The 461373-nt window shown below is 58.7% G+C and carries 409 protein-coding genes, 2 tRNA genes and 7 pseudogenes (2 of these 418 cut by a window edge); 250 read left to right on the top strand and 168 right to left on the bottom strand.

The annotated features are described in order from the left end of the window. The 5 genes from BMZ32_RS03745 to BMZ32_RS03725 all read right to left on the bottom strand — a co-directional run. Positions 1-416, bottom strand: partial view of a methyl-accepting chemotaxis protein gene (locus BMZ32_RS03745; protein WP_090239760.1) — the start only. It extends 1210 nt beyond the left edge of the window; only the first 416 of its 1626 coding nucleotides appear in the window; it begins with the start codon at positions 414-416; its stop codon lies off the left edge, out of view. Positions 417-704: 288 nt separating this feature from the next. Continuing rightward, entirely contained in the window at positions 705-1814 is a 1110-nt protein-coding gene (locus tag BMZ32_RS03740; protein WP_090241534.1) for a DUF1513 domain-containing protein, read from the bottom strand. 9 nt (positions 1815-1823) lie between these two features. Further along, positions 1824-2885, bottom strand: coding sequence for an imelysin family protein (locus BMZ32_RS03735; RefSeq protein WP_090239757.1), 1062 nt, complete (start codon positions 2883-2885; stop codon positions 1824-1826). Positions 2886-2895: 10 nt separating this feature from the next. After that, positions 2896-4311, bottom strand: a complete 1416-nt coding sequence (locus BMZ32_RS03730) for a di-heme oxidoreductase family protein (protein ID WP_090239755.1) — start codon at positions 4309-4311, stop codon at positions 2896-2898. Positions 4312-4569: 258 nt separating this feature from the next. Further along, entirely contained in the window at positions 4570-5904 is a 1335-nt protein-coding gene (locus BMZ32_RS03725; protein WP_090239753.1) for an imelysin family protein, read from the bottom strand. A 199-nt stretch (positions 5905-6103) separates the two neighbouring features. On the opposite strand from BMZ32_RS03725, the gene BMZ32_RS03720 reads away from it, so the two are divergent. Further along, positions 6104-6676 carry a LemA family protein gene (locus tag BMZ32_RS03720; protein ID WP_090239751.1) on the top strand — a complete coding sequence of 191 codons (573 nt, stop codon included), beginning with the start codon at positions 6104-6106 and terminating at the stop codon, positions 6674-6676. A gap of 3 nt (positions 6677-6679) precedes the next feature. Continuing rightward, on the top strand, positions 6680-7576 hold the full coding sequence (locus BMZ32_RS03715) for a GIDE domain-containing protein (protein ID WP_090239747.1): 897 nt from the start codon (positions 6680-6682) through the stop codon (positions 7574-7576). 62 nt (positions 7577-7638) lie between these two features. Here BMZ32_RS03715 and BMZ32_RS03710 read toward each other — a convergent pair whose 3' ends face one another. The 4 genes from BMZ32_RS03710 to BMZ32_RS03695 all read right to left on the bottom strand — a co-directional run bounded on the left by BMZ32_RS03710 (position 7639) and on the right by BMZ32_RS03695 (position 11853). Then, on the bottom strand, positions 7639-9708 hold the full coding sequence (locus tag BMZ32_RS03710; protein WP_090239740.1) for a putative bifunctional diguanylate cyclase/phosphodiesterase: 2070 nt from the start codon (positions 9706-9708) through the stop codon (positions 7639-7641). Between the two features lie 356 nt (positions 9709-10064). Further along, positions 10065-10646 carry a superoxide dismutase gene (locus BMZ32_RS03705; RefSeq protein ID WP_090239738.1) on the bottom strand — a complete coding sequence of 194 codons (582 nt, stop codon included), beginning with the start codon at positions 10644-10646 and terminating at the stop codon, positions 10065-10067. Between the two features lie 188 nt (positions 10647-10834). Beyond that, positions 10835-11446, bottom strand: coding sequence for a LysE/ArgO family amino acid transporter (locus BMZ32_RS03700; protein WP_090239735.1), 612 nt, complete (start codon positions 11444-11446; stop codon positions 10835-10837). Between the two features lie 5 nt (positions 11447-11451). Continuing rightward, complete coding sequence (locus tag BMZ32_RS03695; RefSeq protein ID WP_090239732.1) at positions 11452-11853, bottom strand: ACT domain-containing protein; 402 nt, start codon at positions 11851-11853, stop codon at positions 11452-11454. 98 nt (positions 11854-11951) lie between these two features. On the opposite strand from BMZ32_RS03695, the gene BMZ32_RS03690 reads away from it, so the two are divergent. Beyond that, entirely contained in the window at positions 11952-12848 is an 897-nt protein-coding gene (locus BMZ32_RS03690) for a LysR family transcriptional regulator ArgP (RefSeq protein WP_090239729.1), read from the top strand. Between the two features lie 40 nt (positions 12849-12888). Here BMZ32_RS03690 and BMZ32_RS03685 read toward each other — a convergent pair whose 3' ends face one another. Continuing rightward, a complete protein-coding gene (locus tag BMZ32_RS03685) occupies positions 12889-13944 on the bottom strand; it encodes a saccharopine dehydrogenase family protein (RefSeq protein WP_090239726.1) in 1056 nt (351 codons plus the stop codon). A gap of 167 nt (positions 13945-14111) precedes the next feature. Between BMZ32_RS03685 and BMZ32_RS03680 the strand changes: the two genes are divergently transcribed. After that, complete coding sequence (locus tag BMZ32_RS03680; RefSeq protein ID WP_090239724.1) at positions 14112-15104, top strand: NAD-dependent epimerase/dehydratase family protein; 993 nt, start codon at positions 14112-14114, stop codon at positions 15102-15104. 1 nt (position 15105) lies between these two features. Here BMZ32_RS03680 and BMZ32_RS03675 read toward each other — a convergent pair whose 3' ends face one another. Next, entirely contained in the window at positions 15106-15417 is a 312-nt protein-coding gene (locus BMZ32_RS03675; protein ID WP_090239722.1) for a hypothetical protein, read from the bottom strand. 248 nt (positions 15418-15665) lie between these two features. On the opposite strand from BMZ32_RS03675, the gene BMZ32_RS03670 reads away from it, so the two are divergent. Continuing rightward, the gene (locus tag BMZ32_RS03670; protein ID WP_090239720.1) at positions 15666-16511 is read left to right on the top strand and encodes an ATPase; all 846 of its coding nucleotides are present in this window, start codon (positions 15666-15668) and stop codon (positions 16509-16511) included. Positions 16512-16595: 84 nt separating this feature from the next. Continuing rightward, positions 16596-16973, top strand: a pseudogene (locus tag BMZ32_RS03665) (HlyD family secretion protein); the annotation flags it as partial. Between the two features lie 3 nt (positions 16974-16976). Here BMZ32_RS03665 and codA read toward each other — a convergent pair. The 6 genes from codA to BMZ32_RS03635 form a co-directional block, all read right to left on the bottom strand. Next, positions 16977-18215, bottom strand: a complete 1239-nt coding sequence (codA, locus tag BMZ32_RS03660) for a cytosine deaminase (RefSeq protein WP_090239717.1) — start codon at positions 18213-18215, stop codon at positions 16977-16979. Beyond that, positions 18212-19453: a PucR family transcriptional regulator gene (locus tag BMZ32_RS03655; protein ID WP_090239714.1), complete on the bottom strand. Its 1242-nt coding sequence runs from the start codon at positions 19451-19453 to the stop codon at positions 18212-18214. Before BMZ32_RS03655 ends, codA begins: the two co-directional genes overlap by 4 nt. After that, complete coding sequence (codB, locus tag BMZ32_RS03650; protein WP_090239711.1) at positions 19450-20724, bottom strand: cytosine permease; 1275 nt, start codon at positions 20722-20724, stop codon at positions 19450-19452. The genes BMZ32_RS03655 and codB overlap by 4 nt, the downstream gene beginning before the upstream one ends. Positions 20725-21174: 450 nt before the next feature. Beyond that, on the bottom strand, positions 21175-22224 hold the full coding sequence (locus tag BMZ32_RS03645; protein WP_090239709.1) for an alkene reductase: 1050 nt from the start codon (positions 22222-22224) through the stop codon (positions 21175-21177). A 17-nt stretch (positions 22225-22241) separates the two neighbouring features. Beyond that, entirely contained in the window at positions 22242-23408 is a 1167-nt protein-coding gene (locus BMZ32_RS03640; protein WP_090239707.1) for an MFS transporter, read from the bottom strand. Positions 23409-23450: 42 nt separating this feature from the next. Continuing rightward, a complete protein-coding gene (locus tag BMZ32_RS03635) occupies positions 23451-23753 on the bottom strand; it encodes an ArsR/SmtB family transcription factor (RefSeq protein WP_090239705.1) in 303 nt (100 codons plus the stop codon). A gap of 128 nt (positions 23754-23881) precedes the next feature. On the opposite strand from BMZ32_RS03635, the gene BMZ32_RS03630 reads away from it, so the two are divergent. Beyond that, the gene (locus BMZ32_RS03630; RefSeq protein WP_090239703.1) at positions 23882-24466 is read left to right on the top strand and encodes an acyl carrier protein phosphodiesterase; all 585 of its coding nucleotides are present in this window, start codon (positions 23882-23884) and stop codon (positions 24464-24466) included. Here BMZ32_RS03630 and BMZ32_RS03625 read toward each other — a convergent pair. Both BMZ32_RS03625 and olsB read right to left on the bottom strand, forming a co-directional pair. Beyond that, positions 24463-25251, bottom strand: a complete 789-nt coding sequence (locus BMZ32_RS03625) for a lysophospholipid acyltransferase family protein (protein ID WP_090239700.1) — start codon at positions 25249-25251, stop codon at positions 24463-24465. The two genes, BMZ32_RS03630 and BMZ32_RS03625, sit on opposite strands and share 4 nt — an antisense overlap. 71 nt (positions 25252-25322) lie before the next feature. After that, complete coding sequence (gene olsB, locus BMZ32_RS03620; RefSeq protein ID WP_090241533.1) at positions 25323-26081, bottom strand: L-ornithine N(alpha)-acyltransferase; 759 nt, start codon at positions 26079-26081, stop codon at positions 25323-25325. Between the two features lie 150 nt (positions 26082-26231). On the opposite strand from olsB, the gene BMZ32_RS03615 reads away from it, so the two are divergent. From BMZ32_RS03615 to BMZ32_RS03595, 5 genes are all read left to right on the top strand, one after another. Then, positions 26232-27119, top strand: a complete 888-nt coding sequence (locus tag BMZ32_RS03615; RefSeq protein WP_090239697.1) for an acyl-CoA dehydrogenase middle domain-containing protein — start codon at positions 26232-26234, stop codon at positions 27117-27119. Positions 27120-27266: 147 nt separating this feature from the next. Beyond that, on the top strand, positions 27267-28052 hold the full coding sequence (locus tag BMZ32_RS03610; RefSeq protein WP_090239695.1) for an oxygen-binding di-iron domain-containing protein: 786 nt from the start codon (positions 27267-27269) through the stop codon (positions 28050-28052). A 111-nt stretch (positions 28053-28163) separates the two neighbouring features. Then, positions 28164-29285 carry a serine hydrolase domain-containing protein gene (locus tag BMZ32_RS03605; RefSeq protein ID WP_090239692.1) on the top strand — a complete coding sequence of 374 codons (1122 nt, stop codon included), beginning with the start codon at positions 28164-28166 and terminating at the stop codon, positions 29283-29285. Beyond that, a complete protein-coding gene (locus tag BMZ32_RS03600; protein ID WP_090239690.1) occupies positions 29282-29620 on the top strand; it encodes an amidase in 339 nt (112 codons plus the stop codon). Before BMZ32_RS03605 ends, BMZ32_RS03600 begins: the two co-directional genes overlap by 4 nt. A 109-nt stretch (positions 29621-29729) precedes the next feature. Continuing rightward, entirely contained in the window at positions 29730-30887 is a 1158-nt protein-coding gene (locus BMZ32_RS03595) for a phospholipase D-like domain-containing protein (protein WP_090239687.1), read from the top strand. 64 nt (positions 30888-30951) lie between these two features. Here the strand turns inward: BMZ32_RS03595 and BMZ32_RS03590 are convergent, their stop codons facing one another. Beyond that, the gene (locus BMZ32_RS03590; protein ID WP_090239686.1) at positions 30952-32127 is read right to left on the bottom strand and encodes a thiolase family protein; all 1176 of its coding nucleotides are present in this window, start codon (positions 32125-32127) and stop codon (positions 30952-30954) included. Positions 32128-32299: 172 nt separating this feature from the next. Here BMZ32_RS03590 and BMZ32_RS03585 point away from each other — a divergent pair, with 172 nt between their 5' ends. The 8 genes from BMZ32_RS03585 to BMZ32_RS03550 all read left to right on the top strand — a co-directional run bounded on the left by BMZ32_RS03585 (position 32300) and on the right by BMZ32_RS03550 (position 48419). After that, positions 32300-33982 (top strand): fatty acid--CoA ligase, encoded by a 1683-nt coding sequence (locus tag BMZ32_RS03585; protein WP_090239683.1) that lies wholly within the window; start codon positions 32300-32302, stop codon positions 33980-33982. Positions 33983-34353: 371 nt separating this feature from the next. Further along, positions 34354-36267 carry a DUF1302 domain-containing protein gene (locus BMZ32_RS03580; RefSeq protein ID WP_090239680.1) on the top strand — a complete coding sequence of 638 codons (1914 nt, stop codon included), beginning with the start codon at positions 34354-34356 and terminating at the stop codon, positions 36265-36267. 31 nt (positions 36268-36298) lie between these two features. Beyond that, entirely contained in the window at positions 36299-37666 is a 1368-nt protein-coding gene (locus BMZ32_RS03575; RefSeq protein WP_090241531.1) for a DUF1329 domain-containing protein, read from the top strand. 277 nt (positions 37667-37943) lie between these two features. Continuing rightward, entirely contained in the window at positions 37944-40667 is a 2724-nt protein-coding gene (locus tag BMZ32_RS03570) for a winged helix-turn-helix domain-containing protein (protein ID WP_090239677.1), read from the top strand. 168 nt (positions 40668-40835) lie between these two features. After that, on the top strand, positions 40836-41483 hold the full coding sequence (locus tag BMZ32_RS03565) for an MBL fold metallo-hydrolase (RefSeq protein WP_090239674.1): 648 nt from the start codon (positions 40836-40838) through the stop codon (positions 41481-41483). 100 nt (positions 41484-41583) lie between these two features. After that, positions 41584-42240, top strand: coding sequence for a YiaD family glycine zipper/OmpA-like lipoprotein (locus tag BMZ32_RS03560; protein ID WP_090239672.1), 657 nt, complete (start codon positions 41584-41586; stop codon positions 42238-42240). Positions 42241-42438: 198 nt separating this feature from the next. Beyond that, entirely contained in the window at positions 42439-46200 is a 3762-nt protein-coding gene (locus tag BMZ32_RS03555) for a response regulator (protein WP_090239669.1), read from the top strand. A 71-nt stretch (positions 46201-46271) separates the two neighbouring features. Then, positions 46272-48419, top strand: coding sequence for a putative bifunctional diguanylate cyclase/phosphodiesterase (locus tag BMZ32_RS03550; protein ID WP_090239667.1), 2148 nt, complete (start codon positions 46272-46274; stop codon positions 48417-48419). A gap of 28 nt (positions 48420-48447) precedes the next feature. Here the strand turns inward: BMZ32_RS03550 and BMZ32_RS03545 are convergent, their stop codons facing one another. The 4 genes from BMZ32_RS03545 to BMZ32_RS03530 all read right to left on the bottom strand — a co-directional run bounded on the left by BMZ32_RS03545 (position 48448) and on the right by BMZ32_RS03530 (position 53218). Then, a complete protein-coding gene (locus BMZ32_RS03545) occupies positions 48448-49353 on the bottom strand; it encodes an acyltransferase (RefSeq protein WP_090239664.1) in 906 nt (301 codons plus the stop codon). A gap of 203 nt (positions 49354-49556) precedes the next feature. Then, entirely contained in the window at positions 49557-51647 is a 2091-nt protein-coding gene (gene pta, locus BMZ32_RS03540) for a phosphate acetyltransferase (RefSeq protein ID WP_090239661.1), read from the bottom strand. Positions 51648-51658: 11 nt separating this feature from the next. Beyond that, on the bottom strand, positions 51659-52846 hold the full coding sequence (locus tag BMZ32_RS03535) for an acetate kinase (protein ID WP_090239658.1): 1188 nt from the start codon (positions 52844-52846) through the stop codon (positions 51659-51661). Next, complete coding sequence (locus BMZ32_RS03530; protein WP_090239655.1) at positions 52847-53218, bottom strand: DUF3565 domain-containing protein; 372 nt, start codon at positions 53216-53218, stop codon at positions 52847-52849. It lies immediately after the preceding gene. Here BMZ32_RS03530 and BMZ32_RS03525 point away from each other — a divergent pair. The 3 genes from BMZ32_RS03525 (at position 53187) to BMZ32_RS03515 (ending at position 55211) form a co-directional block, all read left to right on the top strand. Further along, positions 53187-53672, top strand: coding sequence for an FKBP-type peptidyl-prolyl cis-trans isomerase (locus BMZ32_RS03525; RefSeq protein ID WP_090239653.1), 486 nt, complete (start codon positions 53187-53189; stop codon positions 53670-53672). The genes BMZ32_RS03530 and BMZ32_RS03525 overlap by 32 nt on opposite strands. A gap of 221 nt (positions 53673-53893) precedes the next feature. Continuing rightward, complete coding sequence (locus BMZ32_RS03520) at positions 53894-54376, top strand: glutathione peroxidase (RefSeq protein WP_090239651.1); 483 nt, start codon at positions 53894-53896, stop codon at positions 54374-54376. Between the two features lie 97 nt (positions 54377-54473). Then, entirely contained in the window at positions 54474-55211 is a 738-nt protein-coding gene (locus tag BMZ32_RS03515) for a nitroreductase family protein (RefSeq protein WP_090239648.1), read from the top strand. Between the two features lie 8 nt (positions 55212-55219). On the opposite strand, the gene BMZ32_RS03510 is transcribed toward BMZ32_RS03515, so the two are convergent. From BMZ32_RS03510 to BMZ32_RS03500, 3 genes are all read right to left on the bottom strand, one after another. Continuing rightward, the gene (locus BMZ32_RS03510; protein ID WP_090239646.1) at positions 55220-56551 is read right to left on the bottom strand and encodes a DUF58 domain-containing protein; all 1332 of its coding nucleotides are present in this window, start codon (positions 56549-56551) and stop codon (positions 55220-55222) included. 25 nt (positions 56552-56576) lie between these two features. Further along, positions 56577-57602: an AAA family ATPase gene (locus tag BMZ32_RS03505; protein ID WP_090241530.1), complete on the bottom strand. Its 1026-nt coding sequence runs from the start codon at positions 57600-57602 to the stop codon at positions 56577-56579. A 205-nt stretch (positions 57603-57807) separates the two neighbouring features. After that, entirely contained in the window at positions 57808-58092 is a 285-nt protein-coding gene (locus tag BMZ32_RS03500) for a hypothetical protein (RefSeq protein WP_208598679.1), read from the bottom strand. A 29-nt stretch (positions 58093-58121) separates the two neighbouring features. On the opposite strand from BMZ32_RS03500, the gene BMZ32_RS19730 reads away from it, so the two are divergent. Next, positions 58122-58559, top strand: a complete 438-nt coding sequence (locus tag BMZ32_RS19730) for a transposase (RefSeq protein ID WP_090239643.1) — start codon at positions 58122-58124, stop codon at positions 58557-58559. Here BMZ32_RS19730 and BMZ32_RS03490 read toward each other — a convergent pair. Together BMZ32_RS03490 and BMZ32_RS03485 are read right to left on the bottom strand one after the other, a co-directional pair. Then, positions 58473-59309 (bottom strand): EamA family transporter, encoded by an 837-nt coding sequence (locus BMZ32_RS03490; RefSeq protein WP_090239640.1) that lies wholly within the window; start codon positions 59307-59309, stop codon positions 58473-58475. The two genes, BMZ32_RS19730 and BMZ32_RS03490, sit on opposite strands and share 87 nt — an antisense overlap. Positions 59310-59902: 593 nt before the next feature. Continuing rightward, positions 59903-60778 carry a LysR substrate-binding domain-containing protein gene (locus BMZ32_RS03485; RefSeq protein ID WP_090239638.1) on the bottom strand — a complete coding sequence of 292 codons (876 nt, stop codon included), beginning with the start codon at positions 60776-60778 and terminating at the stop codon, positions 59903-59905. 127 nt (positions 60779-60905) lie between these two features. On the opposite strand from BMZ32_RS03485, the gene BMZ32_RS03480 reads away from it, so the two are divergent. The 8 genes from BMZ32_RS03480 (at position 60906) to BMZ32_RS03440 (ending at position 71364) form a co-directional block, all read left to right on the top strand. Next, a complete protein-coding gene (locus BMZ32_RS03480) occupies positions 60906-62075 on the top strand; it encodes a 2-aminoethylphosphonate--pyruvate transaminase (RefSeq protein ID WP_090239635.1) in 1170 nt (389 codons plus the stop codon). Positions 62076-62328: 253 nt separating this feature from the next. Continuing rightward, a complete protein-coding gene (locus tag BMZ32_RS03475; protein WP_090239632.1) occupies positions 62329-63666 on the top strand; it encodes an MFS transporter in 1338 nt (445 codons plus the stop codon). A gap of 48 nt (positions 63667-63714) precedes the next feature. Next, a complete protein-coding gene (gene phnX / locus BMZ32_RS03470; protein ID WP_090239630.1) occupies positions 63715-64542 on the top strand; it encodes a phosphonoacetaldehyde hydrolase in 828 nt (275 codons plus the stop codon). 122 nt (positions 64543-64664) lie between these two features. Then, positions 64665-66185: an acetaldehyde dehydrogenase ExaC gene (gene exaC, locus BMZ32_RS03465; RefSeq protein WP_090239627.1), complete on the top strand. Its 1521-nt coding sequence runs from the start codon at positions 64665-64667 to the stop codon at positions 66183-66185. 345 nt (positions 66186-66530) lie between these two features. Next, the gene (gene acs, locus BMZ32_RS03460) at positions 66531-68486 is read left to right on the top strand and encodes an acetate--CoA ligase (RefSeq protein ID WP_090239625.1); all 1956 of its coding nucleotides are present in this window, start codon (positions 66531-66533) and stop codon (positions 68484-68486) included. Between the two features lie 360 nt (positions 68487-68846). Then, the gene (locus tag BMZ32_RS03450; protein ID WP_090239620.1) at positions 68847-69194 is read left to right on the top strand and encodes a RidA family protein; all 348 of its coding nucleotides are present in this window, start codon (positions 68847-68849) and stop codon (positions 69192-69194) included. 46 nt (positions 69195-69240) lie between these two features. Next, a complete protein-coding gene (locus BMZ32_RS03445) occupies positions 69241-70632 on the top strand; it encodes an FAD-dependent oxidoreductase (protein ID WP_090239617.1) in 1392 nt (463 codons plus the stop codon). 378 nt (positions 70633-71010) lie between these two features. Then, positions 71011-71364 carry a RidA family protein gene (locus BMZ32_RS03440; RefSeq protein ID WP_090239615.1) on the top strand — a complete coding sequence of 118 codons (354 nt, stop codon included), beginning with the start codon at positions 71011-71013 and terminating at the stop codon, positions 71362-71364. Between the two features lie 190 nt (positions 71365-71554). On the opposite strand, the gene BMZ32_RS03435 is transcribed toward BMZ32_RS03440, so the two are convergent. The 4 genes from BMZ32_RS03435 to BMZ32_RS03420 are packed head-to-tail and all read right to left on the bottom strand — an operon-like array spanning position 71555 to position 76062. Further along, on the bottom strand, positions 71555-72808 hold the full coding sequence (locus BMZ32_RS03435) for a DUF4350 domain-containing protein (protein ID WP_090239612.1): 1254 nt from the start codon (positions 72806-72808) through the stop codon (positions 71555-71557). Beyond that, positions 72805-74376, bottom strand: coding sequence for a DUF4129 domain-containing protein (locus tag BMZ32_RS03430; RefSeq protein WP_090239609.1), 1572 nt, complete (start codon positions 74374-74376; stop codon positions 72805-72807). The genes BMZ32_RS03435 and BMZ32_RS03430 overlap by 4 nt, the downstream gene beginning before the upstream one ends. Continuing rightward, entirely contained in the window at positions 74363-75343 is a 981-nt protein-coding gene (locus BMZ32_RS03425; RefSeq protein WP_090239606.1) for a stage II sporulation protein M, read from the bottom strand. The genes BMZ32_RS03430 and BMZ32_RS03425 overlap by 14 nt, the downstream gene beginning before the upstream one ends. Then, complete coding sequence (locus tag BMZ32_RS03420) at positions 75340-76062, bottom strand: RDD family protein (protein WP_090239604.1); 723 nt, start codon at positions 76060-76062, stop codon at positions 75340-75342. Before BMZ32_RS03420 ends, BMZ32_RS03425 begins: the two co-directional genes overlap by 4 nt. A 202-nt stretch (positions 76063-76264) precedes the next feature. On the opposite strand from BMZ32_RS03420, the gene sbcB reads away from it, so the two are divergent. Then, the gene (gene sbcB / locus BMZ32_RS03415) at positions 76265-77695 is read left to right on the top strand and encodes an exodeoxyribonuclease I (RefSeq protein WP_090241529.1); all 1431 of its coding nucleotides are present in this window, start codon (positions 76265-76267) and stop codon (positions 77693-77695) included. Between the two features lie 172 nt (positions 77696-77867). On the opposite strand, the gene mvaT is transcribed toward sbcB, so the two are convergent. Further along, a complete protein-coding gene (gene mvaT, locus BMZ32_RS03410; protein WP_090239601.1) occupies positions 77868-78242 on the bottom strand; it encodes a histone-like nucleoid-structuring protein MvaT in 375 nt (124 codons plus the stop codon). Between the two features lie 302 nt (positions 78243-78544). Here mvaT and purU point away from each other — a divergent pair, with 302 nt between their 5' ends. From purU to BMZ32_RS03395, 3 genes are read left to right on the top strand one after another with little or no spacing between them, the layout of a single operon-like run. Further along, a complete protein-coding gene (gene purU, locus BMZ32_RS03405) occupies positions 78545-79396 on the top strand; it encodes a formyltetrahydrofolate deformylase (protein ID WP_090239600.1) in 852 nt (283 codons plus the stop codon). 45 nt (positions 79397-79441) lie between these two features. Further along, the gene (locus tag BMZ32_RS03400; protein ID WP_090239597.1) at positions 79442-79867 is read left to right on the top strand and encodes a CBS domain-containing protein; all 426 of its coding nucleotides are present in this window, start codon (positions 79442-79444) and stop codon (positions 79865-79867) included. 26 nt (positions 79868-79893) lie between these two features. Next, positions 79894-80073, top strand: coding sequence for a hypothetical protein (locus BMZ32_RS03395; RefSeq protein WP_090239595.1), 180 nt, complete (start codon positions 79894-79896; stop codon positions 80071-80073). Positions 80074-80148: 75 nt separating this feature from the next. Here the strand turns inward: BMZ32_RS03395 and BMZ32_RS03390 are convergent, their stop codons facing one another. Then, on the bottom strand, positions 80149-82026 hold the full coding sequence (locus tag BMZ32_RS03390; protein ID WP_090239592.1) for a methyl-accepting chemotaxis protein: 1878 nt from the start codon (positions 82024-82026) through the stop codon (positions 80149-80151). Positions 82027-82155: 129 nt separating this feature from the next. Between BMZ32_RS03390 and BMZ32_RS03385 the strand changes: the two genes are divergently transcribed. Next, a complete protein-coding gene (locus tag BMZ32_RS03385) occupies positions 82156-83658 on the top strand; it encodes a helicase HerA-like domain-containing protein (protein ID WP_090239589.1) in 1503 nt (500 codons plus the stop codon). Between the two features lie 57 nt (positions 83659-83715). Here BMZ32_RS03385 and BMZ32_RS03380 read toward each other — a convergent pair whose 3' ends face one another. Beyond that, the gene (locus tag BMZ32_RS03380) at positions 83716-83928 is read right to left on the bottom strand and encodes a hypothetical protein (RefSeq protein ID WP_090239587.1); all 213 of its coding nucleotides are present in this window, start codon (positions 83926-83928) and stop codon (positions 83716-83718) included. Between the two features lie 615 nt (positions 83929-84543). Between BMZ32_RS03380 and BMZ32_RS03375 the strand changes: the two genes are divergently transcribed. Both BMZ32_RS03375 and BMZ32_RS03370 read left to right on the top strand, forming a co-directional pair. Further along, a complete protein-coding gene (locus tag BMZ32_RS03375) occupies positions 84544-85539 on the top strand; it encodes a TerC family protein (RefSeq protein ID WP_090239585.1) in 996 nt (331 codons plus the stop codon). A gap of 70 nt (positions 85540-85609) precedes the next feature. Beyond that, complete coding sequence (locus BMZ32_RS03370) at positions 85610-85915, top strand: hypothetical protein (protein WP_090239581.1); 306 nt, start codon at positions 85610-85612, stop codon at positions 85913-85915. An 8-nt stretch (positions 85916-85923) separates the two neighbouring features. On the opposite strand, the gene BMZ32_RS03365 is transcribed toward BMZ32_RS03370, so the two are convergent. Beyond that, positions 85924-86454 (bottom strand): tetratricopeptide repeat protein, encoded by a 531-nt coding sequence (locus BMZ32_RS03365; protein WP_090239578.1) that lies wholly within the window; start codon positions 86452-86454, stop codon positions 85924-85926. 193 nt (positions 86455-86647) lie between these two features. Here BMZ32_RS03365 and BMZ32_RS03360 point away from each other — a divergent pair, with 193 nt between their 5' ends. Then, on the top strand, positions 86648-87778 hold the full coding sequence (locus BMZ32_RS03360) for a M14 family metallopeptidase (RefSeq protein ID WP_090239575.1): 1131 nt from the start codon (positions 86648-86650) through the stop codon (positions 87776-87778). A gap of 63 nt (positions 87779-87841) precedes the next feature. Here BMZ32_RS03360 and gcvT read toward each other — a convergent pair whose 3' ends face one another. From gcvT to gcvH, 5 genes are all read right to left on the bottom strand, one after another. Continuing rightward, positions 87842-88966: a glycine cleavage system aminomethyltransferase GcvT gene (gene gcvT / locus BMZ32_RS03355; protein ID WP_090239573.1), complete on the bottom strand. Its 1125-nt coding sequence runs from the start codon at positions 88964-88966 to the stop codon at positions 87842-87844. 69 nt (positions 88967-89035) lie between these two features. Beyond that, entirely contained in the window at positions 89036-90412 is a 1377-nt protein-coding gene (locus tag BMZ32_RS03350) for an L-serine ammonia-lyase (RefSeq protein ID WP_090239569.1), read from the bottom strand. 84 nt (positions 90413-90496) lie between these two features. Further along, positions 90497-91750: a serine hydroxymethyltransferase gene (gene glyA, locus BMZ32_RS03345; protein WP_090239566.1), complete on the bottom strand. Its 1254-nt coding sequence runs from the start codon at positions 91748-91750 to the stop codon at positions 90497-90499. 217 nt (positions 91751-91967) lie between these two features. Continuing rightward, the gene (gene gcvP, locus BMZ32_RS03340) at positions 91968-94820 is read right to left on the bottom strand and encodes an aminomethyl-transferring glycine dehydrogenase (RefSeq protein ID WP_090239564.1); all 2853 of its coding nucleotides are present in this window, start codon (positions 94818-94820) and stop codon (positions 91968-91970) included. Between the two features lie 9 nt (positions 94821-94829). Continuing rightward, the gene (gene gcvH, locus BMZ32_RS03335; RefSeq protein WP_090239561.1) at positions 94830-95213 is read right to left on the bottom strand and encodes a glycine cleavage system protein GcvH; all 384 of its coding nucleotides are present in this window, start codon (positions 95211-95213) and stop codon (positions 94830-94832) included. Positions 95214-95783: 570 nt separating this feature from the next. Here gcvH and BMZ32_RS03330 point away from each other — a divergent pair. The 4 genes from BMZ32_RS03330 (at position 95784) to BMZ32_RS03315 (ending at position 102800) form a co-directional block, all read left to right on the top strand. Further along, positions 95784-97556, top strand: coding sequence for a DUF1302 domain-containing protein (locus tag BMZ32_RS03330; RefSeq protein WP_090239550.1), 1773 nt, complete (start codon positions 95784-95786; stop codon positions 97554-97556). A 29-nt stretch (positions 97557-97585) separates the two neighbouring features. After that, a complete protein-coding gene (locus tag BMZ32_RS03325) occupies positions 97586-98956 on the top strand; it encodes a DUF1329 domain-containing protein (RefSeq protein WP_090239547.1) in 1371 nt (456 codons plus the stop codon). A 155-nt stretch (positions 98957-99111) separates the two neighbouring features. Beyond that, entirely contained in the window at positions 99112-101649 is a 2538-nt protein-coding gene (locus BMZ32_RS03320; protein ID WP_090239541.1) for a helix-turn-helix transcriptional regulator, read from the top strand. 131 nt (positions 101650-101780) lie between these two features. Next, positions 101781-102800 carry a Leu/Phe/Val dehydrogenase gene (locus BMZ32_RS03315; RefSeq protein WP_090239539.1) on the top strand — a complete coding sequence of 340 codons (1020 nt, stop codon included), beginning with the start codon at positions 101781-101783 and terminating at the stop codon, positions 102798-102800. Positions 102801-102964: 164 nt separating this feature from the next. Here the strand turns inward: BMZ32_RS03315 and BMZ32_RS03310 are convergent, their stop codons facing one another. Then, positions 102965-103225: a YebG family protein gene (locus BMZ32_RS03310; protein ID WP_090239536.1), complete on the bottom strand. Its 261-nt coding sequence runs from the start codon at positions 103223-103225 to the stop codon at positions 102965-102967. Positions 103226-103419: 194 nt separating this feature from the next. Then, positions 103420-104421, bottom strand: coding sequence for an MBL fold metallo-hydrolase (locus tag BMZ32_RS03305; protein ID WP_090239533.1), 1002 nt, complete (start codon positions 104419-104421; stop codon positions 103420-103422). 296 nt (positions 104422-104717) lie between these two features. On the opposite strand from BMZ32_RS03305, the gene BMZ32_RS03300 reads away from it, so the two are divergent. Beyond that, positions 104718-105224, top strand: a complete 507-nt coding sequence (locus tag BMZ32_RS03300; RefSeq protein ID WP_090239531.1) for a phosphate-starvation-inducible protein PsiE — start codon at positions 104718-104720, stop codon at positions 105222-105224. 10 nt (positions 105225-105234) lie between these two features. Here BMZ32_RS03300 and BMZ32_RS03295 read toward each other — a convergent pair whose 3' ends face one another. From BMZ32_RS03295 to BMZ32_RS03280, 4 genes are all read right to left on the bottom strand, one after another. Beyond that, entirely contained in the window at positions 105235-107871 is a 2637-nt protein-coding gene (locus BMZ32_RS03295; protein ID WP_090241527.1) for a DEAD/DEAH box helicase, read from the bottom strand. 186 nt (positions 107872-108057) lie between these two features. Next, complete coding sequence (locus BMZ32_RS03290; RefSeq protein ID WP_090239528.1) at positions 108058-108936, bottom strand: helix-turn-helix domain-containing protein; 879 nt, start codon at positions 108934-108936, stop codon at positions 108058-108060. A gap of 91 nt (positions 108937-109027) precedes the next feature. Continuing rightward, positions 109028-109261 carry a thioredoxin family protein gene (locus BMZ32_RS03285; protein WP_090239525.1) on the bottom strand — a complete coding sequence of 78 codons (234 nt, stop codon included), beginning with the start codon at positions 109259-109261 and terminating at the stop codon, positions 109028-109030. Between the two features lie 15 nt (positions 109262-109276). Next, the gene (locus tag BMZ32_RS03280; protein WP_090239523.1) at positions 109277-110281 is read right to left on the bottom strand and encodes a permease; all 1005 of its coding nucleotides are present in this window, start codon (positions 110279-110281) and stop codon (positions 109277-109279) included. 213 nt (positions 110282-110494) lie between these two features. On the opposite strand from BMZ32_RS03280, the gene BMZ32_RS03275 reads away from it, so the two are divergent. The 6 genes from BMZ32_RS03275 to BMZ32_RS03250 all read left to right on the top strand — a co-directional run bounded on the left by BMZ32_RS03275 (position 110495) and on the right by BMZ32_RS03250 (position 115529). Further along, entirely contained in the window at positions 110495-110851 is a 357-nt protein-coding gene (locus BMZ32_RS03275; protein ID WP_090239520.1) for a metalloregulator ArsR/SmtB family transcription factor, read from the top strand. A 24-nt stretch (positions 110852-110875) separates the two neighbouring features. After that, positions 110876-111586, top strand: coding sequence for an arsenical resistance protein ArsH (arsH, locus tag BMZ32_RS03270; protein WP_090239519.1), 711 nt, complete (start codon positions 110876-110878; stop codon positions 111584-111586). A 68-nt stretch (positions 111587-111654) separates the two neighbouring features. Then, positions 111655-111987, top strand: coding sequence for a YnfA family protein (locus BMZ32_RS03265; protein ID WP_208598678.1), 333 nt, complete (start codon positions 111655-111657; stop codon positions 111985-111987). 22 nt (positions 111988-112009) lie between these two features. Further along, entirely contained in the window at positions 112010-113014 is a 1005-nt protein-coding gene (locus BMZ32_RS03260; RefSeq protein ID WP_090239515.1) for an ArsJ-associated glyceraldehyde-3-phosphate dehydrogenase, read from the top strand. A gap of 123 nt (positions 113015-113137) precedes the next feature. Beyond that, positions 113138-114364, top strand: a complete 1227-nt coding sequence (gene arsJ, locus BMZ32_RS03255) for an organoarsenical effux MFS transporter ArsJ (RefSeq protein WP_090239513.1) — start codon at positions 113138-113140, stop codon at positions 114362-114364. Positions 114365-114626: 262 nt separating this feature from the next. Next, a complete protein-coding gene (locus tag BMZ32_RS03250) occupies positions 114627-115529 on the top strand; it encodes a DMT family transporter (RefSeq protein WP_090239511.1) in 903 nt (300 codons plus the stop codon). A gap of 134 nt (positions 115530-115663) precedes the next feature. On the opposite strand, the gene BMZ32_RS03245 is transcribed toward BMZ32_RS03250, so the two are convergent. Further along, positions 115664-118027: a DNA polymerase II gene (locus tag BMZ32_RS03245; protein ID WP_167376708.1), complete on the bottom strand. Its 2364-nt coding sequence runs from the start codon at positions 118025-118027 to the stop codon at positions 115664-115666. Between the two features lie 153 nt (positions 118028-118180). Between BMZ32_RS03245 and BMZ32_RS03240 the strand changes: the two genes are divergently transcribed. Continuing rightward, the gene (locus tag BMZ32_RS03240) at positions 118181-120178 is read left to right on the top strand and encodes a peptidase U32 family protein (RefSeq protein WP_090241526.1); all 1998 of its coding nucleotides are present in this window, start codon (positions 118181-118183) and stop codon (positions 120176-120178) included. Positions 120179-120347: 169 nt separating this feature from the next. Here the strand turns inward: BMZ32_RS03240 and BMZ32_RS03235 are convergent, their stop codons facing one another. The 4 genes from BMZ32_RS03235 to yaaA are packed head-to-tail and all read right to left on the bottom strand — an operon-like array spanning position 120348 to position 122858. After that, positions 120348-120728: a hypothetical protein gene (locus tag BMZ32_RS03235; protein WP_090239508.1), complete on the bottom strand. Its 381-nt coding sequence runs from the start codon at positions 120726-120728 to the stop codon at positions 120348-120350. Positions 120729-120738: 10 nt separating this feature from the next. Continuing rightward, a complete protein-coding gene (locus BMZ32_RS03230) occupies positions 120739-121569 on the bottom strand; it encodes an SDR family oxidoreductase (protein WP_090239507.1) in 831 nt (276 codons plus the stop codon). Between the two features lie 41 nt (positions 121570-121610). Next, positions 121611-122075, bottom strand: a complete 465-nt coding sequence (locus tag BMZ32_RS03225; protein ID WP_090239504.1) for a multidrug transporter — start codon at positions 122073-122075, stop codon at positions 121611-121613. Between the two features lie 3 nt (positions 122076-122078). Next, the gene (gene yaaA / locus BMZ32_RS03220; RefSeq protein WP_090239501.1) at positions 122079-122858 is read right to left on the bottom strand and encodes a peroxide stress protein YaaA; all 780 of its coding nucleotides are present in this window, start codon (positions 122856-122858) and stop codon (positions 122079-122081) included. Between the two features lie 154 nt (positions 122859-123012). Here yaaA and dmeF point away from each other — a divergent pair, with 154 nt between their 5' ends. From dmeF to moaE, 5 genes are all read left to right on the top strand, one after another. Further along, entirely contained in the window at positions 123013-124020 is a 1008-nt protein-coding gene (gene dmeF, locus BMZ32_RS03215; RefSeq protein WP_090239498.1) for a CDF family Co(II)/Ni(II) efflux transporter DmeF, read from the top strand. A 295-nt stretch (positions 124021-124315) separates the two neighbouring features. Continuing rightward, complete coding sequence (locus tag BMZ32_RS03210; RefSeq protein WP_090239496.1) at positions 124316-125707, top strand: PhoH family protein; 1392 nt, start codon at positions 124316-124318, stop codon at positions 125705-125707. A gap of 144 nt (positions 125708-125851) precedes the next feature. Next, complete coding sequence (moaC, locus tag BMZ32_RS03205) at positions 125852-126328, top strand: cyclic pyranopterin monophosphate synthase MoaC (protein ID WP_090239493.1); 477 nt, start codon at positions 125852-125854, stop codon at positions 126326-126328. Beyond that, positions 126325-126567 (top strand): MoaD/ThiS family protein, encoded by a 243-nt coding sequence (locus BMZ32_RS03200; protein ID WP_090239490.1) that lies wholly within the window; start codon positions 126325-126327, stop codon positions 126565-126567. The genes moaC and BMZ32_RS03200 overlap by 4 nt, the downstream gene beginning before the upstream one ends. A gap of 224 nt (positions 126568-126791) precedes the next feature. Then, on the top strand, positions 126792-127247 hold the full coding sequence (moaE, locus tag BMZ32_RS03195; RefSeq protein ID WP_090239488.1) for a molybdopterin synthase catalytic subunit MoaE: 456 nt from the start codon (positions 126792-126794) through the stop codon (positions 127245-127247). Between the two features lie 81 nt (positions 127248-127328). Here the strand turns inward: moaE and BMZ32_RS03190 are convergent, their stop codons facing one another. Continuing rightward, positions 127329-127760 carry a group II truncated hemoglobin gene (locus BMZ32_RS03190; protein ID WP_090239485.1) on the bottom strand — a complete coding sequence of 144 codons (432 nt, stop codon included), beginning with the start codon at positions 127758-127760 and terminating at the stop codon, positions 127329-127331. Positions 127761-128115: 355 nt separating this feature from the next. On the opposite strand from BMZ32_RS03190, the gene BMZ32_RS03185 reads away from it, so the two are divergent. The 8 genes from BMZ32_RS03185 to BMZ32_RS03150 all read left to right on the top strand — a co-directional run bounded on the left by BMZ32_RS03185 (position 128116) and on the right by BMZ32_RS03150 (position 135140). Continuing rightward, complete coding sequence (locus BMZ32_RS03185) at positions 128116-128907, top strand: ABC transporter substrate-binding protein (protein ID WP_090239483.1); 792 nt, start codon at positions 128116-128118, stop codon at positions 128905-128907. A 41-nt stretch (positions 128908-128948) separates the two neighbouring features. After that, positions 128949-129674 carry an ABC transporter permease gene (locus BMZ32_RS03180; RefSeq protein ID WP_090239480.1) on the top strand — a complete coding sequence of 242 codons (726 nt, stop codon included), beginning with the start codon at positions 128949-128951 and terminating at the stop codon, positions 129672-129674. After that, positions 129671-130414: an ABC transporter permease gene (locus BMZ32_RS03175; RefSeq protein WP_090239477.1), complete on the top strand. Its 744-nt coding sequence runs from the start codon at positions 129671-129673 to the stop codon at positions 130412-130414. Before BMZ32_RS03180 ends, BMZ32_RS03175 begins: the two co-directional genes overlap by 4 nt. Continuing rightward, positions 130411-131178: an ATP-binding cassette domain-containing protein gene (locus BMZ32_RS03170; protein ID WP_090239475.1), complete on the top strand. Its 768-nt coding sequence runs from the start codon at positions 130411-130413 to the stop codon at positions 131176-131178. Before BMZ32_RS03175 ends, BMZ32_RS03170 begins: the two co-directional genes overlap by 4 nt. A gap of 31 nt (positions 131179-131209) precedes the next feature. Next, on the top strand, positions 131210-132661 hold the full coding sequence (gene lysA, locus BMZ32_RS03165) for a diaminopimelate decarboxylase (RefSeq protein ID WP_090239472.1): 1452 nt from the start codon (positions 131210-131212) through the stop codon (positions 132659-132661). A 71-nt stretch (positions 132662-132732) separates the two neighbouring features. Then, on the top strand, positions 132733-133716 hold the full coding sequence (locus BMZ32_RS03160) for a LysR family transcriptional regulator (protein ID WP_208598677.1): 984 nt from the start codon (positions 132733-132735) through the stop codon (positions 133714-133716). Positions 133717-133816: 100 nt separating this feature from the next. Then, entirely contained in the window at positions 133817-134137 is a 321-nt protein-coding gene (locus tag BMZ32_RS03155; protein WP_208598676.1) for a GIY-YIG nuclease family protein, read from the top strand. 67 nt (positions 134138-134204) lie between these two features. Then, a complete protein-coding gene (locus BMZ32_RS03150) occupies positions 134205-135140 on the top strand; it encodes a glutathione S-transferase family protein (RefSeq protein ID WP_090239469.1) in 936 nt (311 codons plus the stop codon). Positions 135141-135185: 45 nt separating this feature from the next. Here BMZ32_RS03150 and BMZ32_RS03145 read toward each other — a convergent pair whose 3' ends face one another. The 6 genes from BMZ32_RS03145 to yjeH form a co-directional block, all read right to left on the bottom strand. Continuing rightward, positions 135186-135503 (bottom strand): glutaredoxin family protein, encoded by a 318-nt coding sequence (locus tag BMZ32_RS03145; RefSeq protein ID WP_090239466.1) that lies wholly within the window; start codon positions 135501-135503, stop codon positions 135186-135188. A gap of 124 nt (positions 135504-135627) precedes the next feature. Continuing rightward, positions 135628-136434, bottom strand: coding sequence for a DUF4344 domain-containing metallopeptidase (locus BMZ32_RS03140; RefSeq protein ID WP_244153938.1), 807 nt, complete (start codon positions 136432-136434; stop codon positions 135628-135630). A gap of 38 nt (positions 136435-136472) precedes the next feature. Beyond that, a complete protein-coding gene (locus tag BMZ32_RS03135; protein WP_090239460.1) occupies positions 136473-137291 on the bottom strand; it encodes a polyphosphate kinase 2 family protein in 819 nt (272 codons plus the stop codon). A 2-nt stretch (positions 137292-137293) separates the two neighbouring features. Then, a complete protein-coding gene (yejK, locus tag BMZ32_RS03130; RefSeq protein ID WP_090239459.1) occupies positions 137294-138301 on the bottom strand; it encodes a nucleoid-associated protein YejK in 1008 nt (335 codons plus the stop codon). A gap of 36 nt (positions 138302-138337) precedes the next feature. After that, complete coding sequence (locus BMZ32_RS03125; protein WP_090239457.1) at positions 138338-139672, bottom strand: TAXI family TRAP transporter solute-binding subunit; 1335 nt, start codon at positions 139670-139672, stop codon at positions 138338-138340. Positions 139673-139747: 75 nt separating this feature from the next. Further along, a complete protein-coding gene (yjeH, locus tag BMZ32_RS03120; protein ID WP_090239456.1) occupies positions 139748-141016 on the bottom strand; it encodes an L-methionine/branched-chain amino acid transporter in 1269 nt (422 codons plus the stop codon). 125 nt (positions 141017-141141) lie between these two features. Here yjeH and BMZ32_RS03115 point away from each other — a divergent pair, with 125 nt between their 5' ends. From BMZ32_RS03115 to BMZ32_RS03095, 5 genes are all read left to right on the top strand, one after another. Continuing rightward, positions 141142-141561 carry an Lrp/AsnC family transcriptional regulator gene (locus tag BMZ32_RS03115; RefSeq protein WP_090239454.1) on the top strand — a complete coding sequence of 140 codons (420 nt, stop codon included), beginning with the start codon at positions 141142-141144 and terminating at the stop codon, positions 141559-141561. A gap of 8 nt (positions 141562-141569) precedes the next feature. After that, entirely contained in the window at positions 141570-142790 is a 1221-nt protein-coding gene (sbcD, locus tag BMZ32_RS03110; protein ID WP_090241523.1) for an exonuclease subunit SbcD, read from the top strand. After that, positions 142787-146224, top strand: coding sequence for an AAA family ATPase (locus BMZ32_RS03105; RefSeq protein ID WP_090239453.1), 3438 nt, complete (start codon positions 142787-142789; stop codon positions 146222-146224). The genes sbcD and BMZ32_RS03105 overlap by 4 nt, the downstream gene beginning before the upstream one ends. Positions 146225-146411: 187 nt before the next feature. Then, positions 146412-146837, top strand: a complete 426-nt coding sequence (locus tag BMZ32_RS03100) for a potassium channel family protein (RefSeq protein ID WP_090239452.1) — start codon at positions 146412-146414, stop codon at positions 146835-146837. A 122-nt stretch (positions 146838-146959) separates the two neighbouring features. Further along, positions 146960-148246 (top strand): ABC1 kinase family protein, encoded by a 1287-nt coding sequence (locus tag BMZ32_RS03095; protein ID WP_090241522.1) that lies wholly within the window; start codon positions 146960-146962, stop codon positions 148244-148246. Positions 148247-148329: 83 nt separating this feature from the next. On the opposite strand, the gene BMZ32_RS03090 is transcribed toward BMZ32_RS03095, so the two are convergent. Then, a complete protein-coding gene (locus BMZ32_RS03090) occupies positions 148330-149127 on the bottom strand; it encodes a substrate-binding periplasmic protein (RefSeq protein ID WP_090239450.1) in 798 nt (265 codons plus the stop codon). A gap of 211 nt (positions 149128-149338) precedes the next feature. Between BMZ32_RS03090 and BMZ32_RS03085 the strand changes: the two genes are divergently transcribed. After that, positions 149339-150706 carry a choice-of-anchor I domain-containing protein gene (locus BMZ32_RS03085; protein ID WP_090239447.1) on the top strand — a complete coding sequence of 456 codons (1368 nt, stop codon included), beginning with the start codon at positions 149339-149341 and terminating at the stop codon, positions 150704-150706. 132 nt (positions 150707-150838) lie between these two features. On the opposite strand, the gene rlmF is transcribed toward BMZ32_RS03085, so the two are convergent. From rlmF to BMZ32_RS03040, 9 genes are all read right to left on the bottom strand, one after another. After that, entirely contained in the window at positions 150839-151867 is a 1029-nt protein-coding gene (rlmF, locus tag BMZ32_RS03080; RefSeq protein ID WP_090239444.1) for a 23S rRNA (adenine(1618)-N(6))-methyltransferase RlmF, read from the bottom strand. Between the two features lie 92 nt (positions 151868-151959). Further along, the gene (locus BMZ32_RS03075) at positions 151960-152523 is read right to left on the bottom strand and encodes a VTT domain-containing protein (RefSeq protein WP_090239440.1); all 564 of its coding nucleotides are present in this window, start codon (positions 152521-152523) and stop codon (positions 151960-151962) included. A 15-nt stretch (positions 152524-152538) separates the two neighbouring features. After that, positions 152539-152835, bottom strand: coding sequence for a winged helix-turn-helix domain-containing protein (locus BMZ32_RS03070; RefSeq protein WP_090239438.1), 297 nt, complete (start codon positions 152833-152835; stop codon positions 152539-152541). Between the two features lie 69 nt (positions 152836-152904). Beyond that, on the bottom strand, positions 152905-154281 hold the full coding sequence (nhaD, locus tag BMZ32_RS03065; RefSeq protein ID WP_090239435.1) for a sodium:proton antiporter NhaD: 1377 nt from the start codon (positions 154279-154281) through the stop codon (positions 152905-152907). A 212-nt stretch (positions 154282-154493) separates the two neighbouring features. Continuing rightward, positions 154494-155969: a Na+/H+ antiporter NhaC gene (nhaC, locus tag BMZ32_RS03060; RefSeq protein ID WP_090239433.1), complete on the bottom strand. Its 1476-nt coding sequence runs from the start codon at positions 155967-155969 to the stop codon at positions 154494-154496. A 130-nt stretch (positions 155970-156099) separates the two neighbouring features. Beyond that, positions 156100-158946, bottom strand: coding sequence for a valine--tRNA ligase (locus tag BMZ32_RS03055; RefSeq protein WP_090239430.1), 2847 nt, complete (start codon positions 158944-158946; stop codon positions 156100-156102). A gap of 168 nt (positions 158947-159114) precedes the next feature. Beyond that, positions 159115-159513 (bottom strand): DNA polymerase III subunit chi, encoded by a 399-nt coding sequence (locus BMZ32_RS03050; RefSeq protein WP_090239427.1) that lies wholly within the window; start codon positions 159511-159513, stop codon positions 159115-159117. A 9-nt stretch (positions 159514-159522) separates the two neighbouring features. Continuing rightward, positions 159523-159942, bottom strand: coding sequence for a DNA polymerase III subunit chi (locus BMZ32_RS03045; RefSeq protein ID WP_090239425.1), 420 nt, complete (start codon positions 159940-159942; stop codon positions 159523-159525). Between the two features lie 187 nt (positions 159943-160129). After that, the gene (locus BMZ32_RS03040; RefSeq protein WP_090239422.1) at positions 160130-161620 is read right to left on the bottom strand and encodes a leucyl aminopeptidase; all 1491 of its coding nucleotides are present in this window, start codon (positions 161618-161620) and stop codon (positions 160130-160132) included. Between the two features lie 143 nt (positions 161621-161763). On the opposite strand from BMZ32_RS03040, the gene lptF reads away from it, so the two are divergent. Both lptF and lptG read left to right on the top strand, forming a co-directional pair. Continuing rightward, the gene (lptF, locus tag BMZ32_RS03035; RefSeq protein ID WP_090239420.1) at positions 161764-162885 is read left to right on the top strand and encodes an LPS export ABC transporter permease LptF; all 1122 of its coding nucleotides are present in this window, start codon (positions 161764-161766) and stop codon (positions 162883-162885) included. Then, positions 162878-163939 (top strand): LPS export ABC transporter permease LptG, encoded by a 1062-nt coding sequence (gene lptG, locus BMZ32_RS03030; RefSeq protein WP_090239417.1) that lies wholly within the window; start codon positions 162878-162880, stop codon positions 163937-163939. The genes lptF and lptG overlap by 8 nt, the downstream gene beginning before the upstream one ends. A gap of 136 nt (positions 163940-164075) precedes the next feature. Here lptG and BMZ32_RS03025 read toward each other — a convergent pair whose 3' ends face one another. After that, entirely contained in the window at positions 164076-164570 is a 495-nt protein-coding gene (locus BMZ32_RS03025; RefSeq protein ID WP_090239415.1) for an RDD family protein, read from the bottom strand. A 107-nt stretch (positions 164571-164677) separates the two neighbouring features. Next, on the bottom strand, positions 164678-164890 hold the full coding sequence (locus tag BMZ32_RS03020) for a cold-shock protein (protein ID WP_090239411.1): 213 nt from the start codon (positions 164888-164890) through the stop codon (positions 164678-164680). Positions 164891-166503: 1613 nt separating this feature from the next. Between BMZ32_RS03020 and BMZ32_RS03015 the strand changes: the two genes are divergently transcribed. Then, on the top strand, positions 166504-168096 hold the full coding sequence (locus BMZ32_RS03015) for an autotransporter outer membrane beta-barrel domain-containing protein (protein ID WP_167376707.1): 1593 nt from the start codon (positions 166504-166506) through the stop codon (positions 168094-168096). Between the two features lie 1381 nt (positions 168097-169477). Here the strand turns inward: BMZ32_RS03015 and BMZ32_RS03010 are convergent. Together BMZ32_RS03010 and BMZ32_RS03005 are read right to left on the bottom strand one after the other, a co-directional pair. Then, positions 169478-169939, bottom strand: coding sequence for a hypothetical protein (locus BMZ32_RS03010; protein ID WP_090239406.1), 462 nt, complete (start codon positions 169937-169939; stop codon positions 169478-169480). A gap of 1057 nt (positions 169940-170996) precedes the next feature. Next, a tRNA-Leu gene (locus tag BMZ32_RS03005) sits at positions 170997-171081 on the bottom strand. A 111-nt stretch (positions 171082-171192) separates the two neighbouring features. On the opposite strand from BMZ32_RS03005, the gene queA reads away from it, so the two are divergent. The 6 genes from queA (at position 171193) to BMZ32_RS02975 (ending at position 177245) form a co-directional block, all read left to right on the top strand. Then, complete coding sequence (gene queA / locus BMZ32_RS03000) at positions 171193-172242, top strand: tRNA preQ1(34) S-adenosylmethionine ribosyltransferase-isomerase QueA (protein ID WP_090239403.1); 1050 nt, start codon at positions 171193-171195, stop codon at positions 172240-172242. A 14-nt stretch (positions 172243-172256) separates the two neighbouring features. Further along, positions 172257-173372, top strand: coding sequence for a tRNA guanosine(34) transglycosylase Tgt (gene tgt / locus BMZ32_RS02995; RefSeq protein WP_167376737.1), 1116 nt, complete (start codon positions 172257-172259; stop codon positions 173370-173372). A 39-nt stretch (positions 173373-173411) separates the two neighbouring features. Then, entirely contained in the window at positions 173412-173747 is a 336-nt protein-coding gene (yajC, locus tag BMZ32_RS02990) for a preprotein translocase subunit YajC (protein WP_090239398.1), read from the top strand. Positions 173748-173809: 62 nt separating this feature from the next. Next, positions 173810-175678 carry a protein translocase subunit SecD gene (gene secD, locus BMZ32_RS02985; protein ID WP_090239395.1) on the top strand — a complete coding sequence of 623 codons (1869 nt, stop codon included), beginning with the start codon at positions 173810-173812 and terminating at the stop codon, positions 175676-175678. Between the two features lie 9 nt (positions 175679-175687). After that, positions 175688-176593 (top strand): protein translocase subunit SecF, encoded by a 906-nt coding sequence (secF, locus tag BMZ32_RS02980; protein WP_090239393.1) that lies wholly within the window; start codon positions 175688-175690, stop codon positions 176591-176593. Positions 176594-176717: 124 nt separating this feature from the next. After that, a complete protein-coding gene (locus BMZ32_RS02975) occupies positions 176718-177245 on the top strand; it encodes a glycine zipper 2TM domain-containing protein (RefSeq protein ID WP_090239390.1) in 528 nt (175 codons plus the stop codon). 52 nt (positions 177246-177297) lie between these two features. Here the strand turns inward: BMZ32_RS02975 and suhB are convergent, their stop codons facing one another. Further along, the gene (suhB, locus tag BMZ32_RS02970; protein ID WP_090239386.1) at positions 177298-178113 is read right to left on the bottom strand and encodes a type III secretion system regulator SuhB; all 816 of its coding nucleotides are present in this window, start codon (positions 178111-178113) and stop codon (positions 177298-177300) included. 144 nt (positions 178114-178257) lie between these two features. Here suhB and trmJ point away from each other — a divergent pair, with 144 nt between their 5' ends. The 21 genes from trmJ to BMZ32_RS02865 all read left to right on the top strand — a co-directional run bounded on the left by trmJ (position 178258) and on the right by BMZ32_RS02865 (position 196974). Beyond that, positions 178258-179037, top strand: coding sequence for a tRNA (cytosine(32)/uridine(32)-2'-O)-methyltransferase TrmJ (gene trmJ / locus BMZ32_RS02965; protein ID WP_090239384.1), 780 nt, complete (start codon positions 178258-178260; stop codon positions 179035-179037). Next, the gene (cysE, locus tag BMZ32_RS02960; protein ID WP_090239381.1) at positions 179030-179806 is read left to right on the top strand and encodes a serine O-acetyltransferase; all 777 of its coding nucleotides are present in this window, start codon (positions 179030-179032) and stop codon (positions 179804-179806) included. Before trmJ ends, cysE begins: the two co-directional genes overlap by 8 nt. A 139-nt stretch (positions 179807-179945) precedes the next feature. Continuing rightward, complete coding sequence (gene iscR / locus BMZ32_RS02955; protein ID WP_090239378.1) at positions 179946-180437, top strand: Fe-S cluster assembly transcriptional regulator IscR; 492 nt, start codon at positions 179946-179948, stop codon at positions 180435-180437. A 48-nt stretch (positions 180438-180485) separates the two neighbouring features. Continuing rightward, positions 180486-181700, top strand: coding sequence for an IscS subfamily cysteine desulfurase (locus tag BMZ32_RS02950; protein WP_090239375.1), 1215 nt, complete (start codon positions 180486-180488; stop codon positions 181698-181700). A 47-nt stretch (positions 181701-181747) separates the two neighbouring features. Further along, complete coding sequence (iscU, locus tag BMZ32_RS02945; RefSeq protein ID WP_090239371.1) at positions 181748-182134, top strand: Fe-S cluster assembly scaffold IscU; 387 nt, start codon at positions 181748-181750, stop codon at positions 182132-182134. 12 nt (positions 182135-182146) lie between these two features. Then, positions 182147-182470, top strand: coding sequence for an iron-sulfur cluster assembly protein IscA (gene iscA, locus BMZ32_RS02940; protein WP_090239368.1), 324 nt, complete (start codon positions 182147-182149; stop codon positions 182468-182470). A 7-nt stretch (positions 182471-182477) separates the two neighbouring features. Then, positions 182478-182999 (top strand): co-chaperone HscB, encoded by a 522-nt coding sequence (hscB, locus tag BMZ32_RS02935; protein WP_090239365.1) that lies wholly within the window; start codon positions 182478-182480, stop codon positions 182997-182999. Between the two features lie 49 nt (positions 183000-183048). Continuing rightward, positions 183049-184914 carry a Fe-S protein assembly chaperone HscA gene (gene hscA, locus BMZ32_RS02930; RefSeq protein ID WP_090239362.1) on the top strand — a complete coding sequence of 622 codons (1866 nt, stop codon included), beginning with the start codon at positions 183049-183051 and terminating at the stop codon, positions 184912-184914. Positions 184915-184916: 2 nt separating this feature from the next. Next, positions 184917-185258, top strand: a complete 342-nt coding sequence (gene fdx, locus BMZ32_RS02925) for an ISC system 2Fe-2S type ferredoxin (protein ID WP_090239359.1) — start codon at positions 184917-184919, stop codon at positions 185256-185258. Between the two features lie 14 nt (positions 185259-185272). Then, a complete protein-coding gene (iscX, locus tag BMZ32_RS02920) occupies positions 185273-185473 on the top strand; it encodes a Fe-S cluster assembly protein IscX (protein WP_090239356.1) in 201 nt (66 codons plus the stop codon). A gap of 92 nt (positions 185474-185565) precedes the next feature. Next, entirely contained in the window at positions 185566-185997 is a 432-nt protein-coding gene (gene ndk, locus BMZ32_RS02915; protein ID WP_090239354.1) for a nucleoside-diphosphate kinase, read from the top strand. A gap of 23 nt (positions 185998-186020) precedes the next feature. After that, positions 186021-187169, top strand: coding sequence for a dual-specificity RNA methyltransferase RlmN (gene rlmN, locus BMZ32_RS02910; RefSeq protein WP_090239352.1), 1149 nt, complete (start codon positions 186021-186023; stop codon positions 187167-187169). Between the two features lie 13 nt (positions 187170-187182). Next, a complete protein-coding gene (gene pilW, locus BMZ32_RS02905) occupies positions 187183-187941 on the top strand; it encodes a type IV pilus biogenesis/stability protein PilW (RefSeq protein ID WP_090239350.1) in 759 nt (252 codons plus the stop codon). Further along, on the top strand, positions 187941-188915 hold the full coding sequence (locus BMZ32_RS02900; RefSeq protein WP_090239348.1) for a RodZ domain-containing protein: 975 nt from the start codon (positions 187941-187943) through the stop codon (positions 188913-188915). The genes pilW and BMZ32_RS02900 overlap by 1 nt, the downstream gene beginning before the upstream one ends. Position 188916: 1 nt before the next feature. Further along, positions 188917-190026, top strand: a complete 1110-nt coding sequence (ispG, locus tag BMZ32_RS02895) for a flavodoxin-dependent (E)-4-hydroxy-3-methylbut-2-enyl-diphosphate synthase (RefSeq protein WP_090239345.1) — start codon at positions 188917-188919, stop codon at positions 190024-190026. 18 nt (positions 190027-190044) lie between these two features. After that, on the top strand, positions 190045-191334 hold the full coding sequence (gene hisS, locus BMZ32_RS02890) for a histidine--tRNA ligase (protein WP_090239341.1): 1290 nt from the start codon (positions 190045-190047) through the stop codon (positions 191332-191334). Positions 191335-191434: 100 nt separating this feature from the next. After that, positions 191435-192016 carry a tetratricopeptide repeat protein gene (locus BMZ32_RS02885; RefSeq protein WP_244153937.1) on the top strand — a complete coding sequence of 194 codons (582 nt, stop codon included), beginning with the start codon at positions 191435-191437 and terminating at the stop codon, positions 192014-192016. Further along, the gene (gene bamB, locus BMZ32_RS02880; RefSeq protein ID WP_090241520.1) at positions 192009-193160 is read left to right on the top strand and encodes an outer membrane protein assembly factor BamB; all 1152 of its coding nucleotides are present in this window, start codon (positions 192009-192011) and stop codon (positions 193158-193160) included. The genes BMZ32_RS02885 and bamB overlap by 8 nt, the downstream gene beginning before the upstream one ends. A gap of 124 nt (positions 193161-193284) precedes the next feature. Then, positions 193285-194757, top strand: coding sequence for a ribosome biogenesis GTPase Der (der, locus tag BMZ32_RS02875; RefSeq protein ID WP_090239336.1), 1473 nt, complete (start codon positions 193285-193287; stop codon positions 194755-194757). 289 nt (positions 194758-195046) lie between these two features. Continuing rightward, positions 195047-196195, top strand: coding sequence for a pyridoxal phosphate-dependent aminotransferase (locus tag BMZ32_RS02870; RefSeq protein ID WP_090239333.1), 1149 nt, complete (start codon positions 195047-195049; stop codon positions 196193-196195). Then, on the top strand, positions 196183-196974 hold the full coding sequence (locus BMZ32_RS02865; RefSeq protein ID WP_090239330.1) for an amidohydrolase: 792 nt from the start codon (positions 196183-196185) through the stop codon (positions 196972-196974). The genes BMZ32_RS02870 and BMZ32_RS02865 overlap by 13 nt, the downstream gene beginning before the upstream one ends. Positions 196975-197029: 55 nt before the next feature. Here BMZ32_RS02865 and BMZ32_RS02860 read toward each other — a convergent pair whose 3' ends face one another. Next, on the bottom strand, positions 197030-198130 hold the full coding sequence (locus BMZ32_RS02860; protein WP_090239329.1) for an alkene reductase: 1101 nt from the start codon (positions 198128-198130) through the stop codon (positions 197030-197032). 117 nt (positions 198131-198247) lie between these two features. On the opposite strand from BMZ32_RS02860, the gene BMZ32_RS02855 reads away from it, so the two are divergent. Continuing rightward, a complete protein-coding gene (locus BMZ32_RS02855; RefSeq protein ID WP_279626723.1) occupies positions 198248-198619 on the top strand; it encodes a winged helix-turn-helix transcriptional regulator in 372 nt (123 codons plus the stop codon). A 62-nt stretch (positions 198620-198681) separates the two neighbouring features. Here BMZ32_RS02855 and leuA read toward each other — a convergent pair whose 3' ends face one another. From leuA to xseA, 4 genes are all read right to left on the bottom strand, one after another. Next, positions 198682-200352, bottom strand: coding sequence for a 2-isopropylmalate synthase (gene leuA / locus BMZ32_RS02850; RefSeq protein ID WP_090239327.1), 1671 nt, complete (start codon positions 200350-200352; stop codon positions 198682-198684). A gap of 334 nt (positions 200353-200686) precedes the next feature. Next, a complete protein-coding gene (locus BMZ32_RS02845) occupies positions 200687-201943 on the bottom strand; it encodes a mechanosensitive ion channel family protein (protein ID WP_090239325.1) in 1257 nt (418 codons plus the stop codon). Between the two features lie 103 nt (positions 201944-202046). Next, complete coding sequence (locus BMZ32_RS02840) at positions 202047-202871, bottom strand: peptidoglycan DD-metalloendopeptidase family protein (protein WP_090239324.1); 825 nt, start codon at positions 202869-202871, stop codon at positions 202047-202049. A 44-nt stretch (positions 202872-202915) separates the two neighbouring features. After that, on the bottom strand, positions 202916-204295 hold the full coding sequence (gene xseA, locus BMZ32_RS02835) for an exodeoxyribonuclease VII large subunit (RefSeq protein ID WP_167376736.1): 1380 nt from the start codon (positions 204293-204295) through the stop codon (positions 202916-202918). Positions 204296-204410: 115 nt separating this feature from the next. On the opposite strand from xseA, the gene BMZ32_RS02830 reads away from it, so the two are divergent. The 5 genes from BMZ32_RS02830 (at position 204411) to tadA (ending at position 210392) form a co-directional block, all read left to right on the top strand. After that, complete coding sequence (locus BMZ32_RS02830) at positions 204411-204962, top strand: sugar ABC transporter ATPase (protein WP_090239322.1); 552 nt, start codon at positions 204411-204413, stop codon at positions 204960-204962. A 117-nt stretch (positions 204963-205079) separates the two neighbouring features. Continuing rightward, positions 205080-206549, top strand: coding sequence for an IMP dehydrogenase (guaB, locus tag BMZ32_RS02825; RefSeq protein WP_090239320.1), 1470 nt, complete (start codon positions 205080-205082; stop codon positions 206547-206549). A gap of 226 nt (positions 206550-206775) precedes the next feature. Then, complete coding sequence (guaA, locus tag BMZ32_RS02820) at positions 206776-208356, top strand: glutamine-hydrolyzing GMP synthase (RefSeq protein ID WP_090239318.1); 1581 nt, start codon at positions 206776-206778, stop codon at positions 208354-208356. Between the two features lie 186 nt (positions 208357-208542). Further along, positions 208543-209910 (top strand): multicopper oxidase family protein, encoded by a 1368-nt coding sequence (locus BMZ32_RS02815; RefSeq protein ID WP_090239317.1) that lies wholly within the window; start codon positions 208543-208545, stop codon positions 209908-209910. Further along, positions 209910-210392, top strand: a complete 483-nt coding sequence (gene tadA, locus BMZ32_RS02810) for a tRNA adenosine(34) deaminase TadA (RefSeq protein ID WP_090239314.1) — start codon at positions 209910-209912, stop codon at positions 210390-210392. Before BMZ32_RS02815 ends, tadA begins: the two co-directional genes overlap by 1 nt. Here tadA and mltF read toward each other — a convergent pair. Continuing rightward, positions 210389-211849 carry a membrane-bound lytic murein transglycosylase MltF gene (gene mltF / locus BMZ32_RS02805; RefSeq protein ID WP_090239311.1) on the bottom strand — a complete coding sequence of 487 codons (1461 nt, stop codon included), beginning with the start codon at positions 211847-211849 and terminating at the stop codon, positions 210389-210391. The two genes, tadA and mltF, sit on opposite strands and share 4 nt — an antisense overlap. Positions 211850-212072: 223 nt before the next feature. Here mltF and purL point away from each other — a divergent pair, with 223 nt between their 5' ends. The 3 genes from purL to BMZ32_RS02790 all read left to right on the top strand — a co-directional run bounded on the left by purL (position 212073) and on the right by BMZ32_RS02790 (position 216732). Then, positions 212073-215969 (top strand): phosphoribosylformylglycinamidine synthase, encoded by a 3897-nt coding sequence (gene purL, locus BMZ32_RS02800; RefSeq protein ID WP_090239308.1) that lies wholly within the window; start codon positions 212073-212075, stop codon positions 215967-215969. Between the two features lie 18 nt (positions 215970-215987). Beyond that, complete coding sequence (locus BMZ32_RS02795; RefSeq protein WP_090239307.1) at positions 215988-216257, top strand: CDGSH iron-sulfur domain-containing protein; 270 nt, start codon at positions 215988-215990, stop codon at positions 216255-216257. A gap of 157 nt (positions 216258-216414) precedes the next feature. After that, the gene (locus BMZ32_RS02790; protein ID WP_090239304.1) at positions 216415-216732 is read left to right on the top strand and encodes a YqfO family protein; all 318 of its coding nucleotides are present in this window, start codon (positions 216415-216417) and stop codon (positions 216730-216732) included. A 43-nt stretch (positions 216733-216775) separates the two neighbouring features. On the opposite strand, the gene BMZ32_RS02785 is transcribed toward BMZ32_RS02790, so the two are convergent. Together BMZ32_RS02785 and BMZ32_RS02780 are read right to left on the bottom strand one after the other, a co-directional pair. Next, entirely contained in the window at positions 216776-217279 is a 504-nt protein-coding gene (locus BMZ32_RS02785) for a L,D-transpeptidase family protein (RefSeq protein WP_090239302.1), read from the bottom strand. 15 nt (positions 217280-217294) lie between these two features. Continuing rightward, positions 217295-217852, bottom strand: coding sequence for an NUDIX hydrolase (locus BMZ32_RS02780; RefSeq protein ID WP_090239299.1), 558 nt, complete (start codon positions 217850-217852; stop codon positions 217295-217297). Positions 217853-218022: 170 nt separating this feature from the next. Between BMZ32_RS02780 and BMZ32_RS02775 the strand changes: the two genes are divergently transcribed. Genes BMZ32_RS02775 through BMZ32_RS02755 form a run of 5 tightly spaced genes read left to right on the top strand, consistent with a single transcriptional unit; the run spans position 218023 to position 221315 of the window. Beyond that, positions 218023-218628 carry a CoA pyrophosphatase gene (locus BMZ32_RS02775; protein WP_090239296.1) on the top strand — a complete coding sequence of 202 codons (606 nt, stop codon included), beginning with the start codon at positions 218023-218025 and terminating at the stop codon, positions 218626-218628. Between the two features lie 21 nt (positions 218629-218649). Then, a complete protein-coding gene (locus BMZ32_RS02770; RefSeq protein ID WP_090239294.1) occupies positions 218650-219174 on the top strand; it encodes a gamma carbonic anhydrase family protein in 525 nt (174 codons plus the stop codon). Further along, the gene (locus tag BMZ32_RS02765) at positions 219174-219362 is read left to right on the top strand and encodes a DUF1289 domain-containing protein (protein ID WP_090239292.1); all 189 of its coding nucleotides are present in this window, start codon (positions 219174-219176) and stop codon (positions 219360-219362) included. Before BMZ32_RS02770 ends, BMZ32_RS02765 begins: the two co-directional genes overlap by 1 nt. Before the next feature lie 34 nt (positions 219363-219396). After that, positions 219397-220578, top strand: a complete 1182-nt coding sequence (gene purT, locus BMZ32_RS02760; protein ID WP_090239289.1) for a formate-dependent phosphoribosylglycinamide formyltransferase — start codon at positions 219397-219399, stop codon at positions 220576-220578. After that, positions 220575-221315, top strand: coding sequence for an SGNH/GDSL hydrolase family protein (locus tag BMZ32_RS02755; protein WP_244153912.1), 741 nt, complete (start codon positions 220575-220577; stop codon positions 221313-221315). The genes purT and BMZ32_RS02755 overlap by 4 nt, the downstream gene beginning before the upstream one ends. Here BMZ32_RS02755 and BMZ32_RS02750 read toward each other — a convergent pair. Together BMZ32_RS02750 and BMZ32_RS02745 are read right to left on the bottom strand one after the other, a co-directional pair. Next, positions 221281-222570, bottom strand: a complete 1290-nt coding sequence (locus tag BMZ32_RS02750; protein WP_090239285.1) for an HlyC/CorC family transporter — start codon at positions 222568-222570, stop codon at positions 221281-221283. The genes BMZ32_RS02755 and BMZ32_RS02750 overlap by 35 nt on opposite strands. Before the next feature lie 10 nt (positions 222571-222580). Further along, positions 222581-223381 (bottom strand): cytochrome C assembly family protein, encoded by an 801-nt coding sequence (locus BMZ32_RS02745; RefSeq protein WP_090239283.1) that lies wholly within the window; start codon positions 223379-223381, stop codon positions 222581-222583. A 156-nt stretch (positions 223382-223537) separates the two neighbouring features. Between BMZ32_RS02745 and ffh the strand changes: the two genes are divergently transcribed. The 6 genes from ffh (at position 223538) to BMZ32_RS02715 (ending at position 227678) form a co-directional block, all read left to right on the top strand. Next, positions 223538-224911 (top strand): signal recognition particle protein, encoded by a 1374-nt coding sequence (ffh, locus tag BMZ32_RS02740; protein ID WP_090239280.1) that lies wholly within the window; start codon positions 223538-223540, stop codon positions 224909-224911. Positions 224912-225161: 250 nt separating this feature from the next. After that, positions 225162-225413, top strand: coding sequence for a 30S ribosomal protein S16 (gene rpsP, locus BMZ32_RS02735; protein ID WP_090239277.1), 252 nt, complete (start codon positions 225162-225164; stop codon positions 225411-225413). 5 nt (positions 225414-225418) lie between these two features. Further along, the gene (gene rimM / locus BMZ32_RS02730; RefSeq protein ID WP_090239271.1) at positions 225419-225955 is read left to right on the top strand and encodes a ribosome maturation factor RimM; all 537 of its coding nucleotides are present in this window, start codon (positions 225419-225421) and stop codon (positions 225953-225955) included. Between the two features lie 5 nt (positions 225956-225960). Continuing rightward, complete coding sequence (trmD, locus tag BMZ32_RS02725) at positions 225961-226713, top strand: tRNA (guanosine(37)-N1)-methyltransferase TrmD (RefSeq protein WP_090239269.1); 753 nt, start codon at positions 225961-225963, stop codon at positions 226711-226713. Positions 226714-226753: 40 nt separating this feature from the next. Then, a complete protein-coding gene (rplS, locus tag BMZ32_RS02720; protein ID WP_090239267.1) occupies positions 226754-227104 on the top strand; it encodes a 50S ribosomal protein L19 in 351 nt (116 codons plus the stop codon). Positions 227105-227273: 169 nt separating this feature from the next. Further along, a complete protein-coding gene (locus BMZ32_RS02715; protein ID WP_090239264.1) occupies positions 227274-227678 on the top strand; it encodes an acyl-CoA thioesterase in 405 nt (134 codons plus the stop codon). Positions 227679-227891: 213 nt separating this feature from the next. On the opposite strand, the gene BMZ32_RS02710 is transcribed toward BMZ32_RS02715, so the two are convergent. Further along, positions 227892-229703 carry a cation:proton antiporter gene (locus BMZ32_RS02710; protein WP_090239262.1) on the bottom strand — a complete coding sequence of 604 codons (1812 nt, stop codon included), beginning with the start codon at positions 229701-229703 and terminating at the stop codon, positions 227892-227894. Positions 229704-229788: 85 nt separating this feature from the next. On the opposite strand from BMZ32_RS02710, the gene xerD reads away from it, so the two are divergent. The 4 genes from xerD (at position 229789) to thrC (ending at position 234398) form a co-directional block, all read left to right on the top strand. Beyond that, positions 229789-230685, top strand: a complete 897-nt coding sequence (gene xerD, locus BMZ32_RS02705; protein ID WP_090239259.1) for a site-specific tyrosine recombinase XerD — start codon at positions 229789-229791, stop codon at positions 230683-230685. Positions 230686-230779: 94 nt separating this feature from the next. After that, complete coding sequence (dsbC, locus tag BMZ32_RS02700; RefSeq protein WP_090239257.1) at positions 230780-231505, top strand: bifunctional protein-disulfide isomerase/oxidoreductase DsbC; 726 nt, start codon at positions 230780-230782, stop codon at positions 231503-231505. Positions 231506-231616: 111 nt separating this feature from the next. Further along, a complete protein-coding gene (locus BMZ32_RS02695) occupies positions 231617-232921 on the top strand; it encodes a homoserine dehydrogenase (RefSeq protein WP_090241514.1) in 1305 nt (434 codons plus the stop codon). A gap of 67 nt (positions 232922-232988) precedes the next feature. Continuing rightward, the gene (gene thrC / locus BMZ32_RS02690) at positions 232989-234398 is read left to right on the top strand and encodes a threonine synthase (protein ID WP_090239254.1); all 1410 of its coding nucleotides are present in this window, start codon (positions 232989-232991) and stop codon (positions 234396-234398) included. A gap of 66 nt (positions 234399-234464) precedes the next feature. Here the strand turns inward: thrC and BMZ32_RS02685 are convergent, their stop codons facing one another. After that, on the bottom strand, positions 234465-235103 hold the full coding sequence (locus tag BMZ32_RS02685; RefSeq protein ID WP_090239252.1) for a 2'-5' RNA ligase family protein: 639 nt from the start codon (positions 235101-235103) through the stop codon (positions 234465-234467). 4 nt (positions 235104-235107) lie between these two features. Next, positions 235108-236307 carry a CaiB/BaiF CoA transferase family protein gene (locus BMZ32_RS02680; protein ID WP_090239250.1) on the bottom strand — a complete coding sequence of 400 codons (1200 nt, stop codon included), beginning with the start codon at positions 236305-236307 and terminating at the stop codon, positions 235108-235110. A 338-nt stretch (positions 236308-236645) separates the two neighbouring features. Here BMZ32_RS02680 and bacA point away from each other — a divergent pair, with 338 nt between their 5' ends. The 10 genes from bacA to recJ all read left to right on the top strand — a co-directional run bounded on the left by bacA (position 236646) and on the right by recJ (position 251448). Then, entirely contained in the window at positions 236646-237269 is a 624-nt protein-coding gene (bacA, locus tag BMZ32_RS02675; protein WP_090239247.1) for a biofilm formation regulator BacA, read from the top strand. An 11-nt stretch (positions 237270-237280) separates the two neighbouring features. Next, complete coding sequence (locus BMZ32_RS02670) at positions 237281-237982, top strand: PspA/IM30 family protein (RefSeq protein ID WP_090239245.1); 702 nt, start codon at positions 237281-237283, stop codon at positions 237980-237982. 56 nt (positions 237983-238038) lie between these two features. Next, entirely contained in the window at positions 238039-238683 is a 645-nt protein-coding gene (locus BMZ32_RS02665; protein ID WP_090239242.1) for an OB-fold-containig protein, read from the top strand. A 27-nt stretch (positions 238684-238710) separates the two neighbouring features. Beyond that, positions 238711-240762 (top strand): flotillin family protein, encoded by a 2052-nt coding sequence (locus tag BMZ32_RS02660; RefSeq protein ID WP_090239239.1) that lies wholly within the window; start codon positions 238711-238713, stop codon positions 240760-240762. A gap of 109 nt (positions 240763-240871) precedes the next feature. After that, positions 240872-246130, top strand: coding sequence for a DNA repair ATPase (locus BMZ32_RS02655; protein WP_090239235.1), 5259 nt, complete (start codon positions 240872-240874; stop codon positions 246128-246130). After that, positions 246127-246687 carry a rhomboid family intramembrane serine protease gene (locus BMZ32_RS02650; RefSeq protein WP_090239231.1) on the top strand — a complete coding sequence of 187 codons (561 nt, stop codon included), beginning with the start codon at positions 246127-246129 and terminating at the stop codon, positions 246685-246687. Before BMZ32_RS02655 ends, BMZ32_RS02650 begins: the two co-directional genes overlap by 4 nt. Continuing rightward, complete coding sequence (locus BMZ32_RS02645; protein ID WP_090239228.1) at positions 246688-247377, top strand: phospholipase D-like domain-containing protein; 690 nt, start codon at positions 246688-246690, stop codon at positions 247375-247377. A gap of 102 nt (positions 247378-247479) precedes the next feature. Continuing rightward, positions 247480-248922, top strand: a complete 1443-nt coding sequence (gtfA, locus tag BMZ32_RS02640; RefSeq protein WP_090239225.1) for a sucrose phosphorylase — start codon at positions 247480-247482, stop codon at positions 248920-248922. A gap of 73 nt (positions 248923-248995) precedes the next feature. After that, positions 248996-249535, top strand: a complete 540-nt coding sequence (locus tag BMZ32_RS02635; protein ID WP_090239221.1) for a YaeQ family protein — start codon at positions 248996-248998, stop codon at positions 249533-249535. Between the two features lie 200 nt (positions 249536-249735). Further along, positions 249736-251448, top strand: coding sequence for a single-stranded-DNA-specific exonuclease RecJ (gene recJ / locus BMZ32_RS02630; RefSeq protein ID WP_090239218.1), 1713 nt, complete (start codon positions 249736-249738; stop codon positions 251446-251448). On the opposite strand, the gene BMZ32_RS02625 is transcribed toward recJ, so the two are convergent. Then, entirely contained in the window at positions 251445-252116 is a 672-nt protein-coding gene (locus BMZ32_RS02625) for a transglutaminase-like cysteine peptidase (protein WP_090239215.1), read from the bottom strand. The two genes, recJ and BMZ32_RS02625, sit on opposite strands and share 4 nt — an antisense overlap. A gap of 349 nt (positions 252117-252465) precedes the next feature. Here BMZ32_RS02625 and BMZ32_RS02620 point away from each other — a divergent pair, with 349 nt between their 5' ends. Next, positions 252466-253215 carry a tellurite resistance TerB family protein gene (locus tag BMZ32_RS02620; protein ID WP_090239212.1) on the top strand — a complete coding sequence of 250 codons (750 nt, stop codon included), beginning with the start codon at positions 252466-252468 and terminating at the stop codon, positions 253213-253215. A gap of 87 nt (positions 253216-253302) precedes the next feature. On the opposite strand, the gene BMZ32_RS02615 is transcribed toward BMZ32_RS02620, so the two are convergent. Beyond that, entirely contained in the window at positions 253303-254931 is a 1629-nt protein-coding gene (locus BMZ32_RS02615) for a sensor domain-containing diguanylate cyclase (protein ID WP_090239209.1), read from the bottom strand. 248 nt (positions 254932-255179) lie between these two features. On the opposite strand from BMZ32_RS02615, the gene BMZ32_RS02610 reads away from it, so the two are divergent. From BMZ32_RS02610 to BMZ32_RS02545, 14 genes are all read left to right on the top strand, one after another. Next, positions 255180-256814, top strand: a complete 1635-nt coding sequence (locus BMZ32_RS02610) for a methyl-accepting chemotaxis protein (protein ID WP_090239206.1) — start codon at positions 255180-255182, stop codon at positions 256812-256814. A gap of 2 nt (positions 256815-256816) precedes the next feature. After that, complete coding sequence (locus BMZ32_RS02605; protein ID WP_090239203.1) at positions 256817-257320, top strand: chemotaxis protein CheW; 504 nt, start codon at positions 256817-256819, stop codon at positions 257318-257320. Further along, entirely contained in the window at positions 257317-258558 is a 1242-nt protein-coding gene (locus BMZ32_RS02600) for a CheR family methyltransferase (protein WP_090239200.1), read from the top strand. Before BMZ32_RS02605 ends, BMZ32_RS02600 begins: the two co-directional genes overlap by 4 nt. Further along, the gene (locus BMZ32_RS02595) at positions 258548-259216 is read left to right on the top strand and encodes a chemotaxis protein CheW (protein WP_090239197.1); all 669 of its coding nucleotides are present in this window, start codon (positions 258548-258550) and stop codon (positions 259214-259216) included. The genes BMZ32_RS02600 and BMZ32_RS02595 overlap by 11 nt, the downstream gene beginning before the upstream one ends. Beyond that, a complete protein-coding gene (locus BMZ32_RS02590) occupies positions 259213-261465 on the top strand; it encodes a hybrid sensor histidine kinase/response regulator (RefSeq protein WP_090239195.1) in 2253 nt (750 codons plus the stop codon). The genes BMZ32_RS02595 and BMZ32_RS02590 overlap by 4 nt, the downstream gene beginning before the upstream one ends. Next, positions 261462-262466: a chemotaxis response regulator protein-glutamate methylesterase gene (gene cheB, locus BMZ32_RS02585; RefSeq protein ID WP_090239192.1), complete on the top strand. Its 1005-nt coding sequence runs from the start codon at positions 261462-261464 to the stop codon at positions 262464-262466. The genes BMZ32_RS02590 and cheB overlap by 4 nt, the downstream gene beginning before the upstream one ends. A gap of 77 nt (positions 262467-262543) precedes the next feature. After that, positions 262544-263566, top strand: coding sequence for a diguanylate cyclase (locus tag BMZ32_RS02580; RefSeq protein ID WP_244153911.1), 1023 nt, complete (start codon positions 262544-262546; stop codon positions 263564-263566). Between the two features lie 212 nt (positions 263567-263778). Then, positions 263779-264874, top strand: a protein-coding gene (prfB, locus tag BMZ32_RS02575) for a peptide chain release factor 2 (RefSeq protein ID WP_139213946.1) whose coding sequence is annotated in 2 segments (ribosomal slippage) — positions 263779-263850 and positions 263852-264874 — 1095 coding nt in all. Because the reading frame shifts where the segments join, the coding sequence is not laid out codon by codon here. A gap of 88 nt (positions 264875-264962) precedes the next feature. Beyond that, on the top strand, positions 264963-266465 hold the full coding sequence (gene lysS / locus BMZ32_RS02570; RefSeq protein WP_090239189.1) for a lysine--tRNA ligase: 1503 nt from the start codon (positions 264963-264965) through the stop codon (positions 266463-266465). A gap of 128 nt (positions 266466-266593) precedes the next feature. After that, the gene (locus BMZ32_RS02565; RefSeq protein ID WP_090239186.1) at positions 266594-267307 is read left to right on the top strand and encodes a TetR/AcrR family transcriptional regulator; all 714 of its coding nucleotides are present in this window, start codon (positions 266594-266596) and stop codon (positions 267305-267307) included. A gap of 30 nt (positions 267308-267337) precedes the next feature. Beyond that, entirely contained in the window at positions 267338-267889 is a 552-nt protein-coding gene (locus BMZ32_RS02560) for a hypothetical protein (protein WP_090239182.1), read from the top strand. A 17-nt stretch (positions 267890-267906) separates the two neighbouring features. Then, complete coding sequence (locus BMZ32_RS02555; RefSeq protein ID WP_208598675.1) at positions 267907-269202, top strand: flavohemoglobin expression-modulating QEGLA motif protein; 1296 nt, start codon at positions 267907-267909, stop codon at positions 269200-269202. 201 nt (positions 269203-269403) lie between these two features. Further along, positions 269404-270150, top strand: a complete 747-nt coding sequence (locus BMZ32_RS02550) for a TIGR00266 family protein (RefSeq protein ID WP_090239179.1) — start codon at positions 269404-269406, stop codon at positions 270148-270150. A 93-nt stretch (positions 270151-270243) separates the two neighbouring features. Beyond that, positions 270244-270549: a PA3694 family proteiin gene (locus BMZ32_RS02545; RefSeq protein WP_090239176.1), complete on the top strand. Its 306-nt coding sequence runs from the start codon at positions 270244-270246 to the stop codon at positions 270547-270549. Positions 270550-270552: 3 nt separating this feature from the next. Here the strand turns inward: BMZ32_RS02545 and BMZ32_RS02540 are convergent, their stop codons facing one another. Beyond that, positions 270553-270894 carry a pilin assembly protein gene (locus BMZ32_RS02540; RefSeq protein WP_090239174.1) on the bottom strand — a complete coding sequence of 114 codons (342 nt, stop codon included), beginning with the start codon at positions 270892-270894 and terminating at the stop codon, positions 270553-270555. A 156-nt stretch (positions 270895-271050) separates the two neighbouring features. On the opposite strand from BMZ32_RS02540, the gene ppc reads away from it, so the two are divergent. The 8 genes from ppc (at position 271051) to BMZ32_RS02500 (ending at position 279434) form a co-directional block, all read left to right on the top strand. Continuing rightward, positions 271051-273687 (top strand): phosphoenolpyruvate carboxylase, encoded by a 2637-nt coding sequence (gene ppc / locus BMZ32_RS02535; protein WP_090239172.1) that lies wholly within the window; start codon positions 271051-271053, stop codon positions 273685-273687. A 247-nt stretch (positions 273688-273934) separates the two neighbouring features. Beyond that, positions 273935-274582 carry an adenylate kinase gene (gene adk / locus BMZ32_RS02530; protein ID WP_090239169.1) on the top strand — a complete coding sequence of 216 codons (648 nt, stop codon included), beginning with the start codon at positions 273935-273937 and terminating at the stop codon, positions 274580-274582. 213 nt (positions 274583-274795) lie between these two features. Beyond that, positions 274796-275581 carry a 5'-nucleotidase, lipoprotein e(P4) family gene (locus BMZ32_RS02525; RefSeq protein ID WP_090239166.1) on the top strand — a complete coding sequence of 262 codons (786 nt, stop codon included), beginning with the start codon at positions 274796-274798 and terminating at the stop codon, positions 275579-275581. Positions 275582-275741: 160 nt separating this feature from the next. After that, on the top strand, positions 275742-276422 hold the full coding sequence (gene tsaB, locus BMZ32_RS02520; RefSeq protein ID WP_090241509.1) for a tRNA (adenosine(37)-N6)-threonylcarbamoyltransferase complex dimerization subunit type 1 TsaB: 681 nt from the start codon (positions 275742-275744) through the stop codon (positions 276420-276422). Between the two features lie 143 nt (positions 276423-276565). Continuing rightward, on the top strand, positions 276566-276907 hold the full coding sequence (locus BMZ32_RS02515) for a hypothetical protein (protein ID WP_090239163.1): 342 nt from the start codon (positions 276566-276568) through the stop codon (positions 276905-276907). A 1-nt stretch (position 276908) separates the two neighbouring features. Then, the gene (locus BMZ32_RS02510) at positions 276909-277769 is read left to right on the top strand and encodes a DUF72 domain-containing protein (RefSeq protein ID WP_090239160.1); all 861 of its coding nucleotides are present in this window, start codon (positions 276909-276911) and stop codon (positions 277767-277769) included. Between the two features lie 13 nt (positions 277770-277782). Continuing rightward, entirely contained in the window at positions 277783-278475 is a 693-nt protein-coding gene (locus BMZ32_RS02505; RefSeq protein WP_090239158.1) for an extensin-like domain-containing protein, read from the top strand. Between the two features lie 170 nt (positions 278476-278645). Beyond that, positions 278646-279434 (top strand): class I SAM-dependent methyltransferase, encoded by a 789-nt coding sequence (locus BMZ32_RS02500; RefSeq protein WP_090239156.1) that lies wholly within the window; start codon positions 278646-278648, stop codon positions 279432-279434. A gap of 45 nt (positions 279435-279479) precedes the next feature. Here BMZ32_RS02500 and BMZ32_RS02495 read toward each other — a convergent pair whose 3' ends face one another. Beyond that, positions 279480-280127: a TetR/AcrR family transcriptional regulator gene (locus tag BMZ32_RS02495; protein WP_090239154.1), complete on the bottom strand. Its 648-nt coding sequence runs from the start codon at positions 280125-280127 to the stop codon at positions 279480-279482. Between the two features lie 89 nt (positions 280128-280216). Here BMZ32_RS02495 and BMZ32_RS02490 point away from each other — a divergent pair, with 89 nt between their 5' ends. From BMZ32_RS02490 to BMZ32_RS02480, 3 genes are all read left to right on the top strand, one after another. After that, the gene (locus BMZ32_RS02490) at positions 280217-281338 is read left to right on the top strand and encodes an efflux RND transporter periplasmic adaptor subunit (protein WP_090239152.1); all 1122 of its coding nucleotides are present in this window, start codon (positions 280217-280219) and stop codon (positions 281336-281338) included. A gap of 5 nt (positions 281339-281343) precedes the next feature. Then, a complete protein-coding gene (locus tag BMZ32_RS02485) occupies positions 281344-284424 on the top strand; it encodes an efflux RND transporter permease subunit (protein WP_090239150.1) in 3081 nt (1026 codons plus the stop codon). Between the two features lie 369 nt (positions 284425-284793). Then, complete coding sequence (locus BMZ32_RS02480) at positions 284794-286233, top strand: high affinity choline transporter 1 (RefSeq protein WP_090239148.1); 1440 nt, start codon at positions 284794-284796, stop codon at positions 286231-286233. 390 nt (positions 286234-286623) lie between these two features. On the opposite strand, the gene BMZ32_RS02475 is transcribed toward BMZ32_RS02480, so the two are convergent. Then, positions 286624-287301 carry a DUF4197 domain-containing protein gene (locus tag BMZ32_RS02475; RefSeq protein ID WP_090239146.1) on the bottom strand — a complete coding sequence of 226 codons (678 nt, stop codon included), beginning with the start codon at positions 287299-287301 and terminating at the stop codon, positions 286624-286626. A gap of 367 nt (positions 287302-287668) precedes the next feature. On the opposite strand from BMZ32_RS02475, the pseudogene BMZ32_RS19725 reads away from it, so the two are divergent. Together BMZ32_RS19725 and BMZ32_RS19720 are read left to right on the top strand one after the other, a co-directional pair. Then, a pseudogene (locus BMZ32_RS19725) lies at positions 287669-288559 on the top strand (cache domain-containing protein); the annotation flags it as partial. Then, a complete protein-coding gene (locus tag BMZ32_RS19720; RefSeq protein WP_425272860.1) occupies positions 288545-289675 on the top strand; it encodes a methyl-accepting chemotaxis protein in 1131 nt (376 codons plus the stop codon). The pseudogene BMZ32_RS19725 and the gene BMZ32_RS19720, both read left to right, overlap by 15 nt. On the opposite strand, the gene BMZ32_RS02465 is transcribed toward BMZ32_RS19720, so the two are convergent. Next, on the bottom strand, positions 289672-289887 hold the full coding sequence (locus tag BMZ32_RS02465; RefSeq protein WP_090241508.1) for a hypothetical protein: 216 nt from the start codon (positions 289885-289887) through the stop codon (positions 289672-289674). The genes BMZ32_RS19720 and BMZ32_RS02465 overlap by 4 nt on opposite strands. Before the next feature lie 19 nt (positions 289888-289906). Then, positions 289907-292390, bottom strand: a complete 2484-nt coding sequence (gene plsB, locus BMZ32_RS02460) for a glycerol-3-phosphate 1-O-acyltransferase PlsB (RefSeq protein ID WP_090239142.1) — start codon at positions 292388-292390, stop codon at positions 289907-289909. A 284-nt stretch (positions 292391-292674) separates the two neighbouring features. Between plsB and BMZ32_RS02455 the strand changes: the two genes are divergently transcribed. Further along, entirely contained in the window at positions 292675-294006 is a 1332-nt protein-coding gene (locus BMZ32_RS02455; RefSeq protein ID WP_090239138.1) for an OprO/OprP family phosphate-selective porin, read from the top strand. Positions 294007-294199: 193 nt separating this feature from the next. Next, complete coding sequence (locus tag BMZ32_RS02450) at positions 294200-295327, top strand: GNAT family N-acetyltransferase (protein ID WP_090239134.1); 1128 nt, start codon at positions 294200-294202, stop codon at positions 295325-295327. A 23-nt stretch (positions 295328-295350) separates the two neighbouring features. Here the strand turns inward: BMZ32_RS02450 and BMZ32_RS02445 are convergent, their stop codons facing one another. The 3 genes from BMZ32_RS02445 to BMZ32_RS02435 are packed head-to-tail and all read right to left on the bottom strand — an operon-like array spanning position 295351 to position 297663. Next, a complete protein-coding gene (locus BMZ32_RS02445; protein ID WP_090239131.1) occupies positions 295351-295905 on the bottom strand; it encodes a peptidylprolyl isomerase in 555 nt (184 codons plus the stop codon). After that, positions 295899-296723 carry an alpha/beta fold hydrolase gene (locus tag BMZ32_RS02440; protein WP_090239128.1) on the bottom strand — a complete coding sequence of 275 codons (825 nt, stop codon included), beginning with the start codon at positions 296721-296723 and terminating at the stop codon, positions 295899-295901. Before BMZ32_RS02440 ends, BMZ32_RS02445 begins: the two co-directional genes overlap by 7 nt. 13 nt (positions 296724-296736) lie before the next feature. After that, positions 296737-297663: a PA3225 family LysR-type transcriptional regulator gene (locus tag BMZ32_RS02435; RefSeq protein WP_090239125.1), complete on the bottom strand. Its 927-nt coding sequence runs from the start codon at positions 297661-297663 to the stop codon at positions 296737-296739. Positions 297664-297751: 88 nt separating this feature from the next. Here BMZ32_RS02435 and BMZ32_RS02430 point away from each other — a divergent pair, with 88 nt between their 5' ends. The 3 genes from BMZ32_RS02430 (at position 297752) to rarD (ending at position 299970) form a co-directional block, all read left to right on the top strand. Next, positions 297752-298066: a 3-phosphoglycerate kinase gene (locus BMZ32_RS02430; protein WP_090239121.1), complete on the top strand. Its 315-nt coding sequence runs from the start codon at positions 297752-297754 to the stop codon at positions 298064-298066. Between the two features lie 149 nt (positions 298067-298215). Beyond that, entirely contained in the window at positions 298216-298815 is a 600-nt protein-coding gene (locus tag BMZ32_RS02425; protein ID WP_090239118.1) for an FMN-dependent NADH-azoreductase, read from the top strand. Between the two features lie 246 nt (positions 298816-299061). After that, positions 299062-299970 (top strand): EamA family transporter RarD, encoded by a 909-nt coding sequence (rarD, locus tag BMZ32_RS02420; protein ID WP_090239114.1) that lies wholly within the window; start codon positions 299062-299064, stop codon positions 299968-299970. Positions 299971-299976: 6 nt separating this feature from the next. Here the strand turns inward: rarD and BMZ32_RS02415 are convergent, their stop codons facing one another. Then, the gene (locus BMZ32_RS02415; protein ID WP_090239111.1) at positions 299977-300393 is read right to left on the bottom strand and encodes an anti-virulence regulator CigR family protein; all 417 of its coding nucleotides are present in this window, start codon (positions 300391-300393) and stop codon (positions 299977-299979) included. A 173-nt stretch (positions 300394-300566) separates the two neighbouring features. On the opposite strand from BMZ32_RS02415, the gene BMZ32_RS02410 reads away from it, so the two are divergent. Then, on the top strand, positions 300567-301919 hold the full coding sequence (locus BMZ32_RS02410; protein WP_090239108.1) for a DEAD/DEAH box helicase: 1353 nt from the start codon (positions 300567-300569) through the stop codon (positions 301917-301919). Between the two features lie 238 nt (positions 301920-302157). Further along, positions 302158-302439, top strand: a pseudogene (locus BMZ32_RS19545) (DUF1294 domain-containing protein); the annotation flags it as partial. A gap of 42 nt (positions 302440-302481) precedes the next feature. On the opposite strand, the gene BMZ32_RS02400 reads toward BMZ32_RS19545, so the two are convergent. Further along, positions 302482-303462: a zinc-dependent alcohol dehydrogenase family protein gene (locus tag BMZ32_RS02400; RefSeq protein WP_090239102.1), complete on the bottom strand. Its 981-nt coding sequence runs from the start codon at positions 303460-303462 to the stop codon at positions 302482-302484. A 157-nt stretch (positions 303463-303619) separates the two neighbouring features. Between BMZ32_RS02400 and BMZ32_RS02395 the strand changes: the two genes are divergently transcribed. Beyond that, positions 303620-304342, top strand: a complete 723-nt coding sequence (locus tag BMZ32_RS02395; RefSeq protein ID WP_090239099.1) for a substrate-binding periplasmic protein — start codon at positions 303620-303622, stop codon at positions 304340-304342. Between the two features lie 28 nt (positions 304343-304370). Here the strand turns inward: BMZ32_RS02395 and BMZ32_RS02390 are convergent, their stop codons facing one another. Then, positions 304371-306593 carry an LTA synthase family protein gene (locus tag BMZ32_RS02390; RefSeq protein WP_090239096.1) on the bottom strand — a complete coding sequence of 741 codons (2223 nt, stop codon included), beginning with the start codon at positions 306591-306593 and terminating at the stop codon, positions 304371-304373. A 205-nt stretch (positions 306594-306798) separates the two neighbouring features. Next, positions 306799-306987 carry a hypothetical protein gene (locus BMZ32_RS02385; RefSeq protein WP_208598674.1) on the bottom strand — a complete coding sequence of 63 codons (189 nt, stop codon included), beginning with the start codon at positions 306985-306987 and terminating at the stop codon, positions 306799-306801. A gap of 322 nt (positions 306988-307309) precedes the next feature. Between BMZ32_RS02385 and BMZ32_RS02380 the strand changes: the two genes are divergently transcribed. From BMZ32_RS02380 to cynR, 3 genes are all read left to right on the top strand, one after another. Beyond that, positions 307310-308152, top strand: coding sequence for a CvfB family protein (locus BMZ32_RS02380; RefSeq protein WP_090239093.1), 843 nt, complete (start codon positions 307310-307312; stop codon positions 308150-308152). A gap of 150 nt (positions 308153-308302) precedes the next feature. After that, positions 308303-308378 (top strand) — tRNA-Thr (locus BMZ32_RS02375). 167 nt (positions 308379-308545) lie between these two features. Then, positions 308546-309448, top strand: coding sequence for a transcriptional regulator CynR (gene cynR, locus BMZ32_RS02370; protein ID WP_090241505.1), 903 nt, complete (start codon positions 308546-308548; stop codon positions 309446-309448). 122 nt (positions 309449-309570) lie between these two features. Here the strand turns inward: cynR and BMZ32_RS02365 are convergent, their stop codons facing one another. The 4 genes from BMZ32_RS02365 to BMZ32_RS02350 form a co-directional block, all read right to left on the bottom strand. Next, positions 309571-310230 carry a carbonic anhydrase gene (locus tag BMZ32_RS02365; RefSeq protein WP_090239090.1) on the bottom strand — a complete coding sequence of 220 codons (660 nt, stop codon included), beginning with the start codon at positions 310228-310230 and terminating at the stop codon, positions 309571-309573. A 37-nt stretch (positions 310231-310267) separates the two neighbouring features. After that, positions 310268-310519 carry a DUF2790 domain-containing protein gene (locus BMZ32_RS02360; RefSeq protein WP_090239088.1) on the bottom strand — a complete coding sequence of 84 codons (252 nt, stop codon included), beginning with the start codon at positions 310517-310519 and terminating at the stop codon, positions 310268-310270. Positions 310520-310615: 96 nt separating this feature from the next. Then, a complete protein-coding gene (gene cynS, locus BMZ32_RS02355; protein ID WP_090239085.1) occupies positions 310616-311083 on the bottom strand; it encodes a cyanase in 468 nt (155 codons plus the stop codon). Between the two features lie 195 nt (positions 311084-311278). Beyond that, the gene (locus tag BMZ32_RS02350) at positions 311279-311815 is read right to left on the bottom strand and encodes a thermonuclease family protein (protein ID WP_090241504.1); all 537 of its coding nucleotides are present in this window, start codon (positions 311813-311815) and stop codon (positions 311279-311281) included. Positions 311816-311916: 101 nt separating this feature from the next. Here BMZ32_RS02350 and BMZ32_RS02345 point away from each other — a divergent pair, with 101 nt between their 5' ends. Beyond that, on the top strand, positions 311917-312357 hold the full coding sequence (locus BMZ32_RS02345) for a hypothetical protein (protein ID WP_244153910.1): 441 nt from the start codon (positions 311917-311919) through the stop codon (positions 312355-312357). A gap of 1 nt (position 312358) precedes the next feature. Here BMZ32_RS02345 and BMZ32_RS02340 read toward each other — a convergent pair whose 3' ends face one another. From BMZ32_RS02340 to BMZ32_RS19625, 6 genes are all read right to left on the bottom strand, one after another. Beyond that, the gene (locus tag BMZ32_RS02340; RefSeq protein WP_090239079.1) at positions 312359-312796 is read right to left on the bottom strand and encodes an ABA4-like family protein; all 438 of its coding nucleotides are present in this window, start codon (positions 312794-312796) and stop codon (positions 312359-312361) included. 124 nt (positions 312797-312920) lie between these two features. Beyond that, complete coding sequence (gene msrA / locus BMZ32_RS02335) at positions 312921-313586, bottom strand: peptide-methionine (S)-S-oxide reductase MsrA (protein ID WP_090239076.1); 666 nt, start codon at positions 313584-313586, stop codon at positions 312921-312923. A 2-nt stretch (positions 313587-313588) separates the two neighbouring features. Beyond that, complete coding sequence (gene msrB / locus BMZ32_RS02330) at positions 313589-314104, bottom strand: peptide-methionine (R)-S-oxide reductase MsrB (protein WP_090239073.1); 516 nt, start codon at positions 314102-314104, stop codon at positions 313589-313591. Positions 314105-314223: 119 nt separating this feature from the next. Next, positions 314224-315261 (bottom strand): GGDEF domain-containing protein, encoded by a 1038-nt coding sequence (locus BMZ32_RS02325; RefSeq protein WP_090239068.1) that lies wholly within the window; start codon positions 315259-315261, stop codon positions 314224-314226. Between the two features lie 143 nt (positions 315262-315404). Next, a complete protein-coding gene (locus BMZ32_RS02320) occupies positions 315405-315824 on the bottom strand; it encodes a GNAT family N-acetyltransferase (RefSeq protein WP_090239065.1) in 420 nt (139 codons plus the stop codon). Positions 315825-315891: 67 nt separating this feature from the next. After that, entirely contained in the window at positions 315892-316023 is a 132-nt protein-coding gene (locus tag BMZ32_RS19625; RefSeq protein ID WP_279626722.1) for a hypothetical protein, read from the bottom strand. 275 nt (positions 316024-316298) lie between these two features. Between BMZ32_RS19625 and BMZ32_RS02315 the strand changes: the two genes are divergently transcribed. The 4 genes from BMZ32_RS02315 to BMZ32_RS02300 all read left to right on the top strand — a co-directional run bounded on the left by BMZ32_RS02315 (position 316299) and on the right by BMZ32_RS02300 (position 321068). Then, positions 316299-317072: a PP2C family protein-serine/threonine phosphatase gene (locus tag BMZ32_RS02315; protein ID WP_090239062.1), complete on the top strand. Its 774-nt coding sequence runs from the start codon at positions 316299-316301 to the stop codon at positions 317070-317072. Positions 317073-317093: 21 nt separating this feature from the next. Continuing rightward, a complete protein-coding gene (locus tag BMZ32_RS02310; protein WP_090239058.1) occupies positions 317094-318596 on the top strand; it encodes a serine/threonine-protein kinase in 1503 nt (500 codons plus the stop codon). Positions 318597-318752: 156 nt separating this feature from the next. After that, a complete protein-coding gene (locus BMZ32_RS02305; RefSeq protein ID WP_090239055.1) occupies positions 318753-319610 on the top strand; it encodes an FHA domain-containing protein in 858 nt (285 codons plus the stop codon). A 135-nt stretch (positions 319611-319745) separates the two neighbouring features. Continuing rightward, positions 319746-321068: a phospholipase C/P1 nuclease family protein gene (locus tag BMZ32_RS02300; protein WP_090239052.1), complete on the top strand. Its 1323-nt coding sequence runs from the start codon at positions 319746-319748 to the stop codon at positions 321066-321068. On the opposite strand, the gene BMZ32_RS02295 is transcribed toward BMZ32_RS02300, so the two are convergent. From BMZ32_RS02295 to BMZ32_RS02270, 6 genes are all read right to left on the bottom strand, one after another. Further along, positions 321043-321930 (bottom strand): hypothetical protein, encoded by an 888-nt coding sequence (locus BMZ32_RS02295; RefSeq protein WP_208598673.1) that lies wholly within the window; start codon positions 321928-321930, stop codon positions 321043-321045. The two genes, BMZ32_RS02300 and BMZ32_RS02295, sit on opposite strands and share 26 nt — an antisense overlap. A 346-nt stretch (positions 321931-322276) precedes the next feature. Beyond that, positions 322277-322603 carry a DUF2025 family protein gene (locus tag BMZ32_RS02290; protein ID WP_090239048.1) on the bottom strand — a complete coding sequence of 109 codons (327 nt, stop codon included), beginning with the start codon at positions 322601-322603 and terminating at the stop codon, positions 322277-322279. Positions 322604-322777: 174 nt separating this feature from the next. Beyond that, positions 322778-323398 carry a hypothetical protein gene (locus BMZ32_RS02285; RefSeq protein ID WP_090239045.1) on the bottom strand — a complete coding sequence of 207 codons (621 nt, stop codon included), beginning with the start codon at positions 323396-323398 and terminating at the stop codon, positions 322778-322780. 191 nt (positions 323399-323589) lie between these two features. Further along, positions 323590-324291 (bottom strand): YebC/PmpR family DNA-binding transcriptional regulator, encoded by a 702-nt coding sequence (locus BMZ32_RS02280; RefSeq protein ID WP_090239042.1) that lies wholly within the window; start codon positions 324289-324291, stop codon positions 323590-323592. A 188-nt stretch (positions 324292-324479) separates the two neighbouring features. Continuing rightward, on the bottom strand, positions 324480-325781 hold the full coding sequence (locus tag BMZ32_RS02275; RefSeq protein WP_090239039.1) for a Glu/Leu/Phe/Val family dehydrogenase: 1302 nt from the start codon (positions 325779-325781) through the stop codon (positions 324480-324482). Between the two features lie 99 nt (positions 325782-325880). Next, positions 325881-327191 carry an MFS transporter gene (locus BMZ32_RS02270; RefSeq protein WP_090239036.1) on the bottom strand — a complete coding sequence of 437 codons (1311 nt, stop codon included), beginning with the start codon at positions 327189-327191 and terminating at the stop codon, positions 325881-325883. Between the two features lie 230 nt (positions 327192-327421). Between BMZ32_RS02270 and BMZ32_RS02265 the strand changes: the two genes are divergently transcribed. Both BMZ32_RS02265 and BMZ32_RS02260 read left to right on the top strand, forming a co-directional pair. Beyond that, complete coding sequence (locus tag BMZ32_RS02265; protein ID WP_090239032.1) at positions 327422-327853, top strand: universal stress protein; 432 nt, start codon at positions 327422-327424, stop codon at positions 327851-327853. A 194-nt stretch (positions 327854-328047) separates the two neighbouring features. Further along, on the top strand, positions 328048-328932 hold the full coding sequence (locus tag BMZ32_RS02260) for an EamA family transporter (protein ID WP_090239030.1): 885 nt from the start codon (positions 328048-328050) through the stop codon (positions 328930-328932). A gap of 15 nt (positions 328933-328947) precedes the next feature. Here the strand turns inward: BMZ32_RS02260 and BMZ32_RS02255 are convergent, their stop codons facing one another. From BMZ32_RS02255 to sstT, 3 genes are all read right to left on the bottom strand, one after another. Beyond that, positions 328948-329193: a hypothetical protein gene (locus BMZ32_RS02255; protein WP_090239027.1), complete on the bottom strand. Its 246-nt coding sequence runs from the start codon at positions 329191-329193 to the stop codon at positions 328948-328950. A gap of 152 nt (positions 329194-329345) precedes the next feature. Beyond that, positions 329346-329627 (bottom strand): peptidylprolyl isomerase, encoded by a 282-nt coding sequence (locus tag BMZ32_RS02250; RefSeq protein WP_090239024.1) that lies wholly within the window; start codon positions 329625-329627, stop codon positions 329346-329348. A 211-nt stretch (positions 329628-329838) separates the two neighbouring features. Further along, positions 329839-331059: a serine/threonine transporter SstT gene (sstT, locus tag BMZ32_RS02245; RefSeq protein ID WP_090239020.1), complete on the bottom strand. Its 1221-nt coding sequence runs from the start codon at positions 331057-331059 to the stop codon at positions 329839-329841. Between the two features lie 270 nt (positions 331060-331329). On the opposite strand from sstT, the gene BMZ32_RS02240 reads away from it, so the two are divergent. Beyond that, entirely contained in the window at positions 331330-331992 is a 663-nt protein-coding gene (locus BMZ32_RS02240) for a YceH family protein (RefSeq protein WP_090239017.1), read from the top strand. 40 nt (positions 331993-332032) lie between these two features. Here the strand turns inward: BMZ32_RS02240 and BMZ32_RS19405 are convergent, their stop codons facing one another. After that, positions 332033-332401 carry a hypothetical protein gene (locus BMZ32_RS19405; RefSeq protein WP_090239014.1) on the bottom strand — a complete coding sequence of 123 codons (369 nt, stop codon included), beginning with the start codon at positions 332399-332401 and terminating at the stop codon, positions 332033-332035. A 448-nt stretch (positions 332402-332849) separates the two neighbouring features. On the opposite strand from BMZ32_RS19405, the gene BMZ32_RS02230 reads away from it, so the two are divergent. From BMZ32_RS02230 to BMZ32_RS02215, 4 genes are read left to right on the top strand one after another with little or no spacing between them, the layout of a single operon-like run. Next, a complete protein-coding gene (locus tag BMZ32_RS02230; RefSeq protein WP_167376734.1) occupies positions 332850-334091 on the top strand; it encodes a glutamine synthetase family protein in 1242 nt (413 codons plus the stop codon). Positions 334092-334146: 55 nt separating this feature from the next. Beyond that, entirely contained in the window at positions 334147-335463 is a 1317-nt protein-coding gene (locus BMZ32_RS02225; protein WP_090239008.1) for an MFS transporter, read from the top strand. Next, positions 335460-336152 (top strand): TIGR04283 family arsenosugar biosynthesis glycosyltransferase, encoded by a 693-nt coding sequence (locus tag BMZ32_RS02220; protein WP_090239005.1) that lies wholly within the window; start codon positions 335460-335462, stop codon positions 336150-336152. The genes BMZ32_RS02225 and BMZ32_RS02220 overlap by 4 nt, the downstream gene beginning before the upstream one ends. Further along, on the top strand, positions 336149-336760 hold the full coding sequence (locus BMZ32_RS02215; RefSeq protein ID WP_090239002.1) for a TIGR04282 family arsenosugar biosynthesis glycosyltransferase: 612 nt from the start codon (positions 336149-336151) through the stop codon (positions 336758-336760). Before BMZ32_RS02220 ends, BMZ32_RS02215 begins: the two co-directional genes overlap by 4 nt. 5 nt (positions 336761-336765) lie before the next feature. Here the strand turns inward: BMZ32_RS02215 and BMZ32_RS02210 are convergent, their stop codons facing one another. From BMZ32_RS02210 to flgA, 4 genes are all read right to left on the bottom strand, one after another. Then, entirely contained in the window at positions 336766-337515 is a 750-nt protein-coding gene (locus tag BMZ32_RS02210) for a flagellar brake protein (RefSeq protein WP_090238999.1), read from the bottom strand. 81 nt (positions 337516-337596) lie between these two features. Continuing rightward, positions 337597-338064 (bottom strand): flagella synthesis protein FlgN, encoded by a 468-nt coding sequence (locus tag BMZ32_RS02205; RefSeq protein WP_090238996.1) that lies wholly within the window; start codon positions 338062-338064, stop codon positions 337597-337599. A gap of 85 nt (positions 338065-338149) precedes the next feature. After that, positions 338150-338491, bottom strand: a complete 342-nt coding sequence (gene flgM, locus BMZ32_RS02200) for a flagellar biosynthesis anti-sigma factor FlgM (protein WP_090238993.1) — start codon at positions 338489-338491, stop codon at positions 338150-338152. Positions 338492-338647: 156 nt separating this feature from the next. Continuing rightward, on the bottom strand, positions 338648-339406 hold the full coding sequence (gene flgA, locus BMZ32_RS02195; protein WP_090238989.1) for a flagellar basal body P-ring formation chaperone FlgA: 759 nt from the start codon (positions 339404-339406) through the stop codon (positions 338648-338650). A 72-nt stretch (positions 339407-339478) separates the two neighbouring features. On the opposite strand from flgA, the gene BMZ32_RS02190 reads away from it, so the two are divergent. Then, positions 339479-340411: a chemotaxis protein CheV gene (locus BMZ32_RS02190; protein ID WP_090238986.1), complete on the top strand. Its 933-nt coding sequence runs from the start codon at positions 339479-339481 to the stop codon at positions 340409-340411. 44 nt (positions 340412-340455) lie between these two features. Then, the gene (cheR, locus tag BMZ32_RS02185) at positions 340456-341283 is read left to right on the top strand and encodes a protein-glutamate O-methyltransferase CheR (protein WP_167376706.1); all 828 of its coding nucleotides are present in this window, start codon (positions 340456-340458) and stop codon (positions 341281-341283) included. A gap of 78 nt (positions 341284-341361) precedes the next feature. Here the strand turns inward: cheR and BMZ32_RS02180 are convergent, their stop codons facing one another. The 5 genes from BMZ32_RS02180 to BMZ32_RS02160 all read right to left on the bottom strand — a co-directional run bounded on the left by BMZ32_RS02180 (position 341362) and on the right by BMZ32_RS02160 (position 350353). Next, positions 341362-344445 carry a transglycosylase domain-containing protein gene (locus BMZ32_RS02180; protein ID WP_090241501.1) on the bottom strand — a complete coding sequence of 1028 codons (3084 nt, stop codon included), beginning with the start codon at positions 344443-344445 and terminating at the stop codon, positions 341362-341364. A gap of 144 nt (positions 344446-344589) precedes the next feature. Next, positions 344590-345330 (bottom strand): glutathione S-transferase family protein, encoded by a 741-nt coding sequence (locus tag BMZ32_RS02175; protein WP_090238980.1) that lies wholly within the window; start codon positions 345328-345330, stop codon positions 344590-344592. 126 nt (positions 345331-345456) lie between these two features. Then, positions 345457-348606 carry an efflux RND transporter permease subunit gene (locus tag BMZ32_RS02170; protein ID WP_090238977.1) on the bottom strand — a complete coding sequence of 1050 codons (3150 nt, stop codon included), beginning with the start codon at positions 348604-348606 and terminating at the stop codon, positions 345457-345459. A gap of 1 nt (position 348607) precedes the next feature. Then, positions 348608-349690 (bottom strand): efflux RND transporter periplasmic adaptor subunit, encoded by a 1083-nt coding sequence (locus tag BMZ32_RS02165; protein ID WP_090238974.1) that lies wholly within the window; start codon positions 349688-349690, stop codon positions 348608-348610. Between the two features lie 6 nt (positions 349691-349696). Further along, entirely contained in the window at positions 349697-350353 is a 657-nt protein-coding gene (locus BMZ32_RS02160) for a TetR/AcrR family transcriptional regulator (RefSeq protein WP_090238970.1), read from the bottom strand. Between the two features lie 203 nt (positions 350354-350556). On the opposite strand from BMZ32_RS02160, the gene BMZ32_RS02155 reads away from it, so the two are divergent. From BMZ32_RS02155 to BMZ32_RS02140, 4 genes are all read left to right on the top strand, one after another. Then, positions 350557-350886, top strand: coding sequence for a hypothetical protein (locus BMZ32_RS02155; RefSeq protein ID WP_090238966.1), 330 nt, complete (start codon positions 350557-350559; stop codon positions 350884-350886). A 95-nt stretch (positions 350887-350981) separates the two neighbouring features. Next, positions 350982-352229 (top strand): TolC family protein, encoded by a 1248-nt coding sequence (locus BMZ32_RS02150; protein WP_090238963.1) that lies wholly within the window; start codon positions 350982-350984, stop codon positions 352227-352229. Next, a complete protein-coding gene (locus tag BMZ32_RS02145; protein ID WP_090238960.1) occupies positions 352226-353740 on the top strand; it encodes an efflux RND transporter periplasmic adaptor subunit in 1515 nt (504 codons plus the stop codon). Before BMZ32_RS02150 ends, BMZ32_RS02145 begins: the two co-directional genes overlap by 4 nt. Then, positions 353737-356874: an efflux RND transporter permease subunit gene (locus BMZ32_RS02140; protein ID WP_090238957.1), complete on the top strand. Its 3138-nt coding sequence runs from the start codon at positions 353737-353739 to the stop codon at positions 356872-356874. The genes BMZ32_RS02145 and BMZ32_RS02140 overlap by 4 nt, the downstream gene beginning before the upstream one ends. A 134-nt stretch (positions 356875-357008) precedes the next feature. Here the strand turns inward: BMZ32_RS02140 and metR are convergent, their stop codons facing one another. Further along, positions 357009-357926, bottom strand: coding sequence for a transcriptional regulator MetR (gene metR, locus BMZ32_RS02135; protein ID WP_090238954.1), 918 nt, complete (start codon positions 357924-357926; stop codon positions 357009-357011). 218 nt (positions 357927-358144) lie between these two features. Here metR and metE point away from each other — a divergent pair, with 218 nt between their 5' ends. Further along, positions 358145-360451: a 5-methyltetrahydropteroyltriglutamate--homocysteine S-methyltransferase gene (gene metE / locus BMZ32_RS02130; RefSeq protein ID WP_090238951.1), complete on the top strand. Its 2307-nt coding sequence runs from the start codon at positions 358145-358147 to the stop codon at positions 360449-360451. 170 nt (positions 360452-360621) lie between these two features. Then, on the top strand, positions 360622-361611 hold the full coding sequence (locus BMZ32_RS02125) for an alpha/beta fold hydrolase (protein ID WP_090238948.1): 990 nt from the start codon (positions 360622-360624) through the stop codon (positions 361609-361611). A 53-nt stretch (positions 361612-361664) separates the two neighbouring features. Here BMZ32_RS02125 and BMZ32_RS02120 read toward each other — a convergent pair whose 3' ends face one another. The 4 genes from BMZ32_RS02120 to BMZ32_RS02105 all read right to left on the bottom strand — a co-directional run bounded on the left by BMZ32_RS02120 (position 361665) and on the right by BMZ32_RS02105 (position 364678). Next, the gene (locus BMZ32_RS02120; RefSeq protein ID WP_090238945.1) at positions 361665-362171 is read right to left on the bottom strand and encodes a DUF1993 domain-containing protein; all 507 of its coding nucleotides are present in this window, start codon (positions 362169-362171) and stop codon (positions 361665-361667) included. A gap of 276 nt (positions 362172-362447) precedes the next feature. Next, positions 362448-362918, bottom strand: coding sequence for a MaoC family dehydratase (locus BMZ32_RS02115; RefSeq protein WP_090238944.1), 471 nt, complete (start codon positions 362916-362918; stop codon positions 362448-362450). Further along, positions 362915-363877, bottom strand: a complete 963-nt coding sequence (locus BMZ32_RS02110; RefSeq protein WP_090238941.1) for an alpha/beta hydrolase — start codon at positions 363875-363877, stop codon at positions 362915-362917. Before BMZ32_RS02110 ends, BMZ32_RS02115 begins: the two co-directional genes overlap by 4 nt. 72 nt (positions 363878-363949) lie before the next feature. Beyond that, positions 363950-364678 carry a substrate-binding periplasmic protein gene (locus BMZ32_RS02105; RefSeq protein WP_090238938.1) on the bottom strand — a complete coding sequence of 243 codons (729 nt, stop codon included), beginning with the start codon at positions 364676-364678 and terminating at the stop codon, positions 363950-363952. A 185-nt stretch (positions 364679-364863) separates the two neighbouring features. Between BMZ32_RS02105 and fadD2 the strand changes: the two genes are divergently transcribed. From fadD2 to BMZ32_RS19710, 4 genes and pseudogenes are all read left to right on the top strand, one after another. Then, a complete protein-coding gene (gene fadD2 / locus BMZ32_RS02100; RefSeq protein WP_090238935.1) occupies positions 364864-366552 on the top strand; it encodes a long-chain-fatty-acid--CoA ligase FadD2 in 1689 nt (562 codons plus the stop codon). 340 nt (positions 366553-366892) lie between these two features. Beyond that, positions 366893-368575, top strand: coding sequence for a long-chain-fatty-acid--CoA ligase FadD1 (gene fadD1 / locus BMZ32_RS02095; protein WP_090241499.1), 1683 nt, complete (start codon positions 366893-366895; stop codon positions 368573-368575). A gap of 172 nt (positions 368576-368747) precedes the next feature. Next, positions 368748-369575 (top strand): annotated as a pseudogene (locus BMZ32_RS19715) (cache domain-containing protein); the annotation flags it as partial. Between the two features lie 102 nt (positions 369576-369677). Continuing rightward, complete coding sequence (locus tag BMZ32_RS19710; RefSeq protein ID WP_423815438.1) at positions 369678-370433, top strand: methyl-accepting chemotaxis protein; 756 nt, start codon at positions 369678-369680, stop codon at positions 370431-370433. Positions 370434-370544: 111 nt separating this feature from the next. Here BMZ32_RS19710 and BMZ32_RS02085 read toward each other — a convergent pair whose 3' ends face one another. From BMZ32_RS02085 to BMZ32_RS02070, 4 genes are all read right to left on the bottom strand, one after another. Beyond that, a complete protein-coding gene (locus tag BMZ32_RS02085; RefSeq protein ID WP_090241498.1) occupies positions 370545-370916 on the bottom strand; it encodes a hypothetical protein in 372 nt (123 codons plus the stop codon). Between the two features lie 2 nt (positions 370917-370918). Then, positions 370919-371725 (bottom strand): putative RNA methyltransferase, encoded by an 807-nt coding sequence (locus BMZ32_RS02080; protein ID WP_090238929.1) that lies wholly within the window; start codon positions 371723-371725, stop codon positions 370919-370921. After that, positions 371722-372876, bottom strand: coding sequence for a succinyl-diaminopimelate desuccinylase (gene dapE, locus BMZ32_RS02075; RefSeq protein ID WP_090238925.1), 1155 nt, complete (start codon positions 372874-372876; stop codon positions 371722-371724). The genes BMZ32_RS02080 and dapE overlap by 4 nt, the downstream gene beginning before the upstream one ends. Before the next feature lie 93 nt (positions 372877-372969). Beyond that, positions 372970-375564 carry a glycosyltransferase gene (locus BMZ32_RS02070; RefSeq protein WP_090241496.1) on the bottom strand — a complete coding sequence of 865 codons (2595 nt, stop codon included), beginning with the start codon at positions 375562-375564 and terminating at the stop codon, positions 372970-372972. Positions 375565-375815: 251 nt separating this feature from the next. Here BMZ32_RS02070 and tcdA point away from each other — a divergent pair, with 251 nt between their 5' ends. Further along, positions 375816-376625 (top strand): tRNA cyclic N6-threonylcarbamoyladenosine(37) synthase TcdA, encoded by an 810-nt coding sequence (gene tcdA / locus BMZ32_RS02065; protein ID WP_090238921.1) that lies wholly within the window; start codon positions 375816-375818, stop codon positions 376623-376625. Between the two features lie 85 nt (positions 376626-376710). After that, positions 376711-377514, top strand: a complete 804-nt coding sequence (locus tag BMZ32_RS02060) for a substrate-binding periplasmic protein (RefSeq protein ID WP_244153908.1) — start codon at positions 376711-376713, stop codon at positions 377512-377514. Here the strand turns inward: BMZ32_RS02060 and BMZ32_RS02055 are convergent. The 5 genes from BMZ32_RS02055 to dapC form a co-directional block, all read right to left on the bottom strand. Next, positions 377511-377924 carry a SufE family protein gene (locus BMZ32_RS02055; RefSeq protein ID WP_090238913.1) on the bottom strand — a complete coding sequence of 138 codons (414 nt, stop codon included), beginning with the start codon at positions 377922-377924 and terminating at the stop codon, positions 377511-377513. The genes BMZ32_RS02060 and BMZ32_RS02055 overlap by 4 nt on opposite strands. After that, the gene (locus BMZ32_RS02050; protein WP_090238910.1) at positions 377921-379126 is read right to left on the bottom strand and encodes an aminotransferase class V-fold PLP-dependent enzyme; all 1206 of its coding nucleotides are present in this window, start codon (positions 379124-379126) and stop codon (positions 377921-377923) included. Before BMZ32_RS02050 ends, BMZ32_RS02055 begins: the two co-directional genes overlap by 4 nt. 167 nt (positions 379127-379293) lie before the next feature. After that, on the bottom strand, positions 379294-380328 hold the full coding sequence (dapD, locus tag BMZ32_RS02045; protein WP_090238904.1) for a 2,3,4,5-tetrahydropyridine-2,6-dicarboxylate N-succinyltransferase: 1035 nt from the start codon (positions 380326-380328) through the stop codon (positions 379294-379296). Positions 380329-380366: 38 nt separating this feature from the next. Next, the gene (locus BMZ32_RS02040; protein WP_090238901.1) at positions 380367-380714 is read right to left on the bottom strand and encodes an ArsC family reductase; all 348 of its coding nucleotides are present in this window, start codon (positions 380712-380714) and stop codon (positions 380367-380369) included. Beyond that, positions 380711-381913 (bottom strand): succinyldiaminopimelate transaminase, encoded by a 1203-nt coding sequence (gene dapC, locus BMZ32_RS02035; protein WP_090238898.1) that lies wholly within the window; start codon positions 381911-381913, stop codon positions 380711-380713. The genes BMZ32_RS02040 and dapC overlap by 4 nt, the downstream gene beginning before the upstream one ends. Before the next feature lie 277 nt (positions 381914-382190). Between dapC and BMZ32_RS19705 the strand changes: the two are divergent. Both BMZ32_RS19705 and BMZ32_RS19700 read left to right on the top strand, forming a co-directional pair. Next, positions 382191-383228 (top strand): annotated as a pseudogene (locus BMZ32_RS19705) (HAMP domain-containing protein); the annotation flags it as partial. A gap of 90 nt (positions 383229-383318) precedes the next feature. Continuing rightward, complete coding sequence (locus tag BMZ32_RS19700) at positions 383319-384083, top strand: methyl-accepting chemotaxis protein (RefSeq protein WP_425272859.1); 765 nt, start codon at positions 383319-383321, stop codon at positions 384081-384083. 51 nt (positions 384084-384134) lie between these two features. On the opposite strand, the gene BMZ32_RS02025 is transcribed toward BMZ32_RS19700, so the two are convergent. Next, on the bottom strand, positions 384135-386837 hold the full coding sequence (locus BMZ32_RS02025) for a [protein-PII] uridylyltransferase (protein ID WP_090238892.1): 2703 nt from the start codon (positions 386835-386837) through the stop codon (positions 384135-384137). Positions 386838-386878: 41 nt separating this feature from the next. After that, positions 386879-387661, bottom strand: a complete 783-nt coding sequence (gene map, locus BMZ32_RS02020) for a type I methionyl aminopeptidase (RefSeq protein ID WP_090238889.1) — start codon at positions 387659-387661, stop codon at positions 386879-386881. A gap of 275 nt (positions 387662-387936) precedes the next feature. On the opposite strand from map, the gene rpsB reads away from it, so the two are divergent. From rpsB to ispD, 23 genes are all read left to right on the top strand, one after another. Beyond that, positions 387937-388680, top strand: coding sequence for a 30S ribosomal protein S2 (gene rpsB / locus BMZ32_RS02015; protein ID WP_090238886.1), 744 nt, complete (start codon positions 387937-387939; stop codon positions 388678-388680). Positions 388681-388863: 183 nt separating this feature from the next. Continuing rightward, positions 388864-389733, top strand: coding sequence for a translation elongation factor Ts (tsf, locus tag BMZ32_RS02010; protein WP_090238883.1), 870 nt, complete (start codon positions 388864-388866; stop codon positions 389731-389733). 189 nt (positions 389734-389922) lie between these two features. Continuing rightward, positions 389923-390672 carry a UMP kinase gene (gene pyrH, locus BMZ32_RS02005; RefSeq protein WP_090238880.1) on the top strand — a complete coding sequence of 250 codons (750 nt, stop codon included), beginning with the start codon at positions 389923-389925 and terminating at the stop codon, positions 390670-390672. Then, complete coding sequence (gene frr / locus BMZ32_RS02000) at positions 390662-391219, top strand: ribosome recycling factor (protein WP_090238877.1); 558 nt, start codon at positions 390662-390664, stop codon at positions 391217-391219. Before pyrH ends, frr begins: the two co-directional genes overlap by 11 nt. 22 nt (positions 391220-391241) lie before the next feature. Continuing rightward, positions 391242-391991: a polyprenyl diphosphate synthase gene (uppS, locus tag BMZ32_RS01995; RefSeq protein WP_167376733.1), complete on the top strand. Its 750-nt coding sequence runs from the start codon at positions 391242-391244 to the stop codon at positions 391989-391991. Next, a complete protein-coding gene (locus tag BMZ32_RS01990) occupies positions 391991-392806 on the top strand; it encodes a phosphatidate cytidylyltransferase (RefSeq protein WP_090238871.1) in 816 nt (271 codons plus the stop codon). Before uppS ends, BMZ32_RS01990 begins: the two co-directional genes overlap by 1 nt. Further along, positions 392803-393987: a 1-deoxy-D-xylulose-5-phosphate reductoisomerase gene (gene ispC, locus BMZ32_RS01985; protein WP_090238868.1), complete on the top strand. Its 1185-nt coding sequence runs from the start codon at positions 392803-392805 to the stop codon at positions 393985-393987. The genes BMZ32_RS01990 and ispC overlap by 4 nt, the downstream gene beginning before the upstream one ends. A 21-nt stretch (positions 393988-394008) precedes the next feature. After that, positions 394009-395361 carry a sigma E protease regulator RseP gene (rseP, locus tag BMZ32_RS01980; protein WP_090238866.1) on the top strand — a complete coding sequence of 451 codons (1353 nt, stop codon included), beginning with the start codon at positions 394009-394011 and terminating at the stop codon, positions 395359-395361. Positions 395362-395450: 89 nt separating this feature from the next. Then, a complete protein-coding gene (bamA, locus tag BMZ32_RS01975; RefSeq protein ID WP_090238863.1) occupies positions 395451-397838 on the top strand; it encodes an outer membrane protein assembly factor BamA in 2388 nt (795 codons plus the stop codon). Between the two features lie 43 nt (positions 397839-397881). Further along, the gene (locus tag BMZ32_RS01970) at positions 397882-398385 is read left to right on the top strand and encodes an OmpH/Skp family outer membrane protein (protein ID WP_090238860.1); all 504 of its coding nucleotides are present in this window, start codon (positions 397882-397884) and stop codon (positions 398383-398385) included. Further along, positions 398385-399446 (top strand): UDP-3-O-(3-hydroxymyristoyl)glucosamine N-acyltransferase, encoded by a 1062-nt coding sequence (gene lpxD / locus BMZ32_RS01965; RefSeq protein WP_090238858.1) that lies wholly within the window; start codon positions 398385-398387, stop codon positions 399444-399446. Before BMZ32_RS01970 ends, lpxD begins: the two co-directional genes overlap by 1 nt. A 48-nt stretch (positions 399447-399494) precedes the next feature. Continuing rightward, complete coding sequence (fabZ, locus tag BMZ32_RS01960) at positions 399495-399935, top strand: 3-hydroxyacyl-ACP dehydratase FabZ (RefSeq protein ID WP_090238855.1); 441 nt, start codon at positions 399495-399497, stop codon at positions 399933-399935. Further along, a complete protein-coding gene (gene lpxA / locus BMZ32_RS01955; protein ID WP_090238852.1) occupies positions 399932-400708 on the top strand; it encodes an acyl-ACP--UDP-N-acetylglucosamine O-acyltransferase in 777 nt (258 codons plus the stop codon). Before fabZ ends, lpxA begins: the two co-directional genes overlap by 4 nt. Before the next feature lie 3 nt (positions 400709-400711). After that, positions 400712-401845, top strand: coding sequence for a lipid-A-disaccharide synthase (gene lpxB / locus BMZ32_RS01950; protein WP_090238849.1), 1134 nt, complete (start codon positions 400712-400714; stop codon positions 401843-401845). Then, positions 401845-402441: a ribonuclease HII gene (gene rnhB / locus BMZ32_RS01945; RefSeq protein ID WP_090238846.1), complete on the top strand. Its 597-nt coding sequence runs from the start codon at positions 401845-401847 to the stop codon at positions 402439-402441. The genes lpxB and rnhB overlap by 1 nt, the downstream gene beginning before the upstream one ends. A 157-nt stretch (positions 402442-402598) precedes the next feature. Beyond that, positions 402599-406120 (top strand): DNA polymerase III subunit alpha, encoded by a 3522-nt coding sequence (gene dnaE, locus BMZ32_RS01940; RefSeq protein WP_090238843.1) that lies wholly within the window; start codon positions 402599-402601, stop codon positions 406118-406120. A gap of 168 nt (positions 406121-406288) precedes the next feature. After that, a complete protein-coding gene (locus BMZ32_RS01935; protein WP_090238840.1) occupies positions 406289-407239 on the top strand; it encodes an acetyl-CoA carboxylase carboxyltransferase subunit alpha in 951 nt (316 codons plus the stop codon). Continuing rightward, on the top strand, positions 407240-408553 hold the full coding sequence (tilS, locus tag BMZ32_RS01930; RefSeq protein WP_090238836.1) for a tRNA lysidine(34) synthetase TilS: 1314 nt from the start codon (positions 407240-407242) through the stop codon (positions 408551-408553). It begins immediately after the preceding gene. Positions 408554-408720: 167 nt separating this feature from the next. Further along, complete coding sequence (locus BMZ32_RS01925) at positions 408721-410352, top strand: CTP synthase (protein ID WP_090238833.1); 1632 nt, start codon at positions 408721-408723, stop codon at positions 410350-410352. Positions 410353-410356: 4 nt separating this feature from the next. Beyond that, the gene (kdsA, locus tag BMZ32_RS01920) at positions 410357-411202 is read left to right on the top strand and encodes a 3-deoxy-8-phosphooctulonate synthase (protein WP_090238829.1); all 846 of its coding nucleotides are present in this window, start codon (positions 410357-410359) and stop codon (positions 411200-411202) included. Between the two features lie 145 nt (positions 411203-411347). Continuing rightward, positions 411348-412637, top strand: a complete 1290-nt coding sequence (gene eno, locus BMZ32_RS01915) for a phosphopyruvate hydratase (protein WP_090238826.1) — start codon at positions 411348-411350, stop codon at positions 412635-412637. Between the two features lie 184 nt (positions 412638-412821). Next, complete coding sequence (gene ftsB, locus BMZ32_RS01910) at positions 412822-413103, top strand: cell division protein FtsB (RefSeq protein WP_090238823.1); 282 nt, start codon at positions 412822-412824, stop codon at positions 413101-413103. Then, on the top strand, positions 413100-413810 hold the full coding sequence (ispD, locus tag BMZ32_RS01905; protein ID WP_090238820.1) for a 2-C-methyl-D-erythritol 4-phosphate cytidylyltransferase: 711 nt from the start codon (positions 413100-413102) through the stop codon (positions 413808-413810). Before ftsB ends, ispD begins: the two co-directional genes overlap by 4 nt. A gap of 353 nt (positions 413811-414163) precedes the next feature. On the opposite strand, the gene BMZ32_RS19540 is transcribed toward ispD, so the two are convergent. From BMZ32_RS19540 to BMZ32_RS01895, 3 genes and pseudogenes are all read right to left on the bottom strand, one after another. Then, the gene (locus tag BMZ32_RS19540) at positions 414164-416071 is read right to left on the bottom strand and encodes an autotransporter family protein (protein ID WP_244153907.1); all 1908 of its coding nucleotides are present in this window, start codon (positions 416069-416071) and stop codon (positions 414164-414166) included. Between the two features lie 417 nt (positions 416072-416488). Further along, positions 416489-417472: pseudogene (locus BMZ32_RS19695) on the bottom strand (ESPR domain-containing protein); the annotation flags it as partial. Positions 417473-418266: 794 nt separating this feature from the next. Further along, positions 418267-419160, bottom strand: a complete 894-nt coding sequence (locus BMZ32_RS01895) for a LysR family transcriptional regulator (protein ID WP_090238813.1) — start codon at positions 419158-419160, stop codon at positions 418267-418269. A 131-nt stretch (positions 419161-419291) separates the two neighbouring features. Here BMZ32_RS01895 and BMZ32_RS01890 point away from each other — a divergent pair, with 131 nt between their 5' ends. From BMZ32_RS01890 to rpoS, 9 genes are all read left to right on the top strand, one after another. Then, positions 419292-420404 (top strand): S-(hydroxymethyl)glutathione dehydrogenase/class III alcohol dehydrogenase, encoded by a 1113-nt coding sequence (locus BMZ32_RS01890; RefSeq protein WP_090238810.1) that lies wholly within the window; start codon positions 419292-419294, stop codon positions 420402-420404. Positions 420405-420444: 40 nt separating this feature from the next. Beyond that, positions 420445-421290 (top strand): S-formylglutathione hydrolase, encoded by an 846-nt coding sequence (gene fghA, locus BMZ32_RS01885; protein ID WP_090238807.1) that lies wholly within the window; start codon positions 420445-420447, stop codon positions 421288-421290. A gap of 100 nt (positions 421291-421390) precedes the next feature. Continuing rightward, the gene (ispF, locus tag BMZ32_RS01880; RefSeq protein ID WP_090238804.1) at positions 421391-421864 is read left to right on the top strand and encodes a 2-C-methyl-D-erythritol 2,4-cyclodiphosphate synthase; all 474 of its coding nucleotides are present in this window, start codon (positions 421391-421393) and stop codon (positions 421862-421864) included. Further along, positions 421861-422919 (top strand): tRNA pseudouridine(13) synthase TruD, encoded by a 1059-nt coding sequence (truD, locus tag BMZ32_RS01875; protein WP_090238801.1) that lies wholly within the window; start codon positions 421861-421863, stop codon positions 422917-422919. The genes ispF and truD overlap by 4 nt, the downstream gene beginning before the upstream one ends. Next, on the top strand, positions 422907-423656 hold the full coding sequence (gene surE / locus BMZ32_RS01870; protein ID WP_090238796.1) for a 5'/3'-nucleotidase SurE: 750 nt from the start codon (positions 422907-422909) through the stop codon (positions 423654-423656). Before truD ends, surE begins: the two co-directional genes overlap by 13 nt. Before the next feature lie 41 nt (positions 423657-423697). Next, on the top strand, positions 423698-424333 hold the full coding sequence (locus BMZ32_RS01865; RefSeq protein WP_090241495.1) for a protein-L-isoaspartate(D-aspartate) O-methyltransferase: 636 nt from the start codon (positions 423698-423700) through the stop codon (positions 424331-424333). Positions 424334-424358: 25 nt separating this feature from the next. Continuing rightward, entirely contained in the window at positions 424359-425297 is a 939-nt protein-coding gene (locus tag BMZ32_RS01860; protein ID WP_090238793.1) for a polyprenyl-phosphate transporter, read from the top strand. A gap of 77 nt (positions 425298-425374) precedes the next feature. Next, on the top strand, positions 425375-426208 hold the full coding sequence (locus BMZ32_RS01855) for a peptidoglycan DD-metalloendopeptidase family protein (protein WP_425272858.1): 834 nt from the start codon (positions 425375-425377) through the stop codon (positions 426206-426208). A 101-nt stretch (positions 426209-426309) separates the two neighbouring features. Continuing rightward, the gene (gene rpoS, locus BMZ32_RS01850) at positions 426310-427320 is read left to right on the top strand and encodes an RNA polymerase sigma factor RpoS (RefSeq protein WP_090238787.1); all 1011 of its coding nucleotides are present in this window, start codon (positions 426310-426312) and stop codon (positions 427318-427320) included. A gap of 500 nt (positions 427321-427820) precedes the next feature. Here rpoS and fdxA read toward each other — a convergent pair whose 3' ends face one another. Next, a complete protein-coding gene (fdxA, locus tag BMZ32_RS01845; protein WP_090238784.1) occupies positions 427821-428144 on the bottom strand; it encodes a ferredoxin FdxA in 324 nt (107 codons plus the stop codon). A 138-nt stretch (positions 428145-428282) separates the two neighbouring features. Beyond that, complete coding sequence (gene mutS, locus BMZ32_RS01840; RefSeq protein WP_090238780.1) at positions 428283-430856, bottom strand: DNA mismatch repair protein MutS; 2574 nt, start codon at positions 430854-430856, stop codon at positions 428283-428285. 78 nt (positions 430857-430934) lie between these two features. Between mutS and BMZ32_RS01835 the strand changes: the two genes are divergently transcribed. The 3 genes from BMZ32_RS01835 to recX all read left to right on the top strand — a co-directional run bounded on the left by BMZ32_RS01835 (position 430935) and on the right by recX (position 433057). Further along, on the top strand, positions 430935-431447 hold the full coding sequence (locus BMZ32_RS01835; protein ID WP_090241493.1) for a CinA family protein: 513 nt from the start codon (positions 430935-430937) through the stop codon (positions 431445-431447). Between the two features lie 90 nt (positions 431448-431537). Beyond that, positions 431538-432581: a recombinase RecA gene (gene recA / locus BMZ32_RS01830; RefSeq protein ID WP_090238776.1), complete on the top strand. Its 1044-nt coding sequence runs from the start codon at positions 431538-431540 to the stop codon at positions 432579-432581. Between the two features lie 11 nt (positions 432582-432592). Further along, a complete protein-coding gene (gene recX / locus BMZ32_RS01825) occupies positions 432593-433057 on the top strand; it encodes a recombination regulator RecX (RefSeq protein ID WP_090238773.1) in 465 nt (154 codons plus the stop codon). A 194-nt stretch (positions 433058-433251) separates the two neighbouring features. On the opposite strand, the gene BMZ32_RS01820 is transcribed toward recX, so the two are convergent. Then, positions 433252-434352, bottom strand: a complete 1101-nt coding sequence (locus BMZ32_RS01820) for an LOG family protein (protein ID WP_090238771.1) — start codon at positions 434350-434352, stop codon at positions 433252-433254. Between the two features lie 123 nt (positions 434353-434475). Continuing rightward, positions 434476-435879: an MBL fold metallo-hydrolase RNA specificity domain-containing protein gene (locus tag BMZ32_RS01815; protein ID WP_090238768.1), complete on the bottom strand. Its 1404-nt coding sequence runs from the start codon at positions 435877-435879 to the stop codon at positions 434476-434478. A gap of 175 nt (positions 435880-436054) precedes the next feature. Between BMZ32_RS01815 and BMZ32_RS01810 the strand changes: the two genes are divergently transcribed. Then, complete coding sequence (locus tag BMZ32_RS01810; protein ID WP_090238765.1) at positions 436055-438457, top strand: phosphoketolase family protein; 2403 nt, start codon at positions 436055-436057, stop codon at positions 438455-438457. Between the two features lie 75 nt (positions 438458-438532). Here the strand turns inward: BMZ32_RS01810 and BMZ32_RS01805 are convergent, their stop codons facing one another. Continuing rightward, positions 438533-438931: a quorum-sensing-regulated virulence factor family protein gene (locus BMZ32_RS01805; RefSeq protein WP_090238762.1), complete on the bottom strand. Its 399-nt coding sequence runs from the start codon at positions 438929-438931 to the stop codon at positions 438533-438535. A gap of 218 nt (positions 438932-439149) precedes the next feature. Between BMZ32_RS01805 and BMZ32_RS01800 the strand changes: the two genes are divergently transcribed. Next, positions 439150-439860, top strand: a complete 711-nt coding sequence (locus BMZ32_RS01800; protein WP_090238759.1) for a tRNA-uridine aminocarboxypropyltransferase — start codon at positions 439150-439152, stop codon at positions 439858-439860. A gap of 66 nt (positions 439861-439926) precedes the next feature. Here the strand turns inward: BMZ32_RS01800 and BMZ32_RS01795 are convergent, their stop codons facing one another. Further along, positions 439927-440829, bottom strand: coding sequence for a DMT family transporter (locus tag BMZ32_RS01795; protein ID WP_090238756.1), 903 nt, complete (start codon positions 440827-440829; stop codon positions 439927-439929). A gap of 200 nt (positions 440830-441029) precedes the next feature. Between BMZ32_RS01795 and erdR the strand changes: the two genes are divergently transcribed. Further along, entirely contained in the window at positions 441030-441680 is a 651-nt protein-coding gene (erdR, locus tag BMZ32_RS01790; RefSeq protein ID WP_090238754.1) for a response regulator transcription factor ErdR, read from the top strand. 53 nt (positions 441681-441733) lie between these two features. Further along, on the top strand, positions 441734-442105 hold the full coding sequence (locus tag BMZ32_RS01785) for a diacylglycerol kinase (protein WP_208598692.1): 372 nt from the start codon (positions 441734-441736) through the stop codon (positions 442103-442105). Between the two features lie 9 nt (positions 442106-442114). Here the strand turns inward: BMZ32_RS01785 and BMZ32_RS01780 are convergent, their stop codons facing one another. Beyond that, complete coding sequence (locus BMZ32_RS01780; RefSeq protein ID WP_090238750.1) at positions 442115-443041, bottom strand: LysR family transcriptional regulator; 927 nt, start codon at positions 443039-443041, stop codon at positions 442115-442117. Between the two features lie 122 nt (positions 443042-443163). Here BMZ32_RS01780 and fpr point away from each other — a divergent pair, with 122 nt between their 5' ends. After that, positions 443164-443943, top strand: coding sequence for a ferredoxin-NADP reductase (gene fpr, locus BMZ32_RS01775; RefSeq protein WP_090238746.1), 780 nt, complete (start codon positions 443164-443166; stop codon positions 443941-443943). A gap of 61 nt (positions 443944-444004) precedes the next feature. Here the strand turns inward: fpr and BMZ32_RS01770 are convergent, their stop codons facing one another. The 6 genes and pseudogenes from BMZ32_RS01770 to BMZ32_RS01745 all read right to left on the bottom strand — a co-directional run bounded on the left by BMZ32_RS01770 (position 444005) and on the right by BMZ32_RS01745 (position 448922). Continuing rightward, positions 444005-445339, bottom strand: coding sequence for a diguanylate cyclase domain-containing protein (locus tag BMZ32_RS01770; protein WP_090238744.1), 1335 nt, complete (start codon positions 445337-445339; stop codon positions 444005-444007). Between the two features lie 217 nt (positions 445340-445556). Next, a pseudogene (locus BMZ32_RS01765) lies at positions 445557-445970 on the bottom strand (VOC family protein). Between the two features lie 109 nt (positions 445971-446079). Further along, a complete protein-coding gene (gene tsaA / locus BMZ32_RS01760) occupies positions 446080-446775 on the bottom strand; it encodes a tRNA (N6-threonylcarbamoyladenosine(37)-N6)-methyltransferase TrmO (protein ID WP_090238741.1) in 696 nt (231 codons plus the stop codon). A gap of 39 nt (positions 446776-446814) precedes the next feature. Then, on the bottom strand, positions 446815-447585 hold the full coding sequence (locus tag BMZ32_RS01755) for an SDR family oxidoreductase (RefSeq protein WP_090238738.1): 771 nt from the start codon (positions 447583-447585) through the stop codon (positions 446815-446817). Between the two features lie 113 nt (positions 447586-447698). Further along, complete coding sequence (locus BMZ32_RS01750) at positions 447699-448163, bottom strand: YehS family protein (RefSeq protein ID WP_090238735.1); 465 nt, start codon at positions 448161-448163, stop codon at positions 447699-447701. 48 nt (positions 448164-448211) lie between these two features. Beyond that, positions 448212-448922: an rRNA pseudouridine synthase gene (locus BMZ32_RS01745; protein ID WP_090238732.1), complete on the bottom strand. Its 711-nt coding sequence runs from the start codon at positions 448920-448922 to the stop codon at positions 448212-448214. A 224-nt stretch (positions 448923-449146) separates the two neighbouring features. Between BMZ32_RS01745 and BMZ32_RS01740 the strand changes: the two genes are divergently transcribed. From BMZ32_RS01740 to gltS, 3 genes are all read left to right on the top strand, one after another. Further along, on the top strand, positions 449147-449872 hold the full coding sequence (locus tag BMZ32_RS01740; protein WP_090238729.1) for an IclR family transcriptional regulator: 726 nt from the start codon (positions 449147-449149) through the stop codon (positions 449870-449872). Positions 449873-449890: 18 nt separating this feature from the next. After that, positions 449891-450829, top strand: a complete 939-nt coding sequence (hutG, locus tag BMZ32_RS01735; protein WP_090238726.1) for a formimidoylglutamase — start codon at positions 449891-449893, stop codon at positions 450827-450829. Between the two features lie 62 nt (positions 450830-450891). After that, the gene (gene gltS, locus BMZ32_RS01730; RefSeq protein ID WP_090238723.1) at positions 450892-452106 is read left to right on the top strand and encodes a sodium/glutamate symporter; all 1215 of its coding nucleotides are present in this window, start codon (positions 450892-450894) and stop codon (positions 452104-452106) included. A gap of 105 nt (positions 452107-452211) precedes the next feature. Here gltS and BMZ32_RS01725 read toward each other — a convergent pair whose 3' ends face one another. The 5 genes from BMZ32_RS01725 to BMZ32_RS01705 form a co-directional block, all read right to left on the bottom strand. Then, on the bottom strand, positions 452212-452913 hold the full coding sequence (locus BMZ32_RS01725) for an ABC transporter ATP-binding protein (RefSeq protein ID WP_090238720.1): 702 nt from the start codon (positions 452911-452913) through the stop codon (positions 452212-452214). Further along, positions 452913-453680, bottom strand: coding sequence for a high-affinity branched-chain amino acid ABC transporter ATP-binding protein LivG (livG, locus tag BMZ32_RS01720; RefSeq protein ID WP_090238717.1), 768 nt, complete (start codon positions 453678-453680; stop codon positions 452913-452915). The genes BMZ32_RS01725 and livG overlap by 1 nt, the downstream gene beginning before the upstream one ends. Then, entirely contained in the window at positions 453677-454945 is a 1269-nt protein-coding gene (locus tag BMZ32_RS01715) for a high-affinity branched-chain amino acid ABC transporter permease LivM (RefSeq protein ID WP_423815399.1), read from the bottom strand. Before BMZ32_RS01715 ends, livG begins: the two co-directional genes overlap by 4 nt. Next, entirely contained in the window at positions 454942-455865 is a 924-nt protein-coding gene (gene livH, locus BMZ32_RS01710; protein WP_090238714.1) for a high-affinity branched-chain amino acid ABC transporter permease LivH, read from the bottom strand. The genes BMZ32_RS01715 and livH overlap by 4 nt, the downstream gene beginning before the upstream one ends. Before the next feature lie 117 nt (positions 455866-455982). Further along, positions 455983-457104: a branched-chain amino acid ABC transporter substrate-binding protein gene (locus tag BMZ32_RS01705; protein WP_090238712.1), complete on the bottom strand. Its 1122-nt coding sequence runs from the start codon at positions 457102-457104 to the stop codon at positions 455983-455985. 309 nt (positions 457105-457413) lie between these two features. Here BMZ32_RS01705 and BMZ32_RS01700 point away from each other — a divergent pair, with 309 nt between their 5' ends. From BMZ32_RS01700 to BMZ32_RS01680, 5 genes are all read left to right on the top strand, one after another. Continuing rightward, positions 457414-457731, top strand: a complete 318-nt coding sequence (locus BMZ32_RS01700) for a DUF2288 domain-containing protein (RefSeq protein WP_090238709.1) — start codon at positions 457414-457416, stop codon at positions 457729-457731. A gap of 74 nt (positions 457732-457805) precedes the next feature. After that, positions 457806-458174, top strand: coding sequence for a DUF5064 family protein (locus tag BMZ32_RS01695; RefSeq protein WP_090238706.1), 369 nt, complete (start codon positions 457806-457808; stop codon positions 458172-458174). 165 nt (positions 458175-458339) lie between these two features. Beyond that, a complete protein-coding gene (locus BMZ32_RS01690; RefSeq protein WP_090238703.1) occupies positions 458340-459245 on the top strand; it encodes an NAD(P)-dependent oxidoreductase in 906 nt (301 codons plus the stop codon). After that, positions 459242-460036 (top strand): hydroxypyruvate isomerase family protein, encoded by a 795-nt coding sequence (locus BMZ32_RS01685; RefSeq protein WP_090238700.1) that lies wholly within the window; start codon positions 459242-459244, stop codon positions 460034-460036. Before BMZ32_RS01690 ends, BMZ32_RS01685 begins: the two co-directional genes overlap by 4 nt. A 243-nt stretch (positions 460037-460279) precedes the next feature. Beyond that, a protein-coding gene (locus BMZ32_RS01680) for a spinster family MFS transporter (protein WP_090238697.1) crosses the window boundary here: on the top strand, positions 460280-461373 show its 5' portion. The gene runs 235 nt beyond the window's last position; 1094 of the gene's 1329 nt are visible here — the first part of the coding sequence; it begins with the start codon at positions 460280-460282; its stop codon lies beyond the right edge, outside the window.

The following is a 461373-nucleotide window of genomic DNA, read 5'->3' as shown; positions in this document are numbered from 1 at the left end:
GCGATGAAGGCATCGCGGCCTGAACGATATTGGCCGCCTAGGTTTTGATGCTCGCTGCGCAAATTGTCGATCTTGCGCTTGAGTGCAGGGTCGTTGCTGGCCAGCAGGCTCAGTTTGCCCAGGGTGTCTTGAACCTTGCGTTCCTGTGCCTCAAATTGGCTCCAGTACTTATTCAGTTGAGCGCTGTCCTTGCCGCGTAGGAGGACGTTCTTCCACTCCTGTATCTGGGTTTTGAAGTCGAGGTTGGCGACGTCGATTAATGTTGATTCTTCCAGCGGGCCTTCGAGTAGCCCGCGGTAGTCGCGAATACCATTGGAGAGGAGGCTGAAGCAGGCCAGTGCGGTGACCAAAATGAGCGCCAGACTACCGCCAAGCAGGGCGAGAATTTGTGCGCGCAAGGATTTTTGCAGAAACATAGGGATACCTCTGAATGTGGGAAGCAGGATGCCGGTGACGCTGACTGCGGCCTAACTGCGAAGATCCCTGTCGACTGGTATCGGCTGCGCCGGGCTGCCTAGAGGCAGCGGCTGACTGAAAGTATAGATCGGCGTGGCGGCAGCATTCTTTAGCGTACCGCAAGCGTGTGACAGATTTAAAAGCGCTGTGCGCTGCCTATTCTGTGTCAGATAGGTCAGAAACAGTTACGCACCCGTTCTCTTAGGTTCGTGCTCCGGGCTGGCGCACAGCAAATAGTAAACCGCTTGTCAGGCCATGCGCAGGTGGTTGTCCCACAGCCCGGTGGGCAGTTGCAGGGGCTGGCTGATGATGCGTTTGCCCCGGCAGTCGTACAGGCGGCAGCGGCCGACACCGCTGCTGACGACAAAACCATCGGCTACCGCGCCGACACCGGCACAGTCGGCCAGGTGCGCATCCAGGCGCAGCTCGGCGCTGTCCAGGTCCCAGATAAACACCCGGTTACCGCGTGGCGCGGTCAGGGCTAGCAGGCGCAGTTCGCTGTGGATCGCCACGCTGGCGGTGTACTGACTCATCAGCTGGCGCTGCGCTTCAGCCACGTGGAAGTGCTGGAAGGGCTGGCCAGGGCGTTTAATCGCCAGCAGTGGCACCAGGTCGCTGAGCGCGCCCATATATTGCTGACCACTGACCACGGTGCCATCGCTGGACACGGCCAGGTGGCGCACGCTGTTCATCTGCTCGGGCAGCTGTTCCTTGCTCAGCAGGCGACCATCACGGTGCATCAGCACCAGGCTCGACTGCATGCTGTTGAGGTTCATCTCCACGCGGCTGTCGGCTTCGGTGCGGATGCCGCCGTTGGCCACCACCAGGGTTTCGCCATCGGGTTGCCAGAGCAGCTGATGCGGGCCGACGCCATGGCTCGATAACTCGGTGCTGCGATGCAGCTGCTCTCCCTCTAGGCGATAGACACCCAGCACGCCGCGACCAGGGTCGGAGGTATCGTTCTCGGTGGCGTACAACCACTCGCCGTCCTTGTGGAATATCGCATGGCCGTAAAAATGGCGCTGCGCAGGCGAGTGCAGGGTTTGCAGCAGACGGCCATCGCGAGTGTCGATCAGGTAGCTCTTGGTGCTCGGGCGTCGCCCGACAAACAGCGCCATGGGCAGAAACGGATGGCCAACCACATCGTGGCAGCGCTCACTGACGGGGGTGGCAAATACCTGACTGCCATCCAGGCGGTAGCCGACGGCGAAGTGCCGGCCGGCGGCATCATTGCGCGCCGACAGCAGCAGCGGCTGTACGCCACTGCGTGTCAGCGTCCAACCACCGAAGGTGCTGGCCGCCACTGCTGTGGCGGCCAAGGTGGCTGCACCCAGGCCGAGAAAGACGCGGCGGTTGATTTGCATCGATTAATCACCGTCATGGGCGTTGAAGCCCAGTTGAATGCCCAGGGTCTTGGCCAAATCGGCTTCGTGCAGGCGGTGCAGGGTATTCAGGCTGTCATACAGGGCGTTCAGCTCGGCGCGGCCGGCTTCGTCACCAAGCAGCTCGCCGAGTGGGCGCGGGGCAGCGGCCAGGCGTTGGCGGGTGTCGCTGAACGCGGCATTGATACGCTGCTTAAGCTCGGCCTGATCTGCGCTAAGCAGTGCTTGGATACCATTCTGTTCGGCGCCTAACCAGATGCGCTCGGCACTGGCCAGGCTGGCGGCGAGGTTAGTTAGGCTGGCCTTGCTGCGCCAGGCTTCGGCCTGATAAGGCTGTGGCTGGCCTTTGCTTTGGCGACCCATAGGCGTGCCGAGTTTCTTTTTCAGCCCGTCGATGGCGCTGACCTGGGTACGCAGCAATTCCGCCACCGCTTCCGGGGCTTCGGCATAGCGCGCGTTGGGGAAGGTTTTTAGCTGCGCGGCCATGCCGTCGTCACTCTGCCAGCTGGCCAGTACATCCGCAGCGAGGTCCTGCTGATGTTCGCCGATGGCGACGAGCAGCGGGCAATAGCGAGCTTTCTGTTCGGTGTTGCTGAGGTCAAGCGTCGCGTCGAACAGCAGGTATTCGTAGGCGGTTAAGCCTTGCACCACGACGCTGGATTTCTCCAGGTCAGCAGCGGACAGTACCGATTTTTTGTTGAGCAGCGCCTCAACCTGGCGCGCGACCAGGTTTTTTTTGTCGGGCCAGAATTGCACCTGCCAGGCACGGTTGCCTTCCGCCAGCGGACCGAGCAGAACGGGTTGCACGGCCGCCCAGGCGCTCTGCGCAGTGGCGAAGGCCTGGCGCGCTTCGGCCAGATTCTGCTGATCGGCGCAGAAGGCCTGGGCGCTGACCGCCAGTTGCCGGTCAGCTTCATTCCAGGCGCTATAAATAGGCAGGATTACGCCATCGGTTAGGGCCTGGCTGACCTGCTGTTGCGGGTCGGCAGGGCTGCACGCAGTGAGGGTCAAGCTGAGTAGGGCCAGGCCTAGGGGGGAGCGGATCATGAGTGACTCCTTACAGCGAATTCAGAAAAGCCAACAGCGCATTGCGCTCATCAGCGTTGAAAGACAGAACCTGTTGTTTGGCCGCTTCGGCTTCACCGCCGTGCCACAGAATGGCCTCCAGCAGATTGCGGGCGCGGCCGTCATGCAGAAATTGGCTGTGGCCATTGACCGCTTCAGTCAGGCCGACACCCCAGAGAGGCGGGGTGCGCCATTCTTGGCCGCTGGCGAGGAATTCCGGGCGATTGTCGGCCAAGCCTGGGCCCATGTCATGCAGTAACAGGTCCGTATAGGGGCGAATGCTTTGGTTGGCTAACTCCGGCTCAGCTGCGTTAGCGGCGGTGCTGAATTGCACAGCGTGACAGCCCTGGCAGCCTGCCTGGTAAAACAGGTTTTTACCCGCCAGTACCGCTGGCGTATCAACGTCTCGACGTGCAGGAACTCCGAGATTGCGGGTGTAAAACAGTACGCTGGCAAGAATATTGTCGCTGACTTCGGGCTCGCCGCCATGGGGCGCGCTGCGGCAGTCCAGCTGCGCCTCGCGGCAGTTGTCCTGGGGGATCAGCGTGCTGGTCAGGCCCATGTCGTTAGCAAAAGCCTCGGCATTTTGCTGGTTAAGTGTGGGCTGGCCGGCTTTCCAGCCAAAGCGGCCGAGTACCGTACGCTGTTGTACGCGGTCCCAGACCCGGTTTGCACGCCCGGAGATACCATCGCCATTGAGATCCTCGGGGTCGGCATTGGCCAGAATGGCGCTCTCGGGTATGGCTTCCAGCAGGCCGAGGCCGATCATCGGCGGGGCGATACGGGCGGACAGCTGCGTATCGGGATGCAGTGCGCCGTAATTGAGTTGGCTGATGGTCAGGCTGGGCTTGCGCAGTTCGACCTGCAGACCATCAGCAAAATTGACCAGCTGCGTGCTGTAACTGATGCGTACTTTACCTTCAGGCGCGGTGCCGGGATTGGCCATGTCCTGCAATTGGCTGCCGTAGGTGGGTTCGGCTAACACGCCAAGGCGCTGAATGATCGCCGCATGCTCAATGCCTGCTGGGATCGACAGACGCACTAGCATCGATACTGTGCTTTGCGCATCAGGCGCTGGCGGGTGGCCACGACCGTCCTTGATGTGGCAGTTCTGACACGCATTAGTGTTTAACAGCGGGCCAAGTCCATCGCGCGCCGTAGTGGTGGCCGGCGAGGTGACCCAGGGATTACGGAAGAAGCTGTTGCCGACACTGAAGTCCAGGCGGCGTAATGGCGACAGGTTGGCTGACGGTAAGGAAAAGGCGTTCTGATCTGTTCTGCGCACGGTAGCGCTGCCGGCAGATAGAGCTTCGCCGGGCTCTGCTTGGGTGAAACGTGGGGCTTGGTCGCAAGCCGTCAGGCTCAGCCCTAGGGCCAGTAGCAACGCGATGCGATGCAGCACAAACATGGAAGGGCATCCACAGCAGAAAACAGGGTGCCGATATTAACAGCCTGACAGAGTTTAAATAAGACGGATTTGCATTATCACTGATGACTAAACGCCGCAGCCGGTAAAAATCTCACGGTGTTATTTCGTTATTTCGTGATGACGCCAAACAGATGAATCTCAGCGATTACGCGCAAAAAAGCCGCGACGCCGTTAAGCGTCGCGGCTTTCTCATCACTAAAAATTACAACGCTACGAGTTGCAGTGAGTACTGAGTGCTTAGAAGCTGTGGTCAGCGGTATCCGGGTTCAGATCGCTGATACCCAGTTTGCCTGCAGCCTGTTCAATGGAGCCGGTCTGTTTAATCAGTGCGGCGATGGCGTCGCGCACAATTTGCTGGCCAGCCGAGTTGTCGGCAGCAATCAGCTGGTCGAAGTGCTGGCCGTTGTTGGCGCTGTCGACCAGTGCCTGCAGTTTGCCTTCGGTCGCTTCTAGGTCAGCCTTGAGGGTGCTGTCAGCAGCGCTGTCAACTTTAGCAATTAGGGAGGACAAGCTCGGGCCGGTCAGGGTGGTGCCATCAACCTTCTTGTATTCGCCGAGGTAAATGTTGCGGATACCTTTGCCGTCATAGAAGTGTGAATTGTGGGTGTTGTCGCTGAAGCAGTCCTGCTCGTCTTCGGTGGAGTTGGCTTCCAGCGCGACTTTCATGCGCTCGCCCGCCAGTTCGCCAAGGGACAGACTGCCCATGCCAAACATCATCTTGCGCAGACCATTCTCAGCCGATTCGGCTTCCAGTGTGGCGCGGTAGTTGTCGGCATCGCCGGCTTGCCACTGCGCGACCATTGTGTCGAGATCGCTGACCAGCAGGTCGGTAGCGGCCTTTAGGAACGCGCGACGGCGCTCAGTGTTGCCGCCGGTCGCACCGTCACCCACTACGAAATCTGTCGCTGGGCGCTCGCCGGCGCCTGGGTTAGTGCCGTTCAGGTCCTGGCCCCACAGCAGGAATTCGATGGCGTGGTAGCCGGTGGCAACGTTGGCCTCAGAGCCGCCCAGTTCATTAAGACTGGCCAGCAGTTCTGGGGTGAGGGTGCTGACATCGAGCGTGTCTTCGCCGATCTGGATTTCGCTATTAGCGATGATGTTGGCACTGGAGCCTGGGTTGCCCAGCGCGTGCTGGTAGTCCTTGGCGACGTAGTCGATAAGGCCTTCATCCAGCGGCCAGGCATTCATCTGACCTTCCCAATCGTCAACCACAGCGTTGCCGAAACGGAATACTTCACTTTGCATGTAGGGCGCGCGCGCAACTATCCAAGCGTCGCGGGCGGCTTTCAAGGTGTCGGCATTCGGTGTGGCAAGCAGGACGTCGACGGCGTTTTGCAAGGCTTTGCCAGTGCTGGCGGCGTCGCTGAAGACGGCTAGGGCCAGGTCTGCGTAGTGACTGACTACAGCTTTGCCAGCGGCTTCATCGATTGGGCTGATGGCCACTGCCGGTGCGCTGGTGCTGCTAGCAGCAGGTGCAGCGACTTGGTTGGCGGGGGCTTTATCTTCACTGCAACCGGCGAGTGAGATGGCGATGGCAAGCAGGCTGGCTGAGGCCAGAGGCATACGGAACATGGGCGATCCTTTACAAGTGGGGTGAAACACTCATGCGTCTGAGTGCAAAAGCCAAAACATAATGCGAAAGATTTGCATTATTCGCAAAGGGTTCGTGCAGTTTTTTGCCATAAGCTGTGGCCGAGGTCTGCGTTGGGGCAAGTTGATAGGGCTAAAATGCTCGGCCTAATTGTCTTTTGATAACCGCTCGGAGTAACGCATGAGCCTTACCAGTGTCGTCATTATTGTGTTGTTGATCCTGCTCGCGGCCTACGCCGTGGTGCTCTACAACGCGCTGGTACGCTTGAAGCACGGCGTGAGCAAGGCTTGGTCGAATATCGAGGTGATGCTCAAGCAGCGCCATGAGGAGTTGCCCAAGTTGGTCGAGACCTGCAAGCAGTACATGCAACACGAGCGCAGTACGCTGGAAGCGGTGATTACCGCGCGTCAGGCGGTTGCCAATGCGCAGGTCAAGGGCGACATGAATGCGCTGGGCAAGGCTGAAACCGGTTTGCGTGCGGGGCTTGGCCAGCTGTTTGCGCTGGCTGAGAACTACCCAGAGTTGAAAGCCAATGAAAGCTTCCAGCACTTGCAACAACGCATCAGCGGTCTGGAGAATGGCATTGCCGACCGCCGCGAGCTGTACAACGAGGCGGTCAACCTGAATAACGTGCGTATTGAGCAGTTCCCTGATGTGCTGATTGCTCGCGCTTTTGCCTTCAAGGAAGCGGTGTTGCTGCAGTTCAGCGAGTCGGAAAAAGCCGATGTCGACCTCAAGTCGCTGTTTGGTTAAACCGTGGATATTCAAGGACAGGTTGTCGGCTTGGCCTGCAGCTTGGCGGTTAGCGCAGGCGGCGCCTGGTGGTTCTTGCAGCGGTTATCGCAAGCGCGGCACCTGCTCGATACGCCGACCTCGAAGATTCGTTCGGCGGCCCAAGGCTATGTTGAGTTCTATGGCGTACTGCAGCAGAACGTCGAGGCGCAGTTACTCGGGCCGCTGACCAACACCCCTTGTCTGTGGTGGCGTTACAAGATTGAGGAATACACCTCAAGTGGCAAGAAGCGCAGCTGGCGTACTCTGGAAAGCGGCAGCAGCGAAGCTCTGCTGCAACTTGATGACAGCACCGGCAGCTGCCTGATTGATCCGCGCGGGGCGCAGGTGCGACCACTGACGCGCGAGGTCTGGAGGGGCGGTCTGCGCCACCCCCTTGGGGCAGCAAAAACTGGTTGGCGGGCGCTTTTCAGTAATGCTGAGCGCTATCGCTATACCGAAGAGCGCTTGCATGTCGGCCAACCGCTGTATGCCATTGGTGATTTCTGCAGCCGTGGTGGCGGTCGTCAGGGGCTGGATCTGGCGGCAGCCTCCGGCGCGGTGATTCGTCAGTGGAAGGGCGACTTCGCGGGCTTGCTGCAGCGCTTCGACAGTGACGGCAATGGCCAGCTGGATGAGCGCGAATGGCAGCGTGTGCAGCTCGCCGCGACGCTGGAGGCCGAAGACCGGCATCGCCAGCAAAGCACTCAGCTGGTGCAGCACTATCTGGGTAAACCCCGCGAAGCACAGCCGTTCATCCTCTCCTGCGCCGGTGAGGATGAGCTGGTGCGTCAGTTCTATTGGCAGGCGGCCGGCGGAGTGTTGCTGTGCGTATCCGGAGCACTAGCGGCGGCTTGGTTGCTGGGTATCAACAGTTTTTAAGCGAACAGAACGGCGCAACAAGAAGCCCGCCAATTGGCGGGCTTCTGCGTGTATCCCTGGGGTTAGAGCGTTGCGGGATTGGTCGCGTTGTTTAGGCGTCGGGCTTGCTTCAAGTAAGCCGTCAGCTCGCGGGCCGGCAGTGGTTTGCTATACAAGTAGCCCTGACCCTCGTTGCAGCCTTGGGCGATGATGTAGGCCTCTTGCTCAACGGTCTCAACGCCCTCGGCGATAACCTGCATGCCGAGGCTCTTACCCAATTGGATGATGGCGCGCACGATGGTCGCATCATCTTCATCTTCCAGCAGATCCTGAACAAAGCTCTTGTCGATCTTGATCTTGTCCAGCGGCAAGCTTTTTAAATAGCTCAGCGAAGAGTAGCCGGTACCGAAGTCATCAATCGCAATCAGCGCACCGGAGCGGCGCAGGCTAAGCAGGTGCTGGGCAGCAGTATTGATGTCTTCCATCAGGCCGGTTTCGGTGACTTCCAACTCTAGGCTACGCAGCGGCAGGCGATAAACCTGCATCAGGTTATTGACCACCCGCGGCAACTCGGCATGGTGCAGCTGGACGGTGGATAGATTGACCGCCATGCGCAGCTCATTAAAGCCCTGGTCATGCCATTCGCGTAGCTGGCGGCAGGTCTGATCGAGGATCCATTCGCCAATCGGGATAATGGTGCCGTTTTGTTCGGCCAGCGGGATAAACAAATCTGGCGGCACCAAACCGTGTTGCGGATGTTGCCAACGCAGCAGGGCCTCGACGCCGACCACGCGGTGATCGCGGTAATCTATCTGTGGCTGATAGACGAGGTGCAGTTGGTTTAAGGCCAGGGCGTCGCGCAGGTCTTTTTCCAGCTCACGGCGGCGGCGCATTTCACTGTCGACACTGGCGATATAGAACTGGTAACGGTTGCGTGAGCGGCTCTTGGCCAGGGTCATGGTTTGTTCGGCTTTCTGCAGCAGCTTCTCCGTGCTGTCGCCATCTTCCGGGAACAGGGTGATGCCGATAGTGGCGCGCAGACGCACTTGCTGCTGGTCGAGCATAAACGGATTGTCGAGGTCGTCGAGCACGCTTTGCGCCAGCTCGGCGGCTTCGTAAGGCTGCTCGATATCGGCCTGAACCAGAGCGAACTGGTCGCCGCCGAGGCGTGCCAGAGCACCGAGACGGCCGCTATGGCTGCGCAGGCGGTCGGACAGGGCGAGCAATAGTTGGTCGCCGGTCTGATAGCTGAATTGTTCGTTGATCCCTTTGAAGTCATCCAGGCCAACGCACAGAACCGCCACGCGACGGTTTAAGCGGCCGGCGTCTTCGAGAATTTTGTCGAGTTGCAATTGCAATTGCAGTTGCAGGCGGTTCGGCAGGCCGGTGAGGAAGTCGTACTGGGCCATGCGCAGCAGGCTGTTTTCCGCCTCACGACGCAGGCTGGTATTGCGCTCGATGGAGGAGAGCAGCTGATTGGCCGTGTTGATCCATAACCCCAGCTCGTTTTTCTCGTTGCCCTTGAGCATCGGCAACTTGTGCTCGCTGGGTCGATCCGGGTTGATGTTGGTTAGGTGCTCGATGATTTTCGACAGTGGCTTGGTTAGCAGCCAGTGGTAGACCAAATACAGCACCAGGCCCATGGCCAGGGCGCGCAGCACGCCGGAGATAAAGATGATCACCGAGTTGGTAACAAAGCTCTCGCCATAGGGGGCGGTGTCGAGGGTAATACTGAGGTCGCCGTAGTACTCACTGTAAGGGCCACGGCCGACCAGTTTAGTGGTGAAATTTTGCTCTTTGCCAAGGATTGGATCTGTCATCCAGCGCGTGGGGTTGTCGACCTGCTTACGGGACTTCTCCGCCAGCATTGGCTCATTAGGGTGGCCGATGGAGGCCATGCGCACTGACTCATGCTGGAACAGGCCTTCGATGACCTGCATGCCCATTTCCCGGTCCAGGCTGTAGACCGCCTGAGTGGAGGGGTCACGGAACATGCCAAGGATTCGATGTGCGTCGTTCTCAACTGCCTGGCGTGTCTTGTAGGCGTCGAAAACGATTTGAGCAGCGCTCAAGACCACTCCAACGATCAGCGCTGAGAGCAGCACCACGCGGAGCAATTTAAGTGAAAGGCTGTTTTTGAGTTCCAGCTTCAAGTGGCGGTTCCTTGTTCGAAGCCGTTGGCATCAGACGCACTGAGTATTGGCAAAGTCGCGCTTGCAGTCAAAGGGCCATTATCAAAGTGGGTCGAATGCATTTTGTTGCGCTGCAAGGGCACTGATCCTGGCGAGCATGCGGGCTGTTTATAGCGTATCGGTACGAGTGGCGCCTAGCTTGAGCGTAGTTGGGCAGTTTATTGCGTGTGTCTGTTTAGTTTGCAATATCCGGGTGTCAGAACATGCATGTCAGCCTTAGTCTGGCTACGTATTCGGCAGCGCCGGCTGAATGAGACATTATGTGTAAACAAGAAACCCGGCACATGGCCGGGTTTCTTATTGACTAACGCGGGTGCTTAGGCGGCGAAGTTTTTCGCGACGAAGTCCCAGTTAACCAGGTTCCAGAACGCCTCAACATACTTCGGACGTACGTTGCGGTAGTCGATGTAGTAGGCGTGCTCCCAAACGTCGCAGGTCAGCAGCGGGGTGTCGCCGCTGGTCAGCGGGCAGCCGGCGCCGATGGTGCTGGCCAGAGCCAGGGAACCGTCAGCCTTCTTCACCAGCCAGCCCCAGCCGGAACCGAAGGTACCGATGGAGGTTTTGCTGAACTCTTCCTTGAACTTGTCGAAGGAACCGAAGGCTGCGTTAATCGCGTCAGCCAGGGCGCCAGTCGGTTGGCCGCCGGCGTTTGGTGCCAGGCAGTTCCAGTAGAAGGTGTGGTTCCACACTTGAGCAGCGTTGTTGAAGATGCCACCCGAGGAGGTCTTAACGATCTCTTCCAGGGTTTTGCCTTCGAACTCGGTGCCAGGTACCAGGTTGTTCAGGTTCACGACATAGGTGTTGTGGTGCTTGTCGTGGTGGAATTCCAAGGTTTCCTTGGAAATGTGCGGCTGCAGGGCGTCATGTGCGTAGGGCAGCGGCGGCAATTCGAAAGCCATGGTTTATCTCCTAATCAGGTCAGGTGCGGTGTGCGCGAGGCCGATCACGGGCGGCCACTTCAGCGGCGTGAGTTATCTCTTTGCGCCGCAAGCCAAAGATCATAGCACTGGCCCTGCGCCTTAAACACGCGGCAACTGTGTGGGAACCCAACTTGGCAGAGTGTGCGCGGGCTTATTGCAGCGCTGTTTCAGGCCATGCTGGTGTCGCGCAGTAACTGCCAGGCAATGCTGAACATCATCAATGCCACGCCCAGATCGATAAAGCGCCAGGTGCTTGGGCGGGCTAACCAGGGGGCGAGCCAAGCTGCGCCTAGTGCCAGGAATAAGAACCACATTAATGAGGCGCTGGCCGCGCCCAGTGCGTAAGCCCCTGGCACTGTTTGCTGTGCGCCGAGCGAGCCGATCAGCAACACGGTATCCAGATAAACGTGCGGGTTGAGCAAGGTGACGGCCAGTGCCGCCAGCAGTACCGCGCGGCGTGAGCGTGGGCCCGTCTCGCCAGCGTGATTGAGTGCTTGCGGGCGTGCGGCGCGCAGCAGGGCTTGGGCGCCGTACCAGAGCAGAAACGCTGCACCGCCCCAGCGGGCGACTCCCAGCAAAATCGGGTTCTGTGCCAGCACGGCCGCCAAACCGAACACGCCGGCTGTCACCAGCAGGGCATCGCACACCACGCACAGCATGGCCACGGGCAGGTGATGTTCGCGGCGCAGGCTTTGCGCCAAGACGAAGGCGTTTTGTGCGCCCAGTGCAATGATCAGTCCGGCGGCGATCAGCAGGCCGTTGCTATAGCTTTGCCACATGCTGATTACTCCGTGCCATCGGCCAGTTGCTGCAGCACGGCGAGGGCACGCGGGCCGTCGGCATGGGCGACAAACAGGTGGTCGTGGTAATAGCCGGCGATCACATTGCAGCTGATCGCTGCGCCCGCCAGCGCGCCCGCCACGGCCGCCGTCAGCCCCACTGCCGCTAGCGCTGAGTGAACTTCGAGGGTCAGCCAGGCCGCTACATAGTCGATTTCAAGATGCAGCTGTTCGGCCTGCTGGCGCTGCACAATCACGCTCAGGCCTTCGCGTTCCTGAAAGCTGCCCAGCGGCTGTACACCTTGCAGTTGAGTGGCATCAGTCAGGCTGCAAAAAACGTAGGCACCCTCGTTCAGCACGGGCGTCATGCTGCGTAACAAGGTTGTTAGTGAGGTTTCGCCGGCCATATGGAGTGCTCTGATTGTGGTGGGGAATGTGGCGAGTCTGTTGCGCGCGGATGTATAAGAGAAACAAATATTGGTGATTACTCATTAGGAGAACTGATTTGCTCGACTACAAATTACTCGCCGCCCTGGCTGCTGTTGTGGAGCAGGCCGGCTTCGAACGCGCCGCTCAGGTGCTGGGTTTGTCGCAGTCGGCGGTGTCCCAGCGCATCAAACTGCTGGAAGCGCGGGTGGGGCAGCCGGTGTTAGTGCGCGCGCTGCCGCCGGTGCCAACGGAAATCGGCCGGCGGTTGCTTAACCATGTGCAGCAGGTGCGACTGCTAGAGCGCGATATTCAGGCACAGGTGCCTGGGCTGGATGAGGGCGGGCCGCCCGAGCGGCTGCGCATCGCATTAAATGCCGATAGCCTGGCCACCTGGTGGGCGCAGGCCGTGGGCGGCTTCTGTACGGAGCAGGGCTTGCTGCTGGAGTTACTGGTGGAAGATCAGGATGTGGGCCTCAAGCGTATGCGGGCCGGTGAGGTCGCGGCCTGTGTGTGTGGCAGCGAACGTCCGGTGGCCGGCGCACGGGCACTGTTGCTGGGCAGCATGCGTTACCGCGCCTTGGCCAGCCCTGGGTTTATTGCGCGGTATTTTCCCCGGGGCGTAACGGCCGCGGAGTTGGCGCAGGCGCCGGCGATTGTCTTTGGTCCGGATGATCTCTTGCAGCATCGCTACCTGTCGGCGCTGGGCGTAGAGGGCGGATTTGCCTACCACCTGTGTCCGTCGTCCGAAGGCTTTGTGCGGCTGGCCGAAGCTGGTTTGGGCTGGGGCTTGATGCCTGAGCTGCAGGTGCAGGAGGAACTGGCGGCGGGCCGGTTATGCGAGTTACTGCCTGAGCGGCCGCTGGATGTGCCGCTGTACTGGCATCACTGGCGCAGCGGCGGTGAACTGTTGGGCGCATTGACCCAGCATTTGCAGCGCCATGCCGCTGCCGGGTTAGTGGCTGCGAAGCGCTAAGTCGTTAGCGCTAAGCACCGTGGCGCAGCCGTTAGTTGGTTTAGTCGAAGCGGATGGCCTTCGAGCCCGGCAATTGCTCCACACAGCGTGCGCCGAGGAGTTTTGATGGGGTGAAGTAGCCGCCAGGGCCGTTGTAATCAAGCAGGTGCCTTACTGCCAGCAAGGCCCCGTGCACGGTCACGTCATAGCCGTTGGCGGTTTCCAAGCGAGCGGTTTTCACCACGCCGGCGGCATTGCGCGCCTCGCCCCAGAGCCAGGTGCGCTGGCGCGCACGGGTGGCTTCGTCGGGGCCACTGACGCGTTTTTCAATCAGCCGCTTGAGCCAGTTCTGCACGGCATCCAGACCCAGCAGGGGCCGCAGTGGGTCGATCAGGCGCATGACAATCGCCGCGGCTGTTGGCGTCGGCAGATACACCTCGATATTGTCGATGCCCGTGGAGTGGTAGGCGGTGGAGACATCGCCCCAGGGAATCGTCACCGCGGGTTTTTCACCGCGGCCAAAGTTGATGGCGCGGCGTTTATAGCCCAGCGGCACATCGGTGATGACGCCTGCGCGGCGCACTTTGCCGCCCAGCTTGAGGCCTTCCACTGAAGTTTTGGCGGTGCCTGGCGACAGCCTGCTGCCCGAGTCGAAGCCCAGCGCCAGGTGCGTGGCATCGGGCAGCGCTTGATGCAGGCAGGCGGCCAGGCAATCGCTGGGGATTACATCGAAGCCTACCCCTGGGCACACCACCACGGCCTGTTCACGCGCCTGCTGATCACGCCGATGCGCCGCCTCAAACACGCTGATCTCGCCCGTAATATCGACATAGTGGGTGGCGCTGGCCAGGCAGGCATCGATCATCGGCGCACTGGTGGCAGAAAATGGCCCGGCGCAGTGGGCGACCACCGCAATATCGGCGAGGGCCTCCTTGGCGCGGTCCGGCTGGTGAATATCGAAAATCCGGCATTCCAGGCCCAGCAGGCTGCCAAGGGCGTGCACCGCCGCCGGGTTGCGCCCCGCCAGAATCGGTGTGAGGCCCTGGCGCTTGGCTTCGCTGGCCAGCAGGTGGCCGGTGTAACCGTTCGCGCCGTAGATCATCCAGTGCGTGGCCATTCAGTAACTCCTTTGTCATACGGTGTGGGGCACAGCTTAGCTGCTACCGCGTTGGTTGCTGGCCTATTAGAGGGTAGGCGCAGTCGTTGTTCTGGCCTGCAATGCCACGGCGGACGCTGCTGGGCGCTGCTAAAGTGGCGCATCGAGTATGTTCAGCGGGGGCGGCAATGAAGATTCTGGTAACCGGGGCCAGCGGTTTTATTGGCGGACGTTTTGCCCGCCATGCCCTTGAGCAGGGTATGGATGTGCGGGTCAACGGTCGCCGCGCCGAGGGTGTTGAGCACCTGTGTGCACGTGGTGCGGAGTTTATCCAAGGCGACCTGGCCGATCCGGCGCTGGTGCAGCAGCTGTGCCGGGGCATCGATGCAGTGGTGCACTGTGCCGGCGCGGTCGGGGTGTGGGGGCGCTACGAGCACTTTTATCAGGCCAACGTCAGCGTCACTGAAAACGTGGTGGATGCCTGCCTGAAGCAGAAGGTGCGGCGGCTGGTGCACCTGTCTTCACCCTCGGTGTACTTCGACGGCCAGGCACATATCGCTTTAAAGGAAGAGCAACTGCCCAAGCGTTTTTCCGATCATTACGGCAAGACCAAGTTTCTCGCCGAGCAGCACGTGTTTGCGGCCCAGGAGTTTGGCCTGGAAGTGCTGGCGCTGCGTCCGCGGTTTGTCACCGGCGCAGGCGATACCAGTATTTTCCCGCGCTTGATCAATATGCAGCGCAAGGGCCGCTTATCGATCATCGGCAACGGTTTGAATAAGGTCGACTTCACCAGCGTGCACAACCTCAATGAAGCCTTAATGAGTTGCCTGCTGGCAGCGGGGCCGGCACTTGGCCAGGTGTACAACATCAGCAATGGCGCGCCAGTGCCGCTGTGGGATGTGGTCAATTATGTGCTGCGTAAACTCGAACTGCCGCCCGTCACGCGCCATCTGCCTTATGGCCTGGCCTACAGCGCCGCAGGGTTGAACGAAGGGCTGTGCAAGCTCTTGCCGGGCCGTCCGGAGCCGACGCTATTTCGCTTGGGCGTGGCTGTGATGGCCAAGGACTTCTCCCTCGATATCAGCCGCGCGCAGCAGTACCTGGGGTACGACCCCAAGGTCAGTCTGTGGAGTGCGTTGGATGAATTCTGCGCCTGGTGGCAGGCGCAGCACCCGCGCTGACTCAGGCGTAGACGCGTTGGCCGCGGTACATGCGCACCGAGTCACTGGTCGGCCGAGGCGCATGCTCTTCCACCAATAGTGGGTGCCCGGCCTGCATGCGCGGTGCGGCGCCGGCCGGCGCGAAAGGGCGGTCGCTGTACTGGGCGAGCAGCTGCCCCAGTCGGCGGGTTTCCTCGTTGCTTGAGGTGAGACAGGCGCTGAGCATGCTGTTGATCGCGTCTGGCTGGCTCAGGCGAATGTCCAGCGCCAGCTCTTCTCGCAGCCGACGGCGCAGGCTCTTCATACAGTCCAATACTTCTCTGTTTAGCTCCATCAACCTTTCCCCCGTTATTGCCGCTGGACTGCATGCCCTGATGTTGCGCCGATGTCGCCAGTCTGTGACTGCAAAGCGCATACCAGTCCAGCGTCTGCGGAACTGCGCAGGTTGCAGCGTGTCGATGACCTGTGCCGTGCCCTTGGTCAGTGCGTTTCGCCCCGACTTGGCGCGACACTGAAGCGTTGCGCGCGAACCGTTATACTGCGCCGCATTTGTGACCCCCGCGCTTTCTTGAAGGTTGACCCATGCGTAACGATGCCCACGACGAACTCGATCACGTGCCTAGCCTGCGGGCAGAACAGCGCGATCACGATGAGTATGCGACCGATCACCCAGACTCCCCACGCGGCAGTGGCTATGGCCGTACTGCCACGGCTGCACCGATCAAGCCGGCCAGCACGGGCCCGCTGTGGGCGCTGGTTGGCGCGTTGATGATTGCCTTGGGCGGGCTCGGCTGGTGGAGCTTTCAGCAGATCAGCCTGATGGAGCAGCAACTGGTGGCCACCCAGGAGAGCTTCGCGCGGATCAGCGAGGAAGCGGCGGGGCGGATTCAGGATATTTCCGGCAAAGTGGTGGCCACTGAGTCTTCGGTGACCAGCGGCAGCGAAGCGCTGAAGCTGCGCGTTAAGCAGCTGGAAAGCCAACTGGTAGAGTTGGGCAAGCGCGAGCAAGGTGCGAGCAGTCAGCAGAGCGAGCAAAGCAAACGCCTTGAGCAACTGGCTGTGCAACTTAAGGGCCAGGAAGGGGGTGGCGCAAAGCTGGAAGCCACGCTCAACAAACTCAGTAGCGAGCAGGCAGCGCTGACAAAAGAACAGGCCAGCCTGAAAAGCGCCTTGGCGGCTCAAGCCAAGCTCGATGAGAAGGTGGCCGGGTTGAGCGCTGATGTAGCGGCATTGAAGAAACTCGGTAACCCTAACCAGGCTATCGCTCGTCTGGAGCAGGATCTGCTGGTGGTTAAAGGTGACCTGGAAACCCGTTCCGCCGGTAACAGCACGGCTGAGTTTGACGCCTTCCGCGCGCAGATGACCCGCAATATCAACACCCTGCAGGCCCAGGTGCAGAACCTGCAACAGCAGATCGACGCCCGCTGAGGCGCTTTGCGAATTGGCTGAGCGCGGGTCGTCTGTTGCAGTGGCGCCCGCTGTAGCGCGCGAATAATTGCGCGCTTTCAGTATCTGCAGCGCAGCGAAGTTCGTGCCCCGCGTGACGGCCAGGTCACCAACTTGCAATTGGCTCAGGGCAACTATGTGCAGGCCTATTTTGAGGAAACCAAATTACCCGGCATTCAAGTCGGTGCGGCGGCCGAGGTGATCTTGATGAGCAGCAACGAGCCGCTGCAGGGCAAGGTGCAAAGCATCAGCTGCAGCATCACCGACCGTAACTCAGTGGTGGATGCGCAGCTGTTGGCCAACGTTGAGCCCACCTTCAACTGGGTGCGTTTGGCTCAACGGATTCCGGTGCGTATCGAGCTGCAGAGCCTGCCGCAGAATGTACCCCTGAGTGCGGGGATGTCGGCCCGCGTTAGGGTTGACCCGCCAGCCCCGCGTGATTAAGGCCTAGCCGAGGCGGTTGATCTGCGCCGGTGTGCGCTGCATCAGTACCTTGCCGGCACGGATCGAAACCAGCGCGTGGCCTTGGCTACGGAGCATTTCGTAGTCGTCAGGCGCGGACAGCACCAGCAAATTCGCTGGGCGTCCTACCGCCAATCCATAGCGCTCGCCCAGGTTCAGGGTTTTCGCGCTGTGGTCGGTGATGAAGTCCAGGCAGCGCTGCAGGTCGTCGTAACCGAGCATGTGGCAGATGTGCAGGCCGGCTTCGAGAATACGCAGAATGTTGCCGTTACCCAGTGGGTACCAAGGGTCGACGATGGAGTCCTGCGCCAGGCAGACGTTCATCCCCGCCCGGTCAAGCTCCGCCACGCGAGTCAGACCGCGGCGCTTGGGGAAGCTGTCGAAGCGACCCTGCAGGTGGATGCTCTCGGTGGGGCAGGAGATAAAGTTGATCTTCGATTGCTTGAGCAGGCGAAACAGCTTCGAGCAATAAGCGTTGTCGTAAGAGCCCATGGCCGTGGTGTGGCTGGCGGTAACGCGCTCACCCATGCCGCGCACGCGTGCTTCCTCGGCCAGCACTTCGAGAAAGCGCGAGTGCGGATCATCGGTTTCGTCGCAATGCACATCCACCAGGCAGCCGGTGCGTTCGGCCAGGTCCATCAGGAATTTGATCGAGCTGACGCCCTGCTCACGGGTGTTCTCAAAGTGCGGAATACCGCCCACCACATCGGCGCCGAGGGCTATCGCCTGCTCCATCAACGCGCGGCCGTTGGCGAACGACTCGATGCCTTCTTGGGGGAAGGCAACAATCTGCAAGTCGATCAGGTGACGCACTTCGTCGCGCACCTCGACCATTGCCTTGAGCGCGGCGAGCGTCGGGTCGGTCACGTCGACGTGGGTGCGCACGTGCTGAATGCCATGGTCGACCAGCATGTCGATGGTCTTGCGCGCACGCTGCTTGGTGTCTTCATGGGTGACTAACGCCTTGCGCTCACCCCACAGCTCAATCCCTTCAAACAGCGTACCGCTCATATTCCAGGCCGGCTCGCCGGCGGTGAGGGTAGCGTCGAGGTGAATGTGCGGCTCGATAAAGGGCGCCGTCACCAGATTACCGGCAGCGTCCAGGTCGTTGGCATTCGCCGCGACGAGGGCTGGTTGTTCGATGATCGCGGCAATGCGCTCACCGTCCAGTTCGATGCGGTACAGGCCGGGTTGTTTGCGTAGGCGGGCGTTGACGATGTTCATCCACTATTCCTTGTACTTCGCGGCGGTGAGAGTCGCCAGATTTGCAGGGCTACGGCGATGTTCAGGCGATCATGCGGATCGTCGAATGAACAGCCGGTCAGGGCTTCGATACGTTGTAATCGATGGCTCAGGGTATTGCGGTGTACCGCCAGACGTTGGGCGGCTAGGGCCAAGTTGCCATTCTCATGGAACCAGGCTTCCAGGGTTGGCATTAGCACGGGCTCGTGGCGCGAATCATCGCCAATCAGGGCGCCGAGTATGTTTTCGACGAAGCGGTCGAGCAGGGTGCGATCACGAATTGCGCCGAGCAATTCAAGCACGCCCAGTTCGTTGAAGCTGCACAGCCCCAGGCGCTCGGGGAACGATTGCGCCGCGACTAAGGCTTGGCGCGCTTCACTTAGGCCGTGGGCATAGCGTTCAGGGCGGTGATCGCCGTCGCTTAGGCCGAGAAACAGGCGCAGCGGCGCCAGTTGCTGATTGAGCTGCTCCAGTAGTTTCATCATGGTGCGTCGGTTGCGTTGCTCGTGTTGGCTGTCGCGGGCGGGTAGCAAGGCGATCCAGTGCTCGCCTTGGCAGATTGGTGCCAGGGCGTCACCGAGTTCACTCAGGCTCTGTTCTAACTGGCGTTGCAGTTGCTGGCGGTGGCTTTGCAGCTGACGTTCAGCTTGATCTGGCGGTTCGGTGCTGAATAAACGCTCGCCACCGTCGAGCTTGAACAGGGCAACCTGCCGCGGCACCGCCAGGGGTAGACGCAGGTTATCGGCGCGCTGCAGCAGCACATCCAGCGAGCGATAGTCGCCCTCCAATAGCTGTTCCAGCACATGCTGGCGCGAGCGGCCGAGCACTTGCTCCTCGACCAAGGCCGTACCGATGGCCTGGGTGACGATGACCATTTTTAACTGGTAGGGCTGCTCCAGTAGAGGGAGGCCGAGGTGCTCGGCCTCGTCGATCACCGAGCGGGGGATGTGCTGGATAAACTCCTCACCGGTCAGAATGACCAGGCCGGCGACCACCCGCTGGTGGCCTTCACGCACCAGCTGCAGCAGGTTGGCTTCGTTACGCGGATGGTTGATGCCGGTCACGAAAATCAGCTCGCCGCCCATCACCCAATCGGCAATACCTTCGTTCTCGGCCACGTATGGCCAGCGTACCGGGTTGTCCAGCCCGGCAGCGCCGGCCCGCAATTGCAGACTTTGCAGGCCGGGGAGGGCGAGTACGTCAGCCACGCGTAGGCTCATGGGTTGGCTTTGGCCTGCAGTTGACCGCTCAACGCACGTTGCACTTCAAACAGCACGATATGAGCAAGCGCGCCGACCACAATGCCAACGATGGGGGCCACCCAGGGCGATAGGTACGCGCACACTGCACCGATTAGGTAGGCGCCAAGCCCTGTCCAGTTGAAGGCCGGTAATTGCGCCTCGGCCAGTTTCGGGTAGTGCTGTTTATGGCAGTAAAAATAGTTAGCCATGATCACCCCGCCGATGGGCGGAATGATCGAGCCAAGCAGGATCAGGAACGGAATCAGCATTTCGTACATGCCGCCGATGGCCAGCAGGGTGCCGATGCCTGCGCCGACCATGGTCACGGTTTTGCGGCGGTCTGTGCGCAGCATGTTGCAGCCGGCAGCGGCGAAGTTGTAGATGGTGTTGTCCTGAGTGGTCCACAGATTAAGGAACAGCATCACCACGGCGGCCATGGATAAGCCTTGCAGTACCAGCACTTCAACCACATCAGGCTGTTGGTAAACGATGGCCCCATAGGCACCGGCGATGATCATCAAACCGTTGCCGATAAAGAAGCCGATCAGGCTCGAAAACACCGCCACGCGGCCGCTTTTGGCGAAGCGGGTCCAGTTGGTGGCCTGGGTCGCGCCGCTGACGAAGGTGCCGAAGACCAGGGTGATGGCCATGCTCAGCGTCATGCTGTCCTTGGGCTCGATGGCCAGCAATGCTGTCCAGCCACCTGCATCACGCGTAGCAATCCACAGCGATGAAACCAGCAGAACCAGCATCGCCGGCACCGCCACACGTGACAGCAGGTCAAGGCCACGGTAGCCAATAAAGGCGGTGATGCAGAAGCCGAAGCCAAACAGCACCATTAGCGGAATAGTCAGCCCCTCGGGCAGGCCGAGTAGGCGTACCAGCACCAGAGCAATGGTCGCAGTACCCCAGGCATACCAGCCAATTTGCGTGAAGCCGAGGAGGAAGTCTGACAGTTTGCTGCCCATCTCGCCGAAGCAGAAACGCCCCATTAGCACCGAGTTGAGACCGCTACGGCAGGCGATCAGGCCCAGTGCGGCCGCATAAAGCCCAAGCAGCAAGTTACCGAGCACGGCGGCCCATATGAGGGTTTTGAAGTCGAAGGCCATGCCAATCTTGCCGCCGGCAAACATAGTGGCGGTAAAGAAGGTGAAGCCGAACAGCAGAACGGAGGTTGATAGCAGTCCTTTGCGCGCGCCACTTGGCACTTCACTCAGGGGGTAGTCGCTGTCTTGCGGGGCTTGGCTCATGTCCATCTCTCCAGAGTGGGTAAGAACCTGGCGATTGCAGGCAACGTGCCACTTTATACAGGGGCATATGCCTGGGCGAGAAGGACAAGGATAGCTGTGCAATCTGCACAATGAAGTGCGGGTTTATCTATTTTTTCAGACAAATTTTTGTGACAAGTGAACAGGGTGGTCTGCAACGGGGCAGATCATGACTGGTTTGCACGCATTTGGTTCGGGTCATGAGCGGAGGCAAGCGAGCAACTAAGCTGGCAAGCGTCTTGCTGTCACTGATCACCACGTCGTAGCGCCAGTCAGTGTCGTACTGACCCGCAATAGGGGGCTTTGCGCAGCAAGTTTTTCGTGTAGATGACGGCGGAGCATGGGGCATTTGAAACGCCCGATGCAATGCACCGGGCGTTTTCAGGCCTGGAACCTATTCGATTCCAGGCTTGAGGCGGCTAGTCACTTGGCTTACAGCGTTGGGTAGTCGAGGTAGCCGACTGGGCCGGAGCCGTAGAAGGTTTCTGGGTGCGGGGTGTTCAGTTCGGCGTCTTGCGCCAGGCGTGCTGGCAGGTCTGGATTGGCGATAAACGGAATACCGAAGGCCACGGCATCGGCTTTGCCGCTTTGCAGCCAGGCGTTGGCCTGATCTTTTGTAAAACGCTCGTTAGCGATAAACACGCCGCCGAAAGCTTCCTTCAAGCTTGGCGACAGGCTGTCGTCGGCTTCTTTCTCCCGGGCGCAGATAAAGGCAATGCCACGTTTGCCCAGCTCGCGCGCGACGTAGGTGAAGGTTTCGGCACGATTGGCGTCACCCATGTCATGCGCGTCGGCACGCGGAGCCAGGTGCATGCCTACACGACCAGCGCCCCAGACTTCAATCGCCGCATCAGTGACTTCCAGCAGCAAGCGTGCGCGGTTTTCTAAGCTGCCGCCGTAGCGGTCACTGCGCTGGTTGGTGCTGCTCTGCAGGAACTGGTCGAGCAGGTAACCATTGGCACCGTGGATTTCCACGCCATCGAAACCTGCGGCTTTGGCGTTTTCAGCACCCAGGCGATAGGCGTCGACGATGTCGGCGATTTCTTCTGTTTCCAGCGCGCGCGGGGTGACGTAGTCCTTCATCGGGCGAATCAGGCTGACGTGGCCAGCCGGCTGGATGGCACTTGGCGCTACCGGCAGCTGGCCATTCAGGTAAACCGGGTCGGAAACACGGCCGACGTGCCACAGTTGCAAGACGATCTTACTGCCAGCGGCATGCACAGCCTTGGTGATATTGCTCCAGCCGCGCACTTGTTCGTCCGACCAGATGCCGGGGGTGTCCGGGTAGCCGACGCCCATCGGCGTGACCGCAGTGGCTTCGCTGATGATCAGGCCGGCGCTGGCGCGTTGCACGTAGTACTCGGCCATCAAGGCGTTGGGTACGCGGCCTTCGTCGGCGCGGCAGCGGGTCAGCGGGGCCATGATGATGCGGTTGTTCAGCTCAAGGTCGCCGATTTTGATGGGGTCGAAAAGTGTGGTCATGGGACGGTCCTCTCAGGTTATTCGGTGAGTGCAAGTTCGGTTTTAGGGGCGCGGGTGTTGAAAGTCAGTAGGGTGGCGACTAACGCCAGCACAGCCAGGATGGCGGCAGCCAAGGGCACGCTTGTGAGGCCGAAACCTTCGGCTATCACTAGGCCGCCAACCCATGCACCCAATGCGTTGCCGAGGTTGAAGGCACCAATATTCAGGGTCGATACCAGGTTCGGTGCGCCGCTGCCAAAGGCCACTACGTTGACCTGCAAGGCCGGCACGGCAGCAAAGGCAGCGATGGCCCAGAGGAACAGGGTGATTTCGGCCGGGATCAGCGCTTGGCTGGTCCAGCTAAAAACAGTGGAGACCACGACCATGGTGACGAACACGCCGAGCAAGGTGGCTTTTAGGTTGCGGTCGGCCAGGCGACCGCCGAGTACGTTGCCCACTGTCAGGCCGAGGCCGATCAGCAGCAGGGTCCAAGTCACGCCGTTCGGTGTTACGCCGGTGACCTCGCCCAGTAGCGGCGCAATGTAGGTGAATAGGGCAAACATCGAGGCCGAGAACAACGCGGTAGTGCTCAGTGCCAGCCACAGGCCGGCACCGCGCAGGGCGCGCACTTCGCTGGCAAAATCCGCCTTAACTTCATCGGTTTTGTTGGGCAGTACGCGCCACAGGCCGATTAACGCGATCACGCCGATCACCGTGACCGCCCAAAAGGTCGAGCGCCAGCCGGCGTATTGTCCCAAGGCGGTACCCAGCGGTACGCCGAGCACATTGGCCAGCGTCAGGCCGGTAAACATCAGCGCCACGGCAGAGGCGCGGCGGTTCGCCGGTACTAGGCTGGCAGCCACCACCGAGCCGATACCAAAGAACGCACCGTGGCAGAGCGCGGTGATCACCCGAGCGAGCATCAGCATCTGGTAGTCACTGGCCAGCGCGCAGAACAGGTTGCCGCCGATAAAAATACTCATCAGTGTTAGCAGTGCGGCTTTGCGCGGCCAGCTGGAGGTGACCAGCGCCATAAAGGGTGCACCGATGGCCACGCCGAGGGCGTAACCGGTGACCAGCCAGCCGGCGCCGGGAATCGATACACCAAGGTCGCCGGCGACTTCGGGCAGCAGGCCCATGATGACGAATTCCGTGGTGCCAATGGCGAACGCGGACAACGCGAGAACGATAAGCGCTGCAGGCATGCAGTCAGCTCCTAAAGCAAAGGGTGGGTGAGAACGCTCGGTTTATAGCGTTTGGCTGATATGCCCGAGGAAGGCCTGGATGGCCGCTTCATTGCGTTTAAAGAAGTGCCACTGGCCGACCTTTTTACTGCTGATCAGCCCCGCGCGCTGCAGGGTTGCCAGGTGCGCGGAAACGGTCGACTGCGACAGCCCGGTGCGTTGGTCGATCTTGCCGGCGCAAACGCCGATTTCCAGCGGGTGGTCCTGGTCAGCGAAGTAAGCCTGAGGGTCTTTCAGCCAGTGCAGGATGTCGCGCCGCACTGGGTGGGCCAGGGCCTTGATCACTTCATCGATGTCGATTTGCATATGAGTGGTTCCGTTGGCTGCTGTAACGCCATATCGCGATGGAGCGAACCTTATATTGGCTGCCGGCGATATGCAGATCGTTCATAGCGATAGTCTTCATTGGCAGCGCTGATGTGTAAGCTGTGTGCATGAATTACCTCGCGCATTTACACCTCGGCGGCGACGCGCCGTCTCAGCTGCTGGGCAGCCTGTATGGCGATTTCGTCAAAGGGCCGCTGGCGGGCCAATGGCCGGCCGATATCGAGGCCGCTATCCGTTTGCACCGACGCATCGATGTGTTTACCGACAGCCATCCGCTGCAATTGCAGGCGCGGGCGCGCTTCCCTATCGAGCGCAGGCGCTACAGCGGCATCTTGCTGGATGTTTTCTTCGACCACTGCCTAGCGCTGCATTGGGCCGACTATGCCAGCGAGCCCTTGCCAAGCTTTACCGGTCGGGTTTATCAGGTGTTGGCTAATGAGCCGCGTTTGCCTGAGCGCTTGGCGTGGATTGCGCCACGCATGGCGGCGCAGGACTGGTTGGGCAGTTACCGCGAGTTTGCCGTGTTGGCGCAGGTGGTCGGCGGTATTCAGCGGCGCTTGTCCCGTCCGCAGGGTTTAGATGGCGCGATGCCTGAGCTGGAGCGGCTGTATCAACCACTGCTGGAGGATTTTAAGCAGTTCTATCCCGAGCTACAGGCCTTTGTTGCCCGTGAACGTGGTTTAGCGGATTAGGCCGCTTGGCCGTGAATGTCTGCGGGTTGCTCGGCCTCTGCGGCGCCGAACAATGCATCACGGATCGCTTGCTGCGCCGCGCGCGCCAACGCATTGCGATTTAACTCAGCGCTGGCAATTGGCCTAAGCAACTGGATATGCACCTCGGCCAGATCAAAGCTGAGCAGGCGCAGCAGATGCGAGAGCATGTCGTCATCACCAATAAACGGCGCCACACTGCACGGCTGACCGTTGCGCAGGTAGCGGATGGCGACCGGTTGTACGGCTACGCCGCAGTCGATGGCGCTGCTCAGCAGGCGGCCGTGAAAGGTGCGCAGGCCGAGGCCATCGGTGGTGGTGCCTTCGGGGAATATCAGCAGGTTGCGCCCTTGCTGCAAGTGCGTGCCGAGTTGTTGGTTGAGCAGGGCGCTATCAGCCGAGCCGCGGCGGATAAACAGGGTGCCGGCCTTGAGTGCGAGCCAGCCGGCGACGGGCCAACTGCGCACCTCAGCCTTGGACAGAAAGGACAGCGGGGTGAGCATGCCCAGCAGTGGAATATCAGTCCAGGACACATGATTGCTGACCCACAGCATGGGTTGGCGCGGCAGTTCACCTTCAACGGTTAGGCGAAACGGCAGTGCTGCCGTGAGGCGCGCAAGAAACCAGCGGGTCAGACGCTGGCGCGTTGGCATCAGGTCATGCCGTGTCAGTCGCTCCAGTAAAGTGATGCCCGCAGCCAGCAGCGTGCCGAGGCTGATCACTGCCAAAAGGCGCAACAGGCGCACATATAAACGCAGCTTCTTCATCGACGACTCCCGCATGCAAAGACAAAACGCTGGCACGGTTTACAGCGTGCCAGTGGCTTGTGCAACTGTGCTCAGACGGCAGCTTTGAAGTGCCGGGCATAGCGCGGGCAGAGTTCGTCGCGCTTGAGCAGGATAAATACATCGGCTACCTGGAAGTCTTGATCCCAGCACGGCTCGCCGCAGATCTTCGCCCCTAGGCGCATATAGGCCTTGAGCAGCGGCGGCATTTCGGCGATCACGTTGCTCGGCACCTCCAGTGCTGGCAGCGGGGTCTTGGGTTCGGCGCGCAGGTGTTCGGTGCACAGGTAGCGTTCACGTAAGCGCTGCATGATCGCCTGGGCCTGGATGCCGCCGTCTTGCATGGAGATGCTGGCGCAACCCATCAGGTAACGGTAACCGCCTTCATTCAGCATTTCGGCCAGTTCGCCCCAGAGCACGGCGATGGTTGCCCCATTGCGGTAGGCGGGATCGACGCAAGTGCGGCCGATTTCTAACACCGGGCCTTCGAGATGAACCAGGCCGTGCAGGCTAAATTCTTCTTCGCTGTAAAAGCGTCCCAGGCTGGCAGCTGCTTGATGGTCGAGCAGGCGTGTGGTCGCGACCAGCTTGCCGCTGTTCATGTCACGCACGCCGATGTGTTGGCAGTGAATGTCATAGTCATCCATGTCCAGGCCCAACTCGGCGCCTTTTAGCTTGGCATCAAACTCGACGCTAAATACGCGGTAGCGCAGCGCCTGGGCTTCGCACAGGGCAGCTGCGCCCAGTAATCGCTCGGCTTGCAAGCGACGTGCTGGGGTAGTGCGGTCGCGGGTGATTGCTATTTGGGTCATGCCGTCATCTCCGTTAGCCGATTTTTTGCCTTGCAGCCGGTCGATCTTGTTGGGCAAGCTCAGGCTAGGTAGCGGCGGTGTCACCTCCATGAAACTTTGGTGATGCTTGTGTGACAGTGACTTCAACAATCCCCAGTAAGGAGCAAACACATGCCCTGGCAACAGCTGTTGAGCCCGCAGACACGGCTGCCGGTCGCGGGTTTGGAGGCGTGGTACGCCAGCCTGCTCGAACGCACTAGCCAGCCAGCCCCGTTGCAGTTGGCCGTGTCTGGCGGGCGCTTGGCGGCGACGCCGGGGCTGGCGTTTCTTGCCGGATACCAGGGCGCGTTGCGCGCATTGTGGCCGGCTGCGCCCTGGACGCTGGGTGCGCTGTGCGTGACTGAAAACCGCAGCACCCGACCGGCGGACATGGGCACACGGCTCAGCGCACTGACGCTCACTGGGCGCAAGGATTTCGTTACCGCTGCGCAAGCCGCCGATTGGCTGCTGGTGGCTGCGCGTGAGGAGGAGGTGGGGCAGCCGCTGCGGCTCGCCTTGGGCGTTGTGCACAATGGCGCGCCGGGCGTGCGTATCGAGGCCTTGCCGGCGTTACCGCTGATGCCCGATGTCAGCCACGGCCGCCTGCATCTGCACGGCGCGCATTGTGAGCGGCTGCCGGGGGATGGCTGGGATGATTACGTGAAACCCTTTCGCACCCTGGAAGACACCCATGTGCTGGCGGCGCTGACGGCCTGGCTGTTTGGCGTGGGGCAGGACTCGGCCTGGCCACAGGCCTTGCAGTTACGCTTACTTGGTTTGCTGGCCGGCTGCGCAGAAGTGGCGCGGCAATGTCCGAGTAAGGCTGACAGTCATCTGATGCTGGCCGGCTTGTTCGCCCAGTTCGACAGCCTGTGCGGCGAGCTGGACAGCGCCTTTGCCGCCGGTGATGCGCATTGGGCGCAGTTGTGGCGGCGCGACCGGGGCTTGCTGTCGATGGCCGGCAGTGCGCGCGGTAAACGCTTGCAGAAGGCTCAGGCGCTGCTTGGCATCACTCTTTAAGTCCTCGCGCGTGCAGGCGCCATAAATTGCCCGAATTGCATCCGGGCTACAGCCGGTAACGCGGGTACGCCATGCCCGCTTGATCCAGATCAGTAAGGCATGCTCGCTGCGCCATTAAGCTCGCCGGCTTTCGAGAGAGAGCCTGCCATGCGACGCGAGCCTATAGTGCTGTTCGATAACGGCGAGCATCAGTGCATGATGTTCGATGACTTGGTCAGCGGGGAGGGCGTGCAGTCCAACCAGTTTCTGATCACCGATAATGAGCAGTACCTGCTGCTCGATCCGGGCGGCGACCTGACCTACACGCCGCTGTCGCTAGAACTGTCCAAGCACATCCCGGTGCAAGACCTGACCTATATCTTCGCCTCGCACCAAGACCCGGACATCATCGCCTCGCTGGACAAATGGCTGCTGCACACCCGTGCACAGGTGATTTGCTCCAAGCTGTGGGCGCGCTTCCTACCGCATCTGACTGCTAACTACCTGGCGCTCAGCCGTGGCATCAACACCTTTGACCGGATTATCGCGCTGCCCGATCGCGGCCAATCGTTTGCCCTGGGCAAATGCACGCTCAAAGCGGTGCCGGCACACTTCCTCCATTCGGTGGGTAACTTCCAGCTGTATGACCCGACAAGCAAAATCCTCTTCTCTGGCGATATGGGCGCATCCCTCGTCGATGACGCGCACCCTGTGAGCGACTTCGTTAACCATGTACCGAATATGCTCGGTTTTCACCGGCGTTATATGGCCAGTAACAAGGTCTGCCGGTTGTGGGCAGCGATGGTGCGCGAGATGGATGTAGCGATGATTGTGCCGCAGCACGGCCGTCCGTTTGTGGGGGCGGAAATGATCAACGCTTTCCTCTACTGGATCGAGAACCTTGAGTGCGGCATGGACCTGATGGGGCCGGAGGATTACCGCCTGCCCAAATAGGAGCACTGACTTTTTGCGCCGAATTGCCCGTGAATGCGGCGCGTTCGACGCTTTTTGTCGTCATCGGGCCCATGCTAGGGTGCCGCCTTTGATCTCAGCAAAGGCAGCGTCATGTCCATTACCCTCTTTCCTTCGCGGCTGCTGCTGGCATGCGTGTTCAATCTAGGCTGCGCGACTGCGCAGGCCGAAAATTGGCCCGGTGAAGACTGGAGCAGCCAGCTGACGCCACCCAGTGCTGCGCTTAGTGAGCTGGAACATTACGCTTTCCCCGCCCGCGACGATGCAACCCGTAAGGGCGTGCGCACCGATGCCTTGCTGGTGATTCGCGATGGCCAAGTGGTCTATGAGCGCTACGCGGCACCGACCAGCGCCGCCACGCCGCACCTGACCTGGTCGATGGCCAAAAGCATACTCGCCACCACTATGGGCGTGGCCTATGGCCAAGGGCGTTTCCGCCTGGATGCTCCAGTGGCCGATTACTACCCGCCATTCGCCGCGCATCCCCAGGTAAAAGTAGGGCACCTGCTCAACTGGGCGTCGGGCCTGGACTGGCAGGAAGACTATGAATATGCACCGCTGAAATCCTCAGTGGTGGCGATGCTCTACACCCGTGGTCGAAGTGATATGGCAGCCTTCACTGCCGCACACAGCGCTGACGCCGAGCCGGGTCAACGCTTTCGCTATTCCAGTGGCGACAGCAACGTGTTGGCGGCGGCGTTGAAGAATATGGTCGGCGCCGAGGCCTATGCCGATTACCCCTGGGCCGCGCTATTTGACCCGCTGGGCATCAAGACGGCGGTGTGGGAGCGCGATGCGGCGGGCACCTTTGTCGGCTCGTCTTACGTCTATATGAGTGCCCGTGATTTGGCGCGTGTGGGACTGTTGATGCAGCGCGATGGCCGTTGGGGCGAGCAGCAACTGTTGCCCAAAGCCTGGGTCGAGTTCAACCGCACGCCGTTTGCTAATTATCAGCCGCAAGCCGATAAGCCTAATGAGCCTGTACCGGGCGGCCAGTGGTGGCTCAACGCAGCGGTAGCTGGGGCGCGCCAGCCTTGGCCGGATGCGCCGAGCAATATGCTGGTCGCGTCAGGCCACTGGGGACAAGGCTTGTATGTGCTGCCTGATGAAAAGCTGGTGATCGTGCGTTACGCCGATGATCGTGATGCCAGTTTTGACCGCAATTACTTCCTCAAACTGGTTCTCGCGGCCATGGCCACTGAGGTGCAGCCATGATCCGTCGTCGCCCGTTCAGCACGGTGTTGTTGCTTATCTTATTGTTGCTCGCCGCCTTGATCTGGCAAAACCGCAGCCATCTGCATGCCTTTCCCGACATCATCGGCGCGTACTCGGCCAAGGAATATTGTTCATGCCGCTACGTGGCGAGCAATCCGGCGGATTATTGCGAGGCTTACGTGGCGCAGTACGTGCCGCTTTCAGATTTTTGGGACGATGCAGCGCATAAGCGCGTTACGGCTCGCGGTCTGGGTCGCACTCAAAGTGCGCAGTGGCTGAGCTCGCGCGAGGGTTGCCAGCTGTTGCCAGCGCCAGCTGCGCTGCCCACGCCCTGAAGCCGCCGCCATTGAGCGGGCTTGCAATGCATGGCTGGGCGGCTATGGTGGCGTCTTCGTTTCTGTCTGTGGCCTGTCATGCCTGAAACTCAGTGTTGTTTGGAGCTCCATGGCCTATAGCGTATTCCCTTGGCGGCGCGGCAATGCGGTGAGCCTGCTGGTCGATGGTCCGTGTTTCTTTGAGCAAATGCTCAAGCGTATTAATACGGCTCAGCGCCATGTTGAGTTGGAACTGTATCTGCTGGAGAGTAGCGCTTGCGCAACGGCGTTGCTGGATGCCTTGTGTGCCGCCGCGGAGCGCGGCGTTGCGGTGCGTTGCCTGTTCGATGGTTATGGTGCGCAAGGCTTGCTGTTGGCGGATCGTCAACGCCTGGAGGCCGCGGGTATCCAAGTGCGCTGGTACAACCCGGTGCGCTGGCGCCATGGCGTGCGTAACTTTCACCGTGACCACCGCAAAGTGTTGGTGGTCGATGAGCAGTTCGCTTTTGTCGGCGGCACTGGCGCCACGGATGCTTTCTGGCAACCTGGCGAAGCCGAGAGTCGCTGGCATGAGGTGATGGTGGAAATCATCGGGCCTTTGGTGGCCGACTGGTTGCAGCTGTTTGAGCGCCAGTGGCAGGTGGATCAAAGCTGGATCGTCTGGCGACCGCGCTTGCCACTGCGCGTAAAAACCTTGTTGGCTATACCTGCTGTGGGTGATGGCTTGGGCCGTGTCGCATTTGCCGATGCGGTTCAGCATCGCGATATTCTTTACTCGTTGGTGCGCATGTTACGCAGCTCCAAGCGGCGTATCTGGCTGGCCACGCCTTACTTTTTACCGACCTGGCGGGTGCGCCGGGTGCTGCGCCAAGCAGCTGCGCGAGGTGTCGATGTGCGCCTGTTGTTGGCCGGTAACAATACCGATCACCCGCCTATCCGTTTTGCCGGGCAGCGTTATTACGCCAGTTTGCTCAAAGCCGGTGTGCAGATATTCGAATACCAGCCGCGTTTTCTGCACCTGAAGATGGTCTTGGCGGACGACTGGGTCAGCATAGGTTCCTGCAATTTCGACCATTGGAACCTGCGGTTTAACCTGGACGCCAACCTTGAGGCGCTCGACCCTTCGTTTACCGCCAGTGTCGCGGCATGCTTTGAGCGTGACTTTGCCGACAGCCAGTTGATTGATGGCAAGGCCTGGTTGGCCAGGCCTTGGTATATCCGCGTGCAGCAAAAAGTTTGGGGCGTTTTGGATCAGCTGATGTTCAAGCTGCTGAATCGACGCCGCTAAATACGTCTGTTTGAACGAGCGCTACGCAGAGTGACACGCGCCACTCTGCTGCCTGGCTGGCGCCTTAGATCAGCTCGATTGCCACGGCTGTGGCTTCACCACCACCGATGCACAGCGAGGCGATACCACGCTTACCGCCGGTGTTTTTCAGCGCGTTGATCAGGGTCAGAATAATCCGCGAGCCCGTCGAGCCAACGGGGTGACCCTGGGCGCAGGCGCCGCCATAGATATTGACCTTGGCGTGATCCAGGCCGTGCTCGCGCATGGCCAGCATGGTGACCATGGCAAAGGCTTCGTTAATCTCGAACAGGTCAACTTCGGCCTTGTCCCAACCGGTTTTCTTCAGCAGGTTAGTGATCGAACCCACCGGCGCGAGGGTGAACTCGCTTGGGTCCTGGCTTTGGGTGGCGTGCGCGACGATTTTTGCCAGTGGCTTTAGGCCACGCTTTGCAGCTTCTTCAGCGGTCATCAGCAGCAGCGCCGAGGCACCGTCGGATATCGAGCTGGCGTTGGCGGCGGTGATCGTACCGTCCTTGCGGAAGGCCGGCTTGAGGCCGGGGATCTTCTCCAGGTTAGCGTTCAAGGGCTGCTCATCGTCTTTGACCAACACATCGCCTTTACGGCCGCTGACAGTGACCGGCACGATCTCCGCATCCAGCGCACCACTGGCGATGGCCGCCTGGGCGCGTTTCAGCGACTCGATGGCGTAGGCATCCATTTGCTCACGGGTGAAGCCGTATTGGTCGGCGGTGTCTTGGGCAAAGGAACCCATTAAACGGCCGGTGCGCGCGTCTTCCAGGCCGTCGAGGAACATGTGATCCTTGACCTCGCCATGCCCCATGCGCAGACCGGCGCGGGCTTTGGTCATAAGGTAGGGGGCGTTGGACATGCTTTCCATACCACCGGCGATCATCACATTGTTGCTACCGGCCCTGAGCGAATCAAAAGCCTGCATCACCGCCTTCATGCCCGAACCGCAGAGCTTATTGATGGTGGTGCAGCCAGTGGCGGCCGGTAGCCCGGCATTCAGCGACGCTTGGCGCGCCGGGCCTTGCTTAAGGCCGGCGGGCAATACGCAGCCCATGATCACTTCTTGCACGTCGGCCGGCGCAATACCAGCGCGCTCAACAGCGGCGGCAATAGCGGCGGCACCGAGATCAACGGCGGCAACGCTCGACAGGCTGCCTTGAAAACCACCCATTGGCGTACGTGCGCCGCTGACGATGACAATATCGGACATCGGAAAACTCCCTATATGAAGCAAATGAACGCAATGGCTAGCCGTTGATTCTACTGCGTGACTAAAAATGCCCAAAGAGTCATACGGAAAATCATTCTTTGGGCTGATTTGGCTAAGCGCCGAGGGCTCTAGATTGGCCTCACTGATAAAACTCGTGAATTAAGGTACCGCCATGCTGCAGACCCGTCTGATTGCTCCCGCTGCGAATGCGCACCAAGCGCCTCTGTTGATTAAGCGTCTGCTGCTGTCGGGCGTGCGCTATGAGAAAAGTCGTGAGATCGTTTATCGCGACCAGATGCGCTACAGCTACGCCACTCTGAATGAGCGGATTGCCCGGCTGGCTAACGTGCTGACTGAGGCGGGCGTCAAGGCGGGGGATACCGTAGCGGTGATGGATTGGGACAGCCACCGTTACCTGGAATGCATGTTTGCCATCCCGATGATCGGTGCGGTGCTGCATACCATCAATATTCGCCTGTCGGCCGATCAGATTCTCTACACCATGAACCATGCCGACGATAAGTTCGTGCTGGTCAACAGTGAGTTCGTCCCGCTGTATAAAGGCATCGAGAGTCAGCTGACCACGGTGGAGAAAACCATCCTGCTGACCGATGCCGCGGACAAATCCGCAGACCTGGGTAATTTGGTTGGCGAGTACGAAGCCCTGCTAGCTGCGGCTAGCGCGCATTACGACTTCCAAGATTTCGACGAAAACTCAGTCGCCACCACCTTCTACACCACCGGCACCACCGGTAATCCCAAAGGCGTCTACTTCAGCCACCGTCAGCTGGTGCTGCATACCTTGGCCGAGGCCAGCGTGCTGGGCAGCCTCGACAGCATTCGTCTGTTGGGCACCAACGATGTGTACATGCCGATCACCCCGATGTTCCACGTGCACGCTTGGGGCATCCCATATGTGGCAACCATGCTCGGGGTTAAGCAGGTGTACCCCGGGCGCTACGAGCCGGACATGCTCTGCCGGCTGATGAAGGAGGAGAAAGTGACCTTCTCTCATTGCGTGCCGACCATTTTACAAATGGTGATGAATGCGCCCTCCGCCCAAGATCAGGATTTTGCCGGCCTGAAAATGATCATTGGTGGCAGTGCACTTAACCGCTCGTTGTATGACGCTGCCAAGGCCCGTGGTATCCAGCTGACCGCCGCCTACGGCATGTCAGAAACCTGCCCGCTGATCTCTTGCGGTCACATCAATGATGAGTTGATGGCGGGCAGTGAAGATGAGCGCACGGCATACCGGATCAAGGCTGGGGTGCCGGTACCGCTGGTAGAAGCGGCGATCATGTCTGCCGATGGATCCTTCTTACCGGCTGATGGTGAAACCCAGGGCGAGCTTGTGCTGCGTGCGCCATGGCTAACTCAAGGGTATTACCGCGAGCCGGAAAAGGGCGCTGAGCTCTGGGAACACGGCTGGCTGCACACCGGTGATGTGGCGACCATCGATGATTTCGGTTTTATCGACATTCGTGACCGTATAAAGGACGTGATTAAAACGGGCGGCGAGTGGATTTCCTCTTTGGCACTGGAAGACCTGATCAGTCGTCACCCTGCGGTACTGGAAGTGGCAGTGGTCGGCGTGGTCGATCCACAGTGGGGCGAGCGGCCGTTTGCCTTGCTGGTGTTGCGCGATGGCCACAGCCTGGACGCCAAGGGCTTGAAGGATCACCTCAAACCTTTTGTCGATCAGGGCAGCATCAACAAGTGGGCGATACCGTCGCAAATCGCCCTTGTTACCGAAGTTCCCAAGACCAGTGTTGGCAAGCTGGATAAGAAACGTATTCGTCTGGATATCGTTCAGTGGCAGGCCGCCGGTAGTCCATTTCTCTCCACTGTTTAAGCATCTTTGTAACGGACGCAGTCTTGGGATGCGTCCGTTGCCGGCTACTGTTGAGTGTCATTTAGATCATGCAAATCAAGCGCTTAAGTTGGTTTCTGAGACGGCTTTTAGAGTTGCTTGTGTGGCGTTGTGCGCTGTTCTAGTGACTGCAAGCAAGATTGATTTTAGTGACTGCTCAGTCAAACAAGCGTTTGGCTTGCTAATTGCTCCCCTCAAACCACTCTTGGCTCTGCCGGTCGTGGTGAGTACGCCGAAACCAGCGAGCCAGAGTGCCTGGGAGCTAAAAATCACCCTTTCGAGGGATCAAGCAGAAGTACCCGGTGGCTATAGTCCGCACCATCAATAACAAAAAAGCACATGGAGTAGCGTCGATGACAAAAACAAAACAAACCTGGCGCCTGGCAAAATTGCCACTGGCCGTCAGCCTCGCATCCACCCTCGCCGCACCTGCATTCGGCGTTACTTTTAATATTGGTGAAATCGAAGGTCAGTTCGACTCCTCGTTGTCTGTTGGCGCGAGCTGGTCGGTACGTGGCGCGGATCCAGATCTGATTGGTTCCAACAATGGCGGTGACGGTCTTTCCCAGACTACCGACGACTCGCGTCAGAACTTCAAGCGCGGTGAAACCTTCTCGAAGATCTTCAAGGGCATTCACGACCTTGAATTGAAGTACGGCGATACCGGTGTGTTTGTTCGGGGTAAGTACTGGTACGACTTCGAACTAAAAGATGAAAGCCGCATTTTTAAAGACATCAGCGACAGCAACCGTAAAGAGGGGGCGCAAGCCTCAGGCGCGCAAATTCTCGATGCGTTTGTTTACCACAACTACGATATTGCTGGTCAGCCCGGCTCTGTTCGTTTGGGTAAGCAGGTTGTGAGTTGGGGTGAAAGCACCTTTATCCGTAACAGCATCAACGAGATTAATCCGGTCGATGTGTCCGCATTCCGTCGCCCTGGTGCCGAAATCAAGGAAGGCTTGATTCCGGTCAATATGTTCTATGTGTCGCAGAGCTTGACTGAAAACCTTTCTGCTGAGGCGTTCTATCAGCTGGAGTGGGATCAGACCGTAGTTGATAACTGTGGCACCTTCTTTGCTCAGCCAGATATTATCGCAGATGGTTGTACTGATAATCTGAGGGTGTTGAGTAATAACCCTCTGGCTGGCGCGGGTGTGAATAATGCCCTGCGGAATCTTAATCTTCTGAGCGGTGGGTTGCTGCAAAACAGACCAGATTTGGTAATTGACCAAAATAGTGAAGGTGTCTTGGTTCGTCGTACAGGCGATCGAGACGCACGTGATAGTGGCCAGTTTGGTACTGCTCTACGTTATTTCTCTCCAGAACTCGATACGGAGTTTGGTGCGTACTTCATGAATTATCATAGTCGCACCCCCGCATTCAGTGCCGCTGGTCCTGCTGCAAATGTCTATTCGACAGCTAAAGCTGCGCTTACAGGCACAAATGCACAGCTTCAGCCTTTGGTTGTAGCAGGTAACTCGAATTATTTCCTTGAGTATCCTGAGGATATCCAACTTTATGGCTTGAGCTTCTCGACAACTCTGCCCACTGGCACAGCCATGAGCGGTGAGCTGAGCTATCGTCCGAATGCGCCGGTTCTGCTCAATACCACGGATATTTTGTTCGCAGGTGTTAACCCGTTAGGTGGTCTATTCGGTAACGCATCGTTAATCGACGGGCAGCCAGGCCAGGAAGTTAACGGCTACAAGCGCAAAGAAATCACCCAGTTCCAGACGACCTTTACTCACTTTCTCGATCGGGTGATGGGCGCTAGTCGTCTAACCTTGGTTGGTGAAATCGGTATCGTCCATGTGGGTGGCTTGGAAAGCTCTGATCAGGTTCGTTACGGCCGTGATCCGATTTATGGCCCAGGCCCCCTCCCAGCTACCGGCACTATTAATACCTGTAGCGCGCTTAATGGCAGCACCCTCGGTACTGCAAGCAAAGAGAACCAAACCAAGTACTGTGAGGACGATGGCTTCGTTACCAACACTGCTTGGGGCTATCGTGCTCGTGCGATCTGGGACTACCCGGACGTATTTGCCGGTGTAAACCTCAAGCCAAGCGTATCTTGGTCACATGACGTAGACGGTTATGGTCCAAATGGCCTGTTCACTGAAGGCGCCAAGGCTGTGAGCCTAGGCCTGGATGCTGAATACCAGAACACCTATACCGCAAGCTTGGCTTACACCGACTTTTTTGGTGGCAAGTACAACACGTCGATTGACCGTGATTTCGTAGCACTCAGCTTCGGCATGAACTTCTAAGCAGACGAGATTTTTGAGGACGACTATGACTATGAAAATAACAAAAAGTCTGCTGCAAACCGGCGCGCTGACACTCACGCTGCTGGCTAGTAGCGTGATGGCGGCAGTATCGCCAGATGAAGCGGCCAAGCTGGGTACTACACTTACGCCTGTTGGTGCGGAAATGGCAGGTAACGCTGACGGTTCGATCCCAGCCTGGACCGGTGGTTTGCCCGTTAACGCAGGTGTCGTCGATTCGGCCGGCTTTCTTGCAGACCCGTTCCCGACTGAGCAGCCGCTGTTCACTATCACTGCGCAAAACGTGGACCAGTACAAAGACAAGCTGACGCCAGGCCAGCTGGCGATGTTCAAGCGTTATCCGGAAAGTTACAAAATGCCGGTATTCGCCACTCATCGTTCAGCCACCATGCCGGATTTTGTCTTGGATGCAGTTAAGAAAAACGCTGTGAACACCAAGATGGTCGAGGGCGGTAACGGTCTCGAGAACTTCGAACAGGCCATTCCATTCCCGATTCCGAAGGACGGTTTGGAAGCCATCTGGAACCACATCACCCGTTACCGTGGTGGTAGCGTGAAGCGTCTAGTTACTCAGGCGACTCCGCAAGCCAATGGTTCCTACAGCCTGGTTTACTTCCAAGATGAGTTCACCTTCCGTGGTGCTCTGAAGGATGCCGACACCAGCAAGCCAAGCAACGTACTGTTTTACTTCAAACAACGGGTAACTGCACCGTCGCGTCTGGCCGGTAACGTACTGCTGGTTCATGAAACACTGAACCAAGTGAAAGAGCCGCGTCTGGCGTGGCTGTACAACGCCGGTCAGCGTCGCGTACGTCGCGCGCCACAGGTGTCGTATGACGGTCCGGGCACTGCGTCCGATGGCCTGCGTACCTCTGATAACTTCGACCTCTTTAACGGTGCTCCTGACCGTTACGAGTGGAAGCTCAACGGTAAGAAGGACATTTACATTGCTTACAACAGCTACCGCTTAGATTCGCCGAAGCTGAAGTATGACGAGATCATCAAAGCTGGTCACATCAACCAAGATTTGACTCGTTACGAGCTCCACCGCGTATGGAATGTGACCGCAACGCTGAAGTCGGGTGAGCGTCACATCTATGCTAAGCGTGACTTCTACCTCGACGAAGACACTTGGCAGGCAGCTGTCATTGACCACTACGACGGTCGCGGTACTCTTTGGCGTGTGGCTGAAGCCCATGCTGAGTACTACTACGACAAGAAAGTGCCGTGGTACAGCGTAGAGACCCTGTACGACCTGCTGTCGGGCCGTTACCTGGCTCTGGGCATGAAGAACGAAGAGAAGAGCTCTTACGAGTTCGATTACCCAGCGAAGGAAAGTGATTACACCCCAGCGGCCCTGCGCCAGGCGGGCGTTCGCTAAACCTGAGTAAAGCGACATGAAGAACCGGTCCGAGAGGGCCGGTTTTTTTATGCCTTGTAATCCATGCAGCCGACCTAGGAGTCATCGTCTGGAAATGTAAAAAATCGTCCCCAACATTCTCTATGTCTGCACGATGCCGATAAAAATGCAGCCTATGTATGATCAATCATTACCATTTACCGCCTGATAGCCGCGAGGGCTTCAAATGCAAGCATCAAGCCGCTAGGCTGAAGGGCATTGGTAGTGCCTCTGCCTGACTACTACAAGAAACCCACTAATGACTGATCTGTCGCCCATTCCTCACTTAGTTGCTGCGCCCAATGTATTGGGCGGGCATTTCTATCGGCCGCCGTTACCCGCCAGTTATGTGCCGCGCCCAGCCTTGTGTGGGCGTTTGCTGAGTGGCTTAGCAGGGCGGCTGCTGTTGGTCAGCGCGCCTGCCGGGTTTGGTAAAAGCTCCCTGGCAATCGAGTTTTGTGAGCATTTGCCTGAGCAGTGGCAAAGTCTGTGGTTGGGCTTGAGCGCGCGCGACAGTGACCCGGGGCGTTTTCTTGAGCGTTTACTCAGCGGGCTGCAACCGTTCTTCCCCGGTGTCGGCCAGGAAGCAATGGGGCTGCTGCGTTTGCGACAACGGCATCAGCCGTTTGCTTTCGAGGAGTGGCTCGATGGTCTGCTCGATGAGTTGACGCTGCGCCTTGACCCACAGCAGCCGCTGTTGCTGGTGCTAGATGATTACCACTTGGCTCAAGGTGCGGTGCTCGACCGTTGCCTACAGTTTTTTCTAAATCATCTCCCGCCAGGACTAGCATTGCTGGTGACCAGTCGCCAGCGCCCGGATTGGCATCTATCGCGCTTGCGTCTGTCGCGCCAGTTACTGGAATTGCACGAGCAGGATTTGCGCCTGAGCGACAGCGAAAGTACCGAACTGCTCGCCCTGCAGGGCTCTATGTTGTCTGCTGAGGCCCTAGCAGTCCTGTTGCAGCGCAGCGAGGGTTGGGTGGCGGGCTTGCGTTTGTGGTCACTGGCTGCGATGGAGGCGCAGGAGTCAGGCGTGCTGTCGACCTTGGCTCAGGGTAGCGATGAGCTGATTCATGATTACCTGCTGGAAGAGGTAATTGAGCGCCAGCCCTTGGAAGTTCAGGCTTTTCTTTATCAGACGGCCAGCCAAGAACGCTTCTGCGCTGAACTGTGTGATGCCTTGCGCGATGCCCATGATAGCGCCGCAATTCTTCGCCACCTGCAGGCACATCAGGTGTTTCTGGTGCCGCTGGATGAGCAGGGTAAATGGTTTCGCTATCATCACTTGTTTTCTGACCTGCTGCGTAGCCGTCCGCTGCCATCGACCGGTTTGCATTTGCGTGCCTGTCGCTGGTTCAGCGGCGAAGGCCTGCTGGATGAGGCCATTGAGCAAGCGCTGCGGGCTGGTCAGCCGGATGTGGCGGCCAACCTCGTACAGAACCTCTCCGAAGAGCAACTACTGGCTGAGCAGAACGTCGCTACCTTGCTGCGCTGGAAGATGGATCTGCCCGACAGCCTGCTGACCAGTACCCCGCGCTTGATTCTGCTCTATGGCTGGGCACTGGCGTTGGCCTGCCAGTTGGATGCGGCCGAAGAGCTGCTCGTTCAACTTGAGCGCTATCTACCGGCTCGAGACAGAGCTGAGCAGGAAGGTTTGTTGGCGCAATGGTTGGCCCTGAGCGGCGTGATTGCCCGCGGTCGCGGCGACAGTGCTAAGGCGCAGGCCTATTGCAGTGAAGCGCTGAGCTGCCTGCCGCTGGAGCGTTATGGTCAGCGGCTGATGTGCCTATCCAGCCTGGCTAATTTGGCGATTGTGCAGGGCGATTTGTGGCGCGCCCGCGGGCTGAACCGCGAGGCGTTGGAGTTGGCTCAGCGGGTCGGTAATCCGCTGTTTGAAGCCCTGGCTCATTACGACCGGGCGCGGGTTCTGCAAGCTCGGGGCGAAGTATTACGAGCACTGGATGAAGTCCATCAGGGCCTGCAACGCCTTGAGAGTCTGCCGACACGGCGGCAATACGCGGTGCGCGGGCGTCTGACCCTCTATGAAGGTTACTTGCTGAGTCTGCGTCTGCAGCCGCAGCAAGCGCGGCAGAAGTTACTGGCCGGGATTGCCGAGGCGCGCGGTTGCCGTGATATCAGCGTGCTGATCGGTTATTGCGTGCTGGCCAGTCTGGAGGGACGCAGTGGCAACCTTCCTGAGGCTTTTGCCCAGTTGGCCGAGGCCGAGCGGCTGATGCATATTTGGGACATTCCGCCGATCTATTACCTGGCAATGATCACCCTGATTAAATGCGAGTTGTGGTTACGTCGGGATCAGCGTGAATTAGCCGGTGTTTGGCTGAACCGTCTACTGGATGCCTATGGCGGCGAGCAGGCGGCTGCTGCTCCGGAGTTTCACCCGCAACTTCCGTTGCATATTCAGCTGCACCTTGCTACTTACGAGCGCCTGCAGGGCGAAGATGAGCAGGCCGAGCGGCGCCTGCGGGGGCTGAGTCAGCTTGCGCAAAACGCCGGCGGTCAGCTACTGGGTGCGATTGCGCAGATGCAGCTGACGGCCATGCTGCGTCAAGGCGGGCGTGAGCGTGAAGCTCAGCAACAGTTATGCAGTGCCTTGCAGGCCGCCGCAGGGGGGGGGCTGTTACCCTTCTATGATTTGCTGAGTGGGCAACCTGAATGGCTGCGCGCGCAGTTGCTGGCGCAGGAAGCAAGCTCTTTAATTGATGCTTTGCTGCAACATCTGCCGTGCACTGCGCAGGCGTTCAGCCCGCAGGACGGACCTATGCTGGTCGATGCGTTAAGTGCGCGTGAGCTAGGTGTATTGGAGCTGATCGCTCAGGGCTGTTCCAACCAGCAAATCAGTGAGCGTTTGTTTATCTCGTTGCACACGGTAAAAACCCACGCTCGGCATATCAACAGCAAGCTCGGCGTTGAGCGACGTACTCAAGCTGTGGCGCGCGCCAAGAGTCTGGGTTTACTGGATTGATTGCGCAGTTACCGATAAATAAAGACCGCGCCAAGGCGCATATCCCTATTTAAATGAATGAACAGATCCAGTTACTGCAGGGGCGGGCCTAGAAAATTGGAAGCTGGCATCGCTGTTACCGCCGCGCATTCAATAAACTGCAAACGATTAAAGCGTTGAGTATTAGTGATGAATCCTACCGCTACACCGGCATTGATCCGTGAAACTTTCCCAGTCGGGCCTTTGCAGTGCAACTGCACGATCATTGGTGACCCACTGACCAAGAAGGCCATTGTGGTCGACCCTGGCGGCAATCCTGAGCTGATCATGGCGCGTCTTGAGGTCCATGGTCTCAAGGTGGTGAGTATCATCCATACCCACGCGCACCTGGACCACTTTCTCGCCTCCGGGCAAATGAAGGAACTGACGGGGGCTACTCTGCACCTGCATAAAGAGGATCAGTTCCTTTGGGATAATCTAGAAATGCAGTGCGGTATGTTTGGTGTGCCCTATATGCCGGTGCCCGCGCCGGATCAATGGCTGAGCGACGATCAGGCGCTGGACTGCGGTTACGGCGTGGCGCTGCATACCCCAGGGCACACGCCCGGCTCGATGAGTTTCTGGTTTCCACAGGACAAGCTGTTGATTGCAGGCGACACGCTGTTCAAGCGTGGTATCGGTCGTACCGACCTGTGGGGCGGGGATTACGCGACCATCGAACGCTCGATTAAACAGCGTTTGTATTGCTTAGATGAAGACGCCACGGTAGTGACGGGTCATGGTGCCGATACACGCTTGGGCGATGAAATGCGGGATAATCCGTTTGTCCGCGCCTAGACTCAGCGGTAAGCGTGGTCTGAAAGTGAACTTTACAGGCTATTTCGGCTCAAAAACCCAGGCGAAAGCTCGTATCCAATTGAAATATAAGGAAGCACGCATGAACCTATGGCGAAATCTTGCAGTGGTCACCCTCGGTCTTGGCGTGCTCGCCGGCTGTACGACCAACCCCTATACCGGTGAGCGTGAAGCAGGCAAGGCGGGTATTTATGGTGGCGTTGGTGCCGTTACCGGTGCAGTGATAGGCGCAGCCACGTCCAGCAAAAAGGATCGCGGCAAGGGTGCTTTGATTGGTGCGGCAGTCGGTGGTGCGGCGGGTGGTGGTTACGGCTATTACGTCGACACTCAAGAAGCCAAGCTGCGTCAGACTCTGCAAGGTACTGGCGTGCAGGTCCAGCGCAATGGCGATGACCTGAAACTTATCATGCCGGGCAATATTACCTTTGCCAGCAACTCGTCTGATATTTCCAGCAGCTTTTACCCAACCCTTAACTCCCTGGTAACGGTGTTCAAGGAATTCAACAAGAACGGCGTCGATATCGTCGGTCATACCGACAGCACCGGTTCGCTTGAGTTGAACCAGAACCTGTCCAATCGCCGTGCGCAGAGTGTTGCTTCTTACCTGAGTGCCAATGGTGTTCCGGCTTCGCGGTTGACTTCCTATGGCGCCGGCCCGAACCAGCCGATTGCCAGTAATGCCAATGAAGCAGGCCGCGCGCAGAACCGCCGGGTTGAAATCAATCTGCGTCCGCTGTAACCGCTGCGCTTCTAAAAAAGCCGCGCATTCTCCCGAATGCGCGGCTTTTTTATGCCTGCCTGTTGTGCGCCTGATGTTTTAGCCGGGATGTCATGGGGCGAGCATTTAATACAGGGCTAGACTGCTGGCAGGGGTCGCCTGACCCTGCTGATGCAGTGCAACATTTTGCGCCTTACATGGATGAAGATTGGAGATCACATGGACGACCGACTCGCCGTTACCGCTCGTAAACCCTGGTTGCCCATTTGGGTCACCCTGATCCTGTTAGTGGGTCTGGGCGGCCTGTCACTCGCGCAATGGCGTGCCCTTGAGCAGCGAGAGCACGAGCAGCGCCAGCTGCGCTTCGAACTTGACGCGCAGGACGTTAGCCAGCGGGTACTCAGTCGTATGCAGGCCTATGAAATGGTGCTGCGCGGGACGTCAGGGCTGATGACAGGTAGCGAGCACGTCTCCTTGGATGAGTGGGAGCGGGCCATGGATCAGCTGCAGTTACAAGATCGCTACCCGGGTATTCAGGCGCTAGCGTGGTCGCGCTATTTGCTGGCGGATCAGCTTGAGATGCTTGTGGCGCAAGATCAGGGGAAAGAGCGTGGCAGGCCATTGTTCTTTCCGTCTGGACAGCGAGAGCAGTATTTACTCATCGACTACATCAGCCCGCTGGATTGGCGTAACCGGCGGGTGCTGGGTTACGACATGCTCAGTGAGGCAGTGCGTAAGACGGCTATTGAACAGGCCATTGACAGTGGCGTGGCAACCCTTAGTGCGCCGGTCACGCTACGCCAGGAAACGAGGGAAAATATTCAAGCGGGCGTATTGCTGTATTTACCGGTGTATAAGCCGGGTAGCCCATTGAGCACGGTTGAAGAACGCCGCGCGGCACTATTGGGCCTGGTGCATGCGGCGTTTCGCAGCCAGGATTTGATGTCCGGCATTTTGGGGGCGCAGGCCAGTCGTTTCGCTATCGTCCTTAAAGATAAGCAAGCCCCAGAGATGCTCTTGCTCAGCGGTGAGACCTCCAGCGCAATAGCGCCCCCGGTTTTTGGCCATGTGCTGGAATTACCACTTTACGGCCGAAACTGGGTGCTGGAGGTCAGTAGTACCGCTGTTTATGACGCAGAGCAGCTCAACCAATCGAGCAGCCTGCGCCTGTGGCTGGGCTTGGCGGCGGCCATACTGCTGGCGCTGATGATCGGCGGGTATCTGTATTTACGTGAGCGTGAGTTAGTGGCCAGTCAGTTGGCTACTGAGCAATTGCGTGAGCGCGAAGAGCGTTTTCGTCTGCTGGTTGAACTCTTGCCGGTGGCCACCTTGTTATGCGATGCCGAGGGGCGCATCGAGATGGCGAATCGCAGCGCTGCCGAACTGCTCGACGCTACGCCGGCGAGCTTGCTCGGTGAGCGCGTAAGGCGTTTTCTACCAGCGGTCGGGCAACTCAGCGCGTTGGCGATTGATCATGACACGCCCGAGTTGGCTCATGAGTATCAGGTTCGTCCTGAGCGCGGGGGCGAGTTGCCAGTTGCTCTGAGTGTCAGTGTGCTGGGGGATTCTGCTGGTGTGAACTACCTGATCAACCTCGTCGATTTACGTGCCCGCAAAGGTGCCGAGGAGCGCTTTCGTCTCGTGGTCGAAGCCTCGCCCAACGCTATTGTGTTGGTGGATAGCCAGGGCTGTATTGCCATGGTCAACCGCCAGACCGAGCAACTTTTTGGCTATGAGCGTGAGACCTTGCTGTCACAGCCGGTTGAAATGCTCTTGCCGGCTGATTTGTGCAATAGCCATGTGCCGCAGCGTAAGGCTTACCAAGACAATCCAGAGCCGCGACGCATGGGCAATAACCGTGAATTATTTGGCCAGCACCGCGACGGCCATCTGATCCCTCTTGAGGTGGGGCTGTCGCCCATACGCAGTGGCGAAGAGGCGTTGGTGCAAGCGGTGATTATCGACATCAGCGAACGTAAGGCCGCCGAGCAGCGCCTGCGCGATCAGGCCGATCAGCTGATGCTGGCCAACCGTTACAAGTCAGAGTTTCTCGCTAATATGTCCCATGAGCTGCGCACGCCGCTCAACAGTATTCTGATACTCAGCGATCAATTGCGCCTCAACAGTGCGGGCAATCTCACCGAGAAACAGGTCAAACATGCTGACATCGTGCACCGAGCGGGCAGCGACCTGCTGCAATTGATCAACGACGTACTTGATCTGGCCAAGGTTGAATCCGGGCGCATGCAGCTGAAAATAGAACTCTTAAATATGCAGGATATTCTGGTCGAACTGGATGCCGGCTTGCGGCCCATGGCGGAGATTAAAGGTCTGCGCCTGCACACCCAGCTGGAGGCCGGAGTGCCGCGGGTGATTCACAGTGACCGCATACGCTTGCATCAGATTCTGCGTAATTTGCTCTCCAATGCCCTGAAGTTTACCGAGCAGGGTGAGGTCAGCCTGACGGTGTCCTGTGCCGTCGGTGAGCCGGAGGATGGGTATGAGTTGCTGAATTTCAGTGTGCGCGACAGCGGCGTGGGTATCGCCACCGAGCAGCATGAACAAATCTTCCAAGCCTTCCAGCAGATCGACGGCTCCACCAGTCGGCGTTTCGGTGGTACCGGGCTGGGGTTGGCAATTACGCGGCAGTTGGTGCTGGCAATGGGCGGTGAGATCAGCCTGCACAGTGCGCCGGGCGAGGGCTCCTGCTTTACCGTACGGCTGCCGGTCAGGGTGGTCGCGCAGGAGCAGGTGCAAGCAGTAGTAGGCGCGCCAGAGCGCAGTGGTGCGGGCCCATCTGTGCTGATTGTTGAGGACGATGTGGATTTTGCCATGGTGCTGGCAGAGGAGGCGCACGCGCATGGTTTCACCAGCGTGCATTGCCGTTCAGGTAAGCAGGCGCTTGGTCTGCTGCAAAGCGAGCGTTTTAGTGCGGTCATTCTAGATATTCTGTTGCCTGATATCAGTGGCTGGCAGTTGTTCCGCAACCTGCGCAGCCATGCCAATCATCGGGATACGCCGGTGCATATCATCTCTTGCGTACCGCAACCGGTAGATTGGAGCGATGACGGCACACGTTATCTGGTCAAGCCGATCCAACTCGCAGACTTGGAGCAGGTGTTTATCGACCTGCAGCTGCTCGGTCAGCAGCCGGCGCAGCACTTGCTGCTGGTGGAGGATGTTGAAGTTGAGCGCGAGCATTACCGTGAGCACCTGCAGCAACTGGGCTTTATCGTGCAGGCCTGCGCGCGGGCTGATGAAGCGCAGCAGGCTTATGCGGCGGGGACCTTTAGCGCATTAGTGATCGACCTTGATCTACCTGATCAGGACGGTTTTGAGCTGCTGGAAACACTCAATCGGCAGCGCCCACTTAATGATGCGCGGGTGGTGATCAATACCGGTATTGATGTCACCCGCCAGGCCCTGCAGCGCCTACGCCGATTCAGCGCGGTGGTGGTGCACAAGCATGGCGAGGATATGCAGGCGCTGAGTGAGGCTGTGCAGGGTTTTCTTGGCGAAGTGCGAGCCCCCATAGGGTTAGGTTCATTGAACGCGAAAAATTCGCTGCAAGGCCGGCGGGTACTGTTGGTGGACGATGATGTGCGCAATGTTTATGCCCTGACGGCCTTGCTCGATGAGGTGGGGTTGATCGTCAGTACGGCTAAGGATGGTCAGGAAGCCATCAAGTGTTATGAACGTGAGCCGTTCGACCTGATCTTGATGGACATGGCCATGCCGATCATGGACGGCTACACCGCCACTCGACTGCTTAAAACCGAACATGCCTGCCGTATTCCAATTATCGCGCTTACGGCTCATGCCATGAAAGGCGATCGTGAGAAGTGTATCAGCGCCGGCGCAGACGATTATGTGGCCAAGCCGGTAAGTCGTGAGGCCTTGCTGGAGTCGTTGACGCGCTGGCTGACAACGAGCAACTCATCAAGAGGTTCATCCGATGCACCTGTGGCTCCATTTCATTAGTTTTGCCGCAGCCTGCTAACCTGAACCGCAATACAAGCCGCAAGACACTAGCCAGGGATAAGGAGAGGTTTATGGCTCATGTGCAACTCAAGGTCGTATCCAATGCGCAGGTTTTACTGGTGGTGGATGATCGCCCGGAAAATCTAGAAGCCATGGAAGCCCTGTTGGACGACGGCGATTGGCAATTGCGTTGCGTAGACTCAGGCGAAGCCGCCTTACAGTGCCTGCTCGAAGAGGACGTCGGCCTGGTCCTGCTGGACGTGCAGATGCCGTTTATGGATGGTTTCGAAGTCGCCCGCCTGATGCGTGGCAATCCGCTTACGCGCTACACCCCGATCATCTTTATCTCTGCCATCGCCCACACTCAGGATTCGGTACTTAAGGGCTATGCCACCGGTGCGGTGGATTTCATGCTCAAGCCGTTCGATCCCAGTGTATTGCGCCACAAAATCCAAGCCCTGCTGGAGCGCGAACGCAATCGCAGCGAATTGCTGCAGCTGACCCAGCAGCTGGATACGGCTCGGGCTTTTAATGCCTCGGTACTGGACAACGCTGCCGAAGGCATCATGGTGGTGGGTGAAGATGGCCGCATCAGTTTTGCCAACCCGGCTATGGCGCGCATGCTTGAATGCCAGGTCAGCGATTTGCAAGGTAAGGAGATGCTTTCTTATCTGGTCACCCCACACGTGGTATGCGAGTGGCGCATGTCTGAGTTTTATCGGCAGTGGCGGCGCGGTGAAACCTACCGCCTGCATGACGCTTATTTACGCACCATAAGCGGAGGCGAGGTGCCGGTGGCGCTGTCCTGTTCGCCGTTGCCGCGCCTGCAGCATGCGATGGTGATCATGGCGTTGGACATGTCGGTTGTGCGTCATTTGCATCGGCAATTGGAATCCCAAGCGATTACCGACAGCTTGACCGGCCTACTTAACCGGCGTGGCTTTTATCAGGCGCTAGAGTCGGCGCTGTCGCGTATTGATCGTTGTGGACATCGTATGGCCGTGCTCTACCTCGACCTGGATGGTTTCAAGCGGATCAATGACTCACTCGGTCACGATGTTGGTGACCTCCTTTTAAAGCGGGTTGGCGAACAGCTCAAGGCCAGCCTGCGCTCCTATGACAGCCTGGCACGGATCGGCGGTGATGAATTCACCGCCTTACTTGATAGCCTGGACCATCCGGAAGATGCCGCACGGATTGCCGAGAAGCTGATTGAGCAAGTTTCGGTACGACATACGCTCGACGGTATTGATGTAACCCTGGGCGCGAGCGTAGGTATTGCTTGCTTCCCTGAGTGTGGGCAAAGCGTCGAAACCTTGCTACGCGCAGCAGATATGGCCATGTACGAGGCCAAACGTGCGGGTCGCCAGCAATATCGTTTCTTCTCCCCTGAGATGAATGGCCGCGCGCGTTCACGGTTGATGCTCGAGGAAAGCTTGCGTTCGGCCATCGAAAATGACGACTTTATACTGGTCTATCAGCCGCAAATTCACCTTGAAAGCGGTCGTCTACGCGGTTTCGAGGCCCTGCTGCGTTGGCAGCATCGGGTAGCGGGGACCATTGCCCCCGGAGTATTTATCCCACTGCTTGAGGAAACGCGACTGATTAACCGCCTGGGCAGCTGGATATTCCGTGCTGGGGTTGAGCAGTGTCGGCAAATGAGCCGGCGTTATGGCAACGAGTTGGTGATCAGCCTGAATGTCAGCCCTGTGCAGTTTGGCATGCCGCAGCTGGTCGATGATCTACGCTGGGTATTGGACGAGCATCAGCTGACCCCGCAGCAGCTGGAGGTGGAGGTGACTGAAAGTGCGTTGATGCAAAATCTGGAAACCAGCCAGGAGCAGCTGCGTCAGCTACGACAGCTCGGGGTGAAAATTGCCATTGATGACTTTGGTACGGGCTACTCGTCATTGGCCTACTTGCGCCATTTTGAGCTGGATACGCTGAAGATCGACCGGCTGTTCATCAGCAGCATGCTCGAGTCGCCCCGCGATGCAGCGGTGGTCAGTACCATCATCGATCTAGGGCGGCATCTTGGGCTGGAAGTGATCGCCGAAGGCGTGGAAACCATGGCTCAGCGCGATTGGCTGGTGCAGCACGACTGCGCGATTATGCAGGGCTTTCTGGTTGCACCGGGGCTGAGCGTCGAGCAGGCCATGGCTTTCCCCGCACAGGTGGATTGGCACAACCTACCACTCAATGAAAAGCCCGTCGGGTAGGCAGGTTTGAGTTAACGGTGCACAGTCCTCAGCGAGCTGGATAACGCTGCTTCAGCTCATCCAGTTGCGCGTCCTTATCTACCCACAGCTGATTGACCCACTGCTGAAATTGCAGGCGGTAGGCGTCGTCCTGATCGTAGTTGCCACCAATAAACTCCTTGGGGATTTGTACCTCTTCGAAGCGCACCACCACCTGATCAATCCGCCCACAGAGCAGGTCCCAGAAACCAGGGGCGCCCTGTGGGTAATGAATCGTGACGTTGACCAGGCTGTGCAGTTGCTCGCCCATGGCATCGAGTACAAAGGCAATGCCGCCGGCCTTAGGTTTGAGCAGGTGCTTAAAAGGCGATTGCTGCTGCGCGTGCTTGGCTGGGGACAGGCGTGTGCCTTCGAGGAAGTTGAACACCGACACCGGGTTAGTTTTGTAGCGCTCACATGCCTTTCGCGTGGTGGCCAGGTCCTGACCGCGTTTTTCCGGATGCTTCGCCAGGTACTCCTTGCTGAAGCGCTTCATAAAGGGAAACTCCAGCGCCCACCAGCACAGACCGATCACCGGCACCCAGATCAACTGCTGTTTGAGGAAGAACTTGAGGAATGGGATGCGGCGGTTGAGCTGGTATTGCAGCACCAAAATATCAACCCAGCTTTGGTGGTTGCTGGTCACCAGGTAAGAGTGCTGCTTGTCGAAGCCCTTCAGCCCTTCGACCTGCCATTCGATATTACCCACCAAGTGCATCCAGAACTTGTTGGTGGAAATCCAGAACTCGGCAGTTGCATGCATGGCCGCACGCAGCAGGCGATGAACCTGTGGAATCGGCAGGAGAAACTTGAGCAGGGCACCAACGAATAGCGGCCAGCAGCAAATCAGAGTGTTTAGGGCGAGTAGCAGGCCTGCAATCAGGCCGCGCAGTGGCGCTGGGAGAAAGTGCAGCATGGGGGCCGGTGTCTCCAAAAACAGGGCGTGTGCCCCGATGTGTTTAAGTCTGTGGTTTTGCACCGCAGATCGGTCGGCGCACAGATTAACGCCTGTTTACCGAACTGCAAACCACACGAGGCGCTGTTTATCCCCGCAGTTCGTGGCTTTTCAGTGCTATTACCCGGCCAGGGCGGTGTTTTGTCGGCCCTGGCCACGCTTTATTAGGGCAAGTTGGCGGCCTGAATCACGGTCAGGGCAATGGTGTAGACGATGTCGTCAACCAGTGCACCGCGGGACAGGTCGTTCACCGGTTTGCGCAGACCCTGCAACATGGGGCCGACACTGACGCAGTCGGCGCTGCGCTGCACCGCCTTGTAGGTGGTGTTGCCGGTATTCAGGTCGGGGAAGATAAATACCGTGGCACGACCGGCTACCGGGCTGTTAGGCGCCTTTTGCCGGCCGACACTTTCGATGGCGGCAGCGTCGTATTGCAGTGGGCCGTCGAGCAGCAGTTGGGGGTCGATGGCTCGCGCCAGGCGAGTGGCCTCGCGGACTTTCTCAACTTCCTCGCCCGTGCCAGAGTCGCCGGTGGAGTAACTGAGCATCGCCACGCGCGGGGTGATGCCGAACGCGCTGGCTGAGGCTGCACTTTGCACGGCGATTTCTGCTAGCTCAGCGGCTGTCGGGTCGGGGTTTACGGCGCAGTCGCCGTAGACCAACACCTGATCGGGCAACAGCATAAAGAACACCGATGACACCAGCTGGTAACCGGGGGCAGTTTTGATCAGCTGCAGGGCCGGGCGAATGGTGTTGGCGGTGGTGTTGATCGCTCCGGAAACCAGGCCATCGACCTCATCCAAAGCGAGCATCATGGTGCCCAGCACCACGGTGTCTTCCAGTTGCGCGGCGGCCATTGGCGCGTTTAGCCCTTTACCCTTACGCAGCTCAACCATGGGTTCGACATAGCGTTCACGGATCAGGTCAGGGTCGAGAATTTCCAGCCCTTCCGGCAGGACGATACCGTGGGCGTGGGCGACCGCGTGAACGTCCTCCGGCTTGGCCAGCAGCACGCAGCGGGCGATACCGCGCGCCTGGCAAATAGCGGCAGCCTGCACGGTACGAGGCTCGCTGCCTTCCGGCAGGACAATACGCTTGTTTGCCGCCTTGGCCCGTTGCACCAGCTGGTAACGAAACGCCGGTGGCGACATGTGCAGCTCGCGCGGGGTGCCACAGCGGGTAAATAACCACTCGTGATCGATATGGCCCGCGACGAAGTCAGCGACCGTTTCGGCGCGCTCCTTATCGTCGACTGGGATTTCTTTGTTTAATCGGTTGAGGTTGGTTGCGGTGTCGTAGGAGCCGGTGCTCACCGTCATCACCGGTAAACCGCTCTGCAACGCGCCGCGGCACAGCTCCATGATGCGCGGGTCAGGAGCAAAGTCGCTGCACAACAGCAAGCCGGCCAGGGGCATGCCGTTCATGGCTGCCAGGCTGGCGGCGAGGATGATGTCGTCACGGTCGCCGGGTGTTACCACCAGTGTGCCGGGCTTGAGCAGCTGCACGGTATTGGCCACCGCACGGGCGCAAAGCACAATTTTAAGCATGCGCCGTTGTTCGTAATCGCCGGCATTGAGGACGCGCGCGCCGAGCAGGTCGGCAATGTCGCGAGTGCGTGGGGCGTTCAACTCGTCCTGCCAGGGGATGCAGCCAAGCAGGCGGAAGTCATCGCTCTTGAACAGTGACGAGAGTTCTTTCAGGCGACTGGCGAAGGCCTCAATGCCATCTTCGCTGCGTACCTTGTTAAGGATCACGCCTAATACTTTGCTGTCTTTTGGGCCGCCAAATAGCTGGGCCTGGATTTCCACCCGATCAATCAGTTCAGTAAGGTTTTCCTGCTCTGGGGCGGAAACCAGAATCACCTCGGCATCCATACTCTTGGCCAGATGAAAGTTAACCCGCGCGGCATAGCTGGCCTGGCGCGTCGGCACCATGCCTTCGACGATGATCACGTCTTTGCCGGCAGACGCCTCTTGATAGAGGCTGATGATTTCCTCAAGCAGTTCATCCAGCTGGCCATCGCCGAGCATGCGTTCGACATGCGCCAGGGCCAGTGGTTTGGGTGAGTGCAGGCCGTGGGTGCGGGCGATCAGCTCACTGGAGCGTTCCGGGCCCATGTCACCCTGATGCGGCTGGGCGATGGGCTTGAAGAAGCCGACCTTGAGTCCAGCGCGCTCTAGGGCACCGACCAGGCCCAGACTGATCGAGGTCAGGCCGACACCGAAACCGGTGGGGGCAATAAAAAAGGTGTGCATAAGGGCTCCGTTCAGGCGTCGAGTAACGCCAGGGTATCGAGGGCGATCTGTCGTTCTTCGTTGGTCGGCACCACCAGCACGCGCGGGTGACCATGGGCCTGGATCGGACCGGCCGCGCCGCGCACGGTGCTGGCGTTGGCCTGATCGTCGAGGCTCAGGTTGAGTAGCTTGAGGTGGGCGACGGTCTTGCGGCGAATGAGCGCGGAGTTCTCGCCGATGCCGCCGGTAAAAATCAGCCCGTCGAGCTGTGGCAGTGCGCAGCTCATGGCGGCCAGGGATTTGGCCAGGCGGTAGCAAAACACCTCAATGGCCAGCGTCGCGCCGGTATGGCCTTGTTCGCGAGCTTGCTCCAATGTGCGCATGTCATTGGACAGGCCAGACAGACCCAGTAGACCGCTTTCCTTGTTTAGCAGGGTTTCGATCTGCTCCAGGCTCCAGCCCAGAGTCCGTGCCAGATGGCTGTGCAGGTTAGGGTCGACATCGCCGCTGCGCGTGCCCATTACCACACCTTCCAGTGGCGTCAGGCCCATGCTGGTGTCGCGGCTTTGGCCGTCGACAATGGCACAGGTTGAACAACCGTTGCCCAGGTGTGCGACCAGCCAGCTGCTGGCCGTAAACGCCAGCCCGGTCATCTCGGCAGCGCGCTGGCTGACAAAACGGTAGCTGGTGCCGTGAAAGCCATACCGGCGCACGCCGTGTTCGCGGTACAGCGGCTCGGGCAGGGCATAGCGATAGGCGTGTTCGGGTAGGGTTTGGTGGAATGCGGTATCGAATACGGCCACTTGCGGCAGGCTCGGGAACAGCTTAATGGCGGCGTCTATACCGAGTAGGTTGGCCGGGTTATGCAGCGGAGCTAAAGTGGCGGTGGCACGAATCGCGGCGATGCTCGCGTTATCCAGTAAGCAGGCGGCAGTGAAGTGCTCGCCACCATGCACTACGCGATGGCCAATCCCCTGCAGCTGGTCGCCAGCGGCTGCCTGAATCAGCGGTAACACTTGGGCGAGGGCGGCGCGATGGTCGGCGTGCGGCAGCAGCAGGCTCTGCTTGTTGCCATCCTGTTGCCAGTGCACCTGTGCATCGGTGCTGCCAAGCCGCTCGGCTATACCGCTCAGGGCGAATGGCTCGTGGTCTTCGTGAACTAATGCAAACTTGATCGACGAACTGCCGCAGTTAATCACCAGAATGTTGCGTGCGGGCATTTACCGCTCCTTGTTTAAATCATCCTGCGAGCGTTCTGTGCTCGCCTCGTTGGCGTCATGTTCGGTCTCACACCAGCCGCAGCGAAAGGGTTTACCCCGCTGTGCGTTGCGCTGTGTGGCATCCAGCACCCAGGCGCGGTTTTGCCAAGGCGGTTGATGGCGCAAGTGCTGGGTATGGCCGCAGGACAATACTGCCAGCCAATCGCCGTGCTCATCCTGACGAAAATCAAGCACGCGCGCTAATGTCATGCACGGCCGTCCGTCTGTGTCCGGTTCGCTTTCATGCGCGCCCTTCGGTAAACTTGCCCGCTCTTTATTTTCAAGCAAAAGGTCCTGCCCCATGCTGATCGCCGCCAACAAGGCCGTCTCCATCGACTATACCCTGACTAACGATGCCGGTGAGGTGATCGATAGTTCCGCAGGCGGCGCGCCGCTGGTTTATCTGCACGGTGCTGGCAACATCATCGGCGGCCTGGAAAAAGCCCTGCTGGGTAAGCAGGTTGGCGACGAGCTGGACGTTGCAGTCGAGCCTGAAGACGCCTACGGCGAATACAGCGCTGAGCTGGTCGCGACCCTCAACCGTTCGATGTTCGAAGGTGTCGATGAGTTGGAAGTCGGTATGCAGTTCCACGCTTCCGGTCCGGACGGCGGCATGCAGATTGTCACCATCCGTGACCTCGACGGCGATGATGTAATCGTTGACGGCAACCATCCTTTGGCTGGTCAGCGTCTGCACTTCAAGGTCAAGATTGTTGAAATACGTGATGCCAGTGAAGAAGAAGTTGCCCATGGCCATGTCCATGGCGAAGGCGGTCACCAGCACTAAGTTTCAGCCCTATGTCGGCGCTGGTATTCGACTTATGGTCGTAACAACTGCCGCCTCGACTGCTAAGCTGAAATAGAACAAAGGCACCTTCGACAGGTGCCTTTTTTATGGCCTGCCATCTATTGGGCCAAACTGCGGGGCGTCGCTGGGCGACGTTAAAAATGGCGCTTAGCCGTTTTTTCTCCATCACGCCTAACCTGTGTGTTCTCAAGGAGTTAACCATGAGTGCCTTTCACGACCTCAACCTGCGCGCACTGGATGGTCAAGAGTTGCCGCTGGCACCCTTTAAGGGGCAGGTGGTGTTGGTGGTTAATGTGGCCTCCAAGTGCGGCCTGACGCCGCAATACGCGGGGTTAGAAACGCTCTATCAGCACTACAAAGACCAAGGGTTCAGTGTGCTGGGCCTGCCCTGCAACCAGTTTGCCGAGCAGGAACCGGACAGTGAGAGCGCCATCCGTGAGTTCTGCAGCCTCAACTACGGCGTCAGCTTTCCTATGGCCAGCAAACTGGAGGTGAACGGCGCAGAGCGCCATCCGTTGTATCGCTTGCTGGCGGGCGAGGGGGCCGAATTTCCCGGTGATATCACCTGGAATTTCGAGAAATTTTTGGTCGGCCATGACGGTCGCGTGCTGGCGCGTTTTTCGCCGCGCACCAACCCCGATGATCCGAGCATCATTCAGGCTATCGAAAAGGCATTGGCCTAACAGGCCATTTGCGCCAGGCTGCGGACTTAGCCAGCACATGGCTTGTCCATAGCCACGCATCACGGCTTAATTGGGGCGATCTGCTAAGGATGCCCTGATGAGTCTTTTCCCTGTCGACCCTGTCACTCCCCCCGCCACTCCCGCCGCGCTGCGTGAGCTGATCGAGAATCGCCGCTCGGTACGCCGATTTACCGCCGAAGCAGTACCTGATGATGTGGTGCGCGACTGCCTGGAGCTGGCGGTTCTGGCGCCCAATTCCTGTAACCTGCAACCCTGGAGTTTTCAGGTGATTCGCGATCCCGCGCTGCTGGCGCGCTTACACCCGATTTGTATGAGCCAGAACGCTGCCAAGGCACCCTTGATCATCGCCGTGCTGGCGCGGCCGGATACCTGGAAACAGGCCTGCCAGAACATCATCGACTACTGGCCTGAGCCCGAAGTGCCCGCGCGGATTCGCAACTTCTATAACAAAACCGCACCCTTTCAATACAACCAAGGGCCGTTCGGCCTGCTGGGGCTGTTCAAACGACAGCTGTTGCGTGTTGCCGCCTGGCGCAAGCCGCTGATGCGGGCGCCCAATAGTCGTGCACAGATGCGTATCTGGGCGGTGAAATCCACGGCCTTGGCGGCGCAGAACCTAATGCTGGCCTTCCAGAGCCATGGCTACGCCACGTGCCCGATGGAAGGCTTCGATGAAGTGCGTTTGCGCAAAACCCTGGATATTCCGCGCGAGGCCTTGCCGATTATGTTGTTGGCGGTGGGCAGGCAGGATGCGAAGGGCGTGTACAACCCGCGTCTGCGCTTTCCCTTGGAGCAGCACGTTACCTGGCTCTAGGTAAGTTCTTAGAGTACGCCGGCTTTCTTCCAAGCCAGATAGCTGCTCACGAGTTGCGGCCCTAACTCACTGGGGCGTGCATCCAGCACCGGTACTTTGTTGGCAAGCAGGCGTTCGTGCAGGCTGGCGCGGGCATTCAGGTAATCCAGAGTGCCGCAGTAATCCAGTGCGCTGGATACATCTTGCACGGGAGCTTGCCGCAGGGTATCCAGCACTTCTTCACGCAAGCTGGCGACCAATACGCGATGCTGGCGGCCCAGGCGTTTGACAGCACCGAGCAGGGCCTGATCATCCTCATCGCGCAAGTTGGTCACCAGCACCACCAGGGCGCGACGGCGCTGACGGCTAAGAAAATTCTCCACCGCTGCACTGAAATCGGCCGGCTGCTGGGTGCTGTGGAGGTCGTACAGGGCATTGAGCAGTACATTGAGCTGCGCTTGCCCTTTGACCGGTGCAATAAAGCGTTGCGGGTCGCTGGCAAAGGTTGAGAGCCCAACGGCATCGCCCTGGCGCAGCGCCACGTAACTGAGCAGCAGGCAGGCGTTGAGGGCGTGATCAAAGTGCGAGAGCTCGCCGTCTTGGCTGCGCATGCGCCGACCGCAATCGAGCAGGAAGATAATCTGCTGGTCGCGCTCATCCTGATATTCGCGAGCAATCGGCGTGCGTTTACGTGCGGTGGCCTTCCAGTCAATCTGCCGCAGGGTGTCACCGTCGCGAAATTCGCGCAGCTGATGAAACTCCTGGCCGAGGCCGCGGCGTTGTTGCTGACGCACGCCGAGCTGGCTGATCCAGTCATCTACGGCCATCAACTGCGCGCCATACAACCGAGCGAAGTCCGGGTAAACACGGGTTTCCCCGGCCAGCGGTAAATAGCGCCGAGAACGCCACAGGCCCATAGGGCTGGGCAAGCTGACTTCGCACTGGGGGAAGTGCAAGTGCCCACGTGACAACGGCCGCACGCGGTAGCTGACTTGGGTTTGCTCTCCAGGGTGTAGATCAACCTTGAGCGGCAGGTGCTCGAAGGCCATATCGCCGGGCAGGTGGTCAAATACCTCCACCTGCAATGAATGACTGTAGTTATGGTGCAGCGTCAGGCGCACCTCGCTCCAGCGGCCCAAAGGCAGATTGCCGGGCAGCTGGCGCTCGATGCGTGGCGAAGCCACCTGGCGCACGCGCAGGGCGTCGATCAAAACAAGGCCGAGCAGCACCAGCAGCAGGCCCCAGTAGATCGGGCTAAAACTGCGTGGCACAGCAATACCCAAGGCGCTGCAGATACCCAGTAACGTACCGAGGATAAACAAGCCGATCAGTAACCTGAGCAGCGTGCGCGATGGTTTCATGCCGTAGCGCCTTTCAATGCGAGCTTCATAGGCGCGGTGCCGGAACCTGGCTGAGCAGCTGTTGCAGCACCTGATCGACCGACAGGCCTTCGATATCCAGCTCCGGCGACAGGCGTACACGGTGACGCAGTACGGCCAGGGCGCAGCCTTTAATGTCATCCGGCAGAACGAAATCACCGCCGCGCAGCAGGGCACGGGCACGTCCGCAACGTACTAAGGCAATCGAGGCGCGTGGCCCTGCGCCGATCGCCAGGCCTGGCCAGCTGCGGGTGGCGCGGGCAATGCGCACGGCGTAGTCGAGCACCTGCTCATCAATCGGTAAGTCGCTGGCTATTTTCTGCAGCGCCAGTACGTCGCGGGCTTGCAGCAGGGTGCGTAGCGGCGTGACTTCGAGCATGTCGGCTTTGCTTGAGCGCGCCACCTGGCGAACCATGTTCAGCTCTTCGTTCTGCTCGGGGTAGTCCATGCGCAGCTTGAGCATAAAGCGGTCGAGCTCGGCTTCTGGCAGCGGGTAGGTGCCTTCCTGCTCGATGGGGTTCTGCGTGGCCAGCACCATAAACGGCAGCGGCACATTCAGGGCGCGCCCTTCCAAGGTCACCTGGTGCTCCTGCATCACCTCCAGCAGTGCTGCCTGGGTTTTAGCGGGCGCGCGGTTGATCTCATCGGCCAGCAGCAGGTTGGTGAACACCGGACCCTTGCGCAGCTTGAACTGCTCGCTCTGCAGGTCATACACGGCGTGACCGGTGACGTCGCTGGGCATCAAGTCTGGGGTGAACTGAATGCGTGAGAACTCGCCGCCAAAGCAGCGCGCGAGCGCACGCACCAACAAGGTTTTACCCAAGCCGGGCACGCCCTCGACCAACACGTGACCGCCGGCGATTAAGGCGCTGAGGACGTCATCGATCACTGCTGTCTGGCCGATCAGGGCTTTCTGCAGTTCGGCACGCAGTACCTGCGCCAACTGGCTGGCACGTTGGCGCTGGGTGTTGGGGGGCGTCACTGCGGCAGCCGCTTTGCTCGGCGCTATTGGCTCGGGTGCGGCAGCCGGCATTTCAGTGGCGTCTGGCTCGGCGGCTACGGCTGTCGGTTCCATTTCGCTGTCTGGCTGTTCGGGGGTGTGTTCGCTAAATGGATCTGGAGTCTTAACTGTTAGATACGTTTTATCTTCCATAAATCAACAATTTACCTAATCTAACGGTTTTAACGTTTCTGCTTAGCAGAACGAGTGAGTGGCTGCCACCCGGTGCCGAATAAATCTAACTATTTGGTTTTCTTGCAGCCAGGGTTACCACCTTACGGTCGCTTATCTTAGCCTTAAGCACACGGTTCTCGTCCAATATGACTTCGTTGATTGATGCGAGATTTGCGACCTTGGCCCTCAACTCTTTTCTATCTGGGCGGTAGGTTTTAGATTTCTTGCGCTCAGCTATCAAGTCCTGTTGCTTCACCGCACGCATTACGCGACTGGAACGGCCCATAATCTCGCGGGCAGCTTCGGCAATTTTTGGGTAGTAATGTTGTGGCTCAATGATTCTGGACATCCCGATAGGGCGTTAAGCTTCGCCCAGTAATGAGGTGTTTACATGATCAGGAGATATTCAGTACAGATTTCAAGCTTGAAGCAGTAGGCCTGGTTTTGGACCAAGGCTATTCCACATCAAAAGCTTGTAAATCGATGGGCTTAGGCCCGACAGCGTTACGTCGATGGGCAGAGCAACTGCGCAGTGAGCATGGCGACACACCGACACTCTTTTTTATGGCTGTTCTGCACTCGACTAGATGCTTTCAGTTAGGTTGGCAGACATTGCTGAAGTGCGGCTGCAACCAAGCGAACTTGCTTGATAAAGTTATATATCGCCTCAAAGAGCATCGCGGTGCGTGTTTGATCGATGAACCTTGCTTCTGGCACAGTAGTGTTTGGTTAAGCCGCGCACTTGATCAGAATAATGCCCAGCGTCACGGTTACAGCGGCGATCAGGCGGCGGTGACCGAAGGGTTCCTTAAATAGCAGCGTGGCAATCACCGCGCCGATAATGACGCTGCTTTCGCGCAGAGCGGCGATTTTTGCCACGTTCTCCAGCGTCATGGCCCATAACACCAGGGCGTACGCCGCGCAGTAGGTCAACCCGCCAAACACCGACATGCGCCAGTGTCGGCGAACGTGTTGGCCCAGTGCCGGGCCTCGTCGCCATGCGGCGAAAAGGGGTATTGGCATGCTCAGCAGCAGAGTGAAGTACACCAGGTACTGCAGCACGCTTTCTGAGTTGCGCACGCCATGTGCGTCGATCACTGTGTACAAGGCTACGCACACGCCCGCTGCCAGTGCGTTGCGCGGTGCCTGCCAGTTCTGGGTTACGTGCAGCAAGCTGAGCACCCCGAGCGACAACACCACTACGCCGAGTATGCCAAGGGCCGGCAGCGACTCCCCCAGCCACGCGGCTGCAAATACCACTACCAGCAATGGCGGTAAGCCGCGAACAAGTGGATACACCTGACCGAAGTCGCCGAAAGCGTAAGCGCGGATTAGGAAGTAGCGATAGAAAAGGTTGACCACGATCGATAAGCCAATCACGACCCACACCTCTAATGAAGGCAGGTCCACGAAAGGTAGCAATGCCAAGGCAAGCACAAACGCTACGGCATCGACCATTGCCATCGAAGATAAGCGGTCACTGCTGGACTTGACCACCGCGTTCCAGCTGGCATGCATAAACGCCGAAATCAAAACCAATAGTGTGGCCAGGTTGGCATCTGACATGGGATTACTCGCTGAAAAGGCCAGCCCAGCATGCCCAGCATGAAGGCATCAATCTAATCGATTAAAGTTTTTTCTGTTATTGGTTTTGCTTATTAGTTGCCAGTGCCTTGGGCTGAAGAATTAGCGCACTGCGACGAATATTCCCCCACGATGTTAAGCAACATGCCTATAGGCTCATGGCGCATTTTGCGCAGTGAGTGACGAGTTCTGTTGGATCGCTCGCGGCGGGTCAATATGGCCAGTACATCCCCTCCGACTCTATACCTTGCACCACTGGCCGCAGTAGGGGAGTACTAGCTCAGCATCTCGCTGGACTTTCGCACGGTCATGCTCAAGCGTCAGGCGGCACGACTTGAAATCGCCCTGGCGCCGGAAGGTTTGTGGTTGGATCTCAACTCGGTTGCGCTCATGACGGACAGCAAAGGCCTTGAGTCGCGAAAAATTAGGAGAATTTATAAGGCGTAGGAGGGCTGCTTTACCCGAATGCCGCCATTTTCAGGTCATGGGTCTGTATAGCCAGCACCTATAGATGGCCGGACTGGTCAGTTATGTGCACTTCGCCGTCCCGTGAGGCGAAGTGCAAAGATGGCGCCTTAATCAGTGAGGCTCGATCGGACCATGTCCATAAAGGTCTCAATGATTCGTCGCGCGCCTTGAGTGCGCAGGCATACCAATGTTTCGGTCATATAACGCTGGCAATCATCGATTGGCAAAACACGCATGCTGCGGCTGCTGCCGAACTCTGCAGCAGAGACGATGCCTACCCCCAATCCAGCGGCGACCATCTCGAACACTGCCTCGCGCCCCTCTACCTCGATGGCTGGGCGCAATCTTGCGCCGACGCGCAGCATCTCGTCTTCGATGCTTTGCCGGGTCATTGAGCCACGTTCGCGTAACACCAGCGGTGTGTCGTCGAGGTCGGCCAGAACGATAGATTCGCGCTCGGACCAGGGATGCCCTGGGCCGACAAAAGCCACCAACGGTGCCGTACTGAGTACTTGGGTCAACAGGCTTGGGTCTTCGATCGGTCGGCCTAGTACGGCGAAGTCGGCCTTGAACTCGAACAGCCGGGCCAACGCCTCGTCGGTATTGCCGGTCACCACGCTGAAGCGAATGCCCGGGTAACGTTCGTTGAACCGGGCGATAAATGGCAGCACATGCACCGGCGAGTCGACCGCCAAGGTCAGGCTGCCAGTTTGTAAGGCCTGTGAGCTGGACAGCAGTTCTTGCGCCTCGGCCGCTACGGCATACAGGCGCTGGGTAATGCCCAGCAACTGCTCGCCCAGGTCAGTCAGTTGCACCGAACGCTTAGTGCGGTTGAACAGCAGCACACCGAACTGCTCTTCCAACTTGCGCACTTGGTCGGAGACCGCCGGCTGGCTGAGAAATAGGCGCTCCGCTGCGCGGGTGAAGCTGCCTTGCTGGGCCACCGCATGAAAGGCCCTTAGCTGCGCGTGTGATACCGCCATGAATACTCCATTAATAGCCTTGGCTTATTTTAGAAATACTATAAATCGATTTTATTTATTAGCTATAACTTGTTTTTATCTGTTCCAGCACGGCGTACCGCCGCCTCAATACCCGCTGGAGACGATCATGAGCAAAGCTGAATTTCCCATCGCCCGCCCTGCCCTTAACGCACCTGCCCTAGGCGAACCGTACCTGCTCACCCCAGGTCCACTGACCACCTCGCTGGCCACCAAGCAAGCCATGCTAAGTGACTGGGGCTCTTGGGACGCCGATTTCAACCGCATCACTGCTGAAATCCGCCAGGGCTTGCTCGCGATGGCCGGTGTGCATGACGACAGCTACGCCTGCGTGCCGCTGCAAGGCAGCGGCACCTTCGCCGTGGAAGCTGCGCTGGCCACCGCAATCGCGCGTGATGGCAAAGCTCTGGTGTTGATGAACGGCGCCTACGGTAAACGCGCCACGCAAATTCTCGACTATTTGGGCCGCGACTATATTGCCCTGGACAAGGGCGACTACCTGCCGCCGCAGCCGGAAGAAGTGGCCGAATTACTTGCTGCCAACCCCGACGTCACCGACGTGTTCTTGGTTCACTGCGAAACCAGCTCGGGCATTCTCAACCCGCTGCGCGAGATCGCCGACGTGGTCAAGGCGCATGGTAAGGGGCTGATCGTCGACGCCATGAGTTCCTTCGGAGCGGTTCCGCTGACCGTCGATGAGATCCCCTTCGACGTCATGGTGTCCTCGGCCAACAAATGCATCGAGGGCATCCCCGGCTTCGGCTTCGTCATCATCCGCCGTACGTTGCTAGAGCAGTCAAAGGGCCGTGCCCACTCGCTGAGCCTGGACCTGCTAGAGCAGTGGCAGTACATGGAGCGCACCGGCCAGTGGCGCTTCACACCACCGACCCATAGCGTCGTGGCCTTCCGCAAAGCGCTCGAACAGCACGTGGCTGAAGGTGGGGTTACCGGCCGGCAGATGCGTTACACCAACAATCGCAATGTCCTGGTCAGTGGCATGCGCGACCTCGGCTTCCAGACCCTGCTGGAAGATCGCTGGTTGTCGCCGATCATCACCACCTTCTTCAGCCCGGCCCACCCAAACTTTGAGTTCAAGCGTTTTTACGACGAGCTCAAAGCCCGCCAGTTCCTGATCTACCCCGGCAAGTTGACCACCGCCGAGAGCTTTCGCATCGGCTGTATTGGCCAGATCGACGAACGCATTGTCGCTCAGTTACTGCGCGCCATCGCTGATGCCCTCGCGGTTATGGGCGTAGATACGTGCCAACCCGCTGCCTGAGAAACGCGCTCGCCATACACCTTGAGTACCTGTAATACGGAGCCGACTCGCAGCGTTCGATCCAGCTTAGTGACACCGCACTTCGTCGAGCGGTGTCACTAAGCCACGCAGCAGCGTAGGAAAGAAACTGTGATTCGTTGGTCCCGATTCATCTGGATATACCCGTTCGCGAGAACGGCGAAAGAAGTGCTTTTAACAACAACAAATTGCACGTCATCGAACTGCAAGCACATTAAATTCAGAGGACCGCAGCATGAATCATTCGACAAGCCCCTCACCCTTTAACCTCGGCAGCCTTAAGCGCTGGCGACTACAGATATTTGCCATCACCTGGTTGGCTTACGCCGCGTTCTACTTCACCCGTAAGGCCTTCTCAGTGGCCAAGCTGGGCATCGGCGATGACCCGGATTTTATGATGGAAAAATCCGTCATGGCCAACCTAGACGCCCTGTACTTGGGCGCCTACGCCATCGGTCAATTCACCTGGGGCATTCTCGCCGACCGCTTTGGTCCAAGGGTCGTGGTACTCGGCGGCCTGCTGATTTCGGCCGCCGCCGCGGCGATCATGGGCACCTTCGCCACACTGCCGATCTTCGCCACCATGATGGTGGTTCAAGGCTTGGCCCAGTCTACGGGTTGGTCCGGGCTGTGCAAAAACATTGGCAGCTTCTTTTCCACTGAGGAGCGCGGTCGCGTACTTGGCTGGTGGTGCACCTGCTATGCCTTCGGCGGTCTCGTGGCTTCGCCCTTCGCCGGTTGGATGGCCTATGAGGTCTATGGTGATTGGCGCGCGGCGTTTATCGCCACCGCCGCAGTAGTCGCCTCAGTCGCCGTATTGTTTTTCATCTTCCAGCGCAACACACCACAGGACGTTGGTCTGCCCCCAATCGAACCTTTGGCCGAAACGGCCGACGGCACTGTCCTGGCGCATCCCAGCTTCCTTTCCTGCCTGAAAACCATCCTCAAGAACCGCACGGTGCTGGTGCTTGGCCTGGCCTACTTCATGCTCAAGCCGGCGCGTTACGCCATTCTGCTGTGGGGCCCGGTGATGGTTTACGAGCGTATGCCGGAGATCGGCAAAATCGCTGCCGCCGTGGTGCCGACCGCCTTCGAGGTCGCAGGCCTGGCCGGGCCGATCCTGATCGGCGTGATTTCAGACAAGGTGTTTGGCGCCCGCCGCTTCCCTGCCTGCGTAATCAGTCTGCTGGCATTGACCGTGAGTCTGGTGCTCTTCGTCCCGGCCATGAACACAGGCAGCGTGCTGGTAGTGGTTGCCTTGCTGTTCATGATGGGCCTAACCCTGTATGGACCGGACTCGATGATCAGCGGCGCCGCTGCTATCGACTTCGGCAAGGAAACCTCCGGTACCGCCGCGGGCTTCGTCAACGGTTGCGGCTCGATCGGCGCAGTGCTCGGCGGCCTGCTGCCCGGCTACTTCGACACCGAGACGGTATTCCTTTGCTTCACCGCCTCCGCTGTGGTTGCCATCGTAATCATGCTGCCGTTCTGGAACAGCCGACCAAGTGCCAAGCCAAACAGCGAACCCTTTATCCCCAGCCGTGACATTAGCAACGCACCGGTCAAGGCCTGAACCCACTAACCACTCGCCCTCTTTCGGCAATTAATTGGAGTTACTCACATGAACTACCAAACCCCCGACCAACTGCAAGCCATCATCCTCGACTGGGCCGGTACGGTCGTCGACTTCGGCTCCTTCGCGCCGACCCAGATTTTCGTTGAGGCCTTCGCCGAATTCGGCGTCGAGGTCAGCCTGGCTGAAGCCCGCGGCCCGATGGGCATGGGTAAGTGGGACCATATTCGCACCCTGTGCAATGAGCCGCAGATCGCCGAGCGTTACCGCGCCGCTTTCGGCCGACTGCCTACCGACGAAGATGTCACAGCCCTCTACGAGCGCTTTATGCCGCTGCAAATCGAGAAAATCGCCGTGCATTCGGCTCTGATTCCCGGCGCCCTGGAGACCATCACTGCTCTGCGTAAAACAGGCCTGAAAGTTGGCTCCTGCTCTGGCTACCCGGCCGTGGTCATGGAGAAGGTGGTGCAGTTGGCCGAGCGTAATGGCTATGTTGCCGACCACGTTGTCGCGACCGATGAAGTCCCCAACGGCCGTCCGCACCCGGCTCAGGCCCTGGCTAACGTGATCGCCCTAGGCATCAGCGACGTCGCCGCTTGCGTCAAGGTCGACGACACCTGGCCAGGCATTCTTGAAGGCCGTAGCGCCGGCATGTGGACCGTAGCCCTGACCTGCTCCGGCAACGCACTTGGCCTCACGTACGAACAGTTCCGCGCCCTACCGGAAGAGAAACTGGCACAGGAGCGCGCCCGCATCGGCCAGATGTTCGAGCCCTCACGCCCGCATTACCTGATCGACACCATCAATGATCTCCCGGCAGTACTTGAAGACATCAACGCTCGCCTCAAGCGCGGTGAAACTCCGCAGGGCGCCTAACCCAGGCGCGCGGGAGCCGCAGAGGCCACTCGCGCCGCCTGTTTTGCACATCTTCTCTAGCGCGGTCGCGACCATCAAAATGGCCGGCCAGCGCCCCCGATTACTCCGAGAGGTCGTCCACCATGATTTACCCCAAACCCGGTACACCAGGCGCACTTATTAACCTAAAGCCGCGCTACGGTAATTTTATAGGTGGCGAGTTTGTCGCCCCAGTCAATGGCCTGTACTTCACCAACACCAGCCCGGTGGATGCCTCGGTGATCGGCGAATTCCCCCGCTCCAGTGCTGAAGATATCGAGCTGGCGCTGGACGCTGCCCACGCCGCGGCCGATGCCTGGGGCAAGACCTCGGTGCAGGATCGTTCGCTGGCATTGTTGAAAATTGCCGACCGCATCGAGGCTAACCTTGAACTGCTGGCCGTCGCTGAAACCTGGGACAACGGTAAGGCTGTGCGCGAGACGCTGAACGCCGACGTACCGCTGGCCGTTGACCACTTCCGCTATTACGCCGGTTGCATCCGCGCCCAAGAAGGCAGCGCCGCCGAAATCAACGAGCACACCGCCGCTTACCACTTCCACGAGCCGCTGGGCGTGGTTGGGCAGATCATTCCGTGGAACTTCCCACTGCTGATGGCCTCCTGGAAACTTGCCCCGGCCCTGGCCGCCGGTAACTGCGTGATCCTCAAGCCGGCCGAGCAGACGCCGCTGTCGATTACGTTGTTCGCCGAATTGGTTGGCGACCTGCTGCCACCGGGCGTACTGAATATCGTCCAGGGTTATGGCCGCGAAGCCGGCGAAGCCCTGGCCACCAGCAAGCGCATCGCCAAAATCGCGTTCACCGGTTCCACCCCGGTGGGTTCGCACATCTTGAAATGCGCGGCCGAAAACATCATCCCGAGCACCGTCGAGCTGGGCGGTAAATCGCCGAACATCTTCTTCGAAGACATCATGAGCGCCGAGCCTCAGTTCATCGAGAAGGCCGCCGAAGGTTTGGTCCTGGCCTTCTTCAACCAAGGTGAAGTGTGTACCTGCCCGTCGCGGGCGCTGGTGCAGGAGTCCATCTACCCGGCGTTCATGGCTGAGGTCATGAAGAAGATCAAGCAGATCAAACGTGGCGACCCACTGGACACCGAAACCATGGTCGGCGCCCAGGCGTCCGAGCAGCAGTTCGACAAAATCTTGAGCTACCTAGAAATCGCCCAGCAGGAAGGCGCCGAGCTGCTCACCGGCGGCGCCGTGGAGCGCTTGGAGGGTAACCTGGCCAGTGGTTATTACATCCAGCCGACCCTGCTCAAGGGCAACAATAAAATGCGCGTATTCCAGGAAGAGATCTTCGGCCCAGTGGTCAGCGTGACGACCTTCAAGGACGAAGCCGAAGCCCTGGCCATCGCTAACGACACCGAGTTCGGCCTTGGCGCTGGCCTGTGGACCCGCGACATCAACCGTGCCTACCGCATGGGTCGGGCGATCAAGGCAGGTCGGGTGTGGACCAACTGCTATCACCTGTACCCGGCGCACGCCGCGTTCGGCGGGTACAAGAAGTCTGGTGTTGGTCGCGAGACCCACAAGATGATGCTCGACCATTATCAGCAAACTAAAAACCTGCTGGTCAGCTACGACATCAACCCGCTGGGCTTCTTCTAAGAACTAGCCCGACGGCAGGCGTCGTCGGCGTCAGTGGCTTCTCTGGATTGCCGCCAGCCATGAACCCGCGTCGCTCTCGAAGCGGCGCGCGGGTATGTCAGGTCGCGGTATCGTTTGGGGTGCTGGTGAGGTACGCGCTTTGCCTCGCGGACCTCATCCGCCACTCACTCAGTAAGGTGTTTTCTCGGCCGTTTCAGGCGTTGACCTCGCTGTTGCGTACTGGCCGTTGCAAACACCGCTATCGGCGGTTTGCACGACGTGGTTCTGACAATGCCAGGTTGCCTAAGCGCCACGACAGTTTGGTCCAGCGCATACAAAAACAATTATTCCAGCTAGGTATTAAAGATGAGTGCGACTTCTCCGTATTCCGTTCGCCCCGAGGTTTTGCTCAATACGCTGACTGACGAGGCGACGTATAAAACCATGTACCAGCAGTCGATCGTCAACCCGGACGGTTTCTGGCGTGAGCAGGCTCAGCGCCTCGACTGGATCAAACCGTTCACCAAGGTCAAGCAGACCTCATTTGACGATCACCACGTCGATATAAAGTGGTTCGCCGACGGCACGTTGAACGTTTCCTACAACTGCCTGGATCGGCACTTGGAAGCGCGTGGCGACCAGCTGGCGATCATCTGGGAGGGTGATGATCCGTCCGAGCACCAGAACATCACCTACCGCGAACTGCACGAGCACGTGTGTAAGTTCGCCAATGCCCTGCGCGGCCAAGATGTGCACCGTGGCGACGTAGTGACCATTTACATGCCGATGATTCCGCAAGCGGTAGTGGCGATGCTCGCCTGTGCCCGCATCGGCGCGATCCACTCAGTGGTATTCGGTGGTTTCTCGCCGGAAGCTTTGGCGGGCCGAATTATCGACTGCAAATCCAAAGTGGTGATCACTGCCGACGAGGGCATTCGTGCGGGCAAGAAAATCCCGCTCAAAACCAACGTCGATGACGCACTGACCAACCCGGAAACCAGCAGTGTCCAGAAAGTCATCGTGTGCCAGCGCACCGGTGGTGAGATCAAGTGGAACCCGCATCGCGACATTTGGTACGAGGACTTGATGAACGTGGCCGGTAGCGTTTGCGCTCCGAAAGAGATGGGGGCCGAGGAAGCGTTGTTCATCCTGTACACCTCCGGCTCCACCGGCAAGCCCAAAGGCGTGCAGCACACCAGCGCCGGCTACCTGCTGTATGCCGCGCTAACCCATGAGCGGGTATTCGACTACCAGCCGGGTGAGGTGTATTGGTGCACCGCTGACGTCGGCTGGGTCACGGGGCACAGTTACATCGTCTATGGCCCGCTGGCTAACGGCGCGACTACGTTGCTGTTCGAGGGCGTGCCCAACTACCCGGATATCACCCGCGTCGCCAAGGTCGTCGACAAGCACAAGGTCAACATCCTCTACACCGCCCCAACGGCAATCCGCGCCATGATGGCGTCGGGCACCGCCGCCGTTGATGGTGCCGACGGCAGCAGCCTGCGCCTGTTGGGTTCGGTGGGTGAACCGATCAACCCGCAAGCCTGGGACTGGTATTACAAGAACGTCGGCCAATCCCGCTGCCCGATCGTTGACACCTGGTGGCAGACCGAAACCGGCGGCATCATGATCAGCCCGCTCCCGGGCGCGACCGCGCTCAAGCCAGGCTCGGCAACCCGTCCATTTTTCGGCGTGCAGCCCGCGCTAGTGGACAACATGGGCAACCTGTTGGAAGGGGCCGCCGAAGGCAACCTGGTGATCATCGACTCCTGGCCGGGCCAGGCGCGCACTCTCTATCGCGATCACGATCGCTTCGTCGACACCTACTTCAAAACCTTCAAGGGCATGTACTTCAGCGGCGACGGTGCGCGCCGCGACGAGGATGGCTATTACTGGATTACCGGGCGTGTCGACGACGTGCTCAACGTGTCTGGGCACCGCATGGGCACCGCCGAGATCGAAAACGCAATGGTGGCCCATCCGAAGGTCGCCGAAGCGGCGGTGGTGGGTGTACCGCATGACATCAAAGGGCAGGGCATCTATGTCTACGTCACCCTGATTGGTGGCGAGGCGCCGAGTGAGCAATTACGCCTAGAACTGAAAAACTGGGTACGCAAAGAGATTGGGCCGATTGCCTCGCCAGATGTTATCCAGTGGGCACCGGGCTTGCCGAAGACCCGCTCGGGCAAAATCATGCGGCGCATCCTGCGCAAGATAGCCGCGGCGGAATACGACGGGTTGGGGGACATCTCCACCTTGGCGGATCCAGAGGTGGTTATTCATTTGATTGATACGCACAGAACCATGAACGTCGCCTGACCGACGTTAGGGCCAACCAGACCCCGCCCAGCAACTTGCGAGCGGGGTCTTTTTGTTTCTCATTTAATCAGCTGTGGAGTCGCCCAGCGTGTTGCCGGGCAGGTGCTCCAAGCTCAGAGACCAAGCGGGTGCAAGCTCGAGGGCTGCTAGGGACGCTGCGTTCGCCAGGCATCGGCGGAAACCCGTAAGACTTTTTTCACCCCTCCGAGAAGCGTCAGCTCGGCAACCTGCCAGGCCGCAATAAACAGCCTCAGCTTATTTATGAAATACGATAAATCGATTTTTCTTATTCGCTTCAACTTGCTTCTATAACTGTGCGCCTCACGCCTCGCCGGCCACCTGACAGCACTGGAAGAAATCATGAATATCGAACGCTTTGAAACCTCTGCGCGCCGCTCCGATATGGTGCTGCACGACAACACCCTGTACATCGGGGGCCAGGTCGCCGCAAACACCCAGGGCGACATCGAAGCCCAGACCCGCGAGATCCTCGGCAATATTGAGGCGATGCTGCTCAGTGTCGGCAGCAACCTCAGCCGGGTGCTCTCGGTACGCATTCTGCTGGCTGACAGGGCTGACTATGCAGGACTTAACCGGGCCTGGGACGGCTTCTTCCCAGAAGGCCATGCGCCGACTCGCGCCTGCACGTTGGCCGAACTGATCAACCCGGACTGGCGAGTGGAAATGATCGTGGTTGCCGGGCGCTGATCAAGCTCACGACACGCTTACAACCTAACCATTCGGAGGCCTCGCGATGAGACCCTACTGGCTCGACCGAGCACTGCAAGAAGACACCTCTGCCCCTTGCGCACCACTGCAGCAGGACACCCAGGCCGATGTCTGCATCGTCGGTGGCGGTTATACCGGCTTGTGGACGGCGATCATGCTCAAGGAGCAGAACCCCGAACTCGATGTGGTCATCATCGAGGCCGACATTTGCGGGGCCGGTGCCAGCGGCCGGAACGGCGGCTGCGCGCTGTCCTGGTCGGCCAAGTACTTCACCCTAGAGCGTCTGTTCGGGGTGGAGGAAGCCATCCGCCTAGTCAAAGCCTCGGAACAGAGCATCTATGCCATCGGTGATTTCTGCCAGAAGTACGGCGTGGATGCTGACTACCGCCTCGACGGCACGCTCTATACCGCGACCAACCTCGCTCAGGTCGGCGCCACCGACGGAGTTATCGCTGCGCTGGAGCGCAACGGCATCAACTCGTTCAGCAGGCGCCCACTGGCCGATGTGCAGCGCTTGGCCGGATCCAATAAACACCTGGAAGGTTGGTTCTCGCCGGCGGCGGCCAGTGTGCAACCCGGTAAGCTGGTACGCGGCCTGCGCCGAGTGGCCCTAGCTCTAGGCGTGCGCCTGTATGAAGGCACGCCCATGATCAAGCTCAACGAGGGTCAGCCGGCCACTGTGGTCACCGCCAATGGGCAGGTCAAGGCGGGTCGCGTTGTGCTGGCGATTAACGCCTGGATGGCGAGCACCTTCCCGCAGTTCGAACGCAGCGTGGCGATCGTTTCCAGTGACATGATCATCACCGAGCCACGCCCGGATCTACTGAAGAAGATCGGCCTGACCAGCGGCGTGACGGTCCTCGACTCACGGATCTTCGTGCACTACTACCACAACACCCCGGATGGCCGAATCATGCTCGGCAAAGGAGGCAATACCTTCGCCTATGGCGGGCGCATGCTGCCGGTATTTGACCAGCCGTCGCCCTACGAGGGCTTGCTACGCAAGACCCTGATCGATTTCTTCCCGGCTTTCGAGGGCGTCGGCATCGAGTCAACCTGGAACGGACCCTCGGATCGTTCGGTCACTGGCTTACCGTTCTTTGGTCGGTTGGAGCAGGCCAGCAATATTTTCTATGGCTTTGGCTACTCGGGAAGCGGCGTCGGCCCCTGCCACATGGGCGGGCAGATTCTTTCTTCGATGGTGCTGGGTCTGGACAACGAGTGGACACGCTCGCCCTTGCTTAATGGCCCGCTCGGTTATTTTCCGCCAGAACCCATTCGCTATCTCGGCTCGCTGATGGTGCGTAACGCTGTTCGCCGCAAGGAACAGGCCGAAGACCACGGCAGACGGCCACGCTTGCTGGACATCAACTTGGCGAAATTTGCCGCGGCGGCCGGCAAAGCGGATAAGGGTTAGCAGTCTCGGTTGCAGACGATTCGTGCCATCACTTTCCGCGCAACTCAGCGGCATAGCCATGGTTCGTTTAGAGTTAGCCGAAGCGCGCTCATCACTGGCGTGTAATCTCATCGAAATCTAGCGATCATCAGGATGAATATCTGCTTTGTGCGATTTCCTGCTTTTGATCTAACTCTGCCAGCTACAACAGGCGAAAGTCGGTCCTCACGGTCAGCTCAGCTGATCATTGCGGAACGGCAAGCCGACTTCGATGAGGTGGGCTATTACAGTGTTCGCTCACCCATTAAACCAGCGATCACTGGGGGAGCTGGCTTCGCTAGTTGAGGGCACTTAGAAACAATAACTTTCCACATCACGCTGATTTAGCAAAGGAATCTCATGAGCATCAAACGATATGAAACAGCCGCGCGGATGAGCCGAGTCGTCGTACATAACCAGACCGCCTATTTATGCGGCCAGGTCGCAGAAGATCGTAGCGCCGGTATTGATGAGCAAACACGCACCATGCTGGCCAAGGTCGACGCACTGCTGGAGTCGGTCGGTAGCAGTCGCGAGCACATCCTTTCCGCAACCATCTATCTCAAAGATATGAGCCTGTTCGCCGAAATGAATAGCGTCTGGGATAGCTGGGTTCCGTCAGGCTTCGCCCCTGCGCGTGCCTGTGTCGAGGCCAAGATGGCCAGTCCAGAGTTGCTTGTAGAGATCTCGGTGATCGCAGCCATTTCTCCGTAATTTAATTTGCGGCGCGCAGGTTCTTATTCACTTTCTGACCTGCTCAACTTTCAGAGCAAGATAGCGACGGTCTCATCAAGCTCAGAGAAATTACGAATGTGTTGTAGCAATTGGCTGTGTTTTCCTTGGCGACCCATGTGAAACGGGAACAGCACCTAGCATATTGATCTAACTCTTTTAGGGTGCCTGATCATAGGGCATTCCTGAGGGCTTGCAGGTTGGCGACCTGGCGGGTGAATTCGACGGCGCCCAGGCGCTGCTTGGGCGACGGCCGCATGGCTTGACTGATAACGCTGGATGGCTGGCGCGTCAGACGGCTGAGCACCTGCCATTGTTCGGCGACTGCGAGGCGTTCAAAGCCGGGGTGGCGATGGCGGGCGCGGCGCTTTATGTCCTGTTGTAAGCCTTGCAGTAGGCTTTGTTGACCGTTGTGGCGCAGCAGGAAGTCGGCGCTGCCGCGCAGGTGTTCCTGCAGCTGCCGGCGATGTCGGCTGGCGGGTAACAGCAGCGGGCCCTGGCGCATGCCCAGGTGCCACAACCCAAATGTCAGCAACAGCCCCAAGGCAACCAGCGCCTGCGGGAAGTGTTCAAACAATAGGCTCAGTAGGTCATCGCGGTCGGCGCGGTAGAGCAGCGTGACCTGGCTGTCTTGGGTCATGTACCAGAGCAGCCAGGCGTTGTCGTATTCGCCGATGCTTTGGTTCTGCCAGATCCAGCTGTCGCTGACCACGCTGACCAGGCCTTCGCCATGGTAGAGCTGCAGCAAATGCGTGGCCGCATCGCTGTTGGCCCAAGCGTGGGCGCGGTTCTCGGCATCATAGAGGTGGAAGTCGGTGTCGAAGTTGAAGTAGGCAGGCGCGTCTTCATTTTCTAGATAAAGCTGGGTCAGCTCTGGGTACCTGCTCTTTTCGTCTGTCGCGGCCTGGGCTTCATCGTCAGCGATGGCCACAGGTTGCGGCTCGTCGTCGCGCGGACTGTCGGTGGGTTCTTGCTTTTCTGCCGCATCGTGTTCTTCGTCGTCGAGTTGTTCAGCCTGATACTGCTGGATACCCAAGCTGTCGAGCAGCAGGTCGCCGCTCTTGCCTTGTTTTTCATCCCACAGCCGTTCGGCCACGAACAACAGATGCCCACCGTTACCCGCCCAGGCCAGTAGACGTTCGGCCTGCTTGGGCGTCATGCGGTTACGGTCACCGAGCAGCAACAAGGTTTGCCCCACGCTAGGCAGGTCGTTGATGATGCTCAGGCCATCGGCACGCTGTACCTGCAGGCCCTGTTTGCGCAAAAACGTTTCGGCGGCCAGGTAAGGGTTCGCCTGCGCCTCGGGTGAGGGGCCGTGCTCGAGGGTTTCCGGATAAGGCGTGAGTTTGCCCAGCAGGAAGATGCCAAGCACGCCAAACAGCAGGAGCAGGCCGGCGCCAAGTGCAAATTGCAAGCGCCGACTCATACCTGCACCCCTTGCTCAAACAGGCGGCGCCAAGCGCTGCACAGGCTTTGTTTGAGCGCCGCTGGTGGTAACCGATGACCGTAGGCGAGGTTCTGCCAGTGATGGGTCAGGCCCTGACTGAATTGGCTCAGCTCCTTGCGCTCAAGTGCTTGTACTAACTGCAACACCTCGGCTTCGGTGTGCGCGCTCTGCAGCGGTAAGCGTTGTTCGTGCAGCAGGCGGCTGAGTAAGGCCCGGTAGAGCAGGCCGAGAGCCGCGCGTGGTTGTTCATCCCACAACCGTTCAACTTCGCCGGGGATATCCGCTGGCAAACTCTGTGGTGCTAGCTCCAGGCCGAATAGCTGTTCTGGCGGCTGGTAGTGCTGCCGTTGCGGCAAGCGTATGCGCCCAGCAAAGGTGCTCAGCCAGTCGCGATAGCGCCACAACAGCCAAGCTATCAGGCCGAACAGCATCGCCCACAGCAGCACTTCGAAAAATAACGCCACGGCATCGATGCTTTTCCACAGTTCGGCGAGTGTGAAAAAATTCTTCAATAGCTCACTTAGGGCCTTGGCGTCTGCTGCGCTGGGCTCCTTGGCTTCGTCACCGAAACGCCAGCGGGTGACTGTTTCGCGGTGTTCGAAGGGCGGTTGATCGAGTAGTTGAGTGATGCTCTGCTGTGCTTCGCGACTGCTCAGTGGTTGTTTGAGTAGGCGTTCAGCCTGTGGCCCTATGGGGTCTTCAATCGGCAGCGAGCTGCTGCTGGCGGCTGCCATAGCATTGCTTGGCAGCTGCGCCAACAGCAGGAAGCAACTGAGCAGCAGGGTATAGGCCACGCCAGTCAGGCGCTGGCGTAATCGGCGGAATACCAGCTCGATATCCCAGGCTTCCAGGGCAGTACGACGATTCAGGTACAGGGTGAAACCGCAGGCCACGTAAATCGGTTCCCAGAGAATCAGCAGCAGGACATAAAGCAGGTTGGACAGGTGCTCCAGCCATAACCACTCGCCGGCCGCGGCTTTGATCAAGCTGTCCCAGCTCCAGTTCAGCTCAACCTGCGCAGGCAGCAGCATGTAAAACAGGCTGATGATGCCGAACCACAGGGCCATCTCCAGGTGCATGCCGACGATGGTCAGCCAGTTTGCGCCTTTCGCGCCGCGCTGGCCGAGAGCAATCAGGCGTTGGCTGCGGGCCTTGCCAGACAGGCCTTCAAGCTGCATGACTGGCATGTCGAAGCTGCGTGTGGGGCTTAACCTACGCCAGGTCAGGCTGGCCAGTAACTGCGGTTTGAGCAGGCCGGGCAGGGCTTTAAGCGCCTGCTTGAGGCTCGGCTTGGCACCAAACAAAGCGTGCGAAAGGATATACAGCGGCAGGCGCTCATAGGCCGGCTTGAGCCACCAGAAAATCAGCAGGGCGATGCTAGGGTAATCCCATAGCAGTAGACACAGCAGGGCAAAGATCGGCAGGGTCACCAGCGCCCAGCTGAGCATCAACAGGCCAGCGTGTTGCTTGGCCAGCAGCACGCCAAGATCAATGGCTTCCCAGGCGCTGCGTGGACGAATCACCACACTGGCGTCAGTCAGGCGCATGTGCACCTCGACCGGCTAGCAGTAGATAAGCCAGCACCAGCAACCACAACGCGCCGCCGACGGCGTATTTGATGGCCGGCCTGGCTAGGCTCATGGATGACCAGTACGCCTCAATAAAGGCAGCCAGCAGTAGAAATATGATGACGCCACCAACCAGTCGAACGCTACTGCCGGCGGCTACGCGCAAGGCTTCACCGCGTGGCAGTCGGCCGGGTACGAGCAGTGCCCAGCCGATTTTTAGTCCGGCGGCCCCGGCCAGGGCAATGGCAGTGAGCTCGAAGGCGCCATGGCCGACGACGAACGACCAGAAGGTTTCGCCATAGCCGATCTGGGTTAAATGGCCGGCTACCGCGCCAATCATCAGGCCGTTGAATAGCAAAAAGAACAGGCTGCCCAGGCCAAACAGCAGGCCGCTGGCAAAGGTCTGAAAGGCAATGCCGATGTTGTTCATGATGTAGTAGCCGAACATCATCCAGTCATCGCCGGAATCGCGCTCGCTGAAACGGCCGATGCGTCGGGCGTCGGGGTCGTACATTTTCTCCATGTCGGCGACCTGGTCGGGGCCCATCACGCCGTAGACCAAATCGGGGAAGTGGTACACCAGTGTCCCCATCAACAATAGACTGCCGAAGAACAGCAGACAACCTGCGACGACGAAGCGCCATTCGGCCCTGACCAGGCGCGGAAAGCCGGCCAGGATAAAGCCGAGCAACTGACCGCCGAGTGGGCTGCGATGACGATAGAACTGCTGATGGCCACGCATAGCCAGTTGTTGCAGTTGCTCAACGAGGAGGCTGCTGTAACCACGGCTCTGCGCCAACGCGAGTTGCTGGCAAAGGCGCCGATAAGCCGCCGCAAAGTTGTTGCACTGCTGGCTGTCGGCTTTGCCGCGCTCAAGCGCCTCAAGTTGGGTGCTGAACGCCTGCCAGTCGGCTTGGTGCTGGTTTTCAAACAAGCTCTGTTTCATGTCGGGCCTAAAAGTCCACGGGCAATGCCGTGGATCTGTTGTTCAGCCTGAGCGGCGGGCACCTGCAACGTCTCGGCAAGAATACTCGCCAGTTCTTCCCTGCGCGCACCGGAAAGGCTCTGTGCGCGCTCGGCAAAGCTGAGCAGGGCGCGTTGTTCGTCCAAGCTCATGCTGAACGGCGCACGCAGGGCTTCGGCTTGCGGTAGCTCGGGGCTGGCTGGGGCGTTATCGCGATAAACCACCAAGGTGCCGGCGGCGATGTCGCCCAAGCGCTTGAAGGCTGGGTGATTAAGGCAACTCAGAATGCCCAATGTGTAGCCGAACGGCAGGATATCGACAAAACGCAGCAGGTTACGGGTCAGCGAGGCGGCCCAGCCAATCGGTGTGCCGTCATCATGAATCACTCGCAGCCCCATCAATTGCTTGCCGGGTGATCGGCCTTGGTTGAGCACTTCAAACAACACCATGTACCACCAGGTCACGAGGAACAGCAGGATAGTACCCAGGCCCATGCCGAACTGGCCGAGCAGCGCCAGCGCGGCAAACAATGCACCGAGCAGCGCACCGCGAATCAGCAGGTCAATACTGAACGCCAACGCGCGCGGCACTAAACCCGCTGGGCGCAGGATCAGGTCAATACCTTCCGGCGTTTCCACTTTATAGCGGGTATCCAGTAGCGGGCGGGCGGCGGCTGAAGCAGAGGGAGGCGTGGGCGACATTGGCAGACTGCGTCGAGGAAAGCCCGATGCTAGCCAGCAGCAGGCAGTGACGCAACCGACTCCGCCACAAGAGTCCGTGCAGCAGGGCATTTATCGGCAATTAGTGGGCTATGCGGCAGTTCAGGTGGCGGATAAGTGGTCAGGGGATGCGCCTGGCATCAGGGTGCTAGACTTGCCAGCGCCTCAGCATCAGGACGTTATTGTGACCGCCAGCCTCTTTTGGTACGACTACGAAACCACCGGGATTGACCCGCGCCGCGACCGACCGTTGCAGGTGGCCGGGATTCGCACCGATGAACAGCTCAATGAAATCGATGAGCCGCTGAATATCTACTGCCAGCCCAGCGACGACATCCTGCCGCATCCAGCGGCGTGCCTGGTGACCGGGATTACGCCCAGCACGTTGGCGCAGCATGGTCTGGATGAAGCCGAGTTTATGCACCGCGTGCATGCCGAGCTATCGCAACCAGGCACCTGCGGAGTGGGTTACAACAGTTTGCGTTTCGATGATGAAGTGACGCGCTATAGCTTGTACCGCAACTTCTATGACCCCTATGGCCGTGAGTGGCAGGGCGGTAATAGCCGTTGGGATCTGATCGACGTGGTACGTACGGCTTATGCCTTGCGGCCGGACGGTATCGTCTGGCCGGAAGAGGGCGGGCAGGTAACGCTGAAATTGGAGCGTCTGACTGCCGCTAATGGCATTGAGCATGGTCAGGCCCATGATGCCTTGTCCGATGTGCGCGCCACTATTGCCTTGGCGCGGTTACTGCGTAGCAAGCAGCCCAAACTGTATGACTATCTCTATCAACTGCGCAGCAAACAACGGGTGCAAGAGCAAGTACGTTTATTACAACCCTTGGTGCATATTTCCGGCCGTTACGCCGGCGCGCGGCATTATCTGGCAGTGGTATTGCCCTTGGCCTGGCACCCGCGTAATCGTAACGCGTTGATCGTGTGTGACCTGCAGGCGGATATTACGCCGCTCCTCAATGAGACCGCTGAGACATTACGCACGCGTCTTTATACCCGTCGTGATCAATTAGCCGAGGGTGAGCTGCCGGTACCGCTGAAGTTGCTGCATATCAACCGTTGCCCGGTGGTTGCGCCGATGAACGTATTGCGAGCGCAGGATATTCAACGTCTGCAACTCGATATTCCGGCGTATCAGGCGCAAGCCGAGCAATTAAAGGCTAAGTCTGCTCTTTGGCAGGACAAGCTGGTGCAGATTTATGCTGAAGAGTCATTCGCGGCCAATCAAGATCCAGAACAACAGCTCTACGATGGTTTTATGGGTGACCGTGATCGTCGTTTGTGCGAACAGATACGCCGTGCTGATCCGCAGCATTTGGGTGAGGCGATTTGGCCCTTTGATGATGCGCGGTTACCCGAGTTGCTGTTTCGTTACCGGGCGCGCAATTTTGCAGCAACTCTGAATACTGAAGAGCAGCAGCGCTGGCGTTTGTTTTGCCAACAACGTCTGAGTCGTTCCGAATACGGCGCACCCAATACCCTTGAGCAGTTCGAGCAGGCAGTTGCGGAGGTGTTTGCCAGCGCGGCTGCTGGGCAGCAAGCGGTGCTGCTGGAGTGGCAGGCGCATGCAGAGCGTCTGCGTCAGTTATATGCCTTGTAATCAATAAGGCTAAATGCTGCATTGTCAGAAGACATAGCGCCCATAAATGTATCGGCAGTAATTATTATGGGCGTGTAGCGAAGGACCGCGAGCTGGCTGGTGCGGATGACCAGCCATAAAAAACGCCAGCAATGCTGGCGTTTTTATTTCATGTTGCTGCTTATGCGTTGGCTTAGTCCAGCAGAGTGACCCAGCTTTCTACGACGTCGCCGCCCCACTTGGCCTTCCACTCTTTCAGCGTTTTGTGGTTGCCACCTTTGGTTTCAATCACATCGCCAGTGTTGGGGTTTTTGTACTGCTTAACTTTACGGGCACGTTTGGTACCAGTGGTTTTGCCTGTGCGGATAACTTTGCTGCTTTTGGCGTCTGGGTCGAGCATTGCAATGATGTCGCGCAACGACTTCTGGTATTCACCCATCAATGCACGCAGCTTGCCTTCAAATTCCAATTCTTTTTGCAGCTTGTCGTCCTGCGACATGTTCTTCAGGCGATCTTGCAGTTCTTTGATGGCTTCTTCGGTTGCGCGGTATTCGTTGATGAGCGACATGTAGGGCGAGCCTGTATTAGGGAATTACGATTAAGTGAGATCAATAGTAGTCAGGCACTTTTCACAAGTAAACCGCTTTGTGAGTATTTTTTATGAATTGTATTGTTAAGTAACTTTTTGGGTATTTTGCTTGTTGTGCGTCTGGCTATATTGGGTGAGGTGTTTTTACCGTGTGTGTTCTAGTTTGGTTGCCGCTACGGACAGGTTCGCCGCACGTTAGCCTCGGGCGGGCTGTTTGAGTACTGCAGTTTTCGCGTGCAGTGACTAGAATGGCCGACTTTATTTGAGTGCTGGAGCCGTTGATGCGTACTTTTCGATTAGTTATTGCCTGCCCAGACCGGGTAGGGATCGTGGCCAAGGTCAGTAACTTTCTGGCCACCTATAACGGTTGGATTACCGAAGCGAGTCATCACTCGGATAACCAGAGCGGTTGGTTCTTTATGCGTCACGAGATTCGCGCCGACTCGCTGCCGTTTGATTTGGATGGTTTCCGCCAAGCTTTTTCGCCAATTGCCCGCGAGTTCTCCATGGAGTGGCGGGTTACCGATTCGGCGCAGAAGAAACGTGTGGTGTTGATGGCCAGCCGTGAATCCCACTGCCTAGCTGATTTGTTGCACCGCTGGCATAGCAATGAACTGGATTGCGAGATTCCGTGTGTGATTTCTAATCACAATGACTTGCGCAGCATGGTCGAGTGGCATGGCATTCCGTTCTTCCACGTACCGGTTAACCCGGAAGACAAACAGCCAGCCTTCGATGAAGTCGAGCGCTTGGTAAAGGCCCATGAGGCTGACGTGATTGTGCTGGCGCGCTATATGCAAATTCTCCCTGCGCAACTGTGTGCGGAGTTCTCGCAGCGTGTCATCAACATTCACCACAGCTTTCTGCCGTCGTTTGTCGGGGCTAAGCCTTATCACCAGGCGTCGTTGCGTGGGGTCAAGCTGATCGGTGCGACCTCGCACTATGTCACCGAGGAACTGGACGCGGGGCCGATCATCGAGCAAGACGTGGTGCGCGTCAGCCACCGCGACAGCATCGAAGAGATGGTGCGCTTGGGCAAGGATGTCGAGAAGATGGTGCTGTCGCGTGGTCTACGCTATCACTTAGAAGATCGAGTGCTGGTGCACGACAACAAGACGGTAGTGTTCGACTGACGTGCATGCGGCGCTTCGGTTCAGCGCAGACCAAGGAGTTTACAGATGCTTAAGTCAATCAAAGTTCGTGACTACATGACCCGCCATTTGGTGACTTTTCGTCCTGAAATGAACTTGTTCACTGCGATCAATCGGTTACTTGAGCACCGTATATCCGGCGCTCCGGTGGTTGATGGGCAAGGCCATCTGGTGGGGTTGCTGTCGGAGGGTGATTGTTTGCGCGGCATCCTTTCCGGCGCTTATTACGAAGCGACGGGGGGCAATGTCAGCGCTTATATGACGACCGAGGTCGAAGTGATCTCGCCTGAGGCGGATATAATTGAAATCTCCGAGCGCTTCTTGCGCGGTCGGCGTCGTCGCTTACCTGTAGTTGAAAATGGTCACCTGATCGGCCAAGTCAGCCGTAGCGATGTGCTGCGTGCGGTTAAAGAGTTCGCCCAGCATGACGAAGGTCACCAGGCGGTAAACTGAGTGCGAGCATAACCGTTGGAGGTTTTATGAGCGATCCACTCACACGTGGAACATCCAGCGCGCCGCCTGTGTTGGGAGAGGGTTGTACGCAGCGTTATGACCCGCAGGCACTGACCCCTGAGGACGGTACTGACTTTGCTGACGCAGCCGAGTTGTGGCGAAAATTGCAGCAAGATGAACAGTCGCCAACAGACAGCGATAAGTAGAAATAAAAACGGGGCGCTCATTGAGCGCCCCGTTTGTTTTAACGCTGAAGGGCCGACGCGATCGCAGCAAGCATCTTAAATGCGGAAACTATCGACCAAGTGCTTGAGACGGCTGGCTTGTTGCTCCAAATCTCCGCAGGCGCGTAGGGTGGCGTTGAGGTTTTCCACGCCTTCCTGGTTGAGGGTGTTGATTTCGGTGATGTCGACGTTGAGTGATTCGATTACTGACGTCTGCTCCTCGGTCGCGGTGGCCACCGACTGGTTCATGCCATCGATCTCGCCGATGCGTTCGGTCACGCTGCTTAGGCGCGCGCCGGCCTGGTTGGCAATCTCAACGCTCTCTTCGCTGTAGCGCTGGCTTTCGGTCATGGTGGTGACCGACTCACGGGAGCCGACTTGCAGCTCTTCGATCATCTTCTCGATTTCCTGCGCGGACTCCTGGGTGCGGTGAGCCAGGTTGCGGACTTCGTCGGCTACCACGGCGAAGCCACGGCCGGCCTCGCCTGCGCGCGCCGCTTCAATGGCGGCGTTAAGAGCGAGCAGGTTGGTTTGCTGGGAGATGCTTTTGATCACCTCAAGAATCTGCCCGATATTTACGGTCTTGCTGTTGAGGGTTTCGATGTTGCTGCAAGACGCACTGATCTTGCCCGACAGCTCATTCATTGCGCGTATGGTTTTTTCAACGACCTGGCGACCGTCTTCGGCCAGATGACGCGCGTCGGAGGCTTGATTGGAGGCATCGGCCGCATTGCGCGCGATCTCCTGGGCGGCGGCGCCCAGTTCGTTGATCGCCGCCGCGACGCTGTTGGTACGGCTGGCCTGTTCGTCGGAGTTGATCATCGACGAGTTGGAGGCGCCGACCACCAGTTTGGCCACTTCGTTGACCTGGCTGGTGGCCGACGACACTTCGCGGATTGAACTATGGATGCGTTCAACAAATTGGTTGAACGCGCTGGCCAAACGACCAAATTCGTCATTGGATTGGATGCTTAGGCGCTTAGTCAGGTCGCCTTCGCCCTGGGCAATGTCCTCCATGGCTTTACCCATGACGTTCAGTGGTTGCATCAGCACGCTAATCAGCATGCTCAGCAGCAGCATGATCAGCACCACCGCGATGACAGTTGCAATGATTGCAGAAGTACGGAATTCACTGAGCATTGCATAGGCTTTGGCCTTGTCGATGGACAGGCCAATATGCCAGTTCACTGAAGGCAGGCCTTTTACCGGTGCAAACGTCAGGATGCGCTGACTGCCATCGAGTTGTGCCTCGCTGAAGTCGCTGCTGATGCGCGGGGTGTTTTTCGGGTAGACGTCACTCAGGTTCTTCATCACCAGTGACTTGTCCGGGTGGACCAGGATCTTGCCGTCTGAGCTGACCAGAAACGCGTAGCCCATACCGTCGAAGCTCAGCGAGTTGATGATGTCTGTCAGTGTCTGCAGGCTCAGATCGCCGCCGACTACGCCAGCGGACTTGGCCGGGGTGGCGATGGTGATGATCAGTCCGCCCGTGGCAGCGTCAATGTAGGGTTCCGTGAGCGTAGTACCACCGGTTGCTTCAGCGCCCTTGTACCAAGGCCTGACGCGCGGATCGAAATCGGCGGGCATGGGTACATCGGGCCTGATGACAAAGCTGCCGTTTTCACTGCCTAAGTAGGTCGTACTAAAAGTCGAACTCAGTGCGCGCTGCTCCAATAAGCCTGCCACTTGATCGGGCGAGTCATCGCGGGCAACCGATTGTGCTGCGCTTTCCACTAGCAGGATGCGGCCCGACAGCCAGTTGGAAATATTGCTTGCAGTGACATCACCCATCTCTTGCAGATAGTTCTCTAGATCGTTCTGGATGGCGTTGCGCTGCAGGTAATCGTTGTACAGGGTGAATAGCGAGAATGCCGCGATCACCACCAGTGAGGCAGCAAGCAGAATCTTGTGGCTAAACTTCAGGTTATTAGTCATGGCTTCTTGCGTCCGGTAATGTCGGGCATCAGTCTGGTGCTGACTTGATGGAAAAGCGGAGCCGTCGGTGCGGCAATGATCATTGTGTCGGTCTTATTGCAGTAAAGCTTTAACCACGGGGATGGCAAGATGGCGGAATCCGGGCAGTTTGTTGTGGGGGCGGGTTTGGATGGGCAGCCGGTTGGTCAGGCGCTGCGCTTGGCAAACCGGCATGGGCTGATTGCCGGTGCCACGGGGACCGGTAAAACGGTGACGCTGCAACGACTGATTGAGACCTTCAGTGATGCCGGGATTGCCGTGTTCGCCGCTGATGTCAAAGGTGATCTCTGCGGCCTGGGCGCTGCGGGTGCGCCGCAAGGCAAGGTGGCTGAACGAATTGCCAGCATGCCCTGGCTCAATCATCAGCCAATGGCCTACCCAGTCACCCTGTGGGATGTGCACGGCCAAAGCGGTCACCCGCTGCGCACCACGCTCAGTGAGATGGGGCCTTTGTTGCTGGGCGCGCTGCTGGAACTGACTGCTAGCCAGCAGGCCGCGCTCTATGCCGCGTTCAAGGTGGCGGATCGCGAAGGGCTGCTGTTGCTTGACCTGAAAGACCTCAAAGCATTGCTGGCGCACCTAAAGAGCCACCCCGAGGTGCTCGGCGACGATAGCGCGCTGTTTACCTCGGCCTCATCACAAGCCCTACTGCGCAAATTAGCGGGCCTGGAACAGCAAGGCGCTGAAGCACTGTTTGGCGAGCCAGCGCTGCAACTTGAAGATATTTTGCAGCCTGATGGCGATGGTCGTGGGCGCATCCATCTGCTCGATGCCAGCCGTTTGGTGCATGAAGCCCCTAAGGTCTACGCGACCTTCTTGCTCTGGTTGCTGGCCGAGTTATTTGAGCAGCTGCCGGAGCGCGGCGATGCCGACAAGCCGCTACTGGCGTTGTTCTTCGATGAGGCGCACTTGTTGTTTGCCGATACGCCGAAGGCGTTGCAGGAGCGTCTTGAGCAGGTGGTGCGGCTGATTCGTTCGAAAGGGGTGGGTGTGTACTTCGTGACCCAGTCGCCGGGTGATTTACCGGATGATGTATTGGCGCAGCTGGGCCTGCGTATTCAGCACGGCTTGCGCGCCTTTACCACCAAAGAGCAGAAGTCGCTGCGCGCGGTAGCTGATGGCTTTCGCCCTAACCCTGCGATCGACACGTTAGCGGTACTGACTGAGCTGGGTATTGGAGAGGCGCTGGTCGGCACGATGGAAGCTAAAGGCACGCCGGCCATGGTGCAGCGTGTGGCGGTTGCGCCACCGCAGTCACGGATTGGGCCGTTGAGTGAGGCTGAGCGCGCGGCCTTGATTGCCCAGTCGCCATTGCGAGGGCGCTACGATAAACCCATTGATCGTGAGTCGGCGTATGAGCTGTTGAGCGCACGCGCCGAGCAGGCGGCTGCGCAACAGGTTGAGCAAAGTAAAGCAGCTTCAGGCGGTAAGAAAGCCGAGGCGGAAGGTGGTATCGCGGGCGCAGCCGGTGAGTTGTTTGGCGGCCTGGCCAGCCAAGTAATGAAAGCGACCCTACGTCAAGCGGCCAATCAGATCGGCCGGCAGCTGGTGCGTGGGCTGTTGGGGTCGTTAATGGGCGGTAAGCGGCGTTGAGGCAGAGGCCATCTCGATGAGGGATGGCCGCGTGGTTTGCTGCCAGGACGACGGGCGTCAGCCAGACGCTTCGTCGGCCTTGGCTTGCAGTTCTTTTTCGATCTTTGCCAGCTCTTTATCAAACGCTTGGTCGAGAAGGTTAGCCTTCTTGCGCCACGGCTTGCGCTCGGGATCCGGTTGAGCGGCGTAGGTAATCACTTCCCCGCCGTATACATCCTTGTAACGCTGCGCCTGGCGCTCGAGTTCGGCGCGCAGTTCGTCTTTCGTCACGTAATTACCTTTGGTCTTGAGCGGAATGTTGGCTGAATGTCAGGCAAGTGCCTGAACATTTGATGCGGCCAAACAGTTTCAATGTGCGCGCTTATTTAAACGGCTTGAATAGGTTCAAGGACTATTACCGATTTATATCAACTCGCTAGCGCTGTCTATATTGACCCGCTTTAGCACGGTTAGTGCGCACCCTGTAATTATGGCGAAGCCAAGCTAAATGTCTACTCTGCATGGCTTTAGCGCGGCCTCGGCCGATAGGAGCGTCTAATCCTATAGCCCTACAAATAAGCTGATACTTGATAGTCTAAGTTATGCATGGTGGCTCTGTGGGGGTTCTGCACGGCCTTATGGTTTGGACTTCGAATACCCCGCAGGTAGGCAATAATCTATTGCACGCTTACTGTGCGCCTATTCTCGGCCCACAGCTAGGTTACTTACTCAAACAGCAGGTCAGTTGCCGCTCGGGGCTTTGAAATACCTTGCAACCGCTGGCTTGTTGAGGAAAACCTCGCGCCTCTCTACATTTGCGCCCGCAACGCCGGGCCCCTCTGACAGCTACCCGCTGCCATGTCGGAGTTGCAGTTTGTACAACTTCGACACTAAGAGGAGGGGCTCATGACTGCCCTAGAACCGTTTTTCATGGCCGAGTTTCTCGGTACAGCCACCTGGTTGTGGCTTGTTTTCATCAGCATCGTTATCAGCCTGTTGGTCTTCGATCTCGGGGTGTTGCACCGTGAGCACCGTGAAATCGGCGTGCGCGAAAGCCTGTTGTTGTCAGCCGGTTATATTAGCGCCGGTTTGCTGTTCGGCCTTTGGGTCTGGCAGGTCAAAGGCGGTGATGCCGGGATGGACTTCTACACCGGCTTTCTGATCGAAAAATCGTTGTCGATGGACAACGTCTTCCTGATGGCGATGATCTTCAGCTTCCTCGCCATCCCGCGTAAGTACCAACATGAAGTGCTGTTCTGGGGCATCCTCGGAGTGATCGTGCTGCGCGCGATTATGATCGGCTTAGGCGCCGCATTGATCGCTGAGTTCAGTTGGATTCTCTACCTGTTTGGCGCCTTTCTGTTGCTGACCGGCGTGAAGATGCTCTTCAGTAAGGTCGATGACCACCCGGACTTAAGCGATAACGTGCTGGTGAAGTTCCTGCGTAAACGCATGCGGGTGACTGACGGCCTGCATGAAGGACGCTTCTTTGTGCGTCAGCCGGATGCCACTGGCCAGTCCGTAATCTGGGCGACACCCTTGTTTCTGGCACTGGTACTGATCGAGTGTGCCGACCTGGTATTCGCGGTGGACAGTGTGCCGGCGATTTTCGCCATCACCCAAGATCCGTTCATTGTCTACACCTCGAACATCTTCGCCATTCTCGGCCTGCGCGCCCTGTATTTTGCGCTGGCGGCGATGATCCATCGCTTTGCCTACCTCAAATACGCCCTGGCGCTGGTGCTGGTATTTATCGGCAGCAAGATTTTCCTAGTGGGCATTATCGGCAAGATACCGGCTGTAATTTCGCTAAGCGTGACGCTGGGGCTGTTGCTGGGTGGCGTGCTGCTGTCGTTGTGGAAAACCCGCAACGATCGACCAGAGGCTGACCAGCAGGTATGAGTTATCAAGGCAGTGGCCACTGGGCCGCTGCCACAGATCAGGCCGGTAGCGGCTGTTAAGGGAGACCGTGATGCGTAAATCGATGCAAGTAGGTGTGCTGGGTCTTGTACTGATTGGTTTGGTGGGTTGTGACGCTGCTGAGCAATCGGCGCAGAAACTGGCCGAGAAGGCTGAGCAGGCGGTGCAGGATGTCGCGCGCGAGGCGGTCGATGGCACCCTGAAGGAGTTCAATAAACAGGTGGACGAGGTGCAGCAGTCAGCCAATAAGTGGCTGGGCAAACCTGTTGAAGACGAACCGCAGGACGACCTGCAACAACCGTTGCAGCCGCCTGACGAGTCGGCGGTGCCTATTGATGAGGCGGCGATCGAAACCTAAAACCTGCTTCAGGGGTTCTGATTAAGAGCCTCGCAACTGGCCGTATAATTCTGTTGGCAGGCACTGAGGAATAATGCCCTGGCTTGGCGTGGGTCATGCGGCACACCCTGTTCGCCTTTGAGGTAGAGGTTGCCGAGAATGTGCTGGGCCATCGGGTTGCCCCCTGCAGCGGACTGATTCAGATACTTGAGCATCAGTGGTGGATTGTTTAGCTCCGGGTTATCGCGGCCGGTATACAAAAAGGCCAGGCTGACCGCTGCCAGCGCATGGCCCTTATCGGCGGCCAGTTTCCACCAGTGCTCGGCTTGTTTGAGGTCTTTTGGTTGCCTGACAAAATACAGGCTACCCAGTTGGAACTGGCTATCGAGATCGCCGCGGTTGGCCTGGCGCTGAAGATCCGCGGGTATGGCACGGGTTTCGGCTTGAGCCGACTCCACTTTGTCGGGTGCGCTGGGTGAGTTGTCGTGGGGCGAGCTGGCGCAGCCGCCGAGCATCAACAGTAAGCCAAGCCATGCCGCGTGAGGGTAACCAATAGCCATGCGTGCGCATCTCCTGTTTTGGGGTGTCCGATGAGCAGACTCTGCGTGAGACAGTAAGTTGCTCCGGCCGGGTTTGCAGTCTGTGATGCGGCAGAGTCGAATCCGTATCAGTTTGTCGCCTTCAGCGTTTCGCTTGTCAGGCAGAGCTGCGATTCTTCAATGCAGCGGTCAATCACCAGCCTTCGAGGTAGCCATGCAGATCAGTTCCAACTTCGACAGCGGCAATATCGAGGTCATCGACGCCAGTAATCCGCAAAAGGTTGTGCTGGCGATTCGTCCTGACCTTAACAGCGACCACTTCCAGTGGTTCCACTTTAAGGTCGATGGCCTGCAACCAGGCCAGCGTTGCGGGTTCAGCCTGAACAATGCCGGGCAATCGTCTTATAAAAACGCCTGGGCGGGTTATCACACGATGGCATCCTACGACCAGCGTAACTGGTTTCGTGTGCCCAGTCGCTTTGAAGGCGGCGCGCTCAATTTTGAGCTCTCGCCTGAGCAGCCGCAGGTCTGGTTTGCCTACTTCGAGCCTTACAGCCGTGCCCGCCATACGCAACTGGTTGACGACGCGCAGCGTCTTGCGGGGGCTGAGATATTCGCTACCGGGCGAAGCCTTGAAGGCCGCGCCATCGAGTTGCTGCGCATCAGCCGCAACCCGCAGGCGTCGCGCAAGATCTGGCTGATCGCCCAACAGCATCCTGGCGAGCACATGGCTGAATGGTTTATGGAAGGGTTGCTGGAGCGCTTGCAGCAGCATGATGATACCGAGCTGAACGCCTTGCTGGCGCAGGCTGAACTGTACCTGGTGCCGAACATGAACCCAGACGGAGCCTTCCGCGGTCACCTGCGTACCAACCTCGCTGGCCGCGATCTCAACCGTGCCTGGCAGTCAGCCAGTGATGCAGACAGCCCCGAGGTGTACTTCGTCCAGCAGCAGATGCGCGCGGTGGGGGTTGATCTGTTTCTCGATATCCATGGTGATGAGGAAATACCCCATGTGTTTGCCGCCGGCTGTGAGGGGAACCCTGGATTTAGTCCGCGCTTGGCCACGCTGGATAAGCAGTTTCGTGATCAGTTGATGGCGATCGGCGCTGAGTTCCAGACGGCTTACGGTTACCCGCTGGATGCGCCCGGGCAGGCCAATACCACCCTGGCTTGTAATGCGGTAGGGCTGGAGTTTGATTGCCTGGCCTTCACCATCGAAATGCCGTTCAAGGATCACGATGATCGGCCTAACCCGCAAACGGGCTGGAACGGCGAGCGATCCAAGCAGCTGGGCAAGGATGTGTTGAGCGCTGCCGCGGCGATGGTCGGGCAGTTGCGTTAGTCGTTTGGGGTGATGCCGCAGTCCCTCTGCGCCGCCGGGATGGCGGGCGCAGTGGGGCAGGCGTTAGCCGCGGTAGTAGCGTTGTGGCACGAACGGGGTTTTAGCGACTTTCATGGCCACGCGTTTGCCGCGCACCATGGCCCATAGCTCGGTATCCAGGGCGATATGGCTGTTCTGCACATAACCCATGGCCACCGGTGCGCCAAGGCTCGGGCCGAAGCCACCGCTGCTGACGGTGCCGATCACAGTGCCTTCAGCGTCGACAATTTCTGCGCCTTCACGCACTGGCACCCGCTCCTGCGGTAGCAGACCTACGCGCTTGCTGGCGACGCCTTCCTGTTGCTGGGCGAAGATGCGCGCGGCCCCTGGGAAGCCACCGGCACGTGCGCCGTCGGCGCGGCGCGGCTTGGACATGGCCCACAGCAGGCTGGCTTCGATCGGCGTGACGCTGGTGCTCATGTCGTGGCCATACAGGCACAGGCCGGCTTCCAGGCGTAGCGAGTCGCGTGCACCCAGGCCGATGGCCTCGACTTCGGGCTCGGCGAGCAGGCTGCGAGCCAGCATTTCAGTGTGCTCAGCAGGTACCGAAATCTCGAAACCGTCTTCACCGGTGTAGCCGGAACGGCTGACGTAGCAATCCACACCCAGCAAGCGCACAGGGGCGAATTGCATAAAAGTCATTTGCGCCACTTCCGGCGCCAGGCGCGCGAGGACGTCGACGGCTTTCGGGCCTTGCAGGGCGAGCAGGGCACGCTCTTCGAACAGGTTTTCGATCTCGCACTGGTCGCCGATGTGCTGCTGCAGGTGCGCCAGGTCCTGGTGCTTGCACCCGGCGTTGACCACCAAGAACAGGGTGTCGTCACCCAGATTGGCGACCATCAGATCGTCGAGGATGCCGCCGTTTTCATCGGTGAACATGGCGTAGCGCTGCATGCCTACCGGCAGATCAATGATGTCCACTGGCACCAAGGTTTCCAGTGCTTTGGCGGAATTGGCACCGCGCAGCACGATCTGGCCCATGTGCGACACGTCGAACAGGCCCGCCTGCTCGCGGGTGTGCAGGTGTTCTTTCATCACGCCCAGTGGGTACTGCACCGGCATGTCATAACCGGCGAAAGGCACCATGCGGGCGCCGAGTTCGATGTGCAGGGCATGTAGCGGGGTTTTCGCCAAGGTTTCGCTGGTCATGCAATTTCTCCGTCAGGGTGCGTGTGGGGCACCGGTAATGATGTAAGGGTGTTGCGGACTGCGCCCGACTTAGCACTCGATAATATTGACTGCTAGGCCGCCGCGGGCGGTTTCCTTGTACTTGTTGTTCATGTCTGCACCGGTCTGGCGCATGGTGCGAATGACTTTATCCAGTGACACAAAGTGCTGGCCGTCGCCGCGTAGGGCCATGCGTGCGGCGTTGATTGCCTTCACCGAGCCCATGGCGTTGCGTTCGATACAGGGTACCTGTACCAGTCCGCCGATGGGATCGCAGGTCAGACCTAGATTGTGTTCCATGCCAATTTCGGCGGCGTTTTCCACCTGGTTGACGCTGCCGCCGAGCACTTCGCAGAGTGCGCCAGCCGCCATCGAACAGGCCACGCCGACTTCACCCTGACAGCCGACTTCAGCGCCGGAGATCGAGGCGTTTTCCTTGTAGAGGATGCCAATAGCTGCGGCGGTGAGCAGAAAGCGCACGATGCCGTCATCATTGGAGCTGGGGATAAAGCGGCTGTAGTAGTGCAGCACTGCCGGCACGATACCGGCTGCGCCATTGGTCGGCGCAGTGACCACGCGACCGCCGCTGGCGTTTTCTTCGTTGACCGCCAGGGCATAGAGGTTGACCCAATCGAGCACGCTCAGGGCATCACGCAGAGCCGCTTCTGGGTGCTTGCACAGTTGCCGGTGTAAGTCTGCCGCGCGGCGTTTGACCTTGAGGCCGCCGGGCATGATGCCTTCGTTGCGACATCCGGCCTCGACGCAATCCTGCATCACCTGCCAGATATGCAGCAGGCGCGTGCGGGTTTCCGCTTCCGGTCGCCAGGCGGCTTCATTAGCGAGCATCACCTGGCTGATCGACAGGTTGTGCTCGGCGCAATGCGCCAACAGCTGCTTGCCGGTGGTAAAGGGGTATTGCAACGGGGTGGTGTCTTCGACGATGCGGTCGGCGCCGGCGGCTTGTTCATCCACCACAAAACCGCCGCCCACCGAGTAATACTCACGCGAGCGAATCTGCAAACCGGCGGCGTCGAAGGCACGAAAGATCATGCCGTTGGGGTGAAAGGCCAGCGGCTTGCGGATCATCGCCAGGTGTTGTTTTTCGACAAAACGGATTGGCTTTTCGCCGAGCAGATTGAGCTCGGCGTTGCTGCGGATTGCCGCTAGGCGGGCGTCGACGCTAGTGGTGTCTACCGTGTCTGGCTGCTCGCCCTCAAGCCCGAGCAGCACCGCCTTATCGCTGCCATGGCCTTTGCCGGTGGCGCCGAGGGAGCCGTACAGCTCGACCTTGATGCTATCGGTGTTGGTGAGTAAATCGTCGCGGCGCAGGCCTTCGGCAAAGCGCAAGGCGGCGAGCATCGGGCCCACGGTGTGCGAGCTGGATGGGCCGATACCGATCTTGAATAAATCAAAAACGCTGAGTGACATGTTTTCTCCGGCGCTGAGCCAGCCTCGTGGGTTGGCGTGGATGCGGCGCGGCGGATAGCCACGCCTACATAGTTCAACGGCTTGTTAGTCAGCGTAGACCGGGAAGGTGGCGCACAGTTTGGCGACCTGACCACGGACGCGCTCGATCACGGCTGGGTTGTCCAGCTCATCGAGAATGTCGCAGATCCAGCCGGCCAGTTCGCGGCACTCGGTTTGTTTAAAGCCGCGGCTGGTGACCGCTGGGGTACCGATGCGAATGCCAGAGGTGACGAAGGGCGATTGCGGGTCATTCGGCACAGCGTTCTTGTTCACCGTGATATGCGCATCACCCAGGGCCGCGTCGGCGGCTTTACCGGTCAGGCCCTGCTTGACCAGGCTGATCAGCATCAGGTGGTTGTCGGTGCCGCCGGAGACCACGTCATAGCCGCGGCCAACGAACACTTCAGCCATCGCCTGAGCGTTGTGAATCACCTGCTGCTGGTAAACCGTGAAGCTCGGCTCCAGCGCTTCCTTGAAACACACGGCCTTGGCCGCGATCACGTGCATCAGTGGGCCACCTTGGCTGCCAGGGAATACTGCGGAGTTGAGCTTTTTCTCGATCTCGGCATTGGCGCGGGCCAGGATCAAACCGCCACGCGGGCCACGCAGGGTTTTGTGGGTGGTGGTGGTGACCACATCAGCGAAGGGAATTGGGTTGGGGTACAGGCCGGCGGCGACTAAACCGGCGACGTGGGCCATATCAACAAACAACAGGGCACCGACCTTGTCGGCGATGTCGCGGAAACGGGCGAAATCCAGGGTGCGCGAATAAGCGGAGAAACCGGCGACGATCATCTTCGGCTTATGTTCGATGGCCAGGCGCTCGACCTCGGCGTAGTCGATCAGGCCTTGCTCGTCGATGCCGTACTGCACGGCGTTGTAAAGCTTGCCGGAGGACGACACCTTGGCGCCGTGAGTCAGGTGGCCGCCGTGGGCCAAGCTCATGCCGAGAATGGTGTCGCCGGCATTGATCAGCGCCAGGTACACCGCACTGTTGGCGGATGAGCCGGAGTGCGGCTGCACGTTGGCGTAGTCGGCACCGAACAACTGCTTGGCGCGCTCGATCGCGAGGGCCTCGACCTTGTCTACGTGCTCACAGCCGCCGTAGTAACGTTTGCCCGGATAGCCTTCGGCGTACTTGTTGGTCAGGCCACTGCCTTGTGCTTGCATGACGCGTTGGCTGCAATAGTTTTCCGAGGCGATCAGCTCGATGTGGTCTTCCTGACGTTGCTCTTCGGCGTTGATCGCGGCGAGCAGGGCGTCGTCATAGCCTTGCAGTTGATCGTGTTTGCTGAACATGCTGAGGTCCCTCGCTTGTTGTTGTTTTGGGTGCAACTGACCCGCCCCGGGTAGGGGTGAGTCAAAATTCTTGGGTAAGCAAAACCGTAGGATGGGCGGCGCATCGCACTGGACATGCTGACAACGCTGCTATTGAGCGCCGCGTAACCCATCGATGATGACTGTTGCGGCGTGATGGGTATCGCTGCGCTCAACCCATCCTACGGTTTTTATCGCCTTAAGCGTCCTGATAGGCCTCGATGGACGGGCAGGCGCAGATCAGGTTGCGATCGCCGAAGACGTTGTCGACGCGGCCGACCGGTGGCCAGTACTTGCCGTCGATCAGCGTAGCGGTTGGGTACACCGCCTGTTCGCGGCTGTAGCCGTGCGTCCATTCACCGACCAATTCCAGTGCGGTATGCGGCGCGTTTTTCAGCGGGTTGTCGTTGGCGTCTAGATGACCTGCCTCCACTGCACGAATCTCTTCGCGGATGGCGATCATGGCGTCGCAGAAGCGGTCCAGTTCTTCCTTGGATTCGCTTTCGGTCGGCTCAATCATCAGCGTGCCCGCTACCGGGAAGGACATGGTCGGGGCGTGGAAGCCGAAGTCGATCAGGCGCTTGGCTACGTCGTCAACGCTGATGCCGCTGCTGTCCTTGATCGGTCGGATGTCCAAAATACACTCGTGCGCCACCAGGCCGTTGCTGCCCGAATACAGCACAGGGTAGTGCTCTTCGAGGCGGCGGGCGATGTAGTTAGCGTTGAGAATAGCGATCTGCGAAGCGCGCTTGAGGCCATCGCCGCCCATCATGCTGATGTACATCCAGGTGATCGGCAGAATGCTGGCGCTGCCAAACGGTGCGGCGCTGACGGCACCTTCTTTACGCGCCATGCTGGCGTGGCCGGGCAGGAACGGTATCAGGTGCGACTTAACACCAATCGGGCCAACACCTGGGCCGCCACCGCCGTGCGGAATGCAGAAGGTTTTGTGCAGGTTCAGGTGCGAGACGTCACCGCCGAACTGACCTGGGGCGCAGAGGCCGACCATGGCGTTCATGTTGGCGCCGTCGATGTACACCTGGCCGCCGTTGTCATGAATGATCTGGCAGATTTCGCGGATGCCTTCCTCAAACACACCGTGGGTCGACGGGTAGGTGATCATCAGCGCGGCCAGACGCTCTTTGTGCTCTTCGGCCTTGGCCTTGAGGTCAATGATGTCGACGTTACCGTTGCTGTCGCACGCCGTCACCACCACGCGCATGCCGACCATGCTGGCGGTCGCTGGGTTGGTGCCATGGGCCGATTGCGGGATCAGGCAGATATCGCGCTGGTCATCGCCGCGACTCAGGTGGTAAGCACGAATGGCCAGCAGGCCGGCGTACTCGCCCTGGGAGCCAGCATTCGGCTGCAGGGAGATACCGTCATAACCGGTGGCCGCGCAGAGCATGGCCTCCAGTTCGGTGGTCAACTGGCTGTAACCCTGGCTTTGCTCAGCGGGCGCGAAGGGGTGCAGGTTGCCGAACTCGGCCCAGGTCACCGGGATCATCTCGCTGGCAGCGTTGAGCTTCATGGTGCAGGACCCCAGCGGAATCATGCTGCGGTCCAGCGCCAGGTCCTTGTCAGCCAGCTTGCGCAGGTAGCGCATCAACTCGGTTTCCGAGTGATAACGGTTGAACACCGGGTGGCTTAGCACTGCTGATTCACGCAGCAGGCCGTGCGGCAGTTGTGCGCTTACGCCAGTTGCCAGTTCCGCGAATGCCGGAACGGCTTTGCCGTCAGCGAACACTGCCAGTAGTGCTTCAACAGAGGCTTGGTCGGTGGTTTCATCCAGCGACAGGCCGAGACGCTCGCTATCGATTTCGCGCAGATTGATGCCTGCTTTACGAGCAGCGGTATGCAGCGCGGCGGTTTTGCTAGCGGTGGCCAGGCTTAGGGTATCGAAGAAGAATGTCTGCTCGACGCTATAACCCAGGGCGCGCAGGCCCTTGGCCAGGATCGCGGTGAACTGGTGAGTACGCTGGGCGATCTGGGTCAGGCCTTTCGGGCCGTGGTACACGGCGTACATGCTGGCGATGTTGGCCAGCAGCACCTGAGCGGTACAGATGTTACTGGTGGCCTTCTCACGGCGGATGTGTTGCTCGCGCGTCTGCATGGCCAGGCGCAGGGCCGGCTTGCCGAAGCGGTCAATCGACATGCCGACCAAGCGGCCCGGCATGTCGCGCTTGAATGCATCGCGGGTGGCGAAGTAGGCCGCGTGCGGGCCACCAAAGCCCAGCGGCACACCGAAGCGCTGCGCACTACCCAGGGCCACGTCGGCACCAAACTCGCCCGGCGGGGTAAGCAGGGTCAGGGCCAGCAGGTCGGCGGCTACCGCGACTAATGCATTGGCGGTGTGGAAGCGCGCAACCAGCTCGCGGTAATCGAAAATGTCGCCATTGCTCGCCGGGTACTGCAGCAACGCGCCGAAGTAGGCGCTGGCGTCGGTGATGCTGGCTTCGTCGCCCACTACAACTTCAATGCCCAGCGGCTCGGCACGGGTGCGCAGCACGTCGAGGGTTTGTGGGTGGCAATGCTGCGAGGCGAAGAAGGCATTGCTGGCCTTGTTCTTCGACAGGCGCTTGCAGAAGGTCATGGCTTCGGCGGCTGCGGTGGCTTCATCGAGCAAGGACGCGTTAGCGATCTGCATGCCGGTGAGGTCGGTGATCAGGGTCTGGAAGTTCAGCAAGGACTCCAGGCGGCCCTGGGAAATCTCTGGCTGATACGGGGTGTAAGCGGTGTACCAGGCCGGATTTTCCAGCAGGTTACGCAGGATCGGACTAGGCGTGTGGGTACCGTAGTAACCCTGGCCGATGAAGGTCTTGAGCTGCTGGTTTTTGCTGGCGATGGTCTTGATTTTGGCCAGGGCGTCGGCTTCCGACAGGCCCGGCTGCGAGCCGAGAATGCTCGAGCCCTTGATGCTTTCGGGAATGACGTTATCGGTCAGCGCGTCGATGCTGGCGTAGCCGAGCAGCTCGAGCATGGCCGCTGTATCAGCGTCGCGTGGGCCGATATGCCGGGCGATAAATTCGTTCTGGGTGGTCAGCTTGGTCATTGCAATCTCTCAGGCGTCAGCGTTGGCGTTGAGCAGGCGCTCGTAGGCGGCCTGATCGAGCAGGCCTGCTACCGCGCTGGCATTGGCCGGCCGGAAGCGGAAGAACCAGCCTTTGCCCAGGGGATCTTCGTTAACCAGCTCAGGGCTGGATTCTAGCTCGGCATTGATCTCAACAACCTCACCGTCCAGCGGCATGGCGATATTGCTTGCGGCTTTTACCGATTCCAACACAGCCACTTCGTCGTTCTCGGCATAGCTCTGGACTTCGGGCAACTGCACGAACACCACGTCACCCAAGGCTTCCTGGGCAAAGGCGGTGATGCCTACGGTAACCAGACCATCGGCATCCTGACGCAGCCATTCGTGCTCAACGGTAAAACGCAATTCGCTCATGTGAACTCCTCAAGGGTGATGACTCGCCCTTTCTGTTGGGGGCGATGTACTGGACGTTCGTGCGGAGCAACGAACGTAAGATGAAAAGACCTTAGCAAAGTAGGTGCCATTGTTATTTTTATCAATAAAAACAATAACTTAGATTATTTTAATGAATATATTTTTCTACCGGGTGTGGCGTTTTCGATACAGGTAGGCGGGGGATTTCGCTCATGCCTGCAGCAAAGGCACTGATTGCGTGGCTTTAATGATTCGTGTTGATTTCACTACGGCGTACCTAATTCGATACGACTCTCAGGTGGGCGCTGTTGGCGGCTGCCGTTCTCGCGGTAGCGCGGCTCGGAATTAATCGGCAGCAGTGGCCATTACCCCTGGCGAGCGGCCATGACTATTCATCCAGCCTATGCAGCGCCATTGAAATGCGCCATAGGCTGCTCGAGGGCTGCCTTTTAGACGGCTATTCACTCTTTCGGTTGACAGGGCAAATACCTCTTTCGGGCGCTTATCCCGTTCAAGGTGGCTGGGTAGCGTGAGGCTTCAACACGAAACCCTCGCTTTTCGGAGAGCCGCATGAGAACAACAACAAGACATGCCATCTTCCAGCCCAGCATTTTGGCGGTTGCCATCGCTGTAGGCTGCGTCGCGCCTGTCCAGGCCTTAACATTTAATATCGGGGAGGTCGAAGGGCAGTTCGATTCATCCCTTTCGGTGGGTGCCAGCTGGAGCGTGCGCGGTGCTGACCCTGACTTCATAGGCACTCGCAATGGCGGCAAGGCGTCATCGCAAACCAACGATGACGGCCGCCTGAACTTTAAGAAGGGCGAAACCTTCTCGAAGATCTTCAAGGGTATTCACGACCTTGAGCTGAAGTACGGCGATACCGGCGTATTTATCCGCGGCAAGTATTGGTACGACTTCGAAACCAAGGACGAAAGCCGCCTGCTGTACGACATTGATGACAGCAACCGCAAAACAGCGGCGCAGGCCTCCGGTGCGGAAATTCTTGATGCCTTTATCTACCACAACTACAGCCTGGGCAGCATGCCGGGCAGTATGCGCGTGGGTAAGCAAGTGGTCAGCTGGGGCGAAAGTACCTTTATCCAGAACTCGATCAACTCGATCAACCCGGTGGATGCCGCTGCCTTCCGTCGACCTGGGGCAGAGATCAAGGAGGGGTTGATTCCGGTCAACATGCTCTACGTATCACAGAGCCTGACTGACAGCCTGAGCATGGAGGCCTTTTACCAGCTGGAGTGGGACCAGACGGTCATCGATAACTGCGGCACGTTCTTCGCGCCCAGTGATACGGCGGCGGATGGCTGTAACGACCGCCTGGCGGTGTTTGGTTCCGATGTGGCGCCAGGTGCCTCGAACAACACCGGTGCTCCAGGCAATCCCATTTATGTCCCGCGTGGCGGTGATCGGGATGCGCGCGACAGTGGCCAGTTCGGGGTTGCGCTGCGCTGGTTCGCGGAATCGCTGAATGACACCGAGTTCGGCTTGTATGCCATGAACTATCACAGCCGTACTCCCAGCGGCAGTTTCGTGCGCACCACCACGCCGTCTGCGACCCTTATTCCGGGCGCGCCGAATGCGCGTTACTTTCTTGAGTACCCCGAGGATATCCGCCTCTATGGCGTCAGCTTCCAGACCAACGTCAACGGAACTGCATTATCTGGAGAGCTGAGTTACCGGCCGAACATGCCGATTTCGATTAACTCCACTGATCTGACCTTTGCCTCGCTTGCACTGCCCAATTCGCCAGTGTTCACCAGTGGCCATGCGCGCAATGTAGCTGGCGAAGAGATTCCCGGCTATGTACGCAAGCCGGTGACACAGGCTCAGATTACCGCGGTGCAGTTCTTCGATCGGGTACTCGGTGCCAGCCGCCTGACCCTGCTCGGTGAGGTGGGTTACAACCATGTCAGCGGTATCAGTAATGATGTCGGCGACCTGCGCTTCGGTCGCGATCCGGTCTATGGCATTGGTGAATTAACCCCTAATGCAGCCTGTACCGGCTCGCTGAATACCGCCAACCCAGATGAGTGCAATGACGATGGTTTCGTCACCAGCAGCTCCTGGGGTTATCGCCTGCGCGCCAGTGCTGATTACAGCAACGTCTTCGCCGGCATCAACCTGACGCCGAGCATCGCTTGGTCGCATGACGTCGATGGTTATGGACCCAACTTCAGTGAGGGTACCAAAGCCGTCAGTCTCGGTCTGAGTGCCGATTACCAGAACACCTACAACGCTAGCCTCAGTTACACCGACTTCTTTGGCGGTGATTACAACACCAATGTCGACCGTGACTTTGTCGCCCTGAGTTTTGGTGTGAACTTCTGATCAACGCAGTGCAAAAGGATCCGTACACAATGAAAAGCACAAGAATCCTGCAAGCGGGCGCGCTGGCCCTGACGATGTTAGCCAGCAGTGTGATGGCTGCAGTCTCCGAGCAAGAAGCCGCCAAACTGGGCGCCAGCCTGACGCCACTGGGTGGGGAAATGGCCGGTAATGCCGACGGCAGTATCCCTGCCTGGGATGGTGGTCTTTCCACCAGTGCCGCCGCTGTTGATGGCAAAGGCTTTCTCGCTGACCCCTATGCCAGCGAGCAACCGTTGTTCACCATCACCGCCGCCAATGCTGAGCAGTACAAAGACAAGCTGTCAGCCGGTCAAATGGCCATGTTCAAGCGCTACGCGGACAGCTACAAAATCCCGGTTTATCCCACCCATCGCACCACCGCCGTACCTACTGCTATTGGTGATGCAGCCAAGGTCAGTGCGCTCAACACCACGCCGGTAGATGGTGGCAACGGTTTGCAGAACTTCAATGCTAGCCGCTACTACGCTTTCCCGATTCCCAAAAGCGGTGTCGAGGTGGTGTGGAACCACATCACCCGTTACCGCGGCGGGAATACTCGTCGTGTGGTCACGCAGGCTACGCCACAGACCAGTGGCTCCTATAGCTTGGTGAAGTTCGAGGATGAGGTGGCGTTCCCGGCGGACATGCCTGACCTTGATCCGGCCAAGGGCAGCAACATACTGCTGTATTTCAAGCAGCGGGTGACGGCGCCCTCGCGCCTGGCCGGTAACGTGTTGCTGGTGCACGAGACCATTGACCAGGTCAAGGAGCCGCGCCTGGCGTGGATCTATAACGCCGGCCAGCGCCGGGTACGCCGCGCGCCGCAGGTCGCCTACGACGGCCCAGGCACCGCCGCTGATGGCATGCGCACGGCGGATAACTTCGACTTGTTCTCCGGGGCACCGGATCGCTACGACTGGCAGTTGGTCGGCAAGAAGGAAATGTACATTCCCTACAACAGTTACAAGCTCGACTCACCGTCGCTGAAGTATGACGACGTGATCAAGGCCGGGCATATCAATCAGGACCTGACCCGCTACGAGTTGCACCGGGTCTGGGAGGTGGTGGCCACCCTGAAGAGTGGCGAACGGCATATCTATGCCAAGCGCCATATGTATGTGGATGAGGACAGCTGGCAGATTGCCCTGGTCGATCATTACGATGGTCGCGGTCAGCTCTGGCGTGTGGCCGAGGGCCATGCGCAGCAGTACTTCAACCACCAGGTGCCGGGCTACACCCTTGAAGCGCTGTATGACTTGGTGGCCGGTCGCTATTTGGCGCTGGGCATGAAAAACGAAGAAAAGTCAGCGTACAACTTCGGCTTCAAGGCCTCGGCGGCGGACTACACACCGGCTGCTTTGCGCAGCTCCGGCGTGCGCTAAACCGTCAGGCAACAACAGCTACTCCGTGATTGGGCGGCCTGCGGGCCGCTTTTTTTATCGCCCACCATCACCTGCTGTTATAGAACTGTAAGCCTCGGGCCTTGGCGTTTAGCCTGCGATGACCCGGTTACGCTAGAACAATAAAACGAGCCGCCATGAACGCATTAGCGCCTTTCTCGCTGAGCGTCGCTGCGTCTTCTTGCGGCAGCGTCAAGCGCCCACCTCCAGGCCATATTCGCCGATTGGCCCTGCAGCAACGCCTACTCGCGCAAGACTGTCGGTTGCGATTGCTGATCGCCCCAGCAGGCTTCGGCAAAACCGTATTGCTCGCCGACTGTGCCCGTGAGTGTCCGCCGGGCTGTCAGCTGCTTTGGCTCAACTGTGGCGCTGATGGCATGCCGGTCGAGCACCTCGCCCAGCAACTGGGCAAACTGCTTGATTACCCCGCGCAGCTGAACGCTGACGACGTGCTTGCGGCGCTCGCGCAGGAGTCGCGGCGGCTGTGGATCATGCTCAATGATTACCCCGCACGACCTGACAGCGCCCTGGATGATTTCCTCAATCAATTACTCACGGTGACACCTGCTGGTGTTTGTTGGTGGCTGGGCAGTCGTCGTCGCCCGGCCTGCAACCTGTCGCGTTTGTTGTTGGAGGGCGAGCTGCTCGAGCTGGGCACGACGGATCTGTCGTTTACCGAGGCCGAGGTTGCAGCTTGGCTGCTGCAGTTGGACCCGGCCCGCAGCGCCTGGGCGCCTGAACTGCACGGGCTGACCCAGGGCTGGCCAGCGGCCTTGCGCCTGCGCTTGTTGGCCGCTCAGGCCGAGCATGCTGAGGCGGATGCGCCGCTGGATGCCGAGCATGATCACCTGCTGGCTGAGTACGTCGAGCGCGAGGTCCTGCACGATTTACCGCATGAGCTGCTGCAGATGCTCTACCAGTTGGCCCAGCTGCCCTGCTTCAACCTGGCGCTGTGTGATCATCTCTTCGGTGTGGGCGAGGGGGCGAACTGGCTGCGCCAGCTGATTGAGCGTGGCCTGTTTATTCAGGAGCTTGAGGCAGCCAAGGGCTGGTGTGTGCTGTTCACGCCTTTGGCCACGCTATTGCAGCGGCAGACAGCGGGCGTGCCCTATGGCGCGCTGCATGTGCATGCGAGTCAGTGGTTTGCCAGCCAGGGTGATATTCGTGCAGCGGTAGAGCATGCGCTGCTGGCCGGTCAGCCGGAGGTGGCCAGTAGTTTTCTTGAGCGTTTTACCGAGGAGCAGGTGCTGCAAGGTCAGGATTTGGCGCTGATTTTGCGCTGGCGCAGCGAGTTGCCGGAGAGCCTGTTGAGCAGCACGCCGCGACTTATTCTGCTGAATGCCTGGGTCTTGCTGCTGGTGGGGCGCCTGGATGAGGCGCAGCTCTGTATCGATCAACTGACCAAGTTTCAGCCTCGCAGCGACGGCCCGCGTACCCGTGAGTTGTTTGCCCACTGGCAGGCGATCCAGGGGATCATCGCCTACGGTCGGGTGTGTGCGGTGACTGCGCGCAGCCATTTGCTTGAGGCCTTGCAGGGGTTACCGGAAAGCGCCTGGTCACAGTCGTTGCTGTGCCGCTCGGCATTGACCCTGGTGGCGATTGGCCGGGGCGATTTGGAGCTGGCGCAAAAGCTCAGTTTCGAGGCGCTGAAGCAGGCACGCTTGCACGACAATGCCGTGTTCGAAGCGTTGCTGGAGCTGGACCATGCCTTGTTGTTGGAAGCCCGCGGCGAGTTTGCCCGTGCTGAAACGCTGCTCCAGCGGGTACTGACGGCAACCCATCCAGCGGCACTGCAAAAGACCCCCGTGCTGGCGCGATTGCAGCTGCGTTTGGCTCGGGTGCAGTTACGCCAGGGGCGGCCTTGCGAGGCCGCGGCAGGGTTTGCCAGTGGCCTGGAGCAGGCGCTTAATTGCGGTGACCCAGGAGCGTTTCACGGTTATCTCGGCTTGGCTGAGTTAGCCATGGGGCAGGGTGATTTTGCCGGCGCCTTTGCGCATTTAGGCGAGGCTGAGCGCCTGATGCAACGCCAACATGTCAGTGAAACCCTCTACCGCGGCACCCTGCTGTTAGCTAGCAGTCATTTATGGGTTGCCCAGGGCCACCATGAGCGGGCGCGTATGGCGGTGTGCAGGGTTTTGGCTTATGAGCAGAAGGTTAAGGAGATTCTGCCAACGCCAAACTTTCCTGAACTGATTCCGCGTTTGCAGCTGTTATTGCTGCACTTGGATCTGCAGCAGGGCAAGGATGTGCGTGATGCGCTGCAACAGTTGTTGGCGCAAAGTCTGGGGCAGGGGCGGCAGGCTCTCGCCAGTGAAATTTGGCTGGGTTATGCCCAGGTCTGTGAACTTTTTGATGATAAAACGGCGGCCGAGCAGGCGCGTGAAAGCGCACAGGCGCTGCGCCGGCGCCTGGATTATCACTGCCTCTGGTTCACGGTAGCCACGCCGACAGGTGACCCGCAAAACGCGCCGCCGACAGCGGCCAATGCCCTGAGCCTGCGTGAGTTGGCCGTGCTGCGCTTGATCGCGCAGGGCTGTTCGAATCAAGAGGTGGCCGAGCAACTGTTCATCTCGCTGCATACGGTTAAAACCCATGCGCGGCGGATCAACGGCAAATTGGGCGTGTCGCGGCGTACGCAAGCGGTAGCCAAGGCTAAAGCACTGGGTCTGTTCTAGAGCAGAGCCCGGCGGCTTATCGCCCCTTGGATACCTGTTGCGCGACCGAGTGCTTGAGCAACTGACCGCCGGGAGGGTGTCGGCAGAGCAGGTGCCTATACTGATTTGCAAATCAGTTCGGGAGCCACAGCATGTTCGCCCTAATGGAAACCGCCCGGCTGGAGTCGTTGCACTTCGCCGTGGACCCGCTGACCGGTCTGCAGGCTATTATTGCCATTCACAACAGCCGTCTGGGCCCTGCGCTCGGCGGTTGTCGTTACCTGCCCTATGCCGATACCCGCAGCGCCATCGATGATGTGCTGCGGTTGGCTAAAGGCATGAGCTACAAAGCGGCGTTGGCTGGCCTGCAGCAGGGCGGCGGCAAGGCGGTGATCATCCGCCCTGCGCATGTCGAGAATCGAGGTGCGCTATTCGAAGCTTTTGGTCGGTTTATCGAAACCCTCAACGGCCACTACATCACCGCCATGGACAGCGGTACCTCCAGCGTCGATATGGATTGCATCGCGCAGCACACTCAGCACGTTACCAGCACCACGGCTGAAGGCGACCCCTCGCCGCACACGGCCATGGGCGTGTTCGCCGGTATTCGCGCGACCGCACTGGCGCGCCTGGGTAGCGACAACCTGGAAGGCTTGCGGGTGGCAATTCAGGGGCTGGGCAATGTTGGCTATGCCTTGGCCGAGCAGCTACATGCTGCCGGTGCCGAGTTGCTGGTCAGTGATTTGGATCACAACCGCGTACAGCGAGCGGTTGTGCAGTTGGGCGCGCGTCCTGTGGCCAATGAGGCGTTGCTGGCAATTCCCTGCGACATTCTTGCGCCGTGCGGGCTGGGCGGCGTATTGAGCGCTACAACAGTCAGTCAACTGCGCTGCTCGGCGGTAGCGGGGGCGGCGAACAACCAGCTGGCCAGTGCCGATATCTCCGATAACCTGCAGGCGCGGGGAATACTTTATGCGCCGGATTATGTGATCAATGCCGGTGGGCTGATCTACGTGGCGCTGAAGCATCGAGGCAAAAGCCTGGTGGCGATCACCGCGCACCTGACGCAAATCAGTCGGCGGCTGACGGAAATCTTCGGCCATGCCCAGGCCGACAAACGCTCGCCCGCACGGGTCGCCGATGCCATCGCCGAGCGGCTACTTTACGGCTGAGTGGGCCAAGCCGTCTGCTTGGGAGGGGCCGGGCGGCGATCCTTTTTAGCCGCGATCCTGCGATAGAACGCTCGCTGCTAAAGCGCCTCCCACGGTGCAGTTAGTATTTGCTTAAAACACAAAACCCCAGTGATTAGCTGGGGTTTTGTTTACCAGGTTGCGCGTTACTCGACAGCGGGTTGGTTCAGCTCACTCAAGGCGTCAGGCTGGTTCTTGAAGGCCTTGGCGAAAACATCGCGGTTCTTCGCCATGTAAATCCCTAGCTCTTCGCCCTGGGCTTCATTCAGCGACGGTACGGCTTTCTGCAGCACCTCGGTGAGCAGTTCAGCCAGCTCAAGCATTTTGTCATGACGGTCGGCTTCGGCTTTATCCATGAACAAACGCTCCAAATCCCGGCTGCTGCGGTACACCACTTCGACGGCCATTCATCACCTCTACGCCTTCACGCTGATAAGTTGCAATAGACTGTTTATGCATACAGTGTTGCGAGCATAAAGAACTCGCCGGCATTTGAACAGCGACAATTTCGCGGACGCACAAGTGGGTGCGTGCTGGACGGCTGCGTAACTGCGTCCCAGCCTAGCCGTTCTGTAAACAGTTAGGTTGGGCGTGAGTGAGCTTAGCGGTCGCTGCGAATCGGGCCAAACTCTACTGGCACCCAGGCATACGCGCTGCCTTCGGTGCGAACATGGCCAATACCCGGGAAGGGCATGTGCGCGCCAGCTACCCAGAGCTTGTCGCGGGCGGCATCAGCGAAGAGCTTTTTGCGGGTTGCCAAGGCTTTGGCGTTGTCTGAGTCAAACTCTATGACCACTTCTGGCTTGGCGAACTGCACGGCATGGCTGTGCACAATATCGCCCCATACCAGTAGGCTTTGGTCTTTAGAACTGAGCAGGTAGGAGCTGTGCCCGGGGGTGTGGCCATTACTCGGTACCACGCTGAGCCCTGCGAACAGATGGCTGTCGGGGCTGTAGCGTTTGAGGCGTTGCTGCGCTTCATATGGCGCAACCGCTTGCTGGGACATGCTGAACATGCCTCGGCGTGCTTCGGGCGCCTGGCCGGCAACTTCATCGCTAAGCCAGTAGTCTGCTTCGGCCTGTGGAACATACACCGTCGCATTGGGGTAGGCTGCCTTGCCGTCGGCGGTGAGTAGGCCACAGGAGTGGTCAGGGTGCAGGTGGGTGAGCAGCACACTGTCGACCTGCTCAAGGCTATAGCCTGAGGCTTTCAGGTTGCTCTGCACCACGCCCAGGGTTGGGCCGAAGCATTGTGCGGCGCCAGTATCGATCAGCAACAGATTGCTGCCGGTGTTGATTAAGTAGGCATTAACGGCGGTTTGCACGCCGTTGCTCGAATCGACAAACATTTTTGCCATCAGCGCTTGGATATCTTCAGCGCTGGCACCCTTGAGCAGTTTGTTGTCGAGGTCAATATACCCGTCGTACAGCGCGGTCACTTCGAAGTCACCCAGAGCCATACGGTAGTATCCCGGCACCTGGGTCTGCTGTTTGGCCACAGGGGCGGCGCTGGCACTAAGGGGGACCATCGCGGTGAGGGCGGTGCAGCCGAATACGGCAGCGGCGCACAGTGCCTGACGTGCATAAGAAAGCGATAAAGCCATGGGAGATCTCCTGAGTGGACAGCGCTTGAGCGACCGATTAAGTCGCACGCCATGTGCACAACGAGCGTGGGTAAGCCGGAGGTTATGGCCTGTATGGCGTGGCTTGTCCAATAGCTAAAGCGTGTCGCTGCAGTATGGGAAAACTATTTGTCCGGCCACCCAAGTCTTTAGCGGCGAATCTGTTACAAGTGCTTTTTGCTGGTCCCAACGCTTCTACTCATGCCGCCTCATCCGCTTGCACCAAAGCCTGGTCGTATGGGTGGCCAATTATCGTTCGCTGGATTCAAGGAGATTTTATGGGTAAGCCAAACTGGGCTGAGCAGCTGCGCGAGCGCCTGCATGGTCAGGCGGAGTCGTTGGGCAATCTGGTGATGGAGGCGTTCCATTACCTGGCACTGTTTGCTATTGGTGCAGTCACCGCCTGGGCAGCGGTGATGGCCTTTCTTGGCATGCTGGATAAGGGCCACATCACCGTCGATGACATTCTGCTGCTGTTTATCTACCTGGAATTGGCGGCGATGGTGGGGATCTATTTCAAGACCAACCACATGCCGATCCGCTTCATGATCTACGTGGCGATTACCGCGCTGACCCGCCTGATGATTTCCGATATTTCCCACAACCACAAACCAGATTGGGGCGTGGTGATGGTGTCTGGGGCGATTCTGCTGCTGGCGCTGGCGATTTTTGTGGTGCGTTTTGCCTCGTCGCGCTTTCCCTCGGTGCAAGCCAGTGGGGTGCGCAAAAAATCCAACCCCGCGGACGATGCTGCGGAAAAGGACGACACCCAGAGTGACGATTGACTGGCTTTGCTTAGGGGCTTAGTGGGGCAAATAGCGCCTGTAGATCGTCTTCGCTGAGCTTAAGTTGGCTCTGGCTTCCGCTTTCAAGCACGCCACGGGCCAGGCTGGCCTTGGCCTGCTGCAACTGCTGGATTTTTTCTTCCACGCTGCCCCGGGCAATCAGCTTGTAGACGAATACCGGCTTGTCCTGACCGATGCGGTAGGCGCGGTCACTGGCCTGGGCTTCAGCGGCCGGGTTCCACCAAGGGTCGAAGTGGATCACCGTGTCGGCGGCGGTAAGGTTTAGGCCCGCACCGCCGGCTTTCAGGCTGATCAGGAAGATCGGCAGCTCGCCGGCTTGGAACTGTTGCACTGGCGTACGCCGATCCTGGGTGCTGCCGGTGAGTTTGGCGTAGGCAATGCCGCGGGTCTTTAGCTCGGCTTCGATCAGCGCCAGCATCGAGGTGAACTGCGAGAACAGCAGCACCCGCCGGCCCTCGGCGAACAACTCTTCAAGCATGTCCAGCAGGCCACTGAGTTTGCCCGAGTCGGCACTGGTCAGGTTGCTGTCACCTTCATCACCGAGCAAACGCAGGTCGCAGCAGGCTTGGCGCAGGCGCAGCAGCGCTTCGAGAATCACGATCTGACTGCGCGCCAGACCCTGCCGGGCGATCTCATCACGGACCTTTTTATCCATGGCCAGGCGCAAGGTTTCGTAGCGGTCGCGTTGTGCTGCACTGAGTTCGACATAGTGGGTGATTTCAGTTTTCGGCGGCAGCTCGCTGGCCACCTGCTCCTTGGTGCGGCGCAGGATAAAAGGTTTGATCCGCCCAGTCAGGTGCGCCAAACGCAGTTCATTAGCGTTCTTCTCAATGGGTGTGCGGTAGTCGCGGGTAAAGCTTTTGCTGTCGCCGAGCCAGCCGGGCATGAGGAAGTTGAACAGCGACCACAGCTCGCCGAGGTGATTTTCCAGCGGTGTGCCGGTCAGGCACAGGCGTTGCCCGGCCTGCAGTTGCCCGGCGGCGATGGCGGCTTTGCTGCGCGGGTTTTTGATGTTCTGCGCTTCATCGAGGATCAACAGGCGGTAGCTGTAAGCAGAGAGTGCCTTGAGGTCGCGCGGCAGCAGGGCGTAGGTGGTGAGGATGATCTGGTGTTCGGCGATCTGCTTAAACAACGCCCGCCGTTTCGGCCCATAGAGTGCCAGCACCTTGAGCTGCGGGGTAAAGCGCGCCGCTTCGTCCTGCCAGTTAGGGATCAAGCTGGTGGGCATGACGATCAGCGCGGGTTGCTGCAAGCGCCCGGCTTGATGCTCACAGAGGATATGACCGAGGGTTTGCAGGGTTTTGCCCAAGCCCATGTCATCAGCCAGCAGGCCGCTCACGCCCAACTCGGCCAGTCCCTGCATCCAAGCCAGGCCCTGCAGTTGGTAAGTGCGCAGCTCTGCCTGCAGGCCGGGTGGTGGTTGCAACGTGGAACTGTCCAGCCGTTGTAAGCGCTCAGCGAAGTCGCGTACCTGGCTGCCGCCTTGCCAGCTCAGTGCGGGACCTTCTTGCAGGTGATTCAGCCGCGCGGCGTCCAGGCGTGACAAGCGCAGGCGTTGGTTGGACTCGCCAGGTTCGCGCACAAACAGCTCGCCGAGGGTGGCCAGCAACGGTTTCAACCGGGACAACGGTAAGGCTGCGCGCTTGTGGTTGTTGGGCAGGCTGACCAGCAGTACTTCATCATCGTCACGCTTATTCAGCGCCTCGCCATTGAGCAGCCAAGGCTTGTGGCGAATGGCTTGCAGCAGAATCGGTAGCAGGCTGATGCGTTGGCCTTCGACCTCAATGCCCAGCTCCAAGTCGAACCAGGTCTGCTCGGGGTCTTCCTCGACCTCGGCGTACCAGTCATCGACCTGCGCCAGGTTGAATTGGAAGTCCGGCTGCATGCGAATCTGCCAGCCTTCTTCGCGCAGCTGTGGCAGTTGCTCGCGCACAAACAGCAGCCAGGCGGCGTCGTTGCCTTGCTCATAGGCTTCGCCGGCGCTTTCCGGCAGGGCTTCGCTTTGCCTCAGTGACACCTGCATGCCGGCCTGTTGCAGGCGTTTGCGCAGCTGCGCTTCAGCGTCGAGATCACGCACGATACGCAGGCTCAGGCCTGGGTTCTGTTTGATCAGCAGGTCTTTGCCATGCTTGCCCGAGGCCAAGTGGCCTTGGTAGTCGAAGGCCAATGCCGCGCGGTGCTGGGTTTGCTCTTGCATACGGCCCTTGCGCGCATCGAAGTGCACCCGCACCAGGCTGCCCAGACTCAGCACGGGGCTCGGTTGCAGGCCCTCCAGGCGCTCTTCGCGGGCCTCGGGGCTGCTGATGATCAGCGGTGAAAGGTCAACGCCTTGCTCCTGCTGGCTTTGCAGGGTGAGCAGGGCGCTGGCCACATGTTTGCAATTGAAGCCCACCGGGCAGCTGCACTTGCCGCTGACGCTCCAGCCTTGGCCGTAGTGATTGAGGCTAATGCGTTGCTGATAGGTCTGGCTGCCTGAGCCCCGGCAGCTGGCCAGCAGGGTGCTGTCCTTGAGGCTGAGCAGGCGGCTGCGCCCTTGCGCGGCATAACCCTGGCCGCGCTGCAGATCGCCCACGCCGAATTCGGCGCGCCAGTCGTCCAGGCGTACATGCAGGATATCGATGGCCATCAGGAGTACCAGCTGAGTGCAAAGGCGAATCGTGACATGGGCAGCTTTCTCAAGGGCAGCCGATGATTCTTGCACAGCCAGCATGGGTTTAGCAGGCGCTTCTCGGTTGCTGGGCGCGAATCTATGCACCCTTTATGTCTGGAATTAAGCCGTAGCGCTGTCGTTTGGCGCGCAAAGGCGCGTGTGCTAGTGACGTTGCAGTGCCGCGCGGTACTGCCCCGGCGTAGCCTTAAACGCTTGGCGGAAGCGGTTGTTGAAATGGCTGGCGCTGGCAAAACCACAGGCCAGGGCGACCTCGACCAGCGGCTGGGCCGTGTGCTGCAGCAGCTGCTGACCATGGCGCAAGCGCTGAGCCTGCACATAGCGGTGGGGCGGCAAACCGAAGCTGAGCTGGAACATCCTGGCGAAGTGGTACTCGGAGAGGGCGCATAACCCGGCCAGCTGTCCCAGGCTCAGCGGCTCATTGAGGTTGGCCTGGATAAACTCGCGCAGCTGTCGACGCTGGCTGGGTGCAAGGCCGCCAGTCACACGCAGGCCTTCACGGCGGCCAACCTGTGACAGCAGTGCGTGGTGGATCAAGCCGTGGGCCAAGGTGCTGCTGAGTAGGCGGTCGGCCGGCTCGGCCCAGTCAAGCTGGCTGAGCTGGCGAAAACGCTTGGCCTGCTGCGCATCATCAAGGAAGGTACCCTCGCGCAGTTCTAGTTCGCGCGGTTCACGGTCCAGCAGATGAACGGCGGCGAGGGCGAACTGTTCTTGGCTGATGTACAGGTGCGCCAGTTGGATCTCACCATTGATCACCCAGGCCGACTGATGCCCGGCCGGTAGAACGCACAGTTTGTCCGGCGCGCCCTTGCTGTGCGGACGTTCGCGGCGGAAGGTGCCAGTGCCGCCGGCCAGGTAGCAGGACAGGGTGTGGTGGCTGGGGGCCTGATAGTCGCGGGCGTCATGGCGGTTGCTCCAAACCGCCGCAGCCAGCCCATCGCCCAACTCGGCGCTGCGGTGCAGGCGAGTGTGCGGTGAGCTGTGCATGCTCTGGAAAACCTGTAGATGTTCGAGTGGTGCCATACATCCTCCGTCGGCCCATGCTACGCCGGGCTTGGTCGCCTGCCAGCCCCGAACTCATAAAAAGCGCAAGATTGTGCAAGGCGCGCTCGGCTCAGGCGCAAAGTAGCTTTTCCACCTCTGCAGCGCTCAGCACCTTGCCGACCGACACCACGTTGTCGTCAATCACCAGCGCGGGCGTCGACATCACGCCGTGGGCGGCAATGTCGACGATGTCGGTCACCTTAAGTATCTGTGCCTCGCGGCCGAGATTATCTAACGCGGCTTGGGTGTTTTCGCTCAGGGTGATGCATTTCTTACAACCGGAACCGAGGATTTTGATGATCATGGCGTGCTCCATAGGTCAGACGAACAAATAGCTAAACGCATTGAATAGATAGCCAATCAGCACAATGCCAGCGGCAACGATGCCGAAGAAAAGTGCCAGCAAGGGTGCCTTGACCACTTTTTTGAGCATGATCAATGACGGCAGCGACAGCGCTGTCACCGCCATCATAAAGGCCAGTGCCGTACCCAGGCCGATGCCTTGGCCAACCAGCGCTTCGGCAATCGGCAGGGTGCCAAAAATATCCGCATACATCGGAATGCCCAGCAGCGTCGCCAGCGGCACCGACCACCAATTTTCCTGGCCTAGCAGCGCTTCGATCCAGCCTGTGGGAATCCAGTTATGGATGGCCGCGCCAATGCCGACACCGATCAAGACGTACAACCACACCCGGGTGAAAATATCGCTGACCTGCGCCCAGGCGAACTGGGCGCGGTCGCGGCGCGTCAGCTGCTCTTGTGGGATGTCGAGCACCGGGTTGTGCATGACAAAGGCTTCAACGTAGCGCTCCATCTTCGCCCGGCCGATCAGTGTGCCGCCAAGCACTGCCAGCACCAGGCCGATCAGTACGTAGGCGATGGCAATCGACCAATTGAAGATACTCGCCAGCAAAATCACCGATGCCAGGTCCACCAGCGGCGAGGAAATCAGAAAGGCAAAGGTCACGCCCAGCGGTAAGCCGGAACTGGTAAAACCGATAAACAGCGGGATCGACGAACAGGAGCAAAAGGGCGTGATGGTGCCCAGCAGCGCGCCTGTGAGTTTGGCCTTGAAGCCGCTCATGCTGCCGAGAATGCGTCGGGTGCGCTCTGGCGGGAAATAACTCTGCACCCAGGAAATGCTGAAAATCAGCACGGCGAGCAGGATGAAAATCTTGATCACATCGTAGATAAAGAAATGCAGGCTGGCACCTGTGCGGCTGGCCATGTCCATGCCAAAACCGTCTTCCACGAGCACGCGTACCAGCCAGGCCAGCCAGTCCATGCGTAGCAGTTGGTCATTCAGCCATTTGAACAGTTCCATGTGCAGTCCTTTTTATGTGCTCTACACGGGTATCGGCCCTTGTGGAGATTGAGCATACGCGCCCGGCAGAGCCTCTACGGTATCTGGGTCAACGAATGCTCATGTTCTTACTGATTGCAGAATATTCGTTTTACAGCATATGTATATTTTCATATATTCGCCGAATCGAATTTAAGCGGCACGATTTTCCCGCGCACAAACGATGAGGCTTGCATGCTCGAAATCTTGAGACCCACCGCGGTCTTCAAATGCTTGGCAGATGAAACCCGCGCACGTATGACGCAGTTGATCGCCCAAGAAGGTGAGTTATGCGTCTGCGAGCTGACCGTTGCCCTGCAAGAAAGCCAGCCGAAGATCTCCCGTCATCTGGCGCAGCTGCGCAGCTGCGGGTTACTGCAGGACCGGCGCGCCGGGCAGTGGGTGTATTACCGCTTGCACCCGCAGCTACCCGCCTGGATCAGCGAGGTTCTGACGCAGGTACTCAAGGCGGATGACCCACAGCTGGCGCAGGATCGCCTGCGCTTGCACAGCATGCGTGACCGTCCGGATCGCGCCTTACTGTGCAATTAAGGTCCCTTTCCTCGGAGTAAGAGCATGATCGCCGAACTGCCTAATATTGATGCCGCTGTGCTCGATTTGCTGACAGATGAGCAACCGGCCAAGCCTGTTGTGCTGCACAAACCGCGCATCCTGCTGCTGTATGGCTCGAACCGGGCGCGCTCCTTCAGCCGTTTGCTGACCGAAGAGGCCGCGCGTCTGCTTGAGCAATTCGGTGCTGAGACGCGCATCTTCAACCCTAGCGGCCTGCCACTGCCGGATGACGCCCCCGAGGGTCACCCCAAGGTTCAGGAGTTACGCGAACTGGTGCTGTGGAGTGAGGGCATGGTCTGGTGCTCGCCGGAACGTCATGGCGCGATGACCGGCGTATTCAAGGCGCAGATCGATTGGATCCCCCTGACCCTGGGTGCCGTGCGGCCGACCCAGGGTAAAACCTTGGCCTTGATGCAGGTCAGCGGCGGCTCGCAATCGTTCAATGCGCTGAACCAAATGCGCGTGCTAGGCCGTTGGATGCGCATGTTCACCATCCCCAACCAGTCCTCGGTGGCCAAGGCCTTTCTCGAGTTTGATGAGGCCGGGCGCATGAAGCCCTCGGTTTATTACGACCGTGTGGTGGATGTGATGGAGGAGCTGGTCAAATTCACCCGGCTGTTGCGCGAGCAGACGGACTATCTGGTGGACCGCTACTCCGAGCGCAAAGAGTCGGCTGAGCAGCTGTCCAACCGGGTCAACCAGACCGCCATTTAACAGGTAATCGCCATGTCGCAGTCCTTCGATATTCTTAGCATTCCCACTGACCCAGTTTGGACATTGAGATGAGCATGCTCAACACCCTCGGGTTGTTCGCGCTCACGGCTGTGGCTGAAATCGTGGGCTGTTATCTGCCTTACCTGTGGCTGAAACAGGGCAAGAGCATCTGGTTGCTGCTACCGGCAGCCGCTTCACTGGCGCTGTTTGTCTGGCTGCTGAGCCTGCACCCGACCGCGACTGGGCGCGTGTATGCGGCGTATGGCGGGGTGTATGTAGCGACGGCAATCGTTTGGTTGTGGCTGGTGGACGGTATTCGCCCAAGCCACTGGGATTTACTCGGGGCCGCTGTGGCCTTGTTCGGCATGGCGATCATCATGTTCGCCCCGCGTTCTGTTTAATTACTTAGTGAGATCATCCCCCATGACTATCAAAGTAGGTATCAACGGTTTTGGCCGCATCGGTCGTCTGGCACTGCGCGCCGCCTGGGGCTGGCCGGAGTTTGAGTTTGTACAGATCAATGATCCGGCGGGCGATGCGCCGACCCATGCACATTTGCTCAACTTTGATTCGGTGCATGGCCGTTGGCAGTTCGAGGCGAGCAGTGCCGGCGAGTGCCTGTTGATCGAGGGTAAGTCGATCAAAGTCAGCGCTAACAAGGCCATCGCCGATACCGACTGGTCCGGCTGCGACCTCGTGATTGAGGCCAGCGGCAAGATGAAAACCGTCGAGGTGCTGCAGGGCTATCTCGATCAGGGGGTGAAGCGTGTGGTGGTCAGTGCGCCGGTGAAAGAGGCCGGGGCGCTGAATATCGTCATGGGCGTTAACCAGCAGCTGTTCGATCCGGCTGTGCACCGCATCGTCACCGCCGCGTCCTGCACCACCAACTGCTTGGCTCCGGTGGTTAAAGTGATCCACGAAAACCTCGGCATCCGCCACGGCTCGATCACCACCATTCACGACCTGACCAACACCCAGAGCATTCTCGATCAGCCCCATAAAGACCTGCGCCGCGCGCGGGCCAGTGGCATGAGCCTGATCCCGACCAGCACCGGTTCGGCCACGGCGATTGCCGAAATATTCCCCGAGCTGCGCGGCAAGCTGAATGGCCACGCCGTGCGCGTACCGCTGGCTAACGCTTCATTGACCGATTGTGTATTTGAAGTGGAACGGGCGACCACGGTGGAGGAGGTTAACGCACTTTTTAAAGCCGCCGCTGCTGGCCCGTTGGTCGGGATTCTCGGCTATGAGGAGCGCCCGCTGGTGTCCATCGACTACCGCACCGACCCGCGTTCCTCGATCATCGATGCACTGTCGACCATGGTCATCAACGGCACCCAGGTGAAGCTCTATGCCTGGTACGACAACGAATGGGGCTACGCCAACCGTACGGTGGAGTTGGCGCGGATGGTCGGAGCGGCGGATTGATCTGTAGGGTGGATGGATAAAGCGCCATCCACCCTACAGTCTGGTTTGTAGGATGGGTCGGGCCGCGTAGGTTGAACACAGCGCTACCCATCGACTTTTGCCAATCGCCATAAGGTTTCCTCGATGTACGCCTTATCCCGCCTCGCCCCCGACGTGCGCCAATACCTGCTGATCACCGGCAACTATTGGGCATTTACCCTCACAGACGGCGCGCTGCGCATGCTGGTTGTGCTGCATTTCCATAGCCTCGGTTACTCACCGTTGGCGATCGCCGCGCTGTTTTTGTTCTATGAGATTTTCGGTGTGGTCACCAACCTGCTCGGCGGTTATCTGGGCGCGCGGCTGGGGCTGAATCGCACCATGAATATCGGCCTGGGTCTGCAGGTGGCGGCCTTGCTGATGCTGACGGTGCCAGCGGTCTGGCTGACCATCCCGTGGGTAATGGGCGCGCAGGCACTATCGGGAATCGCCAAAGACCTGAATAAAATGAGCGCGAAAAGCTCGATCAAATTGCTGGTGCCAAGCAGCCAGCAGGGCACTTTGTACAAATGGGTGGCAATCCTTACCGGTTCAAAGAATGCGCTCAAGGGCGTGGGCTTCTTTATGGGCGGCGCGCTGTTGGCGCTGCTCGGTTTCAGTGGTGCTGTTTTGTTGATGGCCGCCATGTTGGCGTTGATCTGGCTGGCCAGCTTGCTGCTGTTGAAAAAAGATCTGGGCAAGGCCAAGGCCAAGCCAAAGTTTCGCGACATGCTGTCTAAGAGCCGGGCGATCAACCTGCTCTCGGCGGCGCGGCTGTTCCTGTTCGGTGCCCGCGATGTGTGGTTTGTCGTCGCACTGCCGGTCTATCTATCCAGCGTATTGGGCTGGGACGTGTGGCAGGTGGGCAGCTTTCTCGCGGCCTGGGTGATCGGTTACGGCATCGTGCAGTCCTTCGCTCCTGCAATTACCGGTAAAGCCAGCGGCCAGTTACCGGATGGCCGCGCCGCGTTTATCTGGGCTGCGCTATTGGCCGGGTTGCCAGCGACGATTGCGCTGGGTTTGCACAGTGACTTATCAGCGCAGTGGGTGTTGCTCGGTGGGCTGATGCTGTTTGGCGTGCTGTTCGCTGTGAACTCCTCGCTGCACAGCTACCTGATTGTCAGCTACGCCAAGGAGGACGGCGTATCGCTGGACGTGGGCTTCTATTACATGTCCAACGCCCTCGGCCGGCTGCTCGGCACGCTACTGTCGGGCTGGTTGTATCAGGCCTATGGCCTGGAGGCCTGTCTGTGGATTTCCTCGGCTTTTGTCCTGCTGGCGGCGCTGATTTCCATTGGGCTGCCCAGGCATCGGCCTGCCCAGCTTTTGTAGGAGCGGTGGGGACGCCTAGTCCTTGCCCGCGAAGCGACGTCACCCCAAAAACATCGCGGACAAGTCCGCTCCTACAGGTATGTGGGCAACACTTTAACGAGGGGGGCTGGCGCATGAGTGCGAGCAATATGTTGATGCGCTGTCAATTGCGCTACTAACCCAACCTACAAAAGCGCGATGGGCAGTTAAAAAGCGCAAGTTTGTGCAAGAACATCCAGGCTGACCTGGCGCAGACTCCTGAGCATTCAAAGGGAGTTTGTTGATGAACCTGTCGCTCTATCTGTTGACCGTACTGATCTGGGGCACCACCTGGATCGCCCTCAAGATGCAATTAGGTGAAGTGGCGATTGCCGCGTCCATCGCTTATCGCTTCGCCCTGGCCTCGCTGGTGCTGTTTGCGGTGTTGCTGCTCAGTGGTCGTCTACAAGAAGTCGATAAGCGCGGCCAGTTAATCTGTCTGGTGCAGGGTTTGTGCTTGTTCTGCCTGAATTTCATGTGTTTCTACACCGCCAGTCAGTGGATACCCAGCGGTTTGGTCGCGGTGATTTTCTCCACCGCCACGCTGTGGAACGCAATCAACGCGCGGGTGTTTTTCAAGCAGAAGATCGCTGCCAATGTGCTGGCCGGTGGCGCGCTGGGCCTCGGTGGTCTGGCGTTGTTGTTCTGGCCGGAGCTGGCTGGGCATGAGGCCAGCCATGAAACCCTGTTGGGCATTGGCCTGGCGGTCGTGGGTACGTTGCTGTTCTCTGCTGGCAATATGCTCTCCAGCCTGCAGCAGAAGGCTGGGCTCAAACCGCTGACCACCAACGCCTGGGGCATGCTCTATGGCGCGCTGATGTTGGTGACTATCTGTCTGGTCAGCGGCACGCCGTTCAGTATCGAGTGGAATAGCCGCTATATCGGCAGCCTGTTGTACTTGGCGATTCCCGGCTCGGTGGTCGGCTTTACCGCGTATCTGACCCTGGTCGGGCGCATGGGTCCGGAGCGCGCGGCCTATTGCACCGTGCTGTTTCCGGTGGTGGCGCTGAATATCTCGGTGTTTGTCGAAGGCTATCAATGGACGGCCCCGGCGTTGTTCGGCCTGTTTCTGGTGATGCTGGGCAACGTGCTGGTGTTTCGTAAACCCAAGGCCGTGGCGCCAGTGGCTCCAGCCAGCGTGGCGTAAGCTGGGGGCGGTTGGAGATTGCTGTAGGAGGGGCTCTAGCCGCGATTCAGACGTAGGGTGGATGACGCTCTTTTCATCCACCATGTTGATCACAGTTGGTGGATGGGTGAAGCGTCATCCACCCTACGGTGCGTTTAAAACAAGCCCAGCTGCCCACCAATCAAGGTGGCAAAATCGTCGTCGACAAACGGCAGGATGGCGTCGGCCACCGGTTGCAGTTGTCGGGTCAGGTAGTGGTCGTAGTCGATGGCGGCGTTGCGCGCTTCCAGCGGTTGCGGGCCGGCGCTGGTGATCACGTAGCTGATCCAACCGCCGCGCTGGTATTGCAGCGGCCTACCGTGGGCGGCGTTGTACTCATCGGCCAGGCGCGCGGCGCGCACATGTGGCGGCACGTTGCGCTCATAGTCAGTAAGCAGGCGGCGTAAGCGTTTGCGGTAGACCAGCAGCTCATCCAGTTCGCCGTTCAAGGTGCGTTCGACATAGTCACGTACGTAGCTCTGGTAAGGCTGGTTGAGGAAGATTCGCTCATACAGCTCACGCTGGAACTGCTGAGCCAGTGGCGACCAGTCGCTGCGCACGGTTTCCAGGCCTTTGTAGACCATCTCGTGGCTACCGTCAGCGCGGCTGACTAGTCCGGCGTAGCGCTTCTTGCTGCCTTCCTCTGCGCCGCGAATGGTCGGCATCAAAAAGCGCTGGTAATGGGTTTCGTATTGCAGTTCCAGGGCGCTGCTCAGGCCGTACTCGCTCTGTAGATGTTCAGCCCACCAGGCATTGACCTTGGCCACCAGAGCGCGGCCGATTTGCGCCGCGTCGGCTTCGTCGTGCAGGCGTTGCAGCCAGACGAAGGTGGAGTCGGTATCACCGTAAATCACCCGATAACCCTCGGCCTCGATCAGGGCGCGGGTGCGGGCCATGATTTCGTGGCCGCGCAGGGTGATGGAGGAGGCCAGGCGCGTGTCGAAAAAGCGGCAGCCACTGGAGCCGAGCACACCGTAAAAGGCGTTCATGATGATCTTCAGCGCCTGCGACAGTGGCGCGTTGTGCTCGCGCTTGGCCGCCTCACGGCTCTGCCACACGCGCTCGACAATCGCCGGCAGGCAATGCTCGCTGCGCGAGAAGCGCGCACCACGAAAGCCCGGCACCGAATGCGCGTCATCCGGCTGGCGCAGCCCCTCGATCAACCCCACCGGGTCGATCAGAAAGCTGCGGATAATCGACGGATACAGGCTCTTGTAGTCGAGCACCAAGACCGACTCATACAGCCCCGGCTGCGACTCCATAACAAAGCCGCCAGGGCTGGCTTGCGGCGGGTTATCACCGAGGTTTGGCGCGACAAAACCACGGCGGTGCATCAGTGGCATATACAGGTGTTCAAACGCCGCCACCGAGCCGCCGCTGCGATCGGCGGGCAGCCCGGTAACGGTGGCGCGTTCGAGCAGGAAGCTGAGGATTTCGGTTTTCTCGAACACCCGCGTGACCAGCTCGCAGTCGCGCAGGTTGTAACGCGCCAGGGCGGGTTTGTCCTCGCGGAACATGCGGTCGATTTGGTCCATGCGCTGGTACGGCGTGGCGATGTCCTTGCCTTCGCCGAGCAGGGTTTGCGCGACGTTTTCCAGGCTGAACGAGGGGAAGCTCCAGGTCGCTGAGCGCAGCGCTTCGATGCCGTCGATGATCAGTCGGCCAGCGGCGTCGGCGAAGAAGTGACCGTTTGCGCTGCCGTGCTCGCGCCACTGCATCTCGCTGCCGCCACGCCCCAGTCGCAGCGGGATAGCCAGGCTGCGCGCGTGCTCGTGCAGCACGCGCAGGTCGAACTGCACCACATTCCAGCCGATGATTGCATCCGGGTCATGCTGCGCCATCCACTGATTCAGGCGTTCAAGTAACTGGCCACGGCTGTCGCAGTACTCCAGTTGAAAATCCACATCCGGCTGCTGCTCCGGCGGACGGCCGAGCATATACACGTTGCGCTGGCCGCAGCCTTCGATGGCGATGGAATACAGCTCGCCGAAGGCATTGGTTTCGATGTCCAGCGAGGCCAGCTTGAGGGTGGGGCGGTAGTCGCTACAGGGTTTGATCTGCGCATCCTGCAGCAGGCCGTTCGCATCAGCCGTGCCGGCAAACAGCACCGGCGCTGTGATAAAGCGCTCCATCAGGTAGCGCTCCGGCGGGCGCACATCGGCCTCGTACACGGTTATGCCAGCGCGGCGCAGGCGCTTGTCGAGGTCGATCAACTGGCGATGCTGCTGGCAATACAGGCCCAACACCGGGCGCTGCTGAAAATCCTTGAGGGCCAGCGGGCGCAGCTCAGCGCCGCTTTCATTGGCCAGTAGTGCCTCGGCCTGGGCGCGTTGCTCGGCTGGAATAAACGCCACCGAGGGTTGCAGCGGCAAGCGCAGCAGACGCGGGCCATTATCGGTGGCCAGCCAGAACTCCACCTGCGTCCCGGCCGGCGTATCACGCCAGTGGCGGGTGAGGATAAAGCCCTGCTGAAGGTCCACTGTGTTGTTCTCAGGTCGCATTGATCGGGCAATTCTACGCGGGCTTTTGTCTGTATGCCTATCCAGTGTTTAGGCCGCTGCCCGACGGCCACATATAAAGTCAGCTTTAAGGGTAAAATGCCCGGCTTGATTGACTGCCTCGATGCCCACGCCATGTCCCTGCCCAAGCACCACCTCGAACTGCTCAGCCCTGCGCGCGATACCACTATTGCCAAGGAGGCCATCCTGCATGGCGCCGACGCGGTGTACATCGGCGGCCCCGGCTTTGGTGCGCGGCACAACGCCAGCAACAGCGTGGCGGATATTGCCGAGTTGGTACAGTTCGCCCATCTGTTCCATGCACGGGTGTTCGTCACCCTCAACACCATCCTGCATGAGGACGAGCTGGAGCCGGCGCGGCAGATGATCTGGCAGCTGTACGAGGCCGGCATCGATGCGCTGATCGTGCAGGACATGGGCGTAATGGAGATGGACCTGCCGCCTATCGAGATCCACGCCAGCACCCAGTGCGACATCCGCACCTTGGAGAAAGCGCGCTTCCTCGATAACGCCGGTTTCTCGCAGCTGGTGCTGGCTCGCGAGCTGAACCTGGAAGAAATCAGCACTATCTGCAAGAACGTCGATTCGGCGGTCGAGTTCTTTATCCACGGCGCCCTGTGTGTGGCGTTCTCTGGGCAGTGCAACATCTCACACGCGCAGAATGGGCGCAGCGCCAACCGTGGCGACTGCTCGCAGGCTTGCCGCCTGCCCTACACCCTGAAAGATGATCAGGGCCGCGTGGTGGCGTTTGATAAGCACCTGCTGTCGATGAAGGACAACAACCAGACCGACAACCTGATCTACCTGGTGGATGCCGGCGTACGCTCGTTCAAGATCGAAGGGCGCTACAAAGACATGAGCTACGTGAAGAACATCACCGCGCACTATCGCCAGGAGCTGGATGCGATTCTCGAACAGCGCCCGCACCTGGCCCGCGCTGCCAGCGGTCGCACCGAGCACTTCTTCAGCCCCGATACCGACAAGACCTTTCACCGTGGCAGCACTGACTACTTTGTGACTGATCGCAAGGTAGACATCGGCGCGTTCGACTCGCCGACCTTTACCGGGCTGTCTGTGGGCTATGTCGAGAAAGTCGGCAAGCGTGACCTGATTGCCGTCACCGATACGCCGTTGTCCAACGGTGATGGCCTGAACGTGCTGATCAAGCGTGAAGTGGTGGGTTTTCGCAGCAACATCTGCGAGCTGAAAAACGAGTTTGAGGAAGACGGCGAGAAGCGCTATCGCTACCGCGTCGAGCCCAATGAAATGCCCGAGGCCATGCAGCGCGTGCGTCCGCAGCACCCGCTCAATCGCAACCTCGACCACAACTGGCAACAGGCTTTGCAGAAGACCTCGGCCGAGCGACGCATTGCAGTCAGCTGGCAGGTGGCGTTGCAGGGTGATCAGTTACAGCTGAGCGTAATCAGCGAAGAGGGCGTAGTCGCCAGCGTCAGCCTGAACGGCCCGTTCGCCGCCGCCAAGGATGCCGAACAGTCCCGCGAGCAGCTGGCCGACACCCTGAGCAAGCTGGGCACCACCATGTACTACAGCACCGCTGTGCAGATTGACTGTGAGGCCGTGCCGTTTATTCCCGGCTCGCAGCTCAAAGCCCTGCGCCGCGAAGCCATTGAAGCACTGACCCAGGCCCGTGTTGCCGTCCATCCGCGTGGCGGGCGCAAGCCGGTTAGCGTGCCAGCGCCGGTGTACCCGGAGTCGCACCTGACCTTCCTCGCTAACGTCTACAACGACAAGGCCCGCACTTTCTATAAGCGTTACGGCGTGCAGCTGATCGACGCGGCCTACGAGGCCCATGAAGAAGCCGGCGAAGTACCGGTGATGATCACCAAACACTGCCTGCGTTTCTCCTTCAACCTGTGCCCGAAGCAGGCCAAGGGCGTCACCGGCGTGCGCACCAAAGTCTCGGACATGCAGTTGATCCATCAGGACGAAGTGCTGACCCTGAAGTTCGACTGCAAGCCGTGCGAGATGCACATCATCGGCAAGATGAAGGGCCATATCCTCCATCAACCACAGCCGGGCAGCGCGGCGAGCAACAGTGGTGCGGTTGGCTATATCACCCCGGAAGATTTGCTCAAAACCATCAAGCGCTAAAGCCGAAAGACGACTTGTAGGATGGGTCGGGCCGCGCAGGTGGAGCGCAGCGGTACCCATCACGTTTTTCGTCTGGGCGACTGGCTGCATTGAACGCACAGTTGCCGATGGGTATCGCGCGGCTCAACCCATCCTACGGTTACGTACGCGGTGTCCGGTCGGCCAGCGCTTAAGGGTGGTGCAGTTTGGCGAGCGCCAGCCAGGCCAGCAGTGGATAGCTGAAGTAATGCAGGCCAAAGATAAACAGGCCCATAGGGCCGGGTTCGTCTTTGAGCCACATCAGGCCCAGCAGACCCAGGTAGAGCAGGGCGAGGATGCCGCCATACAGGGCGATTAGTCGGCGGCGTTCGCTAGGCTGGGTGCGGCGCTTATGCTGCAGGTGGAACCACAACGCCATGCCGCCGGCGACGACAGCGGCAACGATGAGTGTGTTGAGTACGCCTGGGAGTTTGGCGAAAGTGCGCAGCAGCAGGTTGAGCACGACGACTGCCGCGACCCCGCCGAGAGCCAGGTGAATGATCGGCGCGCGGTGGGTGCTGGCTTCGTGCATGGGGGGCTTCCTACAGGCTGCGATTAAGGCCGAAGCGTTTTTTCAGGATGGATTCCATCAGCCGCTTGGGCACCAGGGCCGCTAGCAGGGGCAGGGCACGGCTGCCGTTGCCTAAGCGGATCAAATTAGGTCGGTTGCTGCTTTGTACCGCCGCCAGCAGGTTACGGGCAAAGTGGCTGGCGGGCGTGGGATTGTCTTGGGAGGCGTTGGCGCGGGCGCGGATGCCCTCGCGGATTGGCCACCAAGGCGAGGCTTCATCGATCAGTAGTTCGGCTTGCTGGCTGGCGTTTGCGCCGAAACTGGATGCAATTGCGCCGGGCTGCACTTCCATCACCTCAATGGCAAAGGGTGCCAGCTCCAAACGCAGCGCGTCGCTCAAAGCATGCACGGCGGCTTTGGAGGCGCAGTAAGCACCGGCAAACGGAGTCACCAGCACGCCAGAGACGCTGCCGATGTTCACCACCAGGCCTTTGTTCTGGCGCAACAGCGGGAAGAGCGCGCGGGTGACGCCGATCAGCGAGAAGACGTTGGTTTCAAACTGTTTGCGCATGGCGCTCACGCCGCCGTCGAGCAGCGGGCCCATGGCACCGTAACCGGCATTGTTGATCAGCACATCGAGGCCGCCGATCTCGGCTTTCAGACGCTCGGCCAGCTGGCCTAGCGCCTGACCATCGTTAACGTCCAACTTCACAGTATGGAACCCAGCCTCGCGCAGGCTGGCTAGGTCCTCGGCTTTGCGTGCGGTGGCCCAGACCTGATAGCCGGCCTGCTGAAACACCTCAGCCAGGGCGCGGCCAATGCCGCTGGAACAGCCGGTGATCAGTACGCTGGGTTGGCTCATGCACAGCTCCTTATTGTTTTTATGCAGTCGTTATAACGCTATTAATAGACAAAGCTGCCTTGCAGGCGCTCGGCTTGAAAAACCAGGGTGCTTGCACGATAACCGCTGCGCAGAATTGGCAGCGGCAAGCAGGCTTGCCAGTCAGCGCCTGGTTGTAAGTCACCAGGGCCACTGTAGCGTGGTGTTTCATACAAGCGCTCGGCCAGGTTGGTGCTTTCGCCTGGTCGGTAAGCGGCGATCTGCCATTGCAGTTCAACCAACACCGCCTCACTAGCATTTTTAAGGTTCAATGCCAGCGGCCGATTCCCTGGGCAGCGGTCCGGTGCATAGTCGAGACGTAATTCGAGGTGAGCCAGGTGACGATTCTCGCGGCTTTCCTCCCAGAGCACCCAGCTGGATACCAACCCCAGGCCGATTAATGCGGCGAGAGAGATTGGTAGAGCCTTGCTCGGATAGCGGATGAGCAGGACCAGCCAGCTCAGTACTAGGATTGCGCCGAATAGCATTACTTAGGCCTCGGGATGGTCACGCAGGAACACCAGACTATCAGTCTTGGACTGCTGCGCCGAATAACGATAGCCCTGGTCGCTGAAGTCCTTGAGACCTGCCGGGTCGCTGATGCGCTCTTTGATCACGTAGCGCGCCATCATGCCGCGGGCTTTTTTGGCGTAGAAGCTGATGATCTTGTACTGGCCGTTTTTCTGATCCTTGAATTCGATGTTGATAACCCGCGCATTCAGCGCCTTAGGTTTCACCGCGCTGAAGTATTCGTTAGAAGCCAGGTTGAGCAGCACCTCGTCGCCCTGGGCTGCCAGCGCCTCATTGAGCCAGCCGCTGATGCGCTCGCCCCAGAAGTCATAGAGGTTATTGCCGCGTGAGTTAGCCAGCTTGGTGCCCATCTCTAGGCGATAGGGCTGCATCAAGTCCAGAGGGCGCAGGAGGCCATACAGGCCAGAAAGCATGCGCAGGTGGTTTTGCGCGAAGTCGAAATCGGCTTCGTTGAAGTCCTCGGCATTCAGCCCGGTGTAAACATCACCTTTGAAGGCTAACAACGCTTGTTTGGCGTTGGACGGGGTGAAGGGTTGTTCCCAGCCGCCGAAGCGCGCGGCATTGAGGCCGGCGAGTTTGTCCGAGAGGTGCATAAGCTCGGCGATTTGCGCGGGGCTAAAATCGCGTAGCTGCTCGATCAGCACCTGGGCGTGGGCGAGGTGTTCAGGCTGGGTAAAACGCGGGGTTACCGACGGCGTCTCGTAATCGAGGGTCTTGGCCGGGGAAATCACCATCAACATAAACTGTGCTCCTGAAAGTCTGTGCCGATTCTAGAAGCTGACGGCGGTTGAGACTACCTATAAGGGTGATTAGCGCAGTTTGCCTTGCGTGACTTGACCCAGGTGCCGCCACAAGGTTTTAGTCTGCCCAGGTCGAATCCATCAAGGAGCCACCATGACCGCCTGCAACCACTCACGCTGGGAGCCTTCCCACGACTATCGCCCGCTGGAAACCACCGCCGAGCGCCAAGCCTGGCGCGTCGCCGCGCTGACGGGGCTGACCATGCTGGTGGAAATTGTCGCCGGCTATGCCTTTAACTCCATGGCCTTGCTCGCCGATGGCTGGCATATGGCCTCGCACATGCTCGCCATTGGCCTGACCGCCTTGGCCTATTTGCTGGCGCGGCGTTATGCCCACGACCCACGCTTTGCCTTCGGCACCTGGAAGATTGAGGTGCTGGCCGGTTTCGCCAGTGCCTTGCTGCTGGTCGTAGTGGTGGTGATGCTGGCGTTCGAGTCGCTGTGGCGCTTATGGCAGCCGCAAGCCATTACCTTCGACATGGCCCTGTGGGTGGCGGTGGTTGGCTTGTTGGTGAATCTGGTTTCCGCTTGGTTGCTGCGCGACAGCCATGATCACGCCCATGGTGCCGGGCATGATCATCAGCCCGCCGCCGCGCACGCTCATACCGATCACGATCACGATCACGATCACGATCACGATCACGCCGCGGCGCCTGCCGGTAAAGATCTCAATCGTCATGCGGCCTTTGTGCATGTGCTGGCCGATGCGCTGACCTCGGTGGCGGCCATTCTCGCTTTGCTCGGTGGCATGCTGCTGGGCTGGGATTGGCTTGACCCGCTGATGGGCGTTATCGGCGCGGTGATCATTGCGGTGTGGGCCAAGGGCTTACTGATTGAAACTGCCAAGGTGTTGCTCGATCGCGAGATGGACAGCCCGGTGGTTGAGCGCGTGCGTAACGCTCTGGTGCAGGAAGCGGATACCGAGCTGACAGATTTGCATCTATGGCGCGTGGGCCGGGCGCAGTTTGCCTGCATTGTCAGCCTGGTGACCCATGGCGATCGCTCTGCAGATTGCTACAAGGCACGGTTGGCGGGGATTGCCGAGTTGGTGCATGTGACCGTGGAGGTCAATCGTTGCGCGGTTGCGCAGGGCGCTGATTAGGAAAATTGACCGGCTCGAGAGCCTGTCGGACTATCGACTGTAACGGTGCATTCCCGGTGCGCCAAGCGCTATTTGCTGCACTGAAAAATAAACCGCTAGATAATTAAATAAACGTTTTTCTGTCATCCAAATAGGAGTAATTAAAAGGCAAGACCGCCGAGCCCTGCAGACAGGTGGCGGCCATTGGCCCTCACCTTCATGCAGCCTGCTCAGCCTCGTCACTGAGCAGCCGGCGGCCCCTTCGCGGCGCAGTATCACTGCTGCGTTGCTTGGCTACTACAGAAGGTGACCGAGTATGGATGACCACGGACGCGCCAAATCCACCGCCCCAACCCTGTACGCCCTCGACACCAATGTGCTGATCCACGATCCCAACGCGCTGCTGAATTTTCAGGAGCACCACGTCGCCATCCCGATGACCGTACTGGAGGAGCTGGACAAGCTTAAAACCGGCAAGCAGGGCGTCGCTGCCGAGTGCCGCCAGGCCATTCGCCTGATCGACAAGATCCTCGGCAGTGCCAACCCGGATGAAGTGGAGCACGGCGTCCCTATCCAGCGCGATAAGAGCGGGCCGTGCGGCTTTCTGTCGATTCTAATGAGCAAAAGTGCCGCGCCGATCACCTGGCTGCCCGAAGACCTCAACGACAACAAGATTATCAACCAGCTGGTGGAGCTGAAGTCGCGTCGCCCAGGCCTCAACGTGGTGCTGGTGACCAAAGACATCAACATGCGCCTGAAAGCGCGCGCCTGCGGCATCGACTCAGAGGATTACCACACCGACCAGTTGGTCGACGATATATCGCTGTTGCCCAAGGGTTATCACAACGTCAGTGGCTCCTTTTGGGATCGCGTGGAGAAAGTCGAGACGCGTCAGGGCCACGGCCGCACCTGGCACCAAGTACAGCTCAGCGAAGACATGCCGGCGATGCATCTCAACGAGTTCATCATCGACGAGCAGGGCTTTGTCGGCTGGATCAAAGGCATCAAGCCGGGTGAGTTGCTGATCCTCGACATGCACCAAGAACCGCTGATGCATCAGGAGGCCTGGGGGCTGCGGCCGCGCGATGTGTACCAGTCACTGGCGCTGTTTGCCTTGCTTGATCCGGACATCCATCTGGTCAATCTGACAGGCGCGGCCGGTTCCGGCAAAACCATCCTGGCCTTGGCGGCGGCTATCGAGCAGACCATGGTCAGCAAGCGTTATCGGCGCATTATCGCCACCCGCAGCGTGCAGGGGCTGGATCAGGAAATCGGTTTTCTGCCCGGCACCGAGGCAGAAAAAATGGAACCCTGGCTCGGCGCGATCACCGACAACCTCGAAGCCCTGCATATGGAGGACGAGAACACCCACGGCAGCGTCGACTACATCCTGCAAAAGGTGCCGTTGCAGTTCAAATCCCTCAACTACATCCGCGGGCGCAGCTTCCAGCAAAGCCTGATCCTCATCGACGAATGCCAGAACCTCACCCCGCACCAGATGAAAACCATCATCACCCGTGCCGGCAGCGGCTCTAAAGTGGTGTGCCTGGGCAACCTGGCGCAGATTGATACGCCTTACCTGTCGGCGCCCAGTTCCGGGCTGACTTACCTGACGGAGCGTTTCAAAGACTTCGAGCATGGCGTGCACATCACCCTGCAAGGGGTGCCACGCTCGATCCTCGCCGAGTACGCCGAAACCCATCTGTAACTCACTAGCAGCACTCGCCCTGCACGCCTTATGGCTGCAGGGCTGGTGCTGCTTCCAGTATCTGGCTGAATCCATCGGCATTCACAGGTGCCGTAACCTGACCCCTGGGTTTACAATCGGTGGACACCTGTCTGGAGTCTGCCCGTGTTAACCCATCTCGATTCCCAAGGCCGCGCCAATATGGTCGATGTCAGCGATAAAGCCCTGACCGTCCGTGAGGCCGTGGCCGAAGCCCTGGTGCGCATGCGCCCTGAAACCCTGCAGATGATTAGCCAGGGCGAACACCCCAAGGGTGATGTGTTTGCCGTGGCGCGTATTGCCGGTATTCAGGCGGCTAAGAAAACCAGTGACCTGATCCCGTTGTGCCATCCGCTGATGCTCACCAGCGTCAAGGTCGAGCTACTCGCCGAGGGTATGGATGCCGTGCGCATTACCGCGCGCTGCAAGCTGACCGGGCAAACCGGGGTGGAAATGGAAGCCCTGACCGCCGCCAGCGTTGCCGCGCTGACCATCTACGACATGTGCAAGGCGGTGGATCGCGGCATGGTCATCGAAAACGTGCGCCTGCTGGAGAAAGTCGGCGGCAAGAGTGGCCACTTTGTGGAAGGGGAAGACGCATGATTCGCGTGCAGTATTTCGCCCGCTACCGCGAGACGCTGGGGCTGGACGGTGAGCAGTTGAGTGGTGCATTCGCCAGTCTCGATGAGCTGCGTCAGCATCTGTTAGCCCGTGGTGGCGTATGGGACGTGCTGGCCGAACAGAACCTGATGTGCGCGCGCAATCAGGAACTCTGCAGCCTGGACGAACCGCTACTGGCCGGCGATGAAGTGGCATTCTTCCCCACCGTGACCGGCGGTTAAAGGTGGTTTGTAGGATGGGTTGAGCGCAGCGACAAAACGGCAGGATGCCGTACTGCACCGCTTTAGCTGCCCGCAGGGTGAGGGACATGGATGTCCCTCATGCTACCCATGCCGCCAGTGAATACCGTGGTGGGTAACGCGACGCACGGCTTGCGCGGTAGTTTTGCCAGTTTTGTTTTGCGCCGCTAACTCACCCTACGCCCCTCCCACACGAGAGCATCTACATGAGTATTCGCGTCCAGTCGCAACCCTTTGATCCCGGCCATGAGCTCAATGCCTTGCATGCCGCCAATCTGGGCATCGGCGCGGTGGTCAGCTTTGTCGGCTATGTGCGCGATTTCAATGACGGACGCGAAGTCGCCGGCATGTTTCTCGAACATTTCCCCGGCATGACTGAGAAGGCTCTGGATAAGATCGCCGAGGAAGCCGAGCAGCGCTGGCCGCTGCTCGGCATCGAGGTTATCCACCGTGTTGGCCGTCTGGAGCCGGGCGAGCCGATTGTGTTTGTCGGCACTAGCAGCGCTCACCGTCAGGCGGCATTCGATGCCTGCAACTTTGTCATGGATTACCTGAAAACCCGCGCCCCGTTCTGGAAGAAGGAAGACACCGCCGAAGGCCCGCGCTGGGTCGAAGGACGTTGCTCAGATCAGGACGCGGTTGAGCGCTGGAAACAGCCTTAACGTCCTCACTTTCCGCTGTTGCTGATGACTTGTGGCATTTCTATAGATGCCACGCCAAAGGCCACGCTGCGTTTTATCGCGTTAGTTGTTAGCCGTGCCATGCCGGTTGCTACTGGCCTGGACAATGCGTTGCGCGGGCACGCGCAGCTGGGTCAGCAGGTAGTCAGCGAAGCCCGCAGGGTAGGGCTGCAAGGCAATTGCCTGGGCCATGCAGCTGAGCCAGCTTTGCGCCAGCTGTTCATCGATCGGCCATTGAGCGTGAAAAGCCGGCAGTGCGATGGAGCCATACTTCTCGCTGAACAGCCGGGGGCCGCCAAGCCAACCACTGAGAAAACAGGCCAATTTGTCGCTCGCCAGCTCCAGGCTCTCGCCATGCAGGCTGCGTAGCTGCGCGGCCTCGGGGCGCTCATCCATCAAACGGTAGAAGTCCGTGACCAGGCAGCGTAAGCCCTCAATACCGCCGGCGGCCTGATAGGACTCATCGCCTGTGCCGTAAACCGCTAGCTCTTGCATTGCCTGTGCTCCTTTACAAAGTGAGCAGTGTAACGGCGTCCGCGCATTTTCTGCAGGATGCTACTAGCTTGTCAGCAAGCGCCGGCATGGTGCCGGCGTTGTACTGACTGTTCAGTAAAATTTTCCTGGGTATGTTGGGTTTGCAGAAGCGGATTTTTGCCGGCTCACACATAGCTGAGGGTTATGCATAACATAATAAATATACATTTGATAAATGTCTGGGTGGGGCGGATTCTTGCGTTGCAGCGGTGACCCAATGGTCATCCAGTGCGATGTGAAGCGGGCGTGTGGGTGACAGTCGGCTTTACTACGCAACCTGATTTCACAGCGAAATCTGCTTCCAGAGGAAAATAATATGAATAAGACTCTCCGCTCATTGTTGCTCTGTGCCGGCATCGGCCTCCTGCCCTTGGGTGCCGCCCAGGCCTCCGAAGGCAAGACCCTGCGCATCGCCACTGAAGGTGCGTACCCCCCCTTTAACTACTACACCGCAGACGGCCAGTTGGCTGGCTTCGATGTCGAAATCGGTGAGGCGCTGTGCAAACGCATGCGGGTCAAGTGCAGTTTGGTGGCTCAGGACTGGGACGGCATCATCCCCGCGCTGCTGGGGCGCAAATATGATGTGGTGATCGCTTCCATGTTTATCACTGAGGAGCGCAAGCAGATGGTCGCCTTCAGTGATCCCTATCAGAAGTCGGCGATGACCTTTGTGGTGTCCAAAGACTCCAATCTCAAGGATTTCAGCCCGGCTGCCCTGGCCGGTAAGACCCTCGGCGCTCAGGGTGCCACCACCCAGGCCGACTTTCTGATGGCCATGTACCCCGACTCCGATGTACGCCTGTATCCGACCCAAGATGCGGTGAATCTGGACATGGTGTCCGGGCGTCTGGATGCCCAGGTCGGCGACATGATCCCGATGCTTGACTGGACCCTGAAGTCCGACGACGGCAGTTGCTGTCGCATAGTCGGCGAGCCGGTCAGTGATCCTAAATATGTCGGTGAGGGCGTCGGCATGGCCGTGCGCAAGGAAGACGAGCAGCTGCGTCAGCAACTCAATCAAGCCCTGGCCGCGATCATCGCCGACGGCACCTACAAGGCCATCAACGACAAATTCTTCTCGCTCAACCTGCTGACCTTGGAGCAGTGAGCCAAGCACGAGCCATCTGCTGAACGAGAAGAGGATTAGTTATGGACTGGCTCACTTACCTGAGTTTTGGTGACGCCGGTTGGGGTGACGAGTTGTTGCAGGGCCTTGGGGTAACCCTGGCCCTGGCACTGACTACCCTGCCGGTCGGGCTGCTGCTGGGCTTACTGGTGGCAGCATTGGCAATGTTTGGCGGTCGCCTGGCGCGCAGCCTGGCCTTGGCCTACAGCACCACCCTGCGCGGCCTGCCCGAGTTGCTCACCCTGTTTATCATCTATCACGGCGTCGGTATGGGGCTGAATAGCCTGCTGCGCTGGTACGACCCGCAAGTCGGTTATTTCGAACTGAGCCCCTTCGTTGCAGGGGTCGTGGCTCTGGCCATGGTCTTTGCCGCCTATTCCAGCGAAGTTTGGCGTGGCGCCTGGCAGGCTCTGGACGGCGGTCAGCGCGAGGCGGGCCAGTCCATGGGCCTGCGCCGGCTGACGATCTTCCGGGTGATCGAGCTGCCGCAACTGTTGCGTCTGGCGTTGCCGGGCTTGGGCAACCTGTGGATCAACCTGCTCAAGGACACCGCCCTGGTGTCGGTGATTGCCCTCAGTGACCTGATGCGGGTGGCTAATATTGCCGTGGGCACCACCAAGAAGCCGTTTCTGTTCTTCCTGGTGGTGTGTCTGGCCTATTGGGGCGTGTGCCTGCTCTGCGAGTTCCTGCTGGCACGCATGGAGCGCCGCGCCAACCGTGGCTACCGTAGCGGAGGTGCTGCGGCATGATGGATATCCTTACGCGCTTCTCCACTCAGTTGTTGTCCGGCGCCGGCCTGACCTTGCAGCTTACTGTCATCGCCGCGTTGCTGGCCTGCGCCCTGGCCTTACCTTTGGCCATCGCCCGCTGCAACGAGCACGGGCTGCTGCGCTGGCCGATTCGCCTGTTCGTCTCGTTCTTTCGCGGTACGCCGCTGTTGGCCCAGCTGTTTCTGGTCTATTACGGCTCCGGTCAGTTCCGCGCCGAGCTGAGCGAGCTGGGGCTGTGGTGGTTCTTCCGCGATCCGTACTACTGCGCGCTGCTGACCTTTGTCCTCAACTCCACGGCCTATCAGATCGAGATTCTTCGGGGTGGCCTGCGCGCTGTGCCTTACGGGCAGATTGAGGCAGGTGTGGCCATGGGCCTGTCGCGCTTCAACCAGTACCGCAAGATCATCCTGCCCAATGCCTACCGCATCGCGTTTCCGGCCCTGGGTAACGAGATCATTCTGCTGCTCAAGGGCAGTGCGGTGGTCAGCGTGATCACCCTGTTCGATGTGATGGGGCAGACCCGGCGCATCTTCTCGCAGACCTTCGACCTGTCCGTGTACCTGTGGGCGGCGGTGCTCTACCTGTTGATGACCAGTGTGTTCGTCTGGTTCTGGCGCCGCCTGGAGCTGTGCCTGACCCGTCACCAGCGGGTACGCCAGGCCCCAGCCATTGCTACTGCACCCGCCGCAGAGCGGGTCTCCACCGGAGTCTCGAGATGACCAACGCCGCCCTGCAAGTGGATGGACTGTACAAGAGCTTTGCCGGTATCGAGGTGCTCAAGGGCATCTCGCTGACCGCCGAGAGGCAAGACGTGATCAGCATCATCGGCTCCAGCGGTTCGGGCAAAAGCACCTTGCTGCGCTGCATGAACCTGCTGGAGTTCCCCGACAGCGGGCGCCTGAAAGTGAACGGCGAGGAGCTGGAGCTGACGCCGAACAGCCGTGGCGTGCGCTCGCGGCGCTTTCAGCGGCAGATCGAGCGGGTGCGTTCGCGCCTGGCCATGGTTTTCCAGTCGTTCAATCTGTGGTCGCACATGACCGTGCTGGAGAACGTCATGCTCGGCCCGTGTCTGGTGCTTAAACGCAATCGCATTGACGTAGAGGCCCAGGCGAAGAAGTTGCTGGCCCGGGTCGGCATGCTGGAGAAGTGCCAGATGTACCCCGACTGCCTGTCCGGCGGGCAAAAGCAGCGTGTGGCCATCGCCCGCGCCCTGGCCATGGACCCGGAAGTGATGCTGTTCGATGAGCCGACCTCGGCTCTGGACCCGGAGCTGGTCGGCGAGGTGTTGAAGGTGATCCGCGAGCTGGCCGAGGAGGGCCGCACCATGATTATGGTCACCCACGAGATGCGCTTTGCCCGCGAGGTTTCGTCCAAGTTGGTGTACCTGCACCAGGGCCGTATCGAGGAGCAGGGCTGCCCCGAGCAGCTATTCAATGCCCCGAAGTCGGACAACCTGCGCCGCCTGCTGGCCAGCCAATACTAATTTTAACTGCCTTGTTTGAGTGAGTACTGCCATGAGCGAAGTCGTCTCCCTGCACCCCTGGAAAAGAGCGCAGCACCTTGAGAGTGGCCACAACCAGTTACTGATCGATGGGGTCAACACCCGCGAATTGGTCGAGCGCTATGGTTCGCCACTGTTTGTTTATTCAGAAGCCAAGCTGCGGCATAACGCGCGGGATATTCTCGATAACTTCCGCCGTGTGCACGCCAAGACCCGAGTTTGCTTCGCCAGCAAGGCCTGCGCCAACCTGGCGGTGCTCAAGGTATTCAAGGACTGCGGCCTGGATCTGGAGGTCAACTCTGGCGGCGAGTTCTACAAGGCGCAAATCGCCGGGTTCGCCCCGTTGCAGCTGGTGTTCAACGGTGTTGCCAAGCAGGTGCATGAGCTGCGTGAGGTGATTGCCGCCGGAATCAAGGCGATCAACGTCGATTCGCTGTCGGAGCTGGCGCGTATTCTCACGGTGGCGGCGGAGCTGGGTCAGCAGGCCAGGGTCAGCCTGCGCATCATCCCGGAAATTCAGGGCGGCGCGGCGGCCGGTTGGCAGACCGGCACCTCGACCTCGAAATTCGGCATGACCACCGCCGAGCAGGCCGAGGCCATCGACCTGATTTTGGCGAATCCTGGCGCGCTGAAACTGGTAGGGGTGCATGCGCATATCGGCACCCAGATCACCGATATCAGCGTGTACCAGGCCGAGGCCAACTTCCTCATCGATTATGTGCGGCAGGTCAGCGCACGCCTGCCTTACCCGCTCGAGCACGTGAACCTGGGCGGTGGTTTCCCGAAAAATTACAGCAGCGCGCAGGAGAACTTCGATTCGGTGGCCGCGCATTATTCTGCCAACTACCGCACCGAGATCGACTTCGCCCAGCTCGCCGAGCACCTGATCAAACCCATGGCTCAGGCTCTCGGTGAGCAGATTGAGCTGATCGTCGAACCGGGGCGCAGCATGGTCAGCGACACCGCCATCCTGCTGACCCGCATCGAGGCCCGCAAAGAGCGCCAGGGTCGCCCGGTGTTTTACCTGGATGCCGGCTACAGCGTGCTGTTCGACCTGTACATCGGCTGGTACTTCCACATGCTCAACGCCTCGCGCGCCGATGATCGGGATACCCAGCACTGCCGTATAGCAGGGCCGCTGTGCGACAGCAGCGACACCTACTACGACATTGAGGGCGAGGGTGCCGTGGCCGACCTGATCGCCGAGCAGCCGGCGCTGGCCGAACATCGTGCGGTGCTGGAGAAGGTGCTGGTACATCAGCCCAACCTGCGTGAGTTGCCGGCCGCCACCGAGATGGGCGATGTGATTGCCCTACTGGACGTGGGGGCCTACGCCCTGGAAATGATGAGCCAGTACTGTGGCCGGCAATCGGCTGCCGCAGTGATGGTGGACGTGCAACAGGGCAGCCGGCTGATCCGCCGTCGTGGCGAATACCGCGACCTCCTGGCGCTTGATGTGGACTGAGCGATGACGCGGCCTGGCAGGCTTGCACTCGGAGGCTGGGGCAGTGCACTGTTGCCCCAGAATTGGCCAATATGACGGCCAGCCTGGGAGAGCCACCGATCATGCTGTCGCCCCGCGAGCGCTTGCTGCGCAATCTGGACTGGAACCTGCTGTACACCTTTCTGGTGATAGTCGAGGAAAGCAGCATCACCGGCGCGGCGCGCAAGCTGTCGCTCAGCCAGCCCAGCGTCAGCAATGCACTCAAACGTCTGGAAGAACACCTGGGCATGCGCCTGATTCAGCGCAAGAAGGGCATGTTCTCCCTGACCGAACAGGGCTTGCGGGTTTACGAGTACATTTCCTCGGCCGGCAGCATCATCGACAAGATGGCTGAGCAGTACGCCGGTGCCGCCGGTGCGGTGCTCGGCGAGCTGCATATCCAGGTGGCCAGCCACGTCAGCTGCCAGCCGTTTGACGACAGCCTGGCGCAGTTTCACCAGCTGTATCCCAATGTATTGATCAGCCTCAGCTCCCAGCCCAGCGCCGATATTGTCGACGCCGTGGCGCGGGGCAGCCTGCATATCGGTATCAGCAACAAGAAAACCGCGCAGACTGGCCTGCATTTCGACCTGATTGGCTACGAGCAGATGGCCTTCTACTGCGGCCCGCGCCACCCGCTGTTTGCTCGCGAGGGGCTGACGGCCGAGGATCTGCGTGGTCTGAGCTATGTGTCTTTCGAGAGCGATCAGCCGGGCGAAGGCCTTAGCGCCGTCAGCTCGGTACGCAGCGAACAGCAGTTCTGGGGTCGCCTGGTGGCCGTGTCGCCGAACGAGGAAGAGGTGCGCCGGCTGATTCTCGCCGGCCTCGGCTTTGGCGCCCTGACCGTGGAGGGGGCCAAACCCTATGTGGCGCAGAAGCTGCTGTTCCAGTTGCCGCCCTATGACCAGCTGCCGGTCAACGAAATCTACCTGGTGACTCCGGAAAACCAGCTGCTGACCGATGTCGAGCAGCTGTTTATCGGACTGCTACGCGAGGCCACGGTGACGGCGGTCAGGGCGCGGTATTTCAACGAATAGGACGCTGCCCGCTATTCGGCAGCAGGCGGGCAAAGGTTTGGCGGCGTTGCCGAAGAGACGTTAAGCTCGCTGCTTGAGCCTCAACCGATTGATTTTCCTGATGCCTGATTTGTCCCCTGCGATTGCCTCGCCCGTCAGCAAAGCCTGGTTTGTCTACCTGGTGCGGGCGGCCAATGGTGCGTTGTATTGCGGCATCAGCGACGACCCGCACAAACGCTTTGTCAAGCATCAGAGCGGCAAGGGCGCGCGCTTCTTCTATTCCAGCCCGGCGCAGGCCTTGGTGTATATCGAGGCCTGCGCGGCGAAAGGCGATGCGCTGCGCCGCGAGCGCGCCATCAAGGGTCTGACCAAGACGGCCAAGGAAGCGCTGGTCGCTACCCAGGCTGTTATCGCCGAGGCTGATAACGCGTCATTAGGCTAAGCGGGTAGGCCGATACTCTAGGCAGAGTTAAGCTGCTGGTTTACCCCAAAATCTTGCGGAGCCTGCCATGCATGAGTTGATCCTGCACCATTACCCGACTTCGCCCTTCGCCGAGAAGACGCGCTTGATGCTCGGTTTCAAACAGCTGTCCTGGCGCTCGGTAATGATCCCGCCAATCATGCCCAAACCGGACCTCACCGCGCTGACCGGTGGTTACCGCAAAACTCCGGTGCTGCAGATCGGTGCGGACATCTATTGCGACAGTGCCTTGATCGGCCAGCGTCTGGAAACGGAGAAAAGCACCCCGGCGCTGTTCCCCGAAGGCCAAGCGTTTAATGTCGCCAGTTTCGCCCAGTGGGCCGACTCCCAGGTGTTTCTGCACGCAGTAAGCTTGGTGTTTCAGCCGGAGTCCGTCGCCGCACGCTTCGGTAAGCTGCCGCCCGAGTTCCTCAAGGTATTTATTGCCGACCGTTCGACGCTGTTCAACGGTGGCCTGGCCACGCGAGTGCCGCTGGAGGTGGCCAAGCACCAATGGCCCACAATCATGGCGCGCTTGCAGCAGCAACTTGAGCGCGAGCCGGGGGACTTTCTGTTTGGTGAGGCCTCGTTGGCGGATATCGCCATGGCGCATTCGCTGTGGTTCCTGCGCGGTACGCCGGTAACAGCGCCGCTGGTGGACGGCTATCCGGCCGTCGCCACATGGCTGGCACGGGTGCTGGATTTCGGCCATGGCTCGTTCAGCGAGATGAGCGGCGAAGAGGCGATTAGCATTGCCCGTGATGCCACCCCGGCCGCGCTGCCGGAGGCGGTATTGGTTGATCCAAATGGTTTTGCCGTGGGTCAGCAGGTGGCGATTTCCGCCATCGATTATGGCGTTGATGCGGTCGAGGGTGAGCTGATCTTTAGCGGCACTGAAGAGCTGATCCTGCGCCGCGAAGACCCTCGCGCCGGCACTGTGCATGTGCACTTCCCACGACTGGGCTTTGCTATCAAGGCGCTGTAGGCCAGTAAAGCTCGGTACGCTCTGCTGGCGGAGTGCACCGGGCGTTCAATAAGCGGCGCGCATCGCTTGTGGGTTATAGCCATGAATCAGTGTGCCGTTGATATCGATCAACGGCACACCGCGGCCACCTAGGGATTTAAAGATGGCATTGCCCGCGGCATCCTTTTCGATATCCACCTCGCGATAGCTCACACCATCGGCTGCCAGTTGTTCACGGGTTTTAGCGCAGTAGCCGCACCACTGCGTGGCATACAGCACCACTTCGCTTTGGCGCGAGGCCTGCGTCGGTTGTAGCCAATTATTGAGTGTGTCCCAGTGTTGGTAGAGCGCCAGCGCACTCAGCAGCAAGATGACTTTCTTCATAGGGCGATTCCTTGCCTCGTTATTTTGATAGGGCAGTGTGCAAGGTTAACAGTGTGTTTGCAGCGCACCAATGCCCTTGCAGGCAGGCGTGCCGGCAGCGGCGCAGATGAGTTGTAGCGCGGATTTAGTGGCGGGATGGGGCGTCTTCCAAAGATTTCTGGCGCAGCCTGGGCAACTTTTTTGCCAGTTCGCGAAAGTAGAGGATGCGCTCATAGCACAGCGTTAGCTCGCCGCTGTTGCGGTTATACCAAGCGTCGGCTTCGCCGCACGAAGTGACAATCAGTTTTAGGTCGCGCGGCAGGGCGAATGTGCTACTGGTTCGTTCGGCAATGGCTTCCAGCTCGCCTGAAGCGCGAACTTTTTCGAGCAGCTCAGTGGCACCTTCAAGGTGATGGGGCGGCGGCTGATATTCCACCCGCAGCCGATGACCTTCAGGTTGGTTGCGCTTACGTGTGAAGTGCTGACGAATCCAATTCACTGCATATTCGACCTGCTGGTATTCCTCCGGGCAGTAGAACGCGCGCTCATCTGGCAGGCCGGTCATCTGGATGATCCACTCCAGGTTCTTGGGGTCGCTGCCATAGGCCAGGCAAGCCAAGTTGAAAAAGCGCTGAGCATCAAGGGCATGGCTATCCCATACATGGATTTCAGGCGCGTCGGGCGTTTGCCGCTGCCATTCCAATCGCCAATAGTCCGCCACATCAAGCAGCTTGGCATAGAAGTTGGCGTCGCTCTGGCGTTCATGCAGGAGGAACAGTCCCATAAACCCAAGCTGATCGGCGGCATCTTCTTCGCGGCCGAGCACTGGCAGCTTGAGCTCGCTGATCAGCAGATGCCCCATTTCGTGCATCAGGGTGAACTCGGCGTTAGCCGTGACAAAGCGCACTTCATCGGGGTGCAGGGCTTGCTCCGGCAGGGCGGCGTGGACCATGCCGCTCAAACTCAAAAGTAGAGCGGAAAGGGTGAGCTTCATGTTGCCTCAAGGTCGCTAAGGCTGAACGGCGCCGGGGTGTCTGGCCAGTCCAGCTGCAGGCGTTCTAATTCGCGGGCCAGCAAGCTGGCCACCAGCCAATCGCGTAACCAGCGATGATCGGCCGGAATCACGTACCAGGGTGCAGCGTTGCTGTGGCTTGCGCTCAGTTGCTCGGCCCAGCGTTGTTGGCGTAGGTCGAATTCACGGTAGGACTGCAGGTCGCTGCTGTGCAGCTTCCAGCGTTTATGGGGGCTTTCCAACCGTTCTTGCAGGCGGTTTTTTTGTTCGCCTTTTGACAGGTGCAAAAAGCATTTCAACGGCTGAATTTGCTGAGTGGTTAGCTGCGCTTCGAAGGCCTCAATGGCCTGTCGGCGAGCCGGCAGTTCGCTGAGGTTGCACAGACCATCCAACGGGTCGCTGATCAGCCCTTCGTAATAGCTGCGGTTGAATACGCCGAGCAGGCCTGGTCCTGGCAAGCGCCGCTGGTAGCGCCAGAGGAAATCGTGACGTTGTTCACAGGCATCGGGCTTTTGAAAGCCTTGGATGCGCACGCCCTGAGGGTCGAAGCTGTTGATCACCCGGCGGATCACACCGTCCTTACCGGAGCAGTCGGTGCCCTGCAGAATCAATAGCAGGGCGTTCTGGCGATTGGCCCAGAGCATGCGCTGCTGTTTATTTAGCCAGGGACGCAGTACCGCCAAGGCGTGCTTGGCTTGCTGTTTGTCCAAGCCGAAGTCGCCAGCCGGATTGTGCGCGAAGGGCGCTGCCGGGTTGCATAAGCAAGCATCCAGCAGCGTATCTGGCAGGCGCGCCATGCTTAGTTTTTGCGGCGCTTGAGTTGGTCGGTGAGCTGCGTCGGCAAGTTGCGGATGACCAGGGTGTCAGTGCTTTCGTCGTACTCGACCTTCGAGCCCAGCAGATGCGCCTCAAAGCTGATCGATAAGCCTTCGGCGCGGCCGGTAAAGCGCTGGAATTGATTGAGCGTGCGTTTGTCCGCCGGTATTTCCGGCGAAAGGCCGTAATCCTTGTTACGGATATGGTCGTAAAACGCCTTGGGCCGTTCTTCATCGATTAGCCCGGATAATTCAGTCAGGGTCATTGGCTCGCCCAGCTTGGCTTGGCTGCTGGCGTAGCCGACCAGGGTCTTGGTCTTTTCGCGGGCCTTATCCTCTGGCAGGTCTTCGCTTTCAACGAAGTCGCTGAAGGCTTTCAGCAGGGTGCGGGTCTCACCCGGGCCGTCGACGCCTTCCTGGCAGCCGATAAAGTCGCGGAAGTACTCTGAGACTTTCTTGCCGTTCTTACCCTTGATAAAGGAGATGTACTGCTTGGAGTTGGCGTTGTTTTGCCATTCGGAGATGTTGATCCGCGCCGCCAGGTGCAACTGGCTCAGGTCCAGGTGCTTGGCGGCGGTCACGTCCAGCGCATCGTTCACCGCCACGCCTTCGCTATGGTGCAGCAGGGCGATAGCCAGGTAGTCGGTCATGCCTTGCTGGTAATGAGCAAACAACACGTGGCCGCCGGTGGACAGGTTGGATTCCTCCATCAGCTTCTGCAGCTGTTCAACGGCCTGGCGGCTGAATGCGGCGAAGTCCTGGCCTTCACTCAGATAATTTTTCAGCCAACCGCTGAACGGGTAAGCGCCGGACTCCTCATGAAAGAAGCCCCAAGCCTTGCCCTGCTTGGCGTTATAGCTCTCGTTGAGGTCTGCGAGCATGTTTTCGATAGCCTGGGACACGCCCAGTTCAGTATCGCGGGCATGCAGCACGGCGGGCGTGCCATCAGGCTTCTTGTCGATCAGGTGGACGATGCAGTGGCGGATCGGCATAGCGGCCTCGTGGTGCGTAAACGGAAAGTGCGCATGTTACCCGACCTGCGCGTCGCCAGTCGTGCGCCGCTGGTAGGAGGTCAAGCGTTCGATCATGTAGCGCAGGTGCATGTGCAGCTCATACAGCTCATTTGAGTAGGACAGCGGCACTTCCACCTGCGCCAGTTCGTCTTCGAGTTTTTCCAGACGCTCGATTTCTGCGCCGATGTTGCTGCTCAGCTTGCCTTTGTAGAGCTGCTGGTCGATCTCGCGCAGGTGCTTGTACCAGCGGTAAATACGCGCACGGATGCGCCACTGGTAAATCGGCCCGATGGCCTTGAACAGTGGAAACAGCAGCACCAGCAGCGGGATGGCGAGGATGATGTAGCGGTCGGCCAGCGAGGCGATGCGGAACGGCAGGTAGCGCTGCAGGATCGGCAGGCCTTTGTCGTAGTAGTACTCGGCCTGATCGAGAATGGGCAGCGACAACGGTGGGCGAGCCGGGTAACTGCCGGCCGGGTCGAGCAGGCTGCCGTTCTTCAGCACGGTCTTAGCCGCTTCAAGGATCAACGGGGTCAGCGAGGGGTGAAAGTCCTCGCCGGCGGCCAAGGTAGCGACCGGACCGAGGGTGGTGATATTCGTGCTCGGCACGTTATGGGCTAGGTCGAGCATGCCTTCGCCAACCTGCAGACGGCTCAGATAAGGCAGACGGGCCAGGTAGGCATCAATGCGGCGCAAGCCGACCAGGCGGATCTTGGGCTCAGCAGCGAGGCGCTGAAGCAGCATATTTTCCGCCGGGCCGATAAAAAAGGCGGCGTCCAGCGTGCCCGCGATCAACTCATCGGCGGCGCGGCGTCCCCCCAGTGCTTGCCACTGCTGCGGATAGCCCTCGGGCTCTATACGGTTGGCACTCAGCAGCGCGGCGGTTACTGCTTGGGTGCCGCTGCCTTGCGAGCCAATGGCCAGACGCAGATTCATCAGGTCACCCAAGTGCACGAACGACACGTTTTCGCCAACGAACAACCACAGCGGCTCGCGGTACATCACGCCGAGTCCGGAGATTTTTTCGCGTTGCTCATCCCCCAAGGTCAGCTCCTGGCCGCTCTGTACCAGGGCCAGTTCGACCTCGCCAGCGGTGAGCTTGCTTAGGTTGTCCTGCGAGCCTGCACTCGGCACCAGCTCCAGGGTAAAACCGTGTTGCGCCAGCTCAGTTTGCAGGCGCACGCCGAAGGCATGGTAACCCCCGTTTTCACTGCCGGTGGCCAGGTGCGCGTGCATCGGCGGTGGCGGCGCCGCGAAGTAAAATAGCGCACCCACCAGGCCGGCGAGTACTGGCACGATCCACAGGTTGGTGAGGATGAGGATTTTCAGGTCATGGAGAATGCGGCGCATGGTCAGTCCTTGTCAGTACCTAGCTGGGCTGAGGGTAGCTGGAATGACTGACCCAGTTAAAGGTTACCGGTGCTTTTAGTGTGGCCCGGCAGCCAGGCGCATGCTGCGTTGCTCATTGAGGTGGTCGAGCAGTGCGAGCACGGCCAGCAAGGCCAGGGCATAGCCTGCATCCATCTCCAGCATCAGCAGCACCAAGGCGCACAGCAGTGCGCTGAATGCTGCCAGCCAGCGCCAAATACCGCGCAGCAACACCCAGCCAGCGGCCATGCTAAGCAGGTAGACCAGCACGAAGTTGCCGTTGGCATAGCGGATCAGGTCGTCCACCGTGAGGTTGAGCACGCTGGCCAAAACGGCGCATAACGCACAGGCCAACACCACTAGTAGCAGGGCGCGCGCAGGCACGCCATGGTGGTTGCGCTGGGCCAGGCTATTAGGCAGTTTGCCCTCGTCAGCCAGGCTCCAGATCAGCCGGGCAAAGCCCTGCATGTAGACATTCATCGAGGCGAAGCAGGCCAGGTAGCCGACCGTGGCTGCCAGCCAGCGGGCCTTCTCGCCCAGCAGTAGATCGAGCAAGCGTGGCAGCGAAGCGGCGTCGGTCTGCACATCACCGTAAGCATGGAAGCTCAGCACCGCCACCGAGCAGGCCCAGTACACCAGCCCCGCCAGCAGCACCCCAAACAGCAAGGCCAGCGGGAAGTCGCGCTCGGGGTTCTTGAACTCTTCGCCCATGTGGGTGAAGGCCTCAATGCCGACAAAACACCAGAACATCACGCCCAGCGCCGCCGGCAGTAAATGCCAGGAACCGCTGATGGGTGGCAGCAGTGGTTGGCTGCTGGTGGGCAAGTCACCGACCCACCAAATCAACGCGATGGTGCTGATAACCCCTACTGCGATAGCGCCTTGAAGCAAGCCGGAGGCCTTGGCCGGGCGTTGGCCGAGTACCAGGATAGCGGCCAACGTGGCGAGTTGGATGATCAAGGCTTGGTTTTGACTAAGGTCGAACAGCGCCTGCCAGAAACCGCTGGCGATATTCAGTGCAGCCGGTAAACCCACCGGCAGTACAGCGAGAAACAGCAGCGCGCTGAGGCGCTCCATGCGCGGACCAAACGCCCTACCAATCAGGTGCGGCGCGCCGCCGGCATGGGGGAAGCGACGGCCCAGTTGAGCAAAGGTAAAGGCCACCGGTAACACCAGGGCGATGAGGATCATCCAGGCCCATAGTGACGCCTCACCGGCAACTGTCGCCGCCAGGGCCGGAATTACGAAAATCCCGGTGCCGAGCAGTGATGTACTCAGCAGGCCAATCCCTTGTAGCAGGCCTATTTCCTGGTTCAGACGACTCATGTTGTATGCTCTGCGGTTTCGTTCGCCATGTTAATGCGCCCACCTGATTCAGGCAGCTGGCGAAGCGTCGGTTTTGCCCGGCGAAGTGGCGGCATTTTCCAGCACATTGCTTTTGAGAGCACCCCGTGGACAAGTTTGACCAGCAGATACTCGCCTTGCTGCGCGCCGATGCGCGCTTACCCGTCAGCCAGATCGCCCGCGAGGTCAGCCTGTCGCGCTCGGCGGTTAGCGAGCGAATACGCCAGTTAGAGCACAGCGGCATCATCAGCGGTTACCACGCTCATGTTGCGGTGCCAGGTGAGGCGGCGATCAAGGTCTATCTGGAACTGTTCTATAGCGGCGGGCGCTGCGAGCACTATGTCGAACTGATGCGCGTATTTCCTGAGGTGCGCCGCTGCAGCGGCATCAGTGGTGAGACCGATATGCTGGTGTACATCGAAGCGGCCTCGATGCTGCGCTTCAGCGAGGTGCGTGGCGAGATCGAAAACTTCCCCGGTATGCAGAAAGTGAAGACTCATATGATGGTTAAGGATTGGACCTTTTGACTCAGCCCATACGCATTCTGCACACCTCAGACTGGCACCTCGGCCAGCACTTTATGGGCAAGACTCGCCAGGCCGAACACCAGGCCTTCTGTGCCTGGTTGATTGAGCAGGTGCAAACTCATGCGGTGGATGCGCTGCTGATCGCCGGCGATATCTTCGACACCGGCGCGCCGCCCAGTTATGCCCGTGAGCAGTACAACCGTTTTATCGTTGAGCTGCGCGCCACCGGCTGCGAGCTGGTGGTGCTCGGCGGTAATCATGACTCGGTGGCCATGCTCGGCGAGAGTAAAACCCTGCTGGCGCAACTCGGTACGCGGGTGATTCCCGGCGTCTGTGAGCCGATTGATGAGCAGTTGCTGGCCCTGCATCGGCGCGACGGTTCAGTCGGTGCGTTGCTCTGCGGTATTCCCTTTATCCGTCCGCGCGATGTGTTGCTTAGCCAGGCCGGCCAGAGCGCCCAGGATAAACAGCAGTCCTTACAGCAGGCGATCCAGCAGCACTATCAACGCCTCTATGCCCTGGCTGAAACCCGGCGCGCAGAACTGGGCGGCGACCTGCCGATTATTGCCACCGGTCACCTGACCACCGTCGGCGCCAGCGCCAGTGATTCGGTGCGCGAGATTTATGTCGGTAGCCTGGAGGCTTTTCCCACCAGCGCCTTCCCGCCGGCTGCTTATATCGCGCTGGGGCATATTCACCGCCCGCAGAAGGTCGGCGGCCTGGAACATATCCGCTACTGCGGCTCGCCGATTGCCCTGAGTTTCGATGAGGCCAAGCAGCAAAAGGAAGTGCTGCTGGTAGAGCTGGATAGTAGCGGCCTGCGGCAGATTACAGCCTTGCCGGTGCCGCGCTTTCAGCCACTGCTGTCGCTGCGCGGCTCGCTCAAGGAGCTTGAAGTAGCCATCCAAGAAGCGGCCAAGCAGGGCAGTGCCGAGCAGCCGGTGTGGCTGGAAGTGCTGGTCGGCACCGACGACTACCTGAGTGATCTGCAGCTGCGCATCGCCGCGCTGTGCGAGGGCCTGCCGGTGGAGGTGCTGCGTATCCGCCGTGAGCGCGGCACTGCCAGCGCTAGCCTGCAAGGCCGAGCCAAAGAGACCCTGGACGAGTTGAGTGTTGAAGAGGTGTTCGCCCAACGTTTGAGTAGCGAAACCCTGGCTGACGATGAGCAAAAGCCCCTGCTGCAACTGTATCAACAAGTGGTGAGCGAGCTGCGCGAGGGCGACTTATGAAGATCCTTAGCTTGCGTCTGAAAAACCTTAATTCGCTGAAGGGCGAATGGAAGATTGATTTCACCGCCGAGCCGTTCAAAGACAACGGCTTGTTCGCCATTACTGGGCCGACCGGCGCCGGCAAGACCACGCTGCTGGATGCCATCTGCCTGGCGCTGTATCACCGCACCCCGCGCATGAGCACGGTGTCGGCCAGTGCCAACGAGCTGATGACCCGGCATACGGCGGATTGTTTGGCCGAGGTCGAGTTCGAGGTCAAGGGCGTTGCGTATCGCGCCTTCTGGAGCCAACGCCGCGCCCGCGATAAAGCCGATGGTGCGTTGCAAGCGCCTAAGGTCGAATTAGCGGCGGCTGACGGGCAGATCATCACCGACAAAATCAATGAAAAGCTGCGCGAAATCGAACGCCTCACTGGACTGGATTTCGAGCGCTTTACCAAGTCCATGTTGCTCGCTCAGGGTGGCTTTGCCGCGTTCCTTGAGGCTAACGCCAACCAGCGCGCCGAACTGCTGGAAGAACTGACCGGCACCGACATCTATGGGCAGATCTCCCAGCGGGTGTTCGAGCAGACCCGCGAGGTAAAAGTTAACCTCGACCAACTGCGTGCCCGCGCCGAGGGGGTTGAGCTGCTGAGCACCGAGCAGCGCAATCAGCTGGTTGCAGAGGTCGAGCAGCTGACCGCCGATGAGCAACGCTTGGCGCTTGAGCATGAGCGCGTGCAGGCCCAGCAGCAGTGGCGTAAGGCTATAACCGTCGCCCAGGCACAATTGCAGCAGGCGCATCAGCAGCTTGGTGAGGCCCAGCGGGCTCAGCAACAGGCGCAGCCGCAGTTGCAGCAATTGGCCGCCAGTGAGCCCGCCACCCAGCTACTCCCGCTGTACCGCGAGCTGCAACGGCACAATCGCCAGCTGCACGACAGTCAGGCGCAGGCGCAAGACCTGCAGGCTCAGCATGCGCAGGCGCTGCAGCAGATCAGCCAATACGCCTGGCAAGGCCAGCAATACAGCCAGCAGGCGTTACAGGCCGAACAACAGGCGTTGAAGCTGGTGCAGCAGCGCGTTGAGGAAACCGTCCAGCAGCTGGCGCAGCAACCCCAACGTGCGCAGCTCGGTGCCAACCTGCCCCTGTGGCAGGAACAGTTCGACGCGTTGCAGCAGGGTGAACAGGAGCAGGCGGCCGAGCGCGCCGCGCAGGCAAAAAACTGCCAGGCATTGAATGAGCTGACCGCCGAGTTGGCGCAGCAGCAGGTCGCTTTGAAAGCCGCCGAGACGGGTTATGAGCAAGCCGAGCAAGCGGTATGTCTCGCCCAGCAACAACTCGACGAGGTGCTGGGCGGGCAGGATGATGCCGCGCTGCGTGAGCAATCGCAGCAATTGACTGAGCGCGGGCGGCAGCTTGAGCAACTGCAAAACATCGAGGCACAACGCCAGCGCGATCGGGCGCAACAGGCGCAGAGCCAGCTGCAGTTGACTGAACAGCAGCTCAAACTGAACGAGTTAAACCGCCAGCGTGAGGTGTTGCGCAGCCAGTTCGTCGACCTCAAGCAGCAGATTGCCGATAAACAAAAGTTGCTAGAGCAGGAGCAACGCATCCAACAGCTGGAGCAGCATCGCGCCGCGCTGCAAGCTGATGAGGCGTGCCCCTTGTGTGGTTCGCGTGAGCATCCGGCGATTGCCGAGTATCAGGCCCTCGATCCCTCGCAAACCGTTCAAGCCTTAAAGGCCAAGCAGCAGGAACAGGATGCGGTGCGGGCGCAGGGCGAGGCATTAAATAAGCAGCTGGGTGTGGTCGAGGCGCAGGTGGTGCACAGCCAGGCTCAGCTCGTGGCTGCCGAGCAGGGTGTGGCTGAGTGCAGCCAGCGTTGGCAGCAGGCATGTCAGCAGCTGGGTATGACCTTAGTAGATGGCGCCGCGCTGCTGACGGCGCAGCAACAGCATGAGCAGCAGCAAGCGGCGCAACAGGCGCGGTTGAGCCAGATCGACCAGCTTAAACAGGCCCTGCAACGCTTCGCCGATGCGCGCTTGCAGGCTGAACGTGAACTGAGTCGCTGTCGTGCCCAGTTGGAGGCCCAGCTTACCCAGCAAAGCAACCTGCAACAGCGCGGGCTCGATAGTGAGGCGCACCTGCAACAGCTGGGGCGCAAACAGGCAGAACGTCAGGTGCGTTTAAGCAGCAGTGTGCAAGCACTCGGTTATGCCTGGCCTGAAGCTCCAGCGATTTGGTTTCAGGAGCAACAGCAGGCCTGGCAGCAGTGGCAGGCTGAGCAGGCACTGAGCCAGCGCTTGGCCAGCCAGCAGCAAACCCACGAGCGTGCTGTGCAAGTGGCTCAGGAGCAGGCGCAGGTATGGCAGCAGCGTTGGCTCGAACAAGCTGCGCCGGCGCCGGCGCTGCCGCTGCTTACTGCGGCTGCAGAGCCTCAGGAGCAGCTGCGCAGTTTGCAAAGCAGCTGGCCGGCAGCCCAGCAACAACGTGATCAACTCCAGGGCCAGTTGCACACCGTGCAGGTGCGTAGCGAGGCTGAACAAGCTGAGCAGCGTGCTCAGCATGAAGCTTGGCTAGTGGCCCTTGCGGCGAGCCCGTTTGCCGATGAGGCGCAGTTCCTTGCGGCCGTGCTGGAGGAGCCGCAGCGCCTGAGCCTGCGCGAGCTGCAACAACGCTTGGGTCATGCTATTGCAGCGGCGCAAGCCCTGGAAGCCGATGCCAGTCAGCGCTTGGCCGAAGTCCAGGCCGACAAGCCTGCTGGACTATTGGCTGAAACCCTTGATGAAGAGTTATTGAACCTTAACCAGCAGTTGGTGGCGCAGCTCAAAGGTTTAAGTCAGCGCCAAGGCGAAATCCGTGCCCAGTTGCACGGTGATGATGCGCGCAGGCAGGGCCAGCAAAGCGTATTCGCTGCAATTAGCAAAAAGCAGAGCGAATACGACCTCTGGCAGCAACTCAATAGCCTGATCGGCTCAGCCGATGGCGCCAAGTACCGCAAGTTCGCCCAAGGGTTAACGCTGGATCATCTGGTCTACTTGGCCAACCAGCAGCTCGAACGCTTGCACGGCCGCTACCAGTTGGCGCGCCGCAGCAGCGGCGAGTTGGAGCTGGAGGTGATCGACACCTGGCAAGCGGATGCGGCGCGTGACACCAAGACCCTGTCTGGCGGTGAGAGCTTCTTGGTCAGTCTGGCGCTGGCCTTGGCGCTGTCGGATTTGGTCAGTCACAAAACCAGTATCGACTCGCTGTTTCTTGATGAAGGCTTCGGTACCCTCGACGGCGAAACCCTGGAAGTGGCCCTGGATGCCCTGGATAACCTCAACGCCAGCGGCAAGATGATTGGCGTAATCAGCCACGTTGAGGCGCTTAAGGAACGTATTCCGGTGCAGTTGAAAGTGCATAAGGGTGTCGGCATGGGCTACAGCGGGTTGGATCGGTGCTTTGCCTGTTAGACGCAAGCGCCCATAGCTAGGCTCAGTGAGCTGCTGAGCACGGGCGCCGGGCGGTGCAGGGCCTGCCTGGCCTGTGCGGCGAAGCTGTTTGCAGTGGCCCGCAGATCGGCGCCGCGCCATACTAAATACCGTGTGCGGGGCCTTGTTCACGCCGCCTATCTTCTGTCCCTCGGTAAACGGAGCGTCCGTGTTCAGCGTATTTTTGGTCAACAGTCTGGTGGTCATAGTCGCGGTGGTGACGCATTACGAATTCCTGTTTCGCCTGACCCAACTGCTGCCGAAGATCAGTATTCGCCATCGGTTCCGCATCGTCCTCGGCGTTTGCGGGGCGCTGCTGGCCCATGCGGTTGAGGTTTGGGTGTTCGCCATCGCGTACTACTTCATGCACCGCACCAGCGGCTGGGGTCAGTTGACAGGCAACTTCGACGGCAGCCTGCTCGATTGCGTGTATTTTTCCTTCACAACCTTCACCACCCTGGGCTTCGGCGATATCGAACCGACCGGTTCGTTACGTTTTCTGACCGGAATCGAAGGGCTTACAGGTTTGGTGTTGATCACCTGGACCGCCTCCTTCCTGTTCGTCGAAATGCAGCGCTATTGGCAGCCTAAATAGCCCATGCCTTAACTCAAACTAGGTCTTGCCGCCCGAGCCTGTGTTGCATTGATCGTCCTTAATGCTTGGTACCTGTTAGCTGGCGGTGCATGATCCCGTTTCGCCTTGATGAGTGTTTGCGCATGGCCAAGCCTCCTGTTGCTCCACCTTCTGCCTCTGCACTGGGGCGCTTTCTTACTTTGGCGGGTACCGCCACGCGCATCGGCACCAGCGTACTGGGGCAGCGCTTGCGTCCAGGGCGCAGCAGCATTGACTGGCAGCCAGTGGCTGAGTTGTTGACGGATGTTTTGGGCGAGATGAAAGGGCCGGTGCTCAAGCTGGGCCAGATGGCTTCGCAGTGGCAGGGCGTGTTGCCCGAGCCGGTGGCCCGATCACTAGGCGCGTTACAAAACCGTGTTCCAGCCTTGCCCTTCAGCGCGCTGCGCGGGCATTTGCAGCAGGTCTATGGCAGCGACCTCGGCGCGTTTTTTCAGCAGATCGACGAGCAACCCTTCGCGGCGGCTTCGCTCGGCCAGGTTCATCGTGCTGTGGCGCTCGATGGCCGGGCGCTGGTGCTCAAGGTGCAATACCCGGGTATCGCCGAGATTTGCCAAGCTGACCTGCGCCAACTGCGCCGTTTGTTGCCGCTGGGGCGCTTGTTTCGCGCCCCAGCCGCGCAACTAGAAGGCCTGCATCGTGAGCTTGCGGCGGTGATTGAGGCCGAGTTGGATTACCCCGCAGAGATGCGTCGGTTGCAGCGTTTTCGAGCGCATTTCGCTGACTGGCCGGGTTTACGCCTGCCGCAACCGCAAGAAGACCTGTGTCGGCCCGGCGTGTTGGCGCTGAGTGAAGAGCCGGGCTTGCCGTTTGCCGAAGTCGCCCAAGCCAGTGCCGAGGTGCGTGAGCGTTTGGCCCTGACGCTGGTACGCTGGCTAAGCGCCCAGGCCTTCGAGCTGGGTTTGTTGCACGCTGACCCGCACCCAGGCAATTTTGCCTATACAGCCGCTGGTGAGTTGGTGGTGTATGACTTTGGCTGTGTGCAGGCCTTGCCCGCGCCGTTACTCGCGGCTTATGTGCAAACCTTCAGAGCCTTGCAGGCGCGCGATGGCGAACAGCTGGAACAGGCTTTTCAGGCGCTCGGTACGCGCCAGCCAAAATCGACCATTCCGTATGGCTTTTATCGTCAGCTGCATGGCTTGCTCGGGCCGTTGCTGCAGCCCGGCGTGCACTGGGACTTTGCCGCCACGCCGCTGCATGAGCAAGTGCAACGGCTGCTGCCAGATGTACTGGGCGCGCTTGGTAGCCTGCAACCGGCCCCGGCCACCTTGCTGGTTAACCGCACGCTGGAAGGGCACTACTGGAACCTCAGCCGTCTCGGCGTGGCAGTGCCGGTGGCGGACCTGCTGCAGACGCAGCTGGCCATGCCTTAACCAGCTGGAACGGTTAGGGGCTGTACGTTTCGACGATACTATTGGTTTGTCCGCACACTGGCCCGCCGTTAATTCGCGCGCGCTTATTCCTTGCTCGCGGGCGATGTGGGCGGTTCCGGTTGGTACTTGCCTTGCTTTAAATCATCGAAATAACGCTGGTAACGACCGCTGTCGCGATAGAGCTGCAGGCGTTTATTGAAGCGCTCAAGCAGTGCTGGGCTACCTGCCAGGCTTTTCGGCAGCATCAGGTAACTGCGGTTGATTAGCAGCGGCTTCGGGTGATGAGTAATACGCGCCTGCTCCGCCGCGCTGAAGTGGCTGCGTAATGACGCGTAGCCCACGTGCATTTCCTGCGGGTAGAGCACGACGCGCTCCTTGAGCAGCTTGTCGAAGTTTTGTTGGTCGCTGGAGACACGCTCGATCTTCACCTTGCCTTCGGCGAGAAAGGCGTCGAAATCCGGGCCATAACTGTATTTCAAACCGCCACCCAGCTTCATGCCGGTGAGATCGGCAAAGCTGCGCCAGCCGAAGGGCAGGCTTTTCAGGTGAAAGAATACGAATTGCTCATCGAGTAACGGTGCGCTGAAAAAAAAGTCAGCCTCGCGGTCATTCTTATGCATCCACACTGCGGTGGCGTCAAAGCGGCCTGCCGCGGCAGACGAATAAGCGCGTGGCCAGGGTAGGAACTGGAAGCTGACGCGGTAGCCTTCATCGGCCAGTAGATCGCTGATCAAGTGGGCGATAACGCCGTTGTGTTGCAGGTCTTCGGACAGATAGGGCGGCCAGTCACCGACGCTGATCTTCAATTCAGGCTGTTCGCTGGCCTGCGCGAAAACACCAAACAATAAGCACACTGCGACCAACAGGGGTTTGCACTTCATTAAGCGCCCTCTAGCGGCTGCGCGCGGGTATACGGCGTGCTCCGCGAGCATTAATAGCATTGTGCATGAGCGAGTGCATCCCATAGATGAGGGGCTGCTGCCTAAATAGCCAGCAGCCAGGGGTCGCCAATACTTCATCAAAGTGTCATCTGAGGCATGAAGACTGCTGCGAACTGGTTCAATCCCCTGTCTCTGCATAAGGATAATTGCTGTGCTGCGAATTCCTACACTCTGTGCGCTCTTTGCGCTGGCGCCACTGGCCTCGGCCCTTGAGTTGAAACCGCTGGGGCAGTACCAAAGCGGTTTTGCTGAAGGCACTGAAATTGTCAGCGTGCAGGCTTCAAGCCTACGCGTGGCTGTCTCCAATAGTGCCGAAGGCCTGGTGGATATTCTGCAGCTGGACCCGGCCAAGGGTCTTGATCGCCTGGCGCGCTATAACCTGGTGGCCGAGGCGGCTGGGGAAATCACATCGGTGGCCTTCCACCCCCGCGAAGACCTTTTTGCCGTATGCATCCGCAACCGCGATGCCCTGACAAACGGTCGTATAGAGTTTCGCAGTGCGGCTGATGGGAAGCTGCTGAATACCCTGGAGGTTGGCGTTTGGCCGGACAGCGTAGGGTTTTCGCCCACGGGTGATTTTGTTGTAGTGGCTAACGAGGGTGAGGGTTATGTGCGTGACGGTGCAGGCTTTCGCAGCGGTGAAGGTTCGATCAGCCTGATCGACCTGCGCGGTGGCGTGGTCGCGGCCAAACACAGCCTGATCAGCCTGCCGGACCTGGCCGGTGTCGAGGGTGTGACTCAATCCGAGCACAAGCGGTTGCTGGAGCGGGAAATCGACGGTGAAGAGCTGAAAATTCCGTTCGGCACCAGCCCCGAGCATATTGAGCCGGAATACGTGGCCTTCAGCCCGGACGGAGCGCGTGCCTACATCAGCCTGCAGGAAAACAACGCGGTTGCCGTGATTGATGTCATGCAGGGCAAGCTGGACAAGGTGTTTGGCCTGGGCACGGTGCGTCATGCGGCGGATATTGTGTATGACGGCAAGTACGACCCGAGTGCCGAGCTGTTTGCCCTGCGCGAGCCGGATGCCGTGGCCGTAAGCGCCGATGGCCGTTACCTGATCACGGCCGATGAAGGCGACAGCGATCCGAAAATCGCCAAAACCAAGGCCGGCTTGCCCAGCGGTGGTGGCCGTACGGTTAGTGTGTTTGATGCCATGAGCGGTAAATTACTCGGCGATACGGGCAGCCAGCTTGACGACAAGGCCGCCGCCGCCGGCGTTTATCCGGATGCGCGCAGCCCCAACAAAGGCAGCGAGCCGGAGGGTGTGGTGAGTTTCGATGCCTTCGGTAAACGTTTGGCGGTGGCTACTCTGGAACGTGCGGATTCTCTGGCCCTGATCGATCTCGATCAGCCGGATCAACCGCAGGTGCTGCAAGTCATTGGAGCGGCTGAGGGGGCGGGTTCTGGCCAACTGGCGCCTGAAGGTCTGGCACATGTGGAGCACAATGGCCGACATTTCCTGGTTACCGGGCTGGAGAAGAGCGGCAACGTCGCGCTATTCGAGCTGGTCAAATAACGCCTTGAAGCAAGCGTAGGATCGGTTAGCCGCAACATATATCCGGCGCGATGTCGCTATAGCGTTGCGGCGAAACCCATCATGCGGCGGTGGGCAGTATGGCTATCACGAGGGACATCCATGTCCCTTGCCCTACGACCAGCGTTCTTTGCGCCAAGCCTGTTGCTGCTCAGGCGTCTGGAACGTCCAGGCAACAAAGCGGCTCTGCTTCTGGCCTTGGGCCATTTCCACGGTCTGTATCTGCAGGGCGCCGGCCTGTTTCAGGGCGCTATAAACCCCTGGTAAGTTGCCGGCCTTGGAGATCAGGCTGCTAAACCACAGCACCTGCTGGCCGACTTCGGCACTTTCCTTGATCAAACGGCTGACAAACGCCGCCTCGCCACCCTTGCACCACAACTCCGCCGCCTGGCCGCCGAAGTTAAGCACCGGCAGTTTGCGCTTGGGATCGAGCTTGCCGAGGTTGCGCCACTTACGTTTGCTGCCGCTACTGGCTTCTTCGGCGCTGGCATGGAAGGGCGGGTTGCACAGCGTCAGGTCGAAGCGCTCATCGCTGTTCAGCAGGCCCTGAAAAATATGCGTGCTGTCGCGTTGCTGGCGCAGTTCGATGGCATCACGTAAACCGGGGTTGGCCTGCACGATGGCTTTGGCTGAGGCGATGGCCTCGGCGGCGATGTCTGAGCCGAGAAACTGCCAGGCGTACTCGCGGTTACCCAACAGCGGGTAGATGCAGTTGGCGCCCACGCCGACATCCAGCGCACGTACCTGGGCGCCGCGCGGGATCTCGCCAGCATTACTGGCGGCCAGCAGGTCGGCCAGGTAATGCAGATAGTCCGCGCGGCCAGGGATTGGTGGGCACAGGTAATCCGCCGGAATATCCCACTGATTGATGCCATAAAACTGCTTGAGCAGCGCCCGGTTGAAGACCTTGACCGCCGCCGGGTTGGCAAAGTCGATGCTCTCATTGCCATACGGGTTGATGATCACAAAGGCCGCCAGCTCGGGGCTGACCTTGATCAGTGCGGGAAAGTCATATCGCCCCTGATGGCGATTGCGTGGGTGCAGCAGCCCCTTGGCTGTATCGGGCTTGGCCGCAGCAGGCTTGCTGGGCGCAGGGCGCGGCGCGGCGGGTTTACGGCTGGGGCGTTTTGGCGGCAGGGACATGGCAGGCGGATCGCAGGCTTGGGGCGCGGGATTTTCCCACAGCTAGGCGCAGGTTGCTTGCCGACAGTCTGTAAACGCTATGTGCCGGGCGGCTAGTGGGCAATATTCAGCAATATCGCCAAGTAATCGAAGAACACGCAGTACAGGGCAATCGGCAGCGGCAGGCCCAGCAATGTGCCGAGCAGGTAGCTGCGAAAGCGCACGCCGGACAGCGCCAGTGTGTAGTTCAGCGCCGGCACAGTCTGAAACAGCATGCGCAAGATGATGATGCTGGTCAGTGGGCGGCGATCAAGCCCGTTCAGCAGGCGCTGCGCCAAGGGGCTGTTCAACTCGCGCAGGGCGTTACCGCCCAGATAACTGATGGTCACGTAGGTGGCGATGCAGGACACGCAAGCGGCTACGTAGGTGACGATGCCGCCATAGAACCGGCCCAGGGCAAGCACCGCTGCAGCGAGAAACACCCAGCCAGGAATCTGGATCAGGTTGCCGAGGGCGAATAGCAGGGTAAACAGCAGCAGGCCTGCGACCGGGTGCATAAGAATCAGCGCCTGCAGGGCCTGCAGATTGAATTGCGCGCGGATACCCAGGGCTTCGAACAAGACGAACAAGCCCAGGAGAAACACAATGACCAGTAACAGACGGTGCGAGCTGCGCATTCGGGGCTCGCGGGGTCAGGGGTAGCCGAGGGTGGCTTTGATCTGCCCCAGGTTCGCGGCAATCCATTGTGGGTTGATCGCGCCCCAGTTGCGAATTACATAGTGGCCAGCGTTGTTGCGCTCACCGGCGTCCTGCTCGAAGACGCAGTCAATGTCCAGTTCGGCTAGCGCTGCGAGGGTGTCCTGGGCGGTGCGGCGTGGCATGCCGGTGGCTTCCATCAGCGCTGGCACGCTGCAGGCCGTGCCGCTGTCGATCAGCCAGGCCACATAGAGGCGGCGGTAGAAGCTGGTTTTGGTTTTGCTGACATCCATCAGTGCTGTGCTCCTGCGTTTAATCCAGGCGCGCGGCCAGTTAAGCGCGCCTTATCAGAGTGAAGATGATCAGCCCAGGGTGGCAATGCCAATGTAGGTGGCTGCACCGGCGATATAACCGACAAAGGCCAGCAGGCTGATTTTCTTCAGATACCAGATGAAGTTGATCTTTTCCATGCCCATGGCGGCCACGCCGGCTGCCGAACCGATGATCAGGCAGCTGCCACCGGTGCCGGCGCAATAGGCGAGCATTTCCCAGAAGGTGCCGTCGACCTGGAAGTTGCTCAGCCAGGCGGCTTCGCTGCCGGCCAGTGCCAGCGCTTCTGGGCTTACCAGGGGGTACATCTTCATGGCACCGGCCACCAGCGGCACGTTATCGACTACAGATGACAGCAGGCCGATGGCGATGTTGATGGCGTAGACATCCCCCAGGCCTTCGCGCAGCAAGGTGGCGACCTGGGTCAGATGGCCCGCAGTGGCCAGGCTGGATACAGCCAGCAGGATACCGAGGAAGAACAACACGCTGGTGGTGTCGATGCGGCGCAGGACGCCGACCACCGAGAGTGGGTGTTTGTCTTCATCGTTTTTGCCGCGGTGGATGATTTCAGTCACCACCCAGAGCACGCCCAGGCCAAGCAGAATGCCCATGTAAGGCGGTAGATGGGTCACGGTCTTGAATACGGGTACGAAGACTAGCGCGCCAATCCCCAAGACAAACACCAAGTTACGTTCGAAGGGGGTGGTCGGGTCACGGCGTTCTTCGGCCAACGGCTTGACCTCGGCGCGCTGGATCTCACCTTTCATGGTCACGCTGAGAATCAACAACGGCACCAGCATGCAGACCAGGCTGGGGATAAACAGGTTGGCCACGATGCCGCTGGTGGTGACCTGATTGCCGATCCACAACATGGTGGTGGTTACGTCGCCAATCGGTGACCAGGCGCCGCCGGCGTTAGCCGCGATAACCACGATGCCGGCGTAGAACCAGCGCTCTTTCTGGTCGGAGACCAGCTTGCGCAGCAGCGAGACCATGACGATGGTGGTGGTCAGGTTATCCAGCGCGGCGGAAAGGAAGAAGGTGATCAGCGCGACGGTCCACAGCAGGGTGACGCGCTTGTTGGTGCGGATACGGTCGGTGATGACCTTGAACCCTTCATGGGCGTCGATCAGCTCGACGATGGTCATCGCGCCCATCAGGAAGAACAGAATCTCGGAAATCTCGCCCAAATGGTGGCGCAGTTCTTCGGTGACGTGCTGGCCATTGCTGCTGGCGCCGGCTGTGCCTGAGCCAATCAGCGGCAGAATGGTGTCGGCACCGAGCACCAATACGGTCCAGCAGATCACCGCGGTGAGGATTGCCGAGGCGGCCTTGTCGATTTTCAGTGGGTGTTCGAGGGCGATGCACAGGTAACCGAGGACAAAGATCAATGCCATCAACGCATACATGGTCAGACTTCCATTTGCAGGGCTTTCTTATTGAATTAGAGGTGCCAGGAGTTTTGAAGCGTCGACGAAGATGCCTGAATTGCTCAGGAAATGGCAGGCTATTTATTGCGCAGCCAGCCCGCCTGTGCCCTGCGTAGGTGATTTCTGACTGATCGGTTAGTGCTGCAGCGCCCCAGTCGCGCGGTGTTGCGCAACTGGGGCGGGCTTTTCGATTAAGCCTGCGGCAGTGCGTCGCGCATCGCTTCGGGGGGAGCAACGGGGGGCGCAACGGGTTGCGGCGGGAAGATAAACGCGAGGAACATCGCCAGCAGCGGCATCAGTAAATTAAAGAAGCAGTACGGCAGGTAGCTCAGGGTCGCGACACCGAGGGTGGCAGCCATGTAAGCCCCGCAGGTGTTCCACGGCACCAGCACCGAGGTCAGGGTGCCGCCGTCTTCCAGTGCGCGCGACAAGGTCACCGGGGCGAGGCCGCGCTTGGCGTACTCCTCACGGTACATGCGCCCGGGCAGCACGATGGCGATGTATTGGTCGGCGGTGATGATGTTGCTGCCAATGGTGGTGGCGATGGTGCTGGCGATCAGACTGCTGGTGCTTTTCGCCAGGTGCAGGGTGCTTTGCAGCAGCCGTTGCAGCAGGCCGAGTTTCTCCAGTACGCCGCCAAAGCACATGGCGCAGATTATCAGCCAGACGGTGGTGAGCATGCTGCCCATGCCACCCTTGGACAGCAGGCCATCCAGCGCCACGTTGCCGCTGTTGGACTCATAACCGGCAAACAGCGCGGTCCACACGGTTTTCAGGGGTGCCAGCGCGCCGGCAGCGGGGTCGGCCAGGCGTTGCATGACATCCGCCTGAAAGATCAGGGCAAACACCGCCCCCACCAGTGCGGCGAGAAATACCGCTGGGAAGGCCGCCCATTGGCGCACCGCCAGAAACAGCAAAAACGCAACCGGCAGCAGCAGGTGCCAGCCGAGGCTGAACTGGCTCTCAAGGGCCTGCAGCACCTCGGCGATACGCGCGGTGTCATGGCTGCCGCTGGCTTGCTGGCCGAGGATAAAGAAGATCACCAGGGTGATCAGCAGCACCGGCACGGTGGTTTGCAGCATGTAGCGAATGTGCGCGAATAGGTCGGCTCCGGCGGCGGCCGGGGCCAGGTTGGTGGTGTCCGACAAGGGTGAGAGTTTGTCGCCAAAGTAGGCGCCGGAAATGATCGCGCCGGCGGTGATGGCCGGGTCCAGGCCCAGGCCTGCCGCTACGCCCATCAGGCCAATACCCAGGGTGCCGGCTACGGTCCAGGAGCTGCCGATGGACAGCGCCGTGAGGGCGCAGATCAGGCAGCTGGTGACGTAGAAGTATTCGGCTGAAATCAGCTTGAGGCCGAACCAGATCATGGTCGGCACGGTGCCGGCGAGAATCCAGGTGCCGATCAGCGCGCCAACCGCCAGCAGAATCAGGTTGGCCTTCATGGCAATATGGATGCCAGCGAGGATGCCTTCCTCGATTTGCACCCATTGCAGGCCATTTTTCAGGCCGATCAGGCCGGCGACAAAGGCGGCGCTCATCAGTGCAATCTGGTTGGGCCCACTGGAGGAACTGTCGCCGTACAGGTAAACGGAAAGGGCCAGCAAGACCACCAGTACGCCGATGGGCAGTAGGGCGTCGAGCAGGGAAGGGGAGCGTGCATCAGTCATGGGTGTACCGATCAATCAATGGAAACAGGCAAAGGCGACCGCCTCGACGGGCCAGGCGTCGCGGGTAAATCCTTTCTATGAAAAAACAAAACCCGCGCCGGTAAGGGCGCGGGCTTGATGTGGTAGAGGCTTAGAGCGCGGCGATTTTGCCGCGCTGCTCGACCATTTTGCCCAGTGCTTGCTCGGCCTCTGCCAGCTTGGCGCGCTCTTTATCGAGCACTTCGGCTGGGGCCTTGGCGACGAAGCCTTCGTTGGCCAGTTTGCCGCCAACGCGCTTGACCTCGCCGTCCAGGCGGGCGATCTCTTTATCCAAGCGCGCCAGTTCGGCGTCCTTGTCGATCAGCCCGGCCATCGGTACCAGCACCTGCATGTCGCCAACCAGGGCGGTGGCAGACATCGGCGCTTCTTCGCCTGCTTCCAATACGCGTACCGACTCCAGCTTGGCCAGCTTGTTCAGCAGCGGCGCGTTATCGGCCAGGCGGCGCAGATCTTCCGCGCTGGCGTTCTGCAGGATGATGTCGATGCGCTTGGCCATGGAGATTTTCATCTCGCCACGGATCTGCCGCAGGCCGAGCATCAGCTGCTTGACCCACTCGATGTCGTCTTCGGCGGCGGCGTCGATGCGGCTGTCATTCGCCACTGGCCAGGCCTGCAGCATGATGGTTTCGCCCTGCTTTTCACCTTGGGAGACGCCGGCTTGCGCTTTGATGCGCTGCCAGATTTCTTCGGTGATAAACGGCATAAACGGATGCGCCAGGCGTAGCGCCACTTCCAGTACGCGGATCAGTGTGCGGCGGGTGCCACGTTGGCGCTCGATGGACGCGTTCTCGTCCCACAGCACGGGTTTGACCAGCTCCAGGTACCAGGCGCAGTACTCGTCCCAGATGAACTCGTACAGGGCGTGCGCAGCCAAGTCGAAGCGGAAGGCATCGAGCTGACGGGTCACTTCGGCTTCAGTGCGCTGCAGGGCGGAGATGATCCAGCGGTCTACCGAGGACAGCTCGACTTCCTCACCGTTAACGCCAGTGTCCTGGCCGTCGGTGTTTTCCAGTACGAAGTTGGCGGCGTTCCAGATCTTGTTGCAGAAGTTGCGGTAACCCTCGACCCGGCCCATGTCGAATTTGATGTCACGGCCGGTGGAGGCCAGCGCCAGGTTAGTGAAGCGCAGAGCGTCGGTGCCATAGGCGGCGATGCCGTCAGGGAACTCGGCTTTAGTCTGCTTGGCGATTTTCTCGGCCAGCTTAGGCTGCATCAAACCTGTGGTGCGCTTTTCCAGCAGAGCATCGAGGGTGATGCCATCGACGATATCCAGCGGGTCGAGCACGTTGCCCTTGGACTTGGACATCTTCTGGCCTTGGCCGTCGCGCACCAAGCCGTGTACGTACACAGTCTTGAACGGGATCTGCCCGGTCAGGTGGGTGGACAGCATGATCATCCGCGCGACCCAGAAGAAGATGATGTCGAAACCGGTGACCAGCACGTCGGTCGGGTGGAAGGTTTTCAGGGCATCGGTCTGCTCGGGCCAGCCGAGGGTGGAGAAGGTCCACAGGCCGGAGCTGAACCAGGTATCGAGGACGTCTTCGTCTTGGCGCAGGCTAGCGTCGCCCAGATTATGCGTGGCGCGTACTTCCGCTTCGTCACGGCCGACATAGACGTTGCCAGCATCGTCGTACCAGGCCGGAATACGGTGGCCCCACCACAGCTGACGGCTGATGCACCAATCCTGGATGTCACGCATCCAGCTGAAGTACATGTTTTCGTACTGCTTGGGCACAAACTGGATTTCACCGCTTTCGACCACGGCGATGGCTTTTTCGGCCAGCGGCTTGGTGCTGACGTACCACTGGTCGGTCAGCCACGGTTCGATGATGGTGCCGGAGCGGTCGCCTTTCGGCACCTTCAGGGCATGTGGCTCGATGCTTTCGAGCAGGCCGGCGGCTTCGAAAGCGGCCACGATCTGCTTGCGCGCTTCAAAACGGTCGAGGCCGGCGAATTGCGGCGGCAGGCTGCCGTCGAACGCGCTGTTGACGCTACCGTCGACATTGAACACTTGGGCGGTCGCCAGTACAGCGGCGTTTTTGTCGAAGATGTTGATCAGCGGCAGGTTGTGGCGCTTGCCGACTTCATAGTCGTTGAAGTCGTGGGCTGGAGTGATTTTAACGCAGCCGGTGCCGAATTCGGGGTCGCAATAATCGTCCGCGATGATCGGGATGCGTCGACCGAGCAGCGGCAGCTCAATAAAGGTGCCGATCAGCGCCTGGTAGCGCTCGTCACTCGGGTTTACCGCAACGGCGCTGTCGCCGAGCATGGTTTCCGGGCGGGTGGTGGCGACAATCAGGTAGTCCTTGCCGTCAGCAGTTTTGTTGCCGTCGGCCAACGGGTAACGCAGATTCCACAGGCTGCCTTTCTCGTCGTGGTTTTCCACTTCGAGGTCGGAGATGGCGGTGTGGAACTTGGTGTCCCAGTTGACCAGGCGCTTGCCGCGGTAGATCAAGCCGTCTTTATGCAGGCGTACGAAGGCTTCTTTAACCGACTCGGACAGGCCTTCGTCCATGGTGAAGCGTTCGCGCGACCAGTCTACCGAGCTGCCCAGGCGACGAATCTGCCGGGTGATGGTGCCGCCGGACTGTTCTTTCCATTCCCAGACTTTTTCCAGGAACTTCTCGCGACCCAGGTCGTGGCGGCCAATGCCGTCAGCGGCCAGCTGACGTTCAACCACCATCTGGGTGGCGATGCCGGCGTGGTCGGTGCCCGGTTGCCACAGCGTATTGCGGCCCTGCATGCGGCGGAAACGTATCAGGCAGTCCATGATCGAGTTGTTGAAGCCGTGGCCCATGTGCAGGCTGCCGGTGACGTTCGGCGGCGGGATCATGATGGTGTACGGCGCGCCTTTACCTTGCGGGGCGAAATAGTTATTCGCCTCCCAGTTCTGGTACAGGGCGGTTTCAATGGCGTGCGGCTGGTAGGTCTTGTCCATGCGCGGCGGGACCCTTATGACGGCTAGACGGAAAAGCCGGCAAGTATAGCGGGGATGGCCGGTGCGACGTAAGGGCAAGCGCGCCAGGGCTGACTGATGGGCGTGTGAGGGCTCATCTAGAGAGATGGCAAACCTGTGTAGCCTGTATGCAATTCGGGCTACACAGTGCTACTTACGTGGCGGCAATAGACGGGTCAGGCGGGCATCGAGGCGACGTGTGAGTTCAGCCTCGATCTGCGGCACGAAGTCGTCGATTACATCCTGCAATATCAATTGGGCTGCGGCGCGCAGTTCACTGTCGAGTCGGTTCAGCTCGCTGTCGCGACTGATGCTCAAGTTAACTGTCTCGCGCAGGGTTCGTGCCACCGGCGGTTCGGCTGGCTTGGGCGCAGGAGCCTCGATACCGGGTGGTGACGTTACGATTTCGGAGAGCAAGGGGATGCTGTCCGGGTCAATCGAGTCCATCAGCAAGGGTGGCTCGAGGTTTTCATCGCCCAGCAGTTGGCGGATCGACTCTAGGTCGTTCAGCAGGTGGGCAGGTTTGTTCGGTGTGTTCGGGTTGTCCATGGTGTGCAACTAGAGTTCGACTCGTTTGGGATCATAGCCGCGCTGCCGGTAACTGCGGAAATTCTCCCTGCAGGCGGTCAGTAGGTCAGGTTCTTGGTTGACGATTTCTATCACCCGGCTGAAACGTTCAACCTGAGGTGAAAGGGTGCTGCCGAGGTTAATCAGTATGCCTTGCGTGCTGGCGGGCTCTTGGTCCAGGCCGATCGCCACCGGAGCGTCGGCTTCGTCCTGATACAGGTTGTGCGGGACAAAGCTTTCCGCTTTGAAGCGCCACAGTAATTCGTCGAGCTCAGCACATTGCGCGTCATCATTGCCGCGCAGGAACACCGGTAGGCTGGCACGCCAGGCCTTCATCGCCAGCTGACACGCCGCACGCAGGCGATCGCCTGGCACAGCAGTGGAGAGTACGTAGAATTCTATTCGGGGCATGGCGGCACGCTTGGGCGTTGGTTGCAGGAGCGGCTTGCTGAAAGGCGGGCAGCTTACCAGCCAATCGCGGAGAAGACCGCACCTACAGTGCGCCTAGGGCTTTGGATTGGCTTTGGGCGGTTACAAAGCTGGCGCGAGATGCGGCGCTAAAGGTAGCGCCGCTGTGCAGCAGTTACTGTGGGGATTCTCAGGCGTTGCTGCGGTCCAGCAGATACTGCGTCAGCATCGGCACCGGACGACCGGTCGCGCCTTTGTCCTTACCGCCGCTGATCCACGCAGTGCCGGCGATATCCAAATGCGCCCAGTGGTACTTTTTAGCGAAGCGCGAGAGGAAGCAGCCGGCGGTGATGGTGCCGGCTTTTGGCCCGCCTATATTGGCGATGTCGGCGAACGGGCTGTCCAGTTGCTCTTGGTATTCGTCGTACAACGGTAGCTGCCAGGCGCGGTCATCGGCGGTCAAACCCGCACCGAGAATCTGTTGCACTAATTCGTCGTTGTTACCCATCAATCCCGACACATTGCTGCCCAAGGCGACGATGCAGGCGCCGGTTAGGGTGGCAATATCGATCACCGCTTGCGGCTTGAAGCGCTCGACGTAGGTCAGGGCGTCACACAGCACCAGGCGGCCTTCGGCGTCGGTGTTGAGGATTTCCACAGTCTGCCCACTCATGCTGGTGACAATGTCGCCGGGACGAGTTGCGCCGCCGCTCGGCATATTTTCGGCGCAGGCCAGCAGGCACACCAAGTTGATCGGCAGTTGCAGCTCCAGCACGGCTTTAAGGGTGCCGAACACGCTAGCGGCGCCGCACATGTCGTACTTCATTTCATCCATGCCGCCGGCAGGCTTGATGCTGATGCCACCGGTGTCGAAGGTGATGCCTTTGCCGACTAAAGCGAAGGGCTTCTCGGTCTTTTTACCACCTTGATAGTTGAGCACGATCATCCGTGGTGGCTGATCGCTGCCCTGAGCGACGGCAAGGAATGCGCCCATACCGAGTTCTTTGAGCTTCTTCTCATCAAGGACTTCAACCTTGAGGTTTTTATAGGTCTTGCCCAGTGACTTGGCTTCTTCTGCCAGGTAACTAGGGTGGCAAAGATTCGGCGGCAGGTTGCCGAGGTCTTTGGTGAAGGCCATGCCGGTGGCGATCGCCTGGGCATGGCTGCTGGCGCGTTGGGCGTCAGCCAGGCCAGCTTTGTCGCTGAGCAGGGTGATTTTCTTCAGGGCGCCGGCTTCGGCTTTTTGACTCTTGAAGCGATCAAAGCAGTAGCCGGCATCGGCCAGGCTTTCCACCATCAGGCGAGTTTTGCCGTAGGTGTCGCGGTTTTTCACCTGCAATTCGTCGAGGGCCAGGGCCGCGTCGCTGCCGCCAAGAGTTTTCAGGCTGCTGTAAACGCTGGTCACGATTTTACGTAGTTGACGGTCCGACAGTTCGTTGTCCTTACCGATGCCGACCAGCAGGACGCGCTCGGCTTTGAGGCCTGGCAGGTTGTGTGCCAGCAGGGTCTGGCCGAGCTTGCCAGTCAGGTCGCCACGCTTGAGCAGGTTGCTGATGGCTCCAGTGCTGGCAGTGTCGATGGCCGTGGCGATTTCGCCAAGTGTGCGGCCTTCGCCGATAGGGATAACCAGAGTGGCGGTTTTTAGAGTTTCTGGGCGTGTGCTTTTAACAATAAATTCCATTACGTGGTGTCCCCAAGACAACGAGTCGCTATTACAGGATAATGCCGGCTGAAATTTCGAGGTTCGCCCGTTGAGCGAGCCGGCAAGCAGTTTGGCTAGTGTGAGCTGAGCCAGCTGAGCCTGACAACCCTGGAGTGTCTGGTTTGATCGTCTTCCGTTATCTGTCCCGTGAAGTGCTGCTGACTTTGAGCGCGGTAAGTGCCGTGCTGCTGGTCATTATTATGAGTGGTCGCTTTATTCGTTATTTGGCCCAGGCGGCGCAAGGTGCGCTCGACCCTGGCGTGCTGCTGATGATCATGGCCTACCGGATTCCCGGCTTCCTGCAGCTAATCCTGCCGCTGGGGCTGTTTCTCGGCATCCTGCTGGCCTATGGCCGTATGTACCTGGACAGTGAAATGACCGTGCTCTCGGCCACTGGCATGAGCCCGCAGCGCTTGTTTGCCTACAGCCTGGCGCCGGCAGCCCTGGTGGCGTTGCTGGCCGGCTGGCTCAGCCTGGGCCTGGCCCCGCAAGGTGTTGAGCATGTGGCGCGGATTCTTAATCAGCAGAGTGCCCTGACTGAATTGGATACCCTGGAGCCAGGGCGTTTTCAGTCGATGCGCAATGGTTCACGAGTGACCTACACCGAAGAGTTGTCCGAGGATCGTGGCGCGTTGGCTGGGGTGTTTATCTCCGAGACGCAGCTGTCGAGCAAAGGTGACAAGGAGCGCGGTATCTCTGTATTGGTCGCAGAGTCTGGCCGCCAAGAGATTCAGCCTGACGGCAGCCGTTACCTGATTCTGGAAAATGGTTACCGTTATGACGGTAATCCGGGGCAGGCAGATTACCGCGCTATTAAATACGACACTTACGGCGTGCTGCTGCCCAAGCCAGAAGTGGCCACTGAGGTTACGGAGCGCGAAGCGATCCCGACGCGCGAGCTGATTGGTAGCGACAACCCACGTATGCAGTCCGAGTTGCAGTGGCGCTTGTCGATTCCCGTGCTGGTGTTTGTCGTTACCTTGCTGGCGGTGCCGTTGTCGCGGGTCAACCCACGGCAAGGGCGATTCCTCAAGCTGTTACCCGCGATCCTGCTTTACATGGCTTACCTGGCGCTACTGATTGGCGCACGTGGTGCGCTGGATAAGGCGAAAATCCCAACAGCTCTGGGCTTGTGGTGGGTGCACGGGTTGTTCGCACTGATCGGTCTGCTGTTGCTGTATTGGGAGCCGCTGCGCTTGCGCTGGGCGGCTCGTCGTGTGGCGCAGGAGGTGGCCCGTGGTTAAGTTGGATCGTTATATTGGTACCCAGGTGTTTATCGCCATCATTGCGGTGTTGGGCATCATTGTTGGCCTGGCCCTGTTGTTCGCCTTTATTGATGAGCTGGGCGATGTCGAGGACAGCTATACCCTGTTGGATGCGCTGGGCTATGTGCTGCTGACGGCGCCGCGGCGTATTTATGAAATGCTGCCGATGGCGGCGCTGATCGGCTGTCTGATCGGTCTGGGTTCGCTGGCCAGTAATAGTGAGCTCACCATCATGCGCGCCGCCGGGGTGTCGATTGGGCGGATTGTCTGGGCGGTGATGAAGCCCATGCTGGTGCTGATGTTGGTTGGCATTTTGATTGGTGAATACCTCGCGCCCTACAGTGAGAATCAGGCACAAGCCAGTCGCGCGATGGCTCAGGGCGGCGGTGAGGCGCAGAGTTCCAAGCACGGCATGTGGCATCGCCAGGGGCAAGAGTATGTGCATATCAATGCCGTGCAGCCTGATGGTGTGCTGCTCGGTGTGACCCGCTATCGCTTCGATGAGCAGAAGCGCATGCAGTCCGCAAGCTTTGCCCGGCGCGCGCAGTACCAAGGTGATCACTGGCAGCTGGAAGACGTGGCGACCACGAATTTCCGTGAGCGCAGCAGTGAAGTTATCCAGCAGGCGCGCGAGCGCTGGGATGTCGAGTTGACTCCGCAGTTACTCGGCACTGTGGTGCTGGCGCCTGACGCGCTGTCGATGACCGGGCTGTGGAGTTATATCCACTACCTGGCTGAGCAGGGGCTGAATAATAGCCAGTACTGGCTGTCGTTCTGGACCAAGGTGCTGCAGCCATTGGTGACGGCGGCGCTGGTGCTGATGGCGATTTCCTTTATCTTCGGCCCGTTGCGCTCGGTGACACTCGGCCAGCGCGTGTTTACCGGCGTGCTGGTGGGTTTCGTGTTCAAGATCAGCCAGGACCTGCTCGGGCCGTCGAGCCTGGTGTTCGGTTTCTCGCCGTTGTTGGCGGTGTTGATCCCGGCAGGTATCTGCGCACTCGCGGGGATGTTTCTACTGCGCCGCGCTGGTTAATCAGGCGCAAAAAAAAGCCGGCGTACCCACTGTGGGCATGTCGGCTTTTTTATGCCTGCCATCCATGGCAGCTAAACTTCGGGCTATCGCTGCGCGACGTTAAAAATGGCTCCTAACCATTTTTTATGACTGCGGTTTACTTCTTGTGAATATTCTTCGGCAGCTGGACGACTTGGCTGTCTGAGTACATGTCATGCCAGCTGCGCTTTTCCTTGTCCCAAAGCACCCACAAAAAGCCTAGGCCGAGCAGTAGCCAGGAGCCGATGGCAACGAGGAAGCGCAACAGTGCTTGCCACAGCGTGATAGCTGAGCCGTCGCGGTTCTGCATGCGCAGCCCCCAGACCTGCATACCCAGCGTCTGGCCGCTGTGGGTCCAAAACTTGGCGAAGAAGCCGAATAAACTGAGCAGCAGCAGAGTCGAGAGCAGGGGGTCGCCATCCAATGCGCCGGCATCGGACATCTGCTTGAGCTGCGCCTCGCCATAAAAACCCATCAGGACCAGCTTGTAGATAAAGGCCACCACGATCAGCAGCGCGAGGCACAGCATGGCGTCATAAAATATCGCGGCGAGGCGACGGGGCAGTCCGGCGCAGGGGTAGTCACCCTGAGGGCGCAGCAGGTGTTTTGGCATGATGGGCTCTTTATTCAGTCGGCTGGCGGAGTGTTCGCTAACAATGTGGCATCAAAGGGCATAAAAAATCCTGATGCGGTCGTCAGGGGTTGATCAAGGCGGCAGGGTTACTCCTGAACTTGAACTTCGTCAGCCTGTATGCTTTTCTGGCCTTGCACCGCGGTAAAGCTGACTTTCTGATCCTCTTGCAAACTCTTGAAGCCAGTGCTCTGGATCGAGCGAAAGTGCACGCAGAGGTCAGGGCCGCTTTCTGGTGTGATAAAACCAAAACCTTTCTCGTCGTTAAACCATTTAACGGTACCGTTCTGCCGATTCGGCATGGTGTATTTCCTTGAGCCTTAAGTTGATAACAGCCGCTACTCGGCATGAGGGGCTGATAGTGGCTGCGAGGCGCAATGTGGGTAGAGCCGGCTGGAGCGGATCAAGATGATCGACTGCAACAGGCCACGATTTCCAGCGACCCATCCAAGCACCGTGCGTAAACTCTACGCCAGCGCCTAGGCACATGCCAAGCCCGTAAGGGCACGTGAATACTGCTCTGAGGTCACTTCGGCAGGGTCTTTCGCGGCAAGCTTATGTGCATGTCGAGGGCGTTTATAAGGCGCTTCCGCATCACTGTCCCTATGCATCACCGCTTTATTACAGGCAATAAAAAAGGCCTTGATCAACAAGGTCTTTCTTCGAGTTTATGGTGCGGGGGGGGTCGAACTGATCGCTACAGGCTTTGCCATTGCTGGCTTTGCTGGTTTGGTCATTCGAGTGACATCCCTAAGAACAGCCCTAAAACTTAAAGTGCCTCATGAATTACGGCAAATTATGCCCCACCGGCACCTGCAAAAGCCAAACAAGCCCGCGCCCAAAACACGAATTTTGGGGACGTAAGAAAAAGGTTCCCCCCGTCGTTCGGGCATACATTGGGCATCTAGTTTTTGCCTCCCCCCCCCTTCCACGAATGTGAGGTTTTGTGAAGTTCGGCGATAGCTATGGTCAATATTGATCAGGCTGGCCATTGGCAATGGGTGCCAGTCGCCAGACAAGCAAAATCCCAGCGATTAGGCCGGGCTTTATCTAATTTAGAATCAGTCAGCTTTTGTCGAGAATAGCCTGTCATCATCGGTGGGAATCGGCCAATAGCAGCCGGTCAATCGTGTCTATAAAAAAGTAGGGGCGATTCAATGTTACTCAGTACGACCACTGGCCGAACGCGTAACTCGGGCCGGAATAGGCGTTAACGGCTGACATAGAAGTTTTTGCAGTCGACCAGGGCAAATGACATTTACGCGTTACCGCCTGCGCAATGAGTGCGGGTTGTCGGTCACGACGCCCCAGACTTCAAGCTGCCCCCATCCTGCAGATAAATATAGAGTGGGGGCTCAGGGTTTTCCGGCAGCAGAGCTGGCCGTCTTGCCGCGTTAAAAGCCAGAACTTTGGCCGTGAAAACACCCGCGACCAGGGCGACGATAAGATCTAAATGTTAGGTAATTTGTGGTGATTTCGCGGTTCGGGATGGCGAGCTGCACATCCTTGTAGCCGAGATTGGGATTTAATTGGTTGCCTGCGCTGTGTGCAGAGCTGATCAAGCACCCGCCTTACAGAGCTTGTCTGAGTTTTGGCGTGTGTGAAGTCGTTGAAGATCCAAATGATTTTATGGCTGGCCATGACGCCAGACAGTACAATTGTGTCCAAGTTCCAGCGTTGTGGTGGCGTTTGAATCCAAAATTTCGATAGATGACCCTGTTTATTTTCAATAAGTCATTGAATTCTCATAAAAATAAGCCCACATCAGGAGCTAGAACCGATGGGGAAAATTATGTATTGCATCACTTCGCGTCATGCAGTTGGGGCCTTAGGGGTGGCTATTTGTATGGCGGCCTCCAGTATAAGTGTGGCCCACACAGCCTCTATCGGATACACCTCTGCGGGTGCTGGCTCCATGACTTTCTGGTTCGGCACCTACCACGGCTCAACGTTCACCGAAGGTGAAGTTAAGTTAGTTGGTCAAGGCGGCGCGAGCTATTCGTCTATCCAGCGCTTCACCTTACTATCTACTCTTCTTCCTGATGGGCTTGTCCTAGGCCAGAATTACTTCGGCACGGATGGGACGCAGCTAGACGGTACGAAAGATGGCGGCAGTACTGCTTGGCAAGGTGCTACTTTTAGTGGCTTGCAAGCGGGCACCTACACATTTACGTATATCCCTCTAGGCGACCCTGAATCATTCGACCCCGCTGGTACTCCGACTCTCGACTGGGTGCCGTTGGATAGCGTTATCCGCGGTGGCCCATCCAACCCAATCAACATAAATTCAGCGCTATTGGGTGGCGGCGGCTACAACGCCACGCTCTTGGGCAATATTCCCGGTAGTTATGCGTCTGGTCTGGCAAGCCATCTGGATTCTTTTAGTGGCGCTATTCCAACAGGGTTATCCGATACGCTCTCTGCACTCAATGCCTTGTCGCCAGGAGAGCGGTCAGTCGCTATGGCCAGAATGGCTCCGATCACCAGCACCGCCATCAGCGGCACAGCCAGCAAGGCTGTCAGTGGCATTCTCGATAGCATTAGTCTTCGTTTAAGTGGCGCGCGTGAAGAGCGCGGTTATGCGCCGAACTTGGCCGACTTGGACTATCGCTCAGAGGTTTTGCTGGCAGACACCAATAATGCCTATGTTGATCCTGAGCAACTAGCTGGTTCAGCGCGGTACGGTCTCTGGATGAAAGCTTTTGGCTCCAGCAGTAACCAGGATATTCGAGACGGCTATTCCGGCTATGACGCCAATACATCTGGGTTCAGCCTGGGCGCGGATACTCGCTTGAAAAACGATTGGATTGTGGGTGGGGCTTTAACCTATGCCAAAACAAACGTTGGCCTAAATGATCTGCGTAACGGCGATAGCTCCGACCTGAATACCTATCAATTCACGGGTTACGCCAGCCGCGATTTTGGCCCATGGTATCTAGACGCTATGCTCGCCTATGCTCGTCAAGAGTTCGAAACTCAGCGCTATACCGGCCTTGGCTCTGTTGCCAAAGGTGATTTCAGCGGTAATCAGTGGAGCGGCAAGGTAGAGGCGGGCTATCCGATAGCCCTTACTGATCAACTCACTCTGACACCGTTGGCAGGCCTAGAGCTTTCCTATCTAGATATCGACAGCTACACCGAGAAAGATGCTGGTGCTCTCTCGCTTGATGTCGACAAACAAAGCGGCGATACCAGTAATAGCTTGTTAGGTGCACGCCTAGAGATGGTCATACCAATGGATCGTGGGTATAGCCTTACACCGTCAGCGCATACGGTTTGGCGTCACCAGTTGCAGAGCTCTAGTATCGACACCACGGCGGCCTTCCTCGGTGGTGGAGGTAGCTTTACTACGCCTGGTCAAGATCTACAGCGTGATAACTACACGATGGGTGTGGCGTTGGATCTACGCCAAGGTGACGGCAGTTCAGTATCACTGCAGTTAGACCGGCTTACCGCTAGTGGGTTAGAAGCATACGCTGCCCAGTTACAAGCAAACTGGTTGTTCTAACCTTCTTCTGGAAAGGTCTTCAAACTCTCGACCATAAACCGCTCTTTTGGGCGGCTTATGGTCGAGGGATTCCGATTAGATGCCTGCCAGATTAGTTCTTTAAGACAACCGACTACTGAGCTGACGGCGTGAGTGTATTCGAACATCACGGCGACCGCTGTCATTCAAGGGCGACGAACTGTGCCGCTGGTCAGGCCCCGACATTGGTAGTCGCAGTCCCAATGATACCTATGGTGGTATTGATGACCCACTTCGTTACTGAAGTGGGCTCAGAAGGGCTTCGGCTCTTCTCTCGAGTAGGACGTTGTCAGCCTGCGATTAGAGAACGGTGCTAAGCGCGTAATAGAACAACCGGCTATAGCTTGTGTGAAGAACCAGCCAATCGAGCAAGAAGTAGTTTCAGCATAAGACTGATGGCAGGGATGGTCAGTATCATTTCTTCCGTATATTGCACAATTGATATGACTGCTTTTGGCACTTTTCTGCCGGTCGCCATCTCACCGTAAGCTGGTCAAGCTGAGTGCAAATGGGCGGTCAAGTAATAGCAATTTATATAGCTAAAAATTAATATATATCAATCAAAAACTGTGTTTTCCCGCGCCATCACATAAATAAAATCAGGTGCAGAAATGAAAAGACTTTTAATACTACTAATAATTTCTTCACCCACTTTGGCAAGTGATGACGTATGCAAAGATTTGATAGTGGACATAACTAATAACTACGATGTAGCTCAGTTAGAGGTTGTGCGCAATGGCAACCCATACGTTACAGAAACTGTGGTTGCCTGCACATACAAAGGCACCACCCCAGAGATATGGGGTGATCGTCCAGTTGTTTTGAATGTGTTACTAAATGCGGATACAGGAAGGTTTCAAGTGGATGTGCGTTAACTATAAATCCCCATGAACTCCCGCGCTTCAACTGTTAGGCAGCCAGAACCCAGACGCGGTAGGACAATCCCAAAGCACGGATTTTGCGGAAGCGTAAAATTAGTTCCCCCCGTCGTTCGGTTCCGGGTGCCGTCCTGACTTTTTACTCACCCCCTCCCGGTGTGCCAAAAATTGTTGCGGTTAATGCGTGGAAGGTTCCCCCATTCGTTCGAGCGCTGGGCCGTTGTCGCTTTCGACCCACCCCTCCCGGCTCCGGTTTGGGTTCTTGGCTGGTTGTTGTGTTGGTGGGCTGGGTTGTTGTATTGCCTGGCCGGGTCCGGTTTTAAATATGCCGAAAAGCCCCGCCATTGCTGGGGTTTGGCAGGCCAGGCATGCGGAATAGGAAACAACAACCAACCTTAAAAATCTCGTATGAAGCGAAGGGGCGGGGTTCGAATTACCCGCATGGGGCAGCAGTCCGGGAGAACCTAAAGCGGGAGGGCAGGTGGTTATCGCTCCAAGGTTGGATATAACTCAATCAGGCGATCAACGATAGATGATGTGTCTATGTCATGACCGCCCTGCAAAAGCGACTTGGCTGCTGATGCTATCTGAGTCGTGGATGGTTTTTTGAGTGCGTAATCTTCCCTCGATTGAACGTTATTCAGATCGTCCAAGACATCTTCCAGTTCAAGCCAAACCGATTCCATTTTTTCATCGGCTGATATCAGGTCATCTATCTTTATTTGGGCTTGCGTGTGGGTCATGCCTTTCGGCAGTTTCATGCCATAGATCGAACAGAATATTTTCACGATTCCGGCTGGTGGTCTGTTAAACCATAAATCAGCGTTTTCGGGTTCTGAAAATATTAAGCGAATAAGCTCTTTTGCTTCCGTATTCGAAATGCGCGGCTTTGATTTCTTAAAGAAGCGGAGAACCTCAATATCTTTTAAGTCGGCGTCTTCAAACATGCCAAGCGCATCAGTAGCTTGTCCCTTAGTGGGTTCGCCAAGGAGGCTGGCACCTTCATCTTTCAGTTTTTCTAATTGAGCAGCAGTTGCCGGGTGGAAGTACCACTGTTTGAAATAACTAAAATTGCCACTGTCCTTTGCCTCCTCGGCAGCCGCCCATCTAGCGTTTAGCCAGTCTAGGTCTTGATTGGCCTTCGAATGCTTAGGGGTTGCTTGCTTGGGGGGAGCGCTCGTTGATTTTTTAAGTGGTGATCGACGTGGTTTTTTTGTTTCACATTCAGAAGTATCAAAAAAACTACGATCCCGACGAATAAAAAAAACTCCATAAAACCTCCTTGTTTAAATTTGAAGCGATGACTCCATGCCGCTAACTGTTGAACAGATGTATACCAAGTCAACTCTCTAGGCAGCGCAACATATTTAGCGGTCATTCTTGCTCAGGATTAGTAGTGCTCGATTCACTTTTTTGTAGGGGGTAAATACATTAGCTTACCGTCCATTCCGTAAGAGAAGCCGCCGTGCCCAGTTTTTCCAGGCTCGTGTTGTGCAAAAAGTCGTCTTAACAGATAAATAATGCGGTTATGGCGAAGGGTTTTCATCCATAAGGTAACTGACAGCTTCATGGCAGGTCTGGTGCCTCTGTTTTGGTAAGGACTTCGTCAATAAGCGTGACTGGCAGCATAGGGCCTACATAAGCACTTTGCTCGCAATGCCTAGCTACATGAGCTTACAGAGTGCGCTAGTTTACAGACCAGTACGCGCGTGCGCGCGAAGGGGTGTTTCCGTGAGTGTTAACAGCGTTTCCATTTAGCTTGTAAAGCTTATCCCTTGGCTTGGCTGCCTTGATGGCGGAGTCTGTTAGCGGCGTGGCTTGGCGAGGCATACGGGCACCATCGTAGGGTTGTCGGGCGTGACCAAACTGGCGACAACCCTAAGAATGTCCCTAAAACTTTGGGCTTACAAGGTATGGGTGGGGAATTGCAGGCAATAAAAAACCGGCTCAAGGGCCGGTTCTCTAGGGTTTCAGGTCGTTTCGGTACGTCCTGAGAAATTTAAATGGTGCCCCGGGGGAGACTCGAACTCCCACTTCTTTCGAAAACGGATTTTGAATCCGCCGCGTCTACCGGTTCCGCCACCGGGGCACAATGGCGGCGGAGTATAGAGATGGTATTTGCATTGGTCAATGCACTGCGTGTTCAGAATGTGCGATTTCCGGTAAGCTTTGCCGCCCTTCTAGATGATCCACTCTGACCATGCGTGTTGCCGACTTTAATTTCGAGCTGCCAGACGCTCTGATTGCCCGTCACCCTCTTGCCGAGCGCCGCGCTAGCCGCCTGCTGGTGCTTGATGGGCCTACGGGTGAGCTGGCGCACCAGCAGTTCAGTGATCTGCTGGATTACTTGCGTCCTGGCGATCTGATGGTGTTTAACAACACGCGGGTGATTCCTGCGCGGCTGTTTGGGCAGAAGGCTTCGGGCGGCAAGCTAGAAGTCCTGGTCGAGCGGGTGTTGGACAGTCATCGCGTGCTGGCCCATGTGCGTTCGAGCAAATCGCCCAAGCCCGGTTCGAGCATCCTGATTGATGGTGGCGGCGAAGCCGAGATGGTCGCCCGTCACGATGGGCTGTTTGAGTTGCGCTTTAGCGAAGAGGTGCTGCCGCTGCTGGAGCGGGTCGGGCATATGCCGTTGCCGCCCTATATTGACCGCCCTGATGAGCAGGCAGACCGCGAGCGTTATCAGACGGTGTATGCCGACCGTGCCGGTGCTGTCGCAGCGCCAACTGCCGGGCTGCATTTTGATCAGCAGTTGCTGTCGGCGATTACTGAGATGGGCGTTGAAAGTGCTTTTGTCACCCTGCATGTGGGGGCGGGGACGTTTCAGCCGGTGCGGGTTGAGCGTATCGAAGACCACCATATGCACACTGAGTGGCTAGAGGTTGGTCAGGATGTGGTGGATGCCGTGGCGGCTTGTCGGGCGCGCGGTGGGCGAGTGATTGCCGTCGGTACCACCAGTGTGCGTTCGCTGGAGAGCGCGGCGCGCGATGGCGTGCTCAAGGCCTTCAGTGGCGACACCGATATCTTTATTTATCCAGGTCGACCGCTGCATGTGGTCGATGCGCTGGTGACCAACTTCCATTTGCCGGAATCGACTCTGCTGATGCTGGTCTCGGCGTTTGCCGGTTACCCGGAAACCATGGCGGCCTATCAGGCGGCGATTGCCGGCAAGTATCGTTTTTTCAGTTACGGTGATGCCATGTTTATCACCCGCAACCCCGCACCGCGCGGGCCAGAGGAACAGTTATGACGCGCACGTGCCGCATGTCTTTCGAATTATTGGCGACCGAAGGCAAGGCGCGCCGTGGTCGCTTGACCTTCCCGCGTGGCGTGGTGGAAACCCCGGCGTTTATGCCGGTGGGTACCTATGGCACGGTCAAGGGCATGATGCCGGACGATGTCGAGGCGATTGGCGCGCAGATTATTCTCGGCAACACCTTCCACCTGTGGTTGCGCCCCGGCACTGAGGTGATCAAGAAGCACGGCGACTTGCATGACTTTATGCAGTGGCAGGGCCCAATCCTCACTGACTCCGGTGGTTTTCAGGTGTTTAGCCTGGGTGCGATGCGTAAGATCAAGGAGGAGGGCGTCTACTTCGCCTCGCCCGTCGACGGTGCCAAGGTGTTTATGGGGCCGGAGGAATCAATGCAGGTGCAGCGTGATCTGGGTTCCGACATCGTGATGATTTTCGATGAGTGCACGCCGTATCCAGCTGAGTTCGATGTCGCCAAACAGTCGATGGAGTTGTCGCTGCGTTGGGCCAAACGCTCGAAAGACGCTCATGGCGAGAACACGGCAGCGCTGTTTGGCATCGTTCAGGGCGGCATGCATGAAGAGCTGCGCAAGGTTTCTCTGGATGGCTTGGAGCAGATTGGTTTTGACGGTTATGCCATTGGCGGGTTGTCAGTCGGTGAACCGAAAGAAGAGATGATCAAGGTCTTGGATTACCTGCCTGCGCAGTTGCCTGCTGACAAACCGCGCTACCTGATGGGCGTCGGCAAGCCGGAAGATCTGGTCGAAGGTGTGCGCCGTGGCGTCGACATGTTCGACTGCGTGATGCCAACCCGTAATGCGCGTAACGGCCATTTGTTTGTTGATACCGGCGTGCTGAAAATCCGCAATGCCTTCCATAAGCAGGATAATTCGCCGCTAGATTCGACTTGCGACTGTTACACCTGTAAACACTTCTCCCGCGCCTATCTGCATCATCTGGATAAGTGCGGCGAAATGCTCGGTAGCATGCTCAATACAATCCATAACTTACGGCATTATCAGGTGCTTATGGCTGGTTTGCGCGAGGCTATTCAACAGGGTACATTGGCCGCCTTTGTCGATGCCTTCTATGCCAAGCGCGGGCTGCCAACGCCGCCTCTGGACTGATTTCCTAACCTTATAAAGACCTTTCTACAGGAGTGTTATATGAGCTTTTTTATCCCCGCTGCGTTCGCTGAAGGTGCTGCACCGGCTGCCGGTCCGGTTGGCAGTGGCTTTGAATGGGTTTTTCTGGTCGGCTTTCTGGTCATCTTCTATCTGATGATTTGGCGTCCACAGGCCAAGCGTGCGAAAGAGCATAAAGGCTTGATCGGTGGCTTGCAGAAGGGTGATGAAGTGGTAACCAGCGGTGGTATCGCTGGCAAGGTGTCGAAGGTTTCCGATGACTTCGTGGTAATCGAAGTGTCCGACACCGTCGAGCTTAAGATTCAGAAAGTGGCGATTGCCGCCTCGCTGCCTAAAGGCACGCTGAAAGCGATCTAAGCCACACACCTTTACCATTCGACGGGGCGCTTAATGCGCCCCGCGTCATAACGGGCGGCGTCATGCTCAACAAGTTTCCCCTCTGGAAGTACCTGCTGATTCTGGCTGTGCTAGCAATCGGCTTTCTCTATTCTGCGCCCAATCTGTACCCGGATGATCCGGCGATCCAGATCAGTGGCAACAGCTCCGCCATGCGCGTCGAGCAGGCTGACCTTGAGCGTGCTAAACGTGCGCTGGAAGCGGCCGGTATCAGTGTAAAGGCAATCAGTGTGGCCAATCAGGGCCGTGCCGGCTTGCTGCGCTTGAACAGCGCTGAAGATCAGTTGCCTGCCAAAGAATTGGTGCGCAAGACCTTGAGCGATGAGTTCGTGGTGGCGTTGAACCTGGCGCAAACTACCCCGGATTGGCTGCGCAACTTGGGCGGTAGCCCAATGAAACTCGGCCTGGACTTGTCCGGTGGTGTGCACTTCCTGATGGAAGTGGACATGGACAAAGCTCTGGATGCGCGTCGTAAGGTCTACGAGGGTGAGGTCAAGAGCCTGCTGCGCAAAGAGCGTGTGCGTTATCGCAGCCTGCCTGAGCTCAATGGTGCAATTCAGTTGGGCTTTGTTGATGAGGCGGCGCTGGAGAAGGCTCAGCAGCTGATTCGCAAAGACTTCAACGATTTTGATATGACCACCGTGCAGCGTAATGAGCTGCAGGTGCTACGTTTGGCGCTGACCCAGGCCAAACTGGTCGAAATTCGCGAATATTCGATCAAGCAGAACCTGACCACGGTGCGTAACCGGGTCAATGAGCTGGGTGTGGCCGAGCCGCTGGTGCAGCGTCAGGGTGCCAACCGTATTGTGGTCGAATTGCCGGGCGTACAGGACACGGCTGAGGCCAAGCGTATTCTCGGTAAGACCGCCAACCTGGAGTTCCGTCTGGCCGCTGAGCCGGATGCGGCCAGGGCCGCGACTGAAAGTTTTGAGTTTCGTCAGGAAGGCCGTGCGCCCGCGCAGTTGGAGCGTGATCTGATCATCACGGGTGATCAGGTCACCGATGCACAGGCCAGCTTCGATGAGAACGGCAGCCCACAGGTGAATATTCGTCTGGATGGTCGCGGTGGCGATCTGATGAATCGCGCGACCCGCAATAATGTCGGGCGCAGCATGGCGGTGATCTTTATCGAGCAAAAGCCGGTGACCCGCTACGTGCGTCAGGTAGTCGACGGCGTCGAGAAAGAAGTTGAGTTGCAGACCTTCGTCGAAGAAAAGAAGATCATCAGCCTGGCCACTATTCAGTCGCCGCTGGGTAGCCAGTTCCGTATCACTGGGTTGGATGGTCAGGGCGAGTCGTCCGAGCTGGCGCTGTTGCTGCGTGCAGGTGGTTTGGCTGCACCGATGTACTTCGCTGAAGAGCGCACCATTGGTCCGAGCCTGGGTGCTGACAACATTGCTAAGGGCGTCAATGCGTCGTTGTGGGCGATGCTGTTTGTCTCGCTGTTTATCATTGCTATCTACCGCGCCTTTGGGGTGTTGGCGACTGTTGCGCTGGGCCTGAACATGGTGCTGCTGTTGGCGCTGATGTCGTTGCTCAGTGCCACGCTGACCCTGCCAGGTATTGCCGGTATCGTGCTGACCATGGGTATGGCGGTAGATGCCAACGTGCTGATCTTCTCGCGTATCCGTGAAGAGATTGCCAATGGCATGTCGATTCAGCGCGCCATTCATGAGGGCTTTGATCGGGCGTACTCGGCGATTGTCGACGCCAACCTGACCACGTTGTTGGTCGGTGGCATCCTCTTCGCTATGGGCACTGGGCCGGTCAAAGGCTTCGCGGTGACCTTGTCGCTGGGGATCATCACCTCGATGTTTACCGCGATTTTGGTGACGCGCTGCATGGTCAACCTGACTTGCGGCGGGCGTGACTTCAAGAAGTTGTGGATTTAAGGGGCTGTGATGAATCGTACGATCAACTTCATGGGGGTTCGCAATATAGCGTTCGCCCTCACCGTGGTGCTGACGCTGGTAGCGCTGGGTAGCCTGTTTACCAAAGGGCTGAACTTAGGCCTGGACTTTACCGGTGGTACGCAAATCGAGCTGAGCTACGAGCAGCCTGCCGACCTCGGTAATATTCGTGCGCAGCTGGCCGGTGCTGGCTATGCCGATGCTGTGGTGCAGAGCTTTGGTGCTACCACCGATGTAGTGGTGCGCATGCAGGGTAATGACCCTGAGCTGGGCAATAAGGTGGCCACTGCACTGCGTCAGGCTGGCGAGCAGCTTGAGGTAAAAAAGGTCGAATTCGTGGGTCCGCAGGTCGGTGAAGAGCTGCGCGATCAGGGCGGATTGGGGCTGCTGTTGGCGCTGGGCGGCGTGATGTTGTACTTGGCCTTCCGCTTCCAGTGGAAGTTCGGAGTCGGGGCGATTGTTTCGCTGATCCACGACGTTATTGTCACCCTCGGTATCCTCTCGTTCTTTCAGATCACTTTCGACCTTACGGTAATGGCCGCTTTACTGGCGATCATTGGCTACTCACTTAACGACACTATTGTGGTGTTCGATCGGGTGCGTGAAAACTTCCGGGTGCTGCGTAAGGCGACGTTGATAGACAACATCAACATCTCCACCACGCAAACTCTGCTGCGTACCATGGCAACATCTATCTCCACCTTGTTGGCGATTGGCGCGCTGCTGCTGTTTGCCGGCGACAACCTGTTTGCCTTCTCGGTGGCGCTGTTTGTCGGTGTTGCGGCGGGTACTTATTCGTCGATCTATATTGCCAACGTGGTGCTGGTGTGGCTTGACCTCACCGTTGATGACCTTATTCCGCCGGTGGTTGAAGAAGAGGTTGATGAGCGCCCCTGATTCTGTGGGTTGCATCGCAAATGATTGAAGGAGCCGGGCAAGCGTTGAACTTGCCCGGCTTTTTTATGCTCCAAGGCAAGGATTAAGGTGCATTGAGCGCCAAGCAGCGGTTTAGGAGGTTTGTATGAATAAGTCTTTGTTGATTGGCGCGGTGTTGGGTGCGGTGGGTGTGACGGCCGGCGGAGCAGTGGCCACTTACAATGTCGTCAATGCGCCGAAATATGCTGAAGTGCTAGCGGTGAAACCGGTTAACCAAACCATCAAAACTCCGCGCGAGGTGTGTAAGGATGTAACGGTTACCCGTCAAGCGGCGGTCAAGGACCAGCATAAAATAGCCGGTACGGCGATTGGTGCAGTGGTTGGCGGTTTATTGGGTAATCAGGTTGGCGGTGGCAACGGCAAGAAGCTGGCAACGGTGGCCGGCGCGGTAGGTGGTGGTTATGCCGGCAATAAGGTGCAGGGCAGCATGCAGGCTAACGACACCGTTACGACCACTGAAACGCGTTGTAATACGGTGACCGACAGCAGCGAGAAGCTGGTCGGCTATGACGTCAAATACGAGCTGGACGGCAAGATAAGCCAGGTGCGTATGGCCAATGATCCTGGTCAGCGGATTCCGGTACGTGATGGTGAGTTGGTATTGGTGGACTAAGTATTCATGCAATAAAAAAGCGCCCGAGGGCGCTTTTTTATTGCATGACCTACTAGCGCTTCAGTGAGGCAGATAGGTGCGGCTGAATAGCGGTAAGGGCTGCTTTGAAGCACTTAGTGTTGCCGGCGACGATCTGGCCTTTTTCAAGGAATTCGTGGCTGCCGCTGAAGTCGCTGACCAAGCCGCCTGCTTCTTGAATCAGCAGGGCGCCAGCGGCCATGTCCCACTCGGAAAGGCCAAACTCCCAGAATGCATCGAAGCGGCCCGTGGCAACGTAGGCCAGGTCTAAGCTTGCTGCCCCGCCGTGGCGTAGGCCAGCAGCCTGGCCTACCAAGCTGCGGAACATGCCGATGTAGTTCTCGAGGTTGTCCATCTGGTTCTCGCGGAACGGGAAACCGGTGCCGAGCAGTGCACCTTCCAGGCTCTTGCGATTGCCGACGCGCATGCGGCGGCCGTTGAGGGCGGCGCCACGACCGCGGCTGGTGGTGAATTCTTCTTGGCGCACGGGGTCGATGACCACTGCATGTTCAAGGCGGCCGCGGTATTTGCAGGCGATGCTCACTGCGTAATGCGGAATGCCGCGGATAAAGTTAGCGCTGCCATCCAGTGCGTCGATGATCCACACATAGTCTGCGCCTTCACCGCTGCCTGCGTTCAGGCCGCTTTCCTTGCCGAGGATGCCGTGAGTTGGATAGGCCTTACGCAGAGCTTGAATGATCAGCTGCTCGGCCGAGCGATCAAGCTCTGTTACATATTCCTTGGCTTCTTTCTCGTCGACCGAGATGACGTCCAAGCGTTCGGTCGAGCGGAAGATCATTTCGCCGGCGCTACGGGCTGCGCGCAGCGCGATATTCAGCATGGGCTGCATGGATGTTCACCTGGGTCGTTAAAGAAAGCCGGCCATTCTAGCAGAAAAGCCCGGCGGTTGAAGTGCAACCTGCGCCTTGCGTGGCGTAAGGTCGGATGCTTCTGTAAGATTTAACCGTCTAAACCTTGTTTGTGAGCGTTTGCGTTGCTAGAAAATATTCGTGTTGTTTTGGTCAATACCAGTCACCCGGGCAATATCGGCGGCGCGGCGCGGGCCATGAAGAACATGGGCTTGTCGCAGTTGGTGCTGGTTGATCCGCAGGATTTTCCGAGCGCCGATGCAGTGGCTAGAGCGTCTGGGGCAAGTGATGTGCTCGATGCGGCGCAGGTGGTCGGCACGCTAGAAGAAGCGCTGGTCGGTTGCAGTCTTGTGCTGGGCACCAGTGCGCGCGACCGGCGCATTCCATGGCCGCTGTTGGACCCGCGTGAGTGTGGTGTGGCGGCGTGCGAGCAAGCGCAGCAAGGTGCGCACGTGGCGTTGGTGTTTGGTCGTGAGTATGCCGGGCTGACCAATGAAGAATTGCAGCGTTGCCATTTTCACGTGCACATACCGTCTGACCCTGCGTTCAGTTCGCTTAATCTAGCTGCTGCAGTCCAGGTTCTGGCTTACGAAGTGCGTATGGCCTGGCTGGCGGCTGAAAATCAACCGACCAAGACGCCTAAGCTCGAGGCCACGGCTATTCAGAGTTCGCAGCCGGTGACGGCGGATGAGTTGGAGTCGTTTTATGCCCACCTTGAGCAGGCGCTGGTTGAGATTAAATTTCTCGACCCGGCCAAGCCACGGCACTTGATGAGCCGTTTGCGCCGTTTGTATGGGCGCAGTGAGGTCAGCAAGCTGGAAATGAATATCTTGCGCGGTATCTTGACGGAAACCATCAAGGCAGCGCGTGGCGAGCACTCAGAGCGGGAGAAAGTAGATGTTTGAGCGCATGCGAGAGGATATCCAAAGCGTATTTCATCGTGATCCGGCGGCGCGCAATACCTTTGAGGTGGTCACGTGCTATCCGGGCTTGCATGCGGTCTGGTTGCATCGCGTTGCGCATGCATTGTGGGTGGCTGGTTGGAAGTGGTTGGCGCGTGTAGTGTCGAATATTGGTCGCTGGATGACTGGTGTCGAAATCCATCCGGGGGCAAAAATTGGCCGGCGTTTCTTTATCGATCACGGCATGGGCATTGTGATTGGTGAAACCGCTGAAATCGGCAATGACGTCACGCTTTATCAGGGGGTGACCCTGGGTGGCACTAGCTGGAACAAAGGTAAGCGCCATCCGACTCTTGAAGACGGTGTGGTAGTGGGGGCTGGGGCTAAGGTGCTGGGGCCGTTTACGGTCGGTGCGGGTGCCAAGATCGGCTCCAATGCTGTGGTCACCAAGGCGGTGCCGGCGGGCGCAACAGCGGTTGGTATTCCGGGGCGAATTATCGTTAAGGCCGATGATGAGCAGGAAGCTAAGCGTAAAGCGATTGCCGAGAAGCTTGGCTTCGATGCCTATGGCGTAGGTCAGGATATGCCTGACCCGATTGCGCGCGCCATCGGTCAGCTGCTCGATCACCTGCATGCGGTTGATGGGCAGTTAGAGGGTATGTGTGGTGCGCTCCAGTCCTTGGGCAGTGACTACTGTTCAAAGGATTTGCCGCAGCTGCGTAACGAGGATTTCGCGGGTGTGGTTAAGGATGCCGACAAGCCCGCAGCGTGATGGTGCGTGGGCGTGCATTTTTGCTAAACTGCGTGCCCTCCATATTGCCTAATCCCGACAATAGCGCTAGGTCTTATAGTTGACTTAAATACTCGGGAATTGCATACTTGCGGCATATTGAGACCGCACGGTAATCCTCATGCGACTAACCACCAAAGGCCGTTACGCCGTCACCGCCATGCTTGATTTGGCGCTGCATGCTCAGCGTGGCCCGGTGTCTCTGGCTGACATTTCCGAGCGGCAGGGAATTTCTTTGTCTTACCTGGAGCAGCTATTTGCCAAGCTGCGCCGTGGCAACCTGGTATCCAGTGTGCGCGGTCCTGGTGGCGGCTATCAGCTGTCGCGAGAGATGCAGGGTATACAGGTGGCCGAGGTAATCGATGCGGTCAATGAGTCCGTCGATGCCACGCGCTGTCAGGGGCAGGGTGATTGTCACGCAGGCGATACCTGTCTTACGCATCATCTCTGGTGTGATCTCAGCCAGCAGATACATGAATTTCTCAGTGGCATCAGTCTCGCTGACTTGGTGACCCGCCGTGAAGTACAGGAAGTTGCCCAGCGCCAGGATCAGCGCCGTTGCAATGGCAGTACACCGTACCTGGATAAGATTGAAACGTCCGCCGTCGATTGAGCGCAAAGCGCTGGCTAGCTGGCCTGATACCCGATTAGGAGAGAACTGATGAAATTGCCGATTTATCTCGATTATTCCTCTACCACGCCGGTTGATCCGCGTGTTGCGCAAAAGATGAGTGAATGCCTGCTGGTTGACGGTAACTTCGGCAACCCGGCGTCGCGCTCCCATGTCTTCGGCTGGAAGGCAGAAGAAGCAGTAGAAAATGCCCGTCGTCAGGTGGCTGAGTTGGTCAATGCAGATCCGCGTGAGATTGTTTGGACGTCCGGTGCTACCGAATCCAACAACCTGGCGATCAAGGGCATTGCTGACTTCTACAAGAGCAAAGGTAAGCACCTGATTACCTCGAAGATCGAGCACAAAGCGGTGCTCGATACCATGCGCCAGCTTGAGCGCGAAGGCTTCGAGGTGACCTACATTGAGCCTGGTGAAGATGGTCTAATTACCCCTGCCATGATTGAAGCTGCGCTGCGTGCAGACACTATTCTGGTGTCAGTCATGCATGTGAATAATGAAATCGGCACCATCAACGATATTGCAGCGATCGGTGAGTTGACCCGTTCGCGTGGCGTGTTCTTGCACGTTGATGCGGCGCAGTCCACCGGTAAGGTGGCGATTGACCTGAGTTCACTCAAGGTCGATCTGATGTCGTTTAGTGCTCACAAGACCTACGGGCCGAAAGGCGTTGGGGCGCTCTATGTGTGCCGCAAGCCGCGTGTGCGTCTGGAAGCCCAGACCCACGGTGGCGGTCACGAGCGTGGCATGCGCTCAGGTACCCTGGCGACCCATCAGTGTGTGGGTATGGGTGAAGCTTTCCAGATTGCTAAGCAAGAAATGGAGCAGGAAAACCAGCGTATTCTGGCCCTGCGTGATCGCTTCTTTAAGCAGGTCGATGGTCTTGAAGAGCTGTACATCAACGGCAGCATGGTTGCCCGTGTACCGCATAATCTCAACCTCAGCTTCAACTATGTTGAGGGCGAGTCGCTGATTATGGCGCTCAAGGACTTGGCTGTTTCTTCCGGGTCGGCCTGCACCTCAGCTTCGCTGGAGCCGTCCTACGTATTGCGCGCCCTGGGCCGCAATGACGAGCTGGCACACAGTTCCATTCGCTTTACCTTCGGCCGCTTCACAACTGATGAAGAAGTCGATTACGCCGCGCAGAAGGTTTGCGAAGCGGTTACCAAGCTGCGCGAGTTGTCGCCGCTCTGGGATATGTATAAAGACGGTGTCGACATCTCCAAGATCGAGTGGGCGGCGCACTAAGTAGTCGCCGAACAAGAGCGACTCTCTGATGAGGAAGGAATACCAACATGGCTTACAGTGAAAAGGTCATTGACCACTACGAGAACCCGCGCAACGTCGGCAAGATGGATGCGGAAGACCCGAGTGTAGGCACCGGCATGGTCGGTGCCCCAGCTTGCGGAGACGTGATGCGTCTGCAGATCAAGGTCAACGAGCAGGGCGTGATCGAAGACGCCAAATTTAAGACCTACGGTTGTGGTTCAGCGATTGCCTCCAGCTCACTCGCGACCGAGTGGATGAAGGGTAAGACCCTGGATGAAGCGGAAACCATCAAAAACACCCAGCTGGCCGAGGAGTTGGCTCTGCCGCCGGTAAAAATTCACTGCTCGGTCCTCGCGGAAGATGCCATCAAGGCAGCCGTGCGTGACTACAAGCAGAAGAAAGGCTTGCTCTAAGGAGGTTTGTCGATGGCTATCAGCATGACCGAAGCGGCAGCTCAGCACGTGCGTCGTTCCCTTGATGGGCGCGGCAAGGGTGAGGGCATCCGTTTGGCTGTTCGCACCACTGGCTGTTCAGGCCTGGCTTATGTGCTGGAGTTTGTCGATGAGACCGCCGGCGAAGACCAGGTGTTCGAGAACTTTGGGGTCAAGGTAATCATCGACCCCAAAAGTCTGGTTTACCTGGATGGAACCGAACTGGACTTTGTCAAAGAAGGGTTGAACGAAGGCTTCAAGTTCAACAACCCCAACGTGCGCGGCGAATGTGGCTGCGGCGAAAGCTTCAACATCTGAGGCGCGTGTGGGTACTCCTTGTCACTTTGCTTTGTTTGATCTGCAGCCGGGTTTTCGTTTAGATCCGGAGTTGTTGGCCAGTCGTTACCGCGAGCTGGCTCGGCATGTCCACCCCGACCGCTTTGCTGATGCTTCCGAGCGTGAGCAGCGACTGGCGCTGGAGCAATCTGCCAGCCTCAATGAAGCCTATCGGACGCTGAAAAACGCCCCACACCGGGCGCGGTACCTGCTCGCGTTGAGCGGACCTGAGTTGCCGCTGGAAGTGACTGTGCAAGATCCGAGCTTCTTGCTGCAGCAGATGCAGTGGCGCGAAGAGCTAGAGGATCTGCATGACAGTGCGGACCTGGCTGGGGTTGCACAGTTCAAGCGACGTTTGAAAGTGGCTCAGGATGAGCTCAACGAAAGTTTTGCCGTTTGTTGGGATGATGCGTTGCGGCGTGAAGAGGCCGAGCGCCTGATGCGCCGCATGCAGTTTCTCGACAAGCTCTCTCACGAGGTTCGTCAGCTGGAAGAGCGCCTCGACGATTAACGCTGGTGCGCGTGTTGCGCTGCACCTGATACATAAGCATTGATTAATCATGGCCTTACTGCAGATCGCTGAACCCGGACAAAGCCCCCAGCCACACCAGCGTCGGCTGGCAGTGGGGATTGATCTTGGTACCACCAATTCGCTAGTCGCTGCCGTGCGTAGCGGGCTTTCGGAGCCACTGGCTGATGCCGCTGGGCAGGTTATTCTGCCGTCAGCCGTGCGCTACCACGCAGATCGCATCGAAGTGGGCGAGGTCGCCAGAGCGGCTGCTTCGGGTGATCCGCTGAATACTGTGCTGTCGGTCAAGCGCCTGATGGGACGTGGGTTGGCTGACGTCAAGCAGCTCGGCGAGCAGCTGCCATACCGCTTTGTCGGTGGCGAGTCGCACATGCCGTTCATTGAGACGGTGCAGGGGCCGAAAAGTCCGGTTGAAGTTTCTGCCGATATTCTCAAAGTGCTGCGTCAGCGTGCTGAGGCGACTCTGGGCGGCGAGCTGGTTGGGGCGGTTATTACCGTGCCTGCCTATTTTGATGACTCGCAGCGCCAAGCCACCAAGGATGCTGCGCGTCTGGCTGGACTGAATGTGCTGCGCCTGCTCAACGAGCCGACCGCAGCGGCGGTCGCTTATGGTCTCGATCAGCACGCCGAAGGTGTGGTGGCGATTTATGACCTGGGCGGCGGCACCTTCGATATTTCTGTACTGCGCCTAACCGGTGGCGTCTTTGAAGTGCTCGCCACGGGCGGAGATAGCGCGCTTGGCGGTGATGATTTCGATTACGTCATCGCGGCTTGGGTTGTGCAGCAGGCGGGCGTGTCGGCGGACCTCGATCCGGGTCAGCAGCGCTTGTTGCTACAGGCTGCCTGTGCGGCTAAGGAAGCGCTGACTAACAGCGCCTTGGTCACGCTCAGCTATGCCGGCTGGCAAGGTGAGTTGAGTCGTGAGCAGCTTGATGCGCTGATCGAGCCGATGGTGGCGCGCAGCCTCAAAGCCTGCCGCCGCGCGGTGCGTGATGCCGGTATTGAGCTGGACGAGGTTGAGGCGGTGGTCATGGTCGGTGGCTCTACCCGTGTGCCGAGGGTCCGTCAGGCGGTGGCCGAATTGTTCTGCCGTGAGCCGTTGGCTGATATCGATCCGGATCAGGTAGTGGCCATTGGTGCGGCGATCCAGGCGGACGCCCTGGCGGGTAACAAACGCGGTGACGGTGAGGAGTTACTGTTGCTAGACGTGATTCCGCTGTCGCTAGGTCTTGAAACCATGGGCGGGTTGATGGAGAAGGTGATTCCGCGTAACACCACTATCCCCGTGGCCCGAGCTCAAGATTTCACCACTTACAAAGACGGCCAAACGGCCATGATGATTCATGTGCTGCAGGGCGAGCGTGAGCTGATCAGTGACTGCCGTTCCCTGGCGCGTTTCGAATTGCGTGGTATTCCGCCAATGGTGGCGGGGGCGGCGAAAATTCGTGTGACCTTTCAGGTGGATGCCGATGGCCTGCTCAGCGTTGCAGCCCTTGAGCTAGCGTCTGGGGTTGAGGCGAGTATCCAGGTCAAGCCATCCTATGGTCTGACGGATGGCGAAATCGCTCGCATGCTGCAGGACTCTTTCAAAAATGCGGGTGACGACAAGGTTGCGCGCGTGTTGCGTGAGCAGCAAGTCGATGCCCAGCGTTTGCTTGAGGCCGTCGAGGCGGCTCTGCTGGCAGATGGCGAGCGCTTGCTGGATGCCGATGAGCGCATGGCCATCGATGCGCAGATGCAGCAATTACGTGATTGCATGGCTGCCAGTGATGGCTTGGCCATTGAGCAACATACGAAACGACTGACCCAGATAACCGATGCCTTCGCGGCGCGTCGTCTGGATGCCACGGTCAAAGCCTCGTTGGCTGGCCGTAGTCTTGATGAGATTGAGGAATAAGCATGCCGCAGATTATTTTTCTGCCCCACGCTGTACTGTGCCCAGAAGGTCTAGTGATTGAAGTTGCGCCCGGGACTTCGGTGCTTGAAGTGGCGCATGAGCATCACATCGAGATCGAAAGCGCCTGTGGTGGCGTGTGTGCGTGCACCACGTGTCACTGTGTTATTCGTGAGGGCTTTGATTCGCTGGCTGAAGCTGATGAGTTGGAAGAAGACATGCTCGACAAGGCATGGGGGCTGGAGACTCAGTCGCGGCTGTCCTGTCAGGCTGTCGTAGGTACCGAAGATATCACTGTCGAGATTCCTAAGTACTCGCTCAACCATGCCGCCGAAGCGCCGCACTGATTCAAGGGGTTGTTATGACACTGAAATGGGTTGATGTGCTCGAAATCGCTATTCAATTGGCCGAATCCAAGCCTGATGTGGATCCACGTTACGTCAATTTCGTTGATCTGAATAAGTGGATTCAAGCCCTGCCTGAATTCAGTGATGATCCGACGCGTGGCGGCGAAAAGGTGCTGGAGGCCGTTCAGGCCGCCTGGATCGAAGAGGCTGACTGAGTCAGCCCTTACGCTGTTAGGTAATCCCAATAAACCCGCGTATAATTCGCGGGTTTAATTTTTCGCTTTAACTACTGTTTCTGGAGTTTCACATGGCTGTTCAACGCACTTTCTCCATCATCAAGCCTGACGCTGTTGCTAAAAACGTTGTCGGTGAGATCACCAGCCGTTTCGAAAAGGCCGGTCTGCGCGTCGTTGCTTCGAAAATGCTTCAGCTGTCCGAGCGCGAGGCTGCTGGCTTCTACGCGGAGCACAGCGAGCGTGGCTTCTTCAAGGATCTGGTTGCGTTCATGACCTCCGGTCCAGTTATCGTTCAGGTTCTGGAAGGCGAAAACGCTGTTCTGGCCAACCGTGACCTGATGGGCGCTACTAACCCGAAAGAAGCTGCTGCTGGCACCATCCGTGCTGATTTCGCGGTTTCCATCGACGAAAACGCTGTTCACGGTTCTGACTCTGAAGCTTCTGCTGCTCGCGAAATCTCTTACTTCTTCGCTTCCACCGAAGTTTGTGCGCGCATTCGCTAAGCGAATTGAGTGAGGGTGAAGCCATGATTACATCGACCGGTAAAACCAATCTCTTGGGTCTGACTCAGGCAGAGATGGAACAATTCTTCGAACATATCGGGGAGAAACGTTTCCGCGCCGGTCAGTTGATGAAGTGGATTCACCATTTTGGCGTCGATGATTTCGATGCCATGAGTAACGTCAGCAAGGCCTTGCGCGAAAAGCTCAAGGCTTGTGCTGAAATCCGCGGCCCAGAAGTGGTCAGCGAAGATATTTCCACTGATGGCACGCGCAAGTGGGTAGTGCGAGTGGCGTCAGGCAGTTGCGTCGAAACGGTGTATATCCCCCAGGGCACGCGGGGCACCTTGTGTGTTTCCTCGCAGGCCGGCTGTGCGTTGGATTGCAGTTTCTGCTCGACGGGCAAGCAAGGTTTTAATAGCGATCTCACTGCAGCCGAAGTGATCGGGCAGGTGTGGATCGCTAACAAGTCGTTTGGCAGTATCCCGGCCAAGGTCGATCGTGCCATCACCAACGTGGTGATGATGGGCATGGGCGAACCATTGCTGAACTTTGATAACGTCGTCGCCGCCATGAAAATCATGATGGATGACCTCGGTTATGGCATTTCCAAGCGCAAGGTGACGCTGTCTACCTCAGGCGTGGTGCCAATGATCGACAAGCTGGGCGAAGTGATTGATGTGTCGCTAGCCTTGTCTCTGCATGCGCCGAATGACGAGCTGCGTAGCCAGTTGGTACCGATCAATAAGAAGTATCCGCTGGAAATGCTCTTGGCGGCTTGCAAACGTTACGTCTCGCGCCTTGGCGAGAAACGTGTGCTGACTATCGAATACACCCTGCTCAAGGATGTGAACGATAAGATTGAGCACGCTGAGGAAATGATCGCACTTCTCAAAGATGTGCCTTGCAAGATCAACCTGATTCCGTTTAATCCCTTCCCCCACTCGGGGTATGAGCGGCCGAGCAATAATGCCATTCGCCGTTTCCAAGACCTGCTGCATAAAGCCGGGCACAATGTCACCGTACGCACCACGCGAGGCGAGGATATTGACGCAGCCTGTGGCCAGTTGGTTGGGCAGGTTATGGACCGTACCCGCCGTAGTGAACGTTACATCGCTGTGCGTGAATTGAGTAGCGAGGCAGAAACGCCGAGTGCCGCCGCCAATCGAACCTGAGGGGAGGATACCCATGACCTTGCGTCCCGCGTTATTGCTGTTGGTCGCTAGTCTGTTAGCCGGTTGTGTCACCACCGGTACTGTTGACCCGATGAAAACCGGTAAGGGCCGTGATGAGGCCCGTGATGCCTATGTTCAGCTGGGCATTGGTTACCTGCAGCAAGGCCAGACCGAGCGTGCCAAGGTGCCGCTGAAAAAGGCCTTGGAACTCGACTCTTCCAATGCCGATGCCCATGCAGCCCTGGCGTTGGTATTCCAGATAGAAATGGAACCCAAGCTGGCGGATGAGCACTTCCGTAAAGCCCTTTCGCAGCGCGGTGACGATGCCCGCTTGCTGAATAACTACGGCAGTTTCCTGTTCGAGCAGCAGCGTTATCAAGAAGCGTTTGAGCGTTACTTGGAGGCAGCCCGGGACAACCTCTATCCTGAGCGTTCGCGGGTTTTTGAAAACCTCGGCTTGACCTCACAGCAGTTGCAACAACGTGAGCAGGCAAAGGCCTACTTTGAGCGCTCACTGCGCTTGAATAGCCGACAGCCGCGCGCCTTGATGGAAATGGCGCAGTTATCCTATGAGGACAAGCAGTTCGTACCCGCCCGTAGCTACTACGAAGGCTATCTAACCTTGGCGCCGCAGAGTGCGCGTAGTTTGTTGTTAGGCGTGCGTTTAGCGAAGATTTTCGAGGAGCGTGACAATGCTGCGAGCCTCGGTTTGCAGTTGAAGCGACTTTATCCGGGTACGCCGGAATATCAGCAATACCTGTCGGAGCAATGATGAAAGCGGCGCATCCTGAAGTGCTAGCGGTTCCCCGTATCAATCCGGGTGAGACTTTGCGCGAGGCTCGTGAGGGTCGTGGTTGGACTGTTGCCGAGGTCGCTGCGCAGTTGAACTTAACCTCGCAACGCTTGAGTCAGGTCGAGCAAGGTGCCTTCGACAAGTTGCCTGGGCATACCTTTGCGCGTGGTTATGTTCGGGCTTACGCCAAGTTATTGGAGCTCGATCAGAACCGTCTGGTGCTGGAGTTCGATCAATTCACCGGCAGCGACGCCGCTGGTAGCAGTGTGCACAGCCTGGGGCGCATCGAGGGGCCAGTGAGTTATTCACAGCGTATTTTGCGCATGGTCAGTTTTGTTTTATTGCTCGCACTGGCGGGCTTGAGTTTCTTCTGGTGGCAGGAAAAAGCTGAGCGCCAGACTGAAGACTTGGCCACGACCAGCCTTGAGCATGTTGAGGTAGATGGCGCCGACGGCACTACGCAGATCCATCCGCTGGATGAACCAGAGGATCAGGCAGTGGACGCGGCCCAGTTAGATGCTGAGACTGCCTTGCCGTTGTTGACTGAAGGCACTGCTGAATTGGCAAATGCGGCCTCCAACGAAACAACAGCCTTGGTTGCACCGGCTGAACAGACCCCCGCTCCTGCCGGCACAGCAACTGCGCCTGTTGCAGTAGAGGCAATCGTTGCTGCGTCCGCTGAAACCGCACCGCTGCAGGCAGCTGCTGGCGAGGCAGTGGTCAGCTTGAATTTTATTGCGGACTGCTGGACACAGCTGACCGATGCAAATGGCAAGGTGCTGTTCAGCGCTCTTAAACGCAAAGGCGATAGCCTAGAGCTGGCCGGTAAGGCGCCGTTGGAGCTGCGCCTGGGCTTTGCCCGTGGTGCGCAGGTTAGTCTGAATGGCAGTCCGATCGATGTAGCGCCTTTTATCTCCGGTGAAACCGCGCGTCTGAAGTTGGGTGGGCAGTAGCATGCAATGCGAATCACCGATTAAACGTCGTATATCCCGCAAAATCTGGGTGGGCTCAGTACCGGTCGGCGGCGACGCGCCGATTGCCGTGCAGAGCATGACCAACAGTGACACCAATGATGTGGCCGCCACTGTGGCGCAGATTCGTCGTCTGGAAGATGCCGGTGCTGACATTGTGCGCGTCTCAGTGCCGGACATGGATGCGGCCGAAGCCTTTGGTCGCATCAAGCAGCAAGTTAACGTGCCATTGGTTGCTGATATCCATTTCGACTACCAGATCGCCTTGCGCGTTGCTGAGCTCGGGGTTGATTGTCTGCGCATCAACCCGGGCAATATTGGCCGTGAAGACCGTGTCCGTGCGGTGGTTGAGGCGGCGCGAGACCGAGGCATCCCGATTCGCATCGGGGTCAATGCGGGCTCGCTGGAAAAAGACCTGCAGAAGAAATATGGCGAACCGACGCCCGAGGCGTTGGTCGAGTCGGCGTTGCGCCATGTTGAGCACCTGGATCGTCTGAACTTTCCTGATTTCAAGGTCAGCGTAAAGGCCTCTGATGTATTTATGGCGGTCGCCGCCTATCGCCTGCTGGCTAAACAAATCGAGCAACCGCTGCACTTGGGTATCACCGAGGCGGGCGGTTTGCGCTCGGGTACCGTCAAGTCGGCAGTTGGTTTGGGCATGCTGTTGGCTGAAGGCATTGGTGACACTATCCGTATTTCTCTCGCCGCTGACCCAGTGGAGGAGATCAAGGTCGGTTACGACATCCTCAAGTCCCTGCGTTTGCGTTCGCGGGGAATCAACTTCATCGCCTGCCCGAGCTGCTCGCGGCAGAATTTTGATGTGGTCAAGACCATGAACGAGCTGGAACAGCGCGTCGAAGACCTACTGGTACCGCTCGACGTGGCGGTGATCGGCTGTGTGGTCAACGGCCCGGGCGAAGCTAAAGAAGCGCATATCGGCCTGACAGGTGGTTCGCCCAACCTGATCTACATCGATGGCAAACCGGCGCGCAAGTTGGGCAATGACAACCTGGTTGATGAGCTGGAAAAGTTGATTCGCCAGAAAGCGGCCGAAAAGGTCGCCGCTGACGCTGCCGTTATCGTGCGCGGCTAACACCGTTAAGGAATTGAATTGAGCAAGCCCCTGCAAGCCATCCGTGGCATGAACGATATCCTTCCCGAGCAGACCCCGCTTTGGCGCTATTTTGAAGGCACTGTGGCCAATCTGCTCGACGGTTACGGCTATCGCCAGATGCGCATGCCGATCGTCGAATTCACCGAGCTATTCAAGCGCTCCATCGGCGAAGTCACCGACATCGTCGAAAAAGAGATGTACACCTTCGACGACCGCAATGGTGATTCCCTGACCCTGCGCCCGGAAGGCACCGCCGCGTGCGTGCGCTCAGTGCTTGAGCATGGTTTATCCGGTGGTGGGCAAACGCAGAAACTATGGTACATCGGCCCGATGTTCCGTCACGAACGCCCGCAGAAAGGTCGTTATCGCCAGTTCCATCAGATTGGTGTGGAGGTCTTCAATGTTGACGGCCCTGACATCGATGCCGAGCTGATCGTGCTGACCTGGCGCTTGTGGGGTCTGCTGGGTATTCGTGATGCAGTGAAGCTTGAACTCAACAGCCTGGGTACCAGTGCGGCGCGTGCGGTGTACCGTGATGCGTTGGTTGAGTTTCTTACGGCGCACGCTGATCAGTTGGATGAAGACAGCCGCCGCCGCATGGGTAGCAACCCATTACGGGTGCTCGACAGCAAAGCGCCAGAAACGCAGGCTGTGCTGGTCCATGCGCCGAAGCTGGCGGATTACCTAGATGAAGAATCGCGGGTGCATTTTGAGGGGTTAAAGGCCCGTTTGGATGCCGCGGGCGTGCCTTACGTTATCAACCCCAAGCTGGTGCGCGGCCTGGATTACTACAGCAAAACCGTGTTCGAGTGGGTCACCGATCAGCTCGGCTCCCAGGGCACCGTTTGCGCTGGTGGCCGTTACGATGGCCTGGTTGAGCAAATGGGTGGTAAGCCGACGCCGGGCGTGGGTTTTGCCATGGGCATCGAACGTTTGGTGCTGTTGCTCGAAACTCTAGGTAAAGTACCGGTTGAAATTGCTCGTACGGTTGATGTTTACCTGTGTGCCTTCGGTGAAGCCGCAGAACTGGCGGCCTTGGCATTGAGTGAGCGTCTGCGTGATCAGCTGCCGGGCCTGCGTCTGCAAGTGAACGCCGGAGCGGGTAGCTTCAAGAGTCAGTTCAAAAAAGCCGACAAAAGCGGCGCACTGTTCGCCTTGATCTTGGGTGAAGACGAATTGGCCCAGCAAGTGGTAGGTTGCAAGCCGCTGCGCGGTCAGGGCGAGCAGCAAAGTATTGCATGGTCGGCATTGGCCGATCATCTGGCGAACTGCGCCAATCAGGCCTGAGCGTCTATTTAGTGATTTAGCGAAAAGGAGTGTTGGGGTGGTTTCGCGTACTGATGATGAAGATCTGGCGGTAATCAAGGACTGGTGGCAGCAAAATGGCATGCCATTGCTAACCGGTGTTGCGCTGGCATTGGTGGTGGTTTTTGGTTGGCAGGGCTGGCAGAAATACCAGAGCAATCAGGCTCACGGTGCCTCGCTGGTGTATCAACAGCTGTTGGAAGCTGCTCTGGAGCCAAGTGGCAAGCCTGACGCGGCTAAAGTCGCAGAGTTGGCTAACACACTAAAAAATGAATATGCCGGTAGCCATTACGCTCAGTACGGCAGCCTGTTCGTGGCCAAAGTAGCAGTTGAAGCGGGCAAGCTGGACGACGCCGCCAGCGAGTTGCAGGCGATTGTTGATAAACCAGCTGACGACAGTTTGGCTGAGTTGGCCCGTCAGCGCCTGGCGCGTGTGCTGGCTGCTCAGGATAAAGCCGATGATGCCTTGAAGCTGCTAGATACCAAGGCTGCGTCGGCATTTACTGCCAGCCGTGAAGAACTTAAGGGTGATCTGTTGGTGCAACTCGGCCGTACCGATGATGCGCATGCTGCCTACGAGAAAGCCAAAGCAGCGCTCTCTGAAGAGGCGGCTGTTGGTGGTCTGCAAATGAAGCTGGATGATCTGGCAAAAGGGGATGCGTGACGTGATGCGCTGGAAGAATGCCGCAATGCTGGCCCTAGCCTTATTGGCTGTAGGTTGCAGCAGCAATAGCAAGAAGGAACTGCCCCCAGCCGACCTGCCTAAGTTCGAGGAAGAGGTTAGCCTGCAGAAAGAATGGAGTCGCTCGATTGGCGACGGCCAGGGTGAAACCTTCAACATGCTCACGCCTGCGATTGACGGTGAGCAGATCTATGCTGCTGACGTTGAAGGCCTGGTCGTGGCCATGAACCGTATGACCGGCAAGATTCTGTGGAAAACTGAGCTGGATCTGCCGGTATCCGGTGCTGTTGCCGCAGGCTATGGCCTAGTAGTTGTCGGTACGTTGAAAGGCGAAATCATCGCCCTCGATACGGTTAGCGGTGAAGAGAAGTGGCGTGCTCGTGTTACCAGTGAAGTATTGGCCGCGCCAGCGCTGAACGGTGATGTGGTGCTGGTGCAGACTCAAGATGACCGCCTGATCGCTTTTGATGCCGACAGCGGTAATCAGCGCTGGATCTTCGAAAATACTCCGGCGGTTCTGACGCTGCGCGGCACCGGTAGTCCGGTACTGACTAATCGTCTGGCCGTCGCGGGCCTGTCCACTGGCAAGGTGATTGCGCTGGATGCACAGCGTGGTATTCCGGTCTGGGAGCAGCGTGTGGCTGTGCCACAGGGCCGTTCTGAGTTGGAGCGCGTTGTCGATATCGACGGCGGCTTACTGCTTTCGGCCGGTACGCTCTATGCAGTTAGCTATCAAGGCCGTGTGGCCGCTATGGATCTGGAGAGTGGGCGTATCCTTTGGCAGCGTGAAGCCTCCAGCTCGGTTGGCGTTGCCCAGGGTTACGGCAGTGTTTATGTAAACCTGGCCAGCGGTACGGTTGAAGGGATCGACGAGCGTTCGGCCTCGGCATTGTGGAACAATGACGCGCTGGCTCGCCGTCAGCTGTCCGCGCCGGAAGTGTTCTCCAGTTATGTGGCGTTTGGTGATCTGGAAGGTTACCTGCATCTGGTGAGTCAGGTGGATGGCCGTTTTGTCGGCCGTACACGTATCGACAGCGATGGTCTACGTGCGCGTCCATTGGTGGCAGGCGGCTGGCTATATGCCTTCGGCAATAGCGGCAAACTGGTGGCTTTGACCATCAAATAAGCGCCTGTCGCTTTGGCTATGCTGTACAGCTCTTGGGGCTGTGCCGCGTCGTCAGTGCAATGAATTCCGGCCGCTGCCCTGCAGCGGCCTTTGTATTTTCTGAAATAACGAAGTGGAGAGCCTAATGGTTCCCGTAATTGCCCTGGTGGGCCGTCCGAACGTCGGCAAGTCCACCCTGTTTAACCGCTTGACCAAGTCCCGTGACGCGATTGTCGGCGACCTGTCTGGTCTGACCCGTGATCGCCAATACGGCGAGGCCAAGTGGCAGGGGCGAACCTATATTGTCATCGACACCGGTGGTATTTCCGGTGACGAGGAAGGTATCGACGCAAAGATGGCCGAGCAGTCTCTGCAGGCCATTGAAGAAGCCGATGCTGTACTGTTTCTGGTAGATGCCCGTGCTGGGCTGTCCGCCTCCGACCAGATGATTGGTGAGCACCTGCGTCGCCGTAACAAGCGCAGCTTCCTGATTATCAACAAGGTCGACAACATCGACGCTGACCTAGCGCGTGCTGAGTTCTCCAGCATGGGTATGGGCGAGTCGCTGCCGATTGCCGGTGCTCACGGTCGCGGTCTCACGCAGATGCTCGAAGCCGTGCTGGGCTCCTTTCCTAAGGATGCCAACGAGCTTGCAGAAGGTGAGGAAGATGAAGTCGTCCTCGAAGGTCAGGAAGCCAAGCGCATTCCAGGCCCGAGCGAGAAAGACGGTATCAAGCTGGCGATTATTGGCCGTCCCAACGTCGGTAAGTCGACCCTGGTCAATCGTATGCTCGGTGAAGACCGGGTCATCGTTTATGACCAGCCGGGTACCACCCGCGACAGCATCTATATTCCGTTCGAGCGTGATGACGAGAAGTACACCTTGATCGACACCGCCGGCGTACGTCGTCGCGGCAAGATTTTCGAGGCGGTAGAAAAGTTTTCGGTGGTGAAAACCCTGCAGGCAATCCAAGACTCCAACGTCGTGGTGTTTGTCATGGATGCCCGCGAAGGCGTGGTCGACCATGACCTCAATCTGCTCGGTTTTGTGTTGGAAAGTGGCCGTGCGCTGGTGATCGCCCTGAACAAGTGGGATGGCATGGAGCCCAGCGAGCGCGACTATGTGAAAGTCGAACTGCAGCGCCGGCTGTTCTTTGTCGACTTTGCCGATATCCACTTTATCTCGGCGCTACACGGCACCGGTGTGGGCAATCTGTACAAGTCGGTGCAGGCTTCGTTCAAGTCGGCGATCACTCGCTGGCCGACCAACCGCCTGACCCAGATTCTGGAAGATGCAGTCGGTGATCACGCGCCGCCCATGGTTAACAATCGCCGGATCAAGCTGCGTTACGCCCACTTGGGCGGTGCTAACCCGCCGCTGATCGTGATCCATGGTAACCAGGTCGATGCGGTGCCCAAGTCCTATGTCCGGTACTTGGAAAACACCTACCGTCGAGTGCTCAAGCTGGTCGGCACGCCGATTCGTATCGAGTTCAAAGGTGGTGAGAACCCTTACGAGGGTAACAAAAACTCCCTCACCGATCGTCAGGTGAACAAGAAGCGCCGGATGATGACCCACCACAAGAAGGCCGAGAAGAAGCGTAAAGACAAGCGCTAAGCTCGGACTAAACGCTCTATAAAGGCACCTGCGGGTGCCTTTTGCGTTTTTGGGTGATGGGCTATCCTGCCGCTTCACTCGCAGGTTGATGAAGAACTACCTGCGTTGGCAATACTGCGTTAAAACAGGCTCGGGAAGCCGCTGCGGCTAACGCGCTTGAGCGCGACTCGAAGGGCGAGTGAAACGAGTAATGCTCATTTACAGCTCGTAAACTTGTGTGCAACCCCAGTCTGCTTCCTCGTCTACGTTTCTCAACAGCCTGTTAGCACTCAAGCCGGATGCTTCCTCGATGATCATCAGCAAGTTACCGAACGTCGGCACCACCATTTTTACCCGCATGTCGCAGCTTGCTGTGGAAACCGGCGCGCTTAATCTTTCGCAGGGTTTTCCTGATTTCGATGGGCCGTTGGCTTTGCGTGAGGCGGTCGGGCGGCATATCGCTGCTGGGCATAACCAGTACGCACCGATGACGGGTTTGCCTGCCCTGCGAGAGCAGGTGGCAGCGAAGATTGCCCGCAGTTATGGCCGCACTGTCAGTGCCGATAACGAGATCACCATTACTCCTGGGGCGACTCAGGCAATCTTCTGTGCGGTGCAGGCGCTTATCCGTGCGGGCGATGAGGTTATCGTCTTCGGCCCTTGCTACGACAGCTATGAACCCTCCGTTGAGCTGGCCGGTGGGCGTTGTGTGCACGTGCCGCTGGCGCTACCCGATTTCGCCATCGACTGGCAGCGTCTCAATGATGCGCTAAGCGTTAATACGCGCCTGATCATCCTTAATAGTCCGCACAACCCCAGTGGTGCGTTGATTTCTAAAGCCGAACTGGATCAGCTGGCTGAGCTGATTCGTGGTCGTGACATTTACCTGATCAGTGATGAGGTTTATGAGCACCTGGTGTTTGACGGCACCAAGCACGTCAGTGTGTTGGCCCATGAGGAGTTGTATCAGCGCGCTTTTGTGGTCAGCTCGTTCGGCAAGAGCTATCACGTCACTGGCTGGAAAACCGGTTACGTGGTGGCGCCGCCAGCGCTGAGCGCGGAGCTGCGCAAGGTCCATCAATACGTCAGCTTCTGCGCAGTAACGCCGCTGCAATGTGCGCTGGCTGACTATATGGCTGAGCATCCTGAGCATGTCGAGAACCTACCAGGCTTCTACCAGGCCAAGCGCGACCTGTTCTGTGACCTGTTGGCCGGCTCGCGTTTTAGCTTTACTCGCGCTGCAGGCACCTTCTTTCAGCTGGTCGACTACTCGGCAATACGACCTGACTTGGATGACCTAGCGATGGCCGAGTGGCTGACCCGCGCACATGGCGTCGCGGCGATTCCGGTGTCGGTGTTCTATCAACAGCCGCCAAAAGAGCTAAGGCTGGTGCGTTTTTGCTTCGCCAAGCGCGAAGAAACCCTAAGGCAAGCGGCGGAAAAATTATGCGCGATATAAGTGCATTACCTGATCTAGAGCTGGCGCTGATACAGACTTCCTTGGCCTGGCAAGACCCAGCGGCCAACCGCGCGCATTTTGCATTCCTGTTGGGGCAGGCTCGCGGGGTGGATCTGATTGTGTTGCCCGAGATGTTCAATACCGGGTTTTCTATGGATTCCAGCACCTTGGCTGAACCAGAGGATGGTCCAACCAGCGAGTGGCTGCGTGAGCAGGCCCAAGCGTTGCAGGCAGTCGTTACAGGCAGTCTAATTATCCAGACCGCTGATGGCGCGTACCGCAATCGCCTGCTCTGGGCGCGCCCAGATGGTTCCGTGGCGCACTACGACAAGCGTCACCTGTTTCGCATGGCTGGTGAGCACAAGCACTTCAGTGCGGGTGAGCAACAAGTGCTGATGCAGGTGAAAGGTTGGCAGGTAAGACCGCTGATTTGTTACGACCTGCGCTTTCCGGTGTGGAGTTGTGACCCGCAACATACCGACCTGCTGCTCTACACCGCCAGCTGGCCGGCGGTGCGGCGTAACCAGTGGAATCGCCTGTTGCCAGCGCGAGCGATCGAAAACCTCTGCTACGTAGCGGCGCTCAATCGAATTGGTGAGGACGGCAATGGTCACGCCTACAGCGGTGACAGTCAGGTGTTGGATTTCCAGGGCGAGACCTTGCTGGTCGCCGGAGCAGCTGATGGGGTGTTTCGTCTAACCTTGCGTGCGGCCGACTTAGCCGCTCATCGGCAGCGCTTCCCGGCTCATCAGGATGCCGATGCTTTCCAGCTGAGCTGATACGCAGATAAGCAAACGCCGGGCATTGCCCGGCGTTTCGTTAGAGCAGAATTGCTTAGCCCATGCTTGGATAGTCGGTATAACCCTCAGCGCCGCCGCCATACAGGGTGTTGCCGTCCAGTGGGTTGAGTTCAGCGCCGGCCTGGAAGCGGGCGAGTAGGTCCGGGTTGGCGATATACGGGCGGCCATAGGCCACGAGGTCAGCCAGCCCTTCGCTGATGGCTTGCTCACCGCTTTCGGCCGTCTGTCCGCCAGCAATGATCAGGGTACCGGTGTAGATGTCGCGAAGGGCGCGTAGCAGTTCATCAAAGCCTTCGAAGGTACCGCCTAGCCAATCTGGGCGGTTGACGTGCAGGTAGGCCAGGTTGCGGCTGTTGAGCTGCGCAACCAGATAGCTGAAAGTCTCCAGTGGATTGGCATCATTCACATCGCCGAAGGTGCCCATTGGTGAAATACGGATACCAACCTTACGGCTATCGCCGACTGTGGCCACGGTCGCGTCAACTACTTGCAGGACCATGCGGGCACGGTTCTCAGCCGAGCCGCCATAGGTATCGCTGCGCTGATTACTGTCGGAGCACAGGAACTGATCCAACAGGTAGCCATTAGCAGCGTGCACTTCAACGCCATCGAAGCCAGCCTTGATCGCGTTGGCGCTGCCATGGGCATAAGCAGCCACAACATCCGGCAATTCGTTCAGCTCCAGTGCGCGCGGCATGGCAGTGGCGGCCTTGTGGTGGCTGCCGTCGGCCTCGACCACATAGCACTCGGCTTTAGCCTGGATTGCCGAGGGCGCCACCGGGTCAGCGCCATGTGGCTGCAGCAGCGGGTGGGAAATGCGCCCGACATGCCAGAGCTGGAGAAAAATACGCCCGCCGGCCTGATGCACCGCCTGGGTCACCTGCTGCCAGCCGGCGACCTGGGCGTCGCTGTGGATGCCTGGGCTCCATGCATAGCCTTGACCTTCAGGGCAGACCTGACTGGCTTCGCTGATGATCAAGCCGGCGTTGGCGCGCTGCGCGTAGTAGCTGGCGTTTAGCTCGCCTGGCACGTTACCGGGCAGGCTGCGCTGACGCGTCAGGGGTGCCATTACCAGGCGATTGGGCAGGGATAGGGCGCCCAGTTGCAGCGGCGTGAGCAGGTGTTTGATCGTCATGAAAGCTCCATCAAGGTCGTCGAAGTGGCTGGTATGAGCCATGGCGGCTATTATGCGCGTGGCGATCTTTTTGGGAAGTACGTACGATATGGAAGGTAACTTACTTGGAGGTAATCAATGATAGGCGAGCAGCAAGCCGGCTTGGCTGAAAACAAATTGCTGATGCAGGGCGACAAGGTTTACAGCACGCCAATGGATGTCACCTTGGAGGTGATTGGCGGCAAGTGGAAAGCGTTGCTGGTGTATCGCCTGCTCAACGGTCCGCTGCGGTTTTCCGAGCTGAAGCGGCTGGTGCCGGGCATCACTGAGAAGATGCTGACCCAGCAGTTACGAGAGCTGGAGCGTGTTGGCGTGCTGACCCGCACAGTGTTTGCCGAGGTGCCGCCGCGTGTGGAGTATTGCGTAACCGAGCACGGTGCCACCCTGCAGCCGGTGCTAGCCGCCATGTGTGAATGGGGACGTAGTCACTGTCAGCAGCAGGGTGAGTGAGGGCGATGGAGGCTGTTAAGTCGCTAGCGAATGAAAGATCCCGCTAGCAACCCATTTGCCATTCAGGCGGCTCGTTCGGCAGCCTGGCCGATGGCCCGGTTCAATGCGCTGAACAGCGCCCGGAAGCTTGCCGTGGTCAGGTTTTCATCGATGCCGACGCCATGCAATGCACGGCCACCATTAACGCGCAGTTCGATATAGGCCGCTGCTTTGGCGTTGGTGCCAGCGCCGATGGCGTGCTCTGAGTAGTCCATGATCTCCACGGCGACGGGCAGGCCGGCGACCAAGGCTTCCAGTGGGCCTTTACCGATGCCGCGCCAGTGCTGAGTTTCACCTTCGTTGATGACTTCGACATCAACTGCGCTGGTGCCGTTTTCTTCCTGCAGGCGATGGCCTTTCAGCGCATAGGGCGTGGTCGCTTGCAGGTATTCGCGCTCAAGTAACTGGTGGATCTGTGCCGCGCTCATTTCCAAGCCCAGGCGGTCGGTTTCTTTTTGCACTACCTGGCTGAACTCGATCTGCATGCGGCGCGGCAGGTTAATGCCGTATTCCTGCTCCAGCAGGAAAGCAATGCCGCCTTTGCCGGATTGGCTATTAACGCGGATCACCGCCTCGTAATCGCGGCCGATATCGGCCGGATCTATCGGCAGATAGGGCACTTCCCAAACCGCATCGGCCTGGCGCTGAGCGAAGCCCTTGCGGATCGCATCCTGGTGCGAGCCGGAGAAGGCGGTATGGACCAAATCGCCGACGTACGGATGACGAGGGTGAACGGGGATTTGGTTGCAGTCCTCAACCACTTTGCGCACGTTGTCGATATCGGAGAAGTCCAGCTCCGGGTTCACGCCTTGGGTGTAGAGGTTCAGCGCGACGGTGACCAAGCAGACGTTGCCCGTGCGCTCGCCGTTGCCGAACAGGCAGCCTTCGACGCGATCCGCACCGGCCATTACCGCGAGTTCGGTGGCCGCAACGCCAGTGCCGCGGTCGTTGTGGGTGTGCACGCTAATCAACACACTGTCGCGGCGATCGATGTGGCGACCAAACCACTCGATCTGGTCGGCATAGTTATTCGGCGTGGCGCACTCGATGGTCGCGGGCAGGTTGAGGATCAGCTTGTGCACTGGTGTCGGCTCAAATACGCCGATGACGGCGTTACACACCTCAACGGCGAAATCGATTTCGGTGGAGCTGAACACTTCCGGCGAATACTCAAAACCCCAGCGCGTTTGTGGCGCAGCGGCGGCCAAGCGCTTGATGGTCGTGCCGGCGGCCACGGCGATGGCTTTGACGCCTGCCTTGTCCTGGTTGAAGACGATCTTGCGAAAGCTCGGCGCGCAGGCGTTGTAGTAATGCACGATGGCACGCTTGGCGCCCTTGAGTGACTCGAAGGTGCGCTCGATAAGGTCGTCGCGGGCCTGGGTCAGCACCTGAATGGTTACATCATCCGGGATATGGCCGCCTTCGATTAGTTCGCGGACGAAGTCGAAGTCGGTCTGCGAGGCGGAGGGAAAGCCTACTTCGATTTCCTTCAGGCCAACCTGCACCAAGCACTTGAAGAAACGCATCTTCTTCTCGGCATCCATAGGCTCGATTAGCGATTGGTTGCCATCGCGCAAGTCAGTGGAGAGCCAAATAGGGGCCTTATCGATGACCTGATCCGGCCAGGTGCGATCTGGGATGGCGATCTGGGTGAACGGGCTGTACTTGCTGGAGGGGTCTTTAAGCATGCTCATGGGGCAATCCTTTTAGCGCGGCGGCAATCGGCGGGCCGGGCGGAATCTGAAATAGGCTAGGGCGCTGGTGTCAGGCGTTAGCCACGCAGTCGCTGGCTCGCGGCATTGCCCACATCGGTGTGGGGCTTGGCGTGTTGGCGCAGCAAAAGAAGGGTGTGATAAGTGTGCATGGCTCCAACCCTAATCTTTGAGGCGAATGCTGGCAAGCAATGCCGATAAATTGGTGTTAATCAGCATTTAAGCTGATTTTAGATGGTTTTAATGCTGATAAATGCTGCTGTGCTTTGTGTTGATTGCGGGCGGCGGCAGCGAGTGCTGCCGCCGCATTTAGCCATCAGTGCTGAGCGGTAGGTATAAGCTTTGGTTTCAGCTCGCGCATGTCCGCGCCACTCGGGTGCTGGAAAACACGCAAGCCAAACTCCGGAAGGATCGCCAGCAGATGATCGAAGAGATCGGACTGGATCGCCTCGTAGCGCGTCCAGGCAGTCGTATTGGTGAAGCAGTAAAGTTCCAGCGGCAGTCCATCTGCGGTTGGGCTTAACTGCCTGACCAGTTGGGTCATCTCTTGATGGATACCCGGATGCTGGCGCAGGTAATGCTCGACGTAGGCGCGGAAGGTGCCGATGTTGGTCACACGTCGGGTGTTGGCCGGTTCCTGGCTGGCGTCGGCCAGTTCACTGTTCCAGCTGAGCAGCTCACTCTGCTTGTTGCTTAAGTACTGACCGAGCAGCAGGAAGCGCTGCAAGCGGACAATTTGCTCCGGGCTGAGGAAGCAGATGCTGGTTTGGTCAAGCAGCAGGCTGCGCTTGATCCGCCGGCCGCCGCACTCTTGCATGCCCCGCCAGTTCTTGAACGGGTCGCTGATAAAGCGTTTGGTCGGGATGGTGCTGATGGTCTTGTCCCAGTTCTGCACTTTGACCGTGTGCAGGGCGATGTCGATGACATCGCCATCGGCGTTCAGTTGTGGCATCTCGACCCAGTCGCCCACGCGGATCATATCGCTGGATGAGATCTGCACGCTGGCCACCAGGGACAGCAGTGTGTCTTGAAAAATCAGCATCAACACAGCGGCCATGGCGCCAAGACCGGAGAGCAGAATCAAGGGTGAGCGATCGATCAGGCTGGCGACCATAAGGATGGCGGCAATGGCGAAGAGCAGTATCTTCACCACCTGCACGTAGCCCTTGATCGGTTTCAGGTGGGCGTTCGGGCGCTTTTCGTAGGCGCTGTTAAGCAGCGTCAATACACCGCTGATGGCCAGGGCAATAGTCAGCACGATAAACGCGCTGCAGACATTGTGTGTCGCCGTCACGGCGGCTGCCGGCAGGTGGGGGACGAGGGTGATACCGGCAGAAATAATCAGCGCCGGTACGATGTTAGCGAGCCGCGCGGTGATGCGCGAATCACGCAGGGTGCCGTCTTGGCCAATGGGCGTGGCCTGGAGTGCCCGGTACAGGCCACGTAGCAGCACGCGCTTGACCACCCAGTTGGCCAGCCAGGCTGCAATGATCAGCAGAGTCAGGCCGGTCAGGGTGTAGAGCTCGGGGTAATTCTCAAGCCAGTTCTGGGCGTTGCTGTACAAGTCGCTCATGCCGCTCCTTTAGGGTCTCAGCGTATTAATCATCGTGGCCACCTTAGCAAAGGCACTGTTGTCAGGTCGGCTGGGTTGGTTGCTGGACGTGTCTTGTAGGTCGTTAGGGGGTGAAGGCTCCGATGAAAATCGCCGGGTCAACGCGGGCGTCGTTCAAGCTGACGTTCCAGTGCAGGTGTGGCCCGGTGGCGCGGCCGGTGGCGCCAACTTTACCGAGCACGCCACCACGTGGTAGCTCATCGCCGAGCTTCGCGTCGATGACCGAAAGGTGACAGAACATGCTGATCAGCCCTTGGCCGTGGTCGACAAACACGGTTTTGCCATTGAAGAAGTAGTCGCCAATCAGGATCACCTTGCCAGCAGCCGGTGCCTTAATCGGCGTGCCGCGGCTGGCGGCGAAGTCCAGCCCGGAGTGCGGGTTGCGCTCCTCGCCGTTAAAAAAGCGGCGCAAGCCGAAGGGGCTGGAGAGTGGCCCGTTGACCGGCTTGTCGAGCAGCAGGTTACTCGGCTGGCGTGGGCTGAATTGCTGATAGGCGTTGGTCTGTTCGGCCAGTTCGCGCTGGATGCGCTTGAGGTTGGCCGGGTTAGGGTTGACTTGCTGCTGGTTTTTCAGGGTGATGCGTTGTTCGCGGTAGTGCTTGCTAGCAACTTGGAAGTTCAACGTCTGGCTGCCGTTGACGCTGATTTGCTGGTTGCCGGGTTTGACGCTAAGCGGCACGCCGACAATGGCGATCCAGCGTTGCTGGTCTTCTTTGATCACTAATACCGGTTTGTTCTGATAACGCACATTGGGCGCTGTTTTTCCCGTGCCTAGATCGACGACAGCCACACCGCCTGGAACAGGCTTGTTCAGCAGGCGGCTGATAAAACCTTCGGCATGAGCGGGCAGGGCAAGACAGAGGGCGATTGAGCAGAGAAACAGGCGCATGACGATTCCAGTGGGTGTGCGGCTACTCGTTGGTGCGCTGCTGGCTAGTCCAGCAGCGACAACGTGACCGGCTGTAGATGATTGTCTTCGACCCGCACAGCCAGCTCGCCATTACCCAGTCGGGCTTTCAAGCGTTGCCCTGGTTGGGTGTCAGCGGCGTTACGGATAGCGCGGCCGCGCTCATCGAGGAGGATGCTGTAGCCGCGACCGAGGGTGGCCAGTGGGCTGACCGCGTGCAGGGTTTGCACCTGATTATGCAACTGCAGGTGACGCGCCTTGAGCCCTTCACGCATGCTGCGCTCCAGCCGCTCGGCCAGCGCTTGCAGGCGTTGATCAAGCAGCTTGAGGTTGCGCTCCGGGTGCAGGCTGAGCAGCCGAGTTTGCACATGGCTCAGGCGCTCGCGGCGGCTCTTCAATTGCCGCTCAAAGGCCCGGCTGAGGCGCATCTCCAGGTCATCCACGCGCTGGGCGTGCTGACGCAGGCGCTCACCTGGATGGCGCAAGCGCCGCTGCAAGCCGTCCAGACGCATGCGTTCGCGCTCCAGGCGATGCTGCATGCGCAGGTTCAGGCGGCGCTTTAGGATGTTCAGGCGTTGCACCAGTTCGCTGCTGTCGGGGGCCAGCAGTTCGGCGGCGGCCGAGGGCGTTGGCGCGCGGATGTCGGCGACGAAGTCGGCGATGGAGACATCGGTTTCATGACCCACGGCGCTGACGATGGGGGTTTTGCACGCCGCAATGGCGCGGGCTACCGGCTCTTCATTAAAGCACCAGAGGTCTTCCAGCGAGCCGCCGCCGCGGGCCAGGATCAGCGCATCAAAGCCGTTTGCATCGGCGATGCCGAGGGCGCGGACGATCTGCGCGGTGGCTTCGCGGCCTTGCACGGCAGTCGGGATCAGGGTCAGTTCGACCTGCGGGGCGCGCCGACGGAATACGCTGATGATGTCGCGTATAACCGCGCCGGTCGGCGAGCTGATAATGCCGATGCGTTTCGGGTGGGCTGGCAGGGCGACTTTAAGCTCGGCCGAGAACAGTCCTTCGGCGCTGAGTTTTTCCTTCAAGGCGTCGAACGCCAGGCGCAGTGCGCCATCGCCGGCCGGTTCGACAGCATCGAGAATCAGCTGGTAGTCACCGCGACCTTCAAACAGCGAAACTTTGCCGCGCACCTTCACGGCCAAGCCATCACGCAAGGCTTGGCGAGCTTTGGCGGCGTTCTGTCGAAACAGCGCACAGCGCACCTGCGCCTGGCTATCTTTAAGGGTGAAGTAGACATGCCCGGACGCCGGCTTGGCCAGGTTGGAGATTTCACCTTCCACCCAGATACCGCCGAATACATCTTCTAGCAGCAGGCGTGCACGGTTGTTCAGTTGGCTGACGCTGAGCACCTCGCGGTCGAGGTTCAGGCGTTGGAAGGGGTCTTTAATCATGGCCGGCATGATAAAGGCTTTGCCCTGGCTGGCCATAGCGGATTGACCTTGACCGTTACGGTCAGCCGATTAAGCTGCGCGCCCTTAGTTTCCCTAAACGTTAAACGAGCCTTTTATGAGTGAGCAGCAAGCCATCATCGTGCCGCAGATTTCCAGCTTTCCCGGCCATGAGGCGCGGGCGCGGTTGATTGTGCGTTGGCTGGTCAAGCAGAACATCATCGAAGAGCAGCTAAGCACCTGCGGGCGTACCTATAAGCACATGGGCTACGGCATTGCCGAGGGCGCGCGGCGTGTAGTCGAGCGTCCCGAGTTGTTGCCGTTCGGCCAGACCGTGCATGGCTTGGAGATTATCTACAAACGTTGCATCTACACCCCGACGGCAGGCTTTCTTGAAGAGGCAGGCTGCGCGCAGTGCCGCAAGGAAGTGGGCGAGGCCTTATTCGACAGCCTGGATGAGTGGATGCCAGGGCATACCGATAACTTCACCTGCCCGCGCTGTGGTCATGAAGATGACATCAACGGCTTTTTATTCCTGCAGCCCTGCGGTTTTTCCAATCTCGGCTTCATTTTTAACAACTGGGCGGATGCCGGCTTTAAAGCCAGTTTTCTCGACGAGTTCGCTGCGCGGCTGGGCTATCCGGTGTCTTTGGTTAGGGTCGAGTTGTAGGGCGCGGCATCCCGTACTCGAAGATTCGAGTGGGTTTGCCAATACTTTGCGTTGAGTGCGGGGGGGCGTCTGAGTATAATGGCGCGCTTCCAATTTTCCCGTCCGGGAGCCCCCGCCATGCTGCGTATCAGTCAAGAAGCTCTTACCTTCGACGACGTTCTACTTATTCCAGGTTATTCCGAAGTTCTGCCGAAGGATGTCAGCCTCAAAACGCGTCTGACCCGTGGTATTGAACTGAATATTCCCCTGCTCTCTGCTGCGATGGATACCGTCACTGAAGCCCGTCTGGCGATTGCCATGGCTCAGGAAGGCGGCATCGGCATCATCCACAAGAACATGACCCCCGAGCAGCAGGCGCTCGAAGTGCGCAAAGTCAAGCGCTACGAGTCCGGTGTGGTCAAGGATCCGATCACCATCGAAGCCGACGCCACTGTGGGTGATCTGTTCGATCTGACTCGGCAGAACAACATCTCCGGCGTACCGGTGCTGCACCATGGTGATCTGGTCGGCATCGTCACCAGCCGTGACGTGCGCTTTGAGACCAACATGCGCGCCACGGTGCGCGACGTGATGACCCCGAAAGAACGTCTGGTGACGGTGAAAGAGGGTGAAGACACCCAGACCGTGCGCAAGCTGCTGCACAAGCACCGCATCGAGCGCGTACTGATCGTCGATGAGCAATTCCGCCTCAAGGGCATGATGACGGTCAACGACATCGAAAAAGCCAAGGCTTACCCGCTGGCCAGCAAGGATGACCAAGGTCGTCTTCGTGTCGGCGCGGCAGTCGGCACTGGTGCCGATACTGAAGAGCGCGTTACCGCGCTGGTGCATGCCGGCGTTGACGTGATCATCGTCGACACCGCTCACGGTCACTCCAAAGGCGTGATCGATCGCGTGCGCTGGGTCAAGCAGACATTTCCTGAGGTGCAGGTCATCGGCGGCAACATCGCCACCGGTGACGCCGCCAAAGCGCTTGCCGAGGCTGGCGCCGATGCGGTCAAGGTTGGCATCGGTCCAGGTTCGATCTGCACCACGCGTATCGTCGCGGGTGTAGGTGTGCCGCAAATCAGCGCTGTCGCCAATGTGGCGGCTGCCCTAGCAGGCACCGGCGTACCGTTGATCGCCGACGGTGGCATTCGCTTCTCCGGTGATCTGTCAAAAGCCATTGTTGCCGGTGCTTCCTGCGTGATGATCGGCTCGATGCTCGCCGGTACTGAAGAAGCGCCTGGTGAAATCGAACTGTTCCAGGGTCGCTCCTACAAGGCTTACCGCGGTATGGGTTCGCTGGGCGCGATGGCGCAGGCTCAGGGCTCGTCGGATCGCTACTTCCAAGACTCTTCGGCCGGTGCTGAAAAGCTCGTCCCAGAAGGCATCGAAGGCCGCGTGGCCTACAAGGGCGCCATGGGCGCCATCGTCCATCAGCTGATGGGTGGCCTGCGTGCCTCTATGGGCTACACCGGTTGCGCGACCATCGAAGAGATGCGCAGCAAGCCTGAGTTCGTGCGCATCACCGGTGCGGGCATGGCTGAGTCGCATGTGCACGACGTGCAGATCACCAAAGAGGCGCCGAACTACCGCGTCGGCTGAAAAATCGCCGGATCGCTGCTGCGCTGGCTCATGCGACGTTGGAAAGCAGCTCGCAATGCTCATTGGCTCCAGCCAACTGCGCTTGCTCGTTACTTTCCGCCTTGCCTGAGCTGTGCTCGCGACGCGAATCCAGCGACTTTTAATACTGTTGAGTACACGGGGCTGCTGCTGTTGAAACGATGGGGCGGCCCCTTGTCATTTGTGAATTTCGCTACGAGAGACGGCCATGGCTCATCAAGACATCCACGCGCACCGCATCCTGATTCTGGATTTCGGCTCCCAGTACACCCAGTTGATCGCCCGTCGCGTGCGCGAGATTGGCGTGTATTGCGAGTTGCACCCGTTCGACATGAGCGACGATGACATTCGTGCCTTCGCCCCGCGCGGCATCATCCTCGCCGGTGGCCCGGAGTCGGTGCACGAAGCCAATAGCCCTCGCGCGCCGCAAGCGGTGTTTGACCTCGGTGTGCCGGTTTTTGGTATCTGCTACGGCATGCAGACCATGGCCGAGCAACTGGGTGGCAAGGTCGAAGGCTCCGAGCTGCGTGAGTTCGGTTACGCCCGCGTTGACGTGGTTGGTAAGAGCCGCCTGCTCGATGGCATCGAAGACCATGTCGACGCCGACGGCTTGTTCGGTCTCGACGTATGGATGAGTCACGGTGACAAAGTCACCAAGCTGCCGCTGGACTTCCACATCCTGGCCAGCACCCCGAGCTGCCCGATTGCCGGCATGTTCAACGACGCCCGTGGCTACTACGGCGTGCAGTTCCACCCGGAAGTGACCCACACCAAGCAGGGCGGTCGCATCCTCTCGCGCTTCATCCTCGACATCTGCCAGTGTGAAGCGCTGTGGACGCCGGCGAAGATTGCTGAAGACGCCATCGCCAACGTGCGTGCCCAAGTCGGCAGCGCCAACGTGCTGCTCGGTCTGTCTGGCGGTGTCGATTCCTCGGTGGTGGCGGCGTTGCTGCATAAGGCGATTGGCGATCAGCTGACCTGCGTATTTGTCGATAACGGTTTGCTGCGTCTGCATGAAGGCGAGCAAGTGATGGCCATGTTCGCCGAGAACATGGGCGTCAAAGTGATTCGCGCCAATGCCGCCGAGCAGTTCCTGAATAACTTAGCCGGCGAGTCTGACCCGGAGAAGAAGCGCAAGATCATCGGCCGTACCTTTATCGACGTGTTCGATGCCGAGTCCTGCAAGCTGGACAACATCAAGTTCCTCGCCCAAGGCACCATCTACCCGGACGTAATCGAGTCGGCTGGCGCCAAGAGCGGCAAGGCTCACGTGATTAAGTCGCACCACAACGTCGGTGGCCTGCCGGAGGAAATGAACCTCAAGCTGGTCGAGCCGCTGCGCGAACTGTTTAAGGATGAAGTGCGTCGTCTGGGTCTTGAGCTCGGCCTGCCGTACGACATGGTTTACCGTCACCCATTCCCGGGCCCGGGCCTGGGCGTGCGTATTCTCGGTGAAGTGAAGAAGGAATACGCCGACCTGCTGCGTCGTGCGGATCACATCTTTATCGAAGAGCTGCGCAAGGCCGACTGGTACCACAAGGTCAGCCAAGCGTTCGTGGTGTTCCAGCCGGTTAAGTCGGTCGGTGTTGTGGGCGATGGTCGTCGTTACGCTTGGGTCGTGGCCCTGCGTGCGGTGGAGACCATCGACTTTATGACCGCGCGTTGGGCGCACCTGCCCTACGAGCTACTGGAAACCGTCAGCGGCCGCATCATCAATGAGATCGAAGGCATCTCCCGCGTCACCTACGACGTGTCGAGCAAGCCGCCAGCGACTATCGAGTGGGAATGATCCCGCTTATTTGAAACACCACAAAGGCAGCGCGAGCTGCCTTTGTGGTTTCTGTGGGTGCGGCAATTGCGCGCGACGTGAGGCTCGCCTTGCTGTGGGTGTAAATGAGAAGATGTTGCAACTAGCTGCCTGAAATGTATCGGGCGGCCTACTGCTCTGGAGTGGATCCGGATCACGGGAGCGAATATGGCGTTTACTCGCAGGCAGGTTCTGGTCGGTCTCAGTGCGTTAGGCGTTGCCGGGCTTGGCATCGGCGGCGTGTGTTATTGGCTGGGGCGGGCAGAGAATCAGGCGAGCCATGATTATGAATTGATTGCCGCGCCGCTGGATGTCGAGCTGGTGCCTGGGCATATCACCCCAGCCTGGGGTTATGCCGGCCAAGTGCCTGGGCTGGAAATTCGTGCACGCCAGGGTGACTGGCTGCGGGTGCGCTTTATCAATCACCTCGATGAACCGACCACTATCCATTGGCATGGTATCCGCCTGCCGCTGGAAATGGATGGCGTGCCCTATGTGTCGCAGCTGCCGGTGCTGCCGGGCGAGTATTTTGACTATTGCTTCAAGACTGAAGATGCCGGCAACTTCTGGTACCACCCGCACCTGAGCAGCGCCGAGCAACTCGGCCGCGGTTTGGTTGGCCCGTTGATTGTCGAGGAGCGTGAGCCCACCGGCTTTGCCCATGAACGCACCTTGAGCCTAAAAACCTGGCACATCGACGAGCTGGGCGCATTCACTGCATTCAGCGTGCCGCGCGAGGCGGCGCGTGAAGGTACGCGCGGGCGGCTGACCACCATCAATGGCAAGCCGGCTCCGGTGCTGGAGCTGCCAGCGGGGCAGGTGGTACGCCTGCGTGTGCTGAACCTGGATAACACTGTGACCTATAAGCTCAATCTGCCGGGCGCTGATGCGCGTTTGTATGCGCTTGACGGTCATCCGATTGAGCCGCGCGCACTGGGTAAGGATTATTGGATGGGGCCGGGTATGCGCATCGACCTGGCTGTGAGGGTGCCGGAGGCGGGTGTTGAGTTGTCGCTGCGCAATGGCCCGCTGCGCCTGGCGACGCTGAAAAGCGTGGCCAGCGCTGAGGTGGCCGGGGATTGGCCGCCGCGCATGCCGGCCAATCCGGTGGCCGAGCCTGATCTAGAGCGCGCCGAAGTGCTGCGCTTTAATTTCGAGTGGTCGGCGCGTTTGGCCAGCGCAAGTGATAACGGGCCGGCCAAGTATTGGCAGATCAACGGTCAGGCCTGGGATATCAATGACAAGACTTGCGCCGATCGACCGATTGCTAGCCTGAAGAGGGACGGCCACTACATCTTCGAACTGCGCAATATGGCGCAGTACCTGCACCCGATTCACTTGCATGGGCTGGCATTCAAGGTGATCTCGTCCAACCGCAAGAAGATCATTCCGTATTTCACCGACACCTATCTGCTGGGCAAGAATGAAGTGGCGCGCATTGCTTTTGTCGCCGATAACCCGGGAATCTGGATGTTCCATTGCCATGTGATTGACCACATGGAAACCGGTCTGATGGCCGCGATCGAGGTGGCCTGATGCGCCGTCCATTGATTGTCGACCGCAGCCAAGATCAGCACTTTATGCGCGAGGCGCTGGCGCTGGCTGCTGAAGGTGCCGCGCTAGGTGAAGTGCCAGTCGGCGCGGTGCTGGTGCAGGATGGAGTGATTGTCGGGCGCGGCTTTAATTGCCCGATTTCCACCCATGATCCCAGCGCCCATGCGGAAATGGTGGCAATTCGCGCTGCCGCGCAGGCCGTGGATAACTACCGCCTGCCGGGCAGTACGCTGTATGTGACGCTGGAACCGTGCAGCATGTGCGCCGGCCTGATCGTGCATGCGCGGTTGCAGCGGGTGGTGTTCGGCGCGAGCGAGCCCAAGGCAGGCGTGGCGTTGAGTCGAGGTGAGTTCTTCAATCAGGCGTTTCTCAACCACCGGGTGTTGGTCGAGGGGGGGGTGCTGGCCGAGGAGTGCGGCGCGGTGCTCAGTGCCTTTTTCAAAGCGCGGCGCGAGCAACGTTAAAGCGGTGGCGTTTGCTGAATGGGCTGGCTCTTGTCGATGCCTGGCACGTGTTGGTTGCTTTCGGCGATTTGCGAGCCTTCCAGTTGTGGCTGGGTTACCCAGGTGAGGATGTCGTAATAACGGCGAATGTTGCGCACGAAATGCACTGGCTCGCCGCCACGGGCGTAGCCGTAGCGAGTCTTGCTGTACCACTGCTTCTGCGCCAGGCGCGGCAGAATTTTCTGCACATCCAGCCACTTATTCGGGTCGAGGCCTTCGGCTTCGGTGAGTTTGCGCGCGTCTTCCAGGTGCCCGCCGCCGACGTTGTATGAGGCCAGGGCAAACCAGGTGCGGTCGGGTTCTAGAATGCTTTCGGGCAGCTGGTTCTTCACGTGGACAATGTATTTGGCACCGCCCTGAATGCTCTGCTTGGGGTTCAGGCGATCTGATACGCCCATGGCCTGAGCAGTGCGCAGGGTTAACATCATTAGCCCGCGCACGCCGGTTTTCGAGGTGGCGGTGGGCTGCCAGAGCGACTCCTGATAGCCCATGGCGGCGAGCAAGCGCCAGTCCACCTGATTAGTCTTGGCGGCTTCACGAAAGTCTTTCTCGTAGCGAGGCAGGCGTTGCTGTAGGTGTTTGGCGAAGGTGTAGGCGCCGACATAACCGAGTACATCAACGTGGCCGTAGTAGCGATCTTTGAGGCGCTTTAGGCTGCCATTCTTGTGTGCACGCATGATGAAGACATTGATTTCATCGAGCAGGCTATTGTCCAGGCCGGGTGGGGTGGCCCATGCCAGGCTTTGCGAGTCGCCAAAGTCAAAGGCCACGCGCACGTTGGAGAAATAGACTTGGTTCATGGCCAGTTCGTTGGAATCGACCAAGGTCAGGTCGATTTGTCCCTCATCAACCATGCGTAGTAGATCGACGACTTCAACCGCGGACGACTCTTCATAAGTCAGCTCAGGCAGTTGCAGCTTAAGCTTGGCCAGCTGTTCGGCATGGCTGCTGCCTTTGAGTACCAGAATACGTTTACCCAGAAGGTCGTCAGGTCGGGTTGGGCGCTGTTCGCCGTTACGGTAGATCACCTGGGGGGTGACTTCGAGGTAGGGCAGAGAGAAACGCGCGTGCTGCTGCCGTCCGTCGCTTTCTACCAGGCCCGCGGCGGCTAGGGCCGGACCGTTTGGTTTATTCAGGCTGGCGAACAGCTCGTCGAGGTTGTCGGCGGTTTCGATTTTCAGCTCAACGCCAAGGTCCTCGGCAAAGCGTTTGACCAGCTCATACTCGAAGCCGGTTTCGCCGTTGCGGTCCTGGAAATAGGTGGCCGGGCTGTTACGGGTGATCACCCGCAGTACACCCTCCGCCTGAATGCGCTCGAGTGTGCTGGGTTCTTCAGCACAGCCACTGAGCAGCAGGAGGATTCCGATCACCGACAACCAGCAGGCGCAGCGCGCGCGAAACGCATATTGGGCAAACATTGGCGCAGTATACGCAAAGCATGGAGCGCGCCATATATCGACAGCAGATGGCTTCTCTGTTAGCAAAATTGTGCTTTTGCTTCGGTGCCCATCAAGCATTTTATGCTGCGCCTCGCGTTGTCATGCAGCGCTAACAGAGCCTGGCCTTCACGGGTGCCGTTGGCAGCGCTTTAGGCTAGAATGCACGGCCTCAAAGTACACCCCTTCCCAGAGGCTGTCCCCGATGTTGATCCTGCGCGGCGCTCCCGCCCTTTCTGCTTTCCGTCACGGCAAACTGCTTGAGCAATTGACCCGCAAAGTTCCTGCGGTCACAGGCCTGTATGCCGAGTTTGCGCATTTTGCCGAAGTGTCCGGCGTTTTAAACGCTGACGAAGAGCAGGTATTGGCCCGTTTGCTGAAGTATGGCCCGAGTGTGCCGGTGCAGGAGCCAAGTGGCCGCCTGTTTCTGAGTATTCCGCGCTTTGGCACCATCTCGCCGTGGTCGAGTAAGGCCAGCGACATCGCCAGCAACTGCGGCCTGGCGAAGATTCAGCGTATTGAGCGAGGCCTGGCGTACTACGTCAGCGGCGAGCTCAATGCCGCCGAGGCGCAGCAGGTGGCCGATCTGCTGCATGACCGCATGACGCAGCTGGTGCTGGATAATCCCGAAGGTGCCGCCGCGCTATTTAGCCATGCCCAGCCCAAACCGCTGACGGCTGTGGATATTCTCGGTGGTGGTCGCGCTGCGCTGGAGCAAGCCAACGTCGAGCTGGGCCTGGCCCTGGCCGAAGACGAAATCGATTACCTGGTGACCAGCTTCAATGGCTTGGGGCGCAACCCCCACGACATCGAACTGATGATGTTCGCACAGGCCAACTCTGAGCATTGCCGCCACAAAATCTTCAACGCCAGCTGGGATATTGATGGCCAGAGCCAGGAGAAATCCCTGTTCGGCATGATCAAGAATACCTATGAAATGCACAGCGACGGCGTGTTGTCGGCTTATAAGGACAACGCCTCGGTGATCGTCGGTAACGTTGCCGGGCGTTTCTTCCCGGACCCTGAAACCCGTCAGTACGGCGCGGTGCAGGAGCCGGTGCACATTCTGATGAAGGTGGAGACCCACAACCATCCGACCGCTATTGCGCCGTTCCCAGGTGCGGCGACCGGTTCTGGCGGTGAAATCCGTGACGAAGGTGCCACGGGTCGCGGCGCTAAGCCGAAGGCGGGCCTGACCGGCTTTACTGTGTCCAACTTGCAAATTCCGGGTTTCGAGCAGCCATGGGAAGTGCCGTACGGCAAACCCGAACGCATCGTTACCGCGCTGGACATCATGATTGAAGGCCCGCTGGGTGGTGCAGCATTCAATAATGAATTCGGCCGTCCGGCGCTGACCGGTTATTTCCGTACCTTCGAACAGGCGATCCAGACCCCGCGTGGTGAAGAAGTACGCGGTTACCACAAGCCCATCATGCTCGCGGGCGGCATGGGCAACATTCGCGCCGAGCACGTGCAGAAAGCTGAAATCACCGTCGGCGCCAAGCTGATCGTGCTTGGCGGCCCAGCCATGCTCATCGGCTTGGGCGGCGGTGCGGCCTCATCGATGGCCACGGGCACCAGCTCGGCTGACCTGGACTTCGCCTCGGTACAGCGCGAAAACCCGGAAATGGAGCGCCGCTGTCAGGAGGTTATTGACCGTTGTTGGCAGCTGGGCGAGCACAACCCGATCGCCTTTATTCATGACGTCGGCGCGGGCGGTTTGTCCAACGCCTTCCCGGAGTTGGTCAACGATGGCGGCCGCGGCGGTCGTTTTGAGCTGCGTAATGTGCCCAATGATGAGCCGGGTATGGCACCTCATGAGATCTGGAGCAACGAATCTCAGGAACGCTACGTAATGGCGGTGGATGCGGCCGACTTCGAGCGTTTCAAAGCCATCTGTGAGCGTGAGCGCTGCCCGTTTGCCGTAGTCGGCGAGGCCACTGAAGAAGCTCACCTGACCGTGACTGACAGCCACTTTGGCAACAATGCCGTGGACATGCCGCTCAACGTGCTGCTGGGTAAGGCCCCGCGCATGCACCGCTCGGCCGCGCGTGAAAATGAGCTGGGTGATGACTTTGATGTCAGCACCCTGGCGATTGATGAAGCGGTCACCCGCGTTCTGCATCACCCGGCTGTGGCCAGCAAGAGCTTCCTGATCACCATCGGCGACCGCAGCATTACCGGCCTGGTGGCGCGTGATCAGATGGTTGGCCCCTGGCAGGTGCCGGTGGCCGACTGCGCCGTGACCGCTACCAGCTTTGATGTGTACACCGGTGAAGCCATGGCGATGGGCGAGCGCACCCCGCTGGCACTGCTGGATGCGGCAGCATCCGGGCGCATGGCCATTGGCGAAACCCTGACTAACCTGGCAGCTTCGCGCATTAATGCTATAAGCGACATCAAATTGTCCGCCAACTGGATGTCCGCTGCTGGTCATCCGGGCGAAGACGCGCGTTTGTACGACACGGTTAAAGCCGTCGGCATGGAGTTGTGCCCGGAGTTGGGCATCACCATCCCGGTGGGCAAAGACTCAATGTCGATGAAGACTCAGTGGCGCGATGAGGGTGCTGATAAGAGCGTGACCTCACCGCTGTCTTTGGTCGTGACCGGCTTTGCCCCAGTCAGCGATATTCGCAAAACCCTGACCCCGCAACTGCGTATGGATAAGGGTGAAACCGACCTGATCCTGATCGACCTCGGCCGTGGGCAGAACCGTATGGGCGCGTCGATCCTGACCCAGGTCTACAGCAAGCTCGGCCGCCAGACGCCGGATGTTGATGACGCCGAAGACCTCAAAGCCTTCTTCGCGGTGATTCAGGGTTTGAACGCCGACGGACACATCCTTGCTTACCACGATCGCTCTGACGGTGGTCTGCTGGTCACTTCTTTGGAAATGGCGTTTGCCGGCCATTGTGGTCTCAATCTTTACCTCGATGCCTTGGCCGCCGACAGCTCCGAACTGGCTGCTGTGTTGTTCAACGAAGAGTTGGGTGCGGTCATCCAAGTGCATCAAGACGCTACCCCGCAAGTGTTGGCGCAGTTCAGTGCAGCAGGGCTGGGTGATTGCGTGGCGGTGATCGGTCAGCCGGTCAACAGTGATGACGTGGCGATCAACTTTAACGGTAAGCCGGTGTTTGCCGGCCAGCGCCATCTGCTGCAACGCCAATGGGCGCAGACCAGCTATCAGATCCAGCGTTTGCGCGATAACGTTGACTGCGCTGACCAAGAGTTTGATGGCCTGCTAGAGGAAGATAACCCCGGTCTGTCGGTCAAGCTTGGCTTCGACGTCAATCAGGACATCAGCGCGCCGTATATCCGCAAGGGCGTGCGTCCGCAGATCGCCGTGCTGCGTGAGCAGGGCGTCAACGGTCAGGTGGAAATGGCGGCCGCCTTCGATCGCGCCGGTTTCAATGCGATTGATGTGCATATGAGCGACATCCTCAGCGGTCGCGTCAGCCTGGATGCGTTCAAGGGGCTGGTCGCCTGCGGTGGCTTCTCCTATGGTGACGTGCTGGGTGCCGGCGAAGGCTGGGCCAAATCAGTGCTGTTCAACAGCCGAGCCCGTGATGGCTTCCAAGCCTTCTTCGAGCGCAATGACAGCTTCGCCCTCGGTGTGTGCAACGGCTGCCAGATGATGAGCAACCTGCACGAGCTGATTCCAGGCACCGAGTTCTGGCCGCACTTCGTGCGCAACCGTTCGGAGCAGTTTGAGGCGCGCGTAGCGATGGTGCAGGTGCAGGAGTCAGCCTCGATCTTCCTGCAAGGTATGGCCGGCTCGCGTATGCCAATCGCTATCGCTCACGGTGAAGGCCATGCCGAGTTTGAGAGCGAGGAAGCCTTGCTCGAAGCGGACCTGTCCGGCTGCGTGGCGATGCGCTTTATCGACAACCACGGCAAGGTCACCGAAGCCTACCCGGCCAACCCGAACGGTTCGCCGCGCGGGATTACCGGCCTGACCAGTCGCGACGGTCGCGTGACCATCATGATGCCGCACCCGGAGCGCGTCTTTCGCGCCGTACAGAACTCCTGGAAACCGGATGACTGGCAGGAAGATGCCGGCTGGCTCCGTATGTTCCGCAACGCTCGCGTGTGGGTGGATTGACCCACATGGCGCAGGCTTATGTTGAGTAAGCCTGCGCCATGTCTACCTGAGGTGCGCCAGGTCAAACCTGGCGATACCTTGCAGCTGTGCCGCTGCGGGCGTTCGCCCCAGCTTCCCGATTGTGTTTCTGCCTGCCCCGACAGGCTTGACTTGCGGCCTGAGCGCGAGCGGTTTCTGCTGCTTTGCCGTTGCGGTCTGTCGCAACGTCTACCTTACTGTGATGGCAGTCATCATCCGCCGGTAAGCAGTCTTAAGAACCGTTGGTGGCGTTTTTGGCGCGGTGTGTAAACGGTGTTGAGACTTGTTGATTGCAGCATTGAACACGCCACCAATTGCCCGGTCAGAAAGAACATCTGTGTGATTCGAGCGCGTACAGGTAAAGGCAAATGACATTGCCGTATGCATCATGACGGCGTTTTTTATCAGTTCTGCCGGTGGAGCCTCAATGTACAAGCTGTGCTTTTATGTGCCGGAAACCCATCTGGATGGCGTCAAGGCCGCGGTATTTAGCGCTGGAGGCGGCCATATGGGTCGGTATGACCAGTGTTGCTGGCAAACTCTGGGGCAGGGCCAGTTTCGCGCGCTGGAAGGCAGTCAGCCGTTTCTCGGCCAGCTGGGGCGGGTCGAGCAGGTCATGGAGTGGAAAATCGAGATGGTAGTGGCCGACGAGCTGATCCATGCTGCGGTCAAGGCCATGAAGCAGCAGCATCCTTATGAAACACCTGCCTTTGAGGTGTGGCGTTTGTCAGATATTCAGTTCTAAGGTCTAAAAAGGCACCGAGAAGGTGCCTTTTTTCATCTGGCGATCAGGGCCTGATTTCGATCAGTGTGCCGTCCTTAACCAGGCTCCAAATTTCGCGCATGTCGGTGTTCTTCATGGCGATGCAGCCTTCGGTCCAGTCCAAGGTGTGGAACATCCACTCGGGGTATTCCTCGTCCAGCGGAGTGCCGTGAACCATGATCATGCCGCCCGGCGATACACCCTTGGCACGTGCCTGCGCCTGGTCGCGGGCGTTGGGGTAGGAGATGTGCATGGACAGATTGTAGTTCTCGCTGGTCTTGCGCCAGTCGATCCAATAGAAGCCTTCCGGGGTGCGCAGGTCGCCTTCGCGCTGCTTGGCCCCTTTAGGCTGCTTACCCAAGGAGATGCGGTAGGACTTGAGGGTGTCGCCACGACTGATCAGGTGCAGCGTGCGTTCGGACTTAACCACCAACACCTTGTCGATTGTCTTACCGTTAAGCATCGGAGTGGTGCTGGCGTGGCCAGTCAGGGCAACGGTTAGGCAAATTAGGGCGAACAACCAGCGCATCGTAATTCCCATGGATCAAAAGGCTTGTTTGTAATGCGCGCGCAAGGCTTCGAGCGGCTCGTTGCGGACCGGGTAGTGCTGCGTAATGCGGTCGGCGAAGTAGCATTCTAAGGTACGCCCGACGACCGGGAAAGCCAGCTCTGACCAGGGGATATCCTGTTCATGGAAAAGCTCAACCTCAAGGCTTTCCTCGCCTGGGGCAAAGTCCAGGTCGGCCAGCTCTGCGCGAAACAACATATACACCTGGTTGATGTGTGGCAGGTCAAACAGAGTGTAGAGGTTGAGGCCGCGCACCCGTGCGCAGGCTTCTTCTTGGGTTTCTCGAGCGGCGGCTTGTTCGAGGGTTTCGCCGTTCTCCATAAAGCCGGCCGGCAGGGTCCAGTAACCGCGTCGTGGCTCGATGGCACGCCGGCACAGCAGTATTTGCTCGCCCCATATTGGTAGGCAGCCGGCGATGATTCGCGGGTTCTGGTAGTGCACCATCTGGCACTGGGCGCAGACGTGGCGCAAGCGGTTGTCACCCTGCGGGATGTGGTAACTGATCGGCCCGCCACAGTTGCTACAGAACTTCATGCCAGATCCTCATTGCGTGTGGGCTATCTTGGCGTGCGCGACGGCTTCTCGGCAAGCGCGAGCAGTAGGCTTATCGAGCGCCTGAATGATGCTAGGCAGCGGTGCGGGGCTTGGGCCATGCGCTGCTTTCGTGCCATCATCAAACGCAGAATAAAACACCGAGAATCCTCATGCTGGACGAGTTGCTCCTTCGCATGCGTGGCTATAGCCCGCAGGATATGCAGATCGATACACGCTACCCTGAGGCTGCAGTGCTGGTGCCGATTACCCGCAGTGATGAGCCGGAAGTGGTGCTGACGTTGCGCGCCAGCGGTCTGTCCACCCACGGTGGCGAGGTGGCCTTTCCCGGCGGGCGGCGCGATCCGGAAGATGCGGATTTGGTTGAGACTGCTTTGCGCGAGGCCGAGGAAGAAATTGGCCTGCCGCCTGGGCTGGTCGAGATCATTGGGCCGCTCAGCACCTTGGTCTCGCGCCACGGCATTCAGGTCACGCCTTATGTTGGGCTGGTGCCGGATTTTGTCGAGTACCGGCCTAATGACGGCGAGATCGCCGCCGTATTTGCCGTGCCGCTGGCGTTTTTCCGCGATGACCCGCGGGAAACCACCCACCGCATCGATTACCTCGGGCGCAGCTGGTATGTGCCGAGCTACCGCTATGACGAGTTTAAAATCTGGGGGCTAACGGCGATCATGCTGGTCGAGTTAGTCAACCTTGTGTTCGACGATGTGCATATCGATATGCAAAAGCCGCCCGAGCACTTCATCAAACTCACGTGATTGTGGGATGAGGAATAACGCATGAAATACCGTCTGGGCCAGTCCCACGTAGACGCCCATGCCGACAGCTGGGTTGCGCCTAATGCCACCCTGGTCGGCAAGGTCAAACTTGAACCGGGCGCAAGCGTGTGGTTCAACGCCGTGTTACGCGGTGACAACGAGCTGATTCATATCGGTGAGAACAGCAACGTGCAAGATGGCACGGTGATGCACACCGATATGGGCTTCCCGCTGACGATTGGCACCGGCGTAACCATTGGCCATAACGCTATGCTGCACGGTTGCAGCGTGGGCGATTACAGCTTGATCGGTATCAATGCGGTGGTGCTCAACGGTGCAAAAATCGGCAAGTACTGCATCATCGGCGCCAATAGTTTAATTGGTGAAGGTAAGGAAATTCCTGATGGTTCGCTGGTCATGGGCTCGCCGGGCAAAGTGGTGCGTGAGCTGACCGAGGCGCAAAAGAAAATGCTTGAAGCCAGCGCCGCCCATTACGTGCACAACGCTCAGCGTTACGCCCGCGACTTGTCAGAGCAGGACGACTGATGGAGCAGGAGCGTCCGGTTGCATCACCCTGCGTGCATGTCTGTGCGCTCGACGATGAAGACATCTGTATCGGCTGCCAGCGCTCGGTCGCTGAAATTACCCGCTGGGGCCTAATGGACAATGCCGAGCGCCGCCAGGTGCTGCAGCATTGCCATGAGCGCGCCCAGGCCCAGGGTATCTTGTTGTAGCACCGCCTTCTATTTTTTCGTTTGAGGATTTTCCATGCCCCGTATCGGAACCCCTTTGTCGCCGAGTGCGACCCGTGTGCTGTTGTGTGGCTCTGGTGAGCTGGGTAAGGAAGTGGCGATTGAGCTGCAGCGTCTGGGCGTTGAAGTGATTGCCGTGGATCGTTACGCCAATGCGCCGGCCATGCAGGTGGCGCACCGCAGCCATGTGATCGACATGCTCGACGGCGCTGCCCTGCGTGCCGTTATCGAGTTGGAGCAACCGCACTACATCGTGCCGGAAATTGAAGCTATCGCCACCGCGACCCTGGTCGAGCTGGAAAATGAAGGTTTCACCGTTATTCCCAGCGCGCGTGCCGCGCAGCTGACCATGAACCGCGAAGGCATTCGCCGCTTAGCCGCTGAAGAGCTGGGCTTGCCGACTTCGCCTTATCAGTTTGCCGACTCTTTTGAGCAGTGCCAGGAAGCGGTCGCAGCTATTGGCTTTCCCTGTCTGATCAAGCCGATCATGAGTTCTTCGGGCAAGGGCCAGTCCGTACTGAAAGGTCCGGATGACTTGCAAGCTGCTTGGGATTACGCCCAGGCCGGTGGCCGTGCAGGCAAGGGCCGGGTGATAGTTGAAGGCTTTATCGATTTCGATTATGAGATTGCCTTACTCACCGTACGCCACAGTGGCGGTACCACCTTCTGCGCGCCGGTCGGCCACCGTCAGGTTAAGGGTGATTACCAAGAATCCTGGCAGCCACAACCGATGAGCGCCAAGGCTCAGGCTGAAGCCGAGCGTATTGCCCTGGCAGTCACCGGTTCGCTGGGTGGTCGCGGGTTGTTCGGTGTTGAGTTGTTCGTCAAAGGTGACCAGGTATGGTTCTGCGAAATCTCGCCGCGCCCGCACGATACCGGTTTGGTCACGTTGATTTCTCAGGACCTGTCCGAGTTCGCCCTGCATGCGCGGGCTATTCTCGGTCTGCCGATTCCGGCGATTCGCCAGCTCGGTGCGTCGGCCTCGGCAGTGATATTGGTCGAGGGTGAATCGCAGCAGGTCAGTTTTGGCAATTTGGCAGCTGCTCTGGCCGAGCCGGATACCGCTCTGCGCTTGTTCGGCAAGCCAGAAGTGAGCGGCCAACGCCGTATGGGCGTGGCGTTGGCGCGTGATGAGTCACTGCAGGCGGCGCGTACCAAAGCTACACGTGCGGCGCAGGCGGTCAGCGTCGAGCTGTGAGTGCCTGGCGCGCCGGCGCGTGGTGGTTAGGTTTGGCGCTGTTGGCGCCGATTGCACTGCCGCTGGCGCTAAGTGCGCGGCGTAAAACCCTGCGTTTGCCGCCAGCTGGCGGATTGTTGTGCGGTGTGGCGGGGCAAGACTTGCCGGGTGAGCCGTTACGTTTGCTGTTGCTGGGAGAGTCGACCGTTGTCGGCGTAGGGGTTGATCAGCTGCAGGCTGCGTTAGTCGGGCAACTGGCTGCAGCGTTGGCGGCGCGTGAAGGTAGGCCGGTGGCCTGGCGGGCTTGTGGCGAGAACGGCATTACCGCTGAGCAAGCGCGTGAGCGCTTAATGCCTCAGGTGCTGGATCAGCCCTTTGATCTGGCACTGTTGGTGTTTGGTGTTAACGACACTACGCGCTTGACCTCGTTGGCGCGTTGGGAGGCTGCGCTCGGCTGCATGGCTGAGGCGTTGGCGGCGCGCGGAGCAACGGTGGCGTTCAGCAGTGTGCCGCCACTGCAGCATTTTACTGCGCTGCCCTGGCTGTTGCGACGCTTGCTTGGTCTGCGCGCAGGCTTGCTGGATACGCGCTTACGTCAGTTGGCGGTGAGCTTGGGGGCGGGTCATCACACGGTTGACCTGAAATTTTCTGCCGAGTACCTGGCGCGTGATGGTTATCACCCGTCAGGTCTGGGCTACCGTGTGTGGGCGCAGGGGCTGGCTGTCAGCCTTGCGCCGGCGGCTCGCTGTGCGCCTTAGCCTTGGCCTGCCAGGCGCGTACGCTTTTTACCCGGTTCTCCGAAGACTGCAAAATCTCCAGGCGATAAGGACCGATCTTCAGGCATACGGCGCTGTCGGGGATGCTTTCCAGGGCTTCGGTTACCAGGCCATTGAGGGTTTTCGGGCCATCGCAAGGCAGGTGCCAGTCCAGCGCCTTGTTGATTTCGCGGATATAGGCCGCACCATCGATCACCTGGGTGCCATCTTCTTGGGGGTGGATGTCCGGGCTGCGCAGGGTGTCTTGATTGCTAAAGTCGCCGACGATTTCTTCGAGAATATCTTCCAGGGTGACGATGCCGATTACGTCACCGTACTCATCGACGACAATGCCAATCCGACGTTTCTGTTTTTGAAAGTTGATCAGCTGGATCGACAGCGGCGTACCTTCCGGCACGAAATACGGTTCGTTGCAGGCTGCCAGTAGCGCCTCTTTGCTCAGCTCGTTGTGTGACAGCAGGCGTGCAATCTGGCGCATGTGCACGATGCCTTCGATCTGATTGATGTCAGTGCGAAATACCGGTAGGCGCGTGTGCGTGGTGTTAGTCAGCAGGCTGATGATGCTTTCAAGGTCGTCGTCGAGGTTGATGCCGGTGACTTCGTTGCGCGGGATCATGATGTCATCCACCGTCACGCGCTCAAGATCAAGGATGCCGAGCAGCATGTTCTGGCGGTTTTTCGGCATGCCAGCGGCGGATTCGCGCACCACGCTGCGCAGCTCCTCGGTAGACAGACTGTCGCTGGCGCGCAGTGAGGGGTCAACGCCAAGCAGGCGCAGTAGCCCGTTGCTGATCGTGCTCGTCGTCCAGACCACTGGGTAAAGTAGCCGCTGCAGTATTACCAGCACGCGGCTGGCGGGGAAGGCCACCAGTTCCGGGCGCAGAGCTGCCAAGGTTTTGGGGGTGATTTCACCAAAAATAAGTACCACGATGGTCAGGCCGGCAGTGGCAATCGCGATCCCAGCTTCGCCCCATATGTCGACGGCCAATACGGTGGCGATGGAGGCGGCGAGAATATTGACCACATTATTGCCAACCAGAATGGTGCCGAGCAGGCGATCTGGGCGGCTGAGCAGGGCGGTTACGCGTTTGGCGCCCTTATGCCCTTCCTTGGCCATATGCTTGAGGCGATAGCGATTCAGGCTGAGCATGCCGGTCTCCGAGCTGGAGAAGAATGCCGAGCAAAGGATCAGAAAAATCAGCAGCCCGAGCAGGTAGCTGGATTGAAGGTCGTCCACGGAAGGGGTCTCAGATGTGCAGGATAAATTCGCGAACCAGCTTGCTGCCAAAATAGGCCAGCATCAGCAGGCAAAAGCCTGCCAGGGTCCAGCGAATGGCTTTATGGCCACGCCAGCCGAGTTGGTGGCGGCCCCACAGGAGCACAGCAAAGACCACCCAGGCAAAGCACGAAAGGATGGTTTTGTGCACCAGGTGCTGAGCAAATAGGTCGCTGATAAACAGTGCGCCAGACAGCAGTGAGAGTGACAGCAGCGCCCAGCCTGCCCAGAGGAAGCTGAACAGCAGGCTTTCCATGGTTTGCAGCGGAGGGAAGTTCTTGATCAGCCCGGAGGGGTGCTTGTGCTTGAGTTGGTGATCTTGCAGCAGCAGCAACAGCGACTGGAATACGGCAATGGTGAGCATGCCGTAAGCAGTGATCGACAAGAGGATGTGAGCGATTATGCCCGGCGCCTCATTGATGCTTTGAGTGGTGCCGCTAGGCATGAACTGGGCGAGCAGAACGGTGACCATCCCCATTGGGAATAGCAGCAACAGCAGGTTTTCAACCGGGTTTCGTGCGCAGGCTAGCAGTGTCAGCAGAATAACGGCGGCGGCAATCAGGCTGGCGGCTTTAAAAAAGTCCAACGACAAGCCACTGGCATCAAACATCTGCAGGAACAGGCTATTGCCGTGCAGAAGCAGCGCCAATGTGCCGAGTGCCACCAGCAGCCGCTTGTCGGATGTGCTGCGCTGTCGCAGGCGCAGGCCTTGGTAGATTGCGGCTCCTGCGTAGAGGCAGGCAGCGGCGAGACTGGGAAGCAGAGGGTGCATAAATCCTTGTTAGGCAAACCCGAAAGGCAGTCAGTGTGGCATACAACCCGTGCGTCACGAAAGCGTCTGGCGGTGTCGGAGCCTTGCAGTCTTCGCTATAATCCGCGACCTGTTGCAAGCCCACCCTCGGCTCAGTTGAGCCTGAAAGGAACGCGCATGTTCGAAAATCTGACTGACCGCCTTTCGCAGACCCTGCGAAATGTCACTGGCAAAGCCAAGCTGAGTGAAGACAACATCAAGGACACCCTGCGTGAAGTGCGTATGGCCTTGCTTGAGGCGGACGTTGCCTTGCCAGTGGTTAAGGACTTCGTTAACAAAGTCAAAGATCGTGCAGTTGGCACCGAGATCTCGAAAAGCCTAACGCCGGGTCAGGCCTTCGTGAAAGTCGTGCGAGCCGAACTCGAAGAGTTGATGGGCGCCGCCAACGAAGATCTGGCGTTGAGTGCTGTGCCGCCTGCCGTGGTGTTGATGGCGGGTCTGCAGGGTGCGGGTAAAACCACCACTGTGGGTAAGCTGGCGCGCTTCCTTAAAGAACGCAAAAAGAAGACGGTGATGGTGGTGTCGGCTGACGTTTATCGCCCCGCGGCGATCAAGCAGTTAGAAACCCTGGCTCACGATGTTGGCGTGACGTTCTTCCCCTCTGATCTGAGCCAGAAGCCGGTTGATATTGCTGAGGCGGCGATCAAGGAAGCCAAGCTTAAATTTATTGATGTGGTGATCGTCGATACCGCCGGTCGTTTGGCTATTGATGCCGAGATGATGGCCGAGATCCAGGCCCTGCACGCCGCCATCAAGCCGGTGGAAACCCTGTTTGTGGTCGATGCTATGACCGGTCAGGACGCCGCCAATACCGCCAAAGCTTTCAATGATGCGCTGCCGCTAACCGGTGTAGTGCTAACCAAGGTCGACGGTGATGCCCGTGGCGGTGCCGCGTTGTCCGTACGCCATATCACTGGCAAGCCGATCAAGTTTATCGGTATGGGTGAGAAAACCGAGGCGCTGGAGCCTTTCCACCCTGACCGTATCGCCTCGCGCATTCTCGGTATGGGTGATGTGCTCAGCTTGATCGAGCAGGCCGAACAAACCCTGGATCGCGAAAAAGCCGAGAAACTTACCAAGAAGCTAAAGAAGGGTAAGGGCTTCGACCTCGAAGACTTCCGCGATCAGTTGCAGCAGATGAAGAGTATGGGCGGTCTTGGTGGGTTGATGGACAAGCTGCCGCAGATGGGTGGCGTCAATCTGGCTCAGATGGGCAATGCTCAGGGCGCGGCCGAGAAGCAGTTCAAACAGATGGAAGCGATTATCGACTCGATGACGCCCCATGAGCGGCGCGATCCTGATGTGATCAGTGGCTCACGCAAGCGCCGTATTGCCATGGGCTCCGGCACCCAGGTGCAAGACATCGGGCGTTTGATCAAGCAGCACAAACAAATGCAAAAGATGATGAAGAAATTCACGGCTAAAGGCGGTATGGCCAAGATGATGCGTGGCATGGGCGGGATGATGCCAGGCGGCATGCCGAAGATGTAAGGCATTCGCGTCGGCAGCGATGCCGGCGTAGGCTCCGCTGAAGGCGGAGATTTACAGCAAACCTGTCTTTTGCGGGAGCTGGCTGGCCAGTTTGGGCGGCAACCTCCGGCAATTCTTGGTTACACAACCCCTGGTGCCTGAAAAAGCCATTTGCAAAAGTCCGGATATTCCTTAGAATATGCGGCCTTTCGGGCACCTACGCCCGCTGTGCATTTAGATTTGCAGCACCGACTACAGGAACTATGTTCACATGCTAACGATTCGTCTTGCCCTTGGCGGCTCCAAAAAGCGCCCGTTCTACAAAATCAACGTGACCGACAGCCGTAACCCACGCGACGGTTCGCACAAAGAAGAGATCGGTTTCTTCAACCCGATCGCTCGTGGCCAGGAAGTTCGCCTGTCCGTGAAGCAAGATCGCCTGGCCCATTGGCTGAGCGTTGGCGCACAGCCTTCTGATCGTGTTGCTCAGTTGTTGAAGGACGCTGCTAAGGCTGCGGCCTGAGCATTATGAGCGCGACGCCTGCTTCTACCGATGATTTGATCGTTATCGGCAAGATCTACTCTGTACATGGCGTTCGCGGTGAGGTGAAGGTGTATTCCTTTACTGATCCTGTTGCAAACCTGTTGCAGTACAAGTCCTGGACGCTCAAGCGCGAAGGCAGTGTCAAACAGGTAGAGCTGGTCAGCGGACGCGGGAATGATAAATTTCTGGTCGCGAAGCTCAAGGGTCTTGATGATCGTGAAGAGGCGCGTCTTCTTGCCGGTTATGAGATCTGTGTGCCGCGCAACCTGTTCCCTGAGTTAGTTGACGGCGAATACTACTGGTACCAGTTGGAAGGTCTAAAGGTTATCGACCAGGCAGGGCATTTGCTCGGCAAGATCGATCACTTGTTAGAAACCGGCGCCAACGATGTGATGGTGGTTAAACCTTGCACCGACAGCCTGGATGATCGTGAGCGCTTGTTGCCCTATACCGAGCAATGCGTGTTGTCGATTGATCTGAGTGCTGGCGAAATGCGGGTCGACTGGGATGCGGACTTCTAAGCCTGATGCCAAATCTGCGCGTTGAAGTCATCACGCTATTCCCGGAAATGTTTACCGCTATCAGCGATTACGGCATTACCAGTCGCGCGGTGAAACAGGGGTTGTTGCAACTAACCTGTTGGAACCCGCGAAGCTACACCACTGACCGTCACCACACTGTGGATGACCGGCCCTTTGGTGGTGGCCCCGGCATGGTGATGAAGATCAAGCCGCTTGAGGATGCTTTGCTCGATGCCAAGCACGCCGCAGGTGAAAAAGCGAAGGTGATTTACCTCTCGCCGCAAGGTCGCCCGCTGACGCAGTCAGCAGTACGCGAGCTGGCAAATGTTGAGGCGTTAATCCTCATTGCTGGTCGCTACGAAGGCATTGATGAGCGCTTTATTGAGGCGCATGTCGATGAAGAATGGTCGATTGGGGACTACGTCCTGTCCGGCGGTGAGCTGCCGGCCATGGTGCTGATCGACGCGGTAACGCGCCTGTTGCCTGGTGCACTGGGTCATGCAAGTTCGGCCGAAGAGGACTCCTTTACGGATGGTCTACTCGACTGCCCGCACTACACTCGTCCGGAGGTGTATGCGGATAAACGTGTTCCTGATGTATTGCTGAGTGGCAATCATGAGCACATCCGGCGTTGGCGTTTGCAGCAGTCCCTTGGTCGGACGCACGAACGCCGCGCTGATCTTCTGGAAAGCCGCTCGCTTTCTGGAGAAGAGAAAAAGCTGCTGGAGGAATACGTCCGCCAGCGGGACGATAGTTAATGTATCGATGACCGGCCAAGGCCAGTCTTAGGAGCGCAGCATGACCAACAAAATTATTCAGCAGATCGAAGCTGAGCAGATGGGCAAAGTAATTCCTCCTTTTGCGCCGGGTGACACCATTGTCGTTCAGGTAAAAGTAAAGGAAGGCGACCGTCAGCGTCTGCAGGCGTTTGAAGGCGTTGTTATCGCCAAGCGTAACCGTGGTCTGAACAGTGCTTTCACTGTTCGTAAGATCTCTAACGGTGTTGGTGTAGAGCGTACTTTCCAGACTTACAGCCCACTGGTTGAGAGCCTGGCTGTTAAGCGTCGCGGTGACGTGCGTAAAGCCAAGCTTTACTATCTTCGCGACCTGTCCGGTAAAGCAGCGCGCATCAAGGAAAAACTGGGCTAAACCTCAGCTTTCCAAAAAAAGCAGCCTTCGGGCTGCTTTTTTCGTTTATGGCGCTGCTGCGCGGTGAGTCGTTCAGGCGGGGTGTCCGTCGTTGCGTGATGCCAGCGTAATGCTTGAGCTATCTCGCCGTGCAGTGGCGGCGCATTGGGTTTGATCAGGTAGTCGTGGCATGAGTCCAAGAGAGCAAGAAATACAGCGGCGTACAGCGCTGTCGGAAACACGGGTAACCAAGGCGGTGTTCGCGCCGACAACTAATCATCACAACACCCTGTTTGGTGGTACGGCATTGGCCTGGATGGATGAGGTGTCGTTTATCGCCGCCACGCGCTTTTGCCGCTTGCCGTTGGTGACGGTCTCGTCAGATCGGATCGACTTTAAGCATGCAATTCCAGCGGGCTCAATAGTTGAGCTGATTGGTCGGGTCATCGCGGTGGGTAACACCAGCCTGAAGGTTGAGGTTGAGGTGTTTGTCGAGAGCATGAGCAGCGATGCCCGCGAGCGAGCAATCACCGGTGTGTTCAGTTTTGTGGCAATTGACGAGCAGAAGAAACCCGTGCCGGTATTGGTGCTTTAACGCCATGCGTCACTCAGTCGCATTACGCCGATTGGTCTTGCAGTGCCGCTTTCACCGGTCGCGGCTGCGCAGGTTTGTTTGCCGCCGATTTTGGCTAGGCGAATGCTGTGAGTTCGAGACTGCTTGCGCGCTGAGCGTGGGCGGTGTTCAGGCGTTACTGAGGCTCTAGCAAGCCCCAGCACCACCCAAGTAGCGGTTGTCCGTGTTTGGCTGTTACCGGATCACCTCTTGTTCCTCGTCAATCAGTGCAACTAGGGTCCAGTCCGGGCCGGGCACGATCTCAAGTGTTTGGGTGGCGACATGTATCCAGCCGCTGGGGTCGCAAGCAAGCAGGATGACAGCTCGCTCGCCATGCAGGTTTTGGTAAGCCGGCCAGTCAAAGGTGCTGGTGAGGGTCGTGGTGCGTACCTCGGCCCCTTTACTGAGCCGGCTGGCGAACTGCGGAAAGCTCAATGCTTGACTGCCCAAGGGGCGGCCACGCACGGCATCGCGGCTGCGGTGTTTATCGCTGCGCCGGCTTTCAGTGCCGCTGGGTAAGGTAAAGCGGCGGTTCGCGGCAAAGTCGTGGCGGAAGTGCATGCAGGCCAGAGCATTCAGTTCGCTTGAGGGTGATAGCGCGAGCAGATGGCCGAGGCCGACTAAGTCCAGATGGGCTTCGGCATCCTGTGAGGTGGGGTTGCCAAAGTAAGTGGGGAGTTTCTTCATGCGCGCCGTGCTGATGTTTTCCCAGCTGGAATCGCATAGCAGTACGCGGTTGCCGAGGTCTTGCAGCGCGGTGCCGATTGCGCGCGCTATCGGGTTGGCCCCGACGATTAGAAAGCCACTTGGCGCCGGTTCTGCCACTTTTAACAGCTTGGCCAGCGGCCGCGCCGTGGCACTTTGCAGCACAACCGTGCCGATGATCACCGCAAAGGTCAATGGAACCAGCAGTTCTGCGCCTTCGTAGCCCAGCTCGCCGAGGCGGATGGCGAAAATAGCCGAGACGGCTGCGGCGACAATGCCGCGTGGCGAAATCCAGGCCAGCAGGGCGCGCTCGCGCCAGTTAAGGCTGGAGCCGAAGGTCGACAGCGCGACATTCAGCGGGCGCGCGACAAACTGAATGATCAGTAACAGTACCAATACCGCAGGGCCGAGGGCGAGCAGGGCATTCAGATCGAGTCGCGCAGCCAGCAGAATGAATAAGCCGGAAATCAGCAGGACGCTAAGGTTCTCCTTGAAGTGCAGGATATGCCGCACGTCGACGCCCTTCATATTGGCCAGCCACATGCCCATTAGGGTCACGGCGAGCAGGCCGGACTCATGCATGACTTCGTTCGAAGCGATAAACGCGCCCAGCACGGTGGCTAATACCGCCAGGTTATGCAGGTAGTCGGGCAGCCACTGGCGCTTCAACACCTGGCCCAATCCCCAGCCGGCGGCGATGCCGAACAGGCTGCCGCAGGCTATAACGCCGGCGAATGTGATCAGGCCGGTGTTCCAGCCATTACCTTCGCTGCTGGAAATGATAAAGCTGTAGACCACAACGGCGAGCAGCGCGCCAATCGGATCGATAACGATGCCTTCCCAGCGCAGGATGTTGGCAATCGAGGCTTTGGGCCGGACCACGCGCAGCATTGGCACGATGACCGTTGGCCCGGTGACCAGTGTCAGGGTGCCCAGCAGCAGTGCCATCTCCCAGCTAAAGCCCAGCAGGTAATGCGTGCTGACCGCGATCACGGCCCATGTAGCCAGCGCGCCGACCGTCACCATGCGCCGGACAACGCTGCCAATCTCGCGCCACTCCGATAAATGCAGGGTCAGGCTGCCCTCGAACAGAATCAGAGCGACGGCCATCGATACCAGTGGGAATAGCAAGTCGCCGAACAGGGCTTGTGGATCAAGCCAGCCGAATATCGGGCCGGCGAGGATGCCGGCGATCAGCAGGAATAAAATGGCGGGTAAACGTAGACGCCAAGCCAGCCACTGGCAGGCGAGTGCGCTGGCGCCGATGGCGGCGAAGGCCATAAGCATATGTTGTTCGTTCATTAAGGGTCCTTACGAATGGATACCTGGCCCTGTGTGGTCAAGCTGTGAAAGACTAACCTGCTTTCAGCCGCCGCCATAGTTCCACATGCCAGCCATCGACCACCCCCTGATTGATCGTTTTGTTGAAGCCTTATGGTTAGAAAAGGGGCTGTCGGCGCATACGCGTTCGGCATATCGCAGTGACCTGACGCTGTTCCATGGCTGGCTGCAGCCTCGCAATGTGCAGTTAGCCGATGCTGGGCGTGAGTTGATTCTGGATCACTTGGCCTGGCGCTTAAATGAGGGCTATAAAGCGCGTTCTACTGCTCGCTTACTCTCGGGGTTGCGTGGCTTTTATCGCTTTTTGCTGCGCGAGCAGCTGATTGCGAGCGACCCAACGCTGCAAGTCGACTTGCCACAGCTGGGGCGGTCGCTACCCAAGTCCTTGTCCGAGGCGGATGTTGACGCCTTACTGGGCGCTCCAGAGTTGGATGACCCTATTGGTCTGCGTGACCGCGCCATGCTTGAGGTGCTGTATGCCTGCGGCCTGCGCGTCAGTGAGTTGATTGGCTTAACCCTGGAGCAGGTTAATCTGCGTCAGGGAGTGCTGCGGGTGTTTGGTAAGGGCAGCAAAGAGCGCCTGGTGCCGCTGGGTGAGGAGGCGATTGTCTGGATTGAGCGATACAGCAAGGAGGCGCGGCCGTTTCTGCTTGATGGCAAGCCCAGCGATGTGTTGTTTCCCAGTATGCGTGGTGAGCAAATGACGCGGCAGACCTTCTGGTACCGTATCAAGCATCAGGCCAGGGTGGCGGGGATTGTCAAAAGCCTGTCGCCGCACACCTTGCGCCATGCTTTTGCCACCCATTTACTTAACCATGGCGCCGATTTGCGCGTAGTGCAGATGCTCTTGGGGCATAGCGATCTGTCGACCACGCAAATTTACACCCATGTCGCCCGTGCACGTCTGCAGGCGCTGCATGCGCAGCACCATCCGCGTGGCTGAGCGCGCCGTCTGGCCTGCTGTGGTCGGTCAGTTGGGGGCTTCTATGGTAGGCTGCGCGCATCCCTCGTTAGACCGTCTTTCGCCAGGAGTTTGTATGCGTTTTAACCGCATTGTTGTTGCGTTGGCCTTGGGGCTGATCAGCGGCGTGGGCGTTGCTGCCGACGCCGACCAGGCTATTCGCAATAGCCTCAAGGCTATCGATCCGGCCCTGCCGATTGAGGCCATTGCCGAAAGTCCCATGCCGGGTGTGTATCAGGTCGAGCTGGCCGGTGGTCGGCAGCTGTATACCAGCGCCGATGGGCAGTTTCTGCTGCAGGGTTATCTGTTTCAGGTCAAGGATGGTAAGCCAGTAAACCTGACTGAAGCGGCCGAGAGCCGTGGTGTGGTCAAGCTTATGGAGGCCATCCCCGCATCGGAAATGGTGGTGTTTGCGCCCAAGCAACCGAAAACCCATATCACCGTATTCACCGATACGGATTGTGGCTATTGCCAGAAACTGCACAGCGAAGTGCCTGAGCTGAATCGCTTAGGGATCGAGGTGCGTTACCTGGCCTTCCCACGACAGGGCCTGGAAAGCGCCGCCGCTAAAGAGTTGTCCAATGTCTGGTGCGCTAAGGACCAGAAGGACGCTATGAATCGTGCAAAAAGCCGCCAGAGCGTGGCGGATGCGCAGTGCGACAGCCCGATTGCCAAGCAATACGCGCTGGGCCAGATGATCGGCGTTAGCGGTACGCCGGCCATCGTCTTGGCCAACGGCAAGATCATTCCAGGCTACCAGCCGGCTCCGCAGTTGGCGAAAATCGCTCTAGAGTCCAAGTGATCTGAGCATTAGACCTGATTGACTAATAAACAGCCGCTTCGTATGGTGCGGCTCTTTTTCTACGACCGGGCTTGCTCCGGTCGTTTTACGCATGCAGATGGGGAGTTCAGTGTGAAACCGGTGAAAGTAGGCATCTGTGGGCTAGGTACCGTCGGTGGCGGTACGTTGAATGTACTCAAGCGTAACGCCGAGGAAATTACCCGGCGCGCGGGGCGCGGTATTGAAGTTGCCCAGATCGCTATTCGTTCGCCCAAGCCGCAATACGATACGACCGGTATTAGCATGACCAGCGATGTTTTCGAGCTGGTGAACAACCCCGAAATCGATATCGTTATCGAGTTGATCGGCGGTTACACCCTGGCCAAGGAGCTGGTGCTCAAGGCCATCGATAACGGCAAGCACGTGGTCACCGCGAACAAGGCGCTGATTGCCGTGCACGGCAATGAAATCTTTGCCCGTGCCCGCGAGAAGGGCGTGATTGTTGCTTTCGAGGCCGCAGTGGCCGGCGGCATTCCTGTAATCAAGGCGATCCGCGAAGGCCTGGCGGCTAATCGCATCAACTGGCTGGCCGGCATCATCAACGGCACCGGTAACTTTATCCTCAGTGAAATGCGCGAAAAGGGTCGTACCTTCCCGGACGTGCTGGCCGAAGCACAAGCCTTGGGTTATGCCGAAGCCGACCCAACTTTCGACGTCGAAGGCATCGATGCTGCACACAAGCTGACCATCCTGGCATCCATCGCCTTTGGTATTCCCCTGCAGTTCGATAAGGCTTACACCGAGGGCATTACCCAGCTGACCACGGCAGACGTAAACTACGCTGAAGCCTTGGGCTATCGCATCAAGCACTTGGGTGTGGCGCGCCGCACTGAAGCGGGTATCGAGCTACGGGTTCATCCGACGTTAATCCCAGCCGACCGCCTGATCGCCAACGTCAATGGTGTGATGAACGCTGTGATGGTCAATGGCGACGCGGTTGGCAGTACCCTGTATTACGGCGCCGGTGCGGGTATGGAACCGACGGCTTCGTCGATCATCGCTGACCTGGTGGATGTGGTGCGTGCGCTGACCGCCGACCCAACCAACCGTGTGCCGCACCTGGCCTTCCAGCCAGATTCGCTGTCCGATCACCCGATTCTGCCGATTGAGGCCTGCGAGAGCGCCTACTACCTGCGCATTCAGGCCAAGGATCATCCGGGCGTACTGGCCCAGGTGGCGAGCATCCTCTCGGCACGCGGAATCAACATTGAGTCGATCATGCAGAAGGAAGTCGAGGAGCAGGACGGCTTGGTGCCGATGATCCTGGTTACCCATCGCGTGGTTGAAGCGCAGATTAACGAGGCGATCAGTGCCCTTGAAGCGCTTGAGGATGTGGTCGGCCGTGTTGTGCGTATCCGCGTCGAGCAGCTGAACTAATCCGTCTCTGGTCGCAGGTGCAGCAGGCAGCTGCGGCTCTTAAAGATTCAACCGAAGGTTTGTCCCTATGCGCTATATCAGTACCCGTGGCCAGGCACCGGCCCTGAATTTTGAAGACGTGCTGCTGGCCGGTTTGGCCAGTGATGGCGGCCTTTATGTGCCGGAAAACTTGCCGCGCTTTACCCAGGAAGAAATCGCCTCCTGGGCAGGCCTGCCATACCACGAACTGGCTTTCCGAGTAATGCGCCCGTTCGTCACCGGTAGCATCCCGGATGCCGATTTCAAAAAGATTCTTGAGGAAACCTACGGCGTGTTTGCCCATGGTGCCATTGCGCCGCTGCGCCAGCTGAACGGCAACGAGTGGGTGTTGGAACTGTTCCACGGTCCGACCCTGGCTTTCAAAGATTTTGCCCTGCAGCTACTCGGCCGCTTGCTCGACTACGTGCTGGCCAAGCGCAACGAGCGCGTGGTGATCATGGGTGCCACGTCCGGTGATACCGGCTCGGCCGCCATTGAGGGCTGCAAGGCGTGCGATAACGTCGACATCTTCATCATGCACCCACACAACCGGGTGTCTGAGGTGCAGCGCCGGCAAATGACCACCATCTTCGGTGACAACATCCATAACATCGCCATCGAAGGTAACTTCGATGACTGCCAAGAGATGGTCAAGGACAGCTTCGCTGACCAGAGCTTCCTCAAGGGTACCCGTTTGGTCGCGGTTAACTCGATTAACTGGGCGCGGATCATGGCCCAGATCGTCTACTACTTCCACGCTGCCCTGCAGCTGGGCGGCCCGGCGCGCTCCATCGCCTTTTCGGTGCCCACCGGTAACTTCGGCGACATCTTTGCCGGCTACCTGGCACGCAACATGGGCCTGCCGATCAGCCAGTTGATCGTCGCCACTAACCGCAACGACATCCTGCACCGCTTTATGAGCGGCAATCAGTATGTGAAGGATACCCTGCACCCGACCCTGTCGCCCTCCATGGACATCATGGTCTCGTCGAACTTCGAACGTTTGCTGTTTGACCTGCATGGTCGAAACGGCGCGGCGATTGCTGAGCTGATGGCGAACTTCAAGCAAGGTGTCGGTTTCAGCGTTGACGAAGATCGCTGGACCGAAGCGCGCAAGCTGTTTGACTCCCTGGCTGTGGATGATGCGCAGACCTGCGAAACCATTGTTGAGGTATTCAACCAGAGCGGTGAGCTGCTCGATCCGCATACCGCGATTGGCGTACGTGCGGCCCGTGAGTGCCGTCGTAGCTTGGCCACGCCGATGGTGATTCTCGGTACGGCACACCCGGTCAAGTTCCCAGAAGCGGTTGAAAAGGCTGGCGTCGGCCAGGCGCCGGCGCTGCCTGCGCACCTGGCTGATCTGTTCGAGCGCGATGAGCGCTGCACGGTACTGGCCAATGACCTGAAAACGGTGCAGAACTTCGTGGCGCAGCACGGCAATCGCGGCAAGCCGTTGTAAGCCTGTGGTGAGTTGAAAGCCGGCCCCGGCCAAGGGGCCGGCTTTTTTATGCCGCTAGGTTTTGCCTCAGCCGCCGAGGCGCAGGCTGTGCTGGATGCGCAGCGGGCTGAATAGCTGGCGCGCACGGTAGTGGCCGTACTGCACGGTATTAACCTTGAGCGGGCGTGGGCTGGGTTCGCTCAGTGCATCCAGGCGCTGACGAATCAACGCGGCGTCAACGCTGCGTCTATACAGGCCCAGGGTGATGTGAGCGTGGTAGGGGCTTTGGCGCACTTCATCGGTATGCTCGCCGAGGCATTCGCGCCACGCCAGTAATTGCCCTGCTGGGTCGTCGACCGGGAGAAAGGCCGCGCTGGCAAAGCTGTCGGGTTGGCCAATCGACACGTTCAAGGCGTGCCGCGGTTGTCGGCCCAGTGCTTTGAGTTGCTGCTGTAACTGCGACTTGCTGAAATCGTCGTCACGCCGTTGCACGCCACTGGCAAAGCCGCACACAAACAGGGTGATATGCGCCTGGCGCTGGCCTTGAGGGTGCAGCAAGTCGGCCAGTTGCTGCTGGATATAAGTGATGCGTGCGAGCAGTGCAGGACACTGCACTGGCAGTATCCACACGCTATAGCGGCTGCGGCCCTGATGCCATTCGCGGTAGTCGCGCAGCTCGGTGACCAGGCTCCGGGTTGGGCTATTGATCGGGTCGGAGAACAGCACGGCGTTAAATGGCTCCGAGGGTTTTTAATTCGGCGATCTGCGTGTCGCTGTAACCAAGGGCGTTGAGTACCACCTGGTTATGCTCGCCCAGCTCCGGGCCGACCCACTCCACGCCGCCAGGGGTTTCCGACAACTTGGGCACGATGCCAGGCATCTTGAAGGCTTTGCCGCCGGGCAGCTTGGCCGACAGGAGCATCTCGCGGGCGAGAAATTGCGGATCGTGGAACATGTCCTCAGCGCTGAAGATCCGGCTGGCCGGTACCTCGGCCTGGTTCAGCATGGCCAGTACTTGTTCCAGCGGCAGTGAGCCCACCCAGCGGTCGATCACGCCATAGAGTTCGTCGCGGCGGGCGTCGCGGCCATCATTGCTGGCCAGGTCCGGTGCTTCGGCGAGATCGTCACGGCCGATGGCGTGCATAAAGCGCTTGAAAATCGCGTCGCCGTTGGCGCCAATCTGGATGTGTTTGCCATCGGCGCTGGTGTGGATCGAGGAGGGCGTGATGCCGGGCATGATGTTGCCGCTGCGCTCGCGGATAAAGCCGAACACGTCGAACTCTGGAATCATGGATTCCATCATCGCGAAGATCGCCTCGTACAGCGCTACGTCGACCACCTGGCCGCTACCGCCGTTGACCTCGCGATGCCGCAGCGCCATCAGTGCGCCGATCACGCCCCACAGCGCCGCAATTGAGTCGCCAATCGAGATACCAGTGCGCACCGGCGGGCGATCTTCGAAGCCGGTGATATAGCGCAGTCCGCCCATGGATTCGCCGACGGCACCAAAACCTGGCTGGTCTTTCATCGGCCCGCTCTGGCCAAAACCGGAGAGGCGCACCATTACCAGCTTGGGGTTCAGTGCGTGCAGAACGTCCCAGCCCAAGCCGAGTTTTTCCAGCACGCCGGGGCGGAAGTTCTCGATCAGAATGTCGGCCTCGCTGAGCAGCTTTTTCAGCACCTCCAGTCCGGCCTCATGCTTAAGGTTGAGGGTGATTGATTGTTTATTGCGCGCCTGCACAAACCACCACAGCGACGTACCTTCATAAAGCTTGCGCCACTTACGCAGCGGATCGCCACCATCCGGCGATTCTACCTTGATCACCTCCGCACCAAATTCGGCGCAGATACGTGCGGCAAAAGGGCCAGCGATCAGGGTGCCGAGTTCGATGACTTTCAGGCCTGCGAGAGGTTTGTTGATTGTGCTCATGGGGGCTTCCGTTGTGCTTGGGCTGCTCAAGGCTATTCGATTGCGGGGTGCTGCGTCATATGTCCATGAAAGCTATCGAGCAGCGCTGGCTGGGATGCTTTTGGCAGTATTGGTGGTTTAGTTGGTGGGTGGTCTGGCGTTAAACTGCGGCTACAAATGGATGCTTGATGTCACCAAACCTGGATGGTTTATCTTCTGCATTACTCCTCCCTTCTTAACTTTTCTATCACTGCTCTTTCCGGGCAGCGTTCGCGTGCCTGATTGTTGGTGAGATGAATTCTTGAAGATATTACATGTGATGACTTGAATCATTACATGTGTGGGTCTAGGCTGCGTTTATGGAAAGCAAATCATCAGCCCACTACCAGCGTCTTTTTCGTCAGCGCCTGCGCGAGCAGGGCTTGGTGAAGAAAGAGGTTTGGATACTGCCAGAGCACGCCCCGCTACTTATGGCGTTTGAACGAAAACTGCGTCAGCCGCAATTAGTTCGGTTGGCTTCTATGGACACGGAGGAGGGTATGAGCATGCCGCAGATTTGGACTGCACAGGCTTTATACGATGCGCTGTCGGCTGCCGAACTATTCAAGGGTGATCAGGCGAGCGTTGAGTTGATTCAAAGTGCCGATGCCAGCTTGCATGTCACCATGCATGAGTACGGTGATCTGCCAGTGTTTATTGCGGTGTTTGGCGAGCAGATTGTGGTTGAAAGCCTGCTTTGGCCCGCCGCCGATGTGCGTGACAGTGCTGCTTTCAATGAAGAGGTGCTGCGTACCCACAAGCTGTTCCCGCTGTCCTCTATCGGCCTGGAAACGCTGCCGGACGGTCAGCCTTGCTACACCATGTTTGGTGCGCTGAGCTCCGCTTCGACCTTGACCGATGTGGTCTTCGAGATCGAATTGCTGGCCGACAACGTGATCAAGGCCACCGAAGCCTATGAAGGCTTCCTCAAGATCGACGCTTAAGGAGAGATGCGATGAACGTCTGGAGCAAGTTGCTAACGGCGCTGCGTGGTGGCGCGAATGAAGTGGGCGAGGCGGTGGTGGATGGGCAGGCGCTGCGAATTCTCGATCAGGAGATTCGTGATGCTGATCTGGAGCTGCGCAAGTCCAAGGAAGCACTGGCTGAAATCATGGCCAAGCAGAAACTGGCCAGTGATCGCCTGAGCAAGAGCACGGCGAAGGTCTCCGAGTACGAGCAGTACGCGCTCAAGGCTCTGGATGCAGGCAATGAAGACTTGGCTAAAGAAATTGCCGAGAAGATCGCCAATCTGGAAACCGAGCAGGCCAGCGACCACGAGCAGGCTGAGGGTTTTGCCGCCAGTGTTGCGCAGCTACGCAAGGCTGTGACCCAGGCGGAGGGGCATATCAAGCGCCTGAAACAGCAGGTTGATACGGTTAAAGCCACTGAAAGCGTGCAGAAGGCGCAGATGGCGGTGGCGCAGCGTTACGGCGGTTCACAGGCCAAGCTGCATACCGCAGTTGAGTCGCTGGAGCGGATCAAGCTCAAGCAAGCCGAGCGTGCAGCCAAGATGGAAGCCTCTGCTGAGCTGGCCGCAACCAGCGCCCCGGATGATGCCTTGGATGCCAAATTGCGCGCGGCGGGTATCGTCGCGGACAACGCCAGTGCTGACAGCGTGCTGGCGCGCTTGAAGGTCCGGGCTAAGCCAGAAGCCTGAGTCGCTAATACGGGAGCTACGGCTCCCGCTTCTTCTACTACCAGGATGTAAAGAAGATGGAGTTATTCATACAGACTTCGTTGTCGTTCCCCGTAGTGCTGCTCAGCTTTGCGCTCTGCGTGGCGATTCTCTATTGGCTGGTCGCCGCGATGGGGATTGTTGATGTCGATCTGCTGGATATCGAAGTCGACTCTTCTCTGGAAAGCCACTCAATGCATCCCGAAGGTCTGGCTGGGCTCTTGCTCAAACTGGGCCTGAATGGCGTGCCGGTGACGCTGATTCTCACCCTGCTGTTCTTTTTTTCCTGGACGCTCTGCTATTTCGCAGAATTGTTCCTGTTGCGCTTTTTGCCCTTGGGCGTTTTGCGTTATCCCCTCGGCTTACTGGTAGTTGCGGCGGCGCTGATCGCTGTTGTACCTGTCGTAGGCATGCTGATTCGGCCACTGCGGCCGTTGTTTCTAAAACTGGAAGCTACCACTAGCAAGTCAGTACTTGGGCAAATTGCCGTCGTGCGTAGCGGGCGGGTAACCCTGACTCAGGGTGAAGCAACGCTTGAGGATGGGGGCGCTGGGCTGATTCTGCGGGTACGTGCCGAAGAGTCCCATGGCTTCAAGCGTGGCGACCGTGTGGTGTTGCTGGAGTACCTGGAGGCCGAACACGCCTATCGGGTGATTACCGAAGACGAGTTCAAGGGCATCTAGCCTGTTTATCAAAGGAGATTGATTGTAATGAGCCTCGAGTTGCTAATGCCTTTTCTGACCGGTTTAGGCCTGTTTTTTCTGATTGTTTTTGGCTTTTTTGTTCTGTTTAAAGCCTTCTATATCAAGGTGCCACAAGGTACGGCGCTGATCGTCAACGACATGTCTGCTACCCCCAAGGTGCATTTCACCGGCGCTCTGGTCTACCCGGTGATCAACCTCAAGGAGTTCATGAAGATTTCCTTGATTACCCTGGAGGTTGATCGTCGCGCCAAGGATGGGTTGATCTGCAAGGACAACATGCGCGCTGACATTACGGTGGCGTTCTACTTACGGGTCAATGAAACCCAGCAGGACGTGCTCAAGGTGGCCAAGGCCATTGGCGTTGATCGCGCCTCTGACCGTGCAGCCGTCAACGAGCTGTTCAACGCCAAATTTTCCGAAGCATTGAAGACTGTTGGCAAGCAGTTCGACTTCGTCCAGCTGTTCGAAAATCGTCAGGATTTCCGTGATCGTATCGTCGAGGTGATCGGCAACGACCTCAACGGTTATGTGCTGGAAGACGTGGCCATCGACTACCTGGAGCAGACCTCCAAAGCGTCGCTTGATCCGAGCAATATTCTCGATGCTCAAGGTATTCGCAAGATCACCGAGCTGACGGCTGCGCAGAACGTTATCACCAACGAACTGGAGCGTAACGAAGAGCTGGCGATCAAGAAAAAGAACGTTGAAACCCGCGAGGCCACGCTGTCCCTCGAGCGCCAGGAAGCCGATGCAGTGGCGCGGCAGAAGCGCGAGATCGAAACCATTCGGGCTCGTGAAGAAGCCGAAACGCTCAAGGTGCAGGAAGAAGAGCGTTTGAAGTCCGAGCAGGCACGTATCAATACCCAGCAGGAGCTGGATATCCGCGCCGAGAACCATCAGCGCGAAGTCGAAGTGGCGCAGCAGAACCGTCAGCGTGCCGTGGTTATCGAGGTGGAAAAAGTCACCCGTGCCAGGGATCTGGAAATCGTCTCCCGCGAGCGCGAAGTCGAGCTGCAACGCATCGAGAAAGAAAAAGCCCTGGAAGTTGAACGCAAGAATATTGCCGGAGTGATCCGCGAGCGCGTGGCGGTCGAGAAAACCGTGGCCCAGGAAGAAGAGCGCATCAAGGAAGTGCGTGAAGTGTCCGAAGCGGACCGCAATAAACAGGTCATGGTGCTCAATGCCCAGGCCGAAGCCGAGCAGGAGCTGGTGCGTCAGGTCAAACAGGCTGAAGCCGACGAAACTCGCTCGCAGCACAAGGCAGTGGAAATCAACAACATGGCCCAGGCCGAGTTGGAAGCCGCGGCCAAGCAGAGCGAGGCCATGAAGAAAATGGCTGAAGGCATCGAGGCTGAGCGCGCAGCTCCAGGTCTGGCTGATGCGCGAGTGCGCGAAGTGACTGCGGCAGCTAAAGAGAAGGAAGGCTTAGCCGAAGCCCGCGTGCATGCCGAGCAACTGATCGCCGAAGCCAAGGGCGACCAGGAGAAGGGCATGGCCGAGGCGCGAGTCACCGAAGCCAAGGCTGCAGCCAAAGAGAAAGACGGCCTGGCCGACGCCAAGGTACTGGAAGAGAAACTCGGCGCTCAGGCGCGTGGTGAAGAGCAACTCGGCGCAGCCAAGGCCAAAGCCACCCAGGATCTGGGTATGGCCGAAGCGCATGTGTTGCTTGAGCGTTTGAATGCCGAAGCCGAAGGCCTGGGCAAGAAGTTCAGCGCACTCGATGCGCTGAGCGACAACGCCCGCCAGCACGAAGAGTTCCGCATGCAGCTGGAGAAGAACTTCGACGAAGCCATGGCTGCTATCGCCGCCAACAAGGAAATCGCCAAAGATCAGGCCGAAGTACTGTCGGCAGCGCTGTCCAAGGCGAAGATCGAGATCGTCGGCGGCGAAGGCGATTTCTTCAATTCCTTTGCTAAGTCGCTGTCGGTGGGTAAAGCCATCGAGGGTGTGGTCGGCAAGAGCCCGGTTGTGCAGGATGTGTTGGCCCGTCTGCTGGCCGGTAAACCGGTTGAGACCAAGGCCGCTGTGGTCGCAGACAGCACGCCCTCACAGGTCTGACTCGCCAGGTGCCACTCGCTCGCAGTGGCACCGCTCTCGCATGTCGCACAAGCCCCTGCTCGGCAGGGCGCTGTTTGGTTGAAGACGCCGCAGATTCAGGATGACCACGATGTCGGACTCGCAAGCCCCTAGCCAGCCACAAGATGTATTGGACAAGGCCGTCGCCGAAGGTGGCGCCTACGAGGTGCTGCACAAGCGCTTACAGGAGCAAGGCCTTCGCCTGCGCCAGACTACCGAGGCACTGAATGCTCAGCGGTTGAAGGAGTTCGGCAGCAGCCAGATGGAAGTGGTAGGGCGGGTGCGCATTCGCACCGAGAACAACTGCACTGCGCGCGATATCGTCCAGGTCGGCGAGAGCCTGCTGTTTGGCTACAACGTATTTATTGGGCTTAAAAAGGAAACCCGCGTCGAAGACGTGTTTTCCCTGTATCGCTTGAGCGAACAGGACGAAGGCTATGAAGCCGAAAGCGTGGCGCTGGCCGACAGCTTTCTCGGCCAGAGCAGCTTCGTTAATGATTTCAACGAGCTCTACACCTACTACAAGAATACCCGCCTGCTGCAACTGCTGGTGCGTGACGGCAAGCTGCTGGCCAGCTTCCAGATTGGCGAGCGAATCAGCGATATTCGCGTGTTTCGCTGGTCGATTTCGCTCGACGGCAAGGACGTGCGTTACATCGACAACCGTGGCGAGCGCGATATAGCGCTGCCCGCGCCGTTCGATTTTGAGTGGCAGAAGACATCCCGCGAGATGGTGGTGAACGGCCGCCATCCGCATCTGAACATTCTCGACAGCATCTTTGTTGAGACCATCGGTGGCGACCTCACGATCAAGGTCGAAAACAACACCGAAGACGGTCAGGGCGTCTACCGCGAGGCGGTGCTGGACAAGACTCAGTCCCTCGACGATGCGCAGATCGAATTCGCCCGGCTGGGCAGCTTGATCCTGCTCAAGGTGCTGCCGTACCGCGAAGAGCAGTGGCGCTACCTGGTATTCAACAGCCTGACCCGCAAGGTCGAGCGTATCGATGCCATTGGCCTGGCGTGCGTGCAGCTGCCGGAAGACCACGGCATCATCTTCCCTGGCGGTTATTACCTGCAGAACGGCGAATCAAAAGCCTTCGAACAGCCGATGGCAGGCATGCGCTTCAAGCGCGCCGTGCGCTCACCCAATGGTGAAGACGTGCAGTACATCTTCTACCACCCGGAAGAAGGCCGTTCGGCGCTGTTTACCTACAACATGATCAATCGCCAGTTACACAGCCCGATCTTCGGCCATGGCTACGCACGCCTGGAAGACGGACGTACGGTGATCTTCGCCGCCGAAGGCACAGAGCCAACTCGTATCCACCCCATGCAGATCTGGCAGACGCCGTTCTGCAGCGATGATTTCGCCGCCCGCCAACCGGTGCGCAGCGGCTTCTTCGGGCGTATCGGCAATGCCGAACTGGTGCGCGGGGTGTCCGACCTGTTAGGCCTTAGCCGCGAGATCGAGACGCCGCAAGTCTCGGTGCAGCGCTACACGCAGCTGTGCCTGAACACCCGCCGCCTGTTCGATATTTACCACTGGCTGGGTAATGCCCAGTGCCAAGGCATGGCGCCGTTGCTGCGCGAAATTGCGGCTACTGGCGAGCTGGTGCTCGATGAGTTCGAGAAGGTTGAGAGCATTCGTCAGCAGTCAGCCCGTGCCATGGTCGAAGCTGAGACGCGGCAACAAGCGCTGTTGTCTGGTCTGCTGATCGACAGTTGGGATGAGGTGCAGCACTTCGTTGATGCGCTCAATGCGATCAACGCTCAGCGTGGCCAACTGCTGACCATTCGCGATTACCGCTATATCGACGTGGCGCGCATCGATGCCATGGAGTCCGAGTTGCTGGCGGCTCAGGACAACGTCGCCGCCGCCACCTCTAACTTCTTGGCCAGTAAAGCTGCGCTGGAACCCTATGTGCTGCAATTGGGGCTGCTTGATAGCCAGGCGCAGAAGTCCGAAACCGTCAGTCAGCTGAATGAGCCGTTGCAAGCGCTGCAGGCCATGGCCGGCAACCTGGATATGCTGTCCAGCCTGATGGCTTCGCTGCCCATCGATGACGCCACGCAGCGCACCGAGATTGTTGAAGCGATTTCCCAGGTTTACGCCCGGCTGAACCAGACCAAGGCCCGCGCCGAACAACGGCGCAAGGGCTTGGGCTCGGCGGAGACCGTGGCGCAGTTTGGTGCGCAGTTCAAACTGTTCAGCCAGGGCATCACCAATGCCTTGGCCATGGCGCAGGACCCGGAGCGCTGCGACGAGCAACTGTCGCGCTTGCTGGTGCAGCTCGAAGAACTGGAGAGCCAGTTTGGTGACCACGAACAATTTCTCGGCGACATTCTGGCCAAGCGCGAAGAGTTGCTGGAAACCTTCGAGGCGCACAAGCAGGCGCTGCTCGACGAGCGTCAGCGCAAGGCTCAGGGCTTGCTCGACGCGGCCCGACGCATCCTGGAAAGCCTCGGTCGGCGTACTGCGCGGCTGACCAAGCCCGACGAGCTGAATGCATTTTTCGCCTCTGATCCGTTGATTCTCAAGCTGCGTGAGCTGACTGAACGCCTGCGCGAGCTGAAAGACAGTGTCAAAGCTGAGGATGTTGACGCGCGCCTCAAGGCGGCCCGTGATCAGGCCGTACGCAGCCTGCGCGACAAAAGCGAGCTGTTCGAGGAAGGCGGCAACGTCATCAAGCTCGGCCCGCGCCATCGCTTCAGCGTCAATACCCAGGAGCTGGACCTGACCCTGATGCCGCGCGGCGATCAGCTCTATCTGCACCTGACCGGCACCGAATTTCTTGAGCCGCTACGTAACGACGAGTTGGAAGCGTTGCGCGACTATTGGCAGGTATCACTGGAATCCGAGTCCGCCACCCTTTACCGCGCCGAGTACCTGGCCGGTGAAGTACTAGCGGCCGCCGATGCCGGGCGCGATGGCCTCAGTATCTATCTACTCAAACAGCAGCTGGCGCAGCCGGAAGCGCTGGTCAAAAGTATTCGTGACTTTGCCGCGCCGCGCTACAAGGAAGGCTACGAAAAGGGCATTCACGACCACGATGCCGCACTGATTCTCAGCCAGCTGCTACCGCTGCGTGACAGTGCTGGTTTGCTGCGTTATGGCGCACTGCCACGGGGTTTCGCCAGCTTCTTCTGGGGCCATGCACAAGGCGTCGAAACGGCGGGGCAGTGGCCGCAGCGGGCGCGAACCTGCCGGCATATCCAGCAGTTGTTCGGTCAGGATCAGGGCCTGCGGCAGTTGCAGGCGGAAATTGCCGATGCCATGGCGGGGTTCTGTCAGCAGCAGGCGATGGAGGTCGCCCAGGCCAGTCTGGTCGAGGCGGCGGAGTACTTGGTGCACGAGCTGGCGGCCGAACGCATTGAGTTCGTCTTCAGCAAGTACGCTCGCGAGCTGCTCGCCGGGTTGCAGGCGCGTTTACAAGCCGCCCATGTGTGGGACGTTTATCAGCAGACCCTCGGGCAGTTGCAGGGTCGGCCCGCGGCGCAGTGGGGGTTGGTCGATAACTGGTTGCGCGGCCTGTGTGCCGATGCCCAGTTTGCCGAGCTTTGCGCCTATGTGCCGGAAGCTGTCGCCTTGAGTCTGCTGCCAGAAGGTTTAGCCAAGCGCGTCACCGAGGTGGACCTGCGTTTCACCGCCAAGGAGTTGATGGGCGAACACCCACGCATCAACGAACGGCAACTGGTGCTTGCGGTGGACGACTTCTTCGCCCGCCTGCGCGTGCACCGCGAACAGTTCCTGCCGGGGCTGCAGCGCTATCAGGCCTTGCGTCAGGAAGTCATCGGGCGCGAGCGTGAGGCGCTGCGCCTTAACGAATTCAAGCCGAAGCCACTCAGTTCCTTTGTGCGTAACAAACTGATCAACGACGTTTATCTCGGGGTGATCGGCGACAACCTGGCTAAACAAATGGGCACTGCCGGGGAGAATCGCCGCTCTGATCTGTCCGGCTTGCTGATGCTGATCTCGCCGCCGGGTTACGGCAAGACCACCTTGATGGAGTACGTGGCTCACCGTCTGGGTTTGATCTTTATGAAGATCAATGGCCCGGCGCTGGGGCACGATGTGCGCTCCCTCGATCCGGCTCAGGCGCCGGATGCTACGTCACGTCAGGAGCTGGAAAAGCTCAACCTGGCGTTGGAGATGGGCAACAACGTGATGCTCTATCTCGACGATATTCAGCACACGCATCCGGAGTTCCTGCAGAAATTCATCTCGCTGTGTGACGGCACCCGCCGTATCGAAGGCGTGTGGAAGGGGCGCACGCGCACCTACGACATGCGTGGTCGCAAGTTCTGCGTGATCATGTCGGGCAACCCTTACACCGAGTCCGGTGACGTGTTCAAAATCCCGGATATGCTGGCCAACCGTGCCGACATCTATAACCTCGGCGACACCTTGGGCGGCATGCAGGAAGCCTTTGCGCTGTCCTATATCGAGAACGGGCTGACCTCCAATCCGGTGCTGGCACCGCTCGCGACCCGCGAGATGGCTGATGTCTATCGCTTTGTCGCCAAGGCCGAAGGCAAGCCGTTTTCCAGCAACGAGTTGAGCCACAGCTACAGCGGCGCCGAGGTCAATGAGATCGTTACCACCTTGCAGCGCTTGATGCAGGTGCGTGATGTGGTGGGGCGGGTCAATCAGCAGTACATCGCCAGCGCGGCTCAGGCTGATCAGTACCGCACCGAACCGCCGTTCAAGTTGCAGGGTAGTTATCGCAACATGAACAAGATGGCGGAGAAAATCTCTGCTGTGATGAACGAGGCCGAGGTGCTGCAACTGATCGCCGATCACTACCAGGGCGAATCACAACTGCTCACCACGGGCGCCGAGGAAAACCTGCTCAAGCTGGCGGAATTGCGCGGCAATATGACCGACGCCCAGGCCGAGCGCTGGACGCAGATCAAGCGCGACTTTATGCGCAACAAGGCTATGGGCGGCAGTGACAGCGATGTCGGCGGGCGCGTGGTCGCGCAGCTCAACGATCTGGTTGAAGGCGTACGCGGCTTGGCGCCAAACAAACCCGCTGCTGAGTCGCCTACTGTGCCTTGGGAGCAGCTGTTAGCTGGGCTTGAGAGCCTGGGCAAGCTGCGCCCGCAAGTGGAGGTGATCACGCCGGCGCAACCTGCAGTGCAAAAGCTACTGGAAAGCCTGGCTGAAAGCCTGCAAAACAGTTTTCTACCGCTGGTTAAGGCGATGGACAAGAAAATCGATATCGACCTGCGCACCCACAACCGCATGCTGGAAATCTCCGCTCAGCTGCGCGATTTAGGCGAGCAACTGGGTCACGAACAGCGCTTGGAAGGCGATGCCGGCGACAGCGAAATCGAGTCGCCATGAAGGCCGGGCTGTTGCCACGGGTCCAGCTGTTGCTGGGCATTGCCGCACTGATGCTGGTGCTGCAACTGGTCAATAGCCTGAGTGGTTACAGCCTCAATGTTTGGGGCGTGATACCGCGGCGGTTTGAGTCGTTGCCGGGTATTTTTTTTGCGCCTTGGCTGCATGGTGGTTGGTTGCATCTGTTGAGTAACCTCAGCGGCCTGCTGGTACTGGGGCTGCTGGCTTTGCTGGAATCGCGTCGCGACTTTATCCAGGCCAGCCTGTTTATCATCATCGGCAGTGGTGCATTGGTTTGGCTGTTCGGCCGCCAGGGCATCCATGTTGGCGCCAGCGGTTGGCTGTTCGGGCTGTGGGCGCTGCTGCTGGCGCGGGCGTGGTTCCGCCGCAGTTGGCTTGATCTGCTGCTGGCGGTATTAGTGTTCTTTCTGCATGGAGGCTGGGTGTTCGGCCTGGTACCGCAGAAAGGCGTCTCATTTGAATATCATCTGGCCGGTGCGCTGTGCGGTGGGCTCTATGCCGCCTGGCGCTATAGACCGCGCTCACGACAAGGAAGTTAAGTGGATTTCAATCGTCTCGATCAGCAGTTGCGTGACAGTCTGGCCGATCTCCGGCTGAGCAATGAGGAGCGCGACGAGTTGCGCCAGTTGGGCAGCGATTTGGGCCCGGATCAGGTGCGCTATCTGCGTAATCGCGCGTTCGCCTTGGTACGTGAGCTAGTGACCGAACCGGCCAACACGCTGGCTGCGCTGAAGTGGTTGGAGCAGGTTGTTAAGACACTCGATAGCTGTGTTGCGCCGAATCGGGTGGAAGTCGCCAGTGCGCATTTCAGCCCAGGCGAAAGCTGTCGCCGCAAGATTCGCGATCTTTGTCGACAGGCTCGACAGTCGGTAGATATCTGCGTGTACACCATCTCTGACGACCAGTTGAGCAGTGAAATTCTGGCCTGTCACCAGCGTGGCATCGCAGTGCGGGTAATTACCGATAACGAAAAGCAGTTCGATATGGGCAGCGATATTGAGCGCTTGCGCAGCCAGGGTGTGCCATTACGCATCGACTCTGGGCCGTACCACATGCACCATAAATTCGCCCTGTTCGACGGTCGTTTTCTATTGAATGGCAGCTTCAACTGGACCCGCAGCGCAACCACTGGCAACGAAGAAAACCTGCTGGTTATCGACCACCCCGCATTGTTTGCTGACTACCGGCGTGAGTTTGATCAGCTGTGGGTGCGCTATGCCCAGAACTGACTGCGCAGGGTGACCTGCTGGCCATAGCCGGCATACCTCGTTATGGTCAGTACAGTCCTGCTTGGTTGAGCAGGTGGTTGTAGCGGCCGATGAGGAATGGGCATGGCATTGCGTAACGCGGTTCAGTTGATCACCTATCCAGATCGTTTGGGCGGCAGCCTGAGCGCGCTATCAACCTTGCTTGAGGACCACTTGACCGATGCCGTTGGAGGGGTACATCTGTTGCCGATGTACCCCTCCAATGCCGATGGTGGCTTCTCGCCGCTGACCCATATGGAGGTCGACCCGCGCTACGGCGACTGGGCGGATGTTGAGCGTATCTCGGCGCGATTTGACCTGTGTGTCGATCTGGTCATCAGCCACATCTCTGATGAGTCGCCCGAGTTTCTTGATTTTGTCGCCAACGGCCAGGAGTCGGCCTATGCCGACTTGTTTGTGCAGGTTGATAAGTTGGGCGAGATCAGCCTGGAAGACCTGGCCAAGATCCATATCCGCAAGGAGAAAGAGCCGTTTCGCGATGTGCGCCTAGCCAATGGCGAGACGTGCCGAGTGTGGTGCACCTTCACCGAGCGGCAGATCGACCTCAACTACGAATCCCCGCTGACCTATCAACTGATGGAGCAGTACATGGCCTTTCTTGCCGCACGCGGGGTCAAACTGTTCCGCCTTGATGCGTTCGGCTACACCACCAAGAAGATTGGCAGCAGCTGTTTTTTGGTCGAGCCGGATGTTTATCGCATCCTCGACTGGTTCCGTGAAACCGGCGAGAAGTACGGCGCCGAGATGCTGCCCGAGGTGCATGACCACATTAGCTACCAGTACGCCATCTCGCGCCGGCATATGCGGCCTTATGCGTTCGCTTTGCCGCCGCTGGTGCTGCATGCCTTTCTCAGCGGTCAAAGTCGTTACCTGAAACAGTGGCTGCGTATGTGCCCGCGCAATCAGATCACCGTGCTCGATACCCATGACGGCATCTGCATCCCGGATGTGGAGAGCATGCTGCCGGAGCCGGAGATTCGCTTTCTGGTCGATGAAGTCTCGACCCGCAGTGCTGATCCGATCATGCGCCGCTCAGCCGTCAGCGTGCACAGCGTGGGGGCGATTTATCAGCTTACCTGCACCTTCTATGAGGCCTTGCTGCGCAATGACGATGCCTACATTGCCTCGCGTGCCATTCAGTTTTTCACCCCCGGTATTCCGCAGGTTTACTACGTTGGCTTGCTGGCCGGTTGTAATGATTTTGAACTGTGTACTGCGACCGGCGAGGCGCGTGACGTCAATCGGCACTATTACAGCCTGGCGGAGGCCGAAGAGGCGCTGCAGCAGCCGCTGGTGCAACGCCTGTTGCAGTTGATGCGTTTGCGCAATAGCCATCCTGCCTTTGATGGGCGCTTTGAGTTGAATCAGTCCGGTGAGAGCAGCGTCGCTATGGCCTGGCGTCATGGCGAACATTACTGCCGCTTGTATGTTGACCTGAGCACCTGCCAGGCGATTATTGATTACCGTGATCCTGTGGACGGCAGCGAGCGACAAATGCGTTGTTGAGAGGGCATGTTCTACGGGCGAAAGGCGTTTCGGGTTAGACTTGCGCTCTTTTCGCCCAGTAAGAAGCCCCACCATGGCCCTGCCGTCTACCACTTACAAAATCGAGCTGAACCTCACCGACATGGACCGCAGCGTTTATGAAAACCTGCGTTTCACCGTCGCCAAGCACCCGTCGGAAACTGAAACGCGTCTGGCCGCACGCTTGATCGGCTATGCCTTGTTCTATCACGAGCACTTGGCGTTCGGTCGCGGCCTGTCGGATGTAGACGAGCCGGCATTGTGGGAAAAGAGCCTGGACGACCGCGTACTGCACTGGATCGAAGTCGGCCAGCCGGACAGCGAGCGCATGACCTGGTGCTCGCGCCGTACCGAAAAGTTCAGTTTGGTGGCTTACGGCAACCTGCGCGTGTGGCAGGCCAAAGAGTTGGACCCGGTGCGTACTCTGAAAAACATCAACGTGGTGGCGCTGGACCAGGATGCGTTGTCCAATCTGGCTCTAGATATGCCCCGATCCTTGAACTGGAGCGTAATGATCAGCGACGGCGAGCTATTCGTCACCGATGAGCGCGGCCAGCATGAGCTGCCGATTGAGTGGTTGATCGGCGAGCGCTGAAAACCTATTTACGATCTGCTGCGCGTCGGCCCTGCTGCGTTAAAAACAGGCTCGGAATGCTCATTTACAGCCAGTAAACTCCGCTTCCTCGCCTGTTTTTGCCTTGTATGACTCTAGCTCGCGAGATCGAAAACAGGTATTCGGCGTCTCCCTAATAAAAGTAGGAGCGGACGTCCCGCACCGTTTGTACCGGAACCCTGATGCGCATCGAAGCCCGCCCGTTACCTGCCGTACTGCCTGACCTGGGCGCTCTGCCGCCGCTGTTGACCCGCCTGTATGCCGCCCGCGGCGTGCAGTCCGTTGCTGAGCTGGATAAAGGTCTGGCGCAGTTGATTCCTTATCAGCAGCTCAAGGGTATGTCTGAAGCCGTGGAGTTGCTGGTGCAGGGCCTTGAACAAGGCCAGCGCATGCTGATCGTCGGTGACTTCGATGCCGACGGCGCCACCGCCAGCACAGTCGGTGTGCTGGGTTTGCGCATGCTCGGCGCCGCTCATGTCGATTACCTGGTGCCCAATCGTTTCGAGTACGGCTATGGCCTCACACCGGAGATCGTTGCGGTGGCGCTTGAGCGTCAGCCGCAGCTGCTAATCACCGTAGACAACGGCATTTCCAGCGTTGAAGGCGTCGCGGCTGCCAAAGCCGCAGGCCTGACCGTACTGGTCACCGATCACCACCTGCCCGGAGCCGAACTGCCGGCGGCAGATGCTATCGTCAATCCGAATCAGCCGGGTTGCGAGTTCCCCAGCAAGGCGCTGGCGGGGGTTGGGGTGATGTTCTACGTGCTGCTGGCCCTGCGCGCGCGGCTGCGCGAGATGGGCTGGTTCAGCGTGCAGCGGCCTGAGCCGAATCTGGGCGAGCTGCTGGATTTGGTGGCGCTGGGCAGCGTCGCCGATGTGGTGCCGTTGGACGCTAATAATCGGATTCTGGTGCACCAAGGCCTGGCGCGGATTCGTGCAGGGCGAGCGCGAGCCGGGCTGCGCGCAATTCTCGAAGTGGCGGGGCGCGATCATCGACGCATCACCTCCACCGATCTCGGGTTTATCCTCGGCCCCCGGCTGAATGCGGCTGGGCGCCTGGATGACATGGCGTTGGGCATCGAGTGCCTGCTCAGTGAAGACGAAGCCCTGGCCCGCGATATGGCCGTGCAACTGGACCAGCTCAATCAAGACCGTAAGGCGATTGAGCAGGGCATGCAGCGCGAGGCGCTGGCGCAGCTCAAGGACCTGCCGCTGGAAGATATGCCCTTCGGCCTATGTCTGTTCGAGGCGGATTGGCACCAAGGCGTGATCGGTATCCTCGCCTCGCGGATGAAAGAGCGCTATCACCGGCCGACTATTGCTTTTGCCGATGCCGGTGATGGCGTACTGAAAGGCTCGGCGCGTTCGGTGCCGGGCTTTCATATCCGTGATGCGCTGGATGCGGTGGCGGCGAAACACCCGCAGTTAATCAGCAAGTTTGGTGGGCATGCCATGGCCGCTGGCTTGTCCCTGCCTGAAGCCAATTTCGCGGCATTTTCTGCGGCCTTTGATGCCGAGGTACGCCGCCAGCTCTGTGAAGATGATCTGACCGGTCGCCTGCTGTCTGATGGCGCCTTGTCCATCGAAGAGTTTCACCTACCGCTGGCCAAGGAGCTGCGTAATGCCGGGCCCTGGGGGCAGCATTTCCCCGAGCCGCTGTTCCATGGTGTGTTCCAGTTGGTGCAGCAGCGTGTGGTCGGCGAGCGGCATCTCAAAGTGGTGCTGAAAAGCGAGTGCGGCAGCGTGCAGCTCGATGGCATCGCCTTTGGTGTGGATCGCGAGATTTGGCCGAACCCAACCGTGCGCTGGGTGGAGTTGGCCTACAAGCTGGATGTGAATGAGTTTCGCGGTCAGGAGTCGGTGCAGCTACTGATCGCGCATATCAGCCCGCGTTAACCGCGCGGCAGTGGGATGGCCGAGCCATCGGCCAGCGCTCGCTCGCTCAGCTCACTCCAGCGCGCGAGAAACGCGGGCGGCTGGCTGACGCGTTGCGGCGTTTTGGCCAGAAATACGCCGTGGTGGTTAAAGGAATACACCGGCAGCAGATCAGTCCGCTCACTGGCGGGGCGGATGCGCGGGTCGAGGTTGTCGAGAATCAGCGGTTGCTCGCTGGCGCTGGGGTAGAAGGCCAGCACCATATGCGCTTGCTGAAGCTTTAGCGCTTTGACGAAGGTCAGGCGTAGCTTCTCGCTGGGTATCCCCATGCGTACCAAGCTGAAGTATTTAGCAATGGCAAAATCTTCACAGTCGCCTTGGCCGAGGCTGAGCGTCTGCGCTGGCGTAGCCCAGTAATCTTCTGTTCCCCATGCCTGTTGGTCGCTGACAAAGCTCACAGCCCGATTGATGAACTGGTTTACCCGCTTCAGCTGAATGCGTTCGTCGTCATACGTGGAGTTGGCGATCAGGTTGTGCCAACTCACCAGGCGCGCGTCATGCAGTGCTGTCGAGAACCCGCTGCTCTGGATTGCCGGCGCATCAGCCAGCAGTGCAGGGCTAAATAGCCAGCAACTGGCGAGTAGGCTGCGCAGTAACGCGTGGGCGAGGCGGTTGACGTCTAGCGACATGGAGCAAGGTCTCCGGCGTTGGCTATTGCTAGCCTTTTGCCGTTGCAGGGGATTGTGCCTGTCATCCTTGGCGGACGGCCTAGGGGCCGGCGCGGCGCGAGGTCAAAAATTGCGCCTGGCAAAATTTGTGGTGCCATCCTACCGGCGTCAAATATAGATCGGCCATAAATCAGGCCGTGATACTGACTGCTGTTGAGCTGTTTTGTGCCGGCTAACCGACGAATAGCCGTTTTTTCTGCGGGTTACGCGCGCTGGCAATCTTTCGAAGCACTCTGCGTTAGGGGAAGGGCAACCTGGCTCTCTAGAATCGGTCTGTGTACCTGCACAGCATTTTTAGGGAGAGCGCGTGATGATTACCCGTGGATTACTTGATCAGTTGTTAAAATCTGGCAAAGACTTGCTGCAACAGAAGTCCGCCGGCGGTTCCGCTGCTGGTTCAGGCGCTGGTCTGGGTGGCGGTTTGGGCGGTTTGCTCGGTGGTTCAGGTAAAGGTGGCCAGGGCGGTGATTTGGCCACCTTGCTCAAGGGTGCCGGCGGCGGCGCGCTGGCGGCCGGCGCGTTGGGCATGCTGCTGGGCAACAAAAGTGCGCGCAAGATGGGTGGCAAAGCGCTCACCTACGGTGGCCTGGCCGCGCTCGGCGTGGTGGCTTACAAGGCCTATGGTAACTGGCAAGCGCAGCAGGCGAGTGCCCCGCAGGGTGAGCCACAAACCCTTGACCGTCTGCCCGCGCCAGAAGCCGAGTTGCACAGCCAGGCGATTCTCAAGGCGTTGGTTGGCGCGGCGAAAGCCGATGGCCATGTCGATGCCCGCGAGCGGCAATTGATTGAAGGTGAGCTGGTCAAGCTGACCAGTGATGCCGAGTTGCAGCATTGGCTGCAGGCCGAGCTCAATAAGCCGCTGGACCCTGCCGAAATAGCCCGCGCCGCCAGTACGCCGGAAATGGCCGCAGAAATGTATGTGGCGAGCGTGCTGATGGTCGACGAGGAGCATTTTATGGAGCGTGCCTACCTCGAAGAGTTGGCTCGTCAGCTCAAACTAGATCCTGCCCTTAAGGTTGAGCTAGAAGCCCAGGTGCGTCAGGAGCTGTTGCCGGGTTAAGTGTGCGGCGCCTGTTGGCTAAGGCGGCCTGAGCGGCGTGCCGCCGAGCTGGCCGTCCAGCTACTGCGTCTTTGGGTTGAGTGAGCCTCAGTGTTGCTCAGTGGCATGAAACACTGCGCAATTCTTGCCGGCATGCTTGGCCCGATAAAGGGCTTGGTCGGCCAGCTCTAGTGCTTCGGTGAGGTTGCTGCTGTCCAGTGGCCAGAGCGCGCTGCCGATGCTGCAACTGACCTGCACTTGAGTGCTACCTAGATCAACCGGCGTGCTCAGCGCTGTCAGTGTGCGTTCGGCGATCAGCTGCGCCTGCGCCAGAGCTTCGCCTTTGGGAACCTGCAGCACCATTAGAAATTCGTCGCCGCCCAAGCGCGCCACCAGGTCACCTTCACGAAGACCGCCGCGCAGGCGCAGTGCTATCTCGCGCAGTACCTGATCGCCAGCGGCATGACCAAACTGGTCATTGATCGGCTTGAAACCGTCCAGGTCCAAATAAAGCAACGCCAAGCAGTGACCGGTTGCCTGACTGCGTTGCTGCGCACGCGGCAGGTAATTTTCCAGAGCGATACGGTTGGGTAAGCCAGTGAGCGCATCGTGATGCGCGAGGTTTTCCATAACGCCCAAGGCATTTTGTTGATGGCTCAGGCTTTCCACTAGGTGGCGAATCGAGTGGCTGAGTATCTCGATTTCACGGGTGCCTTTCAGTTCTGGAATTACACTGATTTCCCCTGCGCTAAGGCGGTCTGCTGCTTGCGCAATTTGCCGCAGAGGTCGAGTGACGTAACCGGCGCCGAGCCAGCCTACTAACGCGAATAATACTGCCAGGCCACTGCCCCACAATAAAATATAGCGTTTTGTTGCACGTGCCGGGGCATAGGCATCATCCAGTGGTTGGCGAGCAATGACCGTCCAACCCAGGCCTTGGTAATCCATATGGCCGCGGCTGAGGGCCAGGCCTGTAAGGTATTGCTTGCCGTCTGGCCACTCCTGCACGGCCCACATGTTTGGATTCTTCACCAGCTGGCTGAGGGCCGATAAGTGCAGGCGCTGGCCGATCATTTCTTTAGGGGCTAGCAGCACGGTGCGGTTCCGGCCGGTAACAAAGAACTCAACATTGCGGCGCTTCTGGATGGGCTCAAGGATAGCCAGGCGCACCTCTTCCGCCCATGACCATGACAAGTGCGAAGCCAGTACGCCGACTAAGTGCCCATCTGCGTTACGCACAGGCAGGCTGATATCGACGAACTTCATCGCCTCACCTGTCGGGTTGGGTAGCAGTTTGGCCAGCAACTCAGCTTCATGCACATCGCCGATAAACACACCGTTCTGCCCTTCAAGGTACACCGGGCGCTGGGCGATGCTGGCCCCTTCCAGTACGCCATCACTGGAGGCCAATACCGTGCCCTTAGCGTCGGTAAAGCCGACCCAGGCGATGCTGGGGAATTCGCTTTGTAAGCGGTCGAGTAGGCCGCGGATTTCGGCGATATCGTCGGGTTGGCTGAGTGCGCGTAGTTGGCCAATCACCTGCAACATGGCGGCGCGGCTCTGCATGTCACGATCAAGACGGTCGACCATGATAAATGAGACTTCGGCGAGGTCGCGGCCGACTTCCTCGCGAATACGTTGACTGGCGTCATGGCCAATCAGGCTGCCAAGCATCCAGCTTAGGCCGGCGATCAACAGGGCAATCAGAAGGGCGAAACGGCTGCGCAGGCTACCCATGCAGAGGCAACTCCGTCGGCTTGAAGCAGGTACATCAAGCTGTTTAAGGGGCTGAGCCAAATTAAGGCGCAGACGAATAGCCGACATTTTAGCTCAAGGGCGTTGGCCTTAGGCTAAGCGTCATTGTCTCTGTGTGTTCTGGTATTTCAGTGCTTGCCGCTGAGTGAGGCAAACTCTAGAGTCGCACCATCTTCTAAGCGCGATCAGCATATGGCTGGCCGGGTGCGTGTAACCGAGTGGGGAATATTGTGAAGAACTGGACTGTCCGGCAACGCATCATCGCGAGCTTCTCCGTTGTGGTGGTTATCCTTTTGCTGCTCTCTGCCACGGCCTATTACCGTTTGGCGACAGTCGAGCAATCAGCCATTAATGTGCGTACATCGGCTGCACCAGGCATGGAGTTAGCTGGGTTGATGCGGCTGGCCTGGGCTGACCATCTGTTGGAAAGCCAGCGCCTGCTGATGGCCGGCCAAGATAATGAAGCCAGGCGGCGCGTGGGCGCTGAAGCGAGTAAGGCTTTTGCCGAGTTGGCTCAGCGCCTGGATAGAAACTGGACGGCTTACCAGGCCACCATCAGCACTGAGCCGGAACGTCTTGATGCGCAAAATTTCTTGGTTAAACGTGACCAGTACCTGGCGCTGCATGCGCAATTGCTTGAGCTGACTGCTGCTGGGCGCGATGCCGAAGCGTCCCAGCTGGTGCGTGAGCAACTGACGCCTGCCTGGCTGGAAGCGCGTGCGGTCCTGACTCAGCTATTTGAACTCAACCAGCAGTATGCCGAGCAGGCGGTGCAGCAGATTGTCACGGACGTTGGGGTGACTAAGTTGAGCTTGGTTCTGGCTATTTTGATTGTCCTCGGTGTTGCGGCCTTGAGCTCGGTGAGCCTACAGCGGGCGATTAGCCAGCCCATTATTGCGGTGGTTGAGACCTTCAAATTGCTCGGTTCAGGCGACCTTTCGGCGCGCCTTGATATGGGCCGGCGTGATGAGTTCAACGCCATCGAGGAAGGCTTCAATAGCATGGCTGGTGAACTGAAGGCGTTGGTAGCTCAAGCGCAGCGATCTGCGGTGCAGATGACCACGTCGATCACCGAAATCGCAGCGACGTCCAGGCAGCAGCAAGCCACCGCCACTGAAACCGCTGCTACCACCACGGAAATCGGCGCCACCTCGCGTGAAATCGCCGCGACCTCGCGCGATCTGGTGCGCACTATGAGTGAAGTCTCGGGCACTGCCGAACACACCTCGGTACTCGCGGGTTCCGGTCAGCTAGGCCTAGCGCGGATGGAGGATGTGATGCGCCATGTGGTGGGTGCGGCCGATGTGGTAAATGCCAAGTTGGCGATCCTTAACGAGAAGGCTGGCAACATCAATCATGTGGTGACCACCATCGTTAAAGTGGCGGATCAAACCAATTTGCTGTCATTGAACGCGGCAATTGAGGCCGAGAAGGCTGGCGAGTACGGTCGTGGCTTTGCCGTGGTGGCAACCCAAGTGCGTCGACTGGCGGATCAGACGGCTGTTGCCACCTATGACATTGAACAGATGGTGCGTGAGATTCAGTCGGCGGTGTCGGCGGGTGTCATGGGCATGGATAAGTTCTCCGAAGAGGTGCGTCGCGGAAATAGCGAGATGAGCCAAGTCGGTGATCAGCTGTCGCAGATCATTCATCAGGTGCAGGCCCTGGCTCCCCGGGTACAGATGATGGACGAGGGCATGCAGGCTCAAGCAACGGGTGCCGAACAAATTAATCAAGCACTGGTGCAGCTGAGCGAAGCCAGCGGGCAGACGGTTGACTCGCTGCGTCAGGCCGGGGCCGCCATTGATGAGCTGAACCAGGTGGCCGGTAGCCTGCGCAGCGGCGTCAGCCGATTCAAGGTCTGAGTATGAACAGCCCGAGTGCCGGTCAAGCATCACTTAGTCGTGAGGCCGGTGAACTGTATTTGTTGTTCAGTTTGGATCAGGACCGCTATGCGCTAAATGTGCATGAGGTAGTTGAGGTGCTGCCGTTACGCCGGCTAAAGGCCTTCCCGCAAGCACCTGCTTGGGTCGCTGGGGGCTTTGAGCAGCGTGGGGTGGTGGTGCCGGTGATCGATCTGCTGGTGCGTGCCTGTGGCCGACCCGCCGCTGCAATGACCAGTACCCGCTTGGTGCTGGTGGATTACCGTCCGGCCAATCGCGTACTTGGTCTGATTTTGGAAAAAGCCACCGACACCATACGGCTGCCAGCCAGTGGCTTCCGTGATTCTGGCCTGGGCCGGGGTGAGGCGGGTTATCTGGGCGGCGTACAGCAATCCCCTCAAGGTTTGGTGCAGCGCGTCGAGGTCACTGGGTTATTGCCGGCTGATGTTTGCGCACTGCTGTTCCCTGATGCGGGCGTAGCCTCATGATTGCTCAAGTGGAGCAACTGCTGAAGCAGCTTATCGGCCTGGAGGCCGAGTCAGTGGGGCGGTCGGTGATTGAGCGGGCAACTCGCCAGCGTATGCAGGCATTGGGTGTTGCTAGCGACGCTGATTATTGGTTGCAGGTAAACCGCTCAAGCACCGAGCAGCAGGCGTTGGTAGAGGCCGTTGTGGTGCCGGAAACCTGGTTTTTCCGCTACCCGGAGTCTTTTGTCGCATTGGTCGACTTGGCGCTAAAGCGTAAGGCCGCCTTGTGTGGCAGTCGTCCGTTGCGCGTGCTCAGCCTGCCGTGCTCCAGTGGTGAGGAGCCGTATTCGATTGTCATGGCCCTGCTGGATGCCGGGTTCGCTCCTGCCGCATTCCAAGTCGAGGCGCTAGACGTCAGTGCCAAGGTGGTCGAGTTAGCGCGGCAGGGGCACTACGGACGCAATTCGTTTCGGGGTCAGGATTTAAGTTTTCGTGAGCGTTATTTCGATGCCACTGCCAGCGGTTATCAGGTGCAGGTACGGGTGCGTGACAGGGTCAAACTGCGCTGTGGCAACTTGATGGATAGCCACGTGCTGGGCGGTGAAGCGCCCTTTGACTTTGTGTTCTGCCGCAACTTGCTGATCTATTTTGATCGCCCGACGCAGCATGCGGTGCTCGATGCCCTACAGCATTTGTTACACGCCGAGGGTACCTTTTTCGTCGGGCCTGCCGAGGCCAGTCTGCTCACCCAGCGCGGAATGCAGGCGCTGGGTGCACCGTTGACCTTTGCCTTTCAGCGCGCAGTGGCGGCACCTGAGTCGAAGTCGCCAGCGCCTAGGGTGGCGCCAGCGTTTGTGCGTCCTGCGCCGCCTTTAACGTTGCCGCGCGTGCGCCCATTAAAACCTGCAGCGCCCGTTGTACCGCTCGACGACGCGGCCAGTGCGCTGGCCAAAATTGTTGCGTTGGCGGATGCCGGGCGCAGTGCTGAGGCGCTGCGCGAGTGTGAGCGTTATTTGCTTGAGTTCGGCCCTAGCGCCGACACGTACTACTGGATGGGCCTGCTCAATGACATGGCAGGTCAGGGCGATGCGGCTCAGGGTTACTACCGTAAAGCGCTTTACCTTGAGCCTGAGCATGTTGAGAGCCTGGTGCATTTGGCGGCTCTGTTGGCGGCGCGAGGTGACCACGAAGGCGCCAAGCGTTTGCAGCAGCGTGCAAGCCGCGCAAGCCTTGCTGGAGTGAAGCGCCATGAGCGATAACCTGAATCTGACCGAGCCCGCAGTACGTATTGACGATTGCTGGAACCGTATTGGGGTTCAGGGTGATAAAAGCTGTGAGCGCTTACGCGAGCATGTTCACTGCCGCAATTGTGAGGTTCACGCTGCCGCTGCGATTAACCTGCTGGAGCGCTATGCGTCCGTGCAAGAGGACGTTGAACGGGTGGCAGACGAACCAGTCGTTGAACGTTGTTCGTTGCTGGTATTCCGGGTGGCCGATGAGTGGTTAGCGCTTAAGACGCGCGGGCTGGTTGAGGTGGTGGCGCAGCTGCCGATTCACTCGTTGCCCCATCAGCGCTCACGCAGCCTGTTGGGTGTCGCCAATGTGCGCGGCACGTTGGTGGCCTGTTTATCGCTTGGCGAGCTGTTGGGTATTGCTGCGGGTGCTCCGCCAGTGGCTAGCCAGCGCGCCATTGCGCGCATGCTGATCCTGGCCGGGCCAGGCGGCTCAGTGGTGGTGCCGGTGGACGAAGTAGAGGGCATTCATGCCATCCCCCTGCACAGCGTACAGCCCGCTGTGGGCGATGGCGGCCTGGCGGTGAGTCAGTTCGCCAGCGGTGTTATGCAGTGGCAGGGGCGAAGCATTACCCAGCTTGATGAAGAGCGGCTGCAGCAGGCCATGAGCAGGAGTTTCGCATGACGCCCGATCAGATGAGGGATGCCTCGCTGCTGGAACTCTACCGCATGGAAGCCGATGCCCAGGCTCAGGTGCTGGATGCCGGCTTATTAGTGTTGGAGCGTGAACCCAACCATGCGGCGCAGTTGGAGGCCTGTATGCGTGCGGCGCATTCGCTCAAAGGCGCGGCGCGTATTGTCGGTTTGGATGACGGCGTTAAAGTCGCTCACGCCATGGAAGACCTGCTGGTTGCCGCTCAGGAGGGCCTGCTGCGCTTACTGCCCGAGCAGATTGATGGGTTGCTGCAGGGTACTGACCTATTACGCCGGGTTGGTGCGCAGTCTATTGCAGATGCACCCTCGGCCGAACGGATTGAGCAACTGGTGGCCTTGCTGGAGCATCAGCTGGCAATTGCGGTGCCCGCGCTGGGCCGTGGGATTGCTGCAGAACCGGTGCTGCAGCAACCCGCCGCCCCTGCTGCGGTTGCTGTGCAAGAGCCTGTAGACGACCTGCTTGAGGATGGCCGCGGGCGTGTACTTCGGGTATCGGCCGAGCGTCTTGATCACTTATTGGACATGTCGGGTAAAGCGCTGGTTGAGTTTCAGAGGATCCAACCGCTGACCGACTCGTTGCAACGGCTTAAGCGCCAGCAATCAGCGGTTCGGCGGACGCTAGATGGGGTGCGCGAATTAACCCAGAACAACTCTTTGGAACCGCAGGCGCAAGCGCTGCTAGAGGAGTCCAGGGCGCAATTGGCCGAATGCCAGCAGTTGCTGCACACGCATTTTGAAGCCTTTGATGAGTTTGCCTGGGAGGGCGGCCTGCGCAGCCGGTCTCTCTATGACGCGGCATTGTCTTCGCGCATGCGCCCGCTGGCCGACGTGCTGGTCGGTCGCGCGCGGATGGTACGTGATATGGGGCGCTCTCTCGGTAAGCAGGTACGCCTGGACATTGAAGGGGACGCCACACAAGTTGATCGCGATGTACTCGAACGCCTAGATGCGCCCTTAACCCACCTGCTGCGTAATGCGCTTGATCATGGCATCGAGCCGCCTGAGTTGCGCCTGCGCAAGGGTAAGCCCGAGGAAGGGCGGTTGTTGCTGCGGGCGCGGCACCGTGCCGGCATGCTACTGCTGGAACTCAGTGATGATGGCGCCGGGATTGATGTGGAGCGTCTGCGTGAGGTGGTCGTCGCGCGTAAATTTGCCAGTGCTGAAACGGCCGCCAGGCTTAGCGAAGACGAGCTGCTGGCATTCCTGTTCCTGCCGGGCTTTAGCCTGCGTGAGCAGGTCACCGAGGTGTCTGGGCGCGGCGTAGGGCTGGACGCAGTGCAACACGAGTTACGCCAATTACGCGGCAGCGTGCGCCTGGAACATCGCCGCGGTGAGGGCAGTACGTTCATCCTGCAAGTGCCACTGACGCTGTCGGTGGTGCGCAGCCTGGTGGTGGACATTGCCGGTGAGGCCTATGCCTTCCCCTTGGCGCATATCGAGCACATGGTGCGGGTGAGCGCCGAAGATGTTGTGCAATTGGAGGGGCGTCAGCACTTCTGGCATGGCGATCGCCATGTCAGCCTGATCGCCGCCAGCCAGTTATTGCAACGCCCCGAAGGCCGTACCGAAGAGGCGGGTATCCCACTGGTGTTGATACGCGAGCGTGACAACCTTTACGGCATTGCCGTGGAGCGTTTTATTGGCGAGCGCACCTTAGTGGTCATGCCGCTTGATGCGCGCTTGGGCAAGGTTCGCGATGTGTCGGCCGGCGCCTTATTGGATGACGGCACGCCGGTGCTGATTCTCGACGTTGAAGACTTATTCAGCTCAATTGCCAAGCTCTTGGGCAGCGGACAACTAGAGCGCGTTGATCGGCGTAGCCAAGGGGTTCAGGAGGCAACACGCAAACGCGTGCTGGTGGTCGATGACTCCCTGACGGTACGCGAGCTTGAACGCAAATTGTTGCTCAGCCGTGGCTACGACGTGGCGGTCGCGGTGGACGGTATGGACGGCTGGAACGCACTGCGCGATGAGCACTTCGATTTGCTGATTACTGATATCGACATGCCGCGCATGGACGGTATCGAATTGGTGACGTTGTTACGCCGCGACAGCCGCCTGCGCACGTTGCCAGTGATGGTGGTGTCGTATAAAGATCGTGAGGAAGACCGTCGCCGAGGGTTGGATGCCGGCGCGGATTACTACCTAGCCAAGGCCAGTTTTCATGATGAGGCGCTGCTTGATGCGGTGCAGGTACTAATAGGCGAGGCACAGGGATGAGAATCGGAATAGTCAACGATATGCCGCTGGCCGTGAAGGCGCTGCGTGGTGCACTGGCGCGGGCTCCAGAGCATCAGGTGATCTGGGTCGCGAGCACGGGTACGGAGGCCGTCCAGCGCTGCCGTGAAGACACCCCCGATTTGCTGTTGATGGACTTGCTGATGCCTGAGATGGATGGCGTTGAAGCTACCCGGCAGATCATGGCCGAAACGCCCTGCGCCATCTTGATTGTCACCTCGGATGTCGAGCGTCATGTTAGTCGCGTGTTCGAGGCCATGGGCCATGGCGCGCTGGATGTGGTGGCGACGCCGGCGTTGGGTGACGCACCGTTACCGGATGCCGCCACGTTGTTACGCAAGATCCATAACCTGGAGCTGCTTTTGGGGCAAAAAGTTGCCCGTAAAGCGCTTGAGCCGATTCTGCGTGAGAGCAGCAGTTGTCGTCAGCGGCTGGTGGTTATTGGCGCTTCGGCGGGCGGACCGGCGTCCTTAGTTGAGCTACTCAAACAACTGCCAGCTAATTTTCCCGCGGCCATTGTGCTGGTGCAGCACGTGGACGAGACCTTCGCTGCCGGTATGGCGCAATGGCTGGCCAGTGAGTCGCCGCTGCCGGTACGTTTGGCCCGTGCAGGTGACGTACCGCAGCCCGGAAGCGTGTTGCTGGCCGGCAGTAATGATCACCTGATCCTGCAGCGTAATGGCGAGTTGACCTACAACGCCGAGCCCAGCGCGCATATTTATCGGCCCTCGATCGACGTGTTTTTTGACAGCGTGGTGGCCAACTGGAAGGGCGACTCGATTGGCGTGTTGCTCACGGGCATGGGCCGCGACGGTGCTCAGGGGCTGCTGCATATGCGCCAGCGCGGTTTTCTGACCATCGCGCAGGATCAGGCCAGCTGTGCGGTATACGGCATGCCAAAAGCGGCTGCGCAGCTTGATGCCGCATCAGAAATATTGCCGTTAGCTGAGATTGGCCGACGTCTCGTGGCACTGTTTGATTAACGGCTGGAGAGGGTTAGGTGGTGTTGGATGTTGCAGGGTCTATAACGGTAAAAGGCAATACGCCTGGAGTAAGTGGTATGCAGAGTGATCCTCAGTTTAACGGTGCTCAGGAGGCTGCATCGGTATCGGCTCCGTTGATGGTCTTACTGGTCGATGACCAAGCGATGATCGGTGAGGCTGTGCGCAGGGCCTTGGCGGATGAGGCGAATATTTCTTTCCATTTCTGCTCTGACCCTCTGCAGGCCGTCAGCCTGGCAGAGCAGATCAAACCTACGGTTATCTTGCAGGACTTGGTCATGCCTGGAATAGACGGCCTTGAGTTGTTGAGCCAATACCGCAGCCGCAAGGCTCTGCAGGATGTGCCGATTATCGTGCTGTCGACCAAGGAGGACCCTAAGGTCAAGAGCGCAGCATTCTCCCGCGGAGCCAACGACTATTTAGTCAAACTGCCCGATGTGATTGAGTTGGTGGCGCGCATTCGTTACCACTCCCGTTCTTACTTAGCCCTGCAGCAACGTGATGAAGCTTTTCGCGCGTTGCGTGAAAGTCAGCAGCAATTGCTCGAGACCAATCTGGTCTTGCAGCGCTTGATGCGCTCTGACGGTCTGACCGGCCTGGCTAACCGCCGGCATTTTGATGATTGCTTGAGCAGTGAATGGTCACGTGCATTGCGTGAGCAAAGCGAGCTGTCGCTGCTGATGATCGATGTCGACTACTTCAAGGCTTTCAATGATCGTTTTGGTCATGTCGAAGGCGATGAGGCCTTACGCAAAGTGGCGACTTGTATGAGTGAAATGTGTAGCCGCTCCTCCGATATGGCAGCGCGTTATGGTGGTGAGGAATTTGTCATGATCCTACCCGGCACCTCGCGTGGCGGTGCGCGCTTGCTGGCCGAGAAAGTCCGTCTTTGCGTGCAGGCCCTGGCGATTCCTCATGAGCAGCCAGCTCGAGACTCCATCGTCAGCATCAGCCTGGGCGTTGCCACACTCACGCCCCAGGTGGGTATGGCCCCGACCGACTTGGTCGAGCTGGCCGACCGCGGTCTGTACCTGGCCAAGCAAAGTGGGCGCAACCAAGTCGGCGTTGCTGAGCGAGATTGAGGCGCGGCGCGTTGGGTTACCTTGCTGGTCAGCCCCTCTGGCAGTCTGAGTCGTGGGCTGCCAGCAGGGCGTTGACTGCGGTATACTCGTCGGCTTTTCTAAAACTTCGGGGCCACGGTCAGGTCGCGGTGTCCGCTTAGCAGCCGTGGTGCTTGCTTATCGGGACGCACAAGGCCGCTGTACACCTCAATCGCCTGCGAGTGCTGAACGCCATGGAAATTAACCCGATCCTCAACAGTATCAAGGACTTGTCCGAGCGCACCCAAACCATTCGGGGGTATCTTTGACTACGATCACAAACATGATCGCCTGGTCGAAGTAAACCGCGAGCTCGAAGACCCTAACGTCTGGAACAACCCTGAATACGCGCAGAACCTGGGGCGCGAGCGTGCCGCACTGGCGTTGATCGTCGACACTCTGGATGACCTCAACGGCAGCCTGGGCGACTCGCGCGACTTGCTAGAAATGGCCGCCGAAGAAGACGACCAGGCGGCTGCCGATGACGTCGCGGCCGAGGTCGAGCGCTTGCGCGACATCCTCGAAAAACTCGAGTTCCGCCGCATGTTCCGGGGTGAAATGGACCCTAACAACGCCTACTTGGATATCCAGGCGGGCTCCGGCGGCACCGAGGCGCAAGACTGGGCCAACATCCTACTGCGCATGTACCTGCGCTGGGCCGACAAGCGCGGTTTTGAAGCCATCATCATGGAGCTGTCCGCTGGCGAAGTCGCTGGGATCAAGGGTGCGACCCTGCACATCAAGGGCGAGTACGCCTACGGTTGGCTGCGCACTGAGATTGGCGTGCACCGCCTGGTGCGCAAGAGCCCATTTGACTCCGGCAACCGTCGCCACACCTCGTTCACCGCGGTGTTCGTCTCGCCAGAAATCGATGACAACATTGAAATCGATATCAACCCGGCGGATCTGCGCACCGATACTTACCGCTCCTCGGGCGCTGGCGGTCAGCACGTAAACACCACCGACTCTGCGGTGCGTATCACCCACGTACCGACTAACACCGTGGTCAGCTGCCAGAACGAGCGCTCCCAGCATGCCAACCGCGACACCGCGATGAAAATGCTGCGGGCCAAGTTGTACGAGCTGGAAATGCAGAAGCGCCGCGAAGCGTCCCAGGCGCTGGAAGACACCAAGTCGGATATCGGCTGGGGTCATCAGATCCGCTCCTATGTACTCGATGCTTCGCGGATCAAGGATCTGCGTACCAACGTTGAGCGCAGTGACTGCGACAAAGTGCTCGACGGTGATATCGACGAATACCTAGTGGCAAGCCTCAAACAAGGGCTGTGACGCGACCCGTCTGCGCGACGAGTCGTCCCCCTTGCGACACACGTATTTTTACCCAGGCGAAAACGCCTAACCAGGAACGACCAAGACCATGAGCGACCAACCCCTCGACCAGCACGAACTGCAGCAGGAAGAAAACAAGCTGATTGCCCAGCGCAAAGAAAAGCTTGCTGCTATCCGCGAGCAGGGCAATGCCTTCCCGAATGACTTCCGTCGCGACAACTACTGCGCTGACTTGCAGAAACAGTACGCCGAGAAGACTAAGGAAGAGCTGGCTGAGGCCGCCATTCCGGTCAAGGTTGCGGGTCGCATCATGCTCAACCGTGGTTCATTTATGGTGCTGCAAGACATGACCGGGCGCATTCAGGTCTACGTCAACCGCAAGACCTTGTCTGAAGAAACCCTGGCCGCAGTTAAAACCTGGGACATGGGCGACATCATCAGTGCCGAAGGTACCTTGGCCCGCTCCGGCAAAGGCGACCTGTACGTAGAAATGACCGAGGTGCGCCTGCTGACCAAGTCGCTGCGGCCGCTGCCGGATAAGCATCACGGCCTGACCGACACCGAGCAGCGCTACCGCCAGCGTTACGTTGACCTGATCGTTAACGAAGACGTGCGCCAGACCTTCCGTGTGCGCTCGCAGGTGATTGCGCACATTCGCAGCTTCCTGATGCAGCGCGACTTCCTCGAAGTGGAAACGCCGATGCTGCAGACCATTCCCGGCGGCGCCGCGGCCAAGCCGTTCGAGACTCACCACAATGCGCTGGACATGGGCATGTTCCTGCGTATCGCGCCTGAGCTGTACCTCAAACGTCTGGTGGTGGGCGGTTTTGAGAAGGTCTTCGAGATCAACCGTAACTTCCGTAACGAAGGCGTTTCGACCCGGCACAACCCCGAGTTCACCATGCTCGAGTTCTACCAGGCTTACGCCGACTACGAAGACAACATGGACCTGACCGAGGAGTTGTTCCGCGAGTTGGCCCAGCTGGTACTGGGTAGCACTGACGTGCCGTACGGCGACAAGGTCTTCCACTTCGGCGAGCCGTTCGTGCGGTTGTCGGTGTTCGATTCGATCCTCAAGTACAACCCTGAGCTGACTGCTGCCGATCTTAACGACCTCGACAAGGCGCGTGAGATTGCGAAAAAAGCCGGTGCCAAAGTGCTCGGTTTTGAAGGCCTGGGCAAGTTGCAGGTGATGATTTTCGAAGAGCTGGTCGAGCACAAGCTGGAGCAGCCGCACTTCATTACCCAGTACCCGTTCGAGGTTTCGCCGCTGGCGCGTCGTAACGACGACAACCCCAACGTCACCGACCGCTTCGAGTTGTTTATCGGTGGCCGCGAGATCGCTAACGCCTATTCCGAGCTCAATGATGCGGAAGACCAGGCTGAGCGCTTTATGGCTCAGGTTGCTGACAAAGATGCCGGTGACGACGAGGCCATGCATTACGACGCCGACTTCGTTCGTGCCCTGGAATACGGCATGCCGCCGACCGCTGGTGAAGGTATTGGTATCGACCGCCTGGTGATGTTGTTAACCAACTCACCGTCGATTCGCGACGTGATCCTCTTCCCGCACATGCGCCCGCAAGCCTGATGTTCAAGAAGCCGCCTCCGGGCGGCTTTTTATTGTCTGGCTTTTTAGTGCCGGCCAATGGATTATTTTTGCGATCCACTGACTAAGTCATGAGTAAGCGTGAATAACCGACTGAGGATTGCCCCGCTGTGACAGCCAAACCCGCCCAAGAAAGCGCCACCCTGGTAGCCAATACCGTCGCTGAGAGCGTCCAATATCAGGGGCGTAAAGCCAGCCGTCAGGGCAGTGAACAACGCCGTCAGGCCATTCTTGATGCCGCCATGCGCATTATCGTGCGTGAAGGCGTGCGTGCGGTGCGTCACCGCGCGGTGGCGGCTGAGGCCGGCGTGCCGCTGTCGGCCACCACCTATTACTTCAAAGACATTAACGACCTGATCAGCGACACCTTCACCCTGTTCGTCGAGCGCAGTGCGGCGCATATGGGGCAGTTTTGGCAGAGCACCGAGGGTTTGCTGCGTGAGCAGGTCAGTCGCCTGGATGGCAGTGCTGAGGCGCGTCGCCGGCTGGCCAATGAAATCGCACGGTTGGCCGTAGAGTATGTGCGTCAGCAGTTGTTGACCCGTCGCGAACACCTGCTAGCTGAGCAGGCTTTTCAGCAGGAGGCCTTGCTCAACCCGCGTTTGCATGGGTTGCTGCGCGCCCATCGGCAGATTCTGCTGCAAGGCGTGACGCACTTCTTCGAGGTGCTGGGCTCGGAGCAGGCGGAGCAGGATGCCAAGCTGTTGACGGCGATTATCGTGCGTATGGAATATCAAGGCCTGCTCGATGGTGTCGATCATCTGGACAGTGAAGAGATGTTAGCCATGCTCAAACGTTATATGCATCTGGTGCTGGGCCTTTAGCCCGCTCAACTCATACACAAGGAGAGTTCAATGATCGTCTGGCGCGCGCTGCTTGCCGTGTCCTTCCTGTTGCTGGGTGGATGCCTGGTTACCTTCAAAGACCCAATTCCCGCCCATGAAGCTGCCCCCATACCGCTGCTTGGCGAGTGGTCGCGCAAGAACGAATGGGGCGAGCAGCAGTATTTGCAGGTCACCCGTGCCGGCTCAAATGTTTATAAAGCACGGACCTATGTCGATAGCCTGGATAACCTTGAAAGTGTTGAGGAGTATGGTTTTACCGTGGCGCATCACGGTCGGCGTTGGTACCTGTCGGCGGGGCTGCCGAAAAGCCTGGGGGCGAATTTTGCCATCGCCGGTTTCGAGCTGACCACCGACAACGAGCTGGTGATCTACAACCTGGATGTTGACCGCATCCTTCAGGAACTGGAGCAGGGCGTGTTGCAGGGCGAGGTGATGGAGGCTGCAGAAGGCGAAGGTGTGCTAATCAGCAGCCCGCTGGAACAGGTCTTCGGCTACCTCGATGACCAGGCCAATTCCGATGTATTTGTTGAAGTCGCACGCTACCAGCGTGCAGGTGATTAGTGGGTGATAGGGAACGCATGAATAGTCATACCGGGTTGGACGATTATCAGTTGATTGTGCGCGCACTGTCCGACCGTTTGGTCGAGGCGCAAACGCCAATTCGTGTGCTGGATGCGGTGAAGTGGGACGACTCGATTCGCAGTGAGTTTCTCAAGCACAAGGGCAAAAAGCTGCCCGCTGTCGACCGTGCTTATTACGCCAGTCGGCCGCTGCCCTTTGATGCCGCCGCGAAGAAGCTGGAGTTTCAGAATATCGAGCGTGACATCACTCGCCAGCTCGGCCAATTCAACCCGGTGGGCAAGATCATGCGGCGCATGTGCCGCGAGTACCGCATGGTCATCCGTATGCTTGAAGCGCGTGGCACCGAAGACTTTGGCCTGATCAGCCAGGAACTTTACGGGGCGGCATCCGATGCTTTCCATGCCGGTGACCCTACCCTGGCCGACCTAGGTCTGATGTTTTCTGATTTTCTCAACAATATCGACAAACGCGGCGACCTTAAGGATGAGGCCAAGACCTTGACAGCCAAAGAGGCGGTCAATCTGCTGCAACAGCGCTTAAACAAGGTGTTTGGCGAGGCGCAGGATACCATTCGGGTATTCGAGTCCGACGGCATTCTCGCTGACGCAGCAGCAGGTGCCGATTACATCAAGATCCGCGCCGATGCGATGTTCAACGAGCGCGACGTTAAGGCCCTGGAAGTGCATGAAGGTCTGGTGCATGTGGCGACCACCTTGAATGGCTTAAACCAGCCGGTGTGCACCTTTCTGGCCAAAGGTCCGCCATCCTCGACAGTGACCCAGGAAGGCCTGGCAATCCTCATGGAGGTGATTGCTTTTGCCTCTTACCCAACCCGTTTGCGCAAGCTGACCAACCGTACACGCGCTATTCATATGGCTGAAGAGGGCGCGGATTTTCTGCAGGTCTTCGACTTTTACTGCGAGCAGGGTTTCAGTCAGGAGGAGAGTTACAGCAACGCCAACCGGGTGTTTCGTGGCTCAACGCCCACAGGCATGCCGTTCACCAAAGACCTGTCCTACCTGAAGGGCTTTATCATGGTTTACAACTACATCCAGTTGGCCGTGCGTAAAGGAAAACTGGAGCAAATTCCATTGCTGTTCTGCGGCAAGACTACCCTAGAGGACATGCGTTCCTTGCGCCAGTTGGTCGATGAAGGGCTGGTCGTCGCGCCCAAGTACCTGCCGCCGCAGTTCAGCGACCTCAACTCACTCTCGGCCTGGATGTGTTTCTCCAACTTTCTCAATCACCTGAGTCTGGATCGCATCGAAGCCGACTACGCCAATATTCTCTGAAAGCTGCTGCGCTCGATCATGCGGCGTTGCGTACGGCCTGAAAAGTGCTCATTTACAGTCGTAAACTCCGCTTTTTCAGGCCGTACGCGCCTTGTCTAATCTTCGATCGTGACGCGCCTAGCCCACAGGCTAAGTAAGCCGTCACCCGGATAGCATCCGGGTCGCCTTCGTCGCACTACCCTTTATTGCCAGGAGTTCCTCATGCCCAGCCATCAACTCGACTACGAGATACTCGGCGCCTCAGCGCAGAGCGTGGAGATCATTCTTGACCCGGGCGAAACGGTGATCGCCGAGGCCGGCGTGATGAATTATATGACCGACGGCATACGTTTCGAGACGCGTATGGGCGATGGCGCAGCCACGGGAGTACTGGGCAAGCTGTGGGGCATGGGCAAGCGCATGCTGACTGGCGAATCGCTGTTTATGACGCACTTTTCCAATGCTGGCAAAGCCCAAGCCCGGGTGGCTTTTGCCGCCCCTTACCCCGGCACTGTGGTGCCGATTCAGCTGGCTGAGCATGGTGGGATGCTTATCTGCCAGAAAGATGCCTTCCTTTGCGCGGCTTACGGCACCGCCGTGGGTATCAGTTTTAACAAGCGTTTGGGTGCGGGTTTCTTCGGTGGTGAAGGCTTTATTTTGCAGAAGCTCGAAGGCGATGGCCTGGCCTTTGTGCATGCCGGCGGTACAGTGATTCGCAAAGAGCTGAATAACGAAACGCTGCGTCTGGACACCGGTTGCCTGGTGGCCTTTACCGCCGGTATCGATTACGACATCGCCCTGGCCGGCGGGCTGAAGAGCATGCTCTTTGGCGGCGAAGGCATTCTCCTGGCCACGCTCAAAGGCACGGGTACAGTGTGGGTGCAGAGCCTGCCGTTCTCACGCTTGGCCGAGCGTATTTATGAAGCGACCTTCAAAGCCCGTGAGGAAGTCCGGGCTGGCGGCAAGTAATGCGGCAATCTGGGCCTTTGCAGGCGTGTGTGTTTATAGCAAGCTGCGCCGCCTGATGCTCAGCCCTCCCACTAATAACCCCGAGAGTCTGATATGCGCGAAGTGAACCCCATCCCGTTGATCCTTACCGGTATCGGCAGCATCTGCACCACTGTGGCTGTGCTCAGCTATTACGGCTATCTGCATATCGCCCAGCCGGAAGATGCCTTGTTGTTGTCCGAGTTCACCATGCTCAAGACCGTGCCGGGTGAGGATTACAAGGTCTCGCTCAAGCCCGCCAGCCAGGTAGCCCAATGCATCGATGGCGTGCTGGTAATGTTTGACCTTGAGCAGAAAGGCCTGAGCGGTGTGCTGGTCGATCAGCGCAAGCAGGCCGTGCGCTGCAGCGACGGCCAGTAACGGTTAATCCGCATGGCTTTGCGCCTCGCTAAGACGCTGCAGATGGCGGCGTGACAAGGCGAGGAAGCGCGGCGTTAGGCCGATGTCCTCATACAGCGGGTCACCCAGCTCATCGGTGGCCACCACCTTGTTGCCCTTAACGTAGGGCAGGCTAGTTTCCAGTTCATCGAGGGCTGCGCCGAGCAGCTCCCCGAGCAGTTCTTCGACGTGGTGCTTGGGGTACATCTCCTGTAGCGCCGCCAGCCGGGCGGCGGCTTCCAGGTCAAGATGGATTTGATAGGGTGTGGTGCTCAGTCGCCCTCGGGCATTTTCCTGCCAGTGCTGCACCAGTTCGCGAATCTTCATGATGGCCTCGTATACGTTTGTTGCCCGGCGTGTCTTGCGCGGGCTTGCCTCATTAAGACTAGTGCTTGCACTGATAAGTGCGCAAAGGCTGTCGCGCACTTGTAAGAAGTTGGCGCGCTGGGCACTCTGCAAGGAGGATCAGCGGAGGCAACACTCATGGCAGAAATCGATGCGCGTTTGCGCGAAGACGTCCATCAGCTCGGCGAATTGCTGGGTGACACCATCAAGGTGCAGCATGGTGCAGCGTTTCTCGACAAGATCGAACGTATCCGCAAAGGGGCTAAAGCCTCTCGTCGGGGCTCGACAGAAGGGGCGGAGCAACTCAGTGCAACCCTGAATCAGCTGGCGGACGACGAGTTGCTACCGGTCGCGCGGGCGTTTAACCAGTTCCTCAACCTGGCCAATATTGCCGAGCAGTACCACCGCGTACGTAGGCGTGCGCCGGGCGAAGCTCAGCCGTTTGAAGACAGCATCCTTGCCGAGCTTTTGCAGCGTCTGGCCAGTCATGGTCATAAGGGTGAGGCGCTGGCCCGTCAGTTTGGCCGTTTGGACATCGAACTGGTGCTGACCGCGCACCCCACTGAAGTGGCGCGGCGCACGCTGATTCAGAAGTACGACGCCATGGCCGAGCAGTTGGCGGCCGGGGACCATAGCGATCTCTCGACGGCCGAGCGTGAGCAGGTCAAGCAACGCCTGCAGAGGCTGATTGCCGAGGCCTGGCACACCGAGGAAATCCGCCGCAGCCGGCCGAGCCCGGTGGATGAGGCCAAGTGGGGCTTCGCGGTGATCGAGCATTCGCTCTGGCATGCCATCCCTAACGTGCTGCGTAAGGCTGATCAGGTGTTGCACAGTGCTACCGGGTTGCACCTGCCGTTGGATGCTGCGCCGATTCGTTTCGCCTCCTGGATGGGCGGTGACCGTGATGGCAATCCGAATGTCACCGCTAGTGTGACCCGCGAAGTACTGTTATTGGCGCGCTGGATGGCGGCTGATCTGTACCTGCGCGATATCGATCAGCTGGCCGCTGAGCTGTCCATGCAGCAAGCCAGCCCAGCCTTGCTTGCGCGGGTGGGGGAGAGTGCCGAGCCTTATCGCAGCCTGCTTAAGCAGTTACGGGAGCGTTTGCGCGCCACCCGCAGTTGGGCTCAGGCTGCTTTACATGAAGATCTGCCGCCACCCGCTGCGGTGCTGCAGAACAACCGCGAGCTGTTTGAGCCACTGCAGTGTTGCTACCAGTCGCTGCATGATTGCGGCATGGGCGTGATTGCCGATGGCCCGCTGCTCGACTGTCTGCGCCGTGCGGCCACGTTTGGCTTGTTTTTGGGGCGTTTGGACGTGCGACAGGACGCCAGTCGACATGCAGCGGCCATGAGCGAAATTACCGATTACTTGGGCCTGGGGCGTTACACCGAGTGGGACGAAGAGACGCGCCTGGCATTTCTGCAAAAAGAGCTGGATAACCGCCGGCCCTTGCTGCCTGGGCATTTCAAGCCCAGCGGTGAAACCGAGGAGGTGCTGGCGACCTGCCGTGAAGTGGCTCGCGCTCCGGCTGCGTCCCTTGGCTCCTATGTGATCTCCATGGCCGGCGCAGCCTCCGATGTACTGGCGGTGCAATTGCTGCTCAAGGAAGCCGGATTGCAACGGCCAATGCGGGTGGTGCCACTGTTTGAAACCCTGGCCGACTTGGATAACGCCGGCCCGGTGATCCGCCAACTGCTGGCTCTTCATGGCTACCGTGCGCGCCTGCATGGGCCGCAAGAAGTGATGATTGGTTATTCCGACTCAGCCAAGGACGCCGGCACCACAGCGGCCGCTTGGGCGCAGTACCGAGCTCAGGAAACCCTGGTGCAGGTGTGTAGCGAGCAGGATGTTGAGCTGCTGCTGTTTCACGGCCGTGGCGGCACTGTAGGGCGCGGCGGCGGCCCGGCACATGCAGCGATTCTGTCGCAGCCGCCGGGTTCAGTAGCAGGGCGTTTCCGCACCACCGAACAAGGCGAAATGATTCGTTTCAAATTTGGTCTGCCGGATATCGCCGAGCAGAACCTCAATCTTTACCTAGCGGCCGTGTTGGAGGCCACTTTGTTGCCACCGCCCAGCCCGGAGCCAGCCTGGCGGGAGTTGATGGATAAGCTGGCCAGCGATGGCGTCAAGGCCTACCGCGCGGTAGTGCGCGAGCACCCGCAATTTGTCGATTATTTCCGCCAAGCCACGCCGGAGCAGGAGCTGGGTCGCTTACCTCTGGGCAGTCGTCCCGCTAAGCGGCGCGAGGGTGGGGTGGAAAGCCTGCGTGCGATTCCGTGGATTTTTGCCTGGACCCAAACCCGCCTGATGCTGCCCGCCTGGCTAGGCTGGGAGGCGGCGCTGAACAATGCCTTGCAGCGCGGTGAAGGCGAGCTGCTGGGGCAGATGCGTGCGGGCTGGCCATTCTTCCGCACCCGTATCGATATGCTCGAGATGGTGCTGACCAAGGCTGATGAATCCATCGCCAGTTTGTATGACGAGCGTCTAGTTGAACCATCCCTGCAGCCGCTAGGGGTGCATTTGCGCGGCCTATTGTCGCAGGCGGTGGCCGCCGTACTGGGGCTGACGGGTCAATCGCAACTGCTGGCGCACAGTCCTGAAACCCTGGAGTCGATCAGTGTGCGTAACACCTACCTGGACCCGCTGCACCTGCTCCAGGCCGAGCTTTTGGCGCGTGCGCGGCAGCGCGATAATCAGGCCGATAGCCCTCTGGAGCAGGCCTTGTTAGTCAGTGTGGCGGGTATAGCGGCGGGTTTGCGCAACACTGGCTAGCGGACGCCAAAAGGGTTGTGGCTGGTGTCGGTGGTGTGCGTATGGCGCGTCGCCGACAGCCTTACGTGTCTCGAGCGGTCATAGTCGTATCCGACTTTCGGCGGCTTGTGCGCTACCAATGCGCTGTGTATCTTGATCGGCCTTTCGGCACAGTGGCCCTTGTTGGTCGTGCTGCCTGAACCATTCTGAGATTGGCCCCACGAGGCGAGTCCGAGCGATTTCTACTTAAATTTTGAGGAGCACATCGATGCGCGTGATTTTGCTGGGTGCGCCCGGTGCCGGTAAAGGTACCCAAGCGGGTTTTATCACCAAGAAATTTGGTATTCCGCAAATCTCCACAGGTGACATGCTGCGTGCCGCGGTCAAGGCTGGCACTGAGCTGGGCCTGGTTGCCAAGAGCGTGATGGACAGCGGCGGCCTGGTGTCTGATGACCTGATCATCAACTTGGTCAAAGAGCGCATCACCGAAGCCGACTGTGCCAATGGTTTTCTCTTCGATGGTTTCCCGCGCACCATTCCGCAGGCTGAGGCTCTTAAGGAAGCCGGTGTGATCATCGACAACGTGATCGAAATCGCCGTTGATGATGAAGAAATCGTCGGCCGTATTGCCGGTCGTCGCGTGCACCCCGCATCGGGTCGCGTCTACCACACCGAACACAATCCGCCGAAAGTCGCCGGTATTGACGACGAAACCGGTGACGAGCTGATCCAGCGCGAAGACGACAAAGAAGAAACCGTGCGTCATCGCCTGTCGATTTACCACTCGCAAACCAAGCCGCTGGTGGATTTCTACCAGAAGCTGGCTGCTGTTGATGGCACGCCGAAGTACAGCGCCATTGCTGGTGTCGGTTCGGTTGACGAAATCACCGCGAAGGTACTTGCTGCGTTGAGCTAATCACTCAGTCACGTATTAACGATAAAGGCCCCTTGTGGGCCTTTATCGTTTGTGTGGCCACGCATGCATTCTGATCGCATTCATGCACGAGGCTGTGCGTCAGTTTTTACTGCCGGGGGATGATCGTTGTAGGCTGTTCGGGCTTGAAGTGTTGCCATGGCGTGTCGATTCGCCCATGCGTCACCCACACCACGAATGGAGAGAGGAGACTCAATGATCGATAAACCCACAAACGGTCTTACGTGGCTAAGCCTTGCCGTATCGCTGCTGACCATTCCCGCGGCCTTTGCCGACGCTCCGGGGCAAGCAAAGGCAGACTGCGCTGTTGCTGAGTTCACCATGGGGCTGCGTTTCCAGCAGCAGTCGGCGGAAATTCAAGCCCTGCAGCTGCAAGCCTACAATATCGCTACGCTGAAATTGGACGCGGCAGTAGCCGCCGCGAAAGATCCAGCGAAGCTGGCCATCGTTACCGATTTGGATGAGACCGTCATCGATAACAGTGCCTTGCTGGCGCGGGATTTGGCCAACTGCCATACCTATGACGCTTGGGACACTTGGCTGCCTTGGGAGCGTGCCGGAACCCCTACGCTTATCCCCGGTGCCAAGAAGTTTCTGGAGCATGCCGACAGTTTGGGCGTGACCATTCGCTATGTGTCGGACCGTGCCGACGAGCAGAAGTCATACACCGTGGCTACCCTGAGCAAACTCGGTTTGCCCCAGGTGTCGGCCGAAAGCGTTCTGTTGCTAGGGCCGCCCAAGGTCGAGCGACGCGCCATTGTTAGCGCCGATCATCAGATCGTCTTGCTGCTGGGCGATACGCTGCATGACTTTGATGGGCGTTTTCGCAAGACGCCGCTGGCCGAACAGCGGGCAACTGTGGCCGCTGAAGCCGATAAATGGGGTGCCGAGTGGATTGTCTTCCCCAACGCGGGTTATGGCACTTGGTCTAACGCACCCTTAAAAGCCTGGAAAGCCGAGACTGTCATCGAACCCTGGTAAGTCGCTGTTGGCTGATGAGCGCCGGGCTGTTCTGGCCCGGCGCCCGAGACTGTCGGGGCGAGTGCAACTGTGTGACAGGCGCGGGTTGCAGTGATTGCGCTGGAAAAAAATGCCTCAAGCCGTTCTAATGCCGGTCCATTTCGTCACCTGTCCGAATGCAATGACCACTCTCCTGGCCCTGGATACTGCCACTGAAGCCTGCTCCGTTGCCTTGCTGCATAACGGTAAGGTGCTCAGCCACTATGAAGTGATTCCACGTATGCATGCGCAATGCTTGCTGCCGATGATCAAGCAGCTGCTGGCGGACGCTGATGTGTCGCTGTCGGCGCTCGATGCAATTGCCTTCGGTCGCGGACCAGGGGCATTTACCGGCGTGCGGATTGCGATTGGCGTGGTGCAGGGCCTAGCATTTGCTTTGGAGCGCCCGGTATTGCCGGTGTCCAACCTGGCTGTGCTGGCTCAACGCAGCCTGCGTGAGCATGGCGTACAGCAGGTCGCGGCGGCCATCGATGCACGTATGGATGAAGTCTACTGGGGCTGTTATCGCGCCGAGCAGGGCGAGATGCGCTTGGTCGGCGTTGAGGCCGTATTGCCGCCAGAGCGCGCCAGCCTGCCCGAGGGTGCTGCGGGTGATTGGTTCGCCGCGGGCACCGGCTGGGGTACCTTTGCCGCGCGCATCCCGGTGACAACCACTGGCCAAGACGTTGCGATGTTGCCGCATGCTGAGGACTTGCTCAGCCTGGCGCAGTTTGCCTGGGCGCGTGGCGAGGCGTTCGCCGCCGACCTGGCGCAGCCAGTTTACCTGCGCGATAAGGTGGCCACGCCCAAGGCTCAACTCTGACCGGCCACTCTTGTCGGCGTCTGCTGTACCTGCCGTCGCGTATCTGCGACGTTTCACGGCGTTTGATTGCCAAGCGCCCCCTGCGGGGGCTAAATTGCTATGACGTGTACCCATTGTTGGCTAAGCAAACCGAGCAGTAATTGATGCGTATCGACGGTCTTACCTCCTCTTATTCGCCAGACCGCAGTGCCCGCCCGGGTTCTGCGGTTACGCCATTTCGCGAAGCGCAGCGCGAGATAGAGGCGCGTCGTGAGCAGCCAGCATCACCGGCCAACACCCAAGGTCTTGAGTTTCTCGCGCAGGCACGCAAGGTCGAAGCGGGCAATGCCAGCAGCGACAGCCTGCCTAGCCGCCTGCAAGACCAGCTGTATCAGCCGCCGCTGAACAATCGCGCTGCTCAAGCCTTGGCCAGCTATAGCTCAACCGCCAGCTTCGCCAGCGAGACGGATGCCCAACAGGTTCTGGGTCTCGACCTATACGCCTAATATGTTGCCTTACTACCTTGGTTGCCCGTCATGGAGCGAGCCTGCTTGGCGCGGTTCGTTGTACCCGGATGGCAGCCGCACTGGCGACTTCCTGGCCTTGTATGCCCGGGTATTCAACGCCGTTGAAGGCAATACCACCTTTTATGCAGCGCCTTCCGCCGCGACCGTGGCCCGTTGGGCTGAGCGGATGCCGGCGCATCTGCGCTTTTGCGCCAAGCTACCGCGCGAGATCAGCCACGGCGGTGATTTGCGCGAGCAGCTGAGTGCTAGCGAGGACTTTCGTCGCTTGTTGGCCCCATTGGGCGCGCGGGTGGCACCGTTTTGGTTGCAGCTACCCGCGAGTTTCGGGCCACAGCGCCTGGCCGAGCTGGTCAGCTTTATCGAGCCTTGGCAGGCTGGAGAGTTGGCTGTCGAAGTACGTCATCCAGCGTTCTTTGCCAAAGGCGATGAGGAGCGCCGCCTTAATCGCCTGCTGCATGAGCGCGGCATTGAGCGGGTTTGTTTGGATTCCCGGGCGCTATTCAGTTGTGACTCCAGTGAGGCGGCCGTGCTGCACGCGCAAGCCAAGAAACCCCGCCTGCCGCTGCGGCCCACGGCCTTCAGTCAGTCCCCCCAGCTGCGCTTTATTGGTCATCCGGAGTTGTCGGCCAATGATCGCTTTATGGCGCCCTGGCTGGACAAGGTGGCCGGCTGGATCGAAGAGGGGCGCACGCCTTACGTGTTCCTGCACACCTCGGACAACCGCCTGGCTCCGCAGCTGGCGCAGCGCTTTCATCAGCAGCTGATGCTGCGGTTACCCGGGCTGGCGGCTCTGCCGCAGGTGCAGGTCGAGGAGCCGGTCGAGCAGCTCGGCCTGCTCTGATAGGCTACGTGGCATGACCCTTTTTCGCACTTTTCTCATTTTGTGTCTGTTGCTCGCTGGTCTGCTGCTGGCGCTCTGGCGTGGCCTGCTGGATGTGCCGCCGCGCTGGAACCCTTGGGCGGTGCTGGATATTCGTGAAGCGCCGAATGTGCTGACCGGTTTTAAACTCTGGCGGCTGCAAGATGACCCAGCGCTGTGCCAGCAGGCCTTGAGCCGCTCATCACTGCGTTTCACGCCGCAGATCGATAGCGCTCCGGAGGTTGCGTGCCCGCTGAGCAATACTGTGCGCGTGCACAGCGCTGGGGTGGACTTCAGCAGCAGCTTTATCGCCAGCTGTCCGCTGGCGGCGGCCTTTGCCCTGTTCGAGCAGCATGATCTGCAGCCGGCGGCCCAGGCCCTGTTCGGCCAGCGGGTAGCGCGGGTTGAGCATGTGGGTAGCTTCGCCTGCCGCACCATCGCCGGCAGTCAGCGCCGCAGCCAGCATGCTTCGGCTAATGCGCTGGATATCATTGGCTTCCGCCTCGCCGATGGTCGCCGCATCAGCGTACTGCAGGACTGGCCCAAGCCTGGCAAGAACGCGAAGTTTCTCCGTCAGGTGCAGCAGGCGGCTTGCCGGCGCTTCAATACCACTCTAGGTCCGGAATACAACGCGGCCCACCGCGATCACTTTCATGTGGATATGGGGCTGTGGCGAATATGTCGTTAAGTTTTTGCTTAACGTTGCGTCAACAACAAGCTCAGCTCTGCGGTGTGCAAATTACATCGAACAGGGTGAACGCGGTGCGGCTGGATGCTGCCGGGTCTGGCAAAATGCCGCGCGGGCAACGTATTAGCCATTTAGGCGACTAATTGAGTGATTTTTGAGCATGTTTTCCCATGAGTGATGAGCAGCTAGTAGCCCGAATTCGTATGCAAGCCTTAGCTGCGCACCTGACTGAGGCGGCAGCAGGTTGGGCGCAGCGTTTAGGCCTGCCGCTGCAGGGCGAGAGCGAGTTCGCCCTGCAATTGGGTGAGAGCGGTTTGCAGTTGGTTGAGTTAGGCCCGCAAGCGCCAGGGCCGGTCAAGGTGGACTTTGTTGAGGGCGCGGTGGCGCACCGGCGCTTATTTGGCGGCGGCAGCGGGCAGATGATTGCCAAAGCGGTTGGCGTGCAGGCCGGGGTACGTCCACGTGTACTGGATGCCACGGCAGGCCTGGGGCGCGATGCTTTTGTGCTGGCCAGTTTGGGCTGCGAGATGACCTTGATCGAGCGTCAGCCTTTGATTGCCGCATTGCTGGAGGATGGCCTAGCGCGCGCAGCGTTGGACCGCGAGGTTGCGCCTATTGCTGCGCGGATGCAGTTGCTGACGGGCAATGCCATCAAGCTGATGTGCGCCTGGCAGGGCGAGCCGCCGCAGGTGATCTACCTCGACCCGATGTTCCCGCACCGCGACAAGAGCGCGCTGGTGAAGAAGGAAATGCGCCTGTTCCGGCCTTTTGTCGGTAATGACCTGGATGCCCCAGCGCTACTTGAAGCAGCGCTGAACCTGGCTACTCATCGAGTGGTGGTCAAGCGGCCGCGCAAGGCGCCGCTGATTGAGGGCGCTAAGCCGGGTTATGCCTTGGAGGGTAAATCCAGCCGATACGACATCTACCCTAAGAAAAAGCTGCAAGCCGCCAGCGAGTAAAGGCTGGCGCGCGACTCGCCCTGGCTGCGCAGTCGCGGCCGCAACCTAATCGGCGGTGTCGGCGCGGTAAGCACGCAAGAATACGTTGACCGCATCACGCACATGGGCTTCGGCTGCAGTCCCTTGCAGGGCTTCGCCGCAGCCGATCAACAGGCGAAAATTAACCCCGCCCTTGATCAGGCAGAAGAACTGATCCGCTGCGCTCAGCGGATCGGCTACGCGCAGCTTGCCAGCCAGGTCAGCTTGGCGCAGCAGTTCGGCCATGCCATGCAGCACAGCTTCCGGCCCCGCCTCGTAGAACACCTTGGAGAGTTGCGAGCCCTGCGCCGCCAGGGTCACCATCACCCGGTGCAGCTCTAATGATTCACGACTATTGATCAGCTCGCTGAAGCCGCTGCCGATGCTCAGTAACGCCTGTTCCACCGGCACCTCGTCGCTCAGTTCGAACAACAACTGCGGCAACTGCTCCTCGCATTTGGATTTAATCGCCTCGGCAAACAACTTCTCCTTATCGGTGAAGTGGCTGTAAACCGTGAGCTTAGAAACCCCTGCTTCAGCAGCAATCGCGTCCATGCTGCTGCCGTCATAGCCATTACTGAGAAACAGGGCCTTCGCCGCTTCCAGAATGGCTTTGCGCTTGGCCAGATCTTTCGGACGGCCGGGGCCGCTGGTTGGCAACATATTGTTAGGCATGGTCGTTTTTAATACTGGACTAGTGAGTTTGCTATTTTTACTATACCCGCCAGTATAAATATTCAAAAGCCTCATAAAGGTTAGTCATCATGTTTCGTCATGCCCTGTCTGTCGCATTGCCTGCCAGTCTTGTTGTGTTGCTTGTTGCCTGTGGCAATAGCGAACCCGCGGCGGTTGCCGTGCGTCCAGCCATGGTGGTGCAGCCGCAGTTGGCGGGCGAGTTGATGGATGCTTATCCGGGTGAGGTGCGTGCGCGTCTGGAGCCTGAGCTGGCCTTTCGTATCGCCGGCAAGGTGACCAAGCGTCTGGTGGATGTTGGTGCGCAGGTCAAGAAGGATCAGGCACTGGCCGAGCTGGACCCGCAGGATGTGCGCCTGCAGCTAGAGGCGAATCGTGCTCAGTTGGCGGCTGCCGAGGCCAACCTGCAGCTGGTACGCGCCGAACGTGATCGTTACAAAACCCTGCTGGCGCGTAATTTGGTTAGCCGCTCGCAGTATGACAATGCGGAAAACACTTACCGTTCTGGTGCCGCGCGGGTCAAGCAGGTGCGGGCTGAGTTTAACGTGGCCAGCAACCAGGCCGGTTATGCCGTACTGCGTGCCTCGCAGAGTGGGGTTGTTGCACGGCGCATGGTCGAAGTCGGACAGGTGGTGGCGGCCGGACAAACGGCGTTCACCCTAGCCGCTGATGGCGAACGGGAAGTAATGATCAACTTGCCGGAGCAAGCCTTCGAGCGCTTTAAAGTCGGGCAGAGTGTCGCGGTCGAGCTCTGGTCGCAGCCGGACCAACGCTTCCCCGGGCGTATTCGTGAAATGTCGCCTTCGGCTGACCCGCAGTCGCGCACATTCGCCGCCCGTGTGGCCTTTACCGAGGGCAAGGTGCCGGCTGAGCTTGGCCAGAGTGCCCGTGTATTTATTGCGCATAACGGTGAAGTGCCGCTGGCCGTGCCGCTGTCTGCGCTGTCCGCCGAGAAGGACGTGCCCTACGTCTGGGTCGTTGACCCCAAGGACTCCACCCTCAAGCGCACCCACGTGCGTATCGGTGCTTACGGCGAGAAAACCGTGCCGATCCTTGAAGGCCTGCAAGCCAGCGACTGGGTTGTCGCAGCCGGAGGCCAGGTGTTGCGTGAAGGCCAGCAGGTACGTCCGGTTGACCGTGAAAACCGTATTGTCGAGCTTACGGTCACGGCCAAACCGACGGTTAAGGAGTAAGCCCGATGGATTTCAACCTGTCCGCCTGGGCCCTGCGTAACCGCCAGATCGTGCTGTATCTCATGCTATTGCTGGCCGTAGTCGGTGCGCTGTCCTACACCAAGCTGGGCCAGAGCGAAGACCCGCCCTTTACCTTTAAGGCCATGGTGGTGCGCACTAACTGGCCGGGGGCGAGCGCTGAAGAGGTGGCCCAGCAGGTCACCGAACGCATTGAAAAGAAGCTGATGGAAACTGGCGACTACGACAAGATCATCTCGTTCTCGCGTCCAGGTGAGTCTCAGGTCACCTTCGTGGCTCGCGACTCCATGCACTCGGTGGACATCCCTGATCTGTTCTATCAAGTACGCAAGAAGGTCAGTGATATTCGCCACACCCTGCCGCAGGGTATTCAGGGGCCGTTTTATAACGATGAATTCGGCACCACCTTCGGCAATATCTATGCACTGACCGGCGAAGGCTTCGACTACGCCGTACTCAAGGACTACGCCGACCGCGTCCAGCTGCAACTGCAGCGGGTCAAAGACGTAGGCAAGGTCGACCTGCTCGGTTTGCAGGATGAGAAAATCTGGATCGAGCTCTCCAATACCAAGCTGGCCACCCTCGGCCTACCGCTCGCCGCTGTGCAGCAGGCGCTGGAAGAGCAGAACTCAGTGGCGCCTGCGGGCTTTTTCGAAACCAGTTCAGACCGTATTCAACTGCGGGTGACGGGGCGTTTTGAGTCAGTCGCCGACATTCGCAATTTCCCGATTCGTGTAGCCGATCGTACCTTCCGTATTTCCGATGTCGCCGAGGTTAAGCGCGGTTTCAATGATCCTCCCGCGCCGCGTATGCGCTACATGGGTGAAGACGCTATCGGCCTGGCCGTATCGATGAAGCCCGGCGGCGACATTCTGGTCCTGGGCGAAGCGCTGGAAGGCGAGTTCGCCCGGCTGCAGGAAACCCTGCCGGCCGGCATGCAGTTGAACAAAGTCTCTGACCAGCCCGCTGCGGTGAAGACTGGCGTGGGCGAGTTTGTCCGCGTGCTCACCGAAGCGGTGATCATTGTGCTGCTGGTGAGCTTCTTCTCCCTCGGCCTGCGCACCGGGTTAGTGGTGGCGCTTTCGATTCCGCTGGTGTTGGCGATGACTTTCGCCGCCATGTACTACCTTGGCATTGGCCTGCACAAGATTTCCCTCGGTGCGCTGGTGCTGGCGCTTGGGCTGATGGTGGACGACGCGATCATTGCCGTGGAGATGATGGCGATCAAGATGGAGCAGGGCTATGACCGCATTAAAGCGGCCAGTTATGCCTGGACCAGCACCGCCTTTCCCATGCTCACCGGTACCTTGATCACCGCGGCTGGCTTCCTGCCGATTGCCACCGCGCAGTCCGGCACCGGCGAATACACCCGCTCGATTTTTCAGGTGGTGACCATTGCCTTGTTGGTGTCGTGGATCGCCGCCGTGGTCTTTGTGCCGTACCTAGGGGCCAAACTATTACCCGACTTGGCCAAGCTGCACGCTGCCAAACATGGCAGTAGCGAGGGCGGGCACGACCCCTATGCCACGCCGTTCTACCAGCGTGTGCGTAAAGCGGTGGAGTGGTGCGTACGCCGGCGTAAAACGGTGATCATGCTGACCATCGCGTTGTTCGTAGGCTCGATTCTATTATTCCGCTTTGTTCCGCAACAGTTCTTCCCTGCGTCCGGCCGTCTGGAGCTGATGGTTGACCTCAAACTCAGCGAAGGGGCATCCCTGGCCGCCACTGAAGAACAAGCCAAACGTTTCGAGGCCATGCTCAAGGGGCACGAAGGCATCGACAACTACGTGGCTTATGTCGGGACCGGCTCGCCGCGCTTTTACCTGCCGCTGGACCAACAATTACCGGCCGCCAGCTTTGCTCAGTTCGTCGTGCTGGCGAAAAGTATCGAAGACCGTGAAGCCATTCGTAGTTGGCTGATTGGTGTGCTGCATGACGAGTTTCCGACCCTGCGCACGCGTATCTCGCGCCTGGAAAACGGCCCGCCCGTGGGCTATCCGGTGCAGTTCCGCGTCTCTGGTGAGCATATTGATGAAGTGCGTCAGCTAGCGCGTCAGGTGGCCGGTAAAGTGCGCGAGAACCCGCATGTGGCCAACGTGCACTTGGATTGGGAAGAGCCGAGCAAGGTTGTGCGCCTGAATATCGACCAAGAGCGTGCCCGCGCTCTGGGCGTGAGCACGACTGACCTGTCGCGCTTCCTGCAAAGCTCGCTGACTGGCTCGTCGGTGAGTCAATACCGTGAAGGCAATGAACTGATCGAAATCCTCTTGCGCGGTACGCCGAGCGAGCGTCAGGAACTGAGCCTGCTACCAAGCCTGGCGGTGCCCACTGACAATGGTCGCAGCGTGCCACTGTCGCAAGTGGCCACCCTGGAATATGGCTTTGAAGAGGGCATCATCTGGCACCGTAATCGCCTGCCGACCGTCACTGTTCGTGCCGACGTGTATGGCAAGGAGCAGCCAGCCAGCCTGGTCAAGCAGATCCTGCCGACCCTCGAGCCGGTGCGTGCGCAATTGCCGGACGGCTACCGACTGGACGTGGGCGGCACGGTGGAAGACTCCAGTCGTGGGCAGAAGTCGGTCAACGCCGGCGTACCGCTGTTTATCGTGGTGGTGATCACACTGTTGATGCTGCAACTGAAGAGCTTTTCGCGCTCTGCCATGGTGTTCCTCACCGCGCCATTGGGGTTGATTGGTGTGACCTTGTTCTTGCTGATCTTCCGTCAGCCGTTCGGCTTCGTCGCCATGCTCGGCACCATCGCCTTGTCGGGGATGATCATGCGGAACTCGGTGATTCTGGTCGACCAGATCGAGCAGGACATTGCCGCTGGTATGGACCGCTGGCACGCGATTATTGAAGCCACGGTGCGACGTTTCCGCCCCATCGTACTGACGGCGTTGGCGGCTGTGCTGGCGATGATTCCACTGTCGCGCAGCGTGTTCTTCGGGCCAATGGCCGTGGCCATCATGGGCGGCCTGATCGTCGCCACGGCACTGACCTTGCTGTTCCTGCCCGCGCTGTATGCAGCCTGGTTCCGGGTTAAGGAAGTGGAGTCACAGCCGGGCTGACATAACAGTAATGCAGAGAAAGCCAGACGCTCGCGTCTGGCTTTTTTATGCGCGGTGCTTGTTGAATGGGGAGGCAGTCAGGTGTTGATCTGTCAAAAATATACAACTGTTGGTTGGCGTCTAAAAGTGATTTATCTAGGAATTACAGTCTTTTATCCAGCGTCTTAGTCAGATTGTTAGACTTTATTACTTATCTTTGTCGTTTTTATTTGACATATTTTGCGTTTTTGCCAGACTGCGCGACCTGAATGGGGCGTGCATCAACCCATCGTGAGTGGTCATAACAAAAACCTGTAGCCCACCGTCCTAACCTGCGCTTCCTGCGCGGGTCACGCATGCGCTGGGCTGACGTCTGTGGAACGGGAAAACATGCTGATTTGGTTCGTTGCGCTCTATCTACTGGTGACTGTCGGCATCGGTTTCTACGCATCCACCCGGGTGCATAACACCCGCGATTTCGCCTCCGGTGGGCGCAGCATGGGCTTCCCCATTGTCGCCGCCATGGTGTTTGCCACCTGGTTTGGCTCCGAGGCGGTGCTGGGCATTCCCGCCACCTTTCTTGAAGACGGCTTTGCCGGAATCGTTGAAGACCCATTCGGTTCGTTCGGCTGCCTGTTTCTGGTCGGCCTGATCATTGCCCGGCCGCTGTACCGGATGAACCTGCTGACCATTGGTGACTACTTCAAAAAGCGCTTCGGCCCGCAGGTCGAACTGATCATCAGCCTGGTCATCGTCATGTCCTACCTGGGCTGGATCGCCGCACAGTTGATCGCGCTGGGCCTGGTGTTCAACGTCATCTCCGACGGCAGTATCAGCACCACGCAGGGCATGTTCCTCGGCACCTTTATCGTGTTGCTGTACACCCTATTCGGCGGTATGTGGTCGATTGCCCTGACCGATTTCTTCCAGATGATCGTCATCGTCGTCGGCTTGATTTACTTGGTTTGGCTGTTTAGCGACATGGCCGGCGGCGCCGATCTGGTCATCAGCAGGGCGGCCAGCGAAGGCAAGTTCACCTTTATGCACGCCTTCGAGCCCAAGGACATCGTCGCCTTTATCGGCGCGGCGGTGACCATGATGCTCGGTTCCATCCCTCAGCAGGACGTGTACCAGCGGGTGATGTCAGCCAAGAGCGAGAATATTGCAGCGCGTGCCTCTATGACCGGAGCGGTGTTTTACCTCGGCTTCTGCATGCTGCCGATCTTTCTGGTGTATGCCGCCTCGATGATCGACCCGGCGCTTGTCGAGAAGTGGCTGGCTGAAGACGCGCAGATGATTCTGCCGCTGCTGATCCTTGAGAAAACCCCGTTGTTCGCCCAGATCATGTTCTTCGGTGCGTTATTGTCGGCGATCATGTCCACCGCTTCCGGCACCTTACTGGCGCCTTCGGTGACGTTGTCTGAAAACGTGCTTAAGCGCTTTTTACCGGTGCTCACCGACAAGCAGCACCTGTTGTTGATGCGCTGCATCATCTTTGTATGTGCGGTGGCGACCCTGACGTTTGCCCTGTACTCGGATGCGAGCATCTACGAGATGGTCGGTAATGCCTACAAGGTGACGCTGGTAGCGGCCGTGGTGCCACTGTTCGCCGGGTTGTTCTGGAAGCGTGCGACCACCCAGGGCGCGCTGGTTGCTATCGCCTTTGGCCTGGTGTCGTGGATCTACCTGGAGCTGACCTGGAGCGAAGCAGCGTTCTGGCCGCCGCAGCTGGCGGGCCTGCTATTTAGCCTGGCCGGTATGCTGATTGGCACGCTGCTGCCGCAGTGGAGCCGTGATCAGAATGACCTGCTGGTTGCGCAGCCGGAATAAGCCTGACACCTGACTGACAAGACCCCGCTAAATTAGCAGGGGTTTGTTTTTCGGGCCTGGCAGTACGGTCAGAGGGGCTTTAACTGAGAGCTTTGCTGTTTCGGTTTGAATATGGATATGGAGAGCAGCGTAGGGTAGGTTGGGCGCAGCGATACCCATCAACCAAGCAATTAACCGCATGGGTATCGCGCTGCTCAACCCATCCTACGGGTCTTCCGCAATCCTGTAGGAGCGGCCTTGGCCGCGGTACTTCTGCTTTGGCTTTTACCTTCTGTCTTCCACAAATCGCCCAAACAACGCGGTCTCCGAATCCCGTCAGGAGAGCGGAGCGAAATAGTGTTAAAAAAAGCCAGACATCACGTCTGGCTTTTCACATCCATCCAACTCTTCTTACAACGCCCCAAACACCTTCTTCGCCAAGCTGGTCGCGGCACCGGCAGGGTTCTGACGGATGCTGGCTTCTTGCTCGGCGATCATGGCGAACAAGCCGTCCAGCGCTTGTTCGGTCACGTAGTTTTCGATATTCGCGCTTTTTGCGTCGATCACGCCGAAGCTCGCGGCTTGGCCGGCAAAGCTGTTGTATTGCTTGGCCAGGCCGACCTGGTCGGTGGCTTGTTTGACGATGGGTAGGAACTTGGCGCGGATCTGATCGCGGCTGGTTTTATTGAGGTATTGGGTGGCAGAGTCTTGCGGGCCGCTGAGGATGCTTTTGGCGTCCTGCACGGTCATCTTCTTCACCGAGTCCACCAGCAGTGCCTGGGCTTGCGGCACGGCGGCTTCGGCGGCTTTGTTCATGCTCGCCTCGAGTTGATCGACTTGCGCGCCCATGCCCATCATTTTCATGGTTCTTGCGGCCTTGCCGAGGTTGCCCGGCAGTTCGATTCGTACGTCCGGGTTATTGCTGAAACCGCCGGGCTTGCCCAGTTGTTGCACGGCCACTTTCGCGCCTTGGGTGAGGGCGTCCTTGAGGCCGCCGCTGGCGTCGCTCTGGGTCAGGTCGGCAAGGGACAGGGCGAAGACGCTACTGGAAAGAGCAAGGCCGGCGGCCAGGGACATTAAACGAAGCATGATGGGCATCCTTGTGCGGTGTGGGATATCTCCGGAGCTTAGCGGACTGAGTCGCGCAGGCAAATAAGCACGTAGGAGGCGCCAACAAGAGTCTGTGGTCTGGGGCCTTAGTGAGGCGTGCAGAGCGTCGCGTAGTTTGCCGGCCTGCGCGCTATTGCCTTATCGCCCAGCGCGTAAGCCTTGCGGCCTGGAGAAACTGGCTAAAACCGCTCATAGGCCCAATTCACCTATAGACTCTGACCATGCAGTCTTAATTAAGGTGTCGTTTACCGAGTGCGCTATCTGGTTTGCTAGTGAAGCGGGGCGCGTGTTTAAGCTGTTCTAGCCGTACATATAAGAATCTACTTTATGCAGCAGGAGTAATCGCATGGCTTTGGTGCCCGTTCGTTTGTCGCAGCGTTTGACCTTGGGCAGCATTCTGCTGTTGATCCTTACCGCCCTGGCGGTTTTTGCCGTAATGGCGCTGCGCGGTCAGCCGCGTGTGGTGGCCGCCAGTGGTGAGTTGATTGAGCAGACGGGTGGCGCAATCGTGCGTCAGCTGGCGTTGCAGCTGTCTGGTATTGAAGGGGTGACCGCGAGCTTAGCGCACCTCTCCGAAGTGCTGCCGTTGGATGAAACGCTGTACCTCAATACGCTGCCTAATGTGATTAATAACCAGGGTGATAAAGCCATCGCCGGTGGCGGTGTCTGGCCCGAGCCGAATGCATTTACTGAGGGTGTAGCACGCCGCAGCTTCTTCTGGGCCCGCGGTGGAGATGGGCGGCTGGCTTACTCGGATGATTACAACGCTGCCGATGGCCCTGGCTATCAAAACGATGCGTGGTACACCGGGGCACGAAACAGTACGGCAGGTCGCTGCTTGTGGTCGGAGGCTTATCAGGATGCAGTGACCGGTGTGCCAATGGTCACGTGTAGCGTGCCTTATCAGCTTGCTGGGCGCTTTGCTGGTGTGGCTACCCTGGATCTCCTGCTGGACGATCTATCGCGCTTTCTCACCGAGCAAGGCAAGGTTACCGATGGCTATGCGTTTGCCCTCGATCAAGCGGGTAATGTGCTGCATTTCCCCGGTATAGCTGGTGCCAAGGGCGGCGCGATGCTCAAGTTTGCCGACCTGGCGCAGCAGCAAAGCTGGCTGAAACCTGTTCAGGAGGCGCTCGGCAGCAGCAGTGCGGGAGTGATTCATAACCTGGACCTGGCACACGATGAGCAGCTCAAACAGGCCAGTCGCGTCAGCCTTTTTGTAATGCCCGACACCGGTTGGGTCATTGGCCTGGTGACGCCCTATGAGCGCGTTACCGGCCTAGCTTGGGCGCTGACCTGGGATATTTTGCTTTTTCTGATTCCGCTGTTGGCGGTATTACTCGCATTGGCTTGGTTGGCTGGGCGCAAACTGATTGCTCAGCTGGAAGAAACTACCGCGCAAATCGATTCCCTAGGCCGTGGCTCGGCAAGCCGCGATGTGCAGTTGAGCGTAGAGCGTGAGGATGAGATTGGTGCGTTGCGCCATGCGGTTAATCGCTATGCCGGGCAGTTGCGCACGATGCTCCAGCGCATTGCTGATGAGGCTGATCATCTGCAGGCAGAAGCTGCTCAGCTGGGCAGCCTGAGCAGCACCTTGGCTGGGCGCGCCGAGCAGCAACGCCAGGAGAACACCCAGTTGGCGGCGGCGATTACCGAGATGTCTTCCAGTGCCCAAGAAGTGGCGCATAACACTAATGACTGCGCCACTACCGCACAAAACTCCTTGTCGGTGGTGCAGGAAGGTCAGCAGAAGGTGGCCTCCAACAGTGCCGCTATTCAGACGCTGTCCGCCGAGATGGCCGAGGCCGCCTTGGCTATTGGCCGCTTAGAGAAAGACAGCCAGCAAGTGGGCGTGGTGCTGGATGTGATCAAAGCGATTTCTGAGCAGACTAACTTGCTGGCCTTGAATGCTGCTATTGAAGCGGCGCGCGCTGGTGAGCAAGGCCGTGGTTTTGCGGTGGTCGCCGATGAGGTGCGCACCCTGGCTGGCAGAACGCAGAACTCGGCAAACGAAATTAGCACCATGATCAGCGCCCTGCAGCAGACGTCTCGTCAGGCCGTGAAAGCCATGCAGGCTGGGGAGGCACGTACTGAGCATGCCGTGGGTGAGGCCGAAGGGGCCGCGTCGGCACTGTCCAGTACGGTGCAGAGTTTTGATGATATTTCTCAGCGCGCCCAGCAGATCGCCGTTGCAGCGCAACAGCAAAGCCACGTCACCCAAGAGATCAACGAGTTGGCCGTACGCATTCACAGCATCAGCGAAGAGAATGCCCGCGATGCTCAAGCGTTGGATGAGGTCAGTACTGCGATGCAGGCGTTGTCATCCCGCTTGATTGATCTGAGCCGCAGTTAGCGGCTTAGGCGCTGCAGTTCGCGGCGCACCATCTGTGCGTAAGTGGGTGGCTTGAGGGCGTAGAGTTCGCTGGCCACCCAGCCTAGCCAGTGCCCGCCCAGTTGCGCCTTGGCCGCCAGCAGACGCTGGGCCTCGGCTTCGGCGCGGGCTTGATTGGCCTGGTGAAACGCTGCGCGTGAGGCGCGCGCGGGTTGCTCGTTGTTTTCGCTCATGGCGGCGCGGCGTGCCGGTTTACACCGGCTCGGCCACATCCTCGTTGCGATCCATGGCCACCTGACGAATCGACAGGCGAATCTCCGCCGGTAACACGCGCTTGGCGGCGCCCTCGGCCAACTCGTTGAGCAGCGGGTGATGGCTGAGCTTGCCGGCTTCATCCTGGCGCAGCACGCCCTGGTCCTGCAGGCTCTGGATAAAGTGGCGGAACAGGCTCTTATCGAAGAATTCCGGGGCATTCAGGCCGTGCAGGATCGACAGGCGTTGAGCCATCACGGTGCACAGGTCTTCCAGTTCTTCGGCGCTGATAGCGTTCTGCCCGGCATTCAGCAACAGGGCGGTGGCCATGTAGAAGCGCTGCAGGGTCTGCACGATGGCGCGGGCCAGCAGGGTCAGCAGGACGAACTCACGTGAGCTTGGCGCCGGGCGCACATAGGTGTCGCCGTCCAGGGTCAGCAACCCTTGCTCGACAAAGGCGGCGAGCCATTGGTCGACCACAGCGTCCAGTTCATCCAATTCCCAGCGGATAAACAGCTCGGATTGCAGGTAGGGGTAGAGCGCTTTGGTAAAGCGCAGAATTTGTTCGCGGCTCATCCGTGCGCTGCTCTGGAAGAAGCTGGCGAGCAACGCCGGCAGGGCGAAGATGTGCAGCACGTTGTTGCGGTAGTAGGTCATCAGAACGGCGTTGTGCTCGTCCAGATAGAGGATCTTGCCCAGCGGGTCGGTCTGCTCAGCCAGCAGGTCCATCTTCTGCACGTATTCGATTAGCGCTTGGCCATTGCCGTCCGGCAAGGTTGTGTGCGGCGAGTAGGGCACGCGGCGCAACAGGGCCAAGTACAGGTCGAGCACTCGCGCCAGGGCACGGTCGTCCAGCGCCAGCTTGCTGGTGGAAAGCAGTGCCAGCGCGACCAGGTTGACCGGATTGATCGCGGCAGCTTCGTTGAGGTGCTGGGCCACGCGCTCGCCGAGGTTGTGGGTCGCCTCATTCAGCCAGGCTGGGCGGAACTGCGTGCCGTAATCCTGCTCGCGCCAGTCAGGTTGCTCACTGTCGAGGAATTCGGCCAGCTTGATCGGTTCGCCGAAGTTGACCCAGACATGGCCAAAGCGCTGTTTGAGTGCGCCGATGACCTTGAAAATATCGAAGATCGACTCTTTCTTCTTGCTCGCACCGCGCAATTCGCCCAAGTAGGTGCGGCCTTCCAGCACGCGCTCATAGCCGATGTACACCGGTACAAACACCACCGGCAGGCGGTTACTGCGCAGGAAGCTGCGCATGGTGATGGCCAGCATGCCGGTTTTCGGTTGCAGCATGCGTCCGGTGCGCGAACGCCCGCCTTCGACGAAGTACTCCACCGGGAAGCCCTTGCTGAACAGGGTGTGCAGGTATTCGTTGAACACGGCGGTGTACAGCGGATTACCCTTGAACGTGCGACGCATAAAGAACGCGCCGCCACGACGCAGCAAGCTGCCGATGACCGGCATATTGAGGTTAATGCCAGCGGCAATATGCGGTGGTGTCAGGCCGTTTTTGAACAGTAGATAGGACAGCAACAGGTAATCAATGTGGCTGCGGTGGCAGGGCACATAGATCACCTCATGGCCCTGGGCTACATCCTGCACGCCCTCGATATGGTTGACCTTGATGCCGTCGTAGATCTTGTTCCAGAACCAGCTGAGCACCAGTTCAAGAAAGCGGATCGCGGTGTAGGTGTAGTCCGAGGCGATCTCGTTGCCGTAGCGCAGCGCTTGGTTTTCGGCTTTCTGCAGGCTGATGCCTTCACGCTCAGCTTCTTCGATGATGGCTTGGCGCACCTGCGGGCCGTGGATCAGGCCTTTGACCAGGTTGCGCCGGTGCGAGACGTCCGGACCGATGACGGCGGCCTTCTGGTTGCGAAAGTGTACGCGCAGGATGCGCTGGACCATGCGCAAGGTGCGCTCGTGGCCTTTGTCCTGCTCGACCAGCTCGCGCATATGAATGGGCGTGGAGAACTGCACGCGGGTCTTGCGACCGAGAATCAGGATGCTCACCAGGCGACGCAGGCGGCCGGTGACGGCCCAGCTGTCGGCGAATAGCAGTTTCCATGGGCTGGTTTCGCGGTCAGGCGACTGGCCCCAGAACACGCTGACTGGAATGATCTGCGCATCGTCCACCGCATGCTGGCTCAGCGCGCTGACCAGACGTTGCAGGGTCGGCGAGATCCCGCGTTTGTCCTGGCGACCGAGCCAATCGGGCTCTGGCGTCAGGTAGAAAAACGCTGCGGGCTCTTCCAAGTTACCCGCCGATACCGGCAGCACCGGTCTCGGTAAGCCCGCCTTGCGGCACTCCGTATCGACCACAGCCAGATCACTCAGCGACGGCTGCTGCAGCACGTAAAACACTGGCTTGGTGCGGTCGAGCTTGAGGGTGAAAGCGGACTGGTTGATGGTTTCTGAGCGCACCCAGAGGTACAGCAGGCGGCGCAAGGTGCCAAAAACGAGACGGCGAAACGGAGATCGGGTCATACGAAGTCTGCAGGCTTTGGAAAACGAGCATTTGCTCGGGGTATCTAGTGTGACGGATCAGTTGGCTGGCGGCAAAAATCTTCTATCGCTAACGCGTTTGTGACGGACAGCCTGGGCCGTGAACCTACTTATTCACAAACGAAGTAAAAAGTTCCGCTGTCATCAAATATTTATATATCAGCAACTGCTCTGAAATATCTCGCCGCCAAGATTCCCCTCAGCACGAACGAGCCCTCAGCGCTCGGGTGTTTTCAACACTTAAAGTCCATTTAGAGGAATCTTCGATGATCCGTAAGCACAGCTTTCGTGGAGTAATGGCCGGCTTCGCTACCAGCGCCCTGGCCCTGGCCGTTTCCGCCCAGGCTTTCGCAGGCACCGTCAGCACCGACGGTGCCGATCTCGTGATCAAAACCAAAGGTGGTCTGGAAGTCGCCACCACTGACAAAGAGTTCAGCTTCAAGCTGGGTGGCAAGTTGCAGTGGGATGCCACTAACTTTGATGGCCTGATGGCGGGTCGCCAGGCTGACCCATTCGATGACACCTTCAACACCTTTATCCGTCGCGGCGAAATTGGTCTGGAAGGTGTGTCTTATAAGGACTGGGGCTGGGGCGTTCGTCTGTCCTACGATGGCTATGAAGGCGGCACCGATGTAGACCGTGCGTATATCACTTACACCGGGCTGGATTTTGCTGATGTCACTGTCGGTCGCTTCGGTGTTGACTACGGCCTTGAGAACACCACGAGCTCGTCGTGGATCACTGCCATTGAGCGTCCGTTTATGTATGATTTCCTCAATGGCGACGAAGATGCTTCCTTTGGCGTTAACGTCATGCACACCGGTGATAACTATGGCCTGATGGCCCAGGTCGCCAACTACGACAAAAAAGAAACAGACGGCAACGATGAGCTGTTCGGCTACACCCTGCGCGCCAACTGGGCGCCTTACCTGAACGGTACTGACGTTATTCACCTGGGTGCCAACTACCACAGCAACAACCCGGACGATAACGGCTCCAGCGTGCGTACGCGTATGGGCATCCGCAGTGACGACGACGCGCGTATTGCTTTCGGCAGCACGGCCAAAACCGACAAAGATGTTGAGTGGGTATTGGAAGCGGGCGCTCAGTTCGGGTCGTTCCGCGCAGCTGCTGAATACTTCCAGCGTCAGGTTTCGGGTGAAAACGCCGGTGGTGCTGATGCTGATGTAGACGCCAGCGGTTACTACGGCCAGGTTTCCTACATGATCGGTGGTGCTCGTGGTTATAAAGCTGGTGCGGGCAAGTGGGACAAGCCGACTGATATGAAAGGTACGTTCGAAGTGTTCGCCCGTTACGAGAGCAGCACTATTGATGCTGACCCAGCTGCTGTTCCTGGCCAGCTGATGAGCGGTATCGTGGGTGTGGTTGCTCAGAATGCCAATAGTGATTTCACCGCTGATGCAGTTGTAGTCGGCGTTAACTACTTCGCTACGCCTTCGGTGCGCATGAGCCTGAACTACGTCGACTACCAAGTCGACAACATCAACACGAACTCTAATGTTGTGAAAAGCGGCCAAAACTACAAAGTTGAAGACGATGGCAAAGCCATCGTCGGCCGTCTGCAGTACGTGTTCTAAGCCACACTATTTAACCGCTGCTCCGCCTTTAAGCCCCGCCTTGCGCGGGGCTTTTTTATGCCTGCGTGGCTGGGCGACGTTTAATGTGGCACCCAGGCCAGGTTATCTGGCAGGTCGATTGCCGCTTATCCAGCGCGCCAGGCATAAGCCCATGCGGCTATAGTGCAGCCTTGTCCAATGCGCCGAGCTGCCGATGTTGCCGACCTCGCTGAACTCCATTCATGAAATTGCCGCCAGCCAGTGGGATGACTTACTGACTGATGCCCAGCCGTTCTTGCGCCATGCTTTTCTTTCGGCGTTAGAGGACAGCGGCAGTTTGGGCGGGCGCACGGGGTGGCAGCCTGCTCATGCGGCTCTATTCGACGAGCAGGGCCAGTTGCTGGCCGGCATGCCGGGTTATGTGAAAAGTCATTCCTACGGCGAGTACGTGTTCGACCATGGCTGGGCGGATGCCTGCCACCGCGCTGGGATCGACTATTACCCCAAGCTGTTGGGCGCCATTCCCTTTTCCCCGGTAACGGGCCAGCGGCTAATCGGTACGGCGCAGGCGGCTGGGCAACTGCTTGATGGGTTGACCAGCGGCCTGTCGCAGCAAGGGCTATCGAGTCTGCATATCAACTTCACCACCGAGGTTGAAAATGAGCTGTTGCAGGGGCGCGAGGACTGGTTGCAGCGCTTGGGGTGCCAGTTCCACTGGCGTAACCGTGGCTATCGGGACTTTCAGGACTTTCTCGATGCGCTCAGTTCGCGCAAGCGCAAGCAGATGCGTAAGGAGCGTGAACAGGTGGCGGGGCAGGGCATCGAGTTCGAGTGGCGCGAGGGTCATCAACTCAGCGAGCTGGAGTGGGATTTCGTTTACCTGTGCTACGCCAACACCTACCGCGTGCGCGGCCAGTCGCCTTACCTGACACGCGCGTTCTTTAGCCTATTGGCCGAGCGCATGCCCGAGATGATCCGTGTGGTACTCGCGCACCAAGCCGGTAGGCCGGTGGCCATGGCGTTCAGCCTGATCGGCGGCGATAGCCTATATGGGCGTTACTGGGGCTGTTTGGCCGAGTTTGACCGGCTGCATTTCGAGACCTGTTTCTACCAGGGTATGGACTATGCCATTGGCAATGGTCTGCAGCGTTTCGATGCTGGCGCCCAGGGCGAGCACAAGCTGATTCGCGGTTTCGAGCCGGTGATCACGCAGTCTTGGCACTACCTCTGCCACCCCGGCCTACGCGCGGCGGTGGCGAACTTTCTCGAGGAAGAACAGCAAGGCGTACGCGGCTATGCCGAACAGGCCCGCAGGCTGTTGCCGTATCGCATGGCTGGGTAGCTACTACCCAGCCAGTTTCGAAGTTACAGACGTTTGGCAGCGGTGATCAGTACCGGCTCGCGCGGCACATTTTGGTTGCCGCCGCGGTTGGCGGTCGGCACTTGAGCGATTTTATCGATCACGTCCATGCCGCGGGTCACTTGACCGAATACCGCGTAACCGAAATCACGCGAGCCGTGATCGAGGAAAGCGTTGTCCTTGTGATTGATAAAGAACTGGCTAGTGGCGGAGTCGCGTACCTGAGTGCGGGCCATGGCCAGGGTGCCGCGCACGTTGTGCAGGCCGTTGTCGGCTTCGTTCTTGATCGGCGCTTGCGTGTCTTTTTGCTGCATGTCGGCATCGAAACCGCCGCCTTGCACCATAAAGCCTGGGATTACCCGGTGGAACTGGGTGCCGGCGTAATAACCGCTGTCCACGTAGCTGAGGAAGTTGGCAGTGCTGATCGGCGCCTTCTCGGCGTTCAGTTCGATTTCGATCTCGCCGAGGCTGGTGGTTAACAGCACCTTGGGGTTTTCCGCAGCCAGCAGGCTACCGGCAAACAACACAGAGCAGGCGGCGAGGGTGAGTTTTTTCAACATGCGTTTGAGTCCTTATTGGCAGTGGGTGCGGCCTGTTCGACTTCAGCGAGGAAGGCTAACAAGCTGCTGTTGAAGTGTTCGGGTTGGTCCAGTGGTGTGGCGTGACGTGAATCTTCGATCACCAGCAGGCGCGCATTGGGCAACTCATCGACGTAAGCCTGCTTCTGCGCCACCGGGGTGTAATCGCGATCGGCTGTAATCACCAGGGTCGGACAGCTGATCCGCGCCAGGCGTTCCCGCACGCCCCAGCCGATGATCGCATCCAGGCTGGCCAGGTAAGCACGCTTGTCGTTTTGCGGCCAGCGCTGGAGGATTTTCTGCCGCAGCTCGGCCTGCTCGGGTTTGGGGAACAGCAGTTTACCCAAGGCTTTGGCGATGGTGTCGAGGCTGAGCAGGCGCGACAGGCTCCAGCGTTTAGCGATCTCGATATAGTCGCGTGGGCTCTTGGCTTTGACCTCGGGACCACTGTTGACGATACACAGACTCTTCAGCAGTTCGGGGCGATCGACGCCGAGCTGAAAACCGATCATCCCACCCATGGAGATACCGACTAAATGCACCGGCGGTAGCTGCAGGTGTTCGATCAGCGCCGCGACATCGTCGGCAAAGCCCTTGATACTGTAAGGCTCGCGGGGTTTTTCCGAGCGGCCATGGCCACGCACATCGACGGCGATTACCCGGTAGTGGCGCGCCAACTCGGGTATCTGGTACTCCCAATCGCGGGTGCTTGAGCCAAGGCCATGAACCAACAGTACTGGTGCTCCGTGACCGTATTCTTCGTAATGCAGCTGGCAGCCATCGTTATCGAAATAAGACATCTACACATTCCTCTCAGGCGGAGGGCAGGGGCGCAGCAAAGGCTGCGTTTAAAGGTGCGGCATCGAAACGTTGGATCAACTCGACCAAAATCTGCGTGGCCGGGCCCAGGGGCGTGTCTTTGTTCGAGTACAGATAGAACAATGGGTTGCGGCTGCCGCCCTGCTCCAGTGGCAAAAGTTTGAGTTGGCCGTCTTTGAGCTCCCGCTCGATCAGGTGGCGCGGCAACCAGGCAAAGCCCAGGCCGCTGCTAACGAAGCTGGCCGCAGTAGACAGGCTGCCGACCGTCCAACGCTGTTCGGCCCCTAACCAGCCGATATCACGCGGCTGCTGACGGCCAGAGTCACGGATCACTACCTGCATCTGGGTTTCCAGATCCTGAAAGGTTACGACCCGCTGCAGACGATGCAGTGGGTGATCGGGGTGGGCGACGGCGACAAACTCCACGGTGCTCATTTCGGCGCCGAGGAAGCCAGGAATATTCAACGCGCTAATAGCCAGATCAGCAGTGCCCTCCTTGATCACCTCTTCCACGCCAGACAGCACTTCTTCGCGCAGGCGAACTCGGCAGCCGCGGCTTTGCGGCATAAAGGCGGTCAGCGCACGCACCAGGCGTGCATTGGGGTAAGCGGCGTCTACCACCAGGCGTACTTCGGCTTCCCAGCCCTGCTCCATATGATGGGCGAGGTCTTCCAACTGGCTGGCTTGTTTAACCAGTTGCCGCGAGCGGCGCAGCAGCACGTCGCCGGCTTCGGTGAGTACGGCTTTGCGTCCGTCGATACGCAGCAGCGGCACCCCAAGCTGCTCCTGCATGCGTGCCACGGTGTAGCTGACCGAGGACTGCGAACGGTGCAGCACGTCGGCGGCCTGGGCAAAGCCGCCGTGGTCGACCACTGCCTGCAGGGTGCGCCATTGATCGAGGGTTACGCGGGGGGCTTTCATATTCAGTTCCTATACGCACTCAAGTTCTAGGGTGCAAATGCTGACTCAATCAACCTAAACTGGCCTCCTTTTGCTGGAGATTGCCCTGATGAAAAAGCTCTGTTGCGCGCTGCTGGCCTGTTTGCCGTTGACTGTGATGGCTTACCCGATTGAGGTGGAGAAACAGCTCAACGGCGCTGAAGTATCAGCCAGTACCCAAGAAATTGACCACAATATGGGCGCCTTGCAGCTCTACAACTATGGCCGCAGCGAAGCCAAATGCACGGCGATATTTCGTAATGGTCCAGAAGCGCCGCGCACTCGCAAGGTGAGCTTAGCCCCCGGTGAAAGCAGCAACCTGACGCATAAGTCCACCCGCAGCATTATTAAATTGCGAGTCAAGCTGACCTGCGAGCTTTCGTAACCTGTTCAATGCCTTGAGACTAAGCGCGCTCGGGGCATAAATCAATTTATTCGATTGTTTTGTGCGGTTTTTTACGCTTTTTAATCGTTTTTTACGCTTCTATTCTTTGCCCATCGACACATCAGTGTCTCTTAGATGGAGCAAACAGCATGGCAAACGTTCTAGTAATCGAAAGTAGCGCCCGTCAACAAGGTTCGGTTTCGCGCCAGCTGACTGAACAGTTCATCATCACCTGGCAGGCCGCTCATCCAGCGGATCAGATCAAGGTGCGTGATCTTGCGGTTGAACAGGTGCCGCACTTGGACGCCAATCTGCTGGGCGGCTGGATGACCCCGGCCGAGCAACAAAGTGAAGCCGAGCAGGCGGCTCTGGCGTTGTCCAATCTATTGACCGACGAAGTGCTGGCCGCCGATGTGCTGGTGCTGGCAGCGCCGATGTATAACTTCGCTATCCCGAGCACCCTGAAAGCCTGGCTGGATCATGTGCTGCGCGCCGGGGTGACCTTCAAATACACGGAAACCGGCCCGCAAGGCCTGCTCAGCGGCAAGCGTGCCTTTGTTCTGACTGCCCGTGGCGGTATCTACGCCGGTAGCAATCTGGATCACCAGGAACCGTATCTGCGCCAGGCGCTGGCCTTTATCGGTATCCACGATGTCAGCTTCATCCACGCCGAAGGCCTCAACCTGGGCGGCGACTTTATGGGAAAAGGCGTGAGCCAAGCCAAGGCGCAACTGGCCCAAGCGATCTGACTTATCCGCTGCCGCCTAATTACCAGGCGTCTGCTGCCCCTGAGTTCCTCTGCCCGCCCGGCTACTGCCGTGCGGGCCTTTTATGTGTCGCGTCGCCGCCTGGGAGCCATCATTGCATGCGCTAGAGCATGGGGTTCGAGCTTTTTTAGACGTCAGCGGGTATGGTCGCGGCCTTGTCGCTTGCGCGCTGTGGTCTTAACTACAGGCTAGGCAATGTGTTGAGGTCTGAATGAGTAGGGTGGTGTGATGCAACTGTCTGGGCGTGGTGTAGCGCTGTCGATTATCGCCTCGGTGCTGTTTGCCCTGGTGCCTGGCTATGTGCAGCTATTGGCCCCGCTCGATGGCTTGCAGGTGTTTGCCCAGCGAGTGCTCTGGTCGTTGCCGGCGGTGCTGTTGCTGGTGACCTTGTCGCGGCAGTGGCCGTTGTTGCTGGCCGCCTGTGCTCGCTTACGCCGCGAACCGCTGCTGCTGGCCAGCCTGCCCGTGGCCGCACTGCTAATGGGGATTCAGTGGGCGTTGTTTGTTTGGGCACCGTTGTCCGGGCGCATGCTGGAAGTCTCGCTGGGTTATTTCCTCCTGCCGCTGGCCATGGTTCTGGTCGGGCGCGTGTTCTATGGCGAGCGGTTGCGGCCGTTGCAACGCTTGGCAGTGTTCAGCGCCTTGCTTGGTGTCGCCCACGAGCTGTGGCTGACCCAGGCGTTTTCCTGGGTGGTGATGGTGACGGCGCTGGGCTATCCGCCGTATTTCATGTTGCGCCGCTGGATGCGCCTGGATTCTTTGTCCGGGTTTGTTTTAGAGATGCTGTTTATGGCTCCGGTGGCGATCTACATAATTGTGCAGTGGGGGCCGCCCGAGCTGTTCACTCAGGCGCCAAAGCTGTTGTGGCTACTGCCTGGCCTGGGCTTGCTCAGTGCGTTGGCGTTTGCCGCGATGATGGCGGCCAGTCGGCTGCTACCGATGGGGTTATTCGGCATTCTCAGTTATGTCGAACCGGTGCTGTTGTTTCTGGTGGCGCTGCTGTTTCTGGGTGAGCATTTTGATAGTGCGCAATGGCTGACCTACCTGCCGATCTGGTTGGCGGTGCTGCTGGTCGGGTGGGACAGCGCGCGCCTGCTGATCAAGCAGCGGCGCAGCGCCTCATTTGCCGAGCAGTGAGTGTGCTCAGTCCAAGACGTTGCGTAGTACTTCGTAAATGATGCCGCTGGCAATGGCCACCAGCACCACGTCAGTGCCCATTTGCTGCCACTGATAGCCGTCATAGTGGGGTAACTGGCCCAGCAGGCGGCTGTCGAAGTTTTTCGCAATGCCGGGTGGCAGCGGTTTGCCACGGGCCAGGTTTTTGGCAATGCCAGGCGGTAAGGTGCGAGTGGAGCCGATCAGGTTGCGGTTCTCGCCCAAAACGATGCGCACCCGGCCGATATCAATCGATGGGCCGTTGAGGTCTACGCTGATGTCGCTGTGTTGGCTGCCACCTTGTTTGCCAGGGTTATCATGCTTAGGCGCGGCAATGCTGCTCTGCGCGGCAAGAGTGAGCGCCAAGGTAGAACTGATTAACAAGGCTTTCTGAAAGTTGCGCATTATGTGCTCCAAGGCTAGAAGGCGGAGTTTCTTGCTAGTTTGAACCGTTGATCTGCGTTTTGTTCACGGGCGGCGGTCGCTTTATTGCCCTGAATATGCAAAGTCACTCGGCCGCCGGCCCGGAAAGCGTTAGGCTATACGGCTGATTTTTTGTTTTTCGTCGAGGTTATCCCGTGTTTTCCCAATTCGCCCTGCATGAACGCCTGCTTAAAGCCGTGGCTGCGCTGAACTTTGTCGAGCCCACCCCGGTGCAGCTGGCGGCCATTCCGCTGGCGTTGCAAGGAAAAGACCTGCGGGTAACCGCGCAAACCGGCAGCGGTAAAACTGCGGCCTTCGTATTGCCGATGCTCAACCGCCTGCTTGGTGACGGTGCCTCCTCACCGCGCATGAGCGTGCGCGCGATGATCCTGTTGCCGACCCGCGAACTGGCTCAGCAGACCCTCAAGGAAGTCGAGCGCTTTGCTCAATTCACTTTCCTTAAGGCTGGTTTGATCACCGGCGGTGAAGACTTCAAAGTGCAGGCGGCCATGCTGCGCCGGGTGGACATTCTGATCGGCACGCCGGGCCGTCTGATTGAGCACGCCAACGCCGGCAACCTGCTGCTCGATGAAGTTGAGGTGCTGGTGCTCGACGAAGCCGACCGCATGCTCGATATGGGCTTTACCGATGACGTGCAGCGTTTGTCCGAGCTGTGCAATGCCCAACGTCAAACCCTGCTGTTCTCCGCCACCAGTGGTGGTGCAGGGTTGCGTGAGGTGGTTGGTAAGGTGCTGAAAGAGCCTGAGCATTTGCAGCTCAACCGCGTTAGCCAGCTCAATGAAGGCACGCGTCAGCAGATCATCACCGCTGACCACAACCACCACAAAGAGCGTCTGGTCGAGTGGTTGCTGAAAAACGAGACCTACGACAAGGCGATCATCTTTACCAATACCCGGGTTCAGGCTGACCGTCTGTATGGCAAGTTAGTCGCCCACGATTTCAAAACCTTCGTCTTGCACGGCGAGAAAGATCAGAAAGACCGCAAGCTGGCCATCGACCGCCTCAAGCAGGGCGCGGTGAAAATTCTGGTGGCCACCGATGTGGCGGCGCGCGGCCTGGATGTCGACGGCCTAGACCTGGTGATCAACTTCGATATGCCGCGCTCCGGCGATGAGTACGTACACCGCATCGGTCGTACTGGCCGTGCTGGCGCCGAGGGGCTGGCGATCTCGCTGATCTGCCATAACGACTGGGCGCTGATGTCGAGCATCGAGCGCTACCTCAAGCAGCGCTTCGAGCGCCGTAACATCAAGGACATCAAGGGCATCTACCAAGGCCCGAAAAATCTCAAGGCATCCGGTAAAGCGGTTGGCCCGAAGAAGAAAAAGATCGACCCGAAAACCGGCAAGAAGATTGTTGCGAAAAAGCCAGCCGCTAAGGCGCCAAGCAAGCGCAACACCATCAACAAACCCAAGCCTGATGCTTCGGTACTGGTCAGCCAGGATGGCTTAGCGCCGTTGAAGCGCCGCACACTCGCCGCCGAGTAACGCCATGGGCCGCTGGGTCTGCTGGTTTGCTGGGCTGTTTGTTGCCGCGCAGGTGCAAGGCGCAGTGCACAAATGCCTACAGGCTGATGGTGTGGTGCTTTACACCGATCAGCCCTGCGCCATTGCGCAGAGCAATCTGGCCCTGAGCGTCAGCGACTACGCCAGTTACCCGGCGTTACTTCAGGGCGTTGCGCCGCTTTGGCACGAACGTCTGCAACCGTTGTTGCTGGACGTTAATCTGCTGCCGCTGCTGGCAGCGGTATACGGGCTGATGAGCCTGGTCTGTTTTGTGGCGTATTACCGCGATAAACAGTTTGCCATCAAGGGTCAGCAGCGCACGCCCGAGGCGCGCCTGCATTTGTATGAAGTGTTGGGTGGCTGGCCAGGCGGTTTGCTGGCCCAGCGCCTGATTCGTCACAAGAACCGCAAGCTGAGCTATCAATTGGTGTTCTGGTTGATCGTCTTGCTGCACATGGCCCTTGCTGGGCTGGTGCTGTGGCTGATGAGTGCGACTACCTGAGGCCAAACGACGGCGGGCTATCCGCCGTCGTTTGGCTGAGGCTTACTTCGGTACGATCAGAATCTTGCCATCGCGCTCACCACTGGCGGCGGCCGCCACGGCTTGCTTGATTTCGCTGACGTCATAGGTGGCGGCAACACGAGTGTGCAGCTTGCCGCTGGCGATCAATTGCACCAGCTCACCGAAAACCTTCATTTGCTCGGCCTGGTTAGCGTTCTGGAACCATTTGGCTAACCAGAAACCATGCAGGCTAACGCCACGGAATACAAAGGAAGACGGCGATACCTGGCACGGTTGGCGGCTCATCATGCCGTAGTTGACCAATATGCCGCCTTCGCTAAGGCTGGCCGCTAGATGGTCAGTGGCTTCGCCGCCCACCGCATCGATGCCGAGGCGGATAGTTGCACCGTCTGTGGCGGCGCGTACGCGCTTGGCCAAATCCGGGCCATCAACCAGCACCACATCACCGCCTTCGGCTTCAACGCCTGCGACGGCCGATTCGCGGCGGACCACGTTAATGGTCTTGAACCCACGTAATTTCGCCAGCTGGATCAGGTAACTGCCGACACCTGAGTTGGCGGCATTCTGGATCACCCAGTCGCCGGGCTTAAGCTCGACGAACTGACTGAGCAGCAGAGAGGCGGTCGGCGGGTTGACTGTGAGCATCGCCAGTTGCTGCGGGTCGGCTTCCGGCAAAGGGATCAGTTTGTTGGCGGGTGCATTCAAATGGCTGACCCAGGTACCGCTACCCACGGGTAGCAGGACCATCTGGCCGACTTTAAGGTTACTGACCTCGGCGCCCAGCGCTTCAACACGGCCTACGCCTTCATTGCCACCAATTGCCGGGAGCGGCGGCAGCATGCCGTATTCGCCGGTAAGGGTGAGGACGTCGGAGGGGTTGATCGGAGCGGCCAGCACTTTGATTCGTACCTGGCCTGCGCCGGGCTCCGGCAGTTGCAGTTCAACGGCGGCGATTACCTCATGAGGTTGCGGGCCGCGTTGTTGGTATTCGGCTTTAAGCATGAAAGCTCTCCAGTATGTGGGCTGACTTGGGTGGGAAGAGTCTAGCCCTGTGAGGGCTCCAGGCGACTAATTCGGATTAATCGATTTCAGTGATAGAACCGTGCAGAGCCAGGACATAGCCGGCTATGCTGGGAGCTGGTTAAGTTTAGGTATTGCCATGAAGTGGGTGTGGGTATTTTTTCTGCTGGCATATAGCCTGGCGGCTTCGGCGCAAAGTTTGCGAGTCGGTTTTGGTACCAATAAACCGCCGTATATATACGAGAACCAACCTCGTGGCCTGGAATACGACATTGTGATGGCTGCCGCGCAGCTTGGCGGTCTTGAGCCCGTGGCGTATTACGCCCCGATGGGGCGCTTGAACCTGATGCTGAGCAAGGGTCAGATTGATGTTATTGCCACCACCAACGAGCTTAGCGGCGGTGCTGGTTTTTATTCAGACGTGTATATCCGCTACCAGAATGTTGCCGTAGCGTTGCGCTCAAGAAGCCTGGATATCTTGCGTATCAGTGATCTGGGCAAGTACTCGGTGAATGCTTTTCAGCGTGCACGTTTTCTGCTTGGCAGTGAATTTCAAGCCATGGCCGAAAGCAATCCGCGGTACCGCGAGGAAGCGTTTCAGATTGCCCGTAACCGCATGCTCTACAGCGGTCGGGTTGATGTGGTGGTGGGAGACATGCGTATCCTGCGCTACTTCAATCGTGAGGTGTACACCCAGGTCGACGTGAGCCAGCCGTTGGCCCTGTACCCGATTTTTGCGCCAACCGACTACAAGTTAGGCTGCCGCCAGCAGGCCGATTGTGAGCGCCTTAATCAAGGCTTGGCAGCGCTGCGGCTAAGTGGTGAGTATGAAGCCATAGAGCGGCGCTACGCGATGCACTGACTTCGCTGAGTGCGCTGTGGCTCAACGCCTATGGTGTGGGGGCTATCTCGTCTAGCACTTCCTGGGCTGCCAGTAGTTTCGTTTCAGGTTCAAGCGGTGTGCTGCTGACGCTGAAATCGACGATTTCGATCGCGCCTTGGCCCTGGCCCGTCAGGTGAAAAGAGAACGCCTTGCGCGCTGCCGGGTTGTCGAACATGAAGCTGATCTCGACCGGCTTATCACGGGTCAGTAGCGGCAGCTCGGGGATCGGCAAAGCCACATCGCGGTCGTATTCCTTGGTTTTCAAGTGCAGCCTGGCACCTGGCTTATCCATGCTCAAGGCGCGGATTTTCAAGGTCACCGTTGTCTGCGTGTCCTTTGCCAAGGTCAGGTACTGCGCCCCGACGAGGTTGTCCGCCCAGTCATCGCTAACGCTGGGGTTGAGTTTTATCGGCTGCTTGTTGGCGAACTGGTAGTGCTGCTCGGCCTCGCCGCTGCTCAGCGATTGGTCGAGCAAGCCGGCGCGCTGGCTGATCAAGCGCGCGGGCTTGCCCGTGAAACGGCCCAGATAGCGTGCGCTGTCGGCAATAAAGCCTGGGCTGGCGTAGCGCCGGCAAACGCTCTGGAAGTCGCATTCGGTCAATGTGCCCTGGCCGTCATGCTGGCGCAGTAAGCCGTTGGTGTAGGAGATAATTTCGCGGCCAGTGCTGTAGTCACGCAACAGTGAGCGCCCGGCGATGTTGCTTGGTACGGGAAAGGCGAAGTAGTCCAGCACCGATGCAGTCAGGTCCACATGGCCGTATACGCCTTGCTTGAGTGCGGGCAGCTGAGTTTGTTCGGGGGCCAGCAGCAGGTTAAAGCCCCAGGCTGAGGCCAGGCGCACGTTCTCCAGGCCATGGGATTCATCCGAGGTGACGATCACCAGGGTGTCCTTCATCACGCCTTGTTTTTCTAAGGCATTGAGGAAGTCGGCCACGGCGTCGTCCAGATAGGCAATCGCTGCCAGTTTGGCGTTGGGTTGGCGATCCAGGTATTCCTGTGGCGCAGAGTAGGGCTGGTGAGTGCCGACTGTGAGCAGGGTCAGCATCCAGGGTTGCTGCTTTTTACGCAGCTGCTGCACGTAACCCAGGGCACCTTCGAAGTAAGCCTTGTCGTCCATGCCCCACGGGAATTCGATGTAGGGCTTGTTTTTGAACCAGTCGCGGCCGAGGGTTTGCTCGAACCCCATCTGCGGCATGATTTGATCCTTGGCCATAAAGCGCAGCCCGGCACCTTGCAGGAAGTGCGTGCTGAGGCCGCGTTCACGCAATTGCGCCGGTAGGCACTGCCCGCTGCGCGCGGGGTTGTTGAGCAACTCGACACCTTTCGGGGTGCCCGTGTCGAGCTTGTTGTAATCGCCACAGAGCATGGCGTAAAGGCCACGGATGGTCTGATGGCCGTGCAGTACATAGTCGGTGGTGAGCATGCCGCGTTCTGCCCATTGGCTCAGGCGCGGCATCGGATCTTGTGCATAGCTGCTGCCGATGGCCTGGCGACTGGCGTTTATATAAGCCCCGGTGACGCCTTCCAGGGTAATGATCAGCACATTGCGGGCGCTGCCGGCCTGCTTGAGCAGAGGTGTGCCATTCAGGTCGAGTTGGTTCAGGCCGCTGATATCGGGTGGGCTGCTCGGTTCATCCGGCGCTAGCCAGTCGGCCAAATATTGCTGGCCGTTATTGGCGCTTCCCGCGAGCAATTTGTGCGGCAGGTTGAACTGCAGCCATTGGTCTGCTTCGCTGGGTTTGAATTGCTGGCCGATGCTGTGCACGGCAAACAGTGCAAACGGCAGCAGTAGCCAGGCGCGTGACAGCGGTACGGTGCGGCGTGGTGCCTGCCAGCTGCGCAGACCCAAGTAGAGTGCTACCAATACGGCCATGGTCAAGGCCAGTAGCGGTTGGCTCAAGCCTGCGCCCTGGGTTGAATGGCTGACAAACTGCGCGTCAGCCAAATAGTGCAAATCAGCAGGTTCCGGCATGCGCCCCACTGCTGTGACCAGTTCGGCGGTACTTAAGGTGAAAATGCACCAGGCCAACAACAGGGGAATGCTCAGCAGTCTGGCGCGCTCATGCAAGCTCACCAACAACAGGCTGCCGATTGCCAGGTCTGACAGATAGCCGTAAGGGTGCGACCAACCCAGCGCGTAGCGGCTGAGTAATGGCAGGGCAAGTAATAAAAAACTGAGGGTCAACAGGGCGCTGGAAGGATGTCTCAGCCAATTGCAGGTAACGCGCACGGGTACTCCTGGGGGTTGCCATTGATCATCAATAGCAATGCCTAATCAGCCGCAAGATGCAGGCTGACATGATTCTGAAACAAGGCTGTGCTAAGCGCCAGAGCGCGGCGCGTAAATAGGCAAAACAACTGTGTTGGCGGGGGAGCGACTACACACTGGCCAGCGCCTTGTCATTGCGAGCAAAGCGCTGCATGGCCAGAGAGCGTTACTTTTTGCCGATGGTGATCTGCTTAGTGGTGCCGTACACCTGACCGCTTACGCCTTTGGCAATTTGCTGAATTTCCCCACCGGATTTCAGGAAGGCTTCAATCTGGGTATCGATTGAGGCGCTGGTTTCCACGGCTGGAGCCGGCTTGGGTTTGCTATTGGATGCTTTTACGCGCATGACGGCCATTTAACCTACTCAAAAATTAATTTGGGCCGAACATGGTACTCGAAATACTTGACAATTGCTTGGTAAATAAAGACCGGATGTATAGATGTGCTCGTAAATTATTTCGTAGATAGTCCGGGTGATTATTAAAAAAGCCAGTAAGTAGCTGTTTTGTTGGGAGTAGATGGTTACCGCCTCCCTCGCAGATTGACTTTTTGCAGCACTGATCCACTGGTCGGATTGCCTTTGAAGCAGCTATTCAGCTTAGGCCCGCAGCCGGTAGGCCGAGAAATTCAGGGGCGAGTCGGCTAGAATGCCGGCCTAGCATTGAGGGTAGAGCATCATGGCTGTAATTGGACGAATGAATAGTTTGCAGGTCGTGAAGCACACTGACTTTGGCTTGTACTTGGATGGCGGCGCGGATGGCGAAATTTTATTGCCAAAACGCTATATCCCGAGCGATACCCCAAGTGAAGTAGAAGACTGGTTAAACGTCTTTATTTACTTGGACAGTGAAGACAAATTGATCGCCACCACTGAAACGCCAAAAGTTCAGGTGGGTGGTTTTGCCAGTTTGAAAGTTGTGGATATTAACCGAGTGGGCTTGTTCCTTAATTGGGGGTTGCCAAAAGATTTATTGCTGCCGCATTCCGAAGAAAAACGTCCGCTGCAGGTTGGTGATTACTGCGTGGTGCACGTGTTTCTCGACAAACGCAGCAAGCGTATTACCGCCACCGCCCGCCTGGATCGTTACTTGGATAACGTGCCAGCGAATTACACCGAGGGTGAGGCTGTTGACCTGCTGGTGGCAGAAGCGACTGATATGGGCTTCAAAGCCATCATCAACGGCAAGCACTGGGGCCTGATCCACAAGAATGAGTTGTTTAAGTTTCTGCGTAGCGGCATGCAGGAGAAAGGCTTTATCAAAGAAGTGCGTACCGACGGTAAAATCAGCCTGAGCCTGCAGCCGGTAGGCCAAGAAGCCGCCAGCAGCCTGGGTGAGCAGATATTGGCTAAGCTGCGCGAGCACGATGGCGTACTCAAGGTGAATGACAAAAGCTCGCCTGAAGAAATTGCTGGGCTGTTTCGGGTCAGCAAGGGCAACTTCAAGAAAGCCATTGGCGGCTTGTACAAGCAGGGTCGTATCGTGATCCTCGAAGATCGCATCGAGCTGCCCAGTAAGTGAGCATCAGCGCTATGGGTTTACAGTGCACTGCATGAGCAGTGAATCGTACGGTTTTTAACTGAGTTGCTAGGCTTGGAGTGTCAGCTTTAGTCGCGCTGCTGCTGGTGCGTTCACCACCCGTTACCGTATGGCGCAACCCAGCCGAAGCTCGCCGGTGTAGCTCAGTTGTTAGAGCAGCGCACTCGTAACGCGAAGGTCGCAGGTTCGACTCCTGTCTCCGGCACCAGTAAAAAAAGGCCCGCAGCGATGCGGGCCTTTTTTATTGCGCGGGTCCTAGAGCACTTGTCCAAATGCTGTCCAGCGAATTAGGTGGTCTAGCCTACCGGCTTATTCATAGGCATAAGGGCGATATATAATGCGATGCATATGTCTTCCCTATTGGTGGTAATTGCGATGCTGTTACGACATCTGCGCTATCTGTTGGCGGTTGCTGATAACGGCGGCTTCACGCGCGCCGCAGAGGTGCTGCACGTTTCCCAGCCGACTCTGTCGCAGCAGATTCGCCAACTAGAAGAAACCCTCGGCGTCAGCCTGTTCGACCGTACCTCTCGCACGGTCAAACCCACTGATGCGGGGCTGGCGTATATCGAGTCTGCCCGGCGGGTGCTGGTGGAGTTGGCAGCGGGCAAGCGGGCCTTGCATGACGTGAAGGATTTGTCTCGCGGCACCCTACGCCTGGGTATGACTCCGACCTTTATGGCGTACTTGGTAGGGCCGTTGGTCCGTGATTACATCGCGCTGTACCCGAATATCCATTTGCAGTTATTCGAGTTATCGATGGACGATATCGAAACGCAGTTGGCGAATGACTCGCTGGATATCGCCATTGCATTTGATCAGGTTAGAAGCGCTGACATCGAATCGATCCCCGCGTTTACTGAAACCTTGGCGCTGATGGTTGGGCGCAATCACCCACGCTACGATTGCCACGCCACGTTGACCGCTGAGCAGCTTGCGCCGTTGGAATTTGCCCTGCTGACCCCGGATTTTGTTACCCGCACCTGTATTGATGCGTTCTTCGCGAAGGTGCGGATCACGCCCAAGGTGGTGATTGAGGTCAACTCGGTTAATACCCTGCTCGAGGTTATGCGGTACAGCGCCGTGGCCACCATTTTGCCGGAGTCTATCGCCACTCAGGATCGCGGCTTGTGCAAGCTTGCCATGCTGGATGAGCCGCCTCAGCGAGGGGCTGCCTTGCTGCGGCGCAAAAATAACTACCACAGTGCGGCTTCAGAGGCCTTTATGAGCTTATTGCTGGGGAAGGCGTTGGGGCCAGGCAAGTCCCGTCACGCATGAGTAGGCTTAGGCCGTTTAGCCACCGTGGCTTTCGAGTGACTGACAAACCGCTAAACGGCTGTGCGATGGCGGCTTAGCGATATATCAGTAGGGTAAAGCACTCTTTTAGGTACAACGGCACTTTAGGCCGCAATGGCTGAGCGCGCGTGTACGGCGCAGGTCGCCGGATATTCAGCTAGTGGCTTGAAGGCGCGGTTATCGTCGTCCAGCGCGTCGATTGAACCGGTTTCAATGTCGTAGACCCAGCCGTGCAGGCTCAGTGCGCCTTTTTCCTGTGCCAGCCTTACGCTCGGGTGGGTCTGGATGTTCGCCAGCTGGGCGATGACATTTTCTCGCACCATGGAGCTGACTTTGGCGGCTTCATTGGCATGAGCGCGCGACTCGTTGATGACCTTTGCCGACTCGGCATGTTGCAACCAGCCGCTCACGGCGGGCAGGTGGTTCATGCATTTACACGTGGCCACAGCGGTCATGGCGCCACAATCGGAGTGGCCGCAAATGACAATGTCGCTAACCCCCAATACCGCGACGGCATACTCGACTGTCGCTGACACGCCACCCGGATGCGGGCTGTAGGGCGGCACAATATTGCCAGCGTTACGGATCACGAACAGTTCGCCAGGCTCTTGTTGCGTGAGCAGTTCCGGCACTACCCGGCTGTCGGAGCAGGTGATAAACAAGGTGCCAGGGTGTTGCGTGGTGGCCAAGTGTTTGAACAGGTCGGAGCGTTGCGGGAACGCTTCGCTTTGAAACTTCAGAAATCCTGCAATGAGCGCTTTCACATGATGGTCCTGTAAAAAATGACTAATGGTTGAGTGGCTATGACTCGCTGCAGCCGGTGCCATACAGGCTGTATTGCAGAACATGAAGGTCACCCCGAGAGTCGCGGTAAGTCATCTCTGCTGGTGCCGGGCCACAGGTATCGGCAGCCGAGGAAATACGGATTACTTTGGCGATGTCTAGGTGCATGCCATAGGTGTAAGCAACGGCTGGCGCTGGCGCGACCGGTTCTTCGGCGTAAGCCGGCAGAGAAACCGCCAATAACAGGCCCAAAAGTAGGATTTTGTTCATCAGAAATCCTCCATAAAAATGGCAGGTGAAGTCAGTTTCGATGGTTTGGATCGGGCCCGCAGCGTTGCGGGCCGATTCACACAGGGTGTTGCACAATCAGAACGGGCGCAGCGGCAGGAATTTGCCATCTAGCGTAATCACCGCGCGGGAGCCGCCTTTTGGGTCTTCGACTTTTTTCATGTCCAGCTTGAAGTTGATCGCGCTGATGATGCCGTCGCCGAACTGCTCATGAACCAGGGCTTTCAGCGTGGTGCCGTAGATCTGGATCATTTCGTAGAAACGGTAGATGGTCGGGTCGGTCGGGATGCCCGAAAGGCTGCCGCGCAGGGGGATGATTTGCAGGCGGGCCACCGCGTCAGCGTCCAGTTCAAGCTTTTCACCAATCACTTTGGCAGCACTTTCCGGCAGCGGGTGCTGACCCAGCAGAGCGGCTGTTACATAGGCCAGGCCAAGGTCGGTGCCGTCAGCCAGGTCCTGCCATGACAGGTTTTTGCGCGCCTTGGCATCAAGAACTTCGGTGGTCAGGGCGAGGCTTGGGTCGTTGTAAGCGTGCGACTGTTGCATGGTGTAACTCCTATCGGGGTTGCTTGGTGTGAAGCAATCATCGGCCGATAGACTCATAGCGTCCAAGACGGATATGCAATGCTTCGCATAAGCAGCGCCTATAGAATGTGGCTTGGAATGCGTATGAGGGCTGAGTACGGGAAGGCCCGGCTGCAGGTGTCTGTGCCGCGTTTAATAAGGCAATTGGCCTGGCAGTTAGTGGTCACCAAACTGCGAAAACGATGCCGGTCGACTGGGTTTGGGTTTTTGCGGCGCAGAAATTCTGCCGGCGTAGCGCCATTCCCAGGGCGCCACAATGGATTCGGCTGGAAGCCGCCAGAGGCCTTTACCCATTTTTCTGGCCAGGGTTTCGGCATCTTTCAGCCTGTGGTCTGTCAGTTGCTTGGTATAGGCCCATGCGGCGCCTTGTTCGACTAGGGTGTAATTCACATCGAGGCCACCGACGTAGGCGCGCGCCAGCGTCCTGCCGTAGCGATCCACCTCGTGCACCTGCAAGACAACATGTTTCTCTAAGACCAGTTCAATCAGGGCTTGCTTGGCCTCGGTACCGTAGGGCTGTTTTCTTTCTGGGGCGTCGATTTCTGCAAGGCGAACTCGCAGTCGTTTGTTCTCAGTGGTTAGGCAGGTGAAGGTGTCGCCTTCACTGATCGTCACCACTCTGCAGCCGAATGAATCAGCCGCCGCCAAGCCAGGCAGGCAGATGAGCAGTAATAGAATGATGCGAATAGTCATCTTATGGGCCATGCTCGGTTTGCAAATGCAGGGCCATTGATAGTAATAAAAACCCACTAAATTAAGCGGGACGGTTATCGCGAAATAGGCGAAGAGGGTGCGTGAATGCTGGCGAATGGGTTGTTTGGATCAGTACTCGGAACCGCGGGCGTGCCTCTGTTGCCAAACCATCAGGTTCATTTCGCGCCGCTGGCGCAGAGGTAGTGATGACACTGTGCAGATCCTTAGTTAGCTTGGCGGCTGTGCTGCTGGTCAGTCCCTTGTACGCCGAGCCAAAAACGCCGCAGACGCTGCGAGTCATTCCGAAAACCACTATAAGCCCCGGTGCCAGCGGCAGCATCGGCAGCTCCCAAACCATAGATAATCACAACCTTTATGGTGGGCAGCGTTTACCCGAGGGGCTGCAGCGCCATGAGCAGCGCTACGGCAGTCAATCGCTAGAAAACCGTGGCACGATCAAGCAAACGATTGAGTATCCCAATGGATACCGCGTGCAGCAGTACCCGGGCCAGCGCACAGAATATGATGAGCGTAGCCGCTAGCTCAGGCGGCCAGGGCTAAGCCCCAGCGCAGCGCTAAGAAGGCCAGCAAGCCCAGCGGCCCGAACATTAGGGTCAACACATAGCAGGGCAGCAGTGCCCAATGGCTGATACCAGCGAGCGCACCTTCGTGGCGGATATACAGCCCCACCATCAGATCGAACGCTAGGATATGTATCCAAACGGCCAGCGCGGCCGTGGGTTGGCGCATCAGCGCGAGCACTCCGCTTAGGCTAAAGAAGCCTGGTTTTCCGCTCCCCGGTTCGGGCCGCTGGCGCATGGCGATAAACAGCAGCCAGCTATAGACGATGGCTAGCAACACGACGCTGAGCCCCAGCACCCACTCATCGGTATAGGGCCAGAACGGCAGGCAGGCCAGCATCAGCCAGCCGCCCAAGGCGATCAGCGAAGTCAGCTTGAATAAGGGTTTCAACGGGGCCATGACGCACTCACAGAGACACGGAGATGCTCAACCATAGCGGATACGGCAACGGCTGCTTGATTGAATCAGCGGCTGAATACAACGGCATCAGCCGGCGCGAGTGCCAGCTGATGCGCACAGGTTATTACTTCTTACCCCAGAGTTGCTCCAGGCGTTGGTCGCGGCCGCAGCCATTGCGGTAGTAGGTGTAGCGCAGCGGATTACGCAGGTAATAGTCCTGGTGGTAGTCCTCGGCCGGATAAAAGGTGCTAGCGGCGAGGATTTCCGTGACCACTGGTGCCGGTAGACGTCCTGAATCCTGCAGTGCGCCTTTCGAGGCTTCGGCTAATTGCTGTTCTGCTGCGCTGCTGTAGAAAATTGCGCTGCGATATTGCGGGCCGCGGTCGCAGAACTGGGCATTGGCGGTGACCGGGTCGATAGTTGGCCAGAAGGCTTCCAGCAGCTGAGCGTAACTGGTTTTACTCGGATCAAAGCGTACACGCACCGCTTCAATATGCCCGCTGTTGCCGGCTGAAACCTGCTCGTAAGTGGGGTTGTCGACATGCCCGCCAATATAGCCTGAGGTGGTTTCGATCACCCCTGGCACCTTGTCGAAGTCCGACTCGGTGCACCAAAAGCAGCCGCCGGCAAAGATCGCTTCGCCAGGGTTTGCAACTGTCTGCGCATTGGCTTTTACCGGCGTAGGCGGCGCTTGCGCAGCCGTAGGTTCACAGGCGGCCAGCAGACCAGCCAGAATTAGGGTGATGCTGGTCAGCAGACGGCTGCGCCAGGCAGAAGTGATAGGTGTCATATTCAGCTCCGCAGCTCGGGTAAAGATTCGCCTTTAGGAATAAAGCGCAAGGCCACGCCGTTGTTGCACCAGCGCTCACCGCGCGGCTTTGGGCCGTCATCAAAGACGTGACCCTGATGCCCGCCGCAGCGCGCGCAGTGGTATTCGGTACGCGGGAAGAACAGCTTGAAATCGCGCTTCTGCCCCATGTGGCCGGCAATCGGCTGGGTAAAGCTGGGCCAGCCAGTGCCGCTTTCATATTTGTCCTGGCTGACGAACAGCGGCAGGTAGCAGGCTGCGCAGGCGTAAGTGCCGTCGCGCTTTTCCTGATTCAGTGGGCTGCTGCCAGGGGCTTCGGTGTCTTCCTCAAACAGTACCGCATAGGCCTCGGGCGTTAGCAGATCACGCCAAGCGCTATGTGGTTTGTCCAGCGGCGTTATGCTACTGGCGATGGCTTGCGCCAGGCTGAGCGGGGCGTGACCGAGCAGGGGCAGGGCTGGCAACAGGGCTATAGCCTTGAGCAGCGAGCGTCTTTTCATGGCAGTGCTCTCGATTAAGTGTGGCCAATAGACAAGGGCAACGCTGTGTTGTTACAGCGCTGCCGGCAGCGGACAAGTATTTTACCGCTGCAAGTTGTAAGCAAAGATAAACCGCAGGGTCAGGCGATAGGCTGGAGGTTTGTGCTGTCGGTGCCGTCATCAATCACGATGCAGTTACGGCCGGCGCTCTTGGCGCGATACAGGCGTTGATCGGCCCGTTGCAGCAAGTCTTCCCAGTGTTCATCGTGGCGCATTATGGCGCCGCCGACAGACATGGTCACGGCCTCGCTTGGCCCGCGCAAGTGTTGCCTGATCTGTTGCTGCAAGTGCAGAGCCGCCGCCAGTAGGCCGGCTCTTTCGGTATTGGGTAACAGCAGCAGGAACTCTTCGCCGCCGAAGCGGAATAGGCGATCTTCTTCGCGTGAGGCGCTTTTGATCAGCTCGACAAAGTCCACCAGTACTTGATCGCCGGCCTGATGACCATGGTTGTCGTTGACCCGTTTGAAGTGATCCAGGTCCATGGTCAATACGCCGTAGTGGTTGCCGTGGCGCCGCTTAATGGACGCAGCGATTTTTAGCTCTTCATTCATGGCGCGGCGGTTACGTGCTCCGGTCAGCGAGTCATGGATGGCTAATTGTTGTAACTCGTCGCGCTGGCTGTTGGTGCGGTAAGCAAAAACAAAACTGAGGACGCTGGCCATCATGCTGGTGACTAGAAATGAAATCATCTGGTAGTCGCTTTCGAACACCGATCCCTGCTTTAGCAGGCTGTAACCGACCAGGGCCGTAAGAACCAACGTCGTGGCCAATAAGGCCTTGCGCGGGGACACCATAAAGAAGTTAAAGAGGATCAGCGGATAGATCCAGAACAGACCATTGACGCCCAGGTTGATGGCAATCAGGGTGGCTGCAGCCGAGAAAATGCTGGCCAGGTAGATGCCAGGCTTGACTGTATCGCCTGTCCGCCAGGCGTACAGCACCGCGAATACGGTGGAGACAACAATTACGCTATCGGCGACGCCTACCAGGTAGTTACCGGTGGCTAACCGGTATACGGCGTAAGGGCTAATGCCAATCACGCCAAACATACCCATCAGGGTAATGATGGATAGCTGAAAGTTGTTACGCAGGCGCTTGAGCAACCGCGGTATACGCATAGGTATAGACCCGCTTTATATTTATTCTGCGTAAGCATGCAGAGCTTTCGCCAACTATAGCAATAGTAAGGTTGAGCAAAGTGCCAGTATCGGGCGCTGCCTGCCAAGCTGTACCCGGCTCCGCCTGCATTAAGGTTGCAAGCTTAGTGCTGCAAGGCCTGCGCCGAGGGGCGGGTAAATGCAATCAGACGTTTACTGCGCTGATAGCGAGCCAGGCGCTCAGCCAATGGTTGAGGCAGCTCGGTGCAAGGGGTAAAGCCCAGGCGCAGGTAAAAGTCGTGTAACTGCGGCTCGCAGAACAACCAGACCGGTGTAGTGCAATCGACCAGGGCCGCTTCGATCAATTGCCGCGCCACGCCCTTTCTGCGCTGCGGTGGGGCGACCAGTAAGCGGGTTAGCCAGTGGCCGCGCTCGACCTTTTGCAGGCAGAGTGCTGCGACTATTGCACTGTCTTCAGCCACCCATATTTGCTCGCCAGCCTTGGCGCGCATGGCCGAGCGTTGGCTGCGGTAGAACTTATTGGCAAGCGGGTTAAGTGGGGCTGGGAGTTTGCGGTAGAACATAGCGGATGGCGAGAGTGGTCTGCGGTGGATGCCCGAGCGCAAGCGTTGCTCGCCTCAGGCCGGTGGTTTAGGCGTTGGTGGCGTGGCTGCCGAGCAGGGTTTTTGCACCGTGCTTGTCTTTCTTATCCAAACGCTTTTCGCTGGCGGTTTTCAGCGGCTTTTTCTTCAGTTGTTTCTTTGAATCCATCCCTTTGCTCATGATCTTCACCTCTGACAATGTCGTGGTTGAATAGTCTGAAGCGTGCCATCTCCTCGCGATGAGACGAGGCCGGTGCCTTGAGTCTACGCCCATGCGGGGCGAATAGCTGAGACGTTATCCGGCCTTGCTTAGGTATGTTGGGTTCGACTGGTTAACAGTTCACTGGCAAAGTCGCCGGCCAGCGGTGACAGCCTGCGTTTGTCGTCGCATCATGGTCCCTTGAGCTGAATGCCGCGTAGCACTTGGCGGCTGTTGAACCCTATGGCGAGACGTGGATGGAACAAGCACTGATTTATGCCGGCCACAGCGTGCCTGGGCGCGTGCGTGAGCACAATGAAGATGCCCTGCTGTGTTGCCCGCAGTTGAATCTGTGGGCAATTGCCGACGGCATGGGCGGGCATCAATGCGGCGAAGTGGCCAGTGCCTTAGCGCTGCAGGCGTTACAGACGGGCTGCGCCAGTGGATTGGAATTGGTAGAAGCGGTGCAGGCGGCCAATCGCGAGATTCTCGCTGTCGCCCGTGCTGATGAGCAGCGCGGCATGGGCACGACCCTGGTCGCGGTGCGTTTCGAGGGGGCCGAGTTCAGCATTGCCTGGGTTGGCGATAGCCGCGTCTATCGCGTCAGTGCTGGGCATATCGAGCAGCTGACCCACGATCACAGCTGGGTGCAGATGATGATCGATGCCGGTCAGATGAGCCCACAAGTGGCCCGAAGCCATCCGCAGCGCAATGTCATTTTGCAGTGCCTGGGGCGAGATGAGCAGCCGCTGCAGGTTGGTGTGCAGCACGGCTCACTTGGTGAGCAAGAGTTGCTGTTGCTGTGCAGTGACGGTTTGACCGGTGAGCTTGAAGACGTGCAGATCCAGCAGCTGTGCAGCAACGCCCATACCCTTGATGAGCTGGTGACCCAGCTGTTGGCGCGGGCCAACGAAATGGGTGGCAAGGATAATATCTCCTGTATCGTGCTCGGCCGTGACGCGGCGGCGCCCAGTGTTGAAACCAAACCCCGTGGTTTGCTCAGTCGCCTGTTCACCTCCCGTAAGCCTTAACTTGCAGATGCGCTTTGACCCATGACTGAACAATTGCTTGTTATTCCCGGTTATCAAGTGCATGGCCGCCTGGGTAAAGGTGGTATGGCCGAGGTGTACCTGGCCACTCAGGAGTCGCTGCACCGAAAGGTAGCGATCAAGGTCTTGCTGAGCGCAGATGATCAGGCGTTCAGTCAGCGCTTTATCAAGGAAGGCCATATTGTCGCCTCTTTGCATCACCCCTCGATCATCACCATTTATGACATCAACCAGCTGGCTGATGGACGCCATTACTTAGCCATGGAGTTTGTCGCCGGCGGTGATCTGGCGCAGTTTAAAGGTGAAGTCTTCGAGCTGGCACGTGCCCTGCGCATCGTCCAGCAGGTAGCCAGTGGCTTGGCGGTGGTGCATGACCAGGGCCTTGTGCACCGCGACATCAAACCGGCCAACATCCTCTTTCGCAGTGACGGCACGGCAGTCATCACCGACTTTGGTGTGGCCAAGGAAGTTGAGCTCGACCATGACTTGACCCAGTTCGGCATCGCCGTCGGAAGCCCGTCCTATAGCAGCCCCGAGCAGGCGCAATGTCAGGCCCTGGATGCGCGCAGCGATATCTACAGCCTGGGGGTGATTCTGCTGGAGATGCTCACCGGCATTAATCCCTATCGCGCCGCCAACTACACCCAGACCGTGATGAATCACTTGCAGATGGCCGTGCCGCAACTGCCTGCACCGCTACAGAATTACCAGTGGCTACTCGAGCGCATGCTGGCCAAAGACCCAGATGAGCGGTTTAGCGACTGCCGGGTGCTGCTGGCCAGTCTGGACGAGTTGACCCAGGATGATCCGGACCGCACGCGCATCGCCCCAGCGCTTAGCATGGCTCGGCCGGCAAGGACAAAGCTTACACGTACTAGGCTGTGGGTCTGGCTGCTGGCAGGTTTGCTGGTTTCGGCCGGCACGGCGGCCGGCGGTTATCACCTGTATCAACAAAAGCAAATCAGCGAGCAATTAGCGCGCGCTGAACTGCAGTTGCAAGCAGGCAACCTGCTTGAACCTGCGCAAGATAACGCCGACTACCTGTTTCGCCAGGTGCTGGCGCTTGAGTCGGACAACCCTCAAGCTCTCGATGGCCTAGACCGTGTTCTGCAGGCGCGGGTCAACCAGGCCCTGCAATTGGCCGAGCAGCGCCTGGTGAATCAACAGTTGCTGCTCCCCGAAAATGACAGCGCGACCTACTACTTCCGCCAGGTGCTGGCGTTGGAGCCGGACAACCTGTTGGCCATGGCCGGGATCAACCGAGTGGCGCAGCGCTATATCGTGCAAAGCGAGGCGGCCTATAAGCGCCGCGAGTTTGCCTTGGCTCTGGCATTGGTGCAGCAGGGGCTGGAGGTGGAACCGGGCAATGAGGCGTTGTTGCAACTGCTCGATGGCCATGAGCAGCGTGTACGCCAGGCCCAAACAGCACGTCGTAAGCCCGCAGCGGCTCAGCAACCCGCGCCGGTTAATCCGGTTAAGCGGCTGTGGAACAACCTATTTGAATAAGTAACCATGCTGGTGTGTTGCTAGCCGGCTGATTGCCAGGCAGCATGCGCGCCTCGACTCGCTGGCACCTGGCGTTAATTCGGCTGGCGTCAGGTGTGGCAAGCTTTGATCCGGTTTCCAGGCGGCTGTTTAACTGACTTTGGGGTAGTGTTGTAGATGCTCAAAATTCACTTCAGTGATAATCGTCAGGCGCCAATCTGGCTGGTCGACGAGCGCTTCACCATCGGCCAGGACAGCCGCAACAGCCTCGTCCTAGTTGACCCGAGCATTGGCTCGTTTCACGCGGAAATTCGCCAAGACCATGGTTTCTATTACCTGACCGATGTCGGCAGCCCAGGCGGCTCTTTCGTCAACGATGAGCGCATCAATACGCGCTTCCAGTTGCGTGCCGAGGATCGTCTGCGTTTAGGTTCAGTGGAGTTGCTGCTGGTCGATCCAGCGCGCAGCAAGGCTAAAGTTGAGCAGGGCGCGCGCTGGTACCTGCAGGTGATTCAGGGCGAGCATGAAGGTAAGAAATTCCATATCAACGGCTCCATGACCTTTGGCCGTTCAGTGAAATGCGAGCTGTGTTTTAGCGATCAGCAATTGTCGCGTCGGCACTGCGAGTTTTACCTCAAAGACAATGTGCTGGAGGTCAAAGACCTGGCGTCGGCCAATGGCCTGCAGGTCAACCAACAAAAAGTTGCGACGGCGGTGTTGCAGCCAGGTGACCAGTTGAAGATGGGTTCGGTCAGCTTGATGGTGATCGGGCCGAAAAGCACGGTAACCCTAAGCGCGGATGAAGATGCCACGCTATTTATGCGCGCGGTGGACCTGCCCAAGCCGCTCAAGATGGCCACCTTATCCAGCTCACAGAATAGCCATGCCAACCCGCTGCGCACCGTCGCTCAGGCCAACCCGCTGCATGTGGCGGCCCCCGTCGCGAATGAGCCAAGGCGCCTGAATACGCTGCTGTTAGCCTTCGCGCTGGCGGTGATTGCGCTGGTCGTGGCAGCGGTTGTGTTTATCAACTAGTTCCAGCCAGGACTCATCGCCAAGGTTCGGCGTTAAGCTGCCCGATTAGTGAGTAGGTTGACTTGATACGACAGTGCCAGGTAGCGGCTTAGGCGTTAGGCTATGGCTCTTTGCCCTGCCTGCGTCGGAGTCGCCGTGAAGCCATTGTTGCTGTTGCTATCTGCCTGCTGCCTGGCCTGTCAGCCGTTAAGTGCACTGGCCTGGTCCAATCACTCGCTCGGCAGTCAATTGGCGTTGCAAACTCTGCCGGAGTTACAGCGCACGCTGAACTACGAGCCGTTGCAGACGTTTCTCAACGATCAGGCGCCAGCTATTGAGCAGCTGCTGGATGCGCAGGAGGCCTTTGCCCGCGTGCATTTCGCGGATTATCCGCTGCGCCCGGATGCCTTGCGCTTTAGCGCCAGCAGCGTGCCTGCGAGTGATAGGCGCAGTGCCTTTCTGCATGCGTTACGGGTTAATCCACAGATTCGCTTGGCCGGTTTTGTCCAGCAATTGCCCGGGCAGGCTGACGAGGGCCGAGCGCGCTTGGCCGCCGAGCAGGTGCTGGTTTTTCGCAAGCTAGGCCCCTGGAGCCATTGGTGTTATCTGGCCTTGCAGCCGGGCGAGGCCGTGAGTGCCGTGCAGGTACTGAGCAGTGCGGCGGATGAACCGGATTATGGCCATGACATCAACCTGTTCAGCGACAACCCTGGCGATGTCGGTAGGCAGTACAACTTTGGCGAACAGCCGTTTGGCGACGCGCGCTTCGAGTATTCCTCGCAAGCGCCTTTTCACATCGGCTATTACCACGAGCCGGAGCTGGTGTTTCAAGCCGCGCCCTACTTGCGGCGCACCCTGCCGCACTGGCGTATTTACCAGTACACCGGTCTTGCCCGTTTAGCCCTGGCCAGCGGACATGAGTATTGGGGGTATCGCTTTCTCGGTTGGGCGCTGCACTACATGCAGGACCTGACTCAGCCTTACCACGCTAAAACCGTACCGGGGGTCACTACGCCTGAGCTGATGCTGATTGCCCTCAAGGCGGCCAGCGGTTACCCCGCAGACCGTCTGGCGATCATTGCCCGTGTGGCAGACCGGCACACCGCCCTCGAGGAATATCAGCTTGAACGCATGCAGCAACTGATGGGCGAGCAGGCAGTGTCGCCGCTGTTGCAGGCCTATGCACAGAGTCCAGCGGATAGTTATGCCGCGTTCTCGACTGACTATGCGCAGCAGGTTGTAGCGGCCGAGTCCTTTGCCAGTGCCGATGGTTTGGATGAGATCATCGGCCAGTGGTTGGCACGTAAGCCGGAGGCCGCCCCGGGGTTTAGCGGCGGCAATCAGTTGACTCCGACGGAGGCTGATCCGCTACTTGAGTCGTTACTGGTGGAGCTGTTCAAGCGCTTTGGCGCACACAGTCGCAATGTCGTGCAGACCACCTTGGCTCAGCCTTCTAGCGTGCCGGTGATAGCGGAGTGAGCCACAGCTCGCGTCGCTGTAAGGGCGTGGCGCTGGGCAGTAAAGGGTTTTCCAGCTCGATGACCTGACGCTGGTTTAGTTGCGCGCGTTGCAGATCGGCCGCGAAATGCTGTTGGAACAGGTGCTCGAATGAGCCATCTGCAATTGCCCTTTCTAGGCCTAGGCGTACAGTTTCCGCCAGCTCCGGGCGTTGGCGTGAGAAGAAGAAATACATCGCGGCGGGGTAATGCAGCAGCACATGCGTGTCAGCAACCAGCTGCTTGCTGCGTGGATGCTCCAACTCACCCCAGATTTCGATCAGCGAGCGCGGAAAGTAATCGAAGCGTTGCGCCTGGAGCATGCGAAACAGGCTGCCGTAATTGGCTGAAATGGTTACTGGCAAGCCATTGCTGCGCAGAATGTCAGTGTCTGGCCAGTCATGCCCCTGGCCAGCGGAGAACGGGCGCAGGTCGTCGAGGGTGCGTACATTCTTGAGCAGTGCCTCGCGGCTGCTGGGTAGTAGGGCGATGCGCCAGCCGTATAGGCCCTTATCCAGCGGGATACGAACTGGCAGCAGGCGTTGTTCGCGCTCATGGCTGGTCACGCTCCAGACCACGTCGAGGCGTTCGTTACGCTCCAGGTTAACCAGTGCGCGTTCCTGCTCCATGCTGTAATACGAGGGCTCCAGACGCAGAGGGCTGTCGGCTTTTTCCAGTGCCAGCTGTAGAAGCGCCAGCTCATAGACGGAGCGGAATTCATCGCCATCGGTACGTCGGGGGTAGTGAATAACGCCGCCTTCATCGGCATATAGCGGAGGCAATAAACTGAGCAGCAGCAGGCCTAGCAGCCAGCGCCAGCCTGCCAATAAAGGGATGCGGAGCATTTTTATTCGAGTCCTTTCAGCCTGGAGGTCGGGTGACCCACCGACCTTTGCGACGCACAGTATGCCAGTCTGTTGCGCGCTCGCGAGGCTTCAGTTGAACGCCTAAGTGGCTGCGAATATCTGCCATAAACGCATCTCTGTTCTAGCTCGCGGCTTATTCGCCATGCTCAAAGGCTACGCCTTTGCTCGCCGGTTAGTCGCGCAGGTGGCGTCGTGTAGCCGCTTGAGTAGATTCGCAGGGGAATACAATCAGTCCGGCAATTAATTTGTTGAGGGCGTCGCGGTGAGGGTGTGAGTGAGTAGCCTGACGCTTATTTGGCGGCGGCGTTAAAACCCAGGTGGACGCTTAGGCGTTGAGGCGATGCCGCACGGCGCTGATTTCCGCCAGGTCCGAACGGCGCACATAAACCCGTAATGGTTCGCTGATATTAAGGCGGTCATCAATGTTCTGCTGCAGCAACAGTTGCAGGCGCGTGCGGTCTAGGTTCATCAGCTCACCGTCAACGGCGCACCAGACAAATTCGCAGGTGGGGATGATGCTGTTTTCGAGTACATCGAGGCCGAAGGAGTCTTCCGAAAATCGCACAATATAGCGCTTGGTCTTGGCATTGAAGCCGACAAAGCCCTGCAATTGGTCGGCCGCCGCGCAGATGCTGGCAGAGGTGATACTCATGGAGACCTCGTCGATAACAGTTTGAGGGCGAACCCGCGGAAAGTCATCGGCATAGGCTAAAGCGCTGTGGGCAGAGCATCTTGCTCAGGGTCAATAGATGGGTTTAAAGCAGCGAGGCTGTCGGTCAGTGCTTACTTGGTCGCGGCGAGCCATTGCAGCTCGCCGGGTACTGATTCAGTCTTTGCGTGGGCTGGAGAATGCACTGATCTTGCCGAACGGCGAGCTGTGCATGTCCACCTTGACCGCCATCAATGGCGAGTTGTTGACCCACACGTCGTCGATCACGATGGTCTGGCCGAGGTCATCGTTATCGGCGGCCACGAGCAGGTAGTAAGTACCATCTTCTGTGGCTTCACCGTCCCAGCGCAGGCTGATCTGCCCGACTACTGCTGAGGCATGCGAGGGTTTATCGGCAATGACTGCGCCGTAGGCATCCAGCAGCAGTGCGCGCGGCTTGAGGGCGAACTTGCTCACGCCAAGGCATGGCTTGTTGCACAGCGAGTGCACGTTGAGGGTGTAGCGTTCACCCTTTTTCAGCTGCAGGGAAAATATCCGGTAGTTGGAGATCGAGCTGCCGAAGTCCATGCGCGGTTCGGCGGCGCTTATCGGCCACTGCGGGGCCAGTAGGCCAGCGTCCAGCGGCAGGGGGATAGCTTTGCTGTTATGGATGGCTTCTAGGGTGCTTTTGGCCATTGGGCTGGTGCCCGCTACGACGTCTTGCTGGTAGACAGTCTGCGGGTTGCTGGCGCAGGCGCCGAGCAATAGGCACGCAGCCAGAGTGAGAAACTTGTGCACGGTAAAACTCCTGTGTGACAACGTCCTTGTGTACACGCCGAGCGCTGGCTGCGCGGCGGCCGGCGATTCTACTCGCTTTGTGCGGCTGCCGGGGTGGTGAATTTGCCGGTTTTACAAACTGCGCACACTAATAGATGCAGTTCGTTGGCCCGCCAGGCGTCCTGCCCGACGAGCTTGAGCTAACCCGTTCGTTAGCCGGAAAGCCCAACATAGACGTTTTGCACGTCATCGTGTGCGTCGAGGGCTTCAAGGAAGGTTTCGACTTCCTCCAGCTGTTCGGCCGTTAGGCTGGACACTGGGTTTTTCGGGATATAACCGATCTTCGCTGCGTTGACGCTGAAACCTTGTTCTGGCAGCGCGCGGCAGACGGCGTCGAGGTCGGTTGGTTCGGTGATAAACAGCGTGGCGCCTTCTTCCGCCGGTTCGAAGTCCTGTGCGCCCGCTTCAATCGCGGCCAGCTCGGCATCGGCGTCGCCTTCTGGCGAGGCTTCGATCATGCCGACGTGGTCGAAATCCCAAGTCACCGAGCCGGACGCACCCATCTGGCCCTTGCGGAAAAGCACCCGGACTTCAGCCACAGTGCGGTTGATGTTGTCGGTCAGGCATTCGATGATCACCGGCACCTGATGCGGCGCAAAACCTTCATAGGTGGCCGAGTGAAAGGTCACGGTGTCGCCCAGCAGGCCGGCGCCTTTCTTGATCGCTCGGTCGAGAGTTTCCTTGGGCATCGAGGCTTTTTTCGACTGGTGAATCACCAAACGCAGCTTGGGGTTGAGGTCTGGATCGGCGCCGTTACGCGCGGCGATCATAATTTCCTTGACCAGCCGGCCGAAGATCTTGCCTCTGGCGTTGGCGGCGGCTTCTCTAGGTTTGGCTTTCCATTGTGCGCCCATGGGTGCTCTCTCGGTCTGTGCGGTCGGATGAGTCGTGTGTCTGCGCAGGCGGCCAGACGAATTGTTTGGCCGCCCGCCGGCAGGCCGACTCAGGTCAGCTGCGGATTTTAGTCGGTCTGCGGGGCGCTGGCACCCCCTCAATGCAGTAGGGAGGCATTGAGGGTGGGTGCCCAGGTTGTGAGGGTGCGTTAATCGCTGTGTTCATTGAAATAAGTGCGCGTACCTTGATTGCTCATGGCGGCGGCGATACGGCCGACGCCCTGCAGGTAGGCGGCGGTGCGCATGCTCACCTGTTCTTGTTTGGCGCGCTCAAAACAGGCTTCGGCGGCCTTGCCGATACGCTCATCCAAGCGCTGCTCGACGGTTTCTTCGCTCCAGTAATCACCCATGCGGTTCTGCACCCATTCGAGGTGGCTGACGATTACGCCGCCGGCATTCACCAGCACGTCGGGCAGGATCAGCACGCCGGCTTCTGTCAGTAGTTGGTCGGCTTTGCTGGTCACTGGCCCGTTAGCAATTTCGAGAATGACCTTGGCCTTGATCCGCTCGGCATTGTCTTCGTCAATGGCATCTTCCAAGGCGGCTAGCACCAGTACATCGACATCCAGCTCAAGCAGTTGCTGTTGGCTCAGGTTTTCGGCCTTGCTTTGTGCACACACCGACTCATCGCAATAGACCATGTCCTTGAGTTCGCGGGTTTGGTTTTTGTGTTCCCAGATCGGCTGCGGATCAAGACCTTCCTCGTCATAGATCGCGCCCTTGGAGTCGGAGATGGCAACGATGCGATAACCCGCTGCATGGGCTAGGCGAGCGAAGTGGTAACCCGCGTTACCGAAACCCTGCACGGCGATGCGCAGCTTTTCTGGGGCCTTATTTTCGCGCTTGGCCCACAGCTGCAGCACTTGCAGCGCGCCGCGCCCGGTGGCGGCTACGCGGCCTGCTGAGCCACCGAGACCCAGGGGTTTACCGGTAATCATCGCCGGCACCAGGCGCCGCTCGATCTGCGCAAACTCGTCCGCCATCCAGCCCATCACAGTGGCGTTGGTGTTGACGTCGGGTGCCGGAATATCACGGTTCGGCCCGATCAAGTCATGGATGGCGCGGATATAACCCCGCGACAGGCGCTCCAGCTCCAACCTTGAGAGGCACTTGGGATCGACGCAGATACCGCCTTTGGCACCGCCGAAGGGTAGGTCGACTACCGCGCACTTGATGGTCATCCAGAAGCTCAGGTTGGTGACTTCCTCCGCAGAGACTTGAGGGTGGAAGCGCACCCCCCCCTTGGTTGGGCCGCGGGTATCGTCGTACTGCACGCGCCAGCCCTGAAATACCTTCAGGCTACCGTCGTCCATACGCACCGGGATGCTGACCTGGGCGGTGAACTTGGCGCGTGCGAGGCGTTGGCGCACATCCTCGGCCACGTCCAAGCGTTCGAAGATACTCTCGATAAAGGTCGGGGCGTCTGCCTCGGTCTCAGGTCGTGTGCTCATGGCGAACCTCCTCGGGTGGTTGCGTGTTCTCACTAGGGTGATGTTAGTGACCTGTCTGCGCGCGGTTGATTCAATCGGTTATGGCGCAGCCAGCGTGCGCTACTCCGCTTCCGGCAGTGCGGCGGCCATCACTGCGCCGAGTGCGCCGAGCAGTGACAGCGCTAAGATTATCTGACTGACCGCCATGACTGTGCCGAGGGCTCCGGCGAAACCGAGCAACAGCAGAATCAGTCCGATCAGGGTGTTGCTGACCGCGACATAGTCGGTGCGGCGATTGCCCTGCGCCAAGTCGACCACGTAAGTCTTGCGGCCGATGCGCACACCTTGGTGGGCAATGCTCAGGCAGAAGTACAGTGCCGGCAGCATCCAGCCGATAGCCAGCCAGGTCGGCTGCAGGCTGTCGAGAAAATACACCAGCAGACCGAGACCGGCACTTAGCGCGGCCGCGAGTATCATCACCCGGCGACTAGAAAGGTCGGCGAAGCGTCCCCACAGCGGTGCAGACAGTAAGCTTGCGGCGCCGCTGGCAAGCATGAACAGGCCGAGTGTGCCAACGGCTGAGCCGAGTTTTTGTTGAGCCAGCACCACGTAGTACGGTGCGCTTAGGGCTGAACACAGCAGGAGCGCTCGGGTGATGACGAAGCGCCGGAAGGGGCGGTCGCTTCGGAGAATGCCGAGGCGCTTCAGGGCCTCGACCACAGCATTGCCGCCGCCCTCTGTTTCCCCTGGCAACTCGCTGATGCGCGCGTAAATCGCCGCTGCGATGAGCCACAGTAGGCCGGCACCGATTAGCAACAGGCCATAGGTTCGAGAGGGTAACTGAGCGGCGCCGCTGAGTAATAGCAGCAGGGCCAAGGCGACAGTGACAAGCCCGGCAGCGCTGGCCGACCAGCCGTTGACCTGGCCGCGGCGGGTCTTGGGGATGGTCTTGCCAAGTACATCTTTCGAGGCCACCGAACTCAGGCCGCGGGCCAGGCTGAACACCACCAATAGAGCAATAATCGCCCAGCCGGCCGCTACGCCGTCGAGCGTCCACGCCACCAAACCGATGGCGCTGATCGCGACAGCTTGCACCAGGCTGCCGAGGATCCAGACCCATTTACGCACCGCCACTCCGCGGATGTAGCTGGCAATAAACAGTTGCGGAATAAGCGAGCCGGACTCGCGGATCGGCACCAGAAAGCCGATCAGGTAGAGCGGCGCCTGCAGGGTTTCCATCACCCAGGGCAGCACCACCTTCGGGTTGGCCAGGGCGTCGCCGAGCTTGCTGAAGAAGTGGCTGAGGATCATCAGCAAAAAGTTGCCTGGTACGTCGCGACAGGCCTGCTCGTCGATTTCGCTGCAGACCCGCGCATCCTCTTCGTTGGTCAGCTTGGCGTAGATGTCTGCGCTAACGCTGTGCTTATCCACGGCTACTCCTGGCAAAAATGGCGACGCTGAGCGGCATGATGCCATGCCCCATGCCGGGTATGTGCGGTGCAATGGCGTGAGGCCGCTTGTCTGCAGGGCGGGGCTCTGTTCGTAATGGCGTGCCGCGGCCTGGGCTGATGCACCTTGCCGAGCGATGGGCTGTCATGGGTAAAACCCCAGGATCTGCAGGCTGAACTAAGCTTTAAGGATCTCGATAGAGGAGGCTCGGCATGCGTAATGTACTGATTGCATTTGATGGTTCCGACAGCTCGAAGCGCGCCCTGCAGTACGTCATCGACTTCGCGCACACGCACAATGCAACCCTTGAGGTGCACCTGATCAACGTGCAGCACGAGGCGATGCTTTATGGTGAGTACGTCAACGACGAGATGATCACCAACATCCGTCAGTCGCAGCTGGATAAAGCCAGCGATTCGCTCGAATGGCCGCTTGAGCAGCTCAAGGCCGGCGGGATTATCGGCACGAAGCACGTGGCACTCGGCAATATCGCCGGGCAGGTTAGCGCTGCGACCAAGCAATTGCAGTGCGATACCGTGGTCATGGGCACTCGCGGCTTGGGCACCTTCACTGGCTTGTTACTGGGGTCGGTGGCCACTCGGGTGATTCATGAGGTGCAGGTGCCAGTGTTGCTGGTGAAGTAACGCTTAGACGCAGTTGCGCATTGTCCACGCTGGCAGTACGCGCAACTGCGGTCTTGCCCGCTTAGGCGCATCGCCGTGTTGACCATCACGGCGTCTCGATCTGTCACTGTGCCCCTCGATTGCCTTTCAGCTGTAGTTAGGCAGGCGGCCGTGCGGCTGGTCTAATGATGCCTTGACTGGTAAAGGCGCGCGTTATGTTACCCAAGGATCTATTGTTGGCCCTGGTAGTAATCGTCGTTTGGGGCATGAATTTCGTGGTGATCAAAATCGGCCTGGATGAGATGCCGCCGATGTTGTTGGGTGCGCTGCGTTTTCTGCTGGCGGCCTTCCCTGCAGTGCTGTTTATCAAGCGTCCACAAATTCCGCTGCGCTGGTTGCTGGCGTATGGCGTGACCATCTCGTTGGGGCAGTTTGCTTTTCTATTTTCTGCCATGTCCGTTGGCATGCCGGCCGGCTTGGCGTCGCTGGTGCTGCAGTCGCAGGCTTTCTTTACCCTGCTGTTTGCGGTGCTGTTGCTGGGTGAGCGCTTTCGCTTAGCCAACCTGTTCGGGCTGCTGGTGGCCGCTTGCGGTTTGCTGCTGATCGGCCTGCAGGGCAATGGGCTGATGACCCTGGCCGGTTTTCTCCTGACCTTGTGCGCGGCCGCCATGTGGGCGCTGGGCAATATCGTCACGCGCAAGCTGGGCAAGGTCAATCTGATTGGCCTGGTGGTGTGGGGTAGCTTGGTGCCGCCGCTGCCGTTCTTTGCGCTGTCTTGGCTGCTGGAGGGGCCTGAGCAGATTGAGACCGCGCTGCGTGCGATTAACCTGGACACGCTGCTGGTGCTGGCTTACCTGGCATTTGGCGCAACCATTCTCGGTTATGGCCTGTGGAGTCACTTGCTATCGCGCTATCCGGCCAGCCAGGTAGCGCCGTTTTCACTGCTGGTGCCGGTGGTGGGGATTAGCTCATCGGCGCTGTTGCTCGATGAGCGGCTGAGCACCCTGCAGCTTGTGGGGGCGCTGCTGGTAATGCTCGGTTTACTGCTGAATGTATTCGGCCCTTGGCTGCAAGCGCGCCTGCGTACGCGACTGACGTGAGGTACTGAGCCGTTATTAACGCTTGCCCATGGAGCGGCGAGTGCCGTTTGGGGCTGCACCAATCTTCTTTTCGTGGGCGGATTTATTGCCCTTTTGATGCCAGGGTTGGTCATCCTGTTTGCCGCAGGCAGCCTTGGCAGCACCAAACAGTGAAGCAAAGCCCGGAGCTTTTGCAGGTGTAACCGCTACGTCATTGGACGGCGCAGCGCTGTCGGCAGTCTGAACGGCGAGTGTGGGTTCAGCTGCAGGGGAATGGGTCATGGCGATGTCCGCGGGTGCGAGGTAAAAGGTCGGCGAGTATACCCGGCTATTCGCCGCTGTTTGTGACTGTTGATCAGCGGTATTGCGCCTGGCGGGCGCTGCGCGAAAAGAGCGGGCTTGCTGGGCCAGGGCGGCCCAGCAAGCAGGTAGGATCAGTCCTGGCGGCTGGTCACTTCCAGCAGGTGATAACCGAACTGAGTCTTCACCGGGCCTTGCACCACGTTGATCGGTGCGCTGAACACCACGGTGTCGAATTCCTTGACCATCTGGCCTGGGCCGAACGAGCCGAGATCACCGCCGCTGCGGCTGGATGGGCAGCTGGAGTTGTCTTTGGCGACTTGGGCGAAGTCAGCACCGCCTTCGATAGCGGTTTTCAGTTCGTTGCACTTGTCTTCGCTGGCAACCAGGATGTGACGGGCAGTAGCGCGGGCCATGGGAGTTACTCCTAATAATTAAGCGGCAAAGCCTACCGCAATCGTTTGCCTATTCAAACGCTGCAGGTGCGTCGTTTATCGACTGGCCAAGAAAAAACCGCTTGAAGTGCTTCTTGATCTTGCGCCGCGACGGCTATCAAGGGAGGACACAGCCATAAAAAAGGCTTAGCCGCTGGGTAAGCCTTTCCTGTTGACGCGGTGTTTGGTGTGCTTAGCTGCGCGGCTTGTCGGCCAGGCAGGCGGCGGCGGTAAACAGTACGTCAGTGGAGGAGTTCAGTGCCGTTTCCGCAGAGTCCTGCACGATACCGATGATAAAGCCGACCGCCACTACTTGCATGGCCACGTCATTGGGGATGCCGAACAGGCTGCACGCCAGTGGGATCAGCAGCAGTGAGCCGCCGGCAACACCCGAAGCGCCGCAGGCGCTGATTGAGGCGAGCAGGCTCAACAGCAAGGCGGTCGGCAGATCGACCGCAATGCCCAAGGTATGCACGGCTGCCAGTGTCAGCACGGTAATGGTGATCGCCGCACCGGCCATGTTGATGGTTGCGCCCAACGGGATCGACACCGAATAGGTTTCTTTGTGCAGGCCCAGGCGTTCGCAGAGCTGCAGATTAACCGGGATGTTGGCGGCCGAACTGCGGGTAAAGAAGGCCGTTAGACCGCTTTCACGCAGGCAGGTTAGTACCAGTGGGTAGGGGTTACGGCGAGTTTTGAAGTAGACAATCGCCGGGTTGCTGACCAGCGCTACAAACAGCATGCAGCCGACCAGTATCAACAGCAGATGCAGGTAATCCAGCAGGGCGGACATGCCCGATTCAGCCAATGTTGCCGCAACCAGGCCGAAAACCCCCAATGGTGCCAAGCGAATCACTAATTTAACGATGCTGGTCACGCCATTAGAAAGGTCGGCGAGCATCTCTTTGCTGCTTGGGCTTGCATGGCGGAAGGCAAAACCCAGGGCGATGGCCCAGGCCAGAATGCCGATAAAGTTGCCTTTGAGCAGGGCGTTGATGGGGTTGTCCACCACATTCAACAGCAGGGTTTTCAGCACTTCACTGATCCCGCCTGGCGGCGACAGCTCGGCACTGTTGCTCACTAACGTCAGGCTCGATGGGAAGGCATAGCTGGCGGCTACCGCAATCAGCGCGGCGCTGAAGGTGCCGATCAGGTACAGCATCAGAATGGGCTTGATATGGGTTTGCTGGCCGTGTTGATGGTTTGCAATCGACGCCGCTACCAGCACGAACACCAGTACGGGGGCCACGGCCTTCAGTGCCGAGACGAAGACGGTGCCGAGGAGGCTGACGCGTGCAGCCGCTTCAGGCAGGAACAGCGCAAGGGCGATACCGGCAACCAAACCGATGGCGATTTGCAGCACCAGGCTGGTGCGGTTGAGCAGGTGTAAAAGCGGGTGTTGAGCTGGGGTCATGACAGGCATCTCTAATGGGCGGGCGTGCCTGCGATCTCTTTTTTTGCCCGCGGGGCCTAGAAGGCCGAGCGGCTGGATGCATGGCTGCAGTGCGCGTTACGAGGCTTTTCGCGGGGATAAAACAAGACCGCGCTGAAAAATAGCGCGCGACTTTAGCACAGCTGCTGCGATTTACCTGCGGTGTTACTGTCGCACCTGGCGGTGGGCTGCTGTCTATCAACCTGTAGCCAGGCCGGCTAGGCTAGAGTTTCCCGAGACGGCGAGGTTGTTATGTCCAACGAAAGTGCGAGTGAAGTGGTGATTGTCAGTCTGACGGTGGTCGAGGCGCGGGTGCTGGGCTGCTTGGTTGAAAAACAATTGACCACACCGGAAGCCTATCCCCTGACGTTGAATGCGCTGGTGCTGGCTTGTAATCAAAAAACCAGCCGTGAGCCGGTGCTTAATCTAACGGTCGGGCAGGTCGGGCAGGCTTTACGCAGCCTGGAGGGGCGTGAGATGGCGCGTCTGGTTATGGGTAGTCGCGCAGATCGTTGGGAGCATCGTGCTGACAAGGCGCTGGAGTTGGTCGCCGCTCAAGTGGTGCTGCTCGGCCTGTTGTTGCTGCGCGGCCCGCAGACCCTTAACGAGTTGCTAACGCGTAGCAGTCGCATGCATGACTTTGATGATGCTGAGCAGGTGCAGCACCACCTTGAGCGCCTGATCAGCCGCGAACTGGCGTGTCTGCTGCCGCGTCAGTCGGGGCAGCGCGAGGACCGCTACATGCACGTGCTGGGCTACCCTGCTGATTTGCAGGTTGCCCTCGAGGCTAAAGCCAGTGAGCCGCCGCGTGTGACAGCGGGTGGCCAGCAGGACGCTCGCTTAGAGGCGCTGGAAGCGCGGGTAGTGGTGTTGGAGGAGCGGTTGGCGCATTTGGAGTCGGCGCTCAACGCATAAAGCACCTTGTGGGTGCTTTATGCAGGTCAAGCAGGCTGACTTAGCTGGTGCGTAGCAACAGGTGCTGACGCTCGCTCAGGCGCTCGGCACCGCCTTCAGCGACCTGTAGGCGATCCATCTGGCGTTCATGTACGCGGTCAGCGCCGCCCTCGGCCACATCCATGCGGTCTAGCTGGCGTTCACGAGTCCGCTCGGCACCGCCTTCAGCGACCTGCAGGCGATCCATCTGGTGTTCATGTACGCGATCAGCGCCGCCCTCTGTCTGCAGGTTGCGACCAAGCCCCATCAGGACTTTTACGCTGCTGTCCTGCATTTCACCCAGCAAAGGTTGCGGGCTGCTTTGTGGCAGGGCAAAGGCACTGATGGATAGGCTGCTCAGGATCACGGCGGTAAGTAGTTGCTTTTTCATGTTCAGGCCCCTCGTAAGGGCAGGTAGTCAGTGGGTAGGGGCTCATGTTACTCACGAAAAACTGATGAAGAAGTGCAGGCTGAGCATGGTAATCATCGACGCCATCAATAGTTGTCTTTTATCTATATAAATCAGTTGATTAGTACCTATCAATGAGTAGATGCAGTGAGGGGTTTGGTGTTTTCTATCAGTTCGAACATATCGAATTAATAGATGTTTATGCCGGTATATTGTCCAGCTGTTTGATCAGTCAGGTGCGGGTGCTTGATATCTCGAACGGCTGGTGCGTATTTTGTACGCTTCAGCCGTTCGACTTCGGCTTCTTGCGTATAAAAGGACAACTGCAATGAACAGCCTCAACCGCACCGCCTTGACTGAATTACTGCGCGGTGTTGATGAAGTCGAGTGCGTGACCCCAGACTTGAACGGTGTGCCGCGCGGCAAGGTGATGACGGCTGAGGGATTTCTAGAAGGGCGGCGCCTCCAATTGGCGCGAGGAGTGTTGCTGCAATGCATCATGGGCGGTTACCCAGCGGCGCGTTTTTACGGCAGTGATGACGGCGACCTGGCCTTGAATGCCGAGCCGACGCAGATTCACCGGTTGCCCTGGAGTGAAACGCCGCGAGCGTTAGCCATCTGTGATGCCGACGAGCTAGATGGCCGCAGCTCGGGTTTGTCGACACGTGGGTTGCTCAAGCAGGTGATTGCGCGCTATGCCAGCCATGGCTGGCAGCCGGTGGTGGCGACAGAGTTGGAATTTTTCGTATTTGCCCGCAATGCCGATCCACTGCAGCCGTTTCAACCGCCGCTGGGGCTGGATGGCCGGCGCGAAGAGGGCGGCTCGGCCTTCAGCGTCAGCTCCAATAATGGCTTGCGTCCGTTTTTTAATGAGGTTTATCAGAGCATGGCGGCCTTGGGTTTGCCGCGCGATACCTTTATGCATGAAATGGGCGTCAGTCAGTTCGAGATCAACCTGTTACACGGTGATCCATTGCTGCTGGCGGATCAGACCTTTTTGTTCAAGCACCTGCTTAAGGAGGTCGCGCTCAAGCACGGCCTCAATGTGGTGTGCATGGCTAAACCGCTGGCGCACACGCCGGGCAGCTCCATGCATATTCACCAGAGTGTGGTGACGCAGGGCGGCGGGGAGAATATCTTCAGTGCGGCTGATGGTCAGGCGACGCCGGCTTTCTATCAGTTTATCGGCGGCCAGCAAGTGGCCATGGCCGACTTCACTCTGCTATTTGCCCCGCATGTGAATTCCTTTCAGCGCCTCTGTCATCCATACGCCTCTCCGAATAATGCCTGTTGGTCTGAGGACAATCGCGCTGCAGGGTTGCGTATTCCAGCCAGTGCACCCGTTGCTCGGCGGGTAGAAAATCGTTTGCCAGGTGCCGATGCCAACCCTTATTTGGCTCTCGCCGCCAGCCTGGCGGCCGGGCTTTACGGCATCGAACAACAGTTGCAACCGAGTGCGCCAATTCAGGGTGAATTCGAGGTGCCGGATAATTTAACGCTACCCTGTACCATGCATGCTGCTATTGAGCGTCTCAAAGGCAGTGAGCTGGCGCTGGAACTTTTTGGCAAAGAGTTCATCGATGGTTACATCGCCAGCAAGACCTTGGAACTCACCAGCTTCTTTGACGAAATTACCCCGTGGGAGCGCCGTGTATTGGCCGCTCACACTTAGAGCCTAGCCGTCGATAATGGTTTCGACGGCCCTGTATGGAGTTACTTAACGCACTATGACTTTGATCCTAAAATCATTCAGATCACTGTATTTCGCCACCTTGTTGATGCTCTTGGGTTCGGGCTTGTTGAGTACTTACCTGGCATTGCGACTGGCGCAAACTGCAGATGGTTTGTGGGTCGGTGCGTTGATGGCGGCCAACTACTTGGGGTTGGTGTTGGGCGGCAAACTGGGGCATCGCTTGATCGCCCGGGTGGGTCATATTCGCGCTTACGTCGCCTGTGCCGGCGTGGTCACCGCCGCGGTGCTTGGGCATGGTCTCAGTGACTGGCTACCCAGCTGGTTGTTGCTGCGGGTGCTGGTCGGTCTGGGCATGATGTGCCAGTACATGGTGGTCGAGAGCTGGCTCAATGAGCAGGCCGAAAATAGCCAGCGCGGCCAAGTTTTTGCCGGTTATATGGGTGCATCCTACCTGGGTTTGATCCTCGGTCAGCTTGTGCTGGTGGTGCACCCGACGCTCGGCCTTGAGCTGCTGATGCTGGTGGCGCTGTGTTTCGCCCTGTGCCTGGTGCCGGTGGCTCTGACCCACAAATTACACCCCGCGCCTCTGCACCCAGCCCCGCTGGAGATGCGCTTTTTTATCGACCGCGTGCCGTTGTCGCTGACCGCCATCGTGGTCGCGGGGCTGTTGATTGGCTCGTTCTACGGTCTGGCTCCGCTATATGGCACGCGCATGGGCTTATCCACTGAACAGATCGGTCTGTTTATGGGCAGCTGCATCATCGCCGGCCTGGTCGTGCAGTGGCCATTGGGCTGGCTGTCCGATCGTCGTGACCGGGTCTATCTGATTCGTGCGTGCGCCGCGTTGCTAGTCGTGGCAGCTTTGCCGTTGGCGCTTATGCCGCAGGTTGGTTTGGTGCCTTTATTTGTCGGCGGTTTTGTGGTTTCTGCTCTGCAGTTCAGCCTTTATCCGCTGGCGGTGGCGCTGGCGAATGACCACGTTGAGGCCGAGCGGCGTGTATCGCTTACGGCCATGTTGTTGGTGACCTTTGGTATTGGCGCCAGCATCGGGCCGTTGCTGGCAGGTGTACTGATGCGCTTTCTCGGGGCAAACATGCTGTATGCCTTCGTCAGCGGATGTGCCTTGATTCTGGTGCTATGCGTAAGGCCTGCGAAGGTCACTCACCTGCACCAGGTTGACGATGCGCCACTGCATCACATCCCGATGCCGGATAGCACCACCAGTTCGCCGTTGACCGCAGCGCTCGACCCGCGAGTCGATGAGCACGTGGTGCAAGAACAGATGCACGACCACAGCACGCCGCAGGACGCCCCCGATGAGCCTGAACCTGAGCCGGTTGAGCGCGCATGATGCCGTTGATCAGTGTGGTAATCCCGGTGCGCAATGAGGCTCAATCGCTGCCGATTTTGCTCGACGATCTGACCGCACTTCGCGCGGCGGGTGCCGAACTGATTGTGGTCGACGGTGGTAGCAGCGATAGCACCTGTGAGCGGGTGCTTGGGCGGGTTGATCGGCTGCTCAGAACAGCCCCCGGCCGTGCGTTGCAGATGAACGCCGGCGCGCTTGCTGCTCAGGGTGAATACCTGTGGTTCGTGCATGCCGATACGCGGGTCAGTGCTGAGTCAGTCAAGCGGTTACAAGAAGCACTACGCGAGCGGCCGCTGTGGGGGCGTTTTGATGTGCGCTTGTCCGGTACTGGACTGCCGTTATGGGTGATCGGTTGGATGATCAGTCTGCGCTCACGTCTTACCGGTATTGCTTCGGGCGATCAGGGGATTTTTGTTGAGCGGGGACGGTTCGAGGCGTTGGGTGGTTACGCGCAGATCCCGCTAATGGAGGACTTGCAACTCTGCCGCCGTTTGAAGGCACAGGCCAGACCGTGTTGTTTACGTCCGCCCTTGACGACGTCCAGCCGGCGCTGGGAGCAGCACGGGATCTGGCGTACCGTGTTCCTGATGTGGAGGTTACGTGCGGCCTATTACTGTGGTGCCAGCCCGGAAAGGCTGGCTCGACAGTACCGTCGAGGATCAATGCTATGAACTTATCGATTTCGTTACACATGCTGGCGCGTGCCCCAGTCGCGGGACGAGTGAAAACGCGCATGATTCCCGCGCTTGGTGCTCAGGGTGCCTGTGACTTGCAGCAACTGTTGCTAGAGCGGGCCTTACAGTTACCTGAACATGGCTTTAGTGAGCGTTTTCTGTGGCTGGATGATGTGCCCAGCGCAGAGTTAAAAGCGCTGGCCCAGCGCTTTGGTTGGACCTTGGTCGAGCAGCCGGCCGGTGATTTGGGTGAGCGCATGCGCCGCATCGCCACTCTAGGGTTGGCGGAAAGCGATGCGGTGATCCTGATTGGTAATGACTGTCCGGCGCTCGATGGTGATTATTTGCAGCAAGCCTGTAAGGCGCTGCAGGAGCAGCAGGTAGTGATCGGCCCGGCCGAAGACGGCGGTTATGTGTTGCTGGGATTGCGCAGTATGCACGCCACGTTATTCAACGATATGCCGTGGGGGACTGAGCGAGTGTTCAATATTACGCTGCAGCGTTTGCAGCAGCTGGACTGGCATCCGGCGCTGCTGCCTGCATTGTGGGACGTGGACCGGCCCGAGGATTTATTACGCCTGGCGGCGCTTAACATCCGAATTTAGCTGCACTAGAAAAACCCATCGCCGTCGATGCGGCGTGCTTCACGCTGCAACTGATAGACGAACCGTTCGACCAAACGCTGTTCTTGGCCGCTGATGCGATGAAAGCGTGCGCCAATAAAGGTGCTGTCGACTGCCTCGTCGAATAGCACATGCCGCACCTCAAGGGCGGTGGTCATGGCGCCGAAAGGAAACTTCACCGTAAAGCGCTCATATACTTGGCCAGCTTGCAGGTTGCTGCCAAGGCTGCCCGGCAGACGCAGTTTGCAGCCGGTTGCCGAGATGTCCAGCAGCTCTCCAGGTAGCGCGCTACGCAGCTTAGCCCCAGCCAACTCAATCTTGATCGATTCGTTTTGTTTGAGCGGCGCACGAAAGGCACTGCGGCGTTGGTGATAGGTGATTTCAGGGGGCATCGCGCTGAAATAGCAGCGCGCGCCTTGATGTTCGGCAATGCGCACGCTCTGCTCGCATTGCCAGGCTACGCGGACGCCATCGTGGAACGCTTCCACGTTGAAGGTTTCGCCATTGGTTAAATAGCGCTCACCGTCACTCGGCATTAACTCATCAAGAATCAGCAAGTTTTTGTCGCGATCAACCTCGATTACATAGCTCTGGAAGCGTTGATTGCGTTCGTGGAAGGTAATGGTCAATGGGTCATTGGCTTGTTGCAGTTGGCGCAGGTTGGCAACTATTTCCACCGGTGCCTTGAGCACCTTGGGCGGCTGCGGGCCATCTTCCTGGCTAAAGGGGCTGGACACGGTCCATAACTCTCCGAGCAAATGCGATGGCACTAGCATACTGGCTGTATGACAGTATGTCCCTTGTGCCTTTTATAGGTTTCAAGCTTGGCTGAGCGGGCGTTGCTGGCCAATTCTAGCGGCACTGCCACGGCAGTCATAGAGGCTTGGTGTCTCGTTGCCGCGCAGAATACCAAGCATGCTGTTGGCTGAGGCTTGGCTGGAACGAATCAATCGGCCATTACGCAAATTGGCCGTTTGGCAGCGTTCGAGTAAGGCGTTGAGTTGATCGCCGCGCTCAAGTAACAGATCACCTTGGCTGGATTGAGTCGCCAGCACCTGCAAACCTACGCGGTCAGCGCTGAGGCCGAGGCTGGCGAGCAGTTGGCTGCGCTGCTTGCCGTGCTGGTCAAGCAGCGTTAGTAACGGCAGCTTGTCAGTCAGGATGTTCTGCAGGCGGGGAAGGTCACGGTCACTGAGGGCTTGGAATTCGCTGTCGATTAATTCAAGCAACTGTTCGGCGGTGCCGATATCGTGGGTGAACAGGTCAAGCAGGCTGGTGTCTTGCATCGCAGGCTCTTCGGGGTAATAGACGTTTCACTGCGTGGCATGAAATGTCTATTGGGCGACCAATTACCCCAGCATAGCCCGGAGACTAGCGCTGGGATTCGAAATTAAGCAGTTTGCTGGCGACACGCTGGCTATCGACTTGGTAGCTGCCGTCTTCAATCGCCTGCTTTAGTTGGGCGACGCGCTCTTTATTGACGGCAGGTTGGTCACGCAGTTTTTCGCTGACTTTCTGCAACTGCTGTGCTTCACGGCTCAGCTGGACTGATTCGCCGCTCTTGTCAGCTTGCTTCGTTTGTTCAGCGCTGGGGGCGATGCCAGGTTGTTTGCTGCCGATGGCTTCGTTCTGGCCGCCTGCTTGTGCGCTGCTCGCCCGCCCCGAATTGGCTGGCGTTGCGGCATTGTTGAGCCGGTTGATATCAATGACCATGATGCAAAACCTCGAACAGTATGTGGACGCTTGCCTGGTTGTCGGCATTGCCTAGGAAAACTTTAGGGCAAAAAAGTGTGCGTCAGCTAACAGTCTAAACTCAGTGTGGCTAATCGTCAGCTCACTGAACTCACAAAGCTGAAACAAGAATCATGCCTACATCGCCACTTCTACCTGTCCAGGTCCCACTACGCGGGCTCTGATTACACGATTAGAGCGCTTGTTACGGACGCTGATCTGCCTGCCAACCGTGCCGTCCGACAAGGCTTCACCGGGCATGCGCACGTTGATGCCACCACTGCGGGCGCTGATAACCACCTGGTCACCCTTGCGTATAGCTTCGGCTATTTGCACATGAATTGGCGCTAGAACTTGATCCGGTAGCAGTGGGCGCGTCAATTTCTTGCCGATTGCCTGCTGCAGCGTCGTGAGATAACCCTGGTTAAGTAGGCCGACATCCCGTTCGGCCAACACAATATCCATATCAGTGACCAAACTGTCGCGCTTAAGTGGGCGGTTAACGATCACCACCTCGCGGTACAGACGTACTTGCCCGGGGACAAATACCGTCCACGGTGCATTACTGTCACAGCGTACGCGCAACGTCACACGGCCAATCGGTTCGGCAGGGCTTTCTAGGGTTGTGGTTAATGGTTGTGCACACAGTGGCAGGCGCAAGCGGGGGTCGAGCCGATTGATTTGAATCTCATGTCGGCCAGCAATGTTGCTACGTTTTAAATAATCGCTCACCGCTTGCTCAAGAAACGCTTCGCCAGCGCCGATAAGTTGTTCAGGTAGCGTGGCGTTGGCCACTGCCAATGCGCTATAGCCGAGTACCAGCAAAGCGGGTACAACTGCCAGCCAGTGACGGCGCGTTGGCAAGGTGCGTCGGTTAGTTGTCGTTTCAATGTTCATATGGGTTGGGTAGCAAGGCGCGTGCCGCCTGCTACGCTGACAGCAATTTGTTACTCAAAGAGGAGTTTGGGTATGGCCGGTGTGATGGATTCGGTTAACCAGCGAACTCAGTTGGTTGGGCAGAATCGTTTGGAGTTGCTGCTGTTCCGTCTGAACGGCAATCAGTTGTATGGAATCAACGTATTTAAGGTGAAGGAGGTGCTGCAATGCCCCAAGCTCACCATCATGCCGAGATCCAGTCCGGTTGTTCGCGGTGTAGCCAGTATTCGTGGCGGTACTATTCCAATTCTTGATTTATCTATGGCGACCGGCAGTGCGCCGCTGGCCAATATTGGAAACAGTTTTGTCATCATCACGGAATACAACACCAAGGTTCAGGGGTTTCTGGTTCACTCGGTCGAGCGCATCGTCAACATGAACTGGGAGTCGATTCATCCGCCACCCAAGGGCACCGGGCGCGATCACTACCTGACAGCGGTAACTCATCTTGACGGCAAGATGGTTGAGATCATCGACGTCGAGAAGATTCTGGCCGAGGTGGCGCCGACATCGGAAGTTATCTCCGAAGGTGTCTTGGATGCCAAAACACGGGAACGTGCGATCACCCGGCGCGTACTGACCTGCGACGACTCATCGGTAGCGCGCAAACAGGTAACCCGTTGTCTGCAAACCGTCGGCGTTGAGGTCGTGGCGCTGAATGATGGTCGTCAGGCGTTGGATTACCTGAAAGCAATGGTCGAAGAAGGGCGTAAGCCTGAAGAAGAGTTTCTCATGCTGATTTCCGACATTGAGATGCCGGAAATGGATGGTTATACCCTGACTGCAGAGATCCGCGCCGATCCGCGCATGCAAAAGCTGCACATCATCCTGCATACTTCGTTATCTGGCGTGTTCAACCAGGCCATGGTGAAGAAGGTGGGGGCGGATGACTTTCTCGCCAAGTTTCGTCCCGATGACCTAGCAGCACGGGTAGCTGACCGCATCAATCTTGCGGCAGGGGACTGAGAGCCTGGCTCTCAGTTAAATATATGTTTGTCGAGGCCTCGCGAGTGTCTACAGGTAATTTGGATTTCGAGCAGTTCCGGACGTTCCTGGAAAAAGCCTGTGGCATTCTGCTGGGTACCAATAAGCAGTATTTGGTTTCCAGTCGACTCAACAAGTTGATGGAGCAGAACAGCATAAAGACCCTGGGTGAGCTGGTGCAGCGCATGCAGAATCAGCCGCGCAGTGGTTTGCGTGAGCAGGTGGTCGATGCCATGACCACCAACGAAACCCTGTGGTTTCGCGATACTTATCCCTTCGAAGTGCTAAAGAACCGCGTCCTGCCGGAGATGATCAAGGCCAGCCCAGGTCAGCGTTTGCGTATCTGGTCGGCGGCCTGCTCCTCAGGTCAAGAACCCTATTCGCTGTCAATGAGCATCGACGAGTTTGAGAAGACTCATATTGGTCAACTCAAGGGTGGCTTGCAGATTGTTGCAACCGACCTTTCGCCGACGATGTTGATTAACTGCAAGTCTGGTGAGTACGACAGTCTGGCGATGGGCCGTGGTCTTTCCCAGGAGCGCCTGCAGCGTTATTTCGACCCTAAAGGGCCGGGCCGCTGGGTGGTCAAACCGGCCATTCGTAGTCGCGTTGAGTTTCGCGCGCTGAACCTGCTGGACAGTTACGCCAGTCTCGGTAAGTTCGATGTGGTGTTTTGCCGTAACGTACTGATCTACTTCTCGGCTGAGGTGAAGAAGGACATCCTCACCCGCATTCATGCCATGTTGAAGCCAGGTGGTTATCTGTTTCTTGGCGCTTCTGAAGCGCTCAACGGTCTGCCTAGCCACTATCAGATGGTTCAGTGCAGCCCAGGGATCATTTACCAAGCGAAATAATCGCCAGCAAGGTGAAGAAAAACGGGAAGCCAGTGGCTTCCCGTTTTTTTGCACAATCGTTGTTCAGGTTTTGTGTTCCTACAGGCTGCTGGCTTTAACTGCGGTTATGGGCGGCAGGCATTGACTGTAGGTGCCCGGTTCAAGGTAGGGCAGCAGAATTGGGGCCATACCTTTGAGTACCTGCACCGGCAATGCGGAAGTGAAACGAAAGTTTTCTGCCGCGCGGCCAGGGACGAAAGCGGTGAGGGTGCCGTAATGGCGTGGGCCCAGATAGAAGACAAAGGTAGCGGTACGGTTGATCGCCCGTGAGCTAAGTACTCGCCCGCCTGCGCCGACTGTTTCGATACGGTTATCGCCGGTTCCCGTTTTGCCGCCGATCTTGAGGGGCTGGCCGTCGGCCTGGGTAAAGCTGCCGAGCAGGCGGCGTGCGGTACCGGCTTCGACCACGTCGGCGAGCGCGCTGCGCAATGCCGCTGCGACTTCCGAGGCCATGACCCGCTTACCTTCGCTGTGATCGCGCACCACTAAGGTGTCGTAAGGCGTTTCAGCGGCGAAATGCAGGCTGTCGATGCGCACGGTGGGTTGGCGAATGCCGTCGTTCTGGATGATCCCGATCAGTTCGGCCAGTGCTGCCGGGCGGTCGCCGGAGCTGCCGATGGCGGTAGCCAGCGACGGCACCAGATGGGCAAAGGGGTAGCCAAGGTTCTGCCAGCGTCGGTGAATATCGAGGAACGCTTCGACCTCCAGCATGATACGGATGCGGCTGTCGCGCGCGCTCTTGTGCCTGCTGCGGAACAGCCAGCCATAGACTTCCTGGCGTTCGTCGTGGCTGGCCGCTACGGCTTCTTTGAAGCTGGCTTGGGGGTGTTCGATCAGGTAGCCCAAGAGCCACAGTTCAAGCGGGTGCACGCGGGCGATATAGCCCTGATCCGGCAGGCTGTAAGCACCTGGTCCGTAACGCTTATACAGCTCGCTGATGCGCTTATCGCTGAGTTTTTCCTGGGTCAGGCTCTTACCCAGAAAAGCGGCGAAGCTGGCTTCGTCTGCATGCGGCATCAGGTAACGGTGCACGGCTGCGAGCCTCACAGAGGTGTGACGTAAGCCACTGAGGAAGGTCTCCAGGCGCAGTTGTTCGGGTTGCCCCTGATACTTACGCCAGAAGCGCAGCAGAAAGGTTTTACCCTCTCGGTCAGCAAAGTCATGCAGATAGGCTTGGCGGCGCGGGTCCTTGTCGTCCTTGAGTAGTACGGCGCTGTTGTTCTGTCCCTGGTAGGTAGTGTAGCGCACCAAGTCACGCATTAGGCGGATAAACGGTAGGTTGAGCGACTCGCGCAAGGCTTCGCGCAGGCTGGCGATGCGCCGGTTATCCTCGCGGCGGAAGTTGCTAAAGGTGTGAATACCGCCGCCGGTGAAGAAACGTTCGCTTGGATTGGCAGAGTATTTACGCTCCAGCGCGGCATCGAGCATGGCTGGCAGGCTAGCGTTGGTGGTGGTTTGCAAATAACTGATGGCCCAACGGGTTAGGTTGTCCTGGGCGTTGACTGCGCGCAACTCACTGGCGCTTTGTCCTGCATGGCGCTGGTGCAGTTCGGCGATGATTTCCAGGTAGGTGGCCAGCACCCTGAGTTTGGCGGTAGACCCCAGCTCCAGCTTGCTGCCTTCGTTAATGTCGAATGGCTGATCGGTATTGTCGGTCTGTACACGGACCACGCTGCCGTTGTTGGTGCGCTCGAGCAGGGTAAAGCTGTAGCGCACATCGGCTGTTTTTTCCGGTGAGAGCAGGCGCTCACCGAACAGGCCGATTTGCCCGGCAAACACCGGGTCCGCCAATTGCTGCAGGTAGTGACTGGCCTCTCGTTGCAGCGGGTTATTGAGGGTGCTGGTGGCGCTCAGGTCGAGGCGGTCCAGGTCATAAAACGGCATGTTGAGCATGGCTGAAAGACGCGAGCGTACGACGCTGATGCCCTTGTTACCGTCCACCGGCTGTAGGTTGGGTTCCAGGGCCCAGTCGCGATAAGCCAGAGGCTGGCGCAGGGCTGCATCGCGCAGCGCTGAGTCGATCAAACCGCCACCGGACAGCAAGCGGATATGACTGTCGGTTAGTGCGCCCAGGTCATTGCGGCCCTGGGCCAAGTAGTAAGACGGGCGGCGCTGGGCAATCATTAAGGCCAGCACCTGGCGCAAGGCCAGACCGCGCTCGGCCAGGCTGGCATCAGGTGAGCGAGCGGGGTCGAGTAGCAGGTTAACGCGGGCAAAGTCCGCACCGAACCAGATGCGCAGACCATCGGCCAGGCCGTGCACCTCGCCGTGCCCTGGGGCGGCGGCGAGCGGTACGCTGTTGAGGTAGTCGCGCACAATATTTTCCCGCGCGGCCAGCGTCTGCGGGCCGCTCTGATAAGCGCGCACACTGGCGGAAAGCATTTGCCGGAGTTTTTCTGTGGCCGACGATGTCAGACCGTCCGGGGAGTGACGGTATTTCTCCAGCTGGGTCGCCAGGGTACTGCCGCCTGCCGATTGGTCCTGCATATCCAGCAGCTTGCCGACCTGGGAGACGGCCGCCATGACAAAACGCGGCCAGTCCACCGCTGGGTTGGCCAGGGGGTGGTTGGCGTCGAGCAGTTTGCGGTTCTCGATAAACAGCAGGCTATCGGCCACCAGAGGCGGGATGACACTGAAGCTTGAGTAGCGCTGCTGCGGATAACGGAACGAATAGAACGGCGTGCCGCTGCAGTCATTGATCTGCAGGCCGCTTTGGATTTTTTCTGGATAGGGGACGAACAGGCCCCGCTGGGCATAGTCGAGCAGGGCTGGGGAGAACTGCGCCTGCTGCTGCACGATAAAGTGGCGTTTGCCAAGACGCTCCAACATCAAGGGTAAATAGGTGTAGCCTTGGCGCTTATCGAACGGCCCCTCCTTGGGATAAATGATCGATGGGCTGGGGCCAGGTTGGACCCGGTAGCTGAGGGTGTGCGCGTAGCGGCTGATTTCCTGGGCCTGAAACCGTGAGGTGCGCACTTCCTCTACGAGCAGCAGGCCGGCGGCGATGCACAGCAATAGCAACAGCAGCCAGGTAGCGATCTTTAGCTTGCGGGTGCGCCTGCGTGGGCGGGGTTGCTCGCCATCCGGCAGGGTGGTGATATCGAGTTTCCAGGGTGCGCCCATATTCATTTGGCCTGATCTACTCATCCAGAAGGTTAACCACTGATGTCCTTCAGCTGACTACTGTCTGGAGTTTAGTCGTTGGTGTGCTGGGCAGGCAGGTATGTGCTGGGCAGGCAATAAGATATGGCGCTGGGCTAAAGTTACTTAGTTGCGGCGCTGACGGTCTTCGGCATAGCGACGCAACACCCACTGGCCGGCCGGATGGGCGTGCAGCTCATCGAGAAAGATCTGAGTCTGGGCATCATGCCCCGCGACGCCAGCCCACGGTGTACCGGCTGGGGTGAACAGCGGCGCAAACAATGCAGCGGCACTGATGTCGGCCAGGGTCAGTTGCTCGCCAACTAGATAACGCGATGGATCGCCGTGGATGCGTGATTCAATCAGTGCCAAGCCTTCAAGCAATTCAGCCTGGGATTTCGCCACGCGTTGCGGGGTTACACCATAGAGTTTCTGTACGCCGTTGATCAGCACCGGCTTCATCAGGTCGCGCAGGCCCAACATGGGACGATAGACCTTGAGCATGGCGTGCATCACTGAATCCCACTGCTTGATCTGGCCATACAGCCAGCGGCGTACATGCACGCCGAGGCGGTCGAACTGTTCTTCTAACTCCAGCACCTCGGCGCGCTGCGCAGCATCGGCCGGCAACAGCGGTTTATCGGGGTAATGTTGTTCTAGGTAGAGGGCGATCTGGGTGGAGTCGCCGATCACGCTGTCACCATCTTTGAGGATCGGCAGCGTGACAATGCCGGCCAAGCGTTTGCTCTTCAGCCGATGCAAACCAGGGAACAGGTTGTCGACCTGAAAATCGAGGCCCTTGTGGTCCAAGTGCCAGCGAGTTTTCTCGCAGTAGTGGGAAATCGGAAACTGATAAAGCGTGCGCATGTTGAGCCCTCGGCGGTAGTGGGCTGAGTGTACGGGCTGTGGGCTCGACTACCCAGTCGCCGCTGCGCAGCCCAAGTGTTGGCTGGCGGACGGCCCCACACCAACGCTGGCGTGGGGCGTATCCCTTTAAGGTGTCTGTTGCAGTTGAGCTTTATTGCCAGGAGCACTGGCCAGCAGGTGCTCCGGCAGGTCGAGCAGGTCGTCGTCGAAGGTTTCCAGGTGCGGCGGGCGCCGCTCGAAGCGTGAACCGAGCACCAGCAGGCAAGGTGTCAGCAGCAGCGTCAGCACGGTAGCAAAGCTTAGGCCGCCGGCAATCGCACTGGACAGCTGCGTCCACCACTGGGTCGACGGTGCGCCCACGCCCAAGCTTGGGGTCAGCAGGTCGACGTTTATCCCGATCACCATCGGGATCAGCCCCAACACAGTGGTTACCGCCGTCAACAGCACCGGACGCAAGCGCAGGCTGCCGGTTTCCAGCGCCGCTGCCCGCGGTTCCAGGCCCTGACGGCGCAGCTGGTTATAAGTGTCGATCAGAATGATGTTGTTGTTCACCACAATGCCGGCCAGGGCGATCAGGCCCATGCCGACCATGACAATGCCGAACGACTGGCCATTAACCAGCAAGCCCATTAACACGCCCGCCGTCGACAGGACGATGGCCGAGAGCACCAACAATGACTGATAGATACTGTTGAACTGGGTCACCAGGATGATAAACATCAGGAAGATCGCCACCAAAAAGGCAGTGCCAAGGAAGGTGGCTGCCTGCTGTTGATCGGCGCCTTCGCCGGCCACCTTAAGTTGCACATCGCCCGGTGGCGTGCCCATGGCTTTTGCCAGTGCTTGCTGGCGCTCAGTAAGCTGCGCACCTTCCGCCAAGTCCGCTTGCAGGGTGATGGTGCGGTTACCATCGACCCGGCGCAGGGTGCCGACTTTAGGGGCTTGCTCAAGTGATACGAAGTTGCTCAGTGGGATCTGCCCAGCCGGCGTGTTCAGCGTCAGGCGGCCAAGCTGGTCGAGGGAGCGCCAGTTAGCCGGTAAGCGCACCCGGATATCCACTTCGTCGGTGGCGTCTTCTGGGCGATAGGTCGCCAGCTTGAGGCCGTTGGTGACCATCTGCACGGCATTGCCGACGCTCAGCACATCGGCGCCAAAGCGTGCGGCGGCTTCGCGGTCGACCTTGATGCGCCACTCGATGCCCGGCAGCGCGCGATCATCCTCAATATCCTTGAAGCCACCAATACGCTGCATGGCGTCGCGTAGCGTGTCGACATAACGGTCAGCCTGCTTGACGTCATGGGAGCTGATTTGCAGCTTGAGCGGCTTGCCACTGCTCGGGCCGTCCTGCTGCTTGCGGAACTCCAGAATAATCCCGGGGATATCGGCTGTGCGTTCACGCATGTCCTCAAGAATCTTGCTGGCCGAGCGTCGCTCATGCCATTCGACGAATTGGAACTGCAGGGTGCCGATTACATCAGCGCCCAACTGGCCGTCTGGCTGGGCCAAGGAGCGGGCATACAGCGCTTTTACTTCACTCATACCGAGCAGGCGGCTTTCCACTTTTTGCAGCAAGGCGTCTTTTTCCTGCACCGACAGATCACCGCGGGCGCGTAGCCAAATTTGTGCGCTTTCCGGCTCGGTCTCGGGGAAGAACTCAACGCCATGGTTGAAGCGGCCGTAAGCGGTGTAGATCAGTGCAATCACCGCGAGCATGCCCAGCAAGGTCAGACCGGGGTGTTTTAGCAAGGTGCCCAGTAGCCGGCGATAGCCCTTGGCACCACGGCCCGGTTCACTGGGCTTCGGCAATGGCTTACCACCGGTGACAGCACCGAGTACCGGCAGAAACACCAGGGCCATGGCCAGAGAGGCGAGCAGGCAGACGATCACCGTGGCCGGCAGGTATTTCATAAATTGGCCGACTACGCCCGGCCAGAATAGCAGCGGCAGAAACACCACCAAGGTGGTGGCGGTGGAGGCGATCACCGGCCAGGCCATCCGGGTGGCGGCATTGGCCCAGGCCTGGCGTGGCGTCTGCCCTTGGTGCAGGTAACGGTCGGCCAACTCGGAAACCACGATAGCGCCGTCCACCAGCATGCCGGCGACCAGAATCAGGCTGAACAGCACGACGATATTGAGGGTGAAACCGAGCATCCAGATCAGCAGAATACCGGTGAGAAAAGCGCCAGGGATGGTCAGGCCAACCAGCAACGCCGAGCGCATACCCATGCTGGCGACTACCAGAATCAGCACCAGCACGATGGCGGTCATGACGTTGTTGAGCAGGTCGCCGAGCATGGTCTTGACCTGCTGCGACTGATCCATGATGTAGCTGACTTTAAGGCCCTCAGGCAGCAACGGTTGGGCCTCGACCATCAGCGCTTTGACTTGCTCGATGGTGGCAATGATGTTGGCGCCGCTGCGTTTGGACACCTCCAGCACCACGGCAGGCTGACCGTTGATCCGTGCGAAACCAGTGGGGTCTTTGAAGGTGCGGTGGATGGTGGCGACATCGCCGAAGGTCACCACGCTATCGCCCACCACCTTGATCGGCATGGACAGCACGTCTTCGAGGTCTTCAATCACCCCAGGCACCTTCAAACTCATTCGCCCCGCGCCGGTGTCCAGGCTGCCGGCTGCGACCAGTCGATTATTACGGCTAACCAGGTTGAACAGCTCGTTGTAGTCAATGCCGTAACTGTCGAGTACTTGCGGGTCGACGACGATTTCCAGCAGGTCTTCACGGTCGCCGCCAATCTCCACCGACAGCACTTCGGCGATGCCTTCGACGTTTTCTTTCAGGCGACGGGCGATATACACCAGTTCGGTTTCGGCAATCGGCCCAGACAAGCCAATGGACAACACCGGGAACAGCGCCACGTTAACTTCGTTGACGGTGGGCTCTTCAGCTTCGTCTGGCAGTTTGCTGCGGGCGGTGTCGACCTTCTCGCGCACATCGGCCAACGCCAGCTTGGCATTAAAACCAGCATCGAACTCCAAGGTTACCGAGGCTTGCCCTTCGTTGGCCATGGAGCGCATTTCCTTGACACCTTCGAGGCTGCGCAATTCCTGTTCCAGAGGGCGCACCAGTAGGCGTTCGGCGTCTTCCGGGCTGATGCCCTCAAGGGTGACCGAGACATAGATGATCGGAATGCTGACATCAGGGTTGGCTTCCTTGGGGATCGCCACATAGGCAACTAGGCCGCCGATCATCAGGAACAGCAGCAACAACAGGCTGGTGCGGCTGCGGTCCAGCGCCGCAGCGATCAGACCATGCATATCAATTCACTCCCTTAGCCAGCTGGCTGATCACCTGCTGGCCGGGCTCGACAAAACCCTGGCCGAGGGTGATCAGCGCAACCTTGTTCGGCAAACCGCTGACCCAGGCGCCCTGGTTGTCGACGCTGATCAGCTGCACCGGGGTGAACACCACCTGCTGTTGTTCGTTGACCCACTTGACGCCATGGCGGCCGGCTTTATCCAGGCTCAGCAGCGCGGGAGAAATGCGCTGGGCCAGAGATTGACCGGTCTGGATGTGCAAGGTGGCACTGGCCCCGGCCAGACGCAGAGCCTTGGGGTTATCGACCTTGACCTCGATGCGGAAGCTGCGCGAGCCGGGGTCGGCGGCGGCGGCAATAAAGTGCAACTCACCCTGCAGTTCGCGGCCATCGAGCAGCTCAATCTTCACCGTTTGCCCAAGTGTCAGTTGGGTGACTTCCTGCTGGGCGATTTGCGCGCTGACCTTGAGCTGGCTGATATCGACCAAGGTCAGTAGGCTCTGCCCCGGCTGGACGAAGTCGCCCAGCTCGACCATGCGCTGGTCATAGGTGCCGGCAAAGGGCGCAGTGATCTGCGTATTACTCATTTGAATACGGGCCAGGTCCAACTCGGCGCGGGCTTTGGCCAGCTCGCTCTGCAAGCGGATCAGCTCGTTGGTTGACACCAGGTTGCGTTGGCGTAAACGCTCGGCGCCAGTGGCATCGGCCGCGCGTTGGCGCACATCGGCTTCACCCTTGGCCACCTGAGCTGGGCGGTTGTCGGCAGACAGACTGAGCAGCAGTTGGCCTTGTTGGACTGGGCTGCCTTTGTCCTGATCCAGGCGAATCACCGTGCCGCTGATCTGCGTGCGTAACTCAACCCGCCGCCAGGCTTCGACCTGGCCTTGCACCACATGCTGGCGCTGCATCGGGCTGGCTTCCAACCACTGCACTTCAACCTTGGTCAGTCCAGGCTCTTGCGTCGGTGTGTCAGCGCTGGCGGTTTCCTGGGCTTTGAACAGCGAGCCGCTGAGCAACCACAGCAGGAGCAATAGGCTGATGGCAACAGCGATTAACCAGGGGCGTTTGGACAGCTGACTGAACATGAATGGCTACTCGTGGCTATTGGGTTGAGCAAGCAGTTCGGCCGCCTGCGTACGTAGGCCGGCAATGATGAAGTCGGTAACGCGGGTGAAGTAATCATTCAGGGCAATCGGTTCGGCCCAGTGGGCGAAGCCGCCCGAGGCGATGCGCGCCATCACACCGTTGAAGCAGGCTTCCACCCCCCAGAGCAGCTGCTGACAGTCAGCCTGACTCAGCGTCTGGTTGTTTAGGGTGGCGCTGAGCAGGTCGGCAAAGAACTGCTGATAGTGCTGCTCAAGCTCGAGGAACTGTTGGCGGTACGGGCTTTCCAGGCGCGCCTGGAATTCCGGGCGGTCGCAGTGCAAGCACAGTTGGGCCTGGATGGGGTCAGCTAGCATCAGTTCGAACGCGCGGCGGATGACCCGGCGCAGAGCTTCTTGCGCCGGGCTGGCGGCTTGCAGGACGCGCAGCTCCTGCAGCTGTTTGCGGCTGAGGTCGAGCACCAGGCGTGCATACAGCGCTTCTTTACTGGGGAAGTGCTTGTACACCGTGCCTTTGCCGATACCGGCAGCAATCGCCACTTCGGCAATTGTCACCCGGTCCCAGTGTTGTTCGGCAAAGAGTTGGCGCGCGGCGTCGATGAGTGTGCTTTCGCGTTGTTCGAACTGCAGATCTTGATAACGCATAGGGCTGTCTTAGGGGGATATGACCGACGGTCATGCTATGACTGGCGGTCACGAACGGCAAGCCTTGAGTTGTTACGAGCTGTGCTGACTGGTTGCGTGAGCACGGCGGGTATGCATGCATTGGCAAACGTCTCGGGTCTTGATGTGTACGGGCGGGCTTTTGGTAATTGTTCTGAATGCTGCGCAGGAATAAACTGCCTCGCATGAATGCCTTCCGCCGAGCTTATCTGGTGTTGCTGCTGTCGCTGATTCTGCCTTTGCAGAGTGTGGCGGGGATACTCGAGGCCGGAGAAATTTGCGTGATGGACCACGTCAGCCAAATGCAAATGGAGTGCTGCGACGATGCCGCCATGGCCGCCGGCAGTCAGGCCTGTCCGGACATGCTCAAGTGTTCCTCGGTCAGCTTGCCGTTGCTGAATGCCCAACGGCTTAAGCTCAAAGCACTGCCGAATGAACGTGGCCCATTATGGCTAACCCAGGCGGTACTTCCCTCGCGGCCACAGGCCGCTCCTTGGCGGCCTCCGCGCGCCTGATTCCTGCTCTGTTATGAACGCTACTGTGCGGCTATGGCTGCGCAGCAGCCATCGAGTGCCCTTCATGGGGTGCGGTTTCGACAGGAATCACCATTATGTTCACGTCTCTCCCCAGCCCGTTTTGGCTGCTCGGGGCACTGGCGGCTGCTTTGTGCAGCCCGCCGGTTGCCGCCCTAACCTTAAATGAAGCCCTGCGCCTGGCCGAGCGCGAAGCCCCCTCGTTGACCGCGCAAGCTGCCCAGGTCGAAGCGGCGCAACGTTTGACGATACCCGCCGGCGAGTTGCCCGATCCACAATTGCTGTTGGGGCTGCAGAACGTACCCATCGAGGGCGACAACCGTGGTCGCCTCAACGCTGAACCCATGACCATGCCAATGCTTGGTGTCATGCAACAAGTGCCCAGCCGCGCCAAGCGTCGTGCTCAGGTGGAGGTGGCTGAGGCTGGAGTCAAACGCGCTACCCAGGCGCAGCGCGTGGAGCACTTCAGGGTACGTCGGGAAACCGCGTTGGCCTGGATCGAGGCGCTCGGCGTTGAGCAAAAACTGGCGTTATTCCAAGACCTTTACGCTGAAAACACCTTGCTGGCCAACGCGGTACGCGCACGCATCAGCAGCGCTCGCGGGCCGGCGGCCGACAGCATTGGACCGCGCCAAGAGGCCGCCTTGCTGGCTGAGCAGGAAGACGTGCTGGTGCAGCAGCGCACCCAGCAACGTGCTGCTTTGCGCCGTTGGGTCGGGCCGCGCGGTGACGAGTCGCTGACAGGGCAGCTGCCGAATTGGCCGGTAAAGGCTGAGCACTACCAGCAGAACCTGCAGCGCCGTCCTGAGCTGGCGCTATTTGATCCGCTGGCCGCTGAGGCGCAGGCCGAGATTCACCAGGCCGTGGCCGAGAAAACCCCAGACTGGAGCTGGCAGCTGGCTTATCAGCAGCGCGACGCCATGTTCGGCGACATGTTGAGTGTGCAAGTCAGCGTTGATTTACCGTTGTTTGCCGCCTCCCGGCAAAACCCGCGCACTGCCGCAAAGCAAGCCCAACTGAACCAGCTGGAAGCCGAGCGTGCAGATGCCCAGCGCGAGTATGCCCAGCAGTTGGCCACTGACCTGGCCGAGTATCAGCGTTATGACCGGGCGCTGCGCCGCAGCCAGGATAGCTTGCTGCCGTTGGCTGAGGAGAAAGTCGCACTGACCTTGGCCGACTATCGATCGGGCGTAAGCGAGTTGGCCAGTGTGATTGCCGCGCGCCGCGAACTGATCGAAACCCGCCTGCAGCACATCGACTTTGCCCAAGCGCGAGCGCTGACCAGCGCCCGTTTGTATTACGCGTATGAAGGGAGTGAGCAATGAGTGCGGCAACAGTAAAGGGCGCGGTGCTGATAAGTCTGCTGCTGGCCGTGGGTGCGGCGGGTGGTTACTGGTATGCGCAGAGGTCGATGCCGCATGGCGCTGATCCCGCCCAGATGGCGCCGATGGCGGACAAGGGCAAGGTGCTCTATTGGTACGACCCGATGGTGCCGCAGCAGAAGTTCGATGAGCCGGGCAAATCACCCTTTATGGACATGCAGCTGGTGCCGCGCTATGCCGATGAGGGTGGCGACAGCGCCGCCGTCAGCATTGACTCCAGCATCACCCAAAACCTCGGCATGCGCTTAGCCCCGGTCACACGTGGGGCGTCGGCAAGCAGCCTAGAGGTGGTTGGTAGTCTGGCTTTCAACAGCCGTGATGTGGCCGTGGTGCAGGCGCGCAGTGCCAGCTTCGTCGAGCGTGTGTACGCCCGCGCCGCTGAGGATGTGCTGGAGGCCGGCGCGCCGCTGGCCGATCTGCTGGTGCCGACCTGGGTGAGTGCTCAGGAAGATTACCTAGCCCTGCGTGATGCGGGCGATCCGGGTTTGTTGAGTGCTGCGCGCCAGCGTATGCGTTTGGCGGGGATGCCCGCCGCGCTGATCAGCCAGTTCGAGCGCAGTGGCCAGGTGCAGGCGCTGTGGACAGCCACCAGCCCTATCAGTGGTGTGCTGCAGCAACTTGAGGTGCGCGAGGGCATGACCCTGGCGGCCGGACAAACCCTAGCCACTATTAACGGTCTAAGCACGGTCTGGCTGGAGGTGGCTGTGCCGGAAGCTGAGGCCAAAGGGCTGCATAACGGCCAGCAGGTCGAAGCGCGTTTGCCGGCACTCCCCGGTGAAGTGCTCAGCGGCAGTATTGCGGCCATTTTGCCCCAGGCCAATCTCGATAGCCGCACCCTAAGGCTGCGGGTCGAATTGGCTAACCCCGATGGCCGCTTACGCCCAGGCCTTACGGCTCAGGTGCGTCTGACCCGTGCAGCTGAGCGCGAGGTTTTGTTAGTACCCAGCGAGGCGGTGATCCGCAGTGGTCGTCGCGCCGTGGTGATGCTCGCTGAAAGCCAAGGGCGCTATCGCCCGGTGGAGGTGCGTTTGGGCGCTGAGGCCGAGGGTAAAACCGAGGTGCTTGAAGGGTTAGCAGAGGGTCAGCAAGTGGTTGCTTCTGGGCAGTTCTTGCTGGATTCCGAGGCCAGCCTGCTGGGTATTCAGGTGCAAGGCCTGGGGCAGGGCGCCGCCGAGGTGAAGCTGGAAGCGGCGCTGCACGAGGCCGAGGGGCAAATCGATGGCATTGATGAGGATGGCCTGATGCTCAGCCACGGGCCCTTTAAAACCTTAGGCATGCCCGGCATGAGCATGAGCTTCCCGCTTGCCAGCCCAACGCTGTTAGAAGGCTTCAAAGTGGGCGATAAAGTGAAGGTCGGCGTGCGTGCCGATGATGATGGTTTGCTGATTGAACGCATCGAGCATTTGTCGCCAGTGCCAAACCAGCATGACGACCAGCAGCCGGTGCAGCCATGATTGCCGCACTGATTCGCTGGTCGGTGGTTAATCGTTTTCTGGTGATATTGGCCACGCTGTTCGCTACGGCCTGGGGTATTTGGTCGCTGCAGCACACGCCGATCGATGCGCTGCCAGACCTGTCTGATGTGCAGGTGATCATCCGCACACCTTATGCCGGCCAGGCGCCGCAGATTGTCGAGAACCAAGTGACCTATCCGCTGGCCACCACCATGCTCTCGGTGCCGGGGGCAAAGACGGTGCGTGGTTATTCGTTCTTCGGTGATAGCTATGTCTATGTGTTGTTCGACGATGACACCGACCTCTACTGGGCGCGCTCGCGGGTGCTGGAATACCTGAGTCAGGTTCAGAGCCGCCTGCCGGCCAGTGCCAAGCCAACGCTGGGGCCGGATGCCACCGGGGTTGGTTGGATTTACCAGTACGCATTGGTCGACCGCACGGGTAAACATGACCTGGCGCAGTTGCGTGCATTGCAGGACTGGTTCCTCAAGTTCGAGCTGAAGACCCTGGCCAACGTCGCCGAAGTGGCCACCGTCGGCGGTATGGTCAAGCAGTACCAGGTGCAACTCGATCCGATCAAGCTGGCCAGCTTGGGTATCACGCAAGCCGAGGTCACCGCAGCGATTGGTCGGGCCAACCAGGAAACCGGCGGCGCGGTGCTGGAGATGGCGGAAACCGAGTATATGGTGCGCGCGTCCGGTTACCTGCAAAGCCTCAATGATTTCCGCTCCATCCCCTTGCGCCTCGATAGCGCTGGCGTGCCGGTGACCCTCGCTGACGTGGCGCATATTCAGTTAGGGCCGGAGATGCGCCGTGGCATCGCTGAGTTGGATGGTGAAGGCGAGGTGGTCGGCGGCGTAGTCATCCTGCGCAGCGGTAAGAACGCGCGCAGCACCATTGCGGCGGTCAAGGCCAAGCTCGACGAGCTGAAAAGCAGCCTGCCGGAAGGGGTGGAAATCGTCACCACCTATGACCGCAGCCAACTGATCGACCGTGCGGTGAAGAACCTTAGCTTCAAACTTATTGAGGAATTCATCGTCGTAGCCTTGGTCTGCGCGGCGTTTCTCTGGCACCTGCGTTCCTCTCTGGTAGCGATAGTGTCCTTGCCGGTCGGTGTATTGATTGCCTTCGGCGTGATGCAGCAGCAGGGCATCAACGCCAACATCATGTCCCTCGGCGGTATCGCTATTGCGATTGGCGCCATGGTCGATGCGGCCGTGGTGATGATTGAGAACGCGCATAAAAAGATCGAAGCCTGGCGCGAGCAGCATCCGGGCGAAGAACTCAAAGGCGAGCAGCATTGGCGGGTGATTACCGACGCGGCGGTGGAAGTCGGCCCGGCGCTGTTCTTCTGCTTGCTGATCATCACCCTGTCGTTTATCCCAGTGTTCACCCTGCAGGCTCAGGAGGGCCGGCTGTTTGGCCCGCTGGCCTTTACCAAAACCTATGCCATGGCGGCAGCGGCGGGGCTTTCGGTGACCCTGGTGCCGGTGCTGATGGGCTACTGGATTCGCGGGCGGATTCCCGATGAGGCGCGCAACCCGCTAAACCGTTGGCTGATCCGTGTCTACCAACCGGCGTTGGATGCGGTATTAGCGTGGCCAAAAGCCACTCTGGCATTTGCACTGCTGGTGCTGCTCAGCACGCTATGGCCACTGTCACAGCTGGGCGGTGAGTTTCTACCGCCGCTGGATGAGGGTGACTTGCTGTATATGCCCTCGGCTCTGCCGGGTTTATCGGCGCAGAAGGCTGCGCAGTTGTTGCAGCAGACCGACCGATTGATCAAAACCGTACCGGAAGTCGCCCATGTGTTCGGCAAGGCCGGCCGTGCAGAAACGGCCACCGACCCGGCGCCGCTGGAGATGTTTGAGACCACCATCCAGTTCAAGCCTCGCGAGCAGTGGCGTGCCGGCATGACCGCTGAGAAGTTGGTGGATGAACTGGACCGGGTGGTGCAAGTACCGGGCCTGACTAATATCTGGATTCCGCCAATCCGTAACCGCATTGACATGCTCGCTACCGGGATCAAGAGCCCGATTGGGGTCAAGGTCGCCGGTAGCAACCTGGCGCAGATCGATGAGGCGACCCAAGCCATCGAAAAGGTCGCCAAGGCTGTGCCGGGTGTCAGCTCAGCTCTGGCCGAGCGCTTGACCGGCGGGCGCTACATCGACGTCGACATCGACCGGCCCGCTGCCGCGCGCTATGGCCTGAATATCGCCGATGTGCAGGCCATAGTGGCCGGCGCGATTGGCGGTGAGAATATAGGCGAGACCGTCGAAGGGTTGGCGCGCTTCCCCATCAGCGTGCGCTACCCGCGTGAATGGCGCGACTCACTGAGCAAGCTGGAACAGCTGCCGATCTACACTCCGGCGGGCAGTCAAATCACCCTCGGTACGGTGGCACGCATCAAGATCAGTGGTGGTCCGCCGATGCTCAAGAGCGAAAACGCCCGGCCTTCAGGGTGGGTCTATGTGGATGTGCGTGGCCGCGATCTGGCCTCGGTGGTGGCCGATTTACGCAGCGCCATCGACGCGCAGGTCACCCTGCAACCGGGCATCAGCCTGAGTTATTCGGGGCAGTTCGAGTTTCTCGAACGGGCCAATGCGCGGTTAAAACTGGTGGTGCCGGCCACGTTGATGATTATCTTCGTGCTGTTGTACCTGTGCTTTAACCGCTTCAGCGAGGCGCTGTTGATCATGGCCACGTTGCCGTTCGCATTGACGGGCGGCATCTGGTTTCTCTACCTGTTGGGCTATCACCTGTCGGTGGCCACCGGGGTCGGCTTTATCGCCTTGGCCGGAGTGGCGGCGGAGTTTGGCGTGATCATGCTGCTGTACCTGAAAAACGCCTGGGCGGAACGCCAAGCCAGGGGGCAAGACGATGAGGTGGCGTTGCTCGAAGCTATTCGCGAGGGGGCGGTGCAACGGGTGCGGCCCAAGGCTATGACCGTGGCAGTGATCATCGCCGGCTTGCTGCCGATTTTGCTCGGTGGCGGCACCGGCAGTGAGGTGATGAGCCGCATCGCCGCGCCCATGGTCGGCGGCATGCTCAGCGCGCCCTTGCTGTCGCTGTTTGTGTTACCGGCTGCTTATCTGCTGTTGCGTCGGCGCAAGCCACTCTGCTCGAGTGCGTAGGATGGGTTAGCCGCGCAGCGGTGTAACCCATCGATGGATTGATGGGTATCGCTGCGCTCAACCCATCCTACGGGCGGGCTGAGCAGTCTGTTTTTAACGCCGCGATGGCAATGCAGGTTGCTTTAAACAGCCTGTTAGCGCGCCACGCTGACGCCTTCCAGGTTGGCGAAGGAGGTGTCTTTGGCGGTCAGCAGGAAGTCGCGCATAAAAGGGGCGTCGAGCATGTCGGTACGGATGCCGGCATACAGGGTGGCGAACAGGCCTTTGTCACCCAGGCGCTTGGCCGTCACATAGCCGCGCGAGCTGTACTCATGCAACGCCCAGTTGGGCAGGCCGCAGACGCCACGGCCGCTGGCCACCAACTGCATCATCATCACCGTCAGCTCTGAGGTGCGTACCTGCGCCGGCTCAACATCGGCGGGTTCGAGGAAGCGGGTGAAGATATCCAAGCGGTCGCGTTCCACCGGGTAGGTGATCAGTGTTTCCGTTGCCAGGTCCTCGGGCTTGATGCACGGCTTGCTCGCCAGCGCATGCTGGTTGGCCACCGCGAGCATGGCTTCGTAGGTGAACAGCGGCACATAGGTGATACCTGCCAGCTCCAACGGGTCGCTGGTCACCACCAAGTCGAGATCACCACGGGCCAGGGCCGGCAGCGGGGCAAAGGAGAAGCCTGAGGCCAGGTCCAGCTCGACTTCCGGCCAGGCATCGCGGAATTGGTCGATGGTTGGCATCAGCCATTGGAAGCAACTGTGGCATTCGATGGCCATGTGCAGGCGGCCAGCGGTGCCGCCGGCCAGGCGCGCGAGGTCACGCTCGGCGCTGCGTAGCATCGGCAGCATAGCATCACTGAGCTGCAACAGGCGCAGCCCGGCACTGGTGAAACGCACCGGCTTAGTTTTACGCACAAAGAGCTGCATACCCAAGCGCTCTTCCAGTTCTTTGAACTGGTGTGAAAGTGCTGATTGGGTCAGGTGCAGGCGCTCGGCGGCATCCACCAGGCTCTCGCTTTCGCGCAGGGCATGCAGGGTTTTCAGGTGGCGTAATTCGAGCACGGGGAACCTCGGGGTATTTCGCAAATATGCTTTGAGTAGGAGTGCGCTTGCTCGCGATGCTTTAACAAGCCTGATCGCAAGCAAGCGCGCTCCGACAATTATGTGGGCTAACTGAACATGAGTAAAACTATAGATCAAGGCGAACAGGTTGAGTTTGTCTCACTCAGCATGAGTGCCGAGAATAGCGCCATCTTATTGATTCGATGGAGCGTTCTGACATGGCCTTGTCCCATTCCCTAGGTTTCCCACGTATTGGTCGCGACCGTGAGCTGAAAAAAGCCCTGGAGGCCTACTGGAAAGGTGAGCTGGATGAAGCCGGTTTACAGGCGGTGGGTCGTAGGCTGCGCGCCGCTCACTGGCAGGTGCAGAAGGACGCCGGTATTGATTTGCTGCCGGTTGGTGACTTTGCTTGGTATGACCACGTGCTGACTCATTCACTGACCTTCGGCGTGATCCCCGAGCGCTTTCGCCCCAAGAGTGGCCAGCCGACCCTGGACACCCTGTTTGCTATGGCTCGCGGCGTTTCTGCCAATAAGAGCAGCCAAGGCGCCTGTTGTGGCAGTGCTCATGCACAAGAGATGACTAAATGGTTCGACACCAACTACCACTACCTGGTCCCCGAATTTAGTGCCGATCAGCAGTTCCAGCTGAGCTGGGAGCAGTTGTTTGAGGAAGTGGCCGAGGCCCATAGCCTAGGTCATCGCGTTAAGCCGGTGATCATCGGCCCGCTGACCTATCTGTGGCTGGGTAAGACCAAGGGCGCGGCGTTCGATCGCCTGGACCTGCTTGAGCGGCTGCTGCCGGTTTACGGAGAAATTCTTCAACGCCTGGCAACTCAAGGCGTGGAGTGGGTGCAAATCGACGAACCAATTCTGGCTCTGGATCTGCCGCAAGATTGGAAGAACGCTTTTGAACGTGGCTACAACATTCTCCAACGTGAACCGGGCAAGAAGCTAATTGCCACCTACTTCGGCGGGCTGGAAGACAACCTCGGCCTGGCAGCCAGCCTGCCGGTAGATGGCTTGCATATCGACTTGGTACGCGCGCCCGAGCAGTTCCCAACTATTCTCGACCGCTTGCCGGCCTACAAGGTGCTGTCGCTGGGCGTGGTTGACGGGCGCAATATCTGGCGCACCGACCTGCAACGTACCTTGGCCATCTTGCAGCAGGCCCAGGAGCGTTTGGGCGAGCGCTTGTGGGTGGCGCCGAGCTGCTCGCTGCTGCACAGCCCGGTCGACCTTGAGCGCGAAGACCAGCTCGGTGACGAGCTGAAAAGCTGGCTGGCCTTCGCCGTGCAGAAGTGCAAAGAAGTTGCGCTGCTGACCACCGCCCTGAATGCCCCGCACAATGCCAACGTCCAGGCTGCGCTGACACAAAGTGAAGCGATACAGGCTAGCCGCACGCAGTCGCCACGTATTCACAAACCCGCCGTGCAAGCCCGCCTGGCGGCGATCACTGCAGCCGATAGCCAGCGTCAGTCAGCGTTTGCTCAGCGTATCGAGCAGCAGCGCGCACGCCTGCAACTGCCCGTCTTCCCCACGACCACTATTGGTTCGTTCCCGCAGACCGCTGCAATTCGCCTGGCGCGCCAATCATTTAAGGCCGGTAAGTTGTCGCTGGCCGACTATACCGAAGCCATGCACAACGAGATTCGCCACGCGGTTGAGGTGCAGGAAAACCTTGGCCTGGACGTGCTGGTGCACGGTGAGGCCGAGCGTAACGACATGGTCGAATACTTCGCCGAGCAACTCGATGGTTATGCCTTTACCCGCTTCGGCTGGGTGCAGAGTTACGGTTCGCGCTGCGTTAAACCGGCGGTGATTGTCGGTGACCTGAGTCGCCCACAAGCGATGACCGTGGAATGGATTCGCTATGCTCAAGGGCTGAGTCGCAAGGTGCTGAAGGGCATGCTCACCGGCCCAGTGACCATGTTGATGTGGTCGTTCCCGCGCGATGATATTTCCCGCGAGCAGCAGGCGCGCCAGTTGGCCTTGGCGATTCGTGACGAAGTACTGGATTTGGAAGCGGCTGGGATCAAGATCATCCAGATTGACGAAGCGGCGTTCCGTGAAGGTCTGCCGCTGCGTCAGGCGCAGTGGCAGGGCTATCTCAACTGGGCCAGCGAAGCCTTCGGTCTGTGTGCTGCCGGGGTGCGTGATGAAACACAGATCCACACCCACATGTGCTACAGCGAATTCAATGATGTGATTGAGTCAATTGCTGCTATGGATGCCGACGTCATCACCATCGAAACCTCGCGTTCAGATATGCAGTTGCTGCAAGCCTTTGAGGCGTTTGATTACCCCAATGACATCGGCCCCGGCGTCTACGACATCCACTCGCCACGCGTGCCGGACACGGCTGAGATGGTCAAACTGCTGCGCAAGGCCGCGCAACGTATACCTGTTGAGCGCCTGTGGGTTAACCCGGACTGCGGCCTCAAAACCCGTGCTTGGTCAGAGACTGAAGCGGCGCTAATCAACATGGTCGCGGCGGCCCGCCAGTTGCGTACTGAACTGGCCTAATCGACGTTCAGTCGCGACGTGTTGAGCAACACTTCTTGTTGATGAAGGGAGACCGCTCGTCTCCCTTCATCAAACTGTCACGATTGTGTGGCAGCGCACTCACACAACTATCACCACACTCGCTGCTGAATGGGGGGCTGCGTTCCGCTGTCCTGCGATGTGGTGATGTGATGCGTGGACTGATTTTTTTTATTGCACTGCTGTGCGGCATGTCTGCTTTTGCCGCTCCGCGCTGCGATGTTCAAGTGCCGACCGTGACGGCTGATCTGGGCGAGGTACGCCTGGCATACCAGAGTATCGGCCGCGCCCGCGACCCGGCGTTGCTGTTGGTGATGGGGTTGGGTGGGCAGCTGACTCACTGGCCTGATGAAGTGGTCGTGCGTCTGTGCCAGCAAGGCTTTCGGGTGGTGCGTTTTGATAATCGTGATGCGGGTCTAAGCGCCTGGACGCACACCGCGCCGGCGATCAACCTTAGCTACGAAGCGCTGCGCTATCGTCTTCGCCTGTCGGTGACTGCGCCCTACGGGCTGCGTGATATGGCCGGCGATGCCCTGGGCTTGATGGATGCCTTGGGTGTACGACAGTTCCACGTGTTGGGCGCGAGTATGGGCGGGATGATTGCTCAGCATATGGCTGATATGGCACCTGGGCGGGTGCAGAGCCTGACCTTGATCATGACCAGTTCCAGCGCTCAAGGCTTACCGGCCCCGAGTGATGCCCTACTGGCGTTACTGGCCACGCGTGAAGCGCCTAATCGCGCTGTGGCACTGCAGCAGCAGGCCGATTTGTTGGCCGCGTTGGGCAGCCCAGCCGTCAGTGATGATCGTGCGTTGTTATTGCAGCAAGCAGAGCTGTCCTACGACCGCGCCTTCAATCCCGAGGGTGTGCAGCGTCAGCTGTTGGCAATTCTGGCGGAGCCGAGTCGGGTCGAGTTGCTGAACCGGTTGCGTGTGCCGACGCTGGTGGTGCATGGCACAGCTGATCCGCTGCTACCCGTGATGCATGGCGTGCACGTGGCGGCGCATATCAAAGGCAGTGAGTTGAAGCTGATTCCGGGACTGGCCCATCGCTTTCAGGAGGCGTTCAAGGAACCTTTGCTGGCAGCAGTGCTGCCGCACCTACAGGCCCATCGTGGCGATGGGCAGTGGGCACGGCTGTAACGCAGTTGGCTCTTAAATCTGGCCGCGATTTCGCGGCAGATCGTAGGCAGGTTTTAGCGGGTGCCGAGGAAGTCGCGCTTGCCGATAGCCACGCCGTTGTGACGGAGGATGGCGTAGGCGGTGGTGAGGTGGAAGTAGAAGTTCGGCAGTACGTGGTCGAGCAGAAAGGCCTGGCCCTGGAAGTGGGTTTCTTTGTCGCGGCGCTTGAGGGTGATGGTGCGTGTTTCGCTGCCGTCGATCTGCGCGGCGCTCAGGCTTTGCAGGAAGGTCAGGGTCTTGGCGATTCGCGCTTGCAACTCGGCAAAGGTGGTTTCGTCGTCGGCATAGCTCGGTGCTTCCGCTTCAGCCAGCAGTGCAGCGCCGGCTTTGGCGCCGTCACAAGCGATCTGCACCTGGCGGCTCAGGGGGAACATATCCGGTGCCAGGCGTGCGTTGAGAAACACGCTCTGCTCGATCTTCTTCTCTTCGGCGTGGGCCGCAGCAATGCCGAGAATGGTCGACAGGTTGGTGAGCTGGCGGGTAAACACCGGAATGGATGTTTGGTACATAGACATGGGTATCTCCAGAAACGCCGAAACTAATTATTCCGGACGCGGTTGAGTAGAAGAGAAGGGCACCGCTATGGCAGCGGTGTCCTGTAGCAGCAAGCTCGGAGCTTTTTTCTGATCTCGCGAGCTTGAGCCATGCACGGCGCTACGTTAGTAACAGCCTCCGGCTGGTCAAAACAGACGAAGAAGCGGGCTGGGCTCGCACGCGAGTGTACTTTTGTATCTGAGCATTCTGAGACGCCGCGTCCCGGGCTGTCTTTAACAACGCAGCAGATTCGAGAAAAGTTCTTAGCCGATGGTGATTGGCGGCAGCTTGGTCAACTCAACGGTCTGCGCTTTGCGTGGGGCGAGAATCTCGGCTTCGCCGTCCACCACCAGTTCGTCATTCTGGTTGAACACGCGGGTGGCCACGCGTACGCGGAACTTTGGCAGTTTTTCGAGGATTTCCAGGCGCACAGTGAGGGTGTCGCCGAGTTTTACCGGCGCGGTGAAGCGCATGCTCTGGCCGATATAGATGGTGCCGGGGCCAGGCAGCTCACAGGCCACCGCGGCGCTGATCAGCGCACCGCTGAACATGCCGTGGGCGATGCGCTGCTTGAACATGGTGGTGGCCGCATATTCGGCGTCCAGGTGCACCGGGTTATGGTCGCCGGAGACTTCTGCAAACAGCTGGATATCGCGTTCGCTGACGGTCTTGCTGTAGCTGGCGGTCTGGCCAACTTCGAGAACGTCGTAGGGCGTGTTGCTGCTTTGGCTCATGGGTGACTCTCTTGGCTCTGTTGGTGGCGCTGGCGCGGTTGGCTGAGGGCCTGGTGCAACCAGTTGATAATGTAGGCTGTTACTTCGTCGCGGTTGCTTTCGTTGAGCAGTTCGTGACGTGCATCCGGGTAGATTTTGACCTGTACGTGGCTGTTGCCGGCAGCGAGCAGGGCATTGCCCAGGTCATGTTGACGATGGCCGTCGCTGACCGGGTCACAGGCGCCGCCAATCACCAATAGCGGCAGGTTGCTGTCGATCTGCGTGAGGCTGTGCAGAGGGGTGATTTTTTGCAGGCCGCCAAGCAGATCGATCCACAGCTGGTTGCTGCAGCGAAAGCCGCACAGTGGGTCGTCGACGTATTTGTCGACCTCCAGCGGGTCGCGGCTTAGCCAATCGAAGCTGCTGCGGTTAGGCTTGAAGGCCTTGTTGAAGGAGCCGAAGGAAACGAATTCAAGCAGCGCGCTGTAACCCTGCGGGCCTTGCCGCCAGCGCTCGAAACGCGCGAGCAACTGGCCAGCGCGGTACAGCGCTACGGGCTGATAGTTGGAGCCGGAGAGAATCGCGCCCTGCAGGCTACAGCTGTGCTGCATCAGGTAGGCCTGGCTGATGTAACTGCCCATGCTGTGGCCGAGGAGGAAAATCGGCGTCTGCGGGTGGCTCTGGCGTATATGGTGATTGAGGTTGGCCAGGTCGTTGACCACCAAGCGCCAGCCATTGCTGTCGGCATAATGGCCGAGCACGCCATGTTCGGCGGTCTTGCCATGCCCGCGCTGGTCATGCGCATACAACTCAAACCCTTGCGCCACAAGCGCTTCAGCCAGGCGGGCATAGCGTCCGCTGTGCTCAGCCATGCCATGGGCCACCATCAGCAAGGCCTTGGGCGGTTGCTCGCTGTACCAGCGATTTACGTAGAGGGGCGCTGCTTCGGCGCTGTCGAGCCAGAACGCTTGGTGGAGCATGGCGAATCCCTTAAGCCGGCAGAAGCTCGGCATTGTGCACCCCACGCGGCGCGGCGCAAAGCCTGGGCAGGGCTAACGATTGTGCTCGCGCAGAATTTGCATGTACTCGCCACTGCTGTGCAGGTCGCGCAGGCCTTGCTCAAACACCTTGCTCCAGTCTGGCTCGCCAGGCGTTGGCGGGACAAAGCCGACGAACAGGGGCACCCGCTCGAGTACGTTGCCGTGCCAGCGCAGTTTGCCGCGCAGCTGTTCATCGTTGTTGATCAGGTGATTACCGACTATGTGTTCGAGCAGCACCATGTCGAAGCGTCGGGCATTGAGCTTGCGCAGGTTGCTGATGTCACTCACGGCTTCTTCGAGGGTCAGGCCGGCATCGAGAATGTGCTGCGGGTAGCCGTAACCGCGCACGGTGCCCAGGGTTCGCCCGTGCAGCTCCTTTAGCTCGGTGAACTGCAAGGGGTAGTCATTACGTATAAATATGCCCAGCTCGCTGTAAAACAACGGACGCGAGGCGCGGAGTCCTTCCTCCTTAATTTCTTGCGGCCACAAGGCCAGGGCGCCTTGGTAGCTGCGGTTGCGTAACGCCATGCGTACGCGCGCCCAGGGCATAAAGTCGATTTGCAGCGAATGACCGCGCACAGCGAAGGCGCGACGGGTAAGCGCGACGATGCTGCCGCCATTGGCTAAGTGCTCTGAGCTGTACGGTGGGTACTCCAGGGTGGCCATGCGCAGCTGTGGTTCGCCCTGCGCATGCTGCGCGAGCAAAATCAGTAAGGCCAGTATGGGCAGAATCAAAGGCATGACGAGTCTTAATGGTGATGAGCAGAGCGGTTGTATGTGGCGCCTTAGGATAGTTTCACAAGGAGCGGCAAGATTCAGTGCGTCAATGACGCTGCCATACTATTTGCCTGCCTGGCGTTAGCTGTTACTTTTCAGCCAACTCCGCAGCGCGGATAGGATCATCTCAGGGCAAGAGGATAAAAATAATGCAGCCTGAATTCTGGAGCGACAAACGCCCGGCCGGCGTACCCAATGACATCGATCTGGGGGCTTATAAGTCGGTTATCGAAGTATTCGAGCGCTCCTGTAAGACATTCGCAGACCGGCCTGCTTTCAGCAACCTGGGCGTGACCCTAACCTATGCTGAGCTGGATCGCCTTTCGGCGGCCTTTGCCGCCTACCTGCAAAAGCACACCGATCTGCAGCCAGGCGATCGCATTGCTGTGCAGATGCCCAACGTGCTGCAGTACCCGATTGCCGTGTTCGGCGCGATGCGCGCCGGGCTGATTGTGGTCAACACTAACCCGCTGTACACCGCGCGCGAGATGCGTCATCAGTTCAAGGATGCCGGTGTGCGTGCGCTGGTGTACCTGAACATGTTCGGCAAGCTGGTGCAGGACGTGCTGCCGGATACCGAAATTGACTACCTGATCGAAGCCAAAATGGGCGACCTGCTGCCGAGCCTGAAGGGCTGGCTGGTCAATACCGTGGTGAAGAAGGTCAAGAAGATGGTCCCGAGCTATCACCTGCCGCAGGCGGTGGCGTTCAAAGACGCGCTCAAGCAAGGCCAGGGCCATGCGTTGAAGCCGGTCAAAGTCACTCAAGACGATATCGCCGTGCTGCAATACACCGGCGGCACCACGGGCGTGGCCAAGGGTGCGATGCTTACCCACGGCAACCTGGTGGCCAACATGCTGCAGGTCGATGCCTGCCTGTCGCAGCTGGGCGACGACGGCAGCCCGCTGATGAAGCAGGGCCAGGAAATCATGATCGCGCCGCTGCCGCTCTATCATATCTATGCCTTCACCGCGAACTGCATGTGCATGATGGTCAACGGTAACCACAACGTCCTGATCACCAACCCACGGGATATCTCAGGCTTCGTCAAGGAGTTGGGCAAGTGGCAGTTCTCTGCCCTGCTGGGGCTCAATACCTTGTTCGTGGCGCTGATGGATCACCCGGAGTTTAAGAACTTAGATTTCTCCCATTTCAAATTGACCAACTCCGGCGGCACTGCATTGGTCAAAGCCACGGCCGAGCGCTGGCAGGCGATGACCGGCTGCCCGGTGACTGAAGGTTATGGCCTGACTGAAACCTCGCCTGTGGCCAGCACCAACGCCTACGGTGACAAGGTACGTCTGGGTACTGTTGGGGTTCCGGTGCCGGGTACGGCGTTCAAAGTGATCGACGACGATGGCGTTGAGCAACCGCTGGGTGAGCGCGGCGAGCTGTGCATCAAAGGCCCGCAGGTGATGAAGGGCTACTGGAACCGTGAGGAAGCCACCGCCGAGGTGCTGGATGCTGAAGGCTGGTTCAAAAGTGGTGACGTGGCGGTGATCGACCCGGATGGCTTTGTGCGCATCGTCGACCGTAAAAAGGACATGATCATCGTCTCCGGCTTTAACGTGTACCCCAACGAGATCGAGGATGTGGTCATGGCCCATCCTAAAGTGGTCAGTTGTGCAGCCATCGGCGTGCCGGACGAGCGTTCCGGAGAAGCGGTCAAACTGTTCGTGGTAGCCCGCGACAGCAGCCTCAGCGCCGATGAACTTAAAGCGTACTGCAAGGAAAACTTCACCGGTTACAAGGTGCCCAAGCAGATTGTCTTCCGCGACTCGCTGCCGATGACGCCGGTGGGCAAGATCCTTCGTCGCGAGCTGCGCGATATCGCCTGACAGGTGTTGCCCTGCTGCTGTTTTAGCCGAGGTCGTCAGCCATGATGCACTGGCAATAAAATTGCTAGCAGGCACGACGCAAAGCCTTTAACTCGGCAGTTCTGGCGATATTGTAAAAATGACCGGTCGGTGGCGCTCGGTCATTTTTATGACTGCCGCGGCACTTAATGGTGCTAGTCGCTGTTTGGCAAAGCTGCTACTCTCGGCCGGCTTTTTTGTGATCCGTCATTCATGGCGACCACACTTTTTTGCCGTTTAAATCGCTAAAAACACGCGAATCTACAATAAACAGCCGCCTATGCGCGGTGAAGATCAAGCTGTTGCTGAGGAGTGGGCTTCCATGAACGAAAACTTTTGGAAGGATAAGTATCCCGTTGGGATTGCTGCCGAAATCAATCCTGACCAGTACCCGAATATCCAAGCGGTACTGAAAGAGTCCTGCCAGCGTTTCGCCGACAAGCCAGCTTTCAGCAATATGGGTAAAACCATTACCTACGGCGAGCTGTACGAGTTGTCTGGCGTCTTTGCCACCTACTTGCAGCAAAACACTGACCTGCAGCCCGGCGATCGTATCGCCGTGCAGCTGCCTAACGTGTTGCAGTACCCGGTTGTAGTCTTCGGTGCCCTGCGCGCCGGCCTTGTGGTGGTCAACACCAACCCGCTGTACACCGCCCGTGAGCTGGAGCACCAGTTTAACGACTCCGGTGCCAAGGCCTTGGTCAGCTTGGCCAACATGGCTCACCTGGTCGAGCAAGTCCTGCCGAAAACTGGGATCAAGACGCTGATCATTACCGAAGTTGGCGACATGTTGTCGCCGCTCAAGCGTCTGCTGGTCAACACTGTGGTCAAGCATGTGAAGAAGATGGTGCCGGCCTACAACCTGCCGCATGCCATCAAGTTCACTACCGCTATGGCTAAAGGGCGTGGCCAGGGCGCTAAAGACGCTGCACCGAATAATGATGAGATTGCCGTGCTGCAATACACTGGCGGCACCACCGGTGTGGCCAAAGGCGCGATGCTGACGCACCGCAACCTGATCGCCAACATGCTCCAGGTCAAGGCGCTGATGGGCTCAGAAATGAGCGAGGGCAGCGAGGTGCTGATCGCGCCATTGCCGCTGTATCACATCTACGCCTTCACCTTCCATTGCATGGCCATGATGCTGATTGGTGGGCACAACGTGCTGATCACCAACCCGCGTGATCTGCCGGCGATGACCAAGGATTTGGCCAAGTACAAGTTCACCGGGTTTGTCGGTCTCAACACCCTGTTCGTTGCCCTGTGCAACAACGAGGACTTCCGCAAGCTGGACTTCTCGACCCTGAAAGCGACCTTCTCCGGTGGTATGGCGCTGCAGTTAGCGACCGCCGAGCGTTGGAAACAGGTCACCGGTTGCTCAATCTGTGAAGGCTTCGGCATGACCGAAACCAGCCCAGTGGCCTCGGTTAACCCGTTCAGCAATATCCAGATTGGCACCATTGGTATTCCGGTGCCGTCGACCGTTTGCAAGGTGATCGACGATGAAGGCGTTGAGCAGCCACTGGGTTCGATTGGTGAGTTGTGCGTCAAAGGCCCGCAAGTGATGAAGGGTTATTGGCAGCGCCCGGAAGCCACCGATGAAGTGCTCGACGCAGACGGCTGGTTGAAGACTGGCGACATTGCGGTGATTCAGGATGACGGCTATATGCGCATCGTTGACCGTAAGAAAGACATGATTCTGGTGTCCGGCTTCAACGTCTACCCGAACGAATTGGAAGACGTGCTGGCCACGCTGCCAGGCGTGTTGCAGTGCGCAGCGATTGGTGTGCCGGACGAAAAATCGGGCGAAGCGATCAAGATTTTCGTAGTAGTCAAGCCGGGTGAGACCCTGACCAAAGAGCAGGTCATGGAGCACATGCGTGCCAACGTCACCGGATACAAGGTGCCCAAGGCCGTGGAGTTCCGCGACATGCTGCCGACCACCAACGTCGGCAAGATCCTGCGCCGTGAACTACGTGACGAAGAGCTGAAGAAAATGCAGTAACGACGCCTCCGTTTCGCTAGCAAAAGACCCCGATATCCGGGGTCTTTTTATTTGTGCTGGAAAACTTGCTCAATTATTCCCTTCATCGGTCGTTATATAGCTTTAAGTAATAGTCGATACGGTAAAGCGCTGAGCCGCTACCGTGGTCCGTCCTTCCAAGAGGTAGTTGGTGATGCTTTCATCGTTGCGCTTACGCTCCAAACTGTTGTTGCTTGCACTTGGCCCGATTCTTCTTCTGGCGATTCTGCTCAGTGCGGTAGCTGTGCATCAATTGCAAAGCCTTGCCGACCAGCAGGAAATCAAAACCCGCGAAAGTCTGATCAAGGATCGTCAGGCCGAGCTCAAGAAATATATCGACCTGGCCAAGAATATGCTGGCACCGCTGTATCAGGCCTCGGCAGACGGTGATATGGCGGCGCGTGCTGAGGCCGTGAAGGTTCTTGAGCGTTTGTCTTACGGCGATGATGGCTACTTCTGGGGCTACGACGAGCAGATACGCCGCGTGCTGCAGGGCAATACCGGGCAGCGGATCGGCGAAAGCTTCAATGATTTCCGCGACCCTAATGGCGTCTATGCCATTCGCGAGCTGGTGCGTGCCGGCATCGATGGCAGCCATTACGTGAACTACAGCTTCGTGCTGGGTGGCAGTACTGAGCTGGTGCCGAAGGTGGGGTACTCCGAGCACTTGCCGAAGTGGAAGATGGTGTTCGGTACGTCGCTGAACCTCGACGGTGTCGAACGCGATGTGCAAGTGGCCCGCGCTGAGTTCCAGAAGAGCATCGACCACTTGCTGCTAATCATGATCGGTTCTGCCCTGGGTTTATTGGTGGTGATTGCTGTCCTCGCTACGGGGCTCAGCCAGTCGTTACTGCGCCCACTGCTGCTGATTAAACGCAACCTTGATGACATGGCCGCCGGCGACGGTGACCTGACTCATCGCTTGCCGATTACCAGCCAGGATGAAATGGGCGAGTTGGCCGGCTCCTTCAACCTGTTCGTGGAGAAAATTCACGGCCTGGTGCAGCAAGTCGCCGGCACGACAGCGCAGCTAAGTGGCTTGGTCGGTGCGGTAGCCAGTCAGGCGCAGCGTTCGGAACAGGCCATGGAAAGCCAGCGGCATGAAACCGACCAGGTCGCCACGGCGATTAACGAAATGTCTGCGGCGGCCCATGAAGTGGCCATGAGCGCTCAGCGCGCCGCCGAAGCAGCCCAAGAAACCGACCAGCAAGGCCAAGCCGCTAAGCGTGTGGTTGAGTTGAATATCCAGCAGATTCACGAGCTGGGCAGTGAAATGCACAGCAGCGGCGAGTCGCTGGAAAGCCTGCAAAAAGATGTGCAGGGCATCGTCAGCGTACTCGACGTGATTCGCGCCATTGCTGAGCAAACCAACCTTCTGGCGCTTAACGCGGCCATCGAAGCGGCGCGGGCTGGGGAAGCCGGGCGTGGATTCGCTGTGGTTGCCGACGAAGTGCGGGCATTGGCGAGCCGCACCCAGCAGAGCACCGGCGAGATTCAGAGCATGATCGATCGCCTGCAAAACGCCACTGCACGCACGGTGGAAAGTATGCAGCGCGCTGGTGAGAAGGGCGAGAGCACCCGCGCACAGGCCAACCAGGCCGGTACGGCGTTGGACACCATCGCCAGCCTGATCGGTACGATCAACTCGATGAACGCCCAGATCGCCAGCGCTGCCGAAGAACAGACCGCCGTGGCCGAGGAAATCAACCGCAGCGTGCATCAGATTGCTGGTGCGGTTGATGGCGTTGCCAGTGAAGCCGCCGAGGGCGCGCAGACTTCCCGTGAGCTCAATGGTCTGGCTTTACGCTTGCAGGAGTTGGTCGGCCAGTTCCGTATCTAACGCTGGGCTGTGAGTTATGTGGCTAAAGCCTGAGCATGCTGGGCAAGAACTAAACGCCCGGCAAAAAAAGACCCCGCTCGGCGGGGTCTTTTTTATCTGCGGTTCGCTCGGTCAAGCCGTTCGCCAGGTAATCTCTTCTACCCCATCGGCGCTGATGCGCATCCAGCGGTCAGCTTGCTCGACGCTTTCTTCTTCCTGCCAGCCGCCTGGGGCGCAGCGCACTTCGACGTTCAGCGCGGCAAAGGCAGCCTGGGCGCAGGCCAGGTCGTCAGCCCAAGGGGTGACGGCGCTTTCCAGAAACAGGCTGTTCCATTTACCGACCGCTTTGGGCAGCCAGGTCACTGATACGTCACCGGCTAGGCATTTGTAGGTCTGGCCTTTCTGCTGCCAAGGCGTGCAGCTGCCAAGTGCAGCGCTCAGCCATTCACCGATGGCATTGTGGTCGGCGTCTTTTAGGTAAATCTCGATATCCGGTTGGCGCATGGTCATAGCTTCTCGATCCAGTCGTAGCGGATGGCAACGGTCACTGCACAGGGTTGAGCAATCACTGCGGCGCGGCGTTCGGCGCTGGCGCGCCAACCGTGTGGGGTCATGGCCAGCAGGTCGGCACGGGCTTCGCTGCTATCCAGTTGCAGGTTAAACGTTAAGGTTTCGCTGTGCGCCAGGCGCATGCCCTCGGGGATCAGCTCCAGGTGCTTCTGATCATCATAGTCACGCACTTCGTCATAGAGACTCTGGCGCAGCTCCATCAGGTGGCCACGGGTCGGCCCCATGCGCAGCAGTCCGCCGCCGGGGGCGAGCAGGCGTTTGGCTTCCTGCCAGTCGAGCGGACTGAATACGCTGGCGAGCAGCTGGCAGCTGGCGTCACTTAGCGGTACGCGGGCCATGCTCGCTACCAGCCAATTGAGCTGCGGTGCGCGCTTGCAGCCGCGTTTGATCGCTTCCCGAGAGATGTCTAGGGCATAGCCTTCTGCTTGTGGCAGGGCATCGGCGAGTTGGCGGGTGTAATAACCCTCACCGCAGCCGATATCCAGCCAGCGCGCCGGGTTATAGCTTGCTGCCAGCTCGGCCAGGCGCTTGGCCAGTGGCGCGTAGTGACCGCCATCGAGGAAGCGCCGACGCGCTTCGACCATGGCGGCATTGTCGCCAGGGTCGCGGCTGTTCTTGTGCTGCACGGGCAATAGGTTGAGATAACCCTGGCGCGCGCGGTCGAAACGATGATTGGCCGGGCACGCCACGCCGTTGTCGACGAGGCTCAGTGCGCCATGGCAAATGGGACAGATCAGGCTCATGCGAGCAGGTTCACCAGGGTTTGATAATAGATTTCAGTCAGCACATCCAGATCGCTGGCCAGCACGCGCTCGTCAATCTGGTGGATAGTCGCGTTGACCGGGCCAAGCTCGACGACTTGGGTGCCGAGGGTGGCGATAAAACGGCCATCGGAGGTGCCGCCGCTGGTGGACGGTTTGGTATCGCGACCGGTGACGGTTTTGATGCTAGCGGCTACGCCGTCGAGCAATGCACCGGGCTCGGTGAGAAACGGCATGCCGGAAAGCGCCCAGTCCAGGTGATAGTCCAGGCCATGTTTGCCCAGAATAGCGTCGACCCGCTGTTGCAGGCCTTCGACTGTGGATTCAGTGGAGAAGCGGAAGTTGAATACCGCTTTCAGTTCGCCGGGGATGACGTTGGTCGCGCCCGTGCCGGCATTTAGGTTGGAGACCTGGAAGCTGGTCGGCGGGAAGAACGCATTGCCTTCGTCCCAATGTTCGGCGGCCAGTTCGGCCAGCGCTGGTGTGGCCAGGTGGATCGGGTTACGGGCCAGGTGTGGGTAGGCGACGTGGCCCTGCTTGCCGCGCACGGTGAGGGTACAGCCGAGCGAGCCACGGCGACCGTTTTTCACCACATCGCCAACCAAGGTGGTGCTCGAGGGTTCGCCGACGATGCACCAGTCCAGCCGCTCATTACGCTCACGCAGACGCTCGACCACAGCCTTGGTGCCATGGTGTGCGGGGCCTTCTTCGTCGCTGGTGATCAGAAAGGCGATGCGGCCCTTGTGGTTCGGGTACTCAGCAACGAAGCGCTCAACGGCAATAATCATCGACGCCAGGCTGCCTTTCATGTCCGCCGCGCCACGGCCGCAGAGCATGCCTTGTTCATCAATCAGGGCTTCGAAGGGCTGATGCTGCCAGCTCTGCACCGGGCCGGTTGGTACCACATCGGTATGCCCGGCAAAGCACAGCACGGGGCCGTCGTTGCTGCCGTGGGTGGCCCAGAAGTTGTCCACTTCCTCGATGCGCATCGGCTCGATGGTGAAACCGCAAGCCGCCAGGCGGCGTGTCATCTGTTCCTGACAGCCTTCGTCGAGCGGCGTGACGGACGGGCGGCGGATCAGCTCGCAGGCAAGCTCCAGCGTCGGGGAGAGGGGCGTGGCGTTGGCGGTCATTGCGGCTCCAAGGCGGCGTCATGCGGAAAGGCCGTCATCTTAAAGCAAAACGGCGGCCATTGGCCGCCGTCTGGCATGCAGGTAACCCTGCAATCAGCTGTTGTTAAGCGTTGGCTGCGCATTTTTCTGCGGCGCGGGCAATGACGACAGCAGCGCCATGATCAACGCCGCCAGGTAGGGCAGCGATTGGACCAGCAGCATGGCCACCCAGAACTTCACATCGGCGCTAGGCAGGCCTTGCACGATGCTGATGCCAGCGGCTGAACCCCATAGCAGCAACATGATAAAGACTTCTTCGCGGGCCTCGGCCAGGGCCACCAAGATGCCGTGATTAGTGGCCATTTTCGGCGTGCGAAAAAATGGGATGGTTTTAGTGAAGGTGCCGTACAACACCGCTTTGGCGATGGTGTGCGACAGCGCCAAGCCAGCGATGGCCGCCTGGAACGAGCGCACCAGATCGACGCCCATGGCCTTGCGGTAAAGAAACATGATTTTGCCGAACTTGAAGAAGAACAGCGCCAGCGGCGGAATGGCGAAGATCATCAGCGGCGGGTCGACCCGCTGCGGAACGATGATCATCGCCGCCGACCAGAGCAACGCGCCGGCGGTAAAGAAGATGTTCAGACCGTCAGCCACCCACGGCAGCCAACCGGCGACGAAGTGATAGCGCTGACCGGTCTTGAGTTCGGTGCCTTTACCCATGAATAGGCTGCGTGCGTGGCCCTTCATGATTTGAATGGAACCGTAAGCCCAGCGGAAACGCTGTTTTTTGTAGTCGATAAAGGTGTCCGGCATTAGTCCGCGACCGAAGCTTTGGTGGGCATAAGCGGCGGAATAACCCTTCTCGAACACGCGCAGGCCCAACTCAGCGTCTTCGCAGATGGTCCAGTCGGCCCACTTTAACTCGTCCATCACGGTGCGCCGGATCATGGTCATGGTGCCGTGCTGGATGATCGCGTTGCGGTCGTTGCGAGTAACCATGCCGATATGGAAGAAGCCTTTGTACTCGGCGTAGCAGAGCTTCTTGAAGATATTTTCGTTGCCGTCGCGGTAATCCTGCGGTGACTGCACCACGGCGATTTTCGGGTCGCTGAAGTGCGGCACCATAAACTTCAGCCAGTTTTTATCGACGCAGTAATCGGCATCGATCACTGCCACCACTTCGGCGTCCGCGGCGGTGTGCGGCAGGATGTAATTGAGTGCGCCGCCTTTGAAGCCTGCAATCGGCGACACGTGGAAGAAGCGGAAACGTGGGCCTAGCACCTCGCAGTAGGCTTGCACGGGCTCCCAAACGGCGGGGTCCTTGGTGTTGTTATCGATAATGATGACTTCAAAATCTGGGTAATCCAGCGCGGCGAGGGCGTCGAGGGTCTGTTTGACCATCTCTGGCGGCTCGTTGTAGCAGGGCACGTGGATCGACACTTTGGGCCGGTAGGCGCTGTCGCTGTCCACTGGCTGGAATGGCCGGCGCCGGGTGCGGGTCCACGCGGTTTCTGCCAGCTCATGGGCTTCGGTGAGCAGCACGATAAACACGCCGAAGGCGCCGATACCCAGCAGCATGCCAACCAGAATGCTGAACCAGGTGCTGTATTGCTGACTGTAGTCGTAGCCGATCCACACCAGGGCGGAGCCGCCGGCAAACGCGACAAAGGTCAGGAAGGTGCGGCCGCGTTGGCGCAGGGCGCTGCCGTCGATCAGCATTAACGCCAGGCTGAGCAGTGCCAATACCACCGAGCCGATAGCCAGCAAGCGCCACTGCGGGATGGCGACCACTGGACCTTCGAAGGCGAACTTGGCCTGACGGTCGAGGTTGTAGACGCCCCAGTAGGCGCCGACTGAGCCCTCATCGCTGGCCTTCCACGGCTGGTCGAAGGCTTCGATGACGAAGTAGTTGTAGCCTTTGGCGTTCAGCGCATTGACCAGGGTGCGTAGGTAGATGGCTTGGTCTGCTTGTGACGCGTCAGCGCCTCCGCGCATGCGGCCGTTACTCGGCCAGCCGACTTCCGAGAGCAGCAAGGGTTTTTTCGGGAAGAGTTTTTTCAGGTCCTTGGCGCGTTCGAGGACGAAGTCGGTGGAGTCCGCCATTGGCACAAACTCCCAGTAGGGCAGAACGTGAGCGGCGATCAGGTCAGTGTGCGCCGCCAGCTCGGGGTATTCCTGCCAGATGTGCCACTGCTCGGAGGTGGTGACTGGCACCTTGACCGCCGCACGCACGCGGTCGATGTAGGCAATCAATGCTTCTGGTGTCACTTCCTTGCGGAATAGCGCCTCGTTACCGACCACTACGCGCACCACGCTGCGCGAGTTATTGGCAATGTCGATGGCCTTGCTGATTTCTCGCTCGTTACGCGCCAGGTCTGGGCTGATCCAGATGCCCAGCGTTACGCGTAGACCGAACTCTTCAGCCAGCTGGGGAATCGTACCCAGGGGGCCGTCCACCGAGTAGGTGCGGATGTTGTCCGTCTGGCTGCTCAGTAGCTCCAGATCCTCACGCATTTGCGCGTCGCTGGGGTAGGTGTCTTTCTGCGGGTTTTGCCCGGCGCGGAAGGGCGAGAAAGAAAAACCAGAGACCTGCTCTGGCCAATCAGGGGCGGTGACCGGACGGTTGTACAGCGCCCAGATACCGGTAAACAAGGCGGCAATCGCCAGGAACATGACCAGGTTCAGTCCAAACTTACGCGAAGGCATAGTGAGCAGGTCCAGCGAAGAGGCAGTAAGGTCGACGGGCGTCGGGTGGCGCATGCTACGCCGCCGTCATAAGGCTGTATAGCTCGCCCAGTGGGTCTATCGATGGGACGGGGGCTAGCCTTGAAGGTTCCTTTGCTGGCTATGTGCTATTGCTGTTCATCGGTTAAGCAGCTGCTGGGCCAACACAGCGCTTGGGCGCAGCTTCCCGGCTACCTATAATGCGCGCCGCTTATGGCGTGTGAGAGACAAGAATGCCTGTGGATGAACAACGCTTTGCCGGAATTGCTCGTTTATATGGCCAGCAAGGGGCTGAACGGTTGGCGGCTGCCCATGTGGCGGTGGTCGGTATTGGTGGTGTCGGCTCCTGGGCGGCGGAAGCCTTGGCGCGTTCCGGGGTGGGTGAGATTTCACTGTTTGATTTGGATGACGTGTGCGTGAGCAACAGCAACCGTCAGCTGCATGCGCTCGACAGCACCGTTGGGCAAGCCAAGGTTGAGGTGATGGCGGCGCGTATTCGCGGCATTAATCCGGCCTGTGAGGTGCATGCGGTGGCAGATTTCGTCACCCGCGAGACCATGGCCGAGTACATCACCGTGCAGCTGGATGCAGTGATCGATTGCATCGACAGCGTTAACGCCAAGGCCGCGCTGATCGCTTGGTGTAAACGGCGCAAAATCCAAGTCATCACCACCGGCGGTGCGGGTGGGCAGATCGATCCCATGCAAATTCAGGTCTGCGACTTAAATAAAACCTGGAACGACCCGCTGGCTTCCAAAGTGCGCTCCACCTTGCGTCGCGATTACGGCTTCTCACGCACACCGGGGCGCACCTACAGCGTGCCGTGTGTGTACTCCAGCGAGCAGCTGCGCTACCCGAAGCCCGATGGCACGGTGTGTCAGTACAAGGGTTTTCTCGGTGAAGGGGTCAAGCTCGACTGTGCCGGCGGTTTTGGCGCAGTGATGATGGTCACCGCGACCTTTGGCATGGTCGCGGCCGCGCGGATTGTCGACAAACTGGTGGCTGGCGCGCGGCGACCCGCGGAGCGACTGCCCTCAGTTTAAGGGGGCTAGCTAAGTGGCAAGGAATGACCGATTCGGTCGATGTTCAGCAGGGATGGCTGGTGGTTATCCATTGAGGTGTGTTGTGTTGTCCCTGCTGCGTCATGTGTCAAAGCTTGCCCTGCGTTACCTACCGCCGCTTGCGCTCCTGTGTACGTGTCTGGGTGTCAGTGCCCATCCGGCTGTGCGCATCGGAACGGGTGACTGGGTGCCCTATGTCGATCAGCAACGCGCTGATGGCGGCGCGCTGGCAAAGTTAACGCGCGATATATTCAACGCGGCGGGCTACCGGGTCGAGTACATCTACTACCCGTGGGAACGCAACTTGCTGATGCTGGAGCAGGGTAACTTGGATGCGGTGATGCCATATTCCTGTTCAGCACAACGGCGGCGAATCAGCGCTTGCAGTGATCCTGTGGTGCGGGGGGAGATAGTGCTGTTCCAGCGAGCCGATCAACAGCTGAGTTGGGCGCATATCGACGACCTCAAGGCGTTTCGCATTGCCACCACGCATGGTTATTCCTATGGCCCGCAGTTCGATGCGGCCCTAGAGGCTGGTCAGCTCCAGGTGGATCAAGGCGGTAAAGAAGGCACTGCCTTACGCTTGCTGAGGCTAGGTCGGGTGGATTTTTATCCGCAGGATCGGGCCGTGGGTTATGCCATGTTGCGCCGCTTGTTCTCGCCGGCCGAGCGCGCTCAGATCAGCCATCACCCGCGGATTTTGAATAGCGAAACGCTGCATCTGCTGTTTCGTAAGAACGATGCTCGGGCCAATCAGTTGCGTGAAGTGTTCAATGTCGGCTTACGCCGCTTGGCCGCGAGCGGTGAGCTGCAGCGTTTGCAGCAGGCGTTGTATGCCGGCGACTCGGATCAGCCTTCGACTGAACCTTAGTCGTCTGTTGTCAGTAGCTGCTGCATGCGTGTGAGCACGGCCTGCAAGCCATTGCTGCGTGAGGGTGATAGGTGCCGCGCCAGGCCGAGCTGAGCAAACCAGTCTGGCAGGTCCAGCTGTGTCAGTTCGCGCTGAGGCAGGTCGTTAGCGCGTGCCAATAGTAGAGCGAGCAAGCCGCGCAAAAGGCGTGCATCACTGCTGGCGCGAAACTGCCAGTGCTCGCCGTTACGCTCGGCCAGCAGCCAGACCTGACTTTCGCAGCCTGCCACTCGATTGCTTTCACAGCGTTCGCTTTCGCTGAGTGGCGCCAGCTGCTCGCCCCACTGCATCAGCAAACGAGCGCGTTGTTCCCAGCCCTGGCAGGCGCTGAAGGCGTCCAGTGCGGCTTGGGCACCGCTGGGCAAGCTCACTGCAACAGCTCCAAGGCTTGGTCCAGCGCGGTAAAAAAGCGCTGCACATCAGCGCCGTCGTTGTACAGCCCCAAAGACACGCGGATTGCGCCGCTTAAGCCAAAGCCTTGCAGCAAAGGCATGGCGCAATGATGGCCGGCGCGCACGGCAATGCCTTGCTCGGTGAGCAGGTGAGCGAGATCGGCATGATGCACGCCCTCGACTACGAAACTGGCCAGGGCGACGTTAGGCGCGCCGAGCAAGCGCACGCCTTGGCGCTGCTGCAGGCCGTTAAGCAACTCGGCATGCAGGGCGAGTTCATGGATGTTAACGGCGTGAGCATCGAGGCTATTCAAGTAATCCAGGCTGGCGCCGAGAGCGATCACTGCGGCAATCGGCGGTGTGCCGGCCTCAAAGCCCAGTGGTGCGGCGCGGAAGGTGGCGCAGGCGTAGTCGGTATGCAGCAGCATCTCGCCACCAAACTGCCAGTGCGCCAGCTGTTGCAGGGCGTGCGTGCGACCGTAAAGCAAGCCGACGCCGTCCGGGCCATAGAGCTTGTGGCTGGAGCAGACATAGAAATCGCAGCCCAGCGCCTGCACATCATGGCGGCCGTGCACCACGCCTTGCGTGCCGTCCACCACGGTCAGAGCACCTTGCGCCTGTGCCAGCGCCAGCAACGGCTCAAGCGGCTGCCAACAACCGAGCACATTGGACAGCTGACTAACCGCCAGCAGACGGGTGCGCGGGCCGATCAACTGCGCGGCTTGCGTCAGGTCGATCAGGCCATCGCTAGCCAGTGGCAATACCACCAATTTGAGCTGGCGGCGCAGCGCCAGTTGTTGCCAGGGCAAGAGGTTGGCGTGGTGCTCCAAGGCGCTGATGACGATTTCATCGCCCGCCTGGAAGTGCTGCTCCAGGCCGTAAGCCAGCAGGTTGAAGGCCTCGGTGGCGCTGCGGGTGAAGATCAGCTGCTGCGTATCAGGGGCATTGAGCCAGCGCGCGGCCTTTTCTCGCGAGGCTTCGAAAGCGCGGGTGGCGCGTTCACCCGGCAGGTGCTGGGCGCGATGCACGTTGGCGGCGCCGCCGGCGTAATAGCCAAGCAGGGCATCGAGCATGGCCTGGGGTTTTTGTGCGGTGGCGGCGCTGTCGAGATAGGTTTGGCCTTCAGCCTCAAGGGCCAAGATGCCAGGGAAGTCAGCGCGCCAGGGGGAGATCAGTGGCATGGTGTTTTCAGCGTTTATCTGGCGGCTAAAAGTTGGGTTTAACGCGTTGCGAGCGAAGCCCAGACAAGGCGCAATAAGGCGAGGACGCGGAGTTTACTGGTGTAAATGAGCGTCCGAGCCTTAGTGCAACGCAGTATGGGCGAGCGTAGCCGCGTTAAACCAACTTTTTAGTTGTGCGCGTGCAGGGCTTCATTCAGCTCAATAGCCGACTTGTGGGTTTTGCACTCCACGGCGCCGCTTTGCGAGTTACGGCGGAACAGCAGGTCCGGCTGGCCGGCCAGTTCACGGGCCTTGAGTACCTTAACCAGATTGTTGTCGGCATCCAGCAGCGCCACCTTGGTGCCGGCGGTGAGGTACAGACCCGACTCCACGGTATTGCGGTCGCCCAATGGAATGCCGATACCGGCATTGGCACCGATCAGGCAGCCTTCGCCCACGGAGATGACAATATTGCCGCCACCGGACAGGGTGCCCATGGTCGAGCAGCCACCGCCCAAGTCCGAACCCTTGCCGACGAAGACGCCCGCGGACACGCGGCCTTCGATCATGCCTGGGCCTGCAGTACCAGCGTTGAAGTTAACAAAGCCTTCGTGCATCACGGTGGTGCCTTCGCCCACGTAGGCACCCAAGCGAATGCGCGCGCTGTCAGCGATACGCACGCCAGCGGGCACCACGTAGTCGGTCATTTTTGGGAACTTGTCCACCGAAGAGACCTCCAGCAAATAGCCCTTCAAGCGTGCTTCCAGTTGACGCTCAGCCAGTTCAGCGAGGTCGATGGCGCCTTGGTTGGTCCAGGCCACGTTCGGCAGCAGCGGGAAGATGCCGGTGAGGTTCAGGCCGTGCGGCTTAACCAGGCGATGCGACAACAGGTGCAGCTTGAGATAAGCCTCTGGAGTGCTGGTCAGGGGCGCGTCCTCAGCCAGCAGGGTGGCGACCAACGGCTTCTGGCTTTCGGCCAGGCGAGTGAGCAGTGCTGCTTGCGTCGTATCTACATTTTTCAAGGCTTCGGCCAGGTCGCTCGCTTGGCTATTGCTGAGCGCGATGGTCTGGTTGCCACCCTGGTAACCGAGTTGGGCGACCACTTTGGCGACCAGTTCGCTGGCCGGATTGAGCAACGGCTGGGCGTAGAAGACTTCCAGCCAGGTGCCCTGACGATTCTGGGTGCCAACGCCGAAGGCCAAGCTAAATAGAGTTGTGCTCATGTTGTTTTCCTTAACGCAAATTCGCGTAGGCCGAGTGGTCAAGCCAGCTCGGCGGTATAACGGTCGGGCTTAAAGCCGACCAGGGTCTTGTTGCCGAGATCGAGCACGGGGCGTTTGATCATCGACGGTTGGGCGAGCATCAGTTCGATCGCCTTGTCCTGGTTGAGGTCGCTTTTCTGCGCCTCATCCAGCTTGCGGAAAGTGGTGCCTGCGCGGTTCAGGACGACTTCCCAACCATGCTCGTTGCACCACTTTTCCAGGTTGCCGCGGTCGATGCCGCAGGCTTTGTAATCATGAAAGGCATAGCTTACCCCGTGCTCGTCGAGCCAGGTGCGGGCTTTCTTCATGGTGTCGCAGGCTTTGATGCCGAACAGGGTCTTGTTCATGCAGGCAAACCCTTTGCAAAGTCACGAATGCGTTCAGCTGCGGCCACGCATTCAGCCAGTGGGGCAACCAAGGCCATGCGCACGCGATTAGCCCCTGGGTTATGTCCATCGACGCTGCGTGACAGGTAGGAACCGGGCACTACAGTGACATGCTCGCGGGTAAACAGCTCGCGGGTAAATGTTTCATCGTCTATCGGCGTTCTAGCCCACAGGTAAAAGCCACCGTCCGGGCGCTGTACATCCAGTACGCCGTCAAGAATCGCCAGCACCGCGTCAAACTTCTCGCGGTAGAGCTCGCGATTGGCTTTGACGTGATTTTCATCGCTCCAGGCAGCCACGCTGGCCAGCTGGGTTTGTACCGGCATGGCGCAGCCGTGGTAAGTACGGTAGAGCAAGAAAGATTTCAGAATGTCGGCGTCGCCGGCGACAAAGCCCGAGCGCAGGCCTGGCAGGTTAGAGCGCTTGGACAGGCTGTGGAACACCACGCAGCGTGCAAAATCATGCCGGCCCAGTTCCGCGCATGCACTCAGCAGGCCAGCTGGCGGGTTGTCTTCATCGAAGTACAGCTCGCTGTAGCACTCGTCGGCGGCAATCACGAAGTCGAATTTATCCGCCAGCGCGATCAGCTTTTTCAGTGTCTCGAGCGGAATCAACGCGCCAGTCGGGTTGCCGGGCGAGCAGAGAAAGAGGATCTGGCAGCGCTGCCAGACGTCATCACTGACCGCCTCGAAATCTGGGTTGAAACCATGTTCTTCCAAGCACGGCAGGTAATGCGGTTGCGCACCGGCGAGCAGGGCGGCGCCTTCATAGATTTGATAGAAGGGGTTGGGGCTGACCACCAAGCCCTCGACATCGCGCTGCACCACTGCCTGGGTAAACGCAAATAGCGCCTCACGGGTACCGTTGACCGGCAATACATGGCGCGCGGGGTCGAGTACGCCGGCCGGCAAACCGAAGCGGCGGCTGCACCAGGCGGCAATGGTTTCGCGCAGCGCCGGGATGCCGAGGGTCGTCGGGTACACCGCGAGCTGATCGAGGCTGGCGCTGAGGGCGGCGGCGACAAAATCCGGAGAGCGGTGCTTGGGCTCGCCAATCGACAGGGCAATTGGGGCTTTGCCGCTCGGCGCAGGGAGGCTGCCGAGCAGGGCACGCAACTTCTCAAAGGGGTAGGGCTGTAAATGGGCGAGGGCGTGGTTCATGACAGGTCGCTACTGAAATGCTTAAAAGGTCGCGACACTAGCACGTTAAGACGCATTTAGAGAATTCTGTGGGGTTGATTTACGGCCTAATCCTTCGCCGCCTTGGTCGAGCTGCGGCCCCCGCCTAAGCGAGGCAATGGTGTGGCGCTATGCCGTGCCTTGTCTGGGGCAAGTGGTACCTGCCTTTTTAACTAAAGCCCCTGTGTGTTGCACCGATAGTCGACTTACTGGCCAAAGAGCCGGACGTCTATTGCTGATCCGCTAAACGAGAGTATTAATGCGCAACCTAAAATTCAGCCACAAGATCATGCTGGCTGCGTCGTTGGTGGTGATTGCGGCCTTTGCCTCATTCGCCTTGTACAACGACTACATGCAACGTAACGCCATCCGCGAAAACCTTGAGAACTACCTGCGTGACATGGGCAATGTCTCGGCAGGCAATATTCAGCACTGGCTCAATGGCCGCGTTCTGCTGCTCGATTCGCTCGGCGAGACGGTGGAGGACAGCGGCGATGCTGCCGCGCTCAGCAAGAGCCTTCAGCATCGCAGCATTGCTTCATCCTTTTTATACGCCTACCTCGGCGAAACGGATGGCACTTATATCCAATACCCCGCCAGTGACTTACCGGCCGGCTATGACCCACGCCAGCGCCCTTGGTACAAAATGGCCCAGGCGGGTTCTGGCGTCGGCCTGACCGCGCCTTACCTGGCGGCTGACCCGCGCGATGGCTTGTTGATCACCATCACCCGTGCAGTACGCCGTAATGGCGCGCTGGCGGGAGTGGTGGGTGGCGACCTGAAGCTGGAAACCATCGACAATATCCTTAACTCGCTGGACCTCGGCGGGCTGGGTTATGCCTTCCTGGTCGATGACAAGGGCACTGTGCTGGTCCACTCGGACCGCGAACAGGTGCTCAAAGGTTTGGGAGAGCTGTTCCCCGGTAGCCAGCCAACGCTGAGTAATACCCTGCAAGATGTGCGGGCGGCCGACGGCTCGGCGCGTATGGTCACCTTTGTTCCGGTACAAGACCTGCAGGGCGTGCGCTGGTATGTCGGCCTGTCGGTCGACAAGAGCAAGGCCTACGCCGCGCTGCAGGAGTTCCGTTTGTCGGCGTTGATGGTGATGGTTATTGGTGTGGCGGCGATTTTGTTGCTGCTCGGGCTGCTGATTCGCTTTCTGTTGCAGCCATTGCATGTGATGAGTCGCGCCATGGGTGATATCGCCCAAGGTGAGGGCGACCTGACCCAGCGCTTGCAGGTTGGCTCGCTGGACGAGTTCGGTGAGCTGGCGGTGGCGTTCAACCGTTTTGTTGAGCGGATTCACGAGTCGATCCGCGAAGTGGCGTCCACCACCAGCGCAGTGCATGAGCGCGTGCGAACGGTAGTTGAGGCGTCCAACGCGTCGATGAATAACTCCAGTGAGCAGGCCGCGCGGACCGACAGTGTGGCGGCGGCGATCAACGAGCTGGGCGCTGCCGCACAGGAGATCGCGCGCAATGCCGCCGATGCCTCCACTCAGGCCAGCGACGCTCGCCAAGGCGCTGAAAGCAGCCAGCAAATGGTCGAGAAAACCCTGGGGGCAATGAGTGACCTGTCGAGCAAGATTGAGGTGGCCGGTTCACACATCGAAACCCTGAGCCAAAAGAGCAACGACATCGGCCAGATCCTTGATGTGATCAAGGGCATCTCCGAGCAGACCAACTTGTTGGCGCTAAACGCCGCCATCGAAGCCGCTCGCGCCGGCGAGGCGGGACGTGGCTTTGCGGTGGTGGCGGACGAGGTGCGTAACCTGGCGCAGCGCACCCAGAGTTCAGCGCAGGAAATCCAGCAGATGATCGAACAGCTGCAAATGGGCGCTCAGGACGCGGTGAACACTATGGTCGAAAGCCGCCGCTTCAGTGATGACAGTGTGCGTATCGGCAAGCAAGCCGGGGAAAACCTGCAAAGCGTGACACGGCGCATCGGTGAGATCGACGGCATGAATCAGTCGGTGGCCACTGCTACCGAGGAGCAAACTTCGGTGGTCGAAAACCTCAACATGGACATCACCGAGATCAACATGTTGAACCAGGATGGCGTGCGCAACTTGGAAGCCAGCCTGCGTGCGTGTACCGAACTGGATCAACAGGCTGGCCGACTTAAGCAGCTGGTGGACAGCTTCCGCATCTAAAGTGCTGAGTACGTGAGGCGGGGCATGCCCCGACCTCACGCGCCAGGTTGCTTAGATGATGTGCTGTGATGGCTGGTTTTCGTTGGTGCTGGGCGCGGATAGCTTGCGCACGATAGTGGCTTGCAGGTTGGCGCACAGCTCAGGGTCAGACAGCGGCTGATTGTTCGCGTCGGTCACAAAGAACACGTCCTCTACCCGCTCGCCTAGGGTGGCGATCTTGGCGTTCTGCAGCGACAAGTCGAAGTCTAAGAAGATTCTCCCGATGCGTGCGAGCAGACCGGGGCGATCCGGGGCAATCACTTCCAGTACGGTCACTGGCCGGTTGGCGTCGTTATGGATGGTGACCTGCGGGGCAAAAGCAAAATGCTTAAGCTGGCGCGGCACGCGGCGCTGAATGATGCTGGGGTAGTTATCTGGGTGTTTCAGCACGTCGATCAGGCCCTGACGAATTTCACTGATTCGCGCGGGGTTGTCACCAATCGAGCCGCCTTCACTTTCCAGCACGATATAGGTGTCGAGGGTGAACTGGCTGGTGGAAGTGAGAATGCGTGCGTCATGGATATTCAGGTTGAGCTGGGCGATGGCCGCCACCGTTACCGCAAAGAAATCATGTTGGTCTTCGGCGTAGATAAAGATTTGCGTGCCGCCTTCAAACTCGCGCTGGGTGGTTTCTTTGATCAGCACCAGTGGGTTGCCGTCATTGGGGTGGCTAATGATCGCCTGCGTATGCCAGGCCACATCTTCTGCTGTATGGCGCAGGAAATAGTCATCGCCCAGCTGCGCCCACAGTTGTTCGGCGACGTCGGCATCGGTGCCGCCGCGTACCAGAATGTCCAGGGCGGTGCCTTGTGTCAGGCGAATCTGCTCTTCGCGGTCTAATGGGTTTTCCAGGCCGCGGTTCAGTGCGCGTTTGGTCTCGGTGTAGAGTTGGCGCAGCAGGCTGGCACGCCAGGAATTCCACAGGCTCGGATTCGTCGCGTTGATATCGGCCACGGTCAGCACGTAGAGGTAATCCAGGTGTGTCTGATCGCCGACCAGGTGGGCAAAGTCAGAGATTACTTGCGGGTCGGAGAGGTCTTTGCGTTGCGCGGTGGTGGACATGGTCAGGTGGCTTTGTACCAACCAGGCAATCAGCTTGGAGTCCCATTTAGGCAGTTGGTGGCGCGCGCAGAAGGTGGCAGCATCCACGGCCCCCAGCTCCGAATGATCACCGCCACGACCTTTGCCAATGTCGTGATAGATACCTGCCAGGTAGATCAGCTCTGGTTTGGGCAGCTTGCCGACCAATTCGCTGGCCAGGGGGAATTTTTCGGCGACACCGGGCTTGGTCAGCTTGCGCAGGTGTTTGATCACGTTAAGCGTGTGTGCGTCGACCGTGTAGATGTGGAACAGGTCGTGCTGCATCTGCCCGACAATCAGACCGAATTCAGGCAGATACAGGCCGAGAATGCCGTAACGGTTCATCCGCCGCAGGTTGCGATGGATACCTTCTTTGCATTTGAACAGTTCGATAAACAGGCTGGTGTTGCGGATGTCGTTACGGAAATCATCATCAATCAGGTAGCGATGGTCGCGTAGCAAACGGATGGTGTCGGCGCACACCCCTTCAATCTCGGGGTTCTGCGCCATGACCACAAAAATTTCCATAATCGCGAAAGGCGTTCGTTTGAAGATGCCCGGGTGCACCGCCTCGATGTAGCCGTTGCGCACTTGAAAACGACTGTTGAGGGGCGTGGCCTGAGCGATTTCGCCGGCGCGCAGTATCTGCTCGTCAAAGTGTTGGATGATCAGGTCGCTCAGTTCGGCAATCGCCATCACTACGCGGTAGTACTTCTGCATAAAGCGCTCGATGGTGCGCTTGTTGTCCTGCTCTTTAAAGCCGAGTAGCTCGGCCACCTTGACCTGGTGGTCGAACAGTAGGCGGTCTTCGGCACGCCCGGCCAGCATGTGTAGGGCGTAACGAACTTTCCAGAGAAATTCTTTGCTGGACGCCAGTAGGGCGTATTCACCTTCCAGCAAAAAGCCCTGGCCGACCATGGCGTGGAGATTGAGCATGCCGAAATGCCGACGGGCGATCCAGAGAATGGTCTGGATGTCCCGCAGGCCACCTGGCGAGCCTTTGACGTTAGGCTCCAAGTTATATTCGGTGTTGTTGTATTTGCTGTGGCGGCTGCGTTGCTCGGCCTGTTTGGCGACAAAGAACTCTGTGCTGGGCCACATGTGTGCAGTGCTGGTGACGCTTTGCATGCGCTGGCGTAAGCGCTCCGGGCCGGCAATGGTGCGGCTTTCCATCAGGTTGGTGATGATCGTCAGGTCGGCGCGCGCCTCTTCGGCGCACTCGTCCACGCTGCGTACGCTTTGCCCGACTTCCAAGCCGATGTCCCAGAGCAGCGTGAGGAAGTGCTCAATCGGCTCGCGGAAGGTTTCGTGGTCGGCGTTATCGAGCAGGATCAGCAGGTCGATGTCAGAGAAGGGGTGCAGCTCGCCACGGCCGTAGCCGCCGACGGCCAGCAGGGCGATATCGGCGTCTTCATTCCAGGGCAGGCGCTGCCAGGCTTCACGCAAGATTTGGTCGACAAACCAGGCGCGGTCTTCGATCAGGCGCCGGACGTCACGACCACTCTTGAAGCGCCCGTCGAGCACCTCGCGTGCATGGCGGATGGCTTTCTTGAATGCCCCAATGGGGCTGGCCTTGAGGGCCAGCTCCGCCTTGAACTGGCCGCGGTCGAACAGCTCGGGATCTACCTGCGGCATTGCGGCCTTCCTTCTATCTATAAAGCAGATGTGTTGAGGGGTTAGGCTGAGGTGCGGGCGATGGTTTCATCACTGCGCAGGGTGAAGATCTCGTAGCCGTTGGCCGTCACCAGGAGCGTGTGCTCCCACTGGGCAGAGAGCTTGCGGTCCTTGGTGATGGCAGTCCAGCCGTCACCCAGGGTGCGGGTTTCGGCACGGCCTTGGTTGATCATTGGCTCGATGGTGAAGGTCATGCCTTCTACTAGCTCCATGCCGGTGCCGGCGCGACCGTAGTGCAGCACTTGCGGCTCTTCGTGGAACACCGCGCCAATGCCGTGACCGCAGTACTCGCGCACCACCGAGAAACCATTCTTCTCGGCATGCTTCTGGATCACTTCGCCGATGTCGCCCAGGCGGGTGCCCGGCTTGACCAGTTCAATGCCTTTATACAGGCACTCTTGAGTGATGGTAGCTAAGCGCTCGGCCCACTCGGGTACTTTGCCTACCATGAACATCTTGCTTGTATCGCCGTGGTAACCATCCTTGATCACGGTGATGTCGATGTTGATGACATCGCCTTCTTTCAATGGCTTGTCATTGGGGATGCCGTGGCATACCACGTGGTTGACCGAGGTGCAGATCGACTTGGGGAAACCTTTATAGTTGAGTGGAGCAGGGATGGCCTGCTGCACGTTGACAATATAGTCATGGCAGATGCGGTCGAGCGCTTCGGTGGTGACACCGGGCTTGACGTGCTCGCCAATCATTTCCAGCACGTCGGCAGCCAGGCGACCGGCTACACGCATTTTCTCGATTTCGTCGGGTGTTTTGATAGTGACGGTCATGTGCGGTTCTCGGACGCGAACAGAAAGGGCATCATCTTAACAGCTACCAGACGCAAGCCATAAGCGCCAAGTAAAGCGCGCCACACAGGCTGGCAGTAGATGTTGTGGCTCACGCCTGAATTCTATGGTATAAAACGCGCCGCTTTGCGGGCTGTGTGCTCGAAAGCTTAAACCCACACACGTATCGGCACGGTTTCCTGGGTGCTTTGCGACATGTTCGCAAGGTTGGAGATCGGGATGCGTGGAGGCCTAACCCGACTTATCAAGGAACTACCATGTCCCAAGTCACTATGCGCGATATGCTGAAGGCCGGTGTGCACTTCGGTCACCAGACCCGTTACTGGAACCCGAAAATGGGTAAGTACATTTTCGGCGCGCGTAACAAGATTCACATCATCAACCTTGAAAAAACCCTGCCAATGTTCAACGACGCACTGTCGTTCGTTGAGAAGCTGGCTTCGGGCAAAAACAAGATTCTGTTCGTCGGCACCAAGCGCTCCGCTGGCAAGATCGTTGCTGAAGAAGCAGCACGTTGCGGTTCGCCGTACGTCGATCATCGCTGGTTGGGCGGCATGCTGACTAACTACAAAACCATCCGTGCCTCGATCAAGCGTCTGCGTGATCTGGAAGTTCAGTCCCAGGACGGTACTTTCACCAAGCTGACCAAGAAAGAAGCGCTGATGCGCACCCGTGATCTGGAAAAACTGGATCGCAGCCTGGGTGGTATCAAGGACATGGGCGGTCTGCCAGACGCTCTGTTTGTGATCGACGTTGACCATGAGCGCATTGCTATCACCGAAGCCAACAAGCTGGGTATCCCAGTTATCGGCATCGTTGACACCAACAGCAGCCCGGAAGGTGTTGATTACATCATCCCAGGTAACGATGACGCCATTCGCGCCATCCAGCTGTACATGGGTGCCATGGCTGATGCTGTGATCCGTGCTCGTAACAATGCAAATGGCGGCACCGACGAATTCGTCGAGCAAGCCCCTGCTGCAGAAGCTGCTGAAGGCTAAGTAAGGCGCGCATAGCGTTTACTTGGTTTGCGAAAAGGGGGCCTAGCCCCCTTTTTGCCACCTTTAAAACCATTGTCGACGTGCAGTTGCAATTATTTCTGCGGATAGTCGGCAATGCGTTACGAATTGAGCGCCCGTTTTTAGCGGGTGGAATGGTTAACAACCTATCCAGAGGATTTTGAAATGGCAGAGATTACTGCAGCGTTGGTAAAAGAACTGCGTGAGCGTACTGGCGAAGGCATGATGGACTGCAAGAAGGCCTTGACCAAGGCTGACGGCGACATCGAAAAAGCCATCGACGACATGCGTGCTTCCGGCGCGATCAAAGCTGCCAAGAAAGCCGGCAACGTGGCTGCTGAAGGCGCTATCAGCGTTAAAGTGGCTGAAGACGGCAAGTCGGCCGTGATCCTTGAGGTCAACTCGCAAACTGACTTCCTAGCTCTGCAGGACGACTTCAAGAACTTCGTTACCAGCAGCATCGACAAAGCGTTCGCTGAGAAGCTGACTGACGCCGCTCCGCTGATCGCTTCCCAGGAATCGGCGCGCGAAGCCCTAGTGGCTAAAGTTGGTGAAAACGTAAACATTCGTCGCCTGGCTCGTGTTGAAGGTGACGTGGTCAATGCTTACCTGCACGGCAACAAGATCGGTGTTGTGGTCGTCCTCAAAGGCGGTGACGCTGATCTGGCCAGAGACATTGCCATGCACGTAGCGGCAAGCAATCCAGAGTTCCTGCTGCCGACTGAAGTCTCTGCTGAAGCGATCGAGCGCGAGAAGGCCGTGTTTATGGGCCTGAACGAAGACAAGATCAAGGGCAAGCCGGCTGAAATCGTCGAGAAGATGGTTGGCGGCCGTATCCAGAAGTTCCTCGCTGAAGCCAGTCTGGTTGAGCAAGCCTTCGTTAAGGATCCGGAAATCAAGGTCGGTGCTCTGGCCAAGAAAGCCGGTGCTGAAATCGTTTCCTTCACCCGCTTCCAAGTAGGCGAAGGCATCGAGAAGCCGGTCGACAACTTCGCTGAAGAAGTTGCTGCCCAGGTGGCTGCCAGCAAGCAGTAAGGCAGTTAACCGCTGTCGCCCCGAAGAGGCTGCCCGCTAACGCGCGCGGCCTCTTTGTCAAATTAAGGGCGCAGCGGAGCAATACAGTGTTTGGGCGTTGGCACCAATCACTGAGGGTGCTGTCGAAGCGCTCAATAAAGGCGAACGCATGGTTCGCACAGAATTCAAACGCCGCAGGAGAGACTCGCAATGGCTCAGCAGATGAGTGGTCGTCAACCGCGCTATAAGCGCATTCTGCTCAAACTTAGCGGCGAGGCCCTGATGGGGGCAGAAGACTTCGGTATCGACCCGAAGGTACTTGATCGCATGGCCCTAGAAGTCGGCCAGTTGGTCGGTATCGGCGTGCAGGTCGGCCTGGTGATTGGTGGCGGTAACCTGTTCCGCGGCGCGGCGTTGAGTGCGGCGGGTATGGACCGGGTTACTGGCGACCATATGGGTATGTTGGCCACGGTGATGAACGCTTTGGCTATGCGTGACGCGCTGGAGCGTTCGAATATCCCTGCGATCGTGATGTCAGCGATCTCCATGGTGGGTGTGACTGACCACTACGATCGACGCAAAGCCTTGCGTCATCTGAAAACCGGTGAGGTGGTGATTTTTGCTGCTGGCACTGGTAATCCGTTTTTCACCACTGACTCGGCGGCTTGCCTGCGTGCCATCGAAATTGATGCTGATGTCGTGTTGAAGGCGACCAAGGTCGATGGTGTGTACACTGCCGATCCATTTAAGGACCCGCATGCCGAAAAGTTCGATCGCCTGACCTACGATGAGGTGCTCGACCGCAAGCTGGGCGTCATGGATCTGACAGCCATCTGTCTGTGCCGTGACCACAGCATGCCGCTGCGCGTTTTCAATATGAACAAGCCCGGTGCCCTGCTGAACGTTGTAGTCGGCGGCGCCGAAGGCACTTTGATTGAGGAAGATAGCCATGATCAATGAGATCAAGAATGACGCGCAAACGCGTATGCAGAAGAGCCTGGAATCGCTAATTCATGCCTTTAGCCGTATTCGTACCGGTCAAGCGCACCCAAGCATCCTCGGTGGCGTTATGGTGCCTTACTACGGTTCAGATACACCGCTGAATCAGGTTGCTAACGTTACCGTCAAAGATTCGCGCACCCTTCAGGTTGTGGCCTTTGAGCGCAACATGCTGGCTGCAGTAGACAAGGCGATCCAGAGTTCCGGCCTGGGCTTCAACCCGACCAACTTGGGCGAGTTGCTGCTGATTTCGATGCCAGCGCTGACCGAGGAAACCCGTAAGGGCTTCACTAAGCAGGCGCGTGATGCCGCTGAGGATGGTCGTGTAGCCGTACGTAATATTCGGCGCGATGCCTTGAGCCAGTTGAAAGACTTGGTCAAAGAGAAAGAAATCAGTGAGGACGAGGAGCGTCGTGCCGCCGATGATGTGCAGAAGCTGACCGACAAGTTCGTGGCCGAGATCGAAGTGGCGGTTAAGCAGAAAGAAGCGGATCTGATGGCCGTTTAACGGCCAGGATATCGTCATGGAAATGACCAAAGACGGTAGTCTGCCCGGCGTGCCACGGCATGTGGCGATCATCATGGACGGCAATAATCGCTGGGCGAAGAAGCGTCTGCTGCCTGGCGTTGCTGGCCACAAAGCCGGTGTCGACGCAGTGCGTGCGGTGATTGAGGTGTGTGCTGAAGCGGGGGTTGAGGTGCTAACCCTATTCGCCTTCTCAAGTGAAAACTGGCAGCGTCCAGCTGAGGAGGTCAGTGCGCTGATGGAGTTGTTCCTCAGTGCGCTACGTCGTGAAGCGAAGAAGCTCAATGCCAATGACATCAGCTTGCGTATTATTGGTGATCGCTCGCGCTTCCATCCAGAGTTGCAGGCAGCCATGCGGGAGGCTGAGGTGCAAACGGCCGGCGAAAAGCGTTTCGTCCTGCAGGTGGCTGCTAACTATGGCGGCCAGTGGGATATCGCCCAGGCCGCGCAGCGTCTGGCGCGTGAGGTTCAAGGTGGCCATTTGCGCGCTGAGGACATCACTCCCGAATTGTTGCAAAGCTGTTTGGTAACCGGCGATTTACCCTTGCCTGACTTGTGCATCCGCACTGGCGGCGAACACCGCATCAGTAACTTCCTGCTCTGGCAATTGGCCTACACCGAGCTGTATTTCTCCGACCTGTACTGGCCGGACTTCAAACACGACGCCATGCGCAAAGCCTTGGCCGATTTTGCTAGCCGCCAGCGTCGCTTTGGGAAAACCAGCGATCAGGTGGCTGCTGAGGCTCGTAGTTAATGCTCAAGCAACGAATTATCACGGCGTTGGTGCTGTTGCCATTTGCTCTGGGCGGTTTCTTTCTGCTCGATGGTGCGTTGTTTGCGCTGTTTATCGGTGCAGTGGTCAGTCTCGGGGCCTGGGAATGGGCGCGTCTGGCTGGTTTTACTGTGCAGATTCAGCGCGTCGCTTTCGCTGCGTTGGTTGCGCTGTTGCTATTAGGTTTGTACTTATTGCCTAGTCTGGCGCCCTGGGTGTTGCTGTTCGGGGTTGTCTGGTGGGTGGTGGCGACTTTTCTGGTGCTGGGCTATCCGGCTAGCAGTCGTTATTGGGTAGCTACTCCGGCTAAATTGTTGATTGGTCTACTAATTCTGCTGCCCGCTTGGCAGGGGTTGGTGTTGTTCAAGCAGTGGCCTCAAGCGAATTGGCTGATTCTGACGGTCATGGTGTTGGTATGGGGCGCCGATATTGGCGCCTATTTTTCTGGTCGTCGTTTCGGCAAGCGCAAGCTGGCCCCTCAGGTCAGTCCCGGCAAAAGCTGGGAAGGCGTGTTTGGCGGTTTACTGGTGACGCTGCTGATCTGCGTTGGTGTGGCGATTTACCGCGACTGGTCATTTGCCAGCCTGCTCTTCGGCTTAGTCGGCACCGCTGTGGTGGTGCTGGTTTCGATCGTTGGCGATCTGACTGAAAGCATGTTCAAGCGTCAATCGGGGATTAAGGACAGCAGTAATTTGCTGCCGGGGCACGGTGGTGTGCTGGACCGTATCGACAGTTTGACGGCGGCGATTCCAGTATTTGCCGCGTTGTTGTGGTTGGCGGGTTGGGGCGCGCTGTGAGTCATCTGCAGCAGGTTACAGTGCTGGGTGCGACCGGCTCGATCGGCTTGAGCACTCTCAGCGTGATCGCCCGTCACCCGGAACGTTATCAGGTGTTTGCGTTGTCCGGGTTCAGTCGTCTGGCTGAGCTGGAGGCGCTGTGCGTGATTTACCGTCCGCGTTTTGCGGTGGTGCCGCAGGCGCTGGCGGCTGGTCATCTGCAGGAAGCTTTGCACGCTGCCGGGTTAGCTACTCAGGTGCTGCATGGTCCGGAAGGTTTGTGTCAGGTAGCGGCTCATCCCGAGGTGGACACCGTGATGGCGGCCATCGTCGGGGCCGCCGGCTTGCCGCCGACTTTGGCAGCGGTGGAGGCGGGCAAGAAGGTTCTGCTTGCTAATAAAGAAGCGCTGGTGATGTCCGGCGCCTTGTTTATGCAGGCTGTCAAACGCAGTGGTGCGGTGCTGCTGCCGATCGACAGCGAGCACAACGCGATTTTCCAGTGCCTGCCGGGTGATTATGCTCGTGGTCTGCAGCAAGTCGGTGTGCGCCGTATATTACTGACTGCTTCGGGCGGTCCATTCCGTGAAATGCCGCTGGAGCAGTTGCACACGGTTACGCCTGAGCAGGCGTGTGCACACCCGAATTGGTCGATGGGGCGCAAGATTTCGGTCGACTCGGCCAGCATGATGAACAAAGGCCTCGAGCTGATCGAGGCCTGCTGGTTGTTTGACGCTAAACCAGCACAGATTGAAGTGGTGGTGCACCCGCAGAGCGTGATCCATTCGTTGGTGGATTATGTGGATGGTTCGGTGTTGGCCCAGTTGGGTAATCCGGATATGCGTACGCCCATCACTCACGCCCTGGCTTGGCCTGAGCGGATCGACTCAGGTGTCGCGCCGCTGGATCTATTTGCCATCGCCCGCCTTGACTTCCAGGCGCCAGATGAAGAACGCTTCCCTTGTCTGCGCTTGGCCCGCGAGGCAGCGCAAGCCGGTGGAACTGCTCCGGCCATGCTCAATGCGGCCAACGAAATAGCGGTTAGAGCTTTTCTAGAGCGACGCATCCGCTTTCCTGAGATCGCGCGTATGATCGAAGACATTTTGCACACTGAGCCCGCCCTGGCGGTTGAAAGTCTGGATACGGTGCTGGCGGCCGATGGCCGGGCGCGTGATCTGGCTGAGCAATGGCTGAGTCGGCGCTGATCGCTGACGCGGAGAAGTTTGATGAGTGCGCTTTATATGCTGGTTGGCACCTTGGTTGCACTCGGGGTGTTGGTAACCATTCATGAATTTGGACACTTTTGGGTTGCCCGTCGTTGTGGCGTGAAGGTGCTGCGTTTTTCCGTAGGCTTTGGTACACCCTTGCTGCGTTGGCATGATCGCCAAGGTACCGAGTTTGTAGTGGCCGCCATCCCGTTGGGCGGTTACGTAAAAATGCTCGATGAGCGCGAAGGCGAAGTGCCGCCGGAGTTGCTTGATCGGTCGTTTAATCGCAAGTCGGTGCAGCAGCGTATAGCCATCGTGGCGGCCGGCCCGATAGCCAACTTTTTACTGGCGTTGCTGTTCTTCTGGGCTGTGGCGATGCTGGGTAGCCAGCAGGTGCGCCCGGTAATCGGCTCGGTAGAGGCTGGCAGCCTGGCTGATGTAGCCGGGCTGCAGGCGGGTCAGGAAATCATGACGGTTGATGGCCAGCCGACCACGGGCTGGGCTGCAGTTAATCTGCAGCTAGTCAGTCGTCTCGGTGAGAGTGGTCGCCTGGATCTGGCGGTGCGCGAGCCGGGTTCTTCGGTCGACAGCCCTCGGCAGATCGAGCTGGATAACTGGCTGCGCGGTGCCGAAGAGCCCGACCCCATCTCCTCTCTCGGCATTCGGCCGTGGCGTCCGGTGTTGCAGCCGGTGCTGGCGCAACTTGATCCCGAAGGGCCTGCGTTTGCAGCCGGTTTGCAGGTTGGCGATCGTCTGCTGGCGTTTGAGGGGCAGCGATTAGCTGATTGGCAGCAACTGGTCGATCAAGTCCGGGGTTTACCGGGTAAAAAAATCACCCTGTTGGTAGAGCGTGAAGGTCAGCAGCTGGATATTCCCTTGACCCTGGCTGCTCGCGGCGAAGATCAAGCGCTCAGCGGTTATCTTGGTGCGGGCGTAGCGGGGGGGGAGTGGCCGCCTGAGATGCTGCGTGAGGTTAGTTATGGGCCTTTGGAAGCAATCGTCGAGGGTGCCAAAAATACTTGGACAATGAGCGTTCTGACCCTTAATTCACTGAAGAAAATGCTGTTTGGTGAGCTCTCGGTAAAAAACTTGAGCGGGCCGATAACCATTGCTAAAGTGGCGGGCGCTTCTGCTGAGTCGGGTTTGAGTGATTTTCTAAAGTTCCTCGCCTACCTAAGCATTAGCCTGGGGGTTCTTAATTTGTTGCCTATCCCAGTATTAGATGGGGGGCATCTGCTGTTTTATCTGGTCGAGTGGGTGCGTGGTCGTCCACTGTCGGAACGGATACAGGGTTGGGGGATGCAGATCGGTATCAGTCTGGTAGTTGGGGTTATGTTACTGGCCCTGATCAATGACTTGAGTCGCCTGTAGCTATTGCTGAATTACGCTCACCGTATGTACAAAAAGTGTCGCCTTAAGCGGCAGATTTTTTATTGTCAGTTGAAATAAGAAAGGACTTCATGAAACGTCTGCTGCTACCTGTGGTGCTTGCCGCACTGATGATCACCGAAGTTCACGCCGAGTCCTTCACCATCTCCGACATTCGGGTCACCGGTCTGCAGCGCGTATCTGCTGGCAGCGTATTCGGTGCCTTGCCCCTAAGCGTGGGGGCGCAAGCGGATGATCGCGCGCTGGTCGAGGCATCTCGCGAACTGTTCAAGACCGGTTTCTTCCAAGACATCCAGCTTGGCCGTGATGGCGACGTATTAGTCATCAGCGTCGTTGAGCGTCCGTCGATTTCCGGTATCGAGATCGAAGGCAACAAGGCCATCAGTAGCGAAGACTTGCTCAAGGGCTTGAACCAGTCCGGTTTGGCCGAAGGCGAGATTTTCCAGCGTGCCACACTCGAAGGTGTGCGCAACGAGTTGCAGCGTCAGTATGTCGCCCAAGGCCGCTACTCCGCCGAAATCGAAGCTGAAGTGATCCCGCAGCCGCGCAACCGCGTGGCGCTGAAGATCAATATCAATGAAGGTTCAGTTGCCGCCATTCAGCACATTAACGTGGTGGGGAACTCGGTTTTCTCCGATGAAGATCTGATCGGCCTGTTTGAGTTGAAAACCACCAACTGGCTCTCTTTCTTCAAGAATGACGACAAGTACGCTCGTGAAAAGCTCTCCGGCGACTTGGAACGCTTGCGCTCCTATTACCTGGATCGCGGCTATATCAATATGGATATCAGCTCCACGCAGGTGTCCATTACCCCAGACAAGAAACACGTCTATGTCACGGTCAACGTTGATGAGGGCGAGAAGTTCACCGTAGGTGAGGTCAAACTCAGCGGTGACTTGAAGGTGCCAGAAGAAGAAGTTCGCGCCTTGTTGCTGGTTCAGCAAGGCCAGGTGTTCTCGCGCAAAGTGATGACCACCACGTCCGAGCTGATCACCCGCCGCCTGGGTAACGAAGGCTATACCTTCGCCAACGTCAATGGCGTGCCGGAGGCCCATGATGATGGCACGGTATCCATCACCTTTGTGGTCGACCCGGGTAAGCGCGCTTACGTTAATCGAATCAACTTCCGCGGTAACACCAAGACAGAAGACGATGTGTTGCGTCGTGAAATGCGCCAGATGGAAGGTGGCTGGGCTTCGACCTACCTGATTGATCAGTCCAAAACTCGTCTGGAGCGTTTGGGCTACTTCAAAGAAGTCAACGTCGAAACACCGCAAGTGCCGGGTACCGATGATCAGGTTGACGTTAACTACAGTGTCGAAGAGCAAGCCTCTGGCTCCATCACTGCCAGCGTCGGCTTTGCCCAGAACGCCGGTTTGATCCTGGGTGGCTCGATTACCCAGAACAACTTCCTCGGCACGGGCAACAAGGTCAGTGTGGGTTTGACCCGCAGCGAATACCAGAGCAGCTACAACTTCGGCTTCGTGGACCCCTACTGGACGCCGGACGGCGTCAGCCTGGGCTACAACGCCTTCTTCCGTGAAACCAATTACGACGAACTGAATACCGATGTGTCTAGCTACTCGGTGGACAGTTACGGTGCGGGCGTCAGCATTGGTTATCCGATTAGCGATACTTCGCGTCTGACCTATGGCCTGACCATTCAGAACGACAGCATTGGCACCGGTAACTATACCGTTGACGAGATTGTCGACTTTCTTGACGCCGAAGGTGACAGTTACCTAAACCTCAAGGCCTCGGTGGGTTGGTCTGAGTCGACCCTTAACCGTGGCGTTCTGGCGAACCGTGGGCACTCTCAAAGCCTGGTATTTGAGACCACGGTGCCGGGCAGTGATCTGTCGTTCTTCAAGGTGGATTACCGCGGCCAGATCTTCAAGCCGCTGACTGATACCTACACCCTGCGCCTACACAGTCAGTTGGGTTATGGCGAAAGCTATGGTTCGACCAGCGAGCTGCCGTTTTATGAAAACTACTACGCCGGTGGTTTCAATTCTGTACGTGGCTTTAAAGACAGCAGCCTGGGACCGCGGAGTACACCAAGCGTGGCGCGTATTAATGGTGTTCCAAACTTCACTGAAGGTGCCGGCCCAGGTGACGATGGGCGTTATACCGACGACCAAGACCCAGTGCCATTTGGCGGCAACGTCCTGATTCAGGGTGGTGTAGAGCTGCTGTTCCCGATGCCATTCGTTAAAGATCAGCGCTCGCTGCGTACCGCGTTATTTTGGGATGTGGGTAATGTCTTCGACACCAACTGCGGTCAAACTCAAGCCAGCTGCAACAATATTGATCCGGGCCAGCTGGCCAGTTCGGTGGGTGTTGGTCTGACGTGGATTACCGCGCTGGGGCCGTTGAGCTTTAGTTTGGCCATGCCAATCATCAAGCCGGATGATGCCGATACACAAATTTTCCAGTTCTCTCTCGGTCAGACGTTCTAAGCGTCGGATTATTGAATATCAACAGTTTTGCAGGAGTTGCACCGTGCGTAAGTTGACTCAGCTGGTTTTGTTAAGCGTTGCCCTGCTGGCGACTCCGGCATTTGCCGAGATGAAAGTAGCGGTATTGAACTATCAGATGGCCTTATTGGAGTCTGATGCAGCCAAGCGTTATGCCGTGGATGCCGAGAAGAAGTTCGGCCCGCAGTTGAACAAGCTGAAAACCCTGGAAAGCGATGCCAAGCGCATTCAGGATCGTCTGGTCAAAGACGGTGAAAAAATGCAGACCGCTGAGCGCGAGCGCCTGGAGCTTGAATTCAAGCAAAAGGCCCGTGATTTCCAGTTTCAGTCGAAAGAGCTGAATGAGTCTAAGGCTGTAGCGGATCGTGAAATGCTCAAGAAACTCAAGCCGAACCTGGACAAGGCTGTGGAAGAAGTGATCAAAACCGGTAACTTCGACCTGGTGCTCGAGCGCGGTGCGGTGATTGATGTCAAACCTCAGTTCGACATCACCCGTCAGGTTATCGAGCGCATGAACAAGCTGCGCTGATCATGAGCATGCCGGTTTATACCCTTGGCCAGCTGGCCGAGCGTTTAGGTGCCACCTTGCGTGGCGCCGAAGACCAACCGATCAGTGGTTTGGCCACCTTGCAGGAGGCGGGCCCTGATCAGTTGAGTTTTCTTGCCAATGCGCAATACCGTAAGTTTCTCTCCGGCTGTCAGGCGGGTGCGGTGCTGTTAACTGCAGCCGACGCCGAAGGCTATGCCGGTAATACACTGGTTGTGGCCAATCCCTACCTGGCTTATGCCGAACTCTCTCATCTGTTTGATCGCAAGCCGCGGGCTCTGCCGGGTGTGCATCCGACTGCTGTTGTAGCGGCGGATGCGCAGGTCGATGCCAGTGCCAGCATTGGTGCTTATGCGGTGATCGAGAGTGGTGTACAGATTGCCGCTGGCGTGACTGTCGGCGCGCAGTGCGTTATCGGCGCGCGCTCAATGGTTGGCGAGGGCGGCTGGTTAGCCCCGCGCGTCACGCTGTATCACGATGTGCGTATCGGCAAGCGTGTAGTGATTCAATCCGGCGCAGTGATCGGGGGTGAGGGCTTCGGCTTTGCCAACGAGAAGGGCGTTTGGCAGAAGATCGCGCAGATCGGTGGCGTCACGATTGGCGATGATGTCGAGATCGGTGCCAACACCACCGTCGACCGTGGCGCGTTGTCGGACACGCTGATTGGTAACGGGGTCAAGCTGGATAACCAGATCATGATCGCGCACAACGTGCAGATCGGTGATAACACCGCCATGGCTGGCTGTGCGGGTATTTCGGGCAGCACCAAAATCGGCAAGAACTGCATGATCGCCGGCGGTGTCGGCATGGTTGGGCATATCGAGGTGTGCGACAACGTGTTCGTCACCGGCATGACCATGGTCACCCGCTCAATCACCGAGCCCGGTTCCTATTCGTCGGGCACTGCCATGCAGCCAGCGGCAGAGTGGCGCAAGAGCGCGGCACGGATTCGCCAGTTGGATGACATGGCGCGACGCCTGCAACAGTTGGAAAAGCAGCTGGCCGCCGTGACCTCTGCCGCTGACACTTCATCTGATGCCTGAGCCGGTATTTACCGGCTTCTCTTTTTTCTCTTACAGGCTCTTCTGCACATGATGGACATCAACCAGATTCGCGAATACTTGCCGCACCGCTATCCGTTCCTGCTGGTGGATCGGGTGGCTGAGCTGGATCTTGAAGGCAAACGTATTCGTGCCTTCAAGAATGTCAGCATCAATGAGCCGTTTTTCAACGGGCACTTCCCTGAGCATCCGATCATGCCCGGCGTATTGATCATAGAGGCCATGGCTCAGGCCGCCGGCATTCTTGGTTTCAAGATGATGGATCTGAAGCCCTCCGATGGCACCCTGTATTACTTTGTTGGTTCGGACAAACTACGCTTTCGTCAGCCAGTGGTGCCAGGTGACCAACTGATTCTTGAGGCGCGCTACCTGAGCAGTAAGCGCAGCATTTGGAAGTTTGAGTGCAAGGCTAGCGTCGACGGCAAGGAAGTCTGCTCGGCAGAAATCATCTGTGCGGAACGCAAACTATGAGTTTGATTGACCCTCGCGCGATCATCGATCCCAGTGCCAAGCTGGCTGACGACGTAGTCGTTGGCCCTTGGTCGATAGTCGGGGCCGATGTGGAAATTGGCGAAGGTACAGTGATCGGCCCCCATGTGATCCTCAAGGGGCCGACCCGGATCGGTAAACACAACCGCATCTATCAGTTTTCCTCGGTTGGCGAAGACACCCCTGATCTTAAGTACCAAGGCGAGGCGACTCGCCTGGTGATTGGCGACCACAATGTGATCCGTGAGGGTGTCACCATCCATCGTGGCACCGTGCAGGACCGCAGTGAGACCACCCTTGGCGATCACAACTTGATCATGGCCTATGCCCACATCGGCCATGACAGCGTGATCGGCAATCATTGCATTCTGGTCAACAACACCGCGTTGGCCGGGCATGTGTGGGTGGATGACTGGGCGATTCTTTCCGGTTACACCCTGGTTCATCAGTTCTGTCATATCGGTGCGCATAGCTTCTCTGGCATGGGCACGGCGATTGGCAAGGACGTTCCAGCGTTTGTCACTGTATTTGGCAATCCGGCTGAAGCACGCAGCATGAACTTCGAAGGTATGCGCCGCCGTGGTTTCAGCCCCGAAGCCATTGCTGCGCTGCGTCGCGGTTACAAGACGGTCTACCGCCAAGGGTTGACTGTTGAGCAGGCAATGAGCGAGTTGGCCGAGTCGGCAGCAGCGTTTCCCGAGGTCGCGATCTTCCGCGATTCCATTAAGGCTTCGAGCCGCGGTATTACCCGATAATTTATGACTGACCTGATGCGTGTCGCGCTGGTCGCCGGCGAGGCGTCTGGCGATATTCTCGGTGCCGGCCTGATGCAGGCCCTCAAAGCGAAGCACCCCACTATTGAATTTATCGGTGTCGGTGGCCCGCTGATGCAGGCCCAGGGGCTCAAGTCCTATTTTCCGATGGAACGCTTGTCGGTAATGGGGCTGGTCGAGGTACTGGGCCGCCTTCCCGAATTGCTGTCGCGGCGCAAACGCCTGATCAATACCTTGATCGCGGCAAAGCCGGATGTGTGTATCGGCATCGATGCGCCGGATTTCAACCTGACCCTTGAACTCAAGTTGCGGCAGGCTGGGATAAAAACCGTGCATTACGTCAGCCCATCCGTGTGGGCCTGGCGGCAGAAACGCGTGCTGAAAATTCGTAAAGCCTGCGACCTGATGCTGACCCTGTTTCCGTTCGAGGCGCAGTTCTACCAAGACCATCAGGTGCCGGTGCGCTTTGTCGGCCATCCGCTGGCCGATACTATTCCGCAGCAGGCGGACCGCGCGGCGGCGCGTGAGGCGCTGAGCCTGGCCCACGATCAGCCAGTGGTCGCCTTGATGCCAGGCAGTCGTGGTGGTGAAGTGTCGCGTCTGGGTAGCCTGTTTCTCGATGCGGCAGTGCGTTTGCGGGCCTTGCGCCCCGGTATCCAGTTTGTCTTGCCTTGCTCCAGTCCGGAGCGCCGTGCTCAGCTTGAGCAGATGCTGGTCGGCCGCGATCTGCCGCTGACGCTGCTTAACGGTCGCTCCCATGAGGCGCTGGCTGCTTGCGATGCAGTGTTAATTGCCTCCGGTACCGCGACCCTTGAGGCGCTGCTGTACAAGCGCCCTATGGTGGTGGCCTATAAGGTTGCGCCGTTGACCTATCGCATCCTCAAGCGCCTGGTCAGCAGTGCCTACATTTCACTGCCGAACTTGCTGGCTGAGCGCTTGCTGGTGCCCGAGTTGATTCAGGACGCGGCAACCCCCGAGGAGTTGGCGCAACTGTTGGCGCCGCTGCTGGACGGCGGCGAAGTGCAGACCGAAGGCTTTGATGTGATTCACCGCGCGCTGCGCCGCGATGCTTCGTTACAGGCCGCCCAGGCCGTGCTGCAGCTGACAGGTCGCGGCTGATGCAGTTGGGACTGGATTTCACCCTGGTGCAGGAACTGGTCGCCGGGGTCGATGAAGTGGGCCGTGGCCCGCTTTGTGGCGCAGTGGTAACCGCGGCGGTGATTCTCGATCCGGCACGGCCGATTCTCGGCCTCAACGACTCGAAGAAGCTAACCGAGGCGCGCCGCGAAAAACTCTTCGATGAGATTTGCGAAAAAGCCTTGTCTTGGTGCATTGCCCGGGCAGAGGTGGAAGAAATCGACCAGCTGAACATTTTACAGGCCACCATGCTGGCCATGCAGCGCGCGGTCGAGGGCTTGAGTGTCACGCCTAAGCTGGCGCTTATCGACGGTAATCGCTGCCCTACGCTCCAGGTGCCCAGCGCTGCAGTGGTCAAGGGTGATAGCCAGGTGCCCGCCATTGCCGCAGCCTCGATCTTGGCCAAGGTTAGCCGTGACCGCGAGATGCAGCAGCTTGATCAGCAATACCCGGGCTACGGGATTGCTGGGCACAAGGGCTATCCCACGCCAATGCACCTGGAGGCGTTACGTCGCCTGGGGCCAACGCCGATTCATCGACGCTCGTTCGGCCCGGTGCGTGCACTGCTTGAGGAGTAGGGTGGATCACGCCTTATCGATCCACCGAGTGCAGGGGCGGTGGATGTAAAGAACGACATCCACCCTACGCCGCGATGCCTGATCCACATGCTGCTGTTTGCACCTAGGCCCGGTACAATCCGGGCCTTGTCGTTTTTGTGTTTTGTATAGGACTGCCATGACCGCCTCGTTCGTCCACCTGCGTTTGCATACCGAGTTTTCCCTGGTCGATGGCTTGGTGCGGGTCAAACCACTGATCAAGTCGGTGGCGACTGCCGGCATGCCGGCCGTAGCAGTAACCGACATGAGCAATATGTGCTCGTTGGTGAAGTTCTATAAGGCCGCCATGGGCGGTGGTATCAAACCGATCTGCGGTGCTGATATCTGGCTGGCCAGCGCCGAAGAAGATGGCCCGCTTAGCCGAATGACCTTGTTGGCGATGAATGCCAAGGGCTATCGCAACCTCACCGAACTGGTCTCGCGCGGCTGGAGCGAAGGGCAGAGCAATGACCTGGTGATCATTCAGCGCGATTGGGTCAAGGCCGCCGCCGAGGGTTTGATCGCTTTGTCCGGCGCCAAGGATGGCGAGGTCGGTCATGCTTTGCTGGATGGCGAGCAGACCACTGCCGAGGCGTTGTTGCAGGAGTGGATGACGGTGTTTCCCGAGCGCTTCTATCTTGAAGTGCAGCGCACCAACCGGGTCAACGATGAAGAGCATGTGCATGCGGCTGTGGCGTTGGCTGACAAACTCGGTGCGCCGCTGGTGGCGACCAATGATGTGCGTTTTATCAACGAAGATGATTTTGCCGCTCACGAGACCCGTGTGTGTATTGGTGAGGGCCGCAGCCTGGACGACCCACGCCGGCTGCGCACCTATTCCGACCAGCAGTACCTGAAGAGCCCGGAGGAAATGGCCGCGCTGTTCAGTGATTTGCCGGAAGCGCTGGAAAACACCATCGAGATTGCCAAGCGCTGCAATATCGAGGTGCAACTGGGCAAATACTTCCTGCCGGACTTCCCCGTGCCTGACGGCCTGACCATGGATGAATACTTCCGTCAGGTCTCGTTCGAGGGCTTGGAGGAGCGTCTGGCGGTGCTTTGGCCGAAAGACACCACGCCGAACTATGAAGAGAAACGCCAGGTTTACATTGATCGGTTGAATTTCGAGCTGGATATCATCATCCAGATGGGCTTCCCCGGTTACTTCCTGATCGTAATGGACTTCATCAAGTGGGCGAAGAATAACGGCGTGCCGGTTGGCCCAGGTCGTGGGTCAGGTGCCGGTTCGCTGGTGGCCTACGTGCAGAAGATCACCGACCTCGACCCGCTGGCCTATGACCTGCTGTTCGAGCGCTTCCTCAACCCCGAACGGGTCTCCATGCCCGACTTCGACGTCGACTTCTGCATGGACGGTCGTGACCGCGTTATCGACTACGTGGCCGAGAAATACGGCCGTAATGCGGTCAGCCAGATCATCACCTTTGGCACCATGGCGGCCAAGGCGGTGGTGCGTGACGTGGCGCGGGCCCAGGGCAAGTCCTATGGCCTGGCAGATCGGCTGTCGAAGATGATCCCCTTCGAAGTCGGTATGACCCTGGCAAAAGCCTATGAGATGGAGGAGCCGCTGCGCGACTTCCTCAAGGTCGATGAAGACGCCCGCGAGATTTGGGAGATGTCGCTTAGGCTCGAAGGTATTTGTCGCGGTACCGGTAAACACGCCGGTGGTGTGGTCATCGCGCCGACCAAGCTGACTGACTTCTCGCCAATTGCCTGCGATGACGAAGGCGGTGGCCTGGTCACCCAGTTCGATAAAGATGATGTGGAATCTGCTGGCCTGGTGAAGTTCGACTTCCTCGGCCTGCGGACTCTGACGATCATCAAGTGGGCGATGGAAACCATCAACCGCGAGCAGGCCAAGCAGGGCCTACCTGATCTGAACATCGACTTTATCCCGCTGGATGACAAGCCGACCTTCCAAATGTTGCAGCGGGCTGAGACCACTGCGGTGTTCCAGCTTGAATCGCGCGGCATGAAGGAGCTGATCAAGAAGCTTAAGCCAGACTGCCTGGAAGATATGATCGCTCTGGTGGCGTTGTTCCGTCCGGGGCCGCTGCAGTCGGGCATGGTCGACGACTTTATCAACCGTAAGCACGGTCGTGAGCCGATTTCTTATCCGCATCAGGACTACCAGTACGCCGGCCTGGAGCCAGTGCTCAAACCGACCTACGGCATCATCCTGTACCAAGAGCAGGTGATGCAGATCGCCCAGGTCATGGCCGGCTACACCCTGGGTGGTGCGGACATGCTGCGCCGCGCCATGGGTAAGAAAAAGCCTGAGGAAATGGCCAAGCAGCGTGGCGGTTTTATCGAGGGCTGCACGAACAACGGCATCGACGCGAACCTGTCGGGCAACATCTTTGACCTGGTAGAAAAATTCGCCGGCTACGGCTTCAACAAGTCTCACTCCGCCGCCTACGGCTTGCTCTCGTATCAAACAGCCTGGCTCAAAGCACACCACTCGGCGGCCTTTATGGCGGCGGTGCTGTCGGCGGATATGCACAACACCGACAAGGTCGTGACCCTGATCGAGGAATGCCGCAGCATGAAGCTGCGCCTCGATGCGCCGGATGTGAACATCTCCGAGTTCAAGTTCACGGTTAACAACGAAGGTTGGATTATCTACGGCCTGGGTGCAATCAAAGGGGTCGGCGAGGGGCCGGTAGAGGCGATCGTCGAAGCGCGCCAAGCAGGTCCGTTCAAGGATTTGTTCGACTTCTGCTCGCGGGTGGATCTCAAACGCATCAACAAGCGCACGCTGGAGGCATTGATCCGCAGTGGCGCGCTCGATCGTCTCGGGCCGCATTTCCATGAAGAGCTGAAAGCCTACAAAGCTAATATCGACCGCAATCGCGCCGTGCTGATGACCGCTATGGAAGAGGCTGTGCAAGCTGCCGAGCAGACTGCTCGCAGTCATGATAGTGGTCATATGGACCTGTTCGGCGGGGTGTTTGCCGATACTGAAGCGGATGTTTACCGCAACCACTTGCGTGCCCGTGACCTGACCCTTAAAGAACGCCTTAAGGGTGAGAAAGACACGTTGGGTCTTTACCTGACCGGCCACCCGATTGATGAATATGAAGGTGAAGTGCGGCGCTTTGCTCGCCAGCGTATTGTCGATCTTAAGCCGGCGCGAGGTGATCAGACGATTGCGGGCTTGGTGGTTAACCTGCGGGTGATGAAAAACAAGAAAGGCGACAAGATGGGCTTTATTACCCTGGATGATCGCTCCGGGCGGATTGAAGCCTCCTTGTTTGCTGAGGCGTTCAACAACGCACAAGCGCTTCTGCAAACCGACGCTCTGGTGGTGGTTGAGGGTGAGGTGAGCAATGATGATTTCTCCGGCGGTCTGCGCCTGCGCGCCAAGCGGGTGATGAGCCTGGAGGATGCGCGAACTGGCTTGGCTGACAGCTTACGGATTAAAGTCGCTAGCAGTGCCCTGCAGGGTAATCGCCTGCCTTGGCTGGCCGAGTTGTGTGGTCGTCATCGCGGTGCTTGCCCGATTACGGTTGACTACAGCGGCACTGATGCCAAAGCACTGTTGCAGTTTGGAGAGGGTTGGCGTATTGAGCCGGCTGACAGTCTGATTCAGGCATTGCGTGACCAGTTCGGCCGTGACAACGTCTTTTTGCACTACCGCTGATTTGCGAAGCTCAGGCTTCGCCGGTTGGTCGTGATACCCAGTGGGTTCTGTATTGAAATTTTTCGTGCAGAACCGGGTGTCGACCTTAATGCGCCTGCTGCTATAAGGTAGGGCGCGATAACGGATACAGCTCCCGGCCACTTGGCCGTCGACGCAAGACGGATGACTATGAACCCGAATTTTCTCGATTTCGAACAGCCGATCGCCGACCTGCAAGCCAAGATCGAAGAGCTTCGCCTGGTCGGTAACGACAACTCGTTGAACATCACTGATGAAATCGCCCGCCTGCAGGATAAGAGCAGCTCGCTGACCGAAAGTATTTTCGGCAACCTGAGCAGCTGGCAGATCGCCAAGCTGGCGCGCCACCCACGCCGTCCTTACACCCTGGACTACCTGCAGCACATCTTTACTGAATTTGATGAGCTGCATGGCGATCGTCATTTCTCTGATGACGCTGCTCTGGTGGGCGGCGTAGCGCGTCTGGACGGTGAGCCGGTGATGGTCATCGGTCATCAGAAAGGCCGTGAAGTTCGCGAAAAAGTACGCCGCAACTTCGGCATGCCGCGCCCTGAGGGCTACCGCAAGGCGTGTCGCCTGATGGAAATGGCTGAGCGCTTCAAAATGCCGATCCTGACCTTTATCGATACCCCGGGTGCCTACCCGGGTATCGACGCCGAAGAGCGTAATCAGAGCGAAGCGATTGCCTGGAATCTGCGTGTCATGGCGCGGCTGAAAACGCCGATCATCGCCACTGTGATCGGTGAGGGTGGTTCCGGCGGCGCGCTGGCCATTGGTGTGTGCGACCAGCTGAACATGCTGCAGTACTCCACCTATTCAGTAATCTCGCCGGAAGGTTGTGCCTCGATTCTGTGGAAAACCGCAGATAAGGCTCCGGATGCTGCTGAGGCGATGGGTATCACCGCTGAGCGCCTGAAAGGTTTGGGTATTGTCGATCAGGTGATTGGCGAGCCGCTTGGCGGTGCGCACAGTGATCCAGCGGCTGCCGCTGAATCGGTACGCCAGGCCTTGCTCGGTCAGCTGGATATGCTTAAGGCGTTCGATACCGAGGCTTTGTTGAAACGTCGTTATGAGCGCCTGATGAGCTACGGCATCGCCTAAATGAACTTGAGCGCCAGGTTGCTGGAATCTCTGGCGCCCTGGCGCAACGCGCCTGCTTGGCATATCGCCTTGTCCGGCGGGTTGGATTCCACGGTGCTGTTGCACCTGCTCGCGGGTCTCGCGCAACGCGAGGCGTTGCCGCCACTTTCCGCTATTCATATTCATCATGGCTTACAGGCTGCGGCTGATGCCTGGCCCGCGCATTGCCGTGAGCTGTGTGCCGGCCTGTCTGTGCCGCTGCAGGTCGAATATGTGCAGGTCGCACCGGGCGCCAGCCTTGAACGGGCGGCGCGCGATGCCCGTTACGCCGCTCTGGCTGCGCGTCTTGCGCCTGGCGATGTCGTGCTGACCGCACAGCATCGCGACGATCAAGCAGAGACCCTGTTGTTTCGTCTGTTGCGCGGTGCTGGCGTACAAGGTCTGTCAGCCATGCCGGTGAGTCGCGGATTGGGGGCGGGGTGCCTGGTTCGGCCGCTGCTGAACTGTTCGCGTGCTGAGCTGTTGGCGTATGCCCACGAGCAGCAATTGAGCTGGGTCGAAGATCCGTCAAATGCCGATGAGCGGTTCTCGCGTAATTATTTGCGGCGTCAGGTGCTACCGCCATTGCTCAAGCGATGGCCGCAGGCGTTGGTCAGTCTGTCGCGTAGTGCGGCGCACCTAAGTGAGGCGGGGCAGTTACTGGATGAGTTGGCGCAGCAGGATGTTGCTGCGGCTGAGACGTCTAATGAGTTTGCCTGGCTGGCATTGCCAAGTCTGGCACTGCCAGCTCTGCGTGACTTGAGTGAGGCGCGCCAGCGTAATGCGCTGCGTTACTGGTTGAGGCCGTTGACCTCGATGCCCGATAGCGAACACTGGGCGGGGTGGCAGGCGCTGCGTGATGCGGCCGTGGATGCCGCGCCAGTATGGAGGCTCGCGGCGGGGGAGTTACGCCGCAGTGATCAGCGTTTGTGGTGGCTGGCGGGAGACTGGTTGCGATCACCTGACGTGCCCAAGATTACGATTCAGAGTGGCCAGAGTGTGGTGTTGCCGGGTAATGGCAGCGTGCGCATTGATGGGGCGTTGCCAGCGGGTGCGTGGCAGTTGGATTACCGGCGCGCAGGCGATCAGTTTCAGGTGCTCGGGCGCGGGCATCGCGACTTAAAGCGTTTATTCAATGAATTACGGGTGCCGGTTTTTGTCCGAGATCGCCTGCCATTGATGCGTTTGGATGGCCGTGTGGTGGCAATCGCTAATCTGCCAGGACTGCAAGGTGCGTCCGATGGTAGCTGGCAATTAAATTGGCAGCCGCCGACGAGCGATCAAGGTTTGAGCTGATAAGCCCTTTCCGGTAGACTACGCTCCCGTCTTACTAGTGCTTTTGTTGACTCCCTTGGGAATCGACAGGGCTAGCTTATTGCAGTGTGCTGCAGCAAGTGGCTTGGGTACTCCTTCGCTTTCCTCGGCGGCACTGGCCGCTTAAACGCAGACTTCTAGGGTTCTTCATGACGCGCTACATATTCGTCACGGGTGGTGTTGTTTCTTCATTGGGGAAAGGCATCGCCTCGGCTTCATTGGCGGCTATCCTGGAGGCGCGGGGCCTGAAGGTCACGATGCTCAAGCTGGATCCCTACATCAACGTCGATCCGGGCACTATGAGCCCGTTCCAGCACGGTGAGGTGTTTGTCACCCACGACGGCGCTGAGACCGACCTCGATCTGGGCCACTACGAGCGGTTTATCCGCACCACGATGACCAAGAGCAACAACTTCACCACCGGTCGCGTCTATGAAGACGTACTGCGCCGTGAGCGCCGTGGTGATTACCTGGGCGCGACCATTCAGGTCATCCCGCACATCACCGACGAGATCAAGCGGCGTATCATCAAAGGTGCTGGTGATGCTGACGTGGCCATGGTTGAAATTGGCGGTACGGTCGGCGATATCGAGTCGCAGCCGTTCCTTGAGGCGATTCGTCAGCTGCGTGTGGAAGTTGGTGCTAAGCGCGCCATGCTCATGCACCTGACGCTAGTGCCGTATATCGCTACCGCGGGCGAAACCAAGACCAAACCCACCCAGCATTCGGTTAAAGAGTTGCGCTCTATCGGCCTGCAACCGGACGTGCTGATCTGCCGTTCCGACCACCCGATCGATATTTCCTCGCGTCGCAAGATCGCGCTGTTCACCAACGTTGAAGAGCGTGCGGTGATTTCCCTGGAAGACGTCGACACCATCTACAAGATTCCAGGCGTCCTGCATGCCCAGGGTCTGGATGATTTTGTTATCGAGCGATTCGGTTTGGAATGCAATAGTGCTGATCTGTCCGAGTGGGATCGCGTGGTGGATGCCAAGCTCAACCCGGAGCACGAAGTCACTATCGCCATGGTCGGCAAGTACATGGAACTGCTGGATGCCTACAAGTCGCTGATCGAGGCGATGAGCCATGCCGGTATCCAGAACCGTACCAAGGTCAATCTGCGTTATATCGACTCCGAAGACATCGAGAACAAAGGCACTGCGCTACTTGAAGGTGTGGATGCCATTTTGGTGCCGGGCGGCTTCGGTCTGCGTGGTGTGGAAGGCAAGATCACCACGGTGCAGTACGCCCGCGAAAACAAAATTCCTTACCTAGGCATCTGTCTGGGTATGCAGGTCGCGGTTATCGAGTTTGCCCGCAACGTACTGGGCTGGAGCGATGCCAACTCTTCTGAGTTCGACACCACCAGCCAACATCCGGTGGTCGGTTTAATCACCGAATGGCAGGACGCCACTGGCGCTACCGAGCAGCGTACCGATGCTTCTGACCTCGGCGGCACCATGCGCTTGGGGGCTCAGGATTGCCAGTTGCTGGCCGGCTCGCAAGTGCGCGCATGCTACGGAAAAGATGTGATCGTCGAGCGTCATCGTCATCGCTATGAAGTGAATAACAACCTGTTGCCGCAGCTGATCGAGGCAGGCCTAAAGGTCACCGGTCGCTCCGGTGACGGCGCGCTGGTTGAAGTGGTCGAAGCACCGGATCATCCGTGGTTCGTGGCGTGTCAGTTTCACCCGGAATTCACCTCCACACCGCGTGACGGTCATCCGTTGTTCAGTGGCTTCGTCACTGCCGCGCTGGCTCAGAAAGCCAAGAAGGCATAAGGCTATGGCGCAGAAAATCATCAGGGTGGGCGGTATTGAAATCGCCAACGACAAGCCCTTTGTGCTGTTCGGCGGGATCAACGTCATTGAATCGCGCGATCTGGCCATGCGTGCCTGTGAAGAGTATGTGCGGGTTACTGAGAAGCTCGGTATTCCCTACGTGTTCAAGGCCAGCTTTGACAAGGCCAACCGCTCGTCCGTGACCTCGTTCCGTGGCCCTGGCCTGGAAGAAGGTATGAAGGTCTTTGAGGAAATCAAAAAGACCTTCGGCGTGCCGGTGATCACCGACGTACATGAGCCCTATCAAGCCCAGCCCGTGGCTGACGTCTGCGACATTATTCAGTTGCCAGCATTTCTCTCACGGCAAACCGATCTGGTCGTGGCCATGGCCACGACCGGTGCAGTGATCAATATCAAGAAAGCCCAGTTTCTCGCGCCCCAGGAGATGAAACACATCCTGGCCAAGTGTGAAGAGGCAGGGAATGATCAGCTGATTCTCTGCGAGCGCGGCAGCTCTTTCGGCTACAACAACCTGGTGGTGGACATGCTCGGCTTCGGCATCATGAAGCAGACCAGCTACCCGGTATTCTTCGACGTAACCCATGCGCTGCAAATGCCCGGTGGTCGCGCCGATTCTGCCGGTGGTCGTCGTGCTCAAGTCACCGATCTGGCCAAAGCCGGCATGAGCCAGGGGCTCGCGGGCCTGTTTTTGGAAGCCCATCCTGACCCGGATAACGCAAAATGCGATGGCCCCTGCGCCCTGCGCTTGGACAAGCTTGAGCCGTTCCTCACCCAGCTCAAGCAGCTGGATGACTTGATAAAGAGTTTTGCGCCGATTGAGACTGCCTGAAACGGTAATTCTCCGGTAAAGTGCGCTTTGTATACAATCTGAATGAATAGTCGGTACATGTTGTGTTCTGGATTAGCCTTCGGCGCGCAACGAGTGTGCATCTCAGTACTACCCTTTTCGTCAATTTTTTGGAGTGCTACACGCAATGGCAAAGATCGTCGACATCAAAGGCCGTGAGGTTCTCGATTCCCGTGGTAACCCGACAGTGGAAGCCGATGTAATTCTTGATGGCGGTATTGTCGGCAGCGCCTGTGCGCCGTCCGGTGCCTCCACGGGTTCGCGTGAAGCGCTAGAACTGCGTGATGGCGACAAGAGCCGTTACATGGGCAAGGGCGTACTGAAGGCCGTGGCCAATATCAATGGCCCGATCCGCGACCTGTTGCTGGGTAAAGATGCCATCGACCAGAAAGCGCTGGATCAGGCCATGATTGCGCTCGACGGTACTGAGAACAAAGCCACCCTGGGTGCCAACGCCATCCTCGCGGTATCCCTGGCCGCGGCCAAGGCAGCTGCTCAGGCCAAAGGCGTGCCGTTGTATGCGCACATCGCTGACCTGAACGGCACGCCAGGCGTTTACTCGATGCCGGTACCGATGATGAACATCATCAACGGCGGCGAGCATGCTGATAACAACGTTGATATCCAGGAGTTCATGGTGCAGCCGGTCGGTGCCAAGACATTCTCTGACGCACTGCGTATGGGTACCGAGATTTTCCACCACCTCAAAGCGGTACTCAAAGCCCGTGGCCTGAGCACCTCCGTCGGTGATGAAGGTGGTTTCGCGCCGAACCTGGCCTCGAACGAAGACGCCCTTGCTGCCATCGCCGAAGCTGTGGCCAATGCCGGCTACACCCTGGGTGATGACGTTACCTTGGCGCTTGACTGCGCTTCCAGCGAGTTCTTTAAAGATGGTCAATACGACCTGGCTGGCGAAGGCAAAGTCTTCAACGCCGAAGGTTTTGCTGATTACTTGGCCGGTCTATCCGAGCGTTACCCGATCATTTCCATCGAAGATGGTATGGACGAGTCTGACTGGGCGGGCTGGAAAGTCCTGACCGACAAGATCGGCGACAAGGTTCAGCTGGTGGGCGACGACCTGTTTGTGACCAATACCAAGATCCTCAAGCGCGGTATTGACGAGTCAATCGGTAACTCGATCCTGATCAAATTCAACCAGATCGGCACCCTGACCGAGACGTTGGAAGCCATCCAGATGGCCAAGGCTGCCGGTTACACCGCCGTGATTTCGCACCGCTCGGGTGAAACCGAAGACAGCACCATTGCCGACTTGGCCGTGGGTACTGCTGCTGGCCAGATCAAAACGGGTTCGCTGTGCCGTTCGGATCGTGTGTCCAAGTACAACCAGCTGCTGCGTATCGAAGAGCAACTGGCGGGCAAGGCACCTTACAACGGCCGCGCCGAGTTCCGTGGCTAAACGCCGCTGCGCTTGACGTTACAGTATTGCGCCTTGTGGCCCACATGGATGTGGCTGACGCCATTGCCCGCCGGGAGCGGGTTCGGCACTAGTCTTCGCTCGCGATATTTTCAGTGAGCACTCAAGGCATGGTAAAAGGGGGCGGCGCGAGTCGCCCCCTTTTACGTTCGGAAGCTTTTTCGCTATGCGCAATAATTTTTACTGGGTGTTTATCGTGCTGATTGCCGTGCTGGCAGGCCTGCAATATCGCCTGTGGGTGGGTGATGGCAGCTTGGCGAAGGTGGCCCAGTTACAGCAGCAAATTGCCGATCAGCAAGGTGAAAACCAACAGCTGCAAGAGCGTAATCGGATTCTCGAGGCTGAGGTTATGGAGTTGAAAAGCGGTATGGAGACCGTCGAAGAGCGTGCGCGACACGAGTTGGGCATGCTTAAAGAGGGCGAAACTCTTTATCAGTTGGCTGAATGAGCAACCACGAACTCCCCCCTTTTTGGGCGCTGATCCCTGCTGCTGGTATCGGCAGTCGGATGCGTGCCGATCGGCCCAAACAGTACCTGCAACTGGCCAACAAAACCATTATCGAACATACCTTGGCGTGCTTTACAGGGCATCCACAGATACGCGGTGTGGTGGTTAGTCTTGCGGTCGATGATCCCTACTGGCCCAGTCTGCCGTGCGCCAATAACCCGCGTATTCAGCGTGCCGATGGTGGTGCTGAGCGCGCCGATTCTGTGCTCAACGGTTTGCTGCGTTTGAGTGAATTGGGTGCCGAGGATCAGGATTGGGTGTTGGTGCATGATGCCGCGCGGCCGAACTTGGCCCGTAGTGATCTGGACCTATTACTCGTCGAGTTGGCTGCTGATTCGGTGGGTGGTCTGCTCGCTGTGCCCGCCCGCGACACGCTCAAGCGTGCGGGCGCAGATGGTCGGGTGCAGGCCACGGTTGATCGCGCAACCATCTGGCAGGCCTTTACTCCGCAAATGTTCCGTGTGGGGCCATTGCAGCGCGCATTGGCTGACGCGCTGATTGCTGGGGTCGCGGTTACTGACGAAGCGTCTGCTATGGAATGGGCAGGGCAGGCGCCGCGCCTGATTGAGGGCCGTGCAGATAATATAAAGGTCACCCGACCGGAAGACCTACAGAACCTTAGCCTGCTCTGGCAAAGGCGCTGTTAGTTGCGAAAGAGCACTAATCTGACCGCCCATTTGCACACCCATTGACCAGTCAATTGCATTCAAACTCACCAAGCGTTTGCATTGGGCTTGACCAGCATACGCTGCAGCAGCGACCGTCAGAGAAAGGCTAGAGCGGACCTTGGCGTCTAGCAAGTTAGGATGATTCAAATTTCCCAAAACACCACAGACAGCAAATACGTAATAGCGCGTCGCGAAGCTGTGGCAGCCTGCTGAAGCAGGACGTTCTCACAAGCCGCAAGCCAGAGTGCTTAATCAACGCCCACAAAAAAACCGCAGCCAGGCTATCCCGCTGCGGTTTTTTGTAAGTGCTGAAACGGTGCTGCCCTAACGCCTCAGAGTTCCCAGCTTAGGGTCAGGTTGCCGCCGTTGCTGCTGACGTTGTTGCCGAACTGGCCGCTGTAACCGGCGCGTACGGTGACGGCCGGGGCGATGCGATAGCTCGCACCCAAGTCGAGCAGTGCTGTATCGCGGCCCATAGAGGCGCCGTCCACGGTGAAGTTAGAACTGCCGACAAAGTTGAGCTCGGCATCCGGGTTCACATCACTGAAGTTGTGCTGCCAAGCCAAACCGGCATCTAGGTTGAACCGACCATTACTCAGTGGCAACTGGCTGCGCAAGCCCAGTGTGCTGGCGGTCATGTCCTCGTTTTGGCTGTCAGCCTGCAAGGCCGCGTTGCCGCCTTTTTCGGTGAAGCTGTCGCTGGCTACCTGAGTCCAGCTCAGGCCAACATAAGGTTCCAGTTGAATGCCTGAACCCACATCCATGGCATAGCCCAGCTCAGCAAATACTTGTCCGCTAATGGCGTCGTAATCGGAATTCAACGACTGCTGCAGGCCGGTGGTGTAGATATCGCGCTCGGCGTCGATCGAGTGCCGGCCGTAGATGCCGCCCAGTGTCATGCGCAAGCTGCCACCGTCCAACGGCTGCGCCCAGCGGCCATAAAGACCAACGCTATAGCTGTCGATATCGGCATGCGAGCTGAGTTGATCAACACTCAGGCGATGGTCGCCATAGCGGAACGCGCCACCCAGAATCCAGTCGTTAGGCATCGCCAGCTCGCCACCCACGGCCACCGAACCGCCACGCTGAGTGGCTTCGGCGCTATTGCTATCACCGTCATTGCGTCGAGTCGCGCCTTGCGTCTCGATCCACAACGGCAGAGCGCTGCGCTGGCTTTCATCAAGCAAGCGGCCGGAGCGTTGCAGCAGACTGTTGCTGAATGCTTGGCTGTTCTGCAGCAGGGCACCGGCGGTGCTGGCATACACCTCGCCGGACAGGGCATTCAGCGCGTCAGGCACTTCATTGGTTTTCAGGCCAAGCAGTGCAACTTGCAAAGCGCCGCCTGCTGGTAGGCTGTCCAGCGCGCCCGCGGTCGCCAATTGATTACGGCTTTGGGCCAGGTCGGCCACGGCAGTGTTGTTACGCTGCAAGTTGAGGTAGACGTTATTAAGGTCATAGGTCAGCGACGGCGTGAGGAAGGCAAAGTCCGAAGTCACACCGGCGAAGCTGCTACCGGCAAAGCCACCGGTGGCGCTGAGAATGGTGTACGTGGAGAACGGCAGATAGGTGCCGCTTTCGCCCACATGCCGTACCTGCCCGCCCAAGTTTGCCACGCCGTTGACCTGAACTAGGTCGCTACTGGAACCTGCCGGATCAGTCTCCACCTCATAGGTAGAGGCGCCGCTCAAGGTCAGGTTGCCATTCACCGTCTGCGTGCCGATGGAATTGCCGGGGGCAAGCACGCCGTCGTTGACAATCATCGAGCCGAAAGTACCCGTACCGCCCAGTCGACCGCCACTGCTGAGGGTGACGGCGGAATTGGCAATCGAGCCATTCACCGTCAACAAGCCACCGTTAACAAGCGTGGCCCCGCTGTAGGTGTTGGTGCCTGACAGCGTGAGCGCGCCGGCACCGGTCTTGCTCAGGCTGCCGGTGCCAGACATCACGCCGGCATACGTACCGTCAGTTGCCTGCTCAAAGTTGACCATGGCGTTATTGAGGATATTGCCTTGCAGGGACGTACTGCTGCCCTGCAGTGTCCCGCCGGAGACTGTGGTGCCGCCGGAATAGGTGTTGGCGCCGGTCAACGTTGTTGTGCCGCTGGTAACATTCAGGGAAGTCAGGCCGGAGCCAGTGCCGTCTGCGATTACACCACCGAAATCGGTCGTACCTTTGGTGAGTAAAGATGCATTGGTATTTGTGTTGTTGACGATGCTGCCTGTGCCCGTCAAGTTAGCCACAGTGTTTGCAAACCCATTAAGGTTGAGCGTGCCAGCTGTGCCAATCGAAAGCCCCGACACACTAAAATCAAACAAATCAGATGCTGCAAATGAGTTTCCAGCCTGCAGGGTTCCCGCTACGACGTCGAAACCCCACGGGGTGGAGTTCGCGGTGACGGTGCCTGTCACGCTTAGTACGACGGTTCCATCTTGCCCCGCAGAGCCGATGGTCAAAGTCGATGCTGTAGAAGGTTGGTGCGAAAGATACGAGGTCGTAATTGTCAGGGTTTTATTGCTTGTCGCAGCCAAGGTGGCATTGTCATTAAACTTAAGATTGGACTTTGTGATGCTCGCGTCTGCCGTGGCAAGCAGAGTGCCGCCGTTCAAGATGAGGTTGCCTGTTGTGCTGCCAAGGGCGGCAGAATTGCTCACGGCAAGCGTGCCGGCATTCAATGTCGTATCGCCGGTATAGGTGCTCACCCCCGATAACGCCAAGGTGCCAGAGCCAGTCTTTGTGAGCCCTCCGGCTCCGTTGATCGTCCCCGCATAGGTGGAGCTAACGCTACTCGGGCTCACCGTCAGGGTATTGGTGCCTAAATCGATCGTGCCACCGGTCCCCGAAAGGGCGCCGATTGTTTCGCTATTTGTAAGCGCCAACACACCGCCGTTGACCACCACGGCGCCCGTATCGGAAATTGCCGAACCGCCTGAAAGGGTGAGACCGCCTGCTTCCAGTGTTGTTGTGCCGGTGTAGGTGTTAGCGCCGGCGAGCACCTGTGTACCGCCACCGGATTTGATCAATCCGCCAGTGCCACTGATAACGCCTGAGAAAGTACTAGCTGTAAAACTGGGGGGATCCACAGTCAGGGTATTGCTGCCAAGCTGGACCGCGCCGTTCCCCCAAAATGTGCTTACTGTTGCGTTACCTGAAAGCGCCAGTACGCCAGTGCCATTGATCCAAACAGCGCCTGTAATAACGCCGGCAGTTTCTACTCTACCCGCCCCGGTTATGTTCACTGCGGTTGAAACAAGGTTGCCGCCGCTAGCGATTGTCAGCGTGCCGGCGGAAACGCTGGTTGTTGTCAGACCCGGCGTAGCAGTGACAAGGGTCGGCTGGTTGCCTCCGTAGAGGTTGATGTTTGCGGAATCTGATAGCTTCGGCAAACCGTCACTCCAGTTGCCCGCGTCATCCCAGCTGGAGTTGGCCGTCCCTGTCCAATTGGTGAGGATTGGGGCTGCATTCGCCATACCCGCCATGCTCATGCCCGCCACCAGCGCCGTGAATGCAAACCACGGCGCACCCTTTGCGCCCGGTGCTGCGCGCACAAGCCCATTACGCTTGCCACGGGCTTTTGCGGTTTCAGGCACAGCCACCCAAGCGCCAAGCGCGGTGTTGAAAGTGGAGCAATAGATGCGGTTCATGGTTCTGTCTCTGAATGGGCTGGCTGTTTATGCTTGAGGTGCTTAAAACACGCTCAGCAATCGAGCTAATGGCTTCGATCAAAAATATTTTGAGCAATTGACCCTGCAGCAAAAGCTGGCTGCGTATAAAACGTCGGACTATGGGCCATGCTGGGCGTTTGTGTCCCTATCCAAACAGAGGGGAAGGAGCAGTTTTTTTCGCGCCGCTTGCCATCGCGATTAGCTGCCTTTGGAGAGGGTTAGGCACTTTCTGCCTCTGTAGGGTGGCGTCCTCTTCTTATGTGGCGCCTGGGGTAATTCGAGGCCCGGCCCTTCGCTTCATACGAGATTTTCAGGTTGGTTGTTGTGTCTTCTTCCTCCTGCCGACGTGAAGAAGCCCTGTAATGGCGCGGATTTGAGGCTAATTAGAAGCCGCAAGCGCTCACGCGACATAACCGACCAGCCCGCCGATACACCAACCGGCCAGCATTACAGACCAGAACCGAACAGCCAGGGGTGGGCCAAACGTCTGGACGGTGTGACGTTCGAACGAATGGGAGAATCGGCCGCGCACTAACCGCACCAAAGACTTCCGCCTGGTGCGCGCAACGGACTGCTAGGCAGCGCTTGATATACAGAAGAAGTCTTGTGTCGTGGATCGCTCCGATTTGAGCCGGAAGAATCTAAAGTGAGTGGCCGCTTCTGGCCGATCTCTGTCTGTCATGGCCACGAAGCATACCGGTCGAATCCGCTGCAAATGACTGGTTAGGTTGAATGCAAATGGGTGGGCAGGTCTGTGCAATTACCCCGCACGTTCAGTCTTTACGGTATTCGCTGCGGTCCGCGAGCCCCTGTTTAAGAAAGTCGACCAGTTGCCGTACTTTTGGCGACAAGTGCCGCTGCTGTGGATAAATCGCCCACACGGCGGTGTCGGGTGGCTGTTGATTGCCCAGCAGTGAAACCAGTGCGCCGCTGCGCAGATGCTCGAGCACGTAGTAATCCGGCAGTTGGCACAAACCCACCCCGCGCAACGCCGCTTCCAGTACCGCCTGGCCGCTGTTGCAGCGCCAGTTGCCCTGTACCCGCATGCTGGTATCCCGGTCGTTGGTCTGAAAGCTCCACGCATCCGAACTGCCGATCAGGCAATTATGTTGGCTCAGCTCGGACAGCGAGTGAGGCCGGCCATAGCGCTGCAGGTATTCGGGGGCGGCGCACAGATACAGTTGTCGCGAAGCCAGCCTTGCGGCCACCAAACGCGAATCCTGCAGGCGGCCCAGACGGATGGCCAGATCCAGGCCGTCGTGCAGCAGGTCAAGGGTACGGTTGCTCAGCTCGATATCCACCCGCAACTGCGGATGCTGGATCATAAACTCGGTGACCAGCGGCACGATAAAGCGTTCGCCATAGGCTACCGCGCAGGTCATACGCAGCAGGCCCTTGGGTTCGCTGCCCAGATCGCCGACGGCGCGCAGCGCTTCTTCGCGGGCGTCCTGCAGGCGCTGACAATGTTGCAGAAAGGTCTGCCCCGCTTCGGTCAGTGCTACGCGGCGGGTGCTGCGGTAGAACAGGCGCGTCTGCAAGCGTTCTTCTAGGCGGGCGATCTGCCGGCTGACTTGGGATGACGACAGGCTCAGGCGTTCGGCCGCAGCGGTGAACTGGCCGCACTCGGCGACAGCGACAAATTCATCGAGGCCTTCCCAGCGGTTCATAGCGTTTCCTCAAAGCGGTTTCATCGGCAGATTATCCCTGTGTAGCAAGAATGTTTTGTTTTTTAGCGGATTAATCTTTTTAAAGCACTGATCTAAACTCCTCACCACTGTTGAATACTTGGAGAGTAATCATGATCAAGTCCCGTGCTGCCGTAGCCTTTGCCCCGAACCAGCCGCTGCAAATCGTAGAGATCGATGTTGCTCCGCCTCAAGCGGGTGAAGTGTTGGTGCGTATTGTTGCCACTGGCGTCTGCCACACCGATGCGTACACCTTGTCTGGCGAAGATTCCGAAGGCGTTTTCCCTGTGGTGCTGGGTCACGAAGGCGGCGGTATTGTTGAAGCCATTGGTGAAGGCGTGACCTCTGTGAAGGTCGGCGATCATGTGATTCCGCTGTACACGGCCGAATGTCGTACCTGCAAGTTTTGCACATCGGGTAAGACCAACCTGTGCAGCTCAGTGCGCGCCACTCAGGGCAAGGGCGTGATGCCGGATGGCACCAGCCGCTTCTCTTACAAAGGTGAGCCGATCTATCACTACATGGGCTGCTCGACTTTCTCCGAATACACCGTGCTGCCGGAAGTTTCCCTGGCCGTGATCCCGAAAGAAGCGCCGCTGGAAAAGGTCTGCCTGCTCGGTTGCGGCGTCACTACCGGCATCGGCGCTGTGCTTAATACCGCTAAAGTGGAAGAGGGCGCCACCGTGGCGATCTTCGGTCTGGGCGGCATTGGCCTGGCCGCGATCATTGGCGCGAAAATGGCCAAAGCCTCGCGCATCATCGCCATCGATATCAACCCGGCCAAGTTTGAAGTGGCCCGCGAGCTGGGTGCGACTGACTTCGTCAATCCGAAGGATTTCGCTAAGCCGATTCAGGACGTGATCATTGAGATGACCGATGGCGGCGTCGACTATTCCTTCGAGTGCATCGGCAATGTGCAGCTGATGCGCGCTGCCTTGGAATGTGCCCACAAGGGCTGGGGCGAGTCGGTGATTATCGGCGTAGCCGGTGCCGGTCAGGAAATCAGCACCCGTCCGTTCCAGCTGGTAACCGGGCGCGTCTGGCGCGGTTCGGCTTTCGGTGGCGTTAAAGGCCGTACCGAATTGCCAGGCTATGTGGAAAAAGCGCAGAAGGGCGAAATCCCGCTGGACACTTTTATCACCCACAACATGCCGCTCGAAGACATCAACAAGGCCTTCGACCTGATGCATGAAGGCAAGAGCATCCGCACTGTCATCCATTTCTGATTACGCCGGGCGGCTGTAATGGCCGCCCAATGGAGGCTTCATGAGTTTGGAAAATATTTCCTGCCAGAAGAGTGCGGGCGGTTGGCATAAACGCTACCGGCACCGTTCTGCGGTGCTCGGTTGTGACATGGTGTTTGCCGTGTACCTGCCGCCGCAGGCGGAGCAGGGCGGCAAGCTGCCGGTCTTGTATTGGTTGAGCGGGCTGACCTGCACCGATGAAAACTTTATGCAGAAGGCCGGCGCGCACAAGCTCGCGGCCGAGCTGGGAATGATCATTGTGGCGCCGGACACCAGCCCGCGTGGCGCGGATGTGCCGGATGATCCGGATAAAGCCTGGGACTTCGGTTTGGGGGCGGGCTTTTACCTGAACGCCACCCAGGAACCTTGGGCGCGGCATTACCGTATGTACGACTACGTGGTGCAGGAATTGCCGGCGTTGATCGAGGCGAACTTCCCGGTATCAGGCAAGCGTGGCATCAGCGGCCACTCCATGGGCGGGCATGGCGCGTTGGTTTGCGCTTTGCGCAACCCGGGGCGTTATCAATCGCTGTCGGCTTTTGCGCCGATCAGCAATCCGATTAATTGTCCTTGGGGCGAGAAGGCCTTCTCGCGTTACCTGGGTGATGAGCGTTCGCGTTGGCGTGAGTGGGATGCCTGCGCCTTGCTGGCAGAGGCCACGGAAAAGCTACCGATTTTGATTGATCAGGGTGATCGCGATGATTTTCTCGAGAATCAGCTTAAGCCCGATGCCCTCAAAGCAGCGGCGCAAGCAGCAGGGCATCCGCTAACTCTGCGCTTACAACCTGGCTACGACCACAGCTACTACTTCATCGCCAGCTTTATCGATGATCATCTGCGTCACCATGCTAAGGCGCTGCTGAGCTGAGGCTGCGTTGGCGAGCGAGGTTTGCTTCGCCAGTGAGGCGGCTTCTGCATGCAGCTTTCAGTTAGAATCACGCCCTGACTTTTTCAGGGCGTTGTTCTTTATGCGTATTGGCCACGGCTATGACGTGCACCGTTTTACCGAGGGTTCTTTTATCACCCTGGGCGGCGTGCAAATTCCCCATCAGTGTGGCCTGTTGGCCCATTCCGACGGCGACGTGCTGCTGCACGCGTTGAGTGATGCCCTGCTTGGCGCGGCCGCGCTGGGTGATATTGGCAAGCACTTCCCGGATACCGATCCGACCTTCAAGGGCGCGAACAGTCGTGACTTGCTGCGCCATGTGCTTGGGCTGATTCACGCGAAGGGCTGGCAAGTTGGTAATGTCGACGCCACTATCGTCGCCCAAGCGCCGAAGATGGCCCCACATATCGACACTATGCGTGCGCGAATTGCCGAAGACCTGCAAGTGAGCCTGGATCAGGTCAACGTCAAAGCCACCACGACCGAGAAGCTTGGTTTTACTGGGCGTGAAGAAGGCATTGCGGTGCATGCGGTCGCGCTGTTGGTCACCCAATGAACGAACTTCAACTGCTGGGTCCGCGCGCTCATGGTGAGCCCTGCGGCACGGCAGTGCTCAAAGCCGTGGCGGAAGATTTTCAGGTCGATGAGGTGCTGGATATCCCGCTGGCCGGCGAGGGTGAGCACCTGTGGCTGTGGGTAGAAAAGCGTGAGCTGAATACCGAGGAGGCCGCCAAGCGTATTGCCCGCGCTGCGGGTGTACCGCTGCGGCTAATCAGCTATGCCGGCCTCAAAGATCGCCAGGCGCTGACTCGTCAGTGGTTCAGCTTGCACCTGCCGGGCAAGGCTAATCCGGACCTGAGCGCTGCCGAAGATACCAGCCTGAGCATCCTCAAACAGCAGCGCCATACCCGTAAGCTGCAACGCGGTGCACATGCGGCGAACGGTTTTACCCTGCGCCTGACGCAGCTCGCCGCTGACCGCGAAGCGCTGGATCAGCGTCTGACGCAAATCGCAGCCCAAGGCATTCCCAATTATTACGGCTTGCAACGCTTCGGCTATGAAGGCGGCAATGTCGCCCATGCCCGGCATTTCGCCCTGGGTAAAAGCCTGCCAGAAAAACGTAATGTGCGCTCGCGGGTGCTTTCGGCGGCGCGCAGTTACCTGTTCAACCAGGTGCTAGCTGAGCGGGTACAGGCGGGCACCTGGAATCAGGCGTTGCTGGGTGATCTGCTGGCGTTTACCGACAGCCGCAGTTTCTTTCTTGCTGGGGAAGCTGAATGCGCTGACCCGCGTCTGGCAATACTTGATCTGCATCCCACCGGGCCTTTGTGGGGTGCGGGTACCTCGACAGCCGAAGGTGTTGCTCAAGCGTTGGAGCTCGGGCTGGCGGCGCGCGAGGCTGTCTTGGTCGACTGGTTGGCAGAAGCGGGCATGACCCATGAACGGCGCATTCTGCGCCTCCCCATTGACGGCCTGTCGTGGCATTATCCTGAGCCTGACATTCTGCAACTGGAATTCGTCCTGCCGGCTGGATGCTTCGCCACCGTCTTGGTGCGCGAGCTTGTCGATCTGTTGCCTGCAGGGCAGACGGACAACCCATGCGTATTCTGATTTCAAACGATGACGGCGTTGCTGCGCCAGGCCTGGCTGCGCTGCATGCGGCGTTAGCTGACTATGCCGAGTGCACGGTGATTGCACCCGATCAGGACAAAAGCGGCGCGAGCAGTTCGCTGACCCTTGATCGTCCTTTGCACCCGACCACCTTGCCTAACGGCTACATCAGTCTCAACGGCACGCCGACCGATTGCGTGCACCTGGGTCTCAATGGCCTGCTGCCGCACGTGGCGGATCTGGTAGTGTCTGGTATCAATCTGGGCGCCAACTTGGGCGATGACGTGCTCTATTCCGGCACTGTTGCCGCTGCATTGGAAGGGCGTTTTCTTACCCGTCCGGCGTTTGCCTTTTCCCTGCTCTCACGCCTGCCGGATAACCTGCCGACCGCAGCCTATTTCGCCCGCAAGTTGGTTGAGGCGCATGAGCAGCTCGACCTGCCGCCGCGCACCGTGCTCAACGTGAATATTCCCAACCTGCCGCTGGAGCATGTCCGCGGTATCCAGCTGACGCGTCTGGGCCACCGTGCGCGGGCTGCTGCGCCGGTGAAGGTGGTTAATCCGCGGGGTAAAGAGGGCTACTGGATCTCTGTGGCCGGTGATGCGGAAGATGGTGGCCCCGGTACGGATTTTCATGCAGTGATGCAGGGTTTTGTTTCGGTCACCCCATTGCAGCTTGATCGCACCTTTTTGGAGGGGTTCACTAGCCTGCAACCCTGGTTGGAGGGGCTGCTGTGAGTTGGCGTGAACAGGATGAGCTGAACCATCGCGGCATTGGCATGACCTCGCAGCGCACCCGTGAGCGTTTGATTCAACGCCTCTACGAGGAAGGCTTGTCCAACGCCCATGTGCTGGAAGCTATTCGCCGTACACCGCGCCATCTGTTTGTCGACGAAGCCCTTGCGCATCGCGCGTACGAGGATACTGCGCTGCCGATTGGCAGCAATCAGACCATCTCGCAGCCCTATATGGTTGCACGCATGAGCGAGCTACTGCTGGCCGCAGGCCCCTTGGACAAGGTGCTGGAAATTGGTACTGGCTCGGGCTACCAGACTGCGATTCTGGCTCAGCTGGTCGAGCGGGTGTTCAGTGTCGAGCGTATCCAGAATCTGCAGGAAAAGGCTAAGGAACGGCTGCTTCAGCTAAACCTACGCAACGTAGTGTTTCGCTGGGGTGACGGCTGGGAAGGCTGGAATGCTTTAGGCCCTTACAACGGCATTATCGTTACGGCAGCGGCTGCCAATGTACCACAGGCCTTGCTCGATCAACTGGCTCCGGGCGGCCGTTTGGTCATTCCGGTTGGTGCGGGTGATGAGCAGGAACTCATGCTGATCATCCGTGAAGATGACGGTTTCTCGCGGCACGTACTCGATGCTGTGCGTTTTGTGCCCTTGCTTAACGGGCCCCTGGCCTGACTTTAGACTGTTCGCGGATGGACCCATGAAGAAGTATTTCCTGCTTTACGCCAAAGGCATTGCCATGGGCGCGGCCGACGTTGTGCCCGGTGTTTCGGGCGGTACCGTAGCCTTTATTACCGGTATCTATGACGAGTTGCTGCGTTCGATTTCGAGTATACCGGTTGCGCTCGGCCTGTTGCTGCGCGGGCGGATTGTCGATGCGTGGAAGGCCGCCAATGCGACCTTCCTCCTGGTGCTGTTGCTGGGCATCATGACCAGCGTATTGAGCCTCGCGCGGTTGATCACTTACCTGCTGGTCGAGCAGCCTATTCCGGTGTGGTCGTTCTTCTTCGGCTTGGTTCTGGTTTCCTCTCACTTGGTGGTGCGTGAAATTCAACGCTGGAACTGGGCACGGGGTGTGAGTCTGGTGCTCGGCGCGGCGTTCGCTTACTGGATAACCGTGGCGGTGCCGCTGCAGTTGGGCAATGACCCGTTAAGCTTGTTTTTCGCCGGTGCTATCGCCATTTGCGCGATGATTCTTCCAGGTGTCTCTGGCAGTTTTATTCTGGTGTTACTGGGCCTCTACAGCTTTGTGTTGACGGCGGTTAAAGGTCTGGATATCAGCGTGTTGCTGATTTTTGCCAGCGGCTGCTTGGTCGGCATCGTCAGCTTTGCCGGTGTTTTGCGCTGGCTCTTGGCGCGATGGCGCGACCTGACTCTGGCGTTTCTCACCGGGCTGATGATCGGCTCACTGAACAAAATCTGGCCATGGAAAGAAACCCTGACCTGGCGCACCGATAGTCATGGCGCGCAAATGCCCCTGCTGCAAACGAACCTATGGCCTGAACATTTTGCCAAGGTCAGTGGGCAAGACCCGCAGCTTTTGTTGGCTATTGCCTTGGCTATTACTGGTGTCGTGCTAGTTTTGGGGTTGGAGTGGTTAGCCGGACGCAGCCCGCAAAACGCTGTTGATAACCCATAATTGCGGCACAATGCGCACCATTTAGCCGCAGTTAGTTTTGCCCGAGGGAGATGCAGGTGAGTTTCACAGCCATTCAATTGCCGATTCGCGCGAGCAGAGCTCGTAACCTGTTGAGTGGCCTTGTCTTGGGTGCGCTATTGAGTGCCTGTGCGAGCCCACCACCGGGTGGCGTCAAGGTGGTTGATCGTGCCCATGGTGGCGCCGGTCAGGCAGTCCAACGTCAGCCTGTAACCAGCGGTCAGTATCAGGTGCGGCGGGGTGATACGCTATATTCCATCGCATTCCGTTTCGGTTGGGATTGGAAGGCGCTGGCCGCGCGTAATCGTATTGCGCCGCCTTATCTGATCCGTGTGGGTCAGATCATTCGTTTTGACGGGCACTCCTCCAGTCGCCCGCCTATGGTGGCGACTGCACGGGTGCTTGTCACTCCGACCAGTCGGCCTAACGCGCCGATTCAGTCCCGCCCCGTGCAAAGCCAATCGCCAGCCCCGGTCAAAACTACGCCAAGCATCACCGCCTTACCGCCCACGCAGCGCTCTGCATCGGGCTGGTTGTGGCCGTCCAATGGTGCGGTTATCGGGCGTTTTTCCTCAAACGGCAGTTTGAATAAAGGCATTGATATAGGCGGGGAATTGGGCCAGCCTGTTTTAGCTGCGTCTGATGGTTCAGTGGTCTACGCCGGGAGTGGTTTACGGGGCTACGGCGAGTTGATAATCATCAAACATAGCGATACTTACGTAAGCGCCTACGGCCACAACCGCAGGCTGTTGGTACAGGAGGGGCAGCAGGTCAAAGCCGGGCAGAAAATTGCCGAGATGGGTTCCACAGGAACCGACCGGGTCAAGCTTCACTTTGAAGTGCGTCGCCAAGGTAAACCTGTAGATCCATTGCAATACCTGCCTAAACGTTGACCTTGCGCTAGCCTGTCCCCGCACGTAGGAGGACGGGCCCGGTGCAACCAGGGACTTGGTGCGCTAGGGCTTGCTGTCGAACTCAGCAAGGAATAACAAAAATGGCTCTCAATAAAAAAGAAGCGCCGGAGTTTGATGTTGATGATGACGTTCTCCTTATGGAGTCGGCTATTGTCCTTGACGATGATTCAAACGAAAAAGCGCAACCGTCGCTTTCCCGCACCAAAGCTAAGGCTCCAGCAGCCGGCAGCAAGCAGCATAAATATATTGATTACACCCGTGCGCTTGACGCCACCCAGCTATACCTCAATGAAATCGGCTTCTCTCCGCTACTGACGCCTGAAGAAGAAGTGTTTTTCGCGCGCTTGGCTCAGAAGGGCGACCCCGCTGGCCGCAAGCGCATGATCGAAAGCAATCTGCGCCTAGTGGTGAAGATTGCCCGCCGTTACGTCAATCGGGGTTTGTCCCTTTTGGACCTGATCGAAGAAGGCAATCTCGGCCTGATCCGCGCGGTAGAGAAATTCGATCCCGAGCGCGGCTTCCGTTTTTCGACCTATGCCACCTGGTGGATCCGCCAGACCATCGAGCGGGCGATCATGAATCAGACCCGTACCATTCGCTTACCCATTCATGTGGTTAAAGAACTTAACGTTTATTTGCGGGCCGCCCGTGAGCTTACCCAGAAGCTCGATCACGAGCCTTCGGCAGAAGAAATTGCCAACCTGCTGGAGAAGCCGGTGGGTGAAGTCAAACGCATGCTCGGCTTGAACGAGCGTGTTTCCTCGGTGGATGTGTCGCTGGGGCAAGATTCGGATAAGACCCTACTTGATACCCTAACCGATGATCGTCCGACCGACCCTTGCGAGTTACTACAGGTTGAAGACCTGTCACAGAGTATCGATCAATGGCTGTCGGATCTGACCGATAAGCAGCGTGAAGTGGTGATTCGCCGTTTCGGCCTGCGTGGCCATGAAAGCTGCACACTGGAGGAGGTGGGTCAGGAGATCGGTTTGACCCGTGAGCGCGTTCGGCAGATTCAGGTCGAAGCCCTCAAGCGCTTGCGCGAGATCCTGGAAAAGAACGGTCTGTCGAGCGACTCATTATTCCAGTGAGCCTGATGCGCGAACACCCAACCCGGCTTCTGCCGGGTTTTTTATGAGCCGTTATTATGGACGATTATCGGGTCGGCGCTGTATTTGCGCCGCGCCGGGTGGTGTTCTCTACTACTTATGCGAGAGCTCATGTAAGCCATTGCTTACAGGCTGCGTAAGCGTTTGGTGTTTAGGTCGGTTATAAAATGCCTGTTACGATTTTAAATTGTTGATTTGTATAGACTATTTTTTTGAGTAAGCGAGTTTGAGCGATGCTTGCTTCATCTTAAGCGCTTGTTAGGCCGGTAAAGATCGCTAGTATTACAGCTGTGCACACGGACACGCACAGGTTGTTAGGATGACAGTCAGGACATCGCATGATGCGATTCATCAGGATGATGAGCTGGGAAATACAGGGATTAGGGACAAAAGAGTGGGCGGTTAATACCGCCCCTTTTTTTGCCTGCAGAAAAGCAAAAACCCGCGCAAGGCGGGTTTTTTACAGCCAGGTGAGCCGGGTTCTAACGCTCTAGGTATTGCAGTTTGTCCTTAACGCCATCCCACTCTTCAGCGTCCGGCAAGGATTCTTTCTTCTCGGTGATGTTTGGCCAGATTTCGGCCAGGTCGGCGTTCAGCTCGGTATATTCCTGCTGGTCTTCCGGTACCTCGTCTTCAGAGAAGATGGCTTGCGCAGGGCATTCAGGCTCGCAGAGTGCGCAGTCAATGCACTCATCCGGGTGGATCACCAGGAAGTTCGGGCCTTCGTAGAAACAGTCCACCGGGCAGACTTCTACGCAGTCGGTGTATTTGCATTTGACGCAGTTGTCGGTAACGACGAAGGTCATTTCTGATTCTCTCCTCGGGCGCCAGCCTGCCCCGTTCTATGCGGGCTTTAGCAGGCTAGGGGTAATGGCCACGGCTCAGGCGTTAAGTCGGGCATTGATAAAAATGCGCGCGATTCTAACAGTTCACGCGCAATAGCGTTAGAAGCGTGTCTTCCATGTATATAACAGTTCCAAGGCTTTGCGCGGAGTCAGATCATCTGGATTGATTTTCTGTAATGCCTCAAGCAGTGGATGCGGCAGGCTGGCGAACATGTCGCTTTGCATGGGGGCGGCTGTTTGGCCTGACTGGGGCACGGGTAAGTCATGAGGCAGGCTGGTGGTTTCCAAGCGTGCTAGGTGCTCGCGGGCACGCAGAATCACCTCGTTTGGCACGCCGGCCAGTTGCGCGACGGCGAGACCATAGCTCTGGCTGGCAGGGCCCGGCAGCACGTGGTGGAGGAACACGATGCGCTCATTATGCTCGGTAGCGTTGAGGTGCACGTTGGCCACGATGGGCTGGCTTTCTGGCAGTACGGTTAGTTCAAAGTAATGGGTAGCGAATAGGGTGTAGGCACGCAGCTTGGCCAGTTGCTCGGCCGCCGCCCAGGCCAGAGACAGACCGTCGAAGGTGCTGGTGCCGCGGCCGACTTCGTCCATCAACACCAGGCTGCGCTCTGTGGCGTTATGCAGGATGTTGGCGGTCTCGCTCATCTCCACCATAAAGGTCGAGCGACCGCCGGCCAGGTCATCGCTCGAACCTATACGGGTAAAAATACGGTCAACCAGTGACAGCTCACAGCTTTTTGCCGGGACGAAGCTGCCGATGTGCGCAAGCAGCACGATCAGCGCGGTCTGACGCATATAGGTGGATTTACCACCCATGTTCGGCCCGGTGATGATCAGCATGCGCGTGTCATCGTCCAGGCTCAGGTCGTTGGCCACAAATGGCGTGGTCAATACTTGCTCAACCACCGGGTGACGACCTTGGTCGATGCGCATGCATGGCTCATCGACAAAGTGCGGGCAATTCAGGTCTAGATTGAGCGCGCGCTCTGCCAGATTACTGAGCACGTCTAGCTCGGCCAGCGCAGCGGCGCTGTCTTGCAGCGGGCCAAGGTGGCCGATCAACCGTTCCAGTAGGGCGTCATAGAGCATCTTCTCGCGTGCCAGGGCGCGGCTTTTGGCTGACAGTGCTTTGTCTTCAAACTCCTTGAGTTCGGGGGTGATAAAACGCTCTGCACCCTTAAGTGTCTGACGGCGGATATAGTCAGCCGGTGCTGACTCAGCCTGCTTACTGGGTAGCTCGATAAAGTAACCGTGTACGCGGTTGTAGCCGACCTTGAGGTTGGCCAGGCCGGTGCGGGCTTTTTCGCGGGTTTCCAAGTCCATCAGGTACTGGCCGGCGTTTTCGCTGAGCGATTGCAATTCGTCCAGTTCGGCGTCGTAGCCGGTTTTCAGCACGCCACCATCGCGGATCACCGCCGGCGGATTATCATTAATCGCGCGGGCCAGTAGCTCAGCCAGTTCTGGATAGGTGCTGACTTCATTCGCCAGTTCGGCCAAATGCGGCGCTTGCAAGTTGGTCATCGCCATTTGCAACTCAGGCAGCGCGGCCAGGGCGTCACGCAGGCGTGCGAGGTCGCGTGGACGGGCGTTGCGTAGGCCGATACGCGCCAGAATACGTTCTAAATCGCCGATTTCCTTGAGCTGCGGCTGCAGGGTTTCAAAACGATAGCGTTCCAGTAGGCAGGCAATCGATTCCTGTCGCGCTTCCAGAATGACCTGGTCACGCAGTGGGCGATTCAGCCAGCGGCTGAGTAGGCGGCTGCCCATGGCGGTTTGGCAGCGGTCGACCACCGATTGCAGGGTGTTGTCGCGACCGCCGGCTAAGTTGATATCTAGCTCGAGATTGCGCCGGCTGGCACCGTCGAGAATCACCGTGTCGTCCAGGCGCTCATGGCGCAGGCTGCGCAAATGCGGCAGGGCCGTGCGCTGGGTTTCCTTGGCGTAAGCCAGCAGGCAACCAGCGGCGCCAATGGCAAGGGACAAATTCTCGCAACCAAAGCCTTTGAGGTCCTGAGTGGCGAACTGCTGACATAAGCTCTTGAGCGCCGTATCACGTTCGAAATCCCAGGGCGCACGGCGTTTGGCGCCGCGACGTTTCTCGGCAGGCAAGTCCAGCGGCCAGTCATCCGGAATCAACAGTTCAACCGGATTCAGGCGCTCCAGCTCGGCTAGCAGATTCTCCCAGCCTTTAATCTCCAGAACGCTAAAGCGGCCACTGGTGATATCCAGCACCGCCAGGCCGAACAAGCGCTCATCACCCAGCACTGCTGCCAACAGGTTGTCGCGCCGCTCATCGAGTAGCGCCTCATCGCTGATGGTGCCGGGGGTGATGATGCGTACCACTTGGCGCTCTACTGGACCCTTGCTGGTCGCCGGATCACCGACTTGCTCGCAGATCACCACCGACTCACCTAACTTGACCAGCTTGGCCAGGTAACCCTCGAGCGAGTGGTAGGGAATGCCACACATAGGAATGGCCTGGCCAGCTGATTGGCCGCGGGCTGTTAAGGTGATGTCCAGCAGCTTCGCGGCTTTTTTCGCGTCCTCATAGAAGATCTCGTAGAAGTCGCCCATGCGGTAAAACATCAGCTCGTCAGGGTGCTGGTTTTTCAGCCTCCAATACTGCTGCATCATCGGCGTGTGAGAACTGAGGTCGCTTTGGCTCATCGTTTTAACTGTCCGGCTGAATCGCAAAAGCGCCTAGTGTACGGTATCAGCCTGGCTGGCTTTAACCCCGGAGTGCTGATGACGAGTAATGATCACGTCCTGACCCAATTGGCTGCTGAATTGGGCGAGAAACTGACGCGCAGTAATGCTCAGGTGGCAACCGCTGAGTCCTGTACAGGTGGCGGCATTGCCGAGGCAATCACGCGAATACCTGGCAGTTCGGCTTGGTTCGAGGCCGGGTATATCACCTATTCCAACCGACAAAAGAGCAAGCAGCTCGAGGTGCCAGAGGTACTATTCAATACTGTCGGTGCGGTGAGTCAGGAGGTGGTCGAAGCGATGGTGCGCGGCGCTCAAGCCAAAAGCGGTGCACGCTATGCGGTGGCCGTTAGCGGTGTGGCCGGGCCCGATGGCGGTACGCCGCAGAAACCGGTGGGCACTATATGGTTGGCCTGGGGCGATGGAGCACAGCTTTTTAGTGCGCGCCGCCAGTTTGCCGGTGGCCGTGGCGAAGTGCGCCGACAAACGGTCGAGGCCGCACTGGCGGGGCTGTTGCGCCTGTTGGCGCAAGAAAATCCAAACGCGGGGTAGGCGGGCGACTTGCCCTGTGGAATAATACTGTCTACTTATACAGTTGTTGGTGGCCGCTAGCTGGCCCTTCTTGATTACGTGAGGACTTAAATGGACGAGAATAAGAAGCGTGCCTTGGCGGCTGCCCTAGGCCAGATTGAAAAGCAATTCGGCAAAGGCGCGGTCATGCGCATGGGCGATCACGATCGTCAGGCGATTCCGGCCATCTCTACCGGCTCGCTGGGTCTTGACATCGCACTGGGGATTGGCGGTCTGCCTAAGGGTCGTATCGTCGAAATCTATGGCCCTGAGTCCTCCGGTAAAACCACCCTGACCCTGTCGGTGATCGCCGAGGCACAGAAGCTTGGCGCCACTTGCGCCTTCGTCGATGCCGAACATGCGCTTGATCCTGAATACGCCGGCAAGTTGGGCGTGAATGTGGATGACCTGTTGGTATCGCAGCCGGATACCGGCGAGCAAGCCCTGGAAATCACCGATATGCTGGTGCGTTCCAATGCCGTTGACGTGATTGTCATCGACTCCGTGGCGGCGCTGGTGCCGAAAGCGGAAATTGAAGGTGAGATGGGCGACATGCACGTCGGCCTGCAGGCTCGCCTAATGAGCCAGGCGCTGCGCAAAATCACCGGCAACATCAAGAACGCTAACTGCTTGGTGATTTTCATCAACCAGATTCGTATGAAGATCGGCGTAATGTTTGGCAGCCCGGAAACCACCACCGGTGGTAACGCGCTGAAGTTCTATGCCTCGGTGCGTTTGGATATCCGCCGCACTGGTGCGGTGAAAGAAGGCGACGAAGTAGTCGGCAGCGAAACCCGCGTCAAAGTCGTGAAGAACAAAGTTGCTCCGCCTTTCCGTCAGGCTGAATTCCAGATTCTGTATGGCAAGGGCATTTACCGTAATGGCGAAATCATTGACCTCGGCGTACTGCACGGTTTCCTAGAAAAATCCGGTGCCTGGTACAGCTACCAGGGGAGCAAGATTGGCCAGGGCAAGGCTAACTCGGCCAAGTACCTGGAAGACAATCCAGAAATAGCACGTACTGTCGAAGGGCTTATTCGTGAAAAGTTGCTGGTGGCTACGCCGGCGACCAAAGCTAACTCCACGGCCGCTGACCTGGCTGATGCCGACGCCTGATTTATTGGACCATGGCCATTGCTCTGGATAACCCCGTCGCAGTGCGACGGGCCGCTATGGACTTACTGGCGCGGCGCGAACATGGTCGCGTCGAGTTGGTTCGTAAGCTACGCACCCGTGGCGCGCCAGATGAATTAATAAACGCAGCCCTCGACCGCCTGTCGGAAGAGGGTTTGTTGTCTGAGGCGCGCTACCTAGAAGCGTTTGTCAGTTACAAAGCGCGCGCCGGCTATGGGCCGTTGCGCATCCGCGAAGAGCTGACGCAGCGTGGCCTAACCCGTAGCGATGTCGAACAAGCCTTGCGCGACAGTGGTATCGACTGGCGTGAGCGCCTGCAGGAAACCTGGCAGCGCAAGTTTGCTGGGGAACTGCCGCGCGATGTTCGTGAGCGTGCCAAGCAAGGGCGTTTTCTCAGCTATCGAGGTTATCCGCCTGAGTTGATTGGGCGTTTGTTGCGGGGGGCGTTGGACGATTAAGCTGCGATTGGCGATTGGCGATTGGCGATTGGCGATTGCTTGCTCAGCTTGGATTAAGCTCGCCGGTTTATTCCGTTATTCCCCATTCCAATATGTTGCGCCGCAGCCGCGATAAAGGCTTTTATGCGGCCGCGTAAAAGCCAATAAAGAGTTGTTCGCGGGAGCGTAGGCATTTGCGCTAGCCCCTGAGTAGGCTATTGATTGGGTTTTGCCTGTAAGGCTGTTTCTGCCCAGCTCTGCGGTTGATTAACCAGGTTCAGCAGTTCGCGCAAGCGTCCGTGGTTGCGGCCGCTAAAGGCAAAAGCCAGGCGCGTCATATGGCAGAGTTCCGGCTCGTCTTGTTCGGACTCACAGCGTGCTTGCTGTTGGAAGTCGCCGTGTTTACACAGGTCAAGGAACTCGCTGTTCAGCTGCAGCATGGTCTGCTCGCTCAGCGCGTGGTTAAGACGAATCACGTAGCGCTCGCTTAGCCAACGGCTGGAGTGGTAGTTGCGATAGAACTGGGCGATTTCTTCAGCTGCCTCATCGACGCTGTGCACCAGACGCACCAGGTGCATGTCGCTGGCCAGGATATAACCGCTGTCTTGCAATTGTTCGCGGATAAACGCCAGGGCGCTGGTCCAGAAAGTGCCGCCTGGTTGATCGAGGAGCACCACTGGTAGCAATGGGCTTTTACCCGTTTGGATCAAGGTCAACACTTCTAGCGCTTCGTCGAGTGTGCCGAAGCCGCCCGGGCAAAGTACTAGGCCATCGGCCTCCTTGACGAAGAACAACTTACGTAGAAAGAAGAAGTGGAATGACAGCAGGTTACTGCTGCCCTGCACGGTGGCATTAGCGTCCTGTTCGAAGGGCAGGGTGATGTTCAGCCCTAGGCTGTTTTCCAGGCCTGCGCCTTCATGGGCGGCCGCCATGATGCCGCCGCCGGCACCGGTGATAACCATCAGGTTGTGTTTGGCGAGCGTCGCGCCAAGGTCGCGGGCCAGGCTGTACATCGGGTGGTCGGTTGGGGTGCGTGCTGAGCCGAACACGGTCACCTTACGCCGCCGCTTGAACTGCTCCAGTGCGCTGAAGGCCTGCTCCATTTCGCGCAAGGTTTGTTGCATGATCTTGGCGTCCCAGCGATTACGGTCCGCCTGTGCCATGCGCACCACTGTGTTGAGCATGGCCTGGTAGAGCTTTATGTTGGGGCTGTTCGGTGGAGCGGCCAGATTGCTCAGTTCTTCCACTTTACTGTTCAGGTCGACGCCACTGATCTGAAAATGCCGGGACAGATAATCGTCCGATTCATCGGGCATACAACTTCTCCTTCAGGTTGCCGGCCGAGGTTGTGATTACCACCTCGGCCATGGCCTGAGTATGCCTGGCGGTTAACGGTTTGTAAGGCGCCGCCGCCTGCTCGTCGCCGGAAATGGGTCGCATCAGAGCGCGATTTGTTCCCCAGGCTCTGGAATGTTCGCGATCCAGTTCAGCCGCTCACGCAAGGCCTGTTGCAGCGCCTGCGTCTTCTCTAATTCGCCGTGCACCAGATACAGCTCGGGGTGGTGTTCGAAGTGACTGACCCAATCAATTAATTGCGACTGCCCAGCATGTGCAGAGAAGCCTCCGAGGGTATGCACTTTGGCTTTTACCGCAATGCGCTGATGGAGGACTTTTACGCTCTGTGCGCCATCGACAATGTTGCGCCCCAGCGTACCCTTGGCCTGAAAACCGGGAAATATCAGGTGGCAGCTCTCGCGCCAGAGGTTGTGCTTGAAGTGGTGGGCGATCCGCCCGCCGGTGCACATGCCGCTGCCGGCAATAATAATCGCGCCGCTTTTTATCCGATTAATCGCCATCGACTCTTCCGGGCTTGGCGTGCAGCGCAGGATGGGTAGCCAGTCTTCGATGCGTTTGCTGCCATGGGCTTGAAACGCGGCGCGATCTTCGGCGCTGAACTGATCCTGAAAGCGCGAGTAAATAGCGTTGGCACGGATCGCCATAGGGCTGTCGAGAAAGACCACCTGCTGTGGCAGGCGACCTTCGTGGTAAAACCGGCCCAAGTAGTAAATGAGGTCTTGGGTGCGGCCGACGGAAAATGAGGGAATCATCACGTTGCCACCGTCGCGATGGGCCTGTTGCAGAATCGCTGCTAGTTCATCGAGGGTGTCCTCGCTGCTGCGATGATCGCGATCGCCGTAGGTTGACTCAAGCAGCACTAAGTCGGCCTGTGTCAGCGTGCTCGGATCTTGCATCAAGGGTGAGCAGGTATTGCCCAGATCACCGGAAAATACCAAACGGCGAGTCAGGTGGTGGTCCTGCACTGCAATTTCTACAATCGCCGAGCCGAGAATATGGCCCGCATTGTGGAAGGTCACTTGTACACCTTTAGCCACTTCGCGGGTTTCGCCATAAACCATGGGCTGGCGTTGGCTCAGTGCCTGTTCGGCATCCGCAGTGGTGTACAGCGGTCGTATCGCCGTTTTGCCCATGCGTGCGCGCCACTTGTTCTCCCACTCAGCGTCTTTCTCTTGGATAAAGGCTGAGTCGAGGAGCATCAACTCCATCAGTTCCGAGGTCGCGTCGGTGGCGAAGATCGGCCCACGGTAGCCGGAAGCTGCGAGCTTCGGCAGCAGACCGGTGTGGTCTATGTGCGCATGTGAAACCACCACGGCGTCCAAGCTTTGCGGATCAAATGGAAACGCCGCACGATTACTGTCGTCCTCTTCACGGCGGCCTTGGCGCATGCCGCACTCGAGTAATACTTTTGCGCCGTCGCGGCTTTCGATCAGGTAGCAAGAACCTGTGACTTGTTGAATCGCGCCGAGGAAATTGAGCAGGGCCATGGCGAATCCTTGTACGAGTTGAATGGGTAGTGCTTAAGGCTGTCCTATCAAGCAACCGGTGGTTTTGATGCAGATCAGCATCAGCCCTCATCCCGTGGACTATGGTCTGTTGAGATTCATTCGGCTGCGCTGAAGCGGCAACAGCCTTAAACCTCCCAGACGATCGGAGCCGCATATGACCCAGCTATTCCCCAGTGCCAACGAGTTAGCCGAGCATGCACGGCTTGAGCCGACCTTCGCTGCCTGGCAGCGCGGTTATGGTCCTTTGCAGCATAGTCCGCAGACTTGCGCTGCGGTCTACCGTATGGCCCATCAGCTGGTTCAGGCAGGCTCGCAGGCGGATCTTGCGAGTGTGTATCGACACTTTCATGCACTGGATCGGCTGACTGCGGCAGGATTGTGGTTGGTGGTGCACATGACCTATGCCCAGCGGGTGCGCCTCGATGGCGTGGCCCTGGCGGCAGAGGATTTCAAAGTGACGCCCGAAGGGCACACCGGCGGGGCACTGAATATGGTGCCGGCCTATGCCGGTTACTTGGCGCTGAATAACCTGACGGGAGAAACCCGTGGCTGGTTGATGGGACAAGGTCACTGCGTAGCCGCTATCGAAGCGCTCAATTTGCTCACGGCCAACCAGCACCCGGAACAAGCTGAACGCTACCCCTGTAATGAGTCTGGGATGAGCCAGTTGGTGGCGGACTATTACAGCTTCGAGCAGAACGCAGCGGGTCAGGTCAGCGCGCCACTGGGCAGTCACGTTAATCCGCACACCGCGGGTGGCATTGCCGAGGGGGGGTATTTGGGCTTTGCTGAGCTGCAATATGCCCATTTGCCGTTGCCGGGCGAGAAGCTGGTGGCGTTCCTCTCTGATGGCGCGGCTGAGGAGCAGCGCGGCAGTGACTGGATGCCACGCTGGTGGCGTGCCGAAGATTGCGGCGTGGCCTTGCCGCTGATGATTGCCAATGGTCGGCGCATCGAACAACGCACCGAATTGGCCACCCCCGCCGGGTTGGATAACTTCCGCGAGCATCTGCGTCATTGTGGCTTTGACCCTATAAGCTTCGAGGGTCGCGACCCGGCCGCGTTTGTTTGCGCCCTGTGGGAAATGGAGCAGCGCATGAGCCGCCGCGTGCAAGAGTTGCAGGCGGGCGTGCTGAATTACCCGCTCCCCATGCCCTATGGCATCGCGGAAACGCTGAAAGGCTTTGGTTTCTATGGGGCTGGTAGCAATGCCGCACATAACCTGCCGTTACCCGCCAGCCCGCATAGTGATGAGGCGGCGCGTGAGCTATTCAATCAGCATGCGGCGCCGCTTTGGGTGGCCCCAGATGAGTTACGTGACGCCTGCGCCCTGTTTGTTGCCCGAGGCGCGCGTGCGCTGGAACGGGATAATCCCTTAGCGCAGCGCCAGCCGCCAGCGGCGCGACTGCCTGAATTGCATTACCAGGCCAACGCCTGCTCGCCGATGCTAGCGTTGGATCGTTTCTTTGTGGAGATGGTGCAGGGCAACCCGCACTTGCGCCCGCGAGTCGGTAACCCCGATGAGCTGGCCAGTAACCGCCTGGGCGGCGTGCTTAAGGCGCTCAAGCACCGCGTTATTGCGCCGGAAAGCGACTTGGAAGCGCTGGATGGGGCAATCATCACCGCGCTTAATGAAGAGGCCGTGGTGTCCGCCTGCCTGGCTAATCAGGGCGGCTTGAACCTCGTAGCGAGCTATGAAGCTTTCTGCGTAAAGATGCTCGGTGCTGTGCGTCAACGGATTATTTTTGCGCGTCAGCAGAAAGAGGCTGGGCGGCCGGCGGGTTGGCTGGGCTGGCCGCTGGTGGCCACCTCGCACACTTGGGAGAACGGCAAGAATCAGCAGTCACACCAAGACACTACATTCTGCGAAGCCCTGCTCGGTGAGATGAGCGATATGGTCCGGGTGATTTTTCCGGCCGACCATAATTCAGTGCTAGCGCTGCTGCCAAGCATTTATCAGGTGCGCGGGCAGTTGGCCTGCATGGTGATTGCCAAGCGCGAACGACCCTGCATATTCAGCCGTGAACAGGCCGAGCAGCTGGCACATGACGGCGCCATCGTGCTGGCTGAACAAGCCGGCGCGCAGCCTGTGTTGCTGATCGCCACCGGCAGTTACCAGTTAGCTGAAATGCAACGCGCCGCCGCTCGTCTAAGCGAAGTCGGGTGTGCCTGGCGGTTAGTGTACCTGCAGGAGCCCGGGCGTTTTCGTCAGCCGCGTGACGCTTGGGAGGCCGTTGGGATTACCGCTGCCGAGCGAGTTGAACAGCTGTTTCCAGCGGCGTATCCAGTGCGTGTGTTGTTGACGCACATGCGTCCGGAAGTGGCGCGTGGGCATGCCTGGCCGCTGCTGGGTGACGCGCGGCAAAACCGCGTGCTGGGTTATCGCAACCGCGGTGGCACCTTGGATGAAGCCGGGATGTTGTTCGCTAATCAGGCGAGCTGGGCACATGTGCTAGAAGCCGTCGCCGCGTTGTTGGATAAACCGCTGGGCGAGTTGCTTAGTGCTGATGAGCTAGCAGCGGTGCAAGGGCGCGGTGACCCGCGCTGTTTGCGTTAGTAGTACAGGCGCTGCAGCGCTAAGCCCTTTATTGCTGCAGGCCGCGCCTGAGTCTGCGCGGCGTGATGAGAGTGCTTACAGCGCGCAATCTGCTTTACTGAAGCGCTCGGTGGTTACCGGGCGGTTGCTTTTGTATTCGCTGAACTCATAACGCAGGACCGCACCGCGCACCAACAGCTGGCGATAACCGGCATTGCGGCACACGCTGTTGGCCAGCTGTGCGCGGACCACATCCGGGTTGCCGCGCATCTTCGCGGCATGCTCGCTGCGTACGCTGAGGTGGTTGACCAACTCACTGCCGTCAACGGTATAGCCTTGATCGAGAATATCGGCGTTGATCGCACGTGGTGTGCCTACGCTGCTTTCGCGCGCCACTTTTTCCAGGGTTTTGTTCAGCTCAAAGTCTTTCAAGGTGGCCGCATGGGCAAACAACGGCAGGCTCAAGGCCAAGGTTAGGCTGGTCAAACGCAGCATGGGTCTCTCCAAAGTCGATTTGCTCCTTCTGACCGATAATGCGCGGCAGAGGTTCAGTGATGCCTATCTTACCCGCCTGTCAGCACTTACGCAGTGGCTAAGGCAGGCGGGGGCAAGACGCACGATTGAGTGGGCTGTCGCGGGCTTTGTTAGACTGCCGCGCTTGTTGACCTAGGATCACCCATGCCGTTCTTTCTTTTCTGTCAGGTGCCCGCCTGATGAGCCATGCCGTCGCGCGTTTGCGGGCTGCGCGGATTGCCCGCAGCGCCAAACCCTTTCTCGCCCGTGGCAGCCGCTCGGTGCGTTGTAATGATTGCCGTCTGGTGATGACTCACTGCCTGTGTGCCTGGCGGCCACGTATCGCGGCAACGTCTGCGGTGTGTCTGTTGATGCATGATGTGGAAGCGCTCAAGCCGAGCAATACCGGCTGGTTGATTGCCGATGTGCTGGCCGATACCTCGGCGTTTGGCTGGTCGCGGGTGGAGGTTGATGCCGGCTTACCCGCGCTGCTTGCTGACCCGCAGTGGCAGCCTTATCTCGTATTCCCCGGCGAATATGTTGCTGCCGAGCGGGTGGTCAGTGTGGTGCAGCCAGCGATGGGCAAGCGACCGTTGTTCGTGCTGCTGGATGCGACTTGGAGTGAGGCGCGCAAGATGTTTCGCAAAAGCCCCTACCTCAACAGCCTGCCGGTACTCAGCTTGCAAGCTGAACAGCTGTCACGCTACAAGCTGCGCCGCTCCAAGCGCGATGATCATTTCTGCACCGCCGAAGTCGCAGCCCTGTGTTTAGAGCTGGCCGGTGACCAACGCGCCGCCGATGGCTTGAATGCTTATCTGGATGTCTTCAGCCAGCACTACTTGGCAGCCAAGGCCCCCCGTGCGGTGCCGCTGGACGACCCATTGCACGATCGTTTGCGTGAGTTTCTCTAGCCGTTAGTCGAAAATCGAGCGGCGTTGCGAGCCTGGGTAAATACAGGCTCGGCCGCTCTTGGGGCTTTAAGCAGTCTGACTCTGCGGCAGCTTTTTCGGCCACAGCTGGGCCAGCAACATGCCGGCGAGCATCAGGGCACAGCCGAAGTAGCCGCGCAACTCCAGCGATTCCCCTAGTAGCCAAGCGCCGGCAATCGCGGCGAATACGGCCTCCAGCGAGAGGATGATCGCGGCGTGAGACGCGATGGCGTCTTTCTGCGCCACCACCTGCAAGGTAAAGCCGACGGCCACACCAACGACCCCGCCGTAAAGAAGCGCAGGGCCGGCGGCGATGATCGCTTGCAGCTGAATCTCCTCGAAGATAACCGCCAGGAGCAGGCTGATCACCGCGCAGGTGATGAACTGCACCAGTGCCAGGCGCAGGGGGTCATGCCGCCCGGCAAAGAAGCCCACCAGCAATACATGCACGCCCCAGACAAAGGCCCCCGCCAGCTGCAGCCAATCGCCGGACGCCACCTGAAAGCCTTCACCGACACTCAACAGGAACATGCCAACGACCGCCATGCAGGCGCCCAGCCAGATACCCAGACCAGTTTTGTGACCGATAAACAGCCCCAGCAGCGGCACGATAATCACGTAAAGCCCGGTGATAAATCCGGAGTTGGTCACGCTGGTGAACAGCAAGCCGACCTGCTGCAGATTGATCCCCAGCGCCAGAGCCAGCCCCATCAGCAAGCCACCGCGCAGGAGCTGGCGGTTCAAGGGTACGCGCGTTGCACTGCTGCTGGTGCGGCGCTCCAGAAGATGCAGCACGGGCAGCAGAATTACTGCGGCCAGTGCAAAGCGCAGGCCGGTATAAAGGAACGGCCCGATAGAATCCATGCCCAGACGCTGGGCAACAAAGGATGAGCCCCAGATCATGGCGGTCACTAGCATCAACAGGTCAGCACGTAGGGCGTGGCTTCGCATTTCAAGCTCTCGTCGGCAAAGCTGCGAACTGTGCCGCAAAGCATCGTGCTTGACCACCCCGTCAGCGCTCGGCATGCTGAGTCGCTTTTCTGTGATGTCAGGTTTGGTTGCAATGCAACCCTGCGCCCTGCACGCAGTGTTTACCGAGCCCTGGACATTACCCCCTGGCGGGTACCCACATAACAAGAACAGGATTCACCATGGCCGCATTTGAAATCCTCATTGCTGATGATCACCCCTTGTTCCGCAGTGCCCTGCAGCAAGCCCTGACTCTTGGGCTAGGGCCGGATGTACGGCTGGTTGAAGCGGCCAGCATTGCCGAGCTTGAGGCTTGCCTGGCACAAAAGACCGATTGGGATCTGGTCCTGCTTGATCTCAATATGCCCGGTGCCTACGGTTTTTCTGGCCTGGTGCTGCTGCGTGGGCAATATCCGCATATCCCGGTGGTGATGATCTCTGCCCAAGAAGAGCCGACCATCGTTGCGCGCTCGCGGGAGTTCGGGGCCAGCGGCTTTATTCCCAAGTCCAGCCCACTGGAAACCATCCAGCAAGCAGTACGCCTGGTGCTTGACGGTGAGGTTTGGTGGCCGCAGCAGAGTCCGGAGGCAATTGCCTTATCAGCCGAAGCCAAAGCCGCTAGTGCCGGCTTGGCTAGTCTGACGCCGCAGCAGTTCCGCGTGTTGACCATGGTTTGCGATGGTTTGCTGAATAAGCAGATCGCTTATGAGCTGAGCGTATCCGAGGCCACAGTAAAGGCTCATGTCACGGCAATCTTCCGCAAGCTTGGGGTGCGCACGCGCACGCAGGCGGCGTTGCTGTTGCAGCAGCTGGAATCAATTCCGTCTAGCTAGCGTGTTTTTCTGCCGGGCTTGGCGTAGCCTGCCGGACTTTCTCGCATATGGTCGTGATGATGTCGCCATTCAAAGGCCAAACGGGCTTTAAACGTATTCTCAATGCCACTGGTTATTCGCTGGCCGGTCTGCGCGCCGCTTTCACCGGTGAGGCCGCATTTCGCCAGCTGCTGTTGATCAACCTGGTGCTCGTGCCTTTGGCCTTCTTCCTCGACGTCAGCCGCGTCGAGCGTGCCTTGATGGTCGCTGTCTGTGTGCTGGCGCTGATCGTCGAGTTGCTTAACTCGGCGGTGGAAGCGGCGATCGACCGCATTTCCCTGGAGCTGCACCCGCTGTCGAAGAACGCCAAAGACATGGGCAGCGCTGCCCAGTTCACCGCTCTCTGCCTGATCGGGCTGGTGTGGGCGATTATCCTGTTGGGCTGATCCAGGCGCTTAGGCGATGTTGGGCAGGACAATCTGATCGCTGCGCGTTACCCCAGCGGTGAGCGCGCGGCACAGTTCGATGAATTCACGCATGGCGGCGGTCTGATACTTTTGTTTGTGCCAGATAAAATAGAACTGCCGGCGCAGGTCCAGCTCAGGTGTTTCCACCGGCACCAAGCTGCCTCGGCGAAACGCGTCACGCAACGCTAAGCGCGAAATACAACCAATTCCCAGGCCTGATTCCACTGCGCGCTTGATCGCTTCGGTGTGTTCCAGTTCTAGGCGAATATTCAAACCGCTGCGGTGGTGACGCATGGCCTGGTCAAAGGTCAGGCGGGTACCGGAGCCTTGCTCACGGAGGATCCATGCCTCGTGCGTCAGTTCTTCCAGGCTGGCTTCGCCGCGTTGCGCCAGGGCATGTTGCGGTGCACAGAACACCACCAACTCATCCTCGACCCAGGGCTGCACCTCGATATCTGGGTGCTGGCAATCACCTTCGATCATGCCCATGTCCAATTCATAGTGGGCAATCTGCTGCACCACATAGGCGGTGTTGTGCACTTGCAGTTGGACCCGGCACTCGGGATGGCGCTGCATGAAATTACCGATTAACAGAGTGGCTAAATAGTTGCCTACGGTCAGGGTGGCGCCGACATTCAGCGAGCCGAAGCCACTCTTGCCGCCCAGCAGGCGTTCGATCTCCTTGGCCTGGTCGAGCAGGGCGACGGCCTGAGGCAGCAGCTGCAGGCCGAGGGCATTGAGGCGTAGGCGTTTACCAGCACGGTCGAACAATTGGCAGTCAGACTGGCGCTCTAGCTCGCTCAGCGAGGTGCTGGTCGCCGATTGCGACAGGGCCAGCGAATCGGCAGCGCGTGAGACGCTTTCTTGTTGGGCCACAGCGACGAAGATTTGCAGTTGCCTGAGGGTAAATCGCATATCTATATAACCGATAACCTATATCTTGATAATCAAGTTAACAGATATTGTGTCGCTCATTACAATGCTGAGCAATTGCGCTTAAGCGCGCTGGCAATATTACCTTCTGCGGAGCCCCGAGCATGAGCAACCTTAACGCTGAGCGCATTCTGAGTGTTCATCACTGGAACGACACGTTGTTCAGCTTCAAGTGCACCCGTGATCCGGGCCTGCGGTTTGAGAATGGTCAGTTTGTAATGATTGGCCTGCAGCAGGATAACGGGCGTCCACTGATGCGCGCCTACTCGATTGCCAGCCCGAACTGGGAAGAGCATCTGGAGTTCTTCAGCATCAAGGTGCCGGACGGCCCGCTGACCTCACAACTGCAGCATCTGAAGGAAGGCGACGAGATCGTCATCAGCAAGAAGCCCACCGGCACGCTGGTGCTCGACGACCTCAAGCCCGGTAAGCACCTGTACCTGCTCAGTACCGGTACCGGCTTAGCTCCTTTTATGAGCGTGATTCAGGACCCGGAAACCTACGAGCGCTTCGAAAAGGTCATCCTGGTTCATGGCGTGCGTTATGTGAATGAAGTGGCCTACCGCGAGTTCATCACTGAGCACCTGCCGCAGAATGAATTCTTTGGTGACGCGCTGAAGGACAAGCTGATTTACTACCCAACGGTGACCCGCGAGCCGTTCGAGAATCAGGGGCGTCTGACCGACTTGATGCGCAGCGGCAAGTTGTTTCGGGATATCGGCCTGCCACCGATCAACTCGCAGGACGACCGCGCGATGATCTGCGGCAGCCCGAGCATGCTCGACGAAACCAGCGAGGTGTTGAACGAGTTCGGTTTGCAGGTCTCTGCGCGTATGCGCGAGCCGGGTGATTATTTGATTGAGCGTGCTTTCGTCGAAAAGTAAGCGCTTAACGACAGTAAAAAGCCCGCTAATTAGCGGGCTTTTTACTGCGTGTTCAATTCAGTTACAGGGCACTGTGAGAGCGATTGCCGCCTTTCTGTTTGGCTCGGTACATAGCGTTGTCGGCATGCTGCAGCAATTGCTGCTCATCTTGCGCGTGTTGCGGGTAGAGGGCGATGCCGATGCTCGGCAGAACTGTCAGGTTCTGGCTGCTCAGCTCGAAGGGCTGATTAAGGCTCAGGCGGATCTTCTCGGCCACGATGCTGGCATGGTCAGCCGAAGAAAAGTCTTCAAGCAGTATGACGAATTCATCGCCCGCAAAGCGTGCCACCGTGTCGACCTCGCGCAAGCATTGCTGGATGCGCTGTGCCACGCCCTGGAGCAAGAGGTCGCCGGTGGCATGGCCGAGGGTGTCGTTGACCTGTTTGAACTTGTCCAGATCAAGAAACAACACCGCCAGCTGTGACTGCTCGCGACGCGCGCGCGCCAGGGCGATCTGTAAGCGGTCGCGCAACAGCTCGCGATTAGGCAACTGAGTGAGCTGGTCGTACTGCGCCATAAACTGCAAACGGTGGAGCATTTGCTGGCGCTCGATAGCCGTTGCTACCTGTGTTGAGACGAATTGCAGCAACTCTTGCTCGTCATCGTGATAACCGTCGCTGAAGGCCATATTACGTACGACTAATGCTCCCATTACACCTTGATGCGACTGCAGCGGGATACCTAGCCAGTATTGCGTTGTCACGTTGCCGGCGGGCTCTTTGCGGTTTGACGTTCGCAGCAGGGTTTTGCCGTTGTGTATCACCTCGGCACTCAGCGTTGCGATTGTCAGGTGGGGATCATCGCTGGATTGCTCAGAGGGTAGAGGAAGGTAGGGAAAGGTCAGGGCATCATGCTGTTCATCATAGAGCGCGACGGAGAAGTTAATCGCAGGCAGCAGTTCGTCGATGATCAAGTGCACCTGCTGAAACAGTGCAAGTAGGTCTTTTGCCGAGTGCGCAACCTCTGAGATACCGTACAACGCCGTTTGGATCGCCTCGCTGCGTTTACGGGCGGTAATGTCGTGGGCAACCGCAACGCGCACCTGATCATTGTAAGACCAGCGTGCGGACCAGAGGATATGCACCGTCTGTCCATCTTTGCGCAGATAACGGTTTTCAAAGTGTGGTTTGCTGGCCCCGGCCATAATTTCTGCTGCAGCCACTAGGGTTTTTGCGCGGTCATCAGGGTGGACCATCTCGATCATGACCTTGCCGGTCATTTCCTCCGCGCTGTAACCAAAAATGCGCTGACAGGCCGCGCTGACAAAAACAAAGCGCCCGCTTTTGTCTACAACACAGATGGCGTCGAGGAGCAGGTCAACAAGGTTTTCGCTGGGTGCGTAGGCGCTGGGTTTCATACGTATCACAATACGTCGTCTGAGCATGATTGCAGGCAGATTAAGTCGCTTACTGGCTATTTGGCAGTATAGCCTGCACGTGCAACTTACCTGTAAGGCAGGCAACAGGAAACGCTTTTCTGCCCCACGCCTGCAATGCCCGTAGCCACTGGTGAGGCTTTACTCGGCCAAGCATGAGCTCAGCTAGCATGCATCGCAATAGCGCTGCGTTGCGCCGTTATTGCGCGTGGCTGAAGCGCTGCCCAGAAACTGCTGGATGGTAGATCGGCTGCACCTTGTTACCGGCGGGATCGAGCAGGTGGAAGCTGTGCGCGCCATCGCCATGGGCAAAAGGCTGATCAAGCAAGGTGACGCCTTGCTCTTTGAAGTAGTGGTACCAGGCGTGCAACTCTTCGATGCTGTCGACGATAAAACCGTAGTGATCGACGGCTTGTTCGCCGCTGCTAGGGGTAAAGGCGCGGCCCAGGGAGAGGTTGTCATTACCGCAGGTCAGGTAAACCAAGTCCGGATTGGCGCGGTGCAGCACCTACATGCCGAGGATGTCCACGTAGAAGCGTTCGCAGGCTTCCAGGTTGGGCACGAGCAGAGCGATATGGCGTAAGCCATTTAGACGACCAGAACGTTCGAGCATCAATGATTCCTTTTTTGTATACATTTTTATTTCAAATATAAGACAAAATAAGCTTCTGCTGCGAGTCTTACGGCGCAGGCGCAGAGAGGCGCGGCCCGGTCTGTAGCCGTCAGCCGGCCAACAGCACATCCAGCACGCGGATGCAGCCAGGTTGCGGGTAATGCCAGTGCACATCGACATCCCAGAAGCGCACACCGTAGCGGCGCTCTGGGGAGGGCTGCTGATAGGCCGGGCGCGGGTCCTGGGCCAGGCATTGTTCGATCAGCGCTACTAGAGGTTCAGCCAGGCGCTGGGCGTGGCTGTGGGCCTGCAGCAGCGCCTCATCTTGCCACGTCACCCCGATCAACGCCGGGGCGCTGTCGGCGATGCGGTTATAGGCCTCCATGACGCTGTCGGCGTAAGGCACGTAGGGCTTGATATCCAGCACGGGCGTGCCATCCAGCAGGTCAATACCGGAGAGCCAGAGCTTGCCCGGTTCGACTTTATCCAGCTTGACCACGGACTGGCCGATGCCGTTGGGACGATGAGTGGCCCGGGTGCTGAATACCCCGACCGATTGGTTACCACCCAGCCGCGGCGGGCGTACCTTTAGCCGTGGTTTGTCTTCCAGCGCCTGATGAAACAGAAACAGCAGCCAGACATGGCTGACCTGCTCCAGGCCTTGTATCGCATCGCCGTTATCGAAAGGTGCAAGCAATTCCAGCACGCCGCGGGCGGCGGGGGCGAGTTGTGGCTGGCGAGGAATGGCGAACTTCTCCTTGAAGCAGGAGCGCACAAAACCGATGGGCGAAACAGAATAAGACATGGCGGCGTGATCGAGTGAAAACGCCGCAATAGTACCTGACTAGAGGCTAAAGCCGCCGTCGATAGGGATGATTGCGCCGGTCATATAAGCACCGGCGGTACTGGCCAGACTGATCGCCAGGGCGGCCATTTCTTCTTCACGTCCCCAGCGCTGCATTGGGATCAGGGCGGTGTCTTCGGCCATGGCTGCTTCATCGCTGGCAATGTGCTGGGTCATCTTGCTGGGGAAGCGCCCAGGTGCGATGACGTTAACGTTGATGTGGTCGCGCACCAGTTCGCGGGCGAGCATGCGCGACAGTTGATGCAGCGCCGCTTTGCTCGGGCCGTAGGCGTAAGCGTTTTCGCCATGCGAGGTCATGCCTGCGACTGAGCCTATGTTGATCACCCGCGACGGGTTGATGGTGCTACCAGCCTTGCGCAGCAGTGGCAGTAGTTGCTGGATGCAGCTGAATACCGACGTGACGTTGAGTTGCATGACCTTTTCCCAGCCTCTGGCTGGGTAGCTCTCCAGGGGTGCGCCCCACGTGGTGCCAGCGTTGTTGACCAAAATATCGAGTTGGCTGATACGGCTGCTCAAATCGGCAGCCAATATCTGCACGCCTTCTTCGCTGGCCAAATTAGCGGCAAGACCGTGACAGGTGCCGAAGGCTGACAGTTCGGCGGCGGCTTGCGCGCAGGCTTCGCCGTCACGGGCGCACACGTAAACGGTTGCGCCCGCTTCAACAAAGGCTTTGGCGATCATCTTGCCGATGCCACGGGTGCCGCCGGTAACCAGAGCGGTGCGGCCTTGCAGATCAAAGTAGGGGTGCATGGCAAATCCTCAGGGGGATGAATGCCACCAGCCTAATCGCGCGCCTGCCGAGCGGCAGGCACTATTGCCCTTGGAAATACGCTGCCATGCAGGGCGCATGACAAAAGACTGAATTATTCGCCGCGTTCGCGCAGGGTCAGGCCCTTGAGGAAGTTACGCAGGAATTGATCACCGCAAGTGCGGTAGTTGCTGTGACCGAACTTGCGAAACAGTGCACTCATCTCCGGTTTAGACACCGGGCAGTCGACGCTGGTCATGACTGCGTGCATGTCGTCTTCTTTCAACTCGAACGCCACGCGCAATTTTTTCAGCACGATGTTGTTGGTGATTGGCAGCTCGAAAGGTTGGCCTGGACGGCTGTCATCCTTACCCCGCTTGAAGTACACCAGGCCGTCGAGGAAGTGCGCCATCAGCTCATCGTCGCAAGCGGTAAAACCCTCTTCATCATCTTTTTTCAGCAGTGGGCTGAGTTCAGCGACGGTGATTTTTTTGCCGCTCAGCTGGATGATTTCGACCATCTGCGCATCGCTGATGTCGAGGGTGTAGCGCAGGCTGCGCAGTACGTCGTTATTAAGCATGGGGTGGTCCTGAAAAGGGCTGATGCACAAAACGCATCAGCTAAAAAATTAGAAACGTTCTTTGCCAGCCAGGTAGCGCCATTGCCCTGGCTGTACTTTGGCCATCGATACGCCACCGATACGGATGCGCTTCATGCCCAGTACCTTGAGGTCGACGCTGTTGCACATGAAAACCAGCTGCCCGGGCAGCGGATTTTTCAAGGCGAAGCGCAGGCGGGTCTCGTTCTGCCAGCTGACCTTGCACGGCGGCAACGCCACGCCATTGAAGGTCAGGCCATGAGCCAAGCGCTTGAGCTGGCTGGCGCTTAAGGCGCCGACGACCTCAACCACATACTCCTGCTCGAGTTTGTTGAGGTCTTCCTTGAGCTTGCGCTCGATGCGCCAGTCTTGGGTCAATACATGCAGGCCGTCGGCGCCGACTTGCAGCGGCGCGCAGCTATTGAGGCGGGCGAAATGGCTTTTCAGCGGGCGGATGCCGCTAGCGTCGTCCGTCCAATGGCTAGCTGGGCCGATGCTCTCGATGGCGCGATCCGGGTAGTGCCCTGCGGGTACGTTGAGTAGCAGGGTGACCGGCTCGCTGGGCGTCAGTACTGCATCGGCGAGCAGTTCGACGCGTTGCTCACTGACTTTGGATTGCGGCTCTTCGACGACCACACCGTCCACCGTGACCCAGCCACCCTCGATATACAGCTCGGCCTCGCGGCGCGAACAGCCGATCACTTCAATCAGGCGTTTGGACAGGCGAACAGGCTCGGTCATAAAAAGCAGTCATCAAAAAACAAAGGGCCGCCATTGTAACTGTCCGCAGCGCTTATGTACGGATGAGTCGGTGGGTGCCAGATATTTTCGGCTGAGCTGTGTTTCTGCCCTCGGCCGGGGCGGGTGAGCCTTTGGTCGCCTAATTATTTCATTATTCTCACTCAGTGGGACTTGGATTTCATTAAATGAGAAAGTTCGCGCACCATGAATATCAAGGAGCACCTATGAACTACAACACGCCAACTGATCGCTTGCTGCAGATATTGGTCGCCTTGGGTCAGGCCGACGAGGTCATCTCGGCCAAGGCACTATCGGAAAGTCTGGGGCAGCCCTTGAGCAGCACTTATCGCCATTTGAAAACCCTGCTGCGTTGGGGCTTGGCCGAAGACAACGGTCAAGGCCGCTATTTGCCTGGCCCGGCGTGCATGCAGTTGGCCAAGAAGTTCGATCGTGACGCGGTGCTGGTGACATTGGCTAAGCCCGAGCTTAAGCGCTTGGCCGAGTTGAGCCAGGAAAGCGTTGCCCTGATGGTGCCCAGCAATGGCCAGGCGATATGTGTGGAGTTGGTTGATAGCCAGCAACCCCTGCGCTGCTGTTATCAGAAAGGCCTGGCTCAGCCCTTGTTGATTGGTGCTTCTGCTCGCGCATTGTTGGCCTTTATGGAGCAGGCGCAGAGTTTGGCGGTATTGACCGAGAAAGGCATTGAAGCGCCAGCACTGGAAAATTACCTGCTCAATTTTGCTGAGATCAGGCAGGCCGGCTATGCCGTTTCAAATGGCGAAATTGATGAGGGCGTCTGGGGCGTCAGCGCTCCTCTGTTTGATAGCCGGGGACGACTTCACGGTGTGATCAGTTTGATGGCACCGGCTTTTCGGGCAGAACAACGCAGTGATCGCCTGATCCGTTGGACCCAGGATGCGGCCTTAAGGGTTAGCGCCCGCCTTGACTGAATATTAAGAGAGCAATACATGACCATCACCCCAGATATGCAGGTATGGAGAGGCCGTACTGATGCTGGCGAAGGGCAGAGTGCGTTGCGTTGGCACCAGTGGGTGCAGCCCTATGCGCCAGATCAATCCGCTGGTGTGGCCCTAATTGGCTTGGCCAGCGATGAAGGCGTTAAGCGCAATCAGGGTCGCACGGGTGCGCGTCAGGGGCCGCCAGCCTTACGCAAAGCGTTGTCCAGCCTCGCTTGGCACGGTTCTAGCGCTGTTTATGACGCGGGTGATGTGAGCTGTGAAGGTGCGGATCTGGAGTCTGCGCAACAGCGTTATGCGCAAAGAATGACCGAGATGCTTAGCCAGGGACACTTGCCTCTGGGCTTGGGCGGCGGTCATGAGATTGCCCTGGCCAGTTTCACCGGGTTGGCAGATTTTCTCTGTGCTCAAGAGGCGCGGCCAAGAATTGGCATTTTGAATTTTGATGCGCATTTTGATTTGCGCTTCGCTGAACGAAGCAGTTCTGGGACACCGTTTTTACAGATCGCTGAGTATTGCCAAGCGGCGGATATTGAATTTGCGTATTGCTGCTTAGGTATCAGTCAGCACAACAACACCCAGTCACTGTTCGAGCAGGCGGAACGCTTGAACGTGCGTTATCTGCTTGATAGGCAAATGCAAAGCTGGAATTTGCCCGGCATCGAATCATTCCTTGAAGAGTTCCTGAGCAGCATTGATCACCTCTATATGACTGTCTGCCTGGACGTACTGCCCGCCGGGCAGGCTCCGGGTGTGAGTGCGCCATCGGCTCACGGCGTCGACGTCATGCTGGTCGAACACTTGGTTCGGCTGGCCAAAGCCAGCGGCAAGCTTCGCCTAGCTGATATTGCCGAACTCAACCCAAGCCTTGATCAAGACAATCGCACTGCGCGTATTGGTGCGCGGCTTTTGGCCAGCATGGTCGATTGAGGTTATTCGAGTACACCTGTCGGATCAGAAACTGATCAACAATAACAAGAGAGAACTCTGCCATGTTGACGCTTGAACTGGATGCATTGACGACCACCGCCCTGGCTTTGCTGTTGCTTGGGGCGGGCGCCTTCCTGAAAAAACGCAGTCACTGGTTAACCCAGCTCTGTGTGCCTGCTCCCGTTATCGGCGGCTTTGGATTTGCCTTGCTGGTATGGCTTCTACGTGACCAACAGTTACTGAGTCTGACATTTGATACGGCCTTGCAAACCCCTTTGATGGTGGCGTTCTTTACCACGGTAGGGCTGGGGGGAAGCCTTGGGCTGCTGCGTCAGGGCGGTAAGATCCTATTTGTTTATCTAGGTGCATGTTGGTTCCTGGCGCTGCTGCAAAATGCTTTGGGTGTGGGCGTCGCTAGCCTTTTGGGTATCGACCCGTTGCTAGGCTTGATGGCCGGTGCTGTTTCCCTTGAGGGCGGCTTTGGCGCCGCCGCCGCATTTGGGCCGGTTGCTGAAAGCCTTGGTGCTCAGGGCGCAACAACCGCCGCGCTTGCTGCTGCAACCTTCGGCATGGTCGCGGGCGGTCTGCTTGGGACACCAGTAGCGCGCTGGTTGATCGAGCGCAAAAAACTGGCGGTAGTGGCAGAGCAGGTCGGCTCATTAGGCACGCTGAATACGGGGGCACAGGCGCCGGCTCAGGCTCTTGATGCAGCAACATTGTTGCGTTTATTGGCGTGCATCCTAGTCATCATGGTGCTGGGGTTCTGGCTGGGTGACGCCTTGAAGGATCACCTTGGTGTTGTGCTTCCCAGCTACGTCGGTGCCATGTTTGTTGCGGTTCTGTTGCGCAACCTCAATGACCGTGCTCGAGTCATCGAGATTCCTGATACTGCCATCAGCACCATTGGTGATGTCTGTTTAGGGATTTTCCTGACCATGGCGATGATGAGTCTGAAGTTCTGGGAGCTGGAACAACTCGGTTTGCCACTGCTTGGCATATTGGTTGTGCAGGTTGTGGTGATGGTTTTGCTGACGGTGTTTGTGCTGTTTCGCCTGCTGGGCAGCAACTATGATGCGGCGGTTTTGTGTGCGGGCTTCATGGGCCATGGCCTCGGTGCGACGCCCAATGCGGTGGCGAATATGGGCGCGGTGTGCGAGCACTACAAAGTGTTCTCCTACAAGGCCTTTATCATTGTTCCGCTCTGTGGCGCGGTGCTGATCGATATCGTTGCGATCCCATTGATTACCTGGTTCCTCAACGCATTCGCTGCCGTCTGATTGCCGGCTTGGGCGAGCCCGATGGAGCGCTAAGCAGAATGCCAAAACAAAAAAGCCGCTGAAGTCAGCGGCTTTTTTGTTGCAATGAAACGCTATCCAACAAGATCAGCCACCGAGATAGGCATCGCGTACTTTAGGGTTGGTTAGCAGTTCTTCACCACTGCCTTGCATAACGATTCGGCCGTTTTCCAGCACATAGCCACGGTCTGCGAGTTTGAGCGCCTGGTTGGCGTTCTGCTCGACCAGGAACACCGTGACTCCCTCCTTACGTAGCTGTTCGATGATGTCGAAGATCTGCTGGATAATGATCGGCGCCAAACCCAGTGACGGCTCGTCGAGCAGCAGCAGGGTGGGCTTGCTCATCAAGGCTCGACCGATGGCGAGCATTTGTTGTTCACCGCCAGACATGGTGCCGGCGCGTTGGGCGAAGCGCTCACGCAGGCGTGGGAACAGGTGCAGGACCTTGTCCATCTGCTCTTGGTTATCGGCTTTGCTGCCGAAGAAGCCACCCATTTCCAGGTTTTCTTCCACTGTCAGGCGGGCGAATACGCGGCGACCTTCCGGGACCACGGCAATGCTTTTGCGCATGATTTCAGGCGTATCCATGCCGATCAGCTCTTCGCCCTGATAGCGAATGCTGCCGCTGCTGGCCTGTGGGTTGCCGCACAGGGTCATCAGCAGGGTCGACTTACCAGCACCGTTGGCGCCGATCAGGGTGACAATTTCACCCTGGCGGACTTCAACGTTGACGTCATGCAGCGCCTGGATCTTGCCGTAGAAGGTGGAAACGTTCTCGAAATACAGCATCACGCTTCCCCTAGGTAGGCTTTGATCACGTCCGGATTCTCGCGGATTTGCTCCGGCGTACCGTCCGCCAGGGGCGTGCCCTGGTTGATCACGTAGATGTGGTCGGAAATGCTCATGACCAGTTTCATGTCATGCTCGATCAGCAGCACGGTGACGTTGTGCTGATCGCGCAGCATGCCAATCAGCGCTTTAAGGTCGTCGGTTTCGCGCGGGTTGAGCCCGGCAGCGGGTTCATCGAGCATCAGGATGCGCGGGCGGGTCATCATGCAACGGGCGATTTCCAGGCGACGTTGCTGGCCGTACGCCAGGGTGCCGGCCGGGCGGTTGGCGAACTCGGTCAGGTTGACCTGGTCCAGCCAATGCGCGGCGTAATCCATCGCCTCACGTTCGCTTTTGCTAAACGCCGGGGTTTTGAACAGCCCTGCGAGGAAGTTTGTGTTGAGGTGGCGATGTTGCGCGACCAGCAGATTTTCCACCGCGGTCATGTCCTTAAATAGACGCACATTCTGGAAGGTGCGTACTACGCCTTTGCGCGCGATCTTGTGGCCGGGCAGGCCTTCGATCTGCTCGCCATCCAGGCTGATGCTGCCCGCGGAGGGCTGGTAGAAGCCGGTCAAGCAGTTGAATACGGTGGTCTTGCCAGCGCCGTTCGGGCCGATCATCGACACCACTTGTTTTTCTTGTACGGACAAACCTACGCCATTAACGGCCAGCAGGCCGCCGAAGCGCATGGATAGGCCGCTTACTTCGAGAATCGGGCGGCTCATCGTTTCAGCTCCAAGTGCGGACGCTGCATGGGCAACAGGCCCTGCGGACGCCAGATCATCATGAATACCATCAGGGCACCGAACATCAGCATGCGGTACTCACTGAACTCACGCATCAGCTCGGGCAGCAGGATCATCACCACGGCAGCGAGGATGATGCCCAGTTGCGAGCCCATGCCGCCCAGCACGACGATGGCGAGGATGATGGCGGATTCAATAAAGGTGAACGATTCCGGCGTGACTAAGCCCTGACGCGCCGCGAAGAAGCTGCCAGCAAAACCGGCAAAGGTCGCGCCCAGGGTGAAGGCCGAGAGTTTGATCACGGTTGGGTTCATACCCAGCGCGCGGCAGGCGATTTCGTCTTCACGCAAGGCTTCCCATGCGCGGCCAATCGGCATGCGCAGCAGGCGATTGATCACGAACAGGGTCAGCAATACCAGCAGCAGAGCGATCAGATAAAGGAAAATCACCTTGTTGATTGAGTTGTAGGCAACGCCGAAATACTCGTGGAAGGTCTGCATACCCTCGGCGGCTTTACGCTCGAACGACAGGCCGAATAGCGTCGGTTTGTCGATGTTGCTGATGCCGTTGGGGCCGCCAGTCAACTCGGTCATGTTGCGCAGCAAAATACGGATGATCTCGCCGAAACCCAAGGTAACGATGGCCAGGTAGTCACCGCGCAGGCGCAGCACCGGGAAACCGAGGATAAAGCCAAAGAAGGCCGCCATCAGGCCGGCAATCGGTAGGCATACCCAGAAGCCCAGGCCGTAGTAGTGCGACAGCAGCGCGTAGCTGTAAGCACCGACGGCATAGAAGCCGACGTAGCCCAAATCGAGCAGACCGGCGAGGCCGACCACGATATTCAGGCCGAGGCCGAGCATCACGTAGATCAGGATCAGCGTGGCGATGTCTACCGCGCCGCGGCTGCCGAAGAACGGCCAGGCCAGGGCAACCATTATCAGGCCTAGGATGATCCAGCGCTGAGTCGAAGGTAGGGTGAGGAAGTTGCTCGCCTGGCTCGGCACGCTGGGCAAGCTCGGCACCTGACTCCAGGCCGCGCTCAGTTGGCTGCGGAACAATTGCCAGAAGAACATGGCGATGGCGCAGCCGGCGATAGTCCAGATAATCGCCGGGCTGGCGCCTTGCACTTCCAGCTTGATGCCCACAGTCGTCAGCTTTAGGCCGAGTACCGGATAGGCCACGGCCAGCACCAGCAGGGCACTGAAGATCGCCGTTTTGAGGTTTTTAGTGATGGCAGAACTCATACTTTTTCAACCTCCGGACGACCGAGAATGCCCGTAGGCCGGAACAGCAACACCAGCACCAATAAGCTGAAGGCCACCACATCTTTGTATTGGTCGCCGAAAATGTCAGCCCCAAAGGCTTCTGCCAAACCCAGTAGAAGGCCGCCCAGAACAGCGCCCGGAATACTGCCGATGCCACCCAATACGGCAGCGGTGAAGGCCTTGATCCCGGCGAGGAAGCCTAGATGTGGGTTGATCACGCCGTATTGCATGCCCAGCAGCACGGCGGCGACACCTGCGAGCGCGGCACCGATGACAAAGGTCAGGGCAATGATGTTGTTGGTGTTGATACCCAGCAGGTTAGCCATCTTCAAATCTTCGGCGCAGGCGCGGCAGGCACGGCCCAAGCGGGAGCGGGAGATGAAAAAGGTCAGGCCGAGCATGACTAAGAAGGTAACGACGAAAACCAGCACCTGCATGTAGGAAATCACCACGCCATTCATCGCGCTTTCACCAAACACGAAGTTGCCGGGTAGCAGGTTGGGGATGGCTTTGTCTTTTGAATCCTGAGCGAGCAGCACTTCGTTTTGCAGGAAAATCGACATGCCGATGGCCGAGATCAGCGGAATCAGGCGGTTACCACCGCGCAGTGGCCTATAGGCGACCCGTTCGATGCTGTAGCCGTAAGCGCTGGCAATAATGATGCTGCCGGCAAAGGCGGCGAACATCAACAGCGGCAGGCTATCGAGCCCCAGCATGGTCAGGCCGGCAATCGCGATAAAAGCGACATACGAGCCAATCATGTAAACCTCGCCGTGGGCGAAGTTGATCATGCCGATGATGCCGTACACCATGGTGTAACCGATGGCGATTAGGGCATAGGTGCTGCCAACGGTTAGGCCGTTAACCAGCTGTTGCAGGTAGTGATACAGATCAGGCATTGCCTAACTCCTGGGTGGCACGCAAGGCAGCGCTAGTGGCGCAGCATGCAACCGGAATTCTTCTAATAAGCAAAGCCCACGGCGGTTGCAGTGGGCTTTGGGTTCAGGCGGGGAGGCTTACTTAGCTTCGGACTTGGTGCCGTCCTGGTGCCATTCGTACACCACGAAGCTGAAGTCCTTCAGGTCACCCTTCTCGTCGAAGGTCAGGTTACCGGTCGGGGTGTCGAAGCTATTAGCGCGGAGGGCTGCAGCCACTTTCGCGGTGTCGGTATCGCCGGCTTTCTTGATGCCTTCAGCGATAACCTGAACAGCAGCGTAGGCTGGGAATACGAACGGGCCGGTTGGGTCTTCGTTCTTGGCTTTGAATGCATCAACCAGTGCCTGGTTACGTGGGTCCTGGTCGAACGACTTCGGCAGGGTAACCAGCATGCCTTCGGAAGCAGGGCCGGCGATGGCCGAGATTTCCTTGTTGCCTACGCCTTCAGGGCCCATGAACTTGACCTTCAGGCCTTTCTCGGACGCTTGGCGCAGCAGCAGGCCTAGCTCTGGGTGGTAGCCACCGTAGTAGATGAAGTCGACGTTGGCTTGCTTGAGCTTGGAGATCATCGAGGAGAAGTCCTTGTCGCCGGCGTTGATGCCTTCGAACAGAACAACCTTAGTGCCTTTGCTTTCCAAGGTCTGCTTGACCGCGGTGGCGATGCCTTCACCGTACTGCTGCTTGTCGTGAATCACGGCAACGGCTTTCGGCTTAACGTGGTCGGCAATGAAGTTACCGGCGGTTGGACCTTGCAGGCTGTCCAGGCCGATGGTGCGGAAGATAAGCTCATAGCCACGCGAGGTAACGTCTGGGCTGGTCGACGCTGGGGTGATCATCAGGATGCCTTCGTCTTCATAAATGTCTGACGCAGGTTGAGTAGAGCTGGAGCAGAGGTGTCCAACGACGAATTTAACTTCGTCGTTGACGATTTTGTTAGCCACGGCAACTGCTTGCTTTGGATCACAGGCGTCGTCATACACCACGCCTTCGAGTTGCGCGCCATTAACCCCACCGGCTTTGTTGATCTGCTCGATGGCCATTTTGGCACCGATGAACTGCATCTCACCGTATTGCGCGACTGCACCGGTGACTGGGCCTGCCAGGCCAATTTTGATGGTGTCAGCCGCTACCGAGTAGCTGGCAACGCCAGCCATGGCCATGGCGGCAAACAGTTTTGAAATCTGCTTAGTAGCCTTGTTCATAGTGCTCCACTCTTATTGGTTTTGATTATTGTAGTTCTGGCGGCCAAAGCTGCAGAACCGGGTTGTTTCCCCGGCCATTCCCCCGGCAACTGTACCGGTGCAGTGTAGAGCGCTGCTTCGCGGCTTGAAAAGCCGCTTGCTGGGGGCAAAGGCTTGAGGTGTCGCTTTAACGTAATAAACGTATAGAAAAACGCCGTGTCTTTCTCTCTGCGGGCAACGTCACGAATGACTTCGGGAATTTGCCCGCAAGCGGGTGAACGCTATCATGGCCGCCGATTAGTAAATTGGCCATCCATGACAGGGCATCCCATGACTGAACAACCTAGCACCCTCTATGCCAAGCTGCTTGGTGAAACTGCAGCAATAACCTGGCAAGAGCTACAACCTACCTTCGCCCGCGGCGCATTGCTGCTGGTAGACGCTGCGCAGGACCTGATCGCCGTGGCGCAGGCCGTGGCGCAGAACGACCAAGCAAAAGTCGCCGCCTGGCTCGCCGCTGGTCAGGTGAGTCGGGTTGACGACAGCCGTGCTGAAGACCTGCTAAGCCGCGATCCAGAGCTGTGGGCGGTGGTGGTCGCGCCCTGGGTGCTGGCACAAGAACGTATCGAGCGCGCGCCGCTGCACTGAGTTGGCGCGCGTATCAGGCTGCAGCTGAGCAGCTATGCTGGCAGCACCGCCGACTGATTGCAGGAGCTGCCAGCATGTTTGAACCCGGTCATTTGCATCGCGCCAATACCTTGGCCACTGTTGAGATGCCGCTCTTCAGCGTCGACCTTTATTACGACGTGCGTCAGGACCCGAGTGAAGGCCCGATGTTGCAGATGCGCATGCGTGGGCAGGTGGATGGCAAGGCTTTTGAAGAGACTTTCGAGCTGCACCGCGACACCGCCTACAACTTCGCCAGCGTAGTCAGCCGGCTGGGGCATAAACATGGTTTGCCGGCTAATAGCAGCCTGATCATGCGCAGTCACTCTGAGTACGATCAGATGTTCGAGGACATTCGTGCCAAGCTGGGCGCGCACAGCGGCGAGCCGGTCAATCTCGATCATCTGGAAAAGGACGGCTTGTAAGGCGCTTTACGCAGGCCTTTGCAATAGGTCTGCGTCAGCCGCCTTTCATTCAACTCTGTTTTGTTGTGCAAGCCCGTACGCCCTTGTCCGGCCGTTGTCTGGGTAAGGCGGATGCCGGTGCAACCTGGGCTAAGATGGTGGCCTTGATTGAATTGGAGTCTGCCTATGTCCTCACCTCTTCCAGCTTTGGCATTCGCGGGTATTGGCCTGATGGGCCTGCCCATGACCCAGCGCCTGCTGGCCGCTAGTTTTGCGCTGACGGTCTGGAACCGCTCGAGTGAAAAATGCGCCCCTCTGCAGGCGCTGGGCGCACAAGCGGTCGCGAGTCCAGCGCAGCTCTGCGCCCGGGCCGATATCGTCATGCTCTGTTTGGCCAATACTGAGGTGGTACGCGAGGTGGTGTTCGGCCCAGGTGGCATTGTTGAAACGGCCAAGCCAGGGCAGCTGCTGGTAGATTTTTCCAGCCTGGAGCCAGCGGCTACCCGTGCGATGGCGGCTGAGCTGCACGCCCGCTGTGGTATGCATTGGGTCGATGCGCCGGTATCCGGCGGCACCCTGGGAGCCGCCAACGGTACGCTGGTAATCATGGCCGGTGGCCGGGTGGAGGACGTCGAGCGTGTGCGGCCGATTCTCGCGCACCTTGGGCAACGGCTCACGCGCATGGGCGACGTGGGGGCAGGTCAGGTCACCAAGGTATGCAACCAGATGATCGTGGCCTGCAACGCCCTAGTGATTGCCGAAGTAGTGGCCTTGGCGGAGCAGGCTGGCGTCGATGCCAGTCTGATCGCCCCAGCACTGGCCGGCGGTTTTGCCGACTCCAAACCGCTGCAAATTCTCGCACCGCAAATGGCCGACAGTCAGTTCGAACCGGTCAAGTGGCATGTGCGCACTTTGCTTAAAGACTTGGATACGGCGATCAAGCTGTCACAGCAGATCGGTTCGGCCACGCCCCTCAGCGGTTTAGCCGCGCAACTAATGCGCCAGCACGGCAGTCAGGGCAATCTGGAGCATGATCCTGCAACCCTGGTCCAGCTGTATCGGAAGCCACAGCATCAAGAGCCACAGCCATGAAGATTGCCGCCAACCTGTCGTTGTTGTTTACCGAGTTGCCGCTGATCGAGCGCGTGGTGGCTGCCGCCGCTGCGGGTTTTGATGGAGTGGAAATCCAGTTTCCCTATGAGCTGCCGGCCATTCGCCTGAAAGAGGCGCTGGAGACGGCAGGTATGCCGCTGCGTCTTATCAACCTGCCGGCGGGTGACCTGATGAGCGGTGGTGCGGGCTTGGCGGCGGTGCCTGGGCGCCAAACCGAGTTTGATCTGGTTCTACAGGAGGCGCTGAGCTACGCCGCCATGGTGCGTCCGGCGCTGGTCAATGTGCTGCCGGGGCGGTTAGCCGAAGGACTTGAGCCTGAGCAGGCGCAGGCGTGTCTGATTCGTAACTTGCGCATGGCCGCCGAGGCCTTTCAGCTATTGGGCATAGGCGTGGTGGTGGAGGCGATCAACCCACTGGATATGCAGGGCTTTCTGATCAATACCGCGGCGCAACTGGATACGCTGCTCAAGGCGGTAGCGCATCCCAATCTGTCGGCGCAGTACGATCTTTACCACATGGCGCGCCAAGGTGAGGACATACAGGCCGGTATCGCCTTGCTGGCAGGGCGTATTGGTCATGTGCAGTTTGCCGATTATCCCGGGCGTGGTGCGCCAGGCAGTGGTGAACTGCAATTCGCACCGCTGCTGACAGCATTGCGCGCGAGCGGTTATCAGGGCTGGTTGGCGGCCGAGTATCGACCGGGCGCGGCGGGAACCGGCGCAAGCTTGGGTTGGCTGAGCGAGTGGCGCGAACTGTTACGTGACTGTTGACTCCTTTGATCGAGGCGAGCCGTATTCGCGTGGCTTAGCTTGCGGCCGGTCTTCTCGTCTCCGCCATCCTGAAGTGCTCTGTGCGCGGGCGCTTGCCTCGGCGGCGATTACCCTACATACACCGCACAAATAGTCACAGACAGCCTAAGTGCATGGCTCTAGATTGGCCCTGTAGGTGCTGAGCACGGCGGTACGCTTAGTGCGGCTGACGTGCTTTGATAACAATAATTAGAGATGGATTCCATGCAGCAGTCCCTCCAAGCGACGAATGCCTGGCGCATTCTGTTCCTGCTTTTTCTCGCCAACCTGTTCAACTTTTTTGACCGCACCATTCCGGCGATCATCATCGAGCCGATCCGCATGGAATGGAACCTCAGCGACCTCCAGCTGGGTTTAATCGGTACGGCCTTTACCATTGTCTACGCCATCGCCGGTGTGCCGCTGGGGCGCATGGCTGACACGGGCGCACGGCGCAAAATTATGGGCTGGGGCCTGGCCGTCTGGAGCGGCCTGACCGCCGTGAACGGCTTGGCTTGGAATTTCTGGAGTTTCCTGCTGATTCGCATGGGGGTGGGGATTGGTGAGGCCAGCTACGCGCCGGCGGCTAACTCCCTGATTGGCGACCTGTTCCCGGCACACAAGCGCGCGCGGGCTATGGGTATCTTTATGCTCGGGCTGCCGCTTGGTTTACTGTTGGCGTTCTTCACCATCGGGGCAATGGTTAAGGCCTTCGACAGCTGGCGCGCGCCGTTCTTTATTGCCGCTGTACCGGGGGTGATCCTAGCGTTGTTTATGTTCTTCATTAAAGAGCCCGCACGCGGCGCAGCCGAACAGGTGAAGTCGCAAACTACGCCAGTGGATAAGCCCGTGCGCAAGGTGCTGGCGATTCGTACTTTCTGGTGGCTGGTGGTCGCGGGGCTGACGTTCAACTTCGCTACTTACGCGTGCAACTCATTTATGGTGCCGATGCTGCAGCGCTACTTTTTGATGCCGTTGGAGCAAGCGGCAATGGCCACCGGGGTGATCGTTGGCCTAACCGGTTTGGTTGGCCTGACGTTGGGTGGCTGGCTGGCAGATAAAATCCACCAGCGCTGGCAGAGCGGACGATTGTTGTTTGCTGCCGTGAGCATGCTGATCGCATCCGTAGCGACCGGTTATGCCTTGTTCGCTGGGCGAGTCGAGATCGCCGTATTCGTGGCGTTGTTCAGTCTCGGCTGGCTGTTTGCTTACAATTTTTACACCTGCGTGTACACCGCGATTCAGGATGTGATTGAACCACGCCTGCGCGCCACGGCCATGGCACTGTTCTTCGCCGGGTTGTACCTGCTCGGTGGTGG

The sequence above is a fragment of the Pseudomonas guineae genome, assembly GCF_900113745.1.
In the GTDB taxonomy this organism is placed as follows: Bacteria; Pseudomonadota; Gammaproteobacteria; order Pseudomonadales; family Pseudomonadaceae; genus Aquipseudomonas; species Aquipseudomonas guineae.
Note: the sequence above shows the minus strand (reverse complement) of the source record. Positions and strands in the feature narration are given on the sequence as shown.

Bases quoted from the DNA above. Each gene is read 5' to 3' on its own strand.
- BMZ32_RS02450 (WP_090239134.1), top strand. From the start codon at position 294,200: ATGTTGCCGACCTCGCTGAACTCCATTCATGAAATTGCCGCCAGCCAG.
- BMZ32_RS03430 (WP_090239609.1), bottom strand. From the start codon at position 74,376: ATGCGCCTGACTGACGCCAGTGTGGTGATTCGTCCACGCAGCGCCTGG.
- BMZ32_RS03480 (WP_090239635.1), top strand. From the start codon at position 60,906: ATGAGCAAAGCTGAATTTCCCATCGCCCGCCCTGCCCTTAACGCACCT.
- BMZ32_RS03705 (WP_090239738.1), bottom strand. From the start codon at position 10,646: ATGGCTTTCGAATTGCCGCCGCTGCCCTACGCACATGACGCCCTGCAG.
- BMZ32_RS02340 (WP_090239079.1), bottom strand. From the start codon at position 312,796: ATGGCCCCGTTGAAACCCTTATTCAAGCTGACTTCGCTGATCGCCTTG.
- recJ (WP_090239218.1), top strand. From the start codon at position 249,736: ATGCGCATCGAAGCCCGCCCGTTACCTGCCGTACTGCCTGACCTGGGC.
- BMZ32_RS03385 (WP_090239589.1), top strand. From the start codon at position 82,156: ATGGCGGAATCCGGGCAGTTTGTTGTGGGGGCGGGTTTGGATGGGCAG.
- BMZ32_RS01935 (WP_090238840.1), top strand. From the start codon at position 406,289: ATGAACCCGAATTTTCTCGATTTCGAACAGCCGATCGCCGACCTGCAA.
- BMZ32_RS03730 (WP_090239755.1), bottom strand. From the start codon at position 4,311: ATGTTTGTGCTGCATCGCATCGCGTTGCTACTGGCCCTAGGGCTGAGC.
- ppc (WP_090239172.1), top strand. From the start codon at position 271,051: ATGGCAGAAATCGATGCGCGTTTGCGCGAAGACGTCCATCAGCTCGGC.
- rplS (WP_090239267.1), top strand. From the start codon at position 226,754: ATGACCAACAAAATTATTCAGCAGATCGAAGCTGAGCAGATGGGCAAA.
- BMZ32_RS02400 (WP_090239102.1), bottom strand. From the start codon at position 303,462: ATGCTTAAAGCCGAATACCAACAACGCGGCCCGCAACCTCATGAGGTA.
- BMZ32_RS03400 (WP_090239597.1), top strand. From the start codon at position 79,442: ATGCTTAAGTCAATCAAAGTTCGTGACTACATGACCCGCCATTTGGTG.
- dmeF (WP_090239498.1), top strand. From the start codon at position 123,013: ATGACCGCCTGCAACCACTCACGCTGGGAGCCTTCCCACGACTATCGC.
- BMZ32_RS02595 (WP_090239197.1), top strand. From the start codon at position 258,548: ATGAGCGATAACCTGAATCTGACCGAGCCCGCAGTACGTATTGACGAT.
- BMZ32_RS02510 (WP_090239160.1), top strand. From the start codon at position 276,909: ATGTTGCCTTACTACCTTGGTTGCCCGTCATGGAGCGAGCCTGCTTGG.
- flgM (WP_090238993.1), bottom strand. From the start codon at position 338,491: ATGGTCATTGATATCAACCGGCTCAACAATGCCGCAACGCCAGCCAAT.
- gtfA (WP_090239225.1), top strand. From the start codon at position 247,480: ATGGCATTGCGTAACGCGGTTCAGTTGATCACCTATCCAGATCGTTTG.
- BMZ32_RS02485 (WP_090239150.1), top strand. From the start codon at position 281,344: ATGGATTTCAACCTGTCCGCCTGGGCCCTGCGTAACCGCCAGATCGTG.
- BMZ32_RS02555 (WP_208598675.1), top strand. From the start codon at position 267,907: ATGAATAGTCATACCGGGTTGGACGATTATCAGTTGATTGTGCGCGCA.
- BMZ32_RS01740 (WP_090238729.1), top strand. From the start codon at position 449,147: ATGAACTACAACACGCCAACTGATCGCTTGCTGCAGATATTGGTCGCC.
- BMZ32_RS19405 (WP_090239014.1), bottom strand. From the start codon at position 332,401: ATGAAAAAGCAACTACTTACCGCCGTGATCCTGAGCAGCCTATCCATC.
- ispG (WP_090239345.1), top strand. From the start codon at position 188,917: ATGCAATGCGAATCACCGATTAAACGTCGTATATCCCGCAAAATCTGG.
- BMZ32_RS02465 (WP_090241508.1), bottom strand. From the start codon at position 289,887: ATGAGCGAAAACAACGAGCAACCCGCGCGCGCCTCACGCGCAGCGTTT.
- BMZ32_RS03150 (WP_090239469.1), top strand. From the start codon at position 134,205: ATGCATGAGTTGATCCTGCACCATTACCCGACTTCGCCCTTCGCCGAG.
- BMZ32_RS02385 (WP_208598674.1), bottom strand. From the start codon at position 306,987: ATGGCCGTCATGCGCGTAAAAGCATCCAATAGCAAACCCAAGCCGGCT.
- frr (WP_090238877.1), top strand. From the start codon at position 390,662: ATGATCAATGAGATCAAGAATGACGCGCAAACGCGTATGCAGAAGAGC.
- BMZ32_RS01925 (WP_090238833.1), top strand. From the start codon at position 408,721: ATGACGCGCTACATATTCGTCACGGGTGGTGTTGTTTCTTCATTGGGG.
- msrA (WP_090239076.1), bottom strand. From the start codon at position 313,586: ATGACACCTATCACTTCTGCCTGGCGCAGCCGTCTGCTGACCAGCATC.
- ftsB (WP_090238823.1), top strand. From the start codon at position 412,822: ATGCGCAATAATTTTTACTGGGTGTTTATCGTGCTGATTGCCGTGCTG.
- erdR (WP_090238754.1), top strand. From the start codon at position 441,030: ATGGCCGCATTTGAAATCCTCATTGCTGATGATCACCCCTTGTTCCGC.
- BMZ32_RS02625 (WP_090239215.1), bottom strand. From the start codon at position 252,116: ATGTCGCTAGACGTCAACCGCCTCGCCCACGCGTTACTGCGCAGCCTA.
- BMZ32_RS03015 (WP_167376707.1), top strand. From the start codon at position 166,504: ATGACTTTCTGGTTCGGCACCTACCACGGCTCAACGTTCACCGAAGGT.
- BMZ32_RS03605 (WP_090239692.1), top strand. From the start codon at position 28,164: ATGTCCATTACCCTCTTTCCTTCGCGGCTGCTGCTGGCATGCGTGTTC.
- ndk (WP_090239354.1), top strand. From the start codon at position 185,566: ATGGCTGTTCAACGCACTTTCTCCATCATCAAGCCTGACGCTGTTGCT.
- BMZ32_RS02525 (WP_090239166.1), top strand. From the start codon at position 274,796: ATGATCGATAAACCCACAAACGGTCTTACGTGGCTAAGCCTTGCCGTA.
- BMZ32_RS02250 (WP_090239024.1), bottom strand. From the start codon at position 329,627: ATGGCCCGCGCTACTGCCCGTCACATCCTGGTTGCCAGCGAAGACAAG.
- BMZ32_RS02545 (WP_090239176.1), top strand. From the start codon at position 270,244: ATGCGCGAAGTGAACCCCATCCCGTTGATCCTTACCGGTATCGGCAGC.
- BMZ32_RS01820 (WP_090238771.1), bottom strand. From the start codon at position 434,352: ATGCCCGATGAATCGGACGATTATCTGTCCCGGCATTTTCAGATCAGT.
- thrC (WP_090239254.1), top strand. From the start codon at position 232,989: ATGCGCTATATCAGTACCCGTGGCCAGGCACCGGCCCTGAATTTTGAA.
- BMZ32_RS03330 (WP_090239550.1), top strand. From the start codon at position 95,784: ATGAGAACAACAACAAGACATGCCATCTTCCAGCCCAGCATTTTGGCG.
- fdxA (WP_090238784.1), bottom strand. From the start codon at position 428,144: ATGACCTTCGTCGTTACCGACAACTGCGTCAAATGCAAATACACCGAC.
- BMZ32_RS03010 (WP_090239406.1), bottom strand. From the start codon at position 169,939: ATGTTTGAAGACGCCGACTTAAAAGATATTGAGGTTCTCCGCTTCTTT.
- pta (WP_090239661.1), bottom strand. From the start codon at position 51,647: ATGCACACCTTTTTTATTGCCCCCACCGGTTTCGGTGTCGGCCTGACC.
- BMZ32_RS03050 (WP_090239427.1), bottom strand. From the start codon at position 159,513: ATGGACAACCCGAACACACCGAACAAACCTGCCCACCTGCTGAACGAC.
- cheB (WP_090239192.1), top strand. From the start codon at position 261,462: ATGAGAATCGGAATAGTCAACGATATGCCGCTGGCCGTGAAGGCGCTG.
- BMZ32_RS03555 (WP_090239669.1), top strand. From the start codon at position 42,439: ATGGACGACCGACTCGCCGTTACCGCTCGTAAACCCTGGTTGCCCATT.
- cysE (WP_090239381.1), top strand. From the start codon at position 179,030: ATGTTTGAGCGCATGCGAGAGGATATCCAAAGCGTATTTCATCGTGAT.
- BMZ32_RS03160 (WP_208598677.1), top strand. From the start codon at position 132,733: ATGACGGCCAGCCTGGGAGAGCCACCGATCATGCTGTCGCCCCGCGAG.
- BMZ32_RS03735 (WP_090239757.1), bottom strand. From the start codon at position 2,885: ATGATCCGCTCCCCCCTAGGCCTGGCCCTACTCAGCTTGACCCTCACT.
- livH (WP_090238714.1), bottom strand. From the start codon at position 455,865: ATGCCTGATCTGTATCACTACCTGCAACAGCTGGTTAACGGCCTAACC.
- BMZ32_RS02840 (WP_090239324.1), bottom strand. From the start codon at position 202,871: ATGCGCCTGTTTCTCTGCTCAATCGCCCTCTGTCTTGCCCTGCCCGCT.
- BMZ32_RS02435 (WP_090239125.1), bottom strand. From the start codon at position 297,663: ATGAAAGCCCCCCGCGTAACCCTCGATCAATGGCGCACCCTGCAGGCA.
- mltF (WP_090239311.1), bottom strand. From the start codon at position 211,849: ATGTTTGCCCAATATGCGTTTCGCGCGCGCTGCGCCTGCTGGTTGTCG.
- BMZ32_RS03225 (WP_090239504.1), bottom strand. From the start codon at position 122,075: ATGCTATTCGGCGCAATCCTAGTACTGAGCTGGCTGGTCCTGCTCATC.
- BMZ32_RS02050 (WP_090238910.1), bottom strand. From the start codon at position 379,126: ATGCCACTGATCTCCCCCTGGCGCGCTGACTTCCCTGGCATCTTGGCC.
- BMZ32_RS03390 (WP_090239592.1), bottom strand. From the start codon at position 82,026: ATGACTAATAACCTGAAGTTTAGCCACAAGATTCTGCTTGCTGCCTCA.
- gcvH (WP_090239561.1), bottom strand. From the start codon at position 95,213: ATGAGCGAATTGCGTTTTACCGTTGAGCACGAATGGCTGCGTCAGGAT.
- BMZ32_RS02080 (WP_090238929.1), bottom strand. From the start codon at position 371,725: ATGAGCCTGATCTGTCCCATTTGCCATGGCGCACTGAGCCTCGTCGAC.
- sstT (WP_090239020.1), bottom strand. From the start codon at position 331,059: ATGACCCCAGCTCAACACCCGCTTTTACACCTGCTCAACCGCACCAGC.
- BMZ32_RS03175 (WP_090239477.1), top strand. From the start codon at position 129,671: ATGATGGATATCCTTACGCGCTTCTCCACTCAGTTGTTGTCCGGCGCC.
- ispF (WP_090238804.1), top strand. From the start codon at position 421,391: ATGCGTATTGGCCACGGCTATGACGTGCACCGTTTTACCGAGGGTTCT.
- BMZ32_RS19730 (WP_090239643.1), top strand. From the start codon at position 58,122: ATGAGGTGTTTACATGATCAGGAGATATTCAGTACAGATTTCAAGCTT.
- dapD (WP_090238904.1), bottom strand. From the start codon at position 380,328: ATGAGCACAACTCTATTTAGCTTGGCCTTCGGCGTTGGCACCCAGAAT.
- yjeH (WP_090239456.1), bottom strand. From the start codon at position 141,016: ATGAGTCGTCTGAACCAGGAAATAGGCCTGCTACAAGGGATTGGCCTG.
- BMZ32_RS01715 (WP_423815399.1), bottom strand. From the start codon at position 454,945: ATGAGTTCTGCCATCACTAAAAACCTCAAAACGGCGATCTTCAGTGCC.
- BMZ32_RS03140 (WP_244153938.1), bottom strand. From the start codon at position 136,434: ATGGTCCACGCCGCCCTGCCGGAGCAAGCCCTGCACCCCGATGAAGTG.
- BMZ32_RS02845 (WP_090239325.1), bottom strand. From the start codon at position 201,943: ATGAGCGACTTGTACAGCAACGCCCAGAACTGGCTTGAGAATTACCCC.
- BMZ32_RS02560 (WP_090239182.1), top strand. From the start codon at position 267,338: ATGATCGTCTGGCGCGCGCTGCTTGCCGTGTCCTTCCTGTTGCTGGGT.
- tsf (WP_090238883.1), top strand. From the start codon at position 388,864: ATGGCAGAGATTACTGCAGCGTTGGTAAAAGAACTGCGTGAGCGTACT.
- BMZ32_RS01865 (WP_090241495.1), top strand. From the start codon at position 423,698: ATGACCTCGCAGCGCACCCGTGAGCGTTTGATTCAACGCCTCTACGAG.
- livG (WP_090238717.1), bottom strand. From the start codon at position 453,680: ATGAGCCGCCCGATTCTCGAAGTAAGCGGCCTATCCATGCGCTTCGGC.
- BMZ32_RS03185 (WP_090239483.1), top strand. From the start codon at position 128,116: ATGAATAAGACTCTCCGCTCATTGTTGCTCTGTGCCGGCATCGGCCTC.
- BMZ32_RS02870 (WP_090239333.1), top strand. From the start codon at position 195,047: ATGATCATCAGCAAGTTACCGAACGTCGGCACCACCATTTTTACCCGC.
- BMZ32_RS02455 (WP_090239138.1), top strand. From the start codon at position 292,675: ATGATCCGTAAGCACAGCTTTCGTGGAGTAATGGCCGGCTTCGCTACC.
- BMZ32_RS03575 (WP_090241531.1), top strand. From the start codon at position 36,299: ATGAAAATAACAAAAAGTCTGCTGCAAACCGGCGCGCTGACACTCACG.
- BMZ32_RS02650 (WP_090239231.1), top strand. From the start codon at position 246,127: ATGAAGGCCGGGCTGTTGCCACGGGTCCAGCTGTTGCTGGGCATTGCC.
- tadA (WP_090239314.1), top strand. From the start codon at position 209,910: ATGCGCCGTCCATTGATTGTCGACCGCAGCCAAGATCAGCACTTTATG.
- BMZ32_RS03630 (WP_090239703.1), top strand. From the start codon at position 23,882: ATGAATTACCTCGCGCATTTACACCTCGGCGGCGACGCGCCGTCTCAG.
- BMZ32_RS02225 (WP_090239008.1), top strand. From the start codon at position 334,147: ATGACTTTGATCCTAAAATCATTCAGATCACTGTATTTCGCCACCTTG.
- BMZ32_RS02395 (WP_090239099.1), top strand. From the start codon at position 303,620: ATGAAGTGGGTGTGGGTATTTTTTCTGCTGGCATATAGCCTGGCGGCT.
- BMZ32_RS02430 (WP_090239121.1), top strand. From the start codon at position 297,752: ATGAAAAAGCTCTGTTGCGCGCTGCTGGCCTGTTTGCCGTTGACTGTG.
- BMZ32_RS02865 (WP_090239330.1), top strand. From the start codon at position 196,183: ATGCGCGATATAAGTGCATTACCTGATCTAGAGCTGGCGCTGATACAG.
- BMZ32_RS02765 (WP_090239292.1), top strand. From the start codon at position 219,174: ATGGAGCAGGAGCGTCCGGTTGCATCACCCTGCGTGCATGTCTGTGCG.
- BMZ32_RS03695 (WP_090239732.1), bottom strand. From the start codon at position 11,853: ATGGCCGGCGAAACCTCACTAACAACCTTGTTACGCAGCATGACGCCC.
- BMZ32_RS02795 (WP_090239307.1), top strand. From the start codon at position 215,988: ATGTTGAGTAAGCCTGCGCCATGTCTACCTGAGGTGCGCCAGGTCAAA.
- mutS (WP_090238780.1), bottom strand. From the start codon at position 430,856: ATGAGCCAAAGCGACCTCAGTTCTCACACGCCGATGATGCAGCAGTAT.
- BMZ32_RS02105 (WP_090238938.1), bottom strand. From the start codon at position 364,678: ATGCCTTTGATTCTGCCCATACTGGCCTTACTGATTTTGCTCGCGCAG.
- glyA (WP_090239566.1), bottom strand. From the start codon at position 91,750: ATGTTCAGCAAACACGATCAACTGCAAGGCTATGACGACGCCCTGCTC.
- BMZ32_RS19700 (WP_425272859.1), top strand. From the start codon at position 383,319: ATGAATAACTCCAGTGAGCAGGCCGCGCGGACCGACAGTGTGGCGGCG.
- BMZ32_RS02475 (WP_090239146.1), bottom strand. From the start codon at position 287,301: ATGCTTCGTTTAATGTCCCTGGCCGCCGGCCTTGCTCTTTCCAGTAGC.
- BMZ32_RS03395 (WP_090239595.1), top strand. From the start codon at position 79,894: ATGAGCGATCCACTCACACGTGGAACATCCAGCGCGCCGCCTGTGTTG.
- fpr (WP_090238746.1), top strand. From the start codon at position 443,164: ATGAGCAACCTTAACGCTGAGCGCATTCTGAGTGTTCATCACTGGAAC.
- queA (WP_090239403.1), top strand. From the start codon at position 171,193: ATGCGTGTTGCCGACTTTAATTTCGAGCTGCCAGACGCTCTGATTGCC.
- pilW (WP_090239350.1), top strand. From the start codon at position 187,183: ATGACCTTGCGTCCCGCGTTATTGCTGTTGGTCGCTAGTCTGTTAGCC.
- tsaA (WP_090238741.1), bottom strand. From the start codon at position 446,775: ATGTCTTATTCTGTTTCGCCCATCGGTTTTGTGCGCTCCTGCTTCAAG.
- BMZ32_RS03190 (WP_090239485.1), bottom strand. From the start codon at position 127,760: ATGCAAGAGCTAGCGGTTTACGGCACAGGCGATGAGTCCTATCAGGCC.
- BMZ32_RS02180 (WP_090241501.1), bottom strand. From the start codon at position 344,445: ATGGGCGCACCCTGGAAACTCGATATCACCACCCTGCCGGATGGCGAG.
- fabZ (WP_090238855.1), top strand. From the start codon at position 399,495: ATGATGGACATCAACCAGATTCGCGAATACTTGCCGCACCGCTATCCG.
- BMZ32_RS02175 (WP_090238980.1), bottom strand. From the start codon at position 345,330: ATGCGCACGCTTTATCAGTTTCCGATTTCCCACTACTGCGAGAAAACT.
- BMZ32_RS01860 (WP_090238793.1), top strand. From the start codon at position 424,359: ATGAAGAAGTATTTCCTGCTTTACGCCAAAGGCATTGCCATGGGCGCG.
- BMZ32_RS02220 (WP_090239005.1), top strand. From the start codon at position 335,460: ATGATGCCGTTGATCAGTGTGGTAATCCCGGTGCGCAATGAGGCTCAA.
- BMZ32_RS03240 (WP_090241526.1), top strand. From the start codon at position 118,181: ATGTCCCTGCCCAAGCACCACCTCGAACTGCTCAGCCCTGCGCGCGAT.
- BMZ32_RS02830 (WP_090239322.1), top strand. From the start codon at position 204,411: ATGAGTGAGCAGCAAGCCATCATCGTGCCGCAGATTTCCAGCTTTCCC.
- BMZ32_RS01990 (WP_090238871.1), top strand. From the start codon at position 391,991: ATGCTCAAGCAACGAATTATCACGGCGTTGGTGCTGTTGCCATTTGCT.
- BMZ32_RS03265 (WP_208598678.1), top strand. From the start codon at position 111,655: ATGAGCATGCTCAACACCCTCGGGTTGTTCGCGCTCACGGCTGTGGCT.
- BMZ32_RS03445 (WP_090239617.1), top strand. From the start codon at position 69,241: ATGAGACCCTACTGGCTCGACCGAGCACTGCAAGAAGACACCTCTGCC.
- flgA (WP_090238989.1), bottom strand. From the start codon at position 339,406: ATGAACATTGAAACGACAACTAACCGACGCACCTTGCCAACGCGCCGT.
- BMZ32_RS02855 (WP_279626723.1), top strand. From the start codon at position 198,248: ATGATAGGCGAGCAGCAAGCCGGCTTGGCTGAAAACAAATTGCTGATG.
- BMZ32_RS02155 (WP_090238966.1), top strand. From the start codon at position 350,557: ATGAATGCCTTCCGCCGAGCTTATCTGGTGTTGCTGCTGTCGCTGATT.
- recX (WP_090238773.1), top strand. From the start codon at position 432,593: ATGGCCATTGCTCTGGATAACCCCGTCGCAGTGCGACGGGCCGCTATG.
- BMZ32_RS03315 (WP_090239539.1), top strand. From the start codon at position 101,781: ATGTTCGCCCTAATGGAAACCGCCCGGCTGGAGTCGTTGCACTTCGCC.
- der (WP_090239336.1), top strand. From the start codon at position 193,285: ATGGTTCCCGTAATTGCCCTGGTGGGCCGTCCGAACGTCGGCAAGTCC.
- gcvP (WP_090239564.1), bottom strand. From the start codon at position 94,820: ATGACCAAGCTGACCACCCAGAACGAATTTATCGCCCGGCATATCGGC.
- yaaA (WP_090239501.1), bottom strand. From the start codon at position 122,858: ATGTTGATGGTGATTTCCCCGGCCAAGACCCTCGATTACGAGACGCCG.
- BMZ32_RS02600 (WP_090239200.1), top strand. From the start codon at position 257,317: ATGATTGCTCAAGTGGAGCAACTGCTGAAGCAGCTTATCGGCCTGGAG.
- BMZ32_RS03075 (WP_090239440.1), bottom strand. From the start codon at position 152,523: ATGCGCAGCTCGCACCGTCTGTTACTGGTCATTGTGTTTCTCCTGGGC.
- BMZ32_RS03635 (WP_090239705.1), bottom strand. From the start codon at position 23,753: ATGCAAATCGACATCGATGAAGTGATCAAGGCCCTGGCCCACCCAGTG.
- BMZ32_RS02975 (WP_090239390.1), top strand. From the start codon at position 176,718: ATGAATAAGTCTTTGTTGATTGGCGCGGTGTTGGGTGCGGTGGGTGTG.
- BMZ32_RS01800 (WP_090238759.1), top strand. From the start codon at position 439,150: ATGAGCCATGCCGTCGCGCGTTTGCGGGCTGCGCGGATTGCCCGCAGC.
- kdsA (WP_090238829.1), top strand. From the start codon at position 410,357: ATGGCGCAGAAAATCATCAGGGTGGGCGGTATTGAAATCGCCAACGAC.
- BMZ32_RS03525 (WP_090239653.1), top strand. From the start codon at position 53,187: ATGCTGATCGCCGCCAACAAGGCCGTCTCCATCGACTATACCCTGACT.
- BMZ32_RS01835 (WP_090241493.1), top strand. From the start codon at position 430,935: ATGACGAGTAATGATCACGTCCTGACCCAATTGGCTGCTGAATTGGGC.
- BMZ32_RS03580 (WP_090239680.1), top strand. From the start codon at position 34,354: ATGACAAAAACAAAACAAACCTGGCGCCTGGCAAAATTGCCACTGGCC.
- BMZ32_RS02495 (WP_090239154.1), bottom strand. From the start codon at position 280,127: ATGCCTAACAATATGTTGCCAACCAGCGGCCCCGGCCGTCCGAAAGAT.
- BMZ32_RS02150 (WP_090238963.1), top strand. From the start codon at position 350,982: ATGTTCACGTCTCTCCCCAGCCCGTTTTGGCTGCTCGGGGCACTGGCG.
- BMZ32_RS03250 (WP_090239511.1), top strand. From the start codon at position 114,627: ATGAACCTGTCGCTCTATCTGTTGACCGTACTGATCTGGGGCACCACC.
- BMZ32_RS03155 (WP_208598676.1), top strand. From the start codon at position 133,817: ATGCCTGATTTGTCCCCTGCGATTGCCTCGCCCGTCAGCAAAGCCTGG.
- gcvT (WP_090239573.1), bottom strand. From the start codon at position 88,966: ATGACCAGCGAAACCTTGGCGAAAACCCCGCTACATGCCCTGCACATC.
- BMZ32_RS02415 (WP_090239111.1), bottom strand. From the start codon at position 300,393: ATGCGCAACTTTCAGAAAGCCTTGTTAATCAGTTCTACCTTGGCGCTC.
- ffh (WP_090239280.1), top strand. From the start codon at position 223,538: ATGTTCGAAAATCTGACTGACCGCCTTTCGCAGACCCTGCGAAATGTC.
- hscA (WP_090239362.1), top strand. From the start codon at position 183,049: ATGGCCTTACTGCAGATCGCTGAACCCGGACAAAGCCCCCAGCCACAC.
- BMZ32_RS01700 (WP_090238709.1), top strand. From the start codon at position 457,414: ATGACTGAACAACCTAGCACCCTCTATGCCAAGCTGCTTGGTGAAACT.
- BMZ32_RS03370 (WP_090239581.1), top strand. From the start codon at position 85,610: ATGCGTAAATCGATGCAAGTAGGTGTGCTGGGTCTTGTACTGATTGGT.
- suhB (WP_090239386.1), bottom strand. From the start codon at position 178,113: ATGCAGCCCATGCTGAATATCGCGCTGCGCGCAGCCCGTAGCGCCGGC.
- xerD (WP_090239259.1), top strand. From the start codon at position 229,789: ATGCCAGCCATCGACCACCCCCTGATTGATCGTTTTGTTGAAGCCTTA.
- BMZ32_RS01890 (WP_090238810.1), top strand. From the start codon at position 419,292: ATGATCAAGTCCCGTGCTGCCGTAGCCTTTGCCCCGAACCAGCCGCTG.
- BMZ32_RS19720 (WP_425272860.1), top strand. From the start codon at position 288,545: ATGCCCGACACCGGTTGGGTCATTGGCCTGGTGACGCCCTATGAGCGC.
- tgt (WP_167376737.1), top strand. From the start codon at position 172,257: ATGTCTTTCGAATTATTGGCGACCGAAGGCAAGGCGCGCCGTGGTCGC.
- dsbC (WP_090239257.1), top strand. From the start codon at position 230,780: ATGCGTTTTAACCGCATTGTTGTTGCGTTGGCCTTGGGGCTGATCAGC.
- BMZ32_RS02500 (WP_090239156.1), top strand. From the start codon at position 278,646: ATGAGTGATGAGCAGCTAGTAGCCCGAATTCGTATGCAAGCCTTAGCT.
- BMZ32_RS03625 (WP_090239700.1), bottom strand. From the start codon at position 25,251: ATGAAGAAGCTGCGTTTATATGTGCGCCTGTTGCGCCTTTTGGCAGTG.
- xseA (WP_167376736.1), bottom strand. From the start codon at position 204,295: ATGATTAAAGACCCCTTCCAACGCCTGAACCTCGACCGCGAGGTGCTC.
- dnaE (WP_090238843.1), top strand. From the start codon at position 402,599: ATGACCGCCTCGTTCGTCCACCTGCGTTTGCATACCGAGTTTTCCCTG.
- mvaT (WP_090239601.1), bottom strand. From the start codon at position 78,242: ATGTCGCTCATCAACGAATACCGCGCAACCGAAGAAGCCATCAAAGAA.
- iscU (WP_090239371.1), top strand. From the start codon at position 181,748: ATGGCTTACAGTGAAAAGGTCATTGACCACTACGAGAACCCGCGCAAC.
- fghA (WP_090238807.1), top strand. From the start codon at position 420,445: ATGAGTTTGGAAAATATTTCCTGCCAGAAGAGTGCGGGCGGTTGGCAT.
- rpsP (WP_090239277.1), top strand. From the start codon at position 225,162: ATGCTAACGATTCGTCTTGCCCTTGGCGGCTCCAAAAAGCGCCCGTTC.
- nhaC (WP_090239433.1), bottom strand. From the start codon at position 155,969: ATGACTGATGCACGCTCCCCTTCCCTGCTCGACGCCCTACTGCCCATC.
- BMZ32_RS03350 (WP_090239569.1), bottom strand. From the start codon at position 90,412: ATGTCACTCAGCGTTTTTGATTTATTCAAGATCGGTATCGGCCCATCC.
- BMZ32_RS03070 (WP_090239438.1), bottom strand. From the start codon at position 152,835: ATGGATGTCAGCAAAACCAAAACCAGCTTCTACCGCCGCCTCTATGTG.
- olsB (WP_090241533.1), bottom strand. From the start codon at position 26,081: ATGACCCAAATAGCAATCACCCGCGACCGCACTACCCCAGCACGTCGC.
- BMZ32_RS03090 (WP_090239450.1), bottom strand. From the start codon at position 149,127: ATGAAGTGCAAACCCCTGTTGGTCGCAGTGTGCTTATTGTTTGGTGTT.
- gltS (WP_090238723.1), top strand. From the start codon at position 450,892: ATGTTGACGCTTGAACTGGATGCATTGACGACCACCGCCCTGGCTTTG.
- BMZ32_RS03230 (WP_090239507.1), bottom strand. From the start codon at position 121,569: ATGAGCCAACCCAGCGTACTGATCACCGGCTGTTCCAGCGGCATTGGC.
- BMZ32_RS02070 (WP_090241496.1), bottom strand. From the start codon at position 375,564: ATGCCTTCGCGTAAGTTTGGACTGAACCTGGTCATGTTCCTGGCGATT.
- BMZ32_RS01780 (WP_090238750.1), bottom strand. From the start codon at position 443,041: ATGCGATTTACCCTCAGGCAACTGCAAATCTTCGTCGCTGTGGCCCAA.
- BMZ32_RS03055 (WP_090239430.1), bottom strand. From the start codon at position 158,946: ATGGACAAGACCTACCAGCCGCACGCCATTGAAACCGCCCTGTACCAG.
- BMZ32_RS03375 (WP_090239585.1), top strand. From the start codon at position 84,544: ATGACTGCCCTAGAACCGTTTTTCATGGCCGAGTTTCTCGGTACAGCC.
- BMZ32_RS02360 (WP_090239088.1), bottom strand. From the start codon at position 310,519: ATGAACAAAATCCTACTTTTGGGCCTGTTATTGGCGGTTTCTCTGCCG.
- BMZ32_RS03590 (WP_090239686.1), bottom strand. From the start codon at position 32,127: ATGTCCGATATTGTCATCGTCAGCGGCGCACGTACGCCAATGGGTGGT.
- BMZ32_RS02550 (WP_090239179.1), top strand. From the start codon at position 269,404: ATGCCCAGCCATCAACTCGACTACGAGATACTCGGCGCCTCAGCGCAG.
- BMZ32_RS02305 (WP_090239055.1), top strand. From the start codon at position 318,753: ATGCTCAAAATTCACTTCAGTGATAATCGTCAGGCGCCAATCTGGCTG.
- cynS (WP_090239085.1), bottom strand. From the start codon at position 311,083: ATGCAACAGTCGCACGCTTACAACGACCCAAGCCTCGCCCTGACCACC.
- BMZ32_RS03535 (WP_090239658.1), bottom strand. From the start codon at position 52,846: ATGCCCGCACGCAACATTCTGGTGATTAACTGCGGCAGTTCGTCGATC.
- BMZ32_RS02790 (WP_090239304.1), top strand. From the start codon at position 216,415: ATGTACAAGCTGTGCTTTTATGTGCCGGAAACCCATCTGGATGGCGTC.
- BMZ32_RS02815 (WP_090239317.1), top strand. From the start codon at position 208,543: ATGGCGTTTACTCGCAGGCAGGTTCTGGTCGGTCTCAGTGCGTTAGGC.
- BMZ32_RS02380 (WP_090239093.1), top strand. From the start codon at position 307,310: ATGGCTGTAATTGGACGAATGAATAGTTTGCAGGTCGTGAAGCACACT.
- BMZ32_RS03700 (WP_090239735.1), bottom strand. From the start codon at position 11,446: ATGTGGCAAAGCTATAGCAACGGCCTGCTGATCGCCGCCGGACTGATC.
- BMZ32_RS03675 (WP_090239722.1), bottom strand. From the start codon at position 15,417: ATGGAGCTAAACAGAGAAGTATTGGACTGTATGAAGAGCCTGCGCCGT.
- BMZ32_RS02350 (WP_090241504.1), bottom strand. From the start codon at position 311,815: ATGACTATTCGCATCATTCTATTACTGCTCATCTGCCTGCCTGGCTTG.
- recA (WP_090238776.1), top strand. From the start codon at position 431,538: ATGGACGAGAATAAGAAGCGTGCCTTGGCGGCTGCCCTAGGCCAGATT.
- BMZ32_RS03275 (WP_090239520.1), top strand. From the start codon at position 110,495: ATGCTCGAAATCTTGAGACCCACCGCGGTCTTCAAATGCTTGGCAGAT.
- BMZ32_RS03210 (WP_090239496.1), top strand. From the start codon at position 124,316: ATGGATGACCACGGACGCGCCAAATCCACCGCCCCAACCCTGTACGCC.
- BMZ32_RS02780 (WP_090239299.1), bottom strand. From the start codon at position 217,852: ATGAAGTTCTGTAGCAACTGTGGCGGGCCGATCAGTTACCACATCCCG.
- rseP (WP_090238866.1), top strand. From the start codon at position 394,009: ATGAGTGCGCTTTATATGCTGGTTGGCACCTTGGTTGCACTCGGGGTG.
- BMZ32_RS01695 (WP_090238706.1), top strand. From the start codon at position 457,806: ATGTTTGAACCCGGTCATTTGCATCGCGCCAATACCTTGGCCACTGTT.
- rlmF (WP_090239444.1), bottom strand. From the start codon at position 151,867: ATGTCCCTGCCGCCAAAACGCCCCAGCCGTAAACCCGCCGCGCCGCGC.
- BMZ32_RS02440 (WP_090239128.1), bottom strand. From the start codon at position 296,723: ATGTCTTATTTCGATAACGATGGCTGCCAGCTGCATTACGAAGAATAC.
- BMZ32_RS03530 (WP_090239655.1), bottom strand. From the start codon at position 53,218: ATGGAGACGGCCTTGTTGGCGGCGATCAGCATGGGGCAGGACCTTTTG.
- BMZ32_RS03280 (WP_090239523.1), bottom strand. From the start codon at position 110,281: ATGGAACTGTTCAAATGGCTGAATGACCAACTGCTACGCATGGACTGG.
- BMZ32_RS02160 (WP_090238970.1), bottom strand. From the start codon at position 350,353: ATGCGTTATCAAGATCTGCAGTTCGAACAACGCGAAAGCACACTCATC.
- BMZ32_RS03295 (WP_090241527.1), bottom strand. From the start codon at position 107,871: ATGGCCATCGATATCCTGCATGTACGCCTGGACGACTGGCGCGCCGAA.
- BMZ32_RS19625 (WP_279626722.1), bottom strand. From the start codon at position 316,023: ATGAGCAAAGGGATGGATTCAAAGAAACAACTGAAGAAAAAGCCGCTG.
- BMZ32_RS03040 (WP_090239422.1), bottom strand. From the start codon at position 161,620: ATGGAATTTATTGTTAAAAGCACACGCCCAGAAACTCTAAAAACCGCC.
- BMZ32_RS03145 (WP_090239466.1), bottom strand. From the start codon at position 135,503: ATGAAGAAAGTCATCTTGCTGCTGAGTGCGCTGGCGCTCTACCAACAC.
- BMZ32_RS02190 (WP_090238986.1), top strand. From the start codon at position 339,479: ATGGCCGGTGTGATGGATTCGGTTAACCAGCGAACTCAGTTGGTTGGG.
- BMZ32_RS02125 (WP_090238948.1), top strand. From the start codon at position 360,622: ATGCGTGGACTGATTTTTTTTATTGCACTGCTGTGCGGCATGTCTGCT.
- BMZ32_RS01745 (WP_090238732.1), bottom strand. From the start codon at position 448,922: ATGACCGAGCCTGTTCGCCTGTCCAAACGCCTGATTGAAGTGATCGGC.
- BMZ32_RS02615 (WP_090239209.1), bottom strand. From the start codon at position 254,931: ATGGGTAGCCTGCGCAGCCGTTTCGCCCTTCTGATTGCCCTGTTGATC.
- BMZ32_RS03655 (WP_090239714.1), bottom strand. From the start codon at position 19,453: ATGAGCCTACGCGTGGCTGACGTACTCGCCCTCCCCGGCCTGCAAAGT.
- pyrH (WP_090238880.1), top strand. From the start codon at position 389,923: ATGGCTCAGCAGATGAGTGGTCGTCAACCGCGCTATAAGCGCATTCTG.
- BMZ32_RS02110 (WP_090238941.1), bottom strand. From the start codon at position 363,877: ATGCTCCACCAAGCGTTCTGGCTCGACAGCGCCGAAGCAGCGCCCCTC.
- BMZ32_RS03290 (WP_090239528.1), bottom strand. From the start codon at position 108,936: ATGGCACCACTCGAACATCTACAGGTTTTCCAGAGCATGCACAGCTCA.
- tcdA (WP_090238921.1), top strand. From the start codon at position 375,816: ATGCCTGTGGATGAACAACGCTTTGCCGGAATTGCTCGTTTATATGGC.
- lysA (WP_090239472.1), top strand. From the start codon at position 131,210: ATGAGCGAAGTCGTCTCCCTGCACCCCTGGAAAAGAGCGCAGCACCTT.
- BMZ32_RS02950 (WP_090239375.1), top strand. From the start codon at position 180,486: ATGAAATTGCCGATTTATCTCGATTATTCCTCTACCACGCCGGTTGAT.
- BMZ32_RS03305 (WP_090239533.1), bottom strand. From the start codon at position 104,421: ATGGCTTTATCGCTTTCTTATGCACGTCAGGCACTGTGCGCCGCTGCC.
- BMZ32_RS02670 (WP_090239245.1), top strand. From the start codon at position 237,281: ATGAACGTCTGGAGCAAGTTGCTAACGGCGCTGCGTGGTGGCGCGAAT.
- BMZ32_RS03670 (WP_090239720.1), top strand. From the start codon at position 15,666: ATGCGTAACGATGCCCACGACGAACTCGATCACGTGCCTAGCCTGCGG.
- purU (WP_090239600.1), top strand. From the start codon at position 78,545: ATGCGTACTTTTCGATTAGTTATTGCCTGCCCAGACCGGGTAGGGATC.
- purL (WP_090239308.1), top strand. From the start codon at position 212,073: ATGTTGATCCTGCGCGGCGCTCCCGCCCTTTCTGCTTTCCGTCACGGC.
- rlmN (WP_090239352.1), top strand. From the start codon at position 186,021: ATGATTACATCGACCGGTAAAACCAATCTCTTGGGTCTGACTCAGGCA.
- lpxA (WP_090238852.1), top strand. From the start codon at position 399,932: ATGAGTTTGATTGACCCTCGCGCGATCATCGATCCCAGTGCCAAGCTG.
- leuA (WP_090239327.1), bottom strand. From the start codon at position 200,352: ATGAGCATGCTTAAAGACCCCTCCAGCAAGTACAGCCCGTTCACCCAG.
- phnX (WP_090239630.1), top strand. From the start codon at position 63,715: ATGAACTACCAAACCCCCGACCAACTGCAAGCCATCATCCTCGACTGG.
- BMZ32_RS01690 (WP_090238703.1), top strand. From the start codon at position 458,340: ATGTCCTCACCTCTTCCAGCTTTGGCATTCGCGGGTATTGGCCTGATG.
- BMZ32_RS02315 (WP_090239062.1), top strand. From the start codon at position 316,299: ATGGAACAAGCACTGATTTATGCCGGCCACAGCGTGCCTGGGCGCGTG.
- bamA (WP_090238863.1), top strand. From the start codon at position 395,451: ATGAAACGTCTGCTGCTACCTGTGGTGCTTGCCGCACTGATGATCACC.
- BMZ32_RS03600 (WP_090239690.1), top strand. From the start codon at position 29,282: ATGATCCGTCGTCGCCCGTTCAGCACGGTGTTGTTGCTTATCTTATTG.
- BMZ32_RS02290 (WP_090239048.1), bottom strand. From the start codon at position 322,603: ATGAGTATCACCTCTGCCAGCATCTGCGCGGCGGCCGACCAATTGCAG.
- BMZ32_RS02320 (WP_090239065.1), bottom strand. From the start codon at position 315,824: ATGTTCTACCGCAAACTCCCAGCCCCACTTAACCCGCTTGCCAATAAG.
- BMZ32_RS03180 (WP_090239480.1), top strand. From the start codon at position 128,949: ATGGACTGGCTCACTTACCTGAGTTTTGGTGACGCCGGTTGGGGTGAC.
- BMZ32_RS03360 (WP_090239575.1), top strand. From the start codon at position 86,648: ATGCAGATCAGTTCCAACTTCGACAGCGGCAATATCGAGGTCATCGAC.
- codA (WP_090239717.1), bottom strand. From the start codon at position 18,215: ATGAACATCGTCAACGCCCGCCTACGCAAACAACCCGGCCTGTACCGC.
- ispD (WP_090238820.1), top strand. From the start codon at position 413,100: ATGAGCAACCACGAACTCCCCCCTTTTTGGGCGCTGATCCCTGCTGCT.
- iscA (WP_090239368.1), top strand. From the start codon at position 182,147: ATGGCTATCAGCATGACCGAAGCGGCAGCTCAGCACGTGCGTCGTTCC.
- BMZ32_RS03235 (WP_090239508.1), bottom strand. From the start codon at position 120,728: ATGCACGAAGCCAGCACCCACCGCGCGCCGATCATTCACCTGGCTCTC.
- map (WP_090238889.1), bottom strand. From the start codon at position 387,661: ATGACCGTCACTATCAAAACACCCGACGAAATCGAGAAAATGCGTGTA.
- acs (WP_090239625.1), top strand. From the start codon at position 66,531: ATGAGTGCGACTTCTCCGTATTCCGTTCGCCCCGAGGTTTTGCTCAAT.
- BMZ32_RS01755 (WP_090238738.1), bottom strand. From the start codon at position 447,585: ATGCACCCCTACTTTGATCTGCAAGGCCGCACCGCTCTGGTTACCGGC.
- BMZ32_RS02165 (WP_090238974.1), bottom strand. From the start codon at position 349,690: ATGTTCAGTCAGCTGTCCAAACGCCCCTGGTTAATCGCTGTTGCCATC.
- BMZ32_RS02885 (WP_244153937.1), top strand. From the start codon at position 191,435: ATGCCATTGCTAACCGGTGTTGCGCTGGCATTGGTGGTGGTTTTTGGT.
- BMZ32_RS03720 (WP_090239751.1), top strand. From the start codon at position 6,104: ATGAGCCTTACCAGTGTCGTCATTATTGTGTTGTTGATCCTGCTCGCG.
- BMZ32_RS01770 (WP_090238744.1), bottom strand. From the start codon at position 445,339: ATGAAACCCAGCGCCTACGCACCCAGCGAAAACCTTGTTGACCTGCTC.
- BMZ32_RS02215 (WP_090239002.1), top strand. From the start codon at position 336,149: ATGAACTTATCGATTTCGTTACACATGCTGGCGCGTGCCCCAGTCGCG.
- BMZ32_RS03570 (WP_090239677.1), top strand. From the start codon at position 37,944: ATGACTGATCTGTCGCCCATTCCTCACTTAGTTGCTGCGCCCAATGTA.
- BMZ32_RS02710 (WP_090239262.1), bottom strand. From the start codon at position 229,703: ATGAACGAACAACATATGCTTATGGCCTTCGCCGCCATCGGCGCCAGC.
- BMZ32_RS02900 (WP_090239348.1), top strand. From the start codon at position 187,941: ATGAAAGCGGCGCATCCTGAAGTGCTAGCGGTTCCCCGTATCAATCCG.
- BMZ32_RS02275 (WP_090239039.1), bottom strand. From the start codon at position 325,781: ATGAGCACACGACCTGAGACCGAGGCAGACGCCCCGACCTTTATCGAG.
- BMZ32_RS03420 (WP_090239604.1), bottom strand. From the start codon at position 76,062: ATGTCGCCCACGCCTCCCTCTGCTTCAGCCGCCGCCCGCCCGCTACTG.
- BMZ32_RS02140 (WP_090238957.1), top strand. From the start codon at position 353,737: ATGATTGCCGCACTGATTCGCTGGTCGGTGGTTAATCGTTTTCTGGTG.
- BMZ32_RS01705 (WP_090238712.1), bottom strand. From the start codon at position 457,104: ATGAACAAGGCTACTAAGCAGATTTCAAAACTGTTTGCCGCCATGGCC.
- secF (WP_090239393.1), top strand. From the start codon at position 175,688: ATGAATCGTACGATCAACTTCATGGGGGTTCGCAATATAGCGTTCGCC.
- BMZ32_RS02255 (WP_090239027.1), bottom strand. From the start codon at position 329,193: ATGACCCATTCCCCTGCAGCTGAACCCACACTCGCCGTTCAGACTGCC.
- BMZ32_RS03440 (WP_090239615.1), top strand. From the start codon at position 71,011: ATGAGCATCAAACGATATGAAACAGCCGCGCGGATGAGCCGAGTCGTC.
- hutG (WP_090238726.1), top strand. From the start codon at position 449,891: ATGACCATCACCCCAGATATGCAGGTATGGAGAGGCCGTACTGATGCT.
- guaA (WP_090239318.1), top strand. From the start codon at position 206,776: ATGGCTCATCAAGACATCCACGCGCACCGCATCCTGATTCTGGATTTC.
- BMZ32_RS02085 (WP_090241498.1), bottom strand. From the start codon at position 370,916: ATGCGCCAACCGGATATCGAGATTTACCTAAAAGACGCCGACCACAAT.
- fadD1 (WP_090241499.1), top strand. From the start codon at position 366,893: ATGAACGAAAACTTTTGGAAGGATAAGTATCCCGTTGGGATTGCTGCC.
- BMZ32_RS02445 (WP_090239131.1), bottom strand. From the start codon at position 295,905: ATGTTGAAAAAACTCACCCTCGCCGCCTGCTCTGTGTTGTTTGCCGGT.
- BMZ32_RS03020 (WP_090239411.1), bottom strand. From the start codon at position 164,890: ATGCCGAATCGGCAGAACGGTACCGTTAAATGGTTTAACGACGAGAAA.
- tsaB (WP_090241509.1), top strand. From the start codon at position 275,742: ATGACCACTCTCCTGGCCCTGGATACTGCCACTGAAGCCTGCTCCGTT.
- BMZ32_RS02145 (WP_090238960.1), top strand. From the start codon at position 352,226: ATGAGTGCGGCAACAGTAAAGGGCGCGGTGCTGATAAGTCTGCTGCTG.
- BMZ32_RS02540 (WP_090239174.1), bottom strand. From the start codon at position 270,894: ATGAAGATTCGCGAACTGGTGCAGCACTGGCAGGAAAATGCCCGAGGG.
- fadD2 (WP_090238935.1), top strand. From the start codon at position 364,864: ATGCAGCCTGAATTCTGGAGCGACAAACGCCCGGCCGGCGTACCCAAT.
- BMZ32_RS03615 (WP_090239697.1), top strand. From the start codon at position 26,232: ATGCCCTGGCAACAGCTGTTGAGCCCGCAGACACGGCTGCCGGTCGCG.
- BMZ32_RS02170 (WP_090238977.1), bottom strand. From the start codon at position 348,606: ATGCATGGTCTGATCGCTGCGGCGCTGGACCGCAGCCGCACCAGCCTG.
- BMZ32_RS03325 (WP_090239547.1), top strand. From the start codon at position 97,586: ATGAAAAGCACAAGAATCCTGCAAGCGGGCGCGCTGGCCCTGACGATG.
- BMZ32_RS02240 (WP_090239017.1), top strand. From the start codon at position 331,330: ATGTCCAACGAAAGTGCGAGTGAAGTGGTGATTGTCAGTCTGACGGTG.
- iscX (WP_090239356.1), top strand. From the start codon at position 185,273: ATGACACTGAAATGGGTTGATGTGCTCGAAATCGCTATTCAATTGGCC.
- moaE (WP_090239488.1), top strand. From the start codon at position 126,792: ATGAGTATTCGCGTCCAGTCGCAACCCTTTGATCCCGGCCATGAGCTC.
- BMZ32_RS03505 (WP_090241530.1), bottom strand. From the start codon at position 57,602: ATGCCGGCTGCCGCACCCGAGCCAATAGCGCCGAGCAAAGCGGCTGCC.
- BMZ32_RS03640 (WP_090239707.1), bottom strand. From the start codon at position 23,408: ATGCCTGCAGCGCTTATCGTTCTCGCGTTGTCCGCGTTCGCCATTGGC.
- BMZ32_RS02605 (WP_090239203.1), top strand. From the start codon at position 256,817: ATGAACAGCCCGAGTGCCGGTCAAGCATCACTTAGTCGTGAGGCCGGT.
- plsB (WP_090239142.1), bottom strand. From the start codon at position 292,390: ATGACCCGATCTCCGTTTCGCCGTCTCGTTTTTGGCACCTTGCGCCGC.
- BMZ32_RS02280 (WP_090239042.1), bottom strand. From the start codon at position 324,291: ATGGGCGCACAATGGAAAGCCAAACCTAGAGAAGCCGCCGCCAACGCC.
- BMZ32_RS03450 (WP_090239620.1), top strand. From the start codon at position 68,847: ATGAATATCGAACGCTTTGAAACCTCTGCGCGCCGCTCCGATATGGTG.
- BMZ32_RS02745 (WP_090239283.1), bottom strand. From the start codon at position 223,381: ATGCACCCTCTGCTTCCCAGTCTCGCCGCTGCCTGCCTCTACGCAGGA.
- BMZ32_RS02490 (WP_090239152.1), top strand. From the start codon at position 280,217: ATGTTTCGTCATGCCCTGTCTGTCGCATTGCCTGCCAGTCTTGTTGTG.
- BMZ32_RS03320 (WP_090239541.1), top strand. From the start codon at position 99,112: ATGAACGCATTAGCGCCTTTCTCGCTGAGCGTCGCTGCGTCTTCTTGC.
- BMZ32_RS03645 (WP_090239709.1), bottom strand. From the start codon at position 22,224: ATGACCACACTTTTCGACCCCATCAAAATCGGCGACCTTGAGCTGAAC.
- BMZ32_RS02295 (WP_208598673.1), bottom strand. From the start codon at position 321,930: ATGCTCCGCATCCCTTTATTGGCAGGCTGGCGCTGGCTGCTAGGCCTG.
- BMZ32_RS03125 (WP_090239457.1), bottom strand. From the start codon at position 139,672: ATGCGCCGCATTCTCCATGACCTGAAAATCCTCATCCTCACCAACCTG.
- purT (WP_090239289.1), top strand. From the start codon at position 219,397: ATGCCCCGTATCGGAACCCCTTTGTCGCCGAGTGCGACCCGTGTGCTG.
- bacA (WP_090239247.1), top strand. From the start codon at position 236,646: ATGGAAAGCAAATCATCAGCCCACTACCAGCGTCTTTTTCGTCAGCGC.
- yajC (WP_090239398.1), top strand. From the start codon at position 173,412: ATGAGCTTTTTTATCCCCGCTGCGTTCGCTGAAGGTGCTGCACCGGCT.
- BMZ32_RS01750 (WP_090238735.1), bottom strand. From the start codon at position 448,163: ATGCTTAATAACGACGTACTGCGCAGCCTGCGCTACACCCTCGACATC.
- BMZ32_RS03310 (WP_090239536.1), bottom strand. From the start codon at position 103,225: ATGGCCGTCGAAGTGGTGTACCGCAGCAGCCGGGATTTGGAGCGTTTG.
- BMZ32_RS02260 (WP_090239030.1), top strand. From the start codon at position 328,048: ATGTTACCCAAGGATCTATTGTTGGCCCTGGTAGTAATCGTCGTTTGG.
- trmD (WP_090239269.1), top strand. From the start codon at position 225,961: ATGCCAAATCTGCGCGTTGAAGTCATCACGCTATTCCCGGAAATGTTT.
- rnhB (WP_090238846.1), top strand. From the start codon at position 401,845: ATGCAGTTGGGACTGGATTTCACCCTGGTGCAGGAACTGGTCGCCGGG.
- msrB (WP_090239073.1), bottom strand. From the start codon at position 314,104: ATGAAAAGACGCTCGCTGCTCAAGGCTATAGCCCTGTTGCCAGCCCTG.
- BMZ32_RS03560 (WP_090239672.1), top strand. From the start codon at position 41,584: ATGAACCTATGGCGAAATCTTGCAGTGGTCACCCTCGGTCTTGGCGTG.
- arsJ (WP_090239513.1), top strand. From the start codon at position 113,138: ATGTACGCCTTATCCCGCCTCGCCCCCGACGTGCGCCAATACCTGCTG.
- BMZ32_RS03260 (WP_090239515.1), top strand. From the start codon at position 112,010: ATGACTATCAAAGTAGGTATCAACGGTTTTGGCCGCATCGGTCGTCTG.
- BMZ32_RS02665 (WP_090239242.1), top strand. From the start codon at position 238,039: ATGGAGTTATTCATACAGACTTCGTTGTCGTTCCCCGTAGTGCTGCTC.
- BMZ32_RS03095 (WP_090241522.1), top strand. From the start codon at position 146,960: ATGGCCAAGCCTCCTGTTGCTCCACCTTCTGCCTCTGCACTGGGGCGC.
- BMZ32_RS02590 (WP_090239195.1), top strand. From the start codon at position 259,213: ATGACGCCCGATCAGATGAGGGATGCCTCGCTGCTGGAACTCTACCGC.
- BMZ32_RS02505 (WP_090239158.1), top strand. From the start codon at position 277,783: ATGACCCTTTTTCGCACTTTTCTCATTTTGTGTCTGTTGCTCGCTGGT.
- BMZ32_RS03170 (WP_090239475.1), top strand. From the start codon at position 130,411: ATGACCAACGCCGCCCTGCAAGTGGATGGACTGTACAAGAGCTTTGCC.
- exaC (WP_090239627.1), top strand. From the start codon at position 64,665: ATGATTTACCCCAAACCCGGTACACCAGGCGCACTTATTAACCTAAAG.
- rpsB (WP_090238886.1), top strand. From the start codon at position 387,937: ATGTCCCAAGTCACTATGCGCGATATGCTGAAGGCCGGTGTGCACTTC.
- bamB (WP_090241520.1), top strand. From the start codon at position 192,009: ATGCGTGACGTGATGCGCTGGAAGAATGCCGCAATGCTGGCCCTAGCC.
- BMZ32_RS03105 (WP_090239453.1), top strand. From the start codon at position 142,787: ATGAAGATCCTTAGCTTGCGTCTGAAAAACCTTAATTCGCTGAAGGGC.
- BMZ32_RS03510 (WP_090239646.1), bottom strand. From the start codon at position 56,551: ATGAAACCATCGCGCACGCTGCTCAGGTTACTGATCGGCTTGTTTATC.
- BMZ32_RS02310 (WP_090239058.1), top strand. From the start codon at position 317,094: ATGACTGAACAATTGCTTGTTATTCCCGGTTATCAAGTGCATGGCCGC.
- BMZ32_RS02635 (WP_090239221.1), top strand. From the start codon at position 248,996: ATGGCCCTGCCGTCTACCACTTACAAAATCGAGCTGAACCTCACCGAC.
- BMZ32_RS02680 (WP_090239250.1), bottom strand. From the start codon at position 236,307: ATGAGCACAATCAACAAACCTCTCGCAGGCCTGAAAGTCATCGAACTC.
- BMZ32_RS03365 (WP_090239578.1), bottom strand. From the start codon at position 86,454: ATGGCTATTGGTTACCCTCACGCGGCATGGCTTGGCTTACTGTTGATG.
- BMZ32_RS03285 (WP_090239525.1), bottom strand. From the start codon at position 109,261: ATGATCATCAAAATCCTCGGTTCCGGTTGTAAGAAATGCATCACCCTG.
- truD (WP_090238801.1), top strand. From the start codon at position 421,861: ATGAACGAACTTCAACTGCTGGGTCCGCGCGCTCATGGTGAGCCCTGC.
- BMZ32_RS03565 (WP_090239674.1), top strand. From the start codon at position 40,836: ATGAATCCTACCGCTACACCGGCATTGATCCGTGAAACTTTCCCAGTC.
- metE (WP_090238951.1), top strand. From the start codon at position 358,145: ATGGCCTTGTCCCATTCCCTAGGTTTCCCACGTATTGGTCGCGACCGT.
- BMZ32_RS03135 (WP_090239460.1), bottom strand. From the start codon at position 137,291: ATGGCGCGCCTGCCAGATACGCTGCTGGATGCTTGCTTATGCAACCCG.
- rpoS (WP_090238787.1), top strand. From the start codon at position 426,310: ATGGCTCTCAATAAAAAAGAAGCGCCGGAGTTTGATGTTGATGATGAC.
- cynR (WP_090241505.1), top strand. From the start codon at position 308,546: ATGCTGTTACGACATCTGCGCTATCTGTTGGCGGTTGCTGATAACGGC.
- BMZ32_RS02860 (WP_090239329.1), bottom strand. From the start codon at position 198,130: ATGACGATCAAACACCTGCTCACGCCGCTGCAACTGGGCGCCCTATCC.
- surE (WP_090238796.1), top strand. From the start codon at position 422,907: ATGCGTATTCTGATTTCAAACGATGACGGCGTTGCTGCGCCAGGCCTG.
- BMZ32_RS02480 (WP_090239148.1), top strand. From the start codon at position 284,794: ATGCTGATTTGGTTCGTTGCGCTCTATCTACTGGTGACTGTCGGCATC.
- eno (WP_090238826.1), top strand. From the start codon at position 411,348: ATGGCAAAGATCGTCGACATCAAAGGCCGTGAGGTTCTCGATTCCCGT.
- rimM (WP_090239271.1), top strand. From the start codon at position 225,419: ATGAGCGCGACGCCTGCTTCTACCGATGATTTGATCGTTATCGGCAAG.
- BMZ32_RS03485 (WP_090239638.1), bottom strand. From the start codon at position 60,778: ATGGCGGTATCACACGCGCAGCTAAGGGCCTTTCATGCGGTGGCCCAG.
- fdx (WP_090239359.1), top strand. From the start codon at position 184,917: ATGCCGCAGATTATTTTTCTGCCCCACGCTGTACTGTGCCCAGAAGGT.
- BMZ32_RS01815 (WP_090238768.1), bottom strand. From the start codon at position 435,879: ATGGCCCTGCTCAATTTCCTCGGCGCGATTCAACAAGTCACAGGTTCT.
- BMZ32_RS02325 (WP_090239068.1), bottom strand. From the start codon at position 315,261: ATGCGTATACCGCGGTTGCTCAAGCGCCTGCGTAACAACTTTCAGCTA.
- rarD (WP_090239114.1), top strand. From the start codon at position 299,062: ATGCAACTGTCTGGGCGTGGTGTAGCGCTGTCGATTATCGCCTCGGTG.
- BMZ32_RS02265 (WP_090239032.1), top strand. From the start codon at position 327,422: ATGCGTAATGTACTGATTGCATTTGATGGTTCCGACAGCTCGAAGCGC.
- BMZ32_RS02040 (WP_090238901.1), bottom strand. From the start codon at position 380,714: ATGAACAAGACCCTGTTCGGCATCAAAGCCTGCGACACCATGAAGAAA.
- arsH (WP_090239519.1), top strand. From the start codon at position 110,876: ATGATCGCCGAACTGCCTAATATTGATGCCGCTGTGCTCGATTTGCTG.
- BMZ32_RS03025 (WP_090239415.1), bottom strand. From the start codon at position 164,570: ATGCCAAAACACCTGCTGCGCCCTCAGGGTGACTACCCCTGCGCCGGA.
- BMZ32_RS03595 (WP_090239687.1), top strand. From the start codon at position 29,730: ATGGCCTATAGCGTATTCCCTTGGCGGCGCGGCAATGCGGTGAGCCTG.
- BMZ32_RS03425 (WP_090239606.1), bottom strand. From the start codon at position 75,343: ATGAAACAGAGCTTGTTTGAAAACCAGCACCAAGCCGACTGGCAGGCG.
- BMZ32_RS03680 (WP_090239724.1), top strand. From the start codon at position 14,112: ATGAAGATTCTGGTAACCGGGGCCAGCGGTTTTATTGGCGGACGTTTT.
- BMZ32_RS02620 (WP_090239212.1), top strand. From the start codon at position 252,466: ATGATTACCCGTGGATTACTTGATCAGTTGTTAAAATCTGGCAAAGAC.
- BMZ32_RS03550 (WP_090239667.1), top strand. From the start codon at position 46,272: ATGGCTCATGTGCAACTCAAGGTCGTATCCAATGCGCAGGTTTTACTG.
- BMZ32_RS19710 (WP_423815438.1), top strand. From the start codon at position 369,678: ATGGAAAGCCAGCGGCATGAAACCGACCAGGTCGCCACGGCGATTAAC.
- BMZ32_RS03500 (WP_208598679.1), bottom strand. From the start codon at position 58,092: ATGTCCAGAATCATTGAGCCACAACATTACTACCCAAAAATTGCCGAA.
- BMZ32_RS02515 (WP_090239163.1), top strand. From the start codon at position 276,566: ATGCGTATCGACGGTCTTACCTCCTCTTATTCGCCAGACCGCAGTGCC.
- BMZ32_RS02580 (WP_244153911.1), top strand. From the start codon at position 262,544: ATGCAGAGTGATCCTCAGTTTAACGGTGCTCAGGAGGCTGCATCGGTA.
- BMZ32_RS02205 (WP_090238996.1), bottom strand. From the start codon at position 338,064: ATGCAAGACACCAGCCTGCTTGACCTGTTCACCCACGATATCGGCACC.
- BMZ32_RS01895 (WP_090238813.1), bottom strand. From the start codon at position 419,160: ATGAACCGCTGGGAAGGCCTCGATGAATTTGTCGCTGTCGCCGAGTGC.
- BMZ32_RS01725 (WP_090238720.1), bottom strand. From the start codon at position 452,913: ATGCTGTATTTCGAGAACGTTTCCACCTTCTACGGCAAGATCCAGGCG.
- uppS (WP_167376733.1), top strand. From the start codon at position 391,242: ATGACCAAAGACGGTAGTCTGCCCGGCGTGCCACGGCATGTGGCGATC.
- BMZ32_RS02425 (WP_090239118.1), top strand. From the start codon at position 298,216: ATGGCAAACGTTCTAGTAATCGAAAGTAGCGCCCGTCAACAAGGTTCG.
- BMZ32_RS03475 (WP_090239632.1), top strand. From the start codon at position 62,329: ATGAATCATTCGACAAGCCCCTCACCCTTTAACCTCGGCAGCCTTAAG.
- BMZ32_RS02660 (WP_090239239.1), top strand. From the start codon at position 238,711: ATGAGCCTCGAGTTGCTAATGCCTTTTCTGACCGGTTTAGGCCTGTTT.
- BMZ32_RS03045 (WP_090239425.1), bottom strand. From the start codon at position 159,942: ATGCCCCGAATAGAATTCTACGTACTCTCCACTGCTGTGCCAGGCGAT.
- codB (WP_090239711.1), bottom strand. From the start codon at position 20,724: ATGAGCCAAGCCCCGCAAGACAGCGACTACCCCCTGAGTGAAGTGCCA.
- BMZ32_RS03585 (WP_090239683.1), top strand. From the start codon at position 32,300: ATGCTGCAGACCCGTCTGATTGCTCCCGCTGCGAATGCGCACCAAGCG.
- tilS (WP_090238836.1), top strand. From the start codon at position 407,240: ATGAACTTGAGCGCCAGGTTGCTGGAATCTCTGGCGCCCTGGCGCAAC.
- BMZ32_RS01810 (WP_090238765.1), top strand. From the start codon at position 436,055: ATGACCCAGCTATTCCCCAGTGCCAACGAGTTAGCCGAGCATGCACGG.
- BMZ32_RS02770 (WP_090239294.1), top strand. From the start codon at position 218,650: ATGAAATACCGTCTGGGCCAGTCCCACGTAGACGCCCATGCCGACAGC.
- BMZ32_RS02115 (WP_090238944.1), bottom strand. From the start codon at position 362,918: ATGAGCCAAAGCAGCAACACGCCCTACGACGTTCTCGAAGTTGGCCAG.
- dapC (WP_090238898.1), bottom strand. From the start codon at position 381,913: ATGAACCACGCCCTCGCCCATTTACAGCCCTACCCCTTTGAGAAGTTG.
- lpxB (WP_090238849.1), top strand. From the start codon at position 400,712: ATGACTGACCTGATGCGTGTCGCGCTGGTCGCCGGCGAGGCGTCTGGC.
- BMZ32_RS02785 (WP_090239302.1), bottom strand. From the start codon at position 217,279: ATGCGCTGGTTGTTCGCCCTAATTTGCCTAACCGTTGCCCTGACTGGC.
- BMZ32_RS03545 (WP_090239664.1), bottom strand. From the start codon at position 49,353: ATGCTGCACTTTCTCCCAGCGCCACTGCGCGGCCTGATTGCAGGCCTG.
- BMZ32_RS02655 (WP_090239235.1), top strand. From the start codon at position 240,872: ATGTCGGACTCGCAAGCCCCTAGCCAGCCACAAGATGTATTGGACAAG.
- iscR (WP_090239378.1), top strand. From the start codon at position 179,946: ATGCGACTAACCACCAAAGGCCGTTACGCCGTCACCGCCATGCTTGAT.
- BMZ32_RS02775 (WP_090239296.1), top strand. From the start codon at position 218,023: ATGCTGGACGAGTTGCTCCTTCGCATGCGTGGCTATAGCCCGCAGGAT.
- adk (WP_090239169.1), top strand. From the start codon at position 273,935: ATGCGCGTGATTTTGCTGGGTGCGCCCGGTGCCGGTAAAGGTACCCAA.
- BMZ32_RS03300 (WP_090239531.1), top strand. From the start codon at position 104,718: ATGGGTAAGCCAAACTGGGCTGAGCAGCTGCGCGAGCGCCTGCATGGT.
- BMZ32_RS02715 (WP_090239264.1), top strand. From the start codon at position 227,274: ATGAGTCCAAGAGAGCAAGAAATACAGCGGCGTACAGCGCTGTCGGAA.
- BMZ32_RS01805 (WP_090238762.1), bottom strand. From the start codon at position 438,931: ATGCTGCGTTTGACCAGCCTAACCTTGGCCTTGAGCCTGCCGTTGTTT.
- BMZ32_RS03610 (WP_090239695.1), top strand. From the start codon at position 27,267: ATGCGACGCGAGCCTATAGTGCTGTTCGATAACGGCGAGCATCAGTGC.
- dapE (WP_090238925.1), bottom strand. From the start codon at position 372,876: ATGACCGCCAACGCCACGCCCCTCTCCCCGACGCTGGAGCTTGCCTGC.
- lysS (WP_090239189.1), top strand. From the start codon at position 264,963: ATGAGCGACCAACCCCTCGACCAGCACGAACTGCAGCAGGAAGAAAAC.
- yejK (WP_090239459.1), bottom strand. From the start codon at position 138,301: ATGCCGATCCGCCACTGCATCGTCCACCTGATCGACAAGAAGCCTGAT.
- BMZ32_RS03725 (WP_090239753.1), bottom strand. From the start codon at position 5,904: ATGTTCCGTATGCCTCTGGCCTCAGCCAGCCTGCTTGCCATCGCCATC.
- BMZ32_RS03490 (WP_090239640.1), bottom strand. From the start codon at position 59,309: ATGTCAGATGCCAACCTGGCCACACTATTGGTTTTGATTTCGGCGTTT.
- BMZ32_RS03685 (WP_090239726.1), bottom strand. From the start codon at position 13,944: ATGGCCACGCACTGGATGATCTACGGCGCGAACGGTTACACCGGCCAC.
- BMZ32_RS01685 (WP_090238700.1), top strand. From the start codon at position 459,242: ATGAAGATTGCCGCCAACCTGTCGTTGTTGTTTACCGAGTTGCCGCTG.
- BMZ32_RS03515 (WP_090239648.1), top strand. From the start codon at position 54,474: ATGAGTCTTTTCCCTGTCGACCCTGTCACTCCCCCCGCCACTCCCGCC.
- BMZ32_RS02025 (WP_090238892.1), bottom strand. From the start codon at position 386,837: ATGCCGCAGGTAGATCCCGAGCTGTTCGACCGCGGCCAGTTCAAGGCG.
- nhaD (WP_090239435.1), bottom strand. From the start codon at position 154,281: ATGTATGCGTTGATGGCATTGATCTTTGTCCTCGGTTACCTGTGCATC.
- BMZ32_RS01795 (WP_090238756.1), bottom strand. From the start codon at position 440,829: ATGCGAAGCCACGCCCTACGTGCTGACCTGTTGATGCTAGTGACCGCC.
- BMZ32_RS02230 (WP_167376734.1), top strand. From the start codon at position 332,850: ATGACGGCTGAGGGATTTCTAGAAGGGCGGCGCCTCCAATTGGCGCGA.
- BMZ32_RS03200 (WP_090239490.1), top strand. From the start codon at position 126,325: ATGATTCGCGTGCAGTATTTCGCCCGCTACCGCGAGACGCTGGGGCTG.
- BMZ32_RS03435 (WP_090239612.1), bottom strand. From the start codon at position 72,808: ATGAGTCGGCGCTTGCAATTTGCACTTGGCGCCGGCCTGCTCCTGCTG.
- BMZ32_RS03520 (WP_090239651.1), top strand. From the start codon at position 53,894: ATGAGTGCCTTTCACGACCTCAACCTGCGCGCACTGGATGGTCAAGAG.
- guaB (WP_090239320.1), top strand. From the start codon at position 205,080: ATGCTGCGTATCAGTCAAGAAGCTCTTACCTTCGACGACGTTCTACTT.
- secD (WP_090239395.1), top strand. From the start codon at position 173,810: ATGCTCAACAAGTTTCCCCTCTGGAAGTACCTGCTGATTCTGGCTGTG.